This is a genomic window from Ferruginibacter albus (genome assembly GCF_020042285.1).
GTDB lineage: Bacteria > Bacteroidota > Bacteroidia > Chitinophagales > Chitinophagaceae > Ferruginibacter > Ferruginibacter albus.
The window spans coordinates 1981104-2442476 of the sequence record NZ_CP083388.1; the positions used below are offsets into that span (position 1 = coordinate 1981104).

389 protein-coding genes, 2 tRNA genes and 1 other RNA gene (1 of these 392 cut by a window edge) are annotated in these 461373 nt (G+C 36.7%); 151 read left to right on the plus strand and 241 right to left on the minus strand.

Features of this window, described 5'->3' with window-relative positions:
* The 51 genes from K9M53_RS08660 to K9M53_RS08910 all read right to left on the minus strand — a co-directional run.
* Positions 1 to 38, minus strand: partial view of a glycosyltransferase family 4 protein gene (locus K9M53_RS08660; RefSeq protein ID WP_224013874.1) — the 5' portion only. Its footprint begins 1111 nt before the window's first position; only the first 38 of its 1149 coding nucleotides appear in the window; the start codon lies at positions 36 to 38; its stop codon lies off the left edge, out of view.
* A complete protein-coding gene (locus tag K9M53_RS16220) occupies positions 31 to 606 on the minus strand; it encodes an exosortase/archaeosortase family protein (protein ID WP_224013876.1) in 576 nt (191 codons plus the stop codon). The genes K9M53_RS08660 and K9M53_RS16220 overlap by 8 nt, the downstream gene beginning before the upstream one ends.
* Before the next feature lie 7 nt (positions 607 to 613).
* The gene (locus K9M53_RS08670) at positions 614 to 1663 is read right to left on the minus strand and encodes an acyltransferase family protein (RefSeq protein WP_224013878.1); all 1050 of its coding nucleotides are present in this window, start codon (positions 1661 to 1663) and stop codon (positions 614 to 616) included.
* Between the two features lie 30 nt (positions 1664 to 1693).
* Positions 1694 to 3094, minus strand: a complete 1401-nt coding sequence (locus K9M53_RS08675; RefSeq protein WP_224013880.1) for a hypothetical protein — start codon at positions 3092 to 3094, stop codon at positions 1694 to 1696.
* 94 nt (positions 3095 to 3188) lie between these two features.
* A complete protein-coding gene (locus K9M53_RS08680; RefSeq protein ID WP_224013882.1) occupies positions 3189 to 4157 on the minus strand; it encodes a glycosyltransferase family 2 protein in 969 nt (322 codons plus the stop codon).
* 4 nt (positions 4158 to 4161) lie between these two features.
* Positions 4162 to 5328 (minus strand): glycosyltransferase family 4 protein, encoded by a 1167-nt coding sequence (locus tag K9M53_RS08685; RefSeq protein ID WP_224013884.1) that lies wholly within the window; start codon positions 5326 to 5328, stop codon positions 4162 to 4164.
* Positions 5325 to 6368: an acyltransferase family protein gene (locus tag K9M53_RS08690; RefSeq protein WP_224013886.1), complete on the minus strand. Its 1044-nt coding sequence runs from the start codon at positions 6366 to 6368 to the stop codon at positions 5325 to 5327. The genes K9M53_RS08685 and K9M53_RS08690 overlap by 4 nt, the downstream gene beginning before the upstream one ends.
* Before the next feature lie 15 nt (positions 6369 to 6383).
* The gene (locus K9M53_RS08695; protein ID WP_224013888.1) at positions 6384 to 7634 is read right to left on the minus strand and encodes a glycosyltransferase family 4 protein; all 1251 of its coding nucleotides are present in this window, start codon (positions 7632 to 7634) and stop codon (positions 6384 to 6386) included.
* A complete protein-coding gene (locus K9M53_RS08700; protein WP_224013890.1) occupies positions 7631 to 8908 on the minus strand; it encodes a glycosyltransferase family protein in 1278 nt (425 codons plus the stop codon). Before K9M53_RS08700 ends, K9M53_RS08695 begins: the two co-directional genes overlap by 4 nt.
* Positions 8905 to 10116 carry a glycosyltransferase family protein gene (locus K9M53_RS08705; protein ID WP_224013892.1) on the minus strand — a complete coding sequence of 404 codons (1212 nt, stop codon included), beginning with the start codon at positions 10114 to 10116 and terminating at the stop codon, positions 8905 to 8907. Before K9M53_RS08705 ends, K9M53_RS08700 begins: the two co-directional genes overlap by 4 nt.
* A 3-nt stretch (positions 10117 to 10119) precedes the next feature.
* A complete protein-coding gene (locus K9M53_RS08710) occupies positions 10120 to 10584 on the minus strand; it encodes an acyltransferase (protein ID WP_224013894.1) in 465 nt (154 codons plus the stop codon).
* The gene (locus K9M53_RS08715; protein ID WP_224013896.1) at positions 10585 to 11592 is read right to left on the minus strand and encodes a Gfo/Idh/MocA family protein; all 1008 of its coding nucleotides are present in this window, start codon (positions 11590 to 11592) and stop codon (positions 10585 to 10587) included.
* Positions 11593 to 12753 carry a glycosyltransferase family protein gene (locus K9M53_RS08720; protein ID WP_224013898.1) on the minus strand — a complete coding sequence of 387 codons (1161 nt, stop codon included), beginning with the start codon at positions 12751 to 12753 and terminating at the stop codon, positions 11593 to 11595. It abuts the gene before it with no gap.
* A gap of 16 nt (positions 12754 to 12769) precedes the next feature.
* The gene (locus tag K9M53_RS08725; RefSeq protein ID WP_224013900.1) at positions 12770 to 13762 is read right to left on the minus strand and encodes a Gfo/Idh/MocA family oxidoreductase; all 993 of its coding nucleotides are present in this window, start codon (positions 13760 to 13762) and stop codon (positions 12770 to 12772) included.
* Positions 13752 to 14483 carry a hypothetical protein gene (locus tag K9M53_RS08730; protein ID WP_224013902.1) on the minus strand — a complete coding sequence of 244 codons (732 nt, stop codon included), beginning with the start codon at positions 14481 to 14483 and terminating at the stop codon, positions 13752 to 13754. The genes K9M53_RS08725 and K9M53_RS08730 overlap by 11 nt, the downstream gene beginning before the upstream one ends.
* A gap of 4 nt (positions 14484 to 14487) precedes the next feature.
* On the minus strand, positions 14488 to 15450 hold the full coding sequence (locus K9M53_RS08735) for an NAD-dependent epimerase/dehydratase family protein (RefSeq protein ID WP_224013904.1): 963 nt from the start codon (positions 15448 to 15450) through the stop codon (positions 14488 to 14490).
* 25 nt (positions 15451 to 15475) lie between these two features.
* Positions 15476 to 16276 (minus strand): glycosyltransferase family 2 protein, encoded by an 801-nt coding sequence (locus K9M53_RS08740; protein WP_224013906.1) that lies wholly within the window; start codon positions 16274 to 16276, stop codon positions 15476 to 15478.
* Between the two features lie 15 nt (positions 16277 to 16291).
* The gene (locus K9M53_RS08745; RefSeq protein WP_224013908.1) at positions 16292 to 17044 is read right to left on the minus strand and encodes an acyltransferase; all 753 of its coding nucleotides are present in this window, start codon (positions 17042 to 17044) and stop codon (positions 16292 to 16294) included.
* 4 nt (positions 17045 to 17048) lie between these two features.
* The gene (locus K9M53_RS08750) at positions 17049 to 18227 is read right to left on the minus strand and encodes a glycosyltransferase family 4 protein (protein ID WP_224013910.1); all 1179 of its coding nucleotides are present in this window, start codon (positions 18225 to 18227) and stop codon (positions 17049 to 17051) included.
* The gene (locus K9M53_RS08755) at positions 18228 to 19076 is read right to left on the minus strand and encodes a glycosyltransferase (protein ID WP_224013912.1); all 849 of its coding nucleotides are present in this window, start codon (positions 19074 to 19076) and stop codon (positions 18228 to 18230) included. It abuts the gene before it with no gap.
* Positions 19073 to 20047 carry a glycosyltransferase gene (locus K9M53_RS08760; RefSeq protein ID WP_224013914.1) on the minus strand — a complete coding sequence of 325 codons (975 nt, stop codon included), beginning with the start codon at positions 20045 to 20047 and terminating at the stop codon, positions 19073 to 19075. Before K9M53_RS08760 ends, K9M53_RS08755 begins: the two co-directional genes overlap by 4 nt.
* Positions 20044 to 20853 carry a glycosyltransferase gene (locus K9M53_RS08765; RefSeq protein ID WP_224013916.1) on the minus strand — a complete coding sequence of 270 codons (810 nt, stop codon included), beginning with the start codon at positions 20851 to 20853 and terminating at the stop codon, positions 20044 to 20046. Before K9M53_RS08765 ends, K9M53_RS08760 begins: the two co-directional genes overlap by 4 nt.
* Positions 20854 to 20883: 30 nt before the next feature.
* The gene (locus tag K9M53_RS08770; protein ID WP_224013918.1) at positions 20884 to 21684 is read right to left on the minus strand and encodes a glycosyltransferase family 2 protein; all 801 of its coding nucleotides are present in this window, start codon (positions 21682 to 21684) and stop codon (positions 20884 to 20886) included.
* Positions 21685 to 21703: 19 nt separating this feature from the next.
* Positions 21704 to 22939, minus strand: a complete 1236-nt coding sequence (locus K9M53_RS08775; RefSeq protein ID WP_224013920.1) for a glycosyltransferase family protein — start codon at positions 22937 to 22939, stop codon at positions 21704 to 21706.
* A 5-nt stretch (positions 22940 to 22944) separates the two neighbouring features.
* Positions 22945 to 24054, minus strand: a complete 1110-nt coding sequence (locus K9M53_RS08780) for a DegT/DnrJ/EryC1/StrS family aminotransferase (RefSeq protein ID WP_224013921.1) — start codon at positions 24052 to 24054, stop codon at positions 22945 to 22947.
* A 1-nt stretch (position 24055) separates the two neighbouring features.
* The gene (locus tag K9M53_RS08785) at positions 24056 to 24811 is read right to left on the minus strand and encodes a class I SAM-dependent methyltransferase (protein ID WP_224013922.1); all 756 of its coding nucleotides are present in this window, start codon (positions 24809 to 24811) and stop codon (positions 24056 to 24058) included.
* A 9-nt stretch (positions 24812 to 24820) separates the two neighbouring features.
* A complete protein-coding gene (locus K9M53_RS08790; protein ID WP_224013924.1) occupies positions 24821 to 25249 on the minus strand; it encodes a cupin domain-containing protein in 429 nt (142 codons plus the stop codon).
* A complete protein-coding gene (locus K9M53_RS08795; protein WP_224013927.1) occupies positions 25240 to 26103 on the minus strand; it encodes a glycosyltransferase family 2 protein in 864 nt (287 codons plus the stop codon). The genes K9M53_RS08790 and K9M53_RS08795 overlap by 10 nt, the downstream gene beginning before the upstream one ends.
* Positions 26104 to 26126: 23 nt before the next feature.
* The gene (locus K9M53_RS08800) at positions 26127 to 27281 is read right to left on the minus strand and encodes a TDP-N-acetylfucosamine:lipid II N-acetylfucosaminyltransferase (protein WP_224013928.1); all 1155 of its coding nucleotides are present in this window, start codon (positions 27279 to 27281) and stop codon (positions 26127 to 26129) included.
* Positions 27282 to 27292: 11 nt separating this feature from the next.
* Positions 27293 to 28432 carry a dTDP-4-amino-4,6-dideoxygalactose transaminase gene (gene rffA / locus K9M53_RS08805; protein ID WP_224013930.1) on the minus strand — a complete coding sequence of 380 codons (1140 nt, stop codon included), beginning with the start codon at positions 28430 to 28432 and terminating at the stop codon, positions 27293 to 27295.
* Complete coding sequence (locus K9M53_RS08810) at positions 28432 to 29310, minus strand: methionyl-tRNA formyltransferase (protein WP_224013932.1); 879 nt, start codon at positions 29308 to 29310, stop codon at positions 28432 to 28434. The genes rffA and K9M53_RS08810 overlap by 1 nt, the downstream gene beginning before the upstream one ends.
* A 4-nt stretch (positions 29311 to 29314) precedes the next feature.
* Entirely contained in the window at positions 29315 to 30583 is a 1269-nt protein-coding gene (locus K9M53_RS08815) for an ABC transporter ATP-binding protein (protein ID WP_224013934.1), read from the minus strand.
* Positions 30584 to 30609: 26 nt separating this feature from the next.
* The gene (locus tag K9M53_RS08820; protein WP_224013936.1) at positions 30610 to 31467 is read right to left on the minus strand and encodes an ABC transporter permease; all 858 of its coding nucleotides are present in this window, start codon (positions 31465 to 31467) and stop codon (positions 30610 to 30612) included.
* 42 nt (positions 31468 to 31509) lie between these two features.
* On the minus strand, positions 31510 to 32622 hold the full coding sequence (locus K9M53_RS08825) for a glycosyltransferase family 4 protein (protein ID WP_224013938.1): 1113 nt from the start codon (positions 32620 to 32622) through the stop codon (positions 31510 to 31512).
* A gap of 29 nt (positions 32623 to 32651) precedes the next feature.
* Positions 32652 to 33611 (minus strand): GDP-L-fucose synthase family protein, encoded by a 960-nt coding sequence (locus K9M53_RS08830; RefSeq protein WP_224013940.1) that lies wholly within the window; start codon positions 33609 to 33611, stop codon positions 32652 to 32654.
* Positions 33612 to 33638: 27 nt separating this feature from the next.
* Entirely contained in the window at positions 33639 to 34151 is a 513-nt protein-coding gene (locus K9M53_RS08835) for a UpxY family transcription antiterminator (RefSeq protein ID WP_224013942.1), read from the minus strand.
* A 64-nt stretch (positions 34152 to 34215) separates the two neighbouring features.
* Positions 34216 to 36627, minus strand: a complete 2412-nt coding sequence (locus K9M53_RS08840) for a GumC family protein (RefSeq protein ID WP_224013944.1) — start codon at positions 36625 to 36627, stop codon at positions 34216 to 34218.
* Between the two features lie 19 nt (positions 36628 to 36646).
* Positions 36647 to 37456, minus strand: a complete 810-nt coding sequence (locus tag K9M53_RS08845; protein ID WP_224013945.1) for a polysaccharide biosynthesis/export family protein — start codon at positions 37454 to 37456, stop codon at positions 36647 to 36649.
* A gap of 266 nt (positions 37457 to 37722) precedes the next feature.
* The gene (locus K9M53_RS08850; protein ID WP_224013946.1) at positions 37723 to 37950 is read right to left on the minus strand and encodes a PID-CTERM protein-sorting domain-containing protein; all 228 of its coding nucleotides are present in this window, start codon (positions 37948 to 37950) and stop codon (positions 37723 to 37725) included.
* Between the two features lie 48 nt (positions 37951 to 37998).
* Positions 37999 to 45741: a hypothetical protein gene (locus K9M53_RS08855; protein WP_224013947.1), complete on the minus strand. Its 7743-nt coding sequence runs from the start codon at positions 45739 to 45741 to the stop codon at positions 37999 to 38001.
* 694 nt (positions 45742 to 46435) lie between these two features.
* Entirely contained in the window at positions 46436 to 52897 is a 6462-nt protein-coding gene (locus K9M53_RS08860) for a LamG-like jellyroll fold domain-containing protein (RefSeq protein ID WP_224013948.1), read from the minus strand.
* Positions 52898 to 53316: 419 nt separating this feature from the next.
* Complete coding sequence (locus K9M53_RS08865; protein WP_224013949.1) at positions 53317 to 55317, minus strand: T9SS type A sorting domain-containing protein; 2001 nt, start codon at positions 55315 to 55317, stop codon at positions 53317 to 53319.
* A gap of 94 nt (positions 55318 to 55411) precedes the next feature.
* Complete coding sequence (locus K9M53_RS08870) at positions 55412 to 63691, minus strand: hypothetical protein (protein ID WP_224013950.1); 8280 nt, start codon at positions 63689 to 63691, stop codon at positions 55412 to 55414.
* A gap of 413 nt (positions 63692 to 64104) precedes the next feature.
* A complete protein-coding gene (locus K9M53_RS08875; protein ID WP_224013951.1) occupies positions 64105 to 71889 on the minus strand; it encodes a beta strand repeat-containing protein in 7785 nt (2594 codons plus the stop codon).
* Between the two features lie 334 nt (positions 71890 to 72223).
* The gene (locus K9M53_RS08880) at positions 72224 to 73345 is read right to left on the minus strand and encodes a T9SS type A sorting domain-containing protein (protein ID WP_224013952.1); all 1122 of its coding nucleotides are present in this window, start codon (positions 73343 to 73345) and stop codon (positions 72224 to 72226) included.
* A 227-nt stretch (positions 73346 to 73572) separates the two neighbouring features.
* Positions 73573 to 74208 (minus strand): Crp/Fnr family transcriptional regulator, encoded by a 636-nt coding sequence (locus K9M53_RS08885; protein WP_224013953.1) that lies wholly within the window; start codon positions 74206 to 74208, stop codon positions 73573 to 73575.
* A gap of 442 nt (positions 74209 to 74650) precedes the next feature.
* Positions 74651 to 76597, minus strand: a complete 1947-nt coding sequence (locus K9M53_RS08890) for a M1 family metallopeptidase (RefSeq protein WP_224013954.1) — start codon at positions 76595 to 76597, stop codon at positions 74651 to 74653.
* A gap of 71 nt (positions 76598 to 76668) precedes the next feature.
* Entirely contained in the window at positions 76669 to 77019 is a 351-nt protein-coding gene (locus tag K9M53_RS08895) for a dihydroneopterin aldolase (protein ID WP_224013955.1), read from the minus strand.
* Between the two features lie 95 nt (positions 77020 to 77114).
* Positions 77115 to 78062, minus strand: coding sequence for a thioredoxin-disulfide reductase (gene trxB / locus K9M53_RS08900; protein ID WP_224013956.1), 948 nt, complete (start codon positions 78060 to 78062; stop codon positions 77115 to 77117).
* 134 nt (positions 78063 to 78196) lie between these two features.
* Positions 78197 to 79075 carry a DUF4249 family protein gene (locus tag K9M53_RS08905; protein ID WP_224013957.1) on the minus strand — a complete coding sequence of 293 codons (879 nt, stop codon included), beginning with the start codon at positions 79073 to 79075 and terminating at the stop codon, positions 78197 to 78199.
* A gap of 219 nt (positions 79076 to 79294) precedes the next feature.
* On the minus strand, positions 79295 to 80152 hold the full coding sequence (locus K9M53_RS08910) for a sigma-70 family RNA polymerase sigma factor (RefSeq protein WP_224013958.1): 858 nt from the start codon (positions 80150 to 80152) through the stop codon (positions 79295 to 79297).
* Positions 80153 to 80450: 298 nt separating this feature from the next.
* Between K9M53_RS08910 and K9M53_RS08915 the strand changes: the two genes are divergently transcribed.
* The 3 genes from K9M53_RS08915 (at position 80451) to K9M53_RS08925 (ending at position 83113) form a co-directional block, all read left to right on the plus strand.
* On the plus strand, positions 80451 to 81467 hold the full coding sequence (locus tag K9M53_RS08915) for a threonine aldolase family protein (protein WP_224013961.1): 1017 nt from the start codon (positions 80451 to 80453) through the stop codon (positions 81465 to 81467).
* A gap of 352 nt (positions 81468 to 81819) precedes the next feature.
* On the plus strand, positions 81820 to 82158 hold the full coding sequence (locus K9M53_RS08920) for a hypothetical protein (protein ID WP_224013963.1): 339 nt from the start codon (positions 81820 to 81822) through the stop codon (positions 82156 to 82158).
* Positions 82159 to 82333: 175 nt separating this feature from the next.
* A complete protein-coding gene (locus K9M53_RS08925; RefSeq protein ID WP_224013965.1) occupies positions 82334 to 83113 on the plus strand; it encodes a class I SAM-dependent methyltransferase in 780 nt (259 codons plus the stop codon).
* Between the two features lie 46 nt (positions 83114 to 83159).
* Here the strand turns inward: K9M53_RS08925 and K9M53_RS08930 are convergent, their stop codons facing one another.
* Positions 83160 to 83567, minus strand: coding sequence for a hypothetical protein (locus K9M53_RS08930; protein ID WP_224013967.1), 408 nt, complete (start codon positions 83565 to 83567; stop codon positions 83160 to 83162).
* 47 nt (positions 83568 to 83614) lie between these two features.
* A tRNA-Cys gene (locus K9M53_RS08935) sits at positions 83615 to 83685 on the minus strand.
* Positions 83686 to 83735: 50 nt separating this feature from the next.
* Here K9M53_RS08935 and K9M53_RS08940 point away from each other — a divergent pair.
* The 5 genes from K9M53_RS08940 (at position 83736) to pgi (ending at position 88154) form a co-directional block, all read left to right on the plus strand.
* Complete coding sequence (locus K9M53_RS08940) at positions 83736 to 84614, plus strand: nucleoside phosphorylase (RefSeq protein WP_224013969.1); 879 nt, start codon at positions 83736 to 83738, stop codon at positions 84612 to 84614.
* A gap of 1 nt (position 84615) precedes the next feature.
* On the plus strand, positions 84616 to 85398 hold the full coding sequence (gene dapF, locus K9M53_RS08945) for a diaminopimelate epimerase (RefSeq protein ID WP_224013971.1): 783 nt from the start codon (positions 84616 to 84618) through the stop codon (positions 85396 to 85398).
* A gap of 38 nt (positions 85399 to 85436) precedes the next feature.
* Complete coding sequence (locus tag K9M53_RS08950; RefSeq protein ID WP_224013973.1) at positions 85437 to 85904, plus strand: NUDIX domain-containing protein; 468 nt, start codon at positions 85437 to 85439, stop codon at positions 85902 to 85904.
* Complete coding sequence (locus K9M53_RS08955) at positions 85901 to 86494, plus strand: GNAT family N-acetyltransferase (RefSeq protein WP_224013975.1); 594 nt, start codon at positions 85901 to 85903, stop codon at positions 86492 to 86494. The genes K9M53_RS08950 and K9M53_RS08955 overlap by 4 nt, the downstream gene beginning before the upstream one ends.
* 61 nt (positions 86495 to 86555) lie before the next feature.
* On the plus strand, positions 86556 to 88154 hold the full coding sequence (gene pgi / locus K9M53_RS08960) for a glucose-6-phosphate isomerase (RefSeq protein ID WP_224013977.1): 1599 nt from the start codon (positions 86556 to 86558) through the stop codon (positions 88152 to 88154).
* 48 nt (positions 88155 to 88202) lie between these two features.
* Here pgi and K9M53_RS08965 read toward each other — a convergent pair whose 3' ends face one another.
* Positions 88203 to 88733, minus strand: a complete 531-nt coding sequence (locus K9M53_RS08965; protein WP_224013979.1) for a hypothetical protein — start codon at positions 88731 to 88733, stop codon at positions 88203 to 88205.
* A 374-nt stretch (positions 88734 to 89107) separates the two neighbouring features.
* On the opposite strand from K9M53_RS08965, the gene K9M53_RS08970 reads away from it, so the two are divergent.
* A complete protein-coding gene (locus K9M53_RS08970) occupies positions 89108 to 90724 on the plus strand; it encodes an endo-1,3-alpha-glucanase family glycosylhydrolase (protein WP_224013982.1) in 1617 nt (538 codons plus the stop codon).
* Positions 90725 to 90802: 78 nt separating this feature from the next.
* Here K9M53_RS08970 and K9M53_RS08975 read toward each other — a convergent pair whose 3' ends face one another.
* From K9M53_RS08975 to K9M53_RS08990, 4 genes are all read right to left on the minus strand, one after another.
* A complete protein-coding gene (locus tag K9M53_RS08975; protein ID WP_224013984.1) occupies positions 90803 to 91891 on the minus strand; it encodes a T9SS type A sorting domain-containing protein in 1089 nt (362 codons plus the stop codon).
* A 208-nt stretch (positions 91892 to 92099) separates the two neighbouring features.
* Positions 92100 to 92987 (minus strand): ACP S-malonyltransferase, encoded by an 888-nt coding sequence (fabD, locus tag K9M53_RS08980; protein ID WP_224013986.1) that lies wholly within the window; start codon positions 92985 to 92987, stop codon positions 92100 to 92102.
* A gap of 24 nt (positions 92988 to 93011) precedes the next feature.
* Complete coding sequence (gene folE / locus K9M53_RS08985) at positions 93012 to 93572, minus strand: GTP cyclohydrolase I FolE (protein WP_224013988.1); 561 nt, start codon at positions 93570 to 93572, stop codon at positions 93012 to 93014.
* 88 nt (positions 93573 to 93660) lie between these two features.
* The gene (locus K9M53_RS08990; protein ID WP_224013990.1) at positions 93661 to 94074 is read right to left on the minus strand and encodes a 6-pyruvoyl trahydropterin synthase family protein; all 414 of its coding nucleotides are present in this window, start codon (positions 94072 to 94074) and stop codon (positions 93661 to 93663) included.
* 83 nt (positions 94075 to 94157) lie between these two features.
* On the opposite strand from K9M53_RS08990, the gene mqnB reads away from it, so the two are divergent.
* Together mqnB and K9M53_RS09000 are read left to right on the plus strand one after the other, a co-directional pair.
* The gene (gene mqnB, locus K9M53_RS08995) at positions 94158 to 94778 is read left to right on the plus strand and encodes a futalosine hydrolase (protein ID WP_224013992.1); all 621 of its coding nucleotides are present in this window, start codon (positions 94158 to 94160) and stop codon (positions 94776 to 94778) included.
* 5 nt (positions 94779 to 94783) lie between these two features.
* Positions 94784 to 95623: a 1,4-dihydroxy-6-naphthoate synthase gene (locus K9M53_RS09000; RefSeq protein WP_224013994.1), complete on the plus strand. Its 840-nt coding sequence runs from the start codon at positions 94784 to 94786 to the stop codon at positions 95621 to 95623.
* Here the strand turns inward: K9M53_RS09000 and pabC are convergent.
* The 3 genes from pabC to K9M53_RS09015 form a co-directional block, all read right to left on the minus strand.
* On the minus strand, positions 95613 to 96461 hold the full coding sequence (gene pabC, locus K9M53_RS09005) for an aminodeoxychorismate lyase (protein ID WP_224013995.1): 849 nt from the start codon (positions 96459 to 96461) through the stop codon (positions 95613 to 95615). The two genes, K9M53_RS09000 and pabC, sit on opposite strands and share 11 nt — an antisense overlap.
* 54 nt (positions 96462 to 96515) lie before the next feature.
* Positions 96516 to 97193, minus strand: coding sequence for a response regulator transcription factor (locus K9M53_RS09010; RefSeq protein WP_224013996.1), 678 nt, complete (start codon positions 97191 to 97193; stop codon positions 96516 to 96518).
* 154 nt (positions 97194 to 97347) lie between these two features.
* Positions 97348 to 98022, minus strand: coding sequence for a response regulator transcription factor (locus K9M53_RS09015; RefSeq protein ID WP_224013997.1), 675 nt, complete (start codon positions 98020 to 98022; stop codon positions 97348 to 97350).
* Between the two features lie 1419 nt (positions 98023 to 99441).
* On the opposite strand from K9M53_RS09015, the gene K9M53_RS09020 reads away from it, so the two are divergent.
* The 3 genes from K9M53_RS09020 to K9M53_RS09030 all read left to right on the plus strand — a co-directional run bounded on the left by K9M53_RS09020 (position 99442) and on the right by K9M53_RS09030 (position 101334).
* Positions 99442 to 99711: a hypothetical protein gene (locus tag K9M53_RS09020; RefSeq protein WP_224013998.1), complete on the plus strand. Its 270-nt coding sequence runs from the start codon at positions 99442 to 99444 to the stop codon at positions 99709 to 99711.
* 36 nt (positions 99712 to 99747) lie between these two features.
* Positions 99748 to 100578 carry a sensor histidine kinase gene (locus tag K9M53_RS09025; RefSeq protein ID WP_224013999.1) on the plus strand — a complete coding sequence of 277 codons (831 nt, stop codon included), beginning with the start codon at positions 99748 to 99750 and terminating at the stop codon, positions 100576 to 100578.
* 84 nt (positions 100579 to 100662) lie between these two features.
* Positions 100663 to 101334 (plus strand): response regulator transcription factor, encoded by a 672-nt coding sequence (locus K9M53_RS09030; RefSeq protein WP_224014000.1) that lies wholly within the window; start codon positions 100663 to 100665, stop codon positions 101332 to 101334.
* Here K9M53_RS09030 and K9M53_RS09035 read toward each other — a convergent pair.
* Complete coding sequence (locus tag K9M53_RS09035) at positions 101331 to 101966, minus strand: deoxynucleoside kinase (RefSeq protein ID WP_224014001.1); 636 nt, start codon at positions 101964 to 101966, stop codon at positions 101331 to 101333. The genes K9M53_RS09030 and K9M53_RS09035 overlap by 4 nt on opposite strands.
* 103 nt (positions 101967 to 102069) lie before the next feature.
* Positions 102070 to 103068, minus strand: coding sequence for a tryptophan--tRNA ligase (gene trpS, locus K9M53_RS09040; RefSeq protein ID WP_224014003.1), 999 nt, complete (start codon positions 103066 to 103068; stop codon positions 102070 to 102072).
* Between the two features lie 107 nt (positions 103069 to 103175).
* On the opposite strand from trpS, the gene gatC reads away from it, so the two are divergent.
* From gatC to K9M53_RS09055, 3 genes are all read left to right on the plus strand, one after another.
* Complete coding sequence (gene gatC, locus K9M53_RS09045) at positions 103176 to 103466, plus strand: Asp-tRNA(Asn)/Glu-tRNA(Gln) amidotransferase subunit GatC (RefSeq protein WP_224014006.1); 291 nt, start codon at positions 103176 to 103178, stop codon at positions 103464 to 103466.
* A gap of 79 nt (positions 103467 to 103545) precedes the next feature.
* Positions 103546 to 104250: an ABC transporter ATP-binding protein gene (locus K9M53_RS09050; protein ID WP_315857659.1), complete on the plus strand. Its 705-nt coding sequence runs from the start codon at positions 103546 to 103548 to the stop codon at positions 104248 to 104250.
* A gap of 5 nt (positions 104251 to 104255) precedes the next feature.
* A complete protein-coding gene (locus K9M53_RS09055) occupies positions 104256 to 104822 on the plus strand; it encodes a cob(I)yrinic acid a,c-diamide adenosyltransferase (protein WP_224014008.1) in 567 nt (188 codons plus the stop codon).
* 15 nt (positions 104823 to 104837) lie between these two features.
* Here the strand turns inward: K9M53_RS09055 and K9M53_RS09060 are convergent, their stop codons facing one another.
* Positions 104838 to 105494: an ABC transporter ATP-binding protein gene (locus K9M53_RS09060; RefSeq protein WP_224014010.1), complete on the minus strand. Its 657-nt coding sequence runs from the start codon at positions 105492 to 105494 to the stop codon at positions 104838 to 104840.
* A gap of 138 nt (positions 105495 to 105632) precedes the next feature.
* Here K9M53_RS09060 and K9M53_RS09065 point away from each other — a divergent pair, with 138 nt between their 5' ends.
* Positions 105633 to 105857: a DUF2795 domain-containing protein gene (locus tag K9M53_RS09065; protein WP_224014012.1), complete on the plus strand. Its 225-nt coding sequence runs from the start codon at positions 105633 to 105635 to the stop codon at positions 105855 to 105857.
* 143 nt (positions 105858 to 106000) lie between these two features.
* On the opposite strand, the gene K9M53_RS09070 is transcribed toward K9M53_RS09065, so the two are convergent.
* The 6 genes from K9M53_RS09070 to K9M53_RS09095 all read right to left on the minus strand — a co-directional run bounded on the left by K9M53_RS09070 (position 106001) and on the right by K9M53_RS09095 (position 111873).
* A complete protein-coding gene (locus K9M53_RS09070; RefSeq protein WP_224014014.1) occupies positions 106001 to 106813 on the minus strand; it encodes an enoyl-ACP reductase FabI in 813 nt (270 codons plus the stop codon).
* A gap of 63 nt (positions 106814 to 106876) precedes the next feature.
* Complete coding sequence (locus K9M53_RS09075; RefSeq protein ID WP_224014017.1) at positions 106877 to 107677, minus strand: hypothetical protein; 801 nt, start codon at positions 107675 to 107677, stop codon at positions 106877 to 106879.
* 14 nt (positions 107678 to 107691) lie between these two features.
* Positions 107692 to 109347 (minus strand): DNA repair protein RecN, encoded by a 1656-nt coding sequence (gene recN / locus K9M53_RS09080; RefSeq protein WP_224014019.1) that lies wholly within the window; start codon positions 109345 to 109347, stop codon positions 107692 to 107694.
* A 42-nt stretch (positions 109348 to 109389) separates the two neighbouring features.
* Positions 109390 to 109749 (minus strand): GIY-YIG nuclease family protein, encoded by a 360-nt coding sequence (locus tag K9M53_RS09085; protein ID WP_224014021.1) that lies wholly within the window; start codon positions 109747 to 109749, stop codon positions 109390 to 109392.
* Between the two features lie 101 nt (positions 109750 to 109850).
* Positions 109851 to 111482, minus strand: a complete 1632-nt coding sequence (gene groL, locus K9M53_RS09090) for a chaperonin GroEL (RefSeq protein WP_224014024.1) — start codon at positions 111480 to 111482, stop codon at positions 109851 to 109853.
* Positions 111483 to 111591: 109 nt separating this feature from the next.
* Positions 111592 to 111873 carry a co-chaperone GroES gene (locus tag K9M53_RS09095; protein ID WP_224014027.1) on the minus strand — a complete coding sequence of 94 codons (282 nt, stop codon included), beginning with the start codon at positions 111871 to 111873 and terminating at the stop codon, positions 111592 to 111594.
* A gap of 243 nt (positions 111874 to 112116) precedes the next feature.
* Between K9M53_RS09095 and nusB the strand changes: the two genes are divergently transcribed.
* The 5 genes from nusB to K9M53_RS09120 all read left to right on the plus strand — a co-directional run bounded on the left by nusB (position 112117) and on the right by K9M53_RS09120 (position 115018).
* Positions 112117 to 113046 carry a transcription antitermination factor NusB gene (nusB, locus tag K9M53_RS09100; protein ID WP_224014029.1) on the plus strand — a complete coding sequence of 310 codons (930 nt, stop codon included), beginning with the start codon at positions 112117 to 112119 and terminating at the stop codon, positions 113044 to 113046.
* 31 nt (positions 113047 to 113077) lie between these two features.
* Positions 113078 to 113539: a DUF1573 domain-containing protein gene (locus K9M53_RS09105; protein WP_224014031.1), complete on the plus strand. Its 462-nt coding sequence runs from the start codon at positions 113078 to 113080 to the stop codon at positions 113537 to 113539.
* 24 nt (positions 113540 to 113563) lie between these two features.
* A complete protein-coding gene (yajC, locus tag K9M53_RS09110) occupies positions 113564 to 113917 on the plus strand; it encodes a preprotein translocase subunit YajC (protein ID WP_224014033.1) in 354 nt (117 codons plus the stop codon).
* A gap of 133 nt (positions 113918 to 114050) precedes the next feature.
* The gene (gene coaE, locus K9M53_RS09115) at positions 114051 to 114635 is read left to right on the plus strand and encodes a dephospho-CoA kinase (RefSeq protein ID WP_224014035.1); all 585 of its coding nucleotides are present in this window, start codon (positions 114051 to 114053) and stop codon (positions 114633 to 114635) included.
* A 14-nt stretch (positions 114636 to 114649) separates the two neighbouring features.
* Positions 114650 to 115018, plus strand: coding sequence for a hypothetical protein (locus K9M53_RS09120; RefSeq protein WP_224014037.1), 369 nt, complete (start codon positions 114650 to 114652; stop codon positions 115016 to 115018).
* On the opposite strand, the gene lipA is transcribed toward K9M53_RS09120, so the two are convergent.
* Together lipA and K9M53_RS09130 are read right to left on the minus strand one after the other, a co-directional pair.
* A complete protein-coding gene (gene lipA / locus K9M53_RS09125; RefSeq protein WP_224014039.1) occupies positions 115015 to 115941 on the minus strand; it encodes a lipoyl synthase in 927 nt (308 codons plus the stop codon). The two genes, K9M53_RS09120 and lipA, sit on opposite strands and share 4 nt — an antisense overlap.
* Before the next feature lie 57 nt (positions 115942 to 115998).
* Positions 115999 to 116814: a hypothetical protein gene (locus tag K9M53_RS09130; protein WP_224014041.1), complete on the minus strand. Its 816-nt coding sequence runs from the start codon at positions 116812 to 116814 to the stop codon at positions 115999 to 116001.
* 49 nt (positions 116815 to 116863) lie between these two features.
* Between K9M53_RS09130 and K9M53_RS09135 the strand changes: the two genes are divergently transcribed.
* Complete coding sequence (locus K9M53_RS09135; RefSeq protein WP_224014043.1) at positions 116864 to 117268, plus strand: OsmC family protein; 405 nt, start codon at positions 116864 to 116866, stop codon at positions 117266 to 117268.
* 16 nt (positions 117269 to 117284) lie between these two features.
* Here the strand turns inward: K9M53_RS09135 and K9M53_RS09140 are convergent, their stop codons facing one another.
* From K9M53_RS09140 to K9M53_RS09170, 7 genes are all read right to left on the minus strand, one after another.
* Entirely contained in the window at positions 117285 to 118544 is a 1260-nt protein-coding gene (locus K9M53_RS09140; protein WP_224014045.1) for a DUF2851 family protein, read from the minus strand.
* A 44-nt stretch (positions 118545 to 118588) separates the two neighbouring features.
* A complete protein-coding gene (locus K9M53_RS09145; protein WP_224014047.1) occupies positions 118589 to 119149 on the minus strand; it encodes a Maf family protein in 561 nt (186 codons plus the stop codon).
* A gap of 123 nt (positions 119150 to 119272) precedes the next feature.
* Positions 119273 to 120226 (minus strand): geranylgeranylglycerol-phosphate geranylgeranyltransferase, encoded by a 954-nt coding sequence (locus tag K9M53_RS09150; protein WP_224014049.1) that lies wholly within the window; start codon positions 120224 to 120226, stop codon positions 119273 to 119275.
* Positions 120227 to 120254: 28 nt separating this feature from the next.
* Positions 120255 to 120776 carry a KdsC family phosphatase gene (locus K9M53_RS09155; RefSeq protein WP_224014051.1) on the minus strand — a complete coding sequence of 174 codons (522 nt, stop codon included), beginning with the start codon at positions 120774 to 120776 and terminating at the stop codon, positions 120255 to 120257.
* Between the two features lie 32 nt (positions 120777 to 120808).
* A complete protein-coding gene (gene iscX / locus K9M53_RS09160) occupies positions 120809 to 121045 on the minus strand; it encodes a Fe-S cluster assembly protein IscX (RefSeq protein ID WP_224014052.1) in 237 nt (78 codons plus the stop codon).
* A 27-nt stretch (positions 121046 to 121072) separates the two neighbouring features.
* Positions 121073 to 121408 (minus strand): 2Fe-2S iron-sulfur cluster-binding protein, encoded by a 336-nt coding sequence (locus tag K9M53_RS09165; RefSeq protein WP_224014055.1) that lies wholly within the window; start codon positions 121406 to 121408, stop codon positions 121073 to 121075.
* A 66-nt stretch (positions 121409 to 121474) separates the two neighbouring features.
* Positions 121475 to 122227, minus strand: coding sequence for a Rossmann-like and DUF2520 domain-containing protein (locus K9M53_RS09170; protein ID WP_224014057.1), 753 nt, complete (start codon positions 122225 to 122227; stop codon positions 121475 to 121477).
* Positions 122228 to 122246: 19 nt separating this feature from the next.
* On the opposite strand from K9M53_RS09170, the gene K9M53_RS09175 reads away from it, so the two are divergent.
* Positions 122247 to 123095: an alpha/beta hydrolase gene (locus tag K9M53_RS09175; protein WP_224014060.1), complete on the plus strand. Its 849-nt coding sequence runs from the start codon at positions 122247 to 122249 to the stop codon at positions 123093 to 123095.
* Here the strand turns inward: K9M53_RS09175 and K9M53_RS09180 are convergent.
* Positions 123087 to 123962, minus strand: a complete 876-nt coding sequence (locus K9M53_RS09180; protein ID WP_224014062.1) for a sporulation-delaying protein SdpB family protein — start codon at positions 123960 to 123962, stop codon at positions 123087 to 123089. The genes K9M53_RS09175 and K9M53_RS09180 overlap by 9 nt on opposite strands.
* Positions 123962 to 124474 carry a hypothetical protein gene (locus tag K9M53_RS09185; RefSeq protein WP_224014064.1) on the minus strand — a complete coding sequence of 171 codons (513 nt, stop codon included), beginning with the start codon at positions 124472 to 124474 and terminating at the stop codon, positions 123962 to 123964. Before K9M53_RS09185 ends, K9M53_RS09180 begins: the two co-directional genes overlap by 1 nt.
* A 72-nt stretch (positions 124475 to 124546) precedes the next feature.
* Here K9M53_RS09185 and K9M53_RS09190 point away from each other — a divergent pair, with 72 nt between their 5' ends.
* Entirely contained in the window at positions 124547 to 125350 is an 804-nt protein-coding gene (locus K9M53_RS09190) for a hypothetical protein (RefSeq protein ID WP_224014066.1), read from the plus strand.
* On the opposite strand, the gene K9M53_RS09195 is transcribed toward K9M53_RS09190, so the two are convergent.
* The 3 genes from K9M53_RS09195 to K9M53_RS09205 form a co-directional block, all read right to left on the minus strand.
* Positions 125347 to 125835: an asparaginase domain-containing protein gene (locus K9M53_RS09195; RefSeq protein WP_224014068.1), complete on the minus strand. Its 489-nt coding sequence runs from the start codon at positions 125833 to 125835 to the stop codon at positions 125347 to 125349. The two genes, K9M53_RS09190 and K9M53_RS09195, sit on opposite strands and share 4 nt — an antisense overlap.
* Positions 125835 to 126278, minus strand: a complete 444-nt coding sequence (locus tag K9M53_RS09200) for an Hsp20/alpha crystallin family protein (RefSeq protein WP_224014070.1) — start codon at positions 126276 to 126278, stop codon at positions 125835 to 125837. Before K9M53_RS09200 ends, K9M53_RS09195 begins: the two co-directional genes overlap by 1 nt.
* A gap of 75 nt (positions 126279 to 126353) precedes the next feature.
* On the minus strand, positions 126354 to 126578 hold the full coding sequence (locus K9M53_RS09205; protein WP_224014072.1) for a DUF2905 domain-containing protein: 225 nt from the start codon (positions 126576 to 126578) through the stop codon (positions 126354 to 126356).
* Between the two features lie 130 nt (positions 126579 to 126708).
* Here K9M53_RS09205 and K9M53_RS09210 point away from each other — a divergent pair, with 130 nt between their 5' ends.
* Both K9M53_RS09210 and K9M53_RS09215 read left to right on the plus strand, forming a co-directional pair.
* Positions 126709 to 127425 carry a pyridoxine 5'-phosphate synthase gene (locus tag K9M53_RS09210; RefSeq protein WP_224014074.1) on the plus strand — a complete coding sequence of 239 codons (717 nt, stop codon included), beginning with the start codon at positions 126709 to 126711 and terminating at the stop codon, positions 127423 to 127425.
* A gap of 63 nt (positions 127426 to 127488) precedes the next feature.
* On the plus strand, positions 127489 to 129735 hold the full coding sequence (locus tag K9M53_RS09215; protein ID WP_224014076.1) for a DUF748 domain-containing protein: 2247 nt from the start codon (positions 127489 to 127491) through the stop codon (positions 129733 to 129735).
* Positions 129736 to 129745: 10 nt separating this feature from the next.
* Here K9M53_RS09215 and K9M53_RS09220 read toward each other — a convergent pair whose 3' ends face one another.
* The 18 genes from K9M53_RS09220 to K9M53_RS09305 form a co-directional block, all read right to left on the minus strand.
* Positions 129746 to 130351 (minus strand): hypothetical protein, encoded by a 606-nt coding sequence (locus K9M53_RS09220; protein WP_224014078.1) that lies wholly within the window; start codon positions 130349 to 130351, stop codon positions 129746 to 129748.
* 67 nt (positions 130352 to 130418) lie between these two features.
* A complete protein-coding gene (locus K9M53_RS09225; protein ID WP_224014080.1) occupies positions 130419 to 130823 on the minus strand; it encodes a hypothetical protein in 405 nt (134 codons plus the stop codon).
* Positions 130824 to 130857: 34 nt separating this feature from the next.
* Complete coding sequence (locus K9M53_RS09230) at positions 130858 to 131952, minus strand: TlpA disulfide reductase family protein (protein WP_224014082.1); 1095 nt, start codon at positions 131950 to 131952, stop codon at positions 130858 to 130860.
* Between the two features lie 72 nt (positions 131953 to 132024).
* On the minus strand, positions 132025 to 133428 hold the full coding sequence (locus tag K9M53_RS09235) for a DUF4302 domain-containing protein (protein WP_224014083.1): 1404 nt from the start codon (positions 133426 to 133428) through the stop codon (positions 132025 to 132027).
* Positions 133429 to 133464: 36 nt separating this feature from the next.
* Positions 133465 to 134391, minus strand: a complete 927-nt coding sequence (locus K9M53_RS09240) for a substrate import-associated zinc metallohydrolase lipoprotein (RefSeq protein WP_224014084.1) — start codon at positions 134389 to 134391, stop codon at positions 133465 to 133467.
* Positions 134392 to 134405: 14 nt separating this feature from the next.
* Positions 134406 to 135995 (minus strand): RagB/SusD family nutrient uptake outer membrane protein, encoded by a 1590-nt coding sequence (locus K9M53_RS09245; RefSeq protein ID WP_224014087.1) that lies wholly within the window; start codon positions 135993 to 135995, stop codon positions 134406 to 134408.
* Between the two features lie 11 nt (positions 135996 to 136006).
* Entirely contained in the window at positions 136007 to 139399 is a 3393-nt protein-coding gene (locus tag K9M53_RS09250) for a SusC/RagA family TonB-linked outer membrane protein (RefSeq protein WP_224014088.1), read from the minus strand.
* Positions 139400 to 139642: 243 nt separating this feature from the next.
* On the minus strand, positions 139643 to 140419 hold the full coding sequence (gene trpA, locus K9M53_RS09255) for a tryptophan synthase subunit alpha (protein ID WP_224014090.1): 777 nt from the start codon (positions 140417 to 140419) through the stop codon (positions 139643 to 139645).
* Between the two features lie 8 nt (positions 140420 to 140427).
* Positions 140428 to 140802, minus strand: coding sequence for a hypothetical protein (locus K9M53_RS09260; protein WP_224014093.1), 375 nt, complete (start codon positions 140800 to 140802; stop codon positions 140428 to 140430).
* A 3-nt stretch (positions 140803 to 140805) separates the two neighbouring features.
* A complete protein-coding gene (gene trpB / locus K9M53_RS09265) occupies positions 140806 to 141996 on the minus strand; it encodes a tryptophan synthase subunit beta (RefSeq protein WP_224014095.1) in 1191 nt (396 codons plus the stop codon).
* Positions 141997 to 142083: 87 nt separating this feature from the next.
* A complete protein-coding gene (locus tag K9M53_RS09270; protein ID WP_224014097.1) occupies positions 142084 to 143106 on the minus strand; it encodes a hypothetical protein in 1023 nt (340 codons plus the stop codon).
* 10 nt (positions 143107 to 143116) lie between these two features.
* Positions 143117 to 143617: a GNAT family N-acetyltransferase gene (locus K9M53_RS09275; protein ID WP_224014099.1), complete on the minus strand. Its 501-nt coding sequence runs from the start codon at positions 143615 to 143617 to the stop codon at positions 143117 to 143119.
* A 26-nt stretch (positions 143618 to 143643) separates the two neighbouring features.
* Positions 143644 to 144366 (minus strand): hypothetical protein, encoded by a 723-nt coding sequence (locus K9M53_RS09280; RefSeq protein ID WP_224014101.1) that lies wholly within the window; start codon positions 144364 to 144366, stop codon positions 143644 to 143646.
* A gap of 37 nt (positions 144367 to 144403) precedes the next feature.
* On the minus strand, positions 144404 to 145042 hold the full coding sequence (locus K9M53_RS09285) for a phosphoribosylanthranilate isomerase (RefSeq protein WP_224014103.1): 639 nt from the start codon (positions 145040 to 145042) through the stop codon (positions 144404 to 144406).
* Complete coding sequence (trpC, locus tag K9M53_RS09290; protein WP_224014105.1) at positions 145039 to 145830, minus strand: indole-3-glycerol phosphate synthase TrpC; 792 nt, start codon at positions 145828 to 145830, stop codon at positions 145039 to 145041. The genes K9M53_RS09285 and trpC overlap by 4 nt, the downstream gene beginning before the upstream one ends.
* Entirely contained in the window at positions 145830 to 146819 is a 990-nt protein-coding gene (gene trpD, locus K9M53_RS09295; RefSeq protein WP_224014107.1) for an anthranilate phosphoribosyltransferase, read from the minus strand. The genes trpC and trpD overlap by 1 nt, the downstream gene beginning before the upstream one ends.
* A 5-nt stretch (positions 146820 to 146824) precedes the next feature.
* Complete coding sequence (locus tag K9M53_RS09300; protein WP_224014109.1) at positions 146825 to 147391, minus strand: anthranilate synthase component II; 567 nt, start codon at positions 147389 to 147391, stop codon at positions 146825 to 146827.
* Between the two features lies 1 nt (position 147392).
* Entirely contained in the window at positions 147393 to 148805 is a 1413-nt protein-coding gene (locus K9M53_RS09305) for an anthranilate synthase component I family protein (RefSeq protein ID WP_224014111.1), read from the minus strand.
* A gap of 207 nt (positions 148806 to 149012) precedes the next feature.
* Between K9M53_RS09305 and K9M53_RS09310 the strand changes: the two genes are divergently transcribed.
* The gene (locus K9M53_RS09310) at positions 149013 to 149642 is read left to right on the plus strand and encodes an NAD(P)-dependent oxidoreductase (protein ID WP_224014114.1); all 630 of its coding nucleotides are present in this window, start codon (positions 149013 to 149015) and stop codon (positions 149640 to 149642) included.
* Between the two features lie 5 nt (positions 149643 to 149647).
* Complete coding sequence (locus K9M53_RS09315; protein WP_224014116.1) at positions 149648 to 150037, plus strand: hypothetical protein; 390 nt, start codon at positions 149648 to 149650, stop codon at positions 150035 to 150037.
* Positions 150038 to 150192: 155 nt separating this feature from the next.
* Here the strand turns inward: K9M53_RS09315 and fsa are convergent, their stop codons facing one another.
* The 3 genes from fsa to K9M53_RS09330 form a co-directional block, all read right to left on the minus strand.
* Positions 150193 to 150846 carry a fructose-6-phosphate aldolase gene (gene fsa / locus K9M53_RS09320; RefSeq protein ID WP_224014118.1) on the minus strand — a complete coding sequence of 218 codons (654 nt, stop codon included), beginning with the start codon at positions 150844 to 150846 and terminating at the stop codon, positions 150193 to 150195.
* Between the two features lie 47 nt (positions 150847 to 150893).
* Positions 150894 to 150992: signal recognition particle sRNA small type (ffs, locus tag K9M53_RS09325), an RNA gene on the minus strand.
* Between the two features lie 59 nt (positions 150993 to 151051).
* Positions 151052 to 152158 (minus strand): Gfo/Idh/MocA family protein, encoded by a 1107-nt coding sequence (locus K9M53_RS09330; protein ID WP_224014120.1) that lies wholly within the window; start codon positions 152156 to 152158, stop codon positions 151052 to 151054.
* A 209-nt stretch (positions 152159 to 152367) separates the two neighbouring features.
* Here K9M53_RS09330 and rocD point away from each other — a divergent pair, with 209 nt between their 5' ends.
* The 3 genes from rocD to K9M53_RS09345 all read left to right on the plus strand — a co-directional run bounded on the left by rocD (position 152368) and on the right by K9M53_RS09345 (position 155395).
* Complete coding sequence (gene rocD / locus K9M53_RS09335; RefSeq protein ID WP_224014122.1) at positions 152368 to 153606, plus strand: ornithine--oxo-acid transaminase; 1239 nt, start codon at positions 152368 to 152370, stop codon at positions 153604 to 153606.
* Position 153607: 1 nt separating this feature from the next.
* A complete protein-coding gene (locus K9M53_RS09340) occupies positions 153608 to 154309 on the plus strand; it encodes a VIT1/CCC1 transporter family protein (RefSeq protein WP_224014124.1) in 702 nt (233 codons plus the stop codon).
* A gap of 90 nt (positions 154310 to 154399) precedes the next feature.
* Positions 154400 to 155395: a tetratricopeptide repeat protein gene (locus K9M53_RS09345; RefSeq protein ID WP_224014126.1), complete on the plus strand. Its 996-nt coding sequence runs from the start codon at positions 154400 to 154402 to the stop codon at positions 155393 to 155395.
* A gap of 2 nt (positions 155396 to 155397) precedes the next feature.
* Here K9M53_RS09345 and K9M53_RS09350 read toward each other — a convergent pair whose 3' ends face one another.
* The gene (locus K9M53_RS09350) at positions 155398 to 156381 is read right to left on the minus strand and encodes a cation diffusion facilitator family transporter (protein ID WP_224014128.1); all 984 of its coding nucleotides are present in this window, start codon (positions 156379 to 156381) and stop codon (positions 155398 to 155400) included.
* Positions 156382 to 156516: 135 nt separating this feature from the next.
* On the opposite strand from K9M53_RS09350, the gene K9M53_RS09355 reads away from it, so the two are divergent.
* The 4 genes from K9M53_RS09355 (at position 156517) to K9M53_RS09370 (ending at position 160920) form a co-directional block, all read left to right on the plus strand.
* Positions 156517 to 157128 carry a hypothetical protein gene (locus K9M53_RS09355; protein ID WP_224014130.1) on the plus strand — a complete coding sequence of 204 codons (612 nt, stop codon included), beginning with the start codon at positions 156517 to 156519 and terminating at the stop codon, positions 157126 to 157128.
* 107 nt (positions 157129 to 157235) lie between these two features.
* Positions 157236 to 159878, plus strand: coding sequence for a valine--tRNA ligase (locus tag K9M53_RS09360; protein ID WP_224014132.1), 2643 nt, complete (start codon positions 157236 to 157238; stop codon positions 159876 to 159878).
* A gap of 120 nt (positions 159879 to 159998) precedes the next feature.
* Positions 159999 to 160409 (plus strand): hypothetical protein, encoded by a 411-nt coding sequence (locus K9M53_RS09365; RefSeq protein WP_224014134.1) that lies wholly within the window; start codon positions 159999 to 160001, stop codon positions 160407 to 160409.
* 19 nt (positions 160410 to 160428) lie between these two features.
* The gene (locus tag K9M53_RS09370) at positions 160429 to 160920 is read left to right on the plus strand and encodes a GNAT family N-acetyltransferase (protein ID WP_224014136.1); all 492 of its coding nucleotides are present in this window, start codon (positions 160429 to 160431) and stop codon (positions 160918 to 160920) included.
* A gap of 35 nt (positions 160921 to 160955) precedes the next feature.
* On the opposite strand, the gene dapA is transcribed toward K9M53_RS09370, so the two are convergent.
* Positions 160956 to 161846 (minus strand): 4-hydroxy-tetrahydrodipicolinate synthase, encoded by an 891-nt coding sequence (dapA, locus tag K9M53_RS09375; protein ID WP_224014138.1) that lies wholly within the window; start codon positions 161844 to 161846, stop codon positions 160956 to 160958.
* A gap of 97 nt (positions 161847 to 161943) precedes the next feature.
* Complete coding sequence (locus tag K9M53_RS09380) at positions 161944 to 162717, minus strand: murein L,D-transpeptidase catalytic domain family protein (protein ID WP_224014141.1); 774 nt, start codon at positions 162715 to 162717, stop codon at positions 161944 to 161946.
* Between the two features lie 314 nt (positions 162718 to 163031).
* On the opposite strand from K9M53_RS09380, the gene K9M53_RS09385 reads away from it, so the two are divergent.
* The gene (locus K9M53_RS09385; protein WP_224014142.1) at positions 163032 to 163250 is read left to right on the plus strand and encodes a helix-turn-helix domain-containing protein; all 219 of its coding nucleotides are present in this window, start codon (positions 163032 to 163034) and stop codon (positions 163248 to 163250) included.
* Positions 163251 to 163263: 13 nt separating this feature from the next.
* On the opposite strand, the gene K9M53_RS09390 is transcribed toward K9M53_RS09385, so the two are convergent.
* The 6 genes from K9M53_RS09390 to sufB all read right to left on the minus strand — a co-directional run bounded on the left by K9M53_RS09390 (position 163264) and on the right by sufB (position 168937).
* The gene (locus K9M53_RS09390; protein ID WP_224014144.1) at positions 163264 to 163578 is read right to left on the minus strand and encodes an SUF system Fe-S cluster assembly protein; all 315 of its coding nucleotides are present in this window, start codon (positions 163576 to 163578) and stop codon (positions 163264 to 163266) included.
* Positions 163578 to 163997 (minus strand): SufE family protein, encoded by a 420-nt coding sequence (locus tag K9M53_RS09395; protein ID WP_224014147.1) that lies wholly within the window; start codon positions 163995 to 163997, stop codon positions 163578 to 163580. Before K9M53_RS09395 ends, K9M53_RS09390 begins: the two co-directional genes overlap by 1 nt.
* A 129-nt stretch (positions 163998 to 164126) precedes the next feature.
* Entirely contained in the window at positions 164127 to 165374 is a 1248-nt protein-coding gene (locus K9M53_RS09400) for an aminotransferase class V-fold PLP-dependent enzyme (RefSeq protein ID WP_224014150.1), read from the minus strand.
* On the minus strand, positions 165374 to 166684 hold the full coding sequence (gene sufD, locus K9M53_RS09405; protein ID WP_224014152.1) for a Fe-S cluster assembly protein SufD: 1311 nt from the start codon (positions 166682 to 166684) through the stop codon (positions 165374 to 165376). Before sufD ends, K9M53_RS09400 begins: the two co-directional genes overlap by 1 nt.
* On the minus strand, positions 166677 to 167444 hold the full coding sequence (gene sufC, locus K9M53_RS09410) for a Fe-S cluster assembly ATPase SufC (protein WP_224014154.1): 768 nt from the start codon (positions 167442 to 167444) through the stop codon (positions 166677 to 166679). The genes sufD and sufC overlap by 8 nt, the downstream gene beginning before the upstream one ends.
* 47 nt (positions 167445 to 167491) lie before the next feature.
* Positions 167492 to 168937: a Fe-S cluster assembly protein SufB gene (gene sufB, locus K9M53_RS09415; protein WP_224014156.1), complete on the minus strand. Its 1446-nt coding sequence runs from the start codon at positions 168935 to 168937 to the stop codon at positions 167492 to 167494.
* Between the two features lie 602 nt (positions 168938 to 169539).
* Between sufB and K9M53_RS09420 the strand changes: the two genes are divergently transcribed.
* The 3 genes from K9M53_RS09420 (at position 169540) to K9M53_RS09430 (ending at position 193405) form a co-directional block, all read left to right on the plus strand.
* The gene (locus K9M53_RS09420) at positions 169540 to 191754 is read left to right on the plus strand and encodes a sugar-binding protein (RefSeq protein ID WP_224014159.1); all 22215 of its coding nucleotides are present in this window, start codon (positions 169540 to 169542) and stop codon (positions 191752 to 191754) included.
* 98 nt (positions 191755 to 191852) lie between these two features.
* Positions 191853 to 192863, plus strand: coding sequence for a PorP/SprF family type IX secretion system membrane protein (locus tag K9M53_RS09425; protein ID WP_224014161.1), 1011 nt, complete (start codon positions 191853 to 191855; stop codon positions 192861 to 192863).
* Between the two features lie 26 nt (positions 192864 to 192889).
* Positions 192890 to 193405, plus strand: coding sequence for a hypothetical protein (locus tag K9M53_RS09430; RefSeq protein ID WP_224014163.1), 516 nt, complete (start codon positions 192890 to 192892; stop codon positions 193403 to 193405).
* A gap of 10 nt (positions 193406 to 193415) precedes the next feature.
* Here the strand turns inward: K9M53_RS09430 and K9M53_RS09435 are convergent, their stop codons facing one another.
* The 6 genes from K9M53_RS09435 to kaiC all read right to left on the minus strand — a co-directional run bounded on the left by K9M53_RS09435 (position 193416) and on the right by kaiC (position 197774).
* Positions 193416 to 193745 carry a hypothetical protein gene (locus K9M53_RS09435; RefSeq protein ID WP_224014165.1) on the minus strand — a complete coding sequence of 110 codons (330 nt, stop codon included), beginning with the start codon at positions 193743 to 193745 and terminating at the stop codon, positions 193416 to 193418.
* 99 nt (positions 193746 to 193844) lie between these two features.
* A complete protein-coding gene (locus tag K9M53_RS09440; protein ID WP_224014167.1) occupies positions 193845 to 194210 on the minus strand; it encodes a response regulator in 366 nt (121 codons plus the stop codon).
* 10 nt (positions 194211 to 194220) lie between these two features.
* Complete coding sequence (locus tag K9M53_RS09445; protein ID WP_224014169.1) at positions 194221 to 195429, minus strand: sensor histidine kinase; 1209 nt, start codon at positions 195427 to 195429, stop codon at positions 194221 to 194223.
* Between the two features lie 7 nt (positions 195430 to 195436).
* A complete protein-coding gene (locus K9M53_RS09450; RefSeq protein ID WP_224014171.1) occupies positions 195437 to 195745 on the minus strand; it encodes a circadian clock KaiB family protein in 309 nt (102 codons plus the stop codon).
* Positions 195746 to 195761: 16 nt separating this feature from the next.
* Positions 195762 to 196046 (minus strand): circadian clock KaiB family protein, encoded by a 285-nt coding sequence (locus tag K9M53_RS09455; protein WP_224014173.1) that lies wholly within the window; start codon positions 196044 to 196046, stop codon positions 195762 to 195764.
* Between the two features lie 6 nt (positions 196047 to 196052).
* Positions 196053 to 197774 (minus strand): circadian clock protein KaiC, encoded by a 1722-nt coding sequence (kaiC, locus tag K9M53_RS09460; protein WP_224014175.1) that lies wholly within the window; start codon positions 197772 to 197774, stop codon positions 196053 to 196055.
* A 397-nt stretch (positions 197775 to 198171) separates the two neighbouring features.
* Here kaiC and K9M53_RS09465 point away from each other — a divergent pair, with 397 nt between their 5' ends.
* Complete coding sequence (locus K9M53_RS09465) at positions 198172 to 198765, plus strand: hypothetical protein (protein ID WP_224014177.1); 594 nt, start codon at positions 198172 to 198174, stop codon at positions 198763 to 198765.
* A 44-nt stretch (positions 198766 to 198809) separates the two neighbouring features.
* On the opposite strand, the gene K9M53_RS09470 is transcribed toward K9M53_RS09465, so the two are convergent.
* Positions 198810 to 198883, minus strand: a tRNA-Asp gene (locus K9M53_RS09470).
* Between the two features lie 157 nt (positions 198884 to 199040).
* Here K9M53_RS09470 and K9M53_RS09475 point away from each other — a divergent pair.
* The 7 genes from K9M53_RS09475 (at position 199041) to K9M53_RS09505 (ending at position 207945) form a co-directional block, all read left to right on the plus strand.
* On the plus strand, positions 199041 to 200024 hold the full coding sequence (locus K9M53_RS09475) for an acetyl-CoA carboxylase carboxyltransferase subunit alpha (RefSeq protein WP_224014179.1): 984 nt from the start codon (positions 199041 to 199043) through the stop codon (positions 200022 to 200024).
* Between the two features lie 129 nt (positions 200025 to 200153).
* Positions 200154 to 201137 (plus strand): Gfo/Idh/MocA family protein, encoded by a 984-nt coding sequence (locus K9M53_RS09480; protein WP_224014182.1) that lies wholly within the window; start codon positions 200154 to 200156, stop codon positions 201135 to 201137.
* Positions 201138 to 201160: 23 nt separating this feature from the next.
* Positions 201161 to 202555 (plus strand): sugar transferase, encoded by a 1395-nt coding sequence (locus K9M53_RS09485; protein WP_224014184.1) that lies wholly within the window; start codon positions 201161 to 201163, stop codon positions 202553 to 202555.
* A gap of 77 nt (positions 202556 to 202632) precedes the next feature.
* Positions 202633 to 205461, plus strand: a complete 2829-nt coding sequence (locus tag K9M53_RS09490; RefSeq protein WP_224014186.1) for a M1 family metallopeptidase — start codon at positions 202633 to 202635, stop codon at positions 205459 to 205461.
* Positions 205462 to 205464: 3 nt separating this feature from the next.
* On the plus strand, positions 205465 to 206376 hold the full coding sequence (locus K9M53_RS09495) for a GNAT family N-acetyltransferase (RefSeq protein WP_224014188.1): 912 nt from the start codon (positions 205465 to 205467) through the stop codon (positions 206374 to 206376).
* A gap of 82 nt (positions 206377 to 206458) precedes the next feature.
* On the plus strand, positions 206459 to 207493 hold the full coding sequence (locus K9M53_RS09500) for a T9SS type A sorting domain-containing protein (protein ID WP_224014190.1): 1035 nt from the start codon (positions 206459 to 206461) through the stop codon (positions 207491 to 207493).
* Between the two features lie 89 nt (positions 207494 to 207582).
* Positions 207583 to 207945: an iron chaperone gene (locus K9M53_RS09505; protein ID WP_224014193.1), complete on the plus strand. Its 363-nt coding sequence runs from the start codon at positions 207583 to 207585 to the stop codon at positions 207943 to 207945.
* Between the two features lie 43 nt (positions 207946 to 207988).
* On the opposite strand, the gene K9M53_RS09510 is transcribed toward K9M53_RS09505, so the two are convergent.
* The 5 genes from K9M53_RS09510 to K9M53_RS09530 form a co-directional block, all read right to left on the minus strand.
* Complete coding sequence (locus K9M53_RS09510) at positions 207989 to 208447, minus strand: CBS domain-containing protein (RefSeq protein WP_224014195.1); 459 nt, start codon at positions 208445 to 208447, stop codon at positions 207989 to 207991.
* 43 nt (positions 208448 to 208490) lie between these two features.
* The gene (locus tag K9M53_RS09515) at positions 208491 to 209162 is read right to left on the minus strand and encodes a 2-C-methyl-D-erythritol 4-phosphate cytidylyltransferase (protein ID WP_224014197.1); all 672 of its coding nucleotides are present in this window, start codon (positions 209160 to 209162) and stop codon (positions 208491 to 208493) included.
* Between the two features lie 20 nt (positions 209163 to 209182).
* Complete coding sequence (locus K9M53_RS09520) at positions 209183 to 210166, minus strand: bifunctional heptose 7-phosphate kinase/heptose 1-phosphate adenyltransferase (RefSeq protein ID WP_224014199.1); 984 nt, start codon at positions 210164 to 210166, stop codon at positions 209183 to 209185.
* Between the two features lie 6 nt (positions 210167 to 210172).
* A complete protein-coding gene (locus K9M53_RS09525; protein ID WP_224014201.1) occupies positions 210173 to 211594 on the minus strand; it encodes an APC family permease in 1422 nt (473 codons plus the stop codon).
* Positions 211595 to 211655: 61 nt separating this feature from the next.
* Positions 211656 to 212258: an OmpH family outer membrane protein gene (locus K9M53_RS09530; RefSeq protein ID WP_224014203.1), complete on the minus strand. Its 603-nt coding sequence runs from the start codon at positions 212256 to 212258 to the stop codon at positions 211656 to 211658.
* Between the two features lie 161 nt (positions 212259 to 212419).
* On the opposite strand from K9M53_RS09530, the gene K9M53_RS09535 reads away from it, so the two are divergent.
* From K9M53_RS09535 to K9M53_RS09545, 3 genes are all read left to right on the plus strand, one after another.
* Positions 212420 to 213385 (plus strand): ion channel, encoded by a 966-nt coding sequence (locus K9M53_RS09535; RefSeq protein ID WP_224014205.1) that lies wholly within the window; start codon positions 212420 to 212422, stop codon positions 213383 to 213385.
* A 382-nt stretch (positions 213386 to 213767) separates the two neighbouring features.
* Positions 213768 to 214340 (plus strand): hypothetical protein, encoded by a 573-nt coding sequence (locus K9M53_RS09540; protein ID WP_224014206.1) that lies wholly within the window; start codon positions 213768 to 213770, stop codon positions 214338 to 214340.
* A gap of 176 nt (positions 214341 to 214516) precedes the next feature.
* On the plus strand, positions 214517 to 215725 hold the full coding sequence (locus tag K9M53_RS09545) for a tetratricopeptide repeat protein (RefSeq protein ID WP_224014207.1): 1209 nt from the start codon (positions 214517 to 214519) through the stop codon (positions 215723 to 215725).
* A gap of 47 nt (positions 215726 to 215772) precedes the next feature.
* Here K9M53_RS09545 and K9M53_RS09550 read toward each other — a convergent pair whose 3' ends face one another.
* The 19 genes from K9M53_RS09550 to K9M53_RS09640 all read right to left on the minus strand — a co-directional run bounded on the left by K9M53_RS09550 (position 215773) and on the right by K9M53_RS09640 (position 249076).
* Positions 215773 to 218025, minus strand: a complete 2253-nt coding sequence (locus K9M53_RS09550) for a GH92 family glycosyl hydrolase (RefSeq protein ID WP_224014208.1) — start codon at positions 218023 to 218025, stop codon at positions 215773 to 215775.
* A 108-nt stretch (positions 218026 to 218133) separates the two neighbouring features.
* Positions 218134 to 219417 (minus strand): glycoside hydrolase family 71/99-like protein, encoded by a 1284-nt coding sequence (locus K9M53_RS09555; protein ID WP_224014209.1) that lies wholly within the window; start codon positions 219415 to 219417, stop codon positions 218134 to 218136.
* Between the two features lie 53 nt (positions 219418 to 219470).
* Positions 219471 to 220511, minus strand: coding sequence for a family 43 glycosylhydrolase (locus tag K9M53_RS09560; RefSeq protein ID WP_224014210.1), 1041 nt, complete (start codon positions 220509 to 220511; stop codon positions 219471 to 219473).
* Positions 220512 to 220519: 8 nt separating this feature from the next.
* Positions 220520 to 221524, minus strand: a complete 1005-nt coding sequence (locus K9M53_RS09565) for a family 43 glycosylhydrolase (RefSeq protein WP_224014211.1) — start codon at positions 221522 to 221524, stop codon at positions 220520 to 220522.
* 100 nt (positions 221525 to 221624) lie between these two features.
* Positions 221625 to 223307 (minus strand): hypothetical protein, encoded by a 1683-nt coding sequence (locus K9M53_RS09570; protein ID WP_224014213.1) that lies wholly within the window; start codon positions 223305 to 223307, stop codon positions 221625 to 221627.
* A 41-nt stretch (positions 223308 to 223348) separates the two neighbouring features.
* Positions 223349 to 224095, minus strand: a complete 747-nt coding sequence (locus tag K9M53_RS09575) for a DUF3823 domain-containing protein (protein ID WP_224014215.1) — start codon at positions 224093 to 224095, stop codon at positions 223349 to 223351.
* Positions 224096 to 224115: 20 nt separating this feature from the next.
* Positions 224116 to 225984, minus strand: a complete 1869-nt coding sequence (locus tag K9M53_RS09580) for a RagB/SusD family nutrient uptake outer membrane protein (RefSeq protein ID WP_224014217.1) — start codon at positions 225982 to 225984, stop codon at positions 224116 to 224118.
* An 18-nt stretch (positions 225985 to 226002) separates the two neighbouring features.
* Complete coding sequence (locus tag K9M53_RS09585) at positions 226003 to 229203, minus strand: SusC/RagA family TonB-linked outer membrane protein (protein WP_224014220.1); 3201 nt, start codon at positions 229201 to 229203, stop codon at positions 226003 to 226005.
* A gap of 454 nt (positions 229204 to 229657) precedes the next feature.
* A complete protein-coding gene (locus K9M53_RS09590; RefSeq protein ID WP_224014222.1) occupies positions 229658 to 231808 on the minus strand; it encodes a DUF5703 domain-containing protein in 2151 nt (716 codons plus the stop codon).
* Between the two features lie 2 nt (positions 231809 to 231810).
* Positions 231811 to 232491 carry a GDSL-type esterase/lipase family protein gene (locus K9M53_RS09595; RefSeq protein ID WP_224014223.1) on the minus strand — a complete coding sequence of 227 codons (681 nt, stop codon included), beginning with the start codon at positions 232489 to 232491 and terminating at the stop codon, positions 231811 to 231813.
* Positions 232492 to 232496: 5 nt separating this feature from the next.
* Positions 232497 to 233753 carry a glycoside hydrolase family 71/99-like protein gene (locus K9M53_RS09600; RefSeq protein WP_224014225.1) on the minus strand — a complete coding sequence of 419 codons (1257 nt, stop codon included), beginning with the start codon at positions 233751 to 233753 and terminating at the stop codon, positions 232497 to 232499.
* Positions 233754 to 233755: 2 nt separating this feature from the next.
* Positions 233756 to 235996, minus strand: a complete 2241-nt coding sequence (locus K9M53_RS09605) for a glycoside hydrolase family 3 C-terminal domain-containing protein (protein WP_224014227.1) — start codon at positions 235994 to 235996, stop codon at positions 233756 to 233758.
* Between the two features lie 148 nt (positions 235997 to 236144).
* Complete coding sequence (locus K9M53_RS09610; protein WP_224014229.1) at positions 236145 to 238388, minus strand: glycoside hydrolase family 3 N-terminal domain-containing protein; 2244 nt, start codon at positions 238386 to 238388, stop codon at positions 236145 to 236147.
* 163 nt (positions 238389 to 238551) lie between these two features.
* Complete coding sequence (locus tag K9M53_RS09615) at positions 238552 to 239055, minus strand: DUF805 domain-containing protein (RefSeq protein WP_224014230.1); 504 nt, start codon at positions 239053 to 239055, stop codon at positions 238552 to 238554.
* Positions 239056 to 239080: 25 nt separating this feature from the next.
* Positions 239081 to 241687: a kelch repeat-containing protein gene (locus tag K9M53_RS09620; protein ID WP_224014232.1), complete on the minus strand. Its 2607-nt coding sequence runs from the start codon at positions 241685 to 241687 to the stop codon at positions 239081 to 239083.
* 284 nt (positions 241688 to 241971) lie between these two features.
* The gene (locus tag K9M53_RS09625) at positions 241972 to 244299 is read right to left on the minus strand and encodes a glycoside hydrolase family 31 protein (RefSeq protein ID WP_224014234.1); all 2328 of its coding nucleotides are present in this window, start codon (positions 244297 to 244299) and stop codon (positions 241972 to 241974) included.
* Positions 244300 to 244436: 137 nt separating this feature from the next.
* On the minus strand, positions 244437 to 246089 hold the full coding sequence (gene xylE, locus K9M53_RS09630; RefSeq protein ID WP_224014236.1) for a D-xylose transporter XylE: 1653 nt from the start codon (positions 246087 to 246089) through the stop codon (positions 244437 to 244439).
* Between the two features lie 18 nt (positions 246090 to 246107).
* Complete coding sequence (gene xylA, locus K9M53_RS09635) at positions 246108 to 247436, minus strand: xylose isomerase (protein ID WP_224014238.1); 1329 nt, start codon at positions 247434 to 247436, stop codon at positions 246108 to 246110.
* A gap of 143 nt (positions 247437 to 247579) precedes the next feature.
* Positions 247580 to 249076, minus strand: coding sequence for a xylulokinase (locus tag K9M53_RS09640; protein ID WP_224014240.1), 1497 nt, complete (start codon positions 249074 to 249076; stop codon positions 247580 to 247582).
* 183 nt (positions 249077 to 249259) lie between these two features.
* Between K9M53_RS09640 and K9M53_RS09645 the strand changes: the two genes are divergently transcribed.
* Complete coding sequence (locus K9M53_RS09645) at positions 249260 to 250264, plus strand: LacI family DNA-binding transcriptional regulator (protein ID WP_224014241.1); 1005 nt, start codon at positions 249260 to 249262, stop codon at positions 250262 to 250264.
* Between the two features lie 3 nt (positions 250265 to 250267).
* Here the strand turns inward: K9M53_RS09645 and K9M53_RS09650 are convergent, their stop codons facing one another.
* From K9M53_RS09650 to K9M53_RS09660, 3 genes are all read right to left on the minus strand, one after another.
* Positions 250268 to 251227, minus strand: a complete 960-nt coding sequence (locus tag K9M53_RS09650; RefSeq protein ID WP_224014242.1) for an aldose epimerase family protein — start codon at positions 251225 to 251227, stop codon at positions 250268 to 250270.
* A gap of 5 nt (positions 251228 to 251232) precedes the next feature.
* Positions 251233 to 251964: a ThuA domain-containing protein gene (locus tag K9M53_RS09655; protein ID WP_224014243.1), complete on the minus strand. Its 732-nt coding sequence runs from the start codon at positions 251962 to 251964 to the stop codon at positions 251233 to 251235.
* Positions 251965 to 252065: 101 nt separating this feature from the next.
* A complete protein-coding gene (locus tag K9M53_RS09660; RefSeq protein ID WP_224014244.1) occupies positions 252066 to 252410 on the minus strand; it encodes a HesB/IscA family protein in 345 nt (114 codons plus the stop codon).
* 168 nt (positions 252411 to 252578) lie between these two features.
* Here K9M53_RS09660 and K9M53_RS09665 point away from each other — a divergent pair, with 168 nt between their 5' ends.
* From K9M53_RS09665 to K9M53_RS09680, 4 genes are all read left to right on the plus strand, one after another.
* Positions 252579 to 253082: a DUF7935 family protein gene (locus K9M53_RS09665; protein ID WP_224014245.1), complete on the plus strand. Its 504-nt coding sequence runs from the start codon at positions 252579 to 252581 to the stop codon at positions 253080 to 253082.
* Positions 253083 to 253092: 10 nt separating this feature from the next.
* Positions 253093 to 254652 carry an acyl-CoA mutase large subunit family protein gene (locus K9M53_RS09670; protein ID WP_224014246.1) on the plus strand — a complete coding sequence of 520 codons (1560 nt, stop codon included), beginning with the start codon at positions 253093 to 253095 and terminating at the stop codon, positions 254650 to 254652.
* A 14-nt stretch (positions 254653 to 254666) separates the two neighbouring features.
* On the plus strand, positions 254667 to 256565 hold the full coding sequence (locus tag K9M53_RS09675; protein WP_224014248.1) for a S9 family peptidase: 1899 nt from the start codon (positions 254667 to 254669) through the stop codon (positions 256563 to 256565).
* 64 nt (positions 256566 to 256629) lie between these two features.
* Positions 256630 to 257211, plus strand: a complete 582-nt coding sequence (locus K9M53_RS09680; protein WP_224014250.1) for a TMEM175 family protein — start codon at positions 256630 to 256632, stop codon at positions 257209 to 257211.
* 29 nt (positions 257212 to 257240) lie between these two features.
* Here the strand turns inward: K9M53_RS09680 and K9M53_RS09685 are convergent, their stop codons facing one another.
* Positions 257241 to 257738, minus strand: a complete 498-nt coding sequence (locus K9M53_RS09685) for an Lrp/AsnC family transcriptional regulator (protein ID WP_224014253.1) — start codon at positions 257736 to 257738, stop codon at positions 257241 to 257243.
* 116 nt (positions 257739 to 257854) lie between these two features.
* Between K9M53_RS09685 and ahcY the strand changes: the two genes are divergently transcribed.
* Positions 257855 to 259183, plus strand: coding sequence for an adenosylhomocysteinase (gene ahcY / locus K9M53_RS09690; protein WP_224014255.1), 1329 nt, complete (start codon positions 257855 to 257857; stop codon positions 259181 to 259183).
* A 553-nt stretch (positions 259184 to 259736) separates the two neighbouring features.
* Here ahcY and K9M53_RS09695 read toward each other — a convergent pair.
* A complete protein-coding gene (locus K9M53_RS09695; protein WP_224014258.1) occupies positions 259737 to 260507 on the minus strand; it encodes a cupin domain-containing protein in 771 nt (256 codons plus the stop codon).
* Positions 260508 to 260602: 95 nt separating this feature from the next.
* Here K9M53_RS09695 and K9M53_RS09700 point away from each other — a divergent pair, with 95 nt between their 5' ends.
* From K9M53_RS09700 to K9M53_RS09710, 3 genes are all read left to right on the plus strand, one after another.
* Entirely contained in the window at positions 260603 to 261370 is a 768-nt protein-coding gene (locus K9M53_RS09700; protein WP_224014260.1) for a DKNYY domain-containing protein, read from the plus strand.
* 437 nt (positions 261371 to 261807) lie between these two features.
* Complete coding sequence (locus K9M53_RS09705) at positions 261808 to 261966, plus strand: hypothetical protein (protein ID WP_224014262.1); 159 nt, start codon at positions 261808 to 261810, stop codon at positions 261964 to 261966.
* Positions 261967 to 262030: 64 nt separating this feature from the next.
* Positions 262031 to 262573 (plus strand): uracil-DNA glycosylase family protein, encoded by a 543-nt coding sequence (locus K9M53_RS09710; RefSeq protein WP_224014264.1) that lies wholly within the window; start codon positions 262031 to 262033, stop codon positions 262571 to 262573.
* Positions 262574 to 262643: 70 nt separating this feature from the next.
* On the opposite strand, the gene K9M53_RS09715 is transcribed toward K9M53_RS09710, so the two are convergent.
* The 3 genes from K9M53_RS09715 to K9M53_RS09725 all read right to left on the minus strand — a co-directional run bounded on the left by K9M53_RS09715 (position 262644) and on the right by K9M53_RS09725 (position 264804).
* A complete protein-coding gene (locus tag K9M53_RS09715) occupies positions 262644 to 263063 on the minus strand; it encodes a hypothetical protein (protein WP_224014266.1) in 420 nt (139 codons plus the stop codon).
* Between the two features lie 162 nt (positions 263064 to 263225).
* Positions 263226 to 263609: a DUF4242 domain-containing protein gene (locus K9M53_RS09720; RefSeq protein WP_224014268.1), complete on the minus strand. Its 384-nt coding sequence runs from the start codon at positions 263607 to 263609 to the stop codon at positions 263226 to 263228.
* A gap of 109 nt (positions 263610 to 263718) precedes the next feature.
* Entirely contained in the window at positions 263719 to 264804 is a 1086-nt protein-coding gene (locus K9M53_RS09725; RefSeq protein ID WP_224014270.1) for a nickel-binding protein, read from the minus strand.
* Positions 264805 to 264919: 115 nt separating this feature from the next.
* Between K9M53_RS09725 and K9M53_RS09730 the strand changes: the two genes are divergently transcribed.
* The 3 genes from K9M53_RS09730 to K9M53_RS09740 all read left to right on the plus strand — a co-directional run bounded on the left by K9M53_RS09730 (position 264920) and on the right by K9M53_RS09740 (position 267714).
* A complete protein-coding gene (locus K9M53_RS09730) occupies positions 264920 to 265378 on the plus strand; it encodes a lipocalin family protein (protein ID WP_224014272.1) in 459 nt (152 codons plus the stop codon).
* Positions 265379 to 265543: 165 nt separating this feature from the next.
* Positions 265544 to 266953, plus strand: a complete 1410-nt coding sequence (locus K9M53_RS09735) for a glycoside hydrolase family 88/105 protein (protein WP_224014274.1) — start codon at positions 265544 to 265546, stop codon at positions 266951 to 266953.
* Positions 266954 to 267015: 62 nt separating this feature from the next.
* Positions 267016 to 267714, plus strand: a complete 699-nt coding sequence (locus K9M53_RS09740) for a hypothetical protein (RefSeq protein ID WP_224014276.1) — start codon at positions 267016 to 267018, stop codon at positions 267712 to 267714.
* Here the strand turns inward: K9M53_RS09740 and K9M53_RS09745 are convergent, their stop codons facing one another.
* The 5 genes from K9M53_RS09745 to K9M53_RS09765 form a co-directional block, all read right to left on the minus strand.
* A complete protein-coding gene (locus K9M53_RS09745; RefSeq protein WP_224014278.1) occupies positions 267715 to 268587 on the minus strand; it encodes an HTTM domain-containing protein in 873 nt (290 codons plus the stop codon). It lies immediately after the preceding gene.
* A gap of 3 nt (positions 268588 to 268590) precedes the next feature.
* A complete protein-coding gene (locus K9M53_RS09750) occupies positions 268591 to 269217 on the minus strand; it encodes a hypothetical protein (RefSeq protein WP_224014280.1) in 627 nt (208 codons plus the stop codon).
* Between the two features lie 90 nt (positions 269218 to 269307).
* The gene (locus tag K9M53_RS09755) at positions 269308 to 270438 is read right to left on the minus strand and encodes a cysteine desulfurase family protein (RefSeq protein ID WP_224014282.1); all 1131 of its coding nucleotides are present in this window, start codon (positions 270436 to 270438) and stop codon (positions 269308 to 269310) included.
* A gap of 70 nt (positions 270439 to 270508) precedes the next feature.
* Positions 270509 to 271891, minus strand: coding sequence for a phosphoglucosamine mutase (gene glmM, locus K9M53_RS09760; RefSeq protein ID WP_224014285.1), 1383 nt, complete (start codon positions 271889 to 271891; stop codon positions 270509 to 270511).
* 150 nt (positions 271892 to 272041) lie between these two features.
* Positions 272042 to 273196, minus strand: coding sequence for an alpha/beta hydrolase (locus K9M53_RS09765; protein WP_224014287.1), 1155 nt, complete (start codon positions 273194 to 273196; stop codon positions 272042 to 272044).
* Between the two features lie 74 nt (positions 273197 to 273270).
* On the opposite strand from K9M53_RS09765, the gene K9M53_RS09770 reads away from it, so the two are divergent.
* Positions 273271 to 274056, plus strand: coding sequence for an SGNH/GDSL hydrolase family protein (locus K9M53_RS09770; RefSeq protein WP_224014289.1), 786 nt, complete (start codon positions 273271 to 273273; stop codon positions 274054 to 274056).
* 114 nt (positions 274057 to 274170) lie between these two features.
* Here the strand turns inward: K9M53_RS09770 and accC are convergent, their stop codons facing one another.
* From accC to K9M53_RS09790, 4 genes are all read right to left on the minus strand, one after another.
* A complete protein-coding gene (gene accC / locus K9M53_RS09775; RefSeq protein WP_224014291.1) occupies positions 274171 to 275508 on the minus strand; it encodes an acetyl-CoA carboxylase biotin carboxylase subunit in 1338 nt (445 codons plus the stop codon).
* A gap of 110 nt (positions 275509 to 275618) precedes the next feature.
* Entirely contained in the window at positions 275619 to 276095 is a 477-nt protein-coding gene (gene accB / locus K9M53_RS09780; RefSeq protein WP_224014292.1) for an acetyl-CoA carboxylase biotin carboxyl carrier protein, read from the minus strand.
* A gap of 220 nt (positions 276096 to 276315) precedes the next feature.
* On the minus strand, positions 276316 to 276882 hold the full coding sequence (efp, locus tag K9M53_RS09785; RefSeq protein ID WP_224014294.1) for an elongation factor P: 567 nt from the start codon (positions 276880 to 276882) through the stop codon (positions 276316 to 276318).
* Between the two features lie 201 nt (positions 276883 to 277083).
* Complete coding sequence (locus K9M53_RS09790; protein WP_224014296.1) at positions 277084 to 277236, minus strand: hypothetical protein; 153 nt, start codon at positions 277234 to 277236, stop codon at positions 277084 to 277086.
* Between the two features lie 456 nt (positions 277237 to 277692).
* Between K9M53_RS09790 and K9M53_RS09795 the strand changes: the two genes are divergently transcribed.
* The 14 genes from K9M53_RS09795 (at position 277693) to K9M53_RS09860 (ending at position 286850) form a co-directional block, all read left to right on the plus strand.
* Positions 277693 to 278538, plus strand: a complete 846-nt coding sequence (locus tag K9M53_RS09795; protein WP_224014298.1) for an alpha/beta hydrolase — start codon at positions 277693 to 277695, stop codon at positions 278536 to 278538.
* A gap of 161 nt (positions 278539 to 278699) precedes the next feature.
* A complete protein-coding gene (locus K9M53_RS09800; protein ID WP_224014300.1) occupies positions 278700 to 279491 on the plus strand; it encodes an alpha/beta fold hydrolase in 792 nt (263 codons plus the stop codon).
* Positions 279488 to 280282 (plus strand): hypothetical protein, encoded by a 795-nt coding sequence (locus K9M53_RS09805; protein ID WP_224014302.1) that lies wholly within the window; start codon positions 279488 to 279490, stop codon positions 280280 to 280282. The genes K9M53_RS09800 and K9M53_RS09805 overlap by 4 nt, the downstream gene beginning before the upstream one ends.
* Positions 280283 to 280340: 58 nt before the next feature.
* On the plus strand, positions 280341 to 280745 hold the full coding sequence (locus K9M53_RS09810; protein WP_224014304.1) for an SRPBCC family protein: 405 nt from the start codon (positions 280341 to 280343) through the stop codon (positions 280743 to 280745).
* Positions 280742 to 281077 (plus strand): ArsR/SmtB family transcription factor, encoded by a 336-nt coding sequence (locus tag K9M53_RS09815; RefSeq protein WP_224014306.1) that lies wholly within the window; start codon positions 280742 to 280744, stop codon positions 281075 to 281077. Before K9M53_RS09810 ends, K9M53_RS09815 begins: the two co-directional genes overlap by 4 nt.
* On the plus strand, positions 281067 to 281552 hold the full coding sequence (locus K9M53_RS09820; protein ID WP_224014308.1) for an SRPBCC family protein: 486 nt from the start codon (positions 281067 to 281069) through the stop codon (positions 281550 to 281552). The genes K9M53_RS09815 and K9M53_RS09820 overlap by 11 nt, the downstream gene beginning before the upstream one ends.
* Before the next feature lie 41 nt (positions 281553 to 281593).
* Positions 281594 to 282040, plus strand: coding sequence for an SRPBCC family protein (locus K9M53_RS09825; RefSeq protein WP_224014311.1), 447 nt, complete (start codon positions 281594 to 281596; stop codon positions 282038 to 282040).
* Positions 282041 to 282059: 19 nt separating this feature from the next.
* Positions 282060 to 282509, plus strand: a complete 450-nt coding sequence (locus K9M53_RS09830; RefSeq protein WP_224014313.1) for an SRPBCC family protein — start codon at positions 282060 to 282062, stop codon at positions 282507 to 282509.
* Positions 282510 to 282737: 228 nt separating this feature from the next.
* Entirely contained in the window at positions 282738 to 283244 is a 507-nt protein-coding gene (locus K9M53_RS09835; RefSeq protein WP_224014315.1) for a TlpA family protein disulfide reductase, read from the plus strand.
* A 114-nt stretch (positions 283245 to 283358) separates the two neighbouring features.
* A complete protein-coding gene (locus tag K9M53_RS09840) occupies positions 283359 to 284288 on the plus strand; it encodes a malate dehydrogenase (protein ID WP_224014318.1) in 930 nt (309 codons plus the stop codon).
* Positions 284289 to 284467: 179 nt separating this feature from the next.
* Positions 284468 to 284989 carry a hypothetical protein gene (locus tag K9M53_RS09845; protein WP_224014320.1) on the plus strand — a complete coding sequence of 174 codons (522 nt, stop codon included), beginning with the start codon at positions 284468 to 284470 and terminating at the stop codon, positions 284987 to 284989.
* A gap of 59 nt (positions 284990 to 285048) precedes the next feature.
* On the plus strand, positions 285049 to 285564 hold the full coding sequence (locus tag K9M53_RS09850) for a TPM domain-containing protein (RefSeq protein ID WP_224014322.1): 516 nt from the start codon (positions 285049 to 285051) through the stop codon (positions 285562 to 285564).
* A 9-nt stretch (positions 285565 to 285573) separates the two neighbouring features.
* Complete coding sequence (locus K9M53_RS09855) at positions 285574 to 286326, plus strand: hypothetical protein (protein ID WP_224014324.1); 753 nt, start codon at positions 285574 to 285576, stop codon at positions 286324 to 286326.
* A 23-nt stretch (positions 286327 to 286349) separates the two neighbouring features.
* Complete coding sequence (locus tag K9M53_RS09860; RefSeq protein ID WP_224014326.1) at positions 286350 to 286850, plus strand: hypothetical protein; 501 nt, start codon at positions 286350 to 286352, stop codon at positions 286848 to 286850.
* 4 nt (positions 286851 to 286854) lie between these two features.
* Here the strand turns inward: K9M53_RS09860 and K9M53_RS09865 are convergent, their stop codons facing one another.
* Together K9M53_RS09865 and K9M53_RS09870 are read right to left on the minus strand one after the other, a co-directional pair.
* Complete coding sequence (locus tag K9M53_RS09865; protein WP_224014329.1) at positions 286855 to 287544, minus strand: SIR2 family NAD-dependent protein deacylase; 690 nt, start codon at positions 287542 to 287544, stop codon at positions 286855 to 286857.
* Positions 287545 to 287632: 88 nt separating this feature from the next.
* Positions 287633 to 288040: an EVE domain-containing protein gene (locus K9M53_RS09870; protein ID WP_224014331.1), complete on the minus strand. Its 408-nt coding sequence runs from the start codon at positions 288038 to 288040 to the stop codon at positions 287633 to 287635.
* Between the two features lie 104 nt (positions 288041 to 288144).
* On the opposite strand from K9M53_RS09870, the gene K9M53_RS09875 reads away from it, so the two are divergent.
* From K9M53_RS09875 to K9M53_RS09885, 3 genes are all read left to right on the plus strand, one after another.
* Positions 288145 to 289128, plus strand: coding sequence for a glycosyltransferase (locus K9M53_RS09875; RefSeq protein WP_224014333.1), 984 nt, complete (start codon positions 288145 to 288147; stop codon positions 289126 to 289128).
* 49 nt (positions 289129 to 289177) lie between these two features.
* The gene (locus K9M53_RS09880; protein ID WP_224014335.1) at positions 289178 to 289846 is read left to right on the plus strand and encodes a HupE/UreJ family protein; all 669 of its coding nucleotides are present in this window, start codon (positions 289178 to 289180) and stop codon (positions 289844 to 289846) included.
* Between the two features lie 63 nt (positions 289847 to 289909).
* On the plus strand, positions 289910 to 291049 hold the full coding sequence (locus tag K9M53_RS09885; protein WP_224014337.1) for a hypothetical protein: 1140 nt from the start codon (positions 289910 to 289912) through the stop codon (positions 291047 to 291049).
* An 11-nt stretch (positions 291050 to 291060) separates the two neighbouring features.
* On the opposite strand, the gene K9M53_RS09890 is transcribed toward K9M53_RS09885, so the two are convergent.
* From K9M53_RS09890 to pdhA, 4 genes are all read right to left on the minus strand, one after another.
* The gene (locus K9M53_RS09890; protein ID WP_224014339.1) at positions 291061 to 291783 is read right to left on the minus strand and encodes a (Fe-S)-binding protein; all 723 of its coding nucleotides are present in this window, start codon (positions 291781 to 291783) and stop codon (positions 291061 to 291063) included.
* Positions 291784 to 291937: 154 nt separating this feature from the next.
* Positions 291938 to 292429, minus strand: a complete 492-nt coding sequence (gene ribH, locus K9M53_RS09895; RefSeq protein ID WP_224014341.1) for a 6,7-dimethyl-8-ribityllumazine synthase — start codon at positions 292427 to 292429, stop codon at positions 291938 to 291940.
* A 3-nt stretch (positions 292430 to 292432) separates the two neighbouring features.
* Entirely contained in the window at positions 292433 to 293149 is a 717-nt protein-coding gene (locus K9M53_RS09900) for a tetratricopeptide repeat protein (protein ID WP_224014343.1), read from the minus strand.
* A 20-nt stretch (positions 293150 to 293169) separates the two neighbouring features.
* Positions 293170 to 294162 carry a pyruvate dehydrogenase (acetyl-transferring) E1 component subunit alpha gene (gene pdhA, locus K9M53_RS09905; protein WP_224014345.1) on the minus strand — a complete coding sequence of 331 codons (993 nt, stop codon included), beginning with the start codon at positions 294160 to 294162 and terminating at the stop codon, positions 293170 to 293172.
* A 306-nt stretch (positions 294163 to 294468) separates the two neighbouring features.
* Here pdhA and K9M53_RS09910 point away from each other — a divergent pair, with 306 nt between their 5' ends.
* The 5 genes from K9M53_RS09910 to K9M53_RS09930 are packed head-to-tail and all read left to right on the plus strand — an operon-like array spanning position 294469 to position 299861.
* Positions 294469 to 295074 carry a hypothetical protein gene (locus K9M53_RS09910; RefSeq protein ID WP_224014347.1) on the plus strand — a complete coding sequence of 202 codons (606 nt, stop codon included), beginning with the start codon at positions 294469 to 294471 and terminating at the stop codon, positions 295072 to 295074.
* Complete coding sequence (locus tag K9M53_RS09915; RefSeq protein ID WP_224014350.1) at positions 295071 to 297041, plus strand: hypothetical protein; 1971 nt, start codon at positions 295071 to 295073, stop codon at positions 297039 to 297041. The genes K9M53_RS09910 and K9M53_RS09915 overlap by 4 nt, the downstream gene beginning before the upstream one ends.
* 18 nt (positions 297042 to 297059) lie before the next feature.
* Entirely contained in the window at positions 297060 to 298412 is a 1353-nt protein-coding gene (locus K9M53_RS09920; RefSeq protein WP_224014352.1) for a hypothetical protein, read from the plus strand.
* A 37-nt stretch (positions 298413 to 298449) separates the two neighbouring features.
* On the plus strand, positions 298450 to 299520 hold the full coding sequence (gene recF, locus K9M53_RS09925) for a DNA replication/repair protein RecF (RefSeq protein ID WP_224014355.1): 1071 nt from the start codon (positions 298450 to 298452) through the stop codon (positions 299518 to 299520).
* 59 nt (positions 299521 to 299579) lie between these two features.
* The gene (locus K9M53_RS09930; RefSeq protein WP_224014357.1) at positions 299580 to 299861 is read left to right on the plus strand and encodes a DUF721 domain-containing protein; all 282 of its coding nucleotides are present in this window, start codon (positions 299580 to 299582) and stop codon (positions 299859 to 299861) included.
* 70 nt (positions 299862 to 299931) lie between these two features.
* On the opposite strand, the gene K9M53_RS09935 is transcribed toward K9M53_RS09930, so the two are convergent.
* Genes K9M53_RS09935 through K9M53_RS09945 form a run of 3 tightly spaced genes read right to left on the minus strand, consistent with a single transcriptional unit; the run spans position 299932 to position 302687 of the window.
* Positions 299932 to 300975 carry an ABC transporter permease gene (locus K9M53_RS09935; RefSeq protein ID WP_224014359.1) on the minus strand — a complete coding sequence of 348 codons (1044 nt, stop codon included), beginning with the start codon at positions 300973 to 300975 and terminating at the stop codon, positions 299932 to 299934.
* A gap of 17 nt (positions 300976 to 300992) precedes the next feature.
* Entirely contained in the window at positions 300993 to 302114 is a 1122-nt protein-coding gene (locus tag K9M53_RS09940; RefSeq protein WP_224014361.1) for a BT_3928 family protein, read from the minus strand.
* 30 nt (positions 302115 to 302144) lie between these two features.
* On the minus strand, positions 302145 to 302687 hold the full coding sequence (locus tag K9M53_RS09945) for a DUF1599 domain-containing protein (protein ID WP_224014363.1): 543 nt from the start codon (positions 302685 to 302687) through the stop codon (positions 302145 to 302147).
* 54 nt (positions 302688 to 302741) lie between these two features.
* Between K9M53_RS09945 and folP the strand changes: the two genes are divergently transcribed.
* Both folP and K9M53_RS09955 read left to right on the plus strand, forming a co-directional pair.
* Positions 302742 to 303584 carry a dihydropteroate synthase gene (folP, locus tag K9M53_RS09950; protein ID WP_224014365.1) on the plus strand — a complete coding sequence of 281 codons (843 nt, stop codon included), beginning with the start codon at positions 302742 to 302744 and terminating at the stop codon, positions 303582 to 303584.
* Positions 303585 to 303596: 12 nt separating this feature from the next.
* Positions 303597 to 304187, plus strand: coding sequence for a DNA-3-methyladenine glycosylase I (locus K9M53_RS09955; RefSeq protein WP_224014367.1), 591 nt, complete (start codon positions 303597 to 303599; stop codon positions 304185 to 304187).
* A 73-nt stretch (positions 304188 to 304260) separates the two neighbouring features.
* On the opposite strand, the gene K9M53_RS09960 is transcribed toward K9M53_RS09955, so the two are convergent.
* Positions 304261 to 305286: an FKBP-type peptidyl-prolyl cis-trans isomerase gene (locus tag K9M53_RS09960; RefSeq protein ID WP_224014369.1), complete on the minus strand. Its 1026-nt coding sequence runs from the start codon at positions 305284 to 305286 to the stop codon at positions 304261 to 304263.
* 13 nt (positions 305287 to 305299) lie between these two features.
* Complete coding sequence (locus K9M53_RS09965; protein WP_224014371.1) at positions 305300 to 306358, minus strand: DHH family phosphoesterase; 1059 nt, start codon at positions 306356 to 306358, stop codon at positions 305300 to 305302.
* 180 nt (positions 306359 to 306538) lie between these two features.
* Between K9M53_RS09965 and K9M53_RS09970 the strand changes: the two genes are divergently transcribed.
* Positions 306539 to 306955 carry a nucleoside-diphosphate kinase gene (locus tag K9M53_RS09970; protein WP_224014373.1) on the plus strand — a complete coding sequence of 139 codons (417 nt, stop codon included), beginning with the start codon at positions 306539 to 306541 and terminating at the stop codon, positions 306953 to 306955.
* Positions 306956 to 307289: 334 nt separating this feature from the next.
* Positions 307290 to 308195 (plus strand): hypothetical protein, encoded by a 906-nt coding sequence (locus tag K9M53_RS09975; RefSeq protein WP_224014375.1) that lies wholly within the window; start codon positions 307290 to 307292, stop codon positions 308193 to 308195.
* 63 nt (positions 308196 to 308258) lie between these two features.
* Here K9M53_RS09975 and K9M53_RS09980 read toward each other — a convergent pair whose 3' ends face one another.
* The 7 genes from K9M53_RS09980 to K9M53_RS10010 form a co-directional block, all read right to left on the minus strand.
* Complete coding sequence (locus K9M53_RS09980) at positions 308259 to 310163, minus strand: right-handed parallel beta-helix repeat-containing protein (protein WP_224014377.1); 1905 nt, start codon at positions 310161 to 310163, stop codon at positions 308259 to 308261.
* Between the two features lie 147 nt (positions 310164 to 310310).
* Complete coding sequence (locus K9M53_RS09985; RefSeq protein ID WP_224014379.1) at positions 310311 to 311195, minus strand: TraB/GumN family protein; 885 nt, start codon at positions 311193 to 311195, stop codon at positions 310311 to 310313.
* 3 nt (positions 311196 to 311198) lie between these two features.
* Positions 311199 to 313019, minus strand: coding sequence for a UbiD family decarboxylase (locus K9M53_RS09990; RefSeq protein WP_224014382.1), 1821 nt, complete (start codon positions 313017 to 313019; stop codon positions 311199 to 311201).
* A gap of 154 nt (positions 313020 to 313173) precedes the next feature.
* Complete coding sequence (locus tag K9M53_RS09995) at positions 313174 to 314031, minus strand: DUF6089 family protein (RefSeq protein ID WP_224014384.1); 858 nt, start codon at positions 314029 to 314031, stop codon at positions 313174 to 313176.
* A gap of 59 nt (positions 314032 to 314090) precedes the next feature.
* The gene (locus tag K9M53_RS10000; RefSeq protein WP_224014386.1) at positions 314091 to 314990 is read right to left on the minus strand and encodes an alpha/beta hydrolase; all 900 of its coding nucleotides are present in this window, start codon (positions 314988 to 314990) and stop codon (positions 314091 to 314093) included.
* A 41-nt stretch (positions 314991 to 315031) separates the two neighbouring features.
* Positions 315032 to 316660: a glycoside hydrolase family 43 protein gene (locus K9M53_RS10005; RefSeq protein WP_224014388.1), complete on the minus strand. Its 1629-nt coding sequence runs from the start codon at positions 316658 to 316660 to the stop codon at positions 315032 to 315034.
* A gap of 69 nt (positions 316661 to 316729) precedes the next feature.
* Positions 316730 to 319534 (minus strand): pectinesterase family protein, encoded by a 2805-nt coding sequence (locus tag K9M53_RS10010; protein ID WP_224014391.1) that lies wholly within the window; start codon positions 319532 to 319534, stop codon positions 316730 to 316732.
* A 266-nt stretch (positions 319535 to 319800) separates the two neighbouring features.
* On the opposite strand from K9M53_RS10010, the gene K9M53_RS10015 reads away from it, so the two are divergent.
* Complete coding sequence (locus K9M53_RS10015; RefSeq protein ID WP_224014393.1) at positions 319801 to 321027, plus strand: ATP-binding cassette domain-containing protein; 1227 nt, start codon at positions 319801 to 319803, stop codon at positions 321025 to 321027.
* On the opposite strand, the gene K9M53_RS10020 is transcribed toward K9M53_RS10015, so the two are convergent.
* From K9M53_RS10020 to K9M53_RS10035, 4 genes are all read right to left on the minus strand, one after another.
* Positions 321017 to 322951 carry a T9SS type B sorting domain-containing protein gene (locus K9M53_RS10020; protein ID WP_224014395.1) on the minus strand — a complete coding sequence of 645 codons (1935 nt, stop codon included), beginning with the start codon at positions 322949 to 322951 and terminating at the stop codon, positions 321017 to 321019. The two genes, K9M53_RS10015 and K9M53_RS10020, sit on opposite strands and share 11 nt — an antisense overlap.
* A gap of 89 nt (positions 322952 to 323040) precedes the next feature.
* Positions 323041 to 323958, minus strand: coding sequence for a DUF6438 domain-containing protein (locus K9M53_RS10025; protein WP_224014397.1), 918 nt, complete (start codon positions 323956 to 323958; stop codon positions 323041 to 323043).
* 89 nt (positions 323959 to 324047) lie between these two features.
* On the minus strand, positions 324048 to 324677 hold the full coding sequence (locus K9M53_RS10030) for a PH domain-containing protein (RefSeq protein ID WP_224014399.1): 630 nt from the start codon (positions 324675 to 324677) through the stop codon (positions 324048 to 324050).
* A gap of 177 nt (positions 324678 to 324854) precedes the next feature.
* The gene (locus tag K9M53_RS10035; RefSeq protein WP_224014401.1) at positions 324855 to 325259 is read right to left on the minus strand and encodes a hypothetical protein; all 405 of its coding nucleotides are present in this window, start codon (positions 325257 to 325259) and stop codon (positions 324855 to 324857) included.
* A gap of 363 nt (positions 325260 to 325622) precedes the next feature.
* Here K9M53_RS10035 and K9M53_RS10040 point away from each other — a divergent pair, with 363 nt between their 5' ends.
* Positions 325623 to 326567, plus strand: coding sequence for a hypothetical protein (locus K9M53_RS10040; RefSeq protein WP_224014403.1), 945 nt, complete (start codon positions 325623 to 325625; stop codon positions 326565 to 326567).
* 99 nt (positions 326568 to 326666) lie between these two features.
* On the opposite strand, the gene K9M53_RS10045 is transcribed toward K9M53_RS10040, so the two are convergent.
* Positions 326667 to 327275 (minus strand): hypothetical protein, encoded by a 609-nt coding sequence (locus K9M53_RS10045; protein ID WP_224014405.1) that lies wholly within the window; start codon positions 327273 to 327275, stop codon positions 326667 to 326669.
* 164 nt (positions 327276 to 327439) lie between these two features.
* On the opposite strand from K9M53_RS10045, the gene K9M53_RS10050 reads away from it, so the two are divergent.
* A complete protein-coding gene (locus K9M53_RS10050) occupies positions 327440 to 327853 on the plus strand; it encodes a hypothetical protein (protein ID WP_224014407.1) in 414 nt (137 codons plus the stop codon).
* A 1-nt stretch (position 327854) separates the two neighbouring features.
* Here K9M53_RS10050 and K9M53_RS10055 read toward each other — a convergent pair whose 3' ends face one another.
* The 5 genes from K9M53_RS10055 to K9M53_RS10075 all read right to left on the minus strand — a co-directional run bounded on the left by K9M53_RS10055 (position 327855) and on the right by K9M53_RS10075 (position 330773).
* The gene (locus K9M53_RS10055; protein ID WP_224014409.1) at positions 327855 to 328421 is read right to left on the minus strand and encodes a dihydrofolate reductase family protein; all 567 of its coding nucleotides are present in this window, start codon (positions 328419 to 328421) and stop codon (positions 327855 to 327857) included.
* Between the two features lie 90 nt (positions 328422 to 328511).
* The gene (locus K9M53_RS10060) at positions 328512 to 328877 is read right to left on the minus strand and encodes a calycin-like domain-containing protein (RefSeq protein WP_224014411.1); all 366 of its coding nucleotides are present in this window, start codon (positions 328875 to 328877) and stop codon (positions 328512 to 328514) included.
* Positions 328878 to 328946: 69 nt separating this feature from the next.
* Positions 328947 to 329705 carry a S26 family signal peptidase gene (locus K9M53_RS10065; protein WP_224014413.1) on the minus strand — a complete coding sequence of 253 codons (759 nt, stop codon included), beginning with the start codon at positions 329703 to 329705 and terminating at the stop codon, positions 328947 to 328949.
* 67 nt (positions 329706 to 329772) lie between these two features.
* Positions 329773 to 330252, minus strand: a complete 480-nt coding sequence (locus K9M53_RS10070) for a hypothetical protein (protein WP_224014415.1) — start codon at positions 330250 to 330252, stop codon at positions 329773 to 329775.
* Positions 330253 to 330287: 35 nt separating this feature from the next.
* The gene (locus tag K9M53_RS10075) at positions 330288 to 330773 is read right to left on the minus strand and encodes a hypothetical protein (RefSeq protein ID WP_224014417.1); all 486 of its coding nucleotides are present in this window, start codon (positions 330771 to 330773) and stop codon (positions 330288 to 330290) included.
* 168 nt (positions 330774 to 330941) lie between these two features.
* Between K9M53_RS10075 and K9M53_RS10080 the strand changes: the two genes are divergently transcribed.
* The gene (locus K9M53_RS10080) at positions 330942 to 331382 is read left to right on the plus strand and encodes a hypothetical protein (protein ID WP_224014419.1); all 441 of its coding nucleotides are present in this window, start codon (positions 330942 to 330944) and stop codon (positions 331380 to 331382) included.
* 158 nt (positions 331383 to 331540) lie between these two features.
* Here K9M53_RS10080 and K9M53_RS10085 read toward each other — a convergent pair whose 3' ends face one another.
* Positions 331541 to 332485: a hydrogen peroxide-inducible genes activator gene (locus tag K9M53_RS10085; RefSeq protein ID WP_224014422.1), complete on the minus strand. Its 945-nt coding sequence runs from the start codon at positions 332483 to 332485 to the stop codon at positions 331541 to 331543.
* A 121-nt stretch (positions 332486 to 332606) separates the two neighbouring features.
* Between K9M53_RS10085 and katG the strand changes: the two genes are divergently transcribed.
* Positions 332607 to 334829 (plus strand): catalase/peroxidase HPI, encoded by a 2223-nt coding sequence (gene katG / locus K9M53_RS10090; RefSeq protein WP_224014424.1) that lies wholly within the window; start codon positions 332607 to 332609, stop codon positions 334827 to 334829.
* A 159-nt stretch (positions 334830 to 334988) separates the two neighbouring features.
* On the opposite strand, the gene K9M53_RS10095 is transcribed toward katG, so the two are convergent.
* The 11 genes from K9M53_RS10095 to K9M53_RS10145 form a co-directional block, all read right to left on the minus strand.
* Entirely contained in the window at positions 334989 to 335438 is a 450-nt protein-coding gene (locus K9M53_RS10095) for an SRPBCC family protein (protein WP_224014427.1), read from the minus strand.
* Between the two features lie 178 nt (positions 335439 to 335616).
* Entirely contained in the window at positions 335617 to 336126 is a 510-nt protein-coding gene (locus tag K9M53_RS10100; protein ID WP_224014429.1) for a DsbA family protein, read from the minus strand.
* 187 nt (positions 336127 to 336313) lie between these two features.
* Positions 336314 to 336835, minus strand: coding sequence for a DsbA family protein (locus K9M53_RS10105; protein ID WP_224014430.1), 522 nt, complete (start codon positions 336833 to 336835; stop codon positions 336314 to 336316).
* Between the two features lie 47 nt (positions 336836 to 336882).
* Complete coding sequence (locus K9M53_RS10110) at positions 336883 to 337347, minus strand: redoxin domain-containing protein (RefSeq protein WP_224014432.1); 465 nt, start codon at positions 337345 to 337347, stop codon at positions 336883 to 336885.
* 44 nt (positions 337348 to 337391) lie between these two features.
* Positions 337392 to 338159: an alpha/beta fold hydrolase gene (locus K9M53_RS10115; protein WP_224014434.1), complete on the minus strand. Its 768-nt coding sequence runs from the start codon at positions 338157 to 338159 to the stop codon at positions 337392 to 337394.
* Positions 338160 to 338216: 57 nt separating this feature from the next.
* Positions 338217 to 338687, minus strand: coding sequence for a Dps family protein (locus tag K9M53_RS10120; protein WP_224014436.1), 471 nt, complete (start codon positions 338685 to 338687; stop codon positions 338217 to 338219).
* Positions 338688 to 339038: 351 nt separating this feature from the next.
* Positions 339039 to 342371 carry a TonB-dependent receptor gene (locus K9M53_RS10125; RefSeq protein ID WP_224014438.1) on the minus strand — a complete coding sequence of 1111 codons (3333 nt, stop codon included), beginning with the start codon at positions 342369 to 342371 and terminating at the stop codon, positions 339039 to 339041.
* Positions 342372 to 342633: 262 nt separating this feature from the next.
* Positions 342634 to 343926, minus strand: a complete 1293-nt coding sequence (locus tag K9M53_RS10130; RefSeq protein WP_224014440.1) for a radical SAM protein — start codon at positions 343924 to 343926, stop codon at positions 342634 to 342636.
* Between the two features lie 49 nt (positions 343927 to 343975).
* Entirely contained in the window at positions 343976 to 344491 is a 516-nt protein-coding gene (locus K9M53_RS10135) for a LemA family protein (RefSeq protein WP_224014442.1), read from the minus strand.
* Between the two features lie 8 nt (positions 344492 to 344499).
* Positions 344500 to 345030 (minus strand): hypothetical protein, encoded by a 531-nt coding sequence (locus K9M53_RS10140; RefSeq protein ID WP_224014444.1) that lies wholly within the window; start codon positions 345028 to 345030, stop codon positions 344500 to 344502.
* A 1-nt stretch (position 345031) separates the two neighbouring features.
* Positions 345032 to 346078 carry an agmatinase family protein gene (locus K9M53_RS10145; protein ID WP_224014446.1) on the minus strand — a complete coding sequence of 349 codons (1047 nt, stop codon included), beginning with the start codon at positions 346076 to 346078 and terminating at the stop codon, positions 345032 to 345034.
* A gap of 179 nt (positions 346079 to 346257) precedes the next feature.
* Between K9M53_RS10145 and K9M53_RS10150 the strand changes: the two genes are divergently transcribed.
* From K9M53_RS10150 to K9M53_RS10160, 3 genes are all read left to right on the plus strand, one after another.
* Positions 346258 to 346656 carry a cytochrome c maturation protein CcmE domain-containing protein gene (locus tag K9M53_RS10150; protein ID WP_224014448.1) on the plus strand — a complete coding sequence of 133 codons (399 nt, stop codon included), beginning with the start codon at positions 346258 to 346260 and terminating at the stop codon, positions 346654 to 346656.
* Between the two features lie 75 nt (positions 346657 to 346731).
* Positions 346732 to 349245: a cytochrome c biogenesis protein CcsA gene (ccsA, locus tag K9M53_RS10155; RefSeq protein ID WP_224014451.1), complete on the plus strand. Its 2514-nt coding sequence runs from the start codon at positions 346732 to 346734 to the stop codon at positions 349243 to 349245.
* Between the two features lie 36 nt (positions 349246 to 349281).
* Positions 349282 to 350256 (plus strand): YpdA family putative bacillithiol disulfide reductase, encoded by a 975-nt coding sequence (locus tag K9M53_RS10160; protein ID WP_224014454.1) that lies wholly within the window; start codon positions 349282 to 349284, stop codon positions 350254 to 350256.
* 108 nt (positions 350257 to 350364) lie between these two features.
* Here the strand turns inward: K9M53_RS10160 and K9M53_RS10165 are convergent, their stop codons facing one another.
* The 11 genes from K9M53_RS10165 to K9M53_RS10215 all read right to left on the minus strand — a co-directional run bounded on the left by K9M53_RS10165 (position 350365) and on the right by K9M53_RS10215 (position 363998).
* Positions 350365 to 352272: a RagB/SusD family nutrient uptake outer membrane protein gene (locus K9M53_RS10165; protein WP_224014456.1), complete on the minus strand. Its 1908-nt coding sequence runs from the start codon at positions 352270 to 352272 to the stop codon at positions 350365 to 350367.
* Positions 352273 to 352374: 102 nt separating this feature from the next.
* Entirely contained in the window at positions 352375 to 354090 is a 1716-nt protein-coding gene (locus tag K9M53_RS10170) for a hypothetical protein (RefSeq protein ID WP_224014458.1), read from the minus strand.
* Positions 354087 to 354632 carry an RNA polymerase sigma factor gene (locus K9M53_RS10175; protein WP_224014460.1) on the minus strand — a complete coding sequence of 182 codons (546 nt, stop codon included), beginning with the start codon at positions 354630 to 354632 and terminating at the stop codon, positions 354087 to 354089. The genes K9M53_RS10170 and K9M53_RS10175 overlap by 4 nt, the downstream gene beginning before the upstream one ends.
* Before the next feature lie 180 nt (positions 354633 to 354812).
* Positions 354813 to 355754, minus strand: a complete 942-nt coding sequence (locus K9M53_RS10180; protein WP_224014461.1) for a DNRLRE domain-containing protein — start codon at positions 355752 to 355754, stop codon at positions 354813 to 354815.
* A 140-nt stretch (positions 355755 to 355894) separates the two neighbouring features.
* Positions 355895 to 358411, minus strand: coding sequence for a DNA gyrase/topoisomerase IV subunit A (locus K9M53_RS10185; RefSeq protein ID WP_224014463.1), 2517 nt, complete (start codon positions 358409 to 358411; stop codon positions 355895 to 355897).
* Between the two features lie 55 nt (positions 358412 to 358466).
* A complete protein-coding gene (locus tag K9M53_RS10190) occupies positions 358467 to 359288 on the minus strand; it encodes a DUF1835 domain-containing protein (protein ID WP_224014465.1) in 822 nt (273 codons plus the stop codon).
* 3 nt (positions 359289 to 359291) lie between these two features.
* Entirely contained in the window at positions 359292 to 360074 is a 783-nt protein-coding gene (locus K9M53_RS10195) for a class I SAM-dependent methyltransferase (protein ID WP_224014468.1), read from the minus strand.
* A 24-nt stretch (positions 360075 to 360098) separates the two neighbouring features.
* Positions 360099 to 360467: a four helix bundle protein gene (locus K9M53_RS10200; RefSeq protein ID WP_224014470.1), complete on the minus strand. Its 369-nt coding sequence runs from the start codon at positions 360465 to 360467 to the stop codon at positions 360099 to 360101.
* Positions 360468 to 360497: 30 nt separating this feature from the next.
* The gene (locus K9M53_RS10205; protein ID WP_224014472.1) at positions 360498 to 362387 is read right to left on the minus strand and encodes a DNA topoisomerase IV subunit B; all 1890 of its coding nucleotides are present in this window, start codon (positions 362385 to 362387) and stop codon (positions 360498 to 360500) included.
* A gap of 184 nt (positions 362388 to 362571) precedes the next feature.
* Entirely contained in the window at positions 362572 to 363048 is a 477-nt protein-coding gene (locus tag K9M53_RS10210; RefSeq protein WP_224014474.1) for a hypothetical protein, read from the minus strand.
* 392 nt (positions 363049 to 363440) lie between these two features.
* Positions 363441 to 363998 carry a dihydrofolate reductase family protein gene (locus tag K9M53_RS10215; RefSeq protein ID WP_224014477.1) on the minus strand — a complete coding sequence of 186 codons (558 nt, stop codon included), beginning with the start codon at positions 363996 to 363998 and terminating at the stop codon, positions 363441 to 363443.
* Positions 363999 to 364064: 66 nt separating this feature from the next.
* Between K9M53_RS10215 and K9M53_RS10220 the strand changes: the two genes are divergently transcribed.
* From K9M53_RS10220 to K9M53_RS10245, 6 genes are all read left to right on the plus strand, one after another.
* A complete protein-coding gene (locus K9M53_RS10220) occupies positions 364065 to 364355 on the plus strand; it encodes a hypothetical protein (RefSeq protein ID WP_224014479.1) in 291 nt (96 codons plus the stop codon).
* A gap of 105 nt (positions 364356 to 364460) precedes the next feature.
* Complete coding sequence (locus K9M53_RS10225; protein ID WP_224014482.1) at positions 364461 to 365354, plus strand: SDR family oxidoreductase; 894 nt, start codon at positions 364461 to 364463, stop codon at positions 365352 to 365354.
* Between the two features lie 163 nt (positions 365355 to 365517).
* A complete protein-coding gene (locus K9M53_RS10230) occupies positions 365518 to 366282 on the plus strand; it encodes an SDR family oxidoreductase (RefSeq protein ID WP_224014484.1) in 765 nt (254 codons plus the stop codon).
* A gap of 138 nt (positions 366283 to 366420) precedes the next feature.
* Positions 366421 to 367329, plus strand: a complete 909-nt coding sequence (locus K9M53_RS10235; protein WP_224014486.1) for a helix-turn-helix domain-containing protein — start codon at positions 366421 to 366423, stop codon at positions 367327 to 367329.
* A 97-nt stretch (positions 367330 to 367426) separates the two neighbouring features.
* Positions 367427 to 368155: a hypothetical protein gene (locus K9M53_RS10240; protein ID WP_224014487.1), complete on the plus strand. Its 729-nt coding sequence runs from the start codon at positions 367427 to 367429 to the stop codon at positions 368153 to 368155.
* Positions 368156 to 368345: 190 nt separating this feature from the next.
* Entirely contained in the window at positions 368346 to 368912 is a 567-nt protein-coding gene (locus K9M53_RS10245) for a DUF1579 domain-containing protein (protein WP_224014489.1), read from the plus strand.
* Positions 368913 to 369024: 112 nt separating this feature from the next.
* Here K9M53_RS10245 and K9M53_RS10250 read toward each other — a convergent pair whose 3' ends face one another.
* The 5 genes from K9M53_RS10250 to K9M53_RS10270 form a co-directional block, all read right to left on the minus strand.
* Positions 369025 to 370401, minus strand: a complete 1377-nt coding sequence (locus K9M53_RS10250; protein ID WP_224014492.1) for a UDP-N-acetylmuramate--L-alanine ligase — start codon at positions 370399 to 370401, stop codon at positions 369025 to 369027.
* On the minus strand, positions 370382 to 371623 hold the full coding sequence (locus tag K9M53_RS10255) for a TCR/Tet family MFS transporter (protein WP_224014494.1): 1242 nt from the start codon (positions 371621 to 371623) through the stop codon (positions 370382 to 370384). The genes K9M53_RS10250 and K9M53_RS10255 overlap by 20 nt, the downstream gene beginning before the upstream one ends.
* A 112-nt stretch (positions 371624 to 371735) precedes the next feature.
* Positions 371736 to 372536: a hypothetical protein gene (locus K9M53_RS10260; RefSeq protein WP_224014496.1), complete on the minus strand. Its 801-nt coding sequence runs from the start codon at positions 372534 to 372536 to the stop codon at positions 371736 to 371738.
* A 38-nt stretch (positions 372537 to 372574) separates the two neighbouring features.
* Positions 372575 to 373996: an amidohydrolase family protein gene (locus tag K9M53_RS10265; protein ID WP_224014498.1), complete on the minus strand. Its 1422-nt coding sequence runs from the start codon at positions 373994 to 373996 to the stop codon at positions 372575 to 372577.
* Positions 373997 to 374186: 190 nt separating this feature from the next.
* Complete coding sequence (locus tag K9M53_RS10270) at positions 374187 to 374609, minus strand: hypothetical protein (RefSeq protein WP_224014500.1); 423 nt, start codon at positions 374607 to 374609, stop codon at positions 374187 to 374189.
* 157 nt (positions 374610 to 374766) lie between these two features.
* Here K9M53_RS10270 and K9M53_RS10275 point away from each other — a divergent pair, with 157 nt between their 5' ends.
* From K9M53_RS10275 to K9M53_RS10325, 11 genes are all read left to right on the plus strand, one after another.
* Positions 374767 to 375213, plus strand: coding sequence for a DUF4251 domain-containing protein (locus K9M53_RS10275; RefSeq protein WP_224014502.1), 447 nt, complete (start codon positions 374767 to 374769; stop codon positions 375211 to 375213).
* A 64-nt stretch (positions 375214 to 375277) separates the two neighbouring features.
* Positions 375278 to 376036, plus strand: a complete 759-nt coding sequence (locus K9M53_RS10280; protein ID WP_224014504.1) for an oxygenase MpaB family protein — start codon at positions 375278 to 375280, stop codon at positions 376034 to 376036.
* 149 nt (positions 376037 to 376185) lie between these two features.
* Positions 376186 to 377220, plus strand: a complete 1035-nt coding sequence (locus K9M53_RS10285; protein ID WP_224014507.1) for a coiled-coil domain-containing protein — start codon at positions 376186 to 376188, stop codon at positions 377218 to 377220.
* Between the two features lie 160 nt (positions 377221 to 377380).
* Positions 377381 to 377929 (plus strand): ester cyclase, encoded by a 549-nt coding sequence (locus K9M53_RS10290; RefSeq protein WP_224014509.1) that lies wholly within the window; start codon positions 377381 to 377383, stop codon positions 377927 to 377929.
* A gap of 321 nt (positions 377930 to 378250) precedes the next feature.
* Positions 378251 to 381829, plus strand: a complete 3579-nt coding sequence (locus K9M53_RS10295) for a T9SS type A sorting domain-containing protein (RefSeq protein WP_224014511.1) — start codon at positions 378251 to 378253, stop codon at positions 381827 to 381829.
* A 272-nt stretch (positions 381830 to 382101) separates the two neighbouring features.
* Positions 382102 to 382641, plus strand: a complete 540-nt coding sequence (locus K9M53_RS10300) for an SRPBCC family protein (RefSeq protein ID WP_224014513.1) — start codon at positions 382102 to 382104, stop codon at positions 382639 to 382641.
* Between the two features lie 2 nt (positions 382642 to 382643).
* Entirely contained in the window at positions 382644 to 383072 is a 429-nt protein-coding gene (locus K9M53_RS10305; protein WP_224014515.1) for an SRPBCC family protein, read from the plus strand.
* Between the two features lie 103 nt (positions 383073 to 383175).
* Positions 383176 to 384426: a geranylgeranyl reductase family protein gene (locus K9M53_RS10310; protein WP_224014517.1), complete on the plus strand. Its 1251-nt coding sequence runs from the start codon at positions 383176 to 383178 to the stop codon at positions 384424 to 384426.
* Between the two features lie 52 nt (positions 384427 to 384478).
* The gene (locus K9M53_RS10315) at positions 384479 to 385120 is read left to right on the plus strand and encodes an MgtC/SapB family protein (protein ID WP_224014519.1); all 642 of its coding nucleotides are present in this window, start codon (positions 384479 to 384481) and stop codon (positions 385118 to 385120) included.
* A 4-nt stretch (positions 385121 to 385124) separates the two neighbouring features.
* Positions 385125 to 385487 (plus strand): hypothetical protein, encoded by a 363-nt coding sequence (locus tag K9M53_RS10320; protein ID WP_224014521.1) that lies wholly within the window; start codon positions 385125 to 385127, stop codon positions 385485 to 385487.
* An 11-nt stretch (positions 385488 to 385498) separates the two neighbouring features.
* Positions 385499 to 385924, plus strand: coding sequence for a hypothetical protein (locus K9M53_RS10325; protein ID WP_224014524.1), 426 nt, complete (start codon positions 385499 to 385501; stop codon positions 385922 to 385924).
* Here K9M53_RS10325 and K9M53_RS10330 read toward each other — a convergent pair whose 3' ends face one another.
* Complete coding sequence (locus tag K9M53_RS10330; protein ID WP_224014526.1) at positions 385925 to 386998, minus strand: hypothetical protein; 1074 nt, start codon at positions 386996 to 386998, stop codon at positions 385925 to 385927.
* A gap of 300 nt (positions 386999 to 387298) precedes the next feature.
* Between K9M53_RS10330 and K9M53_RS10335 the strand changes: the two genes are divergently transcribed.
* The 3 genes from K9M53_RS10335 to K9M53_RS10345 are packed head-to-tail and all read left to right on the plus strand — an operon-like array spanning position 387299 to position 389744.
* The gene (locus K9M53_RS10335; protein ID WP_224014528.1) at positions 387299 to 388324 is read left to right on the plus strand and encodes a fatty acid desaturase; all 1026 of its coding nucleotides are present in this window, start codon (positions 387299 to 387301) and stop codon (positions 388322 to 388324) included.
* A 3-nt stretch (positions 388325 to 388327) separates the two neighbouring features.
* On the plus strand, positions 388328 to 388765 hold the full coding sequence (locus K9M53_RS10340) for a thioredoxin family protein (protein ID WP_224014529.1): 438 nt from the start codon (positions 388328 to 388330) through the stop codon (positions 388763 to 388765).
* A 25-nt stretch (positions 388766 to 388790) separates the two neighbouring features.
* Complete coding sequence (locus K9M53_RS10345) at positions 388791 to 389744, plus strand: FAD:protein FMN transferase (RefSeq protein ID WP_224014531.1); 954 nt, start codon at positions 388791 to 388793, stop codon at positions 389742 to 389744.
* A 41-nt stretch (positions 389745 to 389785) separates the two neighbouring features.
* Here the strand turns inward: K9M53_RS10345 and K9M53_RS10350 are convergent, their stop codons facing one another.
* Entirely contained in the window at positions 389786 to 390598 is an 813-nt protein-coding gene (locus tag K9M53_RS10350) for a dienelactone hydrolase family protein (RefSeq protein ID WP_224014533.1), read from the minus strand.
* A gap of 73 nt (positions 390599 to 390671) precedes the next feature.
* Here K9M53_RS10350 and K9M53_RS10355 point away from each other — a divergent pair, with 73 nt between their 5' ends.
* Genes K9M53_RS10355 through K9M53_RS10365 form a run of 3 tightly spaced genes read left to right on the plus strand, consistent with a single transcriptional unit; the run spans position 390672 to position 393057 of the window.
* Complete coding sequence (locus K9M53_RS10355) at positions 390672 to 391484, plus strand: glycosyltransferase (RefSeq protein ID WP_224014536.1); 813 nt, start codon at positions 390672 to 390674, stop codon at positions 391482 to 391484.
* Between the two features lie 11 nt (positions 391485 to 391495).
* Positions 391496 to 392329 (plus strand): alpha-1,2-fucosyltransferase, encoded by an 834-nt coding sequence (locus K9M53_RS10360; protein WP_224014538.1) that lies wholly within the window; start codon positions 391496 to 391498, stop codon positions 392327 to 392329.
* On the plus strand, positions 392329 to 393057 hold the full coding sequence (locus K9M53_RS10365; RefSeq protein WP_224014540.1) for a hypothetical protein: 729 nt from the start codon (positions 392329 to 392331) through the stop codon (positions 393055 to 393057). The genes K9M53_RS10360 and K9M53_RS10365 overlap by 1 nt, the downstream gene beginning before the upstream one ends.
* Here K9M53_RS10365 and K9M53_RS10370 read toward each other — a convergent pair.
* Complete coding sequence (locus K9M53_RS10370; protein ID WP_224014542.1) at positions 393054 to 393848, minus strand: glycosyltransferase family 2 protein; 795 nt, start codon at positions 393846 to 393848, stop codon at positions 393054 to 393056. The two genes, K9M53_RS10365 and K9M53_RS10370, sit on opposite strands and share 4 nt — an antisense overlap.
* 10 nt (positions 393849 to 393858) lie before the next feature.
* A complete protein-coding gene (locus K9M53_RS10375; protein ID WP_224014545.1) occupies positions 393859 to 395439 on the minus strand; it encodes a hypothetical protein in 1581 nt (526 codons plus the stop codon).
* Positions 395440 to 396420: 981 nt separating this feature from the next.
* Here K9M53_RS10375 and K9M53_RS10380 point away from each other — a divergent pair.
* Positions 396421 to 396897, plus strand: a complete 477-nt coding sequence (locus K9M53_RS10380) for an LEA type 2 family protein (protein ID WP_224014547.1) — start codon at positions 396421 to 396423, stop codon at positions 396895 to 396897.
* Here K9M53_RS10380 and K9M53_RS10385 read toward each other — a convergent pair.
* Together K9M53_RS10385 and pyrE are read right to left on the minus strand one after the other, a co-directional pair.
* Entirely contained in the window at positions 396857 to 397261 is a 405-nt protein-coding gene (locus tag K9M53_RS10385; RefSeq protein WP_224014549.1) for a heavy-metal-associated domain-containing protein, read from the minus strand. The two genes, K9M53_RS10380 and K9M53_RS10385, sit on opposite strands and share 41 nt — an antisense overlap.
* Positions 397262 to 397263: 2 nt before the next feature.
* Positions 397264 to 397899 (minus strand): orotate phosphoribosyltransferase, encoded by a 636-nt coding sequence (pyrE, locus tag K9M53_RS10390; RefSeq protein ID WP_224014551.1) that lies wholly within the window; start codon positions 397897 to 397899, stop codon positions 397264 to 397266.
* Between the two features lie 43 nt (positions 397900 to 397942).
* Here pyrE and K9M53_RS10395 point away from each other — a divergent pair, with 43 nt between their 5' ends.
* From K9M53_RS10395 to K9M53_RS10405, 3 genes are all read left to right on the plus strand, one after another.
* A complete protein-coding gene (locus K9M53_RS10395) occupies positions 397943 to 398569 on the plus strand; it encodes an NUDIX hydrolase (protein ID WP_224014554.1) in 627 nt (208 codons plus the stop codon).
* 350 nt (positions 398570 to 398919) lie between these two features.
* Entirely contained in the window at positions 398920 to 399150 is a 231-nt protein-coding gene (locus tag K9M53_RS10400; protein WP_224014556.1) for a hypothetical protein, read from the plus strand.
* Between the two features lie 179 nt (positions 399151 to 399329).
* Positions 399330 to 401288 carry a gliding motility-associated C-terminal domain-containing protein gene (locus tag K9M53_RS10405; protein WP_224014558.1) on the plus strand — a complete coding sequence of 653 codons (1959 nt, stop codon included), beginning with the start codon at positions 399330 to 399332 and terminating at the stop codon, positions 401286 to 401288.
* 69 nt (positions 401289 to 401357) lie between these two features.
* Here K9M53_RS10405 and smc read toward each other — a convergent pair whose 3' ends face one another.
* Positions 401358 to 404873 (minus strand): chromosome segregation protein SMC, encoded by a 3516-nt coding sequence (smc, locus tag K9M53_RS10410; protein ID WP_224014561.1) that lies wholly within the window; start codon positions 404871 to 404873, stop codon positions 401358 to 401360.
* Between the two features lie 237 nt (positions 404874 to 405110).
* On the opposite strand from smc, the gene smpB reads away from it, so the two are divergent.
* Complete coding sequence (smpB, locus tag K9M53_RS10415; protein ID WP_224014563.1) at positions 405111 to 405548, plus strand: SsrA-binding protein SmpB; 438 nt, start codon at positions 405111 to 405113, stop codon at positions 405546 to 405548.
* A 1-nt stretch (position 405549) separates the two neighbouring features.
* On the opposite strand, the gene K9M53_RS10420 is transcribed toward smpB, so the two are convergent.
* On the minus strand, positions 405550 to 405873 hold the full coding sequence (locus tag K9M53_RS10420) for a hypothetical protein (RefSeq protein WP_224014565.1): 324 nt from the start codon (positions 405871 to 405873) through the stop codon (positions 405550 to 405552).
* 85 nt (positions 405874 to 405958) lie between these two features.
* Here K9M53_RS10420 and K9M53_RS10425 point away from each other — a divergent pair, with 85 nt between their 5' ends.
* Entirely contained in the window at positions 405959 to 406876 is a 918-nt protein-coding gene (locus tag K9M53_RS10425) for a cyclin family protein (protein WP_224014567.1), read from the plus strand.
* A gap of 76 nt (positions 406877 to 406952) precedes the next feature.
* Here K9M53_RS10425 and K9M53_RS10430 read toward each other — a convergent pair whose 3' ends face one another.
* Entirely contained in the window at positions 406953 to 407708 is a 756-nt protein-coding gene (locus K9M53_RS10430) for a zinc ribbon domain-containing protein (RefSeq protein ID WP_224014569.1), read from the minus strand.
* A gap of 146 nt (positions 407709 to 407854) precedes the next feature.
* Entirely contained in the window at positions 407855 to 408949 is a 1095-nt protein-coding gene (locus tag K9M53_RS10435; protein ID WP_224014571.1) for a Nif3-like dinuclear metal center hexameric protein, read from the minus strand.
* Positions 408950 to 409004: 55 nt separating this feature from the next.
* Between K9M53_RS10435 and K9M53_RS10440 the strand changes: the two genes are divergently transcribed.
* The 5 genes from K9M53_RS10440 to K9M53_RS10470 all read left to right on the plus strand — a co-directional run bounded on the left by K9M53_RS10440 (position 409005) and on the right by K9M53_RS10470 (position 425728).
* Positions 409005 to 410459: a carboxypeptidase M32 gene (locus K9M53_RS10440; RefSeq protein ID WP_224014573.1), complete on the plus strand. Its 1455-nt coding sequence runs from the start codon at positions 409005 to 409007 to the stop codon at positions 410457 to 410459.
* Positions 410460 to 410472: 13 nt separating this feature from the next.
* On the plus strand, positions 410473 to 410955 hold the full coding sequence (locus tag K9M53_RS10445) for a hypothetical protein (protein ID WP_224014575.1): 483 nt from the start codon (positions 410473 to 410475) through the stop codon (positions 410953 to 410955).
* A gap of 132 nt (positions 410956 to 411087) precedes the next feature.
* Complete coding sequence (locus K9M53_RS10450; protein WP_224014577.1) at positions 411088 to 415893, plus strand: PKD domain-containing protein; 4806 nt, start codon at positions 411088 to 411090, stop codon at positions 415891 to 415893.
* Positions 415894 to 416063: 170 nt separating this feature from the next.
* On the plus strand, positions 416064 to 424622 hold the full coding sequence (locus K9M53_RS10455) for a PKD domain-containing protein (RefSeq protein ID WP_315857660.1): 8559 nt from the start codon (positions 416064 to 416066) through the stop codon (positions 424620 to 424622).
* A 71-nt stretch (positions 424623 to 424693) separates the two neighbouring features.
* Entirely contained in the window at positions 424694 to 425728 is a 1035-nt protein-coding gene (locus tag K9M53_RS10470) for a PorP/SprF family type IX secretion system membrane protein (protein ID WP_224014579.1), read from the plus strand.
* Positions 425729 to 425893: 165 nt separating this feature from the next.
* Here K9M53_RS10470 and K9M53_RS10475 read toward each other — a convergent pair whose 3' ends face one another.
* Positions 425894 to 426625 carry a DUF4197 domain-containing protein gene (locus K9M53_RS10475; protein WP_224014582.1) on the minus strand — a complete coding sequence of 244 codons (732 nt, stop codon included), beginning with the start codon at positions 426623 to 426625 and terminating at the stop codon, positions 425894 to 425896.
* A 192-nt stretch (positions 426626 to 426817) separates the two neighbouring features.
* On the opposite strand from K9M53_RS10475, the gene K9M53_RS10480 reads away from it, so the two are divergent.
* The 9 genes from K9M53_RS10480 to K9M53_RS10520 all read left to right on the plus strand — a co-directional run bounded on the left by K9M53_RS10480 (position 426818) and on the right by K9M53_RS10520 (position 437151).
* Complete coding sequence (locus tag K9M53_RS10480) at positions 426818 to 428116, plus strand: CinA family nicotinamide mononucleotide deamidase-related protein (RefSeq protein WP_224014583.1); 1299 nt, start codon at positions 426818 to 426820, stop codon at positions 428114 to 428116.
* A gap of 96 nt (positions 428117 to 428212) precedes the next feature.
* Positions 428213 to 429562, plus strand: coding sequence for a dihydrolipoamide acetyltransferase family protein (locus K9M53_RS10485; protein WP_224014585.1), 1350 nt, complete (start codon positions 428213 to 428215; stop codon positions 429560 to 429562).
* Positions 429559 to 429954, plus strand: coding sequence for a ribosomal maturation YjgA family protein (locus K9M53_RS10490; protein WP_224014587.1), 396 nt, complete (start codon positions 429559 to 429561; stop codon positions 429952 to 429954). The genes K9M53_RS10485 and K9M53_RS10490 overlap by 4 nt, the downstream gene beginning before the upstream one ends.
* A 144-nt stretch (positions 429955 to 430098) precedes the next feature.
* Positions 430099 to 430428 (plus strand): DUF805 domain-containing protein, encoded by a 330-nt coding sequence (locus tag K9M53_RS10495; RefSeq protein ID WP_224014589.1) that lies wholly within the window; start codon positions 430099 to 430101, stop codon positions 430426 to 430428.
* Between the two features lie 141 nt (positions 430429 to 430569).
* Complete coding sequence (locus K9M53_RS10500; RefSeq protein ID WP_224014591.1) at positions 430570 to 432153, plus strand: T9SS type A sorting domain-containing protein; 1584 nt, start codon at positions 430570 to 430572, stop codon at positions 432151 to 432153.
* 292 nt (positions 432154 to 432445) lie between these two features.
* A complete protein-coding gene (locus K9M53_RS10505; RefSeq protein WP_224014593.1) occupies positions 432446 to 434542 on the plus strand; it encodes a T9SS type A sorting domain-containing protein in 2097 nt (698 codons plus the stop codon).
* A gap of 165 nt (positions 434543 to 434707) precedes the next feature.
* The gene (locus K9M53_RS10510) at positions 434708 to 435082 is read left to right on the plus strand and encodes a BlaI/MecI/CopY family transcriptional regulator (protein ID WP_224014595.1); all 375 of its coding nucleotides are present in this window, start codon (positions 434708 to 434710) and stop codon (positions 435080 to 435082) included.
* A 6-nt stretch (positions 435083 to 435088) separates the two neighbouring features.
* Entirely contained in the window at positions 435089 to 436537 is a 1449-nt protein-coding gene (locus K9M53_RS10515) for a M56 family metallopeptidase (RefSeq protein ID WP_224014597.1), read from the plus strand.
* A gap of 131 nt (positions 436538 to 436668) precedes the next feature.
* Complete coding sequence (locus tag K9M53_RS10520; protein ID WP_224014599.1) at positions 436669 to 437151, plus strand: DinB family protein; 483 nt, start codon at positions 436669 to 436671, stop codon at positions 437149 to 437151.
* A 91-nt stretch (positions 437152 to 437242) separates the two neighbouring features.
* Here K9M53_RS10520 and K9M53_RS10525 read toward each other — a convergent pair whose 3' ends face one another.
* Complete coding sequence (locus K9M53_RS10525) at positions 437243 to 440095, minus strand: TonB-dependent receptor (RefSeq protein WP_224014601.1); 2853 nt, start codon at positions 440093 to 440095, stop codon at positions 437243 to 437245.
* Positions 440096 to 440235: 140 nt separating this feature from the next.
* On the opposite strand from K9M53_RS10525, the gene K9M53_RS10530 reads away from it, so the two are divergent.
* Positions 440236 to 441159, plus strand: a complete 924-nt coding sequence (locus tag K9M53_RS10530; RefSeq protein ID WP_224014603.1) for a phosphoribosylaminoimidazolesuccinocarboxamide synthase — start codon at positions 440236 to 440238, stop codon at positions 441157 to 441159.
* A gap of 7 nt (positions 441160 to 441166) precedes the next feature.
* Here the strand turns inward: K9M53_RS10530 and K9M53_RS10535 are convergent, their stop codons facing one another.
* The 5 genes from K9M53_RS10535 to K9M53_RS10555 form a co-directional block, all read right to left on the minus strand.
* Positions 441167 to 441736 carry a DUF1572 family protein gene (locus K9M53_RS10535; protein WP_224014606.1) on the minus strand — a complete coding sequence of 190 codons (570 nt, stop codon included), beginning with the start codon at positions 441734 to 441736 and terminating at the stop codon, positions 441167 to 441169.
* 9 nt (positions 441737 to 441745) lie between these two features.
* A complete protein-coding gene (trhO, locus tag K9M53_RS10540) occupies positions 441746 to 442801 on the minus strand; it encodes an oxygen-dependent tRNA uridine(34) hydroxylase TrhO (RefSeq protein ID WP_224014608.1) in 1056 nt (351 codons plus the stop codon).
* Positions 442802 to 442904: 103 nt separating this feature from the next.
* Positions 442905 to 445454 (minus strand): DUF5686 and carboxypeptidase regulatory-like domain-containing protein, encoded by a 2550-nt coding sequence (locus tag K9M53_RS10545; RefSeq protein WP_224014610.1) that lies wholly within the window; start codon positions 445452 to 445454, stop codon positions 442905 to 442907.
* A gap of 4 nt (positions 445455 to 445458) precedes the next feature.
* Positions 445459 to 445815: a hypothetical protein gene (locus K9M53_RS10550; protein WP_224014612.1), complete on the minus strand. Its 357-nt coding sequence runs from the start codon at positions 445813 to 445815 to the stop codon at positions 445459 to 445461.
* Positions 445816 to 445914: 99 nt separating this feature from the next.
* Positions 445915 to 448359: a penicillin acylase family protein gene (locus tag K9M53_RS10555; protein WP_224014615.1), complete on the minus strand. Its 2445-nt coding sequence runs from the start codon at positions 448357 to 448359 to the stop codon at positions 445915 to 445917.
* Positions 448360 to 448431: 72 nt separating this feature from the next.
* Here K9M53_RS10555 and miaE point away from each other — a divergent pair, with 72 nt between their 5' ends.
* Positions 448432 to 449043 carry a tRNA-(ms[2]io[6]A)-hydroxylase gene (gene miaE / locus K9M53_RS10560; RefSeq protein WP_224014617.1) on the plus strand — a complete coding sequence of 204 codons (612 nt, stop codon included), beginning with the start codon at positions 448432 to 448434 and terminating at the stop codon, positions 449041 to 449043.
* A gap of 38 nt (positions 449044 to 449081) precedes the next feature.
* On the opposite strand, the gene K9M53_RS10565 is transcribed toward miaE, so the two are convergent.
* The 5 genes from K9M53_RS10565 to K9M53_RS10585 all read right to left on the minus strand — a co-directional run bounded on the left by K9M53_RS10565 (position 449082) and on the right by K9M53_RS10585 (position 453225).
* The gene (locus K9M53_RS10565) at positions 449082 to 449600 is read right to left on the minus strand and encodes a GNAT family N-acetyltransferase (RefSeq protein WP_224014619.1); all 519 of its coding nucleotides are present in this window, start codon (positions 449598 to 449600) and stop codon (positions 449082 to 449084) included.
* A 48-nt stretch (positions 449601 to 449648) separates the two neighbouring features.
* Positions 449649 to 450035: an SMU1112c/YaeR family gloxylase I-like metalloprotein gene (gene gloA2, locus K9M53_RS10570; protein ID WP_224014621.1), complete on the minus strand. Its 387-nt coding sequence runs from the start codon at positions 450033 to 450035 to the stop codon at positions 449649 to 449651.
* Positions 450036 to 450054: 19 nt separating this feature from the next.
* Entirely contained in the window at positions 450055 to 451029 is a 975-nt protein-coding gene (locus tag K9M53_RS10575) for a GSCFA domain-containing protein (RefSeq protein ID WP_224014623.1), read from the minus strand.
* Position 451030: 1 nt separating this feature from the next.
* Positions 451031 to 451891 (minus strand): hydroxymethylglutaryl-CoA lyase, encoded by an 861-nt coding sequence (locus tag K9M53_RS10580; RefSeq protein WP_224014625.1) that lies wholly within the window; start codon positions 451889 to 451891, stop codon positions 451031 to 451033.
* 68 nt (positions 451892 to 451959) lie between these two features.
* Positions 451960 to 453225 carry a hypothetical protein gene (locus K9M53_RS10585; protein ID WP_224014627.1) on the minus strand — a complete coding sequence of 422 codons (1266 nt, stop codon included), beginning with the start codon at positions 453223 to 453225 and terminating at the stop codon, positions 451960 to 451962.
* A gap of 127 nt (positions 453226 to 453352) precedes the next feature.
* Here K9M53_RS10585 and dnaG point away from each other — a divergent pair, with 127 nt between their 5' ends.
* Entirely contained in the window at positions 453353 to 455293 is a 1941-nt protein-coding gene (gene dnaG / locus K9M53_RS10590; RefSeq protein WP_224014629.1) for a DNA primase, read from the plus strand.
* Positions 455294 to 455356: 63 nt separating this feature from the next.
* Here dnaG and K9M53_RS10595 read toward each other — a convergent pair whose 3' ends face one another.
* Positions 455357 to 457246 (minus strand): M1 family metallopeptidase, encoded by a 1890-nt coding sequence (locus tag K9M53_RS10595; protein WP_224014631.1) that lies wholly within the window; start codon positions 457244 to 457246, stop codon positions 455357 to 455359.
* Positions 457247 to 457404: 158 nt separating this feature from the next.
* Here K9M53_RS10595 and K9M53_RS10600 point away from each other — a divergent pair, with 158 nt between their 5' ends.
* From K9M53_RS10600 to K9M53_RS10625, 6 genes are all read left to right on the plus strand, one after another.
* Positions 457405 to 458085 carry a DUF4328 domain-containing protein gene (locus tag K9M53_RS10600; protein WP_224014633.1) on the plus strand — a complete coding sequence of 227 codons (681 nt, stop codon included), beginning with the start codon at positions 457405 to 457407 and terminating at the stop codon, positions 458083 to 458085.
* A 60-nt stretch (positions 458086 to 458145) separates the two neighbouring features.
* Positions 458146 to 458718, plus strand: coding sequence for a DKNYY domain-containing protein (locus K9M53_RS10605; protein ID WP_224014636.1), 573 nt, complete (start codon positions 458146 to 458148; stop codon positions 458716 to 458718).
* Between the two features lie 8 nt (positions 458719 to 458726).
* Positions 458727 to 459212, plus strand: coding sequence for a hypothetical protein (locus tag K9M53_RS10610; RefSeq protein ID WP_224014638.1), 486 nt, complete (start codon positions 458727 to 458729; stop codon positions 459210 to 459212).
* Between the two features lie 344 nt (positions 459213 to 459556).
* Positions 459557 to 460180 carry a hypothetical protein gene (locus K9M53_RS10615; RefSeq protein WP_224014640.1) on the plus strand — a complete coding sequence of 208 codons (624 nt, stop codon included), beginning with the start codon at positions 459557 to 459559 and terminating at the stop codon, positions 460178 to 460180.
* A gap of 138 nt (positions 460181 to 460318) precedes the next feature.
* Positions 460319 to 460852, plus strand: a complete 534-nt coding sequence (locus tag K9M53_RS10620; RefSeq protein ID WP_224014642.1) for a hypothetical protein — start codon at positions 460319 to 460321, stop codon at positions 460850 to 460852.
* Positions 460853 to 460899: 47 nt separating this feature from the next.
* On the plus strand, positions 460900 to 461289 hold the full coding sequence (locus K9M53_RS10625) for a DUF5958 family protein (RefSeq protein ID WP_224014644.1): 390 nt from the start codon (positions 460900 to 460902) through the stop codon (positions 461287 to 461289).
* Positions 461290 to 461373 lie beyond the last annotated feature (84 nt).

Here is a 461373-nt window from a genome sequence, read left to right on the forward strand (position 1 = left end):
TCGACAAACAATAGTAATCTTTTTTTAGAATTATTCATTCGGTGATCGCAAGGTCGTTTTTTTTGAACGCTGAGACCTGTCGTATAAGAACATCAATAAAAAAATAACAAGATATACGGCTATATTAAAAAGCAGATGATGATTATACTTTAGAAAAAATTTGCTATTGTTTAAATACAGATCAAGCAGTAAAAAAGAAATTCTTAAGACATTAACGAACCAGATCATTAATAACCCCAATAACGTCCAAAATATTTTTCTTTTCCAGGAAGATCTGTTTGCTAAAACAAAAGCCGCCCAAAAACTCATTACTCCATATCCTATGCAGGAGTAAACAAGGCGAACACTACTACGACTTATTTCTACCTGTTTATCTGTAATAGAAACATCTTTATATCCTATTATGTAGAGCAACCCTCTTGCACCTTTCAATAACGATGTTCTGAGCCACAAAGGGTAGTTAAAATATCGATTTATGATTTCAGAATAATGCCCATTTGGCGCTGCAAGCCCTATTACGAGAATTGTACCGTAATAAAACAAACAAAAAAGCAGGAGGAATTTTAGTATAAAAAAGATATTATGTTTTGAAAACGATAGTTTCATTAATAGTCTATAAAATTTTGGCTGCTATTTTTTTAGCTAACAAATGAGAAGGTTTTTCCACAAGAAGATAAAACACATATGCAATAACAACAGCAAGCACAATAAAAACAAAATAAGAGAATTTTGTTAGTGTAAATATGTTGCAAAGCATTTTAAAAATAAGCGCATGCAATAAATAAAGTGAATAAGAAAATGTTCCCAATTTTTCTAAAAAAGTATATGGTTTTTTGTGCTGATAATACAGTATCTCATTCTTTAACCAAACAAATAAGAGTAAGGCAAAAAAATTCATCGTGATAACAAAACTTAAAAACAAATGGAATTTTGCAAAATTAAGTATCACTGACAGGACAAATACAATAGTTCTTAATGATACCAGTTTTTTAAATGAAATTGATTTCGTTGTTGAACCATTCTGTAGCTGTTCAGCGATCAAAACACCCAAAAGCCAGCAGGGTAACCCTACTGCCCATGTTAAAGAAGGCCCCAATTGCCAATAATCGCCATACCTGGCTGTTTTCTTTTGATGAATAAATGTAATAATATCAAACCTACATAACCAGCAAATTAAAATAAGTGCAATAAAAAAAGCAATCATGAATTTAAGCTTCCAGCTAAGTTTTATTTTGCACAATAAAGGATAAATTGTATAAAATATAAGCTCACAATACAAGCTCCAAATCGGGATCAAATTAAAACTATTATAGGGAACTGCAATAGCAATTACTATAATAAGTGGTAGTCCTATGCGTAACCATCTACGTAATAAAAAATTGCTTACATTATTAATGCCATCTTTATTAGGATAATGAATTACAAGCCCTGAAATAAGAAAAAAGGCAATAACGGCTCCTACACCTAAAAAGAAATTAGGTAACATCATCCCAAAAGATCGAATGATTGCAAAATGACTTTGTTTTAAATAAGGAACCCAGGGAGATTCATAGTGAGACATCAACACTATAAAGGCCAAAATAAATCGAATTGAATCCAATCCTTTTATCCACGTAAACTTAGCTTTTGTATCACTTGTATTTGTAGGAATAGTAGCAGACAAAATTTTTATTTTTATTTTTGATAAGATGATCTATTCATCTTTATAAATGATGGTTATATATTTTATAATCACAGGGAAAATGAATTTAATTAAAACGTAAAACGAGATTATTCCCGTAAAAAGCCTGCCTATGAAATAAGTACCGTCCATACCATAACTTGTAAACTCCATAAAAAAAGTAGTTATTACACAACAATTAAAAACGGAATTTTTAGATGACTTGGTACCCAAATACCAATAAAACACTGAAAGTAAAATTCCAATGGCAAGTAAAGCCAACATCATCCCTCGTTGCCCAAAGTCTATATAACACTCTGCAAAATATCCTAAGCTAAACGAAGTTCCTTTATCCAATCCTGATAAATGTAAGCCTGTGTATTGTCTAACTTTCGCTGATTGATCCAAAATAGGTTTATCAGGATTTAAAAATCTCGGTGTGGTTGTAAATTCGATGTTATCCATCCAGTTCCTGCCATTTTGAAATGGGATAATATCAGGCACCTGCTCCATAGCTTTAGAGAAAAAATACGTGTATTGTATCCTGCCTAAAAAGTCAGTTATACTTTCCTGCAATGATTTCTCATCTACATTTGTTGAGAGTTCGTAAATCTTTGAAAGAGCTGCATCACTTTCTACAGTAACTCTTTGTGTTTTCTCTCCTCCATTTAAGAATTTTCGATAATCTCCTTTAATAGTAGTCCATATTATTCCAAAAAAAATCAGAAGAACTACTGTTCCCATTACTTTCAAAAAAAGCCGAATATCTATTTCGTCAACCAAGCTTAATAATAGAATGAACACGAAAAATATTACCGTTTTAAATTCCGAAAAAAAGCTATAAAAGCCTGAGACAAACTCCAGCAGTGTAAATAAATAAAAAGTTCTTTTGTTTTTCTTTTGCAAAAAAGCCATATACCCCATCAAAGAAAATAATATCCATTTTACATCTGCAAACCAAAATAGAAATTGTGACAAGCCACTAAACTTAAATGCTATTCCACTTAAAAGCAGATTTGCAAAGAATGCAACTATATACGCTTGCGTAACCTTTTTAAATGAAAACTGTTCAACACTTTTCCTAAAAGTTTCAACTGTTTGATTGGGGATCTTACTCTGCACCACAATTATGGGAATAAATAAAAAGATCAAACCAATAGTACTAAGAATAGTGGTTGTGCTTCTATAAGCCGTATCATAATCTATATCTTTTTCTAAATAGTTACAAAGAATGGGTCCTGTAACTATTTGTAGTAAATGCCAGGCTAACATTAAAGATAAGATAGCTGATTTATAAGGTTGTTGAATAAAATAAAACAGAACAAGAGATACTACAACAGGTAGAAATATATAGATCCCGTTAGATAAGAAATAAAGACAAGCAACCCCTATAATTATTAAAAATTTGGTTATTTCATCTATTTTTAAACGCATAATTTGTCTGCTTGTTGAATTATTTGGTAATAGCTTTTAATAAATTGTTCCTCTTTTAAAACAGCTCTGATCACTTTTTTAGCTTTGCCAGCGTTTAAGACTCTTTTGCATGATCGTTAAAATTCAGCTTTACAATTTCTATATTTAAAAGCCTTAAAAATTTACTTATTACCCAATGATAAATAAGACTGAAAGCTGAAGCCAATTTGGTTGTTTCTTTAAAATATTCTTTGGCAAGCTTAAATGACCCATGGCGTAAGAAATGTATGGCAACACTATAGTAATAAACATTTCGTTTCCAATTGTAGCAAAGTGACCGATAACTTTTTAAATTCGAAGGAAGCCGCCTATCTAAATTTGAATATATAACAATATTTTCTTTCAGCTGCTTTATTGCCATATTACTTTGCCTGCTTAGTTGCCCGGTATGGTTTCTAAGCTGAATTAATTTTATTCTAACTCGCCCGATATAATTTTCTCTTGTCAGTCTTTCCCACATATCTAGATCTCCGGAATATCGCATATCCTCATTAAAATACCCTATTCCCTGCTCATCTATCAATTTTTTATTTAAACAAACATTAGAAATATTCCCCGCAATCGAACCAGTATAAAGCATAATCTTTGCATGCAACCAGGGAGAAATATATTCTGGAGTGTCATCTTTTATCAAACGTTCCTCAACTTTTCCTTCCCCATCTATCAGATCCCTATCAGAATAACTAAATGAGATACCAGGATACCGTCCGTGAAATTTTAATAATTCATATAAACAGTTGGAATACATAATATCATCCTGCGACCATAATTTAACCAGATCCGTTTCTGCTTTTTTTAATAAAAAATTCAGGTTATAAAACAAGCCCTTATTTACTTCATTTCGGTATAATTTAATTCTGCTATCTTTTAAAGAAGAAAGATATTCCCAGCTTCCATCTTTTGAACAATCATCTATAATATGAAAATCAAAATCGATGTAAGATTGAGTTAATACACTTTCTACAGATAATGCCAAATATTTTATTCCATTATAAACAGGAAGTATCACTGAAATTTTTTTCATCAAATTAAAAGCTGTTTATCAATTGCTCTATTGTTGTTACAATTTCATTAAAAGAAAAATTCCGGATAATTTCTTTAGAGGCATTTCCCATTGCGCTTAATGAAGCTTTATCTGCAATTATCTTATTTAAAAATGATGCGATCGTATCAGGAGCATTAACGTCAAATAGCAGCCCGTTATAGCCATTCTTAACCAGATCGCTTCCGCAACCAACTTTAGAAGATATTATTGCGGGCAACCCTGAAGCCATTGCTTCATTTACGGCTAATCCCCATGTTTCTCCCGGTCCAACGGAAGGTAAAATAAGAATATTGCCCAGCCTGTAGGTAACAGGCATTTTTTGCTGATTTTGAAAATCTATAAAAATTATTCTTTTATCATTTTCAGTTAAGGATTTTAATTCTTTTTCCAAAACTCCATTTCCTACTAAAACAAATTTTAACCTTTCGCTTGTTACTTGCTTTGCGAGTTGAAGTAGTAAATGTGGATTTTTTTTCGGTTCCAGCTTTCCTACAAACAACAATACTATATCATCTTCTTTAATTCCTAATTGTTCTCTCCATGCTTCCGCTTCTTTAGTATAAAATTCATCGGGTTGTGCAAAACGATCATTGTCGATTGCATGTGGTGCAAAAAACAGTTGGTCTTCTTTTAATCCATGAGCCAAAAAATATTGCTTATTATTATTTCCAACATATAGAGCATAATCAATATGCCGATATACCCATTTCAAAAAAACACGGCGAAGTATCTTTTTTATTCCTCCCAATTCATCTAATAATGTTGAATCTCCTCGAAATAATACAGGAATTTTTTTATGGAAATATTTAATACATTTTAAGTGACTTTGAAAGCTCCATCCTATAACCAAAATAACATGCGGCTCCCAATCTTTTATTTCTCTAATGAGCGAAGGATTAATTATTCCTTTAAAATGATGAGAACCGGGATCGGACGATGTGTTTGTTACAAAGGTATAATCGTAACCTTCTAACAAAGGAATATCCCAGCTGATCTTTTTCCCAAATCCTGGATCAAACTTTTCACTTTGTTGAGATTGATGCCAGGTATAAAATACTTTTGGCAAAACATTACCTTTTTCAGACAACAATCTAAACCAAGGCGCATAATATTGTATTGGATGTGTAGTTACTATTGCTAACTTCTTCATGCAGTCATTTTCTTGCGATAAACAGTTCGGATATAATTCATCATTGGCTTTTCAACAAACCTGTTAATTAATACAGCTAGTCCAAGCACAATGGGAAGTGCAATTAAAAAAACAGAAACGAAATCATTAACATGAAAGTATTTTGCAAGGATAGCGACAATAGTAGTTCCTATAAACTGGTGTATCAAGTAAAGACTATATGATACTTCTCCTAAAAACAAAAGCACTTTATTTATTATAAATTTCAATAGATCATTTACATACAAAACAAACAATATAAAGTACGACAACAACATAATTCCATATTGAAACTGACCAATATACATTCTGTTATCATACCCATTATATAATAAAAACTGCGTTACCAGGCAGCTTGTTATAATGATGTACCTGAATAAAGTTTGTTTTTGAAATTTTAGTTTATAAAAAACAATTCCCGCTGTAAACAAAGGAAAGTAATTAATGATAGGGAACATTACTAATAATATATGTAATTGCGAATGATTTACTCTTTCTATATTAAAGCTATAGGGAAGCACAATTAATACAACAACTAAAAAAAATATAGATTCTATGTTTTTAAGTTGTCGAATCAGAAAGAAAAATGTCATAATAAAATAAAATATCAACTCGATCACAAGTGTCCAATAAGGCCCATCAATATTATGGATCTTAAAATAATATTGAAACATGGTCATGTTGCCAATGTATCTTAAAAAGGTAATTTTTTTATCCCATAAATATAAATTTGTGAACTTAATTGTAAGAATGATCGCAATTGTTGTAATTGTTACACAAACCCAATAAGCAGGATACAATCTTGAAAATCTACTTATTAAGAAATCTTTCCAGCTATTTGTTTTATTTAACGTCATAAATATTACAAAGCCACTTATTATAAAAAACAAATCAACGCCTGTTAATCCATATTGCAAACCTATTTTTCCGAGAGAGGTTTCTTTTGTAAGATGATAAAGAACTACAATTAGCGCCGCCACACCTCTGAATACATCTAATTCTTTTAACCGGTTTTTTTGCATAGCTGCTGAAATATCTTATTTCTTTATAAGCTTTTTAAGAATTGCCAATGATACTCTGAATTTTCTTGAGTTGGTAATTACAAGTGCGATATAAACGAATGGGGCTGTTATGCCATAAAATTGTTTTAAACATTGTTTCACTACTCCAACAGCATTTATATCAGGTAATTTTTCATTGTTAAGTATTTTCCTGTAGATATCTATTTGTTGTGGTATTACTACTTCCAATGAAAATCTTTTTTGCACCCATCCTGCCTGGTTTTCTTTTATTTTCCGTATTAGCTCCGGCTGGTCATATAGTTTCAATATAGCATTAGTAAATTGATCTGTATTAATAGCACATATTCCGCCATAATTATGTCCAACTACTTCAAACTGTGCATTATCGCGAAAAGGCGTTAGCATAGTTATTACTGGTACCCCGCAAGCAATAGCTTCTGCCAATACATAACCAAAACTTTCACCGATTTTTGCGATATGCGCAAAACAATCTATAGCACTATAATATAAATTAAGATTATTATCCCCTTCTATTTTATCAATTAAACAAACCCTTGATCTGATGAGATCTGAACAGGATGATAATTCCTTTTTGATCACATCCGGCATACCTACGAATAAATAATAAATATTGTTAGATTGTTTAACTGTGCTTTTGATCACATCAATGATCTTGGGACTCCATTTTGAAGGATGCGCTTGTCCCAATCGACCTACTACAAAAGCATCATCAGGAATATTATATAAATTTCTATACGCCTTAATTTCACTTTGCGAGGCACCATTAAATTTATTATCAATGAATGTGTATGGAATTACTGCAACTGCGGGAACATAAGCTGCTCCTTTCATTGCGATAGTATATTTCCAATAACCCCATTGCGAAAGCTGCATAGAAAGATCTATATAGTTATATTTTGGGTCGTATACAGCTCTCGAAAAAACATTAGTTTCAACAACTTTAGTTGTAGTCTTTTTTACCTTATCTATAATAGGAAAAAAATAATGACTGAAATGGTGAAGATGAATGATATCAGGCCCCCATTCTTTCAGTTTATCAAATAAAATACCTTGTTCATTCAAAAAATCTTTAAGCAGAAAAGTTTCAACGCCGGCATCTAATAAATCCGGTACTCTATGGTGATCATCTCCTATCACTAGCACTTTACTATCGCAACCTAACTTGTTGTAGCCTATGGCATAATTAACAGCAGCTCTCTCGGTTCCTCCCATGCCAGCCGAAAATGTTATGGTCAATATCTTCATGACGGATCTATCTTTTGTAATAATTCTGCTAATTGTTTAGTGACACTTTCTGCAGAGTATTGTTCAAATTCTTTTTCGTTGATATTTTGAGGATCAAAAGTTTTTATCCATTCAAAAAAAATCTTTAAAACAGCAGGAAAATCGTTTTGTATTTTTTCAATATCAGTTTCGCCATTAAAATCTAATACTATCCCTGCTCCGGATTCCTGCAATACATGAACCGCTGTACTTTGCTTATGCAATATGGCCAGTATAGGTTTATGTGATAAAACTCCCTGGTACGTTTTTGAAGGTGTATAATGAGGTTCGGTGCTGCCCAAAATAAAAATACCGTCTGCTTCTTTTAAATGAATTAATACATCCAGGTATGGGATACGTTTAGGATATTCAAAAATAATGTCTTGCCACAAGCCATATTTTTCTGCATAAGGCTTTATATTAAATCCATTGGGATCTGTAGGGTTTTTACCTGTACCAATAAAATGAATTTGAAGTGAGGTAAAATCATTTTTATTATCATGAATTGCTTTGAATATAGCTTCTAAGGGAGCATATGCTTTAGGGAGCATTGCGCCGGCATATATCAATTGAATTTTACCTGGTTGTTTTTTAAAAAGATATGGTTCCGTATCTAATTCATTCACCTTATCATGATCTTTTTTTTCGCCACCGTAAGGCATGGCACCAAAAATGCAGGTTTTGGTAAGATAAGGATTCCGTTCAATGACGCCTTTATAATAACCTTCTGCAACACCCGTGATCAAAGATGCTTTTTTAATGGCAATAGGTTCTAAAAATTTAGCAATTTTTGTACTTATCCAATGACGGGAAAATTTTTTATCGCTACCGGGAAAATAATGCACCCAGGGATCAATATAGTCAATGCCATATTTAACTCCGGTAGAATGATGTAACCAACGTCCTAAGAGTGATATATAGAAAGAAGGTATGGGAATATAAAGAAAGTCGATCTTTTCTTTTTTTATGATCTCTTTTGCCCGCTTATACATCTGAAGAAAACCACGTAATCCTACATCACCAATCAGGCGGGGCTTAGTTACCTTAAAAGCATTTACTTTTTCAATGCGTAAGTGCTGCGGCAAAAGTTTTTCCAGGTTATGATCTAATTTTTCTTCATAAAATTTCTCATGCACCATCAGTATAATCGGCTCCCAACCAAAAGATGGCAAATGTTGCGCAAATAACCTTGAACGATGTACAGCTGCTAAATTAGAAGGGGGAAAATGAGGAGAAATGATCAATATTTTCTTCATTGTAAAATGGACTGCCAATTTGTTTTTAATAATGTAGATTCATTTTCCCAACTATAATTCTTTGCTTCTTTAAAGCGATCCTGCTTATTACTTTGTATTGATTGCTTATCAGCAATTATATTTTTAATATTTGAAGAAAGATCGTTTTTATTTAACCTAACAACCACTCCATGCATATTGTGCTCCTCCATGAATAATTGCTGCGCCTCTGTATCGGAAGCTATTATAAACAAGCCTGCTTGCAGATAAGCCCATATTTTATTGGTAAGGCAAATGTTCCTGTTAAGATCAGCAGCACTATCTTCAATTGCCAAACCAATATCGTGTCTGCATAATTCTTTATTTAGATCTGCCTGGGATAACGAGGCAATATGATTTATATACATACGACTGTTGACCTCTTTATTAAAAAACTCTTCTCTTTTACTGCCGATCAATGTAAGTTCAATGTCATTGGCAAAATCATCCAAAGTCGGTAATACCTTTTCTAACCCTCTCCCATAATCTATAAATTGAGAGAACCATACAAACTTGATCTTATCATCTGAGTTTCTTCTTTCACTTAAAAAAAAATCATTTATAGAAAATGTATTGTTGATCACAATGTCACTATTGCTTACTGTTTGCAACAGATCGTTAGTGTACTTTTTTATGAGCGGTGCAGCATAACTTGTGTAACTCGTTTTCGGAATAAGATGCTGCATTAACACAGCAATACTTCTTGTACTCGTTGCCGCATTTCCTTCCCCTGGATAATAATCTTCAATATCAACAGCAAAAGGAATTGCTTTCTTTTTTGCAAATATGGCAGAGGGATATAAAGCAGCAGGGTTATGAGCAATTATCAGATCAGGTTTTTGATCCCATTTTTTAAACCAACGTTGTAATAGCCAACTTCTTTTGCCAACTGCCAATGATTGTATAAAATCATTTTTACTAAAGAGCTTACTTAGATAACCACCCAACTTTTCCATTAATGATGCCCACAACCAAGGCATGAGATCAGCTTTTGTGGCATCGATGTAATGAAAATTTATTTTATTCAATTCTTTATTTAGTTCTTCTTCTTTTATAGAAGTCCAATTATGCAAATGAAATGCCACTACTGTTATTTTAACTTCTGTGTTGTACAGTAATTTAATTTCTTTTAAACAACGAGGATTACTGGCAAGGTTAGTACTCGTAACAAATAGTACGTGCTTTTGCATTTATTATTTTCTAAGAAGCGTTGCAGGATTACCGGCATAGATGCCAGGCTCTATTATATCTTTTGTTACTACCGCTCCTGCACCAATAACAACATCATTACAAATAGTTACAGGAAGTATGGTTGCATTAGATCCGATGCTGACATTGTTGCCAACAATTGTTTTCTTCCATTTTGTTTTATCACCACCGGCAGGCTTACCATCAGCAAACAGATCATTCGTAAACATTACCCCATGCCCAATAAAACAATCATTACCGATTGTAACCAACTCACAGATAAAACTATGTGATTGTATTTTACAAGTATTGCCGATCACTACATTTTGTTGTATTTCCACAAAAGGCCCGATGCTTACATTATTTCCAATTGTACATCCGTAAATATTTACAGGTTGTACGATCTTTACGTTCTCTCCGATAACAACATCCTCTTTTATCTGTGCAATAAAAAGTTGTGGCTTAAACATTTAATTATTTTTAGCGGCTTTGTAAATCTTCTGAATTATTTCTACCGTTTTTAAAGCTTCGTAGCTATTGGTTTTAGCATTACTGTTATTCGTCAAAATATCTGCTACATGAGCATATACTTTATCATGGTTGCTCATAGAACCAACATACTTACCATAATTATTGGGAGGATTGCCTTGGGGTAGATCGGTTATTTTATAATTATCGATGTTTTGATATTCCAGTTCATTCAGGTATTCTCCTCCTATTTTTACTGTTCCCTTTTCGCCAAAAATTGTAAGCGACCCTTCCATATTTTTTTGGAAGCTATTTATTGTGTAATTAATTGTTCCTATAGCGCCGTTCTCAAATTCTAATATAACAACCCCTGCATCTTCAAATTCAATTATATCATTATGATTATAATTTTTGGCAAATGCATTTACATTTTTAATATCTCCTATCATCCAATACAACAGATCGATGAAATGACTGAATTGAGTATATAAAGTTCCTCCGTCCATTTCTATTGAACCTTTCCAGGAGTCTTTATAATATTCATCGTTTCGATTCCAAAAACAATTCAGTTGTATACTAAAAAGCTTTCCTAATCTTCCTTCATCTAATATTTTTTTAACTGCCTCCACGGGTGGATTGAACCGGTTTTGCTTAACAATGAATAGTTTTTTATTCATGCTTTCTGCAACAGTTATCATTTCTTCGCAATCTTTCACTTTTATTGCCATTGGTTTTTCGCATATTACATGAAACCCTGCTTTTAAAGCTGCTATTGATTGTTTTGCATGTAATCCATTTGGCGTGCAAACAACTATTATATCTATTTCAGGATGTGTTTTCAATAACTCAATATCCGATGTATATATTTTTGCATTATAGCTATTCCCTATTGTCATTGCTTTCTCTTCAACAATATCGCAAACCGCAATCAATTTACCTACTTGACTTATTTGTAATGCGTGTCGTTGAGCAATTCGTCCACAACCTAATATGCCAAAATTCAATGCCACTTAATTAAGATGTTGATTGATATAAAAACTTATACGTTGTATTTGTTTTTGATAAGTATTATCTAATGCATACTGAATACGTTCTTTTATCTTATCAATATTTTCTCCCTTCGTAATATTAAATATTGCCGAGTTGAATAATTCCAAATACAGATTTTTATTGTTTTCCTCTGCACACATATACAGCAGGTTGGTGTTCAGGTATTTTTTCATAAAATGAGTTACTACAGGCTTACCTGTACTTAAGTATTCTATTATTTTATGAGGGTTTGTATCGCTGTTCCACATGCTGTTTTCATTTGTTTTCCAGCACATCCAAAATATATCCATCGGAGCAATAGAACGAGCAATAGTTTCTGTATCTGCACTTCCGTACAGTTTTACATTCTCTTTTGCTTGCAAATAGGAAATAAACTCGGGGTGAAAATAAGCCGCTTTCACAATGTCTTTTTCATACTCTCCCCAAAAATGAAAAGTCAGGTCAGGGTTATCCTCAATTACCATTTTCATTACATCTCTGTCCGGCGGTTCGCTAATAAGACTACCTACGTACCCTACATTGATTTTACGATCGCTATGTGCCGGAAGATCGTGATGAATATCTTTAAGCTTTTCTAAACTATATTTTACAAACTGCTCGCTTAATCCATGATTAATAAAAAATGTTTTATATCCATTCTCATTAAAAATATCTACCTGCTTTTGCATTGGAGAAAAAGCTATATCAAACGCTTTTTTAGAAGGAAATTGTTTTTCGTTCCAAAAATCTACCGGATGAAATATTTTAATTGCTTTTTTAAAAAAAGCGATCCTATCTATTCTTACCGGATCAAAACTCCATACTACATCTGGAACAGCGTTAAGATGTTGTGTGATTTTTTTTACTTCGTATTTAACTATTTGATTATAAAAAAATGCTGGTAATATATTTTTTCCTCTGGCTATTAATGGATAGTTAACTACCCACAAAGCATCTTTTATGATCTCATGTACCGAAATTTCTTTCGTTTTGACATTTGCCGGTTCAAGAAAAAAAACTTTATTCCCCATTTTAGCTAATTCTATAGCATAATTATGCTTTGACCGACGCATATTACTCCATCTTTCAGGGGAGAGAAGAAAAATTTTTTTATTAATAAAAGAAAAATCGTTCTGCGACATATACTATTGCCAATACTTATATTTTAATAAACTGTCCAATTTTCCGAGCCTTTTCAATACATTCCATTACTGTAATACCATCTTCTATTGTTGCTAATTTTACGTTTCGGTTAAATTCTTTGCCGTTAAAAAAGCAAGCGAGGTTATGCCAAAATGTAACAAATGTATCTTCTGCTTTATCTATTTGTAAATCAATTTTTTTAGATGTATTTGCAATATGGCTTTTAATACTTATTTCATTGGAACCACTTAAAGACAATAAAATTTCGCTTTCATCAGTAACAATTTTCATACTATTCTGCAATACTGCGTGTCTGCTGGTTTTAATGGTGAAAGGGATATTGGCAATACTTCCAAAACAAGTAGAAACAGAATCGATTACCGGATTTGTTTGTACGGCGGCTCCAAAAATGATATTATTTATTTCTATCGGCCCATTCCACAAAGAAAGCAAAGCATCTAAAACATGTACTCCTAAATCCAAAAACACACCACCTCCGGCTTTTTCAGGAAAATCGTAAAAATTTGTTTTTGATTGCCAGTTAAATTTATAGCCTAAGGCTACATCTATATTTTTAATATGAATATTAGGCAGGTAACTTGTTTTAAAAAAATCAAGGTTTTTTTGAAACCTTCTTGGATGAACAATAAAAAAATGCTTAGATGTTTTTATAACTGCATCTCTTACTCTTTCAGCATCGTTTAAAGATATTGTTACAGGCTTTTCACAAACAACATGATGGCCTTTTTCTAACAAGAAAATACTTTGTTCTGCATGTAAAAAATTGGGGGTGGCAACCAGGCAAACATCAATATCTGCCGGTATATCCTTGATTGAATTGGAATACTTACAATTTAATTGTCCGGCATATTTTTGAAGTAGTTGTATATCATTATCTACCAAGAAAGAAATTTCCCAATCACTAATACCTGTTACTGCAGATAAATGATTTTTTTCGAAAATGGCACCACAACCTACTACTGCAAGCCGTAAACTTCTATTTTCCATTTTTATTTAAAACCGGTTTAATTACCTTGTTGTTAATAAGTGTAAATAATATTCCTAGGCCATTGGTGAATGTCCCCAACTTCTCTTTACCCTTTTGATTAAAAGACGTTATGAGATATGAAGATGAAAACAGGCTAGTGTTTGCTTTAATAATACTTATATTATCGTTTAATCCTTGCAATTTTTTAGTAGGTAATAAAAGTGTTTTAAAAAAATCTTTATATAACCTATTCTTGTTAAGCCTTAATGAATTGATCAAGGCGGCATCTATTTCCCATGCATTACCTTCCAATAAATTGTTTTCAGCAAAAAGAAAAAAAGTATTTTGCCTGAAATACAAGTATAGCTCTAATAGTTCTTTTGAGAAATTGATGTCATTTATATTTTTAAGCTTAAGCAGAGAGCTTAAATTATAAATACATCCTATCAAATAATTATCAGAAGATATGGTTGCTGCTGCTGTAAAATAAACTGTATCGTTTTCGGAAAAAACCTCCGGCAAATTGAATAATAAGCCGGGTACAGGAGTTACAAAGCTTACCATAGAATTATTGGAAAACTGCTTATATTCTATTCCTTTTGTTCTTGCCCAATTATTCATTGCTTCATCAAAAGCAACCGAATAAAGTTCTACACTATTTTTTTCTGTCTTCGTTTTATTCAAAACAACTTCTAACCGGTCTTCAGATAGAGGTGATAAACAAATTATACAAGCCTTCATTTCCTTAAATAATATTTTCGTTTATATACCAGTTAATAGTTTCTTTCATGCTATCTTCAAATGAAAGCAATGGAATGTTTTGTAATGCAGATTGCAATTGTTTTAAGCTTACATCATAACTACGTGTCCAGGTTCGAAAAGCAAAATGTGTTGCAAAGGAGTCTGTAAATTTTATTTTATTAAGCACAAATATCAGAAACCCTTTATAAAACCCCAGGCTGCTTTTCCAATTGACATATTGATGTTTAAACCCAAGATTATCTGCAATTACTTTTGTTGTATAATATATGCTGATGTTTTCTCCGTCAGCTACATAATAAGTGTTATTTGAAATCTCAGATCTCGCAGCCAGCATTGCAACGTTATTCAAGTTTTGAATACTACAAGGAGCAATAATTCTTTTACCGTTATCCCACAGTGCCAATCTTTTAAACCGCACAGCCTTTACGAGTGTTGAGATATTATTAGTATCTCCCGGGCCATATACTAATGTTGGGCGCAATATCACAGACTCTGCCTTATTTTCTTTTTGCAACTTTTGTAAAAACAGTTCAACCGCATACTTATATTTTCCATAATGATCGTTGGGCAAAAATTGAGGAATGTCTGACTCGTGTAATGGCATCTTTGCAAGATCTAACCCTGCAGCGCAAACACTACTATAGAAAATTATTTTTTTTACTCCTTTGTTCACCACGTACGATAAAAAGTCTTCATCATCTTTTACATTTAGCCTGCTCCAATCAGCAGCAAGGTGAAAGATGATTTCAGGAAATGTCGTTATCGTTTCTAACTGCTCAAAAGAACGTATATCTCCAAAAATAAAATTGACATTCGATAATTGCTGTAATTTATAAATGTCGCTACCTGGGCGAACCAATGCTACAATTGAAAAGCCATTGTTGTTTAGCAACTCACACAAATGGTTGCCTATAAAACCTGTAGCACCTGTAACAAGAACTTTCATTAAATATTTTGAGTTAGTTTTTCCATTATTTAAAAAAGCGATTAAAAAAATTAACAGCTTCTCCTTTTATTTTTCTTCTAAAAAGTTTTTTCTTAACAATACGCACCTGTCCTTTTGTTAAAGGACATTGATCAGAAAATAAGTATTTTTTTATTGCACCGTATCCGGAATCCAAATGTTGAGAAAAAAACAAATTTGTTATTTGACCAGGATGAGCTCTGCACCAATAGAGATCACGCGGAACTTTTACCATTTTATATCTTAATGCCAATCGAGCCCAAAATTCAGAATCTCCGGCTACCAGGTTTGTAACAAACCCATTTTCCAATTCAAATATATCACGGCGAATAATAGACGAACCGGGTGCTCTGTATAAATGCGCAAAGCCATTAAAATGTTCCCAATAAATCTCTGCAGGAGTTATACATGCAGGAAAAGGCATTCTTCCGTCATAAGCAGAACATAAACCAAAAGCAGCTTCGGGAAATTTTTCCATACCATCTACAAATACCCCCAACCCATAGGGATAAATAGTATCATCTGAATCTAGATACTTAATGTATTTGCCTTTAGCATATGTTACTATTTTATTTCGTGTTTGAAACTGCCCGATATTTTTTTCATTTTGAAAAACTTTTATTCGTTCATCCTTAGCTTCATATTCTTTGCAAATTGCTACAGTATCATCTTTTGAGCCATCGTCCAAAATAATTAACTCAAAATTTTTAAATGTAGATGCTAATACGCTTTCAATTGCTTCTGCTATATATTTTTCCCTGTTATAAGCCGTCATCAACACGCTTACTAAAGGTTCGTTATTCTGCATAAATCGGGAAATTTTTTATTCGATTTTTTTAATCAATCTCGCAGGTACACCGCCGTATATGGCTTCACTTTCAAGATTTTTAGTAACTACTGAACCTGCGGCTACTACTACTCTTCTACCAATGTTAACACCGGGTAATATGGTAACTCCAGATGCGATCCAAGTTCCATCACCAATCGAAATGCTTCCTAAACGCACACCGCCTTTCCATGCCCCTACATTTTTATCAGTATAAATATGATCATGCGTATATAATATACAATTGGGGCCTATTGACACCTCATTCCCAATATTTATATTATCGCATACATCAATAATGGAGTTATCGCTTATTACAGTATCATGACCAACAGTTAGCTTACCGTAGAAACTTTTTTCCCTCGACGATATTACACAACCCGCTCCTACTGTGACATTATTTCCCCATTCCCAAATATTGTTTACAACAAGTTTACTGTTACTATCTATTTTAAAATTATTCCCTATTTTAAAAATGCAGCCTTTGCTAACCTTTATGTCCGACTTTGAAGATAAGTTCAATTTGTTGCCGGTTTGAAAAATAGCATCCTGTCCAAGACGTAACGACGCTGCTTTACCTATATAAAAATTGCTCCCTGTAATTAATTTGCCTTTGCCTTCCATAATAAAAGGTAAAAGAACAGTACCATTTCTCCCGGTTTTGGCATTCTTGATCCAGCAAAATTGCCAATAAAAAAAACGTACAATATTTTTAAAAATTCCGAGATAAGATTTTATTAACGTCATCATTCAATTATAATTTGGGATGGTTGATCATTCTCCTTATTGATTTCACCAACCAATTAGGTAACCATGACTTATTTAAGACTCCTCCCATTATATATTTTTCGGGGAATATTCTTTGGATTGGCTTTACATTTATTATTACATTTTCATAAGCAGCAGCCTGGCGATATGGATCAAATTTATCAATACCTGTTAAACAATTTTTGCGCAATTGTAATAACGTACTCCTATTATTATACAGTGCTGTAATTTTATCGGCAAATTCATTTGCATCAACCGGGTTATCAACTAAAATGCCATTTATGTTATTTGTAATAATATCCTGAACACCACTTTCAAGATTACTTGCTATTGGAATAGCTTCGTTACCAAGCGCTTCAATCAACACATTAGGAAGTCCTTCTAATTTAGAAGGGAATAAAAACACGTCTGCTTCTTTCATCTTACCCAATACAAATTCATTTGATTGGCGGCCATAAAAAGATACTCGTTTTATATCCTTAAAATGCTGACTCAATTCCTCGTATAACACTCCATCCCCTACAATATCTATACAAAAGTCATCCATTCCTTTTTCAATCATCTTTTTATAAATCTCAGGGATTAGCTCCGCTCCTTTTCTTTCTTCCAAATGACCGGCAAATAATATTCTAAATCCATCTGTTGATTTTTTTTGCCTATTGGTTTGTATGGCCGCTGCAACAGGGAAATATATCTTTATAATAGCAGCATTACTTTTTTTATCTAATAATTTATGAACCTCCCACTCAATTTTATTACTAATGGCAATAAAACAATTTACAATTGTTTTATTCAGGTTAACTACGTTATAATAATAGCCGAAATCGCCATGTAGTATATATACTACCGGGTTTTGTAATCGCAAAGCTACAGTCATTCGTATCTCCCACCCATCGTTACAAACAAAGATATCTTCACCAGATTTAACACACAATTCATACAATCTTTTATAAACACAATACAGGTTTTCTTCAGGAGAAAATTCAAACCGAAATGTTTTAACGCCATCAAAATCTTCTGTAACTCTTTTGTGTGTATCTTTTTTATTATGCGATAATACTACAGCATATTCCACCTTCTTATCGGAAGGCCTATGTATGATCAAATTCTTTACCACACGAGATACTCCTGCATCTATATCAGGCAAAAAATATATTATCCGCATTTAATTTGGAAAGAAAAGCTGTTTCAAAAAAGACAAATTATCTTTTCGAAAAGGATATTTTAATAAAGCTTTGGTCACCCAGAGACTTCTTTTAATGAAAGGTTGTTTAAAAGATGATAATCGATAAATATAAGATCGTAATGCAAAATAGTCTAACCTCTTAACTTCGGAAGGTGCAACCAACGTTTTAATCGGGAGATATGATTTAAAAAAAGTATGGAACTTTTCGGATTCTTTTAACCACACTTCATCAAGCACACCTTCAGAAAAATGCTTAATCTTGACTTTGTTTAGAACAACAATTGAATATTTCAAACCAACACGTAATGAAATATCCATATCGTACAAATGAAATCCTTTTAATAAAGTCTCGTTCCATTGTGTTTCTATAAATATTTCTTTTCTGCCAGCAATAAAACAACCGTCAATTACGCATACTTTCGAATATTCTCCGTCGTCGAGTATAGGCGTGTAATAACTTGTTCCGTCTTTTTTTACCTGGATTAAATTAGTACGGTAATAACCAGATGGAATGGATATCCAAGGAGACGGGTATTGCGATTTAAAGATACTTCCTGCAATACCTGCAAGACCAATTTCCTTATTTTTTAAAACATTTAATACCTGTTTACCCCACTCGCCTGTTTCAAAAGAAATATCTTCATGGCAAAAGCAAATAATATCAAACTTTGCTTTTTGTACACCCTCATTATATACTTCACAAATTGCTCTTGAATTATTATTATTAATAGCAATAATTTCAAAAGCACAACCAATAGTATTATTTATATTTCCTTCTAATTGTCTAAGAAAAACAGCATTTACAGAACAAACAACTATAGAAATCATAACAAACAAACATCTTTAAAAGATATTTCAAATCTTTTTGTAACAAACCAATAAAACAATCTTAGCTTTCTTTCAAAAAAGGAAAAGCCTTTTATAATATTTCTTTTTTCTTTTTTAAATTCAGTTTCCAGATTTTGCAGTACGGCTCTTTTTTGTGGAAACAGATCAATTATTTCCCTTGCGTATTTTAAACGACTATAGAGGTGCAGGATATATGCGATTTTTTCTTCAGGTTCTATTTTTTTCAAATAAAATCTTTCTTTTTTTTCGCAGCGCTTTTTAATGTTCTCTATATTATATACTCCAATCTGTTGTTTTGAGTGAATTCGATAATAAAAAAGATTCTTGTTGCAAGGCATCAGCGAATCCATTGATGAAAGCTTATATGCGATCCATTCATCGTGCCAAAGCTTGGGAACATGTTGAAAAGGGAGAATATCCTGCTTTGCTACATTCCTAATAGCCATTGCTGCGCCGGTAACAATATGTCCGTTTGTAATCATTAATTCAAAAAGCGAATCGTTGCTAAGTAGTTTCTGAAAAAAAGTATTGTATCCAAACGATTGCCATAAATCTACTCCGACAGCATGATCGTCTTCATCTATTAATTGCCCATTTGTAAATACACCTTTTATACCGGGGTTTGTTTTAAACATGCTAACTACTTCCTTTACTTTTTCAGAAGGCCAAACATCGTCCTGATCTGCTAAAAAAATAATATCCCCATTTGCAAATGATATTGCTTTTTCAAAATTTTTGCGAACGCCTAATGTATGTTCATTTATATATAGTTCAACAATTCCGCTGTGTAGTCCCTGATATTTCTTTATGATATTTATAGTATCATCTGTAGATCCATCATCACAAATAACAATTTGATCTACCGGAAACAGTTGGTTGAATACACTATCTAATTGCCTGGCTAAATAGCTTTCTCCGTTATATGTGCAAAGCGCAACAGAAATTTTCATCGTTTTCCCCGAAAGAAAAATGAGAGTGCAGGTTTAATAGCTGAAATATTTACACCCATTGTGAAAAAAAAAGCCAGCCTGTTTTTAAATGAAATTGTTTCTGATGATAAACGGTAATACCAAAACCGACGAATTCTATTTTTCTCTTCACCAGAAATAGTTTGAAAGAAATAACCCTTGTTTGTATTGTGCTTTTTATGAAACTTAAGTGATGCAGTTATCCATTCATCATTAAAATTACCTTTGGAAAAGTGCTCTAAGTGGATATCATAAATAACAGCTACATTATTTATCTTGCTCATACGCAGAGAGAAATCAATATCATAAAAATGAAACCCTTCCTGGGTTTCATCGAATTTAATTTTTTGCCATAATTCTTTTGTTGTAGCCATTAAAACGCCATCAATTACAGATACAAGTGAAGGCGCTCTATCTTCAAGAGCATAATTTTCATTCTTTTGATGAACATTAAATCTATCCCATTTCAACATTCCACTCGTCCAACCCGTAGGCAAGTATGTTTTTACTTCTGAGCCTGCTAAACCAATTAAGCCTGCAGTAGAAGCTAAATGTTTAATAATTGTATTACCCCAATTGTGAGAATGAAAAAAAACATCTTCATGTAAAAAACATAAATGTGGAAATCTTGCGTTGGCGGCACCAATATTATAGGCCTGACCTATATTATATTTTCTATCATTAATTACAGGCACAATTTCATATTCACAGCCTACCGTTTCTTTTATATTATCAGCCAGTTCATTAAAAAGCTGAGGGCGATATGTGGAAATTATAACAGAAAGCATATTGACCAACGAATAAAAAAATCTTGATGATCATCTATTTATTAATCGATAGAACCAAAATACTGTGCTTTGAAACTTTTTAATGAAAATATTTTTTGAACCAAATTCTTCGGGCATGAATATCTTGAATTTTAACTTTTCAATGTACGTATAAGTAGAAAAGTATGAACTATATAATGCTTTTATTTCGTTACGAAAGCCATCAATAAAATCCTTGCTGGAACCAAGTATATTAAACCTGGCGACAATTACGGGTAAATATTTCACTTTAATTCTTTTATCTAAAAAGCATTGTATATTAAGTTTCCAGTCTGCTAAAGCCGGGTTATTAACATCGTAAGAATAATCAAACTCGGTATGTATTGTTTTTTTATAAAAAATTGCCTGGTGGCAAATATTTCTACGAGACAACATATATTTATTAAATTCACCCATGTAAACTACAGGCGTACTTCCCCAAAAAACATTCCCATACAAAAAATGAAAATCTCTGTTTTGTTCATAAGTATCCTCAAAAATATATTTCAATAAATTTTCGTCAATCAAATAATCATCACTTCCTAAGAAGTATAGCCACTCCCCTTCCGCTAAACGGGTACCTTTATTCATTGCATCGTAAATGCCGTTATCTTTTTCTGAGATAACCCGTATTGAATTAAAGCTTTCCTGATATTGTTTTACTATAGATATTGTATTATCAGATGAAGCTCCATCAATTATAAGAATCTCATAATTAGTATAGGTTTGGTTAAGTACACTGTCAAGAGCTTGTTTTAGGGTAGATGCAGAATTGTATGTTGGAATAATAATAGAAACTAAAATCTTGCTCATTTAATTTACAGAATTATAATCAAGATAGATCAAAAAGGTTTTTCCAGCTAGTATAAATAACTTCAAATTGTGAATCAAAATTGTAACAATCCCGATAACAGGTATATGCGCCTTTGCTGAAATTATTATAATTTGCTTTTATAGCAGTAATTGCAGCGTCTAATTCTTCAACATTCTTTATAACAATACCGCAATTATATTGCTCAATAATTTCTCTAAAGCCTGGCAAATCGTAGCATATTACAGGAATTCCAAATTGCAGATAATGAGATAGTTTTCCTGATGCGCCAACTATTGATGAAAAATTATCTCCCCATTCAGGATTATAAATAGCCAATCCTATATCAGCAGAAGAAAAAATTTGATATACCATTTCATACGGAACAGGCTCTAACGATAATACAAGATTTTTTCCTCCCAGGTTTTTAATATTTTGTATATAATCACTCTTTTCATTTATCTTATCTCTTTCATGATAAATCAAATAAATAGTCTTATCAGAAATGAAATTAAATACTCTTGCAATGTCTGTTGAAAGCACTCCTTCGGAAATCATTCCGGCAGAAAGGATTTTAAACGAGTTTTGAGGAAGATCAAATTTTTCTTCAAAAAAATTTTTTGATGATGGGATCGGCTGCTTATGATCCCGAGGCGAATTGGTTAAAATGGCAAATTTTGCTTTGTCAGTTAAATTGTTCAACTTTTTCAAAATCTCCATTCGGTATTTATCCTGTATTAATGTGAGAGCAACTTTATGAGAGTGAATTTGTATTTCTTTTCTTCGCAAATAATCAATCAAATTTTTACTATGCAACTGTGCAGGTATTTCAATTTCTAATGAAAGATATATTAAAGAATCATTGCGTCGTTTTAGCAAGTTCGCCCATTGTAATCCTAAATAATCAACTCCAATTAACAAGCAACTTTTATTATTTCCGGATTCTTTTCTGCTTTTTTTTACAGCCCATTTATAAGAATTTAATAGCAGTTGCAAATTAATTATATCCTGTTGATACTTATATAAAAAAGGAACCTTGGTCAACCAATTTTTAAGTCGCAACAAATATTTTTGTCTATCAAACCTTAATATTTTTACGGCAGCATTTAATTCTGTTTCTGGAGCATATTCTTGAATTACCCTGGTATAAATAAAAACGGGGTGTCCTTTTTCTGCTAATGAATTTGCTAAATTAATGATGGTAGGCGCAACAGAAATATATCCTTCCCAAAAATAAATCTCAACTCTACGCTTCATTAAAATTAAACTATTGAAGTAAAAATAGTAATCACACTTTGTTGTTCTTGCTCAGTAAGTCCTAATCCACTTGGTAAATAGAACCCATTTCTTGCAAGCTTTTCGGCCACCGGGTATTTTTCATTTTTAAACAATCCCATATTAAGAAATACAGGTTGTTCGTGCATACACCAAAAAAAAGGGCGTGTGCCAATTTTTTCTTCGTTTAATTTTCTTACTGTTTCTTCTGCAATTTGTTGTGTATCGGCAACTAATCCATACACCCAATAGATATTCTCCGCATAGGATGTTCGGGTTAATGGCAATTGAAAATTGCTGATATTTTTCAACCCTGTATTGTAGGTTTCGCCGATCTGTCTTTTTTTAGTAACATGAAAATCTATTTTTTCTAACTGCGCTAATCCCAATGCTGCTTGAAGATTTGTCATTCTATAGTTCCATCCCAATTCATTATGCACAAATCTCCTGCCTGGTTCAAATGCAAGATTGCGCAATTTCTTACATCGTTCTGCCCACTCCTTATTATTGGTTAATATCATTCCTCCCTCTCCTGTTGTAATATGTTTATTAGGATAAAAACTAAAAATACTGATATCACCCAAAGCGCCGCATTTTATTCCATTATATGTTTGTCCGTGCATTTCAGCTGCATCTTCAATAACAATAATATTGTGCTTTTTAGCTATTTCCAATACAGGTTGCATATCAACAGGCAACCCATAAATATGTACTACTAAAATAGCTTTTGTTCTGGGTGTTATCTTGCTTTCAATTTCATGTACATTCATATTCCATGTAACCGGATCGCTATCAATCAAAATAGGTATTCCACCTGCCCTTACAACGGAAAGTGCCGGTGATATGATAGTAAAGGAAGGCATTATCACCTCATCGCCTTTTTGCAATTGCAGGGCTGCAACCGCTACGTCCAATGCTGCAGATCCATTGCTTACTGCTATGCCATGCTGCATTCCGATGTATTGAGAAAACTTTTCTTCAAATTTTGTAATGAACGGTCCTTCACTGGATATCCATCCTGTTTCAATGCATTCAGTTACATATTTTAATTCGTTACCCGAAAGCAATGGTGTATTAACCGGAATAGGTTGTTGCATATTATTTCTTTTGTAAGACAAAGCAAACACCCCAGGTATTTTCTCCGGGGTTTGCTGCTGTTAAAAATTCTTCTGTTTTAATAACCTCAAATCCTGTAAGCAATGCCAGCAAATTTATTTCTGGTATTGAAAAATGGCGCATAGGATGCTTTTCTGGATACTGTTCTGCAAGCCTGGTTTTTTTATCTTGAATAATGATCTCATAATTAACGTCTATGACATTAAGATTATAATGCGCTTCCGGCTGAGCAAGTCTTGTAATTTCGATGTCATCATCTTCCATTTTTTTTATTCTTGTTTCAGATCCCTGAACATAGACGGCAGGTGTGTACCATACATCAAAAATAAAAACACCTCCTTTATTCAAATGGGAATTTGTTGTGTTGAAACAGTCGATCAAAGCAGTGTTGGATGTTAAGTAACTGATTACATGAAATAGCGAGATGACTGCATCAAATTTTTGATCAATGGAATAGTCCTGAATATCTCCTACTACAGGAGTGAATCCTTCAATTTTCTTTTCTTTTGCTTTTGCCACCATTTCTGCACTTCGCTCTAAACCTGTTACAGTAAATCCATCATTACAAAGTATTGCAGCATGATTTCCTGTTCCTGCGCCTAATTCAAGTATGTTTTTAGTTTGAGGATGAACAGAGCGAATAAGCTTTGCTATATATTCAGCTTCGCTTTTATAATCTTTGTTCTTATACAATAAGTCGTAATAACGACTATAATTGCTATTAAAATTTTCAGGCATAATTATTACTTATTTAATAACAGGGTTTTCAGGTAAATGACTAAATCTTGTTTTATCCTGGTCGCCACAATAAGGTCCTTGTTTTACCTCTACCATTTCTGATTGCTCTAACATCTCAAATCCATGTCCGCCTGCAGCTAACAAGATAATATCACCTTGCTCCAATATTCTGCTTTCCAGGTAATTTTTATCATCGTCAAAAAAATCCACACGCACTTTACCTGATTTAATAAAAAGTACTTCTTGTGTTAAGGTTACTTTTCGTTCAACATGATTATGAACATGTGGATCTATTATATACCCTTTAGGTCTGTTCATGTATCCCAACTGTTGAGAAAAATCGTCGGGTGTAAAAAAGGCAATGCCTTCTTTTTTAAATGAGCTTCTAATAACAATAGCTAATAACTGATTGCTATAAACTACTTTTTCTATTTCCACAATTTTTTTATTTTTTGTTTTACTTTCAACAATAGTAACGAGTCTTTCAGTTCAGGCATTATTTCAACAATTTCATTTTGCAACAAAGCATCTTCACCAGAGGCCTTCCTATATATAGACGATAATTTTTTAAAGTAGAAGTCTTTTCCTAACGTATCTATAAACAATTGCGCATGTTTTTTATAAATATAAAACTGCCCCCTCAATTCTTTTTTACTGTCATTGGATATTCTTCCAACACTTCTTTGATAATAATCGACTAATAATTCATGATCTGTTTCAAATTTTGCAGAATGGGATAGCCGAATAAACGTATCCCATTCTTGATAAGATGGACAATCTTCATCCAGTAAACCGATTTTATTAAGCGCATTTTTTTTTATTACTGTAGAATTATAATCTACATAAGTATGTCCTTCCAGCAACTTTTTTAAGATATCTCCTTTTGTTATCCATATAAAGGCACCTACAATATCATTACTATCATTTAATAAATGTGAATAACATGTACATGCATCTATTGTAACATCTCTTTCAAAAAATTTAAGTTGCTTTTCGTATCGCTCACGGCTCATTAAATTATCAGAATCAAAAAAAGAGATGTACTCCCCTTTTGCTTCTATTAACCCGGTATTTCTTGCTCCTTGTGCCCCTTTTTTTCTTTGATTGGTTATCAATTTAAATCTTGCATCTCGATTTACATATTCTTGTGCAACAAGTTGCGTATTATCCTGAGAATGGTCATCAACAATTATACACTCCCAATTGCTATATGATTGAAACTCGATAGATTTTAATGTCTTATCTAAAAGTTCAGATCGATTATAAGTAGGAATGATAACTGATAACATCATAAATTCAAATTACAGAAAAACCATTATAGGATGTTCTTCAAATATGCTTGTCGCTGATTGGCTGAAAAAAACCTTTTAAGAATCTCAATGTTTGTATCCACTTCATTTTGAGAAAGAGGTTCTACAAAGTCTTTATAAGACAAGGTGTTAATTATTGAAGCATCAAAAACATTAACTCCTATTTTTTTAAATAAAGAATATAAAGGGTTGTTTTTTTTCAGGTATAATTTTTTTCCTAGAGTTAACAGTGCTACACAATTGCCTAATGCCTGCTGCCTATTATGAAACATAATAGCAACATCCACATTATTAAGCTGCTGAATATATTCTTCCCGGGATATGAAATTCTCCAACGGGTAAAATTTATTTTTAAAATGTTGAAATCCTTTATTTTTTACTTCTGTAGCATAATCTGTTTCTCCATAAGATAAAGGTACTTCTACCTTTATCTCTTCATTTTTAAATTTTTCAAGAGCAGCGAATATGTCCAGATGATTGTTTGTTTCCGTTGCAGAATTTCCAATACGGATAATAGTTGTTTGATTTTTAAGAGTATTCTGTGGGCGGATCTGACTTGCTAAATCAAAGTTTTGATTATACGAAAAGGGCAATGCTACAATATTATTGGCTTGATAACTTTTCCGTATAAAATCAGCTTCATTTGTATTAGGATATAAAAGCAGATAATTAATTCGTTGAATAGTTTTTCGTTTTAATTCAAATTCTTTTCCTGCTTTTTTCTTCTTATTGTATATAGTAATTAATTGTCTTAACAACAGATCAGGTCGTCGGGCCCAAGTGCGGGGATATAAATATCTTTTGTTTACATATTTTAATGTCAATTTATCAAATAACCACTGTTTATTTACCAGCAGTGGTTCTTCATAAAACTCTCCTCCCCATAATGGCACATACAAAGGGATATCTAAATCAATTGAAAGTAAGGTTTTTGCAATAGGAAGATCATACCAATGTATAAAAACTTTGTCTTTATTTGTTATAACGCTTAGCAGCTTTTTAAATTCAGCACCTTCTATATCCCCTATCCACTCTGCCTTTGGATGAGTAACATATTTTAAGTCCTTGGAATATCCTCTTATTATATACCTGTTTGTGCTTTCTAAAGAGATATTTTCTGCATCAACAATAAAGTCATTAATGAATTTATCATCTATCATTAAATGATAATTCATGCTTCTTTAATTAAATCAATTATTGTTTTAATTTCTTCAGTTTGTAACTCATAGTACATTGGCAATCGTAATAAACACTCACTATAATTATCTGAATTAATAAGTATGCTGTCTGCTGTATTGGCAATAAAAGGGCTGGTATGTAGACTTAAATAATGAAACACAGATAGAATTCCATTTGCCTTTAATTTTTCTATTATCCTGGTTCTTTGTTCCAGATTTTTACAAACAATATAAAACATGTGTGCATTGTTTGTTGCAAATTCATTTATAAACGGCAATTTAACCTGGTTGTCTATACTCCATGAAAGCAGTCCATCATAATACTGTTTCCAATGTTTTTTTCTTACTTCCTGGATATTACTGATATTTTCAAGTTGAGCAAATAAGAATGCAGCAATTATATCTGAAGGTAAAAAGGAGGAGCCGATATCAACCCAACTATATTTATCTACTTCCCCACGAAAAAACTGGCTGCGGTTTGTACCTTTTTCCCTTATTATTTCAGCACGTTGTGCAAATTTCAAATCGTTAATAACAAGCATTCCTCCTTCACCACTAATAATATTCTTTGTTTCATGAAATGAGAATGCGGCAAGATGTCCTATGCTTCCCAGCGGCCTTTTTATTCCATCTTTACCTGTATAAAAACTATCTATTGCTTGTGCTGCATCTTCAATTACAAACAAACTGTGCTTGTCTGCTATATCCATTATCGCGTCCATGTTGCATGCGATCCCCGCATAGTGAACGGGAACAATAGCCTTTGTCTTTGGAGTAATGAGTTTTTCAATTGAGTCAATATCAATATTCGGATTGTCGGTATTCGAATCTGCAAAAACAATCTTTGCTCCTCTCAATACAAATGCATTAGCAGTACTTACAAAAGTATAAGATGGCATTATCACTTCATCACCTGGCTGTATATCAATTAAGATAGCAGCCATCTCTAATGCATCTGTACAGGATGTTGTTAAAAGGCATTTTTTAAACCCATATTCCTTTTCAAAAAACTCATGGCATTTTTTGGTATATAATCCGTCGCCGGAAATTTTACCTGATGAAACGGCATTTTTAATATACTCTACTTCCTTCCCCGTTAAATATGGTTTGTTAAATGGTATTGTGTATTTCATTACTGAAATCTGATTCTGAATTTATCTTTAAAACTATAAACAGCCCCTTCTATGGTATGTATTTCGTTTATTGTAAGCAATCCTTTACCACATACAATAGTTATACCTTCACTTGATTTAAAAAGAACTTTTCCTGTATCCCTATTTGCAATAATTACATCCTCAGGCTCTGCCTTTACATTTTTAATGAGTACTACTTCATTATTGATGCGAGTACGAGCACCCAAATAAGGAAAGCCGACAGCATTTACAAACCGCTCAATTTTGTTTGCATCCCAATTCCAATCAATAAAATAATCCTGTTCATCCCGCCATAAACTATAGGATGCATGCGCTTCATTTTGCGGATAATATTGAAGGCTCTTGTTTTTAATACTATTAATAAAATCTATCAAAAGATTCAAATAGATATCAGCCATAATTGTAATGGCATCTTCTATTTTTACCGGGTATGTAATCTCTTTGGATTGCTGGCTTATTATATTTCCTTTATCATATTCTGCATTTGCCAATAAACAAGTTGCACCAATAATGGTATCGCCATTTATTAGACTAGTTACTAAAGGATTAAAACCCCTGTATTTAGGCAAGAGAGAGTCATGAAATACAATTACTTTCGATTTGCTATCAACATTGCTTAGCCATCGCCAACCTACAAATATTGAATAAGATGCTTCTGTAGAAGGCTCAGATTTTCTTTGAAAAAAATTAATTTTTCTCATGATGCACTCTTTGCAAATATCATCGAAATAATCATTTTCAATACTTGGATCCTTAGCTATTATTACAGAATCTATCGTATCTAATAAATTAGCCGGAAGATTCTTTAATAAATAAAACCCCTTAAATCCAAGGACAAATAATCGTATCATTGACATTGCCTTATTGTATTTTTTCCCATTTTAGAATGGGGCGTATAAATCCATTAACCTTGCCAAGATATCCTGATTCCCTTACTGTATCCTTGATCTCAAAAGTAAGAATATCCATTTGTGAAAATAATGGATCCATTTGTTTAGTATGAAAATAGAGGAATATTTGATACACCTCACTGTTTAAGAAATCACCAGGGATATGACATACAACCTCTGATTCTTTATTTATTTCATAAGTTCCTTTATTAAGTGATCCAAATACAGTATCTCCTTTTAAGGTTCTTAGATCAAAGCCTACCGAAATTTCAGCCTCCTTTGTTTTATTAATAAAAATAAATCTTAAATCAAGAGCCGATTTGATATCTATTACATCCTCTTTATCTTTTGAGCTTCCATTTTCGGCTGTAGCAAGTAATACCTCAATATTCTCGTTACCTATCTTTGTTTGTGAATTACTTAAATCTAGATGGCGCTTAAAGTTTGATGAATTGCTGATGTATTTTTTAATTATAGCGCTGGGAGCTCCTCCATCTACCAGGCTGCCATTTTCCAGCAAAATAGCCTTACTGCAAAGTGTTTCCAATGCAGCCATATTGTGACTTACAAACAAAACAGTTCTACCGTCATTATTACTTACACTTTTCATTTTTCCAAGTGCTTTCTTTTGAAATTCTGCATCTCCTACAGCCAACACTTCATCTACAATTAATATCTCTGGCTCCAGGTGAGCAGCTACACCAAATGCAAGACGAACATACATGCCACTACTGTAACGTTTTACAGGAGTATCTATATATCTCTCCACACCGGCAAAATCTACTATTTCATCAAACTTTCTTTTAATCTCGGTTTTTGTCATACCTAAGATAGCCCCATTCAAAAAGATATTATCCCTGCCGCTTAATTCGGGATGAAACCCTGTGCCTACTTCCAATAAACTTGCAATTCTACCTTTTATTTTTATGGAACCAATGCTGGGAGTAGTTGTCCTGCTCAGTATTTTTAGCAATGTAGATTTTCCTGCTCCATTACGACCAATAACACCAAGTACTTCTCCCTTTTCAACTTCAAAATTAATATCATTCAAAGCCCAAACATACTCGCTGGTTCCTTTAGAAGTTCTGTCATTGGCTTCTCCTATTTTTAAATACGGATCTTCTTTGCCGCGGACTTTATACCACCAACGATTTATATCATGACTAAACGTGCCGGTTCCTATTTGTCCTAATCTATATTGTTTAGAAAGATTTTCAACTTTAATAATACTACTACTCATATCTTAGATTCTATTTCATTTGATGATTATACAGTATCCATAAATGTTTTTTCCACTTTATTAAAAGTTATAACGCCGATAAACAGTACAACAATCATAAATACTACGCTATACCCCAGACTGCCAAAGTTAAAATTCCCTTTACCAAAAAGAGAGAACCGAAACGCTTCTACTACAGACGTTATAGGATTAATATCTATTGCCCATTTATAACTTCTGTTTTTAAGATAAGAAAGTGGATACGCTATTGGAGTTGCATACATTGCTAATTGTATGGCAAATGATATAAGTACAGTAAAATCGCGATATTTAGTTGTGAGCGAAGAAATAATTATTCCTAATCCCAACCCTATACCAGCCATGATTATTATTAAAAAAGGTATAAGCAACAAATATATACTGAGGTGAATAGGAAATCCATGAAAGTGATACCAAACCATTAAAACAACCAACAACAAAAGCTGTATAACCAAGCGAACTACATTTGAGATAACAATTGACAACGGGATGATCAATCTTGGAAAATAAACCTTACCAAAAATTGAGGCATTCCCAATAAAAGTATTGGAAGTATTCATTAAACATCCCGAAAAATAGTTCCATATGGTAATACCAGACATGTAAAATAATGGTGCCTTTATGCCATCTGTAGGAATATTCGCTATTCGGTTAAAAACCAATAAAAACATAACAGTTGTAAATATTGGCTGAATAAAATGCCACAATGGCCCTAATATTGTTTGTTTGTACTGTGCAACAAAATCTCTTCGTACAAACAACCACATTAAATCCTTATATCGCCAAACTTCTTTTAAATTAATTTGAAGAAGTCCGGAAGTAGGTTTAACAACCATGTCCCAGTGAGGCTCTTGATCTTTTTGCATCAAATCTGTTTGCATTTAATAAATGTAGTAAGAAGTAAAAAATTACAATTGTTCTATAGCCTTTTGAAGATTATTTTTATACGTAGGATAACTAAAATGTTGCATAAGCATATCTGTACTTGGTTTATATTTTTTTATATCCGATAGTACAGTAAGTACAGCTGATTTTATATCTTCCAAATTATCGGGATTTACCAACAGCCCTAATTGACCGTTGCAAAGTGCATCCGTAGATCCATCCTGATTCCCGGCAATTACAGGTTTTCCATAAAACATGGCTTCAATAAAAGCAATACCAAAGCCTTCTTTTTGACTTGGCATAATGAAAACATCACAAAGATTATAATGTGCTGCCAATTCTTCATCGGGTATATAGCCGGCAAAAACAACAGAATCCTGAACTTTTTTTTCTTTAATAAATTTTTCAAGACGCTGCTTTTCTTCTTCGCTGTATTTTCCTACAAGAAAATATTTTAAGTTAGGATGCTGCACTTTAATATCACTTACAACATTAATAACATTATCATAATTTTTATAACGGTCATCTTTCGTAAGGCGGGAAAGTGTCATCAATATGATATCATTTTCTGAAAAATTATATTTTTTCATTAAAGATGTATCCTTATCTTTTTGTTGAAGAGCAGGTAAAAAAGGATCAAGGCAATTATTTAAAATAGTAAAGCGTGTTTTATCAGGCTGATTGTATTCCGTCATTTTATCTTGCGTAAACCTGCTTACTGCTAATATTTTATCTACGCTGTTAAGCATCTTTATCCTCTTTTTGGGGAATGTATCCCAAACTTCAATACCATGAGCCAGGAGTACTAACTTTGTTTTTGGAGAAAAAAGCTTAATCAAAAAACCGGGTAACAACAAATTAATATGACTTAAAATGACAATGTCGCTTTTAACGCCCTGTCTAACAGCATTTATAACAAAATTAGTTTTCTTTCTGTCAAATGCTTTGTAAGTATCTTTTGAAAAATACTTTGAATCAAAGTTTGATGATTTATCATACATAGAATATATAGCTACATTCTGCTGAGGGTTTTCATTTAATTCAGAAATAGCCTTACCCAATATTCTACATACTCTTTCTATTCCACCGGCTGCAGAAAAAATCTTCAAGGTTAAAAAGAGAACTTTTTTATTCATGCAAACTTTGCGTGCGATATTAGATACAATTATATAAGTGAACTTTCTTTATGTACATAATAATCGTACTTATTTACAAAATCGTTGTATGCTAAACGTATCCCTTCTTTTAAAGAGACAGAAGAATGCCACCCTAATCCTTTTATTTTATCTACACTTAATAATTTACGGGGAGTACCATCCGGTTTAGAGGTATCAAACACCAGCTCTCCTGTAAAACCAACTATCTCCTTTATAATAAGAGATAATTCAGCGATCGTATTATCAACACCTACGCCAATATTAAAAAAATCGGCTCCTTCATAATCCTCCATTAAAAAAATACAAGCATCAGCGGCATCGTCACTATATAAAAACTCTCTACGCGGAGTACCACTTCCCCAAATGGTAACAGACGGGTGGTTATTAACTTTTGCTTCGTGAAATTTTCTTATTAACGCCGGCAGCACATGCGAGTTTTGTAAATTATAATTATCGCCTGGCCCATATAAATTAGTAGGCATTGCGCTAATGAATCTACAACCGTATTGTTTTTGATAATATTGACAAAGCTTGATGCCGGCAATTTTGGCAATGGCATAAGCTTCGTTGGTAGTTTCTAATAATCCCGTTAGCAAATACTCTTCTTTAATTGGTTGTGGAGAAAGTTTAGGATATATGCAACTACTACCTAAAAAAAGAAGCTTGTCGACATTATTACGATATGCTTCATGGATAACGTTATTTTGAATAGCCATGTTATCATAAATAAAATCGGCAGGATAAGTATTATTTGCATAAATCCCTCCTACTTTGGCCGCCGCCAGGAAAATAAATTGAGGTTTTTCTGCAATAAAAAAATCTCTCACCTGTTGTTGCTCTCTCAAATCAAGTTCAGAAGACGTTTTGGTTATAATATTTGTATATCCTTTTTTTTGCAAAGAACGTACGATGGCACTTCCCATCAATCCTCTATGCCCTGCAACAAATATTTTATCTCCTTTATTCATTTTTTAGAACTGATTAATAAAACTTTATTATCGCTGATGCGCTAATAATTCAATGTTGTTTTTATCAAATTGAGCACTCAATTGAATTCCCATGCTTTCTATTTTAACCTTTGCACGATTTCCTACTACTTCTAATATAATTCCATGATAATTCATCAATACTCCTTGTTTAATTCTTACTTTGCTATTTACCTTTATATCAGTATAATCAACTTCAATATTTGAAAATTCATTCAGGAATTTTTTTATTGTATTTATTTCCTCATCACGAATACGGGCAGGCTTGCCCAACCAATACACAAAATTTAAAATCCCGTTGATCTTTTTAAGCTCCCATTTTTTTTCATCCTGCACTTTTACAAATACATACGATTTAAAAACAGGTTCCAATATTGTTTTTTTTCTATCGCTCCACTGCTTAATTATTTTATTTACAGGGCAATAATTTTCAATTTCCTTCTCACTTAAAAGCTTAGCTACTTTTTTTTCCCATCTCGGTTTTGTATAAACCGCAAACCAATATGATTCGTTTAGTTGCATAGCTTCGCTATTCCTCAGTTACATATTTTTTGTAACTAAAGACATTTTTACTTAAGCATAAAAGTTATTTACGAAACAGCTGCTTAATCTTATCCGTAATTTCTGTCAACCAATCAGGCATTTTAGACATAGCAAATTTTTCGTTGCCGTATCCGTAGCCATAACCATATCCATAACCGTATCCGTAGCCATAACCATATCCATATGCTTTTCCAAGCCCAGCAATAACAATACCACGCTTTTTCACGCCGTTAAACACAATTGTCATGTTATTGAATTTATTGTTTGCGTGATAATTGTTTATCATTTTAACAAACGACTTCGGTGTGTAATCATGTCTAATTACAAATAAAGTAACATCAGCAAGATCTTTTATTAACAACGCATCCGTTACAGGAGCAACGGGAGCCGTATCGATAATTACATAATTGAATTTTGTTTTCAATTCATTGATCAATACTTTAATTTCCGGTTTTGCTACTAACTCAGTTGGGTTAGGTGGCAAAGCTCCTGATGGCAATAGAAACAGGTCATTTATTGCTGTAGGCTTTATAATTTGATCCAAAGTGGCATTACCTGCTAAATAATTAGAGATACCAATATCTCTGTTTATAGACAAAATGCGGCTTAATTTGGGTTTACGCAAATCTAATTCCAGTAATGCTACTTTTTTGCCGGTAAGTGTGAACCCGATTGCCAGATTAATAGCAGTAAAACTTTTTCCTTCACCTGAAATACTTGATGTTACGAGCAATACTTTTTTCTCTTCATTTAAACCGATAAAGTTCAAATTCGTTCGTATGGTTCTAAATTGTTCTGCGATAACACTTCTTTTACCATCCTGAACAACAATAGTATTTTTTGTATTTGCCTGAATGATTTCTCCTACCAGCGGGATGGCTGTTTTCTTCTCAATATCGTCCCTAAATAACACATTACTCTTAAATTGCTCTTTTAATAAAACAATAAAGACAGCAGATAAAAGTCCTATTACGAGACCGCCGATGTAATAATTATTGGCAACTGGTCTTACTGGTCCTGAAATGCTGGCTGTTTCCAGTATCCGTAAATCTGCAATGGTAGCTGCAGAAGAAAGAGCCGTTTCTTCTCTTTTTTGAAGCAAATAAGAATAGATACTGTTTTTTATAGCTTGCTGCCGGCTGATTTCAAGTAAGCCTCTTTCTTTGGTTGGTACACCTTGTAACAAGGTATTATTAAGATCAATATTGGATTCAACATCATTTTTTATCGTAAGCAAACTGCTTCTGATATTCGAAATATTTTCGAGAAGATCTTTTTTAATTCTGTCTACTTTTTCTTTGGCTAATAATACCTGCTCACTCTTTTCTCCGGAACTACTTTGAGTTCTGTCATAATCAAATTCTGCATTGTACAACGATGACAAAAGGTTTTGTAAAACAGGATCATTGATAAGCATTTGAGAAGGCACAGTGCCCGGTTTTTTACCTTTATTCAGAACATAATTATTGATCTCGTTCAATACATCTAATTGTAATTCTACCTGGCTCTTTTGAGCATCCAACGACCTTACCTTATCCATGTAAAGTGTACTCTGGGCACCCAAATCATATATTTGCTGCTTTGCTTTATATGCTTCTATATTCCCCTCTACACTGTCTAATTGAGATATAACTATGCGTAATCTTCCTTCAATAAAATTCAGTGTTTTTGCGGCTGTTTGGTTTTTATCATCAATACCTGTACGTACATACACATTAAATAGCTTTGTCAAAATATCTATTCCTTTATCAGGAATAGGAGTTTCTAATTTAACATCTATTACTGAGGAATTTTGAGAGATGGCAACAGCTTTTAAAGACGCAATAATGGATCTTGCAACGTTAGCAGAAGGAGTAATTTGAACGAAATATTTTTTCCCGGTTAAATTATGATTGTATTCACGATTTACCAATAACCTAAAAACATTTCTACCTAATAATGCTGTTGAGTCAAACGGAACGGTTTGATTGGCGATCGTAATTGTACTGTTCTTCCAGTTTACGTTAAAATAATATTTATTAAATTCAGTAATACTGTCTTTTTCTAACGCAATGAATTTTACAGGAGAGTTATCTCCATAAAGTTCTTCTGCCCTTACTTTTCCCTCGTTAAATACCGGTGCGTATAAATCAAGCTCTTCCACTACCTGTTGCATTAAACCTGATGATCTAAGCACAATTATTTCATTATCTACGACCTTTTTTTCCCCGGAAATATTTAACGCATCTAATATTTTTGAGTCACTTCCTTTTGATGGATCTTTTAATAAAACCTTGGAGTTAGCTACATATATGGGCGTTTGTGAGCGATAGAGTACGTATGAAAAAACTAAAGCTATTGGTATGGTAAGTGCAAATAATGGCCAAAAAGGCAGATACTTCTGAATCAGAAGTATAAATATATTTGCTTCTTCTTTTGGTTGATCATGCAGGCTTTGTTGTTGTAGTTCGGACATATTTTTATTATATGGAATGCTATTTAATTACTCTGTCTAATACAAATAAAATAATAGATAAGGTACCCGCCGTCATTGTAATGACCTGTTGTGTTCGTTGTAACTTGGCGTCACGCTCGGTCTTTTCTATGTTTGGCCTTACATAAACAAGATCGTTAGGCTGAAGATAATAATACTGAGAATTGAAGACTGATGTATTTTCAAGGTTAATGTGAGTGAACTGCTTTTTATTTGCAGAGTCTCTGATTATCAAAACATCTCTTCTAACAGCATCAGCGGTCAGGTCTCCGGCCTGAACCAATGCATCAAATAAAGATATAGGTTGATCTACTATATTGACTGCCGTAGCATGAGCAACACTTCCAAAAACAGTTATCTTATGATTTGCAAAAGCTATTTTAATAATAGGATCTTTTAAATATGGTTGTAATTCGGACTCCAATTCAGTTTTAACTTCAGAAAGAGACTTGCCTTCCACCTTCACTAATCCTAATCTATGAAATTGTATATTCCCATTACTGTCAACCGAGTAGGTAAGCGGTACTCCCGGGGGTAAAACTTCTCCGTTATAAAAAATATCATCTTCTTTATTAAAGCTTGTCACCCCTATTGCTAAAAGATCTTTTTTCTGAATTTTAAGATCAATTGATGGAGTTACAAGTGAAGAAATAGTAGTATCTCTTTTTACTTCTTTGAAATAATAAGAATTTTTGATAATACCACAAGATGAAAATAACGTAACTACTAATAAACTAATGGAAAAACAGCGAACGAGAAACGAAGTTTTTTTTAACTTGTAAGAACAATCGGCATAAATAAATTTAGTCATAACATATATAGTTCAGGGAAAAGATTAAAGAAAAAGTGCTGCAAACACTAAAACAGAGGTATAATTATAAGATTATTGAAAAAAAACAACAGCCCGACTTTCCAGTAATATTGGTACGCAAAACTCGTTAAAATTAATAATAAAAACAACTTTTAGAGCTATGCCCTGAAGAATTCGCGAATTAAGCAAAATCAATAACATACAAAAGCATGGAGAGTGTGTCTTCCATGCTTACTGCTTAGTTAATCTTTAAATCTAAATATTAATTAGAGAGCTGAATTTTCGTTTTCTGTTTTATCAGCTTTTCTTTTTGCAAGTCCATAGCTTATTCCAGCAGCTAGTAATATACTTATACCTCCGTCAATCGGGGCATCAACATCACCTTGAGGATCTAAATCCCCTACAGCATCCTGGGCATGCCCTTTTGCAGGCATCATATTAAAAAAAACGAACATCGCGATAGCTAATAAGATAAATTTGCTATTTCTTTTCATGTCTTGTTTGAATTTGTATAAGGTTAATTCTAAATGCTAAGATAAGAACTAATAAACAAAGTTAATATTTGTTTTGATATTATTAGCTTTAATTATTTCTAACCTGTACAAACCCTTGGTTATATTTTTATTAACTGGTACCGTTTGCGTTGCATTGCCCCCGGCATGTGTTATATTATCAGTTAATACAATTTGACCTAACTGGTTTATCACATTTACCTGGTACTTACCCGATGGCATATTAGTGAATTTCAGCCCTATACTATTACCGCTTACAGGATTAGGATAAATAGCTATATCCGGTGCCTGAATACCTATACTTATATTCATTACCTGGCTATATTCCACTTTACCGTCATTGCCTATGCTCTTGATCCTGTAATAATTGTCCCCTTTAATCGCCATATTATCTGTCCAGTTATATTGTGCTGTAGCTCCACCCAGCTGAGCTGTTATATCGGCAGCGTTACTGAAGGTTTTTCCATCCGCTGATCTTTCCACTTCATACTTATTGATATTTAATTGATTGGCTACATTCCATTGAACAGATACGTTGCTGTTACCCATCCATTGTGCTTTTACATTGGTAAACGTTACAGGTACCGGAGCTTGGGGGCGGAACAGAATGCTGAAACGAATGGAATCAATATTATGTCCGCTACCATCAACTCCTCCACTGGTGAAGCTGTATATGGATGAAGAATCAGTCAATGATATCAACATTGAATCATTTGTATAATTGTCTTTCAACCACGCTTCTAAATTAGTGCCGGGAATGCTGTCAAAGAAACGCAACTGGTATTTCTGTTGTGCTTTTGTACGAAGCAGTTTGAAGAACACCGTATCCATTTCACGTAAATTCGGTCTTCTGTCAGAGAATAAAGAAGAACCGCCACGTATTACAGAGAAGGTCTCACCAATGTTTGCCAGCTTAGGAGCATCTTCTCCTAATACAGCATCCATGCTGTAAGCATTATTAAAGTATGTTTGATTGTAATCGATACTGTTTACCGAATTGTCATTATTTACATTATACAATCTTGCGATCATCCATGGATTTGCCGGCGCTCCCGTTGGACGGAACACTAAGTTGTTATTTTGTGCTGCCACTTTACTGCTTTCATTAATGGTTACTGAAGGAGAGTTAGTGCTTCCCAATACAAAGAATGCTTGCGAAGATTGGATGTAACTGGTCTGGTTGCTTTGAGCATTTGTTTGGAAGCCGGAATAACCGGACCCGTTAAATTCATTTTCCAATAATACATAAGCACCCACATCGCCAATAGAAGGATCCCATGTATACACATCGATATTACCTGAATAACCACTGAATGACACTGAATTCAGATCGATTGGCGAAGCATAAGGATTACCAACCAACGTATATTTCTGAGAAGAAATTCCTGACGATGCTACTAATGGAAATACCTGGGGTCCGGTTTGTAATATACCTTTTGCACTTAATGTAGTGTTGTCAACAGGAACAATTCCTGAATTAGGATTGTTTATAGTCGCCGGATTTCTATCTCCACGAATAAATATAAAGTATCCGGTATTTTCTGCGGAGCCTCCATTACTGCCTTGCGAAATGGCTACATTGGTATTATCAACATTTTCCAGTTTCTGCGTGGAATAATTAAATGCTTTCATTGAATAATTCGCATTAATACCTGATTCCAATCCATTGTTAGCATTAGGTCCTGTAATAAGTGTTCCTTTTTCATGAGTAGATGCATCTCCATCTTCATACACCAATCCATTTTCCTGCCATGCCTGGTAAATAGTTTGTACTCCGCTGTTTTTGAATGGAGCAGTTAACAAACGCCATGCACGTTTTGCACTTCCGGAATAAATATTTCCATTAGGATCTAAATAAGGCGTATTATCGTTACTACGTAAATAACGTTGTACGGTTACATTACCTGTAATGCTACCATTGGTTCCAATAGGACCAACAGCAGCTGTATTATAATTATCAGATATCAATGTAAGACCATCAGCCGTATTCAATATAGAACTATTACCTACAGTTAATTTAGCAGAAGTTCCATTTGTACGTGCTGCCAGCTTAAGCGTGCTTCCTAAAGTAGCGGTAGCATTATCATTCAATGTTAAATTGAAAAGCGTGTCAGCTCCGGAAGTAAAGTTTAAAGTTGGGTTTAAATTACTATTACCTAATACCAGGTTAGAAACAGACGAACCTGTAAATGTTCCTGCTCCCGATATTGTTCCGTTAATAGTTAAAGTATTGGCTCCAATGGTAAGTGTTGCCGCTGTACCAAAGGTCAGATTTCCTACAGTAATATTTGTTGTTAATGCCGGATACGGAGTATTTCCTGCAGGTATGCTGGCATCTACCGAAGTAGAGGGAACGCCGTTCGTCCAGTTACCTGATGTTGACCAGTCTGAAGTAGAATTTCCGCTTTTCCATGTTGTAGTTCCGGGAACAATAGTATAAACCAATGTTGTACTTCCTGAGCAAGAATTTGCATTAGAGGCTGTAATGGTTATATTGTATGTCCCAACAGCAGCCGTGTTAGCAATGCTGATCAATCCTGTAGATGAATTAAGAGAAAAACCACTCGGTAAAGTTGATGTGCTGTAACCTGTAGGAGTATTCGAAGCCGTTATCTGGTAAGTGGCAGCGTTGCCATATGAATTACTTCCTGTTGTAGCACTGGTTATTGCAGGATTTGCATTCACTGTTACTGCTGCACTGCCCGCCATTGTTGTTGTACCACAAGTGCTTGTTCCTTTCACGGTATAAGTTGTTGTGCCGGAAGAAGAAGTTACATTATTAAATGTTATAGCACTACCCGTTCCTGATACAGAACTACCCACTGCAGTCGCGCCATTATATAGTTGATATGAAGTTCCTGTTTCAGATCCGCTGAGTGTTACACTAACTCCGCTACCGCTTGCACAATAACTACCGCCCCCACCAGCTACAAATGCTGCCGGAGTAGTACAACTGGAAACTCCACTAACAACCGCTTTTAAATTGTCCCATATACAACCATATCCAGAAGAGTTAGAGTGGGACATAGCATAACCAAAAGAGGTCATTGTTGTGTTTAAATAGCTTGTGCCAACCGGCTCTGCTGTATTTGCTATACTTGTAGTCGTAGCTGCCAATGTAGGGTTTGCAAACGCAGAAGAACCATTGTCTGCATAATTTACGGTCCAGGTCCCGCTTCCACTTCCATCCGGAGTAAACACTACTTTGAATGAAAAAAAGTTTGTCATTGAATTAGTAGTTGTAAATGAACCGATGGAAGTCAGAGTACCTCCCAGCCCGTTAGTAAATCGTACCAGTTGAACTGTTTTATTAGTTGCTCCTCCAAGTATTAATGCATATCCATTACCGGCGCTTACACTAAAAGTTGCGTCTGAACAAAGTACAGTCGCTTGGTTGTTATTACCAGCCCAGGTAGCACTTACGTTTGAACTTTTTAAAGCAGACATGTTGAATGTCCATGTTATTGTTCCGGTATTTAAAGCAAGCTTAGTATTAAAAGGAGATTGATATTGATTTATGTTACTTGTAAGAGAAGCCGTGGTTGTACTGGGCGATGAACCTGTTATTATTTGAAATGCATTGGATCCTCCGGCGCTCAAAATAGACGGAGTTTCTTTTCCGCTAACAGCGCTGGCGGTATAAGTTATGTTGGTGCTTGCAGGTACAAGGTTAGCGGCATTACTTGTTAATGTAGGAGAGCTAAAAGAAGAACTTTCATAATCATCAAAGAAAACCGCAGTAGTACCTCCGGCACCAGTAATAGCAGTAGCACTATTGCCCGATGCTGCAGTGTAATAATTAGAAGCTGTTCCGGTACCATTATACTCATACACTGTAAATGCGTAAGTTGATGAGGCTGATAATCCCGTTACAGTAACAGGTCCGCTACCGGTTCCATTATATATGATAACATCGCCACCGGCTCCTGCTGCTGTAGCAGTTGTGAAGTTTTGTGTAGTGCTTGTTTGAGCCGCATAGCTTGTACCACTGCTTGGTGTAAAGCCTGTTGATGCTGCTTTTTTACCAATTATTATTCTGCTTGAACCTCCGTTACTTGGCGGCAATGTCAATGTTAAAACCGTCTGAGAACTACTAGTTGAGCCTGTAACAATTGTACTACCTGCAGTAGGCGCCTGAACAACGGTGACAGTAACACTGCCACTCAAAGTACCGGTACTGCATGCTGTTGCATCTGTTAAGCTTGAAAGCGTATAAGTTGTAGTAGTAATGGGACTAACTGTTTTACTCCATGTTCCGCTCGATTGTGTAGTTACTGTACTTGCATCACTCAAGGTAAGTGTGAAAGGATTTGTTGCCGATATTGTTCCACTTATCGTAGTATTGGCACCACTGATTATAGATGTACTGCTGCTGGTTATTGCAGCTGTAGGATTTGAATTAACAGAAACTGATACGGAACTGGGTGAACCTGCCATGGCAACTGCACAATAACCTCCGCTTGTTGTTGATTTTACGGTATATGTACCTGCTGAATACGCTAAAGTACCAAAGCTTATAGCAGTGCCTGTACCGGATACCGGGCTACCTACAGAAGATGCTCCGTTGAACAATTGATAAGACACTCCGCTCTGAGAGCCGCTTAATCCAATTGCAACAGTTCCACCAGTACAATATGCCCCGCCTCCAGTTACAGAATAAATGGTAGTTGGTGCTGTACAGGAAGAAGACCCAACAGACCAATAATTTGAAGAAGAGCTTGTACTAACCGGAGAATATGTTGTGGTATAATTAGTAGGTCCTCCAGAAGTGCTCCCTCCTTGTTGTGCCCACGATGAAGTACCACTACTATAATATGCTACGCCACTTGTAGGTGCTGAACCTGCAACATCCGAACCACTATTCCAAGGAAAAGCTAACTGAGATGAAGATGTTGTTATACCCCCAATGCTCCATGCAGCTTTTAGCCCATCGGTTAATGAAGTTGTTACCACTGATGCCGATGCTGCTCTTGCTGTATATGTTTGTGAAGAAGCGCTGTTATTAGTAATAATTACCGGATTGTAATCTCCTGCATCAAACCCTACAGGGAAAGTATAAGAACCGGTTGAATATACACTTTGTACAAATCCTGTACTATTGGTAACAATGTGATTAGATGAAGCAGGAGTTCCTGCAACAGCATTTGCACTTGCTAAAATCAAATTGTTACTTCCCAAAGTTACATTTCCACCGGTAAGAGTAAGTGTACCAGCAACGCTTACAGAAGTAGAAGAACCGCTTAGCGTAATACCGGCAGCATTATTTATGATAACATTATTAAATGTTTCACCCGTTACTATATTTTGGTTTGATGAACCATTAAAAGTAATGGTTTCGGTTCCTTTTGTATATGTTCCGTTATCTGTCCAGTTTCCTGCAATATTAAAATTCTTATTAAGTGCATTGCTAAGAGTAGATGATGATGCAATTGCTATATTGTTGAAATTGAATGTTCCATTACTTCCGTTACCGATAGCTGCACTTGCTCCGGAAAAAGTAACGGTGCCTGTTCCACCATTAAATACGCCGGAAGCATTGGTAAAATCAATTGTACCTAAAACAGTAAAATTGTGTGATCCTGCATTTACTGTAATAGCTCCCGCAATGCTCACATTTCCAAAAGTAGAAGTTCCTGTACCTGAAAGAGAAAAAGGAGATGCCGTTTTAAAAGTAATGGTCCTTGTTGCATCTTGTGTAAATGAACCATTCCCATTATTGGTATATGAATTACTTACAGTAACACTGGTTCCTGCAGTTTGAGTTAGAGATGCTCCATTATTGATCTGCAGGTTATAGAAATTTTTTGCAGTACTACCTTGCAGAGATTTAGACGCACCGGTGAAAATAATGGTAGATGTTCCTCCGTCCATAGTACCACCGCCTACGCTAAAGTTACCTGCTATAGTTGTAGTAGAAGTTCCAAAAGCTGTTGTAACGCCTGTATTACCAGTAGTAAGATTATTAAAGGTTGTACTTCCGCTAATTGTTTGAGTACTCGGATTGGTAGTACTGTTAAGTACAACTGTTCCGCTATTATGTGTAAATGTACCGCTGTTACTCCAGTTACCCGCTACGTTAATGGTAGCTGTCGAAGGACCGGTTAATGTAGATGATGAAGCAATGCTTAAATTGTTAAATGAATTGGTTGCAGAACCGCTGATAGTAGTTGTTCCATTAAAGTTTACTGTACAGCCGTTATGCGTAAACGCTCCATTATTTGTCCAGTTACCAGCCACGTTAATAGTTCCAGCCGAAGGACCGGTTAAAGTAGAACCTGTATTAATTGTAATTCCCGAAAATGAGGTAGTGGATGACCCGCTGATCGCCTGTGTAGTACCATTAAAGGTTACAGTTCCACTTCCGGGAGTAAAGGTTCCGCTATTACTCCAGTTACCGGCAACTGATAATCCATAATTACTTCCCGTCACATCTAATGTGCCTGATGTAATAGTTAAATTAGCTGCTACGGTAGTAGCTGCCGATAAAGATACTGTACCAGTACCATTGGCTATAGTAAGATTACCGTATGCCGTAGCTGATGCTGTTTGTGCTGAACTTCCATTTGTGTAAGCAACTGTACTTGACGTACCAAGTGTTCCTAAGGTAGGGTTCGTTGTGTTTGCTATATTTAATGTTGCAGCATTGGTAACATCTATGGTACCTGTTAATGCTGAACCGGATGGAATAGAAAAAGAATTGGTTGTGCTGCCGTCTCCTAAAATAATTTTTGAACTGGTTCCTGAAACAGTCCAGGCTGTTGACATGGTAGAACCTGTATGAGTAATATTAAAAAGTTGATTGTTTGCCGTAAAGTTTGAAGGATGAGTGCCCGAAGTTCCATTTGTGTTTGACCACCAATTATTCACATCGGTTACATCTGAATTTGCTGCATTATAATAATTTGTACTTGTAACAACTGTTACTGTTATTAAACCGGTTGTATTAGATGAAGGAGCTGCAGACCAGTTGTAAGCAAGATCTCTATGATATATAGCATAATATGTTGTCGAAGAAATAGCGCCTGCATCAACATTTGTGCCTGCCGCAGCAGCACTTACATTAATAACTTTCCAATTCGTACTAATCACATCATTAACAGCATAACTTGCCTGGTTGTTTAATGTAGGTCCAGCAGAAGGAGTTCCTGTGCCTGTGTATTGCAATATCATTGTTGCCTGCACTCCTGTAGTACCTGTCCCTGTATTATCTCCACCAGATGTCCATGTTAAAAGTCCATGTCCACCGCTATTTGAACCGGATGAACCTGTTGTAACAGGAGTATTCGGAGAAAGAATATCTGTTGTAGTACTGCTACCCGTGTAATAAACAACGTCATCTACATAAATATTATCCGCAACACTACTGTTAACCATAGCGACACGAATGTCTTTTTGAGAAGTATTTGTAGCTGTATATCTGGTAAAGGTCGTTGGAGTACCTGTAGCAGGTGTAGGAGTTGAACCATCAATAGACATAGCTAATTTTGTGGCTGCATCTCCTGCTCTTATCCAACAAATACAGTGATAATTGGTTCCTGTTACAGTAGTAAAAGTGTTTTTAAAATATCTGACTGAAGAGCTCGCAGAACTGGATTTAGCTGTAACTGAATATGTACCTGTTCTGGCAAATGTGGTACTAGCCGCAATACCGGTCATACTACTTCCATTATTAAACCCGTTAACGGTGCCATCTTCAAAACTAATTGTTTGCTGACTAAAGGTTTGTGCGCTACACAAAAAAATCATAGGCAATAAAACAATAAAGGATTTCATTTTAAACAAATTTGAAAAAAAGTGTAATCGTTGTTGGGCAGTAGAAGTAATATTCATGTACTTGAAAGTTTAAGCTTTTAAATATTTTTAGCAATACATAACCGTTATGTATATGCGCTTTTTACAATAAATAAATTGATAACTGCGGATGGGTACAACATTAAACCAGGCTTTAAAAGGATGGATATAGGGTATTTTTTGGTTTCATGAAGTTTATGGGGAAGAGATAAACTCCGCAATACAATCGTAAACGGGCTTGAAGGTAATTAGATAATTTAATTTAACAGTCGTGTTTAAAATCATTATTTGTGCAATCGTTTGCGGGAACGATTGCAAGAGGATGCAAATTAACATTCTAAAAAGATGGAAAAATATTTCTGTTAACAGATATTATCCTTAAAACATATTCTCAATAAAAATATATAATTGAAATATAGGTGAAGTATAAGAGTATATAAAAGAAAAGAGGTGACAACCTTCCCCAAAGTGTCACCTCTTCTTGCCACAAAATCTATTCACACTATAAACAAACCAAACGAGACAAGCAACCGAAGTCGCTTATTAACAGGACGTAAAATTACTGTTTTTCGTTGCCTTACCAAATAAAAATATAATCAATGTGATAATTTGACCATTATCTGATAAAAAAATGCAGGCTTTCGCCTGCATCAAATTAAAACTATAAGGTAGATTCTCAGTTTGCCACGTTGATTATCATCTTGCTATTATCCGGTTTGTAAATTTCCAGACGATAAATTCCTTTTGCAAAATTATTTTTAACCGGGATGTTATGTACGGCTGATCCACCCGAATGTGCAATATTTGTTCTTAGAATTGCCTGTCCTATATTATTATATAATACGGTTTTGTAATTACCCGCTGACATATTGGTCAATTCCATATTTATAGTATTACCGGCAACCATTGCAGCTGTAATGTTACCCACCCCATCCGTAGTTGTAATAACTTTTACTATCACGCTATGTGATGTGCTTCCATCTATACCAACACTGGTAATACGATAATAATTAGTTCCGCTGGTAACAGAAGCATCTAACCAACCATAAGCATCACTTATGTTTGTGCCGGAAGCTTTAACGGCAACAGGTGCAAAATTTATTCCATCAGTTGATTTCTCTACAACGTATTGTTTAATATTTACCTGGTTAGAAACGATCCATTGAACTGTTACGCCCTCTCCTGCTTTTTGTGCTTTAATACTGGTGAACGTTACGGGCAATGGTGCATCTGATGAAGCAAACACCACACTAAAACGTTTATTAAATTGAGAACCGGTGTTGGCGTCTATCGAAAAATCTACACTGGTTGTACCATTTAATGCTATTGGAGTTGATTTACCCGTATAGCTATCCATTAAATATCCGGTTAGATTTGGATGATCCAAGCTACTCGCAATAAATTCGAAGCGATAATTTCTTTGTGTTGTATTGCTCAATTTAAAAGGTATTGTATCTGCTAAACCAATAACAGGTCTTCTTTCTATTGCTAATGATGATGTATTTCTTGCTATTGAGATCGATTCATTGGTATTCGACATTTTCAATGCATCCATAACATCCACACCTGCACTAAACCTGTTATCAAACTGCACCAAATTACCATCCGCTAAAATTGCTGTATCCTGGTCAACCAAATACAAATTAGTTCTGAAAGACTCCGCATTATCTGTAGGTCTGAATACAAGAGTATTTGTATTTGAAGACTTAGCAGTTTCATTAAAGGTTAAACTACATGCTGTGTTAGCGCTTATATTTTCCACAATAAATGCCTGACCTGATTGTACGTATTGATTCTGATGGGTAGTACCCGTTGCAGAAGTTGATACCAGGTAAGTTCCGAAATCTGCCGCATCATCCACAACTACATAAGCACCTACAGTATTTAATGTAGGATCCCAGGTATAAAAACGATTAACAATATTCGTTCTTCCAACGCTGGCAAAATTAACCGGCGATGCATATGGATTACCTATCAGCATATATCTACGACTACTGGTAAAAGACCCCATATTAAATGTTTGCGTTCCTGTTTGTAATTTGCCTCTGCTGCTTAAAGTTGTGCTGTTAACAGGCACTACTACATTATTAGGATTCGCAACAGTTAATGGGTTTCTATCTCCGCGAACAAATATAAAATATCCCGTATTGTCTGCACTGCCATTAGTGCCTCCTGAAATTGGCGTATGCGTATTCTTAACTTCTACCAACGCCTGGGTGGTAATGTTAAAGCTTTTTAATGATGCAGTATTGCTTGTCATATCTAAGCCTGTACCATTAAGAGAACCTGTACCGGTGATGATCGTTCCTTGCCCTTGCGTTGAAGCATTGTATGCAGCCCCACCATTTTGCCATGAATCATAAATATCATTTGAAGCAGTAAGCGGCGCTGTTAATAATCTCCAGGCACGACGTGCAGGAATATAACGTTGCACAATAAAGCGTCCTGTATTACTGTAATTAACTGTTCCGTCTACTTTACTTACTCTTGATGTAAAGGAAGATCCTGACTTCAATGTAAGGTCATAAGATGACAGGTCAAGCGTTGTGCTGCTTGAAACTTTCAATGAGTCTGTGATCGAAGTTACAGCACTTAACGTTTTTGTATTCCCGTTGGATATTTTTAAGCTGTTATAATCAAAGCCTGTAATATTTTGCGTACCTCCATTGTATTCAATTGTATTATTTGTTTTGCTGTACGTAACATTGGTAGCAGACGCACTAAATGTACCTGCAATACCAATTGTTCCCGCCGCTAATGTAACCGTTGCGTTGCCACGATTTCCTGAAATAACAAGATTGTTATAATTCAATGCATTTACAGTTTGCGCAGCAGTAGCAGCATAATCCACTGTAATACCGGTCAATGTTTTATTGCTGATGGTATATTGATTAATAAAATCAGCTGTTGCTGTAGTACGAGTAACTTTCACAGTTCCGCTACCCGTTAATGTACCTGTACCGCCTATTGTATTAGAAGCACCCGGAGAAAGAATTGCATTTGCATTGATAGTTAAATTTCCTGCAGCAGTAATATTTGCAGTTGTAGTTAATGAAACAGGTGATGTAGTATTGGCTACTGTTAACTTATTAAATGCAGTTGTTGCACCGCTGATAGTTTGCAATGAGCTTCCACTGAAAGTAACGGTACCGCTATTATGCGTAAATGTTCCGCTGTTGCTCCATCCACCGGTTACATTAAATGCTCCTGATGATGGTGCTGTTAATGTACCGCTGCTGATAGTTACATCTGCCGCAGATACATTCCCTGTTGAACCTGTAAATACACCTCCCGAAATAGTTAACCCGCCGTTGAATGCTTGTGTACCGGAACCCGCTGTATATGTACCCCCGCTTATAGTAGTTAGATCAGATACAGTGTTTGCAAATCCATTCGCATTAAATGTTCCGGCTGAATTTGTAAATGTGTTGCTAACAGTTAAAGCATTGGATGTTAGCTGTAATGTTCCTGCTGCATTATGTGATATCTTATTAAATAAAGACCCACCCGAATTTAATGTTTGAGTTCCTGATGCTGCATTAAAAATAACAGTTCCTGTATTTGAATTAAAGGTTCCGCTGTTAGCCCAGTTACCGGCAACACTGATAGTATTAGCATTACAAGAAACAATATTGTTGGCACTGATAGTAAAACTTCCGACAGTTGGAGAAGTCTCTAATGAAAGATTGTTAGAACCTGATTTGGTAATGGTAACATTATCCCCTGCATTTGGAATATAACCATCTGCCCAGTTAGCAGCATTATTCCAATCCGAACTGGAAGCGCCTTTCCATACTACGTTTGATGCCCCAAAGCTCCAGTTGGTATTATTCCCATTATTGTGCGAATTAGATGCACTGATAGCTGTAGCATTTGTATTCTTATTATCAGCAACATCTACATAACTAACGCTAAATGCCGATGGATTTATGTTTGCCTGTGTACCGGATGTACTTGATACTAATTTAAGCAAATTACCACCTGATGCACCAGTTAGTGTAAGCGTTCCCGTTATAGTTTGCGTTGTACCTGCAGTGAAAGTAAGTGTTGCAGGAACTGAGGTTGTTTTTGTTAAATTTTTAAAAGAGGATGAACCGGTTATTGTTTGATTAACACCATTTAAATTAATGGTGCTTGTACCGGCCGTAAATGTACCGGCACTATTATTCCAGTTACCTCCTATAGAATGTGTAAATGAACCTGCACTAAAAGTAGCCGTACCGCTGAGGTTAAAGTCTTTTGCAATATTGATCGCAGCCAATGCTGTGGCAGAAACGCTTCCACTTAATAAAAAACTTCCTGCAACTGTTAATGTTGAAGCAGGCATTGTTTTAATTCCTGATCCACTTAAAGTAAGGTTACCATATGTCACTGCGGTTACAGTTTGCGCTGCACCTCCATAGTTAACAGTACTGTTAGAAGTAAATGTTCTTGTTCCTGTACCGGAAACCGTTGCCATTGCAGATGTGCCTGTTAATGTAAATGTTGCATTATCTGCCACACTTAAGCTTTTGTTAGTAGCCAATGTAATGGACAAACCGCCATTGTTTAATGTTCCTGATTGCACACTAATATTGCCGGTTACTCTTGCCGCTGTTATTGCGTTACTACCTAACGTAGATGTTCCGTTATTAATTAATACGTTATTGTACACGATACTGCTTAAACCAATTGGAATAGTTTGAGGATCGTTTCCGTTAAAGTTAAAATTACTTGTTGAGCCGGCTGTTAAAGTACCTGTGTTACTTGTTAACGTTAATGCCCCTGCTAAATTTAATGTACCGGCCCCGCCGCTCATATCTACTACTGCTTGTGCCGCTGTGCTTGATGGAGAATTAAATACTAAATTACCACCAACAGTAAGTGAACCTGTTGTGATCACCACTTTTCCTACTCTACCGGAATTAGTATTACTTCCGCTTATATTTACATTACCTGTTACAGTAGCTGAACCTGCATTAATATTCCATGCTGCAGTAGCAGTAGCACTTGGCTGGCTTATTGTAACATCGCCGTTTACGGCTAAATCGCCGGTTGAACCAAGGCTTAATGAACTGGATGAGCTCGCAGATGCAAAACTCAATGCACTACATGTATTGGTGTTGTTCATTGTATAGCTTGCGCCTGAGTTAACGGACAATGTTGGAAATGTCGTGCTGCCTGAACCACTAAAGGTTTTAGAAGTTCCTTTTAAATTTATAGTTCCTGTTCCTGTTAATGTTCCTCCATTGTTAATCCAGTTACCTGAAAGATTAACGGCATGAGTAGATGCGGCAAAAGTCGCTCCTGACTCAATAGTAATATCGTTGCTTACAGTTAGATCCGCTCCTGAAGTTTTTGTACTGGTACCGGAAAAACTAAGATTATTATAAGTTGTATTGTATATGGATTGATTACTGTTAGATGAATAATTAACTGTACAAGAAGAACCCGTGAAATCAATTACCGGGCTTCCCGATATTGTAATTGGAGTTGCTCCACCCAAATAAAGTGTACCTGATTTAGCACCTGAATTTAAAGACAAAGTTGTTACAGCTCCATTTGGCTCTGTTAAACTAGCAGTACCGCCTACACTAATCGAACCTGATTGTAAATTTAATGTAGCATTATTATCATCACTGGCATCATCTATACTCGTCAGCGTTAAATTACCTGAAACATTCAATGCAGCAATAGTTGATGTTAATGTAGTTGATGCATCACTTGAAAGATTAGTAATTCCTCCACCAACACTCAATGACCCACACTCTAATGTTCCGGCACCACTCACAACCGCAGACAATGAAGTACTCGCAGTATTATTTAATTTAACCGCACCACTAACAGATAATGTTGCCGGTGAATTTACTGCCAACGATGTTCCTGAAGAAGAGAAGGTGAAGTTTGCTGCATTGGTATTACTATTTACAGTAATTGCACCACTTGTATTTGCATCCGTAATATTATTAAAAGAGGTTGCTGCTGTTCCATCAATTGTTTGAGCCGTTGTACCATTGAAATTAACAGTGCTTGTACCCGTAAAGGTTCCGCCATTATTTGTCCAGTTGCCTGAAACATTAATAGTAGACGCATTAGCACTTAATGCACCGCTTTTTACCACATCGCCTACTGTTATTCCATAATTACTGGAAGTTGTATTCAATGTTCCTGTTGCATCAATAGTAAGGCTTTCCAACGTTTTTGTAGCATCCAGTGTAACACTGTTTTTTATTTCTACATTAATATTTGAACCTGAAGGAGGAACACCTTGATCAGGTGACCATGTTGAGGTACTTGACCAGCTACCGTTCGCTACAGTAAAGAATGGAATAGGAACTGTTGATGTAACAATGGAAGCACTTCCAACTGCGGAAGCATTATTATGATTTGAAGTAAGATCATTGTATTGATTAGAAGTACCGTTAAACTGGTAGTATGCCATCAATCCGGATGTAGAAGGATCTATTTCATGATACATATCTGTCTGTATCTGTGTAGCACTTCTAGCAGAATTCCATATTCTTACTTCATCAATTTTTGCTCCTGTAGCAAAATCATAAGTCGTAGTCCCTGATTGACGAGCACCAATAGAAATTACATGTGTATTCGTAGTAGGGAGACTTCCTGTTTTAGTGTAAGATGTTCCTGCAACACCATCAACGTATACTTTAAAATTGGAACCATCGTATGTACCTGCAATATGATGCCATACATTTTTACTTGGAATATTTGCACTGGCTATACAGGGAATACCACTTATCCATGAATAAAATCTTATTTTATTGCTCGGAGAATCTACATCCAACGACCATGCTTCTCCACCACCACCTGTTCCTTTTGTAATAATACAACCGCCACCATTTGGACCTAACGTTGAAAGATTCACCCACGCTTCTACTGTAATTTTAGTAAGCGCCTGGATGCCTGAACTATTTGGAATTGACACATAATTGCTTGCAGTTCCCGGAATGTTTACCGCATTTTGCTGACCATTAGCGTTACCAACAAAACCCACCATCAACAATAGTATAAAATGCTTAAGATGTTTTTTGTTGTTCGCAATGATCTTTGCCGGCGCAAGATCTTTATGCGTTGTGTTTCTTCCCCAATTGCTTATTACTTCTATGCAATAATTCAACAAGAGTGTAAAAAGTTTCATAGCTCAAAGTTTTGTGGAGTTAGCAGCAGAGTTTTACTAACGCCGTTAGATAAAATGATTAATTGACCAGGTTAAGCCAGGAATCAGAATAGTAAATCTTTAAACTTTGTGGGGTTATAGCTTACGCTATCGGAATTTTGAAGGATGACGGATTATATAATATCAAACGAAAATGAAAATCATTTTAGCAAGGGGTGAAAAGCTTATCAAGGAAAAGGTATAATTAACAGGATACGGGAGGGATTGTAAGGTTAAATTGTATTAGGGTACAATTTTTTGATTCAATTGTGTGTTGGCAAAAATAACAACTTTTTTCGTATATGCAAACTTTATAATAGTTTTTTATAAAAAACAGTATCGCCTAAAACTTAAAAACCGCCTGAAAATCAGGCGGTTTTTAAGTTTATAGCTTCTTGAAATTATTGATTAATTAATTTTAGCGCAGTTCTAACTCCGGAAGAGCTAATTACTTCTAAAGTATAAACTCCTGTCGGCAACGCATTGTTCAAATGCAATGTTTGTGTGGCGCTTCCTCCCGAATGACTAATAGAACCAAGTGATAATTTTTGCCCGGTTAATGTGTTCAAATTCACATTATAAATTCCTTTATCCATTGCCGTTAGTTGCAGGCTTATTACTCCTCCTTTAACCGGGTTCGGATAAATAGCAATGCCTGCGTCTTTTGTTGTTAGATTTACTTTGGCAATGGTACTGTATTTAATATTACCATTTTCTTCTACAGCTTTAATTCTATAGAAATTATATCCATCATTTGGAGTAATATCCTGTTGACTGTAACTATTAAATCCTCCATTGTTTGTTTTAGCATTGAGAGTTACTACAGAAGTATAGTTAATTCCATCAACAGATTTTTCTACAACGTAATTTCGAACGTTCTGTTCTGTTGCATTGCTCCAATCAATTTGAACAGCATTATTATTTTGATAGGCTTTGATATTTACAAATGTTACCGGCACTACTCCTGTTTGATTATCTACCCCAAATGGCGAAAATGAAGTAAACCCGGATGTGCTGGAAATATAAGGATCAGCGCCAGTTCCTGTTCCTGTTATTGTTGCGGGCGTTTCTGTCCATGAACCTAAGTAGTGTATGGTATAAACAGGATTTGCAGGATTAAACCCACCCGGCATATCCCCCGTCAACCAGGATAATTTGACAGTTGCATCAGAGCCACCGCTTGTTGCTTCGCTGATATTCCATTGCCTTGGTATTACTTTATTAGGATCGTTTAACGGATGATCAAAAGAATTTTTAACGCCAACTGTAAACACATCCTGCGTTCCTGTGTTTGCTATATAAGCATTATTAGGAGTTATGGCAGTATTTAAACCAATGGGAAATTTAACTTCAGTTGCGCCCACTGTTTGTGATAAATTGCTCGTTGCATCTAACCCAAAAAACAGGTCTCTCACTCCCGATAACCCATCGGTTGTTTTGCCTATTGTTAGCTTGGTTGTTTGTGATGCGTCAATCAAACCACCGTTAATTGCCTGTAAAGTAAGTATACCTGTGCTTTGTCCTCCTGATGCTAATGTAGTATCAGCTTTAAATTCATTCCCCAATTTCAAAACGCCACCATCAACAGTAAGTAAAATGTTGGAAGCAGCCGGCGAAGGCACTTGAATATAACCCGAGATGCCGCCGGAAGACTGGGTATTCGCTGAAAGGTCCAATGTTCCTTTAATGGCATACGTATAATTGCCATATGTATTTTTCACTTCGCTATTATGAAAGTATCCTGTAGGATCTTTTATTGTAACCGTTTTTCCGGAATTAATAGTTAGTGTATAGTTGTCCGTTAGTGCTGCATTATATACAACCGAAAGTGCATAATTGCTTTGCTGATACAAATTAAGATTGGCATCGATGATAAAATTCAACACACCGCCTGCGGTAGCTCCGCTTCCACCAGGTGTACGCAATCTAAGTATATCATAAGCCCCTGTACCGGTAAGTGTAATGTTGGCAGAGTTTGCAGCAGTTTCTATATATAAGCCATCGCCGGGTCCGCCTAATACGCCATTATTTATTAAGCTATCATTTACAGGATATGTAAAACCTGTACCGCCGGCTCCAATTTGTAACCGCCGAGGAGTAGATTTTCCTGCCCAAAGCTTACCTCCGCTTTGTATTACCATACCATGGCAGGCCCTGTTTGTATCTCCCAAAAGAATCGTATTTCCTGTATTAATTATTACTTTATTAGTACCTACAGGAGCATTTAATGCAGGATACGTGCTGGAGCCCACTCCCACTGTACCCGATGACCAGGAACGCCACACGTTTGCATCGCTCCAATAACCGGATGATACAGTTTCAAAAACTGTTTGTGCCGATGCCCTAATTGTTGAACCGGCTAAAATTGTAAGAACCAAAATTTTTGTAAATAATCTATTCATGTTTGTAAGTTTTAGACAGCATTATTACTGCCATAAAATAAAAAATACGGGAACCTTTATTGTAGATTCCCGTAATGAGTTGTAGTATTTATTTTTATTCTGATAATACTTTTAAACTTGATTTTATTCCATTTGGATAAATAATCTGCAACCAATATGCGCCTTTAGCAGCGTTGCTAAATGGAATTATTTGCAAAGCGCTTCCTCCCGGATGACTGATGCTTGTTTTTAATATTTCCTGTCCTAAAGTATTGGTCAAACGAAGAGTATAAACACCTTTTGATAAACTTGTCAGCTTCAGTCCTATTTGTCCATTCTTTATAGGGTTAGCATAGATAGAGATGTCCGATGCAGCACCGGTTGCTACCCTCACAATTTGCGTATATGCTATTGTACCGTCATTACTAACACTATGCACTCTGTAATAATTTACATCCGCTGAAACTTTTGTGTCTAAAATATCATAGATAGAAGCTCCATCTGCTTTAACAGTTCCGATAGGTTCAAATGTTTTTCCGTCTGCAGACTTTTCTACCACATATTCTTTTATATTCAATTCATTCTCTACATTCCACTGAACTGCTATGTTCTTATCTTGCTTGGATGCATTAATAGAGGTAAATGTTACCGGCAATGGCCCGCCATCAGGGAATCCAAAAACAATACGGAAACGATTAGTTACCTGCGACGCTGTATTGGAAGTAATGGCAATATTTACTTTTGTGGTATCACCATCACTTAACACGATAAACGTTTGCTGACCTGTAAATGCATCCTGCAATATTCCTACTAAGCCTGTTTTTGCAAGGTTTTTAGAGAAGAATGCAAACTGATATGTTTTCTGCGAAGTCCCCTTCAAACTTAAAAATATAGTATCCGTTGCCGTTAGTTCCGTTGTTTTATCAATAGCAATAGATTTAGTACTTCTTACAATGGCGAGGTTTTCTCCAGGGTTAGGAATCTTTTGCGCATCTTCCAACCAATTTACTCCATCGGAATAACTACTGCTGAACAGCGATAATGCTCCGTCATTGATATCTGTTGTTCCATCTGCATTTACAGTGCTTAATTGCATTGCAAATTCAGCAACATCTGAACCTACAGGACGAAATACCATGGCACTATTGGATGACTTATCTGTTTCATCGATATTAAAAGTACTTGAACTTCCATTCAAGAAAAATGCCTGACCTGATTCGATCTTGCCTTGTACGAAAGCAGATTGCGGCGCAACATTCCAGGAAGAATATACCCCGGGGCTGATATATGCCGTATACGTGTAATAGCCTACATTATTGTGTCCTCCTTTTGGATCCCACACTGTATAATTTGTTCCCGCCACTGCTGAATGAGCAGAAAGAATATTATCTAAATTCAATTGAGAGGCATATGGATTACCAATTAAATTATAACCCGTGATCAAATTTACCGGAACACTACCCTGATTTAAACCGCCCGTGGTACGCAATACTGTTGTTGTACTAGGATTAAAAGGAGGTGTTGTGACCACCACACTTCTGTCTCCTCTAATAAATATCATGTATGCAGAGTGGCTGGCAATATTGGTACTGTTAGTATTATTAGGTGCCACCCATTGCAAAGTAGATAGATCGTAATACAATATTGATTTGTTATTGGTTACGGCTTTATCGTACCCTGTAGCACTAGGACTTGTAGCAATAGTACACGTAATCTCAGTACCAAATCCTGATTTTGGATTTACAGTTGGATTTGTAACAAGATTGGTTGCCCCTTCCTGCCATGCCTGGTTTATCGATTGCGAAGAAGTTTTAACCGGTACACTTAATAAACGCCAAGCCCTGTAATTATCAATGAAGCGTTCAACAATCACATCTCCTGATATATAATTGGTAGCCCCGGTAGTATTGGGCGCTATGCGTGCAGTTCCGTTAATATTTGATTTAAGCGTAAGGAAGCCTCCTGTTGTAAGTCCTACAGACGAATTACCAATAGTTACAGTACCGGGCGAAGCACTTGTTCCTGCATTAATATTTAATGCATTGCCTAACGTAGCAGTTGCACTGCTGTATAAAGTTAAATTCTGCAAATAATTATTATAAGGAGATCCAACCGTGTTAGTAGCAAACTTCATAATTCCTGCTGCATTGGCTGTAGCATTGGTAGAGCCAATAACAAGATTGGAACTTTGCGAACCACCAAATGTGCCTGTACCGGTAGAATTAGCATATGAAATACTATTATTAACAGTAAGCGTATGGCCGCCTATTGCAAATACACCTCTTGATAAATAAAAGCTATCTGCAGCAATATCGTTTTGCAATTTAACGGTGTCATTACCTCCCGCAAATTGAGCTTTATCTATTTCAAAATTTACTCTTCCGCTTACGATGCCAAATGTTGCCGTTTGATTGGATGAAGCGCCATTAAATACCAGTTCTGCTCTTTGACTGCTTCCTGAACCTGAATATGGAGTTCCTACTAAAGTTGATGTGGCGGCCATATTAAAAGTACCTCCCACAGCTAGTTTCCCATACCATTTAGTAGAACCTGTTGTTTTCATTATTTCAAACTTGGAAGGATATATAGTCGGCAGACTGTCTTTTACAATAAAATCACCCGCAACAAAGAATGATCTGCTTCCACCACCACTAATGTTATTGGCGAGTGCAACATAACCAGATTCCTGTAAATAAGAATTTACATTAACAGATTCCTGAACGCTTTCACGAGAAATTTGAACATAACCTGTTTTAGAAGAAGGATTGCTACCGGTATTTTGAACGATCAATGTGTTCGCTGAGAACCCGCCATAAGTAGCATTGGTAAGCAGCAGTTTACCTACCAGGTTTTGGCAATCAACTTTTACATTACCGAATGTCTGGTAGTTTCCATCAAGTCCTTTATAGTCATTCCCCGATGTGCCGATAATACCTGTAATTAAACAAGTTGAATTAGAGAGCCAGTTTGCAATAGGTATTTGTGTAATACCATTATCTGTATTATCAGGCGTTCTTAATTCAAATACGCCTCCGTTATTTACCTGTATCGTATTGCTCGCAGAAAGGAATATCTGTCCTATTGCATTATTCACCAATGCACCATTTACTTCCAATAAACCTGTAGAGGATGTAGCATTTACAGAAGTTACCGTTGACTTAAGTATAATGCTATCGTTTTGAGGAATTAATAAATTCTTTGTAACTGTTAACGTATTGTCTATTACCACGCTTTCTGCAGCCGGGTTATTTTCACCTACCTGGGTTTTACTTCCACTGGAATTACTTACAACTAAATTATGATAAGTAATTCCTTTTCCAATGCCGGGAATGTATTGCTGCTGGCTGGTACCATTAAAGTTAATAGTGCTTGTGGATGCATCAATTACTCCTGTACCCAATAAGGAAAGATTATTTTTTATACCTGTTGTTCCAGGCATAAATGTACGGTTGCCGGTTCCGCTTAACATCAATGTTCCGTAATTAACTGCCGGCATTACCTGCGTAGATGTCGAAGCAAAATCAACAACACTGCCATCTACCAAAACTCCTAAGCTTAAAGAATCTGTTGCAGGTTCGGGAGAATTTGCTACTAAATTAATCTTAGTATTATACAACCGCAGCGTATCTTTTAAATTTACATCAATAGTATCTGATACAGCGTTCCCTGCAGGAATTGTAAACAAGATAGCATCACTGGCAGATGCATCTCCTACTACAGCTTTTGAAAAATCACCGCTCAAATTCCACGTAGCAGTTGGCGATGAAAAAGTCGCTCCCTGGCGAATAATATTAAATACCTGGTAATCTGCAGTAAAGCTACTCGGTGTTCCACCCATACCAGGTCCTGTATTTGTTTTAGAAGCTCTCCAGGCTCTTAATTCATCAACATTAGTAGATGATGATGACGGCACACTTGAGAAGTTAGGATTGCTGACATCCAGCATAGCAGTATTATAATAGAACGTACAAACAGTTTGTCTACCTGCTGTATCAATCACTGCGGGTGCAATTTTAGTAACCGGTGTTACACCGGCATCAGGAACAAAGCTAAAGTTTGCAGCATAACTGCTGTCAACATTTATATTAGAGCCGTTTTGTGCCGTTGTGCTTACATCGCAAGTAACATATACATAATATTGATCTCCATCCGATAATGTTTGAGTAGAAGAGAAATTAAAAGTGATTGTCGCATGCTTAGTTGCGTCAAAAGAGATAGCGGGTGTATAACTGGCAATTTGCCCTATTGTGGTACCCGTAGATGCATCGTACAAATTCAATTTAAAATTAGAATAATCAGTATTTGTAGTAGATGTTCCTACCGTATGTACTTTAAGTGTTAATCCAGTAAATATGGGCTGTGCATTACTTCCTGCTGTTGCTGCATGAGAAACCAGCGAATATTGACCAATCAATTGATCGGTATTTCCTTTAGCTATGTTTGCTGCTACCGGCTGACTTGGAGCACTGATGGCAACAATAGCAGAAGAGGTTATTGATACTTCATCTGCCCCGATAATTGGAACTGTTCTGGCTTCGCCGTCTATATCTGTTGATGGTGAAATGGCAGACACATCCGAAAGCAATCCGTAATAGCTATTGGAAGGATAATCTGCTAAATGCAGATCTGCAGTTGAAACAAATGTGGTAAAAAACTGACGAGAGTTTACATCCTTACCTGTTGAGTTTTTCCAGGCAGTAAGAATGGCTGCATCTTTAGTAGAAGCTGAATTATTATAACCTACAAAATATGGACTCGTTGTTGAGATCATATCATAAATGTTATAATCTTCTGTATTCAATACGCTTGAACCATCGTTCAAATATATACAGTAAGTTTTATTAGTAGTGACTACCTGAGAACCACTGTATTTAAAAATATTTTCGTTAATGTTAAGTGCTGTTTTAGTGCCTTGGGTGTAAAAACAGGTTACTTTATGAGAATAGCCCCCGCTTAACCAAACAGAATTAAAATAAACATTTCCCGTAGCATTTGTACCACTTGTTGGTCCATCAAAATACATTGCAATCGTTTTTAAGCTGCTTGTACTTGCGTTGTTGTAAATGCCACTTATACAATTAGTAAAGATATTAGTAATTGTGCCCGCTGCAGGTTTTACGTAAAGTCCATATACGCCTGCACTGGAACTTGTGCTTTGATTAGTTAGATCATGTATTTTATTATTATAAATAGAAGTTGTTCCTGTACCTGCACCAACAACATAAATACCATACATCGTTGCTGCATAATTTAATAAAATATTCTGAACTGTGTTGCCGGATATAGTTATACCATTTTGATTGAAGCTATATATAGGATAGGTACTACCGTTAGTTCCTCCAATATTGTCATTTGAATTATTGATCGCAGGTCCAATAGTACAGTTTTGAACCGCATTTCCATTATCTAACGGACTAGCAACACCAGTAAGATAAATGCCATGATAACTGTTATAAACCGTATCTGCATAATAAGTATTTCCTGAGTTGACTACACCTCCATTACCTAATTGATAGATTCCATAAGTCTTATTGCTATTGGTCTTATTCAAAGTTATTTTGCAGTTTCTTATAATATTATTTTGCGCACCTTTTGTTGCACTGCTGTTATTTGAATTGGTAATAAGATAATATCCAAAATCAATCGTTGTATTGGTTGATTTAAGATCAATTCCATCGAATATTATATAATTAGTTCCTTGTATTGTGATAATAGGATCTGAAGAACCCGAAGTACCTGCTGCAGCAAGAATTGTCGGATGGACAGAAGAAGAGCCATCTGTTACAAACGTTACTGTATTAGCTGCGCTTGTAGCTTGTGCAATTGTTATAGCAGGAGGTGTTTCATTAAATACAGCGCCTGCTTTTACTTTGAATGTAACAGGATGTGTACGTGCAGATGCGCAGGCATTTAGTGAATTTATAGCATCTGTAAATGAAACAAAGTTTAATCCTGTGTTAGTCATACCAACGCTATTATCTATGGTAAAGATCCATGGAGAAACTGCAGTACAAAACCTATCTCCCGCAGCAATAATTGTAAATAAGGTTGCATTGGAATTATTAACTGCACCGGTTGTTTTTACGACAATACTTGGTGTTGTTCCTCCTGTACCAGAAACTATCAAGGACGCAGGAACAGTGGCAGATATTTGAGTAGAGTCTGTCCAAGAAACAGTAGTAAGCGCTGTGCTATTCCAGTAAACAGTTGAAACCCCATTTACAAAGTTAGATCCGCTAACTAATAATGTAAAAGAACCACTGCCTTCAGTAATGCTGGAAGGACTAATGCTGGTAATGATCGGATCGGGATATACAACTTGTAAATTGGCTACATTACTCGTTAATGTACAGCTACCATTATCTACTAAACAACGATAGTAATAAGTAGTGGAAGCGCTGGCAACAGCACTTATATTGGTTGTTACAATTAAAGTGTTGACATTACCGCTGGTGCTAACTGAATAGGAAAAATTCGCATTAGGAAATGAACCGGGCAGATCATTCCATCCCGATGTTCCATTAGCACTATATTGCCATTTGTAATTTGATACAGTACCACTTGTTGTAACCGAAAAAGATTTCGTCCATCCGGGGGACATGGTAATATTTACAGGTTGACCCGTAATAGCCAAAGCTGCAGCTACATTTAAAATAGCTGTGCTACTAGAAGTTGCATTCCCTGTACAATTAGAAACGGTTACCTGGTATTGATATCCATTCATTGTAGCAGGTGGATTCGTAATAGTAAGCGTAGCTGTTCCTGTACCTGAATATACTCCTGTATTGGTTAAAGCACTACCCCATGTAACTCCTCCATCTGTACTTTCTTTCCAGGTGTAAGTTAATGTACCACCTCCGCTTGCTGCTACAGTAAAGGTTGATGTTCCTGAACCTGCACAGATTACAGATGCACTTGACGGCGGTGTTGTAATAGCAGGTGCAGTTGTAAATGTTAGCGTGGCACTACCGTTTGATTGAGCGATGGGAGAACAGGTTCCGGTTACTGTGACCCTGTATCTATAACCACTTTTTGCTGTAGTGGCATTTGTTAACGCTAATGTTGAAGTACTTGTTCCTGAATAAATGCCAACGTCTGTTAAATTACTGCTCCAGGTAACTCCGTTATCTGCCGACTCCTGCCATGCATAAGACAATGTTCCCGTACCGGATGCAACTACAATAAAGTTGGCTGTTCCTGAACCACTACAAACAGTAGAACCGGCGGGTTGGGTTGTTATTGCAGGAAGGGTATTTACATTCAGTATTGCCTCATTTGAGATAACACAGCCACTATTTAATTTTACCCGGTATTTATATCCATTTAAAGAACTGCTGTTAACGTTTACTACTAAATTACCTATGGAACTTGCCGTTACAAGTGAACCCGTGTCCACCCATGAAGCTCCTTTATTAACCTGCCATTGATAATCTGTTACACCTGTAGCTGAAGCTGAAAAGGTTGTTGTTACGCCGGCACCTGGGCAAATAGCTGAAGTATTTGCAGGCTGTGTTGTAATGGATGCAGCACAAGAAGAAGCAACAGTACAGGTAAAATTATCAAAATAGTATGTTTTACCTGATTCCCCGGCAGCTGCCATTAAATATCCAAAACTTGTCATTAGCGTACCTGTATAAGTGGCATCGTTACTTGTAAGACTCTGTGTATAAGCAAAAGCAGCAGGATCGTTAGTCGGAGTTGCAGAAGTATTTACTTCATCATTAAAGTAAAATGTCCAAATACCCGTAGCAGGGTTATATGTTATTTTTATATCTACCCAACTTGTAGCAACTGAGGATGTGTTAAAAGTGGCAAGGGTTGTAACTGTACTACCTGAATTATTTTTAAGGCCACCGGTGAATTTTACGAATTCCCATGATTGTCCGCTACCATTCCCCTGGTTCACAATAGCATATCCGTTAACCCCTGTACTAAGAATAAAGGCATTAGTACCTGTAGTAGCCAAAATCAACCCCTGGAAATATTTTCCTCCGTTGTTATATGCTCCTGTTGTTTTTTTGCTAAAGGGAGCCATATTTATTGACCATGTTACAAGGCCGGGATTAGAGCTTAATGTTGCATTAAAAGGACTGCTAAAAGATGATAAAGGAGCTGTGACATTGCTTGCTGTAGACCCACTTGAAGTAGAAGTACCTATTAAAATACTTCCATTATCTGACCAGGCTAATGTTTTTCCTGTTTCCTGGGAAATAGTATATGTTGCCGGAGCGCCTGTTGTTACAGATGCTCTATTGAAATTATCGCTAAAAACAGTTGTCTGCCCAAACGAACTACTAGAAAAAAAAATTAGTAAAAAAGTTATAAAAGAATATATCCCACCTCCCCTTAGTGGATAAGAATTAGATATACCAAAGCCACGTAATTTTCTTTTCATAAAGTATTACTTTTAGATAATCGGCACAAAAATGTTTAGTTGATTTTTTACACGAGGATACTAACCGGTATTTTACAGGGAAAGTGGATTAGAGGTTGAATAAAGGATTTTAACTGATGATGTTGGGGAATAAGGTTAAGCAAACGTCAATCAACGTGAAAGTACAAAAAAGCATACGATTGTCATATAATCCATTCAATGAATATTTGTGCAAACGTTACCGGCAACGTTATCATTAATGGCAATATTTTGATTATACAAACAATCAGCCAAATAATTAATAATTACATAATAATCAATGAATTACTAAAAAACAGCCCGGAAAACTATTATATTTTATCAAAATTCATAGACATATTAATAAAAAAGCGCCCATTTGTAAATGAGCGCTTTTTTTATTACCTGAATGAACATTATTGCAGCAGTAAATTTATATAATTGTGATCACCATTAGGCTTAATAATCTGCAATTGGTATCCGCCTTTAGCTAATCTTTTATCTAAATTTATTTCTTTAATTTCGGTACCGCCGTTGTAAGTCAGTTCTTCTCTCATAATTTCCTGTCCAAGCGGGTTGAATAAACGAAGTCCATATTTTCCCGATGGAAGATTTTCAAATTTCAATTTTGCAACGTTAGTTGTTACCGGGTTTGGATAAATAGTTACAGAAGCCGGTTTCACATTTCCAATGCTAACCTCTACAATTTCACTATAACTAACAACCCCACTATTATCAACACTACGTATTCTATAATAATTTGCATCAGGTGAAGGCTGAACATCTAACCAACCGTATTGAATAGCTCCGTTTGCTTTAACAGTGGCTACCGCAGTAAAGGTATTGCCATCAACAGATTTCTCTACTATGTATTGTTTAATATTCAGTTCATTTTGTACATTCCATTGCACCTTAATATCATCATTTGTTTTGCGTGCATTCACTGTAGTAAAAGTTACAGGTAATGGCCCTCCATCGGGAAATGCAAAAACAATTTTAAAACGATTAACCGCCTGTGAGGCTGCATTGGCTGTAACAGTAAAATTAACCTTGGTAGTATCTCCTGTCAGTGGTATAAAGGATCTTTGTCCCGTGAAACTATCGATCAAAATACCAACCAGCCCCGTTGATGCCAATCCAATAGAAGCAAATGCAAACTGATATGTTTTTTGCTGTGTGCCTTTTAAACTTAAATAGATGGTGTCCGTTACTGTTAGTTCCGTTGTCTTGTCTATTGCTATGCTTTTACCATCTCTTATAATGGAAATATTTTCTCCTGGATTTGGTATCTTCTGCGCATCTTCCAACCAATTTACGCCATCGCTGTATTGAGGTCCGTAAAGTGCCAATGCTCCATCTACAATAGCGATCTCATCAGGATTTACAGCGCTTAACTGAATACCGAATTCCTGAACATCGGTGACATTTACCGGACGGAAAACCATGGCACTTGTGGTGGCTTTGTCAGTCTCTAAAAAATGAGCCGTTCCGGATTTTCCATTCATTATAAATGCCTGACCTGATTCTATTCTACCTTTTACAAAGGCAGATTGTGGTGTTACTGACCATGATGAATATACGCCGGGACTAATAAATGCCAGGTAAGTATAATAACCAACATTATTATGCCCTCCTTTAGGATCCCAAACGGTGTAGTTCTGTCCTACTCTTGGTGAATCTCTTGTTATAAGACTATCTATTATAAATTCTGATGGATAAGGATTACCTATTACATTAAAGCCATTTCCTATTGTTAAAGGAAGAGCGCCTTGTTTTATCGTACCCTTAGAACGCAAAATAGTAGAGGTATATGTATTAGCCGGAGGCGTTTGTACCAGCACACTCCTATCCCCTCTTATAAAGATCATATAACCCGGGAAAGTTGTCATGTCGGTCGTATCTGTTCTGCCGGGCACTTTCCATTTTTGTGCTACTACATCCATATACATCAAGGAAGGATTATTAGTAGCTGACTTATCATATCCTGTAGCAGAAGGTACTGTCGACAACACATTGGTGATCTCAGTTCCATATCCATGTACAGGATTAAATAGGTCGGTAGTTACATTGTTAGTACTATTTTCCTGCCATGCTTGCTTAATGGTTTGTCCGCGGGTGCTTAATGGAGTAGTTAATAAGCGCCATGCACGATAACTATCAATATAACGCTCTACAGTTATTTTGCCTGAGATATAAGTACTTACTGATTTATTAATTGCTACTCTTGCTGTTCCGTTGTTATTTGATTGCAAAGTAAGACTATCATTGGTTGCAAATACAGCACTGGTACCGTCAACAACATTTACAGTACCGGGAGATGTTGTAGTTCCTCCTACAATATAAAGACTTGAACTGGTTGTGCCCGTAGCAAGTGATGCACTTGCATTTAATTTTATAGAATTTAAACAGTTTTTAATCTTGGCAACATCATAGGTAAAAGTTAAAGCAGGAGATGAAGCGCTACTGCCAATAACCAGGTTTGATGTTGCAGAACCGGTTAATGAACCTGCATTGCTTGCACCGCTTGAATAAGTTCCATTTAAAGTAAGTGTATTACCATTAATGCCAAATGTACCCGATGTTAACGCACATCCTCCATTGATCTGCAGATCAGTTCCTAAAGAAACAAAAGCAGCACTGTTACGATTTATAGTAAAACTATTCAATAGTTGGCTTCCTGACGTAAAATATAAAGTACCCACAGAGCCTGTATTACTACCACCAATGAAAATTTTTGAACTACCTGAACCTGTATATGTTCCGGTACCAATATCCTGAATTCCGTTAATAGTTAAAGTATGCGCTCCTATATTAAATATGCCTCCGTTATTCAACGTAATGCTTGCACCGCTGTTAACTGTAAGGCTACTGGAAGTTAAATTAACTGTTGAACCATTGTTCACGTAATAATAGATAGAATCTGTTGCGCCGGTAAAGCCGGTAGGGTCAAATATTTGTGAACCTGATTTTGTAAATATTATCGCATTTATATTAGCAGGACTAACGCTGGAGCTATTTTCACTTGTTTCTGTTACCAACGTTCCTGAAGCTGTTGTAAAATCACCGCTTGTTTTTAGAACGCCTGTACCTGTAGTTGGAGTAAGTACAAAACCAGCCTGTGAAAGGTAAAGCTTACTTGCATTCGTAAGCGTAACATTTTTTGATACGGTAAGTGTATCATTTCCTGTTCCTCCTGCAGAGATTGCCATATTGCCACCATTCATAACCAAATTTCCTAGTACAGATATATTCGTTGAAACATTTGAAGCCAATCTAAGTGCACTGCTTCCGGTATTTACAACTGTCATGTCTCCAGCTATTACCAAAGCAGTTGGTCCTGCTAATGAAACATTTTGCGTTTGTGTAGAATTCCAGGTAAAATTTCCGAATGTTTGATTTAAGCTAACAGTAGATGGTCCGCTTATAACATTACCTGTAAAAAGTACAGTTGAAGTAGTTGGCCAACCGGAAGTTGGTGTTGGTATTGTACCTCCGTTTACATTATTTTGATAGGTTGCATTGGCTCCTATCGTAAGTGTTCCGCTATTTGCAATAGGATTAGATGGGGTTGAACCTCCTGTTGTATTTTTATACGTTCCATTTATTACCAATGCTGTTCCTGTTCCTATATTCGTTACCGCTGTTGATCCTGTTGCAGTAGTAAATTCAAGTGTCTTTCCTGTATTAATAGTAAAACTTCCTCCTGTGGTTGTTAACCTGCCCGCTGTGGAAAAATCAGATGTTAAATTAACTCCTCCTGCACCGGTAACATTGAATGAAGTTGCAAGTGTTGTTGCAGTTAATCCTGCAATATCAGAACAAAAATATCCTGAGCCTACAGACATAGATTGTGCTGCAGATGTACTGGTAAAGTTTACTGTGGCTGAGCTTGCAGAATGTTCAATACTTGCTATTTGCAAACTACCAGTACCAAGATTTGTTCCGGATGTTGTGGTTAAATTTCCAGCAAGATTTAAAGTGCCCGTGTTACCTGTACCTGTACCATTCATGGCAAGAGCAAAAACAGGCGCACTGTATCCACTTAAAGTACCGGAAGTATTACCAAAATTATAAGTCGCATCTTCTATAAAATTACCTGATACGTTTATTACTTCATTTGTTCCATAACTGTTAAGTCCATATCGTCCGGCATAATGATTTACATTTCCCAATACATTAATTGTTTGTGTTCCTGTAGTCATTTGGATATAACTGGATGTCCCTATTCTGCCCAGCGTAAGATTTCCTTGTATTATGAAAGAAGATGCAAAACCTCCAAATAATTTATACGCATTCGTATTCAGACTTGGATTATCAAACGTAATATTTCCGTACCCAGCGGCACCGGGCGTACCTGCTGTAAGGCCGCCTGTAGCAGGGTTACTTAAATTGGTTACATTTATATTTGAATTTGCATGCCATAAAGCTGCAGGAATTTGCCCTGCAGTAGTTCCTGTAAAATTATAATTACCTCCATTAGCAAAACCCAGTGTACTTGATGTAACTGATGCAGCAAATAAAGAAGTGCTTGTCGAACTATTATTCAAATTTCCTTGTACAATAAGATTGCCTTTTGTAACTGTCATAGAATTTGAAACAGCAACACTAGAACTTGCAGCTATTTTACAAGTACCCGTACCGGCACCGGCAACTGACAATGTAGTACCAGTACTGTTATTAATATCCAGATTATAATAAGTAAATGGAGTTATAGTTTGAATAGCTGTTCCATCATAAGAAATTGTTCCTGTTGAAGCAGAAGTAAAAGAGGAACTTGTAGTGAATGTATGCTGAATGCTATCTGTTTTACCTGAAATAAAACTTCTTGTTCCACCACCACTTGGGTTACTAAATACAAGATCATAATAGTTTGCAGGAAGAATGGTTTGTGTAGTAGCTGTTCCGCTATCACTATAATTAACAGTACTTCCCGTTTCCAGAGGATATAAAGTAAGTCCCGAAGTTGGTATAGAACTCGTAACAAAAAGTAATGTTCCTTTATTAGCTACATCAACTATTCCTGTAAAGCTTTTAGTAACTCTAAAAGTAACCAGGTTAGCCCCATCTCCCACAATTATTTTAGAATTGATTCCGCTAACCGACCAGGTAGAAGTTGACATTGTAGAATTATTCGAAATAAATCTAAATATCTGGTTAGGACTTGTAAAATCCGGTGCAGGATTGTGTGCTAAGGAATCGTACCAACCGGAAGGGATACATATATCTGGATAATTATTTCCATCATTAATATTAGGCCTGTCTCCCCAATTATAATAGAAATGACAAATAGTTTGCCTACCACTATTGATTAAAGGTCCTGACCCAATTAAATTAACGGAAGAACTAAAATTGAAATTACTGTAAGGCGTTGAACTTATACGAATACTATCCGGCACCACTCCAGATGCGCCGATATCATCCGTAATGAACACATAGGTAGTGGTTGCTGAGTTTATTGGAATAGCATTTATTCCGCTGAATGTAAAATTAAGAGCACCTGAAGTAGTTGATGGGGCATTTGCAATAGTTGCACCTGCAGCCGTAACTTGAGTAGCTCCTGTTAATGAGTTAGTAGAATTATACCAAAGTCTAAAATTTCCAAAATCTGAAGCACTACTTGTAGAAAAGTTCCCTGATGTATTTACTGTAAGTGATGTTAGTGTTGTATTGGTATTATAAGCAGTAATATTCATTCCAAACAAAACTTGCTTTACAGAACCTCCCGAAACACTACTGTCTCCGGGCTGATTGGAACCACTGATCAAAATAAAAGGAGCAGCAAAATCAATTTCATCTGCACCTATCAATGGATTATCAGTTGTATTTGTTCTTGTTTGATTATCTATATCAATTGAAATATTAAGGCTGAATCCCGCAGCGGTAGTTATTGGTGTAGCTTTATACAAAGAGTTTGCTGTAAACAAACTTAAATGCAGATTTACTGTTCCTATTGTTGTATTGATAAAGCTTGCTGTAAAATTGTTGGAGTTTTGTTCTCTTATTGCAACAGGTATTCCTGCAAGGTAAGTTGTCCACGCACTTAAAGCCTGATAGTTATTCGATGGTGTTCCTCCAATAAATTGCCGGCTTGATGTGGTAATGTCAAATATATTATAATCTGTACTCAAAATAGTTCCACTGTTTATAAAAATACAGTAGGCGTAACCGTTAGAGCTATTACTAACTGTATTTTTGAAAATATTATTACGTATATCTACATTATTTCCATTTACATAAAGGCAAGCTGCGGTTATATTCGTAAGATTAGAATTTGCGAGAATAGAATTATAATAAACATTCACTCTACCGGCACCATTAGTAAATAATAGTCTTTCGTTAAAGTTAGAAGTAGAACTATTTGTAAGGATGTCATAAATGAAGTTGTTGTACACATTAACAGTACTGCCGCTAGGCACATCTACATAAATGCCTGAAACGGAAGGGTTAGAACTATTTTTTGAAACAGCAATTTCATGTACGGAACAATTATATACATTAGAAGTTCCGGTGGCATTTTTTAAATAGATACCATATGCCTGTATACCCGTTGTTCCACTTGAACTGGTAACATTCTTTACCTCAAGATCATGTATAGATACAGAAGATTGATTAAGTGCTTTTATACCATAAGCTGAATCACTTCCGCCACCAATATCATTAGCACTTGAAGAACCAACGTTACAATTTTTTATTTCGCAATTTAGATCGGGGTTTGTTGTATTGCCAGACAAGAGAATGCCGTTATATGCATTAGTAACTGTTATATTCTGATAAAGATTATTTGAATTGGCATTTGAAGAAGAAGAAGGTGTAAACGCGGATGTTTGACAAACGCCGATCGGATCATTTGAATTGCTTCTATACAAAGTAACTGCACAATTTTTAATTGTATTATTTTGTGCCGGACTGGTAGTTGAACTATTGGTTATGTAATAACCGTATTCAATTTCTGCGGTATTATTAGCAGTATTAAGATCAGCTATGTCTATTCCGTCGAATGTTACGTAACTGCATCCATTTAAATTTATTACAGCATCTGTTGTTCCGGTTCCGGCAATAGGATTGATTACAGGGTTATTTCCTGAACCTGATCTTTGAAATACAATCGGCTTACTTACAGAAGACCCGACATTAGGCAATGGAGTAACATACTCATTAAATACATCTCCTGCTTTTACGTTAAAAGTATAAGGTCCTGTAATAGGAGAACAACTTATAATATCATTGATTGCTGCATTAAAAGAAGTATAGTTAGTTCCTGTATTGGTCATACCTACACTATTGTCAATAGTAAAAGTTCCTCCTCCACATGATCTCGATACATAGCAATTAAAATTATCAAAATAAGCTACTTTAGTAGAGCCTCCTGTATTGTGCTGCCACGCAAAGCCAAACAAACTCATAGCGCTACTTGTGTAAGTATTGTCTGTAGCTGTTCCAACTAAAGTATATGCACTTCCTGCGTTAGGGTCAGCAAATGCTGAAGTTCCATCATCTCTTACATAAAAAGACCATTGATTTGTTGTCGGATTATAAACTACTTTAAAACTACCATAGTGTGTTGTTGTCACAGCTCCAAAAGCAGAACCCAATAAATTCACAGGAGTTCCGCCAACACCTCCTGAAAACCTGTACAAACCATAGCTATTAGAACCGGTAATATTCATTACAGCATAACCATTTCCGCTGCTTAAAAAAGAAGAAGCATTGGAGTTGGTAGTACATAATATTGTAGCTATTGAATATTTAGCATTTGTACCTGCTGTATTAAAAGTACCACTTGCAGTATTGTTAGGACGCATATTAAACGTCCAGATAAGTGATTTTGTATTTGACCCTAATGTTGTATTAAACGGAGAAGAATAACTACTTAATGGAGCCGTTGCATAATCAGCTACTGCTGTTGCACTACCTGTCCCAGGATAGGTGTATCCTAATTCTAATACATTGGTACCGGAACTTGTAATTTGTAAATGTTCAGCTGCTGACCCTAAAGTTGCTGTATAAGTAATGGCAGGCGTAGAGCTTGTGGTGAAAGTAGAGCCCGTGGTAGACGTGGGTAAGCCTGAAGTTACACCCTCAAAATTATCTGAAAAAACTGTTTGTGAGTATACACCAATTGATGTAACACATAACAAGCTAAAAAGTACACAAAACACTAATTTGTTTGTATAAAAAGAACAGGGTAAACTTTTCTTCATAACTAAAAATTATCCTTATTGAATTAAATGAATTAGTAGAGGTAGCAAGCATTCAAAGGATAATTGACAAATAAAAAAAAGCGGGCTTAGGAAAGGATACCGGAAAACCTATAGTAATAAGTTATATCCTTGATATTTTAAGGGGAAGAACCATCTTATAATTGGTCATAATATCAGTGGTTATAAGCATCAAAGGTTAACACAAAGATAAAAATTAATTAACAGCATTTTTATTAATCTACGATAACGATTGCGTAAATGATAATGAATAAGTTATGAAATTAAAAAGAGACCCTAATAAGGTCTCTTTTTTAAAAAATATTGAACAAGTGTTTTAAAACGCAATATTTATACTTGTTATTTTATATGCAGGGTCCATAACTTCCAAACGATAAATACCTTTTCCAATGTTTTTATCGATACTTACAGTTTGAGTTGAACTACCCCCCTTATGATTAATAGTCTGTGTTGTAATTACCTGCCCAAAGTTATTAACCAGGCGAACTTTATATGTTCCGCTTATTTGATTATTTAATTGTAACCCTATTGTTTTTCCTACAACAGGATTAGGATATACATTAATGCTGCTGTTCGATTTATTATTGCTGATCTTTAAAATTTTACTGTACTGCGTTTTACCATCTTTACCAATTTCTTTAATACGATAGTAACTATTACCATCTACTATATTTACATCACTCCAATTGTAAGCATTGGAAGATTTACCGGAATTATTATAGCTTACATCTGCAACTTTTACAAAATCGATACCATTTGTTGACCTTTCTACTTCATAACCTGCAACATTGATTTCATTTTCCGCTTTCCATTCAACCGATACCGTGTTATTTACCTGCGAAGCCATAACACTGCTAAATGTTACAGGAACTACTCCACCTAATAATTGAGGAACGGAAGAAAAGATCACCATGAAACGTGTAGCGTTATTAGAAGCAGGGTCATCTGTAATAGAAAACATATAAGAGGTAGTTCCTCCGGTCAGATCTATTAGTGTAGATGTACCAGTATAGCTATCTTGCAAATATGCCAATAAACCCGGATGATTAAAATTAATAGTAGTAAAATCTAAACGATAAGGGATCTTCCTCATCTGGTTAAACGTATAAAATGTTGTATCTGTTGAACCGATCGGTTGTCTTTTTTCAATGGCCATAGATTTGCCGTTTCGTAGTATTGCCAGATTTTCAGTGAAATTTTTCATCTTCATGGCATCCTCCATAGGATTAACAGCATTAGAATAATTGCTGGCATATAAGCTCAATGTTCCATCGTTTAACGAAACGGAACCATCAGGATTATAAGCATATAAACTTGTGAGGAATTGTTCTACAGCCAAAGGTGAATTAGTTGTTGCTTTGGACTTGCCGGCATACGTAGTTGTTGTTAACAATAACAACAGGCATAAGCTGATTGGGTTGAAATGTTGCATTTTCATAGAATTTGGATTGAGATATGTCAATAAAACGGATATTTTTTCTTTTTATTGTTTTTGAATTAAGTATATTTTCTATACATAGAGTGCAAACTCTTAGAAGAGCCTGGTCTTTTCTTAAGAAAATAGTTCTTTCATTCAAAAAATATCTAATAAACATTTAATAAGATATTTTAAAAATAAAAAAGCCGGCAAAAAGCCGGCCCTCAAAAAACAAAACAAAACTTTAATTAAACTGCCTGCTTCAACCTGCCATTTTTAATCCTGCTTAATGTTTCCATGGCAAGGCTAAGAAAAGATGCTACATATTTTAATTGTACACGATCTGAAATATGACCATACATAGTTAAAAATCTTTCATATCGTAAAGACGCGGATGGCAACCGTCCTAACAATGCTCTTTCTTCTGCAGATGCATAATATTGTTCCAATATTTTGCGAACTACACTATTCATTTCATCAAAGTGCTTATATGTATAGTGTATACAATCAAAATGTAATCCTACTAATTCACAATCTTCAGTTGCTTGTATATTCTTTATTGCTGTAGCGCTATTTATAAATCCTTGCATAGAGCCAACCAAACAATTTTCATAAGCGATCCAATTGGTAACTTCTTTAGAGCTGTCTTTTACATACCCGCGCATAATTCCATGCAAAAGCAGATAGGCATGTTCGCAGGTTTCGCCTGACCTCACAAGATGTTTGCCTTTTTTTATTTTACGGGTAAATGTATTTGCATCTAAATATTTCTTTAGCTCTTTACTAAGTGGATGAAATTGTTGCAAAAATAAAGTCATTGGTGAATGACCATTTATACTCTGCCATCTTTGGGCGATATGAAGCGTTGGGCTTGATTGATTCATATTTTGAAAGGGATTTGATTATAAAACATTTTAAAAGGTAGATCTATATCAAACGAAAATATTCTAACATTTCACTGCTAACCATGACCTATATCAATACAACAAAATATGCATTGACATAGATCAAGACTTTTAGTTGGTTACAAAAGTTGCATTAGCAAATGAAACAGCTGCAATCCTTGAGAACATTGATGAATAAAGCATCTTTATTGAAAAATGATTCTGATTATAAAAGGAATCTAAGGTAGAATGTAATTGATAATTATGATATAGAATTACTTCGAAACGATTATAGTATTTGATCGCTTTTCTGTAATTAGTATCTTAATTAAACGCAAACCGGTATGCTTTAAATTAAGTAGAAGAAAATAATATAGAGTAGAGAAAGAATTTATTGTATTTAAAAACAAGCCGTAAGGTTTTGATCTTACGGCTTCAAAAATCATTGTGCATTCCAAATATTATTGGATGGATTGATATCCGGGAATATCTTATCGGGATCTATTACTACAGTTTTCAATTTATCCTTTGTTGGTATATTCACTCTCCATGCTTTTGTATTGTTCCAAACTTCTACGGGAAGTTTAATGGTTCCTTTATCTCCATTTTGAGATTCGTAGTATAAGATAACAGGCATTGCCATCTGATCTAAATTAGCAATAGTTACTACTGTTTCATTGCCTTCTTGGACATCCACAATAGCCTGATCTAATTTATAACTTTCTATAAACCATTCTTTCCAGAACCAGCCTAAATTTTCGCCGGCGACGTTATCCATTGTTCTGAAGAAATCCCATGGAGTTGGATGTTTATATGCCCATCTTTCAATGTAGGTCTTAAAAGCATAGTCAAAACGTTCGGGTCCCAATATTTCATTTCGCAATAATTCCAAACCTGCGCCGGGTTTAGAATATAACATAACACCAATATTGGACTCTTTCATAGCATCGGGAGTAGTCATTATAGATTCTCTCTTATCACTGAAATACCAGGGAGCCATTACACCCATGCTGCGAGGCTTTTCATAAAATTCTCCTTTATTAAAATCCTGGTCAGATAAGGTATTGATGAAAGTATTAAAACCTTCATCCATCCAACCATATTTGCGTTCATTACTTCCAACAATCATAGGGAACCATGTATGTCCAAACTCATGATCCGTTACTCCCCATAAGGTACTTGAAGTTGCTTCATATGGACAAAAAACGATGCCCGGATATTCCATGCCATGAATATTAGTTGCTACGTTAACAGCGCATGGATAAGGAAATTCAAACCAACGTTTGCTGTAATTTTCTATACTGCCTTTGGTATATTCAGTAGCCCTGCTCCACCTTGCTTGACCAACAGACTCTACCGGGTAAACACTCATTGCCATAGCTGTTTTACCGCTTGGTAAATTTATTTTAGCCGCATCCCAAACAAATGATTTGGAAGAAGCCCACGAAACATCTCTTGCATTGGATAATTTAAAATGCCAGGTAAGTGTTTTTTTATCAGGACGAGATGCTGGATCTGTTACTTCTTCTTTCTCCCTTATCATTATAATGGCATCACTTTTTTTAGCATCTTCCCAACGTTGTAATTGTTTTGCGGTAAGCACTTCTGATGGGTTTTGCAAAGCGCCGCTCCCAACTACAATGTGTGATGAAGGGGCTGTAATCGAATAATCAAAATCGCCATACTCTAAATAAAACTCACTTGGACCTAAATACGGCAATGTATTCCATCCATCTACATCATCAAATACACACATGCGTGGGTACCATTGCGCTACTGCAAAAATATCTCCGTTTTTTGTTGACTGGATACCGCATCTGTCTGAACCATATTGTGGCAATACAAATGAATAATCGATTTTAATTTTCACCACATCTCCTTTAGCTTCCATAGGCTTAGGAAGTTTTATTTGCATGCGTGTGTCATTAATTAAATAATTAGCATCTGTACCATCTGCGTATTTTACAGAAGCTATTTTATAGCCTCCGTCAAAATTACTTTTTGCATCACCATAACGGCTACGGTTATCCAAAGGCATACGAGCCTGTCCCCTGCTGTCTTTTTTAAATAGATTTTGATCTAACATTAACCACAGAAAAGGTAGTTTATAAGGACTGTTATTTTTATAAGTAATAGTAACACTTCCGCTTATCTCATGTGTGTCATCGTTTAACGAAACATTGATCTGGTAGTCTGCTTTGTTTTGCCAGTAAGCTGTTCCGGGCTCGCCGGTAGCTGCCCGTGTTTCAGTGCTGCCTGTTGGATAAAATTCCGGAGAAAACAAAATATGCGGATCGTACTTTGATTTAATAGTATCAATATTTACCTGTGCATTCGTATAGGCAGCCGATATAACAATAAAGGAAAGCACAATAAGTTTTCTGAACATACCGTATAAATTTTAAGTAATCGAAGTTAATTAAAACCGATGGATGAAGGACAGAGGAAAATTACCGCTTATCAAATTTTTACAGCAAGCGTTACGCCTACATTGCCTCTGAAAGCTTCAATGGGAGAATTCATTTTTCTTATATTGAAGACGATAGAAGTAATCCTTGGATCTACTTTTTTTATTTCGTCCACAATATTTTGTGCTAAGGTTTCGAGCAAAGCAGTAGGCTTTTGCATCTGTTCTTTAATTAAAGAATAGATCGAAACGTAGTTAATGGTTTCGTGTATAGAAGTGATCTTTTTATCTTCTTTAAATTCGATATCTATATTCACTATATATTCATTCCCCAAAATACTTTCTTCATCATGCAAACCATGATAAGAATAGAATTTTAAATTATCAAGATGAATAGTAAACAATGAAGAAAATTAATAATTAAGAATTAGTACTTAACAATTGAAGACTGGAGACACCAAAGAGAATGAATTATTAATTTTAAATTATTCATTATTAATTAATGCAACCCTTTTTCTCCCAAATATCTCTCTGCATCCAACGCTGCCATACAGCCGCTGCCTGCTGATGTTACTGCCTGGCGATATATCTTGTCCTGTACATCTCCTGCAGCAAAAACACCTTCTATATTGGTTTTAGAAGAGCCGGGAATTGTTTTTATATACCCTGCTTCATCTGTATCAATAAAGCCTTTAAAAATATCGCTGTTAGGTTGATGACCTATTGCCACAAAGAAAGCACTCACCGGAACTTCTGTAATAGCACCTGTTTGATTGTTTTTTATTTTCACAGCTTCCACCTTCTTCTCTCCTACAATTTCTTCCGTTTCACTGTTCCAATATACTTTTATATTCTCTGCTTTTAATACTCTTTCCTGCATTACTTTACTCGCTCTCATTTCCCCTCTTCTAACGATCATGTGTACCTGCGAACAGATCTTTGAAAGATACAATGCTTCTTCTGCTGCTGTATCTCCTGCACCAACAATCGCCGCTTCTTTGCCTTTAAAAAAGAATCCGTCACAAACAGCACAAGCGCTGACGCCGTAACCATTTAAACGTTGCTCACTATCCAATCCTAACCATTTGGCAGACGCACCGGTTGCAATAATGACGCTATTGGCTTCTACCCATTTCTCTTCATCGATCTGCACTTTTAATGGCTGTGATGAAAAATCAACTTTTGTAGCTAATCCGTAGCGGATATCTGTACCCATGCGTTGAGCTTGTTTTTCAAAATCAACCATCATTTCCGGTCCTTGAACACCTTCGGGATAACCGGGATAGTTTTCTACTTCTGTTGTAATCGTTAGCTGCCCGCCGGGTTGAATACCCTGGTATAATACCGGTTTTAAATTAGCTCTTGATGCATAAATAGCTGCTGTATAACCTGCAGGACCTGAACCTATAATTAAGCAATTAATTTTTTCTGATATTTCTGTACTCATAATCGTTTTAGCAAAAAGTAAAGATATTTATTACACTCTATTATATGAATTTGTTTGATTTTTTTATTACACGAATTATTGACACTAATTACACGAATTCTTCTCAGTGTTCGCTGCGCCTCTGTGAGACAAAATTATTTAGGCACTATTAATGTTTTATAGTCTGCCGCATAACCATAGAAAGCTCCTAATGCACCATTGCTGATATTCCCTATTACTTTATTAGGTTGCGCAAAAGGATTGCCGATACTTCTATAAGCAAATTCCCAGGTGTTCCAGAAAGTATATGTCGATTTATCAATGTCTGCTAATTTAACCGTGATCGTATCTCCCCTCTTAAAATAATTACTGTCTAAAGGAATAGGATTGTTTCTATCTACGCCGGGATCTATTTGAAATGAATACGTAGTGCCATCGATCACCTGGTCATTGAATACAGAATTATAACCGGGTAAAAAACCGCCGTTGTTTGTTTTGGTAAAGTATCTGCAATAATCTCCTAAACCTTTAGGATCTGTAAATTTCCCTGACAATAGAATAGCTGTAGTATCATCGTTATACGGCATTTTTTTCCACCACATTGAATCTAATATCTCTCCGAATGCCGGAATGGTTGTTGAGGATGTATACGTTTGTCCTTCTGTAGTAACAGTTAAAGAATAGGCTGTATTAAGTTGCCCTTTAAATGCATTGACATTATTAGAATCTATAGTGTAATAAAAATAATTGTAATTGTTTACGATAGGTACGCTGTATTCTTTTAACTGTTGTGTATCTACTCCATTTGAGATAGTGACAACTGCATTATGTACAAAAGCGCTGTCTAATAATTGAGGAGTAATGCTGCTGAAAAAACTGAAGCTTTTGGTAAGCACAACAACGGGTGGCTTATCATTTTCAATGGATGCATCTACCACCAAAACACCGTTTACATTGTTTAGGTTTAGATTAATATCTTTTTCGCAGGATGATAAGATAAAAGCTGCAATAGCAACAAAAAACAATTTATTCATTGCTGCAAAATTAATGATTGGTTTCACACAACGAGAACAACGAATGCAAAGTATACAACATTTTTAATTTTATAACAACCGTTTTCGTCAAGTTCATATTCACTGTTTTGGGGAAATAGCTTTCGTTGTTCCTTTGCTTTTTTGGCACACCTGCTTGAAACAAAAAAATCCCCGATGGCTTTACCATCGGGGAGAACTTCTAACAACTCTAAAAAGGAATTAACCTAAATATGCTTTTAATGCTCCGCTGTAACGGGCTTTTTGTAAACGTTTGATCGCTCTTTCTTTGATCTGGCGGATACGCTCTTTTGTCAGATCGTATTTCTGCCCGATCTGTTCGATGGTAACACCATTTTCACCATCCAAACCAAAATAAGCATTTACTATTTCTGCTTCACGTGGACTTAATGATTTTAATACACGACGAATTTCATTTCTCAAGGAATCATGCATTACATCTTCATCGGTATCATCACCACCTTGCAATAGATCGCCCATAGCTACATCTTCAGCCTCGTGTACCGGAGCATCTAATGAAGTATGACGAGTATTGCTTTGGAAGATATTATTGATCTCAGTTTCACTCATTTCCAACAACTCAGCCAATTCTTCTGTTGAGGGTTCTCTTTCATGCTCTTGTTCAAAAGCCATGTAAGCTTTGTTCGCTTTATTGTAAGTACCGATCTTATTTTGAGGTAAACGTACCAAACGACCCTGCTCAGCTAAAGCCTGTAAAATAGACTGACGTATCCACCATACAGCGTAAGAAATGAATTTAAACCCTTTGGTTTCATCGAAACGTTGGGCTGCTTTGATCAGACCAAGGTTTCCTTCGTTGATCAAATCACTTAATGATAACCCCTGATGTTGGTATTGCTTAGCAACAGAAACCACGAAACGAAGGTTTGCCTGCACTAATTTATCTAATGCACGTTGGTCGCCCATTTTGATCTTTTGAGCTAAAATTGTCTCCTCTTCAGGAGTGATCATCGAAATTTTTGAAATTTCCTGTAGGTATTTCTCAACTGCTTGTGAATCACGGTTGGTAATCTGGGTAGCTATTTTTAATTGTCTCATCTTAGTGGTTTATGTTTATGCTTTTATTCTAAATTATTGATATTATAACACTTGTTAGATACCAAAAGTTGAAAAAACGTTGCAATGGGGATGTTAATGTCCAATTCTATAAAGATTTGCAAATTTACGATGCGATTTTTGCATTTCATAGCTTTCGTGCAAAAAAGCGTGGAAACGTGGATAAATTTGACTTTTATTACGTTTGGGAACGTTTTCAGCCAAATTATCTATGGTTATATAAAGATTTAGTTAGATCTTTTTAACCTAGTTTACCTAAAGCATTTATTACATTTGATATATGAAAATAGATTTGCGTTCTGATACATTTACTACTCCAACGCCGGGTATGCTGGAAGCCATGTTCAAAGCACCTGTTGGTGATGATGTATTTGGAGAAGACCCTTCTGTAAACAAACTGGAACAGATGACTGCTGACATTTTTGGAATGGAAGCCGGGTTATTTTGCGTAAGCGGTACCATGGCAAACCAGGTTGCCATAAAAACACATACCCAACCAGGCAATGAAGTTATTTGTGACAAATTGAGCCATGTTTACATTTATGAAGCAGGTGGCATTGCTTTTAACAGCGGCTGCCAGGTAAAACCTATTGATGGAAATTTAGGCAGAATTACTGCAGAACAGGTAGAAGAAGCCATTAATCCGATTGACATTCATAAAGCAAAAAGCACGTTAGTTAGCTTAGAAAATACCGCAAACAGAGGAGGTGGAAGTTGCTATAATTTCATTGATATTCAAAACATTAAAGCAGTTTGTTCGAAATATAATTTGAGTTTACATTTAGACGGGGCAAGGCTTTATAATGCATTGGTTCACAAAAATGAAACGCCTAAACAATACGGAGAAATATTCAACAGCATTTCTGTTTGCTTAAGCAAAGGCTTAGGAGCTCCTGTAGGCAGTATTTTATTGGGGACTAAAGAGTATATTAAACAGGCAAGACAAATACGAAAGATCTTTGGAGGCGGATTGCGACAAGCAGGCTATTTAGCAGCGGCAGGAATATATGCTATTGAAAATCATGTAGATAAATTAAAAGAAGATCATGAGCATGCCAAACAAATAACAGCCGCTCTGCGTAAAAAAGACTTTATTGGCACTATTATTCCTGTTGAAACAAACATTATCATTTTTGAAGTAAAAGGAAGATTTACTCCTAAAGCATTGGTGGAGCATCTACAGAAAAAAGATATCCATTGCTTACCTATATCTCCTACACAAGTAAGAATGGTAACCCACTTAAATATAAAGCCGGAAATGGTCAATAAAATTATTCAAATTATAGATTTAATATAAATTATAACAAAAAATATTAAATGCTTATAAATCATACAATTATATAAATTATTTATATTTTTGTAAAGACATTTTTCTAGCAAGATATCTCATTTAACCTGCCAGTCTGAAAATAAAGAGATTCAATAACTTTAGTGCATTTTATAATCCTGTGGCTGGAAAAGCAAAAAATAAAGTTTTGCTAATAGTTTTTAGAGAGCACACTATTTCGTTACAGGCAACGTTACTTTGATGAAGATTATCTTTCATTAAAACGAATGCTTTGCTTTCCTCCTCTCAAATAATAATATTTCGGCAAAAGCAATTATTAATGCGGGTGCTTCGTCTTTGGATAGTAATTGACGATAGAAATATGTTTTACTTGGACGAAGAAAAGCCTATCACAATCAATGCTGACCATCTTCCGATAAAGATCATTGCCAATAATGGCTATCATTCTTCCAAACCATTGCTCATAGAAACGCCAGTCAATGCCCCTCTTTATATTGAAGTGGGATGTACCGCAGACAATCTTCGCCTTTGGGTTGCTTTAATAGCAAGTATCCTGTTTTTTACCCTTTTCTTTATAACTGGTATGGAAGTATTGCTTATTCTCGCCAACATCCCTTTTATTTATCTAATGTATCGGTTTTTCGGAAATCATAAAGAGTTTATTACTATTTCTGTATTAAAGATTGGAAATAAGAAATAGTTTTTGTTACAGTAAGTTTTATTGTAAATGTTTAGCCTGTTAGCAAATTATCAATCACATAGCTAAATTGTCAACTTACCTATATAACTTCAATAATATTTTAACTTTGCTGTAGTTATTTCCGATTTGATTAATTCCTTGTGCTATACAAATTTTTAAAAACAGGATAGAAAACATGATTGCAAGAATTAAAACTTTTATTCCGGCAGGTTTAAAAAAACAAATCAAACTATTGCTGCATAAGGGTAATAAATATACTTGCCCTTTTTGCAATTATTCTTCAAAAGATTTATCAATTATTGGAGTTAACTTACCTGTTTTAATTGAAAAACAAGTGGTTGGCGGAGGCGAGAGACGAGGTGGATGCTATAATTGTGACTCTACGGATAGAGAACGGTTACTACTTGTGTATTTAAAAGAAAAGCTAAACATAGCAAGCATTGCTAAGGAAATGAACGTTTTACACATTGCCCCGGAGAAAAATCTGGCAAATATTTTACTCAAATTAGACTTCAAAAGCTACATATTAGGTGATCTATATACAGATGGCTATTCATATCCTGAATATGTTCAAAATATGAATGTCTTAAACATACCGTATGATAACAATACATTCGACTTAATAATTTGTAATCATGTGTTGGAGCACATTCCAACAGATACTGATGCGATGAAAGAACTACAAAGAGTTCTTAAACCCGGAGGCAAAGCAATTTTGCAGGTACCTATCTCTAAAAACACACTAAAAACATTCGAAGACTTTTCTATTACAGACCCAAAGCAAAGAGAAATGTTATTCGGACAATATGACCATTTAAGATTATACGGACAAGACTATGTTCAAAGACTTGAGCAAAGTGGTTTTAAAGTAAATAGAATAAATATCTCTTCAGAATTTATAAAATATGGTGTTAATGAAGATGAAGAATTATTTATTTGCGAAAAAATGCCGTAACGCCTAATTAATTATTGATAGGAATGGCAACATCTCACTAAAATCCTTACTCAGTATTTTCCTTATTATCGATCTTCATATCAGGAAAAATAGCCGCCAGCATCATAACGATAACGGATAAGCCCATTACATAAATACCAATTCGTTTTTCAGGACAATATGCGTCATAGCAAGAGGTGAATAATACATAGGTTTTAATTGCGTAACCAAACACTAAAGCGCAAATAAAAAGATTAGCACGCTTAGCCCAAATTTTGGGTAATAACATAAATACAAACACCACAACCGTAAAAGGCACTAAAAATTTAGCTGGTCTTCCGTATTGATTTTGTTCAGAAAAAAAACCGGAAAATGTTTTATTTACATCTGGGTAGTATGCCCAAGGCATAAAGCAGGATGCTATCAATGCAATGCAGGCGATCAGCCCGGCGTAATGTAAAATCTTGGTGTTCATTATTATTAAAATTCCCTCCCGGACAACCGAGAGGGATTAAATTTTAGAGGTCTCGACCAGATTCGAACTGGTGTAGAAGCTTTTGCAGAGCTCTGCCTAGCCACTCGGCCACAAGACCCTTTTTAAGTGTTGCAAAAATAGGGTATTTTTAAGCATAATTAAAACTATATGAACAGAATTGCAGAATCGGAATTAATTATTACCAAGAGAGATGCGATCTATCACCTGGATTGTAAACCGGAAGAAATAGCGAACACTATTATCACTGTCGGCGACCCTGACAGAGTAAGTGCAGTGAGCAAGCATTTTGATAAAATAGAATATAAAAATCAACATCGGGAATTTGTAACACACACCGGTTATATTGGCAAAAAAAGAATTAGTTGTATCAGTACCGGCATTGGCACTGATAATATTGATATCGTCTTAAATGAACTGGATGCCTTGGTTAATATTGATTTTAAAACAAGAACAATAAAGAATAAGCTTACTTCTTTAAACATCATCCGTGTTGGCACTTCAGGGTCTTTACAAAAAGATATACCTGTGGATAGTTTTGTAACAAGTACACATGGCTTAGGTATCGACAATCTCCTTAACTTTTATCTACAGTCTAATAATGAAGAAGAAAAACAATTGGTTCAAAGTTTTGTTACACAAACACAGTTACACCAGCAATTTGCACATCCATATATTAGTGGCGCAAGCGGGGCTTTATTAAAGCATTTTGTAAAAGATTTTCACCAGGGCATAACGGTTACCTGCCCGGGCTTTTATGGTCCGCAGGGAAGAGTGTTACGCCTGGGATTGGCGAATCCATCTTTAATTGATAATCTTACCAGGTTTACTTTTGGGCAACACCGCATCAGCAATTTTGAAATGGAAACAGCAGGTATTTATGGAATGGGCAAATTATTAGGACATCATTGTTTATCATTAAGTGCTATCGTTGCCAACCGCATAGACAAACAATTCAGCAAAGATGGAAATGCTGTGGTAGAAAAATTAATTCAGATAACTTTGCAAACAATTTCAGATAAATTATAAGATGAAAATAAGTTTTTCAAAATACCAGGGAACTGGAAACGATTTTATTATTTTAGATAACCGCGATGGTATTTATTCCGGATTAGCCCCTGCACAAGTAAAAAGTTTGTGCAACAGAAAATTTGGTATCGGTGCCGACGGGTTAATGTTATTAAATGCAAATGCAGGTTATGATTTTGAAATGAAATATTACAATGCCGATGGCAATGAGAGCAGCATGTGCGGTAATGGCGGACGTTGTCTAGTACGTTTTGCGCATGATGTAGGCATTCATAAAACGGCTTATAAATTTTTAGCCATAGATGGTGAACATTTGGCAGAGATAGATACCGATGACTCTATCCGTTTAAAAATGATCAACGTAGATAATGTTGAAGAAAAAAACTCACATTTTGTTTTAAATACAGGCTCACCGCATTTCGTAAAATTCGCCTCCAATGTTCCGGAGATTGACGTGGTGGAAACCGGGAGAGAGATCCGCTATAGCAGCACATACGAAAAAGAAGGCATTAATGTAAATTTTGTAGAGATATTAAGCCCTTATAAAATTTTGGTACGTACTTACGAAAGAGGCGTAGAAGATGAGACCTTAAGTTGCGGTACCGGTGTTACAGCATCAGCATTGGTAGCCGCACATAACGACAATGGATTTAATCGTGTAGAAGTAAAAACCCCGGGGGGGCATTTAAGTGTTGAATACGAAAAAATAGATTCGCAGCACTTTAATAATATATGGCTTTGCGGACCGGCTAAATTTGTATTTAAAGGAGAAGTGGAAATTTAATTTCTTACAACGAAATAGAGAACAGTAACAATCAATTCATGCAGCAAATTACTTTACGTGTTTACGGGATTTTAATCAACGATAAAAAACAGGTTTTGGTAAGCGATGAATATATACGTGGTAATTATTACACCAAGTTTCCCGGTGGTGGTTTGGAATTAGGTGAAGGAACAAGAGATTGTTTAAAAAGAGAATTTAAAGAAGAGCTTGATTTGGAAGTTGAAGTGGGCGATCATATTTATACAACTGATTTTTTCCAGGTAAGCGGTTTTAATAATGCACATCAGATCATTGCTATTTATTATTATGCAACAGCATTGGAGCCAATTAAAGCCCCCTTACGCACAAAGCCTTTTGATTTTGACGAACAGCAATTAAAAGTATACGATGAAATCCAACAAACGGAAACTGTACGTTTTATTGAGTGGGATGAGTTTTCGGCAGACAGCGTAACATTACCGATCGATAAAATAGTTTCCACTATGGTGAAACAACAATTTTCATGAGTACCGATAATTTCTTTGAAGAGAACATCGTTCTCGAGAACGATATTGCACGCTTAGAGCCATTGGAAGAAAAACATTTTGAACATTTGTTGCCGTTGGCTTTAGATCGATCACTTTGGCTATACACTATTAACAAGATCAATACAGAGGCTGATTTCAGAACATATTTTGATACGGCAGTAAATGAGCGGACACAGCAGCTCTCCTATCCTTTTGCCATTTTTGATAAAGCTTTCAACAAATATGCCGGCAGCACCCGCTATCATACTATTTCCTTTCCTAATAAAAGAGTAGAGATCGGGCAAACATGGATCCATTCTTATTTTCATGGCAGCGGATTAAATAAAGCCTGCAAGTTTTTATTATTAAGTTTTGGCTTTGATGAATTGCATTTAAACCGAATAGAATTAAAAACAAACAACCTCAATAAACGCTCTCAAAAAGCGATGCTAAAAATAGGCGCTGTGCAGGAAGGAATTTTACGCCGTCATATTATTAATGATGATGGCACAATTAGAGATACTGTTTATTTTAGTTTTATTGCAGAAGAATGGAATACAATAAGAAATACTGTTTTCAAGGAATTTTAATTACTTGAAGTATCTTCGCAATCAGCTAACTATCAATCATTCATTTTTAAATAACCAGAGAATGTTCCCCAAAACAAACCCTACTACAACAGCAGCCTGGCAGCAGTTACAACAGCATTATGCAACAGTTAAAGATGTGCATATGAAAGACCTGTTTGAAGAAGATGCCGATCGTTTCGATAAATTTTCTTTGTACGAAAAAAATATTCTTTTTGATTTCTCCAAGAACCGGATAACTGATACCACGATTGAATTGCTATTGCAATTGGCAAAAGATTGCCAGGTAAAAGAAGCTATCGAAGCGATGTTTAACGGAGAAAAAATAAACGAAACTGAAAATCGTGCGGTGCTGCATACAGCTTTACGTAATTTTTCAGGAAAACCGGTAATTACAGATGGTAAAGATGTAATGCCGGATGTACATGCTGTATTACAGCAAATGAAAAATTTCACTGCAAAGATCCACAGCGGCGAATGGAAAGGTTATTCCGGCAAACCCATTAAATATATTGTCAACATTGGCATAGGCGGCAGCGATTTAGGTCCTGTTATGGTTACGGAAGCATTAAAACCTTATTGGAAAGAAGGCATTCAGCCATACTTTGTAAGCAATGTTGATGGTACCCATATTGCTGAAACATTAAAAAAGATCACTCCCGAAGAAACATTGTTTTTAATTGCCAGTAAAACATTTACTACGCAGGAAACAATGACAAATGCGCATACCGCCAGGGAATGGTTTTTACTACACGCCAAAGAAGAAGCGCATATTGCTAAACACTTTGCAGCTTTAAGCACTAATGAAAAAGAAGTGGTGAAGTTTGGTATTGCAGCTGAAAATATGTTTGTTTTTTGGGATTGGGTTGGCGGCAGGTATAGCTTGTGGAGCGCTATTGGGCTATCAATTGCCTTAACCATTGGATACGATAATTTTGAGAGCTTGTTAAAGGGCGCTCACGAAATTGATACACATTTTGCTACCGCATCGTTTGAAAAGAATATACCGATAATAATGGCATTAATTGGTATTTGGTACACTAACTTTTTTAATACTTCTACAGAAGCAATACTTCCATACGATCAATACTTACATCGCTTTGCTGCCTACTTTCAACAAGGTAATATGGAAAGTAACGGAAAGTATATTGATAGAAATACCAACAAGGTTTCCTACTCTACCGGTCCTGTTATATGGGGCGAGCCGGGCACAAATGGTCAGCATGCATTTTACCAATTGATACACCAGGGCACACAAATAATTCCTTGTGATTTTATTGCTCCTGCTGTTAGTCATAACCCGATCGGAGATCATCATCAAAAACTGTTGAGTAATTTCTTTGCACAAACGGAAGCATTGATGAATGGTACAGATCATGAAAATCCTTACCGTGTTTTTCAAGGTAATCGTCCAACCAATTCATTTTTAGTTACCGAAATCACTCCTTTTATTTTAGGTGAGCTGATCGCTTTATATGAACACAAGATCTTTGTACAAGGTGTTATCTGGAATATTTTCAGCTTTGATCAATGGGGAGTTGAATTAGGAAAGGTATTGGCGAATAAAATCTTACCTGAATTAAAAGATGATTCACCGATTACATCGCATGACTCTTCTACAAATGGGTTAATCACTGCGTATAAGAAAATGAGATTGAGTTAATTTCTATAAACAATATATTATAATGCCGGACATTTTGTACCGGCATTTTTAATTGTCAAGATCAAGAACTTTTGCTTTAAAATTTATCCTGCGTTTATAAGTTGGTAATTTTTCTATTGGCAATTCATTGCCACGTATTTCAGTCCAGGTAATAGCTTCTGTAAGTTTACAGCAGAACGAAATGGAGTTTATAGAATAGCCCCGATGGTAATTATCATAAATTGGTATACTGATAATAACTCTAAGCATTGTGTTCCCATTGCCTTCCAATTTAGTTGTATCATGAGCAGAAGGCAAAAGCCCCCAGTTTACATCGTATCCTGTAACGGAGATTGTTAAGTTAGATCTAGTTAATAGTGTTGGATAAATGTATGCTTCTGAGTTTTTTTGATTGTTATAATCAATAAAGAAATCCTGTATTTCTTTATTGATCTTATCCTGAGGATCATTAGCTTTTGCTAAAAAACGCTGTATTAATAATGCTTGATACCGATTTATTTCCTGCTTATCTTCACTTGCCAGAACCGGTGCTTTATTAATTTTTTTAAGATTGGCAATGTTTTGACTACTTGAAGTCAAATTAAGGCTCAACAATAAAATAAGTGAAAGAAAGCGTATGGTACAGTGCATATTTCAAAATAACTGGAAAGCTAAAAATAAAATTCTTAAACTTTTTGTAATTCGGCTCCACAGCCCTTTATTTTACTGCTAAGCGTGAGGGATTGAAGCGGAAATACTTTTTGCGAGGAACGATCAAAAAGATTGCAGCGTAAAGCCCGACCCTTGCGCAGCTTGGGGCACGCCATAAGTAGCCGTTTTGGATGGTTTTTTTGTAAAGATTTTACATAATTAAATGTTTTCTTTTACATTAAACTATCGGGTAAAAACTTTCTCTATATTTGTGTTATACTTACACAAAGTGTAGCTAACTTTATTCACTTATAAACAAACAAATGCAATTGAAACGACTTGCCTTCCCCACGGCTTTAGTTTTGCTATTGTTGAGCAACGTTTACACGTTTGCCCAGGACACATTAGCAAATCTCCCTGAATTAAGCATGCCGCTCACCTCTAAAAAATTGGTAATAGCGCACTGCATGACACACATCATTCGCTTTGAAGGACATGAATTTGAAGACGGATGCAATCCCAAATATTATCCAATTACGTCGCCGATCGGAGGTTATACGCAGGTAAACGTAATGGCAGACAGTATGCTGCAACACGCAAGCATTGCGGAAGCTGTTGAATATGAAATGCGTGCAGCCAAACGCTGCGGTATTGACGGTTTTCAATTTTACTACCCTTTGGGTAATGAAGCACTGGTAGATACAGTGATCAAAACTTATTTTAGAGTTGCCGACGAAAAAAATATCGACTTTAAGTTTACCTTCTGTTTTTCGCATCCTAATACACCGGGCCTGGACGAAAATGCCAAGCTGATACAATTTGCTATCAGGGTTAATGATATCATGAGTGCTGTTGGCCATGATAATAAACATTGGTTAAGAACTCCGGACGGCAGATTGATCGTTTATTTATGGTATGGCGAACAAATAGCAGATATTCCTACTGATAATTTGGGAAAGCCTGCAGCTTATTACCAGGCACGTGCTTACCGGAAATTAGCCGGCGCTTGTAATGAAAGATTTGCCTGCATGTATTCCATAAATACACAGGTTGACAAAGCCTTTTTGGATGATGTATTAGATTATTTCCCGGGGGTTTGGCTATGGACGGAATCTTATGAACGCAAAGGACAGGATGTGATGGTAGCTAACTATTGCAAAAAAAGAAAGCGTGCCTATACGGGTACTGTTTTCCCTGATTTTTATACTTCAAAAGTTTTAAAACCTAATGATCCTGAATGGCATATTTTAAATAATGCAGATGCTGAATCAGCCGGCTTAGGGGGAATGCAACGTAAATACATGGCAACCGGTTTATCGCAAACATTCAGAAACCTGATGGACTTTGCTATTAAAAATGATGCCCCTATTGTAAATGTGGTTACCTGGAACGATTATCCGGAAGGGCACCATTTAGCACCGGAAAGCAATCATAATTTTGGCTTCTCTGTTTTGTTGAATTATTATAAAAGCGTTCTGCAAGGTGCTGCCAATCCTTACGAAGGAAAGGACGTAGCCATTGCCTTTTTTAAAAAATATAAGAATGGCGTTTCGCCAAAGCCTTATAAAGTTTCGTTGGAAACAATTGGTCGTACGCTACCGGAATTATCGCCATCTACCATCAGCAGCATTGAAGATTCGATAGAAGTAGTTACTATTTTACCGCAGCCTGCACAATTAGTGGTAAACGGAGAAAAAGTGAATGTGCCTGCAGGATTATGCTCTACACGCTTTAAATCTCAACCGGGCAATGTAAGTGTTGCAATTGAAAGAAATGGTGTAGTTTCAAAAAGCTTCATTACTCCTGAAGGAATTACTGATAAGCCTCAGAGAACAGATAGGCTTACTTATTCATACAGTACAGAGGAAAAGGATTTTTATGGAGACATCTTTGGCAATATGCCTTTAAAAGATATTTCTCAATACAGCACTAAACATTAATCTTCATTAATTTAATAAAAACAGATGCCGGAAATACTTCCGGCATTGTTGTTTTTATGGACCGCTCCTATAACAAATCTATTCGAATTGCAATTGAAATGTTTTAATACTTTTATTGCTACCAACGACCTTTAGCTGATACATTCCTTTTGCTATATTTTTATTGATCGATATGGCTTGTGATGAACTTCCAGCATTATGCTCAATTATTTTACTGGCAATTAATTGCCCGTTGCTATTCGTTAAATACAAATAATAATTTCCTTTAGGCATATTGCTTAATTCCAAGAAAAAAATACCATCATGAACCGGATTGGGATATACATCAACAGCTGACCTTACAATATCATTAATAACTACAATTTTGCTGTATTGGATTTTACCTTGTACATCAGTGCTACGTACCCGATAAAAGCTTTGCGAAGAAGAAGTGTTGCCATCTGTCCATTTGTATTGTACATTATTATTGTTAGCTGGAATAATAGCAACAGTACTAAAATTATTTCCATCGCCTGATCTTTCAATTGAATAGTTTACAATATTCAATTGATTCTCTACCTGCCATTGCAGCACTGCATTGTTGTTTTGTTGCAAAATTTCAATACTGCTATACGTAACCGGCACAGGAGCACCGCTTGGTAAGGGAATAATTATTACTGTAAAGCGACTGGCATCTTGCGAAGCTATAGTATTATCAATAGTAAAATTAAAACTCGTGGCTGTATCAAGACTAAATAAAACTGTTTTACCTGTATAAGCATCTTTTAAATATCCCTGTAAAGTGCCCGGACTAAAGTTTGTAGGTGTAAATGTAAATTGATAAGAGCGTTGAGTGGTTTTGGTAAGATTTAAAAACAAGGTATCGTTGGATTGAATGGTAGGTCTTCTTTCAATGGAAAGTAATTTACCATTTCTTAATAAGCCCAAATTTTCATTGAGATTGGTCAGTTTGGTTGCATCTAAATAATCTACCCCAGCACTAAAATCACTCCTGAATTGAGCAACAGTTCCATCAGCAGGATATGCAGTACCATCAGGATACAATAAATTTAAATCGATATGAAGAGTTGCTGTGGGTATTGGTGTGCTGTTTGCAGCATTTGCTGCAACTAAAAGACAGGAAGTTTGAAAGGTGAACAATAAAAAAGCAAGCGTACATTTTCTCATGACCTAAAGTTTTAATTACTAAATGCAGGTCGATGATATTGTATCATTAGAACCGATACAACAAACATCAATGTTGATTAATTAGAAACAATAAACTTTGGAGGAGGGGTACGCTTTAATAAGATTGGATAGAGACAAACAAAGCTAAGCTATGTCTTTTAAAAATCAAAGCATTTAAACATATAAAAATTCAGCTTATAAATAAGCACTAGCTCAATCCATTAGTAATCATCTCTTTATTGATTTTCTGCACCAGCCCTTGTAAAACTTTACCCGGGCCAACTTCTGTGAATTGTGTAGCGCCGTCTGCTATCATTGCCTGCACGCTTTGTGTCCATTTAACAGCCCCGGTTAATTGATCGATCAAATTTTTCTTTATTTCAGCACCATCTATAACTGCCTTTGCTACCACATTTTGATAAACAGGACAGGAAGGAATACCAAATGTTGTTGTTTCAATAGCTGCAGCCAATTCTTCTTTTGCCGGTAACATTAATGGAGAGTGAAATGCACCTCCAACAGGTAATACCAATGCTCTTTTAGCACCCGCAGCTTTCATTCTTTCACAGGCTATTTCAATTCCTTTTAATGAACCGCTGATAACCAATTGTCCGGGGCAATTATAATTTGCGGCAACAACCACCTCTCCTGTTTCACTTTGAACAGAGTTACATATTTCTTCCACTTTTGCATCGTCCAAAGCCAAAACCGCAGCCATGGTGGACGGGTTTATTTCACATGCCTTTTGCATAGCGCCGGCACGTATGGCAACCAAACGCAACGCATCCTCAAAGCTTAATACATGATTGGCTACCAATGCAGAAAACTCTCCCAATGAATGTCCTGCTACCATATCCGGCTTTGCAGGCTGCAACGTTTTAAATGCAATTACAGAATGTAGAAAAACGGCGGGTTGTGTTACTTTCGTTTGCTTTAGATCCTCATCACTGCCTTCGAACATTATTTTAGCAATATCAAAACCCAGGATATCATTTGCTTTGTCGAATAATTTTGCTGCTGTTGGATTGGTCTCATATAAATTTTTACCCATTCCACTAAACTGAGAACCTTGTCCCGGAAATACAAATGCTTTCATACTTTATTTATCTGTTATTCTTTCTTAATGAAGATTAGCTGTAATCAATTTCAAGAATTCACTACGAGTAGGATTTTTCATAAACTCGCCATCAAATGCAGATGTTGTAGTTACAGAGTTTTGTTTTTGAACACCTCTCATCATCATACATAAATGCGACGCTTCTATAACAACCGCTACTCCCAATGGATTTAGGGCGCCTTTAATACAAGTTAATATCTGATGGGTTAACCTTTCCTGAACCTGTAGTCTTCTGCTATACACATCTACTACACGAGCAAGCTTACTTAAGCCGGTTATATAACCATTAGGGATATACGCAATATGCGCTTTACCATAAAATGGCAGCATATGATGCTCACACATGCTATATAATTCAATATCTTTTACAATCACCATATCTTTTACCTCTTCAGTAAATTTTGCAGAATTCAATATGGCATGTGCATCCATATGATAACCCTGTGTCATAAACTGCATTGCCTTGGCCATACGCTCAGGAGTCTTTAACAGTCCTTCACGTTCAACATCTTCTCCTAACAAGGATATAGATTCCCGATAGCTTTGTATAAGCCCAGAGGTCACTTTGTCTTCGTAGTGCTCTGCTTTTTGATATGCCATAAATAAAATTGAAGATTATTATAATGAAAGAGCCTAACAATTAATAAGAGAATTAGTTGCCAAAATATTCAATATAAATACGGGGCGTTTCATACAGCTTAATACTATGTAAAGCAACGCCTTCCTCTCTCAGTACAGGTTCTAATTGACCCCAAATAGCAACTGTAAGACTTTCAGCCGTTGTGAATTTTCCTGCCATAAAATCAACGTCCATATTCAGGTTCTTGTGATCTATTTTATCACACACATATTCTTTAATAATTACACTAAGACGCTTCGCATTAAAAATAAAGCCTGTTTCTGGTTGAGGTTCGCCTTTGATCGTTACATGAATTTCATAATTGTGCCCATGCCAATTCTCATTAGCACATTTACCAAACACTTCTTTATTCTTTTCTGCAGACCATTCTGTATTCCAAAGCTTATGTGCTGCATTAAAGTGTTCTACCCTAGTTAAATAAACCATTTATCATTTTTTTGCAAAGTTAATATTATAGCCTTATAATCGCAATTATAACAAGCTTCGCCAAAAATGCTGAAATTTGTCCTATGATATTATTAGTAGCTGCTACTGAATTCGAAATTCCTTCATTTATGAATAAAGAGGATGCCCATTTAGATGTATTGATCGGTGGTATTGGCATTGCTTCAACGATCTATCATTTACAAAAGAGATTGCATCAATTTGATTATGACCTGATCATACAGGCTGGTATTGCAGGTGCCTTTGATAACAGCTTATCTTTAGGTGAAACCGTATTAATAAAACAAGATGCTTTTGGTGATATGGGCATGGAAGAAAAGAATAATTTTACGCCCGTTTTTCGCTCAGGATTTATGAATGCAAATGAATTCCCGTTCAATGAAGGATGGTTAACGAATGAAAATAAAATTTTAAACCAGTCTCAACTAAAAACAGTAGGTGCTGTTACTGTAAATAAAGTAACCGATAGTATTATTCAAAAGGAACAATTATTAAAAAACTTTTCGCCGGTAGTTGAAAGTATGGAAGGTGCAGCTTTTCATTATGTGTGTTTGCAGGAAAACATTCCCTTTATACAATTGCGAAGCATTAGTAATTATGTGGGGGAAAGAGACAAAAGCAAGTGGAAGATGAAAGATGCTGTCATCAACCTCAACAATGAATTGCATAAACTGATAAACAATTAACCAATTTGAAACACAAACTTACTTTAGGCTTTTCTCCCTGCCCAAACGATACATTTATATTTGATGCACTTGTAAATAAAAAAATCGATACAGAAGATCTGGAATTTGATGTTGTTCTGGAGGATGTTCAAACATTGAACAACTGGGCAATAGAAGGCAAATTAGATATCACCAAGCTTAGCTATGGTGTATTGCCGTTGGTATTGAACGAGTATATTGTATTAAATAGTGGCAGCGCTTTGGGAAAAGGTGTTGGACCATTGCTGATAGCAAATTCCAAATTTCAAATTACTGATTCTAAAATAGAAGATCAACTAATTGCTATCCCGGGAGAGAATACAACGGCGCATTTGCTTTTTTCCCTAGCTTATCCCAATGCAAAAAACAAGCTCTTTTTACGTTATGATGAAATTGAGGACTTTGTTTTAAAGAATAAAGGCTTGGGAGTTATCATCCATGAAAATCGATTTACTTACGAGCAAAAAGGATTGGCAAAAATAATTGACCTGGGAGATTATTGGGAAAAGCAAACCAACAACTCTATTCCTTTAGGCGGTATTGTTATTAAAAGAAGTTTTGACACTAAACTGCAGAAAAAAGCTGATACATTGATCAGAAAAAGCATTGAGTTTGCATACAGCAATTATCCTGAATTAAATGATTACATACGCAAACACTCCCAGGAAATGAGTGAAGATGTAATGCGTAAACATATCGATTTGTACGTAAATAATTTTTCTATTGATTTGGGTGCAGAAGGAAGATCAGCCATAGAGAAGTTGATTGAAGTTTTTAAGCAGACCAATAATAGAACAATTGCGTCTTCCGATATTTTCAGAGAATAAGAGAAGAATAAATTTCCTGTGTCATCTTATTATCAAACTTTCTATTTTCTATAGCTTGCACCCAACGAATGGCATTGATGGAATTTGTTACAAATACTTCATCCGCATTCAGTAATTCGTCTTTATTGATGGCTGCTTCTTTTACATTATAGTTTGCAGAAAGAAGTTTATTGAGTAATACTTTTCGCATTACACCTGCCACGCAGCCTTCGCTTAAAGCCGGTGTACAAATTACTTGATCCTTAATTATAAAAATATTAGCGATGGTAGTTTCACAAACCCTGTTAAAACTGTTTAATAATACCGCATCATTCCAGTTTTGCTGCTTTACCTGTAACGCTGCAAATACATTCGGCAAATAGTTACTATGCTTTAAGTTGCTTAACACATCACAACTTTTTTTTACTTCATTGCAAATGCCCATTATCAATCCTTCCTGGTTCCATTTACCTGCCTGTTCTGCCAAAGACCAGGCTTGAATTATATAATTCGGGAAATTATCTTTTATCGTAAACAGATCTCCTTCTCCTCTAAAAACAGATAACCGAACTCTTGCATTCAACAAATTGCTTTCTTTAATCAATGCGATTATCTCTTCCTGTAAAAAATGTGGTGTAAAGTTGGGTGGAATGGAAAATTGCAGAATGGAAAGCCCTTTCCATAAGCGAGCAAAATGCTCATCAGCAAAAATGATCTCGCCGTTTTTTACTTTAATTGTCTCAAACAAGCCATCGCCATAACGCAATGCCCTGCTATCAGGACTTAGTATTGAATTTCCGTCTTTGTATATCTTTCCGTTATAGTTAAAAAAATTGCCCATCGTAAAAACAACGGGCAAATGTACTCTATTTTGTTTCCCTTTAGAGGAGTCAGAAGGTGCTTTTAAAAGTACTTACTGTTCCAATATTTTATGTTTTACTGCATACATGATCAAACCTGCAGTAGTTTTAGCGCCGGTTTTAACCTTTAATTTATCACGAATAGCTTCTACAGTACGAGGGCTTAGATCAACGATATCAGCAATTTCTTTCGTACTTTTTTCTTCGCACATCAACTTAAGAATGGTCATTTCTTTATCGTTCAAATGCGTTTCCTGCTGCGTCATTTTTTGTGGAGAAGCCGTATTGCGTTGCTTTAAATTGGTAAGCAATGCTTTATTCGTAAGCGAATTGAAATAATACTCCTGTTCAAAACAGGTTTTGATAGCTTCGTAAATAATTTCACTATCGCTGGTTTTAGCCAGGTAACTATTAGCTCCCAGCTCCATTAATTTTGTGATCATGCTATGATCGTCCATAAACGTAAGCATGATAACTTTAATATGAGGCCAGTTCTTTTTAATTTCAGGAAGTGCACCAATACCATCCATGATAGGCATTTGAATATCCAGCAAGATCACATCCGGCTGGATCATTTTAAGCATATTAAGTAAATGCACGCCATTATCGGCTTCTGCAATTACCTTAATATCCTTTTTGGCGCTTAATGCAGTCTTTACTCCCGCACGATACAACACATGATCATCTGCTATTATCACCTTTATCGGTTCTATATGTTCTGAATTTTGCATATCAATGTTTTTTGGTTATTTATAGGATATGTTCGAATTTAAATGCAAGTTGTCACTTTTTTAAACACTATAGTATAGGAAAACTACCTGTTATTTTACATGGGAAATATACCATGCTCATCTGAAGTAGATTTCCGCAACATTGTTTTCTTAATTATTCTATCAGTTTGTTTCTCATTCCGTACATAATTAAACCGCCTATCGTTTTAGCATTTACCTTGGCTTTCATGTTCTGACGAATGGTTTCTATCGTACGCGGACTTAAGAAAATTATCTTTGATATTTCTTCAGTGGTCTTATCCTCTGCCAATAATTGCAATATTTTCAACTCTTTCTCATTAAAATGTACCGGTGTGGAAGTTCCATAATGCTGACGGACATTCTTTTTCTGCATCAACTTCCCCATTACCGCCTTATTCACCAACTCATTAAAGTAAAAATCATCGTTCATACATGTAAGTATGGCTTCGTATATTTCCTCAGGATCGGTAGTTTTGGTCAAATAGGCGTTTGCTCCCATTTCCATCATCTTGCTGATCATTTGCTGATCGTCGTACATAGTCAGCACTATGATCTTAATATCTTCATATTCCTTTCTAATAAGTTCAATTCCGTTGATACCGTCAATTTCCGGCATTCTAATATCCATTAACAGCACTTCCGGCTTTTTAATAGATATTTTATGCATCATATCTTTTCCATCTTCCGCTTCCCAAAGCATTTTAAGGTTTTGTTTGCTTGAAAGCGCCATTTTAATTCCATCTCTGAATATCTTATGGTCATCAGCAATAGCAATCTTAATAAGATAATCGTTAGGGGTAGTAGCCATAATTGTAAGTAAATTTCTTTTGTTCTATAATGATTTATTTCTTTTTGCCGGCTTTATGTAAATCTTCTATAGTAAAACCAACACTATAGAAACGAAAAAATACCTGTTTGATTGTATAAAGCCCTATTTTTTTATGTATTCCAATTGTTATTATAAGACATAATATCATCATTATAAATTCAATCCCTTGTCTTAGTAGTATCACTTAGTATAAATACGAATTAAAAAATGCGTGATTCTACTAGTTTTCTTTTACCGGAAAGTAAATACATCAATTCTTAAAAAGGGTGTTTCCGCTCTTCCATAGGCAATCTGCGGAAATTATCTTTGTTCTCAGTTGATTGACATTGGTGACGTAGTTTATTATCCTGTTTATCCAACTATCCTTTAAACGAAAAACACACTAACCAATCATCCAATATCGCTAGTTAAATCCTGTTTGTGCTTGAGTTTCCAGTGTCAATCAACTCTTTTATCATTGTTCCGCTTAAAAGTCCAACAGAAATTGAGAAATTAATAGTTTTATTTTTAAACAGGTGTTGATAACCGACATTATTCACATTACATTAAAAGATATCAACATTTGTTCCCTGCCTGTATTTTGAGCCTAAAATGACTCTATCTTCATGGAAATCCAATTGACGTAAATCAAATAAAACTTTTCCCCATAGTAGGATTACTATGGGATATTACGTTTTTTTTCCTTAGTAAATTTACTATATAACTTCGTATATTTGCTCGACTTTTGATTCGTTACTTTACGAATTTTTGTTGTAAAACCCCCATTCCTACTGATTTTCGAGCGTTTCTACGCCTTTTATATATGCTTTTATCGGTTGTTGGTAAAAGTTTTTTGGGGGATGTTTACATCTCAAAATTTAAACTAAACCTCAAAAACTTACGACAATGTTTCACAAAGACGAAGTTTCTTTATTCGCTAACGACTAAGTAAATTTTGATTTTGGATGGTAGTTAGTTATTTTTGAAAAAACTAATTGCGATTTGGACATTCTACGAAATTTAACTTACTTAACTGAAGCCTTACCTTGTATCTTTTGTATTGTTTTTCGAAAGAAGATTAATACCAAAGATTTCAAGGTTTTTTTTATTTATACCAGTTTGTTCCTCACGTTTCTTCTTTTAAGGCTTTATGTTAGGTATTATATTTACTCTCCGCCTCTTAAAATACTGATTATCAGAGTAATTATAGTTATTGAATTTGTTTCGCTGTGTTTATTTTATTATTATAATATTAAAAACAAATATAAGAAGTGGATTTTTCTCACTTTCGGCGTTTTATTTTGCCTCTATTCCATCTACGATTATACCATTACTCCCAAGGATGATTTCAATTATATTCCTTTAGTTATAGAATCTTTATTTTTTTTATTGGTCATTCCATATTTTTTTTATGAAAATATGCGTTATAGCATTGAAAAGCCTGTTTATCAATTACCAAGCTTTTGGATATCGATAGCTTTTCTAATATATTTTTCAGGTAATTTCTTTCAGTTTATGTATTCAAAATATTATACAGATCCTGAATTTATTGCCTTATCAAATATGGTATATGATATTGTAACCATTATAAAAGACCTTTTGCTATGTATTGCTGTAATAGTTAACAACCAACAACAAAAACAAATTAGTGCATCTAATATCCCTATCAGTATAGACCTTAAATTTTAACCATAAAGTAAAAACACCAACCCTTTTAACGATAAAATGATTTTTTTACAAGTTACAACCAGCGCTTCTTCGGGCTTTAGCTATATTATGCTATTTGGCACGTTGGCTATGATAAGCCTTACGCTGGGTATTGTATTCTTTGTAATATTTCACCAACGAAAAGTTATTCGTTTCAATAATGAATTAAAGCGTTTGGAAGATGAAAAACAACAGATACTTCTAAATGCATCTATTAAATTCCAGGAAGAAGAAAGAAACCGTATTGCGGCAGATCTGCATGATGATGTTGGTCCACTATTAGCCACAGCCCGTTTATATTTAAACGAAAACCTGATAAACCAGGAACCGGCAGCTCAACTACAATCTATTTTCAGCGCCAAACAAATTATTGACGATTCTATACAATTGATCAGGAATATCAGCCATAGTATGATGCCTCCTACCCTTAGAAACTTTGGATTGGAGAGTGCAATGAGTGATCTGTTCCAGAAAATAAACGGAAGCGGCACCTTAAATGCAAGCGTTCGTTTTCACGATTACCGGACAAGATTGAAATTAGAGCAGGAATTGCTCATTTTCAGGATCATACAAGAGTTGATCAATAACATTATTAAGCATAGTAACGCCGGCTTCATACATCTTACTCAAAATGCCAATGCTACACATATGTACCTGCGCCTGCATCACGATGGACAAGGTATTGTTCAGGCTGAATTCGATCGCTTAAACCATGTAGCATCTGGATTAGGCTTAAAAAATATCGCCAGTCGTGTAAAAGTTTTAAACGGTCGTATATATTTCGAAATTGATCCTAGCCACACTTATTATAAGGTTACATTAGAAGTTCCCAAAGAATTAGCAGCATAAATAATAGATTATTAAACAATACTTTAAAAGAATACTTTAAACAAAATTCTTTTTTTGTATTTTTACGAACCTATCCTAATATTTATGAACGAAGAAGAAATAATCGGCGAAGAGATTAAAGTTGCTATTGCTGACGATCACAAGATTTTCAGAAGGGGTGTTATCCTGTCTTTAAAGCCTTACAATAACATAAAATTTGTAATGGAAGCCGATAACGGCGATGATTTGCTTGCAAAAATCCCTGAGTCTCAACCGGATGTAATTTTATGCGACCTAAAAATGCCTGTTCGCGACGGCATTGATACTACAAAACAGGTTACCAAGCTTTTTCCTAATATTCGTGTTATCATTTTAACCATGTACGAAGATGAACGCTTTGTAGGTCATTTAATGGATTGTGGTGCTGCAGGATACCTTCTTAAAAGTACAGAACCCACAGAGATCAGAAAAGCCATTACCGATGTAATGCGTACAGGCTTTTACCTTAACCCTTTCGTAAATAAAGTTTTAATCAAGAAAAATTACAGTAAGCAAAAATTCAACCCCACCCTTACTTCGGAAGTTGTGATTAGTGAAAGAGAAAAAGAAGTGCTTACTTTAGTTTGTATGGAATACACTGCTTCTGAAATTGCTCAAAAAATGGACATCAGTGCCAGAACTGTAGAAGCGATCAAGGATCGTTTGATGGAACGTTTTGGTGTTAAGAACAGCGTTGGTTTGGTATTCTATGCAATGAAAAACCAGTTGATAGATTAAAACAATCCAAACAACATCGAGTCTATCTTGGTAATGATTTGTCCAAAATGCTCTTCGTTTTCTGCAAATTTATTTTTATCTGAATCAATAACTAATAACGGACCTTCTTTGTAATTATCGATCCAGTTATTGTAATAATCATTTAATTTTTTCAGATAATCCAGGCGAATATTTTCTTCGTATTCTCTCCCCCGCTTTTGAATTTGTGCAACCAATGTTGGTACAGATGCTTTTAAGTAAATTAAAAGATCCGGGGGCTGCACCATTGTTTTCAATGTTTCAAAAAACTTGAAGTAATTGTCAAAATCTCGTTTGCCCATTAAACCCATATCGTGCAGGTTTGGAGCAAATATGTGTGCATCTTCATAAATCGTTCTGTCTTGTATCACTGTTTCTGTGCCACGACGAATTTCCAGCAATTGATTCAATCTGCTATTTAAGAAAAATATTTGCAGGTTGAAACTCCATCTTGGCATGTCTTCATAAAAATCATTCAGATAAGGATTGTGATCAACATCTTCAAATTGAGGAATCCATTTATAATGTTTGCTTAATAGTTCCGTTAAAGTAGTTTTTCCTGCGCCAATGTTCCCGGCTATTGCTATGTGTTTTGGTTTGTTTGCTTTTGCCATAAATTAATTACAAATTGAAGATTGCAGGTAACAAATTAATACTTCAGAATTCAAAATAACGGACTTCAATATAGATATTCTTTTTGAAATGTAGTTTACTATTTTAGTAATTAAAGCCCATTGCTTCTCTTACCAATTGCATAGTGGCTTTTGCGCTCGCCCTGGCTTTCTCTGCACCTAAGTCCATTACTTTTTTTAAATATACTTCATCCTGTAAAATACTATTTGTCTTTTCACGAACAGGGGTAATGAACATCACCATATCTTCAGCCAATTGCTTCTTCATATCACCATAACGGATAACACAATTATTATAATCGTCTTCAAATTTTTTTATAGTGTCTGGCGATGAAACCAATTTCATCAACGCAAAAATATTTTCTATGTAATCAGGCTTGGTTGAGTTGGGTTCTATTGGTCCGCTATCTGTTTTAGCTTTCATCACTTTCTTACGAATCAATTCATCATCATCGGCCAAATACAATGTTGCCAATTGATTTTCACTTTTACTCATCTTACCCGAACCATCTAAACTTGGCACTTTTACCAATTCATCGTTATAATTAAATGCTATCGGCTCCGGAAAAACATCTCCATAACGATGATTAAACCGGTTCACAAAATTTCTTGCCATCTCTAAATGCTGTTCCTGGTCTTTACCAACAGGAACATACCTGGCTCTATGCAAAACGATATCAGCCGTTTGTAAAACGGGATATGTCAATAATCCTGCATTCACATTTTCAGGTTGTAACCGAACTTTATCTTTAAATGTAGTTGTTTTTTCCAATTCACCCTTATAGGCTAACATGTTTAAATACAAATACAATTCTGATGTTTCATATACATGGCTTTGACAATATAATGCCGCTTTTTCAGGATCTAATCCGCAAGCTATATTTTCTGCCAACACACGATGCACATTTGCTTTTAATTCTTTTGTATCTGGATGGGTTGTAAGAGAATGCAGATCTGCCACCATAAAATAACATTCAAAATCATCCTGCATTCTTACATAATTGCGGATAGCACCAAAGTAGTTACCCAAATGCAAAAAGCCTGTTGGACGAATACCACTCATTACTATTTCTTTCTTACTCATAAGGAGAACGAAGATAACTACCATTTACGATTTACGAATGACGAATTACGGTTTTAAATACTCAAATTCCTAAATCGGTATCCGCTATATTCCATTATTTTTGTTATATGGAAATTACCAACGAATTAGTAGATAAAATTGCCCATCTGTCGAGATTACATTTTGATGAAACAGAAAAAGGAGCTATTAAGCAAGATCTGCAGAGAATGATACAGTTTGTGGAAAAGCTGAATGAACTAGACACATCTGGTGTAGAACCTCTTTTACACATGACAGATAACGTAAATATTTTAAGAGAAGATAATGTAAAAGGAAGTATTTCCCGTGAAGAAGGCTTGAGAAATGCACCTTTGCCAGATGATCAATTTTTTAAAGTTCCTAAAGTGATAAAAAAGTGAGACAAGAATCGTCAAACATCAATTGAATATTTTTGATTCTCACGATCAACGCTTCAGGTTTCACCTCCTAATAACAAACATGAACTCCATTATTCATCTAAATAATATTCAAAAAAGCTATTATCTCGGCAAACAAGAGTTGCCCGTTTTAAAAGGTATTACTATGGATATTCTTAAGAATGAATATGTAGCGCTAATGGGACCAAGCGGCAGCGGCAAAAGTACCTTAATGAATATTTTAGGCTGTCTCGACTCTCCTACCGGCGGACAATATATTTTAAACGGTAAAGATGTAAGCAGGATGCCAGATAACGATCTGGCTGAGGTTCGCAATAAAGAAATAGGATTTGTATTTCAACAATTCAATTTATTGCCTCGCTTATCTGCTGTTGAAAATGTAGCATTACCGCTTATCTATAGTGGTATCAACAAAAAGGAACGCATGGATCGTGCCATGCAGGCATTGGAAAAAGTGAGCCTTACGGATAGAAGTCATCACAAACCCAATGAATTGAGCGGCGGACAATGCCAGCGTGTGGCAATTGCCAGAGCGCTGATCAATACCCCTTCAATTATTTTAGCAGATGAACCCACGGGAAACCTGGATACAAAAACATCTATAGAAATTATGGATATTTTTGGCGAGATACATGCCCAGGGAAACACGGTTATTTTAGTGACGCATGAAGAAGATATTTCCGCATATGCACATCGCATTATTCGTTTACGCGATGGTGTTATTGAAAGCGATAAAAAGAAAGAATTCACAACAAGCCTTTCCTGATAATAATGTCTATTAAAATTTATACTAAAACAGGCGATGGTGGTAAAACCTCGTTGATCGGTGGCACTAAGGTCGCTAAAAGCGATCTGCGTATTGAAACATATGGAACAATCGATGAGCTGAATTCGTATATAGGGCTGGTAAATGACCATCTTGCAGAAGAGCATAGTAAAACAATTTTAAAAGAAGTTCAAGACCGTTTATTTACCATTGGTTCATCTCTTGCTTGCGATACAGACAAAGAACCTAAAATGAAGATTCCTGATCTTAAAGAAGAAGATATATTACTACTGGAGAAAGAAATTGACAAGATGAATGAAGTATTACCTGAAATGAAATCTTTTATTCTTCCCGGTGGTCATGTTGCTGTTTCTACCACACATATTGCACGCTGTGTTTGCAGAAGAAGTGAGCGGCTTTGTGTAAACATGACTGAAAGCAATTTATTCGTAGAGCCTTTGATAATAAAATATCTTAATCGTTTGAGCGATTATCTTTTTGTTTTGGCTAGATATATTGGGCATTTACTTAACGTAAAAGAAATTGCCTGGAAACCCCGATTGAATGGGTAATTTTTATGGAATAGATTATTGATCTACCATCTTTCCATCCTTCATATGTAATATCCTATCGCTTAGTTGCGCCAATTCCTCGTTATGTGTTACAATTAAAAAAGTCTGGGCGAATTGATTACGCAGATCCATAAACAACTGATGTAGTTCTTTTGCATGAATACTATCTAAATTTCCTGTAGGTTCATCCGCCATTACGATTGCAGGATTATTTATTAAAGCTCTTGCTACAGCAACCCGCTGCTGTTCACCCCCTGAAAGCTGTTGAGGCTTATTTTCCAACCTTGCTCCTAACCCTAATATTTGCAACAATTCTTTTGCTCTTGATTGTACATCTTTCTTTTTTTTGCCGGCGATCCATCCCGGAATACAAACATTTTCCAGTGCAGTAAATTCCGGCAGCAAATGATGAAACTGGAAAACAAAACCGATGGATTGGTTACGAAATGCAGCCAGCTTTTTCCCTGAAAGTTCATCAATACGCTTATCGTTTAATGAAATAGAGCCTTTATCTGCCTTATCCAAAGTACCTAAAATATGCAGCAGCGTACTTTTTCCGGCTCCGGAAGAGCCAACAATACTCACTACTTCTCCTTTGTTAATGGTAATATCAACCCCCTGTAAAACCGGCAACGAACCATAATTTTTAAAAATATTTGAAGCCTTCAGCATGCCTCTAAAATAACTAATAAATAAGAATACACAATAATTTTAGCGAAACGCCGGTTATTAAAAAAATCTACGTTGAAAAACACTTTTGGTTAATTCAGCCAAACTTCTACATTTGCAAAAAATAAAACCTGTTAAAAGATGTTTTGGACATTAGAACTTGCCTCACATTTGGAAGATGCGCCTTGGCCGGCCACAAAAGATGAACTGATCGATTATGCAATCCGCAGTGGCGCTCCTATTGAAGTAATTGAAAATCTCCAGGAATTGGAAGATGACGGTGGAGAAGTGTATGAAGGACTGGAAGACATTTGGCCGGACTATCCTAGCCAGGAAGACTTCTTTTTTAATGAAGATGAATATTAGGATAAATTCCAAATAATAAATTTCAAATTCCAACTTGAATTTAAAAAGTAAAAGCCGCATAACTGCGGCTTTATTATTTTATGTAGTCAACTTTTGTACTACTATTGAACATTCTTGTGTCACTCACTGCAACGGCTGTACTACTATTTTTCCATTTGCTCAATTACGGCTTGTGTTACACCTGTAAATGAGAACCCTCCATCATGAAAAAGATTTTGCATCGTAACCATCTTGGTTAAATCGCTGAATAAGGTAACACAGTAATTCGCACAATCATCTGCGCTTGCATTTCCTAAAGGGCTCATCTTTTCAGCATAATTAATAAAGCCATCAAATCCTTTAACACCGCTACCAGCCGTAGTTTTAGTAGGCGATTGAGAAACCGTGTTTACTCTTACATGTTTCTTCACTCCATACTGATAACCGAAATTGCGGGCAATGCTTTCCAATATAGCTTTATTGTCTGCCATGTCGTTATAATCAGGAAATACACGTTGTGCAGCTATATAGCTTAATGCCACTACAGATCCCCATTCATTGATGGCATCCTCTTTCATACAAGCAGCTAATACCCTATGCAAGCTTAACGCTGAAATATCCAGCCCTTTGTGACTGAACTCGTAATTATTTTCTGTATAATGAATTCCTTTGCGAACATTAATGCTCATCCCGATTGAATGCAAAATAAAATCTACTCCACCACCAAAATGTTCTTTTGCCTGCTTTATTAAATTGGCAACATCTTCATTGCTGCTAACATCACAAGGTATAACCGGTGCATTTACTGCAGCAGCCAATTTGTTTATCTCTCCCATGCGCATCGCAACCGGTGCGTTTGTCAATAATAATTGGGCTCCTTCTTCATGGCAACGCAACGCTGTTTTCCATGCAATAGATTTTTCGTCCAATGCGCCGAATATGATGCCCTTTTTTCCTTTAAGTAAATTGTATGACATAGCTGATTATTTGTGACGGCAAAAATATGATATTGCTTTCGGAATTGGATATTAGAATCTGAATTATTCAATTACATCAACCATATAACTTTTCCCCTTCTTTTCTATTCTAAATTTAACTTTACAAAACACATCAACGTTTCCTCCATCTTGTAATCCGGGCTTTGTTTTATTATAAATGCAAAAGCTGTTTTTGATGGTATTTTTTAATGCCTCACTGCCATTACCGGCAATACTTTGTGCTACAATATTTTTGTCTTTTGTAATTATATAATAAAGACATATATCCACTATATTCTTAGGCTTGTCCTTTTTATTTAGCTGATCGATTTTCTTTGTAAGCGAATCAATAAATGCAGTAGCTGTATTAATAAAGTAAGGTTGTATTTCCACTTTTACCATTTCCTGATTTCCGTTGTATGGTTTTTTTTGATCGATTTTTTTATCAGTCTTTATATAATCAATTTTCAACTCGCCCTGAAAAAGGTTTTTAAAACTAAACCTTTTTATAGAATCCTTTGAAGTTGCATATGTGTATATAACAGTGGTTAAGGTATCTAAAGGAAGTGTGATTAATAAATATTTATTTGAGCTATCAGCTATAAAATAACAAGCTTTGTAACCAACCGAAGTCAGCTTAACAACATCACCCAGTTCAGCATTTTCAAGTCTAAAATGTCCTTCAGTATTAGACCAGGTACCTATTCTATGCCAATTCTTTTTAGTAGCTGTGAGAGTAACATATCTTGCAGGCTCACCTATGCTTGACCTGATCTCTCCTTCAATAGCAAAAAAATTTAGCTGATTTGTTTGGGCAATAATTTTAAAAGGCAGAAGAATAAGAAAGAATAAAAAATATTTCATTTTATAAACCAATTTTAATTGGATACCATTTCTCGTGCATTCTCCAATGCAGCAGCAGTAGGTTTTTCGCCGCTTAGCATTTGTGCGATGGTAGTAATTCGTTCATCATTACTTAATAATTTAATGGCTGTAACGATCTTGTCATCCTTAATTCCTTTATAAACAAAATAATGCGATTGCGCTTTAGCAGCGATCTGCGGCTGATGAGTAATAGACAACACCTGGTGCGATTGCGATAATTCTTTCATGATGATACCCACTTGCTTAGCCGCTTCGCCACTAATGCCGGTATCTATTTCATCAAAGATCAAAACAGGCAATTGCAGTTTTTTGGCTACCAGCGATTTTATACAAAGCATTAACCGACTCAATTCCCCCCCACTCGCTACTTTACGCAATGGCTCAAAACGATTGCTCTTGTTGGCGTCAAATAAAAACTCAATGTCATTATTGCCAAACTCGTTTAATGCAACAATGGTTAGCTGTACTTGTATCCTTGCATTGGGCATACCAACCTGGGCTAACAAAGCATTGACTTTTTCCGTAAAAGGCTTGATCACTTTATTTCGATTAGCAGAAATTTTATTTGCCAATCCTTCACTCTGTTGCGACAACTTATCTTGCTCCTGCTCTTTTTTCTTTATTTGCTCTGAAAGATTTAGGATACTATTTAGCTTTTGCTGAAGTTCGTCTCTTATGGCTAATAATTCATTGGTAGTTGTAACTGAATGCTTCTTTAATAACTTATAACCGATCGTTACTTTATCATTCACCTGTTGAATCCGTTCAGGACTGTATTGCACTGAATCGTTTATCCGTTCCAATTCATCAGCAATATCACTTAATTCAATTTGGGTACTTTGCAACCGTTGTGTTAGTGCTGGAATATCTCCATGATATTGCTCCAGCGCATGCAACTTACTATTCAGCGATTTTAATTGCTGTACAACAGGCAATTCACTTTCTTTCAATTCAAAATAAACAGCGCCTAATTGTTGCTTAATATTTTCCGCATTGCTTAAGAGCTTTAATTCCACATCTAAAGCTTCCAATTCATTTTCTTTTAAATTGACATCATTCAATTCATCAAATAAAAATTGGTTGTAGTCAAGTTCTTTATTGGCAGCGGATTGTTGCGACTGCAATGTTTCTAATTCTCTTCTGCAGCTTATGTATTGCTGATAAACATCGCTGTATTCTTTTAATAACGCTGCATTATCAGCCAATGCATCCAATACTTCCCGCTGAAAATCGCTATCACCCAATTCCATTGTATCAAATTGCTGATGCAGATCGGCCAGTAAAGAACTTAATTCTTTTAATTGATTTAAATTGACCGGCGTATCATTGATAAATGCTCTTGACTTTCCGTTGGGTGCTATTTCTCTGCGAATCACCAGCTCATCCTCCATATCCAGGTCATTCGCCGATAAAAATTGTTTTACTGACTTATTGGATGCGGTTTTGTAAAAAGATTCTACTACACATTTCTTTTCTTTATTTAATAAGGAGGCACTGTCTGCCCTTTCTCCAAGGGTCAGGTTCAACGCTCCCATTAAAATGCTTTTACCAGCTCCTGTTTCGCCGGTTATAATATTTAAACCTGTTGAAAACTCAACCGATAATTCTTCAATAATGGCATAATTCTGTATATGTATTTTTTGAAGCATGAAGCAAAGGTATTGGTTTAGCTGTTTATTCGTTTATTGCGTTCAACTTTTAGGTTCCATATTATATCCTTTGTCATCAAAAGGCTTCAGTTCATCTATATACATTTTCTCCAGTTGCTTTACATCTTTGCTATAGTCCACAACTTTTGTTTCATCCTGCTTGATCTCATCCAATATTTCAAATTGAAAATTTTCTTCTCCATATTGATTCCAGTCTTTTTGCAGCTCTTCATTCCGATGTGCACCAAATCTCAATTGAGCAAAATTGCTGTTCCGGATCGCATCTAAATTAACAGCACTTGAAATAAATATTTTACCGTTTACAGTGTTCCGGATTTGAAACACTCCTATTTTGAAGCGTATCTGTTTATAATCTTCTTTTAATTCTTTTTTTGTTTTCATTATTGCATTTATAATGATGAATGTATATAAATAAAAATCCCTCTTACTAACGCAAGAGGGATTGTATAAAGTTCACGCCTGACGCTTAACGTCTCACGCTATTAATAGTCCATGCCGCCCATACCAGGAGCACCAGGCATTGCAGGAGCATCTTCCTTAGGTTTGTCTGCAACTACACATTCCGTAGTTAACAACATACCAGCAATAGAAGCAGCATTTTCCAATGCAATACGAGATACCTTAGTTGGATCGATAACACCGGCTTTCAACATGTTTTCATATACTTCTGTACGAGCGTTGAAACCGAAGTCAGCTTTACCTTCTTTAATTTTTTGCACTACAATAGAACCCTCAATTCCACTGTTAGCAACAATTTGACGTAAAGGCTCTTCAATAGCACGTTTAACGATCAAGATGCCGGTTGCTTCATCATCGTTAGCGCCTTTCAGTTTTTCCAAACTTTCAATAGCACGAATGTAAGCAACGCCACCACCCGGAACAATTCCTTCTTCAACAGCCGCACGTGTTGCATGTAAAGCATCATCTACACGGTCTTTCTTTTCTTTCATTTCAACTTCGGTAGCAGCACCAATATACAATACTGCAACACCGCCGCTTAACTTAGCTAAACGTTCCTGCAATTTTTCTTTATCGTAATCAGAAGTAGTAATTTCTACTTGCGCTTTAATTTGATTTACTCTTGCAGTGATATCCGCTTTCTTTCCTTTACCGCCAACAACAGTTGTATTGTCTTTATCGATGGTGATAGAAGAAGCCTGGCCTAAATAAGTAAGATCAGCATTTTCCAATTTGTACCCTTGTTCTTCGCTGATAACAGTACCTGCAGTTAAGATAGCGATGTCTTGCAACATTTCTTTTCTTCTGTCGCCAAAGCCGGGAGCTTTAACAGCAGCCACTTTAATAGTACCGCGTAATTTATTTACCACTAATGTTGCCAATGCTTCTCCATCAAGATCTTCAGCAATAATTACCAAAGGACGTCCGCTTTGAGCAACTTTTTCCAAGATGTGAAGAATATCTTTCATTGCAGATATCTTCTTATCATAAATCAAGATATAAGGATTTTGTAACTCAGCTTCCATTTTTTCGCTGTTGGTTACAAAGTATGGAGAAATGTATCCACGATCGAATTGCATACCTTCTACTACTTCAACAGTAGTATCAGTGCCTTTTGCTTCTTCAACAGTGATAACACCTTCTTTACCTACTTTAGCCATTGCTTCAGCGATCAGCTTACCGATCTCAGCATCATTATTAGCAGAGATAGAAGCAACCTGTTGAATTTTTTTATTGTCGTTACCAACCGTTTGAGATTGACTTCTTAAGTTTTCAACAACAGCTTTAACAGCTTTGTCAATACCACGTTTCAAGTCCATTGCATGAGCGCCGGCAGCAACGTTTTTCAAGCCTTCGCTAATGATCGCTTGCGCCAACACAGTTGCCGTTGTAGTACCGTCTCCTGCTACATCAGCAGTTTTAGACGCTACTTCTTTCACCATTTGCGCACCCATGTTTTCAATCGGATCGTCCAGTTCAATTTCTTTTGCAACAGTAACACCGTCTTTTGTTACAGCAGGTGCCCCGAATTTCTTTTCAATTACCACGTTACGACCTTTTGGTCCTAAGGTTACTTTAACCGCATTCGCCAAAGTATCTACACCCTTTTTCATTTTGTTGCGGGCTTCGATATCAAAATATATAAGCTTTGCCATTTTTATAAAGTTTATTTGTTTGTTGGTTTATTTTTATGAGATGAACAATTGTACTGCTATTAAGCATCGTTGTGTCACTCCTTTTTACTTTTAATTTTCTATTCAGCAATTAAACAATTGCCAAAATATCGCTCTCTCTCATGATCAAATACTCAGTACCATCAACATTGATTTCGGTACCTGCATATTTACCATAAAGAACAGTGTCGCCTGCTTTAACTGTTACAGGTTCGTCTTTTTTGCCGGGGCCGGCAGCCAACACAACACCACGTTGTGGTTTTTCTTTCGCTGTATCAGGAATAATAATACCGCCTGCAGTTTTTGTTTCAGCAGCGGCCGGTTGCACAATTACTCTGTCGTGTAAAGGAGTAATGTTTAACTTCTTAGCCATGTTTGTATTTTTTTTTAATTAATTGAAAAAAATTGAGGACAGCAAAGGTACTCGAATTTTATACCAAGAGTCCAATAAAATCAAAATTGTCAGTTTTAGGACAATTTTTCGTGAATAGTGAATGGTCAATCGCCAAATCTTTACAATAGCCTGTTCTTCACCGCCATTTTTTCACCATTACCTATTCACTACTCACCTTTGCGCCGTAAACCTTACCTTTGCCCCCTTAAAAGTTCTTTTTACATGATCAGCAGAAGAAATATACGGGTGAAAGTGATGCAGAGTTTATACGCAGTGGACAGCATGAACGAGGTAAAACCCGGTGAAGCACAAAGTATTCTCACCAAGAAAATGGAACAAAGCCGCAGGCTTTTTATCTACCTTATTTATTTTATTACCGAAACTGCCCGTTATGTAGAAACGGATGCCCGGCAAAGAGCTTCCAAGCATCTACCTACAGCAGGAGATCTAAACCTAAATACCAAAATTGCAGGCAATGAACTGCTTTGGAAGATCATTGAAAACAGCAATTACATAGCTGCCATTAATGAGATAAAGCCGGAACATATTATCGATAAAGAATTGTTGAAAAAGATCTATCAATCTTTAACTGAATCAGAAGAATATAAGGAATATGTTGGTATTGCTGCAAGGGATAAAAAATCAGAAAAAGATATTCTTGAATTTATTTTCAACACACTGCTTCTCCCGAATGAATCATTCATTAATCACGTAGAAGAGCATTTTATTAACTGGGATGATGACGCTGAAATGATGCAGCAATTAGTTTTAAATTATTTGCAGAAATCCTCTATTTACGATTACAAGGAAATAGCCGGTAAAGACAAGCTGGATTTTGCCAAAAGTCTTTTGCAAACAGTATTAGACAAGAAGGATATAACTATGGAAATGCTGAAACCCAAGCTCAAAAACTGGGATGCAGACCGTATAGCATCGCTTGATCTGATAATAATACAAATGGGCATTTGTGAATTTTTATATTTTGAAACAATCCCCACCAAGGTTACCATTAATGAGTATATCGACCTGGCAAAAGAATACAGTACACCGCAAAGCGGGCAATTCATTAATGGGATCTTAGATAATATTCATAAGGAATTATCGGCTGAGAATAAAATTCATAAAGTAACTTTTAAGAATAGCACGCTGTAAAAATATACCTTTGCGAAAATTTTTCAACCGGATGCAAAAAGCAAAATATCTTCCTTTCATTATCGTCTTCTTTTTTGTTTCATGTGCCATGAAAGACAAAAAAAGAAACAACAATATTGTAGATGACAATGAACAGGCGATGAAAGATATTGCTGAAAAAGATACGACTTCTGTTCAGGTACTTGATACCATTTTTAATTTCGGAACAATTAAACAAGGAGACAAGGTGGAACACGATTTTGTTTTTACCAATACAGGAAAAAAATCGTTGGTATTTCCGCAGGAGCCACAGGCTAGTTGCGGGTGCACCGTTCCTAGACGCCCGGAAAAACCGGTATTTCCAGGGCAAAACGATGTTATCAAAGTGGTATTCAACAGTGCAGGAAAACGTGGTCATGTTGTAAAAACGGTAAGAGTTTTTTCCAATGCACATCCCGGATTTCCACAGCTGGTTTTAACCGGAGACATCCTGGTAGATTCAACTAAAAATTAAACTCAACAATAAAACACAATAACAATGCAATTACCTAGTATTTTTTTAATGACAGCACAAGGCGGTCAGCAAGGCGGCAGCGGATTCTCTTTTATCTTTTTAGGATTAATGATCCTGATCTTCTGGTTATTCATGATCCGTCCGCAGGCTAAAAAAGCAAAAGAACAAAAAAAGTATATTGAGAATCTTCAGAAAGGAGATAAAATAGTTACCATTGCAGGCATACATGGCACTATCAACAAAGTAAATGAAGATGGTACCATCAGTTTAGAAGTTAGTCCTGGCAGTTATTTAAAGATAGAAAAAAGTACTATCAGCATGGAAATGACGGCTGCAGTAAATAAAAAAGCGGCTGGCACTACCGAAACAAAAGCGTAATAAATTATAAATAACAGATACTAAATTCCAAATTCCAATGTGCAGATTTTGCTTGGAATTTGGAATTTTTATTTTTAATTAATCCCCCGCTTCTCTTTTTGGAATTTGTTATTTGTAATTTGATATTTGTATCATGTTAAGAGTTGGCATAACAGGCGGCATCGGCAGTGGAAAAAGCACTGTAGCCAAAGTGTTTGAAACATTGGGTGTACCTGTGTATTATGCCGATGACGCCGCCAAGCGTTTGATGAATGAGAACAATGAACTAAAAGAAGAATTACAGAAGCAGTTCGGCAAAGAGACCTATCTTAACGGCACATTAAATCGTCCCTATCTTTCTTCCCTTGTTTTTAATGCTCCTGAAAAATTAACACTATTAAATTCTATTGTTCACCCGGCTACTATTATAGATGCTGAAAACTGGATGAGCCGTCAATCTGCAGCTTATGTAATCAAAGAGGCTGCTTTAATTTTTGAAAGCGGATCACAAGAACAATTGGATAAAGTGATCGGCGTATATGCCCCTGTTCCACTTCGTATTTTAAGAGCAATGAAAAGAGATAGTATTTCAAGAGAGGATGTATTGGCAAGAATGGATAAACAGATCAGCGAAATAATAAAAATGCGTTTATGCGATCACGTTATTACTAATGATGAACAGAAAATGTTGATACCGCAGGTTCTGGAGTTACATGAAAAGCTGTCTAAAGAGGGTTAATAATCATTTGCAATATGAAAAAGATGTTCTTACTTATCCTGTTGTTCTACGGGAAAATGGCGTTTTCACAAACAACTATTGAGGACAAATTATTGGGATATTGGGTATCTCCGCACGCTCCCCACACTACTGAGCTTACTTTTGTTAGCGGCAGTACTGCAATACGTGACAGCAGCCATTTATACTATACCATTACTAATTCAGAATTTCCTGTTATGCATTTAACAGGCTCCGATCCTTCCGGGAAAAAGATTGATGAGTATTGGCTTATTAAAGTATTAAAAGATAAAAAGCTGGTATTACAAAAAAGATCGACTAAAAAGAAAATGACATTTAAAAGAATTCGATTTATACCCCCAAAAATTGTAAGAGAAACAAATTAGCCTTGTACTTGTTTTTCTTCCAACCATTTATTTCTTCCCCAACCGGCAATAACATGTTTTTCAGAATGATAAGAGGAACGTACTAATGGTCCGCTTTCAACATAATCAAACCCCATATTATAACCGATCTCACGCAATTCTTTAAATTCATCGGGATGTACAAAGCGATCTACAGATAAATGTTTGCGGGTAGGCTGTAAATATTGTCCTATCGTAACAACATCTACATTACTATCTCTAAGATCCTGCATGGTTTGGATCACTTCATCTTTCGTTTCACCTAAACCTAACATGATGCCGCTTTTGGTTCTCATACCGCCTTGTTTTAAAGCACGCAGTGTTTCCATACTACGCCAGTATTTTGCCTGTATGCGGACTTGTTTTGTTAAGCGTTCAACCGTTTCGATATTATGAGAAACCACTTCCGGTGCTGCATCAATAATACGTTGAATGCAATTTATATCAGCCCTGAAATCGGGCACCAATGTCTCTAATGTCGTATCCGGATTTAATGCTTTCACTGCTTTTACGGTATTGTACCAGATCGTACTTCCCTGGTCCTGCAGTTCATCCCTATCTACAGAAGTAATAACCGCATGTTTTACTTTCATCAAATGAATAGCTTCAGCCACACGCTGAGGCTCATCCCAATCAACAGGGTCCGGCTTACCGGTAGCTACAGCACAAAAGCCGCAGCTGCGTGTACAAATATTACCTAATATCATGAACGTTGCCGTTCCTTCACCCCAACATTCGCCCATATTCGGGCAATTACCGCTTTCGCAAATAGTATGCAGCTTATGTGTATCTACAAGATTACGTACGTGTTTATATTCTTCGCCTATGGGCAGCTTCACCCGCAACCAATTAGGCTTTTTGGGCTTTTGTTCTACCACTCCGTCTATTACCGGCAATTCATTCATTCTTATTTAGATTGAGTATTTTTTACTTTTATTATTACAGCGAATTAAGCAGATTGTTTATTTGCGTGAGCCAAACATCAATGTTATATATCCTGTTAAAAAAAACTGTTTTTGCGGCTGATACACCATTAGCGGGATCTTCTTTGTATAGAATTCTCCAATTAGTCCAACTTCCAATGCGCTTATTACTTCATTATATTTTCCATAATCAAATCGAACCGCTGTTTTTAAATATAGTCCCGGTGTCATTTTTAATTCATTCCAGCCTTTACCTAAGTCAGGTCCACCGAGTATGGGTCCATTTACAAAGCGGGAACTATCCGGGGAATTATACTTTATGTCTTTATCGTAGTAGATCTGTTGCTGTGAAGTATCTATTCGTCCCACCTGTACATAGTAAGGACGTAATAGCCCTAAAGATAATCCTCCGCCAACATTGGCTGTAACACTTACGCCATTTTTATTAGCTTTATTTCCCAATAGATATTGTTGCTGTACTCCTAAACGGACCGGGTAAAAGAAGTTGATCTTACCGTATATATAAGGTAGAAAAGAAAAGTCTGAAATGCCCGATACTTTTTCTTCCCGTGGATCTTTTAACTCTGATATCTGCAATTGAAACAACAAGGATTTACGAATCGATTGCGCCCTGCCCATCTCCATAAAAGCTCCATAACCGTTGGTATGTAACATTAATCCAAAAAGGGTATGCTTCTTATAGGCAATCACACCCTCTTCCTCTTGTTTTATCAAAGCATTGATACGCTCTTTTCTAAGCTCCCGCTTACTTTTAGCAGGTTGTTGCGCTACAACAGACAATGATACAATCAATAAGGAAAAAAGAAAGAAAATTTTATGGTTACTATACCTCACGCTTTTATGATTAATATTTGCTTTAGTAAATTTATGCAAAAATAGCACAATGACAGCAACGATCGCATATGAAGGAAATTTAAGATGTAACGCTATGCACCTGCAAAGCGGCACTAGTATTGAAACAGATGCTCCTACCGATAATCGGGGGAAAGGAGAACGTTTTTCACCGACCGACCTGGTTTGCACAGCCCTTGGCACTTGCATGATAACAACCATGGCAATGAAAGCGATGGATATGAATATTGAATTAAAGGGCACCACCATCGAGGTTAAAAAACATATGCTTGCCGATCCAAGAAGAATTGGAAAGATCGATGTAGCAGTATCCTTTTTACCGGACTTAAACCTGTCTGATAAGGATAGAACTATTTTAGAAAGAGTGGGTGATAATTGCCCGGTTATAAAAAGTCTTCACCCTGATATTGAATTGAATATTGCATATAAGTGGTAATTCCATTTACTATGGTCTATTGACTTTTTAGCAATTTATTTCCAACTGCACACTCAAGGCAACGCTTATTATTACAATATTCATTTTTTAATTGTAATAACGCCTGCGTATCAAATGCCTGCTTGCTTGTAATGCCAATAGCATCAAACCCTTTTGTAATAACATTTGATTCTGCGGCTGTTTGTGTTAACCACAATAAGGCTTTTTCTTTGTATGAATTTTCATTGTTTTTATAGCCATAGGCAAACAATACCGGCACAATGGTATTAATGATAATACTATTGATCATTTGTGTGCCTGTTTTTTTTATTTTATAAGATGCGGGATGATTGAATGTATAATGATAATGCCAGTAATCGTTCGCAGTCACATCTAATAAATCTTTTACCTCCTTTAAAGAAACGGCTTCCTTAATTTTTGAAAAAAGATGTTCGCTCTGCTGTATCAACGCTGCTAACTGCGCTAACCGAACAGTTGGAAAATTGGATGGGCGCATACGCAAAAGATACAACGCATTTTTTACCGGCGCTAATTGATATTTATTGGACAGAAAATGATATTCCTTTTGTAAAAGTATTGGATAATCTTCCTCATGTACAGTCTCTAACAATCCTGCCTGCCCAAAGAGTAATGCTTCCAGTTGATGAATTTGATGTTTATGTTTGGCAAGTATGTTTGTAGAAACAGAGCGGGCAATTTTTTCAAAAGCATCACTGTTTACTTTGGCGCCAAATGTACGAGCAATGAGCCACCAAAACGTTTCTTCCCAATGGTTATTGCTATCATCTAAGTATTGAAAAATGAGCTGTGATTTTTTCTGCAGTCGTTCGATCAACAAACGTTCTTTCCATGAAAGCCATATAATATCATCCATATTACCTACCAGGTTTTCACAGGCAATAAATGACCGATCATTCATTAAGTCGTTATACCTGTTTAAAAGTATTTTAGGAACAATGGCTTGCAGCTCTACTGTTGGGAAAGAAATATTGACCTCTTTATCATGCAACCAAACTACATGCAGAATTACATTCTGATAATTTTTATCTGCTGCATGATCATGATCTTCCCAATCAGAAGATCGTAAATGCAACTCAACCGACCCATACCAGGTAGTATTATTTATTTTGATCTTTGCATTAGTAAAATCGGGTCCCTGATTGGTATTATGAAGCCCGGGAAAAATTATAGAGATCGGCTCTCCTTCTGTTGTTTGCAGTTCCTGCTTATTAAAGTATTGAAATTGCCAGATGTATTGCAGTAGTGCTTCGTTCATAGAGCAAGTAGTTTATCGTTAAACTTCTATGACGAGGAAACACCTTACAACGTTGCCAATGCCTGTACTACCCTGCTTACCGGCAGCCCCATTACGTTATAAAAGTCACCATTAATGGATCTTATGCCAACAACCCCGATCCATTCCTGTATGGCATATGCTCCGGCTTTATCGTACGGTTGATATTTATCTACATAAAACTCTATTTGTTCTTCTGTCAAAGAATGGAATTCTACTGTTGTTTTATCTGCAAAAGCTATTTCCTTTTCATTATAAAGAATAACCACACCGGTTATAACAAAATGTTTTTTTCCTGATAGAACCATTAAAATATTCACTGCATCTTCTCTGTTCTTTGGTTTTCCGATGATTGTATTATCAATAACCACCACAGTATCTGCTGCCAATATCGGTAATGAAACATTTGAGGTTTGCTTTATGACCAATGCCTTGTTCCTTGCAATATGAACAGGAACTTCGTCAATAGCCATTCCGGGAGGATAGGACTCATCTGTTTCTTTTACTAAAATATTAAAAGTAACTTCTGCCCATTCCAATAGTTGTTTGCGACGCGGTGATTGCGAGGCTAAAATTATTTTTTGCATGTATACCCTATATTGTAATTAAAGATGCCATTATGTATGTTGATGAAAGAAATATGATCCTTCGTACCTCAGGATAAACTTTATGATGCTGCCATGAAGACAAATGGAGGTATCAAAATTAATTCAAGAATACATCCACAAAAAGATCATGGACAAAATACCTGATAACATTACCAGTTTAATAGCGCTGCTTAATTGATGATATTGTTTTGACTCCTGCGCCTCGTACAGCTTTTTTAATACCCATACTAATGGAACAATGATCAATACAAAACAATACAGAGCGCTTAACCACCATCCTAATTGCAATACATAAAATTGTACTATTGCCAAAGCGCTTATCAACACAATTATCCAAACAGCTGCAAATACCTTTGATGCCGGAATTCCCCAAACAATGGGCATGGTGGTGCAATTGTATCTTTCATCGCCCTGTACATCTTCTATGTCCTTTATCACTTCACGCACCAACGAAATAATAAATGCAAAGCCTGCATATAAAATAGCATACTTAAACAAGCGACGCACCGCAGCTTCTATTTCAGAAGCATAACTTATAGTAATGAGATTGGTAATGTTAACAGCAAAATAGAGTACCAGTATGGTCCATGCTGTTAATAACGAAATAATGATATTGCCGGATAATAATTTTTTCTTGAATGTAGTTGAATACAGCCACAATAGCAATGTGCAAACAACATTTAATAAAAAGATAAGCTTGTTTGAATGTGCCGCCACATAAAAACTTATGATCACTCCCGCTGTTGTCAATATTAAGTGTAAAAAAATTGCCCACCGGCGATTGATTATTTTTTCAACTACTACCTTTTCCGGTTTGTTCACCTGGTCTATATTCACATCAAAATAGTCATTGATTATGTACCCACCTGCTGCGATCAATACAGATGCCGCCATTGTTAAGTAAAATATTTTTATTGTGATGTGATGTGGCAGCGAATAATAAGACGGAGGTAAAACAGGAACTATGATGCAATAATAAAAAAGCATCTGCGTAAGCGCAATAAAAACCAAATTAGGCCAACGAACTAAACGAAAAAAAGCGGCGATCAATTTCACGGATAATGTTTAAAGCCGAAGTTACTACTTATTTATTTTGAACAGAAGTATCAATGCCCCAATGTCCGTTTAATTTTAAAACTTTTTCTATAACATCTCTTGCACAACCTTCTCCACCATTAAAGGGTGAAATATATTTAGCAATTTCTTTGATCTCAATAGCCGCATTGGCGGGACAACAAGGCAATCCTGCTGATTGCAAACAATAATAATCCGGAATATCGTCGCCCATATAAAGCACCTGTTCCCACTTTAAATTTTTAGAGGACACATATTCTTCCAGCTTTTGTTTTTTATTTTTTACCTGCAGGAAAATATCGGTTATGCCTAAACGCTCCAAGCGAATTTTAACCGCATCAGAGTCGCCTCCCGAAACGATCGCCACATGATAGCCTTTTTTTACAGCTAACTGCAGCGCATATCCGTCTTTGCTATTCATGTTACGGGTGATCTGCCCTCCTTCTAAAATCAATAGAGTATCACTGGCTAAAACACCATCAACATCAAACACCAATGCCTTAATTGCTTTAAAATTTTCGAGAACATTCATTGTTGAATACTTTATAACACGAGAATAAGAAATTATTTTTGATTGTCTCTCCACTCATATACCCAACTGCTTTGTATCATTTCCAAATGACCTTCATTGCTTTCTTCTGCTTTGCCTTCAAAACCGGGAATCTCCAATACCCATTTATGCAGATCAGTGAAACGAATACGATAGATCTTTGCTTCGTTGAATTCATCACCGAAATGCTCATATAACTTCAATGCTATATCTTCATAATCGTTCCAGTTTATAGGAGGTTCGTATGTCATTTTTATTGTTGGTTTAGTACTTATTTATTACTCACCTAAAAATTGAGTTTGATCAGGAAGCGTAACAACTATATTTCCATTACCCGGTTGTAAAACACATTGACAACCCAACCTGGAATTTAATCTTGGGTTAACCGCTCTGTCTATAAAATCTTCTTCTCTATCTGTTAATTCTTCTACCAGGTCCTCTCCTTGTTCAACATATAAATGGCAAGTGCTGCAGGCGCAAACGCCACCACAATTATGATGTAATTCGATACGATTTTTCAAAGCCACTTCCAGTAATGACTGATTAGAACTGACGTTAGATAAGGTAAGGGGCTCCAACCCTTTCTGTTCAAACTTGAACGTTATATTATACATGCGTGCTAAAATTCAGGCTGCAAACCTACTGTAGAATTGTGAATTAAGAAAAAGTTACAGCAATTCTTATCTTCCGATAATGCTTTCTGTAATTTTCAGGTACATGTATTTAAGCTTTGGATAATCTGCCAATAGCTTTAGATGCTTGTCCAAGGTAAGCGTATCGTTCCGCATAGCAGGTCCGGTCTGCATTTGCGAAGGTGAATAGGTATGAACACGATTAACGGTTTCATCCATTAAAGGAAACAAGAGGCTGAAATCGAGGTATTCTTCTTTGCAATAATCTGCAGCCAATGAAAACAAATGATTGGTAAAATTATTTACTACTACCGCAGCTACGTGTAATTTTAAACGCTGCTCATCGGTTGTTTCATGAACATTGTCTGAAATTGTTTTTGCAAAAGCAGATAAAAACTCAAGCGCTTCATCACTATTGGCATCTATCAGCAAAGGCATGGGAGGAATAACCGTCAATTCTTTCCGTAAACTTTGCAATGGATACAACACCCCGTAATTTTTTGAAACTGCCTTCAACATTTCTTTTGAAACAGCGCCGCCTGTATGTACTACCAACTTATCTGCAAATTGAAATTGCTTCAGATCGTACAACGCCACATCGGATATGGCAAACAAATAAACATCTGCGTGTTTGTAAATACTTTCAACAGTATTTGTAGCATCGCAACCCAATTCAGTTGCCAATGGTTGCGCATGTTCTATCTTTCTGCTATACACCTGCATCACCTCATGTTGCGCCTGTTTTATTTTTCGTCCTAATACTGTTGCTACATTTCCTGCGCCTATCAATACAACTTTCATATATGCTATCTTTGAATAAATGAAGATAAAACAAAAAACTGCAATTGCTTATCTGCGTTTAAAGTTGAAGCTGATCGCTTTTTTCTCAAAGAAAAAGGCTGCCGCCACAGCCTTTCAGGTATTTTGTACTCCGTCCAAAAATGCTTTAAAAGAGGTTCCTGCAATTTTTACCAAAGGAGAAAAAACAAGCTTTACATTAAACGGAACAACCATCAGAGGTTACAAATGGAACGCTCCGCATCAAAAAAAAATATTGATATTACATGGATATTCTTCCTCTTCTTTCCGCTTTCATCATTTTGTACAACCTTTTATAGATAAGGGTTTTGAAGTACTGGCATTTGATGCGCCCGGGCATGGTGAAAGTGATGGAACTACTATCAATGCTGTGATCTACAGAGAGATGGTGAAAGAAATAATGAATCAATACGGGACTATTCACTATTTTTTAGCACATTCTTTTGGCGGTTTGGCATTGTCTCTTGCTTTAGAACAAATGCCGCATGATGAAAACACCAAAGCGGTATTTATTGCACCTGCTACAGAAATAACCACTGCTATTGATGACTATTTAAAATTATTAGGCGTAACCAATAAAAGAGTTAAAGACGAGTTCAACAATATAATATTTGGTATAGAAGGTAATAAAACCGAATGGTATTCCATGCGAAGAGTTATGCATACTATTAAAGCTACCATTTTATGGATACATGATGAGGACGATGAAAACACGCCGCTTAGCGATGCGTTACCAATACAACAGGATAACTTGCCAAATATAAAATTCGTAATCACAAAAGGTCTCGGACACAGAATGATCTATCGTGATGAAGCAATAAAAAATATGGTGGTGGATTTTTTAAGTTAGCTTATTCTTTTGCCCGGGATATAGGTACAAAACGAGGCTGCCTGTCATTGCGAAAAAAAAGCTACCCAATCCTAAAAAGATGAATATCAGGAAATGAAAAAATATGCCGGCGATCATCAACCAAAACCGGGCTTTGGGCTTAAATAAAATGCCGGCGCATAACAGCAGTTCAAACACTATAGTTCCCCATGTAAGTATTGCAACTCCTGCCCTGTTCATTACAACAGGCTTTATAAGATTCAAGAGAAAACCGGATGTACCAAACTCACTGTTCAACACCCAATAATACATAGCCGTGCCATCCAGCCATTCTTTACTTGCCAGTTTTCCCAACGCTGCATCCAGATAAATATAAAATACCTGCAGTTTAATAATGAATAGTATGATATTGCCAATACCAATAGAAGACTCTGATTGAGGAAGGGATGCATACCAGTGATTTTTGCGCTTGTCCAATACTGCTATGAAAAACAAAAAGAAGGTAAGTATGCAAGCCAATTGATCTCCGCCGTTCTTAACAACAAACACATTGAATAAGCTGAAAGAAACCCACCAATGTAAGAAGCCTGTCAGCTGTGGATATATTCCTGTTATTACTGACAGTAATACAATTATACAAAGCGCTTTTGAAAACCAAAGATGCTTATATCCTATTAAAATAAATAGATTAATATGATTGAGATTATGAGCGTATACCGATGAAAACCTTTCCGGATCAAATAAAACAGCAGAGCTGTTGCAGAGTAATATTAACAAAGAGCCGATTGCCAGGAATGTTCTTGCAACTCCATATGTTTTGGTAAATGGAGAGTTTAACCTGAACGCAGCTGCCTGTTGTTTAAAATATGTACTAATGTGAAATTGCATTAATTGATTATTACCTGCGCATATTTATATTGAATTACACTGTTATTTCTATCGTTAAAAGAAACGGGATCATGTAATACGATCAAACAAGTATCTCCTTTTGTGATGGGCAAATACGCTTTATTATTGATGGAATAAAGATTATTTGCTAAAAGAAGCGCATTGGGATTGTAAGTGATTTTCCATGTACTGTCAGGAATTTTTCCAAGAATAGCTGTTATTTCTGTTCTTATTTCCTTGCCTTTCCTGGAAAATCCAAAATCATTTGCTGCATCTGCTTCTTTAAAAGTGATCTTATCAAAATGACCATTTTTCCATACGTATACATCTTTTATCGTTGTATTTGCCTTTCTTGTAAAAAAAGCCCAGCCTTGGGGCAATAAGAGACGTATATTCTTTCTTAAGAAAAAATTTAAAGGAACAACTTCTATTCCTACAGACGAAACAAACAAAAAAAGAAGAATACCCCCTATTAAAACATGCACCGCCTTTTTATGGAATATTTTTTTCATTAAATACATTCAAACTGATGACGGAAGGTAATTATTTTCGGTATATTTCTTATTTTTGGAAAAACACTGTTTATGAAGAGAATCTTTTTTTTACTGCTGCCTGTAGTTATTTTTTATTCTTGTTCTAAAAACGATGGCGGTGGCAACACACCTCCTCCACCTACAGATACCACCACTACTAATAGTTATGTAAAAAAAGCAGTCATACATCCTCTTGGCATTTCAAGCGGGGATACTTTACAATTTAGCTATGATGCACAAAAAAGATTAACGCAATATGCATTAAGCGGAGTAGATAGCGCCAGCAATCCATATTTGATTCAATACAGCTTTATTTATACAGGCAACAATACATATCCTGATAAATACATTGGTGCAGATAACTCGGGTAATACCATTATTGATATTTTAACCTGCGATCAATCCGGTCGTGTTATTAAGGATTCTGCTATTGGCGATATAACTACTAATATAAATTATAGCAGCAACGTTATTACCGCCACCTATACCTATCAAGGACAAGCGTTGCAGGTAGATAGTCTTATATTTAATCAGAGCAGCAATATAAACCAGTGGGCAATTGATACTGCGCAGGATAATGGAAATTATTCAAGAGTAGAATTGATAAGCTATGACTCGTACAGCACTTTCGACAATCCTTTTGCAAATTTAAAAACACTTGCTCCTGTATTGTATAAGATCACTTCGTTGTCAGATCCTTCGCTGTGGTATTCACAAAAACTTCCCGGAACAACTTCAGATAGCCAAGGCGGCCAATCACATTTTACCTATGTATCAGATGGATCAAAGATCATTCAGATCAAACTAACAGATGATGTGGGGGGAAGTACGATAGCAGTCGATCTTTCTTATTAGTTTATTTCTTCAAACTCACCGGTGATCTTGTTCTTACGAACATTATCCCAGTTAAAATATCTGCCATTCATGGCAACGTACACGCCTTTGTGCAACGTTTGTACAAAAGCCAGGGCGCTGCCGAGATTAAATAAACCATCGCTGCTGCCAAATTTATAAGGGATCATAGCGCCGGTTAAAACAATGGTTTTATCCGATACCAGTTCTGCTAATTTTTTCGCAGTATCTGTCATTGTATCGGTTCCATGGGTTATAATGATCTTATCTTCTTCAGAACGAATGCAATAGTCAGCTATCAATTTGCGATGCTCCTCTTTCATTTCCAGGCTATCGATCATCATCAATGTTTCTACATGTACATTTACACGACTTCTGCCCAAGCGCAGCATTTCAGGCAAATGCGTATCCTTAAAAAAGAGAGTTCCTTTTAATTCGTTGTATTCTTTATCGAAAGTACCGCCTGTAACAAAAATTCTTATAGCCATTAGTAAATGACAATTCTATGCGATGTATTAACGACAGGCGCATCAACTTTAGGAAAGCAAATAGATAAAATACCTGCCTCATATTCAGCGCTGATAAAATCCGTTTCTATATTTCCGGGAAGATCTATTAAATGAGAGAAGCATTCAAAATTAAATCCGTGCACATGATAATTGATCGCATTGGTTTCTTTTGGCTTCATTACTACGATCGATAACTGGTTATCCTGCACGTTTACTACAAAATCATCTTTTGTAAGGCCCGGCACTGCTAACTCTACTTTATAATAATCGATATGCTCTATAATATTTACCGAAGGATTTATTTTTCCTTCACGAGGCTTACCTAATTCTTTCATTAACTCTTCCCAATCAAATTTTGGAGGATTGAATGTTCCCGGATATGTATATGTATTTTCCGGTTGAAGTGAAGTAATTGTTGTCATAACAATCGTTTTTTGGAGGTGTTATACAAGTTAACCATTAATCCATTGAATTCAAAGAATAATTGATCCGTTAACTTAAAAAAAACGTTTGACGATCTGCGCAATGATCATGAATAAAATACTGAATACAATGCAGGTAGTAACAGGAAAATAAAATTTAAAATTTTCTCTTTCAATCCTGATATCACCGGGTAAATGCCCGATCCAATGCAGCTTATCATGAAACGCATAGATAATCAATCCAATGCAGACAATTAATACGCCTGCAGCAATTATATATTTTCCCGTTTCGCTGTTCATTGAAAATTTAGTTGTGAATGGTAAATAGTGAAATGGTCGTTAGATAATAATCTTTATATTTTTACCATTGACAATTCACCATTCATTAAAGTTACTCCAACCCTTAGTAACTTTGAAAAAAAATGCAATAATGACCAAGCTTTCTGTCAACGTAAATAAGATCGCTACGCTTCGTAACAGCCGTGGTGGAAACAATCCTGACGTTTTAAAAACAGCTTTGGATATTGAACGTTTTGGTGCCGATGGTATTACAGTTCATCCACGTCCTGATGAACGACATATACGTTATGCAGATGTATTCGACATTAAGAAAAACATTCATACAGAATTTAATATTGAAGGCAATTGCACCGAGCAAAAATTTGTTGAACTTGTTTTAGCTAATAAACCTACACAGGTAACATTGGTACCCGATGCGATCGGGCAAATTACTTCTAACCATGGCTGGAATACCATTGAACATAAAGATTATCTGACCAACATGATCAGCGTTTTTAAAAATGCCGGAATCCGTGTTTCTATTTTTGTAGACCCGGTTGTAGAGATGGTGGAAGGTGCTGCGGCTACCGGCACAGACAGAATTGAATTATATACAGAAGGCTTTGCCAAAGAATATGCCATCAATAAAGAAAAGTCTATTGCTCCTTATATAGCAGCCGCTAAAAAAGCGAATGCATTAGGCTTAGGTATTAATGCCGGTCACGATCTTGATCTGCATAACTTAAACTATTTTGCACAAAACGTTCCGGGCTTGCTGGAAGTGTCTATTGGACACGCTTTGGTTTGTGATGCTCTTTACTTAGGATTGGAAAATACCGTTCAATTATACAAACGGCAGCTTTTATAAGGTTTACAATTGAATAACAAGTAAGCCAACGGAAATTGTTATTTTCGCAGAAATGTCCTAAAAATGAAGTGGTTACGAAGAATCCTGTTCATTCTACTTATTACAATTATCTCTCTTTTAGTTTTATTGGTAATCTTCATCTCTCCTATTGCTAAATGGGCTATTGAAAGATATAGTGTTGAATATACCGGAAGACAAATAAAGATGGATAAGCTTCGTATCAATCTATTTACCGGGAGTGTAAGCAGTAAAGGATTAAAGATCTATGAAGCCAAAAGCAGCAAGCTTTTTTTTCAATGCGCTGAATTATATGCTGATATTGAAGAACACAAACTATTTTCATCTACTTATGAATTAACTGAGATACGATTAGATAACCCAACCTTAAATGTTATTGAAAAAGGCAAGCGTTTTAATTTCAGTGATCTTATAGATCGTTTCAGTTCAAAGAAACCATCTACGTTAAAAGATAATAAACCTGTAAAATGGGAAATAAAGAAAGCAGATGTAAATAACGCTGCTATTGTTTATGAAAATTCTTCTCCTCATAACATCATAACAATTAAACGTTGCAACATTCATATTCCCGGCATATCGTGGAATAATAAAGTGTATAGTATTAATACTGATTTTTCTTTTGCTTCCGGCGGAGATGTAAAAGGTAAAATATCGTTTGATAAGAATAGTTGGATGTATGGAATAAATGCTGATATCAAACGCTTCGATGTAAAACCTTTCTTTATTTATTTAAAAGATTACCTGAAAGTAAATCAATTGAACGGCTTGCTTTCCACGCATCTGAATATAAGCGGCAACATGCACAATGCTACGGCTGTAGCAGCTTCAGGAAATATAACTGTAGAAGATTTTTCTATCATTGATAACGTGGATGATAAATTAACTGCAGTTGACAAGATGTCGATCGATATTGACACATTGAATACAGAAAAGAACATGTATCATTTTGCGACGATACAAATGATACGACCTTATTTAAAACTGGAGATGTATAAAGAAGGTTACAACTTCGACAGGTTAAGCTCCTCTCCTGTTGCTATGGATACTTCCACTACTACATACTCCAATATCTTTACCATGATCGCTGATTATGTACAAAACATTGTGAGCAATTACGTAATAAGCAGCTACAACGCAGATAAATTTGTTATAGAAGGCGGGCAATTCCGCTTTGTGGATTATACGCTATATGATAAGTTCCGTTATTCATTTGATTCATTAGATCTGTTAAGCGACCGCTTAAGCAGCAATAGCACAAAAATTCATTTTGATGCATCTGCCATACTAAACAGAAGCGGCAAGCTAAAAGGTTTTATGGATATCAATCCCCAAAACTTTAAAGATTTTGCTATTGATTGTTCTGTTAAAGATCTGTCCATATCCGATTTCAATCCTTATTCTAAATATTATGTAGCTACTCCTTTTTTAAAAGGAACTATTGATTATACGAATAAGACCACTGTTGTAAAACGACAGTTAACCAGTGATAATATATTGGATGTACAACAAATAATTGCGGGCAAAAAAGACAAGACCAATAAACCGCAATACAATATGCCGGTGAGATTAGCCGTAGCATTGCTAAAAGATGTGCATGGCAATATTCATTTAAAGATACCTGTTACCGGCAGCTTAGATGATCCTAAATTTAAATGGGGCAAAATAGTTTGGCAGGTATTGGGCAACTTGGTTACTAAAGCTGCCGCTGCACCGTTTAAATTGCTGGCTCATGTTTTTGGTGGCAAGGAAGAAGATTACAAAGAAGTAGATTTTGATTATCTGCAAACTACTGTTAGCGATAACCAGCAAAAACAATTGGACCAGCTGGCAAAAACATTAAAAGACAAACCGGGAATAAAATTAGAGTTGGTACAAGTATCCCGCAAGCACGATGAAATGGAAGCATTGGCTATTCATCTGGCAAAGAAGAATTATTTAAATATTGCCGATAGTACCGCCGAACAACAGCGGCAAATAAATTCCTTCAATATTAATGACTCTGCATTCATTGCTTATGTAAATAAGCAGTTACAAACAAATTCTAACCTGGAGTCGATCCAGGAAAAATGTATACGACTTGTAGGGAAAGATGCTTTAAAGGAGAAAGTTGAAGCCATCATGCAGCAACGTATAGATGCGATCACAAACTATTTATTACAGAAAGAAATACCCAAAGAAAAAGTACTGGTTCATAATTCTACTGTACCTAATGACCCGAATGTTGGTAATGCGCCAAAATTTGTCATCAATGTTGCTGAGGGCGAAGATGCAACCATACCAAAACAAGAATAAGCTTTGGCAACTATTTATTGCTGCAGTCCGTTAAGTGTTTGGTGTATTCCTGCAAGAATTGGTCTCGTTGCTTTTTGTAGTCATCTACACTTTCAAAATTTCTAAATTCCGGCTTAAGATTATTAAAGTAAAAATACACTGTAACACCGTTTCCGGGAAACATAATAAAAGTTCCCAACGTACTTCCTACTTCAATTGTACCGCGGCTTAACCCGAAAATTTTATAGCCATTAAAATCAAGCGTAATAACATCTTTAGTCTCCATGCCCGTAGAGTGAGCATTTAAATATTTGAGGTTATCCAACAGCTTTTTTTTGTCGCTCTCATACGAGTTTGAATCAGAAAGCTCAACCTTTAAGTTTACAAATGGAACTTGCTTAGCATTGTTATACAAAATTCGATAACCGTCAATTCGTGTAACTTCCACCTCCCCGTCTTCGGTCTTTACTGTCCGGAATTTTTCAGACGTTTCAGGAAGCCTGTCAGGAGTTGCTGCTGTCAGATTAGTCGCTGTAGTAAATGAAATAAAGCAATTGCCGATCTCATTTTTATTCTTGAAACTCAGCAACGCAATTGTCAATAAAAATATTGAAAGCATTAAGATTTTTGATCTCATAAATTATATTTACCTGTTATGATCTGTAAGCTTGTATATTCTTACAAATGTTCAATACTGAAGAGTATTATTTCTTTGCTTTAGCAGGATCAAACCCGGTACTGGCAATAGTTTTTACTTCCTCTATCAATAATTTATTTTTGAGTTCTTTTGCTAATATTGAATATAATTCATCAGCCAGCAACTTAGAAATATCTTTTTCAGGTGATGCATAAGAGAAGGAAGAATAATCCCGGTTATTTACAGTTATCAAAACTTTATATAGTTTTTGTTCTTCCTGCTCCTCCTCTAAATATTTAATGACGATATTATTCTTTTCACACGCATTCATAAAAACGTCAAACACATCAGCGTCTTCATAACCATCAATTACGGTACTTATAAATCTCCTGGAAGAATTACCTTCTCTATCTTGAGTAGAAACTATAATTTCTCCAAAAAGCAGTTGATCGATAACAGGAGAAAATTCCATGGTGGTTGTTTAATTATAAATGTTCTGGCGTCAGCTATTGCAATATCCTAGAAAGCTTTCTTTCTAACTTATCGCCACGAAGATTTTTGGCTATGACCTTTCCCGTAGGGTCGATCAAAATATTTTGAGGTATCTCATTAATGCCGAATTGCACAGCTACTGCATTTTGCCAGCCCTGCAGATCGCTTACATGTGTCCAGGTCAGGTTATCCATTTTAATAGCGTCAAGCCATACGTCTTTTTTATTATCCAATGATACGCCTAAAACGGTAAAATTTTTGTCTTTAAATTTATTATACGCAGCTACTACATTTGGATTTTCTCTGCGGCAAGGTCCGCACCAGCTTGCCCAAAAATCAATCAATACATATTTGCCTCTTAGCGAGCTTGTATTAAATGCATTTCCAGCGGTATCAGGTTCAGAAAAGTCCGTCAATTGTGTACCGATTCCATTTTGCGAAGCTTTTGACACCACTTGCCCTAAATACAATCCTAAAGGAGATGATTTAATGCCCGTGGACAATGTATTATATAACTCTGTTGTACGTTTATCGTTTTCTGCCACCTGGCTATACCGAATAATTGCTAATGGTGTGATGTATGAGTCGGGATGTTGCAGTGCAAAGTTTTCAGTAATCTGCGTAGCATTGGCAACTGCTGCTGAATCATAAGGAATATCCTGCCCTGAAAATAGATTTTGATAAGGCGCCAAAGAACGGTTTAATTCTAAAAACTCGCTGTTGGAAGCAGAACCTGTTATACTCACTGCATTCAATGCATCTTTTGTTCCTGATATTTTTACATTGCTGTTATCTAAAAACAATACAATGTATGGCTGCTGTTGTTTATTAAAAGTGATCAGGCGGAAGTCGGGAAAATCCATCTTTCCTTTTAATACAAATTTGTTTTGTTGGATAGCAGTAGATGCTATTTGTGCTCCTGTTTGATTATTGATAAGATCAACCGAAGTTCCATCGGGATAGCCGGTTATTATGGCGTTGATAACAAATCCTCCTGCAGGTGTTGCGACAGTTGTTGTTGCTGCTTTTGGTTTGGGTTTTACTTTGGGCTTGGTTTGAGCAATTGAAAAGAAAGGCAAGAAAGCTATTAAAAGAAAATAATTCTTCATGATGGTATTTTGATACGCAAATTTAGTCGCTTATCGCATTACTTTAATGAAGAAACTTTTAACCAGGATACGTTAAAAAAACCAGCTTAGCCAGGCTTTACCGTCTTTAGCACTTACCATATCATAATGCCCGTCATCTAATCTCACCAGGTAATACCCCTCAGGAATTATGAACTGGCTTAAAGTAAGCCCGGGATCGCCAGTTGTGGGATACCCGAAATTAGTTTGAAGACTGAACTTAAGATAACCCAAGCTATCTGTAAAAGGCATTTCCTGGATATAATCAAGAGTTAACGTTGTATAGGTAGAATTTAAAAATATCGGCGCTAATGCATTGTACTGGGAGCCTAAAACATCCGCAGGGAAATAAGACAAATAAAAATATCTTGTATTGATACCGTCTTTATTATTGTTATAGGCATCTCTTGTTCCATTCACATAGAAGCCGTCCCAGCTTGCCCAATATCCTCCATTATCCAAGGCAAAATTTATCCATTTAGAAGGCAGCGTGGTATCTATCTTTAATGGCAAAGTTGTTTCTGTCAAAGTGCCTGCTGTATTGTTGGCTGTAATGTTCAATGTACGGGTAGTAGCGTCCCAGGATGTAATGTTTAGCGTATTGATATTGATCGTTCCGTTATTAACGGGTTGTAATAACCTTATACCATGCGTAAACCCATCAGGTGATACTGTTTGCGTAAAGCCTACCTCTTTATAGATGATACTATCGTTACCATCCAGCCAGCTAAACATAAGAGTACTATCACTATAAGAATGTACATCAAATAAATTACCGTTAACTGCAAGACGGGAATAATACGTCAGGAATTCTTTGTTCAGGTATCCTCCTACTAAACTCGAATTCCATTTACCTGCATTAAAAATATCCGCTTCAGCTTTGGTAGCTCTTACAAAAGTCAATAAAGAACCATTGGTTTTACCGATCATTCGTATGGTATCCTGTTGTATCAGACTCTCATCTACAATAAATTCAAAATCGGTTTGTAATCCTTTACTGATATCGGGTATTGGCAGATCATTTTGCTTGTAATACCAGGTATTCAAAACCGTTGGACGGCTTATATTAACGTCTGCAAATATCCCGGTATTGGCTTCATTAGGATCCGCTAATACATGTATATAAGAATACGTATCGAAGATGAACGTTGGTTGTTGTTGCTCCCTGAATCGATATCCTGCATCCTGTAAAGTAATGGCGGATTGAGCAGTGAAATCGGATAACATTTTCACCCGGTTGTCATTAGTAAAAACAAAATAGAACGCATATGTTTGTCCTTTACTGTTTCGGATAAATCCTTTCCATCCGTTCTCTGCACCGGTCAATTGCGCCTGGTATTTTGCCAACGCCTCATTTATGCGATCATCAGGTGATTGATTGAAAACAGCATCTTCTTCTTTTTTACAAGCCGATAAAAAAACAGCTATTCCTATAAAAAAATAAAATAGTCTTTTCATAATTCTTTTTTATTAAGCTCAAATACCGCTTCGTAATCAATAAAATTCTTTTTCAATGGTAGCTCTCACCTTTGCCTGCAGATCATAAAAATCTATTTGCCAGCTGGTTTTAAAATAATCAACAATAGCCGCTTCTTTAGCATGCAATTTTTGTTGCGCATCCTGGTTCGGAACTATTATTATATTACCCAAGCCATCATCCTGGTAAGTAACAATACTTGCTACAAATGCGTCCCAGCCGGGCTTTCCATATACCAACATATGCGATATCATTTCTGCAAAATCTTCTGTAGCCACGCTGGATGCATATGCAGTAACAAAGCCTTTTTGATTGGCGTCCGGGTCCTGCAGGTTTATCCAATCGGAAGAATAATCATTTTGCGTAACGAGGTCAAAAGCATTCGGACGTCTTTTCAATTGATCAAAAATGTGAGAGAACTCATGATGCACGGTAAGAAAAACATTGCGTTGCACCATGGTATCCGCCAATGTATAATCCGGGGAAGTTTTATTTTTAAAATAATTCAGCTGTAATAAATTTATTTGTCGCCCTCCACCGGCTACACCAACAGTAGCTCCATCGGCATCCGCAGCAGAACTACCGGACAATACAAAAAACTTAGGTGCTATCTTGTTAAAAAATATAAGATTTGTTTCTTCTATATACGGCGTTGCCCATATTCTTAAGAGCGATGACATAACAGGTATAACTACTTCTTCTTTTGGCGGCACAACATTATCACTGATAAGGTCGGTTGTGAATTGATTCCATCGATATTTTACATCAATATTATAAGGAACTACCAGGCTATCGTATATCCATTTATCAATAGGAGTTTGTGCAGTAGAATCTCCTCCTAAACCGGGTATGTCTGCAGCATTCCCCAATGGTTCCTCTTTTTTACAAGAAACCATTAGCATTGTTACTGCCAAACTGAATACTGTTATCTTACTTAGTTTCATTATAAAAAATTTAATTATCGTGGATTTAATTGTAACCCTGCCTGCGATGCTGCTGTTGCAGGAATTTGAAATACTCTATGTGGGTTATTGGGTGTTAATGCGATCTCATTTATTTGATCATAAGGATGTGTGATCTGGAATCCGTATCGTAATATATCAAACCAACGCATTCCTTCATGCACAAATTCAGCCCTGCGGTATTCAAGCAACGTATTGATGACTGCTTTCTGTACATCATCCAATGAATAATAAGCAGCAATGGAAGTTGGTTTTCCTTCCAGGTCAAATATGCTGATAATGCCATTGCGTAATTGTGTAAGTGAATCTGTTGGCAACGTATAATAGTTTATCAATTTGTCTTCGTCAATATTATCGTTTGTTGCATCGTAATCTGTTATTCGGGTGCTTAGATAGGTATTCAACAATGATATTGCACTTGCAGTCTGTCCTTTATACGTGTATGCTTCAGCCAAATTGAACAACACTTCCTCCGCAGTGAACAATGGCACCATTTGCCAGCCATCTCCTATTCCGCTTCCAATAGAGGTTTCCACAAAAAATTCATTGATCTTGGGAATCAAAGAATGTTTATGCGATCCTGTACCAAGTGAATATAGCGGGAAAGACCATGCACCACCCGATACGGGAGCAGATCCTGTAAAATAACCTCCCAGATCCTGAGTTAACCCATATTTGCCACCTCCAATAAGCCGGCTCCACCAGCATTTTGTTTGCACCAATAGCAAGTTTGCTTTTTCTGTAGCTTTTGAATAAACAGCACTGATGCTGTTACTACCATTGGCCGGTAACGTATTATAATATGAGTTCCATTGTCTTAAATTAAGTCCATATGCATTTTCCGGTAACGCAGCTTGTGCATATTTAATTACACTATCATAGTTCAATTTATATAGGTAAAATCTTGCCGCAAATGCACTGGCTGCCGATTTGGTAAAATGATATTTTATTGCGTCCGTTTGTGGATAGGCGCTGTTATCTATTAAGGGCAATCCCTGCTGCAGATCTTTTTCTATCATATCATATACAAACTGCACAGTTTTACGATCATATTGTTTTATGGAGATTGTTTCAGGCTGTGTTACATAAGGAATTCCCAGGTCAGATGATGCTGTTGACGCATTATAGAATTTAGAAAAAAAGTTAACCAGCATAAAATGACTATACGCTCTTGTTAACAAGGCTTCTCCTTTTTGTGCCCGGTAATTTTGAGGATCAGGTGCTTCATCAATTGCCTGTAGAGCCAGGTTAGATGCGGCTATTGCCTTATAACAACCAAACCAATAGTATTCCGGACCATCTTCATCTGTACCGTTATTGTCCTGGTATAAATAATAATCATTTACCAGCTTGCTCCAACTTGCCTGGTCAAGATCGTTGTTAATATTATCGCCGACATTGTCTGATGAAAGCTCTGCCATTGCCTCATAATTAGCTTGCGGATAAGCTGATGCCAATAATTCAGAAACACTTTGCGGAGAAGTGAGCTTTGCCCTGTTATCCGGTTCTTTATCTAAGAACTTTTGACAACCGGCAGAAAGAATCACTACCGACACTATTAATAATATGCTTGTATTTTTTTTCATTGTTACGCTGTTTAAAATCCTGCTTTAACAGAGAATATTATTTGTTTTTGCAAAGGCTGTGCAACACCGCCGGCATTAAAAAATTCAGGATCCTGTCCTCTTAAAGCTTTATCGGAATAGATAAGCCATGGGTTGTTCACTGCAAGAGTAAAAGAAAGATTCTTAACACCTTTCATATGCTCCAATGTTTTTTGATTTAATTGATACGATAATGAAACTGATTTTAAACGTACAAAATCACCTTTGGCAACTCTTACCTGCGAATAGTTATAATTATTATAAGGATACTCTGCGTTGTTATTAGAGATGATGGAATAATATCGATCGCTTACCTGTGGGATATTGGTCAGCTTCTCATCTCCCGGCTTAAGCCATCTATCTGCCAGTTCAGTAGGAAATGCATCAAAATCTGAATAAGGAGCATTTGTAGGGAACAATGGATTTAAGCGTATCACATTTCCACCCTGATAGCTAAAGAAAAGATTTAGTGTAAAAGATCTGTAAGTGAATGCACTATTGAAACCACCGGTAAATGTGGGATCAACCTGCCCCGAATAAATTAAATGCCCGATGCTATCCGATTGAAGATCGACACCTTGCGCATTGGGGTTGCCATGTTCATCTACAAAATATGGAATACCTGTTAAATGATCTAACCCTTGAAAGTTAATAGAGAAAAGACTGTTTACCGGATAACCTTCAGTATTACCACCTTCCTGTTTTACCAGGTCATAAATAGTAGGCTGATTTTTAGCATTGGTGATTTTATTTTTATTATATCCATAAGTGAAATTCACTTTCCAGCTAAAATCTTTCTTTTTAATAAGAGTTCCGCCGATCATCAGATCAATCCCATGTGCATCCATATCGGCATAGTTAATCGCTTTATATGCTTCACCTCCAATACCTGCTGTTTTAATTATACTGATAAGGTCATAACTGTTTCTTTTATACCAATCAAAACTGAAATCCATTCTTCCATTAAAAAACCCTGCATCAACACCTATATTTAACTGATGATTCTTTTCCCAGGTAAGATCATCGTTTTCCAGATTCACCAGGTTCAATACAGCTTCTCTTTCTGTGGCATATGTACGGTTAGGAATAGCACTTTGTAATACTACATTTGAATTGGTAGCAGGACCTAAACTTGCAGTTAATCCATAGCTTGCTCTTAATTTTAAGTAATCCACTTTACGGACATTATCAAACCATTTTTCTTCATCAATATTCCAGGATCCGCCAAAGCTCCAGGTAGGTAACCAGCGGGCAGTTTTGGATGAGCCTAATTTATTAGAGCCATCATAACGAATAGTGCCATAAACATTATATCGTCTATCGTAAGTGTATTGCGCATTAAAATAATACGCCAGGAAACGGTCATAGGTTCTCGTCATGCCATAGTAAGGAAAGTTAGCTTCAATGGTTTGTTTAAGAATATGATAGTCAACAAAGGGTACGCCACCATTATCATACTGGTAGCCATACCCGGTGTTGTTTGAGCTTTGCCTATCGGTATATTTTGCCTGTTGCCCTAATAACAATGATAAAGCGTGCTTTTCATTAAACGTATTAGTGTAAGAAAGGCTGTTTCGTACATCATAGTTTACCAACATATCCTCCTGCCTGTTATAAAAGCCTCCATATGGAAGCACCACAATTTTTTTGGTTGGATCCAATCCATCAGGATCGGAATACAAGAACTTGTTACCGTCAATGATAACCTGTGTAGCATTGGAACGATAGGCATTTGCCATGTTGGAATTTTCGGTAATCTGGTCTTCGATAGTAGAATTGGCATAACGTAGTGCACCTACAAAATCGTAACGAAGATGCTTATTAAATTTATAGCCCAATTCCGCCTGCAGTTTCACATCGATCACGCCAACATTCAGATAGTTATTATTTAATTCATTGATGATATTAAAAGGTGCCCAGTTTCTTCTGAAATACTCAAGGTTGCCATCTTCATCATAAGGTGTGAGTGCACGACTGGTATTCAATGCATAACTAAACGGGTTGATATCAAAATCTCTCGTATACGCTCCTTTTACTACATCATCCGTACGTTTAATTGTACCCGGTGCCCTTTGCTGACGATAAGATCCTGTTACTAAAAAACCTGCAGTCAGTTTATCGCTAAATGTGTAGTTGTTTCTGAAGTTGAGTGTATACCGTTTTACATTATCCGCAATGGTCCAGCCATTATCATCATAATAACTGGTAGAAAAATAAGATTGAGATTTATCATTACCGCCTGTGATGCTTAAAGAATGTTCCTGTATCAACGAGTTTTTAAACAGTACATCAAACCAATCGGTGTTGGCATTGGCATATCGTAACAAAAAATCTCTTCTTCCATCTGTTGTATTGATAATTGGGAAGTTTCCAAAATCATCACCATACAATTCATCGTACATTTTACCATATACTCCATAATCGGCTGAAGAAGCCAATGCTGCCGGTTCAAAGTAACCATCTCTTTCCAATGACGCCAATGCAGACATCTGCTGTACTGAATTCATGATATTATAATCAGAGTAGCTTGGCTTTAACTGTGTACTGAAATTGCCTGTATATTGAATGGTAGGCTTTCCCTGCTTGCCTTTTTTGGTAGTGATCACCACTACTCCATTCATTGCTCTTGCTCCATACAAAGCAGTAGCTGCAGCGTCTTTTAAAATATCAAAGCTTTCTATATCATTCACATTGATCCCTGCAACAGATGATCCCAAAAGTGTTGTGGGATCTCCGCTCGATAATTGATCATTGGAAATATTCACAAGATCTTCCAACACTACTCCATCTACCACCCACAATGGCTTGTTATCCCCATTAATAGAAGTAGCGCCTCGGATACGTAATTTAGGCGCAGAACCAAATGTGCTCGAAACATTTTGTACCGCAACACCGGCAACACGTCCTTCCAGCATTCTGCCTGCATCTACAATACCATCTGTTTTTATATCATCCGTCTTAATCTTAACACTTGCACCCGTAAATTTCTTCTTATTGATCTGCTGAAAACCGGTTACCACAACATCTTTTAAACTTACCACATCTTCTTTAAGAGTTATATTTAAAGAAGCGCTGCCAGCTTTTATCTCTTTTGTTTCAAATCCAACATTAGACACAACAAGAGTAGCATTGGGCTTTACCTTTATTTCAAACTCACCCGCGGCATTGGTGGTCGCACCTCCTTTTTCACCTTTTTCTACAATGGAAACACCAGATAAAGGTTTAGCAAGATTGTCCACCACCTTACCTTTAACACTGATCGTTTGTGCTTCTGTTTTAGTAAAGCAAAAAAGAAAGAAGCAAAAAGCGAACCCTGCTTTATATGCAAGTGTAAATTTTTGAACAATAGATATATACCCCCGAAAAGTAAATGGCTGCTTACTCATAATTTTTGTTAGTTTGATATTGGTACCTATCAGCAGATAAATGGTTTCTGAAGTATGTATCAGCCGATAGTACCTAAAGCCGCAAGTTGTAAAATACTAATAGAATGTCAACTACTTGCAAGTAAATAAAGATTTCTCACTAAAGTTACTTTTTTACAAAAAAAATGAAACTAAAAGCGCATCATTGTTTTCCACAATAACAATGATGCGCTTTTCTACCTAAAAAATAATCTATGCGTGGCTCTAAAGAGTAATTGTTTTTAAAAAAGCCTGGGTAGAAGAATTAATATCAATAGAATTTTCCAATGCCTTAATATATGCTGTACCGATAATGGCACCATTACTAAATTCGCATGCATCGGTGAAAGACGCTTTATCTTTTATACCAAAACCAACCAATACGGGATTTTGTAGCTTATACGATTGTAATTTTTCCAGGTAATGTTGTACGCTTGTAAAATTTTTATCTTTCCCTGTTGTAGAAGAAGAGGAAACAGCGTATAAAAAACCTGAGCTTAATGCATCAAGTTTTTTAACCCGTTGCTCTGATGTCTCGGGAGTTACTAAAAAAATGAAATCTAATCCGTATTTTTTAATGATAGGGCCATATTCTGTTTCAAATTCATATTCAGGCAGGTCAGGCAGTATCAATCCATCCACACCAACGGCTGCCGCATCTTTACAAAATTTCTCAAATCCATATTGCAGCACAGGATTCATGTAACCCATTAACACTATAGGAACTTTTTTTTGCCCCGCATCATGCAATGTTTTTAACTGTTCAAAAAGCTTATGAATGGTCATTCCATTTGCCAACGCAATAGTGCTGCTGGCTTGTATTACAGGGCCGTCTGCCAATGGGTCGCTATAAGGCATTCCTATTTCTACCAGGTCTGCCCCGTTTTGTTGCAACGCTTTTATTACTTCCAGCGTGCTTTCCAATTTTGGATAGCCCGCTGTACAATAAACATTTAATACATTATTCTTTTTATGCTGAAATAATTCTTTTATGCTGCTCATAATCATTATTAATAAGATGCTGTAGTCACTTCCATCAGATTGTTTTTATCGCCTAGTTTAATAAAATGATATTTTGGCTTTGCATCTATATCGAGTGTTATTTTGTATAAAGCTGTTTTCTCTCCTTCTTTTGCTTCAGGAAAAGACAAGGTTACTGTATCACCAATACGGCTTACGGTATATTTTGATTCATCAAAATTATCCGGGAGGCAATAATGAAATTCATATCGTTCTCCGCTTGTATTACTGTTCATGCTCATTGGCGTTTCCGGTTGTGAGCACTCTCCCAATTTTTCTGCTTTTAATGTATGATTGATAAAGTCGCCTGTATCGACGCAAGAAGAAAGGATTGTTGCGAGAATAGCTGCAAATAGTAATTTCATTATTTAGATTTTATTTGTGTCCATTGCCTTCATATATGTTGCCATGTCCTTATCTCCTCTACCGCTTAAACAAACCACCACTACATCTCCTTTTTTAAATTGCAACTTATTTAATCCATACAACGCATGAGATGATTCCAACGCAGGAATGATCCCTTCTAATTTTGCCAATTCAAATGCTGCTTCCAGGGCTTCTTTATCAGTTGCGCTTAAAAAAGTCCCTCTGCCGGTTTTATATAAATGTGCATGCAATGGTCCGATACCGGGATAATCCAACCCCGCTGAAATGCTGTGTGGCTCCACTACCTGACCATCTTCCGTTTGCATTACATAGCTTTTGCTGCCATGTAAAATTCCTGGCTTACCTAATTGCGTTGTAGCTGCACTCATACCACTGTTAATTCCGCAACCCGCTGCTTCCACAGCCACTAATTGCACTTGCTCATCATCCAGGAAATGATAAAAAGCACCCGCAGCATTACTACCCCCACCAACACATGCAATTACATGCGATGGCAATTCTGTTCCTATTTTTTCTTTTAATTGTTCCTTGATTTCTTTACTGATCACACTTTGAAAACGTGCTACCATATCGGGATAAGGATGTGGACCAACGACGCTACCAATTATATAATGCGTATCAACAGGATTATTGATCCAATCACGGATAGCTTCATTAGTTGCATCTTTTAATGTTTTGCTGCCGCTGGTTGCAGGCACTACTGTGGCACCTAACATTTTCATACGGGCAACATTCGGCGCCTGGCGTTCAATATCTTTTTCTCCCATGTACACAATACACTCCAATCCTTTTAAGGCACAAACTGTTGCTGTTGCCACGCCATGCTGACCGGCACCTGTTTCAGCAATGATGCGCTTTTTACCCAATCGTTGTGCCAGTAATATTTGCCCGATAGTATTGTTTACTTTATGTGCTCCTGTATGACACAGATCTTCCCGCTTTAAATAAACGGGTACGCCATACTTTTCGCTTAAGCGCTTTGCATGATATAAAGGCGTTTCTCTTCCTGCATAATCTTGTAATAGATTTTGAAACTCTTTTTGAAAGCTTTCATCGTAAATAATATCCAAATATTTTTCCTGCAGCTCTTCCACATTCGGATGCAACATTTCCGGAATGTATGCTCCGCCAAACTCTCCGTAATAACCGTGTTCATTTACACTAAACTTCATTTTATATTTTTTATGTTCCTGACATTTATTCTTTATTCAACATCGTTGCAAATTTGAAATGAGACAATCTCACTTTTATTTCATTTCTTATTCTACCTGATTTTGAGCTTTTTTTGACATCATCAACTTTTCTTCAATTTTGTCTACGTGCTGTAAACTTTCTCTTGGATAAAACTTTAAGGTCTTTAAATAATATAACGGCTTATCGATACCAATTTCATAAACAGCTTGCCCCAATACACTTATTGATTCACTACCTGAAAATTTTACTATAAATGCCCCATCGCGTTCAAAGTCTTTATCGGTAACATAATTTTGCACCGGATAACCTAACTTATTTTTATTTTCCTTGTAAATCTTCTGCAATATTTCAATTTCTTTTTTATACTGAGTATATGCGGGGAAAAACTTTAACAAAGAATCTTTTTCTGTATACAAGCTATACCGGATAATGCGTTCTAAAATAGAATATTTATAATCCAACAGCTCTTTATCATATCCATCTGCCAACCAATATTGAGCTGGCTTAAAATATAAATCAAATAAAGAAGGACAGTTTATATCAAGATAATATTGCTGTGCCCGTAAAAAAGGGGTTCGCTTGTCTAGTGGTACGCTCTTAAATATTGTCATATATTTCCTGATGAAAGACGTATCGCTATAATACTCCTTAAAACATACCTGCATTACGCTATCCTGATTATATCCCTTCTTTTCGTGCGCTTTAGTTATACATCCACAGATTCTATCATTTATCTGATCAAACAATGAATCATATTTTTTATTTGCAGTATCATTTTTATACAAATAATGGGTAAGAAATATTTTATTCACTTTGGGCAAAAGCCAATTGAACAAGGAATTACTATTTGGAAATTTTTTACTCATTTGAAGCTTTCGAATAATAGCAGTTGTCTGGTCATCCTTTGGAGCTAAAGCAAATATATTTGCTTTAGACACAGAACCCGGTGTAGCTTCACTATCGCCATTTTGAATAAACTTAGTTTGAATATCTTGAGCAATACTATTCAATTCTGATGCTGTTAACTGGCATTGCGCATGAAGCACACTAAAAAAAACAAAAAACAAACCTGCTATAAACGTTTTCATTCAATATGTGCTATTGTTTTACAATAATCAATTCCAAAAATTTCAGATCCATCCATTTATTAAACTTAAATCCTACTTCTTTAAAATGTGCCACTTCTACAAAGCCAAACTGCTGATGCAGTTTTATGCTTACTTCATTTTCACCATCAATACCTGCAACAATTGCGTGTATGCCTAACTGTTGGGCGGCTTCAATTAAAGGTGGCATTAATAGTTTGCCAATGCCTTTGCCCCGTTGATCGGAAGCCACATAAACAGAATTTTCTACGGTATGCTTATATCCCTGCCATGCACGAAATGTTCCGAACGTACTAAAACCAACTATTTTACCATTTTCTTCTGCCACAAAAATGGGGAAACCTTGTTCTTGCTTGGTTTTAAACCACTCCTCTCTCATTTCCAACGTATGTGTATCGTATTGCCATACAGCAGTGGTGTTTATAATAATATCATTATAAATTTCCAGCATTGCAGGCAAATCGTTGATAACAGCATTACGAATTACGATCATTCTATTTTTTATTACACCAATAAAAGCTATTCAATATTTACACCCTTCAGTATCTGAGGCTCTCTTTTTCTAATACTAAGCAAAACTTTTTTAGGAGACTCTAATTCATCCAGGCTGGCATATTTATATTTTGTTCTGCCCAGCTTTGACTCTACAAAAGCATTGTTCACATACATATACTTGGTAACAAGATATCTGTGGTTTGCAAAATGCGATTCATCTTCTTTAAAATTCCAAATGCCTTCCAATTTAATTATCTCATCATCACTAATAAAATAAAATAAAGACAATTCATCTACACTATACAAAAGATGCATTGCGATGTTATTTTGCGCTGCAGTAACTTCGTAGCATTTACCCGCAAAACCCGAACCTCCGCCATTAAATTCTACTTCCAGGAACAACCTGCCTTTTTCACTAATACTATCGCTTGAAATTTTAAAAATATGGTAATCATTTTCTTTAAATCTCTCAGAATAAATGAGTTTGCCCGTTTTATTGTTTTTAACAATAAAGATCAACCCTGTACTATCATTTTGTAAAGAACTATTATCATTGCTGTCATCATCATCATTATTGGGGTTACGAAATATCTCTATCGAATAAACATGATCATTGATATTCGCATTATTTATAAGAGTATCAAGTATAAAACCGTCGGTATCCTTTAATGCATTCACTTGTCCATTACAAATATTAAAACATCCCAATAAAACGCAGCTATAAAAAACCAATAATTCAAGTTTCATATCATTTTATAATCTTCAATTATAAATAAATAGTACTTTATTGCTTTGCATTGATAGCCGTTGTGAACTGCTTAATACTTTCCAGGTTCTTAACGCCGGGCATTACTTCAAACTTGCTATTGATATCTATAGCGAACAATGCCTTTGCTTCCGGCTTTGATGAAAATTCTTTTAATCGGTCTATGTCGTTCGGTTCAATACCGCCGCTTAAAAAATACGGTTTGCCAATCTCAATATCATTCAATTTATCCCAATTAAATTTTTTACCGGTACCACCATAACCAGCGCCTTCGGTATCAAACATAAACATATCACATACTTCCATATAATCTTTAATGCGCCAGCTAATGTTATCAGTTTCGGATATACGAAAAGCTTTTACAACGGAAATATAATCAGCGATCTTTTCACAATACTTAGGCGACTCATCCCCATGCAACTGCACCATATGCAAGCGGCATTCATCTACCATTTGCAATACCTCTTCCACCGCTGCATTTACAAATACACCAACTTTATTTATGTTATTTTCTTTTTTGATCTGCGAAGTAGTCATGTGACGTAAAACGTAGCGTGGAGATTTAGGATAAAAAATAAATCCGCCAAAGGTAGCGCCCACGGACGGCAACTGCGCCAATTGTTCTTCTTGTGTAATGCCACAGACTTTTACTCTCATGCTGTTTTAGGTTTAAGTTGTTCAACAAACTGAGCAAAAGCAATCGCAGGATTGGGTTCCTTCATAAAGTTCTCCCCTATTAAAAAACCTCTGAATCCTTCATCTTTGAAGATACGAATCGTTTCGATATTACTGATACCACTCTCTGCAATTTTAATTTTATCTGCCGGAATTTGTTTACTCAACGCAATCGAACGATTTATATCTACTTTGAATGTTTTTAGGTCCCGATTGTTCACACCTACTATTTCCGTTTCGTCACAAATATGACCCAACTCCTCTTCGGTATGAATTTCCAGTAACACTTCTAATTTTAATTGTTTTGCAAAGCTTGCCAGTTCCTTTACTCTTTCAGTAGATAAACAAGCTGCAATTAATAATATAACATCTGCCCCAATTGATTTTGCTTCCGTTATCTGGTATTCATCTATAATAAAATCTTTGCGAAGAATGGGAATGTTGTTTACTCTTGCTTTTACCAGATCATTATCACAACCACCGAAAAATTTTTCATCTGTTAGCACCGATAAACAGCTTGCGCCATTTTGTGTGTATGCAGAAGTTACTTCAACTACATCTGCTTTATCATTTATAATTCCCTTAGATGGAGATTGACGTTTAAACTCAGCAATGATGCCGGTTTTTGTTTCATCCAATAAAAATTGCTTTAGAGAGAACGTTGGTCGTGCAAATAAACTACTGCTTTCTAATTGAGCTGTACTTATCAATTTTTTTTTCTCTTCTATAGCTAAAGCTTTATTTTCTATTATAGCGTCAAGTATAGTCATTAAGCGTTAATTAATTTTTGTAATGATTGATAAGCTTTGCCGCTTTCTAAACTTTCAACGGCAAGCTGATAGCATTCATCGTAGTCTTTATATTTCCCTGTGCATTGCAATGCCATTGCTGAATTAGCCAGCACCACTGCATTCTGCGACCAGGTTCCTTTTCCCTTTACTATATCTAAAAATATTTTTGCTGATTCTTCCGGAGTAGTACCACCTACTATATCTTCGGCATGTACTAATTTTTTACCGATGATCTCCGGTGCAATTATTTGTTCGCCTTTATTGGTGAACACTTTTGTATCTCCTGTTAAAGAAATTTCATCATAACCATCCAATGCATGAATAATGGTAAACGCATTGCCTGTTTGTTGCAACAGGTAATTATATATTCTTGCCATCTCTAAATTATAAACCCCGATCAGTTGGTATTTGGGAGATGCAGGATTTACCAATGGTCCAAGCATGTTAAAGAATGTGCGAACACCTAAATTTTTTCTTATTGGTCCGACAGCTTTTAATGCAGGATGAAATAATGGCGCATGTAAAAAACAAATGTTAGCCCGCTCTATTTCTTCTCTCAATACATTCGCATCATTTTTAAATTTATACCCCAATTGCTCCATTACATTAGATGCGCCGCTAACAGATGTTGCACCATAATTACCATGCTTGGCTACTTTACTACCGGTGCCTGCAACAATAAAACAACTTAAGGTTGATATATTGAATGTATTTTTCCCATCCCCCCCGGTGCCGACAATATCCATTACTTCAAAGCCTTCCATATCTACTTTAACACACAATTCCAATAATGCATCTCTGAAACCTTGCAATTCCTCAATGGCAATACTTCGCATAAGGAATACCGTTATGAAGGACGTAACTTCATTTTCATTATACACTCCTTTAGAGATGTCCAGTAAAATTTCTTTTGCTTTTTCTCTGGAAAGTGTTTTATGTTCGAACAAATATTGAAGTATCTTTTTCATTATTATTATTTCAGCCAGTTTCTCAAAATTGTTTCTCCATCAGGAGTTAACACACTCTCCGGATGAAATTGCACTCCCTGCACATCATACTTTTTATGTTGCAATGCCATGATAAAACCATTTTCATCTTCTGCTGTAATTTCCAGTTCAGCAGGAAAATCTTTTTTATCAACTACCCAACTATGATAACGACCGATCTCTATTTCAGAAGGCATCCCTTTGAATAAAGGTGCATTCTTATCCAATAATTTACAACTGGTGGCTACTCCATGATATACGGTGCTTAAGTTAGTTAATTTACCTCCAAAAGCTTCGCCAATTGCCTGGTGCCCCAAACATACGCCCAATATAGATTTTGAAGGCGCATATTCTTTTATCAAAGGCAATAATAAGCCGGCTTCTTGCGGAACGCCCGGTCCCGGTGATAAAATTATCTTATCGTAATCTTTTACTTTTTCTAAAGCAATTTCATCATTACGATATACATCCACTTTCTGATGCAATATTTTCTCCACCAAATGCACCAAATTGTAAGTAAATGAATCGTAATTATCGAACACTAAAATTTTCATCTTATATAGTTTGCGCCAATTCAATAGCTTTTTTCAATGCGTTTAACTTATTATTTACTTCCTGCAATTCGCTTTCGGGTTTAGAAGCTGCCACTACACCTGCTCCTGCCTGGCATATCAATGTATTATTCTTACTTAAAAAAGTGCGGATCATGATCGCATGATTACAACTTCCATCAAACCCTATAAACCCGATAGCGCCGCCATAATAGTTACGAGCCACATTCTCATATTCATCGATCAACTGCATGGCTTTATATTTTGGCGCACCGCTCAATGTACCTGCAGGAAAACTTACCGCCAGCATTCTAAACGGATTTGTACCGGGGTTAACCGTTCCCGTTACTTCACTTACCAAATGAATAACGTGTGAATAATAGGTAGTCTTTTTATACTGTGTAACTGTTACATCGCTGCACATGCGGCTTAAATCATTACGAGCCAGGTCAACCAACATCACATGCTCTGCATTTTCTTTTTCATCTTTCTGTAATGCTTCTGCTGCAACCTTATCTTGCTGATCATCTCCGGTTCTTTTAAAGGTTCCTGCAATAGGATGAACAATAGCTTTCCCTTTTTCAACGATCAACTGACTTTCCGGAGAAGAGCCCATCAGTTTATAATCCCCATAATCAAAATAAAATAAATAAGGACTTGGATTGATGCTGCGTAAAGCCCTGTAAACATTAAATTCGTCACCTGTGAATGACCGTTGAAACCTGCGGCTCAAAACAATCTGGAACACATCTCCGCGATAACAACTGGCGATTCCTTTCTTTACCATTTCAACATATTCTTCATTGGTAAGATTAGAAGTTTCATCATCATTACTCTTGAACGGGAAGGTTGGTACATCCTTACTTTTAATAAGACTTTCCAACAGATCCAATTCGCTATTAATCCCTGCAATCTTATTTTCGCAAATAAACAATTCATCTTTAAAATGATTGATTGCAATAACGTATTGATACAAGCGATAACGTAATCCTCCTACTCCATCCAATACATCTTCATTGTGCAATTTGATGGTATCAAAAAACTGCACGGCATCATAATTGGTATAACCGTATAAGCCCTGTGCAAATTTTGCTTCTTTGCTTTCGGAAGGTTTTATGTCAAACCGTTTCATAAAACTCCATAAAGTATCAGGCACCTCCATAGGATTATTAATGTTTGTCTTTTCAGGCTGTTGTCCCGGCAACTTATATTCTATTAATTGCGGGGTTTTAACTTCAATACCGGCGATCGCATTTACCCCAATAAAGGAATAGCTGTTTTCACTTGCATGAAAATCGGTGCTTTCCAATAAAATAGTATCACGAAAGCGATCACGCAAGCGCAGGTAAATACCTACTGGTGTAAACACATCTGCCAGCATTTTCTTTACCGAAGTTTCTATCTCTATTTTTTTCATTTCTTCTATCAATTAAAAAAGCCTCGACACGTTGTGCCAAGGCTTTACTTATTTAAAATACATTTATAGCAAAAGGCACAATCAAATTATTTTGATTGCCACCACCAGCTGATATTTGTATAATTTTTTGTCATTTATTAATGCAAATATGCGGATGAATTTTTAATTCCACAAATTTTTGTTGCTAATTTGCTTCAAATTAAAAAAATGACAGTTACAATATTCGGCGCAACAGGAACAGTAGGCAGGCAACTAGTAAAACAAGCTTTATTTAAAGGTTACAAAGTAATTGCGTTTGGAAGAAATGTTTTTACGACTGATTTTCCTAAGGATGATAACCTTGAATTATTACAAGGCGCTTTGTTTGACGAAGAACAAGTATATGATGCTGTGAAAGGTAGCAACGCTGTGCTTTCTGCAATTGGCGGCGCTTTTGACGGAACAGACAAAGCACGCTCCCTGGGAATGAAAAATATTATTAACCAAATGGATAAAGCAGGTGTTGAGCGTATTGTTGCTTTGGGAGGAATGGGAATTCTGAATGCGGATGACGGCACTTTACTAATTGATGGAGAAAACTATCCGCAACAATATGTGCCTGTTGGATTGGAACATAAAAAAGCCTACGAACATCTAAAAGCAAGTAATTTAGATTGGACATTCGTTTGCTCTCCTGATATCATCAATGCTGATGCAACAGGAGAATTTGTTGTAAATGCAGACTATCCCCCCACTCCTAATAAGTACAAAATAAATGCAGGCGATCTTGCCCTGTTTATGGTAAACGAATTAGAAAAAAATGAGTTCATTAAACTTCGGGTAGGAATATCGAACTAAAGAACATGCGAAAGAAATTATTGATAGCGTTTTTGATCATTTCATCCATAGGCAGAGCACAAAAAATAGACAGCATTTTTGTTGATCTTTATACGGATAGCTTAAAAAAGGGAACGTATAATTATATCAATATCGTCGGTCGTTTATCAAACGGAAGATATTTGCCTTTGGATAGCACCGACATTCAATTTACATCTTCTGCAGGAAGATTTTTCGGTAATAGCTTATGGGTTGAACCTGATTTCAACGAAGATAAAATTCATATAACAGCAACACTCAAACGTGATCCTGCTTTCCGCAACGAGTTTGATATGTACATTAAGAAGAAACCTGATGATGAACATTTGAAAACAACGGAAGAAATAATGAATGAACTGAAGAAAAAGAAAAATTAATTTTCTTGTAATCGACTTTGTACTGCTATCAGCATTTTTGTATCATCTGTTAGCTATCTGATTTCCTGCACAATATATTTTCAATACAACAAAAAACCTGCGAGGTATCAATATCTCGCAGGTTATATTTTATAACGCTTTATATTCTATCTCTATTATACAAACTTTTTAGCGTCTTCTAAAAATTTAGCTAAGCCTATATCTGTTAATGGATGTTTTAATAAGCCAAGAATTGACTCCAGAGGACAAGTACACACATCAGCACCAGCTTCTGCACACTGGATAATATGATTCGGATTACGAATAGATGCGGCTAATATCTCTGTTCTAAATCCTTGAATAGTATATATATTACTGATCTGTTGAATTAATTGAACACCATCCCAACCACTATCGTCAATGCGGCCAATAAATGGCGAAACATAATTAGCTCCTGCTTTCGCAGCCAAGATCGCTTGCCCGGCAGAGAATACCAACGTACAATTGGTTCTGATGCCATTGTCAGAAAACCATTTGATTGCCTTAACACCTTCTTTTATCATAGGTACTTTTACCACGATATTCTTATGAAGCGCTGCTAATTTTTTTCCTTCTGCAATAATGCTGTCAAAGTCTGTAGAAACAACCTCCGCACTAATATCACCATTTACCATTTCACAAATGGTAACATAATGCTTGTTGATCGCTTCGTGTCCTTTAATGCCAACTTTTGCCATTAATGATGGATTGGTGGTAACACCATCCAATATTCCTAAATCATTTGCTTCTTTAATTTGAGCAAGATCTGCTGTATCAATAAAAAATTTCATTGTATATATTTTTAAGTTGAGTAAAATTACTCTGTAAAATTAAATAAAAAAGGCAAGTTACTTACATCGCACCGCTCAACCACCTACCCTTGCTACCTTCCGGTCCTGGGGGAGTTCAGCAGGAGCTGGTCGTATAAGACTTGCCGGCGCAAATATAGCGCAATTCAATTTATTAAAGATCGAATTTGCAATAAAATAAGAAGAGTTATTGCAGCTTAACAGTAGTGCCGGTTTTAGCAGATAGCTTTGCTGCTTCCAAAATTTTTACAACCATTAAATTATTTTCCAAAGAATAAAATCCGTATTCAGGTACTTTGATCTTTCCTCTTACTACGTTAATGAAATAGGCAAAAGGGTCTTCATACACATCAACATCAGTAGCACTGATATATTTTTGCTGTTCGGGTTCAGACTCTTTATTTTTTATCCGCATATTATTTTTATCCGTTGTAATAATATAGCCTTTATCGCCATATATCTCCATATCCTTACGACTGAACGGCCAATTCCACGAAGCTTGTATAATGCATTGCGATGTTGGATAATCTACAATAATGGTCGCATCATCTTCTACCTTTGGATACACAAGTGGTTTGTAATGACGTGTTACAGCAGTTACCGATAAGGGTTTTTGTCCATGCATAAGGCTGGTCATTATATTGGCTCCATAACATCCAAAGTCTACCAAAGCACCTCCGCCATTTAACTCCGGATCTGTAAGCCAATTTAAAAACTCCTTGGTACAACCAATTTCCTTAGGTCCTCTGTGACCATCGTGAATTACAACCTTTTTAATATTTCCAACAAAACTGCTGTCATTGATCAGCGTATATGCCTTGGCGGTAGTAGGATACCAGGATGTTTCAAAGTCAGTTAATAAAATAATATTATTCTGTTTTGCCAGGTCTGCCATTTCTTTTGCATGAGCTTCATTAACTGCCAATGGCTTCTCTACCATTACATGAATATGCCGAGGAGCACAGGCTTTTACTACTTGCAAATGGTCAAACACAGAACCGAAAGCTACCACTGCTTCAGGCTTTGCTGCGTCCAGCATTTTGTTTAGATCCGTGTAAATAAGACTTGTATCAAATTTCCATTTTTTAGCATAGCTATATGCGAGTTCTGTATTAGGCTCATAAATTCCCACGATCCTAATATCGCCGGTGTTATTCCTGTTCATTAAAAAGGCAATATGATCATGAGTTAGGCCTGCAACACCTAAACGCAGAGGTTGCATGGCTTGGGCATTACTTGTAAGAGTCATAAAAGCAAATAATAGTGTACAAACAATCAGTTTAAAAAATTTCATGATGGGGAAGTTTATCTTTTCACTTCAATATACAATCAATTTATTATCTTGCAGCAAATTTTAAAGCTATCTCAGCTGTTTTGACCATACAAAAATTCCTCGGTTCTAATCTCGATCTTCTTAATCATCGAGGTTAAGATTCTTTTATCTCCCAAAGGGAGAATATTTCGCATTTTCATTATTCAGTTTACTTTTCATAACCAATTTATATGCAATCAACTATTTCTGTTTCTGCCAACTCACAACAATATATCGACCTGGAAGATAAATATGGCGCACACAATTATCATCCACTACCTGTTGTACTAAGCAAAGGTGAAGGCGTTTTTGTTTGGGATGTAGATAACAAGCGCTATTACGATTTTTTAAGCGGGTACTCCGCTGTTAACCAGGGGCATCGTCATCCAAAGATCATGGAAGCTTTGTTACAACAGGCTTCTCAACTAACATTGACGAGCAGGGCTTTTTATACCAATGTATTGGGCGAGTTTGAAAAATTCATTACCCAATATTTTGGATATGATAAAGTATTGCCGATGAATACCGGCGTAGAAGCAGTAGAAACAGCTTTAAAACTGGCTCGCCGCTGGGGATACGATGTAAAAAAGATAGAAGAGAATAAAGCGAAGATCGTAGTTGTGGAAGATAATTTTCATGGACGAACCTCTACAGTTATTTCTTTTTCAAACGATCCGGCATCTTACAAAGGTTTTGGTCCATATACTCCGGGCTTTATTAAAATTCCTTACAACGACCTGGCTGCTTTAGAAAAATCCTTCCAGGACAAAGATGTAGCAGGTTTTTTGTTTGAACCTATTCAGGGTGAAGCCGGCGTTGTTGTTCCTGATGAAGGTTATTTATCTGGCGTAAGAAATCTATGTAATGAATACAATGTATTAATGATAGCCGATGAAATACAGACAGGATTGGCGCGTACGGGGAAAATGCTTGCTTGTGATCATGAGGATGTTCGTCCTGATATTTTAATTTTAGGAAAAGCATTAAGCGGCGGCACTTTACCTGTAAGTGCTGTACTAGCAGATGATGAAATTATGTTGACAATAAAACCGGGAGAACACGGCAGTACTTACGGTGGCAATCCCCTGGCTTGTGCTGTTGGTGTTGCTTCTTTAAAAGTTTTAAAAGAAGAACAGCTTGCAGAAAAAGCCGCAGCCTTGGGAGAATTGTTACGCAGCGAATTAAAAAAATTAAATTCTCCATTTATTGAAGCCATACGCGGCAAAGGATTATTAAATGCCATCGTTATAAAGCATAAAAACCCCGAAGCGGCATGGGATTTATGTGTTCAGTTAAAAGAAAATGGCTTATTGGCAAAACCAACACACGGCGATAAAATTCGTTTTGCGCCGCCTTTAATAATAACCAGAGAACAAATACTGGAGTGTGTCGGGATAATTGAAAAAAGCTTAAATACACTTAAAGATTAATATGGAACCTGCTATACACAAAGAGGAACATTTAAGAAGCTCACAATTACTGAGCGATATTGTTATCGGCATGAGCGATGGACTGACTGTTCCTTTTGCATTAGCAGCAGGCTTATCCGGCGCCGTTAGTAACAGCAATATCATTGTAATTGCAGGCATAGCCGAAATAGCTGCAGGAAGCATTGCAATGGGATTAGGCGGTTATCTTGCCGGCAAAACAGAACAAGATCATTATACCAGCGAAGTAAAAAGAGAATACTACGAAGTAGATCATTTGCGTAGCCGTGAGATTGAAGAAACCAAAGAGTTTTTTGCCAACATCGGATTAAGTGAAAAGCTACAGGAACAAGCTACAGAAGAAATTGCCAATGACAAAGACCGTTGGGTTGATTTCATGATGAAGTACGAACTAGGTTTAGAAAAACCAGATCCAAAACGTGCGACCAAAAGTGCTTTAAATATCGGACTTTCCTATATTGCCGGAGGTATTATTCCATTAAGCCCCTATTTCTTTATCAATAACTCTACTGATGCACTAAAAATATCTGTAGTTGCTACCTTGATCTGTCTTTTTGTTTTTGGATATTTCAAAAGCAAAGTAACGGGGGTGGCTGCATTTAGCGGCGCTGTAAGAGTTACCTTAATTGGTGCCATGGCGGCGGCGGCGGCGTTTGGAGTAGCTAAGTTTTTTGAGAATCACTAATTTTTTTCAAGAATTATGAAATCTCATAATTTCCGTCATCTATTTAGTGTATTTTCATTTAATTACTTAACAACCTTTAATATTTCCCTTATGAAGAAGCATCTTCTCTCCTTCTCACTATCTTTTATTTTTATTTGTTTTACTTATGCCCAATCTGATAGAGACTCAAGAGTTGCTACACCCGAAGAACAAAAGGCTATTATGGAGCAATTCGATTCCTCTATATTTTTACGATCTTCCGGTAAAGCAGCTTGTAAATGCATTGATTCCATTTCTCTTGCAGATAAAGACAGTAAACAGGTAGCGGCAGATATTAGCGAGTGTATCAAAAAAGAGGTTACCATGTACGCCATGCAGGTACAACTGTTTGGTGGTTTAAAAAGTGGTAATAAAAATATTAATATCAATGTTGATGAAAATCCTAATTCCGCAGCTAACAAAAAATACTATTATCAATTGGAAAAATGGTTAAGAGACAGCTGCAGTTCATTAAAGCTTGCGCTGGCTTCGCAAAATAAGATTAAGGAAGGTTCCGTCTCGAAAAACCCTGAGGCAATAGACCAATACGATCTCGGAATAAAACTCTTTGATAAAGAAAATTATAAAGACGCACTTCCCTATTTTAAAAAAGCAGTTGAAATAGACCCTCAATTTGCATTTGCCTGGGATAACCTAGGTGTTTGCTACAGGCAAACTGATGATTATGACAAAGCATTGGAAGCATACCAGAGATCTTTAGCGATAGACCCAACAGGGGCTTTGCCTTTACAAAACATTCCTATTGTGTACGATTTTAAGAAGGAGTATGACAAAGAATTAGACGCCTATCAAAGTTTTATTGCAGCTTATCCCAATGATCCGGAAACTTATTTTGGTATTGGCAGGGTTTATACTTACCGTAAAAACGACCTGGAAAAAGGATTAAGAAACATGTGCATTGCCTACAATTTATATATAAAAATGAATTCTCCTTACCGGGTGGATGCAGAAAAAAACATTCAATACATCTATAAGAAAATGAAAGAACAAAATAAGGAAGATGTATTTAATAAAATATTGGAAGAAAATAATATTTCTGCAAAATAATTCTATAGATGATGCTTATTATCTCTTGAAATATTCTCGATTGTCCAGATAATTTTTCTTTCAAATGGATGCTGACGAACTTTGCAATCATCTTTAGTGCATATTCTGCAGCCAAACTCAACACAAGGATCTGAATGCACAAAAAGTTCTAGAGAACTATCAAATTCTTTTTTAACCAACGCTGACAAAGCATCTATCTCCGCATGCGCTTCCCAAACATTCAGGTACCAGGGAACTGTTAAGTGACAGTCCAGATGTAGCTTGCCGCCATATTTAATTATGCGAAGATTATGCAGATCTATCCAATTCTCCCGGCGATTGGCATTTAGAACAGCTACCATTTTATTCAACAACTTGGTATCGGCTTCATCCATTATACCGGCAATGGAACTGCGGATAATTTTATACCCCGTCACCAAAATTATTATTGCAAATACTATTGCAACAGCACTATCGATCCAACGATATTTAAAAAAGTACAACAGTACTAATCCGGCAATAATTCCTATTGTTGTATACGTATCTGTTTTTAAATGCTTGCCGCTTGCTACTAAAGCAACGGAATGATTTTTTTTGCCGGTTTGTACACATAAATAACCCAGCAAGTAATTAACAGCACCAGTAGCCGCAATTAAGATCATTCCAAAATCTAATTGCTCTATTGGTTCGGGGAAAATAATACTTCTACCCGCTTTGTATATTGCTAATATCCCGGCAACAATAATCAACGTACCTTCTATTGCTGCTGATAAAAACTCTATTTTACCATGTCCGTAAGGATGATCTGTGTCTTTTGGCTTAGCACTTATATACAGGCTATAAACGCCAACTAATCCAGCTACAACATTCACAATACTTTCTAATGCATCAGTTAATATTGCAACCGATTTGGTTGCATACCATGCCCACATCTTTACTAAAAACAACAGAACACCTATTGCTGTAATTATTTTTTGTAACCTGAGACTTTGTTGTTCGCTATACAAGATCAATTATTTTTATACAACAAATGTAATTATTAAAACGCCTTTATAATTATGCTTTACTACGAGTTTTGTTAAACAAGACTTATTGCCGGGTTTATTTAAAATTCAATATCTTAACTCCATAGTTTTATTAATATGAAAAAGCTTTTTATTTCTATTTTATATTTTTTTATTGTGTCTTTTGTTTTCGGTCAAAAAAGCAAGAAGACCAAGCTTCCATCACCTGTTACAACGCAAACTGTGGCAGACAATAGCAGCTGCATTAAAAAAAAGTATAAAAGCTTTAGCGATCGATTAAAAAATTATCCGTTTAATATATCAACACAGATACAATTCGTTTCTTTTCCTCAAGGTATTTTTATAGTAGACAATGAAATTATTAAAAAAGATACAGCAATTTCGATCAATGACTCTCTTCTATATTCCAGGCTTACGGAAGTTAAGACACTTACTTATCAACAAGTAGATAAACTAACTGATATACTTTATGATCATGGCTACAAAGGAACACTTGCCTTCACATCAGAAAGAGGCTGCTACAATCCCCGAAATGCAATATTATTTTTAAACAATAATAAAGTAGTTGGTATTATCGAGATATGTTTTGAATGCCAGGAAGTAAGTAAAAGTGATGAAAATATTTCTTTGGGTGAAATATGTGACGAAAAATTAAGCATGATCTATGATCTGTTTAAAAAAGTTGGGATTGAATATGGCGTCACAAAAGGAGTTCGTCCCGGAGACTAAACCAAACACCATTTATTAGCTGTTTTATGTACGTTTAAGGTGTTTATTTTTCTATTTGTAAATTTGCCGACAATTTTATTAACTAATCAATATTCAATAGATATAGCTTGGAACTGAGTAAAAATTATATCCCCAACGAAATTGAAGCCAAATGGTATGAACACTGGCTGGATAAAAAATATTTCAACAGCACTCCTGATAACAGGGAACCATATACGATCGTGATGCCGCCACCTAATGTAACCGGTGTGCTGCACATGGGGCATTGCTTGAATAACACGATCCAGGATATTCTTATACGCCGTGCAAGAATGCAAGGCAAAAACGCCTGTTGGGTACCGGGTACCGATCATGCTTCTATTGCTACTGAAGCTAAAGTGGTACAGATGCTGCGTGAACGCGGCATCAATAAATCCACCTTAAGTCGGGATGAATTTTTAGCTTATGCGTGGGAATGGAAAGAAAAATACGGCGGCATCATTCTGCAACAATTAAAAAAGTTGGGATGCAGCCTTGACTGGAATCGTGTAAACTTTACAATGGATGATGATTATTACCAATCGGTAATAAAAGTATTTATCGATCTGCATAATAAAGGACTTATATATCGTGGTAAACGAATGATCAATTGGGATGTAAAAGCCAAAACTGCATTGAGTGATGAAGAAGTGATTCATAAAGAAGTACAGAGTAAACTTTACTATATAAAATACTACATCGATGAAGGCAACACAAGAGATGCACAATTTGATGCAACGCATATAACCATTGCTACTGTTCGTCCGGAAACGATTTTGGGTGATACTGCTATTTGCGTGCATCCTAACGATGAACGTTACCTGCATTTACACGGCAAGTACGCATTGATTCCCCTAATTAATCGCCGCATACCAATTATCGCGGATGAATACATTACAATGGATTTTGGTACCGGCGCTTTAAAAGTTACGCCGGCGCATGATATCAACGATTATAATTTAGCTAAGAAACATAATCTTGAAGTCATCGACATTATGAACGATGACGGAACATTGAACAATGATGCGCAACTATATATTGGCGAGGACAGAATGGATGTTCGCAAAAAAATTGCAAAACAATTGGAAGAAGAAGGTTATTTAGAAAAAGCAGAAGACTATACCAACCAGGTTGGCTTTAGTGAACGTACCGATGCTGTTGTTGAGCCTCGATTGAGCCTGCAATGGTGGGTAAGCATGAAAAAGATGAGTGAGCCTGCATTAAAGTCTGTTGTAGAAGATGCTATAAAATTTTATCCTCCAAAATTCAAAAATCTTTACCGTTACTGGATGGAAAATATTAAAGACTGGTGCATCAGTCGCCAGTTGTGGTGGGGTCACAGAATACCGGCGTGGTATGATGCAGAAGGAAGATTTGTTGTTGCTGCTAATGAATCTGAAGCAAAAGAAATATTCAATAAACAATATTCAATATCCAATGCTCAATTAAAACAGGATGAAGATGTGTTGGACACCTGGTTCTCTTCCTGGTTGTGGCCGTTTGAAGTATTTAAAGGATTAAGTAAGCCTGGCAATGCAGAAATAAAATATTATTACCCTACCAACACATTGGTTACAGCTCCTGAAATTATTTTCTTTTGGGTGGCTCGTATGATAATGGCAGGTTTTGAATGGATGGATGAAAAACCTTTCAGTGAAGTTTATTTTACCGGAATTGTACGGGATAAGCTCGGAAGAAAAATGAGCAAGAGCTTAGGAAATTCTCCGGACTTGCTGGGATTAATCGATAAATACGGCGCTGATGCAGTTCGCTTTGGAATTATGATCTCCTCACCTGCCGGCAACGATCTATTATTTGACGAAGGAACGTTGGAACAAGGAAGAAATTTCAATAATAAATTATGGAATGCGCTGAAGTTGGTAAAAATGTGGGAAGGGCGGAAAGCTGTAGATAATAAACGTGAGGCAACAGACAATTTTGCTATTGAATGGTTTGAGAATCGTTTGAATGAAGTAAGAAAAGAAGTAGATGAATTAATGAAACAATTCCGCTTAAGTGAAGCATTAAAAACAATCTACTCTTTAATTTGGGATGATTTCTGTAGCTGGTATTTAGAATGGATAAAACCCGGATTCGAACAACCGATAGAAGCATCTGTTTACAACAAAACAATTGACTTCTTCGATGAATTGATGCAGCTACTACATCCATTCATGCCTTTTATCACGGAAGAGATCTACCATATAGCAAAAGAGAGAACCAGCGATCTGACCATTAAGCAACAATTACAAATTACAGATAATAAGTTGCAAATTTTAGAACAGGGTGAGCTGCTGAAAAAAGTGATCACTGCTATTCGGGATGCAAGAAATAAAAACCAGATAAAACCAAAAGACCTGATTCAATTACATATTCAAACGGCTTCAACTAATGACTATAAAGCCATTGAACAAATATTGAGCAAACAGGTAAATGCACAATCGGTTGCATTTGTGGAAGACACCATTGCAAATACTATTGTGGTGGCTGTTGAAAAAGATAAATTTTACATCGGATCTGAGAAAGAACTAGATAGCGCTTCTTTAAAAGATGACTTGTTGAAAGACCTGGCACATCAAAAAGGGTTCCTTGAATCAGTATTAAAAAAACTCAGCAACGAACGCTTTGTTCAAAATGCCAAGCCCGAAGTAGTGGCTTTAGAGAAAAAGAAACAAGCGGATGCAGAAGCCCGGATCAGGACGATTGAAGAGAGTTTGGCAGCGTTAAATTAACATATTTTCAAGGGTTTATACAATAAATTGCTTTATCTTGAGTTAACGATTATGATGCCGAAATTTTACACTCAACGCTATATTGTATATTTTCTGAGCCTGTTCATATCGACAGCGTCTTTGGCGCAGCCACCGTCAAAATCAACGGCTAAATATAAGCCCCCTGTAGTAAGCACTACTTTGGGTAATATCACTGGTGACGGTGTCAGCGTTTCTGTGGAGAGCTGTAAACAGCTAATTGCATCTTCCCTTTCTATAACAGACAGCAAAAAAACAAGTTACGAATTGGTATCGTACCAGTTTTCCTATAAACGGATTGGTATAAAAGAAGATGAAGCAAATGGCCAGCCATCTGTTGCAAAGGATATGGTTGCCGATCGTTTTAAAACTACGCCACTTCCCCCCATTTGGATAAAAACTATTCAGGATGAATTACATAGCGGAGAAGAATTATACTTCTTCGATATAGTCGTCAAAGACAAAGAAAACCATCTTTTCTTTGCACCTGAACTACGCATCGTCGCTCAATAACCTATAACCAATAGCTGCTATGATTACCATTAAAAAAGTAGATGTATCTGCCATTCCTATTATTATTCAATTAGCCAATCTTATTTGGCCCCTTACTTACAAGGATATATTGACAGAAGAGCAAATTGCCTATATGATGAATTTGTTTTACAGTGAACAATCATTAAAAAATCAGATGGAACGTGGGCATCAATTTATTTTGGCATTGAAAGATGGTATTCCGGTTGCATATTCATCCTATTTCTCTAAAAACAAAAAAACTATTCATCTTCAAAAAATATATGTAATGCCTGATCTGCAAGGACACGGTATCGGGCAATTGTTATTGGGTCATATCATTAACGATATTGAACCCTTTGGATACCAGGCAATGACATTAAATGTAAATCGATATAATAAAGCTGTAGATTTTTATAAACGCATCGGCTTTGAAATACTAAAAGAAGAAGATATTGATATTGGCAACGGATATTTCATGAATGATTATGTAATGCAAAAAAACATTGTGTAATAAAAAAGGTCAGGAAAAAAACCTGACCTTTTTTATTATTTTTTAAATTCTTCTTTCAGGTATTTCTTTACTCTGTCATGCACCGGTTGGCTCAACGGCACTAATGGTAAACGCAACACATTTTTAATAATCCCTAATTCAGCTAAAAAAGCTTTTACACCTGAAGGGTTGTTCTCTTCGAACAAAAGATCATTCCCTTCCAAGCATTTATAATGCAAAGGTCTCGCCGCAGCATAATCGCCGGCAAGGCAATAACGTGTCATATCAGAAAACTCTTTAGGAAAACAATTAGCAGTAACACTAATTACTCCATGCATACCCGCTGCAATTAATGGAAGCGTTACATGATCATCCCCACTTACAATTAAAAAATCTTCAGGACTGTCGCGAATGATGTGCATGCACTGCTCCATCAAACCACTGGCTTCTTTAATCCCTCCAATGTTTTTCACTTCATGTGCCAGGCGGTTAACAGTAGAAGCTTCAAGATTTCTTCCGGTTCTCCCCGGTACATTGTATAACAATACAGGTTTAGGACTGGCAGCAGCAATTGCTTTGTAATGCTGATACAACCCTTCCTGCGAAGGTTTATTATAATAAGGACTGGCACTTAAAATAGCAGTAGCTTTATCTAAAGGAAATGTTTCCAACTCGTGAATGATCTCACGGGTGTTGTTACCACCAATTCCTACTACAACCGGCTTGCCGTTTGCCTTGTCATAAACAAAATTTACGATATCTATTTTTTCCTGCTTGCTTAAAGTAGGAGCTTCTGCTGTAGTACCTAAAGCAGTCAAATATTCTACCCCATTGCTTAAACAAAAATCAATGAGCTTTCCCAATGCATCAAAATCAACCTCAAAATTTTCTTTAAATGGCGTTACCAGTGCAACGCCCGTACCTTTTAATTGCTCTTTTAAGTTCATCGTTAAAATTTGTGCGAAGTTATATTTATGAATTGAATTGATAAAACAAAAATCTCCGGTAATACCGGAGATTCAAATTATTTTAGATGTGCTGGCATTACCGGTTAGATGCCATATCCTGCATACCGCTTTGCTTCAATATCCTGGAAGAAGATAAATAGCTATTATCGTTTCCGTATATGAACAGGCAAGTGCCATTTTTAATTTTATTGATGATCGGTCTCACCATTTTAGGAGACACTGCCGGGCAACCTAAGCTTCTGCCGATATATCCACGGGAGCGGATCAATTGTTCGTTTACATAATCAGCACCATGCATTACTATATCTCTTGCGTAAGCATTATCGTTAAATCCTTTTTCTAATCCTTCCAGGTGCATGGAACAACCATGTTTGCCTAAGTAAGTATCAGCAGTTTCATAAAAACCTAAACTGCTTTTGTTACTTTCATCCAAATTTGAAAATTTAGTTGCGAAAGCTTCTCCGGAATTCTGTCCATGCGCCACATATGTATTAAATAATACTTTCATTTTAGTAAGATCGATCGTAAACAATCTTTTTTGCGCAGATGATTTTGTAAAGTCGATAATAGTAAGAATATGATCATTACTTATTTTCCCGATCTCAGTTAAGTAAGAAAATCCTCTATATGCATAATTAAACACCTCTTTTCCTAATCCTATTGAACTCAGCTTAAGCGAATCATACAGATTCTGCATATGAGCTACGGCATCATTATTAGCAGTTGCCGGAACGGAAATATCACTGTCCTTTATAGACAGCTTAGGAAATGGCTTAGCTTTTGCAAATACGAATGGTATGTGTAATACTAATGCAAAGAGAAAAATAGTTACTATATGTGTCTTTTTCAAAGCAAGCATTTATTCTTGTTTATAACGAGGTAAAAAACAAATTGATTTCTTTCGACCACACATTAGCAATTCATATGCCAAAGGGATAGGTAGATTTATTAAAAAAATACTAAAACCGCGGGAACGATTGCAGCACTTGTTGCGTTTAAACGCAACAAGTAGAAACCTTACTACAAGCCATTAGAAATCATATAGATATCTGTTATTTGTCCTTGATTTATATCATGCTAAAAGATTAGCAAATATGATATACATCAACCTTGCCCATTTTGCTTTAAAGTAATTTTGACTTATAACTTTAACGTGAAAATACAATGACTACCGAACCAGAAGTACTCCAAAAATTAGGGGGCAACATCAAAAAGATTCGTCAGAAAAAAAACATGACTCAGATTGAATTAGCAACAGAATGTAATTTTGAAAAAGCAAGTATGTCGCGTATTGAATCGGGGCAAACAAATGCTACTATTCTTACTCTTCAGAAAATAAGCAAGGCGCTTGAAGTACCATTAGGGGAGTTTTTTAAAGATTAGGCTTTTAATCCGGCTAAAGAAAACCAAGTTGCAATTTTGCTTCTTCACTCATCATTTCTTTACTCCAAGGTGGATCAAATGTTAACATTATATTGGCATCGCTTACCCCCTGAACGCTTCGAACTTTATTATCAACTTCGGCAATAATATCCCCTGCCACAGGACAGGCAGGGGCTGTTAATGTCATTTCAACATTTACATAGCCGTTGTCTTTAACATCAATAAAATATACGAGTCCCAACTCGTAAATATTTACCGGTATTTCAGGATCGAAAACGGTTTTAAGCGCTTCAATTATGTCTTCTTCTATTTTCTTTTTATCAACCATTAGGTTTTAGATTGTAGTGCCAATGCATATAGTTTCATTTGTTTGATCATCGAAACCAATCCATTGGAACGTGTTACAGAAAGATGTTCTTTTAATCCGATTTCATCTACAAAATATAGGTCTGATTGTACAATTTCTGCAGGAGCATGACCGGACAGCACTCTAATGACCATGCTTACCAGGCCTTTGGTTATAATGGCATCGCTATCTGCCGTAAAAAAAACGTTACCGTCTTTAAACTCTGCATGCAGCCATACTTTCGACTGGCATCCTTTTATCAAATTTTCTTCTGTTTTATATTGCTCATTGATCAATGGCAATTCTTTTCCTAATTGAATAATGTATTCATATTTCTCCATCCAATCTCCCAAAAAAGAAAAATCATTTATCAGTTCGTCTTGTGTTTCGTTGATGGTCATTTATTTTATCGAGATTTTTTTAGTACAAACAGTTGTTCCATGATTAAACATCGTTGTGTCACATTTCGTTCATCATTTGTACTGCTATTAAGCTTCTATTGAAGCGAAGCCGAAGAGTAAGTTTACTTTTTATGATAGCATTTCTATTGCTTTTTTAACACCAACCACCAGCGCATCTATTTCCTCTGTAGTATTATAAAATGCAAAAGATGCACGTGCTGTGCCAGGAATACAATAAAAATCCATTAAAGGTTGTGTGCAATGATGTCCTGTACGAACAGCTATGCCTTGTTTATCCAATATAACACCCACATCATAAGGATGCAGCTTATCTATAGTAAAAGAAACCAGGCTGGCTTTATTGTTAGCCATACCTACAATTTTTAATCCCTCAATATTCAGCAGTTGTTCAGTTGCGTATTGCAATAATTGTTGCTCATATTCATGAATATTTTGCAAACCGATCTCATTTATATAATCAACTGCAGCACCTAAACAGATAGAGGCCTCAATATTAGGCGTACCAGCTTCAAATTTAAACGGCAGATCATTGTAAATAGTTTTTTCAAACGTTACTGTCTTTATCATTTCTCCCCCACCCTGGTATGGCGGCATTTTGTCCAACCATTTTTCTTTACCGTATAAAACCCCAATACCGGTTGGCCCGTACATTTTATGTCCGGAAAAAGCCATAAAATCAACATCCAATTCCTGAACATCAATTGGCAAATGTTGTATTGCTTGCGCTGCATCCAATAAAACAGGAATGTTACGGTTATGCGCACACGAAATAATTTCTTTTGCAGGATTAACAGTTCCTAATGAATTAGAACAATAGGTTATTGCAACCAATTTCACTTTGTCGTTTAGCAATGCTTTAAATTCAGCCATCAATAACTCTCCTTTTTCGTTGATGGGAGCCACTTTCAACGAAGCGCCTTTTTCTTCACAAAGCATTTGCCAGGGAACAATGTTTGAATGATGCTCCATAGCAGAAATAATAATTTCATCGCCTTGCTGAATAAATGCCTTACCAAATGAGGATGCAACAAGATTGATACTTTCTGTTGTTCCTCTTGTAAAGATCACTTCATGATCATGCGCAGCATTAATAAATGCAGCTATTTTTTTTCTTGATTCTTCGAAAGCGTCAGTAGCTTTCTGACTTAGGTAATGTACACCACGATGTACATTGCTATTAAGAGAAGTGTAATAATCTTCAATTGCTTTGATTACTTTCCAGGGCTTTTGAGAAGAAGCCGCATTATCAAAATAGATCAATGGCTTGCCGAATACTTTTGTGCTTAGTATCGGAAAATCCTGCCTGATCTTTGCAACATCAAAGGTTGATTTTAGTATAGTATCCTGCGCTAACATTATGCTTCATTTAAAGCTGTTTCAATCAAATTATCAACATGAGCACGAATGGCGGGAATCGCAAATTTTTCTGTTACGTCATATGCAAAAGCCTGTACCAGCAAGGCTCTTGCCTTATTATCCGCAATACCTCTCGAACGCAAATAAAACAGTGCATCTTCATCAAATTGCCCGATTGTTGAACCGTGACTACATTTAACGTCATCCGCAAAGATCTCTAACTGCGGCTTTGAATCTACTACTGCTTTTTTACTCAGCATCAAATTATTGTTCTGCTGAAAGGCATTTGTTTTTTGTGCATCTTTTCGTACAAATACTTTACCGTTAAACACACTTTTTGCTTCATCCTTCATCACTCCTTTATACAATTCATTACTGAAACAATTTGGTTCACGATGATCAACAACTGTATGATTATCTACCAATTGCTGTCCGCCTGAAAGATATAAACCAAACAGGTGGCTTTCTACATTTTTACCATCCAAAGCAACGTTCGTGTTATTTCTCAACAGATCAATACCGGGAAACGATGCCTTGTAATTATTATATAAGCTAGAAGATTTTTGATTCACTTCTACCTGCTGCACCAACCTAACTTTATTATTACCCGTCTGAATATTATAATGATTCACTTTTGCATTCGCATCCACTACTATTTCAGAAACTGCATTATAAAAAACAATCCCATCGCCTTCTGTAACATAACTTTCAACAATACTTACTTCTGCGTTGGCATCCACTACTATTAAATTACGCGGATGAATCAAAATATTTTTATCTGAAGAGGATACATGTACAAAATGTAATGGTTTATCAACAATTACATTTTTTCTTATTTCAATAAAAAGCCCATCCTTATATAAACTGGTATTTAACGCTGCAAAGTGATTGTCTGTAATATTAATATGCTTACCAAAATGATCACTAAACCCTGCAAAGTTCTTAGCCTCGTGAATTGGGTGCAATGCAACAACAGAAGGCATTTCATCCGATAGCTTTGAAATATATTTTCCGTTATGCAGAACAATTGTATAACAATCCAGTCCTGAAATATTTTTAATTATTTTTTTATTGATAGCCGTTGCATCATAATTTTCTACAACAAATTCATCTTTCAAAAAATTATGTACGTTGGTAAATTTCCAATCCTCTACTTTAGTGGTGGGAAACCCTAATTTTTTAAATTGAGTGAACGCGTTTTCACGAAGTGATGAGACCAATTTTCCTTCTAAAGCCCATTGTTGCGACCTTTCTTCAATATGCTCAACCAACTGACCGTATAATGATGTTTGTATTGCTGTATTATCCATTTGCCAATTCTTTTTCAGGAGATTCTTTTAACCAATCGTAACCTTTTTCTTCCAGTTCCAGTGCCAGTTCTTTAGAACCGGATTTTACAATTTGTCCATTATATAATACATGAACAAAATCAGGAACGATATAATCCAACAGTCGTTGATAATGCGTGATAATGATAAAAGCATTTTTATCGGAACGCAGCTTATTTATTCCTTTTGCTACGATCCGCAAAGCATCAATATCCAAACCAGAGTCTGTTTCATCTAATATTGACAATTGAGGATCCAACATTGCGAGTTGTAATACTTCGTTGCGTTTCTTTTCACCACCTGAAAAACCTTCGTTTAAAGAACGGTTAGTAAGCTTTGCATCAAACTCTACCAGCTTTTGCTTTTCTTTCACCAGCTTTAAAAAATCTTTTGCTTCTAATGGCGGTAAGTTTCTATATGCCCGTATTTCTTCCAATGCAGTTTTTAAGAAGTTTATATTAGATACACCGGGGATCTCAACGGGATATTGAAACGCCAGGAACACGCCTTCTCTTGCACGTATTTCAGGAGCCATTTCCAACAGGTCTTTTCCATTAAAAAGCACCTCGCCTCCGGTTATCTCATATTCATTTTTACCTGCCAATACGGATGCCAGCGTGCTTTTACCGGAACCATTCGGTCCCATAATAGCATGTATCTCCCCTGCGTTTACATTCAGGTTTAATCCTTTCAAAATTTCTTTTCCTTCTACCGAAGCTTTCAGATCTTTAATACACAACATTGCTAGTTTCTATTTTTGTTTTTTATTTTTCTTTTAGAGGAGTCAATCTATCCTACACTTCCTTCTAATGAAATTGCCAATAATTTTTGTGCTTCAATGGCAAACTCCATTGGTAATTGATTTAATACTTCTTTGGCATAACCATTTACAATTAAGGCAACGGCTTTTTCTGTATCAATACCACGTTGATTCAAATAAAATATTTGGTCTTCACCAATTTTAGAAGTAGTCGCCTCATGCTCCACTACTGCTGAAGTATTTTTTGATTCAATGTAAGGAAATGTATGAGCGCCGCATTCATCACCGATCAGCAAAGAGTCACACTGGGTAAAGTTCCTGGCGTTATCAGCTCCATTAGATACCTGCACCAATCCACGATAACTGTTTTGTCCTTTCCCTGCAGAAATACCTTTTGAAATAATGCGGCTACGGGTATTTTTCCCAATATGAAACATCTTGGTACCGGTGTCGGCTATCTGCAAATTTTTGGTCAACGCTACAGAATAGAATTCACCGATCGAATTATCGCCACGTAAGATCACACTTGGATATTTCCACGTGATGGCAGAACCTGTCTCTACTTGTGTCCATGAAATTTTTGAATTTGCACCCTTGCAAATTCCACGCTTGGTAACAAAGTTGTAAATACCTCCTTTACCATCCTTATCGCCGGGATACCAATTTTGAACAGTTGAATATTTTATCTCTGCATTTTCTAAAGCAATTAACTCTACCACAGCAGCGTGCAACTGGTTCTCATCACGCATGGGTGCCGTGCAACCTTCGAGGTAGCTTACATAACTTCCTTCATCAGCAATAATTAAAGTACGTTCAAACTGGCCGGTGTTTTCAGCGTTGATCCGGAAATAAGTAGATAATTCCATCGGGCAACGAACGCCTTTTGGAATATATACAAATGAACCATCGGAGACGACCGCTGCGTTTAATGCTGCAAAAATGTTATCTGTATGCGGAACAACAGAGCCCAGATATTTCTGTACCAGGTCCGGATGTTTTTGTACAGCTTCACTGAAAGAACAAAATATAATTCCAAGCTCATTCAGTTTTTCTTTATACGTTGTTGCTACCGAAACACTGTCAAACACAACATCTACAGCAACTCCGGCTAATTTCTTTCGTTCGTTTATCGGTATACCCAATTTTTCGAAAGTTGCCAATAATTCAGGGTCTACTTCATCCAGACTCTCATATTTAGCTTTCTTTTTTGGAGCCGCATAATATGATATTGCCTGAAAATCAATATAAGGCATTTCAAAATTTTGCCAGCTTGGCATTTCCATTTTTTGAAATTGCTGTAACCCCTTTAAACGTAATTCCAGCAACCATTCAGGCTCATTCTTTTTAGCAGAAATGAACCGCACTGTCTCATCAGACAGGCCTTTGGGAGCATATTCTGTTTCTATATCGGTTGTAAATCCGTATTCATATTCCCTGGTAGAAACATCCTTTAATATATCTATATCAGTACTCATTATTAAAAAACTTAGCCTTAGTGGAAATTCAAAATCACACGTAGGAAAGCGTAAAGATAACACCCAAAACGCAAGATTAGTTCTAATGACAAAGAACGATATATGATCCAGTGCCTTAAATGGGAAAAATGAGGAAAAAAATGTAAAAAATTATTTGGTTTAGAAAACATCTCTTAAAACCGAAAAAAATTAAAAAAATCATAAAAAAGTAAGGAAAAAGCAGTGCTAACAGATGTTATTCTTTAAAACAAATTTGTCTCAATAAAAAATATTCAAATTTAAATTTATCAATATATATAATTAACTGAGTTAATTTTTTGCTAATTAGATTCTTAGCTGTAAATTGTACGCATAAAACGATTAAACGATTTGCTTGTAATAAGACTTTTCTCCTCATTTTGCTTGCGGAATTGCTAACTTAAAAATCTTATTGTACAGGTTGATTAATTTTTCAATTATTAAGATGGATTTTATACCCTTTGATGATTTGAAAGGCATTAAAGAATAGTAGATAGTAGTGAAGATTGTGAAAGGCTTTCCTTAATGATAACATATCCCAAAATCGCCCTCAGTTTTAATATGTTAATGGAGAATCTTGTTAAATGAAAAACCCAATTCTACTTTTTACATTATTGGGTTCTTTTTGGAGAATGCTGCTAACCGCCATAGAAAAAACTATGGGCAAAGGCTTTTTTTTTATATCCTTCCGCAAACTTATTTTTCCGTTTTTATTAATTGCATCGCTTTTTTGCACTACTAATACAATTGCACAAACTTTTTGCCAAACCTGGTCGTTAGCATCATCAACAGCGCAAACAGCTAATTCGGGCAATTCAACAACAGGCAATACAGAATTGATCGGCGCAGGAATGGCTACTCCAACCTATACAAACTCAGGTGGCTTTAGCTGGCAACGCTTTAATAAACCCGGTGGTGTAAACTGGCCGGCTACCGTTAATACAGCCGATAATATTTATCTTGAATTTCCTATAACACCTGCAACTGGGAATAACCTAACAATAACGAGTATTACTTTTAATACATTCCTAAGCAATAGTTCAGGTTCTCTTATTTTTAATGTATACGATGGAACTACTCCAACCGGAGCAACAGGCACAGCCTCTTCTACCAGTTCCGGTTCACCAGATAATGTTTCTATTCCGGTATCTATTTCGGTCCCCAACGGTTCTTCCAAATCATTACGCTTATATATAACAGGTAATAATGGAAGAACACTTGCTATAAAAAATGTTGTTATATGCGGAACATCAACTGCTGCATTCTGTGCCAATGCAACGTTAGGTGCTAATACTGCAGTGGCCGCCGGTACAATGGGTGCAGGAACCACCAGTAACATTCTTACTAATTTTTCTGTTGGTGCGCAAACAGCTTTAACCTTAACGAATTTTACGTTTCCATTTACAAATAGCGGGTTAACTGCAAGCGATATATCTAATTATAAACTTTACTACACTCCTACCAATATATTTACAGGAGCTACTTTATTAAGTACTGTTACTACTAATTTAACAACAAGTCCAATTAATTTTGGTCCGTTTTCTCAATCTATTACTGCAAATACTGCAGGATATTTCTGGGTGACTACCGATGTTGCAGGCGGTGCTACATCAGGGCATAGTATTACACCTTCCGCAATAGCCACAAGCAATTTAACTTTTTCGGGCACACCTACTACCTGTGGCTCCATAGCAGCTCAAGGCGCACAACAGATCATCGTATTATCTCCTCCAACTATTACAACCACTGCAGCCACAGGCGTTACCAGCACAACTGCTACAACAGGTGGTAATGTTACCAGCGATGGAGGCTCTAATATTTTAGAACGGGGTATCATTTATAGTACCAGCCCAATTACAGATACCAATAGCACATCAGGTGGCGGCAAAATCCTGAACGGAGTGAACAGTACCGGATCTTTTTCTACTTCACTTACAGGTTTACAACCCAATACCACTTATTATGTAAAAGCTTTTGCCGTTAACTCCGCAGGAGTAACCTATGGTACAGTACAAACATTTACCACACCGCCAACACCTCCAAGAAATTGCCTTAGTGGAGGAACCTACAATGGATGGCCCGGGAAATACGGTTCTTTTTATTTATACGCATATGCTAAAGCAGGAGAAAAAATTGATTGGGATGTTATTAGAACAAATGATGGAGGTAATCCCGGTACATGGACAATTAATATATATACACCTACCGGTTTTTTGACCAGTTGTACTATTAATGGTACGGTAGGAAGTGATTGTACAACAGCATTACAGAATGTAACAGCAGGTACAGAAGGTATCTGGACATTAGAAGCGATCCCCACCAGCACTTCAGATGACAACATTGTTTGCCCACGAATAAATGTGTACAATTCCGGCGGTACAGAAATTACCGGAAGAACATGGACAGAAAGCTTACATGGACATGATAATTCATCCGGCGTTGAGCCTGATTTTACTTTGTATTTTTTAACTCCGGGCGGATATCAATATTCTGCTACTTATTCCGGCATGAATGGTTTGTATTATACCATTGTATCCGATTCATTGGGTGTTCGTACAGCACCGGGGTCTTGTACTTCTGCTTATTCAAGCGTTTCTTATTCGGGAGTTAGTTCAGGTTTAGGCCCTGATGATGCCAATTGCGGCCCTTCTAACAAAATATTCTTTTCTTCTTTTGATGCCGGGCTTCCTGCATCGGCTCCACGTTTTAATGTAGCTGCAGGGAGCGGACAAGTAACAGAATCATTACTAACGCCACCGGTTATCCCAACTCTTTCAAATCCTGTTTTCAGCAGAACGAGCGCTTGTTTGGCAGCAGGTAAGATCAATTTTAATGTAACCAATTTTACGGGATCTGGAGTAATAGAGATTGATGTAAATAATAATGGCAGCTATGACGATCCTGTAGATATAAAAGATACGCTAAACTTTTCCAATGGCGCCAACTCTATTCCATTTAATGGATTAGACGGACTAGGAAATCAAATACCTATTTGGCAGCCAATGAATGTGAAAGTACTGATCGATAAAATTGGTGAAACGCATTTTGTACAAACTGATATAGAAATTTTTGGAGGGTTAAGAGTGACCAGGTTAAATGGTCCTCAAGCGCCGGACAACACTATTTATTGGAATGACACTAATCTTCCAAGTGGTTCTAACTGTTCTACTACACCATTAATAAACGGATCAGGTGGAGTGAATAGTTCCGGTGGCGGCGTGCATGACTGGACAGGTTGCGGAAGCAGTGCTACTGATAACGGAACAAACAGCGGTTCTATTAATCAAGGCTCCTGGGGTAATCAACGTTTAATTGACAACTGGGCTTATGTACAAGATAGCTCACTAACACATACTCTATTTGTTGCGCCTGTTATTGATACTACTTTTGCTTCTGTTTGTACAACTGCTTTACCTTATGTATGGAGCGGTCATACGTATAACACATCAGGAACTTTTAATGACACATTAACAAGCTCATCGGGTTGTGATTCTATTTCAACATTAGTATTGTCAGTAACCAATTGCGGTACATCCTGCGATGCATCTATGATCGTAGATGCAACATCAGCCATTACTATAAACGGAAGTGTAGAAGCTGCGTGGAGCAAAGCATTACCAAAGCCCATTCAAAAAGCAACTATCGGTACCATACCTGCAGATTTTGTAGGCACACAATGGAGAGGAATGTATGATGCCAACAATCTGTATTTATTAGTGCAGGTTAATGATCCTAATAATCAAAACGATGGCCCCAACTGGTGGGATGATGATGCTGTAGAAATTTTTATTGATGGCAATAACAGTAAAGGGACATCATACGATGCGGATGATTTTCAATTTGGGGTAAAAAGAGATGGAACAAAACAAGGTGGAACAAATATTGGCAGCAGGCTTGCCAATATAACCACTGCTGTTAATTCTAACGCTGCCGGGTACACGGTAGAAATTGCCATTCCCTGGACACAAATTGGAGGAGTACCTACAGATGGAAGAACGATCGGCATTGATGTGCAGGTAGATGATGATGATGATGGAGGTGCGAGAGATAGACAGGTTTCGTGGAGCACCAATAACAACCAGGCATTTACCAATCCAAGCTTATTTGGACAAGCCCCTTTGAAAACATGTACGCCTGCCCCACTTTCATTAATTTATGACAATACGAATCCGAGTTGTTCAGGATTTAGCAATGGTTCTATTAAAGCAACAGGTAATGGAGGAACACCCCCTTATACTTACACACTTACTGGTCCGGGAGGTCCATATACTTCCACAACAGGAACATTTTCAGGTTTAGCACCCGGGAATTATATAGTAACGGTAATGGATGCTGTGCCTAATACCGTTTCAAGCTCAACTATTACGATCACCAGTTTTGATAATCCATTGATCGTTTCCAACGATACAACTATCTGCCCCGGATCTGCTGTTCAATTATCTGCAACCGGCGGAAGCGGCGTATATACATGGTCTCCTGCGGGAAGTTTGAACAATCCGAATATTGCAAATCCTACTGCAACGCCAACAAGCACCACCACTTATACGGTTACTACTCAAACCAATACCAATCTTATTACCAATCCTGATTTTGAAGCAGGCAATGTAGGTTTTACATCTGATTATATAAACTATACATCACAAACAATAGCACGACAATCGTATGCTGTCGGTACAAACCCTCAAAACCTTGATCAGTATTTTACAACATGTCCCGATCATACCACAGGTTCAGGTAAAATGTTGATCGTTGATGGATCGGATGCGACTAATGGCGCTAATTATACGTTTTGGCAACAATCTATTCCTGTTAATATTGGCTCTACCTATACATTTTCTTATTGGATACAAAAAGTGTCAACCGATCCTGCACGCGGAAATGTACAAACGCAGATCAATGGAACACAAGTAGGTAGCACTATACAAGCGCCCGCTACTACTACATGCGGCAACTGGCAACAGGTTACGCAAACATGGGTAGCAAACTCAAGCACTGCAACCATATCATTATATGATCTGGATATAACAGGTTTAGGTAATGATTTTACTATTGATGACATGAATTTCTCTACACCTTGTACCGTAACAGATACGGTGAAGGTCATTGTGGATACCGTAAGAAAGAGTATTTCTGACACAAGTGTTTGTAGTAATTCATTCCCTGTAGTTTGGAATAGTAATACATACAATGCAGCTGGTTCATATAATGATACATTAACAAGTCTCGTTACTCATTGCGACTCGATTGCAACATTGCATATCACAATAAAACCAATAAGCACCAGTACAAAAGACTCAAGCGTTTGCAGCAATGCCTTACCTATAACATGGAATGGAAAAACCTATTCAACTCCAGGCTCTTACCAGGATACATTGGTAAATAGTGTAGGATGTGATTCCATTGCAACATTGAATTTGACAATAAAAGCAGTTACTACAAAAATTATTGACACAAGTGTTTGCAACAGTACGTTGCCCTTTAATTGGAACGGGCATAATTATTCATCTGGAGGTTCATATAAAGATACTTTGGTTAATAGTGTTGGCTGTGATTCGATACTGACTTTAAATCTAACCATTAAAGACACTACAACAAGTGATACTGTGGTAACCAAATGCTCTAATCAATTACCATTTGTTTGGAATGGCAATAACTATAATACTTCGACTGTCGCTTCGCTTCACTTTACTAACAGTGCAGGTTGTGATTCGATCGCTACACTTCATTTTACAGTTAAGGACACAACAACAAGCGATACAGTTGTAACTCGTTGCTCCAATCAATTGCCGTTTGTTTGGAATGGCAATAACTATAATGCTTCGACGGTCGCTTCATTACATTTCACTAATAGTGCAGGTTGCGACTCAATCGCTACGCTTCATTTTACTGTAAAGGATACAACGGTGAGTGATACAGTGGTAATTCGTTGTTCCAACCAATTGCCGTTTGTTTGGAATGGCAATAATTATTCTTCGTCGACAGTTGCTTCATTACATTTCACCAATAGTGCAGGTTGCGACTCCATCGCTATGCTTCACTTTACTGTAAAGGATACAACGGTGAGCGATACTGTGGTAACCAAATGCTCTAACCAATTGCCTTTTGTTTGGAATGGCAATAATTATACAAGCTCTACTGTTGCTTCATTACATTTCACCAACAGTGCAGGTTGCGACTCCATCGCTACGCTTCATTTTACTGTAAAGGATACAACGGTGAGTGATACAGTGGTAATTCGTTGTTCCAACCAATTGCCGTTTGTTTGGAATGGCAATAACTATACAAGCTCTACAGTTGCTTCATTACATTTCACCAATAGTGCAGGTTGTGATTCGATTGCTACACTTCACTTTACAGTTAAGGATACAACGGTGAGCGATACTGTCGTAACTCGTTGTTCTAATCAATTGCCGTTTGTTTGGAATGGTAATAATTATTCTTCGTCGACAGTTGCTTCATTACATTTTACCAATAGTGCAGGTTGTGACTCCATCGCTACACTTCACTTTACAGTTAAGGATACAACGGTGAGCGATACTGTCGTAACTCGTTGTTCTAACCAGTTGCCGTTTGTTTGGAATGGCAATAATTATTCTTCGTCAACAGTTGCTTCATTACATTTTACCAATAGTGCAGGTTGTGACTCCATCGCTACACTTCACTTTACAGTTAAGGATACAACGGTGAGCGATACTGTCGTAACTCGTTGTTCTAACCAGTTGCCGTTTGTTTGGAATGGCAATAACTATTCTTCGTCAACAGTTGCTTCATTACATTTTACCAATAGTGCAGGTTGCGACTCCATCGCTACGCTTCACTTTACTGTAAAGGATACAACGGTGAGCGATACTGTCGTAACTCGTTGTTCTAATCAATTGCCTTTTATTTGGAATGGTAATAATTATTCTTCGTCGACGGTCGCTTCATTGCATTTTACCAATAGTGCAGGTTGCGACTCCATCGCTACACTTCACTTTACAGTTAAGGATACTACAACAAGCGATACAGTTGTAACTCGTTGTTCCAACCAATTACCGTTCATTTGGAATGGTAATAATTATACAAACTCTACCACCGCTTCACTTCACTTTACTAATAGCGCAGGTTGTGACTCCATCGCTACTCTTCACTTTACAGTTAAGGATACAACGGTGAGTGATACTGTGGTAACCAAATGCTCTAATCAATTACCATTTGTTTGGAATGGCAATAATTATATAAGCACTACAACGGCTTCGCTTCACTTTACTAATAGTGCAGGTTGTGATTCTATCGCTACGCTTCACTTTACAGTTAAGGATACAACGGTGAGCGACACTGTCGTAACTCGTTGTTCCAACCAATTGCCGTTTGTTTGGAATGGCAATAACTATAATGCGTCGACGGTTGCTTCATTACATTTTACCAATAGTGCAGGTTGCGACTCCATCGCTACGCTTCACTTTACTGTAAAGGATACAACGGTGAGTGATACTGTCGTAACTCGTTGTTCTAACCAGTTGCCGTTTGTTTGGAATGGCAATAACTATAATGCGTCGACGGTTGCTTCATTACATTTTACCAATAGTGCAGGTTGCGACTCCATCGCTACGCTTCACTTTGCTGTAAAGGATACAGCGGTGAGTGATACTGTGGTAACTCGTTGTTCTAACCAGTTGCCGTTTGTTTGGAATGGCAATAACTATAATGCGTCGACAGTTGCTTCATTACATTTTACCAATAGTGCAGGTTGTGACTCCATCGCTACACTTCACTTTGCTGTAAAGGATACAGCGGTGAGCGATACTGTCGTAACTCGTTGTTCTAACCAGTTGCCATTTGTTTGGAATGGCAATAACTATAATGCGTCGACGGTTGCTTCATTACATTTTACCAATAGTGCAGGTTGCGACTCCATCGCTACGCTTCACTTTACTGTAAAGGATACAACGGTGAGTGATACTGTGGTAACCAAATGCTCTAATCAATTACCATTTGTTTGGAATGGCAATAATTATTCTTCGTCGACAGTTGCTTCATTACATTTTACCAATAGTGCAGGTTGTGACTCCATCGCTACGCTTCACTTTACAGTTAAGGATACAACGGTGAGCGATACTGTCGTAACTCGTTGTTCTAACCAGTTGCCGTTTGTTTGGAATGGCAATAATTATTCTTCGTCGACAGTTGCTTCATTACATTTCACCAATAGTGCAGGTTGCGACTCCATCGCTACACTTCACTTTGCTGTAAAGGATACAGCGGTGAGTGATACTGTGGTAACTCGTTGTTCTAACCAGTTGCCGTTTGTTTGGAATGGCAATAACTATAATGCGTCGACAGTTGCTTCATTACATTTTACCAATAGTGCAGGTTGTGACTCCATCGCTACACTTCACTTTGCTGTAAAGGATACAGCGGTGAGTGATACTGTGGTAACTCGTTGTTCTAACCAGTTGCCGTTTGTTTGGAATGGCAATAACTATAATGCGTCGACAGTTGCTTCATTACATTTTACCAATAGTGCAGGTTGTGACTCCATCGCTACACTTCACTTTGCTGTGAAGGACACAGCGGTGAGCGATACTGTCGTAACTCGTTGTTCTAACCAGTTGCCATTTGTTTGGAATGGCAATAACTATAATGCGTCGACGGTTGCTTCATTACATTTTACCAATAGTGCAGGTTGCGACTCCATCGCTACGCTTCACTTTACTGTAAAGGATACAACGGTGAGTGATACAGTGGTAATTCGTTGTTCCAACCAATTGCCGTTTGTTTGGAATGGCAATAACTATACAAGCTCTACTGTTGCTTCATTGCATTTTACTAACAGTGCAGGTTGCGACTCCATCGCTACGCTTCACTTTACAGTTAAGGATACAACGGTGAGCGATACTGTCGTAACTCGTTGTTCTAACCAGTTGCCGTTTGTTTGGAATGGCAATAACTATAATGCGTCGACGGTCGCTTCATTGCATTTTACCAATAGTGCAGGTTGCGACTCGATTGCTACGCTTCACTTTACTGTAAAGGATACAACGGTGAGCGATACTGTCGTAACTCGTTGTTCTAACCAATTGCCTTTTGTTTGGAATGGCAATAATTATTCTTCGTCGACAGTTGCTTCATTACATTTTGCCAATAGTGCAGGTTGTGATTCTATCGCTACGCTTCACTTTACTGTAAAGGATACAACGGTGAGCGATACTGTCGTAACTCGTTGTTCTAACCAATTGCCTTTTGTTTGGAATGGCAATAATTATTCTTCGTCGACAGTTGCTTCATTACATTTTGCCAATAGTGCAGGTTGTGACTCCATCGCTACACTTCACTTTACAGTTAAGGATACAACGGTGAGCGATACTGTCGTAACTCGTTGTTCTAACCAGTTGCCATTTGTTTGGAATGGCAATAACTATAATGCGTCGACGGTTGCTTCATTACATTTTACCAATAGTGCAGGTTGTGACTCCATCGCTACGCTTCACTTTACAGTTAAGGATACAACGGTGAGCGATACTGTCGTAACTCGTTGTTCTAACCAGTTGCCGTTTGTTTGGAATGGCAATAACTATACAAGCTCTACTGTTGCTTCATTGCATTTCACCAATAGTGCAGGTTGTGATTCGATCGCTACACTTCATTTTACAGTTAAGGACACAACAACAAGCGATACAGTTGTAACTCGTTGCTCCAATCAATTGCCGTTTGTTTGGAATGGCAATAACTATAATGCTTCGACGGTCGCTTCATTACATTTCACTAATAGTGCAGGTTGCGACTCAATCGCTACACTTCACTTTACTGTAAAGGATACAACGGTGAGTGATACAGTCGTAACTCGTTGTTCCAATCAATTGCCGTTTGTTTGGAATGGCAATAACTATAATACTTCGACGGTCGCTTCGCTTCACTTTACTAATAGCGCAGGTTGTGACTCCATCGCTACTCTTCACTTTACAGTTAAGGATACAACGGTGAGTGATACTGTCGTAACTCGTTGTTCCAATCAATTGCCGTTTGTTTGGAATGGCAATAATTATACAAGCTCTACAGTTGCTTCATTACATTTCACCAATAGTGCAGGTTGTGATTCGATTGCTACACTTCACTTTACTGTAAAGGATACAACGGTGAGCGATACTGTCGTAACTCGTTGTTCTAATCAATTGCCGTTTGTTTGGAATGGTAATAATTATTCTTCGTCGACAGTTGCTTCATTACATTTTACCAATAGTGCAGGTTGTGACTCCATCGCTACACTTCACTTTACAGTTAAGGATACAACGGTGAGCGATACTGTCGTAACTCGTTGTTCTAACCAGTTGCCGTTTGTTTGGAATGGCAATAATTATTCTTCGTCAACAGTTGCTTCATTACATTTTACCAATAGTGCAGGTTGTGACTCCATCGCTACACTTCACTTTACAGTTAAGGATACAACGGTGAGCGATACTGTCGTAACTCGTTGTTCTAACCAGTTGCCGTTTGTTTGGAATGGCAATAACTATTCTTCGTCAACAGTTGCTTCATTACATTTTACCAATAGTGCAGGTTGCGACTCCATCGCTACGCTTCACTTTACTGTAAAGGATACAACGGTGAGCGATACTGTCGTAACTCGTTGTTCTAATCAATTGCCTTTTATTTGGAATGGTAATAATTATTCTTCGTCGACGGTCGCTTCATTGCATTTTACCAATAGTGCAGGTTGCGACTCCATCGCTACACTTCACTTTACAGTTAAGGATACTACAACAAGCGATACAGTTGTAACTCGTTGTTCCAACCAATTACCGTTCATTTGGAATGGTAATAATTATACAAACTCTACCACCGCTTCACTTCACTTTACTAATAGCGCAGGTTGTGACTCCATCGCTACTCTTCACTTTACAGTTAAGGATACAACGGTGAGTGATACTGTGGTAACCAAATGCTCTAATCAATTACCATTTGTTTGGAATGGCAATAATTATATAAGCACTACAACGGCTTCGCTTCACTTTACTAATAGTGCAGGTTGTGATTCTATCGCTACGCTTCACTTTACAGTTAAGGATACAACGGTGAGCGACACTGTCGTAACTCGTTGTTCCAACCAATTGCCGTTTGTTTGGAATGGCAATAACTATAATGCGTCGACGGTTGCTTCATTACATTTTACCAATAGTGCAGGTTGCGACTCCATCGCTACGCTTCACTTTACTGTAAAGGATACAACGGTGAGTGATACTGTCGTAACTCGTTGTTCTAACCAGTTGCCGTTTGTTTGGAATGGCAATAACTATAATGCGTCGACGGTTGCTTCATTACATTTTACCAATAGTGCAGGTTGCGACTCCATCGCTACGCTTCACTTTGCTGTAAAGGATACAGCGGTGAGTGATACTGTGGTAACTCGTTGTTCTAACCAGTTGCCGTTTGTTTGGAATGGCAATAACTATAATGCGTCGACAGTTGCTTCATTACATTTTACCAATAGTGCAGGTTGTGACTCCATCGCTACACTTCACTTTGCTGTAAAGGATACAGCGGTGAGCGATACTGTCGTAACTCGTTGTTCTAACCAGTTGCCATTTGTTTGGAATGGCAATAACTATAATGCGTCGACGGTTGCTTCATTACATTTTACCAATAGTGCAGGTTGCGACTCCATCGCTACGCTTCACTTTACTGTAAAGGATACAACGGTGAGTGATACTGTGGTAACCAAATGCTCTAATCAATTACCATTTGTTTGGAATGGCAATAATTATTCTTCGTCGACAGTTGCTTCATTACATTTTACCAATAGTGCAGGTTGTGACTCCATCGCTACGCTTCACTTTACAGTTAAGGATACAACGGTGAGCGATACTGTCGTAACTCGTTGTTCTAACCAGTTGCCGTTTGTTTGGAATGGCAATAATTATTCTTCGTCGACAGTTGCTTCATTACATTTCACCAATAGTGCAGGTTGCGACTCCATCGCTACACTTCACTTTGCTGTAAAGGATACAGCGGTGAGTGATACTGTGGTAACTCGTTGTTCTAACCAGTTGCCGTTTGTTTGGAATGGCAATAACTATAATGCGTCGACAGTTGCTTCATTACATTTTACCAATAGTGCAGGTTGTGACTCCATCGCTACACTTCACTTTGCTGTAAAGGATACAGCGGTGAGCGATACTGTCGTAACTCGTTGTTCTAACCAGTTGCCATTTGTTTGGAATGGCAATAACTATAATGCGTCGACGGTTGCTTCATTACATTTTACCAATAGTGCAGGTTGCGACTCCATCGCTACGCTTCACTTTACTGTAAAGGATACAACGGTGAGCGATACTGTCGTAACTCGTTGTTCTAACCAGTTGCCGTTTGTTTGGAATGGCAATAATTATACAAGCTCTACTGTTGCTTCATTACATTTTACCAATAGCGCTGGTTGTGATTCTATTGCTACATTACATTTAATTGTAAGTCCTCCGTCAGTTATTGTGACCGATTCTATCAAGGATTGCAGCAGCGTCACCTTTAACGGTATCACTTATACCTCATCTGCATCTGTAACGGACACGACAAGAAGCGGAGGTGGTTGTGATAGCTTATATCATACTACTAACATCATTATTACACCAATAACTCCGGTAACGGTTACTGACTCGATAAAAGATTGCAGCAGCGTCACCTTTAACGGTATTACTTATACTTCATCTGCTTCGGTAAAAGATACCACAAGAAGCGCAGGCGGTTGCGATAGTTTGTATCATACGACTAATATCATTATTGCGCCAATAACTCCGGTAACGGTTACTGACTCTATCAAAGATTGCAGCAGCGTCACCTTTAACGGTATTACGTATACCTCTTCAGCGTCCGTAACAGATACCACAAGAAGCGCAGGCGGTTGTGATAGTTTGTATCATACTACAAACATTATCATTGCTCCTATTGTTCCGGCTATTACTGTTGATTCTATCAAGGATTGCAGCAGCGTCACCTTTAACGGTATCACTTATACCTCGTCTGCATCCGTAACGGACACGACAAGAAGTGCAGGTGGTTGCGATAGCTTATATCATACTACTAACATCATTATTGCGCCAATAACTCCGGTAACGGTTACTGACTCTATCAAGGATTGCAGCAGCGTCACCTTTAACGGTATCACTTATACCTCGTCTGCATCCGTAACAGACACGACAAGAAGTGCAGGTGGTTGCGATAGTTTGTATCATACAACCAATATCATCATTGCACCGATCGTTCCGGTTATTACTGTTGATTCTATCAAGGATTGCAGCAGCGTCACCTTTAACGGTATCACTTATACTTCATCTGCTTCAGTAACAGATACCACAAGAAGCGCAGGCGGTTGCGATAGTTTGTATCATACTACAAACATTATCATTGCGCCGATCGTTCCGGTAACTGTGACTGACTCTATCAAGGATTGCAGCAGTGTCACCTTTAACGGTATCACTTATACCTCTTCAGCGTCCGTAACAGATACCACAAGAAGCGCAGGCGGTTGTGATAGCTTGTATCATACGACTAATATCATTATTGCGCCAATAACTCCGGTAACGGTTATTGACTCGATAAAAGATTGCAGCAGCGTCACCTTTAACGGTATTACGTATACTTCATCTGCTTCGGTAACAGATACCACAAGAAGCGCAGGCGGTTGCGATAGTTTGTATCATACGACCAATATCATCATTGCGCCGATCGTTCCGGTTATTACTGTTGATTCTATCAAGGATTGCAGCAGCGTCACCTTTAACGGTATTACGTATACCTCTTCAGCATCCGTAACAGATACCACAAGAAGTGCAGGTGGTTGTGACAGCTTGTATCATACTACAAACATTATTATTACGCCGATAACTCCGGTAACGGTTATTGACTCGATAAAAGATTGCAGCAGCGTCACCTTTAACGGTATTACGTATACAACGTCAGCATCTGTAACAGATACCACAAGAAGTGCAGGTGGTTGTGACAGCTTGTATCATACTACAAACATTATTATTACGCCGATAACTCCGGTAACGGTTACTGACTCTATTAAAGATTGCAGCAGCGTCACCTTTAACGGTATTACTTATACTTCATCTGCTTCGGTAACAGATACCACAAGAAGCGCAGGCGGTTGCGATAGTTTGTATCATACGACTAATATCATTATTGCGCCGATCGTTCCGGTTATTACTGTTGATTCTATCAAGGATTGCAGCAGCGTCACCTTTAACGGTATCACTTATACCTCTTCAGCGTCCGTAACAGATACCACAAGAAGCGCAGGCGGTTGTGATAGCTTGTATCATACGACTAATATCATTATTGCGCCAATAACTCCGGTAACGGTTATTGACTCTATTAAAGATTGCAGCAGCGTCACCTTTAACGGTATTACGTATACTTCATCTGCTTCGGTAACAGATACCACAAGAAGCGCAGGCGGTTGCGATAGTTTGTATCATACGACCAATATCATCATTGCGCCGATCGTTCCGGTTATTACTGTTGATTCTATCAAGGATTGCAGCAGCGTCACCTTTAACGGTATCACGTATACTTCATCTGCTTCAGTAACAGATACCACAAGAAGCGCAGGCGGTTGCGATAGTTTGTATCATACGACCAATATCATCATTGCGCCGATCGTTCCGGTTATTACTGTTGATTCTATCAAGGATTGTAGCAGTATTACCTTTAACGGTATCACTTATACTTCATCTGCTTCGGTAACAGATACCACAAGAAGCGCAGGCGGTTGTGATAGCTTGTATCATACGACTAATATCATTATTGCGCCAATAACTCCGGTAACGGTTATTGACTCGATAAAAGATTGCAGCAGCGTCACCTTTAACGGTATCACTTATACTTCATCTGCTTCGGTAACAGATACCACAAGAAGCGCAGGCGGTTGCGATAGTTTGTATCATACGACTAATATCATTATTGCTCCTATTGTTCCGGTAACGGTTACTGACTCTATCAAGGATTGCAGCAGCGTTATTTTTAACGGTATAACTTATACCTCGTCTGCTTCAGTAACGGATACTACCAAAACTGCTGGTGGTTGTGATAGTTTGTATCATACAACCAATATCATCATTGCACCGATCGTTCCGTTAACGGTTACTGACTCTATCAAGGATTGCAGCAGTGTCACCTTTAACGGTATCACTTATACCTCTTCTGCTTCCGTAACAGACACGACAAGAAGTGCAGGTGGTTGTGATAGCTTGTATCATACAACCAATATCATCATTGCACCGATCGTTCCGGTTGTTACTGTTGATTCTATCAAGGATTGCAGTAGCGTCACCTTTAACGGTATAACCTATACCTCATCTGCTTCGGTAACAGATACCACAAGAAGCGCAGGCGGTTGTGATAGTTTGTATCATACTACTAATATCATTATTGCTCCTATTGTTCCGGTTATTACTGTCGATTCTATCAAAGATTGCAGCAGTGTCACCTTTAACGGTATTACTTATACTTCATCTGCTTCGGTAACAGATACCACAAGAAGCGCAGGCGGTTGTGATAGCTTGTATCATACGACTAATATCATTATTGCGCCAATAACTCCGGTAACGGTTATTGACTCGATAAAAGATTGCAGCAGTGTCACCTTTAACGGTATCACTTATACCTCTTCAGCATCCGTAACAGATACCACAAGAAGTGCAGGTGGTTGTGATAGCTTATATCATACAACCAATATCATTATTGCGCCGATCGTTCCGGCTATTACTGTTGATTCTATCAAGGATTGCAGCAGCGTTATTTTTAACGGTATCACTTATACCTCTTCTGCTTCAGTAACGGATACTACCAAAACTGCAGGTGGTTGTGACAGCTTATATCATACTACAAACATTATCATTGCGCCGATCGTTCCGGTAACTGTGACTGACTCTATCAAAGATTGCAGCAGCGTCACCTTTAACGGCATAACCTATACCTCATCAGCATCCGTAACAGATACGACAAGAAGTGCAGGCGGTTGTGATAGTTTGTATCATACTACTAATATCATCATTGCTCCTATTGTTCCGGTTATTACTGTCGATTCTATCAAGGATTGCAGCAGCGTCACCTTTAACGGTATTACGTATACCTCATCAGCATCCGTAACAGACACGACAAGAAGTGCAGGTGGTTGTGATAGCTTGTATCATACAACCAATATCATCATTGCACCGATCGTTCCGGTTGTTACTGTTGATTCTATCAAGGATTGCAGCAGCGTCACCTTTAACGGTATCACTTATACTTCATCTGCTTCGGTAACAGATACCACAAGAAGCGCAGGCGGTTGCGATAGTTTGTATCATACGACTAATATCATTATTGCGCCGATCGTTCCGGTAACGGTTACTGACTCTATCAAGGATTGCAGCAGCGTTATTTTTAACGGTATAACTTATACCTCGTCTGCTTCAGTAACGGATACTACCAAAACTGCTGGTGGTTGTGATAGTTTGTATCATACAACTAATATCATCATTGCTCCTATTGTTCCGGTAACGGTTACTGACTCTATTAAAGATTGCAGCAGTATTACCTTTAACGGCATTACTTATACCTCGTCTGCTTCAGTAACAGATACTACCAAAACTGCAGGTGGTTGTGATAGTTTGTATCATACTACGAACATCATCATCGCTCCAATAGTTCCGGTAACTGTGACTGATTCTATCAAAGATTGCAGCAGTGTCACCTTTAACGGTATTACGTATACCTCTTCAGCGTCCGTAACAGATACCACAAGAAGTGCAGGCGGTTGTGATAGCTTATATCATACGACTAATATCATTATTGCGCCAATAACTCCGGTAACGGTTATTGACTCGATAAAAGATTGCAGCAGCGTCACCTTTAACGGTATTACGTATACAACGTCAGCATCTGTAACAGATACCACAAGAAGTGCAGGCGGTTGTGATAGTTTGTATCATACGACTAATATCATCATTGCTTCTATTGTTCCGGTTATTACTGTCGATTCTATCAAGGATTGCAGCAGCGTCACCTTTAACGGTATCACTTATACCTCTTCTGCGTCCGTAACAGACACGACAAGAAGTGCAGGTGGTTGCGATAGTTTGTATCATACAACCAATATCATCATTGCACCGATCGTTCCGGTTGTTACTGTTGATTCTATCAAGGATTGCAGCAGCGTCACCTTTAACGGTATCACTTATACCTCTTCTGCGTCCGTAACAGACACGACAAGAAGTGCAGGTGGTTGCGATAGTTTGTATCATACAACCAATATCATCATTGCACCGATCGTTCCGGTTGTTACTGTTGATTCTATCAAGGATTGCAGTAGCGTCACCTTTAACGGTATAACCTATACCTCATCTGCTTCGGTAACAGATACCACAAGAAGCGCAGGCGGTTGTGATAGTTTGTATCATACTACTAATATCATTATTGCTCCTATTGTTCCGGTAACGGTTACTGACTCTATCAAAGATTGCAGCAGTGTCACCTTTAACGGTATTACGTATACCTCTTCAGCATCCGTAACAGATACCACAAGAAGTGCAGGTGGTTGTGACAGCTTGTATCATACTACAAACATTATTATTACGCCGATAACTCCGGTAACGGTTATTGACTCGATAAAAGATTGCAGCAGTATTACCTTTAACGGTATTACGTATACAACGTCAGCATCTGTAACAGATACCACAAGAAGCGCAGGCGGTTGCGATAGTTTGTATCATACGACCAATATCATCATTGCGCCGATCGTTCCGGTTATTACTGTTGATTCTATCAAGGATTGCAGCAGCGTCACCTTTAACGGTATCACGTATACTTCATCTGCTTCAGTAACAGATACCACAAGAAGCGCAGGCGGTTGCGATAGTTTGTATCATACGACCAATATCATCATTGCGCCGATCGTTCCGGTTATTACTGTTGATTCTATCAAGGATTGTAGCAGTATTACCTTTAACGGTATCACTTATACTTCATCTGCTTCGGTAACAGATACCACAAGAAGCGCAGGCGGTTGTGATAGCTTGTATCATACGACTAATATCATTATTGCGCCAATAACTCCGGTAACGGTTATTGACTCGATAAAAGATTGCAGCAGCGTCACCTTTAACGGTATCACTTATACTTCATCTGCTTCGGTAACAGATACCACAAGAAGCGCAGGCGGTTGCGATAGTTTGTATCATACGACTAATATCATTATTGCTCCTATTGTTCCGGTAACGGTTACTGACTCTATCAAGGATTGCAGCAGCGTTATTTTTAACGGTATAACTTATACCTCGTCTGCTTCAGTAACGGATACTACCAAAACTGCTGGTGGTTGTGATAGTTTGTATCATACAACCAATATCATCATTGCACCGATCGTTCCGTTAACGGTTACTGACTCTATCAAGGATTGCAGCAGTGTCACCTTTAACGGTATCACTTATACCTCTTCTGCTTCCGTAACAGACACGACAAGAAGTGCAGGTGGTTGTGATAGCTTGTATCATACAACCAATATCATCATTGCACCGATCGTTCCGGTTGTTACTGTTGATTCTATCAAGGATTGCAGTAGCGTCACCTTTAACGGTATAACCTATACCTCATCTGCTTCGGTAACAGATACCACAAGAAGCGCAGGCGGTTGTGATAGTTTGTATCATACTACTAATATCATTATTGCTCCTATTGTTCCGGTTATTACTGTCGATTCTATCAAAGATTGCAGCAGTGTCACCTTTAACGGTATTACTTATACTTCATCTGCTTCGGTAACAGATACCACAAGAAGCGCAGGCGGTTGTGATAGCTTGTATCATACGACTAATATCATTATTGCGCCAATAACTCCGGTAACGGTTACTGACTCTATCAAGGATTGCAGCAGTGTCACCTTTAACGGTATCACTTATACCTCTTCAGCATCCGTAACAGATACCACAAGAAGTGCAGGTGGTTGTGATAGCTTATATCATACAACCAATATCATTATTGCGCCGATCGTTCCGGCTATTACTGTTGATTCTATCAAGGATTGCAGCAGCGTTATTTTTAACGGTATCACTTATACCTCTTCTGCTTCAGTAACGGATACTACCAAAACTGCAGGTGGTTGTGACAGCTTATATCATACTACAAACATTATCATTGCGCCGATCGTTCCGGTAACTGTGACTGACTCTATCAAAGATTGCAGCAGCGTCACCTTTAACGGCATAACCTATACCTCATCAGCATCCGTAACAGATACGACAAGAAGTGCAGGCGGTTGTGATAGTTTGTATCATACTACTAATATCATCATTGCTCCTATTGTTCCGGTTATTACTGTCGATTCTATCAAGGATTGCAGCAGCGTCACCTTTAACGGTATTACGTATACCTCATCAGCATCCGTAACAGATACTACCAAAACTGCAGGTGGTTGTGACAGCTTATATCATACTACAAACATTATCATTGCGCCGATCGTTCCGGTAACTGTGACTGATTCTATCAAAGATTGCAGCAGTATTACCTTTAACGGTATTACTTATACCTCATCTGCTTCGGTAACGGATACTACCAAAACTGCTGGTGGTTGCGATAGTTTGTATCATACGACTAATATCATTATTGCGCCAATAACTCCGGTAACGGTTACTGACTCTATCAAAGATTGCAGCAGGGTCACCTTTAACGGTATAACCTATACCTCATCTGCTTCGGTAACGGATACTACCAAAACTGCTGGTGGTTGTGATAGTTTGTATCATACAACCAATATCATTATTACACCAATTACACCTGTCACAATAATTGATACACTGAAGAATTGCAACAGTGTAATCTTTAATGGCATCACATACACCTCATCCACTTCAATAGCAGATACAATAAGAAGCATTGGTGGTTGCGATAGCTTATATCATACAACAAATATTATTATCCTAACTCCTACTAATAGCTCAGACACAATTACTATTTGCACCGGTGCATTACCTTATTCATGGAATGGAAATTCTTATACTTCGGCTGGCATATATAATGTACCATTAATCAATGTTGCAGGCTGTGATTCCACTGCAACTCTTGATCTTATGGTTAGCGACTCAACAACAAGCTTTGATTCTGTAACAGTTTGCACTACAGCTTTGCCTTATCACTGGAATGGTGTTGATTATTCTACCGCAGGAACATATAATTATCACAGTACCGGTATAGGCGGTTGCGATTCTATTGCAACATTGAAATTGAATATTGTTATTTGTTGCGATACGACAAGAAGTACCAATACACAAACTATCTGTTCTAATCAATTACCGTATCATTGGAATGGTGTTGACTATACAGCTACCGGTTCTTATACTTATCAAACTGCAAATGCAGGCGGATGCGATTCAATCGCAACATTAGTATTAACTGTAACAGATACTACATTAGGAACAGACAGCAAAACCATTTGTTCCAATCAATTGCCATATACATGGAATGGAACTGTTTATACAAGCGGTGGTACTTACCAATATCATACTACCAATGTAGCCAATTGTGATTCGCTCGTTACTTTAACATTGACTGTAACAGATACTACCAGAGAAACAATTAATAAAATTATTTGCTCCAATCAATTACCATTTAACTGGAATGGCGTTGATTATACAATTCCGGGAGCTTATACTTATCACACCGCAAGTACTGCCGGATGCGATTCCATTGCAACATTGATCTTAACGGTTTCTGACACTACCGTTGGAACAGACAGCAAGATCATCTGTTCCAATCAATTGCCATTTAACTGGAATGGTGTTGATTATACTGCTGCGGGCACTTATCAATATCATACTGCCAATGCAGCCGGTTGCGATTCTATCGTTACTTTAACATTGACCATCCACGATACTACTACCAGCTTAACAACTACTGCTGTATGCGCAAGTCAATTGCCTTATTCATGGAATGGTAACTCATATGCTGATTCGGGAAATTACCATGTACAGCTAACAAATGCAACAGGATGCGATTCAATTGCTACCTTACACTTAACATTAAAAGCCACAAGTTCGAGCATTACGAATATCAATGTATGCCCGGGACAATTACCTTATTCATGGAATGGCAACTCCTATAATGGCACAGGAAATTATTCTGCCACATTTGTAAATGCAGCAGGTTGCGATTCTGTCGCTATTCTTAATCTGACAGTTTCGTCTACTATCAATACTTCTGTGGATGCAAGCACCTGCCCATCAGCTTTACCATATAGCTGGAATGGCAATAGCTATGCCGCTGCCGGCGACTATAGTATTACACTGAAAAATATTGCAGGATGCGATTCTGTGGTGACCTTACATTTAACATTGAAGAATACAACTATTAGCAATACTAATATCGCAGTTTGTGCGGGCAGCTTGCCTTACACCTGGAATGGCAATCCGTATACATCTGCTGGTGTTTACAATGTAACCTTGACCAATGCGGCTGGTTGTGATTCTATTGCCACATTAAATCTTACATTAAAAGCAGCTACCAACAGCACTACTAATATTGCTGTTTGTGCAAGTCAATTGCCTTATTCATGGAACGGAAACGCATACTCTGCTCCTGGCAGCTACAATGTAACATTAACAAATGCAGCAGGCTGCGATTCCATAGCCACATTGAATCTTAGCACTAAACAAACATCGGCAAGCAGTACCACCATTTCTGTTTGTCCAAATCAATTACCTGTTAGCTGGAATGGGAACGCATACTCTTCTGCAGGCAGCTACCCTGTAACTTTAACGAATGCCGCAGGTTGTGATTCTATTGCCACACTTATTCTTCAGGTAAAAGCAGTTACTACCAGCAACATTACAACAAGCATCTGCCCATCGCAATTACCATATACATGGAATGGAAATTCTTACTCAACCGCAGGTACTTATGCCGTAACGTTAACAAATGCAGCAGGCTGCGATTCTATCATAACACTGAATCTTATTGTAAATTCGGCTACGGCAAGTGTTACCAGCCAAACAATTTGTCCTAATCAATTGCCATATACCTGGAATGGTAAAACTTACTCGTCTGGCGGAACTTATTCGGTTACTCTAACCAATGCGAACGGTTGCGATTCTGTTGCCACTTTAGTATTGAAAACATTGGCGGCTCCTGTTGTACAGGCTACGTCAGTTTATGGATGTAACAGCTTAACGTATGAAGGAGTAACTTATACTCAATCGACCAAGCTGCAGAAAAATATAACGAACGTGAACGGTTGCGATAGTATCCAGATAGTTACTTATGTAAATATCACTACACAACAGTTTGATCTGCAACTAACGGCTACGCCTAACCCGGTTGATAAAGGCAAGCCGGTAACTATCAAAACAGGTTCTACCACTCCTTATAGTATAACGGCATGGGAACCTGCAGTTTTGTTCGGTTCGCAAACAGCGCTGAGCCAGGTATTAATGCCTGACACGGCAACAGTAGTAAAAGTAACGGCTAAATCAGATGCAGGTTGTGTTACCACTGCCGAAATTGCAATAGCGGTGCTGCGTCCATACGATTTCTGGGTGCCCAATTCATTTACTCCAAATGATGATGGCATGAATGATTATTTCAGTGTATATGGAACAACGGTTAAAAAAGGTTTATTGCGCATCTACAACCAATGGGGGCAATTAATATATGAAACCACAGATATAAAACGTGGGTGGGATGGTAAGTTCAAAGGAGTACCGCAACCTGTAGGTGTTTATGCATATGTAGTATTTGCCGAAATGTATGATGGCAATTCTGTTACTGATAAAGGATTTTTGAATTTAATAAGATAGACTCGAAGCTATTGTTGAAAAAAGAATAAGCAGTACAAGGGAGTGACACAACGATGATGCTATGAAAACCCAATGTCCGTGCCATGAAAAATATAACAATGCGAAAACTAGTGTACATATTAACGTTAGTAATTGGAGTAATGCTCTCCATTACTTCCAAAGCGCAGGTTGATCCGCACTTTTCGCAATACTATGCCTATCCGCTATATCTGAATCCTGCTTTTACAGGTGTAATTGACGGAGATTACAGGGCTACTGCTATTTATAAGAATCAATGGTTAAGTGTTGGTACGCCCTATTCAACAACAGGCTTATCCGCCGACATGACAACGCTTACAGACCTCAACATTGGTATGAATATTTTGCGGCAAACAGCCGGCGAAGGCGGTTACCAGTATATACAGGGATATGTTACGCTGGCATACCAGGGTATGCGGTTTGATGCCAATGGATATAACCGCTTGATATTTGGCTTGCAGGCAGGATTTTTAACCCGGAAATTCGATCCTGCAAAATTAACTTTCGGTGATCAATGGACGCCGGGATTGCGTGTTGATCCATCAACACCTTCGGCAGAAATATTTGCACAAACATCTGCTTCTACTTTTGATGCAGGCGCTGGCGTTGCATTTTTTAATAGCGACCCCAATAAAAAAGTAAATGTATATGGCGGCTTTTCCTTGAATCATCTTACACAACCTTATGATCCCTTTATAGTAAGCGGCAATAAAAGAAGGCTGCCTTATCGTTATACATATTATGGTGGTGCAAAAATTGCTTTAGACAACCGCATGTCGATAACGCCGCATTTTATTTACATGCGCCAGGGCAATGCAGAAGAACGCACATTCGGCGCTTATATGCAAAAAGGCACAAACCGTGAAGATGTAGATGTGATGTGGGGTGTAAGCTATCGTTATAAAGATGCGATCATACCTTATGCAGGATTAAAATTCACCAATGTGTGGATGGGATTAAGCTACGATGCCAACGTTTCTACATTGGGTGCTTCTGTTCCATTTACAAACAGCATTGAGTTATCCATAACCGTTATTGGCAAACGTTCGGAAGAGAATCGTCATTATTTTTCTTGTCCGCCGCGTTTTTAGTTTTTGTTACGACAAAAATAAAACAGATGAAATTTCTACCTTTTGAAAATTACACCATAACAACAACATTATCGCAGCAGGAAATATTAAAACGTATTGCTGATAATATTGAACCCAAAAGATCTTACCGGTTTACATTTTTTCGTCCTAAAGCAAATGTTGCTTATGAAGGGAAGATCGTACAAAATACATTTTCTATAAACAGGATCATTTATTATAGAAATTCTTTTATTCCTTTAATAAAAGGCAATGTAACTGCTTTTTCAGATCATACAGAAGTTCACATTAAAATGCAATTACGGTATTTCACTTTATTATTTGTAGCCATCTGGCTGGGCTTTACAGGAATGATCTGCAGCTCTATTATATCTTTTATTTCAATGGATACCTATGCTATTTTTAAAGGCAAAATTCCTTCTATTTTAATATTGCCATTTGGGATGTTCATTTTAGGCTACCTTATTACTATACTAAATTTTACTATTGAAAGCAAGAGATCAAAAAAATTCCTGGCAAGATTATTAGAAGCAGGAGAAGAGTAAGATCATCCAATCAACCCTTATTGCTTCTCTCCCATTCGTCCTCAGGATTTTCTTCTTCGTTATCAGGGATATCTTCCGTCCAATCTTCATCCGGCAATATGTCATCATCCTGTTGAAGATCTGTTTCTACAGTATTTAAAGCATACGCCTGGTTATCGGTATCGTCCGTTCCTAAAACATCTAATTCTTCTGCAGAAATGTCTTCTTCATCTTCAGCTTTATATATATCAGCACTGGTGATATTCTTATTACCTTCTGCCTCTTCATTTGTATCGGCAAATTCAAGGGTATCGTGTTTCAGATCTATTTTAGGATCCTGTTGTTTTTCTGTCTTTTTCATACTAATTGATTTTATTCGTTTATATATTTACAAAGAACAAGCCAAATAAAGCAGAGGTTTTACAACAGAACATCTTATTCATTTACAGCTTTCTCCGCTTTATTGTAAGCTATCATGCACTTTATTTAATAAATAAGACATTTCAAAAGGCTTTGCAATGAACCCATCTGCACTATATGCTTTTGCTATTTCCTGTATATTGGAATTTGCAGAAATAAATAATACAGGAATATTCTTTGTCAATTCATGTCTCTTCAATTGATGACAAATTTCTCTGCCATCTAACCCCGACATCCAGATATCCAGCATAATAAGATCAGGCAAGTCGGCTTTTTCATAAGCAAAGATGTCATTGGCATTATTGCTGGTTATTACTGAATAATTTTCTGTCTGTAACATTATTTGTATAATGCTCAGAATATCGTGATCATCATCTGCTACAAATATCTTTTTAGGCGTTGTCATATTGTAAAATTTAACTTGCAATCGGTAGTTCAAAATAAAAAGTAGATCCTTGTCCTTCTTCACTTAACACGCCTATATTTCCTTCGTGGCGTCGTATTAACTCAGAGGATATGTATAATCCAAGTCCAAGTCCTGCATACGTGTTTTCTTTTTCATAATTAACCCGAAAAAACCGTTCAAAAATTTTGCTTTGCTGGTCTTTTGGTATCCCTATACCAAAATCTTTTACTGATAATTTAATCTTTCCATTCTGCAAAGAGGTGCTAACCAGAATATCTGAATTAACGGGGGAATACTTACCGGCATTATCGATAAAATTTGTAATTACCTGCCCTATTTTATTTCTATCTCCGTAAATGGTTTTTGTATTACTCAATATCTCTTTAATAGAATGTTTATCCAAAACACGTCCCGTTTCTTCAATAATTTCTTTAACTAAAATATTAAAATCAAAATGCTCTTTATGTAATTGCAACTGTCCTGTCTCTATTTTTTTCACATCCAGCAAATCACCTATAAGCGTAGTAAGCTTATTAACCTGTGTATCCACTTTGCTTAGTACTTCTGCAGCTGCATTGTTTCCTTCCTTCTGAAAATTGAAACGCAATATTTGTATATACCCTTTAATACTGGTAACGGGTGTTTTTAACTCATGGCTCGCAATGCTTATAAACTCGTCTTTCTTTTCCATTGCCTTTTTTTGTGTTTGTGTTTCTTTTTGCAAAGAAAGATCGGTAGCTATGATACTTAACACTACATTGTCATCAATTTCAATTCGGTTTAGCGATAACAATACAGGCAATGGCTTGTCTTTTTTAGCAAGTATTATTTCTGCTTTACTTTCTCCTTTTAACCATGCCTCATTGATAATTTCGTTTACAACAGAAATATAAGCATCAGGAATAATTTCTGCTAATGCAATGCCTATTAAGTTTTCCAATGGAATTCCCAATATATGGGCGAAGCTGGAGTTACAATAAAATATAATACCGTCTTTACCAACCGTCATCGCTCCTTCGCTCATTTTCTCGATAAATATCCGGTAGGTTTTGTCAGCGCTCTTTAGCGTATACAGTTCATGCCTATCCTCACTTTTTACAATAAAAGCATCTACTTCTCCTTTTCTTATAGATTCCAGTATGTCTCGTGCTTCATTTACTTCTTGGCGGAGATTCTCATTTTCTATTAATAGCTGGTCATATGTTTTGCCTCTATCCATATTTATTTCATATTGTTGAACTATTTAACTCAAGTCCATCCAATACTTTTTTTGTATCAGACATATTGCCAATTAATTTTTTTAGCGGTAATGGAGATAACTTAACTAATAAAGGCAATGCAATTAACTGTTCGGCTTTTGCTATAAGCGGTTGTTGATAAACATCTATAATTTCAAGTTCGTATTTATCTTTTATGTATAGCTCACAAATAGACTTTAAATTACTGATCGCTTTTACGGAATTGGGAGAAGCGCCGGTTATGTATAACCGAAATAGGTATGGTTTCGGGTTCGAGCTCGCACTAATCTTTCCCATTTTCACGTTTTGTTTATTAATCTTTAATAGGCACAATATTCAAGCCAACTAAAACTTTTTCTTCATTTGATAGATCACCGATTATTTTACGAATAGGTTCAGGTACTTTTCTTACTAATGTAGGAATCGCAAATATCTGATCTCCTTCTGCTAATTGTGGTTTTACCAACAGGTCTATTACTTCAATTTTATATTGTCCTTTTAGATGCATCTCACAATACTTTTTTAAGTTTTTTAATGCCGTAACAGATTTAGGAGTTTCTCCTGCTATGTATAATCGTAATTGCCATGCCTTTTCCATACTATCTTATTTTTTTTGATGGGTTTTAATATTCCTTCCTCTTAATTTTTCAATTTGCATCTTATTCTTTTCTATTACATCGCTTTTTAATTTTTGCTCGATGTGTTCATTTTGTAATTCGTCTTTTATGGATTCAAACTCAGAAGTTAGTCCTGCGATCTTTGCTTGTAATTCTTTTGCCCTTCTTTCAATTTCTTTATTTTTTCTACCTAAAGCATGTTTATTTAAAATCTCTTCTGTTTGTTTTTGCAGTTTATGAGCTTCTCTTGCAGAGCCCGTTAATACTCCATCAGCGCTTAAATAAACATCTTCCAAATGCAATCCATCACCGGTTATAATAAATTCACGAACCTGGTTAGAATGTTTCATTCCGCGACTCTTCATTATATATAAGCCACGGTTACGTTCTCCATTTAATTCTATGTCACGTATCGATATCCATGTATCTACCAACGATGAAACACCTTCGTCTGTCTGTTCATTAACTATATTATTTAATGATAAAGCTGTAAACATTACAGTTATCTGCTCTGTTTGCAAAAAATCGATCAGGCGGGTTAATATGGATTTTACTTCCCCTACATTACCTACAGTAATAAGATTACTTATAGGATCAAGTATGATCGTTTTAGGCTTAAACTGTTTTATCATTTTATAAATGACTACCAAATGCATTTCCAGCCCATGCAGCGTAGGACGTGAAGCATGAAACTTCAAGAATCCCTTATCAATATGTTGCTGAAGATCTACGCCGATCGAGCGCATGTTTCTTATGATCTGTTCGGGCGATTCTTCAAAAGCAAAATAAATACAACGTTCACTTTTTTTACAGATCTGATTGGCAAAACAAGACGCAATACTGGTTTTACCTGTACCTGCTGTCCCTGAAACAAGGATACTGCTGCCTCTAAAAAATCCTTTCCCGTCTAACATTTCATCTAAAGAAGAAATACCTGAACTGATCCTTTGAGAGGAAACCTTTGCCTCAAGTTTTAACGAAGTAACCGGCAGTACCGATATACCATCTTCATCTATCAAAAAAGGATATTCATTGGTACCATGAACCGAGCCTCTGTATTTAATTACTCTTAAACGGCGGGTAGATATTTGATTGTTTACACGATGATCCAATAAGATCACACAGTCAGATACATACTCTTCCAATCCTTCCCTGGTAAGCATTCCGGATCCCTTTTCTCCGGTGATCACAGCAGTAACCTTTTTATCTTTTAACCATTGAAAAAGCCTCCGCAATTCTGCCCTGATGATCGCCTGGTTATTGAGTCCTGAAAAAAGATTTTCGATAGTATCTAATACGACTCTTTTGGCACCTATACTTTTTATGGCATGGTCAAGCCTGATAAAAAGTCCATCGAGATCATATTCCCCAGTCTCTTCGATTTCGCTCCGTTCAATATGAACATAATCGATTCTTATTTTATTTTGAGTAACCAGTTTTTTTAAATCAAACCCTAATGACGTTACGTTTGCTGTTAGCTCTTCTGCCTTTTCTTCAAAAGCAACGAATACTCCCGGCTGATTATATTGCGTGGCTCCTCGTATAAGAAACTCCATGGAAAATAATGTTTTTCCGCAACCGGCTTCACCACAAATTAAGGTTGTTCTACCTGCAGGTAAACCACCATTTGTAATTTCATCGAAACCGTTTATACCTGTTAATACTTTAGGAAGAGAAAATAACTTTGAAGGGATAGTCTTTTTAATCATTTAATGAAAACTTTATTAATTAATCTAAGATAATTTGAAAAAAAGGTATAACTACTAAAAATTTATGCTAATTAAAAAATTGTAGATTTTCTTCCCCAACATGGCTTATTTTATGAACAGCAAATAATATGCAAAACTTTATAATACAGGTTTGCCATTATTTGTAAGAACTATTGCTATCATTCTTTGATTACATTATAATAAGATGATGCAACGTGAAAAATCTACAAATAAGAACAAGAGTATGATAAACTGCTATTCTTTCTACCTGCTTTACCCCTTGTCGTGGTGGAGTGATGCAAATAAAGGCGTTAGCACAGGCTAAATATTCGCTACATATAAAATCTGCCTGAAGGGAAGAATCTATTTTTATCTTTAAGCCAATAAAAAATACACAATGGAGACAACAAATATTATTAGCAGTAGCATACTACTACCTCAAACTTTAATTACGGTATTCTTTACATGGCGTATAAATAAAACGCTGGGATTGAAAGCATCACATAGAAATGATGAAAGAAATGCTGTAATTGAATTTTATTCTAAATACCAACAATGGTTTTTTACTATTATTCAAACAAATATTGGTATGGGAGGAATTGATTATTTAAAAGAAATTATAAAAAATAGAATTACAATGGATAGCTTTTATGCAGAATCGGGAATTAGCCAGGCAAAAGTAAAACTGCTTGTAAAGGATAAGTCAATTGTTGAATTAACAGAAAAAATAAATCTGGAACTTTATAATTTTCATATAAGATGGGAAGGTGATTATTCAAGTTTAAGATTCAATCTTGAAGACTACCATAAAATGTTTATAGAAAAGTATAAGAAAGAACAAAATGAATCTGAACTTGAGATTAAAGAAAATACCGAAGAACGAAAAGAAATAATTAACAGAATGATAAATAAAAGAGAAGAATTCAAAAAAAGAATACTAGCCTTAGATAACGAATTTACCAATAAGGTAAAAATATATCTTACTCACTAAAAAAATAAAAACCCGCTACCAGAGCGGGCTTTTTGTCATTTTTGCGGACCGGACGGGACTCGAACCCGCGACCTCTGCCGTGACAGGGCAGCATTCTAACCAACTGAACTACCGATCCTTACCTTAAACAAATATTTTTTGTTTTCGGGAGTGCAAAGATATAGGTTTTTTGTTCTCAGAAAAAAATTCTGTGAATAAAAAAATCAGCATTGTTATTTTAGGTTTATCATTCTTATTTTCACTACTTTATCTTTGCACAAAGAAAATTATTTACAATGCCTAAATCAGAAAGCCGGCAATACCTGGATTTTGAAAAACCCATCAGGGAATTATACGAACATATAGAGCAATTAAAGGAAGGTGCCGTAAAGACCAAAACCGATATGTCGGATTCTATTGCCGCACTCGAAAATAAAGTAATTGAAACCAAGCGAACACTTACTCAAAACTTAACGCCTTGGCAAAGGGTTCAATTAAGTCGCCACCCGGAACGCCCTTATACCTTAAAGTATATTGAGAAAATGACGGATAAATTCATTGAATTACATGGCGATAGAAATGTAAAAGATGATAAGGCAATGGTGGGCGGTTTTGCTGAACTTGATGGTGAAACCGTAATGATCATTGGCCAGCAAAAGGGAATCAATACCAAACTACGTCAATTAAGAAATTTCGGTATGGCAAACCCCGAGGGCTACCGGAAAGCATTGCGCTTAATGAAGCTCGCCGAAAAGTTCAATAAGCCTGTCATTACATTGATTGATACCCCCGGCGCATATCCCGGTTTGGAGGCAGAAGAACGTGGACAGGGAGAAGCCATTGCACGTAATATCTATGAGATGATCCGCCTGAAGGTGCCGGTTATCTGCGTTGTTATTGGTGAGGGTGCAAGCGGCGGTGCCTTAGGCATTGGTGTTGGCGACAGGGTATATATGATGGAGAACACGTGGTACACTGTTATTTCGCCTGAAAGCTGCAGCAGCATTTTATGGCGCAGCTGGGATAAAAAAGAGAAAGCAGCGGAGCAACTTCGTTTAACCGCTAACGATATGTTGCAATTTGGTTTGGTAGATGGTGTAATTCCTGAACCATTAGGCGGCGCTCATTGGGATTATACTGAAGCTGCTTCTATTTTAAAGAATTTCCTTATGCCGATTATAAAGGAATTAAAAACAATAGACCCGGAACAAAGATGTAACCAACGCATAGAAAAGTTTGGCAAGATGGGCTTTTGGCAAGAGACAGCTCTTACACAATAAAAGCCCATAACAAAACAGATGAAGGCTTAATAGTAGCAATGGCGACGAACGTATTGTGACACAACGATGCTGAATTAAGAACTACTCCTTGTATCAAAATAAAAATTATTTTTTAATCGCTACTAATTAATGGAACGCATTATGCTAAAAATAGGTGTATTGGGTGTTGGGCATTTAGGTAAGTTTCATTTGAACAACTGGAAAGAAATTGAAGGTGTGGAACTGGTTGGTTTTTTTGACCCTGATGATAATGTATCTGACCAGGTGGTTGAAAAATACAATTTAAAACGTTTTGCTACAGCAGCCGAACTAATTGAGGCGGCAGATGCCGTAGATATTGTAGCCCCTACGTCTCACCATTTTGAGTTATGCAAGGCTGCTATATTAAAAGGAAAGCATGTATTTGTTGAAAAGCCTTTGGCAAACACAATGGAAGAAGCCAGAGAGTTGGTAAAACTGGTAAAGGAAGCTAATATAAAATTTCAGATCGGGCATGTAGAACGGTTCAATCCCGCTTTTTTAGCATTGAAAAAATATTCATTGCAACCTATGTTCATTGAAGTGCACCGCCTGGCACAATTTAATCCGAGAGGTACAGATGTAAGTGTAATACTGGACCTGATGATCCATGACATTGACATTATTTTAAGTTTGGTAAAAAGCAATGTAAAATCCATCTCAGCAAATGGCGTAGCTGTAGTAAGTGATACACCGGATATTGCCAACGTTCGTATTGAGTTTGATAATGGATGTGTAGCAAACCTTACCAGCAGTCGCATTTCAATGAAAAAAATGCGCAAGATGCGTTTGTTTCAAAAAGATGCCTATATAGGCATTGATTTTTTAGAGAAAAAAACCGAGATCATAAAATTGAATGTGCCGGACGATACCAATGTTTTTACTTTTGATATAGAAACAACTACCGGAAAAAAAACGATTGCCATAGCGAACCCTGTGGTGAAAGATGGCAATGCCATTAAGATGGAACTGGAAGATTTCCGTAATGCTATTGTGCAAAATATCAACACTTCAGTTACCGTTTTAGATGGCTTCAGAGCAATGGATGTAGCGCACCAGATATTAGAAAAAACCGGAACCAACAGCTTGCCTTAATTTTCATACCTACTTATAAAAAATTGAATCAATCAAGGATAAATATTAAGTGGTATATCATTGTTGATATTTTAACAGCAGTACTTACCTGGGTTTGTTTTTATTATTTACGTACACTTATTTACGGTTGCGCTTTCACCATACCCCCTGGCTTTTATTTAGGATTATTTTTATACACCGCTGGCTGGCTCTCATTGCATTTTTTAACAGGGGCTTATGAATCCATTTACCGAAAAACCATACTGGACGAGGTTTTTAAAACAATACTTACATGCACCATCGGTTGCTTGCTATTGCTTTTCTTTTTTATTTTAAAAAACCCGCTTGTTAATAATGATGATTATTACCTGGAGTTTTTTAGCTTACTCGTTCCCGTTACTCTTTTAACAATTCTATTGCGTTTGCCTTTTTTAATAAAAGCCAAAAATCAATTATGGAATAAAAAAGTTTACTATAACACCTTATTGATCGGGACTGAGAAAAGTGTATCGCAATTCTATCAATCGCTTATCAACTCAAAAACAAGAGGCTACCGGATCACCAGCTTTTTAAGCATCAACGGCAATAAAGAAGCTATACTCCCCTCCAACATCAATCAATATAATAATCTTGACGATATTACTTCCATTATCGATCTTAATAAGATTGAAGAAGTGATCATTACGGTTGATAAAACAGACAGAACCTTACTCACACGCATTTTACAAAGGCTTAGCGATAAAAATGTAAACATCAAAATAACTCCCGATACGGTTGACATTATCAGCGGCGCTATTAAAACAAAAAACCTTTCAGGCATTCCGTTGATCGATGTTCATAGCGGACAATTACCTGTTTGGCAAAAAAATATCAAGCGTTTTATCGATATCATTGCAGCTGTTTTAGGAATCATTTTTCTATCTCCTTTATTGATCTTTACTGCCATTCGTACAAGATTATCATCCAAAGGGGCCATCCTTTTTTTGCAGGAAAGAATTGGTTATAAGGGCAAGCCTTTTACCATCTTTAAATTCAGAAGCATGGTGCAGGATGCGGAAAAGGATGGACCTGCTTTAAGCAGCACTGATGATCCCCGTATTACCAACTGGGGCAAAGTGATGCGTAAGTGGCGATTGGATGAATTGCCGCAACTTTGGAATATTTTAAAAGGAGAAATGAGCCTTGTTGGACCAAGACCTGAACGGAAGTTTTATGTTGACCAGATCGTGCAACAACATCCTGAATACAAATATTTATTTAAAGTTAAACCCGGCTTATCAAGCTGGGGCATGGTCAAATTCGGGTATGCCTCATCGGTAGATGAAATGATACAACGCATGCAATATGATCTGTTGTACATAGAGAACGTTTCAATTATTCTTGACCTGGAAATAATGTTACTGACCTTACGCATCATTTTTGCGGGAAAAGGAAAGTAATCCGCATATTGACCTTGTATATCTTGATTTTGATTTAGGAGTTTGGAATTTGTTATTTTTGATTAAACATCATCGTCTTGAAAAAGCATCTCACCTTATTTATACTCTTTCTTTTATTCTTCTGCACATCTTTCAGTCAAACTTATTGGCAGCAGCAGGTTGATTATAAAATCGATGTAAGTCTAAACGATTCTGCCAATACATTGGATGGTAATGTAAAAATGGACTATTTCAATAACTCACCGGATACTTTACATTTTATCTGGATAGAGCTTTGGCCAAATGCTTTTAAAAATGACAGAACCGCTTTTAGTGATCAGTTGTTGGAAAATGGGAGAACAGATTTTTATTTTAGTGACGACGACAAGAGAGGATACATCAACCGCCTGAATTTTAAAGTAGATGGCATCACTGTAAAAGCAGAAGATCATCCTCAACACCAGGATATTATTAAAATATTGCTACCGCAATCGCTTGCGCCAAATAGCAGTATAAAAATTGAAACGCCTTTTCATGTAAAGTTACCCTATAATTTTTCCGGCGATGGTTATACAGGCAGATCTTATCAAATAACTCAGTGGTTTCCTAAACCTGCCGTGTATGATAAAAAAGGCTGGCACGAAATGCCTTACCTGGTGCAGGGAGGGAATTATAACGAATTTGGTAATTACGAGGTGCAAATAACCGCCCCGGAAAAATATACTGTTGCCGCAAGCGGAGATCTCCAAAACAGCGAATCAAAAAATGCTCTTAAAACATGGCATTTTCAATTAAACAACGGTAGTGATTTTGTTTGGTTTGCTGATAAAAAGTTTCTTACCAAGCAAGAAAATATTCAGCTAGCAAGCGGTAAAAATATCAGCATAAATATTTATTATAAAAAAGATTCAGCTAATATTTGGACCAATAGCATTGACGCAGTAAAAAAAGCATTGATCGAAAAAAGCACCTTGATCGACGATTATCCTTATAATTCCATTTCTATTGTTGAAAATACTTGTAAATACAATTATACGACGAGTTATCCCAGTATCGGCTTATTAAAACCTCTCGGGAATGAAAAAGAAAGAAGTTACCTATTGAATCATTTAACAGGTGCGAATTGGTTTGGCAGTGCCATAGCCAATAATGAGCAACGTGAATTATGGCTTAGCAAAGGATTAAATGCCTATTATGATGATAAGTATTTAAAAGATAGAAATTTAACTTCATTAGAATTGGCTGATATCAAAAATAAGTTCCTTAAAAAAAGGCTACCGGATAATTCTGCCCAAAATTTATTAAGAACTGTTACCGGAATAGACCAGGATCAACCTACTCTTACCCGAACCGATTCTTTAACGAATTTTAATTATTTACTCTTGCCTCAGAAAGGATCCAATTTCGTAAAATCTTTAGGAACATTCGATATGGATACTGCAAAACTTTCTGTCGTACTTAAAGAATTTTATCAACGTTGGAAATTCAAACATCCGACAACTGAAGACTTTAAAGCCGTAGCAGAAGAAATAAGCAAGAAAGACCTGAGCGCATCTTTTTCTTATTTAAATAAACCAGGATATACTTTTGAATCAAAAAGAATTGATACTTTCCCCGATTTTCATCCTAAATACAACTTTAATAAAAAACTAAAACTAGCATCATTCTTTAGTTTTAAAGAGACTAACAAATACAATTATATCTTCCTCTCCCCTGCTATCGGTTATAATTATTACGACAAATTCATGATCGGTGCAGCTATTCACAACTATACATTACCATTATCTAAGTTTGATTTTTTTGCTACGCCCATGTATGGCACCGGCTCTAAAAAACTTACAGGTATAGGAAGACTGGATTACCATTTGTATCCTCATAACCTCTTTCAGCATATTGATATAAGCTTAAGCGGCGCTACTTTTACAACAGATCAAAACATCGATACTGCCGGCAATACCATATACAGATCGTTCTATAAAATTGTACCGGGTATTCGTTTTACATTCAGAAAGAACGATCCCCGCAGTACTATTACCAAATACATTCAGTTTAAATCATTCTTTATACAAGAGCAGGCGTATGATTATCCTGTAGATACAACTATTAACGGCACAGATACTTCTTTCAAACAAAAAGCTATTACTATCAATCAGCATCGTTTATTGAACCAATTGATGTTTGTTGTTGAAAATAACCGTGCCCTGTATCCTTATAGAGCAGAGCTGAAAGCTGAGCAGGATAAAGGTTTCATCCGCCTGGCATTTACCGGTAATTACTTCTTTAATTATGCCCATAGCAAAGGCGGTGTTGCTGTTCGCTTATTTGCCGGCAAATTCTTTTATACAGACCGGGCTACTGCTAATGCCGGCTTATATGGCTTTAGTTTGTCTGCCCCAAGAGGAGGAGACTCTTATAATAGTAAGGGTGGCGATTATACCTACAGCAATTATTTTATAGGAAGAAATTATTATCCTTTTAACGTGTCGGGCACGGATTGGCAGTTCTTTTACCAACAAGTAATGATAAAAGACGGCGGCTTTAAAGTAAATACCGATGCAATGGGAAACATTGAATCGGATGACTGGCTGGCAGCTACTAATATTGTTTTTGATGTTCCGAAAAATATAAACCCGCTTTCTGTATTGCCTTTTAAAATTCCTTTAAAAGTATTTTTGGATGTAGGCACTTATGCTGAGCCATGGGCAAACAACAGCGGCGAAAGCAAATTCTTGTATGATGCAGGCTTACAATTATCCCTGGCAAAAGGAGTTGTAAATATTTATGTTCCGATACTTTACAGCCAGGTTTTCAGCGATTATTATTCGTCTGTTATACCGGATAATGGCAGATTTTTTAAAACGATCTCTTTCAGCATTGACCTGCAAAATATAAATCTTAGAAAAATCATTCCGCAATTATCTTATTAGGATATGCCTATCCGCTATATTCAATATAATGAAATTGATAAAAGCAAATGGGACCATTGTATTACCAATGCTTCTAACGGGCTGATCTATGGTTATTCCTATTATTTGGATGCAATGGCGGGCAATTGGGGTGCGTTAATATTGGATGACTACAAAGCAGTGATGCCGCTTACGTGGAAAAAAAAATATGGATTTCATTATTTGTATCAACCTTTTTTCGCAGCAAGTCTCGGCGTTTTTGGAAATAACATAACGGCAGACTTACTAAATGATTTTTTACATGCCGTTCCCGGTAAATTCAAATTTTGGGATATTTATCTAAACCACGGCAATCATTTTTCACTGCCCGATTTTAAGTTATATGAACGCATGAATTATGTGCTTCCTTTGAACAAACCATATGAAGAATTATACTCAAGCTTTAGAGATAATATAAAACGAAACATAAAAAAAGCTATACAGCTTAATTGTACTTTCAGATCAGACATTAGCATTAAAGAAATTATAGCATTAGCCCAACAGCAATCAGAACACTTTTCTCCCATCAGCGATAAACATTATGATCATTTTGAGAAGCTGTACGACTATCTACATTCACAAAAAAAAGCCATTAGTTATGGAGTATATGCTTCAAACAATGAATTGATAGCCTCTTCTGCTTTCTTTTTTTCTCATAAAAGAGCTTATTATATTTTGGTTGGCAATCATCCTAATGGAAGAACTATTGGTGCATCTCATGCACTGATCAATAATTTTATAAAAGATAATGCCGGCCGCGATCTTTTATTGGATTTTGAAGGAAGTGATATCCGGAATATTGCCTTTTTTTACAGCAGCTTTGGCGCTACAGAAGAAAAATTTACAGGCATAAAGCTGAATCGCCTGCCTTTCTGGGCAAAATGGTTCAAGAAATAACACCACATCATTTCTGTTTTAATCTTTTTTTGATATCTTGTGTTTGCCTGAAAAAAATTTAACAATTGCTAAATCCCATCTAATGAAACAAAATTTACTTGCTACTCTTTTGCTTACCAACAAAAAATCGTTCACAAAAATTTTACCGGTACTGCTTTTAGTAACGACTGTTACCAAAGCTCAATTATCGAGCTATCCTACAACAATCGATTTTACGGCAGCAAAGCCTGCGTATATTACTACGCCTACGGGTACTAATTACAGCACTTCAGTGCCCGATTGTAATTCAAATATTACCGGCGGTATTTCCTATTCATCCAGCAGTAAAAGCTGGACGCTTACGGCAACAAGGTGCGGTTCACTCATTTATACCATTAAGCAACCAAGCACTGCCAGGGCTGTTACAGTGAGTAATAATCAAAACGGTGTTACCAAAACTACTACCAACACAAAAAACACTTGCGAAACAGACACGCTTGTTGTTAACTACGATGGTTCGGCAGGAAACATTATTATCACTTTTGCAGGCGGAAGTGGCGGGTCCGGCCAGTCTATTATTGCATTAACCGTTAATGACGTAACGGTTCTGCCTGTTACATTTACCAGCTTTAATGCACACCCGGTAAATAATACTATTAATTTTAACTGGAGTGTTGGAGTACAAACAAACATTACACGATACGATATTGAAAGTTCTGCCGACGGAAAATCTTTTTCCAAAATTGGTACTGTAGCAGCTGCGAATGCACAATCCTATTCGTGGAGTGCGGCTTTTAATGCTGATAACTTTTATCGCATAAAGGCTATTGATAATGCAGGAAATGTTTCGTACACAAATGTTTTATCGCTTAACGCCAATAATACACAAGCATCCATCACTGCAACAAATCCTGTCGTTAATCACAGTTTGACGTTACAATTAAATGCATTGAAAAAAGATAATTATGCTGTTACGCTTTATACAGTCAGCGGCGTAAAGGTATTTTCTACCGCAATAGATCATGCAGGGGGATCCTCTATAAAAACATTACAATTACCAACCTTGCTCCAGGGAATGTATTTTGTAAAACTTTCAGGCAAAAGCATGCAATTAAACAAAACGATATTTATTCAATAGTATCATTAATAATTCACCGGCTAAAACGCTTATCTTGTAACGAGATAAGCGTTTTAATTTTTATAAATAATAATTTAGTTTTAAGAGTTATGAACGAAGTTGATCAATACATTGCTGCATTCCCTAAAGAAACCGCAGCTTTATTACAGGAGTTGAGAAAGATCATTACAAAAGCTGCTCCAAAAGCGGAAGAAACGATCAGTTATAAAATGCCCGCTTACAAATACCACGGAGCAGTGGTCTATTTTGCCGGATATAAGAATCATATCGGCTTTTATCCTACCGGGTCCGGTATTAAAGCATTTACCAAAGAAATTGACGGTTATAAAAATTCCAAAGGAGCTGTTCAGTTTCCGTTAGATCAGCCATTACCTGTAAAACTAATTACACGTATGGTGCAATTTAAAGTAAAGGAGAATTTACAGAAAGTAAAAATGAAGAAAAGAAAATAGCTCCAGGATCTTTAAAAGACAATAGAGCTATTTTAAAAAAAATTTAAAGCACTCCGCTATATTCGTCTGTATCCAATAATGCATTGGTTAGACTTGAATCAAATACCTGTTCACGATTGGCTATTACCTGGCGCAGAATATCATGAATTGTTACAATTCCTATAAAACGCATTTTTTCGTCGTAAACCAGCAAATAACGTGCTTTGTGTGCATTCATCAGGTGCATGCAATGTTCAGCTGTATCTGTTAAAGTAACTACCGGCAGGTCGGTTGTCATTACTTCTTTTACCATCGTTGAATTACTGGCACGTCCTTTCAATATAACGTTGCGGGTGTAATCACGTTCACCAAAAATGCCTTTGTACTCTTCTCCATCCATTACAACCAAATAACTAAGATTTACAGAATTTAATTGCACCAGTGCATCGTACACCAATGTATCGGATGGAACAATATTAAAAACCTTTTGCTTTGAATCAAGAATATTTTTTACTGTCGTCATACTGTTTTTTTACTGCGGTAAGTTAGGTAATTTTTGTATTGATTTATTTTTCTTCCAGCATCTTTTCTGCAATTAAAAGATCGATGGGGTGGGTGATCTTTATATTTTGCTCCTCTCCTTCCACTAAAGTAACTTTTACGCCGAAATCCTCTACCACAGTAGCCTCATCGGTAAATTGTTCTTTATATTTCACATGAAAAGCCGGCAGTAAAATACTGCTTTTAAAGGTTTGCGGAGTTTGAATGAGCTTTACACTATTTCTGTCAATTGCTTTGTTCTGATCTTCTTCTACAATGCGCACACTATCTTTTGAATTAACTACGGGAATGGCAGTACCTGCGGCTAACGCAGTTTCATAACATCGATGTATCAATGTAGCACTTAACAGGCATCTTACGCCATCATGTACAAATACAATGCTTTCTTCTTTTATCAGTCCTAATCCATGCTGTACAGATGTAAAACGATTTTCGCCGCCTGTAATGATGTGAAGCATTTTTTTATCGGGAAAATACGAACGAATGATCTCTACTCCTTTTACAAAGTAATGCGTAGGTAACACCAAAATAATTTCAATATCAGCATAAGCATTTAAAAATGCAGAAATAGTATAATAAAGAATTGGCTTCCCTTTCAATAATAAAAACTGTTTAGGTATAGCCGCATTCATTCTACTTCCGTTTCCCCCCGCAACAATTACCGCATATTTTTTCATCTATGTAAATAATAAAAGATCTACAATAGTTGCTTGCACTCCTGCAACAGTTTTACTTTATCAATTGCCACCGTTCCTACTTCTTCACAAACGATACCTCCTGCTATATTGGCTATTTCGGACATTAAATGCATATCTTTTGTAGCTGCATATACCAGCGATGCCACAGCAATCACTGTATCCCCTGCTCCACTAACGTCCGCAATGTTACGAAGATGAGCCGGTATCAATTCTGCAGTTTTGCCTGATTGAGAAAAAACCCCTTTTTCGGATAATGTAATAAATGATATTTTATGTTGAAGCTTAGCTTCCAGTTGCGAATGGATATTTTCCAATGACGACAGATCAGCATTATCAGCTATAATGTTTAACGCTTCTTTTACTTCTTTCAGATTTGGCTTGAAAATATCCACCCCTTTATAAGCAAAGAAATTTTTTCGTTTAGGGTCTACCGTTACTATAATATTATTTTGCCTGTTTAATGCAATTATTTTAGCGATGCAGCTTTCTGTCAGCACGCCTTTATTATAATCTTCCAATATTATTACATCAGGTTTTTCCGAAGCGATGAATGCTTCAACGCTTTGCACTAATTTGTTCTCATCATCAATGCTAATATCATTTGTCATTTCCGCATCAAGGCGCATCATTTGCTGGTTGCGGCTGATGATACGGATCTTATTTGTTGTGGTTCTTTCTTCACTTTGTACCAGGTAATCGGTATTGATGCCGTTGGCTTTAGCCAATTCTATAAATTGTTTCCCATCATCATCTTTACCTAAAACACTTATTAAAAAAACATTGGCTGATAATGACTGAAGATTCAATGCCACATTTCCCGCACCACCTATCCTGAATTCTTTTTTTGAAACAGCCACCACCGGCACCGGCGCTTCCGGAGAGATGCGGTCAACTTTACCCCACCAATAAGTATCCAGCATTACATCCCCCACTACAGCCACTTTCAGTTTAGCAAAATGCTGAAATAGATCATCAAAATTCATGCAGTATTAATCTTTTTGTTTGTTTGCAATTGCAAGATAATAAATTGGGATACCTATAAGTACAATAAGCAAGCCCGGCCAGGTATATTCTTTTTTATATATAGCAAGTAATACACAAAATGCAATTGCCATCAATATATATATAACAGGAAGCACAGGATAACCAAATGCTTTATAAGGTCGTTCTGCATCAGGGCGTTTTTTGCGAAGAATGAATACACCAAAAATGGTAAGTGCATAAAACATCACTACCACAAAAGAGATCATATCCAGCAGATCACTGTATTTACCGCTTAAGCATAATGCGCAAGCCATTACACATTGTATCCATAAAGCCCATTCAGGCACTATGTTTTTATTTAGTTTAGATGCCTGCCTGAAAAACAATTTATCATTTGCCATTGTATAATATACTCTTGCTCCTGCTAATATCAAACCGTTATTGCAGCCAAATGTGGAGATCATGATCATGATCGCAATAATTTTTGTGCCGATATCACCAAATATGGCATGAGAAGCTTCAAGCGCCACCCGGTTGTCTTGTGCAAAAGCCAAATTATTTAACGGAACTGTTGCCAGGTATACAACATTCATTAAAATATAAATAATGGTAACGATCAATGTTCCCAAAAACAAACTCAGTCCTATATTACGCTTGGGGTTTTTAATTTCGCCTGCAATAAATGTTACATTGTTCCATGCATCGCTACTGAAGATACTGCCCACCATGGCGCTTGCAATAGCACCCAAGCCTACTGCTGTCAGAAGCGGCGTGTAGCTAATAACACCATTTTCTTTAGAGATATTCTGCAGTGTCCATGCATTATGCCAATTGCTAAGCCAGATATCTTTTTTAAATACAATGAAGCCGGCTAATATTAAACCGAATAAAGATAATAGCTTGGTGGAAGTAAAAATAGTTTGAATGATCTTGCCTGTTTGAATGCCTTTAGTATTTACAAATGTTAAGAACACGATCAACAAAATTGCCACCAGTTGCGCATAATGAACTTTTAATCCCAACAGGCTAAATGTATTGGCATCGTCCCACACCAATGCAGGAATAAAATAACCCGCAAATTTTGCAAAGCCTACTCCTACTGCGGCAATGGTTCCCGTTTGTATCACGGCAAAAAAACTCCATCCGTATAAGAAGCCGATCAAAGGGTTGTACGACTCTTTTAAATAAACGTATTGTCCGCCTGCTTTCGGAAACATAGCGCTCAGCTCGCCATAGCTTAACGCTGCAGTTAAGGTCATAAAACCGGTGATAAGCCATGCAAATAGCAACCAGCCGGAACTGCCTACATATTTCAGCATATCTGCACTTACAATAAAAATACCTGACCCTATCATAGACCCGGCAACGATCATGGTAGCATCAAATAAGCCAAGTGTGGGTTTAAAAGCAGTTTGGTTTTCCGACATAAAAAAATCCGTTTTGGTAAACGGAGTTGAAGATAAATGTTAACCTTGGTGAAACAAAATTTTACTTTTTCTCTTTTTTATATGCTTGATTCAAGCCGTCAATCACATCATTGGTAATATCCAATGTTGAATCTCTGTAAACAATCAATGCCGGCTCATATGAAAACACATAATTGAAATGTTTCTCCTTATTATAATCAGCTAAAAAATCCTGTACTTTTTTATAAATAGAATCTTTCATCCTGGAAGAAGATTGATAAAGCTGGTTATCCAGGTTTTGTTTTTTTATACCTAGATCTCTTTGTATCTCTGCATATCTTTTTGAAGCGGCTTCCTGTTGCTGCGGCGTCATGGTTGGCGCTTTTTGCTGAAGTTCTGCAAGCTCCTGTTCATACTTGTGCTGGTACATTTCCAGGTCGGCATTTCCTGCCTGTTGTTCTTTTTCAAAAGAGCTTTTCTTCTCTTTAAAATATTCATAGTTATTTTGTAAAGAATCCATGTTTATCCAAGCCATCCGGGATGCATTTACAGGTTGTGAGCTATTGGATGCAACAACTGTTTTATTTTTATTATCTGTTCCGCCATTGCCAGAATACTGTTTATAAAACAAAAACCCTACCGCGGACAGCAAAACAATATTTAACGCAAGTAATAAATTTTTCATTCGTTCTATTTTAGCGTGCAATATAAAAACAAACAGCACAACAGCCATATTTTATACGTTTTTTTGAGAAAGTATTAACCTGGTTTTACAGCTTGTTAACTTTTAGTGTTTTCCTTCTTCTGCTTTTATTAATTTACACAGTAATCCAAAAAACTGCATATATGTCTCGATTTAAAAGAAGCAATCCTTTTTCTAAAGTTAATAATGATACAGGCTTTGGGGCGAATGTTACCAATAACGGAGGTCGTTATATTAACCGCGACGGAAGTTTCAACATCCGCAAAGAAGGTATGCCTGCATGGGAACGATTCAGCATTTATCATTCCATGCTAAATATGTCCCGCTGGAAATTTTTTATTACGATCATATTGACATATTTCTCCATTAATCTTATATATACTTTTATTTACCTGCTGATCGGTCCGCAGCAATTACAAGGGCTTACTGCCACCACATCGTGGCAACTGTTTAAAGAGGTCTTTTATTTTAGCACGGAAACATTTACTACTGTGGGTTATGGGCGTGTAAACCCAATAGGCGATGCGGCAAATTTGGTAGCTGCTATTGAAGCAATGAGCGGCTTTTTATCTTTCGCTGTTGCAACGGGTTTAATTTACGGACGATTCTCTAAACCCAAATCATACCTGGTCTTTAGTAAACAGGCATTGATCTCTCCCTTTAGAGATAAAACTGCACTGATGTTTCGTTTTGCTTCTTATAAAGACAAACATGTATTGACCGATGTAGAGATACAGGTGAACATTGGGTTAAAGCTGCAGGATAATCCTGATAAAGATGCGACTTACAAATATTTTAATTTACCGCTGGAGCGCTCAAGAGTGGAGAATATGCCGATGAACTGGACCGTGGTTCATCCAATTGATGAACAAAGTCCGCTATGGGGTTTTAGTGTAGATGATATGATATTTGCCGATGTGGAAGTATATGTATTGGTACGTGGTTTTGACGACACTTATTCCAGCCTGGTATTGCAACGCACTTCTTATACTTTCCAGGAGATCATTTTTCATAAAAAATTTGTACCGATGTACAGGGAAAGTGATGAAGAACAAACTACTATTTTAGAATTGCATAAGCTGAACGAGTTGTTTGATGTAAAACTGTAACTATTATTATACTCACCGCTTATTTTTTAAAACTAAAAAGCTCTTCCCGCAGGAAGAGCCTGATCAATAAACATACTGCTGTCCTTAGTGATGCTTACGATGAAATCTTTACTTTAAAAGTACTGTTGGTTACATTTATAGAAGTACTTGACTGCGGGTCATAACCCGTAAATTCAAATGTTCCTTCTATATAATTTTTTTAAGGCTAATGATGATGTAAAAATCAATAAAAGGAGTACATGAGAACATACCCTGTAGAGGGTATTTATAGAAGTAAATGATTGTTAGATCTCTTAAAATTTTTCGCAAATTGGAAAGAAGACAATTAAAATTACTTTTGCGATCTTGTCAAAGCATTGATGCTAATTTTAAATAATATAGTATGACTTGGTTTTTTCTACACGGAAATGAACTTTTTATTCTCTTTTTGACTCCCATTGCTGGACTTATTTTTGACTTTTTCATAAACAAGAAGGCAACTTTCTACATTTTGGGAATAAGTCTATTCCTATTACTTCCACTATTAACAGGATACGGCTATACAATACCTTATACTCCTCAAATTTTGGGCTTAACAGCGCTAAGTTGTTTGTATGGGTTTTATTCAAAACAAATTGGAAAGAAGTCCATTAAAATTATTTCTGCGATCTTGTTTTCGGGACTTTTGTTTATTATTTTCGGTTATTTCGCTTTCATGAATTCAATGTCAGGATACCAAAGAGTAGAAAATAGCTGGACAATTAAAAACTATAAAATAGAATATATCGCTGACCAAGGTTTTGCAGGCGGTCCATTGATGAAGTATGAGATCAGCAAGTATGGGCTAATTCCAATTTTTATAAAAAAGATTGACTACTCAGTTGACAATGACACAACGAACAATTGTTTAATCCATTTTACAGACATTAAAATGGATTTTGATAAATGTAAAATAACACTAACTGAAAGACAATGAAATTGATGTCAACATTGTCCTACTGCTACATCACTAAAGCTTAAACCCGACAGCCAATCATTATGAAATTCCTCATACCACTAATATTAGTACTGTTCTCTTTTTGCTGCTATTCACAAACACTTGTATCAAACCAGAGCAAAATTGAAACGGCAAAAATAAAATTGAAAATAGCAATGACAGACTTTGATAGTTGCATGGTAACCTCTGACCTGGACAATTGTATTGTTACGTTATTAAAAAACACAGACAATGAATACAAGAAATATATTATCGGTGGTTTGCTTTATGATATAGATAAAGACAAGTCTTTTCAACTTCACAAGGAAACTTATTTATCAAAACCAGAGGATCTTAATTTTAATTTAGAATATGCAATTGAACTTCATAGAAATGGAGAATTTGAAGAAGCCGCAAAACTTTATGAAAAGTATGAAAAAGAAAAACCGGAAGATTTTAGAGTTAATGTTTGGTTGGCGGACTGTTATATAAATATAGGTGACGTTGAGAAATCAATTGAAAATTGGAACAAATCAGACCATCCCAATCATCATACGAGTATTGATTTTGCCATACATACCATTTATGGCAGAACTGACCAAATAAAACTTAGAAATGACTATCGCAAAGAAATTGAACAGGGGAATATAGAGGCATTTTATCCCTTGATCCTTCTTGACATGAATTGGGAGTTAGATTGGTGGAATTCAGTTATTCAGGAATATTTTTTGGCAGAAGATCTTCTTCTTGCAAAAAACAAGCTCAATCAAAACGACAATGATTACAAAATCATTCAGGCATACGTAAAGATCAAGAATCTTTCAAAATCGGGAAACAATAGCGATTCTATAAAGTCAATATTGATCCAGAATAAATTAATTATGGATTCTAATCCTTTGCCTACCAATGGTCAATTAACATCCGATCTTCTACGGATATGCTTTATTAATAAGATACTATCTGAAAATGATTTTTATAAACAGCGTGGGAACGATTTACTTAACCTTGCTAAAAAAACAAAAGACAAAGAGACATTAAATATTTATGCTTACCTACAAGCAACCGTGAATGATAAAGTTGACTCATTCATTGACAAGCTAGGCTGGACTGATTTTAAAGATGAGCGATTTGCAATTAGTTACTTTATGGGCAAGGCTGACAAAAACAGGTATGATGATAAAGAACTTTCGCAGGCATTAGCAGACTTTCCTAATTCATCAAAACTTTATTGGGTCAAGGCAAATTGTGCTAAAATTGAAAATAAACCATTAAGGCCTATTTTAATTGAGCTAATAAAAAGAGAATTTAAGACCTTAGGATCAGATGAAAATCATTCTTCTTATCCTTTAAAATCATATTTCTATTACCTGGAAAACGAAAAATAACTTACCTGTCATATAATTTTCATCCACCTACTAAGAGTATCAATAACCTATTTTACTCCCCAGCTTTTATTCGGCTTATCTCCCATCATTAATTCCAATGTTCCCCCATTTACAATATCATTGTGCGTAAAGAAAGGTGTATCCAATACTTTACCATTTAGCTTGGCTGATTGTACGTATTTATTTACATCCGAAGCATTGGTTGCAATTACTTTAAATGTTTTACCATTCGGCAAGCTGATGGAAACATTGGTAAATACAGGACTTCCGATCGTATACTCAGGTTTACCCGGAGTAACAGGATAAAAACCCATAGAAGAAAATACTACAAAGGCAGACATGCCACCACCATCTTCATCGCCTGGAATACCGAATATATTATCATCGAACCAGGTCTTTAATAATAAGCGAACACGTTGCTGTGTTTTCCACGGCGCATCGGTGTAATTATATAGATATGGAATAAAGAAGCTTGGTTCATTACCCATGGAGTATTGTCCTACCAACCCGCTTGCATCAGGGAACTTTGCCCAGAATTCATATTTGCTTCTGTCCAATCCTTCGCGGAATAACTGATCCAGGCGTTGTTCAAATCCTTTTTGTCCGCCCATTAAATTTATTAAACCGGGAATATCTTCCTGCACCTGCCATAAATAGGTCCAGCCATTGTTTTCATCATAGTAATCACGGCCGCCCATGCCGCCATCAAACTTAGGATCAATATCTATCCAATTGCCTTTATCATCTTTAGGCAAAAAGAATTTTTTATCTGCATTCCATAAGTTTTTATAATTGTCACTCTTTTTGATAAACAAAGAGTAGTCATCCTGCTTATTAAGATCCTTAGCCATTTGCGCTACTGCCCAATCATCGTAACAAGTGCCTAATGTAACGGCTACAGCCTGGCGTTTTTCAAAAGGATGCACTCTTGCTACGCTTTCAGTATCGCCTTTACGCAACGCCGGAAAGTAACCATTGGTATAATAAAATGAATCCAGTGAACAAGCCGGGCCGTTGCGCCACGGAAGCATGGTTGCTTGTGTAGAATTTTTGCGCATGCCTTCATATGCTTTGTTGAAATCGAAATTGCGCAAGCCTTTACGATAAGCATCTAACAACATTACAGAAGAATGAAAGCCATTCATACATGCATGATCACCAAACAACACCGGAAAGGTAGGCATCCAGCCGCTTTGATCGTACATGCGAACATAGGATTGTAACATGTCTTCTTCTCTCGCCGGATTTAAAATAGTGCGTAGAGGATGTAATGCCAGGTATGTATCCCATGTCCAGTCATCTACATAAAAAGGACGGGCATCTGTATGCACTTTATTATCGAAACCGCTGTAATACTTTCCGTCTTCAGTAATATTGATCATACGTTCATAGCAACGATATAAGGCTGTATAAAAACTTCTTTTCTCTGCATCTGTGCCGCCTTGCACTTGTATTTGCCCTAAAGTACTTGCCCATGCTGCTTTTGCTTTGGCAGATAATTGTTCAAAAGAAACATTGATCAGCTCTTCCGTAAAATTTTTCTTTGCCTGTTCTTCATCGATATAAGATATGGCATAGCGCAGTTCTATAGTGTTGCCTGCATTTTTAAAACTACTGTATGCTTTTACAGACTCACCTTCAATATCTTTTTGAGAAACAATTGAACCATTAGTGATCGTTCCATTTTGTGCAGGATGATTGAACCTGCCATACACGTACACTTTAATTGGCTCATGTCCTTTTTCAGGAGCATACCATTGCATACCAGTAAATGTACTATCGTTTATAAAATGCCAATTGTTTATACCACCGCTATAGGTATTCCATAATAAATTTTTAACCCCGTTAACAGGAAAAGTAAAACGAAACATTCCGGCTTTTTTTCCTTGCGTGTATTCTACCGTAACATCATCATTTAGTAAATAAGTTTTGTAATGCCAGGGCATACGTTGTTCATAGCTTTGATCGTATGCTATTTTTTTATTCCAACTGTTTTCGGTTATTACATTATCTGTATTCGGTAATAACGAAAAAGCCTGCCCTATTCGATGCGAAACCACGATCAATGGGAAGCTGCTTATCTCATCATCCAGGTAATCTTTACGGATAGGCGTCATGCGCATCATCTCATTTGGAAGCTGCATGGCAGGCCTTGTCGGCTCCAGCATCCATCCTACCCCGCCAATTTCAGGGCTTAAATAATTCAATACAGATGGATTGGTTTGAGATCGAACAGCAACTGTTGATAAGCAAAATATTCCACTTATCAATATTGCAATCGTTTTTGAAAAAGTATGCATACTATATTTTATTAAAAATAGGGCATCTTTACAGATGCCCATCTAAAAACAATGAAACGATCAATGGCTATAACTCTTCTATTATATTTTTCTCTACTAAAATTTTGCTTAAGGCATCGGCTTTGTCGGACGTGTAGCAGTTAACCCAATAGTTCCCAGGAACATTTTTCTACCATCCTGTGTAAGACGCATATAATAGTCTGATGAACAAGCAGTGCCATCTTCATCCAAACCAAGAATACCGGAACCGGCAGGGATCATAGATGCATTCTCTGCTGTTTTCGCAATTTGGTTTCCTTCGTTATATTCATCAAACATTGAAATATAAATACCTTGTGAGCCTGCTCTTGTCATATTATAAAATTGACGCCACATGAAATCTCCGTGAGCACGCTGTTTGTCTTGTAATGTACCGGGTAATACGCAAGGTTGATAATCTATCCCATTGGCTTTACAGAAGGCTACATCCGGAACATTTGTTTGAGTATAGAAATTATCGGAATCAATTGGCTTGCTCATACGACCCACCATCCATGGAGACAACATGTTAAATGCTTTGTATACATTGATAAAGCCGGCCTTTGAATCGCTATTCTGATCACGCCAGTGTGTGGGAACACCCCCTATTACATAACAACCCTGGTCTTTAAACCATTGAATAACATCCAAACAAACATCCGGGGTCCAGGGGTGATTATCATCATTGAATCCGAAGCCCCAGATACAAACAACCGGTTTGCCGTTTTGCATAGCATAGGCTGATGATGACGTATATTGTTTCATTTTGTTTGTCCAATCGGCTTTAATTTCTGTTTGCATGTTTGTCCACTGCGTTACATCATACATAATATAAAACTTGCGGCCATATTTTTCTGCAGAGGTTTTCACCTTAGCTGTAACAGCATCTCTTACCGGACCTTCTATACCATTAGGATTAAAACGTTGCAACGCGGCCACATCAAGGTCATATTGTTGCATCCAGGAGAATTGCACATCCACAGTTTGCGCATCATAATCAGAAAATAATTTTGCAGGATCCCCGCTTCCTAAGTTAGGATAGGCGGTAGCGTAAGTATTGGTATAATCACGAACATCCGGCCAGGATATGATTGCTGTATTGGTTAAAGAAGGCGCCTGCCCCCAATTGCCGGCCCAATGCCACCACTTTGTATCTGATGGACCACCATCGCCATCACATGCAAACCATCCCTGGTACCCCACGGTGATCTTTCCTACTACATCACCGGCAGGAGAAGGCCAAGGAGTAGTAACCGTGGTATCATCACCGCCTCCAGATGGCTTATACCTTCCCAGGTCAATATCTTTTGCACAACTTGAGGCAAGTATTGCCGCTGTTAATACATACAAAAAATTTAGCGCAAGCTTTTTCATATTACTGTTATTTACGTTTGTTTATTTTCAATTATCGTTTTGTTACAGTTAAATTAATTCCCTGTAGTTTGAATTACTTTTTTAATAAGACCATTATCATAATACCCCAATGTATCTACACACACAGAGCGAAGCCAATCGTAATTTGATATTGCAGAATTATGATAGAATGCATACCATTTACCTTTGAACTGTACGATGGAACCGTGGTCTGTGGAACTTGTTGTTGATTCTATGTAAACACCTCTATATTGCCATGGACCTAATGGGCTGCTGCTTACAGCGTACGCCATTTGATTTCCTTTATGTGCATTGCTATTACTATAATTGTTGGCATACGATAAGTAGTACATTCCATTTCGCTTATGCACCCAGGTTGCTTCATGAAAATCCTGTAAGCCATCCATACTTTTCATCTGCCCGTCAATCTCCATCATATTAGATTTCAGCTTTCCTCCTTTACACGTGCCGCCGCCACCGTAATACAAATAAGCTTGTCCGTCATCGTCAACAAATATGCAAGGATCGATCAATGATTCTAATCCGTCAATATATTTTTGAAAAGTAAAATTGGCTGCAGGTTCAGAACTTGTTGCTACTCCAATTTTCCAATTTGTATTCCATGGTGAATCTACCGCATGAGGAAAGTATAAATAATAAGTTCCATTCTTATAAGCGCAATCAGGTGCCCACATAAAAGAGCCTTCGGACGTACCCGGGTATTGCAATGTATTTACCTGGCTTGCTTCCAGCACCTGCCCATGATCAGTCCAATGCACCATATCATCGGTAGAAAACACATGATATTTATCCATCCAGTTACAACCGTAAGCCGGTGGTATATCATGCGAAGCATATACATATAATCTTCCATCTGCCCATACATGCGCCGATGGATCAGCAGTGTACATGTCCGTTATGAAAGGATTTTTATGGTTCGCATCAAAATACCTCCATGCCGCATAATTACTTGTATCGACAGTAGTAGTTGTATCTGTAGGAGGCGGAGGTGGAGTACCTGTGGTGCTGCTTTTGGAACAGCTAACCAATACTATTAATATAAACGCAACAAAAATCGATCTGCTCTTATTCATAAGTTTATTTATTTTTTACTCGCCACAGAATCTTTTAATCCTGATGTTTGAACTACCATTTTAATGGTACCATCTTCATTGTAATATAATTTATCTACGCAAACAGAACGCAACCAATCCTGGTGCGATAAGGCACTGTTATGATAGAAAGAATACCATTGTCCTTTGTATTTTACAATAGAACCATGATTGGTATAGCTATCCGTTGGCTCCATATAAATGCCTTTATACTCCCACGGACCTAACGGGCTTTTGCTTACCGCATAATTCATCCTGTTATGCTTACCGTCTTTGTCATGATTATCTGAGTAAGATAAGTAATACAATCCATCTTTTTTATGTACCCATGTAGCTTCATGAAAATCCTGTAAGCCTTCCATGGTTTTCATTTCGCCATCAACTTCCGTCATATTATCTTTTAACTTACCCCCTTTGCAGGTTCCACCGCCACCATAATAAAAATATGCCTGTCCGTCATCATCAATAAACACACAAGGATCTATCATTGATTCTAACCCTTGTATATAACCCTGTACCTTAAAATCGCTGGCAGGCTTATCACTAACGGCTACGCCTATCTTCCAGGTTTTGTTCCAATCTGTTCCGCTTGGGTGAGGAAAATAGAAATAATATTTCCCATTTTTATATGCACAATCCGGCGCCCACATAAAACCACCTTCGGTTCTGCCCCAGGGAACCTGGCTGGCACGTAATATTTCTCCATGATCTTTCCAATGGATCATATCATTAGTAGAAAATACATGATATTGATCCATCAGGTCGCAACCTCTTGCAGGATAAATATCATGCGAAGCATATACATACAATCTTCCATCTGCCCATACATGCGCTGATGGATCAGCGGTGTACATATCCCGTATGATCGGGTTGCTTATAGAAGCCTTTACCTTTTTATTTTGTTTTATCCAGGAGATCGTTCCTGTTACAACAACACCTACAACAATCAATATTGCTATTGCTTTTACTTTTGCTGTTACGTTTCCTGCTCTCATATAAACCGCTTTATCATTTGTTTAAAGAAGGCAGAAAACAGATCACTCTTGTTTCCTGCCATTCGCTGCTAATTGAGAAAACTACTGCTACCTATTTTAATTATTTACGTTGAATAATAATATTATCAATTCCAAACGTATAATCAACTGCAACCTTATCTGTTGACCAGAAGAATATTTTGAAATAATTCATGGCTGTCAGATCTGGACCACCATCGCCTGATACATACCCGTCTGAAAGATTAAGCTTGACAAGATTCCAGCCATTGTTCAATGTTGGGATTATGTTTGCTAAGCCCCAACCTACACGATTTTTATCCGGGTCTTTTGCACTACTGAATTGTATCTGTCCATCTAATTTTAAAATAGAAACATCAGGAACAAAGAACCAGAATTGCAATTGACCGTTATCTATGGTTACTTTAGTATCAACATTGGTTGGCAAGGTTTTAATGAATTGTAAAAAGTCGTTACCTGTTTTCAATGTTCCTTGTAAGTAACCTGCTCCTTCTTTTTGTCCTGCAGTAGCAATAACAGGAGTACCCACTGTTTCCCAACCATCTGCCGCATCGCAATTGTCTATTACAACCGGAGGTGGTGGTGGTACCGCAACTACTTTAATATCATCGATACCAAAGGTTTGATCTGCTGCCGGTTTATTGTTAAGCCAGAAGAACATTTTAAAATAATTCATGGCTGTCAGATCAGGACCACCATCGCCTGATACATACGCATCGGCAAAATTTAATTTTATCAGGTTCCAACCATTGTTCAATGTTGGGATTATATTTGCTAATCCCCAGCCAATACGATTTTTATCGGGATCTTTTGCACTACCAAATTGTATCTGTCCATCTAATTTCATTAAAGAAACATCCGGAACATAGAACCAGAATTGCAATTGACCGGTTGTCATTGTTACTTTGGTATCAACATTAGTTGCTAAGGTTTTAATGAACTGTAAGAAGTCATTATCAGGATGAATAGTTCCTTGTAAATAACCGGTACCTTGCTTTTGTCCTGTTGTTGCGATAACAGGTGTACCTACTGTTTCCCAGCCATCGATCGCATCTGCAGGATCGATCTCTACACTATTGTCCGGTGGTGGTGTGGTGGTTTGTTTTCTTTTAAATTGAATGCCATCTATTGCGCAAACAAAATCTGCAGTTGTTTTATCAGCTGTCCAGAAGAACATTTTGAAGAAGTTAACTGCAGTTAAATCTGCAGGTCCGTCGCCGGCAACATTTGCAGCACTTAGATCTAAGGTGATATGATTCCATCCATTTTGTAAAGTAGGAATGATAGACGCAAAGTCCCATCCATATCTTTTAGAATCAGGATTAGTGCCTGAACTACTGATCTGTATCTGTCCATCTAATTTCAATTTGCTTACATCCGGGATGTTTAACCAAAAAGTTAACTGCCCGTTGTCTACTGTTGTTTTTGTATCTAATGCAGGCGTTCTTTGTTGTTTAATGAACTGAAGAAAATCGTTACCCGTTGTAATTGTTCCCTGGATATAACCTGTACCTTCTTTTTGTCCTGTTGTTTGAACGATAGGCGTACCAACGGTTTGCCAATCGCTACCCCAATCACCCACTGCATCGCAGGCATCAAACATTACCAGTGTTGTATCAACCGGTGGTGGCGGTGTTGTTGTATCAATTACCGGAGGGAGTATTCCGCTGGTATCTCTGGAGGGATAATTTTCTTTTGTACACCCCGCAATAACAAATGCCATTAGGATAATGACGCCTGCTATTATTGATTTTAATGATTTCATTGTTTTTATATTTAAGAATATGATAGAAAAATCAAATCGTTTTATTGATAAGTAACCTGCATGATGTTAGATAGATTAGAGCTTCGATAACTATCATTGAACTTTATACCTGCCCGTATAAAAAATGATCTTTCTTTAAGAGGTGTTGGAAATGGAATTTTGATCTCACAATTTTTATCTCCGTCTGTAAAATCTGCCCATTCTTTAGAAAGAGGCACGATGTATTTTCTTGGATCATCCTTAGTACCGCTTGATAACACATCAATAGAAGCACCCGGACCAACGAATTGTGTGGCGCTTGTATACACCTGCATTTCCAAAGGCTTAGGAATACCATCTATAGGCGCTTCCAAATGAAAATCCACTACTAATGTTGTATCATCAAAATGCGCAGAAGCATTGTTAAGGAACAGATAAGGTATCAATTGAAAATCCAATTTCGAACCTTTTGTAACATCTATTTCTTTTGATTCCACCGGCCAAAATGCACCACCTAAAATGGATACCCGATAATGCCCGCTGAACAGTTCGGTATTTTGATATGTACCGTCTGCTTTAATCGGAATATCTTGAGGTGTAGGAGTACTGCTCCAACTCAATTGTTCCAATCGGATACTAAAGTTGGATGTACATGTTTGAATAGTGTCTGCATTATTGCTACCATCAACAAACATTGTTCCTGACAAGGATGCATCCGGACCCAGATAATTATCTTCCTTAACACAAGAAGACAACCCTATTATGCTTATTGCTACTACTGCTAAAATTGAACTGAATTTAAGTTTCATGTCTTAATGATTTATGATTCTTAGTAACCGGGATTATTTGGATAGAGGTTAGGATTTTTTGCCAATTCACCGCCTGGTATCGGCTCGTAATAATATTTCTTTTCGAAATTGTAATTACGATCGAACAACTCTGTTTCTTTTAAGAAAATGTATTTGTTTTCATTGGCAACATAATAAGGCATTATACCTTTAAAGTGTGCATTGTTTAAAAGAACGTCAGCAATTCTCCATCTTCTGATATCCCACCAGTAATGATGTTCGAACGCCAATTCTTTACATCTTTCATTTTGCACTGTTTGTGCCGTCATATCTGATAAAGAGAATGCGGATGCACCTGCTCTATCTCTAATATCATTTAAACAAGTAAGCGCATCATTCACCTGCCCTGTTTCAATGTCTGCTTCTGCCCTGTTCAATAACACTTCTGCATATCTCAATTCTATCCAGGGTGTAGTACTTGAGAATAATTTCACATCAGCAATGTTTTTATTGTAATCGATATATTTACGAACATAGAAACCGGTTCGTGTATTATCATCGCTACCAAAAGCCGGCGGATACATACCTGCATACCCATTCACCAATCTTCCGTTGTTTAACGTATTGTGATTACCTGAACGTAAATAAGTTCTTGACGCTACCGGTTTAGCAACTTCGTCAGCTGCAGTACCGCTAAAAGATGGATAAGTACCTTCCTGCTGATCGAAGAGCTTACCTCTTAACATATCACCCGGAAAATATACCGTACCTCTTAAACGTGGTTCTAAATTCTGGAATGGATCGCCGATATTATCAAAACGTTTTGGTGTTCCATCAGGATTGGTAATCCCATTTAGTGAATCTGTACGTTCTACGAATTCCAATGTTGGATAAGATCTTGACAATCCTTCACTGGTCATATAATTCAAGCCACTGTTGGGCGAGTAAGTAGCATCCCAGCTATGGCATCTTTCAGGATCGCCTGCATAAAAACCTCTTACCAAAATATTTTCAGGACTTGTAGCATCTAAGAAAACATCGGTGTAGTTTTTTACTTTATCTGCTGATTTGCGATATAAAGAATAATGTCCTTCCAAGGTTTTTGCTGCATCAATTGCTTTTTGATAATAAGCATTTGCTTTCCCGGCATCAATCCCAACAAAACCATTTGCACGAGCATCACCATCAACATAATTTACTGAACCGTATTTGGCAATACTTCCGGCATATACCATTGCTCTTGATTTCAATGCCATGGCTGCATATTTGTTTGCTCTTTCAGGCGCATTGGCTTCAGGTAATAATGCATAAGCACTATCCAGATCATTACCAATAAAATCCCATGTTTCTGCCTCTGTATTACGAGGGACTTGTAACTCTTCAATAGTTTGCTGAGGATATGTAAGTACTCTTGTAACAATTGGCACACCTCCATATCTTTTTGCTAAAGCGAAATAAGTATATGCTCTACAGAAATAAGCCTCTCCTAAAAATTGATTCACCTGGTCTTGTGTATAACCGGATGCATATTTAGGCATTGTTTGAATAAAGTAATTTATATTACGGATATCAGTATAAGGCCAATAGCCAAAGCCACCACCAATATCCATACCGCCATAAGGTCCTACCATTTCTCCACAAGCGGCGCCGGAATGGTAAAAATGTTCCCATTCATGGTGCAAATTGAATGCTACATCGCCCACACCATCATTACGACCATCGGGACGATACTGAAAATCTTCGATAGGAAGCTTTCTGTACATGGTGGCGAAATAAGTAGTTATACCTGCTTCAGATTTGAATATCTGATCATCGAGTATGATATTAACAGGTTTTATATCATCCAGGTGTTGGCAGGAAGTAATGGATAAGAATATTCCCAACGTAACTGCTATCAATAGTTTGTTCATATATTTTAAATTCAAAGTTTAGAATGTTATGTTACCGCCAATATTGAATGTTCTGTTCAAAGGATATTTATAACCACCCAATGCATCATTAAAAGAAGCATTAGGGAAAGTACCCGGATGTTCAGGATCAACACCATCTTCCAAACCGGTAAACGTTAGCAGGTTATAACCGTTGACATACACACGGCAATTTTTAATACCTACTTTATTCAATAAACGTTTAGGTAACGTGTATCCAAATTCCAATGTTTTTAATCTTACATACGATGCATTCAATATGCCTTTAGTTGAATTATTTATTTGCGAGTAGTCATAACCCATTGATGGATACTTACCGCCTATCCATTGTGTATTGGGATCATAAATATTATCCGTAGGATTTACAGTATGCCAGCTATCTAAAAATTTAGACAAAGCACTTCCATTATACATTAACGGCATTGCCTGTTGTTCGCCATATTCTGTCCAAACTGCAGCTGCACCAGCAAACAAGGCTGTTACATCAAAGCTTTTAAAAGTAATGCCGATATTGAAACCAAAATTTATTAAAGGAAGATCCTGCGTGGCTATCGGGTGATAATCATCTCCATTAATAACTCCATCACCATTCCAATCCTGCATATAATAATCGCCCGGAACAATTGTGTTATTACCGCTACCATTATTTACAGGAGAGTTATATATCTGCGAGTAGCTGCTGTATTGCCCACCATAATCGGTTCCCCATAAAATATTGGTATACCTGTCTGCTTGTCCACTTTTCCACGCCAAATATTCATTTCCAAACACACCATCTTCTGTATGTACTAAGTTGTGTGAGCGAGAATAAGAAAAATTGCCGGCTAGTAAAAGACCCAGATCCTTACCTATCCTATTCTTATATGCAAGACTTACTTCAATGCCTCGTGTTTCCCTGGAATCAGCATTTACCAAAGGTTGCGTTTGACCTGTAGTACCTGGTATTGTTACTAATGAAGGAGCTAATACTCCATAGATGTCGCGATTATAATATTCAACCGTTCCATCTACTTTTCCATTAAAAAGGCTAAAATCTACCCCGATATTTCTAATGATAGTTGGCGACCATGATAGATCAGGATTAGCGGTAGGACGAGGTGTTAATCCAGTAACAAATTGCCCGTTGAACATGTATCCTAATACTTTGTTATCGGCAGGATCTACAGATGGATAATCATATCCCTGTAAGTATTGATAATTGATCCTGCCATCCGTAGCATCCGCTATTTCAGCATAAGACGCCCTGAGCTTTAAATTGCTAATGAATTTTGGAGAGATATTATTTTTAAAGAAAGGTTCATCACTAATTCTCCAGCCTACAGAAACCCCCGGAGTAAATATCCATTGCTTATTCCCATAAAACTGGTTAAAAGCATCTCTTCTAAAGCTAAATTCCGCCAGGTATCTTCCTTTGTAATCATAATTAACTCTGCCAACAATTGATTTTTTTGCAGATTCGCCTACTCCATTTTGATTAGCCGATCCTATTTCTCCTGTTCCTGCTATACCCTGGAAAAGATTATAAAGCAATGGTAAAGGAAGATAGCGTTGTGCAAAAATATTATCGGATGTACCATGTAATTCTTCATAAAGCAATAAAGCTGTAACATTATGCACTTTCTTAAAGGAGGCAGCATAGTTAAGTGACAACTGCATTACTGTAGAATTGCTGGTACCATAAGCCCTGTTTAAGATAGGATCGTTTAAAGCACCCGATCCATTAACCAGCGAAGGAACATACGTGCTATCGCTTGCGTGAAACGAATACAGATCGTATACATTCCTGTAACTGGTATTATCAGATACATAATATGCGTACGTGTAAGCACCTTTTGCCCTTAACCCTTTTATACCAGGGATATCATATTCCAGGCTTCCCTGAGCCTGTATTTGCCTGGATGTTGATTTTACATATCCAACCTGTGAAGGATCGATCGCTGCAACAGGATTCACATTATCCGGCATTACATTTAAGTAATAGGGATTGTTGTTGGCATATATCTGGTTGATCGGAAGTGCATTCCATGCATATTTGAATATATTCCACAAAGGCTGAAAAGGTTGATTTTTTGTATCAGAATAACCTGAAATCAACAATTGAGCACGTAGCCTGTTATTGATCTTTACATTTATATTAGAACGCAAATTCCAACGGGTGTAATCCAATGCATTTGATTTTAATAAGCCATCCTGTTTTGTATACCCCAAACTTGTAAACGTGCTTATCTTATCGTTACCGCCGGTGATATTTATATTATGTTGTACCTGTGGAGACGTGGTATTAAAAGCAGCATCTATCCAATCAGCACCTTTTGCCGTTCCGTTTATCCATGGCTGCAGATCATAATAACCATAGTATAGAGGTGCAGTGGCATCTGCATACAAGCTCATATCACGTTTTGCTTTTTCGTTGGTCAACATCATATAGTCAACCGGACCAACGCCCTGGGGCATTCCTAAAAATTGCTGGATGGCACGATTAAAAGAATAGGTTATATCCAGTTTGCCATCTTTATTCGCTCCTTTTTTAGTAGTTACTAATATAACACCAGAAGCTGCATTAGCTCCATATACTGCTGCAGCAGCATCTTTCAATACCGAAATGCTTTCAATTTCATTAGGATCCATTCTTTCCAATGCCCCCCCGGGAATTCCATCAATTACTACCAATGGAGCACCACCATAACCACGTATATCATATGAATTTTCATAAGAGCCCGGCTCTGCAGTTTTTTGCACCATACGCAAGCCCGGTATTTTACCGGTAAGCATATTATAAGTGTTTTCATTTTTTGTGGTCACCAACTCACTTCCTTTCAATGTAGCGACTGAGCCGGTCAAATTAACTTTCTTTTGCGTGCCATAACCTACTACAACTACCTCACCAAGGTCTGCCGACGCAGCACTTAAGCGTGTACTTATTGTTGAACGCCCATTGATCTTTTCTGTAATGTCTCCAAAGCCAACATAAGAGAATGTGATCTCTTTTGCTTTATCCGGAACTGTAATAGAATACTCTCCCGCATCGTTGGTGGTGGTTGCTACTTTAGCAGCCCCCGAACCTGCGGTTACGGTTACACCGGATAATGGAGCTCCATCTTTTGAATTGGTAATTTTTCCTGTGACGGTTCGCTGTTGTGCCAGGGCACCGAGCGGTAAAAAGAATGCGACAACTAATAGTACCCGAAATACTTTTTTCATACTGCAATTGTTTTAAGTAACGTTTTATTTAAACCGGATCAATAAAACATTTAATACGATCTTATTAATCCATTTAATAACAAGAAAATTATGGCTCTAGAAAGATTGACAAGCAATTAGTGTTCGTTATACACCTGTGATCTAAATCATTGAATCACATATACAAAGTCAAGCAATCACTTAGCAAAAAAACTAACAAAACCTTAACACAGTGATTAAAATCCCATTAAAACGCAATTAATTTTGGCTTTTTTTGAACTTTTCTTTTATAACTGAGTAAGAATCAAGTAAAATTACTGTCTCACTTAGAAAAGAATGTCTATAATCACTGCGCCTTTATTTCAAAACTCTCCAAAACAGGTTAAGAATCCTAAAAATATAAGAACTGTATAGAGCTATTTATCTTAATAATGCTATTAATAAGCTTATTAATAACCATTTAAGGTTCTCCCGATTATTCATTTATTATAACATCCTGTCTCCTGTATTCAGGTATAACTTTTATTTCTTCCAGTTTCCCATTTCGCACTTTTCCTTCTATTGTAGTTTTATAAGGAGCGTTTAATTTAAAATTCGCATTCCATTCTTTTGGCCAAGCCGGTAAGATCATGATCTTTTTACCGTCTGTTTGTAATAACATTTGTTGTAACCCGTTTTCGCCATTTCCACCGTTATCTTCATCAGGAAGATAATCGGCACCCACATCCCAAAAAGCAGGAAATTTTAAGCCAGGCGCTTTTCGGGTAAGGTTAAACGTTATGTAATCTTTTGCTGTTTCAGCCAAACCCAACATTGCAGCCTGAACGGGATCTTGAAACCAGCAACCTTTTTCCTTAAATTTTCTGATAGCGAATGTATTTTTTGCCAGTTCCAGATCAGGCTTTCCCAAACCATACAACCGGAAAGGATAGATCGCATACAATTCCGGATTTTCTGCATTATGAGATTTTATTATCTGAGGACCTGTATAAGGCAACAAAACCTGTGCTCCTTCTTTTGTACCTACGGGTAATGGTGGCAATTCATTTTGAAAGCGAATCCATTCTTTGCGCTGTTGTTCGTTTATTAAACTACCCGGCAAAGCAATCAATCTTGACAATACTGCATGTAACCCTGCAATATCGGGAGCAGGGTTGTGCACTTTCCAGAACATTTCAATCGAATTATCAGGATCTAACAATAATTTGCCCGAAGAATCTCTACCAAAATGCTTATCAAAGAATAAAATTCCATTGGAGGCTATCGGCAATAAAATATTTTTAGCAAAGGCTGTGTCCTGGGTATACTCAAAATAATCAAACGCCATCATGCTCAATTCCAAAACCGGCGTAAAGTAATGTCCTGTCCAGTTTTCTTTTACTTCAGGTCCCATATATAAAAGTCCGCCCCAAAACGGAGATGTTTCCGCAAAGTAAGAACCGGCATGATCATAATATTTCCTGACCAACGGCTCATTTGCCTTGATCATATTCGCATACATTTTGAACAAAGGCAGCATTATATCAAAATCTCCTGCCTGCAATCTTGGCCAATACATAGGTCTTGTATTTTGAAACCAATATTGGCCTCCCCATTCTCTAAAGTCCGCATTCATTGGAGTTAAAGGCTGATTTTTATCTCTGCCATTATAATCCGGGTTATCAACATTAAAAATAGAACCGTTGAATTTTACCGGGTAAGCACCCCTGCCTGAGCAAGCAGTAACATACCGTTGCAATAAATATCCTTCTGTGGTTTTAGTTGCTATGCTATCACCCTCTATAAATATCCAACTACGGTTCCAAAAATCATCCCACCATTTATAATGTGCTTTTCTCGCAGTTTCAGTATTTGTCTTATTTAGGTTGATGACCTGTTGATCGTTTGTACTAATCCAATTGTCAGGTGTATTCACATTTTGGGTCAGAGGATAAATAGAAATAACCTGATTAACTGATGCATGGGATGATTGTAATGTGGACTTGTCAGTTTTTACTAATCCTCTTCCATCAATTGTAGCACCAAACACAATATTTCTTAAAGCAGAATCAGCCTTTTCCGAATTATGATGATACCATTGAATGCAATTCGATTTATTTAAAACAGTGTCTCCTTCGCCGTTAGTTCTCCAATTATCCAAAGTAACTTTTAGTGAAACAGGATAACCACTTGCCTGTTCAATACGAATGACAGGATTGTTAGCATCTACCCAAATTTTAAAATCAATAGCATTATTACCCGTTCCTTCAGTTATCAATAGCTCACTTTCATGCAACTTTAATATTTGCCTGAAATAATCTCCTTTTTTAAAATGATTATTGACAACACTTATACGCACCAATCCTAACTTCATCAATACTCCACCTTGTTTCATCCAATCTCCCCTATCTTTTACTTCTTCTCCCCATGCATCTGTTTTAGAAATATAAAAAGAGATATCGCCGTTTGCTTCTGTCCATACATTCAGCCCAATATCACCATTACCAATAGGCATAGATTGATAAGATGTTGGTCCGGGTTCATCCCAACTAACATTGTATTTGTTTAATAATGCTACATCAATACGTTGTCCAAACGTTGTACTTATTAAACCAATAAAAAAGAAAAGTAAGCAATATTTTTTCATATTTATTTTACTGTCTTACCTGTTAATGCTTTAAAAATAGTTTTTGCCATGATGGTTGCGCCTGCGGCATTTGGATGAATACCATCCGGGAATAGATCACTATGTTGTTTCAATGGTTTGTATAGATCGATCATTGGTATTTTAAGTTGGTGCGCCAGTTTCTTTTTCATGGGATCTAATTCCTTATTTACTACAGAAGCCCTTATTCCCCATTTATCCTGGAACACAGGGATCTCTCTGCATAAATATATTTTAGGGTGAGAAGATAAATTTTGAAAGATGGTTATCATTTCAATATAGTCACTTAAGAATTCATCTTTATATTGCCAGTTCTGTGGCTGCACATCATTCACTCCAATATTAAAGATCACGATGTTAGGAAGAAAAGCTTGTGCATCTTTAAATGCCTGTGTATTCCAATAGGGCAAGCTTCCTTTCTTTATTATTCCTGATGCATCCACTCCGAAATTTTTTACATCCCATTTACTACCAAGCATTTTCCCAAGCTGCGCAGGAAAAGAATTTACCTCCCTGTTTTCTATATTGCCACCATAGGTTGTACTTGCACCGATGCAGGCAATACGAATCGTATGATTATATACCAAAGTATCAACAACTTTGCTTTGGGCAATTGATGTTATTCCAAAAAGAAAACTTATCAATATGATGAAGGCATATTTCATCTTTATTAGTTACGAACAGGTTTTATTGCAGAATACTTTTTATCTCCATGAAACCAGTTAGCGGCTTGTCCTGCCAACCATAAATAATAATCACTTTTTAAACTGTCATCAATTTCTACAAGAACCCCTTTTGGATTTAACGGCAGGTTACTTTTTGTAGCGCATTTAAAGATCGATGTGCCTTCATTCATTTCATCAAACATAGCAATGTAAAGCATGGAAGCATTAGCTTGTTTTGCTCCTGCAACCTGTTGCCAAAAGAAGTTTCCATTTTCCCTGTCGATCGTTCTTGCATTTGGTCCATTCATATTCCTCCATGAAAAACCGGGGAACGCTAAAGGCACATAGTCCACATTATTGTCTTTACACCATTTCATATCATCTACTATATGTTGATGAAACTTTGGATAATCTTTCATTTCGTACCTACCAACAAACCATGGTGCCGCGATAGCACATTTTTTAATCAATGTATGCAGGCTATCACTTTTTATTGCATCAAAACCAAAGTCACGCCAGTAAGTAGGCACACCCAACATTACACTATAACCTCTTTGATTTAGTCCATCTATAATTTTATCGGCTTCCGTAAACCCATACCTGCGATTATCATTAAAACCCACGCCCCAAACTGTTACCAATGGCCTACCATTATGATGCAGATATGTTGGAGAGATGATCGAATCTTTATTCAGCAACCCATATTTTTTATTCAATTCATCAATATCATTTAATACCAGAGAAACATCTTGTGGGTTCATACCACTTAAATCATACATAATACATATAGCCCTGTTGTTGAGCTTTGCTGCCTGCATAGCATTTTCCAATACAGTATTGAAATGATGTTTGCCACTGGCGCTTCTTATCTCTGCAACAAAACGCTGCATAAACACACCATCAATTCCGTAATCTTTCATCCATTTAAAATGCAGGTCAACCGTGCTTTTATCATAAGCGCTGAAAACTGTAGCTGTTTTACCATCGCTGAATTTAAAATCAGTAGGATATTGTTTTTGATATTCCGTCATGTCCGGCCATAGATCAATCTCGCATGAACCCGGAGCAAACACGTTTCTTCTTTGAAAATGATGCCAGCTACGACCGGCTCCATCTGTGGGTGTATTGAACCATCCCTGGTAACCGGCCATTACCAATCCTTTATAGGTAGGATAATGATACCCGTTAGTTGTATCCTGTGCATATAGTATTCCTGTAATTAATATGCATGTTATAAGTGTTATCAATCTATTGCTATTCATAGTTATTCGATTTTTAAATTTGTTGCCAGGTGAATATCATTGCTGGAGCTTCCTGCCTGGATAGAATACATTCCTTGGTATACTTCGTAATTATTCTTCTGAGTATTGAACTGACGTAATGATTGTGTTGAAACAGGTATAATCACCGTTTTTGTTTCTCCCGCCTTTACTGAAACTCTTGAAAAGCCGATCAATGTTTTAATTGGCCGGAACTGCTGCATGGTAAATGAAGAAGCGTATAACTGCACCACTTCTTCTCCATCAACAGCTGAAGTATTTTTTAGTGCAATACTTACCTGGACAGAATCTTTTTGCGATGCGCTTTCTTTTGAAAGCGTTATTGTTTGATAGTCAAAAGTTGAATAGCTTAATCCATAGCCAAAAGTATATAAAGGAGTTCCTGCAAAATATTTATAGGTTCTACCCTGCATATTATAATCTTCAAATGCAGGCAGATCATTTACTGACTTATAAAATGTAACGGGCAAACGACCTGCAGGATTATAAGCACCAAATAAAATATCTGCGACAGCACTACCGCCATTCTGTCCCGGATACCATGCTTCAAGGATCGCATCCAGGTTTTCATTTTCCCAATTCAACGACAAAGCGCCACCGTTAGTTAATACCAAAATAATTTTCTTTCCGCTTGCTTTCAACGCTTTTAATGCAGCTAATTGCACATCCGGCAGATCCAATGATGTTCTGTCGCCGTGAAAAAATCCTTTTTTCTCAACAGGCCCTTCTTCACCTTCTACACCCGGCGATAAACCTCCGCAGAAAACAACTACATCTGCATTCGCACAATCTTTCACTAATAATTCAATACTGTCTTTTGCATTTTTTTCATTGGCATAATCTGCATCCGGCACACGGATGTAATTATTGGTTGTAACAGTAACTTTTTCTCCGACAAAATTTCCTATCCCTTTCAAAAAAGAAATCGGGTTTGTTGCGTCGCCATTATAATTACCACGCAACACTGTCAACTCATCTGCAAAAGGTCCAACAACTGCAATGCTTTTAATGGATTTTGACAAAGGCAATATTCCTTTATTTTGTAACAGCACCATACTTTCTAAAGATGCTTTCTTCGAGAGTTCATCATGTGCCGGACTATTATTTTCATTGAACGGAATATTTGCATATGCGACATTCTTATCAAACATTCCCAGCTTAAACAAAGCCAATAATAATCTTGAAACAGAAACATTGATTTGTTGCTCGGTTATTTCTCCTTTTGCAACAGCTTCTTCTAAAGAAATATATTCGCTGCCACAAGTAAGATCGCAGCCGGCATTTACGGCAAATGCAGCAGCCTGAGATTCTGTTGCTGCATATTTATGTCCACGATAAATATCTGTTATAGCTCCACAATCAGAAACTACATATCCCTTAAATCCCCAACGTTTACGTAACACTGTATCCAGTAAAAAAGCATTAGCACAAGCAGGCACTCCGTCCACACGGTTATATGCCCCCATTATAGAGTATACCTTGCCGTTAGTTACTAAATTTTCAAATGCCGGAAGATACGTATCGAATAAATCCTGTTTACTAACTTCCGCATTAAACCAATGACGATTGTATTCGCTGCCGCTATGTACTGCAAAATGTTTGGCGGTTGCAATTACTTTAAAGTATTTGGGATCATTGCCCTGCAAGCCTTTTACAAAAGCAACTCCGGTAGCACCTGTTAAAAATGGATCTTCTCCATAGGTTTCTTGCCCTCTGCCCCAGCGTGGATCTCTGAAAATATTTATGTTAGGCGTCCAAAAAGTTAAGCCTTGGTAAATACCTCGCTCACCTTTGCGCACATGTTCTTCATGTTTAGCTCTTGCTTCTGTTGATACCGTTTCACCGATCTTGTTCATCAATGGCAGATCCCACATAGCAGCCATGCCAATGGCTTGCGGAAACACGGTGGCTGCTCCATCTCTTGCTACACCATGTAAACACTCATTCCACCAATTGTATGCAGGAATTCCTAATCGTGGTATTGCTTCGGAATTATTCTGCATCAATGCGATCTTTTCTTTTAGTGTTAACCGGCTTACGAGATCTGCTGCACGTTGTTCAAAAGAAAGTGTTGCATTCTGAAAAGGATATTGTGCACTATTTTTCTGCGCCTGCAATTGTACGGGCGACAAAAAAAATAGTATTAAAAATAGTTTTGTACCTAACAACACAGTTTTAACCAGCATTGTTGTGTCACTCCCTTGTACAGTTTGTTTTCTATTCATCTTTTTTTGAGCTTCTTTTCAAACAAGTTCAGCTTGTTATAATTCACAGCATACGATCAAACTGAACTTGTTGAAAATTTTTATGTTTGGATTCAAAGCGGACTATTAAATGTTGATGACACAGATTTAATGATATTTGAACAGCGTTCTATTTAACTTCTACACTACCGGTTAATCGAATATCATCTGATGAACTTCCTATCATTATTTTAAACTCTCCCGGCTCTACAACATTTTGCATATCTCTATTCCATAAAGACAATGCCTCTTTCTTATTTAATTTAAAAACAACTTCTTTTGTTTCGTTTGGTTGTAAATAAACCCTGCTAAATGATCTTAAGGATTTTTCTGGAGTGGTAACACTTGATATCATATCTCTCACGTACAACTGTACTACTTCTGTTCCGGCAACTTTTCCTGAGTTAGTAAGATTCAACTTGATCTCAATGATCGAATCGGAGTTCAAAGATATTGAGGGCAATTTCAAATCGGAATACACAAATGTAGTATAACTCAACCCGTAGCCAAAAGCGTAAAGTGGCGTATCTTTTTCATCAACATATTTATGATAAGATGTTGGCTTATGATTATAATAAATTGGTATTTGCCCTACCGAACGTGGAAATGTTACAGGTAATTTACCACTTGGATTTACATTACCTAACAAAACATCCGCAATTGCCAATCCGCTTTTTTCACCGCCAAACCAACTTTCAACAATCGCCGGAATATTTTCGGCCACCCAGTTAATACACAATGCCCGCCCATTCATTAACACAACCACAACAGGTTTGCCTGTTTGCTGCACTGCTTTTATCAGTTTCATTTGTGCATCACTTAAATCCAGGTCAGCTCTATCTTTGCCTTCTCCTATTTCTTCCAATTCTTCACCCAGGGCAACTACCGCTACATCAGACCGCTTTACTAACTCAATTGCTTTTTGCAATGCTGAATCATTATTGATCTTTGAAATTCCAGCAGTGTAATCAATAGTAATATTCTTTGCTCTTTGTTGTAAAGCTGTTAATAATGAAATGGCAGTGTCTTGGGTATTAGAGTATCCGCCGAGGTAATTGCTTACCGCCATTTTACCTATCAATGCTACCCTGCTTACTTTTTTAAGCGGCAGCACCTCTCCTTTATTTTTTAATAAACAAATACTTTGCTGCGCTGCCTGTAGTGCTAACTGCTGATGGAATTCACTATGTTTTTCTTTACTCCATAAAGTGGTGTCTATATAAGGGTTGTCAAACAAGCCTAATTCAAACTTCACACGCAGCACATCACCAACAGCACTGTCTAAACGCTGTTGAGTTATCATTTTATTTTGTAAAGCTGAATCCATAGCACGATCAAAATCATTGTGCACAAAATCATAGAACTGCATATTCAATCCGGCATTTAATGTTTGTGCCAAAGCATCTGTACGACTGCTTGCTACAAAATGATTTTCCAATGTTAATTTTATTGCTCCCAGATCTGACAATACAAATCCTTTGAAGCCCCACTCCTTGCGCAATACATCTGTCAACAACCATTTATTGTCAACCATCGGCAGTCCATCAATTTCATGATAAGCAGCCATTATTCCCCAAGCCTTTCCTTGCCGAACTGCTTTTTCAAATGTGGGAAAATATACGCTACGCATTTCCCGTACCCCAACATTTACCGGGCTTGTATTACTACCGCCCTCGGGTATGCCATGTACAATAAAATGTTTCGGTTCACTGATTACGGCGTCATTATTATTAATGCCATTGCCTTGCAAGCCTTTTACCATTGCCAAGCCAATTTCGGAAACGAGATATGTATCTTCTCCATAGGTTTCTTCCATTCTTCCCCAACGAGGGTCTCTCGCAATATCGAGCAATGGACCTAATATCATATTCGTACCATTGGCTCTTGTTTCGGTAGCTATAGATCGGGCTACTTTATATATCAATGCTGTGTCCCATGTGGCTGAAAGGGCCAAGGGTATGGGGAAACTTGTACTACCCTTGCCCAAATATCCATGTAAACCTTCTTCAATGAACATTACAGGAATACCCAACCTTGAATGTGTGATTATATATTGCTGCACCTTGTTGGAAACAGCTGCATAAGCAGGATAAAAATCGTGAACAGAACCAATTGAGAAATTACCCAAAGCCCGGGCAATGAACTTTTCGTCATATACAGTTGCTTCATGGTTTGTCATAGGGGTTACTTCTTTACCCCAATACATGTCCAATTGTTTTATCTTTTCCTCGTTCGTCATCCGGGAAACGAGGTCTTTCACTCTTTCTTCTACCGATAAAGAATTATTTTGATATGGAAATTTTTGGCAATAGCCTTTATCTACCACAAATCCTATTACTAAAAAAAGGTAAAAAGCCTGTAATGAAAATTTCATATTGCAATGCAAGATTTATAGATCTCCTTGGTGAGAGGTTTTAGCAATTAATCTTGTGCAAGAAACGGTCGGGAGCCTAATAAATACTATAAATTATAATTAATGAGAGATTAATTTTTGATTGGATCGTTAAACAAATGGAAATCAATCAACAAAAACGGTATCATATCCTAAAAACCAAATTGCCATCTTTATCCACCACTACATATTTACCATTGTTTATATGTTGTATTAAGTCGCCGGGCTTGGCATTAACCGATAAAACAATACGATGCAGGTCCTTTAATTGCCCGTCACTCATTTCCACCTGAACAATGTTGTCCCCTATGGATACAATTTTACAAATTCCTTTTACAATGGAATTTTCTTTATTAAAATAACGGTTGTTTATATGATTGCTTTTTGTAAACAGTAAAACAAAAGTAAAGAGTGGGATCAATTGATGCCATCCGCTTAGCCCGATATCATGACATCTCTTAGTTCCCTGGGCTACCCTAAACCACACCATCACAAACAGTAAAAATGCTATAAAGAAATACCCCAGCTTCCAACCTATAGCTAACATTATAAAAAAAAGCCCAACTATCCCGACATTACATATTAATATCGACAGCCCAAACTCTCTTCTTGAGATCATACCATTGAAAGAAAAAGGCGATTTGAACATTAAGGAAAAAATTAAATTACACCAATCACTTCAGCACATCTGTGAATGAAACAGGAAAATCTTCTCCATACACTTTGCGATACTCTTTCGCAAAACGTTCGTATGTAGTTTTAGCAATAGAATGCCGACCTAGGCGATCAAGAGTTTGGCATTTAAAATGAAGCGCATCTTCATTCAACGAATCGAAGTTGAAAATGCAATTAGCTACTTCAATAATATATTCTGCATCCGTATCAGGATTGAGGTTTTTATTTTCTTCCAGTAACTCATCAATGATCTTGTTGCTTACATCCGCTTTAATATCATCCAGCCATGCATATTCTGCCTGCTTTAAAAAAGCACCACGAGAAACAAAGTACAACATCTTTGATAAAAACTCTTTTCCATGTTGGCTTGGATAACGGGAGCGCAACTGTAAAAGATCAGCCAGGTCAATACTCACTTTATTACTGTCGAATTCACATTCCCAGCGTTCACCATTTTTTACAATATGTATATCACTTATCTTACTTAAAATACTTTTTAAACGGACAATGTTTACAGAAAGATTATTCTTCGCATTTTTACCCGTCTTGTTCTCCCAAAAAATATCATTCAGCTTTTCTGATGTAATTCCCTTCCCTCCTTTTAACGTATTCAATAAAATAACAAGGAACATTTCTTTCAATAAAGGAGAAAATTGTTTGCTGATCTCATTGCCTTCAGTATCCACAATTTCAAAATCGCCAAACAGGTAAATATTCACGCTACTTTCTCTTGCCGTAACAAAATCAGGCACTTCAAACATGCGTTTATCGCCCAGTTCTATAAATACCCGGTTAGGTGAAGGTTCTGCTACATTCATTACTTTTTCTTCTACAATAATATTCTTTTCAGTAGATACTTTTTCTTCCTCCGTCAATGTTCCGTCATTCGTCACTACCATTTTTTTCCTCCGAAGAAAGATCATTAGCAAAACAAAGATCAATATAGCAGCAGTTATAAACGCTATTAATTTTTTACTTACAAAAGAGGGATTAGCCGGCGCTTCAGAAATAAGCGGCAATGGTGGAAATGCAATATTGTAGATCTTTACTGTAGTTTGTTTTCCCAGCTCAACCAATTGTGTAACAGCAATCAATTGTTTGGTATTGGCACTATAAAACAAGTCAGCATCAGAAACTACATCATGAAATGCATAAGGAATAGTAGTTGCCAAAAACTCATACTCAGGTTTAGACAAAGAGCCCTTCATCAATTTAAGCTTTGTATCGTATTTGCTTTTATCAAAACACAAAGCATAAAAACAATTATTTACAGAATCAATTACCATTGAGCCAGCAAATACAAATGATGTATCAGGCTCTTTTAATGAATATATTTTCCTGAACGAATGTGTTTGCAAATTATAATCAACCAGGTCGTATAAGTGACCGGGATTTAAAACCTGGTCTCCGCTTTTACTTCCATAACCGCCAATGATATAAATGTGACTACCTCCTTTACCTGCAGCGGCTAAATACCTGGGAACAAAGTAATCACCGCTGGTTGCAATATCCTGCCATGTTTTTGCAGCAAAGTCGTAACGCTGTACCTGGTTTTTATATTTCATTTGTCCATACCCGCCAAATATGTACAACGCATTTTCTTCTTTTACATAAATACGATCGGTATGACCATATTCAGTATTGGCAACCGAATCCATTTTTTTATCCCAGTTGAAATCAGTTGGTGAATAGCCTGCGATCGATTTAATATCTATGTAAAAATTATAGAGCTTGTTTTCTGCAGTATTATAAATAGACTGATTGCCTTGAAACAATTTGTACGAGTTGGATAATGAAACAGATGCGCTGGACATAACATCGCTTATGCCCAACCGATAGACTGAATCTGTTCCTACTACATACAAATTATCGCCATCAGGATCATAAGCTACGCTTCCATCTCCATGAACGACCAACGTTTTTAAAGGTTGCCAGTTCTTATGCAGATCTTCTGACCAAACCGGGTTGGTAACAATAGCCGGTGTATTGCTTACAGAATCATAAATAACATTTCCCTGGGCTCCATTTCGTAATGTCCACAAATATTTCAATTGATTGCTTTCATTTATTGAAATATTGCGCATTACCATTGGCGGCTCATCGGTAGTAGAAAATTCCGGAGAACGGTTAGCGCCAAACAGTAACTTAAAGCATTTGTCTTTGAAAGAAACCTTTGCTGTTTTGCATAATGTTCCATTAATATAACAAGCCAGGGAATCGTGCGAAAAATGATAACGAACCTTTGTCCATTGTTTAAACAGCAGATTATCATTTAATGTAAAATCAACACCGGTAAATACTCCTCCTGAGATCGTATTGAACACCTTATCCTTCTCATTATAGAGCAGGTCTATATTTTGTCCGTTATTATTGATCATACGGAATACATACCCAAAATTGGTAGTACGGTTAGGAATAAAATAAAATTCAAAGCTCAGATCCATATTGTCGGAAAAACAAATAGCATTGTCGCCACCGATTTCCAAACCCGTTCTATTTTCCTGGGAAACATTAAAAGAATTAAACGTGAGCCCATAGTTCTCCTGGGCATATGAATAACCTGTATAGAAAAAAAGAATATAAAGGCAAACACTAAGTTTACGCATAAGCAATCTTCAATTTAGCAGCAATAAATCCTTTATTGGTTTTTTGATATAATTATGACACCGGCATTCGTTCTTTGTAGCATTATCGTTGTGAACTTGTTCTGTTATCCATCCCTTTCAGTGAAAAAGATGAGATAATCATTTCTTTCATCGGCATACATAATGGCATCTTTAATCATGTTTTTCTCAATAAAAATATAAAAATAACAATCGGTAACAGCATCCCAAAGCTATTGAAAAATAACGACTTATAACGCATCTTCTTTATTGCAAAACCTCTCCCTTCAAAATGCAATAGCCACCTGTGTTCCCGTATAGTTAACCGTTCTTGTGTACGCATCGTTATGCACGCCTGTGCCCATGTTTTTATCAACCAATACAATGTTGAATTTTCTTGAGAGCAGCATTCCTTTAAAGCTTCCACTTCGTTTGCCAATGGTTAATGTTTTCTCCTTATTGTTCCATACAATATCAATTGTACTGAACATTCCTTTCTTATAATTGAATCCATCGCCTTCATCTTCATATAAAGAAAATTTTCCATCGGCTCCGGGATAAATTCTTAGCTCAATAGTATCAGTTGCTTTTTCATCTACATATTGCATTGCCGGACCTAAAGGCACGATGCTTCCGGCATGTACATAAACAGGAATGCGTTCAACAGGTGCTGCCGCATGAATGGTTTGTCCACCTCCTAATTTTTCACCTGACCAGAAATCTATCCACTCAGTTCCTTTCGGCAAGTAAACATCACGGCTACGCATACCTGAATCTGTAACAGGCGCTGCTAAAAAAGCAGGTCCATACATAAACTCATCTTTTATATCATATACATTTTTATCATTCTCAAAATCGAACGACAACAAACGCATTGGAGTATATTGTTTATTAGCAATATTGGCTGCTAATGAATAAACATATGGCATTAAGCGATACCGGAGTTCATCGTATTGGGTGCAGATCTTTTGCACATTCTCTCCATAAGCCCACAACTCATTCGGCAGCTCTCCCACATCTCCTCTTTTGCGGTACCCATGCGAGCGAAAGATGGGACAAAACGTTCCATATTGCCACCAGCGAACATACAATTCACGATAGGCTTCACTTTCAGGATCGCCGCCTTCATAACCGCCAACATCTGTTGTCCAATAAGGAATACCGCTCGCTGTAAAATTTAAGCCTGCTGTGATCTGGTTCTTTAGTTCTTTAAAAGTAGTTTGTATATCGCCCGACCACACCACTGTACCATAATGCTGTTGCGATGCCCAGCCTGAACGGGTAATAATATAAGGTCGTTTGTCAGGGTGCGCTTTCAATAATCCTTTATAAAAATTAGAAGAGTGATACAAAGAATACAAATTGCGTACCTGGGTAGCCGGACCGAGATAAGTTTTTGTTTTCAAAAATGTTTCAGTAATATCTGGTTCCGGCCCGTCAAGGAACCAGCCGTCGATCCCTTTATCTCCTAAACTATCATTTGCCAGCTTCCAATATAATGCTGCCGCTTTAGGATCAAATGGATCGTAAATGGTAGCGCCGTTGAAAATGGCTGTTCCTCCTCCCAGTAAACAGCCGGCATCTTTCATTATTTTATAATTGTTTGTCTTTGATTCAAAGCCCGGCCATATTGTTACAATTGCTTTTGAGTTATACTGATGAAAGCTATCCATCATTTGCTTTGGTTGCGGAAATGAGGCTTCATCAAAGTGATGGGACCCCATTCCATATTTACCCCAAAAAAAATAATCAATAAAGATGGAGTTCATCGGTATTTTTTCATCACGCATTCTTTTTACTACGCTAATAGCCTCTTGCTGTGATGTATACCTGTTACGGCTTTGATGATAGCCCAACGCCCATTTAGGCATTAATGGCGCATCACCGGTGAGCTTACGGTATTGCTGTAAAATAGTATCTAATTTATCTCCAAAAAATAAAAAGAAATTTGTTCCGTTGCCTTCATCTGATTGAAAAGACATTCCGCTTGTATCATCTTTAAAAATTGTTCTGGAAGCATTATCCCAAAACATTCCCCAGCCATTTGTAGAGAGTATAACGGGAACGCTTACCTGCGTATTGAACTGCACCAGTTCCCTGGTTTTTCCTCTAAGATTTAAATAACCATCTCTATACTGGCCTAACCCGTACAATGCTTCGTCAGCAGTAAGCTGAAAATTATCTTTTATAACTAGTTGTTTGTTTGTAATTGCAGAACGATTTGCTCCGGGAAATTCTTCTACAACTTTTTTCCCTTTTTGATCGTAAAAAGAAATGCTGCTGTTTGATTTATCAATCGAAAGAGAATAAAAAGCAGTTTTTAATTCAATAGCGTTTTTTGTGTCGGTAACTTTAAACTCTATTCGTTGCGGAGAATTAACAACGCCATAATTTTTAAGCTCCGGTATATTTACAGGGCTTCCAAATTTTATTTGAATTGTTTTGTTTAAATATGGAATGAAAACCAGTTGCCCGTTTTTAGTAGTAACAGTTAAGCTATTGTTTCCCTTTTCCCATTTAACAACTTTCAATAAGCTATTAGTTTGTGCGTTGCTATGAAAATGAAATAAGATTAAAAAGAATAAACTATAGAATATTATTTTAAAGTTGTTCATATCAATATAGTTTCCTTTATCAAAACATACTTTATGCTTTAGCAAAAGCTTAATAGCAGTATGATCGTTGAAGCGAATAGCACAACAATGCTGATCTAAAAAACAAGTGTTTGTTTCAAAATAAAACTAACAGCCTATTATTTTTTCCAAATGCTTTCAATTTCTTCCAATGTTTTGCCTTTTGTTTCCGGCACTAACTTCCAAATGAATATGGCAGAAAGAACCGACATTATTCCATATATCCAATACGCAAATCCATGATTGAATTTTTCGGTGAGCGCTACGTTATCGTTCATCATTGGAAATGTAAACGACACAACCCAATTGGCTACCCACTGCGCTGCCACAGCAATTGATAAAGCGCCACGTATACTATTGGGAAATATTTCTGCAAGCAATACCCAACAAACCGGTCCCCAGCTTAATGCAAATGAAGCTGTGTAAATAAGCATGAAGATCAACGCACTTATTCCAAGACTTTGTGAATAAAATGAAAAGCCTAATGCAATCATACTTACCGCCATTCCTACAGAGCCGATTATCATTAATGGTTTGCGCCCGAATTTATCTACAGTAAATATAGCGACTACAGTAAACGCAAGATTTACTACGCCTACAATAATTGTTTGCAATAAAGATGAATCAGTGGAGGCACCCATGTTCCTGAAAATATTACCTGCATAATACAACACTACATTAATGCCAACAAATTGCTGAAACACTGAAAGCATTACCCCCGCTATTATTAATAACGATCCGTAAGAAAGCCACGGACGGCTTGTTTCGTGCAATGTGCCTTTAATTGCATTGAGAACTGATTGTGCGCTTTGTTTGCCGCCAATTTTTTCTAATACTCTCAATGCTCTATCATCGTGTCCTTTCATGGCGAGATAACGCGGTGTTTCAGGAACGAAGAATAATAAAAGAAAAAATATAGCAGCAGGAATTACTCCGGAAAAAAACATCCATCGCCAGCCATCTGTAACCAGCCACTGCTCATCTCCTTTTCCGGCAATCATATAGTTGACGAAGTAAATTACGAGCATGCCAAAGATGATCGCAAATTGATTAAATGAAACCAGTTTACCACGGATTTTTGCAGGTGCTATTTCAGCAATGTACATTGGCGAAATCATAGAAGCGAGCCCTACACCGATGCCGCCAATGATACGATATATTACAAATGAATAAACATCCAAAACTCCGAAAGCATTGAATGCTTCAGGTTTCCAGGCGCCTATGGCAGAAATTAAAAATGTAATAGCAGCAATGAACAAACCATTTTTTCTCCCCAAACTTTTTGAAACCATCCCTGCTGCTGCGCCGCCGATGATACAACCAATCAATGCACTTGCTATTACAAAACCTTTGATTGAGTCTGCCGCATCTTTAATTGCCTCGGCTGTTGATGGCAATTGCTGATGTAAAAAATAATATGCCCAAACTGTTAACAATACCAATATGACAACATTAACTATACTCCCTCTTTTACGGCCGAATAATTTTGCTAAAAGAATAAAAACTATTATAGTAATTATCAATAAAACAACTACCATTAAGAGCTTATACTGCGTTATTAATGGCATTGTTATAGAAGTGTAATTATCCGGTTGCAACATTGGCGTAATAAAAAACTCAACCAATGATTTTTCGGCACCATTTACTACGGCTGTATCATACCCAAATAAAAGTCCACCGAGTGTAGCCACCAACGTTAGCAGCACAATATAAAAACTATTGCTTTGCTGAACAGAAGCCGAACTGCTTTTTCCAGTATCAATAAATGCCATATTATTTGTTTTAAAAGATTAGATGTATTGATTGATAATATTTTCAAAATATTCTTGCCTGCCGCTGATCATTTTTGGTTCACCGTTTTGTACGGCATAGTTTCTTAGATCTTCCAGGGAAAGTTTTCCGTCTTCAAAATCTTTACCGGTTGAACTTTCATAAGAGGCATACCTGTCTTTACGTAATTTCTTATACTCAGATCTTTGTAAAATGTTATCTGCAATAATCAATGCCCTTGCAAAACTGTCCATGCCTCCAATGTGTGCATAGAATAAGTCTGCCATATCAGTAGAGTTTCTCCTGATCTTCGCATCGAAGTTGATGCCACCACCTTTAAAACCACCTGTTTCTAAAATAATTAATAGCGTTTCCACCAATTCATTGATGTTATTGGGAAACTGATCTGTATCCCAGCCATTTTGATAATCCCCCCTGTTTGCATCCATTGAACCTAATAAGCCGGCATCTGCTGCTACTTGCACCTCATGCTGAAACGTGTGCCCCGCAAGGGTTGCGTGGTTTACTTCTAAATTCAATTTAAAATCATTCATCAAATCATACTGGCGTAAGAAACTAATAACCGTTGCCGCATCATAATCGTATTGATGCTTGGATGGTTCACATGGCTTGGGTTCAATAAAGAAAGTTCCTTTGAAACCGTTCTTACGTGCATAATCTTTTGCCATGTGTAAGAACTTTGCCAAATGCTCCTGTTCTTTTTTCATATTGGTATTGAGCAACGACATATAGCCTTCTCTTCCACCCCAAAAAACATAATTCTCTCCGGATAATTTTATCGTTGCATCTAATGCCGCTTTCACCTGTGCGCCTGCATGTGCCAATACATGAAAATCAGGATTGGTAGCTGCTCCATTCATGTAACGAACATGTGAAAACAGGTTGGCTGTTCCCCATAATAATTTCACACCGCTTGCCTTTTGTTTTTCCAACGCATAATCAGTGATGATATTTAAACGTTTTTCATTATCTGAAATATCATTGGTATAATCGATCAGGTCAACATCATGAAAACAATAATAAGGCAATGATAATTTTGTAATAAACTCAAAAGCCGCATCCATCTTATCTTTTGCACGTTGAATTGGATCGGTGTTTGCATCCCATGGAAAAAAATGTGTAGGACCGCCAAATGGATCTGCGCCACTTCCGTTAAATGAATGCCAGTACGCACATGCAAAGCGAAACCATTCTTTCATTGGTTTGCCCGCTACTGTTTTAGATTCTTCGTACCAGCGAAACGCTAATGGATTATCCGTTTCACGTCCTTCATATTTTATCTGATCAATACCTTTGAAATATTCTTTGTCTCCTTTTGTAATTGCCATTGTGTTTTTATTTTAATTATGTTATTTTTTTGTTCCCGGCATTCTGCGTTTATTCATCATCGTTGTGAACTTGTTCGTCATCCATTTTTTTCACTGAAAGAAATGAGATAATCTCACTTGTAAAGCATATCGTCATTCAACAATTATTTCATTTGCTTCTCTAATGCTGCCTTCCACTTTTCATATACTTTATTATATGCCGATACTTTTTCTTTATCAGGATGAATTGTTTCTAAGAGCTCCAGTTTCGCAAATGCTTCCTGTGGTGTTTTATAAATCCCTAAACCTACACCTGCGCCTAACGCAGCACCCACACTGCCATCTGTGTTATATAATTCCAAACTCAAACCTGTAGCATTTACAAATGCTTCCGCAAATACCTTACTTAAAAACATATTTGCCTTACCTGTTTTAACCACCTTTGTTTGCATGCCATTCTCACGCATAATATCCAAACCATAACGGAATGCATACGCTATTCCTTCCTGCACCGCCCTGAACAGATGTGCTTTGCTGTGCTTATTCAAGTTGATATTGTTGAATTCAGCACTTAATTGTTTATTACATAACATTCGTTCTGCTCCATTCCCGAAAGGAAGAAACAGCAGATCATCGGCTCCAATAGAAACAGAAGAAGCCATTTCATTCATTTGTTGGTAAGACAAATTTTCATCCACCAGGTTTTTTATCCAGCGATTACTGATACCTGCGCCATTGATACAAAGCAGCACTCCCAAGCGGTTATTTTCATTAGTGTGATTAACATGCGCAAATGTGTTAACTCTTGAAAGTTTATCGTAAGCCAATGAATCGTTTACAGCATAGATAACACCGCTTGTTCCTGCTGTAGTTGCAATTTCACCAGGCTCAAATACATTCAATGATAAGGCATTGTTTGGTTGATCGCCGGCTTTATAAGTTACCGGAATTCCTTCCGGCAAGTTCAATTCTTTTGCTGCTGTTGCTGTAATATTTCCATGCGAAGAAAACACCGAGTGTAAAGAAGGGATTAGCTTTTTATCAAATCCGAAAGCTTGTAAAATATCTTCAGATAATTGTTGTTGTTTAAAATCCCAAAACACTCCTTCTGATAACGCTGATATTGTTGTGGTAACCCTATCCGTTAGTTGCATGGCAATATAATCGCCCGGCAATAATATTTTATCGATCTTATTATATATACCGGGTTCATTATCTTTTACCCATGACAGTTTGGAGGCAGTAAAATTGCCGGGAAAGTTCAATAAATGTGATAATGATCTTTCTGCGCCAATTACTGACAACCCTTTCTCTGCTTGCTTTTCCGTGCGACTATCGCACCAAATAATGGCGTCACGTAATACATTATTTTTTTCATCTACAATCACCAATCCATGCATTTGATAAGAAATACCGATTGCCTTTATGTCTGCAGGTGAGTATAAATTTGTTTGATTTGCTCTTATAATAGCCGCTTTTACATCGCTCCACCATTGCAAAGGAGATTGCTCAGCCCAATGTTGGAACGGTAATCTAATTTCACGTTCTGTATTATCCGGATAAGTAACCGACACAATATTTCTTTGTGAAAGTGCATCCACTATTGATACTTTAATGGAAGAAGTACCTACGTCTATTCCCAGGAGAAGCGTTTTATTCATTTGGCAAACTGCTGTTTTTAGCAATATTCGATTTGCTAAAGTAGCTTTTTTTTCTAAAATTGCAATCGATTGCAATTTTTTATTTTTACGATGCTTTTCATACTATGAAAACAAAGCTACAAAGTAGGAAAATCTTTGTTTACTTTGTAATCGAAGTTTCGTTGAGAGAAACAAAAGTAAATTATGGATAAAGAAGTCACCATATACGATATTGCCGAAAAACTGAACATCTCGGCCACTACCGTTAGTAGAGGACTCAATAATAATCCTGTTATTAACAGTAAAACGAGGGAAAAGATCCATGCCATTGCAAAAGATTTAGGATATCGCCACAATACTATTGCGAGTAATTTAAGAAAACAACAATCTAAAACCATTGGTGTATTGTTGCATGAGGTAAATAGTAACTTCTCTACTTCTGTATTGGCGGGCATTGAAAAGACCGCTTCAGCAGCAGGATACGATCTATTGATCGCACACTCAGCTGAAGATAGCACAAAAGAAAAAGCCAATACAAAAAACCTGCTAAATAAACGTGTGGACGGATTGATCGTATCACTTGCGCTTAATACACAAGAGACGGATCATTTTGACTTTTTTTTTGAAAGAAAGATTCCCGTAGTTTTTTTCGATCGCGTAATTACCAATAGCAAATGCACCAAGGTTGTTATCGACAATTTTAAATGCGGCTATGACGCAACGTTTCATCTTTTAAAAAAAGGATACAAAAAAATTGCCCATATAACGGCTAACCTTACCCGAAATGTTTATTATGACAGGCTCGAAGGATACAAGCAAGCTTTAAAAGAAAAAAAAATCTCTTTTAACGAAGACCTCGTAAAAATTTGCAGCTTAGATAAAGAAGCCACAATAGAAGCGGTAGAAGAATTATTAAAGTCAAAGCCTGACGCTTTCTTTATTACCAATGATTTTGCCGCTGCTGTATGTATTAACCTGCTTCATGAAAGGGGATTGAACATCCCGAAAGATATAGCAGTATTTGGGTTTAATAATGATGTATTGTGTGATCTGATCACGCCTAAGCTTTCTACGATCGAATACCCGGGCATGCAAATGGGAGAAGTGGCTGCAAAAGAACTGATCCGTCAAATCAAATCGAATAATATCCCTAAGAAAACAAAGACCATTACAATTCCTTCCAAATTAATTATACGGGAGTCTGCTTAATTATTAAGCCGTAAACTTAAAGACAGTTGTTGTCTGGAATTGATCGCCGGGCTCTAATACTGTTGAAGGAAAATTCGTATGGTTGGGAGAATCCGGAAAATGCTGCGTTTCCAAACACAAAGAGTCTCCGGCTGTATAAAATTGTAATCCGGGCTCTGTCGTAAATATTTCCATTTTTATTTTACTTATATCCCCTATTAATGTAGCCGCCAATGAGAGATTACCATTGGATCTGTTTAAAACAAAATTATGGTCGTAACCATCGATTAACTTTAACTGCATATCGGTTTTGTGTATATCCTCCCCCACTCTTTTAGAAGCTCTGAAATCAAAAAATGTTTTTTCTACTGTTTTTATTTCTCCTGTAGGAATTAATTCTTTGTTAACCGGTGTAAAATGATCTGCATTAATTGACAGTATATGATCAGTGATTAAACCAGCGCCAGCTCCATTCAAATTAAAATAAGGATGAGCTGTTAAATTGATTATTGTAGGAGTATCTGTCACCGCACTGCAATCTATCTGCATCGTATTATCATTCTTTATTGTATAGCATACCGTTAGTTTCAGGTTTCCGGGATAACCTTCTTCTTCATCAGCGGACAAATACTCAAATGTGATACTATTATTTTCTTTCTTAGTTATCTTCCAGGCAACAGTATGAAACCCTTTTGTACCTCCATGCAAATGATGTTGACCATGATTTACCGGAAGCTGGTATTCCTTTCCATTCAACTTAAATTTTCCATGTGCAATTCTATTTGCATAACGTCCTACCAAAGCACCGTGAAATACGGCTGAATTATTAATGTATTCATCTGCCGTTTCATAACCAACTACAACATTTATTTTTTTTCCCTCAATCGGTATCCACATGCTTACCCATCTTGCACCATAGTTACTGATGGCTGCTTCATAACCGTTATCATTTTTAATTGTATAAAATCCAATTTCGTTTTGCATAAGTTTTATTTGCAGTTTTTACCAATTGCATACTGTATGCCTCCTAATAAATGTTTTAAAAAAAGAGGATCAGTATATGACTCGATCGTATGCCCTAATGCCGTGTAAAAAGAACGACCACCTTCATAGTCATGATACCACGCCATGGGATGAAAATCCCCATTCACTCCACCCGTATATGTTTTTTCATCAATAGTGATCAAGACATTTATGGCACTATCAATATTTTTAAAGTTGTACCATTCATCTTTTCGTATCCATGCCAAAGGGAGATATTTTGTAGCAGGATGTGTTTTATTTTTTACTATTAATGTTGCTGCCTGTTGTTGAGGGTGGCTTAAAAAAGAGGCGCCCACTAATTTACTGTACCAGGTCCAGTTATATTCTGCATCGGCTGCTGCGTGTATACCTACAAATCCGCCGCCTGATCGTATATATTGCTTAAATGCGGTTCGTTGTGTATCGTTAAACAATTCACCTGTTGTACTTAAGAAGATCACTGCGGCGTATTTAGATAAACTTTCTTTATTAAAGAAAGATGCATTCGTAGTAGTATCAACAATAAAAGCATTTTGTTTTCCCAGTTCTTGTATAGCTGTGATGCCTGCTGCAATTGACTCGTGATGAAAGCCCGCAGTTTTACTAAATACCAAAACTCTACATAAATGTTTATTAACGGAGAATGATGTAAACAGGCAAACACAAACTATCACAATAATTGACAACAACTTATTCATGCAACAATCATTTTTAAAACAGCGATTCAATTTAAAGAAATATTATCAATAAAAAAGCAGCGTTGTTGTAACGCTGCTTTAAAATATCTTTCACAAAATATTTATACTGCAAAGGAGCTTCCGCAACCGCATGTCTTACTTGCATTCGGGTTACTAAAAGTAAATCCTCTTGCATTCAATCCATTTTGCCAATCTATTTCCATTCCTGCCAAATAGATTCCATGTGCTTTATTAATTATTACAGGAATACCTTCTATTGCAAACAGCTCATCTTTATCAGTTCTGGCGTCAAAGCCCAATACATAACTCATACCGCTGCAACCACCGCCTTTTACACCCACACGCAAAAAACTTGTTTTATCAAAATCATCTCTGTGCATCAGGTTTTCTATTTCTCTAATTGCTCCGGCTGTAAATTTTATCGGAGCTTCGGTAATTGTTTCCATCTTAAAAATTTAAACAAATTTACGTATTTTGGCAGTCCTAAAAAACTATCTCAATCATCTGCTTCTTCATAAAGATATTTATAATTTCATTTACATAGTTGCATTAAAAAATATCCCGCCATTGTATTTACTTACCTTAATTTTGTTACCAAACAGTCAGTTTTTTATATGGATATACAATATTTTACGATAGCGCTTTTTGTGGCAGTGATGGTTGTTTTATTTTGGGTTCTTTTTGAGTTTATAAAAATGAAAGCAGAGATAAAGGACCGGATGGATATCAACAATGAGCCATTACGTTTAAAATTACAGGCGTACGAAAGATTAGCGGTTTTTATAGAAAGAAGCTCTCTAAAAAATATTGTCAATAGAATACCTACCTCAGGTTTGAATGTGATCGATTATCAGCTTACATTATTGGAAACCATACGTACAGAATATGAGTACAATGTGAGTCAACAGATTTATATAAGTCCCGAAATGTGGAAAGCGATCGGTAATTTTAAAGACCAAAATATTTTTATCATTAACCAAATCGCAGCCAATTTACCAACGCATTCTCCCGGCATAGAATTAGGCAAACTATTAATGGAATATGCTTCTGCAAAAAATGCAGATCTAAGCGCAGTAATAGCAGAGGCCTTACAATTTGAAGCAAAGAAAGTACTTTAACCAATTTTATATGCCTGATGAAAAGAAAATACATACCGATTCAGGAATTGAAATAAAAAAGGTTTACAGCAGCACTCCCGAAAACTTTCAACTGGAAGTTCCCGGCAATTTTCCGTATACAAGAGGCATACAGGCAGACATGTATCGTGGTAAATTATGGACCATGCGCCAATATGCAGGTTTCAGCACTGCCGAAGAAAGCAATAAACGTTACCATTATTTATTATCGCAAGGTGTAAATGGATTGAGCGTTGCTTTTGATCTCCCCACACAAATAGGCTACGACAGCGACCATGCTTTGGCTAATGGTGAAGTTGGCAAAACGGGGGTAGCTATTGACTCTTTGCAAGATATGGAAGCATTGTTCGCAGGCATACAACTGGAAGATGTTTCTACCTCGATGACCATTAACGCCACAGGATTTATTCTATTAGCATTGTATGTTGCATTGGCAAAAAAGCAAGGCGCCGATCTTACGAAACTAAACGGTACTATTCAGAATGATATTTTAAAAGAATACGCAGCAAGAGGCACTTATATTTATCCGCCCAAACCTTCCATGCGCATCATTACCGATATTTTTGAATGGTGCAGCAAAGAGTTACCCAAGTGGAATACCATTTCCATCTCCGGTTACCATATACGTGAGGCAGGCAGCACCGCTGTACAGGAAATAGCTTTTACATTAGCTAACGGCAAAGCATATGTTAAAGCAGCTTTGGACAAAGGGTTGGACATTGATATTTTTGGCAAACGCCTCTCCTTCTTTTTTAACGCACATAATAATTTGTTTGAAGAAGTTGCAAAATTCAGAGCGGCAAGAAAGATATGGGCAAGCATTATGAAAGAATTGGGCGCTACGGATGAAAAAGCGATGATGCTTCGTTTTCATGCACAAACAGGCGGTGCTACGTTAACGGCGCAACAACCGTTAAATAATATTTCAAGAGTTACCATACAGACTTTAGCTGCAGTATTAGGCGGCACACAAAGTCTGCATACTAACGGTTACGATGAAGCGCTGAGTTTACCCACTGAACAAGCTGCTTCTGTGGCGCTTCGCACGCAACAAATTGCAGCATTTGAAAGTGGTATTGCGGATACTGCAGACCCTTTGGCAGGAAGCTATTTTATAGAAACGCTTACTACAGAAATAGAGCAGGCTGCTTTGGAATTAATTGAGAAGATCGATGTTTTAGGTGGCGGCGTTGCTGCTATTGAACAAGGCTTTATACAAAATGAAATTGCCAAAAGCGCTTTCGACTATCAACAAAAAATTGAGACCGGCGAAAAGATCATTGTTGGCGTAAATAAGTTTCAGCAATCAGAACAAAATACAGTTCCTGTATTTAAAGTAGACGAAAGTATTGAGCAATTACAAACAGATAAATTAAGAAAGCTGAAAGCAACCCGTAATAATGAAAAGGTAAATTCATCTTTACAAAAAATAAAAAAAGCGGCCGTTGATGGTCGAAATCTTATGCCCCTTGTAATTGAAGCTGTTGAGAATTATTGTACCTTAGGAGAGATCGCCAATGAATTAAGGAATGTATTTGGAGAATATCAATAATTAAATTTTTTCTTATGAACTACAAGATGCTGTTTACTATAGCAATTATATTCATAACATCAACGGCTGTTGCACAAAACCTAACACCGGAATTGCTTTGGCAACTTGGAAGAGTGGGCGGCGTGGGCATTTCGAAAGACGGAAAAAGTGTACTATATAATGTTACAACTCCTGATATTGCCAACAATAGCTTTGACACAAAAACTTATTCGATTCCGTTAAACGGAGGAACACCCGTTATTGTTACAAATGTTGACAGCATCATAGGTAACGATAAAATATCTCCTGACGGAAAATATACCATCAGCGATAAAGCTGTAAAACTAAAAAAAGTGTATGGCAGCGATTATTATCCTGATCTATCAAAATCAAATGTGCAGATCTATGATAATTTAATGTACCGCCATTGGGATACTTGGGAAGATGGGAAATTCAATCATGTATTTCTTTCTTTAAAAGACAGCAGCAAAGACCTGATGTTCGATGAACCATATGATTGTCCGACAAAACCTCACGGCACTCCAAATGATTATGTATGGAGTACAGACGGGAAACAAGTAGTGTATGTTTGTAAAAAGAAATTCGGTACCGATTATACGCTAAGCACTAATACAGATCTGTATGCTTACAATATTGAAACCGGTAAAACAACTGATCTTACTGAAGACAATAAAGGGTATGACATCTCTCCTTCTTTCAATAAAAATGGAGACCTGGCATGGCTTAGTATGAAAAGAGATGGATATGAATCTGACAAGCAGGACCTGGTCGTTTCCAACGGCATCACCAAACAAAACCTTACCAAGCAAAACGATTTGATCAGCATTGGTTCTTATAGATGGAGCAACGATAATAAGAACCTTTTCTTCCTATCTGCCGTTAACGGCACAGAACAATTATACAGCGTAAGCTATCCCGGGCTTACTAAAATGATGCCTGTTATTAAGCAAATAACCAGCGGAGATTTTGATATCGCCGGCATCGTTGGACAAGCAGATAATGCCTTGATCGTATCCAGAACAGATATGAATCATGCACCTGAATTATATACGGTTGACATTAGTAATGGCAGCATGAAACAGCTAACGCATGTGAATGATTCTGCTTATGCAACGATCGGCATGAGTAAGATAGAAAGACGTTTTGTAAAAACAACCGATAATAAAGACATGCTGGTATGGGTTATCTATCCCCCGGGTTTTGATAAGACAAAAAAATATCCCACCTTATTATATTGCCAGGGCGGTCCGCAATCTCCACTTACGCAATTCTATTCTTTCCGTTGGAATTTTCAATTAATGGCTGCCAATGGGTATATAATTGTAGCACCGGACAGACGCGGCATGGCTGGCTTTGGCACTAAATGGAACGAACAAATAAGTAAAGACTGGGGCGGTCAGGTAATGAACGATTATTTAAGCGCTATTGATGCCATGAAGAAAGAAGCCTTTGTTGACACAACTCGCTTAGGATGTGTTGGCGCCAGCTATGGCGGTTATTCTGTTTATTACTTAGCCGGCATACACAATCATCGCTTTAAAACATTTATTGCACATGATGGTGTGTTTGATACTAAAAGCATGTACGGCACCACTGATGAAATGTTCTTTGAGAATTGGGAACACGGCGGACCTTACTGGGACAAAACAAATGCTGATGCACAAAAATCTATCACTGTATTCAACCCCAGCAATTTTGTAAGCAAATGGGATGCCCCGATATTGATCATTGAAGGCGGACATGATTACAGAGTTCCGTTAGAACAAGCGCAGCAAGCCTTCCAGGCTGCACAACTAAGAGGCATTAAAAGTAAGCTCTTATACTTCCCGGAAGAGAACCATTGGGTAACCAGTCCGCAAAATGCATTGGTTTGGCAACATGAGTTCTTTAACTGGTTGAAAGAAACTTTATAATTACAATTATCAAAATATAATAAGGTTGGTAGCTTTTAAAAGTTAGCAACCTTAATTTTATAAAATGAATAAAACCCGTCTCGAAGCTTTTAGCGATGGAGTATTAGCCATCATTATAACCATTATGGTACTCGAATTAAAAGTACCGCACAATGCTAGCTGGGAAGCATTGAAAGAACTGGCACCCGTATTTTTAAGTTATATCATGAGCTTTATTTTCATTGGAATATACTGGGGTAATCATCATCATTTATTACATACCGTTAAAAAAGTAAACGGAGGCATTATATGGAGTAACCTGAATTTATTATTCTGGCTTTCGTTAATTCCCTTTGCCACTGCCTGGATGGGAGAAAATCATTTTGCAGCTTTTACCGTAGCAACATATGCCATACTGCTACTATTGTGTGGTGCCGCATTTACCATTTTGCAAAAAAGAATTGAGCATACATTGGATAATGATTCTCATGTAAGACATGCATTACAGCGGGTGGCAGTAAAAGGATATTTTTCAGTTATTGGCTATGCAGCCGCCATCCCGTTTGCCTATGTAAACCCTGTTATTTCAGGAAGCTTATTCATGCTCGTTGCAGTTATGTGGATCATTCCAGACAAACGAATAGAAAAAGCGCTGCAACATGAATAATAATTAAAGCTTTCAACAATACTGATCTATTAATTCACCAGCACATGTGTTTGCTTTATCACCCCCATTACAAACACACTTTGCACATGCCCAATATTTTCATGTTGACTTAGCCTGTTTACATGAAAATCGTAATACGCATTCATATCTTCACTCACCACCTTCAACATAAAATCAAACTCGCCGGAAATATTGTAGCACTCTATTACTTCATTCAACTCATTTATGTATTTAATAAATTTTGTACCGGCGTTTTTATCGTGTTGCTTTAATGATACATAACAGATCACCATCAATCCTTTTTTTACTTTGGTATGATCTACCAATGTTGCATATTGTTTGATGATGCCGGCATTTTCCATGCGCTTGATACGCTCATGCACCGGCGATGTACTCAGGTGTACATTGTCTGAAATTTCCTTTACGGTGATCTTTGCATTTTGCTGTAACAGCTTCAATATTTCAATATCTGTTTCGTCAATAGAAACCGGCGCAGTAGTTTGTGCTTTTTTAACAGCTTTTGCCATAGTAAACTTTATTTTTATCCTGTATAATGTATTAAATATACTATTTTATCCTGATTTTTTAAATCATTATAGTATTTTATCCTATCTGATTACTTTTGTGTTCTAAAATTTTAAACATGTCAACAGTAACAAAATCGTCTATTGATTTTAAACTGCCTTATAAAGTGGCTGATATGAGCCTGGCAGAATGGGGTCGCAAAGAAATTAAATTGGCTGAAGCAGAAATGCCCGGCTTAATGGCTATCCGTGCTGAGTTTGGTCCTAAGCAACCATTAAAAGGTGCACGCATTGCCGGTTGTTTACACATGACCATTCAAACTGCTGTTTTAATTGAAACATTGATCGCATTAGGAGCTGAAGTTAAATGGAGCTCTTGCAATATCTTCTCTACGCAAGACCAGGCTGCTGCTGCTATCGCTGCTGCAGGTATTGGTGTGTATGCATGGAAAGGTCAAAGTTTGGAAGAAGCTGACTGGTGTATTGAACAAACATTGTTCTTCGGCAGCGCTGACAAACCTTTGAACATGATATTAGATGATGGTGGAGATCTTACCAATATCGTTTTTGATAAATATCCTGAGCTGATCGCTAACATCAGAGGCTTATCAGAAGAAACTACAACAGGCGTACACCGTTTATACGAAAGAATGGAAAAAGGTACTTTGCCTATTCCTGCGTTCAATGTAAACGACTCTGTAACGAAGTCTAAATTCGATAACAAATACGGTTGTAAAGAATCATTGGTAGATGCGATCCGTCGTGCTACTGATGTGATGATGGCTGGTAAAGTTGCTGTAGTGGGTAGCTATGGTGATGTGGGTAAAGGATCTGCTGCTTCATTAGCAGGTGCCGGTTGCCGTGTTATCGTTACTGAAATCGATCCTATCTGTGCTTTACAAGCTGCAATGGATGGTTTTGAAGTTAAGAAAATGATCGATGCGGTGAAAGAAGCAGACATCATTGTTACTGCGAGTGGCTGTCGTGATCTGATCACTGAAAAACATTTCCGTGCAATGAAAGACAAAGCGATCGTTTGTAACATTGGTCACTTTGATATTGAAATTGACATGGCATGGTTAAATGCAAACTACGGTTCTACTAAAAATACCATCAAACCACAAGTTGATCTATATACAATTGACGGTAAAGATGTAATTGTATTGGCTGAAGGTAGATTGGTTAACTTAGGTTGTGCAACCGGTCACCCAAGCTTTGTTATGAGTAACTCTTTCAGCAACCAAACGTTGGCGCAAATTGAGTTGTGGACAAACCACGGTAAATACGAAAACAAAGTATACGTTTTACCTAAAGTATTGGATGAAAAAGTTGCCCGTTTGCACCTTGCTAAAATTGGCGTTGTGTTAGACGAATTAACAACTGAACAGGCGGACTACTTAGGTATTCCTAAAGAAGGTCCGTTCAAGCCTGAGCATTATCGTTATTAATAGCTTTATAAGCTTAGTTATAAATCCACTTCGTAACAGGAGTGGATTTTTTTATGAGATTAGCTGAAGTGATACTATTGAGTATAGTTATGTTAACCACTTTTCAACATACCTTTAGCATATTAAAACTTAAGAAACTCTTTCCTAGCAACGTCTCCGATAGGGACGTTGCGTCAACATTAACAGCCTAACCCAAATAAGTGCAGTATTTAATTAGTCGCAACGTCCTCTGCGAGAGACGTTGCTCGAAAGCTACAATAGACGGTTCACTTCTGCAGTAAACTAATTCTCTAAATAAGACAACTAGTTGTGCTAAGAGGTGAAATAGTTCTCTAACGAAGACAACTCCTTCCCCTCTGCAGGTGAATTAATTCTCTAATTAAGACAACTAGTTGTGCTAAGAGGTGAAATAGTTCTCTAACGAAGACAACTCCTTCCCCTCTGCAGGTGAATTAATTCTCTAATTAAGACAACTAGTTATGCTAAGAGGTGAAATAGTTATGTTACGAAGACAACTCGTTCACTTCTGCAGTGAACTAATTCTCTAAACAACTTATCTCCATTTAAATGCAAAATAGCTGCACGGCTTATCAGATATATTACTCACGCCATGAAGCTTCCCACTCTCTATTAAAAAAAGATCGCCATTGGTACCAGCATAATCTTTACCATCAACTGTCACTCCTACATCCCCATCGATCACTAAAATAATTTCGGTGTCAACATGTTGGTGCGCTGCATGACTTGGACCCTTATGCTCTAGTTGTGTGATGTGCATTTCATAATTTTCACAGGTAGCTGTAGCCCGGTTGAAATATTTTTTGGTACTACCCTTTTCTGTTTTTATAAATGGTAATGAATCGGCATTCAATAACAAAGCACCACCGGCCATTTTATTCCTTTCCAGATCCAAGCCTTTTTTTGCACGGAATTGTAAAACGTAATAGGTCAATGGGCCATCGCCAATATTTTCTAATGCCTGCATTACTTTAGGGGGAATCAATAAGACACTGCCCGCTCCCAGCACAACAGTGGTATCGCCAACACTGGCTTTCATCATACCTTCTTTGACGATGATCAGCTCTTCAATATCTGTTTGCGCATGCGATGGTTTAGGGGTAGCTCCTTTTTGTTGCGTAGTAGCATGGAGTTCAAAATAACTGAACTCATTTGTAATGCCTTTTGCAATGAAACGTGTTTCTCTATCTTTCTCTTTTTTGACACGTAGTTCATTCCAATGAAATACCCCTGAAGGTATCGTGTCTGGTTGAGCAGATACGATCAAAGCAATCGATTGTAGTAAAAGCAGAAAAAAATATTTCATATAGCTGTATTTACTATTTCGAAGATATATCTTTTGAATGAAGGCATTGTCAGAGACGTTCCTAAAAAGAAAATGTTATTTTTAGAAAAAAGCACATGGCAAAAGGCATAATGGTAAAAAAATTGTTGATTGGCTCGCTTACAATTTTTTCTTTGTCATTTGGTGTAACAAGCTGTCAAACCGGCTATGAAAGCAAAGATGGAAAAGTTTATCACAAGTGGATAAATGGTGGTAGCTGGACCATGGAAAAAATTTTAATGAAAAATGCAGATGCAGCTTCATTCCAAACCATTGACCATAACCTTAATATTGACCTGGGAAAAGATAAAAACTATGTATTTATAGGGTCGGCTGTTTTAGAACATGCAGATCCCAATACTTTTGCACAGGTAAAAGAATATTATTGGAAAGATAAAGATCATGTTTACTTATTACAATTCGGCGGGCCGGATTACATTGTAAAATATGCAGACCCAAAAACGTTTACAGTAATAAAAGATTATCTCTGGGCTAAGGACGGAAACAATGTATATTATCAATTCGATAAGCTGCCCGGTGTAGATCCAAACTACTTTAATGCAATTGATGAAAATTGGGGTAAAGACGATCGTTATTATTATTGGAACAATTTGCGGGTTGACTCGCTTATTTATAATTCAGCTGAAATTATAAGCTCTTATTACATAAAAGACAAGAGCAATGTTTTCTTTGAAAATAAAGTAATCAAAGATGCTGATCCTTCTACGTTTAAGGCTGATGGAGTGGGTTGGTTTGGGCATGATAACAAGTACATGTTCGACCACGAAGAAAATAAAGGTGCGATAACAGAAAAATACAGAAAGACATATATTGAAGGTAAATAAGCAACAATAATTTATAATTTGTTACATAAAAAAAGATACAAACCGCTTTATTAACTCTTCAGTTATTTAAATGATCGCTCCTGAAAAATTAAATAAAATTGGAATAATCTCTATATCAGCATTGCCTTTTGAGTCTTTGCTTGAAACTCTATTCCTACATAAAGGACCTTTTTTTATAATCCCGGCAAGTGTTCTTATTCTAAACACGTTCATCCTTTATTATACATACAATAAAAGCAACCCAAAGGACTACAAAATGAATGAACGTACTTTAGCTGTAGGTATGATCATCTATTTTATTTTTTATATTTTGGTTAGTGTAGGACGCGGCATATCTGAATGGCACGCATCTTAATGCATCCTTCGGTATGGTTGTTAAAAAACTATTTTTCTCTTTTCAAAAAGAATATCTTTAATACAATAAAAATTGAATTGCCATGAAGCAAAATCTTATCACATTAATAGTAACAGCAGTTTTATTTACTGCATGTAATACTCAAATAAATACATCCGATCAGCAAAAAACAATTGACACTTTAAAAGCTGGGAAATGCATAACAGACATCTGGAATGCCGATCCTCAGGCCGACAAATAAGATCTAACCTTTTATTTTTATAACCCATATGAACAATATCCTAAAAGATATTAAAAATTGCCACGTGTGCGAAAAACATATCGAGGTAAACCCTATAATATCGGCAAGCAAGAAAAGCAAGATCATTATCATTGGACAAGCTCCCGGACGCCTGGTTCATAAAACCGGTATTCCGTGGAATGACAAAAGCGGCGACAATTTAAGAAAGTGGTTAGGCGTTGATAAAGACAGCTTCTATAACGCCGATCTTTTTGCATTGATACCAATGGGCTTTTGCTATCCGGGTAAAGGAAGATCCGGCGATCTTCCACCCCGTCCTGAATGTGCTCCGCTATGGCACAATAAATTATTTTCTTTTATAAAAGATGCTCAGCTTGTATTGCTTGTAGGACAATATGCCCAGAATTATTATTTAAAAGATAGAGCGAAACCCACACTGACAGAAACGGTTAGAAATTTTAAAACTTATTTACCCTATTACCTGCCACTTCCTCACCCCTCTCCCAGGAACAATATCTGGCAGGCAAAAAACAAATGGTTTGAAAAAGAATTATTGCCAACACTTCAAAAAGAAGTAAAAGCTATTGTATCAAAGACAGCTATTTAATTTTTACAAAAAAGTAAAGCGCAGAATAAATTCCTGCGCTTTACTTTTTGTCTGTCACTATGATAAAGGATTAATACAACACTAATGTAAGTCCGTCGATCGTACGAACTTCTTTATCCGGGCCAACTACTCTAACATCATCAAATGTTACTACAGACCCGGGAATACAGCGATCCATGAGCTTTTTAATAGGTGCCAGGCGGGTGCTGCTGATCGTTCCTTTTTCGATACCCTTAAAATTAGCACCGGAAAAATATACTGTTGCGCTAACTAAAGAATAATGTACATCGTAAAAGAAATCAGGCAACTCTACGCGGCAAAATTCCTGTGCTTTAAACTCAATAGCCCGCATGCGGGTGCTGCCATCGGAGCCAACCTGCGAACTAATGTTTAAAGAATTACCGGTTAACGGCATGTTAGAATAGGCGGCTCCGTTATTTGCGTTTACAACGCCAACGCCTAATAAAGCAGAGAGAAGTAGGTGTTTCATTTTTCATACAATTTAGCGGTGAAGAATAACACTAAACTAATACCTGATACGTGAAAAAAATGTTAGAGATGGCTTGCGCTGCCCTTTCCGAACTATTTTTAACAAAACATCCGCAGCGGTATAAACCAACTACGGATGATGTTAGATAAGAATGCTTTTAAATTATTGCTGCGCTGTAGCAGGACTAATAACGGATGATATTTCTGTGATCTTTGTTACGGGGAAACCGCCTTTAGCACCATGTTCCCTGATAAGATCTTCATTCTTTGCTTTATAAACGCAGAATATTTTATCGTCTGTAACATAGCTTTGTACCCACTGAATATTATCGGAACCCATATCCTTTAATACGCTACAGGATTTTTGTGAAATAGCTTTTAGATCAGCTGCGGTAAAATTACCGGCACTTGGAATGTCTCTTTCAATTAAATACGTTTTCATTGTTTCTTCTTTTTTAGTAGTTGATGTTGTTTGTGCAAGCGATGTATATCCTGTTATTAATAAAGCCGCCAGCAACAAATTGCGAAAATTAAATAGTGTTTTCATGATCTTAAGTTTTAAGTTGATTATTAATAAACCAAAGATAGTAGTGACACCGGGCGAAAGGCTGTAACAAATCATTCAATAAATGGTAAAATTCATTCAGGCTGTACGCTTATAAAATCTCTTCCAGGTAAGCCAATGGAGTAATACCAAACTTCTTTTTAAAACATTTGGTAAAATAAGAAGGGCTTGTAAACCCTGTATTGAAGGTTATTTCAGAGATATTATTGCGTTGTTTTTTCAACAACTCTTTTGCTTTTTGAAGGCGAAATTCCTTTAAGAACAAATTGGGAGATAATCCCGATAAGGCAAGTGTTTTACGATATAATTGCGATTTACTCATCGCTATTGAAGCGCAATAATCTTCAATGGAAAAATCATTTTCCTGCCAGTTCTCTTCCAGCGTATTGAACAATGCATTCAATAACTCTTCATCAGCCGGTGATAATACATGAATGGCAGCATTATCAATATATTCTTTAGCAAGCAAGTCTTTTACATTGGATGAAATAAGTATGGGCGCATCTTTTATTATGCTCAACATTCGTTCTGCCAGTTGTATGGTGTCTCCAAATAATTGCTCGTTGTTGGCAACAGGATCTCCTGCACTTACTGCGATCTTCCATCCAAGGTCATTTATAACAGACAATGCGTCGTTGATCTCCAATGCACAAGCGATAGCTTTATTAGTGGCAGTAAAAGAAATAACAAAATCATTTTTATCATTTTCTATTTCACGTCCACCATGCTCTGTTAGTATTTTTCTCAGGGCAGTATTATATTGTACTATCAATTCATTGGTTTTAGATCTGCCTAATTGTTGTTGCAGCAATGCTACATCACTGATCCTTACAACCATTAAAATTCTAAATGAGGTATTGTTGAATACTTTTAGTCCATCTTGCATTACAACATCTTCCGGATCAGTGATGCGACCTAAAAAAGATTCAACGATAGAACTATTTACTTCAATTACTTTGTTAGGTACCAATCCATGCGATTGCCCATGTAAAGCTTGTACTGCTTCTTTTGACGGTGCTTCTATCAAACAAAAAACATTGCCCCTTTTTTCATCTATCCAATAGGTTATGCAATTACAGGAATGATCATGCTGAATAAGCATATCCATCTGGTGCGCCTCCGCAACATCTTTGGCTTTTACGCCCGGCAGAATATGCTGATCCATGTACAATGGCATGAAAAAAAGTTTACATTAAAGTTAACAAAAAGAAATAGCAGTTTATATATCAGCTATTTCAAACATTAGTTCTTTTTATCAATTATTGTACTATATTGCGGCAAAACTTACATTTATGAAAAAGATTTTATTCGTCTCCTCGCTGGTATTAATTTCCGGTGTTTTTCTCGTATCCTGTTCAAAAGATAATGCAACCAGCGATCCCGGTGCTCTGGTGGGAACCTGGCGGCCGGTGTCGGCACATGCAGTAGAAGTAGATTCTACAATCAGTAATAATCAGAATATTACCGATTCAACTTATTCGGCTAATGCAGGTACCATTACATTTAAATCAGATGGCACTTATAGCCTTTCTGATCCTAATGGAGATCCTCCATCAACAGAAGTAGGCACATATACTACTGCCAACGGCAAAATATCTACAGTTCCTACCAGCTATACAGGAGACCCCGGCATACCGGTTGAAGATGCTTCTTTCTCTGTATCGGGCAATGCCTTAACACTTGTACAAACACTTAGTGTCCCCGGTTTCTTTTCGGCAACCGCTACTATGCATTTGGTCAAAGTAAACTAAAAAGGAACGCAGTTCTAAAATATTACTAAAACACTTAAGCCGCTGAATATTATTCAGCGGCTTTTTTATGAATGTAAATACAATTCATTTGTACGTCATCGTTCCCGATGATATTTTAATACCGTTTATTACAAAGCTATAATTTTGGCAAAACCTTGCTGACAGTTGAAAAAATTATTTCCCTTCCTGGTATTGATCGTATTGATTTCACAAGCCCCTGCACAAACAACCTGGTCTGTACGCTTTTCCAATGCTATTCTTAACCGGTACAAACCAACCATTAATGCGCTAACCAATAAAGGTTGGGAATATTCCAATTCCATTGTATTGCGTGGAATAGAAAAGACCTACCAAGCTACCGGTGATACTAATTATCTGAATTACATCAAAGCATACATAGATACTTATGTAGATAATACAGGAAAGATAAGTGCTATCAATCTTTCTCCTACTTTAGATAAGATACATCCGGCATTGCTGTGCTTGTTTTTGTATGAAAAAACAGGGCTGACGAAATACAAAACTGCCGCCACGCAAATACGAAATTATCTTTTAACCAGCGGCAATTTTAAAACAACACCTGATGGCGGCTATTGGCATAAAAACGACAATACACATGCATATGATAATGTAATGATGCTGGATGGCATTTACATGGCGCACACCTTTTTGGCTAAGTACGGAGCTATGTTTACTGATAATGTAGCTATCGACACTGCTGTTGACCAGGCTTTATTAATAGCATCTCACGTTTACGATAACACGAAAAAACTACCTTATCATGCATGGGATTACAGCAAAAGTAAATCATGGGCAAATCCTGCTACAGGTATATCAAGTGAAGTATGGTCAAGGGGATTGGGATGGTATGTTGCTGCATTAGTAGATATCTTAGAATATTTGCCGGCATCACATCCAAAATATGATCAGTTAAAAAATTTGCTAAATGATCTTGCTGCAGGAATAAAAGATAACCAGGATAGCGCCACAGGATTATGGTACCAGGTGATAAACAAACAGGATTCTGCCGGTAATTATTTGGAAACATCCGGCAGCGGATTAATAATATATGCTCTAAAAACTGCAGTGAGCAATGGCTTTATTGATACAAGCTATCTGTCGGTTGCGGAAAAAGGCTGGGCAGGATTGCAAAATGAAGTAGGAACTTATACGGATGGTCTACCGCAAATAAGATCATTTGCACCTGCTATGAGTGTGCAGGATAATTACCTGGAATATACAAGTGCGCCTTATTTACCGGTTAATTGTCCGACCGCAACAGGCACACAACATCCACATGGTTATTGTGGTTTTTTATTAGCTGCATCTTCGATGGAATATCCTGTAAATGTTTACACGTTTGTCGGCAATGGCTATTGGTCAGACAGTACTAACTGGAATAATAAGATCAAGCCACCGGCTATTCTTCCTCCAGGCAATGAAGTTATTATCAATCCTGCTAACGGCGGCGTGTGTACGTTAAATACATCGCAGGTTGTTTACAGAAGCTCATCTGTGATCGTCAATAATGGAAAGACCTTTTCTGTAAATAGCAATCTTGTCTTATTGAAATAACAAACCATCACTTGCATCGCTACTTAAGTTTTTGTATTTTGTAAAAGCCTAAACTATTTACGATGCCAGCTTCCATTCCGCTTTTTATAACGATTGTGTTTATTATTACTACACTTATCACATGGTATTATCTATGCAAAGCCATTCGTTATTCATTCAAACAGCAGTTCAAAAGAAATACATTTGTCGTTTTTTTTATGTTGTTGATATGGCTGGGCGCACAAGGCTTTTTGGCAAACAAGGGATTCTATCTTAACACCAAAAGTTTTCCTCCAAGATTTATTTTGGCTATTGTGCCTGCATTACTAATAATACTATTTTTATTCATAACAAAAGCAGGCAAAAGGTTTATTGATAATTTACCGTTAACAACATTAACCTATATTCATACAGTGCGCATATTGGTAGAGACTGTTCTGTATTGGTTGTTTCTTAGCAAGGCAGTACCCCAGGTAATGACATTTGCGGGCCGCAACCTTGATATTATTGCCGGCATAACAGCACCGCTTGTTGGTTATTTATATTTTAAGCAGAAGATAATTACCAAAGGGTTTCTTATCGGCTGGAATATTATAAGCATTCTTTTATTAGGGAATATTGTAATCATTGCAGTTCTATCAGCACCTTTTGCTTTTCAAAAGCTAGGATTTGAACAACCCAATATTGCTGTGCTGTATTTTCCTTTTATTTGGCTGCCTTGCTTTATTGTACCAACAATTCTGTTCAGTCATTTGGCATCCATCCGGCAATTAATGAAGTAATTATAGTTTATAAAATCTATTTACAAAACGCAGTACATCTTCATTGGAAAAAAATAGCCCGAGCAGTAAAATAAAAACCACTTCAAACCCGTAGAGCATTAAAAAAATATAAATAGCCAGGTGCAAGATCACTCCTGCTATGATAAGCGGCATTCTGCATTTTTTTACCCAGATTAAAAAAGGAAAAGTAAGTTCAAAAAGCAAGGTGAAATAAGTGCCCGTTTTTACAAAGAAGGTGTTTTGAACTAAATATGCATTCCAGGCAGTTCCTGCAAATCTATTTAAAGACATAGCGTAATATAAAGCTGTCCCGTTTCGCCAAACTTCATTATATAGCTTCCCCAATCCTGTGCAGAAATAAGTTATACATAACTGCAGCATCAGCGAGTAGGCGGCAGCGTTACTAACTATATTAATAAATCTTTTCTTACCCGGGTCTTTAACCGGCTTGCTTTTATACAATACAAAATAATCGTAGGAATTGGCAAAGACCATATACAATATTACCAGCCTTGCCATTTTATCGCCACCATTTACCATTACAGGATTCAACTGCTGAAAAATATCCGATAAAATAAGAAGCGTTAATGCAGTCATCCATCTTCCTATGCCTAAGATGTTTAAAACAATAAATACAATAAAAACGTACACCAATATCATATAATGCGCTCTGAAAAAAGGTATTCCGTTAATAATATTATCATTACGTACTAAAAAACTTTTAGAGCCATAAAGAATAGTAAGATCCGGCCAATCAATTAACAGTTCTTTCAATAACCATACGCTTATAGCAACACGCAAAAAAGCTAAGTAGAAAGATTTTCTATTTTCTCTTCCTGCCCAATCTTCTATTTGCAATAAGCTTTTATACATAATTTAAAAAGAAGTGTAATCCGATTGATAGTAAGTATAGGTTTTCGGAACGTATTTTAAATCATTCCGTTCTTCAAATGGTTTCAAATAAGTGGTGGTGATCATTATCTTATATTCTTTTCCTGCAGTATCTGTCTTTTTTTGAAGCAATACATACCGACAATAATTATCCAGTGTTTTAAGCGCTGTTTGATACGCTTTATCTTTTTGCGCTAGCAAAGGCAAGCTTTGCTTGCCTAATGTATCTTCATTTATCAGTTTTTGAAAGCTTTGTCCTTTAACTTTTGCAACAGTAACGTAATGGGTGAGCAGCTTGTCCAGTATAAAATAATGCTGATTGAATGGTGCAGTTTTAGCTTTAAGCGAAAAATTTTCGCTCATCAAATTCATTGTATCTGTTAGCCCTGTTTTTTTATTGCGGAGTAATAGGGTCAGCTCATCATTTGCATCAAAATTTTTATAGAACAATGCCCAGGTGTGACTAAATCTTCTGCTCAACCCTGGAAAATGCTTTGCTAATGTATCATTCGGCGTACTAGTGGAAATAGAGAACGCAGCACTTGCAATCCAGAATAAAACAAATGCAATAACAACAATACTCGATAGCGTTTTATAGAAACCGGGTTTCATGCATTAAATATAAGAGAATAATAAAAGCAAAATGCAATTAGAGCCTATGATGAGGTAGAGATGGTCCTCTTTTATTCATATTGATACGGATCAATTCAACAACTGTTTCACTTTTTCGATCACTGTATCCACTTCTTCTTTTGTATTGTGCTTACTAAAGCTGAAACGCACCGTAACCAGGTTTGGATCATTGCTGATAGCCGCCATTACATGTGAACCGATATTAGTGCCAGAGCTGCAGGCGCTGCCTCCACTTACACAGACATTGTTAATATCAAGATTATATAACAGCATTTCCGATTTTGCAGTAGAAGGAAAATTTACGCTCAAAACAGTGTATAAGGTTTTCTCCAACACATCTCCGTTAAAGCTTACGCCCGGTATTTTATCTTGCAATTCATCATGCATATATTTTTTTAATGCAGAAATGTATGCACTATCTTTTTCATGATTTTCTATGCTTAACTCTAACGCTTTTGCCAGTCCAACTATTCCATAAATATTTTCTGTACCCGCACGCATATTTCTTTCCTGCCCGCCACCATGTATATACGGATCGATCTTTACGTCGCCATTAATGTACAACAATCCTGCTCCTTTCGGGCCATGAAATTTGTGTGCAGAAGCGCTCACAAAATGAACATGAATATTTTTCAGGTTCACCAATAGATGCCCGATGGTTTGCACCATATCGCTATGAAAATATGCGTTGTATTTTTCGCATAACTCTCCTACTCTTTTAATGCTTAGCAAATTTCCAATTTCGTTATTGGCATGCATTAACGTTACCAATGTTTTTTCCTGGGAGGATGAAAGCAATTCTTCCAAATGAGTAAAATCTACCTGTCCGTTTGATAACAGCTTTACATAACTCACTTTTACATCTTCTTTTTTATTGAGATGCTGAACAGTATGCAATGTTGCATGATGTTCAATAGCAGAAGTAATAATATGAGTGCATTCCAGGTCTTTTACAGCAGCATTCAATACGGTGTTAGTGCTTTCTGTACCGCAACTTGTAAAGAATATCTCAGAGGGATGTGTATTTAAGATTTTTGCAACCGATTTACGGGCATTTTCTACCGCCATTCTCGTTTCTCGTCCGTAAGAATAAATAGAAGAAGGGTTTCCAAACTTTTCGGTCAGATAAGGCATCATTGCTTCCAGTACCTGCGGGTCGAGCGAAGTGGTAGCTGCATTATCAAAATAGATTCTCTGCATAAGGGCGCAAATTTATGCAAAATCCTTTATGCTATAAATTGATTACAATCATTATCAAAATTAACCAGGATCACATGGCTTCTCTGATATCCTGCATAATGCGCTTGGCAATATTATCGGCGGTAGTTTCAAAGCTGCTTTCTGCATAAATGCGAATGATGGGCTCTGTATTACTGGTGCGGAGATGCACCCAGTCATTTTCAAAATCTATCTTTAATCCATCTACTGTACTAAATGGATTGTTCTTGTATTTGGTTTGTATCTGCCCGAATATTTTATTTACATCAAATCCTTTATTAAGCTCGATCTTATTCTTACTCATAAAATAATCAGGATACGTATTACGCAGCTGTTTGATCGTTTTTTTGCTTTGTGCCAAATGACTTAAGAACAATGCAATACCAATTAAAGCATCACGTCCATAATGCAGATCCGGAACAATGATTCCACCGTTACCCTCACCACCTATCACGGCATTTACTTCTTTCATTTTGTTCACTACATTCACTTCACCAACTGCGCTTGCAAAATATTCTCCACCATGTTTTACGGTAACATCTTTCAATGCTCTTGTAGAGGACATATTGGAAACGGTATTGCCTTTTCTTTTGCTTAATACATAATCAGCAACAGCAACCAAGGTATATTCTTCGCCGAACATGCTGCCATCCTCACAAACAAAGCAAAGTCTGTCCACATCAGGATCTACAGCAATACCTAAGTCCGCTTTTTGCTTCACTACTTCTGCACTTAATTGGGTAAGATGTTCGGGTAATGGTTCAGGATTGTGTGCAAACTTGCCGGTTACCTCTTCATTCAATACAATAATATCTTTTATACCTAATGCTTTTAATATAGCAGGAACAGCAATAGCACCGGTACTATTCACTGCATCTACTACTACTTTAAAATTTGCTTTTTTGATCGCTGCAACATCTGTCAGATCATAAGCCAGGATAGCATCTATATGTTTTTGCAAAGAAGTATTATCTGTCTGTACAGCCCCTAATTTATCTACTGAAACAAAATTGAATTCTTCTTTTTCTGCTATCTCTAATACTTTTTTCCCTTCTTCTCCATTAATAAATTCTCCTTTGCTATTTAATAGCTTTAGTGCATTCCATTCTTTTGGGTTATGGCTGGCTGTTAATATGATGCCGCCTGCTGCTTTTTCAAATACTACTGCCATTTCAACGGTTGGTGTAGTACTGTAATCTAAATCGAGTACATCTAACCCCAAAGCAGTTAGGGTATTTATCACTAATTGCTTTACCATCGCACCGCTTATGCGTCCATCGCGACCGATGACTATTTTTTTATTATTGGGATCTTGCTGAAGCAATAAAGAACCAAATGCTGCTGTAAATTTTACAACATCTATAGGAGTAAGATTATCGCCGGACTTTCCACCAATAGTGCCACGTATACCGGAGATGCTTTTTATGAGTGCCATTCGCTGCCGTTGTTTTAGGGCGCAAAGATAGAGAGATTCTTATTTACGATTTTAGATTACGATGCACGATTTTATTATGAGTTACAGACCTCGATATTTTATATTGAAGTAATCAATCTCATAGAATCATTAATTTTTAATTATCAATTATTAATTACTCATAATCCACTTGTAGAACTCCGGAAACCATTGTCTCCAGGCTTTTTCATTATGCTGCGCATTGGGATCGATCCTCTCGGTAGTTTTTACTTTTGTTCCCGAAAGCTTGGTTTCAATTGATCGCATATCATTGATCATCTCCATTGGTTCGCTACCTTCCTTACCTCCGGCATAAAAGAATATTTTTCCTGTAAGATTATTTTTTAATGACTCAGTAGCTGTTTGTATCTCAGGTGCGATCCAGAATGAAGGGGAAAATACGCCGGCTTTACCAAATACATCGGGATGTTTCAATATAGCATAGTAAGAAATTAAACCGCCCATTGAACTACCTGCAATGATGGTATTTTGTTTGGAGGAAAGTGTATGATAATGCTGATCGATATAAGGTTTTAAAGTTGCTATTAAAAAATCAATGTATTGATCGCCTTCCCCTTTGCCAAAGCGTTCATTGCTGTAAGGATTGTATTCATTCAATCGTTGAGGTCCGCAATCAATACCTACAACAATACAAGGTGCAATACCCTTGTTAATTAATGAATCCAACGTTTCATCAATACCCCATTCTCCATAACCGGATGTATACGCATCAAACAGGTTTTGTCCGTCATGCATATATAAGACCGGATAATGCTTATTACTCGTTCCATAATCTGCCGGCAAATAGATCCATATTCTTCTTGTTCTGTTCAATTGCGGAATAAAAAAAGCAGTATCAAAGATGTGAACATTCAATGATGCAGTGTGTTGTTTTCCTTTTACAGGAAATTGATCTTTCCATGCGCCAATATAATACACTGTAAACTTTGCTTTATCTGCTCTTAAAGAATGATTGGATACATCTTCGCCTTTTGCATTACACTCAACGGTATTCCAACCACCTTTGGTGAATTTAAATTCAAGATGAGTGTCCTTGTCAAAACTTGCTATTAAATAATTGGATCCAGCTTCATCTTTTTTAAATCGAAAGGATGTATCCGCAGGATTCCAACCGTTTATGTTAGAAGCTAAATAATAAGTATTTGCTTTCGCAGATACAGAAGTATCTACTAAAATAAACTCGCAGGTATCTTTTTGTGCAATTGATCTTACTCCCCAAAAAAAGAGAATAACCAACAGTTTATATCGTAAATTTAAGAAGCGCATCTTTTCTTATTTAAAGTTGTAACAAAGATTCTGGTTTTTAAAACCAAATGAATTTTGAAATACGTATGTAAATTATGAAAACAATTATATTGTTTGAATTTTTACTGGTTCTATTGCAGGGTACAAGTTCCTGCTCAAAACCTTCTATTTATCAAATGCCGGTTATTCCTATAGACACTACTATTACAACTCCTCCTATTGACACTACCGTTACTATTCCTGTTGATACTATCCCCAATAATCCTCCTGATACTTCTACAAAAACTTATTTAGCCTTAGGCGATTCCTATACCATTGGTCAGTCTATTCCTGCTGCTCAAAACTATCCTAATCAAACCGTAACGATCTTAAATAACAACGTTTACCATTTTGCTCCTCCTGAAATCATTGCTGTTACCGGTTGGACAACAGCGAATCTCTTAAATGCGATCAGCAACAAACCTGCAACAACTCCTTATGATATTGTAACATTATTGATCGGTGTTAACAATCAATACCAGGGAAGAACAAAAGCAGAATACGAAACAGAGTTTACGACATTATTACAAAGATCTATTGCATATGCAGGTGATAAACCCTCGCATGTTGTTGTATTATCAATTCCTGATTATGCAGTTTCTCCATTTGGGCAAGGCTCCGGAATTACTACTTATATATCTGCACAAATTGATTCTTTCAATTTGATCAATAAGCATGTGTCTGATGCGTATCACGTGAACTATCTTGATATAACAGGCATTAGTCGCCAGGCACTTAACAACCCAAGCTTATTTGCAAGTGATGGATTGCATTTTTCGGGAAAAGAATATGCAATATGGTCTATAAGTTTAGCCGGGATTATTGAAAAGGTATTGAAGTAAGAAACTCGTTCAATAATGATATGCCGTACAAGAGAGTGACACAACGATGTTGAACAAAAAACAAATGCCTGTTACATAAAAGTAACAGGCATTTATCTTATCATTAAAAGATGTTTATTGCATCTTAAACGTTTCCAAAAATTTAGTAGTAAAGTTTCCTTTGCGGAAATCTTCGTTGCGCATTAATTGCTGATGAAATGGAATGGTAGTTTTAATTCCTTCAATTACATACTCACTTAACGCACGACTCATAGTATCAATCGCCTCTTCTCGAGTACGGGCAACAGCAATGATCTTAGCGATCATACTATCATAATAAGGAGGAATTACATAACCTGCATACACATGACTGTCTATACGAACACCATGTCCACCGGGTTGGTGCAACACCGTTATTTTACCAGGACTCGGACGAAAATCATTGTAAGGATCCTCAGCGTTGATACGACACTCGATCGCATGCATTTCAGGATAATAATTGTTACCGCTTATTTTATGACCTGCTGCAATCTTTATTTGTTCTTTAATTAAATCGTAATTGATAACTTCTTCCGTTACGCAATGTTCTACTTGTATACGTGTATTCATTTCCATGAAATAGAAATTGCGGTGCTTATCTACCAGGAACTCAATGGTACCTACACTTTCATAGTTGATAGCAGCAGCAGCCTTAATAGCCGCTTGTCCCATTTTTTCCCGCAACTCAGGAGTCATGAATGGCGAAGGTGATTCTTCTACCAATTTCTGGTGACGACGCTGAATAGAACAATCACGCTCACTTAAATGACAAACATTACCAAACTGGTCGCCGGCAACCTGTATCTCTATATGGCGTGGCTCTTCCACAAACTTTTCCATGTAAATGCCATCATTCTTAAACGATGCTGCAGCTTCTGCCTTGGCATTATCGTAAGACTTTTCAATTTCTGCCTCACTCCAAACCACCCGCATACCTTTACCACCACCGCCGGCAGTAGCTTTCAATATTACCGGATAACCAATTTCGTTTGCAGATGCTTTTGCATGTTCTACACTTTGCAATAAGCCTTCCACACCCGGCACAACAGGAACGCCTGCTTTTATCATGGTTTCTTTAGCAGTCACCTTGTCTCCCATGGAGTTGATCATTTCAGGAGTTGGTCCAATGAACTTGATTCCATGATCCAAACATATTTGTGCAAACTTTGAATTCTCTGCTAAAAACCCATAACCAGGGTGAATAGCATCGGCATTGGTAATTTCTGCCGCCGCCATAATGTGAGGAATATTCAAATAAGATTCTGAACTGGCTGGCTTGCCGATACAAACTGCTTCATCCGCAAAACGCACATGCAGGCTGTCTTTATCAGCAGTTGAATAAATAGCCACCGTTTTAATGCCCATTTCTCTGCAGGTTCTTATTACACGCAAGGCAATCTCTCCACGGTTGGCAATCAATATTTTTTTAAACACGAGATTTCAATTAATAATTAAAAATTAATAATTAAAAATTATAGAACTGTAATTAAAAAGTGAGCGGCAACAATGCAACCCATTATTAATTACTAATTATTAATTTTTAATTAAGATGGATCTACAAGGAACAAAGGCTGGTCGTACTCAACCGGGCTGGCATCTTCTACCAACACCTTTACTATTTTACCTTTTACTTCACTTTCAATTTCGTTGAAAAGCTTCATTGCTTCGATGATGCAAACTACCGAGCCTTCTTCCACTTCATCGCCGATATTGATAAAAACAGGTTTACCCGGACCCGCCTGGCGATAGAAGGTTCCTATCATCGGGCTTTTAATAGTGATCAGGTTATCTGCTTTTGGAGTTTCTGCTTTTGGAGCCGGAGCGGCTGCTTGAGTTGGTGCTGGTGGCGGAGGAGGTGCTATTGGTTGTTGTCCCGAAGGAATGTTATAAACCTGGTGGCTTGGAACGTAGTCCTTCTTCTGCTTCAGGGTTATTTTGGTTCCTTCTTCCTCAATCGTTATCTCGCCAATATTACTTTTATTAATGAGCTTAATAAGCTCCTGAATCTTTTTTAAATCCATGTTTAGTTCGTTAAATGGTCTTTTTTAGAAAAACGGAACGGCTAAGATAGGGAATGATTTACCAATAAACCAAATAATGAGAAATAAAAAAATTCACAATTTTTGTGAAAAACGGTTCAAAATCGTTCAAAAATGGCTGAAAAACCATCAAAAAAGCCCAAAAACAAAAAAGCTGATTTTTGAAAAATTAGCTTTCAGTATCGCTATAAAATCTTGTTGATTATTCTTTTACTCTTTCTACGTAATCACCTGTTTTTGTGTTTACGCGGATCAATTCTCCTTCGTTTACAAACAAAGGAACGTTTACGGTAGCACCTGTTTCAACAGTAGCAGGTTTTAATGTACGGGTTGCCGTATCACCTTTTACGCCCGGTTCGCTATACGTAACCAGTAAAACGATCTTATCAGGCAGCTCCACTCCCATTGGCTGTTCGGTTTCACCATTGATTAATACTGATACTTCCTGTCCGTCTTTTAAAAACTGCGGCGCATCTATCAAATTTTCCTGAACAGCAATTTGCTCAAAAGTTTCATTGTCCATGAAATTATACCCTGTATCATCTTTATATAAATATTGAAAAGGCTTTTTTTCAACCCTCACCGGAAAGATGACTTCACCACTATTCCAGGTAACTTCAATAGTACGGCTGTTATCTACACCTTTTAACTTAGCCCAAACCTTTGCCGCCGCACGGGCTGTTTTATTCTGCCCAAACTCCACTACAGAATATAGATTGCCATCTACTTTGATGATTAATCCGGAACGCATATCTGCCGTTGTTGCCATATTTTTTATTTTAGTATTAAGGAGTGCAAAAGTAACAAGAGAAATGATACTATGGAAATTATAATTGAAGAACGCATTGGCGTATCCCCAAGCTAAGCAAGGGGTCGGGCTTTACGCTGCAAGTCCGCCACGAGCCAACGCACAAATCTTCAGCGGGCTTTTCGCTTCAATCCCTCACGCAGTGATTTGTTATAGTAAAAGTTAGCCTTCGGTTATTTTCTTACACAAATATCCTATTATGTATTCGGGAGAAGTATTAATACTTATATCGTTATTATTTTTTAATTCATTCAGCGCACTATTTATTGTAGCCCATAGTAATGAATTTTCATATTCTTTGTAAGGATGTTCCATTTAAAAATATTTAAGTAAATGTAAAATAAAAAGACACAAAGTCTATATCACAGCCAAAATGTTGACAGTCTAAGTAAAGCAAAGACGATTGTTTAATAGATTCTCCTTCGAGATTAAGAATAGCACTACTGAAGTACAGTTTACAGTAGTACAAACGCTTAATCAGGAACTAACCGACAAACGGGCTGTCATTGTTTGTCAGCGGCTTTTTTGGTTGCTTTTTTTTCCGCAAAAAAAAGCAACAGACAAGATTTACAAATTATAAGTCTGAGCTATCAAACCAATCCATTTAAAATTCATCTACATAAAATATCAAATACATAATACAAAAAAGCTTGCTTGATAATAACAAATTGCATAGCTTTAGAAACTCCCAATAAATTCTCTCGATTGTCTGCAACTGGATAAAAAGAAAACAATTTTTTACATCATTTTCAAACATCAAATACAAATTTTATGGAAGCAACAACTCTTCAACTTCAAACAGGCACTTTCGTTGCCGCAAACGGAATGAATATTTTTTATAGAAACTGGAAACCTGCCGACACACCCAAAGCGCTTGTTATTATCGCACATGGGTTCAACTCTCACAGCGGGTATTACCAATGGACAGCCGAACAATTAACCGACCAGGATTTTGAAGTTTATGCAATTGATTTTCCCGGCAGAGGAAACTCGGACGGAGAACGTTATTACATAGCCGACTACAACGAATTTGTAGAAGACCTCGATAAGCTAATAAATATTGCGCAAGCTGCACATCCCGGTTTAAAGATATTTTTATTAGGGCATAGTGCCGGTGGCGTACTATCCTCTGTTTACTCATTAAAGTATCAGCAAAAATTAAGTGGTTTTATTTGTGAAAGCTTCGCCTTCCAGGTGCCGGCACCCGATTTTGCTATTGCAGCATTGAAAGGTCTTAGCCATGTATTTCCACATGCACATGTAGTGAAATTGAAAAACGAAGATTTCTCCCGTAACAAAGAAGTTGTTGACTTTATGAATAATGATCCGCTCATTGCTCACGAAGTACAACCTACTAAAACAATGCAACAATTAGCCATTGCAGATGAAAAATTAAAAGAGGAAATGCCGACTATTAAATTGCCGTTACTCATCTTACATGGCACTTTAGATAAAGCTACCAAGCCAAGCGGAAGCCAGTATTTTTATGACAATGCTTCTTCAACAGATAAAACATTGAAATTTTATGAAGGACATTACCACGATTTATTAAGTGATTTAGATAAAGAAGTGGTTATGGGTGATATTTTAAGTTGGCTGAATAGCAGAACGAATTAATAAATTAAAATTAGCGTCTTTAATTTTAGCATTGGAGTTCGGAATAATAAAATTAATTTTCCGAACTCCAATTTTATTATTTAGTCTAGATGAAACAGATAATTTTTATAATTGCAGCAGTCTTTACAATTACGAGTTGCAACAACCTACATAACAAAACAATGCCTACAACTATAACGGACTCTATCTCCGGCTACGCCAACGTAAACGGGCTAAAACTATATTACGAAATCCACGGCACAGGCTCACCGCTTGTTTTAATTCACGGTGGCGGTTCCACCATTCAAACAACCTTTGGAAGAATATTACCGATCCTTGCCAAAACCAATAAAGTAATTGCTGTTGAAATGCAGGCACATGGTCATACTGCCGACATAGGCAGACCTTTAAGCTTTGAACAGGACGCAGATGATATTGCAGCGCTGTTAAAGCAATTGAATATTCCCAAAGCAAGCATTTTGGGTTTCAGTAATGGTGCAAGCACTACGTTGCAATTTGCTATCCGACATCCGGAAATGACAGATAAAATAGTAGTTGCTTCTACCTTTTATAAAAGGTCCGGCGCACCTGCCTGGTTTTGGGATATGATGAGCAAGCCCAGCTTTGAAGGCATGCCACAAATATATAAAGATGAATTTCTGAAAATCAACCCGGATACCAATGCATTGCATCGCATGTATGAAAGAGATGTAGCAAGAATGCAATCATTCCCTGATATAACTGATGAACAAATAAAATCCATTAAAGCGCCTGCTTTTATTATTATTGGCGATAAAGATGTAGTTACCCCTGAACATGCTGCTGAAATGCATCGCTTGCTTACTACTTCACGACTGGCTATTCTTCCTGCAGCACATGGTGAATATATCGGTGAAATAATGTTTCCACCGGATTCTGTTATGTACTCGGCAACGGCATCAATGATAAGCAAGTTTATAAATGAAGAACAATGAGGCGAGGATTATTTTTAATGCTTTCGTTTTTTATTGTACAATTCACATTTGCACAAAGCACTGATAGCATTGAAAAAAAACTTAGTAAAGTTTTCTCTAAAATTCATTATTACGGTATAGATTTTTATGATTCATTAGAAAAAATAAACAATGAATTTGAGAAGTTACTCTTAACTGAAACAGCTACGTACCCTCAGACATTATATTACCAATTTAAATCCTTAAAAGATAGCGGGCTAAACATTTCAACATCAGCAGATGGAAATTTCAGGATCTACTCCTGGGATACATGGACAGGCGGCACCATGCATCTTTTTAGAAATGTATTTCAATACAAGGCAAACGGAAAAGTATTTTCAAAACCCTTTGTCAATTATGACACTGATATTACAGATTGCAGCTATTATGAAATGCACCAGGTGACTTCCAACAATAAACACTTTTATGTAACCTTTGGCATATTTATACTCAGTTCTGCTTTATCCGACCATATCATACAAATATTTTCTATTGATGGCAGCAAATTAAATGATAATGCAAAATTGATCAAAACAAAAACAGGACTACAAAGCCAATTACGATATGAAGTTGATGGTTCCTCTCCTGTTAATCAAAACAAGGAAATTCCTGATTTTTATATTAAATACGATAATGCAAATAAGATCATCAGTATCCCTTTGATACTTGGCAATAATGAAGTGACGAAAAAAAGAATAAAGTATAAGTTTACCGGCGTTTATTTTGAAAAATTCCAGGCACTAGATTTTACTCTTCTCAAAAAAAATCTCTAAAAAATTTGCGTAACTCAAAAGTTACGTTTACTTTCGTGTAACTTAAAAGTTACATATTATGCAAAAAGAAATTAAGCACACCTGGTATTTTAATCAATCACCGGAAGAAGTTTGGCAATACTTAACCAATCGTGATCTGTTGGAGCAATGGATGATGAAAAACGATTTTGAACCTGTGGTAGGACACAAATTTACTTTCCATTGCCACCACGAAGTTTATTGTGAAGTGCTGGAAGTTAAACCATACAGCAAACTCTCCTATTCCTGGCGCTTTGCCTCGGTAGAAGACGATAAGCGTATGGATTCAAAAGTAGTATGGACACTTACTCCTATTGCTGACGGAACAGAATTATTAATAGTTCATGATGGCTTTACATTATTAGGCGACTTTATCAGCCATAATAAAGGATGGACTGCATTGGGCAACAATTTCATTCAACTATTAACGGCTGTTACACCATGAACGCACAAACCCTCGACGCTTTCCAGGTTATTGCCGACCCCAGCCGAAGACAAATGATGATGATGCTTTCAAAAGACAGCATGACAATAAATGCATTGGCAGAAAACTTTGACATGAGTCGTCCAGCTGTTTCAAAACATATTAAGATCATGTACAACGCCGGCTTTATTTCTATTAAAGATATTGGCAGGGAACGTTATTGCACGTTACGGCAGGATGGCTTTAACGAGCTCCAGAACTTCATCAGCTACTTCGATAAATTCTGGATAGGCAAATTAAAAAAGCTGGAAGATTTATTAAATAACAAAGCAAAAGATAAAGATGGAAAGTAAAAGTCTTACAATATCAATAGCAATTGAAAAGTCTGAAACAGAAGTTTTCAATGCCATTAAAGAAGTTCAACAATGGTGGAACAGTGAAGATTTTAAAGGGAGTAGTAAAGAATTGGATGATGAATTTATTATTTATCATCCTGACCAACATTATTCGGAACAACGATTGATTGAAGTTATTCCTGATAGAAAAATTGTATGGTTGGTTACTGAAAGTAAATTGTATTGGCTGGAAAATAATAAAGAAGAATGGACGAATACAAAAATGATCTTTGACATTACTACAGAAAACAAAAAGACCATACTTCATTTTACACATGAAGGACTAGTTCCTGAAAAAGAATGTTATGCCATGTGTGAAAAAGGTTGGACGATGATCATTAAAGAATGGCTGTTTCATTTCATCACGTTTGGAACATCATCAAAAGAAATGTCGAAAGCAGAAGAAATCAGGAACAGGCTTTTAGAAGAATAGGTTAAAGAAAATCACATTAATTAAATTAAAAAGATACTAAAATGGATAATCAAAACTTCTCAACAACAATTGTAGTGGATCAATCACCGGCAGAAGTTTATAAAGCCGTTAATAATCCCCGTGCATGGTGGAGTGAAGGAATTGAAGGCATAACTGATCAACTCAACGCCGAATGGAAATATCAGTTCGGAGATAATCATCGCAGCAAAATGAAAGTCATTGAAATGATCCCCGACAAAAAAGTAGTTTGGCTGATAGAGGAAAACTATTTTAAAAATGCGAAAGACCAAAATGAATGGGTTGGTAATAAAATAACATTTGACATTTCAAAACAAGGTGATAAAGCACAGTTGGTGTTCACTCAAATTGGATTAACGCCGGCTGATGATTGTTATAAAGCTTGTGATTGGGCATGGACAGGATTTGTTCAACAAAGTTTACAAAGCTTAATCACTACAGGCAAAGGACAACTCGAATGGTTTAAATAATCTGCGAAAACAAATGATCATGAAAAACATAATAGAACAAAAAGACTTCACATGCAACATCACCGTAAATAAATCTGCAGAAAAAGCATTCAATAGTATCTGCCGTGTTAGCGATTGGTGGGTTAAAGATATGGATGGCAACACTCAACAATTAAACGAGGAATTTACTGTACACTTCGGTACCACATGGAAAACCTTTAAGATCACAGAATTTATTCCCTACAAAAAAATAGTATGGTTCGTTGTTGATTGCAATCTTCCCTGGAATACAGATTTGAAAGAATGGAATGGTACAGAAATAGTTTGGGAAATCTCTACTGAAAACGATCAAACTAAAGTAAGCTTTACGCATGTTGGTTTAGCTGCCTTGGATTGTGCAAAGCAGTGTACCAATGCCTGGGATGGTTATATTAACAAAAGTTTATTCAGTTTAATTACGGAAGGCAAAGGGTTGATGAATAAGTTTTAAAATTCGTTTGTTTATAAAAGTAATCATCCCCGCTTTAGATATGGATGTAACGTTTCGACAACACTTCGACAAGCTCAGTCTGACATTCAACATGCCATCCACATCTAAAAGCTGTCAGTCTGAGCTTGTCGAAGACGGTCCATTAAAAATGAAATTTGATATTTGCATTGAAAATCTCCTTAACATCTTATTTTCCCATTTTTATAATAGCTTTATCAAAATTTTTTAATGAAAAAGATTCTTTCAATAGTCAGCGTTTTATTTATCAGCGTTTCATCATTTGCACAAACAGCTGTGAATACAGATTCCTTACCAACTTATAAACGCTTTCCAGAAATACCGGTATTTAAACTTACCAAGGTTCCTGACAGTACTGAATTTTCAAAAGCAGACATAAAGAAGAATAAAGATGTAATCATGATCATGTTTAGCCCGGATTGTGAACATTGCCAGAGAGAGACTGACAGCATCTTAGCTCATTTTGATGCGTTTAAAAATGTTCAGATCGTTATGGCATCACCTTTGGATTATGTACATATTAAAAATTTCTACCAAAAATTTCATTTAGCCGATTACCCCAATATAACCATTGGTAAAGACAATGTTTGGGCGTTGGGAACTTTTTATAACGTACGCAATTTCCCTACCATTGCCGTGTACGATAAACACGGGCAGTTTGTGCAGATCTTCGAAGGCTCTATCCCCGTACAAAAGGTGATCGCAGCCCTGCCATAAGCCCCTCGGAATCGTTGCCGGTCATAAATTACCAAATTGGTAATCATCATTCGGCGTACATCATTACCTTTGCGGCGCAAATAAATTACTCCACTCATAAAAAGTTAATTCATTATGAAAGTTACTGTTGTAGGTGCCGGAGCAGTGGGCGCTACTTGTGCCGATAATATTGCTCGTGCAGCACTCTGCGAAGAATTGGTTTTATTAGACATCCGCGAAGGATTTGCTGAAGGTAAATCTATCGACATGATGCAGTCTGCTACCTTATTAGGCTTCGATACAAAGATCATTGGCAGCACCAACGATTATACTAAAACCGCGGGAAGCGATGTAGTAGTGATTACCTCTGGTATGCCACGCAAACCGGGCATGACAAGAGAAGAATTGATCGGCATCAACGCAGGTATTGTAAAAGGCGTGGCTGAAAATATTTTGAAATATTCTCCTAATGCCATTTTCATTATCATCAGTAACCCGATGGATACAATGACTTATTTAGCATTGAAATCTACCGGTATCTCTAAGAACAGGATCATCGGAATGGGCGGCACATTAGACAGCAGCCGTTTTAAATATTATTTAAGCCAGGCTATTGGCTGCTCTCCTAACGATCTGCAAGGTTTTGTGATCGGTGGTCATGGAGATACAACAATGATCCCTTTAACAAGATTGGCTACTTACCAGGGTTCTCCTGTTAGCAACTACTTAAGCGAAGAGGTATTGAAAAAAGTTGCTGCTGATACAATGGTAGGCGGTGCTACTTTAACAGGCTTGATCGGAACTTCTGCATGGTATGCTCCGGGTGCTGCAGGTGCTGCACTGGTTGAAACCATTGTAAGAGATCAGAAAAAACTATACACTTGTTGCGTTAGCCTGGATGGCGAATACGGACAAAAAGATATTTGCTTAGGGGTTCCTGTTATCATTGGCAAAAATGGTTGGGAAAAGATCATCGACTATAAATTAACTGCCGATGAACAAGCTGCTTTCAACAAAAGCGCTGATGCTGTAAGAAACATGAATAATGTGTTGAGCACTTTATAAGTTTTTTTTTAAGTTTTTTAAAAAGCCGGATATTTTATCCGGCTTTTTGCATTTATACTTGCCGGGCTATCTGCTGCTATAATAATTTCTTTAAGGCTATTAGGCAAATTTTAATATTGGGAAAAACAGCGTTCGGCTTATGCATTTCGCCTGACAGTTGCATCTTAACCAAAACTTTAATGAAAAAACTAATTGCAACAGCGGTCTTTATTCATTGCCTTACATTTTCATTTGGACAAAATGCAGTCATCAAAGCCATGGTTGACAGTTTACAATATTTAAAAGCCGGCACATTAGATTGCAAAGCAGATCTATATTGGAGAATTATTGCTAAAGGCTCAAAAGCCATTCCTTTCTTAATAGACAAACTGAATGACACAACTTCGACCAATATTTCACACAAATGCAAGGCAACAAAATTAAATGTTGGTGAAGTATCTTATTTTGCATTACAGGAAATTGGCGATTTCCCGGCATTCGTCATTACACATATTCAATTTGATGTTTCTCTTGAAAATGGTTGCTGGGTCTTCTTTGATTATTTTTTTGACAATGCCAATAAAACACGATACAAACAATTAGTCAATACATGGTATAAAAAAAATAAGCCAAAATTTAAAGTGCAAAAAATTTTAAAGAAAGATCAAACTGATTGTCAAAAGCGATATAAAATTAACACGTATTTAAATTGGGAAGATTGATAACATATCGGACATCAATTAACGTTATACGCTATCTTCGTAAGGACATCCATACTAAAATGAACCGTTTCCTGATCATATCATTTTTATTTTTTGGAATAGCAACTATTTCTTATGGGCAAAAACAAGAACCCGAAAAGAAAGGAATTATTCTTAACAGGATTCCGGAAAAACCTATTGGCTGGACAAATGATTATGAGCACATATTCACTGCTGCCCAAATAGACACCCTCGATTATCTACTTTCAATTTTTAATAGCGAAACAAGTAATGAAGTTGCCATCGTAACTATTGACAGCAACTGGAGCACAAAGGAAAAATTCGACAGCTTAATCATAGCTATCCATAATTACTGGAGAGTAGGCGAAAAAACTAAAAACAACGGAATTCTTATCGGAATTAGTGTAAAATTAAGAAGCATTCGTATAAGTAACGGCTATGGCATTGAGAAAAAGCTTTCAAACAGTGAAACAAAAAAGATCATTGACAATGTTATTATTCCGTATTTTAAAGAAAGTAATTATTTTGAAGGTGTGCGGCAAGGTTTATTAACGATCTTTCAAAAGATACAATAAAAAATCAAAATGCACCTGAGACATTTTTTAGGCATTGTATTTCTTTTTTTATTCTTTGCTTGTAAAACAAAGACTGCATCAACGTCTAAACAGAGCAACAAAGACACTATTCTCAAACAATATATTGAATATACTTCCAGGATATTTAAAAGTGAAGGTGAGTTTTATGGACTAGACTCCAATGAGCATAATTATAAAATGCTGAAAGCTTATTGTTTGGATGACACTACTTATTTGAAATATGCAGTTAAAAATATGAAGAACCTGGAAATGTCTAACACCGTATTGGACTCTTTCTGGAAAGCCCATATTCCTGTACTTAAAAACATGAATATAGAAGAAGGATATCAATTTAGATATTCGGAAACATTCTGTAACAATTATTACATCTTTACAATAAGCCGCTTTAAAGATTCTATTAAACTGAATACATTTGTTTATAGTCCTGAAGAAGTTGATAATAATAAAGCTACTAAACTTAAGATCATTCAAAACTCCAACAAACTGCTACCTGTAAAGGATTGGAATGACTTATCGGATGCAATTGACCTGGCTGATTACTGGAATTTGAAATATCATAATGACAATGTAGTCTTAGATCCCAGCAACCTTACAGTTGTTGGAATTAAAAAAAACATTTCAGATAATACTGTTACCAGATCAAATTATGTAACAAGAACGGCATTTGAAAGAACTGCCCTTTATAAAGCTTTTTTATTAGTTTTAAAATATGCTGAAGTCAAAAAACTATGCAGAGATTAAACGTGTATTATTGAATAAATAGTATGATATCATATCAAGATCTTGTAAAACATTTCGGCTCTTCACTTTCTGACAAAGATTTACAATCTTTTCTCGCGAATCTATGTTCTGATCTTACAGATTATAATATCCTGGAACACGATTATATAATCTCTCAACAAATCGGAATTGAATTTGGGTTTACAAACAATAGTGCTGTATATGAAGTTGACGAAGGGGTTGTTTTTGAAAATGGTAACCCTGTATTTACCCACTTCGTACTTCACCCTAAATCATCGACATTAATCATTGACTTACCATTTGATGTAAACTTTACAGATAATAGAATTGCTATTATAAAAAAAGCAGGAAATCCTAGTCTAACCAAAGAAGGTTATATCAAGTTCTTAGAAAAAGATTTCCTTGTTGACAACTACAAGGTTGGCGATATCATTATAACTTTTGATTATGATACAGAAAAGAAGACGATCAACCATATTCAGGTTCGTGACAATAACTTGGCAGCAGACCATTTAAAATTATAAAAAGCTACAGCTTACTTAATAACTCCTGCAACTTCTTCACTCCTTCCGTAGCAGGCTTTTCTATAAAATGTAAATTAGGTGAACTTTCAACAGAAGGTATTTTTTTGTCGATGATATACTTAGGTAAGTACGAAGGTGCATAATGCAATAAAGAAGCAGCAGGATACACCTGTAACGAAGTTCCTATCACTACAAACACATCACAATTACGCATTAGCTTTACTGCCTTTTCGATCATCGGTACCGGCTCTTCAAACCAAACAATATGTGAGCGCAATTGATGCCCATCTTTAGCCATATCTCCTATATTGATATCACCTCTAATTTCATAAATAGTTTCTTCATCAACAATGCTCCGCATTTTAAATATTTCTCCATGCAGGTGCAATACATTGGTGGAACCGGCGCGCTCATGCAGGTCATCTATGTTTTGTGTTACGATGGTAATATCAAAATCTTTTTCCAATGCTGCTAAGCCTAAGTGAGCCGCATTCGGCTTTGCAGCCGCTACATCCTTACGTCGCATGTTGTAAAAATCCAATACCAGCTGTGGGTCTTTTTTCCATCCCCGGGGAGATGCTACTTCATACACATCATAACCCATCCATAAACCATCCGCATCACGGAAAGTTTGTAACCCGCTTTCTGCGCTAATGCCGGCACCTGTTAATATTACAATCTGTTTTTTGGGCATATCACTTACGAAGTGCGATCTTGAAGTCATTGAGTAATTGAAGTCGTATGAAATCGTAAATTGTATTTCTTGTATCCAAAATCAAAATCTATTCTCCTGCCAATTCCATTATTATTTTACATTCTTCCTCAGTAACCGGCTGTACCGATAAACGTCCGAGACGCACCAACGCCATATTTGCCAACCGCTTATCTTTTTTGATAACCTCTAAGGGTACGCTCTTTTTTAATTTTTTAAACGGTTTTAATTCTACTACCACCCAGGCATCATCATCTGAGGTAGGGTCTTTATAAAATTCTTTGGAAACCTTTGCTATACCAACGATCTCCATCCCTTCATTACTATGATAAAAGAACACTTCATCGCCTTTCTTCATTGCTTTTAAATTATTACGGGCTGCATAATTTCGTACGCCGTCCCAAACAGTATTCTTATCTTTTACCAAATTATCCCAGCTATAAACAGAAGGTTCTGATTTTGCTAACCAATATGCCATTTACAATAAATTTATTTAACCAAAAGTATAGAATTTAACTATACTGATTTTTGCAACTACATGAATTAATATTCTTCTATCCTCTTAATTATCTTTGTCACAATATGAACATCCTGCTTGTACATTTAGGCGTTATTCCCGTAAAAACTTATGGTGGTACCGAAAGAGTGGTATGGTATCTTGGACAGGAGTTGGTAAAGATGGGACATCGTGTGACCTACCTTGTGAAAGAAGGATCGCAATGCGATTTTGCGAACATTCGATTCATTGATCCATCACTACCGATCGAAGAACAAATACCGGATGATATTGATGTTGTTCACTTGTCTTACATTCCAAAAGAACCGTTGAAAAAACCTTATATCTGTAACCTTCATGGCAACTTGAATGATCAGCGACTATTGGATAAGAACACCGTCTTTGTTTCAAGAAACCATGCCAACAGGTTTGGTTCCGACTCCTTTGTTTATAACGGGATGAATTGGGATGATTACGGTTCCCCTGCATTGGAGCATAAAAGAACTTATTTTCATTTTTTAGGAGAAGCCGCCTGGCGTTTAAAGAATGTAAAAGGCGCTATCTCAGTTATCACCCATACACAAAAAGAAAAATTAAGCGTATTAGGTGGCACACGATTGAATTTCAGAATGGGGTTTCGCTTTACCATCAGCCCACGAATTAAGTTTTACGGAAAAGTTGGCGGCGAAGTAAAAAATAATTTACTACTAGGCTCAAAAGGCCTTATCTTTCCCGTAAGATGGAATGAACCATTTGGAATTGCGATCACTGAAAGCTTGTATTTTGGCTGCCCAGTGTTCGGTACTCCCTATGGCTCTTTACCTGAGCTAATCACCAAGGACGTTGGGTTTTTATCCAATAATTCGGAAGAGCTTAGACAAGCCGTTGAAAACGTTGACCAATTTTCCCCAAAAAATTGCCATTTGTATGCGTTGGAACATTTTAACTCCCGAAAAATGGCAGAAGCTTATTTATCGAAATATACGGAAGTGCTGAATGGAAGAACATTGAACGAAAAAAATCCTTGTTTGATAAATATTCAGCAAGAAAAATTTTTAGACTGGAAATAAAAGCAACCATTGAACTCTTATTTCCGTTTATAAAGCAGCTAAATGCTTGATGAAAACGACTGTACGCTTAAAATACACTTTTTTACTACTCATCCCACTGTTATTAGCCCTGCCTGTAACGGCACATTTTGTATTGCCCCAAACTTTACCGCAGAATCCAAAAGCTTCTTTTTATTTTTCAGAAGGATTCAGGCATGTTATTTTCGGTAATTATAGTCACCTCGTTTTATTTCTGAGTTTATTTTTGGTAAGCACTGAACCCCGACAATTTTTATTACAATGGTTCATCTTTTTTGCAGCAGACCTGGTAGCGCTGAGTTTTCTGCTGTTCAACATGGATATCTTTTCGATGACCATCTTACTATCGCCCATATTAGCTTTTGCTTCTGCTTTTATAGCGGTACAGAATATTGAATCAAAGAAAATAAAGCCTGCACGTTATCCCATATTAATTATTGTGGCTCTATTGCACAGCTTTGCTTTTGGTAGCCAGATACATGAGCAGCAACTTGCCTGGCAAAAAAAGGCAATGGCTATCTTTTCATTAAATGCAGGAGTATCCGTTGCTGAGCTGGCTTTTTTAATAGTTCTGTATTTTACCATAGGCAGATTTTTAAGCAACAAACCCTTTTATTACACTAAAATTGTAAAACCTTTATCTGTTGCAATTATTCTGGCAGCTGTGTGGTTCATGTATGCAGCCGCTTATCTTCAATAATAATTCATATCGATTATCTCTTAAATAGTATAAGGCTGGTTATATTTGAATGATTAATTTTTTATGCCGATAACCATCTCAACCAAAAACAGTTTAGTAATTAGATCTACCTGCTTGTTTTGGCTGATAGCAAAAATTATTTGTTGGCGTTTATGGCTGTCAGATCGATTATTCCCTGTGGTGCCTCCGTTTCATTTTTTATCATTGCCGTCTCCTTTTCATTGGGCGCTTTTTGTTTCTTCTTTTGCATTATTAACACTGGTTTTCTTTTTTCCCGCCAATAAAAAATTAATAGTTGCTTTAGTTATTACAGAAACAGCTTCGTGCCTGTTAGACCAAAATCGATGGCAACCCTGGGAATATCAATACATTTTTATGTTGCTGGTTTTTATTATAAATTTTAAAGATGATCTAAAGATTACAACCGGCATTACCTTTATTTTTATTTCTACTTATTTCTTCAGCGGCTTGGGAAAGATCAACCCGGTTTTTTTACAGGTTGTGTGGCAGCAAATGGTTCTATTCCAGCTTCTTCATCAGCCTCATGCCATTTTATATAACTGGCCGGTAGCTCATGCAGGATATGCCATGGGCATTTTGGAAATAACGTTTGGTATCTGTTTATTTTTTAATCGCACGCGAAAAATAGCTGCATCGCTTTTAATTGCCATGCACATTGTTATTATTTATTTGTTTGGGCCGATAGGATTGAATTATGATAAAGTTGTATGGCCGTGGAATGTTGCTATGATCTGCTATTTATATATCCTGTTTATAAAAAAAGATATATACCCTATCTCCTTTAAAAGCCTCACGTATCGCTGGAACAAGCTGTTGTTGCTTTGCTGGGGAATATTGCCCATACTAAGCTTTTGGGGATATTGGGATTATTTTTTATCGTCCAGCTTATTTAGCTCAAGGATACCCAATATGCTGATATGCGTACACAAAACTGGGAGCGCTACTGCACTGGAACATTATTTTGAAAAAAGTAAAACGAATAAAGCGCTTTGTGATTCCAATTCTCATTTGATCTTAGTAAAGTTTTGGGCATTCGAGGAAATGGAAATACCCTCTTATTCGCAACCAAGAGTGTTTAAAGGAATTAAATATGAATTGGTAAAACGCTACCCGGATATGGAAGCCGATTTTTATATCTCCACTTATGAAAACGGGAAAAGAAAAATAGAGCTGATAAAATAATTGAACGATGCTTATTCCCAGCCACTTGCCAATACATCTGCAATATGCATTGTTTTTAACGGCAGGTGTTTGCCTTTAATATACCCGTCGATATGCATTAAGCAACTTAAGTCTGTAGAGATAATATATTCTGCTTTTGTCTCCAGCGCATTGCTTGTTTTTTGATCTGCCATGCCGATAGAGATCGATTCAAACTTAACGGCAAATGTTCCACCGAAACCGCAGCAGGTTTCTACATCGTTCATCTCGGTTAACTGCAATCCTTTTACATGATTTAATAATTTCCGGGGAGCTTCTTTTATTTTACATTCACGTAATGCAGCACAGCTGTCGTGGTAAGTAGCTTTTGCATTAAACACAGCGCCGAAATTTTCGATCTTTAATACGTCTGTTAAAAATTCCGTGAACTCGTATATGCGTTTGCTTAGGTCTTTAACCTGGTTATGCAAAGAAGAGTTTTCGAATAGCTTAGAATAGTAATTACGTACAAAGCCTACACAACTGGCACTTGGCGCAATAATATAATCAACGCCTTCAAAATCTTTAATAAATTTAGTAGCCACATCTCTTGCTTCGTCCCAAAAGCCGGCATTGAACGCCGGTTGCCCGCAACAGGTCTGATTGGTATTGTAAGAAACCTCGCAAGTAGCTTTCTCCAATACCTTCACCATATTAAACGCTGTTTGCGGATAAAGCTGATCGACAAAACATGGTATGAATAGTTGAACCTTCATTTATGATTACACTTAGAACTAATTACACTAATTTTTACTTCATCGTTGGATACATGTCTCACAAATTACGCTTCAATAAAGCTTAATAAAGATATGCCCTGCAAGTGAGTGACACAACTATGTTGAATAAAGAACAAGTGCCTGTATCAAAAAATCAAATAGCATTTGTCAAGGCGATCATCTTAATAGCGGTTATTGCAGCTTCTTCTCCTTTATGCCCATGCTTGCCTCCTGTTCTTTCATCTGCCTGTTGCTGGTTATCTACTGTTAATATTCCAAAAATAGTTGGAACCGGCAATAATAAATTTAATTGAGACACACCACTTGTTACAGACTGACAAACATAATCGAAATGCGGTGTATCGCCACGCAATACACAACCCAAGGTAATAAAAGCAGCAGGCTCGTCTTGCTTGCCTTTATGTATATCCCAATAGGTTTTTACCGCAAAGGGAATTTCAAAGGCACCCGGCACCGTTAGTACGGTAAAAGAAATCTTATGTTGGTCCAAAACTTTTCTGCAACCTTCATCCAATTTATCGATGATAGCTGCATTCCATTCGGTACGCACAATTACTACACAGGCATCCTTTGGTAGTTGGATGCCTGTGATATTATATAAGTTAGATGATTCTATTGTTGCCATAGCTTAATTCAATACACCTAAGCGTGCTAAGTATTTATCCATTTCAGCAGCATGAGCGCTTTTAGGATAATTGTCTCTTAATTTTTTATACGTTTCGATGGCATCATCTTTTTTACCGATGCTTTCCGCATAACGACCGGCTTTGTACAGCGCTTCTCCGCTAATAAAGTCATCTTTTTCGTTTACCGAAGCTGCCTTTTTATAAAAGCTCAATGCATCATCTGATTTGTTTTGTTCAGAATAAGCATCGCCCAACAAAGAATATACAGTGGCTTGCACCTGGTCTGCATCGGTAGTAGAAAAATCATTTAAGTACTTAATAGCTTTATCGTACTCTTTTAAATGAAGATAACAAGCACCTGCAATGAGTTTTGCACGATTGCCAGCAGGAGTGCTTCCGTAATTATTTATAATTTTCACAACGCCTGATGTTACACCTGTACCACCATTTAAAACAATATTGATGGAGTCTTTATTAAATCCTTGCTGGGTCATTTTATCAAACAGGCTTTCTGCCTGGAATAAAGCGTCGTTAGCGCTATCCTGCTTAGGAAGCACTACATAATTTTTGTAAACCCACCATCCGCCTACTACTAAAATGATGGCACAGCTTACATAAATGATGATCTTGCTGAAACGATCCCAAAAATCTTTGGCTTTACCCAACGCTGCATCTACTTCTTCATTACCTGTATTGATCACAGTTTTTTGCTCTGACATTTATTTTTCGTTTAGTTTAGTTAGTCAACAATAAAAGGATAATCAGCCTGCACGTACACATCTTTCAATAATTCATCATCACTTGGCCAAGGGCTTTCTTCTGCAAATTGAACCGATTCTTCCACCTGTGCTTTCACTCTTTCTTCGATTGCATCAATATCTGCATCAGCAATTTTAAAATCATCTTTTAAAATTTTCAGAACATGATCAATAGGATCTCTCTGCTTGTATTCTTCCAATTCTTCTTTAGTACGATATTTAGAAGGATCACTCATACTATGTCCTTTATAGCGATACGTCTTTATCTCTAATAAAGTAGGTCCGTTCTTTTCTCTTGCTCTGTTTACTGCACGTAATACAGCGTTGTGAACTTCTTCAGGACTCATACCATCTACACTATCGCTAGGCATTTCGTATGCATCTCCAAACTTGTAAATATCCAGCACATTGCTGGTACGGGCAACCGAAGTTCCCATAGCGTAATTATTATTTTCGCAAATAAACACCACCGGTAGTTTCCACAACATTGCCATATTAAAGGCTTCATGCAACATACCCTGACGGGCAGCGCCATCGCCAAAGAAGCAAAGCACTACATTATTCGTTCCTTTGTATCTTTCGGCAAAAGCCAACCCTGCACCGGGTCCTATTTGTCCACCCACAATACCATGTCCGCCAAAAAAGCCTTGTTCTACACCAAAAAAGTGCATGCTTCCTCCCTTTCCTTTGCTGCAACCGGTAGCTTTACCGTACAGTTCAGCCATACAACTTTTAGGAGTAACGCCTTTTGCAATTGCCAAAGCGTGATCACGATATGCGGTAATGAATTTATCTTCCGGATTTGTTGCTGTCATACAACCTGCAGCAACCGCTTCCTGCCCAATGTATAAATGGCAAAAGCCGCGTATTTTCTGCATTCCATACAATTGCCCGGTTTTTTCCTCAAAACGGCGCAATAAAAGCATCAGTTCGTACCAATACAGGTAGGTTTCTTTTGAGAATTTAGTAGCCAAAGGATTAATAATTTTAGGCGGCAAAGATAAGGGAGAAATGATAATTTACGATGGCTGATTTATGAATTAAGATTTATGGGATTTTTTGGGTTACGGGCGGTAGTTCCTTGTTTGAACTTTAGTAGCAGAGTTTATCCTGAAGCTAAGAAGGACTCCGTTCAACTTTATCTTTCAATTTCACTTTTATTAATACACATGTAAATTCTACTTACTATATTTGACACTTAATTTTTTACTGTGCCGAAAAAGTATCTTTCCCTTATTATTATCTCCCTTTCATTGATATTTCAAAGCTGCTTCGAAATAGTGGAACAGGTACAAATGAAGAATGACGGGTCGGGCAGTTTTCAGCTGACATTGAATTTAAGCAAGAGCAAAACAAAACTGAATTCGATCTTAAAATTGAAAACAGTGAACGGTCACCCGGTACCTACCAAAGAGGAGATCACCAATAAAATAAACGATGCTAAAAATACACTGGCAAAAACGGATGGCATCAGCAATGTAAAAACTACTATTGATTTTGAGAATTACATCTTTTCAATATCGTACGATTTTAATAGCGTTGCCAATCTCAATAAAGCCATCAAAACTATAAAGCTTAAAGAAAAGGTTACCGGCAATTTACTGGATGACAATTATGCATACGATGCGACCACCAAAACATTTCAACGAAAAAACAATGCCGATCCTAAAACCCTGTATGCTAAAATGAGCAATGCCGATAAAGAAGTTTTGTCAGATGCCAATTACACTTGTATCTATAAATTCGAATCGGACATTACAACCTTCACTAATAAAGATGCCAAGCTTTCTGCCAACAAAAAAGCAGTAATGCTGAAACAAAGCATGCAAAACATCTTAACCGGGAAAAAATCTATTGAAAATAAAATAAACATCACCAAACAATGAGAAAGTTCTTTTACAGCTTATGTGTTATTACGTTGATCAGCAGCCATGCTTTTTCGCAGGACTTACTGGATAAAATTCCTGTAACAGCATCCGTAGTTATAAAATATTCCGGCACTTCCCTATCTGCCAAGCTTCCGGCAAAAAAGTTTGATTCTTATACTATCCTAAAGAAGAATATTTTTTCTGAGCTGAAGATCAATAAAAAACTTTCATTAGATGACCTGGGAATAAATATGCAGCAGGATGCTTACCAATATTTTATTTCTACAGATACAACAAAAAGTTTTGTAACAATATTACCGATCAAAGACCTGAACAAGTTTGAAAAATTTATTGCTACAAGAAAAAAATCGGTAAGCATAGAAACAAAAGATGGCTTCAAGTTTTTGCCATTGTCCCATGACAACTACTTAGGTTGGAATAAAAGTTTTGTAACACTTGTAATACAAAGTTATTCCAGCTATAACAATCCTTATTCATGGAACACAAGTTACCCAAGAAGATATAATGATTATCCTGCTGCCGATTCTACAATGGTAGACAGCGTAAAGGTTGTTGCAGATACTGCAGCAGTGGCTGTAGACACAGTTATGTCCGGTAAAATCGCTGCCCCTCCTGTTATAGATGCCGGAAACGTTATTGAGCAAAAGATGGCTGACGAAAAACCACCTATGGCAGATTCTACTGCTGCTGCAATAATTCCCCAAACAGACTCTACTACAATCAGCAACAACAGCTATAACGATAGTGCCTACGAAGCCCAGGCAGCATTGGAGAATCTTACTAAAAAAACATTGGCATTAGCGCTTTTAGAAAATACATTTACCGGCAGCATTACTTCTTTTAAAACAAACAGTTTGTTGGAAAAAGTAGTTAACAAGAATGCAGATATTTATGCATGGCTGCAACCCGGCATGTTGTTAAACAATCTCTACTCGCCATACCGTTATTCGCCCTACAATTACTCGTATTATAACAGGTTGTTTAATTTCAACTTTCTTCAAACGGGTATACACGGAGTAAGTTTATTTTTTGAAAATAACCGTCTTCGTGTAGAATCCAAGTTTACTTCTTCTAATGATAGTATTGCCAAAGCATTCAACTCAATTTACGATAATAAGCAAAATGCAGATATCGTTAATTATGTAAGTCCGGGCGATCTAGGTTACATTTCTCTTTCTTTTAATACCGAATCGCTCATGAATTTTTATTACGATTTTTACGCTAATCTATTCGGTAGTTTTTATGGCAAAAACAAACAACCACTTGTAGATGCCATAAAAGATATAGTAGCAACTATTGTTGATGAGAAAGCAATTGCAAATACCGTTACGGGTAATCATTTATTTGTATTACATGGCTTAACAAATAAAGAAGTTACTTATACAGACTATACATATGATGAAAACTATAACAGCTTCCCGGTATTAAAAACCAAAACAGAATTATCTCCGGATTTCACATACGTTTTTGAAACAAAAAATGAAAAGCTGTTCAATAAGCTGATTGATCTTCCTGTAAAACTAAATACTGACAGCAGTTATAAATATAAAAAAACAGGCAATTTCTACACGCTGGATCTAGGTCCTAATGAGGCAATTGACAAATTATATTTCATGGTCGGCAATGGTAAATGTATCATCACTACATCCTTAAAAGATGTTACGAATCCAATACCAACTTCATCGTTAAACAATTCAGACAAACTGGCTATTTTGAATAATAACTATTTAATAAAGCTGGACGGAGAAAAATTACTGAAAGGCTTTAGCAGCGAAATAAGCAATAAAAGAAATGCTAAAAGCCTGGAATACCTGGAAAATAATGTTGGCAATGTAACTATAGAAAGCGCTGTGAAAGACGGAATGATTCAAAGCTCCGGCATTTTTGACATTAAAGGAAATCACAAGAACAGTCTGGAATACATTTTCAATGTGATTGAAACATTGCTTGAAATGAATAAATAACGTTAAAGACACCTGGTAATGCGCAAATGGAAATGGGTGGTATTAGTACTTTTTATAACTGCTTCTATTGCGTATTATTTTTTATTTTATAAAACTTATAGCAGGAACAGTATTCCGAGATCAGCGGATATTGTTCTTGCTATTGATTTTAAGAAGAACCGCAACACACTACTTTCTTACTTTTTAACAACCCCTTCTGAATGGCATTTAGGTTCCATTTTAAAAACAAAAGACACCAGTATCTTTGATTGGAAGAGTGCACTGGAAATCCCTGATTATATTTTCATCTTTCACTCAAAAAAACAACCGGGAAATATTTTTAATTGCGTACTTACTATAAAAGATGAAGAAGAGTTTGCAAAAGGTTTGAATGCTTATCGATTCTCAAAGATGGGAAATACCAATGGCTTCAACACTTATCTTTCCGATTCCCTACATATTGTTATTATCAAAAAAGATGATCACCTTCTACTAAGCACTGCACCATTTTTAAACGATGTTACAGACATTGCAGATGAACTGTTTACTCAGCAGCAATTTATTGAAGAGAAAACGATTAAAGATATACTTGCTCCTTCTAATCATTTTTCCCTTTATGTTCAGAAGAATTCATTCCTGCAGAACGATGCCATTCTCAATGGAAATTTTTCCAATGGTAAATTACAAATAGATGCTTCTCTCTCTCCCAACTTTTCATTTACTGAAAATAATTTCAATATTACTGACTCTTCTTTATTAAATATTGCTTTTACACAACCACCACTAAAAGCATACGATCTAATATCCCCGGAAACTAAAACCAAAGCATCCGGCGCTTTAAACTTTACTATAGATTCTCTTTTTACTTCACAACATAATTATTACACTTTAGACATCACCGGCATTAAAGAAAAAATTGACTCTGCTATTACTTATACTTATGATGATGATTTTAATAAAATAGAAAAAGTAGTAGTGAATAAAATACAAGAGCCATCTTTCAACTTCACCATATCTCAAAAGCAGCCTGACCTGTTTCAATACTGGATACAAAATAAAAACATAGAAGAAACCACTAACGGAAACATTTTTACTTCCATTCCTTTTGTTAAGACATATACGTTACAAAATGACAGCTCTTTATCACTTTACTCCTATAATTATTCCCACAACAACCCTACCCGGAATTTGAATTGCATTGCATTCGCAAAGATCAATTTCAGCAGATTACCTGCGAATCTCTTAAAGTATTTCCCCTCTGATATTTCTGCCCTTTTTTCAAAACTGCAGACATTTGAATTTATTATGTCAAACAAACAAGCAGCTATTGAATTACGTATTTCAATTGACAGTAAGGTAAAGGACAAACCATTCTTATTGTCATTTCGATAGCAGGCAAATTGAAGGCTTAGAGTTATCTTGCATCTTAATGCCGACGCTTTCCAAAATACTAATTACACAGTTCAGAAATTACAGTTTTTCTTCTTTCGATTTTAAAGAAAGGATTATCGGCATTTGCGGACTGAACGGAAAGGGCAAAACCAATTTATTGGATGTCATTTATTACCTCTGCTTTACAAAAAGTTTTTTTTCAAAAACCAACACTTTAAACATTCAATTTGGTACAGATGGTTTTAGACTGGAAGGATATTTTGATCCTGATAAAGTTGTCTGCATACAAAGAGCAACAGGCAAAAAGGATCTATCGCTGAACGATGTTCCTTATGAGAAATATTCGCAGCATATCGGCAAATTTCCCTGTGTTATGATCGCTCCGGACGATATTGAATTAATAACGGGAGGCAGCGAAGAACGCAGACGCTTTGTGGACACCATTCTTTCTCAATTGGATGCAAATTATCTGCAGCAATTGATCCAATACAATAAAATATTACAACAACGCAATAGCTTGTTAAAACTATCTGCAGAGCAAGGAAAAACAGATTGGGAACTGTTGGATGTACTGGACAAACAACTGCTTGCTCCGGGAAAATATATTCACAGTAAGCGTAAAGAGCACACAGAGAGATTAATTCCATTAGTGCAGCAATTTTACAAGTCCATTGCTGCCAATGATGAAACAGTTTTGTTACAATATGAAAGTAAGCTTAACAACAATAACTTAGAATTATTGCTGGCGCAATATCGCGATAGAGATCTTTTATCGCAACGCAGCAATGTTGGTATTCACAAAGACGATATCAATATTTTTTTAAATGATCAGTCTTTTAAAAATATTGCTTCACAAGGGCAAAGAAAAAGCCTCTTGTTTGCTTTAAAATTAGCCGAGTTTGAAATATTAAAAACTGCCAAAGGTTTTGCTCCGCTCCTTTTGTTAGATGATGTGTTTGAGAAATTAGACGATGTGCGTATGCAAAATCTTTTACATTGGGTTTGTAAAGAAAATACAGGACAGGTTTTTATTACGGACACACACCGTGAACGGCTGGAATTGGCATTTGTGAGTTTACATACTCCTTACCAGATCATTCAGCTATGATAGGAATATACTAATAAAGATTTCATTATTGACCATTCACAATTCATTACTTTTGTTCTATGAGCGAGTTTTCCATGCAAGATGCAATTAAGCAGTTTTTAAGGCAGAGCCGTTTAAAAAGCGGTATCCAGGCTTTGCAGATCGAAGATGTATGGGAACAGATCATGGGAAAAACAATTGCCAAATACACGAATAAAATCCAGATCATCAACCAAACTTTATTCATCAATACTACAGTTGCTCCGTTAAAGAATGAATTGCTTTACCAGAAAGATAAAATAATGGAAAGGGTAAATGAAGCGTTAGGAGAAAAAGTAATTAAGGATGTAGTGATACAATAGATAAACGTGAGACGTTAAAAGTCAAGCAGAAATTTACAATTTTCATCTTCCACTTCTCACGCTTTACGTTCTACAGCTTCACTCTTGGATCAACAATACCATACAGCACATCTGCCATCATATTTATTATAATAAAAATACAGGCACTCAACAATACAGCACCCATTACTACAGGATAATCCAATTTACCCAATGCATCAACTGTTATTTTACCAATACCTTTCCAGCCAAAAATATATTCCACAAAAAAAGCGCCGGCCAGCAGTTCAGCAAACCAGCCGGTAATAGCCGTAATAACAGGGTTCAATGCATTACGCAACGCATGTTTAAATACAACAGTTTGCTTATTTAAGCCTTTTGCATATGCCGTACGAATATAATCCTGGCTCAATACATCCAACATTGAGCTGCGTGTTAATTGTGTAATAATTGCAAGGGGGCGAATGCCCAGCGTAAATGCAGGCAACAATAAATTTTTAATGGTCAGATATTTTTCACCCGTTACTTCATCCATGTCAAACCAGCTTCCTGTTAAATTCAAACCGGTATAAGCATGCAATACTACTCCAAACAGAAACGCAATAATTATCGCCATAAAAAAAGAAGGAGCTGATATGCCTGCAATGCTGGCGAACACAGCTGAAGTATCCATCCAGGTTCCTTTTTTTACCGCTGCCAATACACCCAATAAAATACCAATGATGGTTGCAAACAACATAGCTGTTACAGCTAACAATATTGTTCCCGGCAAGGCCTCCAGCAAAACATCTGTTACATTTTTTTTGGTTTGATAACTTTTACGGAGATAAGGAATTTTTATACCCACTTTCGTTGTTCCGCCGATAAACAATCCTTTCAGTTGCTTTTTCTCTATTTCACTTTTATTGTGAATACAGAGCGGAGAAACGTCATTCAGGTAAAGAAGAAACTGTTTCCATTTTGGCTGATCGAGATAAAGATCTTTGCGAATATTATCCAGTGTTTTTTTATCTCCTGTTTGCCCGATCAATAATTTTGCAGGATCACCCAACCCTTGAAACATAATAAACACTAATGCTACCACTCCTAATAGCACCAATATCGAGTAAAATATTTTGCGGATGAAGAGGATCAATTATCTGGTATTAATTACTAATTCTTAATGGCTTTATTTATATCCGCCCAGCTCCATTTCCCTTGAACAATAGGCCCGTTCATTAAAAAAACGGTAGGATTGCAGCGAGCAGCTGTTTTTATAGCTATACCATCACATATCAATACCGGCAGGTTGTATTGATGTTTTACATTCATAAACGCATTCACATTTTGCTTATCTGCAGTTACAATATAAAGCGGTCTCTTTTGTTCCTTTGCTTTTTTATATAATTGCTCAAAACCTTTTTGCCAATCTCCTTTTGCTTCATCTAAAATTTTAATAAAGAAAAGATAGTACTGATCATGCTGGCCAAGAACAGCATCTGTTACATCGCTACCATTATCATCTGTTAAAGAAAAATCATTGATGAGAGGAAGTTTGCCATTGCCCTTTTCTGTTAATGTTTTCTTTTGATCAACAAACTGCCAGGTTGAATCGGGCAGGTTGTCCATTCCAAATTCTTTTTGTTCGTTTCCTTTTTTATAAATGAAAGAATATGCAAACTTATCAAATGTAGCATCTGCAGGCATTTTACGAAGCTCCAGGATATCATTTCCTTTTTTATAGGGAAGACAATCTACTATCGGCAAATGCTCCAAGGCATTGGATTGCAAATAGACAGTTGCCATTAATGCTATTACCAATAGCGTAATCAAATGCATTGTTCTAAATAAAGGGAGAATATATTTTTGTCCTAACAGCAATATTATTATCAGTATCATCAATACAACATCCTTGGTAAATGTTTGAACAGGTGTTAAAGGAATACATTCCCCAAAACAACCGCAGGTACGTATTTTACCACTGAATAAAACATAGCTTGTAAGAAAAAGAAAGAATATCATTAATAATGCCAATGCCCAGGTAACAAACTTTCTTTTCCATCCAAGTAATAATGCTACACCCAATCCTACTTCTAAGGTATTCATCAGCATGGATAACATCAGGGAATGATCACTCAGCCAACTCCAAATGCCTGTAACGCTGCCACCTGACCATGCTTCAAAAAACTCCTGCATCTTGTAGGCCAACCCCAAAGGATCGATCGCTTTTACCAATCCTGAAAAAATAAATAGAGCGCCAACTAATATTCGTGCAATGTTAACCGTTAGTTTCATATTTTGGAATTTGTGTTCTGCAATTTGATTTTACTGTTTTCCTTCTCCGATTAATATCAACGCAAAAACCGCATAATTTATAATATCAAAATAATTCGCATCAATTCCCTCGCTTATCAATGTTTTACCTTCATTCATCACCATTTGCCGTATGCGTAACAACTTTGCAAGGATGAGATCCGTGAAGCTTTCCTGGCTCATATCACGCCACGCCTCTCCGTAATCATGATTTTTATCTTCCATTAGTTTTTTAGCAATGGAAACTTTTTCTGTGTATCGTTTTTCTACTTCTGCAACAGGCAATTCTTCTATTTCATCGTTATCAATATCCAATTGAATTAAGCCTATGATCGCATAATTCAGTATCCCTTTAAATTCACTCGTAATATCATCCCCTATCTTTTGTGTTTTCTTTTCCTGTATCGTACGAATACGCTTGGCTTTTATATATATCTGGTCGGCAATGGAAATAGTTCTGTAAACTCTCCATGATGTCCCGTAATCAGCAGTCTTTTTCAAAAATATTTCTTTGCAGGAGTTGATAGCGGCATCATACTGTTGGTTCGTGTTCATCTTTGCTAAATGTCTTATACTTTTGTTATACTCAAAATTAACTGTTTATAGCTGATGTACACACTCAACTGCAAAGGAAAATTATTGGTAATTGAAAGTCCGCTGGTAATGGGAATATTGAATATAACTCCTGATTCATTTTATGAGGGATATTTGGACAAGGAATTGCCTGCAATCGTTTCCCTTGCAGAAGAAATGATCAGCGCTGGTGCCGACATTTTAGACATCGGCGGACAAAGCACCCGTCCCGGAAGTGTGCGCATTTCTGCAGAAGAAGAACTGGATAGGATATTGCCTGTAATACAAGCTATTCTTAAAAAAATGCCTTCTGCCATCATTTCCGTAGATACTTATTATAGCCGCGTGGCCGAAGCTGCCATTGAAAATGGCGCTTCTATTATCAATGATATCAGCGCAGGAAATATGGATAGCAAAATGATCGCAACGGTTGCGTCCTTGCAAATACCCTACATCTGTATGCATATGAAAGGTAGCCCTGACACTATGCAAAATGGTCCCCGTTATGAAAATGTTGTAACGGAAGTATTGGATTTTTTCATAGATAAGATCGCCGAATGTAAAAATGCCGGCATTAATGATGTGATCATAGATCCCGGCTTTGGTTTCGGAAAAACGATAGCGCATAACTTTATCCTGCTGAAATACCTGCATACATTTTCTATGCTTGAGAAGCCAATATTGGCAGGTATTTCAAGAAAGAGTACTGTTTATAAAACATTGGGCACAACCGCTAATGAAGCACTAAACGGAACAACCGTATTAAATACGATTGCTTTGTTAAACGGCGCTTCGATAGTAAGAGTGCATGATGTGAAAGAAGCAAAAGAGGCAATTAAATTAATCAGAACATATAATGAGTCTTCAAACTCCAAATAACAAATTCCAATTATGTCATACTGCATTGCAATAGAAAATATGTCGGGAGAGAGACAATCTTTACACAAAGCTTATCACGATAAATTATATGGATTCCCCATTCACGATGATAATGAATTATTCTGTCGCCTGATACTTGAAATTAACCAGGCAGGATTAAGCTGGGAAACAATATTGAAGAAAGAAACCGGCTTTAGAAAAGCGTATCATAATTTCAATATTAAAAAAGTAGCTGCTTATACAGAAAAAGACAGAGAACGCTTGTTAGCTGATGCCAACATCATTCGCAACCGTTTAAAAATAAATGCTGCTATTGAAAATGCTAAAAGCATTTTACAATTACAAAAAGAATTTGGTTCATTTGAAAAATGGCTGGAACATCATCATCCTAAAACAAAAGAAGAATGGGTAAAGCTATTTAAGAAAACGTTTAAGTTTACCGGTGGTGAAATTGTAAATGAATTTTTAATGAGCATTGGCTATCTGCCGGGGGCACATACTGCTGATTGTAAGATTGGAAAAGCTATTTTAAAAGCAAAGCCGATGTGGTTGATTTCAAGCAGCAAAGAAGCAAAAACTACAAAGACGCAAAAGTCTATTTAAATTTTTTATAAGAATCATACATAAACAATAAAGCCTGTCCAAAAGACAGGCTTTATCTTATTTAAATCGTTCCTTATTTCCTTATTCCTCTTTTAATAGAATCAATCTTTTGTACGGCTTTAATGGAATCCATATAATGTTTTCTCATTGCCATTTGTTTATCCATTTCTGCTTTTTCTTCTGCTCTTGCCTGTGCAGTAGTAATCACATCTACAATTTCAATATCAAAAATTAAGTTTTCATTCGGCTTAATGTCCTGTCTTGAGCCTCTTGGTCCATAACCTAATCCCGAAGGAATAAATATTTTTGCCTTAGCGCCTTTTTTCAATAAAGGCAATGCATCTAACCAACCATCTATTACTCCACGATCTTCAGGTTTCAGATCAATAGGAATAAGATCGGTATGATGGAAATTTGAATCAATGTTAGAATCAAACGCTCTTCCTGTTGACATAGCCCATCCTGTATATTTAACTTTAGGAACCATGCTTGTATCTAAGTTAGGACCTTCCCCCGGAGTAATAATGTGCACGTATGTTCCTTTAGGTGTTTTATCGGCGGTCAAATTATTTTTTGCCAGGTAATCTTTAATTATTTTATCGTCTTTATCTTTTTGCACCAATGTTCTTACAGAATCTCTTTGCATTGCTACCAGCTTCAATTTTTCCTGTGCAGCTTTCGCTTCGATTTCTGTTGTATAAATATTTATGATCTTGTAGGTGTTAACTAAAAATTCTCCTTTTTTAAACATAGGGGGAAGGTTAGCACTCATCTTCATGATAGAATCGATCGACGTTTTAATAACAACACTATCGCCTTGTCTTAAAGTAGAAAAAATGGCAAAATAATCCGGGGGAATCATTGAATCGAATCTACCTATCTGGTTGCCTGTTTCTCTGGAATTTAGCAATATAGTATCTGTGTGAGAATCTTTATAAAATCGATCAACCTGTATTTCAAAAAAATTGCCATAAGCCAATTTTTTCCCTTGACCGTTTGAGATCACTTTATACAACATGCCCGATTTTGTTTTCCTGAACGAATTACACGATACAAGCACTATTGCTAATAAAGCTGATAAATAAAATAAACGTTTCATTATTGGTTTGTATTTAAAATTGATAGTCGCTTAATTGATCTTTATTTTCTTTCATGGCAGCTTTGAACTTTGCCACCACTTCTTCTAACGGTTCTTTATTTTGTCCACCGGCTGCGTTAAAATGTCCACCGCCATTGAAGTATTTTCTTGCAAAAGTATTTACATCAAAATTTCCTTTACTTCTAAAAGAGCTTTTTCGCTCTTCCCCTCTATCTATAATAATAGCAGCCAGTTTAATTCCCTGGATGCTCAAAGGGTAGTTCACCAATCCTTCTGTATCGCCTGTTCTGATATCGTATTTTATCAGGTCGTTTTGTGGAATGGCTATTAAAGCGGTATTGTATTCATAAAATATCTCCATTCTATGCAACAATACATTGCCGATAAATCGGAATCTGTTCTCTAAAAAATTATCGTATAATTCTTCGTGTACCCGTGAATGTTTGAATCCTGTTTTTTTAAGCGCAGCTACCATTTCATGTACGCTTGACGAAGTCGAAGGAAAACGAAAGGAACCTGTATCTGTCATCACTCCTGCATATAAACACTCTGCTACTGCTTCATTTATCTTATCTCCATTGCCTGAACCAACAATAAAATCATACACCATTTCTGCAGTAGAACTTTTATCTGCATTGCTGATGCCGTAAGTAAATTTCTCCACCTGCGGTTCAATATGATGATCAATTAAAATTCTTGTAGCAGTTGCGTTACCTAATTTTTCTTCCATCTTTTTTGTACGACTCAATGTATTAAAGTCTAAACAAAAGATCCATTCTGCTTCATCAATAGCATTATTGGCTGCATTGAACTGACTTTCATAATCCAGCACTTGTTTGCATCCGGGCATCCAGTTTAAAAAAGCCGCCCAGTTGGTGGGCGATATAACTGTAATGCTGTGTCCAAACTGTTTTAGAAAATGATACAAACCCAATGAAGAACCCATCGCATCGCCATCCGGCTTTTGATGAGTTGTAATTACCACTTTACGTGGTTGCGATAATAAAGAATATAGTTCACTTATTTCCTGCATCGGCGGCGCAAAAGTAATTTTAATTAAGTAAACTGCCAATTTAACGCCAAAGGCATGTTTACATTAACAGATAGCTAACGATTTTCTTACCTGATAGTAATTCATGACAACCGGTTTGATTTATCCTAAACCAGAAGGATCATTCTTATATTGAACAATTATTGTCTTTCCTTTATCTTTGCGCCGCCGTAAGCACTTATACGGTTTTAATACATAATTATGAGCAACAGAACATTCACAATGATCAAGCCGGACGCTACCAGGAAAGGAAGCACCGGCGCTATTTTAGAAAAAATAAATGCAGCAGGCTTTAAAATTGTTGCAATGAAAATGACGCATCTTTCTGCCGCAAAAGCCGGAGAGTTTTATGCTGTGCATAAAGAACGTCCTTTTTATGGCGAATTGGTAGAGTTTATGAGTAGTGGTCCTATTACAGCTGCGGTTTTAGAAAAAGAAAATGCAGTGGAAGATTTTCGCACATTGATCGGAGCCACCAATCCTGCTCAAGCAGCAGAAGGCACTATCCGCAAATTGTATGCAGCATCTGTTGGTGAAAATGCCATTCACGGTAGTGACAGCAATGAGAACGCCCAAATTGAAAGTGATTTCTTTTTTAGCAAGCTGGAACAATTCTAAATATTTTAAAAGCCGGGGCTTTCGGAAAACGTATATCTATCACCGCTAGCCCCTGCTTTCACTACAAGTACGCCACAATGCCTGGCCGCCAATCTTCAGCGTGCTTTTCGTTCAATCAGGCAGCCCTTCAACATAATTAATTCTATTTAGCCACAGCCATTCTACACCACATCAACAAGCACATCCGGCAGAAATCCTATAAAAAAGCTAAATATTTTAAGTTTGGCTTATACGTTAAGCAATAGTGTATCTTCACAAAAACCGGAATTTTGCAAAAAGAATATCCGCATATACCAAAACAACGACCCATTCACTCTAAACCACCCTTTAAGCAATGAAGAAATATTGCTTTGTTATTGCCCTTATTTATATCCAAATTATTTCATTCAGCGGGTTTGCTCAAGGAAAAATTGAACAATCAAAAAAAGAATTGAATCAAACAACCAGCAATACAAACACTTCCAGCAATTCCAACAATTCTAATAATTCCAACAATTCTGATAATTCCAACAATTCTGATAACTCTGGAAGTTCAAGACGCAGAAGGTATGACTCTTACAATTCGGACAATTGTGAAGCACCCTCTTTGGGTGATATTATAGGAGAAATTTTTGTATTTGCTATTTATTATTCCATAGTGGGGGATTATGAACATGAAGAACATCTGAATAATAATCTGACCAAATACCCATATATAACTGCCAATTCCGGAAATTACATCAGCCGCGACTCATCACTATCGCTACAAAAAAAAATACGGCTTGACCTTGAAGATAAAGTATTGATAGGATCACCCGCTATTTATGGCAATCATCTAAAAATCAAAATAAGACCTTCGCCAAAAATATACGTTCAATTCGATCATTTTGAATTGATGGAACGCAATAAGCAAACACAACGCAATGACTATCTCTCCTTATTTAATTTCAATGTATGCTACGATAGATTAAGGTTTGAAAGTTTTAATTTGGGCTGGGTGCTCGGTGCAAATTATATTGCAAACAATGTAAACAAATGGGGGTTCTCTTATGGACTTAATGCTGAATTATTCATTGCAAAACCAATAAGTATTTTAGGTAGCGCAAAATGGTCTCATGTTAATACTAAGCCCGTTGATGAATTTGAAGCACAGGTAAAATATCATATAAAAGATCATTTTTTTACCATTGGCTATGAACATTTAAAAATCGCAACGCCTCAGTACAATTTCTTCTCATGCGGAGCAGGCATATTCTTCTAACCGGAAAAAGAAAGACGCCATCATTTTTTTGATGGCGTCTTTCTTTTTATTTCTGATAAAAATTTATTCTTTTATCAGTGTATTTGAAATTGTTTTTCCATCTACATTTAATTGCAAATAATATTGACCGCTTGCTAAACGTTGTCCGTTGATCAGCTTTTGATACGTACCCGCTTGTTGTGTTTCTTCAACCAGCTTATTAATTAATTGCCCCTGTTGATTAAAGATAGACAATACTACTTTTGCTTTTACAGGTAAGCTATAACGAATAGTGGCAGAAGAATTGAACGGATTAGGAAATCCTGCTACTGCTATCACATTTGCTGCATTTATGTTTACTGCTAATATGCTGCTATAAATAACATTTCCATCCAGATCAGTTTGTTTTAATCGGTAATAATAAGTACCTGCTAAATTATCATTATCTTCAAAAGAATAACTATTAGCTATAGAGCTATTCCCTTTGCCATCAACAAAACCAATAGTAGTCCAGGATGCTGCAGCAGAAGTGGCAGAACGTTCAATGGTCCATCCTTTATTGTTTACTTCTGTAGAAACGTTCCAATTAAGTTTTACATATTTACCATTTGTGTAAGCGGTAAATGAAGTCATTTTTACAGGAACAGGAGTAGTATAATTGGATTCAAATGCTCCTAGATCTGGTGCGGCTCCTATATATGGAATGCCTGCAGAGCCATGGTAGGTAACGGTTGATAATACAGTGCCCTGATCGATATATTTAAAAGGAGTGGAAGCAGAAGTATTCAAATGCATAAACGTTAATGTAGGTAAACTTCCATCTACGTTACGCATAGCCGTTACTCCTGTTGTATCAAATGAAAGTATTTCGGCGCTGGTGGTAGAAGTGCTGAAGGAATTATTACTGTTTACCAATGTTCTGCTGCCGGTGCTGGCAGAAGGAAGATTTACCCCTTTTTTACCTAATGAAAGATTATTCTTTAATACCAACTGAGCTCCTGATACGTAAGTAACACCGCTGTTATTAAATCCAAAATCATTATCTCCATTACTGTATGCAGTGCAATTATATACGTAGATAGAACCTGCATTATTATTTTGATCAAACCCCCTTGCTTTATTGTTAAAGCTGATACATTTTGCCAAAACAGTATTGTGTGCCAAATTCTTACCATCGCTTCCTCCTGTTTTAAAGCCCATGCCATTTTGATCGCCATTAGTAGAGCCATCCAGCCAATAATATCCATTATGAAAAGCCCAGCAATCTTCAAAACTCCAAAAAACATTATTGGAAGGCCTTAAATAGCCGTCATACCCGTCATCAGAATTATACCAGGAGCGACAACCTTTAAAAACAATGGAATCGCCTATATCCAGTTTAGCAGCAAAACCATCTGCATTACCGCCATCATTGCCGGTAGCTGTATTAAAATCAGCGTTCTCATATGAGTCACAATTAATAATACTATCTCTTGAAGATCCGCCTCCTAACTGTAAGCCTGCATCACGGTTACGCGTAAACGTACAAAACTCTATTTTACAATAGCTGCCATTATCTACATTCATTCCGTTATCACCTGCTCCTTTGATGATTATGCCATATATATTCCAGTAATTGGCTCCTAATACGATTCCCCTGTTACTGCTGCCAAATGCCATACCGGAAAAATCAAATACAGGGCGAGAATTAGCATTCGCCATATCTGGCGGATAAACAGAAAGTAAAATACGATTGGCGGCAGTTCCCGGTTTACTGATCTTAATAGGAGTTGAAACCGTATAAGTTCCGCTGCGTACATAGATTATATCTCCTGCAACAGTAGCTTTTGACACAGCCTTGCTAAGTGTGGCAAACGGCTCAAAAAGTGATGTGCCTATATTATTATCATTTCCTGTAGTAGCAACATAATAAATGGTTGCAAAAGATTGAGAAGAAGTCAATATGACAAAAAAAGAAAGCAAACACGCAAAAAGTAGCTGTTTTTTCATTTGGCTAAGTAAGAGTTTAAAAAATGATTTTTGGTAAAGGTAAAGATGATATTTTCACAGGAATGGCTGCCTGCAATTGTCAAAAATAATGCCCGAATTATGCAAACGATTGCGTGGAGAGCGATATATAAAAAAGTGTAAACTGAGCTATTTATTTAACAAAGGAATAACGGAATAGCCTTCCTTTTGCAGAAGTTTTATTAATCCTTTTTCGCCTAATAAATGCGCCGCACCAACTGCTACGAAAATGCTTTTACCTTGCATCTTGCTTTTTAATTGACCAACCCAATTCCTGTTCCGGTCGTATAACAATATATCGTCATGCTCATTAGCCGTAAAATCAGACCCGGTAATAAGCGTTTCTAATTGTTTTAATTGTTGTGCTTTGTAAGTCAATAGCATTTGATTGAATTCATCCGAATACTTATTAATACTATCGATCGTTTGCAATAGATCTTTTGCCTGTTCTTCATAAGGAATGCTATCAAATATTGCCGATTGAAATTCTATCGTTTCTAAACCACGGATCGGCTTTTTATTTTCCTTTGCGATATGCATTAACCCCTCTTCCACTCCATCGGCTTTTTTACACTTTAATAATTGAGGATAAAGCAATGCAATGATCAGTTCCGGTTTCATGTTTTGAACAGCCCCTAAAGCAATACTCAAACTATCGTGGAAATATGTTTTGATCTTATTATAATCGGAATCGTTGTAAAGATCTTTTAAGGTTTTACCATCTTTCATGTAAACCATTTTCAATCCTCCGAAATAAACCACAGGATCGCTAAGGTTAAGTTCCAGGTACAAGGTATCTGAATTGACAAGTGCTTGTTTTAGTTGTTCGCTAAACACGATATCATCTTTACACATTAAATGAAATGTACCAAAAAGATAGGATGGCTGTTGCAAGCCATTGCCACTCACCTGCCATAAAAGACTGTTATCATCTTTATTCTTTTTCAGTTCTTTTATTTGCGCAAAACTGTTAATTGCTAAAAACAATGTAATGATCAAAATTAGTACCCGCATAGTTTAAATTATTTTATATAAGCTTCCTCCTTTATCAAATAATCTGTCAATCCTTTTCTCAATGGCAGTATCTTTCTCTAAAGATGGCGCATGATGTGGTTTTATTCGAGCATCAATGATCAATGATGAACAACCCCAATGTTTGTTTTCAATAAAACTATTTATACCATACATATCATGCGATGGATTGCACCGGGTGAACGTTGCCCAAAGGAAATTATTCAATGCATTACTTACAAAATTGGCGTCATCACTTATAATGATAAATGGCAGGCTATTCAAATTTTCAGGAGATAACTGTTCATTTAAAATCTCCAACTCTTTCTTTGCAGCAGCATAGTCCGTAAAGGGTTTTATTTGCAGCGCAACAATACCAGGTAAAACCATTTTCGGGTTTTCAAACTGTTGCAACTCTTTTAAACAGGCAGGGACAATGGTTGCCAATTCTCTTCTTACATCCCCGTATGCCGCAAACACCACTTTACTTCCGCTATTTAATCCTGTACCTGAATAATCTAATGTATCAATAGTGGTATTGGTATAGAAATGAATATCCCTTGTTAAATCAATTCTTTCTAAAACGTATTTGAAATAAGCAACAATATCATGCGTATTTAATTTACTTTCATCATCGGCAATTATAAATAAAAATTTCGCCAAACTTAACTGCCCTGTTCCTAAAATATGATTAGCAATGGTCAATATTTCGGCAGGTTGCTTTTGCTTTAAATAAGGTGTGTACCGTTCGCTGCCTATAGCTAGCAGTAACGGATGTACGCCGGCTGCATCTACCGCATGCACTTCTTTTAAGCCCGGTATTTCCTGCTGCAACGCATCTCCGGCTATCTCGTGAATGAGTTTACCAAAGCTTGTATCTTCCTGCGGTGGACGGCCAACAACAGTGAACGGCCATATTGCATTTTTCTTCGCATATACTTTATGCACTTTCATTACAGGAAATAAATGCGTTAAGCTATAGTATCCTAAATGATCGCCAAACGGACCTTCGGGCTTATTATCATTTGGATATACTTCTCCGGTAATAATAAAATCTGCATCAGCACTTATGCAATAACCATCTTTATATCCATACCGAAATCTCCTGTTACCTAAAACACCTGCAAACGTAGCTTCGCTTATACCTTCAGGTAAAGGCATTACTGCTGCCACTGTGTTTGCCGGCGGACCTCCTACAAATACACTTATTTTTAAAGGCTGATTTTTTCTGTTTGCTTTTGTTTGATGTACACCAATTCCGCGATGTATCTGGTAATGCAATCCAATTTCTTTATTCAGGGCATATTCGTTACCGCTTAACTGAATACGATACATACCAATATTCGCATTCATTATTCCGGGTTTGTCGACATCTTCTGAATATACCTGTGGCAATGTAACAAAAGCACCGCCGTCTTTTGGCCAATGATGGATCAATGGCAATTCTTCAATAGCTATTTCATCAAAAGAAAAACGGCTGGTTTTTAACGGCAATGATTTTAATGCGGTTAACCCAGTACCAATATTTTTAAAAGGATGTTTGAAGGCTTTAACAGGATCATTCTTTAATTCGATTAACTGCTGTACTTTTTGTAATGAATCCCTGAAGATGAATTTGCTTCGTTCTATAGTTCCGAAAATATTAGAAGCTGCTTGATATTTTGTTCCTTTAATGTTTTCAAATAATAATGCTGGGCCACCTGCCTCGTGTATGCGAAGATGAATGGCTGCCATTTCTAAATTGGCATCTACCTTTTCTTTTACACGAACCAATTGTTTATTTTTTTCAAGGTCGAGTAAACAGTCCTCTAACGTTGCGTATGACATTGCAAAATGTTTCGATTGCAAAAGTAACTATAAGAAGCTAGGATTTTACTACGCTACTATAAAAGCTTACTAGCAGCAATACCGATGAAAGAATTGTGACACAAGAGTGTCTAATCAAGGAACAAATGCCTGTATCAAAAAATAGTAAATGAAATCAATAAGGTCTGCCCGGGCAACCATATTGTGTATTCTTACCGCCACCGCCGGACCCACCATCTCCGGAAAGATTAGGCAAACGAAAACTTAACGTAACGCCGGAAAAATAGTACCAATCTTTAGTTTTTGGGTTTCCACGAATAGAACCACCCGTAGGATATGTTTGACCATTGTGCAGCTCATCTCCACGAAAAGCCAGTTCATACGCTTTAGGTCCGTTAATTGCCAATAATTGAGCAGGATCCGCATAGCTCATACTTAGATCATCAATATAGTCTGTAAATAATTTTCTATAACCCACTTCTATGGCTAGACGCACATTATCGCTTATTGCAAATTTTAACCCTACTCCAACCGGAATTGCCAACTGATTTAAACTATATTTTGTTCTTCCCTGATAAAATCCCTGTCCTTCTGTACCTAATGGCTGCAGGTAAGTTTTTACATTTAGCGAATCGTATGTATATGGATTAAACGAAAAATAGGCAACGCCTGCAAAAACATACGGCGTCAACTGATGCTCATACAAGCTCAGTATATCATACTCTAATCCTAATTGCGCTTCAGTAACAGGAGACGTAAAGTTCAGATTCCGATCACGTACTAAACTAGAAGAGGACGATCTATCATTACCGCTGACCGTACCAATAGTTACATTGGCTCTTGCGGATAACTGATCTGTTATTTCATACAATAAGCCTCCGCCGTATGCCGCATGTGCTTCATCAAACGTAAAAGGTTTTGATTGCATGTCGCCCATGTAATTGCTCATGCCTCCAAATAAGGTTAAATGAAATTTTTGTGCCGATACATTAAATGAAGAAACCAACAGCGCAATAACAAGTATCCTCTGCATAACAAATTCTCTTTTTTTGCAAATATAGCGCTGTGTGTGCAATAATATTATGATGCACATCAAAGAGAATGAAGCCAATTAATTAAACGCTCCTGCCAAATATCGGTAGTGGTTGTGTTATGCAAACCAAAGCCATGCCCGCCTTTGGGATACAAGTGCATTTCTGCAGGAACATTATTTTTGATACATGCTTCGTAAAAACGAATACTGTTTTCTACAGGAACAGTTTTATCATTTTGTGCATGCACAATAAATACCGGCGGACAATCTTTTGTTACCTGTAATTCGTTTGAAAAAAAATTATTCTTTTCCTGTGAAGGATGTTCACCTAATAATTTATCTCTTGAACCCTTGTGCATAATGCTATCATTAAAACTAATAACAGGATATATCAGAGCAGCAAAATCAGGGCGAACAGAAGTGGTGTCTTTTATAGAAGCATCAGCCATAAAATTAAAATGAGTAATTGCAGAAGAAGCTACATGCCCACCGGCTGAAAAACCAATTACACCTATTTTATTTTTATTCAGATTCCATTGTGAAGCATTTTCACGTACCAAACGTATTGCTTGTTGAATATCCTGTAAAGGTCCAAGCGTTTTGTCGATCATTAATGTATCGTTAGGCAAACGATATTTTAGCACAAAGGCTGTAATACCAAATTCATTTAAAAATTTAGCTACGTGCGTTCCTTCGTTATCAATTGACAACCGCTGATAACCTCCCCCCGGGCAAATTATGATTGCCATCCCATTGGGATTGTTAGGTGTATATTTTGTAATAGCAGGATTGGTTACATCGTAAATGCGGCGAGTGCTGTCCACATAAATTGTTCTTTCTTTTATCCCTGTTTTAATAGAGTTAGGCACTTCTTTATATAAAGCAATTTCTTCAACGCTTTGCGAAGATGCAATGGTTGTCATTAGTAATAGTATTATTGTGTGAAACAGTATTTTCATTTTGTTAGTTTGATTATATAGTTCTCTTTGGTTGCTAATCTTTATCGCATTTCATACATCTTTTTTTTGATGTTATCCTTATTTATCCTAAACCAATCAAAATATGCGCATCCGTAACTAGCCTTTTGATTTTCTTTTGAAATACAGAACAGCCCTATTTTTGCTCCTATCCATCTTCCAGGTTTAATAAAAAATGTTTGAGGAATGGATTTAAAATTTTTATCATCTTCACTATAACTAAAAGAGCAAACGGCAGGCTTGTTTATAGTCGCTTTCAAATATATAATTGATGAATCTAATCTCTTAATCACAAGTTCGTTATTATTTAGTCCCCTTAACCCTAAATAAATGCCCGCTTCTTTTTTAATAAGAAAAAGAGAAACAGATTCAGAACTCAATATCATTAACCCTGTCTTATCACCTTCCATCGATGGATGAAACTCTACTTTGGTAATTGCAGTAAATTCTTCTGCAGGAAATTTTTGTGATAAGACATTTCGTATATCCCAATAATTTTTTATTGAATCATTAACAGGAATCGCATTTAGCACTAATTCTTTACCTGTCAGCCTTGACCAATTATCTGATGAGTTTGCCTGCCATTGCCATTGTAAGCCCAACGTCGTATCATTAAATTCATCGGTTTCTTGAGGCGTGCAGATTGGATATACTTTTCCAACGTTTGGCTTCTTATAAGTTAATACCGGCTCACCTTTGCCATCTCCATCTTTATCAATGCCAATAACCGGCCAATCATCTTTCCATTGCATGGGTTGCAAGTGTACCACTCTTCCATATGCATATTTATCCTGGAAATGCAAGAACCAATCTTCGCCTGTTTGTGTTTGTATCCATGCACCCTGGTGTGGTCCGTTAATAGTTGTACTTCCCTGGTCCATCACTACTTTTCTTTCATATGGACCGTAAATATTTTTACTACGCAATACCAATTGCCAGCCTGTTTTTACACCCCCTGCCGGTGCAAATATGTAATAGTAACCATTATGTTTATAAAACTTGGGACCTTCAATCGTTGGATCATCTTTATGTCCATCATAAACAAATACGCCTGTATCAATCACTTTATCAGAAGCAGCATTTAACTTCTTTATCATTATCATGCTTTTAATACCTGCACGACTACCCGCAAAGGCATGCACCAAATAGGCATTACCATTGTCGTCCCATAAAGGACAAGGATCTATCAACCCTTTGCCTGCTTGTACTAATGTTGGTGTACTCCACGGTCCGTTTATATTTTTTGCTTTGGTAAGATAAATGCCAAAATCGGGGTCTGGGTAATAGATATAGAATTCGTTATTATGATAACGGATAGCCGACGCCCAAATACCATTGCCATGTTGCACTTTGGAAAAATGATCAACAGGGATTTGTCTTTGCAAAGCATGCCCAATGATCGTCCAGTTAACCAGATCTTTAGAATGTAAAATTGGCAAACAAGGAACAGCATCAAAGCTGGATGCGATCATATAATAATCATCGCCCACCCGTATTGCATCGGGATCAGAATAATCAGCATTAATAACAGGATTTTTATAAGTGCCGTCGCCATTATCTGCCACCCAAACTTTAGAAACATAATTTGTTTGCGCTATAGTGAATAGAGAATAGCTGACAGTCAAAAAAAGTAACAGTGTGATCTTCTTCATAATTCTATCCTATAAAAAGTGAAGCACCTAATCTTTTCAAATTAGATGCTTCCTGCAGAATAATTAAAATTATTGTTTTACAAAACGTAGTGTTCTTATAGTAATGCCATCATTCAATGAAATAAAATAAGTGCCTGTTGCTAACGTATTGATGTTAATAGCTTTCTGAGTAGCTCCTTGAGCAATCGTTATTGTTCTCACTGTTTCTCCGGTTACAGTAGTCAATTTTGCTGTGGTAGCCTTTGTCAGTGCAGCAAATTTTAAATTAACAATAGCATTCGCAGGATTAGGATAAATACTGATAGAGCTGATCGCATTATCTAATTGAACTCTTATTATTTTACTGTACATGTATTGTCCGTCTTTATCAGTTATACGTAAACGATAGTAAACAACTCCTTGCAAAGAACTTGCATCTGTAAATTCATAATTATTGACACTATTGCTGTTGTTCGCTTTAACAGAGCCAACCTCAACATAATTAATTCCATCTGCACTTCTTTCTATTTTAAAATCCTCGCTGTTCATTTCATTAGCGCTTACCCAATTTAATTGAACAGCATTGTTTTTCGCAGTGCCGATCAGCGATATTAATTTAAGTGGTACTGTTGTACTGGCTGTATCGCCGGTAACAATCACGTTTTTGATCATGCCGTAACGCCCTGTGCTACTGCTGCCCAAAGCGTGATATATTCTAAATGTAATAGCACTTCCAACAGGAACATTTATACCCAATGCTCCATTCAACGCAAAACGATAATTGTCTACTGTTCCGCTGGTTGTTTTATTCGTAACGATCGGTGATACAAAAGTAGCGCCGGTTATTTCTGTTGAATCGGTAGTAAAGCCACTCAACGAATACACAACAGCCGTTTTACTGTTACTGTTACTATTATAGAAATCAGTATTAAAAATTATAGAATCAATTCTTAATGCATGCCCAGTGGTTGGCGTTACGGTGTATTGTTGATAGAATGTTCTGCCTAAAGTACCTCCCGGTCCTGGAGAAGCCCACGAGCCTGTTGCAGTAGGAGCAAATGCCATTCCGAATGCAGCAGAATAAGGTGTTACGCCGCTTACTGTTACACCATCAGACAAAACCAATTTATTAAATGTTGGTGCACTTGCCTGCACACCTGTATATCGAACAGCTGCACTGTCATTGCTATCTACATCCAATGGCCATTGTTGCAAAATATGCGATGCATTTAATTCGTTAGAAACAGTTCCCGAAACATTTAAGGTTACAAATTTTGCACCGGTACCATTGGTTGATAATAGTACCGTTCCTGTATGATCGCCCAATGTTAAAGCATTCATTCTTACCAAAACATTGGTTGCAGATAATGTTTGTCCTGTATGAGCCAGCACTAAAGGGGTTATGGTATTGTACCAGGTAGTTCCATCTGTAGATACTTCAAAATCCGCTGAAGGCGTAATAATTACATCATCCACCAGGTTAACTGCCGATACTGAAATGGTTTGTGCAGCAGAAGGTGTACCAAGTGCCTGTGCATAGCTTCCCAATGTACCCGTTACCGTTATGGTAGGTGCACTTGAGATAGCAACGATATCTGTTGTATCCGAATTAGTGCCTGCCTTAGATGCTACCACATAATAATAGTAAATGCTTCCTGCAGGAGGTAGCGCATCGGTCAATTGAAAATTCACAGAAGTATCGTTTGCTGCAGTAACGTTTGTTACAGGAGAATAACTAATACTATCTGTTGAACGATACAATGTGTAGGTTATTCCTGTCATTGCCCAGCTTATGTTCCAGCTGAACGTAGAATTAGAAGCCCCTCTTACACCGGCAAAATTTGATACAGCAATATCACGTGCTGAATCGTTACAGAAAGTTGCATTGATAGCACATGGATTCCACGTAGTAAACATGTTCGCCATTGTATATAAAGAAGCATCCCCCGAATTTAATTGATGCGACCATGATGTACGACCGCTTACATCAGCCAATGAACCATTCATATTCTTAGCCTGGTATTCTCCGTCATAGATCAACGTAACATCGGTACCTGCATCCCAGGTGCTCCATCCGGCAGGTATTATCAAATTAGCCCCGTACGTTGGATTTAAGTAAACAACCTGGTTATTGGCTAATGGCGATGATCCTGTTGAGTTTTGCCACGGTCTTCCTAAATAATATTGTGTACCTCCCGTATTTGCCGGCAGCGTACAATTATTAAATACATATCCATATGCTTGCCCCGGTGGCGTACTTGCCGCAGTTATATAAGAGCTTCCATTGGTAGTTCTTGTTTTTGCATAAATAACACAAGAATCAAATAATGCTATGGAGTTACCGAAAATGAAATCGATGTTTCCATCTATGTAACAATTTTTAAAGTATGCTCTTGGTGCACCGCTTCCTTTGGTATATAATGTATCCTGGTTAGCCATAAAGCGACAGTTCTTAAACGCTGCTCTATCAGCATTAATTACCACTGCTACTGCCTGCGATCCATCACCAAATGTATTTTGAAACGTAATGTTTTGCGCCGTAAAATCATTGGCATTAATAGTAAAGCTTCCGGAACCCTGCGTACCTAGTGTGCCTCCGGTGCCGTTGGAAGTACTTGCCCCATCTGTATAATATAAAATGGTGTTGGCAACGCTCTCGCCTACCAAATACAAAAAAGGCTTGTTAGAGGGAATGCTTATCTTCTCTTTATACTTTCCGTTCTTGATAAAAATATAATATGGCGCTGTTAAATTGGTAGGCGCTGCATTAATGGCGGCCTGTACTGTTGTGTAGTTACCGCTGCCGTCCTGCGCAACTATCAAATCGTATGCTTTTGCAAATTGAGCCACTAACAAAAAAGAAATGGCTAATACCAAGGAGTAGATTTTTTTCATATAGAATCATTAAGATACTAAAGTTAAAAAGCAGTTGTCATATAAAAAACCAAATCAACGAGAACGTTGCCATAATGAATATTATTTTTTTGATTCCGGCATTTGTATTTCAATTAAACATCGTTGTGTCACTCTCTTGTACGGCATCGCATCGTTCAACATATTATAATTTTTACCATTAAAAAATAAATGGTTAAAACAATGATGAATATCAAAAGCAAGGGTCATTGCTCTATTAAAATGATACATTTGTGTTCGTAATTTTTATGGAAAGAAATCATATCGCTATCTACGTTTCTGCGAACCACAATAAAGAAGCTGTTATTCAACAGATCACAAAAGGACAATTGTTGACAGGAAACGATCATTCAAACGCTGAGCTGTATTCTAGTGTTGCTATTAACGAGTTTGTTAATGAAGAAACCCGGCATGAACATGTGGAAGTAAGGTGGCAAAACCGTGGCTTAAATACCATGTCTGATGGCGAAAAGAAAAAAGCATTACTGTCTTATATCATTGCAAAAAAACCATCCTGCATTATTGTTGATAATATTTTTGACAGCCTGGATATACAGGCACAAGCGGATATTGCTGCCAATCTTACACAGCTAAGCAACAACATAACATTGGTGCAGGTTACCAATCGCATCAGCGATATCTTACCCTTTATAAAGAATATTTTTACGATCAATAATACTGTTTTAGAGAAGATCGAAAATATCAATGCGTACCGCTCGTCCAATAAACATCATTTTATTCACGCTATTCCTCCGCCTTTGCATGAAGCTGCGGAAGAAGATGATCCGTTAATTCAATTCAATAATGTTTCTGTTAGCTATGACGAGCGTCCAATTATAACAAATATCAATTGGACAATCAATAAAGGAGAATTCTGGCAACTGGTTGGCCCGAATGGCGCAGGCAAAAGCACCATATTATCGATGATAAACGGCGACAATCCAAAAGCCTACGGACAAGACATTATCCTATTCGGAAAAAAGAAAGGGAGCGGTGAAACTGTTTGGCAGATAAAAGAAAAGATCGGCTACTTCTCTTCTGCCGTGGGTAAACAATTTGAGCGGTTGGATTCCATTGAGAACATGCTGATCGGCGGCTTTAATGATTCTGTAGGTTTATATGTAAAGCCAACTGAATTACAAATTAACTTGGCTGATGAATGGCTTTTCTTGTTGGGCTTATATGAAGTAAAAAATAAACCTTTCTTAAACTTATCCATTGCACATCAACGATTATTATTGGTAGCAAGAGCGATGGTTAAACATCCTCCTTTATTGATCTTAGATGAACCTATTTCAGGATTGAATGATACGGAGATCGAGTTGGTAACTTCCCTGATCAATAAGTTTACAAAAGAAAGCAAGACGACCGTTATTTATGTATCACACAGAAATGAAGAGAGCTTATCACCCGGTTATATTTTTGAATTAACGCCATCGGAAAATGGTTCTACGGGAAAAGTCATTACCTTATAACCAGTACCGTTCCTTTTAAAGAATTTACTTTATTGGCTGTTGTCATTTTATAACGGCAATACCAAACATACGCTCCGTTGGGCATCGCACTTCCTTTATATTTTCCATCCCATCCTTTCAGCGGATCTTTTGTTTGAAATAGTAATTCGCCATACCGGTTATATATAGCCAGGTTATATTCAGTTATTCCATAAGTATTAGATACTTTAAACAATTCATTCAATCCATCTTTATTAGGCGTAAATGCCGATGGAAAATATACATTACAATCTTGCTCTGTTATTTGTATCTCAGCCCTGCTCTGTGTACATTCATTACTCACTTCAACCCAATACGTATCCGCTTGCTTAACGGAGAAATATTTATTGGTGGATCCATCCTGCCATTTGTAACTGTTATAATCACCCGGCGATAAAACAATAGAATCTCCTTTACATAGAACAGTTGTAGTGCCTAATGAAGGTTGCCCGGAAGGTTTAACAGTAAGCTTTATACGTACAATACTGTCGCAACCCGAATTGATAGCAATCTTTTTAGTGTAAGTACCTGAACTTGTATGCCCCTCAAAAGACCCTCCTTCGCAGATGGATGTATCAATAGAAGAAGAAGCGCCGGAAACAACAGTCAGCTTGATCGTTATTATGCTGTCACATCCATTCCAACTTGTAAAGGTTTTCGTAAACGTTCCTGTCGTTGAATGTCCTTCAAAGGTTTCGCCGGCACATATCGTGGTATCAAGAGAAGTTGATGAAGAAGGTAGCACCGTTAGCTTAACTGTTCTTATACTATCACAGCCCAAGGCATTGGCAAATGTTTTGGTATAAGTACCGGTAGCAGTATATCCTTCAAAAGAATATCCCTGGCAAATAGTGGTGTCTTTATAAGAATTAGCTGCATTACCGATGTCGACCTGTTTTGAATTGGAGATTGTTTTAAAACAACCGCTACCTGTTATATTCAATTGTATATTCTTTGTTCCCGACGTATTCCATCTTACTGTATATGGGCCTCTGTCGTTGCCCGATACAACCTGTCCTCCATCCCAATTCCATGTAAATGTATATCCCGTTACTGAAGCAGGAATATCTCCTGCATAATTAAAGCTCACATTATCACCGGTACAGGCAACAGTTTTATTAATACTGAAGTCGGCAGTATTGGCAATGGTATTGATATTATTATAAACCGCCGCCACATCAGATTGCGTAGAATAAAAATTTGCAAAAGATAGATACGCAAAATTCGCTTCCCCATCTTCGCAGGCAAAGCCCAGCGGATCATCTCTAAAAATATATATCGGTTTGCCGGCAGCACTTACATAAAAGTTGGACACATCATTATACGTGGTAAACAACTGATCATTTACATAGATATCGATCTTTTTGGTTAGATCATTTCTTGTAATGGTAAGGAGGTAATAAGTGTGATCATTGAAATAAGGGCATGCACCATAATTACCATTTGGATAAAAATTAAGGCATCGTTCAGCAGTTGGCGCCGGTGTTTGATAATTGGTAAAATAGATACCGTTATCTGAAGCTGCATCGGAGAAATCTACGATGCGGGTGTAGTACTGGTTAAAGTTGGTAACCTTTATGTAGAGCTGTACCGTATATGTTTTGGCTATGATACCATCCGCATTTGCATAACGCAAACCCCAGTTAAGATTATTATGATATACAACTCTATCCGGACCGCTGGAAGATAGTTTGTCTTTTATGAACTGCCCTGAAGTGGGTGCTGTATTGGGAATGCAGTGCTGGTTTAATCCTTTTGCCGGAACCAGGTCTGCCGCACAATCAGGTTCTGTGGTAGATAAAGAGCCATAAAACTTATACGTATTCCGCTTAGTAGTTTGAGCTGTTGCATAAGCTGAAATACCAATTACAAACAACAGTAAAAATAATTTACGGAAATAACGCATGGCAGTTGTGTAAGTTGTCTTATGTTTCAAAGATATAGAAAGCAGGAGTATGTAAGTTGTCTGTTTCGTATTCTACAAAGCGATTATATTTATTTCCAATCTTGATTAAACCTCAAATCAAATAATATTTGATAAAGTCTATTTAAGTTATAAGTTCCAATCAAACCATAATCCCTAATCGTTTTTACTTGCCCGTTATTATATATTATAGTTAAGGTACAAGTTTGATCATCTGTCCAGCTTACCGCATAATTGTCTTTTAAGTTGGGAAAGTCCATATAATTAAGCAAACTAATTATTTCATCAAATGAACTGTTTTTCAAAATAGTTTTGAAAGTCCCCTTAATTTCCTCGGGGCTTTCTTTTTTCTGATTGTATGATTCCGCCTTAAAAACAGATGATTTATTCTTCTCAATAGAAATATAAAATTCAGGGCAACTGCCAAAACACATCGTTGTCTGGTACTCTATCTTTTCAATTTCATAATTTTTAGGATGAGCATTATATTCAATAAAATCCCCGTATTTAAAAATAAGATCGCTGAATTGAAGTGATGGCATTGTATCCTTCGCACTCCAATTAAATTCAGGCATATAGTAATACCTAATTATTGAATCATTAATGATCTTTGGGAAAGTGCACTCCTGAAAACTTCTTCTTGTAAGCCTGTTTAGCCTTAACGAATCATTACCATAATTCATTACTACAAAAATTTTGAAGCCATAGTAATCCCCGATTGCAAGTAAGTCGGTATAGCCGTTATTATCAAAATCTGCCTTATAAAATGATTGGGTAATATTTAATGAGTCTGCTATTTTCTTACAGAAGTCATTTTCGTTATTGTTGTCTTTAATTTCAGTGATAGGTTTAAGGGAAAAGCTTTGATAATTTTTGTTAAATGACTGTATCAGTTTTTCTACCTCAGCTTTTGAATGTAAGCTGTCAATTTTCGAAGGGATCTTTTGTCCAAAAACAGTTTGAAATATTAGAAAGAATATCAAAAACAAAAACGATCTGATCATTGAGAGGACTTTTATACCGTTTACATCGGCATGTTCTTATTGAAGATAAAAATAAAAACCAGCATAACAAACTCTTACTTCTCAGCAACATCTCCTTTCTCATAGCTTGGATTTGTCTCTAATTGTAAATCACTGGCATTATTGTAACCGATCTTAATATCGATCATAACTTTCTTTACTTCTTTAAATACTTCATAAGGATTTGGTATAGCTTCCCAATTATCGTATAGCTTAGTCGCATCCCCCTCGTCAACTTGCGTTCTGTTAGAAAAGAATTTAATAGTGCCTACATTATAAACCCTCTCAATAAAATTTACAGTTACCTCAATGCCAGAAATCTTATCATAATCTATAATTTTAAAGTCTGTACCAATAAAACCGGTTCTCATCATTACCCTTCTGTCAGAATAAGCGTAATAGGTGTTGTTAAATGAAAATAGTCTTTTAAAAAAAAGCCAAAGAAAAAAGATCACAGGAAGAAGTCCCAACCAAAATTCCCAACCTGCAATATTCCCATTTTCAGGTTTTATTTGTGTTCCGATTGCAATCCAGGTTGCAACAAAAGCGATTATAGAAATGCCAGCCCATATGCCCGAAAATATAAATGGAATAAATTTGGAACGCCCTATCCAAATAATTTTTTCATCGTTATCTTTAATACTGTCAAATCCGGGAAGTAATTTTTTGTTGAATATAGAAGCCATAGATATCTAAGGTTGTTAATAAATATGCTGCCAACACATAAAAATATATGATTGCTTATTATACCCAAAATATGCATGCATTTAAGGTCAACTATTTGAAATTTTGAGCTTAATATTTATCAAAGACACACTATAACACTCTACTTTGCAGCAATATTGCAGGCAATTTCTATTTTGCTATTGTAATATCTTATAGGTAAAATCTTCGATGACATTTACCTCCAAAGGATAATTTCCGGAAGGTGCATAAATATAATCGGCAGTAATAGCAACTCTTTTACCAATTAAACTTTTATACTTCACATTCGGATTAACATTTTTCTGTACGTCACCATAAATACGAATTTCTTTTGTTGTAGCATCACTGCTAAATTCGTCAGTAGTATCGGCAATAAATGTTACTGATTGTGGCAAGACAAATAGCATTGCGTTTTTTATTGTTTTACCTGTAATTGGGTGTCTCAAATTTTTCAGGATCACTTTACCTGATAAGGTATGTTGTCCATATTGATAAGTTGGTAAATTTTGCCCCTGACATACAAGTGATAATAATAACGAAAAGACAAATAAAACATTTTTCATAAATCAGTTTTTTTTGTTTTCTGCTTTTTTCCTTAGGATTATCATAATAGAGATTGATTAAAACGAATGGTTCGTGAAGACACGAACCAAGGCGAAGATATCAAAGATGATCAATTTTTATTTCAATCTGTTAATAGACATACTTTTCTGTGTGATTCTATATTTATATGTTAACTTGTACGACAAATCAGAATTTATTCCTTTCTCTTTGAAAGTATTGCTTTAGAAATGAAGAGCGTTCGGTTAAATAATTTTGCTCTTAAAACCTGATCGGCTTCCACAAGATTTATTGTTAGTTCAATATCATAAAACCTGGCTCATTCGAGCCGGCAAACTGCTTTCATCTAATTTTAAAATAAATCTATGCGCTCACTTTTACTCATTATCATCAGTTGTTTTACAGTTACCATTGCCAAAGCTCAGGGCCCTACAATTACATCTGCTTCAGAAGCAGTACCCGGCGATGTGCTATTTTACCAGCAAACACAGGTCGCTAATATTGCAACACCTGCAACAGGAGCTAATTTAACATGGGACTACAGTGCGCTGGTAGATTCAGGAGGAATCGAAGTTGATAGCTTTAAAGCAGCTGCCTCCACTCCTTATACCTCCATCTATCCGGGTTCCAATCTTGCATTAAATTCCGGAGGTGCTTACCTGTATTTCAAAACCACGACTAACGACTGGGTATCATTAGGGTCTATCCTGCCGGGCAGCGATACGGTTTTTTATCCCAGTACATTAGAAGAGTTCCATTTCCCTTTTGCTTATGGAAGTACTTTTTCAGATAGCACCAAAGAAATAGCTCACGTGTCAGGCGGTTACAGAGATACCTTTGAAACTGTGATTAACCAACAGGGAACAGGATATGGAACATTAAAAATACCGGGACATACTTATTCTAATGTGCTTCAACAAAAAACAATAACAACTCAACGTATCTCTCCTTTATTTTCCAACATAACCACCTCATATCTTTTTGTAACACCAACTGCTCATTCTTTTCTTATGCGCATTGACCTTAGTTCCCAAAATAACATTTCAAAAATTACATACGTTACTTCAAATTCCATCATTCCTACCAGCTATACGTTTAATGGCAGTGGCGATTGGAGTAATGCTGCCAACTGGAGTAATGGCGCAATTCCCACTTCACCGGTGCCTTCGGGAACACAAGTCACCATCACTCCACAATCAGGAGGTTTTTGTGCTTTGAATGTGCCGATGATTTTTTCTTCGGGCGCTACCTTAACGGTTACAACAGGTGCTGTTTTTAAAGTTTCAGGAAATCTTATAATCAATAAATGAGTGAATTTGAAAGACTATCTGCCTGTTGAGCAACAACAGTAAGAACAGATAAGATCAGGAAAATTGATATAAGCATTCTGATCGTAAGAGTTCTCTCCATCAGTTATTTTTTAACTTCTTAATATAGCTTACCCAAAGAAGCTTAAATTTTTCCGATTGTTGTTCCGTTAAATTACCGTGCACAACTGCAAATTCTTCTCCGGTTAACTGATCCAATATCCAGGATGCTCTGCCTGCAACAGTAAATACATCTTCAGTTATTACACCGCCATGTCCATAAAACTCCAGGTCGCCGGAAGCAATCCTATCCCAAATTATCAGGTCGGCAGTATTATTTAAACCAATTTTTCTTTTGTCTGAAAGACGTGCTATTAAATACGGAAATGCAATTGTATAGTTCTTAATGCACCAGCTTTTTGCAGCCCCAAACGACAGATCTTTTGCTGTATCTATTAAAGCTAAAGCATTTTGCAAATTAAAACCGTCCGGATAGGTATCACCATACCAATCACCCATTTCTCCTTTTCTCTCTTTATCGGCCTGCAACCATTTTTCAGGCTTTACAAAATAAGTTGGTAAAGCGTATTTTGAATAATTAGTGTCGATAATTGAAAAATAAATGAAAGTGTCTTTCTTCTGTTGTTTCTCCTGTCCATTACTGCAAACTGAAGAGATCAAAAGAATTGATAAGATCAAAAGCTTTGTCATGAATGAGACTTGTTTAGTACTTGATATGGTTTCACGAAGATCGAAAAAATGTAACTATCGAAAGATAATAGTAAGAATGTTAAGAATATTGAAATTCTTACAAAAAACAAGATCACATAAAAGATGAACAGCTATTTTAAAAGTGCCATTCGTACATTTGAAAAATGAAATCTAAACTGTTTATCAGCATTTTTTACTGCTTATTTTCATTTAATTCTTTCAGCCAAAAAGTAACATACAACGATCTAAAAGGAAAATGGCAACTACAAAACACGCCAAACATGACCATGTTTTTTAATTTCATCGATGCAAAAAACATCCAGGTTATTACTGCTGCTAATGGAGCAAGTGATGACCATTCTTTTGACACTGCATATGGCACATACCAATTAGATACTTCATCAAATAGTACTAAATTAATACTATTTAAGGCAAGCAATAATGTTGATAAAAATTCAGATACGCTACTTATAAAAATAGACAAGCTGAATATATTAAAATGCCAAAAGAATACGCTCTCCGGTAACTGGGATGATTTAGCTGATACACTTTCTTTTGCGAAAGTAAAAGAACAATAGATCAATCAATTTTTGGCTTGAAGCTCAAAACAGTTTTACCACCCGGATAAAGCCTGGATTGCATAGGTGTGAATTTCTGTATGCTGTCGAGTGAATTAAAAATAGTCATTCCCTCTCCCATGGCTGTTGGATTTATAATAAGATGGTATTCATCAATAAGTCCATTTTTTATTAATGATGAAACAAAGCCTGCACCGCCAAACACAAGAATATCTTTTCCGCTTTGTTTTTTTAAATTGGCAACTTCTTCTGTAAGATCTCCTTTTGCTAAAGCAGTGTTGTTCCAGACTGATTGCTCAAGTGTTTTAGTAAAAACAACTTTTGAAATATCCGCTATCTTTTTTGCAAATGGATGAGAAGGGTTTTGTGACGCTTCACCTTCCCAATATTTAATAATGCTTTCAGCGGTTTTTCTACCAAGTAAAAGAGTATCTGAAGTATCCAATAGCGAATTGAGAAATTCTATAAATTCTGTATCAGGGTTCCATGTCATCCAATCACTTTTTCCATTTGTTCCGCCAACAAACCCGTTTATGGTCATTTGCATTTGCAATTTTACTTTTCTCATTGTTATTGATATTTAGTGAATACAAATCTCGCTAACAAATCCAATATTATTGCAGTGTAAATACGACAATTGTAGAGGTGAAATGCGTATCTAGCAATACCAAATTTCCTTTTTCTTTAAGTCAATTACCATTGGTCCGCCACTACAGGCTCCTACCTCTTTTGCATTCATATCTTTCATGGAATGTGCAATGATCCATTGCTTTGTTTTCCGGTGTTTAATTAAAATGCCTTCATCAAATACATCTCCATATTTTATAAGCGTTAAAGTGCTGTCAGTGTAGATTACTTTTATACTATCTCCTTTAATTACTACTTTACATTTTGCAACAATTGGAGCATTCTCATACTCAAAGTCTCTAATAGAGAATGTATATGTGCCGTCTTTCAACTTTTGTCCAAAAGATGAAAAGCAAGTAAAAGCAAAAAATATGATTGCAAGAAATTTAAATTTCATTTTTATATATCAAGTTTTGTTCCATGTCCGACACCCTTCCTTGACTATAATGCGTGTCACGAAGCATTTCTAAGGTTCTACATAAACTCGATTTACATTCGAGATACTTTCGACTATTCCTACTATTGAGCTCTTAGGTATCAATCCTATCGTCCTTGAATCTGTTGCATCTATAAAGTTATCACCAACACAAAAGTAATAGTCATCATTGAGCTTGTTTCCTAAATCTATATGAGATAAATACGTAGGTGCCAGAGATAAAATAGCGTTATCAATGATTTGATCTTTCTTTGGAACTATTAATGGTCCAAAATCAAATTTGTTAGAATGGTTCAAACCTTTAAGTAGCCTATTATCAACAAATGAAGAGTCAAACTTCAAAAGATAAATTGAGTCAACTATATTGACAATATTGGAATAATCTTCTTTTGTTATATAGAATATGTAATAATCATTATTCCAATGTCTATTTTTATATTTTTCTAAAATATCGCCCTTTATTTGTGTCATGTAAACCATATAAGGCAAAACTTTTTCATTAGGGGGCATGCAGTATTTGTTGTTTAGATAAATATCTCCATTTCTTATTTCCACGGTATCTCCTGGAAGACCTTCAACTCTGGAAAAATTGATTTCATTTGATGAAGACAAAGAGAACCCAATTATGCAATTATATTTAACAGGTAAATTTTTATTAATAGTTACCTGTGCGTCTTGAGTTATCGTGTTTTCCATGTCAGCGCCACTAACTTTAACCTTAATTTTCTGATTAATGTTACAAGAAGAAATAACACAACTACATATCCCTAATAATAAGCTGGGTTTCATATACGTCTATTTACTATAATTTATTGGTTTTAATTTGACATATTCCCAATGCCTTGGTTACTGTGCTTTATTGAAAATTCGGAATTGACGGATTCATTACCCACATCACTATCATTGCTATAATTCCTCCTAATAACATCAAAGGGAAAAAGAGCTTTATCTGTTTGGCTGTTTGAAATTTTAATAATCCGGGATGGCGTTCCAGAAATTCAGCTCCATTTTGAAAATAAATCCATTTGATACTTAATGTCCATAATAACACTATCGAGAAATGAAATATTAAAACGATAGGATTCATCTGCCGGGGAGCAAAAAAATCGAAAACACTCTTTGTTAATCCGCTTAAATTACCAATACCTATTATTACCCATGGAATATTGCCATAGAAAATAATGCCTTTGAAAAGTTTTTCATAACCTTCTTCTAATTCCGGGTTGGCAGCAATATAGCTTTTTGATTTTGATTTAAGGGTAAGAGCATTGGCAATTGTAACCATTATAAAAATTATCCAGGTTTGCTTAAATATTAGTTCTAAAAAGATTCGCATTTTTGTAAAGTTAAGAACCAAGGCGAAGCCATTACTTATATTTTTGTCTTTGTAAAAGAGCGAACTTCCACTTCAACGCTCTTAAGCCTTTCTACTTCTTCTGCAAATTGTTTTTCATCAAGTATGATTAAATCAATATTAGTCAGCCCCATTGGTCCAAAATTATTTTCCGTCAAGTAATAGCCATTTGATAATTTAATAAACGCCGAATGATCAAAATCAATCTCATTGTTATAGTAGCTAAAATAAAAATCTACAATTTTTTGTTCTACAAAAAACTTCTTTGCTTTTTCATTAACAGGTTCTCCTGTGTCGAACATCGTTTTAAAGAAATTTAGATTGTCTTGTGTCAACTCCAGATAATCTTCCCTATCAAAATGTGGAATATCAATAATTTTATCGTTTGAAAGCTTAATATAGGAGTGAAAAGCTTGCATCCCATATTCGTTTTCCGGAACATAATGATATCTTAGTTCCAAAATCTCTTGCCCAATTAGCTCTGATAATTTTAAGGTATCCATATAGGTGCTCAAGTATTTAATGTAGTTTCGCAAAGATCGAAATAATATAAATATCGAAATACAAATAGCACGAAAGATGAGAACATCTATGTATACATTTGTTTCTACAATGCCTCGATCCCTGTCTTCACATCCTAGGCGAAGAAATCTGCCAAAAAACAATAAAAAATGAGTAGAAATTTATTTGCCTTAGTATCTATATTTTTTATAGCCTTTCTCTTTTCTTGTGTAAAACATCAAAAAAAATCTAATTCTGTAATTGGTAAATGGAAAATATTATCGGCACATATTGTAAAAGATTATGTTTCTTTTGCCGATTCTGTGCCTAAGTATACTCGATTTATTAAGGATTCAATAGTAAGCGATTCAGTTATAGTAGAATTTAAAAAGGATAGCACTTTAAGTTATTTTGACGCCACTTTAAATAAAAAATCTCCTATTCAAAAATTTGTGTTTGTAGGCGAAAATGCAATATTACAATTCCATGTACGCGATACAGATCACTTTTTAATCGATGGAGATACGTTATTACTTTGGAAAGTAAGAAAATATCCAAGCAGGTTTACTAGCGATTCAATAATGGCAAAAATGCTACGTATAAAAAACTAACTCCACCATGGTCTCCAATGCCTTGGTTCATGTCTTAACGAACCATTTCTAATAGCCAATCATATATACATTTGAGAACACCATCCAAATTGAAGAGATTGATTGATGCGAATGATCCATGGGACACGACCAAAGCAAAGAAAAAATATTTCATCGCTTTATGCCAAATTCAACGCTGTAACCTTTACATTTTGCATCGCTAATGCTTCTGCCGGCAGCTTGCCGACTATTTCTTCTTTTAAATTTTCCACCAACTTCTTCCTTGGAAAGTTTACAGAAGTTACAATACTTATTTCCCTAACCGGTTTAGGATTGGCAAACTCACGAATGTTTTTCTTTTGCGCAGGTTTTAAGTTTTGCACCGCCAGCTTGGGCACAATCGTAATACCATGATGCTTATCTACCAAATTCACCAATGTTTCAATGCTGCCTGCTTCGTAATGCAAGTTTTCAGTAGCAACATTCTTTTTCTTTAGTTCGCACAAATTAAAAATCTGATTACGCAAACAATGTCCTTCTTCTAATAGCCATAAATGATTCAGGTTGATCTCTTTTGGCAACAGGTATTTTTTCTGCGGCAGCTTTTCGCTTTTGGTGGCATACACAAAAAACTCTTCAAAAAATAAATGCGTCTCTAATAACAGTGCATCATTCAAAGGAGTTGCCAGTAAGCCAATGTCCAGTTCATTTGTTTTTAGCTTAATGATTATTTCATCCGTTATCATCTCTTTTACAAATATTTTCAAATGCGGGTAACGTGCCGTAAACGATCTTATAAATAAGGGTAATAGTGATGATGCTAGTGTTGGAATAATTCCGATGTGCAACTCTCCTGTTATCTCTCCTTTCAACTCTGCCGCAAATGCTTTTAAATGATTGGCTTCTGCCAATATCTGTCGTGCCCGCAAAATAATAGCCTCCCCGTTTTTGGTAGGTGTAATGGGTTGTTTGGTGCGGTCAAATATTTTAACGCCGAGTTCTTCTTCCAGCTTTTGTATCATCATGCTCAAGGTTGGTTGAGTTACAAAACATTTCTCTGCAGCCTTGGCAAAATGCCGGTAAGTGTCTAAAGCAACAGTATATTCCAGCTGTGTTATCGTCATAGATAAAAACTATTAGAATATAAAAATAATCAATTTGATTTATTATCGGCAGATCGGTAGTTTTGGCTCGCAAAAAACGATTCGCCCAGATCAATTCATTTACATTAATCTAAAAAAAATTATGAGCAGCAACAACCCTCACGGTACATCCACTAATGGTGGCGATATATCAAAATGCCCGTTTCCTCATGGCATTCTAAACAAAATAGGCGGCACCCGAAATCATGATTGGTGGCCGAACCAATTAAAACTAGACATCCTGCGTCAACATTCTTCTCTTTCTAACCCAATGGGCGAAAAATTTAATTATGCAGAAGAATTTAAAAGCCTTGACCTGGATGCCGTAAAAAAAGACCTCTTTGCTTTAATGACGGATTCAAAAGAGTGGTGGCCGGCAGACTACGGACATTATGGTCCTTTTATGATCCGCATGGCATGGCACAGTGCAGGCACTTATCGTATCAGCGATGGTCGTGGTGGTGCAGGAAGCGGCACACAACGTTTTGCACCGTTAAACAGCTGGCCGGACAATGCCAATTTAGATAAGGCACGTTTATTATTATGGCCGATCAAACAGAAATATGGCAAGAAAATTTCCTGGGCTGACCTGATGATATTGTCGGGTAACTGTGCATTGGAATCTATGGGCTTTAAAACGTTTGGCTTTGCCGGCGGACGGGAAGATGTATGGGAGACGCCGGAAGATATTTATTGGGGAACCGAAAAAGAGTGGTTGGGTGACAAACGGTATAGTGGCAATCGTGAACTGGAAGATCCATTGGCTGCTGTGCAAATGGGATTGATCTATGTAAACCCGGAAGGGCCAAATGGACATCCAGACCCTATTGCTGCAGCAAGGGATATCAGGGAAACATTTCGCAGGATGGCAATGAACGATGAAGAAACCGTTGCATTGATCGCCGGCGGACATACATTTGGTAAAACTCACGGTGCCGCAGACCCTAAAGTACATGTTGGCAAAGAACCTGCCGGTGCTTTTATTGAAGAAATGGGAACAGGCTGGAAAAATGCATTCGGTAAAGGACACTCCGATGATACTATTACCAGCGGACTGGAAGGCGCCTGGACCACCACTCCTACTAAATGGAGCAATAATTTCTTCGAAAACCTTTTTGGCTATGAATGGGAATTAACTAAAAGTCCTGCCGGTGCACAACAATGGAAACCTAAAAACAACGCAGGTGCAGGATTGGTACCCGATGCACATGATGCTTCCAAACGCCATGCACCGTTTATGTTAACTACTGATCTTGCATTAAGAGTTGATCCTGCATACGAAAAAATATCAAGAAGATTTTATGAACATCCCGATGAGTTTGCGGATGCATTTGCACGTGCATGGTTTAAATTAACACATCGTGATATGGGACCACGTGCACGCTATTTAGGAAAAGAAGTTCCTGCAGAAGTATTGATCTGGCAAGATCCTATTCCTGCTGTTACTTATAAAGCAATTGATGATGCAGATATTGCTTCATTAAAATCTAAAATATTGGGAACCGGATTAACTGTATCAGAATTGGTAGCAACAGCATGGGCTTCTGCAGCTACTTTTCGTGGCTCTGATAAACGTGGCGGTGCTAACGGAGCACGTATTCGTTTGGCTCCGCAAAAATATTGGGAAGTAAATAATCCAACGCAGTTATCAAAAGTATTAGATGTATTGGAAGGTGTGCAAACAGAGTTTAATAAAGCTCAAAGCGGCAAGCAGGTTTCATTGGCAGACCTGATCGTTCTGGCAGGAGGTGCGGGTGTTGAACAGGCAGCGAAAAATGCAGGTAAAACTATTACGGTTCCGTTTAAACCCGGTCGTGCGGACGCATCGCAGGAGCAAACGGACGTAGAATCATTTATTGTATTGGAACCTATTGCAGATGGTTTCCGCAATTATTTAAAAAGCGGTCATCATGCTTCAAAGGCAGAAGATTTTTTGGTTGACAAGGCCCAACTACTAACATTAACCGCTCCGGAATTGACTGTATTGTTTGGCGGCTTGCGTGCTATCAATATTAATTTTGATGGATCACAACATGGCGTGTTCACTAAAACACCCGGAGCTCTTACGAATGATTTCTTTGTTAGTGTTCTGGATTATAATACAGGATGGAAAGCCACTTCAGAATCGCAACATTTGTTTGAAGGCCGCGACCGTAAAACAAATGAGGTTAAATGGACAGGAACACGTGTTGACCTGGTATTTGGCTCTAACTCTGAATTGCGTGCATTGGCAGAAGTATATGCATGTGATGATGCTAAAGACAGATTTGTACAGGACTTTGTAGCGGTATGGAATAAGGTAATGAACTTAGACCGCTTTGAATAAGACAGCCAATGGAGAACCATTAAACATAAAGGAGAGCAGTTGCTCTCCTTTTATTTTTATGTAATAAACTATAGTTCTTTATTCAGCTTTGTTGTGTCACTCACTTGTACGGCTTATTAATAATGAGCTTTATTGAAGTGTAACCATAATGATCAATTATTACGCATCCGGAATTTGAGGTTCTACTAATTTTTTCAATTTCTCTAAAGACTCCTGCCAGCCTAAATAGCACGCTTCAACAGGAATTGCTTCAGGAATTCCTTCCTGTATAATTTTTAATTCTGTGCCAACAGAAACTTTTTTAAACCAAACAGAAGTATTCATTTCTCCGGGTAAGTTGGGATCATCAAACTTATCAATGTATTTAATAAATTCATTAGGCTTTATCTCCAGGTATTCTCCTCCAAAAGATTGCTTGCTGCCGGTAGAGAAATTAGTAAAAGACATTTTATACCTACCTCCTACACGAAAATCCATTTGCTGTACTTCTGCAAAAAAACCGTAAGGAGGTAACCATGCCAGAAACGCACCCGGCGTTGTAAATGCACGATATACTTTTTCTGGGCTAGCACTAAGCACACGATGTAATGTTACAGTATGATTTGACATATAATTAAAGTTTTATTCCTACTCTTATGGCTTTTCGGTTACGCCCGTTTAATGGTAGCTGCTCCTGAATGGTGTGTCGGAAAAACCATGCCATATTAAAATTGATATAGCAGGCGCTTTTCGAATAAACCGGGAAAAACGCAACAAAAAGCAAATGGATAATTTTATGATGTATTTATTAAATTGTTTGAATAAAGATTTCTAAATCAGTTGCTTCTCCTTCAAAACGTTTGCCGTCTATAAAAAAAGTAGGTGTTTTATTTACACCACTTCGGAGACCGGTATAAAAATCATCATCTATCTTTTTAATAAGCATTTCATCTTCCATATCGGCGGCAAACTTTTCTACATTTAATAGCAAGTCTTCTGCTCTTTGTAAAATATGTTTATGCAATTGATGTCTTTGGTCGGTAAATAAAGAATGATGCATTTCCCAAAACTTATTTTGCCTGCCTGCTGCTTCTGCAGCCTGCGAAGCAATTCTTGCTGAAGGATGGATCTTAGATAACGGAAAATTGCGGAATACAAACTTTATTTGGCTACCATGATCTTCCAATAACTTTTCCAATACAGGATATGCTGCACCACAAAAAGGACATTGATAGTCGCCATACTCCACCAATTCAATGCGTCCATCGAGATTGCCTTTTATGTGGTCACCTTCGTGTACCGGCTTTCTTAATTCCATATAATTTTATTAACTGATTCTCCGATGTAGCAAAGTAATCTAATTTAACCGCCGCTTTAGATATGCTTGCAACGTTTCGGCAAACTCAACATGACAAGCATATCTAAAAGCTGTCAGTCTGAGCTTGTCGAAGACGGGCTTTTAAAATACTCTATCGACTTCCCACATCCAAGAAAGTCAGATTTTATTAATTAGTTTCAGTACTTTCTCTAAGCAATTGTAGCAAGTTGTCTGCGCCTCCATCAAACTTTTTCCCATTTATAAAAAAAGAAGGCGTGCCATTTACACCGCTGCGAATCCCGCTTTCAAAATCGGCATCTATCCTATTGGCCAAGTCTTCTTCTTCCAAATCGTTGGCAAACTTATCCATATCCAAACCTAAAGACGTAGCACGTTGCAATAGATCTTTTGTATGTAAATGTGACTGATCATTATAGATAGCATCATGCATTTCCCAAAACTTTCCTTGCAAAGCAGCCGCTTCTGCTGCTAATGCAGCAATACGTGCAGATGGATGAATTTCTGATAAAGGAAAATTGCGAAACACAAATTTCACTTGGCTTCCAAACTCTTTCATCATTTCATTTAATACAGGATATGCAGCGCCGCAATACGGGCATTGATAATCGCCATACTCTACAATTTCTAATGTTGCTTTTAAATTTCCTTTGGCATGATCTTTTTCATTTATGGCGGGATGTAAACTCATTGCTTTTATTTTACAAGATTATTATTCAAATCGTTTATTAGAACGACTTATCCAATTGTCACCAGTGATTCCAATGCATCCAAAATACCATCTGCACCCGGATTAATAGCTGTTGGCGATACATAAGACCAGGCAATTACACCGGCCTTATTGATAACAAATAATGCTCTTTTACATTCGCCCTCGTCCTCATCGTACACACCGTATTTTTTTGCTACTGCTCCTTTAGGTTCAAAATCTGCCAGTAATGGAAAATGCAAATTCCTGCTTTGCTCAAAAGCAAAATGACACCATTTGCTATCTACCGAAATGCCAAATATTTCCGCATCATACTTTTTAAAGAAGGGCAATGTTTCATTGTACAAGGCCATTTGGTCGCTGCACACGGGACTCCAATCGGCAGGATAAAAAGCAAGAATAACATTTCGTCCTTTAAATTCAGACAAGGTAATTTTTTGATCGGGCGTTGCGTAGAGTGTAAAATCGGGAGCAACTTCGCTTGGTTGAAGCATGAGTTATTTTGTTTGACGTTATGTATTATTAATGTATTCGCTTGCTAATTTTCTACTCCTTTTACAGCACTTAATATCACCTCTAAAACTTCTTTGGAATGAGACAGCATTGCCACATGCGAAGATTCCAACACAGTTGTTTTTGCATTCGCTCTTTTTGCCATCAACTTTTCTAATTCAGGATTAATGCATTTATCTTCTGCTGATACAACATACCAGGAAGGTTTGATTTTCCATGCCACATTTGTACAAACATCTGCAAACAAACTATAAAAAGCAGGTGGCTGAACAGCATATATTTCGTTTTGTTCCTTTGCTGTTAAATCGCCTGCAAATGCTTTACTAACGCCTTCTTTAGATAAGGTTAAGAATCCATTTGCATTTTCAAGAAATTTTGAAAGTTCGGTTTCGGGCGCTTTTTTGCCAAGAGAACCTACCGTTTCTCCGTTATCAGGTGCAAAAGCTGAAATATAAACCAGCGCTTTAACACGTGGGTCTACTCCCGCTTCAGTAATTACGAAGCCACCCCAGGAATGCCCCACCAATACAACATCACCTTTTGCTCTGTCGATAGCTCTTTTGGTAGCAGCAACATCGTCTGCTAATGACGTTGTTGGATTTTGCACACAAATTACATTGTAACCCTTTTCAATAAGTGGTGTAATTACTTTTAACCAGCAAGAGCCATCTGCCCACAAGCCATGCACAAATACAATAGTTGGTTTGGCTTTGGATGAATCAGTTTTTTGGGCAAAACTGTTTGATAGAACGATTGTCATCAAATAAAATAGAAGAATAGATAATTTTTTCATTTTTTGATATTTAGTAATGATTCAATTTTTGTATTGCAGCATAGCTGAAAACAATTTTTATTTAAGATGTGAACGCAGAAACCAAGCCATCTTTTCATGTTCCTGCATTAATCCTGTAATAAAATCGCTGGTACCTACATCTCCTAGTTCATTGGCAAAGCGATTTATGTTTTCTCTTAAATGAATAATAATGCTTTCATGATCATTCAACAATTCCGTAATAAAACCTTTGCTGTCATTAGCACTTCTGTTTTGCTCTGTTAAATGCGTAAGGCTTAAAAAAGATTGCAAGGTTGCAGGTGAATAATGACCTAAGGTTCTGATACGTTCTGCAACGCTATCCACCAATTCATCCAATTGGCCAAACTGTTGTTCAAAAAAAACATGCTTGGTATGAAAATCGATTCCTTCAATATTCCAATGAGCATTTCTCGTTTTAGTATAAAGCACATATTCATCTGCTAAAATTTTTGATAGTTCTACAGCAACGGTTTGGCGGTTGGTGTCGGTAATTCCAATGGTTGTCATTTTTACTGTTTTAAGTGTTATATATTGTTAAAGTAATTGTTATAAAAGATAGTTAGAATGGCTGATATTATTACTATACTATTGTAAGTTTAATCCAGCCGTAACATTGTCAATTCTTTTCGGTTAGTAACCAACAATGTACACGAAAGTTTTAAGTGGAAAATGACTTTTTGATATTTGTCATTCGATATTAACTCTTTAAAGCAATATTCTGAGAGCGCTTTATTTTCTTATATCAATAAAAAGGAACTGTATCTATATAGGTTTAATTGATTGAGCTAAGAAAGATGAGTAAAATAAAAAACCGCACCAGGTAAGATGCGGCTTTTATTTTTGAATAGCTATGCTATCCTAGAAAATATATTTCAATCCCAATTGCAATCCCCAGGTTGTATTGGTAGATAAAGTATTGGTAAATGTTTTATTGATCAGCGCACCTTGATAAGTCGCTAATTGATAATAAGGAACACCTGCTGTTACTTTATTCAATATTAAAGGATTGGTATTGATGACAGTTTGCTGAATTCCCCAATGACTGTTTAATAAATTCAACAAATTGTTGATGCTGGCGTTAAACTGCAATGTATTTTTTCTTCCTCCGATATTGGTAAAAATATCCTGCAGGAAACTAAAATCAACTCGGTGATAAAAAGGCATTGTGGCTCCATATCTTTTAACCACTTCTCCTTTATGCTGGCTCAAATAAGGATCCTGTGCCACATATTGCATAAATGCATCCGATTGTTGTTGTGCTGTATAGGTAACCGTATTACCATTCTTTATATCAACAAAATTTATTTCAGAAGCGTTTTTAGGAACATATATCAGATCAGAAGTGGTGGCTCCATCATTATTCAGATCACCGTTATAAGTGTAGGAATATCTTGGAGAAAGCGTGGTTCCTACAAAACCATAAGCCGAGCCTTCGTAATAGAACGTAAATGTAGATGCTAAATGTTTTAAATATTCTTTTCTATAAGAAAAGGTTGCCACTATACGATGCGGTACTGCAAAAGAAGAATAAGAAAGATTTTGATCGTTCAGGTTACCCGGCATTGCATTAGCACTCCATATAGAAGCAGCCTGGCTTCCGGGATTTGCAGACAGATCTTTTGCAATGGTATAGGTATAAGATAAAGATGCGTAAAATCCTTTTGTAAAGGTTTTAGCTAACAGTGCCGTATATACGCAGGAATAGCCCAGACTGGCATTTTCCAATATGATCGCCTGCGTAACCTTCCCGGGATACAATGTTCTGGCATTGGCAGAAGAGAATCTTCCTCGTACATCATTAGGTGCAACATTCACAACAGTATCAAAAGGCTGTTGCGTTGCATTGCGTAAGAATGGGTCGTTAATATTTTTAGTGATCAATGCTTCGCCGGAAACAGTCCATCCTTTTCCTAATTGTTTTTCAACAGCCAGGTCTAAACGCCATACTTGCGGAAATTTAAAATTAGGATCGATCAATGCAAAGCTTGACGGTGCTACTGTTCCTGCTTTTGTAGGGAATAAGCTTGGGTCAAGCGAATTGTTATAAAACGGATTGTATGCATGAGGATCGGGGTTAAATTTAAATTGCGACATATCTGCATTGGCAGCAACAATAGAAGTACCAAAAGTGTACATCCCGCTTGAGCTAGGCACATTGGTAAGAAATACAAAAGGAATTCTTCCTGTAAAAATACCCACACCTCCGCGTACGATCAGGCTTTTATCTCCTTTAACATCCCAACGAAATCCCACCCGTGGAGAAAGCAAAGGAGTAGCATTGGGCCATTTGCCTCCATTATAGCTGACCTTGCTTCCATCAGCTGCATAAAATTGTAAAGCAGTAATAGCAGGATTTTCCAATGGTGCCTCCGGATAAATAGGCTCATCTACACGCAAGCCCATCGTCAATTTTAACTTGTTCTGAATATTCACTTCATCCTGTACATAAAATCCTAATTGTGCTGTTTTTAAATTAGCAGAGAATACTGCGTCCTGACTGGGAACCAAAGAATAATTTATAGAGAAAGCTCTTGGTGCTGCATTGGTAATAAAATCATTCAAAGAATTATAAACATAGTACCCTTGTGACCCAGCCATGAACATATTACCCACTTTCTGGTATTCAAAGTTTATACCGGCTGTAAAAGTATGCTTGCCTTTAAAGTAACTGAAATTATCAGTAACGGTATATACATCATTGACCACCTGGTTATTGTTACCATTAAAAGGCTCGTTACCAAAATGCAGGTAGTTGGTAGTGCTACTAATGCCGCTAACGTTTGAACCAATAATATCAACATAAGGAAATGTTTCTCCATCATGACCTTTGATAGAACTTATTTTTGTGAGTGTAGCAATAAAATCATTGGCAAATTTTCCATGAAAATTACTGTTCAATTCTATTGTTGCAGTACGAACGATATCTTCCTGGCTATAATTATCGTTTGCAAATCCCATAGATGTTGTTCCAAAGCGGGGAACGTATGTAACACCATCTTTACTGTTAACGCCATTGATGCCGCCGCTTTGACTGATCACAGAATAACTGGTGCTGCTGTAATCACTATACTTCACCGTTAGCTTATGTACATTGCTGATATTCCAATCTACCTTAGCCATTATTTTATGGTTCTTGTTGGTGAATGCAGGGAAATTGTCGTATGCTCCCGGATCAAAATTGTATTGGCTTTTTAAAAAGTCTGATAATTTTTTAAGAGAATCGATGGGTACCAATGAACCTGTTCCACTACCTGTACCACCTGCTGGTGCAAAGGTTACACCCGGCTTTGTGCTTTCTTCTATCTCGCCATTTATAAAAAAGAACAATTTATTTTTAATGATCGGACCACCCAATGTAACTCCATAGATCTTGTTGGTAGAGGCTGCCGGTTTATTTAATGTTGTGTCGTCTATTTTTAATCCATTAAAACTTTGATTGCGGTAAGCCGTATATGCACTGCCATGAAAAGTATTGGTACCGCTTTTAGTAATGGCATTTACGCCGGCACCGGTAAAGCCCGATTGCTTAACATCGAAAGGAGAAAGATTTACAGATATCTCTTCAAAAGCATCTAATGAAATTGGATTGCCTCCACCGGGTAATAGATCGCTTGTCAATCCAAAATTATTATTAAGATTAGCTCCATCAACCGTTACATTATTCATACGATTGTCTCTGCCCGCAAAACCGGTACCGCTTGACTGTGGCGTTGTACGGGTAAAATCGGTGATGCTTCGGTTAATAGTAGGTAAGGTTGCTAACTGTGCAGCGCCTATATTGGTAGAAGCTCCTGTTTTTTCCTGGTTAGCTTTTCTTTTAATTCCTTTTACTGCAACGGTAGATAGATTTACCACATCCGTGCCCATCTGCGCATCAATATTATACGCCTGGTCTAATAACAGATTAATGTTTTCAAAAGTCTGCGGATTATATCCAACATGTTCAATTGTTATTTTATAAGGGCCGCCGGTACGCAACCCCGGTAAGTTAAATACACCGCTTTCTCTTGAAATGGTTGAATATTGCGTTCCGGAAGGCGTGTGTACCGCAGTAATAGTAGCGCCTTCCAAAGGCTTACCGTCTGTGCCTTTTACAATGCCTGTAATGCTTGATGTTGTTACTTGTGAAAATGAAGTTATTCCGATGAAAGAAAAAAGAATAACAAGAAGTCTTTGGAAAATTCTTTTCATAGCTTAAAATTTTGGTGATATAAAATTTAGGATAAAACAATAACTAATTGTTTTCAAAGAGTTAAGTTTAGATTAATAGGTATTATCCAAAAGGCGAGCTATGTTCAAGACAATGCAAATTATAATTTAGCTGCAAAAAATGAAAGTGGATTTGTCAACAGGAAGTAAGCTAAGATGTCAATAAAAAATCTTAGTGATAAAAATCAATTTTGAGAATTTATATAAGAGAAAAAAGAATTACGAACAATTTTGTTCAGGATGTTCAATGTGCAAAATCAACTTCAAAATTCCCTTTAATTCGTTCCATCGAAGGATTGAAATATCCAAAACGCAATGCAGGAAATTCTTCTTTTAATAATTCCATCATTTGTTTAATGCCCATACATTCTCCGGTATCGCTCACTCCTATTTTTCCTAAATACCAATCCGGATCAATATTAAAGTTACGCCATTGGATCATTTTTAAGCCGGTCTCTTTTATCAGCTTTCGTAATGCTTCATACTCTTCTACACTGTCTGTCATCCCGGGAAAAACAAAATAATTGATGCTTGTCCACCCTCCATAACCTGTTACTACTTTCAAGCTTTCAACAATATCATCAAATACATAATTATTAGGGCGATAATACGGCGTATATATTTTTTCACGAGCAGAATTAGTGCTGACACGAATACTGTTCAACCCTGCTTCGCATAAGGCTTTAACCCCTTTAGGGTTACTGCCGTTTGTATTAATATTGATGCTGCCCTTTTGTGTGTGCCGGCGCATTTCAATGATAGATTCCCGAATGGTTTCCCACATTAATAAAGGCTCGCCTTCACAACCCTGACCAAAGCTTACGATCGGGTATGGCGCCGTTTCCAAATGCGGCACAGTAAATTCCACGATCTCTTCGGCTGTAGGTTTAAAGGTTAACCGGTCTTGTGTACTTACAATGCTTTCATCGGTTGGCTGAAAAGAAATACAGCCAATGCAATTGGCATTACAAGCCGGTGATGAAGGAACAGGGCATTCCCATCTGCCCATAAAAAAATTTCTTGCAGCAGGACAATGATATGTCAGGCAGCAATTTTCCGCTAAATGCTTTACCAAACGGTTATGGCTATACGAAGTAAGCAATTGCTTTACTCCTAATTGTATCTTTTCATCATCAAAGCCCGCACACTCTTGCCGAATATCCTGTTCTATTCTTACGGCAGGAACAAAAAATTTATCATCGTACCAGCCTGCAGCAGTATAACAAAACAAAGGTAATGTAGGTGCATCCGGTCCTGTTTCATAAGCCGCTAAATACAACCCTGTGTGTGCCGGTGGAATAAAAGCCGCTACCGCCCAACCTTTCTCGCACAACCGCATCTCTCCTGTTTCCACATCAATACCAATACCTCGTCTGCCGGGTAATTCATACAAAGAGCCACCCTCCGGTAATTCAATCCATTCCTCTGTTGGAACAGGCAATGCATCCCAACCGCTTCTGCCTGTTACATACAGCGAAGTGTCTTCAAAAATATTTCCGTTACCATCGGAGTATAATATGTATGGACTGTGTTTCAATTAAAATTTTTGAGTTTTATTTGAGTATAGTTGCCAAGCAAAGCTTTCGTCAAAATTTAATTATCGGCATTTCCTTCTTATCGACATAATAATAATCAAAAAGCAGGTCCGTTCTTTTAAACTTTATGCAAATGTCGTTATAAACTTGTTTAGCTACTACAATTCTGTTTTCGCTTCCTTCTAATTCCGGTAAAAGTTTATTCACTTCCTCATTGTTATAAAATTCACTTTCATTTATTAAAGAAGCTATTGTATTGGTTAGCTCCTGCGTTAAAATATTATTTTTTTCGCCGGCAACATATAACGATACACTATCCGGGCTATTCAAACTATCAACATATTGATAAAGGCTTATAGCGGAAGTATTTGCTTTTTTTAATTGTTCTTTATCAATCACAGCCGATCTAGAAAGCTCCTGTGTTAAAGCACGTACGAGTCCGGTGTGTTTTTGCAACTCTTTTTTTAAACTAATCCAGCTTTCATTTATTAGATGTAAAGTATCCTGCGCAAAGTTATTTTGAGACGCAAGTAATAAAAAAAAGAAAGCTGAATAAAAAAACTTCATAATAGATTTTATCTTTTTAATTGTTCTCTGCAAAAAGCATTGAACAATTCTTCATCAGCTACTCCTTCTATTTCTGCCTGCAGCAGTTTATTATTCTTAAAATCAATTGTCAACAATCCATCTTTCAACACTACATTATCCAGTTCATTCCAGCTGATTATTTTTTTAGGTACAGAGGGATATTCTACCCCGCTTCCGCTGAAGCTTACTTTTAATACTCGTCTTGCTGCAGCATCGCCTATTAATAAGATACAATGTACTAAACAGATCCATATTGAAATGGTTGACCATACTATCGATAAGAATAAATACGTTGTGCTAAAAGCTTGTTTGTTCTTCTTTTTACCCAACATCCATTCAGTGTAAAAGAAAAGCAAGGGTAACAAAGCAAATAATATCCACAATAATCTTTGTGACCCCTGCTTTTCGTGTAGCGCAAAAAAGATAAAATATAAACTGTTGATCGCTGAAATCAATAAGCGCATTTGCATGCCTGAACGCACCCTTTCATTCCGCAATATCAGCTCAAAACTATCCATATTAAAGCGTGTTACCGAGCAACATCAAATTGCATAATTTAAATAAAACTCTCGCCCCTACATTTTCATCCCAGCCGTTCCTGCTTATGCCGATCTCACTAATATCAAAGCCTAATAATTTTCTGCCACTGAACACTATTTTCTTACATAAGTAAAAAGCCTGCGATATTTCCAGACCACCTTGTACCGGAGACCCCGTGTTGGGACAAAGCTTTGGATCCAATCCATCAATATCAAAGCTGATGTATACGTTTTGAGGTAGCTGCTCGATCACTTCATCCACAATGGTTTTCCATATTTCCCCTTCCAGCAAACGCCTGTTTACGCGGTTATCGGTAAACACTTTTATCCTGTCGGGATGTGCCTGTAAATATTGTTCCTCTTCTTCGCAAAAATCTCTTATCCCTACCTGTACCAATTTTGTTATCTGCGGAATTTCTTCTAGTGCATTGTACATAACAGATGCATGAGAATATTTAAAATTGGTATACGTATTTCTTAGATCGCAATGCGCATCAATTTGCAGGATACCAAAATCTCCGTGTCTTTCTGCAATTGCTCTTAAAAAACCAAGCATAGTACTATGATCGCCGCCCAGCACACAAACCAGTTTTCCTTTATTTAAAAGATCTTTTGTTTGTTCATACACCCACTCATTCAAATAAACGCCACCTGCGTTCACTTCCTTAAGTGTTTTTGTCATGAACTTATTTTCCTCGGTGTGCTCCCCTTCAGCTATGTAGTTGATGTACAATTCTGCTTCTTTTCGCAGGTAATCGCTTTTCATCAACACTTTTTTGTCGGGAATACGCATAAAAAAACCTTGCCGCCAGCCGTCTTTCATATCCTCATCCAGCAATTCTACCTTCAGGCTTTCTCTTAAAATATGGTTCGGGGCACGGGCAGAACCGGTTTCATAGCTTACGGTAACTTCCCACGGTACGGGAAGAATTATCAATCTTGCATCCTCTTCCGTAAAAGGCAATCCGAAAATGTTGTTGTTGGGATTGCTGATCGCATTCGGGTTGAACATGGTTAAATCAGCCATTTTTTGTTTTGGGTTTTAGGTATAAAATATAGTATAGGTTGAGTACAAAGATATATCAGAATATGCATGTTGATATATGTACGATTTACGAAATACGATTTACGATTTCTTTCACTATAAACTTTAAACTGCCAAGTTAGAACTATCGACTTTTGCCTACCTTTGCGGCGATGAAAAAAATGAGTATTATAATCCTTGTGGCGATAGCAATTGGTATTGGCATTTTGATATCAATGTTTACAGATATTTCAACATATGATTCCATTAATTCAGCCAGGCAAAAGCAAGGAACTTTTGTTCATGTAATTGCAAGGATCGACAAATCGGTTCCGCTCGATTACAACCCGGCGAACAACCCGAATTACCTCTCGTTTATAGCAGTTGATAGTTTGGGTGCCAGAGCTAAAGTGATCTATCATAATACCAAGCCGGCAGAGCTGGAACAAAGCGACCGTGTAGTATTAAAAGGCAAAATGGAAGGCGATGTATTTGAGTGCAGCGAAATTTTATTAAAATGCCCCAGCAAATACAAAGACGACAAAAAACAATTGGAAAAATCAGTTAGCGCAAAATCATAGTAATTACAAATTATAAATTACATATCTCAGATCGAGTGAACGGTGATTTATAATTTTCAATCTGGAATTAGAATCATGCAAGAACACTTGTTTATCGGTAAGTTCGGACACTTTTTTGTATTGCTTGCATTTACAGCTTCTCTCCTTTCTACCATTTCTTATTTTATTGCTTCACGCAAAAAAGATGTTCAAGAACAGAACGCATGGATAAAGTTTGCCAGAACTTATTTCTTTATTGAAACGATAGCAGTGATCACTATTTTCATTTCTATCTTTATTATTTGCTACAATCATTATTTCGAATACCTATATGCCTGGAAGCATACTTCCAAAGAATTAGAAACAAGATATTTATTGGCCTGCATCTGGGAAGACCAATCCGGTAGTTTTTTATTATGGACGATATGGCATTGTATATTGGGCATAGTGATAATGATCCGGCGAAAAGAATGGGAAGCGCCTGTAATGACAGTAATTGGTTTGGCGCAAACATTTTTAGCGTTGATGATAATGGGTGTTTATTTTTTTGGAGTCAAGATAGGGAACAGCCCTTTTGCATTGACCAAAGAAGAGATACAGGCACCGATATTTTCATCGCCGGAATATTTATTGGCGATCACCAAAATGCACGAAGAGAATGGCATGGGCCTGAACGTGCTGTTGCGTAATTATTGGATGGTGATACATCCACCGGTATTATTCTTAGGATTCGCATCTACCATCATTCCATTTGCTTTTGCTTATGCAGGGATGCAAACAAAACGTTTTGCCGACTGGATAAAACCTGCATTGCCATTTGCCCTATTCAGCGCTTGTGTGCTAGGCGTTGGTATCATGATGGGCGGTAAATGGGCATATGAATCTTTATCATTTGGCGGCTATTGGGCATGGGACCCGGTAGAAAATGCCTCTTTGGTTCCCTGGTTAATTTTAATAGCGGGATTACATACCATGGTTGTGCACAAAGCAACCGGGCATTCTTTAAGAGCAAGCTATTTGTTTGTCATTCTTACTTTTATTTTTATTCTTTATTCTACAACACTTACCCGCACAGGAGTTTTAGGCGATACCTCAGTTCATGCTTTTACAGAAAAAGGAATTGCCATGAATGTTTTAATTAGTTCCTTTTTTATAGCATTTGCTGTCGGCTCACTCATTTTATTTGGTATCAACTATAAAAAAATACCAGCCATACATAAAGAAGAAAGCACTTCCTCCAGGGAATTCTGGATGTTTATCGGCTCACTGGTTTTATTCTTATCGTCTTTATTCATCAGTGCTAAAACATCATTGCCCGTTTTTAACTGGATGTTTGGCACCCATTGGGCACCACCCGAAGACGTGGAGTTCTCTTATAACAAAGTAATAATACTGGTAGCTGTTATTATTGGAATATTAAGCGCCATTACACAATATTTTAAATACAAAAGCACGCCCTCCTCTTTCATAAGAAAAAAAATATTGATACCAACCATTGCTGCGTTGGTAATAACCATACTGCTTTATTTTATTTATCCGATCGATTACCATAAGCAAGGGTATGGTTTTTTAGGCGCTATTTATTTTGCATTGTTTGCAACGATCTATTCTGTTATAGCAAACGCCAGCTACATATGGAGTGCATTAAACGGGAAATTAAAAAATGCCGGTGCCTCTATTGCACATGCAGGCTTTGCATTGATGCTGACAGGAATATTGATTTCATCCGGCAATAAAAAAGTGATCAGTGAAGATAAATTCAAGAACTTTTTTATACCGATGGGCATTGATCCGTTAACGAAGAAACAGGATAATGCGGCAGAAAATATAAACCTGATACGCCAGGTGCCTACCACAATGGGACAATATACAGTGACGTATCGGGGAGATAGCGCAGGCAATGAAAAAGGGAAACGTTTTTATGATCTGCTATTTGAGCGTAAAGATTCTGTTACAGGAAACCTTGCGGAATCATTTACCTTAAAACCTACTGTTTATTTAATGAAGGATAAAAACATGAGCAGTAATCCTGACATCAAATCCTATTTAACACACGATATTTTTACTTATATATCTTATACGCTTAATCCTGAAACAAACCAGGACACTGCACATTACACATTACATGATGTAAAAGAAGGAGATACTATTTTCTATTCTAAGGGGATCATGATCTTTAACGGCGTGACAAAAAATGCGGTTGATAATAAGTTCAAGCTTTCTCCTGCTAACGGAATTGTTGTACAGGCAAATTTAACCGTGATAGGTAAAGACAGCATGAAATATATTGCAGAACCGGTAATACAGATCGATAATGAATCTGCTACCAGTTTTGAAGACACCCTGTATGCACAAAACCTGTATGTAAAATTTGCAGGGGTTACTTCTGATAATAAAGTAAAAATTGCGGTTAAAGAATCTGAAAAAATAATCGACTTTGTAACCATTAAAGCATTTTACTTTCCTTATATAAAATTAGTCTGGTTAGGATTATTATTAATGGTAGCCGGCTTTATTGTAAGTATCCGCCAGCGGGCTAATCTTTCTACTCCTGTCGTAACAATTGTTTTGATCGTTGTGTTGGCTACGCTCTTCTATATGTTTATGTAAGCCTGCTAAGTTGATCCTGATTAATTAAATTTGCTTATGGCAAACAAACAGGCATTGGATATTTTAATTATCGGCGGTGGACCAATAGGTATGGCTTGTGCGCTGGAAGCAAAGAAAAAAGAGCTCTCTTATGTTATTATTGAAAAAGGCTGCCTGGTCAATTCTTTATACAATTACCCTGTTAACATGACCTTCTTTTCTACTTCCGAAAGATTAGAGATAGGAGGTGTGCCTTTTGTGAGCAATAACTCCAAACCAACACGCAACGAGGCTTTGGAATATTATCGCAGGGTTGCTATTGCAGCAGATCTTACTATTCATCTTTTTGAAAAAGTAGAAAAGATAAGTAAAGAACATGATGTTTTTGAGGTAACCACTTCCTTAAAAAAATATTTAGCAAAGAATATTATTATAGCCACCGGTTTTTATGATATACCTTTTTTATTAAACGTGCCGGGAGAAAATTTACCAAAAGTTACTCACTATTATAAAGACCCTCACTTTTATGCGTTTCAAAAAGTGTTGGTAATCGGCGCCAACAACTCTGCTGTGGATGCAGCATTGGAAACATGGCGTAAAGGCGCTGAAGTAACGATGGTTATTCGTAATGAAGAAATTGGTAAACGGGTAAAATACTGGGTGCGCCCTGATATTATAAACCGTATCCAGGAAGGATCCATTAAAGCACATTTCAATTCTACGGTAACGGCTATACGAGAAAAAGAAGTGGATATACAAACACCCGATGGAATTATTACTATTGAAAACGATTGGGTGATTGCAACTACAGGTTACCAGCCTAATCTTAGTTTTTTGGAACGCATCGGCATTGAGTTATCAAACGATCAGGTTCGCAAACCTGTTTACAGCAACGATACTCACGAAACCAATGTTAAAGGAATTTATTTAGCAGGTGTTATTTGCGGGGGTATGGATACACACTCTTTGTTCATCGAGAATTCGAGGGAACATGCAACGAAGATCTTAGAACATATCAGTAAACAGGAATAACTAAAATTCCTGAACAACAAAAGTTATTGGCTGCCCGCGGAATAACTTTACTAAAAAGAAAGATAACAGCAAGCTGGTAAATAAGATTTTTATTCTCACACATTAAAATTAATAACCGGGATTTTGTTTCAAAGAAGGATTAGCGATTAATGTAGCGATATAATAGGGCAGTAATTCATTTTTATTTGAAGTAAAGCCAGCAGCAAAACTATTTAGTAAGGTTGAAAAATCTCCAGTATTGATCCAGTTTACTCTGGATGTATTTGCTGGAGCTGTTGCAGGTGATGGCTGATAAAATGAAGTTGACCATAAGGTAGAATCATCAGCAGTGCTTGATTTATTATAGTACAAAGAAGCAGGTAAATTATCATAAGGTATTTGAAAGCTTTGCATAGCAGTTATTGCAGATCGAGTAGCTTCAATTTTCTGCCCTAACAAATTCCAACGTATCAAATCATATTTACGAATTCCCTCAGCTCCTAATTCCCACGATCGTTCATTTACAATTGCATTAAAAAAACCGTCCTTGTCTGTAGGAGTAATTCCTATCGCCGCAGAATCTGCGCCAAAGCCTCTTTTGCGCACTTCTTCAAAAGCTTTAATTGCTTTGGTTGACGGAGCCCCATTGATTTCATTATCTGCTTCAGCGTACATTAGTAGTACATCCGAAAAACGGATGAGCGGCCAATTCAATCCAAAATATTGAGCTACGTCTGTTGGAGCTATCACAGGATTGCTTATCCAATCTCTTCTGAATTTTCCATCACGCATATTTACAAGCTTTGTCCCTGTTTTATATCCATTAATGTCCACATCATATGGAGCGCAGGTAATATCTCTCCGCTTATCAAACGCATTAAATGAATAAAAATAAGTAGGCATTATTAAAACAAAAGCATCACCATACGTATTTACTTTGGGTCCATTAGTATACCCAAACTTACTGCTATACATTCCGTAAAATAGAGAATCACTCATTCCTACCTGAAAAATAATTTCGCCAAAACCATCATCTACCTTATGCCCACAAATAGTATTCTTCCATACATCTATATAAGATGGATTCAAAGTATGTTCTGTTCTTTTATTCATTAGGTCTTCGCACTCTTGCTTTGCAATTTGATAAAACGGTAAATAATTCACAGGGCGTCGCATTACAGAATCACTTCGCAAAGAATAACCACCCGCAAACAATGCAATTTTTGCACGCAATGCTTTTGCTGCTCCCAATGTAATTCGCTCGTCAACCGGATCACCTAAAGCTGTTACCTGAGACCGCCATGGCAATAAAGTTTCTGCCAATGCCAAATCATTTAATAAGTGACTATATATTGTATCTCTATTTGTATTTTGATTGTACACGTCCAAATTATTATGATAATATTGAACAGACGTTTCCGGCACATCTCCCCAATTACGGATCAATTCAAATAATAGCTGCGCTTTTAAGGTCAATGCTTCTCCATACATTCTTTTTAATTCTGCCTTTTCTGCATTAGCTCCATTTTGATAAATTAACATACGAGGAATAATAGTTATACACAGATTTGCATTTACGATTCCTTTATATAATTGCGAAAATGGTCTTTGCAATTCGTAATTAGAATCACTAACAGTATAACGCGAAATACTACGCCTATCGTTATCATCAACATTTGATAAAGCCATTATAGTTTCATCTGTACTTTGTGTATAGTAAATGCTTAATCGTATTCCATATCCCTCATCTCCTTTTAATGCCGTGTAGGCATTGTCTAAATATGGTCGAACATCGGCAATAGCATTTAATGTGTTAATACCAATATTATAACATACTGCATTTTGTGTAATTTTCACTTTGTTCAATGAATCTCCTAAAATAAAAACATCAGAAGCTGAATCAGGTACTTTACCACAACTCCAATTTGCCGGATTTGCCCACGAGGCAGTATCTGTTACTCCTATCCATATGCAGGTTTGAGAAAAAGAAACGACAGGTATTACAAAAATGTAAAACAACAAAAGCTTTTTAATCATGGAAAGGGTTTTGTTTTAGAACAACGAATATATTACTAAAAACAAAGCTGATGTTTATTCCCATCAGCTTTATAAAAAAATAATAGTAAGCATCCTACACGTCTATTTTTTCTTTCGTCTCCACAATTCATATTTCACAAAAGCGATCAACGTATTGCTTTTCTTTTCAGCCGGGGCTATTGCAAACGGATCGATAAATTTCACATAAGGAGGCAATGCCTGTGCAAACCTGGCTCCGATATAAAACCGCTTCCATTTATACTCTGCCTCTACATGCCATTGAATAAAATCGGTAAAGTAGACAGCGTTCTGTTGATTTTTATCTCGTATGATAGTAAAGCTGATCAAGGAATCGGGCATTCCATATGGTTTTTTAAGAACGGTCTGCTGCGTAATGGCGGAAGAGAAGGCATTATACGTAACACCTGCTCCTACCAATAAATTTTTAACGGGCATATAATCAGCCGATAAATGAAATTGATTGTAGTAGGCTTCCCGAAGTACATAAGTAGTTGCCACCACATTATAAGGCTGATTTATAAGCTGAGAACGATACATGAATTCATTTATCAATTGCGGCGCTGCATACTTAAATTCAAATTGAACGAACCAATTCTTAACAGGGTAATAACGCACAAAGCCTGATGGAATATAATCTACTGCCGACACAGTGCTTTTATTATCCGGGTAAGTGCAATTACAATACAAACCTATACCTTGTTGTAACCCAAGCCCCGCTGTCCACAAAGGATATTTAAGTTGATTGCTGTCTTTCTTTTTTGTTTTATCTGCAAAATTCAGATTGATCATTTTATTTGCAGCCGTATTTATTACAACAATACTATCTTCTGGCAACAAGGTTCTTGACAGGATCAAAGAAGGTGTATCATTTATATTAAATAGATCGGTATTATCAGCTAACCCTTCCTCATCAATACCTATATTAGTTTTTGCTGTTGTTTTACTTTTTATTTTTTTCCTGTAAGAAAGTGGATCTCTTTTTTGGAAGCCAGTCAATTGCTCATCATCGGATGTGCTTACGTTAGCCCCGCTAATAATTTCATCGGTCTCTCCATTACTTACGCTGGAATTTATTTTACCTTTTTTATTGCCTTTACGTATGCTGCTTTTTTGCACGTCCGCTGTTACATCATTATCCCGGATATTATCTATTCCATCAACACTTCCAGGATCCATTTTAGAACCTGCACGTCCCTTTTGCGCTTTCCCTGTCACGATCTTACTTTGTGTTGTACCTGACAAATTCTTTCTTTCCTCATCAGTGATAACACCTGAAACGTTTATGCTATTAATCTTTGAACTGTTTCTTCCCTTTACCGGGCTGATGCTGCTGTTTTGTTTATCCGCAGTTGAAATTTCATTTTTAATGATAGCAGCCTTATCCCCATGCTGAGACAGTACGGCTGAGCTGCTATCATTGTTTTCAGGATTGCTGTTCCCGTTAGTTTTAGTTTTGGCAGCATAATCAAGAACAGGGTTTGGTACGTTATTTTTTTCTGCTGAGCTATTATTTTTTTTGTTAGATGATCCAATAGTTTTTGTAGTATTAAAATCGATAGAATTATTATTTTTTTTAGATAAGAAAAGAAAAGTAGTTCCTCCCAATGTTAATAAACAGAATAAGGTACCTAACAGCCAGCCGTTAAGCCCTCTGAACAATTTAAAAAAGCCGGCGCCTTTGTCGTCTTCCTCGTCCAACAATTTTTTCATTCTTTGCCACGCAAGATTTTTATCAGGTAAAGAAATATTCTTTGCCTGCTCTGCAACCTGCTGCTCATGCTTGTTTAGTTCCTTCATTGCTTTGAATTTTGAAGTAACAAATTTTTTAACCGCCTACGCCCTTCGTTCAGGTGCCATTTGCTGGTGCCTTCGCTTATACCTAATAATTGAGCTATTTCTTTATGTCCATATCCGTCAATAATAAATAAATTGAAAACTGCTTGTGTTGCTTCCGGCAAGTCCCTTATCAAGCCCAATATCTCCTGTTCATTTAGCTTGTTATCTATTTCAGGACTTATATATACTTCTTCTGCTTCCTCTACCTCGTTGTTTACCGGAGTTTTTTGTTTTGTTTTTATATGAGAGAGACAACAGTTCATCACTATTTTATATATCCAGGTGTATAATGAACCCTTTGAAGAATCGAACTGGTGAATATTTTTAAATACCCTTAAAAACCCATCATGCAATACATGCTCAGCATCTGTTTCAGATTTTGTGTAGCGCATGCATAGGTTCATCATGGAATCATAGAAGTACAGGTACAATTGTTCCTGTGCTTTACGGTCATGCTCTTTACAACCGCTGATCATGTAATCGATATGTATGTCTGTAACCAATTATTGCTATTGTATTATCTCCAATTTATTTCTTCTTTTTAGCTACCACACTCTTTTATCTGCTTTCTCACTAGTTAATCAAAAGCCTCCGCTGTTTGAATTGGCGGAGGTTTTGAAGTTAAGTACGATTTAAAATTGTTCTCTCTTCTATAGGGACTCTGTTCTATAGGGCAAAATATTTTATTGATATCTTATAGTTAGTTTTGGACGTCTAGATGCATCACTAAATGTATTTCCTGCAAATGCCCGCTGATTATAATAATGATCGTACACCAATCCTAAGCAAAATCCATAATTATTAGTGGCATTCATATCCTTTACAAGCGTTGTTACATCTACATCTATAGTGGTAGTACCTGTAGTGTATTGAGGTATGATCGCCTGGTCTGTTGCAGTACTGGCAGGTGCATTATTATAAGTTATTGTATATACTGACCAGTCTGATGTTATACGTTGTACAAATAATGAATTATCGGTTCCCGCTTGCGGATCGGTTGTTGCGCCATTTGTTAAAGCTGTAAATTCTGATTGTGTAAGAGAAGAAAGCTCAAGCTGAGCGCTTAATATGGTAGCATTAGCCGGAATTTGACTCCAGTCAAACTTTAAGTATGTTTTACCATGAGTAGGCACACTATTTACCGTCCATGCTGACATATAAAGATAAGATCCTTTGCCAGCCGAATCAGCTGATATAGTTTGATCCGGCAAAAAGCTATAAGTACCTCCAAATCCTAACGGAGCAATCGGCAGCGATAGCGTTTGAATGCCCGCCGATACTACAGCAACAGAAATCGTATCTACTGCTATATCTCCATTACCATTGGTTGCCTGGAATTGAAAAACATACGAACCTTGAATTAATCCGCTGATCAATGATGAGGCAGCTGTATTGCTGGCAATCGTAGCATTGCTTGGACCGGAGATCAGGCTCCATAGATAATGCATATTGGCTGTTTGACCGCTGATCACGGTTCCGGTAAGAGTGATCGTGTCTTTTGGTAATTGAACAATGGCAGTTGAACCTGCATCTACTACAAAAGGAGCCGGGTTGTCTTTCTTACAGCTTGTAAGAACCCCGGTAGTTATAAGCAAAATAATAGCTGATAAACGAATAAGTTTCATAATTATAATTTTAATTGTTTCACGGGTTGTATTATAAGATATCTCTTTTTTTGACGAAAGGTTGGGTCGTAAGAAAAATATTTATAAAAAAACCTCGTAAAAAGTATTACGAGGTTATAAAATTTATTGTTGCGATAGAGTTATTCAAATAACTCCGGCTGTGCATTATCGTTAGCCTTCTTTTCCCACTGCATTTCTACGCTTTTCGAATAATCGGTCAACTTAGCGCCTAGCGCACGCCAGCCCATTATTTCTACTACTTTAGCTACCTTGATCTTAGCGCTGCGTATTTGTTGTCCTCTTCCGCTTTGTACTAACAATACCGGCTCTTCTTCCGTTGTAACCGCTTCCAGGTAGTTCTCCTCTCCTTCTTTAATAAAGAAGAATTTATTGTGGAGTGTAGTTGTTTCTATTTTAAAACGCTTAACGCTGAACTGCACTTTTTCTTTGTCGTAATAAACTGCCGTAACTATTTTTTCCGGTTCAAATTTTTCTATCAGCAACACTTTATCTGCATCGAAGCGCTGTGTTAACTCCTGGTCGGTTATTTCATAATTGCCATCGCTGTAAACAACCAATATTCTTTCTTCTGCTTCAAACTTGCCTAAGAAGATCCCTTTTTCATCTGTATTCAATCTGCCGAACTGGTCATCAAACCAAAGCTTTCTGCCACTTAAAGTAGATTTACCCGCTTCTTTCAGCTTAACTGATTTAATAGGATATTTTGTAACTGTATTGCCAATGCTGCTTCTGCCTTTAATTTCCAATTCACTGAAATTGTATTCCAGTTCTTTTATTCTTGCACTGCAATTCGGACTTAAAACAATCTTTACGATCTCTGCTTCTCCGTTTGGATTTACGGAAAAATAATGCACTTTGCTTTTTGCATCTTCCTTCGTAAGCGGGTATTCCTTATCTCTTGTAATGCCTGTTACATTGAAACGCTTCGCATAGCTGGTTCCTGACTTACCATCTACATAGATCATATTATAGGTAGTACGTTCATCATTTTTCTGAAACACTGCTACGTGGATAATATCTTTACCAATAAAGGTTTTATCGGAAACCTTCACTACTTTCATGATACCGCCTTTTGTAAAGGCGATAATATCATCCAGGTCAGACACATCACCAATAAACTCATCTTTCTTCAAACCTGTTCCAATAAAACCATCTGCCCTGTTCACATAAATTTTTATGTTAGCAATGGCTACTGCTTTGGCTTGTATCGTATCAAATAATTTTATTTCTGTTTTACGCTCACGACCTTTACCGTATTTCTTCAACAGGTTCTCATAATAAGCTACCGCATAATCAACCAGGTTTGCCAGGTCATGTTTTACCTGCTTGATGTCATCTTCCAACGCTTTTATCTGGTCATTCAGTTCATCAATGTCTAACTTATAAATTCTGCGGACAGGCTTTTCTGTTAGCTTAATAATATCTTCCCTGGTTATGTCTCTGCGTAATTGTTTTTTAAAAGGAACAAAAGCTTTGTCAATTGCTTCCAGCACTTTATCCCATGTCTCGTGCTTCTTCTCTAACTCTTTGTATATTTTTTCTTCAAAGAATATTTTTTCCAAAGAAGTATAATGCCATTTTTCCTGCAATTCTGCCAGCTTAATTTCCAATTCTCTTCTCAGCAATTCTTTTGTGTTGTCGGCAGATATTTTCAGCAACTCCTGTACTCCTAAGAACTTTGGCTTATCTTCTACAATCACACAGGCATTAGGGGAAATGCTCACTTCGCAATCTGTAAATGCATACAACGCATCAATGGTAATATCAGGAGAAATGCCTGCAGCCAATTCAATGATTATTTCAACATCGGCGGCAGTATGATCGGTTACTTTTTTGATCTTTATTTTTCCCTGGTCGTTCGCCTTTACAATACTTTCCATCAACTGCGTAGTAGTAACGCCAAAGGGTACACTCTTTATAATAAGCGTTTTTTTATCTACCTCTTCTATAATAGCACGCACACGTATCTTTCCGCCACGCTTACCTTCTGTGTAATTGCTGGCATCCATCGTACCGCCTGTTTGAAAATCAGGCAATATTTCGAAACGCTTGCCACGCAAGTATTTTATAGACGCATCAATTAACTCGCAAAAGTTGTGAGGGAGAATTTTTGTTGCCAAACCAACTGCAATACCTTCTGCACCTTGCGCTAACAACAACGGAAATTTCATTGGCAATGTTACCGGCTCATTCTTTCTTCCATCATAGCTTAACTGCCATTCGGTTGTTTTTGCATTGAAAGCTACTTCCAATGCAAACTTGCTTAATCTTGCTTCTATATAACGGGCAGCGGCTGCATCATCACCTGTTCTTACATCGCCCCAGTTTCCTTGCGTTTCAATCAGCAGATCTTTTTGTCCCATGTTCACCAACGCATCTCCAATGCTTGCATCACCATGTGGATGATACTGCATGGATTGCCCGATGATATTGGCAACTTTATTAAAACGTCCATCATCCATTTCTTTCATGGAATGCAGAATGCGGCGCTGCACCGGCTTTAAGCCATCTTCAATAGCCGGAACCGCACGCTCCAATATTACATAGCTGGCATAATCTAAAAACCAGGTTTTGTATTGCCCGCCAATGCCGGAATCGGTGTGGATGTAATCTTCTTTATCTTTCTTTTGAGCCATAATAATTCACTAATAAATTTTCAATACTCAATATTCAATGTGAGCATTTAATTAATTATACTGCAACAGCCTGCTTACTCTTCACTTCAAACTCTTTCATATTCCCAAGTTTTCCCTGCACATCATAATCACCACTTTCAATTAACGATTTCAATCTCCATAATAAATACATATCGCCGGTTGTATGTTTTGTTTTGCTGATATGCTGATTAATTATTTTGGATGCTTTTTGCCAATCGCCGGTAATTAATCTTTTTAATTCGGCGTCATAAAAATCATAGTCTTCATTTATTAATTTCTTTCCACCTTCTAACAATCGAACTCCTTTGTCTGCATTGCAGATCTTTGTCCATTCATCAGGATCCACTTCAAATTCACTCAACGTAATTTCTCTTGCTAATTTCTTAGCTTTTAAATATTCCTTAGCAGGAATTTCTGACAACCAGTTTGGATAAAAGATATTTCCTTTTTCATTAAAGAAAGGAAGGTTATTCAAATACAAAATAAAAACTCTGCCTTGAAATTCTTTTACATAATACAACAGCCAATAATAACCGCTTACATCATGTTTGTTTTGAGCAGCCCAAATCCAAACTACTTCGTTTTCATCTCTACGTAATCTGCCAACAACTTCTGCTACAGTTTTATAATCATCCACATCGCCATTATCAACACTTGTTTCACCGTCTGTTCCTGCCAACACTGTTTTCCACCAATCCCTGCGGGCTTGTATGCCTTCGCCAATGTATAAATTCTGCAAAGGTCCAACTGCATAATCATCTCTTATTAAAAGAATATCACCGGCAAGTGTTTCATCCAACTCTATCGCTTTCTGCAACACATCCACATCCGGCTCGTTAAATACAATATGAATCATTTTCTATTTTTTCTGAATTAAATAATAAACACAGGTTGTAAAATAATTTCTTATGTAAGGAATAGCACTAATTATTCCCAATTGTTTTCTTGCTTTAACACCAAACTTATACTTATAAATAGGGTTGATAAGATAATGTTGTTTCTCTGCCACATTATAGCCTGTCTCCTTCACGATCCTTTCAAATCGTTCAATGGAAATACCGGTTTCTTTTATTTCCATAAAAGCCGGTTCATCTTGCTTGTATGCTTTTAACAGTTTACTATAAAGCACACCGGGCAATAAGTGTGTGTACGGCACCTTACTTAAAAATTTACTTCCGAATAATTGTTGATGACCTCCAAACGGCATCTGCCAGGGAGGAAACCCAAAAAATATAACGCCTTTTGGATTTAAAAACTCTCCCATCCATGCAATCAACTTTTTTTGGTCGTGTATATGTTCAATAACATCTTTTAATACAATGATATCAAAGCCGCCTCCAAATTCCTGTTGCGCATTTACTTTATAAATATCCTTCGAAAGAAAACTCACTCTACCTGCATTCATTTCATCTGCCATCCATTGCCGTGCATATACCAATCTTGATTCTTCCAACTCTACTCCTACTCCGGTACAGCCTTTATCAATAAAAGCCTTCAGCACACCCGCTTCACCACAGCCAATTTCAAGTACCCGTTGGTTTTCTACTTTTATAAATTGTTCAATAAACGGAATAACATATTCACGGGTGTTCGTCACCTGCATTTCAAAATATCTTCTTTTATCTCCGTGAAATTCGTACACGCTGTAGTAATTAATAATTAAGAATTAGCAATTAATAATTTTTTTCGCTTTTGAAGATTTCAATATTGCGGTAAGTATCTTCAAAATTTCTTCGCCATCTTTAATAAATGAATCAGCTAATTTAGTTTCTAACAAATCACTATCTCTTAATAGTCGTAACCAGTATTTAGTTTCTCTAGCTTCTCTATAAGCAATTTCTAATTTATGTATAAAGTCTCTTTTAGATGAACCTCCAATTGACTCTTCAATATTTGCTCCAATAGATGTTCCACTTCTCAATAACTGCAAGATCAATTCCCTTTCTATTTTATTTTTCTTCAAATGCATATAAAGCTTAACAATGCGTAATGAAAATTGATATGATTTATCTACTACAACATTTTCAGTCTTCATAATTATTAATTTTTAATTATTCTTTATTAATTAATCTGCTTCTACCAAATCAACTTCCACTTTCAAATTATCAATAATAAAATCCTGTCGTGATGGAGTATTCTTACCCATGTAATATTCTAATAACTGTTGAATATGCGTTTCAGGTAAAAGTAGTACCGGTTGTAATCGCATATCATTGCTGATAAAACGTGCAAACTCTTCAGGGCTGATCTCTCCTAAGCCTTTAAAGCGTGTTATCTCCGGTTTGCCGGTGAGTTTTCTAACAGCTGCTTGCTTTTCTGTTTCATCGTAACAATAAATCGTTTCCTGTTTATTACGAACACGGAATAAAGGGGTTTCCAAAATATACACATGTCCGTTCTTTACTAAATCAGGAAAGAACTGTAAAAAGAAGGTCATCAATAACAAACGAATGTGCATTCCATCCACATCCGCATCGGTAGCAAATACAATATTATTATAGCGCAATCCTTCATAACCTTCTTCAATGTTCAACGCATGTTGCAACAGGTTGAACTCTTCGTTCTCGTACACGATCTTTTTAGTAAGTCCGAAAGAGTTCAACGGCTTACCACGTAAGCTAAACACCGCCTGCGTATCCACGCTTCTTGCTTTGGTGATGCTTCCGCTGGCACTATCCCCTTCGGTAATAAAGATGGTGCTTTCTTTTGCTTTTTCTAAAATGATGTTTTTGTCTTTCCCCGTAGGTTCATCATTCAAATGATACTTGCAATCACGCAGTTTTTTATTATGAAGATTTGCTTTCTTCGCTCTTTCGTTCGCCAGCTTTTTAATGCCTGCTAACTCTTTACGCTCCCGTTCGTTTTGTTCAATACGTTTCTTTAATGCATCGGCAGTAGTAGGATTGCGATGTAAAAAATTATCTAATTCTTTTAATAAAAATTCACCGACAAAATTCTTCATGCTTGGTCCGCCTTCATATACATTCAACGAACCCAATTTTGTTTTTGTCTGGCTTTCAAACACCGGCTCCTGCACACGCACACTAACGGCAGCGCATATGCTGCCTCTTATATCTGCTGCATCATAATCTTTCTTAAAAAAATCACGGATGGTTTTTACATACCCTTCTCTAAAAGCTGCTAAATGCGTACCTCCTTGTGTCGTAAACTGACCGTTTACAAAGCTGTAATATTCTTCGCCATACGCATTCTCATGCGTTAATGCCACTTCAATATCCTCGCCTTTTAAATGAATTATGGGGTAACGGATCTCATCTTCGTTGGTTTTGCGTTGCAACAGATCGAGCAACCCGTTCTTGCTTACATAACGCTTACCGTTGAAGTTTATAACCAGTCCTGCATTTAGATAACAGTAATTCCAAAACTGGTTGTCTAAATATTCATGTACAAAATGAAAGTTCTTAAAGATCGTTTCGTCAGGGATGAACGTAACAAAAGTTCCGTTATCTTCTTTAGTAGCCGTTTCTTTATGTTCTTTTGTTAAGTTACCTCTTTCAAACTCAGCAGTTTTTTCTTTACCCTCGCGGTAAGCCGTAACCTTAAAAGAATGACTTAATGCATTTACCGCTTTTGTACCCACACCATTCAAACCAACGCTTTTCTGAAATGCTTTGCTATCGTACTTGGCACCGGTATTAATTTTACTTACAACATCTACTACTTTGCCTAAAGGAATACCGCGACCATAATCACGAACAGTTATTACTTTGCCTTCGATGGTTACATCCACATGCTTGCCATACCCCATGGTATGTTCATCGATACAGTTATCGATCACTTCTTTCAATAACACGTAAATGCCATCATCGGGACTGCTGCCATCGCCGAGCTTACCGATATACATACCGGGGCGTAAACGGATATGCTCTTTCCAATCCAAACTCTTTATTGAGTCTTCCGTATAATCAAAAAGGTCTTTTTCTTTCTCTGCCATAGCCCCTAGCCCCTAAAGGGGGAATATTGTTTTTGTTATTAATATATGTATCGTCAATCTGCGAATTTAGCAGAAACACTGCATTTGAAGCAAAAAGGAATTATCCACAAAAAACAAGAGAATGTTAGAAAATAACAGCATGCAGACTGCTATTGAATCTTGCAGCCTTTGTAAGCCATATACATTAGCGATTAATTTCAACTAATAATACCCAGGCATCCAACACCGCTTTTATAAAAGAAAGTATAATGGCAGCAACGATCCAGTAGATGCCGTTTCGGGTGCATATCATAAAAATACCTCCGATAAAATAAGGAACTACAGCAAGCTGGTTAAAAACGCTATTGAAAATATACTGCCGAAGATGTGTACGGTCTTTTTTTCGAAAGATCTTTCTATCAATTTTTATAACAAATAGCAAGGCGATCGTTGCCATCAATAAAATTTCTATTCCCAATAATGTTATGGGTTGAGGAACTAACGATAATAATGATAAAATCAATATCGTCATTAATAAGGTAAGTGAAAGCATGGCTCTTTCAGGAAGTGCTTCCAGTTCTAATATCTTGGAAAGATTAATGGATACACCTACAAATATTAACCCGGTAAGTGCTGCGGCAGCACCAGCGGTGGCTACGTAAAAATCGCTCCATTCGTGCATATTATTTTATTGAGACGATTAAAGATACAAAGAGAAGGATATGTTATAGTTCACGTTATGTTACTTTTTTTGCTGAAAAAAAGTAACCAAAAAAGCCGCCGACAAACGATGACAGCCCGTTTGTCGGTGGGTTCCCTGATCAAGCTTTAGTACTACTATAAACTGTCCAGTGGTAATTCTATTCTTAGATTTTAAGAGTAGAATTTAAAGACCGTCTTCGACAAGCTCGGACTGACACTCTGATATTTTAAACGATAAAGAATCAAGTCACTATGAAATCGGGATTGAAAAAATGCGAAGCATATTTTTTCAAAGAAGCAAAAGCAGCGCCATTGCAGTTACGCAGCCCCGCCGGCTGTGGAGGCGAAAGTTTTAAGTCATATAATCAGAGACTATATTATCCTCTTATATACTAACAATACCACGCCACTTTTAAAAGCTCTTGTCTCCGCTAATTCCAATTCAATTACTTTATTTACCCCGCTGAACAAAGGTGTGCCCTGCCCGATAATAACAGGATCAACCATAATTCCGTACTCATCGATCAGATCTGCATTGGACAATTGAGTAATGATGCTACCGCTTCCTAAAATGGTTAAGTCTTTGGTAGCAGTTTGTTTTAAGTTTTTTATTTGGGGGATGATGTCACCGCTTATGACAGAAGTATTATTCCAGCTTGCTTCTTTCAATGTATTGGAGAAAACGATCTTTTCTGCTTTGTTGATGGCTGCGGCTACTTCAGGAAATAATTCCGCCGCAATGGGTTGCGACCAAAAGCCTACCATCATTTCATATGTTTTTCTGCCAAATAAAAGAATATGATCTTTTTTTAAGGATTGCTGAGAAAATTGATTTTCTTCTTCACCGTGTACATGCCAGCTGGTATCTTCATTCAATCCTTTAAAGAACCCGTTAAGCGTAGTGAAGGTGAAGGAGCTTAGTTTGCGCATAAGAATATTATTATGAAGCAAAGTTAGGGTTATACAAAGAGTGTAAATGATGGTCAGCAATCAATTATGCGTGCTACAAAATCATTTTGCACTGCTACAGCCAATTACTGTTCTGGTGCAACCATACCTTGCGGTAGTGCAAGCAGAACTTGTACTACCACATGCAAATCTTGCAGCAGTGCAACCGGTAGTTGCGGCACATACGTTACTATTGGCGGCAATACAAACCAGTCTTGCACTACTGCAACAAGAGCTTGCAACAATACAAGCAGAAGTTGCGGCAATGCAAGCAAATGTTGCACTACTACAAGTATAGCTTGCGGCAGTACCACAGGCACTTGCGACAATACTTTTTGACTTTGCAAGCATACCTATCTCCCATTTTTGGCTACAACAAAAGCAGATTCGGCTACATTTATTTTGTATGGCTGATAGAATTTTGTAGTATCAAAAAATAACAACATGAAAATAGCAGTAACAGGCTCTTTAGGACATATCAGCAAACCGCTTACCATCGAACTCATACACAAAGGACATACAGTAACCGTCATCAGCAGCAATCCTCAAAAACAAAAAGACATAGAAGCATTGGGAGCCATAGCCGCCATCGGCAGTATTGAAGACACGGCTTTTCTTACGGCTGCTTTTACCGGCGCAGATGCCGTTTATTGCATGGAACCACCTGTAAATTTCTTTGATCAAAACATTGATATTTTCAATCTTCATAATGCCATAGCCAACAACTATGTAAAAGCAATTGAACAATCCGGTGTAAAACACGTTGTTCATCTTAGCAGCATTGGCGCACATACCGATAAAGGAAATGGCATGCTGGCTTATCATTATTATGTAGAAAAGATCTTTGAACAATTACCAACGGATATTGCAATCACTACCATGCGCCCTGTAGGCTTTTATTATAATTTACTGGCGTTTATCCGGGGCATAAAAACAGAGAATGCCATCATTACCAATTATGGCGATCTAAAAGAGCCCTGGGTTTCACCGATCGACATTGCCGCGGCTATCGCAGAAGAAATTACACAATCATACAACGGTAGAAAAGTACGCTATGTAGCAAGCGATGAGCTTACCTGCAATGCCGTTGCGCAAATTTTAGGTACTGCTATCAGTAAACCTAATTTGCAATGGACTGTTATCCCGGATGAGCAATTGCTAAACAACTGGTTGGCAACAGGAGTAAATGCGACAATTGCCAAAGGTTATGTAGAGATGAACGCGGGCAGAAGAACAGGAGTTTTGTATGAAGATTATTATCGTAACAGACCGGTATTGGGAAAAACTAAGCTGGTTGATTTTGCAAAAGAGTTTGCTGCGGTTTATAATCAACAGTAAGCCATAACAAGATTTATTCAGTTTTAAAATACCTGATTTCTTTTATAGGAAGTCTTTAAAATAGGTCCGTCTTCGACAAGCTCAGACTGACAGTTTTTTTGGTAAAAAACAACTCAAGAGAATTACAAAACAAATGGACTATAACTAATTTAAATAAAACAAAATGAGCACAACAACTAAAACAGCCTTGATCACCGGCGGTAGTCGTGGTTTAGGAAAGAACATGGCAATAGCCATTGCAAAAAAAGGAATCAATGTAGTTATCACTTATAACAGTAACAAAGAAGCTGCCGATGCAGTAGTAGCAGAAATAATATCGTTGGGACAAAAAGCCGTAGCGTTCCAATTAGACACCAGCAATACAAGCTTGTTTGACAACTTTATAAAAGAAGCAACTGCTTACCTGCAAACAGAAACGGGCAGCAATCATTTCGATTTCTTAATTAATAATGCAGGCACCGCGTTGTATTCACCTGTTACCGATATCACAGAAGAACAGATGGATGCTATTTACAATATTCATTACAAAGGCGTTTTCTTTCTTACACAAAAAGCATTGCCTTTTATAAATGATGGTGGTGGCATAATTAATATTTCATCCGGGTTAACACGCCTTACGTATCCCGGTTCTTCCGTATATGCTTCCATGAAAACTGCAGTTGAATCGCTTACGCGATATTTTGCAAAAGAATTAGGAACAAGAAAGATCCGTGTAAATGTAATAGCACCCGGTGCTATTGAAACAGACTTTGGTGGCGGCAGAACAAGAGACAATAAAGATATCAATGCACATATTGCGGGCATTACAAGCTTAGGTCGTGTTGGATTGCCGGATGATATTGGCGGCGTGGTTGCCTTTTTATGTACCGATGATGCGTATTGGATAAACGGGCAACGTATTGAAGTTTCGGGCGGACAAGGAATATAAATATGCTTCACCACGTTTCGACAGACTTCGACAAGCTCAGTCTGACATTCAACATGCAAAGCATATCTAAAAGCTGTCAGTCTGAGCTTGTCGAAGACGGTCGTTTTTAAAAGAATTTTATAAAGTTATTTTTACATTATGGCGAATACAACTCCTACAAAAATCAAAACCATCAGCGAGTTTCATCGCTTGTCGGGCTTACCGCAACCGGAACATCCGTTGATAAGCATTGTAGATTATTCACTGATCAAGCCTGAATCAAAATCGGTGCTATTCGATTTTTATTCTATCTCCATAAAAAGAGGTGTACATGGCAAAATGTTTTATGGTCAACAGCAATATGATTTTGATAACGGTATCCTGTTCTTCTTAGCGCCTAACCAGGTATTAAGAGTAGAAGTAGATGAACATGCGCCCAGTAACCGGTCGGGATGGATATTATTGATTCATCCTGACTTTTTTTGGAATACGCCTTTAGCTAAAACCATCAGGCAATACGAATATTTTGACTACTCTATACATGAGGCATTGTTTCTTTCCGAAAAGGAAGAAGCTACGATCAACAACATTATTCAAAACATACAGCAGGAATATCATAGCAATATTGATAAGTTCAGTCAAAACATTATTATCTCGCAAATAGAAACGCTGTTGAATTATTCAGAGCGCTTTTATCAAAGGCAGTTCATCACCCGGAAAATAAGCAACCACCAGGTGCTTGACCGTTTGGAAGAATTACTTGCTGATTATTTTACTAATGATGAGCTGCTAAGCAAGGGGTTGCCTACCGTTCAATACATTGCCGATACCTTGAACATATCTTCCGGTTATTTAAGCAGCTTATTAAAAGTATTAACCGGGCAAAGCACACAACAGCATATTCACAATAAGCTGATAGAAAAAGCCAAGGAAAAATTATCTACCACTACTTTATCTGTAAGCGAGATCGCTTACGAGCTGGGCTTTGAGCATTCCCAATCTTTTAGCAAATTATTTAAATCAAAAACCAATCTTTCTCCGTTGGAGTTCAGGCAATCGTTCAATTAATATAATCGAAACGGATATACTGATTCTTTTGAGTTACAGCAATTCAAAAAAATCTTTTATCTTGATTCCCTATTTAATTATAACGAAAACACTTTTTATGATCCGCATCTATTTTAATATAGCTGCTTTTTTTCAAGCGCTTCTTATCGTACTTATTTGTATTTGCTACACTTTTATAGATGATCGCCTGTTGCATTTAACCAATGAAATTTCTATTGAAAAGTTCTATGCATTCTTTTTACAAATAGCTGCATTTATATGTGTAATTATGGATGTAAAAGGCCTTCACGGGCGTGTATTGTTTTTACCAACCTGGCTATTATGTATAGTTACCTCTATTTTTTTAGGAGAAATTGGCTGGCAAGATAAATCGCCAATGCTATGGATATTGCTTGCTCTTTCTATACTGATTATTTTCATATACATCTATAAAATGCCCGCGCATTTAAGAAAAGAGTGGAGTGAAAAGAAAGCTGCAGCCAATCAATTAAAGTTAGCAATATCAAAAAATCCTATTTCTGATAAAGACTTTTGGAGCATAGCTTCAAATATGTTCTACAGCCCTTCTTTACTATTCACGTTTTGTTATTCTGCATGGAAGTTCATCTTTCGCCATGCTATTGATGAACAGGAGGTTTTAGAACATTATCGTTTTATGATAAATACCATGCCTATCGATACTATTAAAGGAAACAGGTATAAGAACTGGATGATCAGCTTAAAAAAAGAATTAAATAATACTAAGGATACGTCCGGCTATATTGATCCTTTTATGATCACACGATTGGGCAACTTAATTAACGACATGAATAGTTCATTTAAATAAGTACATCTTTGCCCGTTGCCGTTACATTATTGTTCGCCTGACCAACAACTTATACTATAAAAGATCAGCAAGATATACTGTACAAGTGAGTGACACAACGGTGATGCCATGAAATATCGATACCCGTAACAAAAAAATCACTTTTAAATGCTTTAAGAAAGCAGTAAATTCAATGTCTAAACTTTATAACATGAAAAAGACAATGACATTGGTTGCCCTGTTTATCGCATTTTGCAACATAAGCAGCTTTGCACAAACAGATGCACAAATGAAAGCCTGGCAGGATTATATGACTCCGAGTGATGTTCATAAAATGATCGCCAAATGCGATGGTACCTGGAATGAAGACGTAACCATGTGGATGAAACCCGGTGATGCTCCCATTAAAAACAAAGCTACTGCCGTTAACCAAATGATATTGGGTGGACGCTATCAACAGACAAAAACCACTGGCGATATGATGGGTATGCCCTTTGAAGGCTTTAGCTTGTTAGGCTATGATAATTTGACCAAAGAATTCACCAGCACCTGGCTGGATAATTTTGGTACGGGCACTATGACCTTAAAAGGCAAATGGGATGATAAAACAAAAAGCATCACTTTTAAAGGCAAGATGGTTGACCCTATGAGCGGTAAAGAAGTGGATGTTAAAGAAGTATTGACCATTGTTGATGACAACCACCAAAAGTTTGAAATGTATATTGTAATGCCTACAGGTGAGTTTAAGTCGATGGAGATAAGTTCGACGAGAGCATAGTTATTCTTGTTTCACACAATGAATTACCACAGATACAAAGTGTACAACGTAAATATTAAACTGATCTTTGTTTACGCTGTATTCTTTGTATCCGTTGTGTGAAATACATTCGCTACAATTTGTCCCAAACTTCTTTTGCAAAATGTTCCAAGCCCGGGTCTCTTGCGCCCATTAATAACAATACACAATCATTGGTAAGATGTGAACGAACTGTTTCTAAAAGGTCTTTTCTATCTTCTACAAAGAAAGCATTTTTACCAAGCGCTCTAATATCATTGATCAGATCATTGGAAGAGATATCTTTTACAGCAGTACCACCGGCATAAAAGATCTCACTCATCCATATTTCATCCTGAGGACGCAATGCAGCAGCTATTTCTTTTACAAAATCAGCACGTAAAAAACGTGTTGGTCCATAACCGTGCGGTTGAAACCAAGCAATAACTTTTGGTGCTACCTGTTGGCAAGCCTCAATTGATGCGGCGCATTTTGCAGGATTATGTGCATAGTCATCGATCAGCCAAACGCCGTGCTTGTTTCCTAAAACCTGGTGACGACGATAAATGCCTTCATAATTTTTTAATGCTTCTGCCGCAATTTTCAGATCAACACCTAATTGATCAGCAACCGCAGTTGCTGCCAACGCATTTTCCATATTATGGCGCCCAACCGTATTAATTGAAAATAGAGTATTGTTGATCGAATATTGAATGTTGAATCCCTGTTGATGAAACGCTTTAGCAATATAACCTGCGTTTATATTTTCATTGGTAGAAAAATCCTGTTCACTGTTTTGAGAAAGATCTTTTGTTAATGCATGAGATCGATTAACGATAAATTTTTTACTGTTATTTTTAAATGTAGTGAAGAGTGATATCAGCTCATCAATTTCCTGGTGATCTTTATCTATATTCAACAACAAACCAATTTCAGGTTTGTATTGCACAATAGAACCATCGCTTTCATCTGCTTCAATTACCAGCCACTCTCCTGTTCCCACTTTTGCATTGCCTATTTTTCCCTGCTTGATAATACTCACCAATCCTGCTCCGCTGATGATGCTCGGTTGCATTCCTGCATGCTCTAATATATCAAACAACATAGCACTGGTAGTGCTTTTGCCGGAGGTACCTGCTACTGCAATTGTTTTCTTACTTGCAGCGATCAAAGCCAATACTTCAGACCGCTTTAAGATCGGGATATTTAATTGCTTTGCTTTTTGTACTTCCGGTACTGTATCTTCAATAGCAGTAGATACTACGATCAAGTCAGTATCACCAGTTATTCCTTCGCCGTTTTGTAAAAAACATTTAATGCCTTCTGCTTCTAACTTTTCTTTTGTTTCATTATAGGTGTCCGGAGTAAAATACCTGTCGGAGCCGCTCACATTTTTCCCAATACCCGATAGGTATTGAGCTATGGCGCTCATGCCAGTTCCGGCAACACCGATAAAAAAAACATTTTTAAAATCATTTACTGATTGGATCATGCACAAGATGTTTATCGTGTTTTAATGTATTGTAAGCAATGAATGCACTGCAAACAAAAAATATAGTGCCTAAAAAGAAAGGAGCGCCGGGCAAAATAATATGGAACCTGTTTTCATTGGTAAAGTAAAAGAACAAGTTGTTCATTATCAATGGTCCAATTATCGACATGGCACTCATAATGCTTGTTAAAGCTCCCTGCAATTCACCTTGCGCATTTGGCGGCACATGTGTTGCCATGATGGATTGCAAAGCAGGCTGTGCTATTCCACCTAAACAATAAGGAACTAAAAAAGCAAACATTAACCAGGTTACCGGCGCTATGCCAAATAAAAACATCCCTATTGCATAGAAAAACAAACCGGTATAAATGCTTTTCTCATTCCCCAATTTTGGATTTACTACTCTTGTCAAACCTGCCTGTACCAACCCTATCAATAAACCTACAATACTAATAGAGATACCAATGGTTGGTTTGTCCCAATGAAAACGATACACACCATAATAGCTCCAGTTACCTTGTACTGCCCATGATGCTAAATTCAAAAACGCTATAGCCACCATCAATCCTTTTAGTGCAGGATATTTTATTAAATGTTGTAAAGCACCGACCGGGTTAGCTCTCTTCCAACTGAACTCACGTCGATTTTCTTTTTTTAATGATTCCGGCAAAACGAAATAACCATACACCCAGTTTAACAATGCCAATGCTGCCGAAACATAGAATGGCGCACGATCCCCTAACTTACCAATGAGTCCGCCAATTGCCGGTCCCACAAAAAAACCCAAGCCAAAAGCCGCACCGATCATTCCAAAATTCTTTGTTCTTGTTTCAGCTGTACTGATATCTGCTATATAAGCGCCTGCTGTACTAAAGCTGGCTCCTGTTATCCCTGCAATAATTCTACCTACAAATAACCATCCATAACTGGGAGAAAAAGCCATAAACAAATAATCAATTCCAAAACCGAATAATGAAAAAAGTAAAACGGGACGACGACCATACTTATCACTGAGACTTCCTAAAATAGGCGCACAAAAAAATTGTACCACCGCATAAGCAGATAATAGATAGCTCCCGTACCTGGAGGCCGCACTTGCATTTACATGTTTTAGAGAAGATATCAGTGTAGGCATTACCGGGATGATAATACTAAAACCGATAACATCTATTAATAAAGTAATAAAGATGAAACCAACCGCTGCATTTTTTTTTGTAGACATTCAATACTTCTTTTTGGGATTGCAAAGATGGTTGATTTAAAAATAACCGGAAAACTATCGGGATAAAATAATATAAACTATATCAAAGGAATACCTCCGTTGGCGGGAAGAGTTATTTATTAATAAAATACTCCACATCGAAATAACCGGAATTATTGGATGGGTCATTGTCGTTAACGATCAATTGTAAAGCGCCACTATACTCACAGGTAATTGTTTGACCATACCCTACCAGGAACCAATCGCCATCACCAATCCTTCCTAACAAGCTGCCTTGTTTAAACCCCGGAACATAATTGTACATAGTGTATCCATCAATTCCTTCCGGTCCGGTTGTTCCGGCAAAGGGACCTAATGTAACTTCTCCCGAAGCTTTGAGGGTAACTACATCTCCTTTTTTTAATTGAATGGTAGTGTAATTTGAATAAGAAGATACCTTTATAATATTGGGCTTTTCTATCCGGGTAAAGTTGATATCTGATTTGGAGCGTTGGGATACAGAAAATGTCCAATAATTAGCTTCCTTAACCGAGATGATCTGAAACCTGCTGTTGAAAGATGAATAGTATTTTGTTTTCGGATCTTTTCCGTTTAGCGTAAAATAGCTTTCATCGTATAACGCGTTTTCAAACTTAGCAGCTACTCCCGGACTTAGTTTTACTTTATAAAACATATTCAACATGTCATCAATGGTTCCGAATGACAGCTCGTTTCCAAAATTGTCTTTATAAGGACCTTCCAATACATCAGAATAGTATCCATAACTATTAGCGGCATCTCTTATGTCTTCTTCAGTAGTCAAGAGACACATGTTATATAAATTATTAAAAGTGAAATAAGACTGGCTAATACATTTATTCGACCAGCTAAATAGCAACAGGAATATAATGCTGACAGCAAATGGAGATTTCATAAAACTAATTTTTGGTGATCTTATTATCGGGCAACCGTTTAATACAACCCTACTTTTCCTTTTACAGAATCAAATATTTTTTTAGAGTTAAAGCCCACTCCTTTTTTAAACACTATTTCTGTATTGCGAATGGCTTTGATATCTTTCTCTATATCGCCGTCAATTAAAACAAGATCAGCATACTTGCCTGCTTCTACTGTTCCTATTTGTTTATCTCTACCTAAATAAACAGCGCCGTTCAACGAACATATTTTTATTGCTTGTGGCACTGTAAAGCCTGCTTCTACCAACAATTCAACCTGTCTCCTGGTGCCATAACCGGCTAATGTTCTGCCGGAGCCTGTAGGATCCGTACCTGCCAACAACAAACCGCCTGCATCATAGAATTGTTTTTCCCAAACCATTTCTTTTTTAAACAGGTCGATGTCTGATGAATCTTTGTTTTGCCTTCTTGTCCAGCGTTTGGTAACTGTTTGCAACATTTCAGGAACTAACGCACTATCGCCGCCGCCTAAAATAACTTCTCTTCCTGTAGAAGGTTCAAACACCGGCAAGGTAGATGTTATGGCGACATGTTTACTAATTAAAAAGTCCATAAGGCTTTTCATTTCAGGACTGTTTACCGGCAATGCCTTTAATGCATTCTCCCCACCTTCATCATCACATTCGTCCGGTTTTTTATTTTTATCAAAATCAGTACTCACTAAAAAGCCATGTTCCAAATTATCAATGCCGATCTCTGCTGCTTCACGATACGTTACAGCGCATATATGCCCGGTTACTTTTATGTTTCGTTTATGCGCTTCTGTTATTGCCGCCTGCATAACGCTCTTCTTTAAGGTCATGTACATTTTAAAAGAAGTGACGCCTCTGTCTGCCCAAAAGTCCACTGTTTGAATAGCATCTTTTTCGTCTTTGATAATATTGAGGGAAGGAATTTCCCACCCTTCCTGTTCAAAATAAGGTCCCGTCACGTCAATATCAGGACCGATGTATTCACCTTTCCCGATCATTCGTTTAATATTGAGATCGGTGGAAGGTTCTATGCTGCCGGTTGTACGAATAGTTGTTGCGCCGCTTGCGAGATACATGCGGGGAAAAGAATAAGGCATTTCTGCTACATTAAAAAAACCGGGAACTGCAACGGTATAGAAGAAATGCTCGTGCATCATTACCATACCGGGAATGATCGTTTTGCCGGTGCAATCAATAGCATAACAATTTTTAGGGATGCCGACAGCTGCTGCATCTCCTACTTTTTCAATTATGCCTTTATTGATGATAATAGTTTGATCCAATTTTGCCGAGCTGCCGGTACCGTCAATGATCTTTACATGCAGCAATGCTATAACAGGCGTATCAATGCTGATATATTCTTTTACATCTTTTGTGAATTGTTGCGCAGCAGTATGTAGTGTTATTATCAATAAGCAACTAAAAATTGGAATTAATTTCTTCATAGCAGAAAGTTGTATTGAAAGTTACAACTATGTTTCAACATTAATAACAGGTGAAGAATGAAAACAATGCTGACAGGCTGCCGGATAGCAGCGAAAAGCACGGTGAAGGTTTGTGAGCTGGCTTGTGCCGGACTTGCAGCGTATAGCCGGAACTGCTATTGAAAAAAGAATTTAGTTGACAGCCTGCAAATCAAGATAATTCAGGAGCTCCGGAACCGGAAGCTATAGCAGCTATGGCGCCTGCAATGGCTGATATAACAGTAAATGTAATTACATCCACAAGCACTGCCGGACGGGTGGTTAGTGTAGTAGTTGCATATTGCAGGGAATCGTACGAACTGGATGCAAGGAAACCGATAACGGCGCCTCTGCGAAACCCATCGCCGAACGTATTTACCTGCGTACGTACAAATATATAAGACAATAAAAAGCCAAATAATAAATTCCCGGCAATTATATAAATGTACAAAGGCGTATCACGTTTGAAGCCTGTTGTTAATCCCGGATGATCGTAAAAGAAAGGAACCAGCAAATTTCCGTAAGCAAGCCATCCTAATAAAAAATAAATGATGCCTGCCACCACTCCACCAATAAGGAATTTTTTTGCGTTCATGACATGTAAGTTTTTCTATTAATAATTGGTAGTTGAAATTAACGAATAGTTTTGATATAATCCAACACCTTGAATAATTTAAAAATAGTATTCGGCATTAATATTGTGCATAAATTGTATGATGATTTTTAGAAAGAACATTTATCTTATTGCTTTAATGTTTTTACACATTATTGCTGTTGGACAAGATAGCCTGTCTGCGAAAAAGCCTGCTGTTGCTGATCTGATCAAAAACAAATCATTTGTATTTATTGCACAATCGCTGACACCTATGAGAATAGCCTACAGGCAATTGACAGATTATTACTACGTTAAATTAACAAAAGACAGTTTACTTTCTTCTTTACCTTTTTTTGGACAATCCCGTATAGCGCCTTTAGATCCTACGAAGATCGGGATCGACATTACTTCTACCGACTTTGATTATGTAGTAACAACTAAAAAGAAAGGCGGTTGGCTGATAACCATTACTCCTAAAGATCAACATACCATCAACTATTTTTTATTTACTATTTATGATGACGGCAAAACGTACCTAGATGTAAACAGTTTTGACAAAGACCCGATCTCGTACAACGGCTACCTGGGAGGATTTGAACATTAATATTTTTAACCATTTTTTTCAGCAATTTTGGCGGCTTGATTTTTTCACTCTGTACATTTATACTATGGAATATTTTGTAAAAGAACAATCGATCGTACGAAAAATATGGGGCAAGAGTGATACGATACTATTTATTTTTGGCGGCGCTGCTGCTGAGTTTGCCGTAAACAAAGCTGTGGACTGGCTTTATTTCACAGGTAAGCTACCCGCTGATCCATTAGGACGTTTATTCTCTACCGTTAGTTATGCCAGGCGTATTGTGTTTTCGAAAGAAGATGATGCGCTGAAAGCTATTGACACCATCACTTCTATTCATAAACATGTTGAGAACAGCAGGGGAAGTTCCATACCCGATTGGGCATACAGAGATGTTTTGTATATGCTGATCCATTACTCTATAGCCTCATTTGAATTGCTGGAAAGAAAGCTAACAGATGATGAAAAAGAAGAACTATTTGATGTGTTTAATCGTATGGGTTCAAGAATGCAATTGAAAGAATTACCCAAAAATTACAATGAATGGTTAATAGCCCGCAAGCAACATTTAAAAGAAAACATTATTAAAAGTAATTACTCTGCAGACCTGTTCAAACAATACAAAAAACATTTAGGGGCTTTTAGATTCGCTGTTTTAATTGAAGGTGAAATATTGGTAGTTCCTGAAGAAGTACGGGAATTGCTGGGATTCAGAAAATTTTCTTTTCTCTCTCCTATCCTTCCGCTTTATAAATTTTCCAAGTTCATCAAATTGGACGGCTTTATTAAATGGCTTATTTTGCCTCCCTTATACCGAAAACAAATCAATGAATTAGATATTTATTAAAGTAGATTGTAATCGACTGATAAACAGCAATTAATTTAAACGATCCCTAGTATTCTTAAAGGTTATCAAATTTTATTCACATTCTCAAAAGCTGTCAATATGGTAGCCGTGTAAGTTGTATTTTTAATCACCTGAAAAAATACCTGATTATGGCGTATGAGAATTTCCCCAGTGCTGCGAATCAACCAATAGCAACCCCTCCAAGATATAATTGGATGCCACTGGTGGCAGGCGTTCTGTTTTTTTCTTTGGCATTTGCTATCGGGTATATTTTGTGGTACAAGAACCAGACGCTTGACGATATTCAACAACAATTATTACAGCAGCAAAAAAGAGCGTTTGGCTTAAAAGCGGCTGCAGTTACCGATTCCAACTCATCTACACAAATAAGCGAATTACAACAGGAATTAAAAGAAGCGAATGAACGTTATGAAGCTTTAAAAGCACTGGATGCTAAAAAAGACAGTCTCAACAGCTTATTTGTACAACAGATCACGATGAAAAAAGACAGCATTGTGTATTTGTTATTCAAACAAAATAGTTCCAAGACCGATTTGAGCAATGCTAAAAAAATGATCGGTTCATTGAAAGAGAACATAGAAGGATATAAAACAAACATTGAAAAGGTAAGCGGCGAAAAAATAACCTTGATACAGGAAAAGCAAACAGTAGAAAAACAACGGGATGATTATAAAACAAATCTTGACTCCGCTTATAACGTCATTAAACAAAAAGAAGACAGCATAGACATAGGTACAACATTAAGCGCAGTTAATTTTTCCATTTTAAGTATTGATGAAAAAAATAACGGCAAGGAAAAAGAAACTTCTGTTGCCAAAAAAGTAGATAAGCTGCGAATTGCTTTTGAAATTGGAGAAAACCGGTTGGCGGCAAGTGGTATAAAAGAACTGTACATCTGCGTTACAGATCCTTCGGGAAATCCTATTGCAGTAGAAGCATTAGGGTCGGGTAAGTTTAATACAAGAGACGGCGATCAGAAATTCTATACAGAGAAAATGAATATTAATTATATACAGGGGGCTCCACACCAGATCATAAGTTTTGACTGGAAACAAAACACCACTTTTGATCCGGGTAATTATAGAATTGAAGTATATAATAATGGATTTAAAATTGGCGAAGGGGTAAGAGCTCTTAAAAAGAGCGGAGGATTATCTCTTTAAAATAAAAACAACCAATTGATACTAAAAGCCTGCAGTAATGCAGGCTTTTTATTTATACTATTGGGCTATGAGATGAGAAAAAAAGTTTCTATCTTACCTGTTGCGATTTATCCCTTCTTGCAACTCCTTATTTTAAATTATTAACTAAAAACTACTTAACATGAAAAAGTATGTAACAGTGCTTGTTATAGCACTAAGCTGTTATTGTATTTCGTGTACGCCTAAGAGCCAGGGTGGAATGTCTGCCGCTGCACAAAAAAATTTAGATGCCATGCATGGTGTTAATCAATGTTTCGATTCAAAAGATTTCAGCAAAGTGGGTGATTACATAGCAGACGATGCTGTTGATCATGCAGGAGACAGCGGTGACATAAAAGGACTTGCCAACATTAAAACTCAGTTTGAAAAATGGACAACAGGTGTTGCTTCGCAAAAAACAGAAGTAATAAAAGAATTGGCAGATGATGAATATGTAATGGCATGGCAAAAATATACAGGTGCTTACAGCAGCGACATGATGGGCCATAAGGCGGGCGATACATACACCATGGAAGCTACAGAAATTGTAAAGTTCAAAGATGGCAAGGCTATTGAACATTGGTCTATGATGAACCCGAAGGACCTGATGAAGATGATGCCTCCACCTCCACCTCCACCTTCATCTTTACCGGATTCAGTTAAAAAAGACACGTCAAAAAAGATGATGTAAGCATATATTTTTTGATAAAGCAGGTATTCTCAAAACGTGATTGTAAAAACGCAAACGTTGCCGGAATACCTGCTTTTTATTTATGCATAAAAAGAAAGTCATTCAATTAACATTTATTTCTTCATTACATCTGTTTGAGAATTAATACGTATCATAAACAGCCGCTGACACTCTCATGGCATTATCAACACGTGTTGATAAATAAAGCAACAATTTCAACAGCCTGTAGTATATTTTTAATTCTATAATCTGTCTCTTTAAAAGCTTCTAACGGATAAGCCTACCCTATAGAATACATTACTAAAACTAAACCCATTAACTATGTTCCAATCTTACTTGCACCGATGTTTTCTGACCCTCTGTATTTTAATAACGACCGTTCAGCTAAATGCCCAGTCGTATCATTTTATTCCGGCTCCTACAGGCTATAATCCTACTTATTCAGATGGATTTCCTGTTTCCTTTAACAACAAGCTTTATTACAGTTTTCAAAATTATGATGACGGGATATGCAAATTAGGAGAGTACGATGGCAATTCAGTTACATTATATACCGTACCAAGTAATGGGAGTCTGCAGGTTAACCAGGGGTATGGGTCAGTTGTTTTCAACAATAAGCTATATTTCATTTGCTCAAATCAAGAGGGCGGATCTCAATTAGCAGTTTTTGATGGATCTGCTATTACATATATAAGCATGCCAGACAATTCGAGCACTGTATATGGAACACCTACAGTTTACAACGGTAATTTATATGTTCAATATAACGATAATGAAACCAACAATTCATCTATTGCAAAAGTAAACGGCTCTTCATTAACACTTATCAATAACCCTGATGATGGCGATCCCGGCTTAACCAACGATTATTCTAACCTGACTTTATATAATGGTCAGCTTTACCTTAATTACCGTACATCATCAGGAAACACACGATTGGCAAAATTTAATGGCGGTACAATAACATTGGTAGGTACTAATCCTGATAATGGCGATGGGTTTACAGGTGGTTTATTTACATACAATGGTGAGTTGTATGATGTTTATACAAATGAATCCAATCAATCTCAAATAGTCAAGGTAAGCACAGCTTCTTTTCCATTAATTAATAATCCAGATGCAGGTACCGGTTGTAACATTGGTACAGGAGGATGGACTCCTGTTGTATATAACGGTAACGTATATTTTGGTTATACCAATGCTTCTACTAAAAGGCAATTGGCTAAATTCGATGGAACTACCGTAACGCTTATTGATAACCCTCTTATAGAAACAGTAAACTACAATGGTTTTTCAGGCAACATGATCGTTTATAATAATAATCTCTTTTACATAAATTCTCATTTTAGCGGCGGTCCTCCGTATTATTACCTGATCCGTTTTGACGGAACGTCAAGTACCGTTGTGAGCAGTCCGGAAAATGGTACAGGAGTTACATCCAAGCCTGTTATTTATGATAATAAACTTTATTTCCCTTATAATTATTCTTCATCCGTTGTTAAATTAGGAGTTTACACTTCGGGAAGCTCTTTTACAGCAATAGATAATGTAAGCGGTTCCGATTTAGGGGTAGGACTTTTATATCCTTTTAATAACAAACTTTATTTTTCTTATAGATACCCTGATTTCACCACACAATTAGCCTCGCTGTCTCCAGCAATTACCTGGACAGGAACTAACAGCAGTGACTGGAATGATGGAGATAACTGGAGTACAGGTGTGGTACCAACCGGTTCAGATGATGTAGTTATTTCCAATTCAACACATAACCCCGTAATAAGCAGTGCCGCATTTGCAAATAATATCACTATTAATGCACCATTAACCATAAACAATACACTCAGTGTTGCAGGAAATATTGGGTACAACGGTGGCTTCACAGGAAATGGTACAATTAGTTTAGATGGGTCTTCCCTGCAAACGTTAACAGGTACTTCCATGGCTGCCATTGTTAACACAGGCATTGGTTCCTTAATAATTAATAATCCTGCAGGTGTATCTTTAGATGGAGGACTAAAGATTACTAACAGTGTCTCTTTTGGCAATGTAAGCAATAGCACTTTTGAAACGAATGATGGTTTAACGCTCCGTTCTTCTGCAACCGGTACCGCAAACGTTGGACAATTGATCAATGGCAATGCAATTAATGGCGATGTTACAGTAGAAAGATATATATCTAACAATGCGGGAACAAGGGCATGGAGATTATTATCTGTTCCTACACAAACAACCCAGTCCATCAACGCAACATGGCAAGAAGGACAAGCCGGCGGAAGCAATAGTGTTCATGGGTATGGTACTATTATTACTGCAGGAAATGGTAACAATAATTGGGCTGCTAACGGTTTCGACTACCAGCAAACAACAGGTTCATTGTATAAATACAATGCAGGTGGCAACGGCTGGGATGAAGTCACTTCAACATACGACCAAATAAAGGATCAACAAGGTTATTTGATTTATATACGTGGTGATAGAAGCGTTACACCTTCGTCCAGTACTTCTTCTGCTACCGCAACGATCTTAAGAACTCAGGGACCTTTATACCAGGGTGATCAAACCACGACAGTTACCGGCGGACAATATGCTTTGATTGGTAATAAGTATGCTTCTGCCATTGATTTTACGTTACTCACCAAAGATGCAGGCATCAACAATTCGTTTGTAGTATGGGATCCTAAACTTTTATTGGGCGGCTCTTTGGGACATTATCAAACATTCAGCTCTACTACCACACCCGCCTGGCAACCGGTTCCGGGAGGTGGCAGCTATACAGGATCAACCAATACAAGGATCGAATCCGGTCAGGCATTCTTTGTACATGCTGAAAGCACCGGCGATGTTACGTTAACTGAAAGCAGTAAAGTTACCGGCAGCAATAATGTTTTTAGACCTACAGGTGTTTTAGGTAGCGGTGTTAACGGGCAATTGATAACCAACCTTTACAGCACCAGTGTTTCTCCTACTACTAAAAATGATCAGAATGTGGTTTCATTCAATAGTGCATTTTCAGATGATATTGATGTAAATGATGTAAGTAAGTTTCCTAATACTACAGAAAACTTTGATGACATTAGAAACGGGCAAAAACTTTGGATTGAAGGCAGACAGTCCATCTCTGCTACTGATACTATTTTCTATTGCATGAATAACATGCAACAACAACTGTATGTTCTTCAGTTCATACCTACTAATTTAAATGTAGAAGGTTTAACAGCCGTTTTACAGGATCGTTATCTATCCAAGAATGATACGCTTGATCTTACCCAGGTATCTACCAAGTCATTCCAGATAGATGGCAATGCAGGATCACAGGATAGCCTACGTTTCCGACTGGTATTCACTTACAATCCATCGCCTACTCCCGTAACATTTACAAGTATTAAAGCACAGCCAACCACTGCCGGTATACAGGTGCAATGGAATGTTACCAACGAAACAGGCATTGTACAATATGTTGTACAACATTCTGCTGACGGTAAAAACTTTACTGATATAAATACGGAGAGTGTAAAAGGCAATGGAGCTTATGCAAGCATTGATACTGATCCATTTGCCGGCAAAAGTTATTATCGCATCAAAGCTGTTGAATTATCAGGTCAAATAAAATATACGGATATCGTAAATGTAGTAACAAGTCAAACGCCTTCTATTACGGTATATCCTAATCCTGTTAAGGGTTCTACTATCAATTTGCAATTGTTTAACCAGCCTGCAGGAAAATATATTGTACGGTTAATAAATGCAGCAGGACAACGTATTACAACCACAAGCTTTAATCATAACGGCGGTTCTGCCCTGCAACAGCTACACATCAACGTTAGTAGTGCAGGTTCTTATAAATTACAGATGATAAGCAATACAGGAAAAACATTTGTACAAACTATATCTATTGAATAATCAATAACATTCACCTCTGCCCTTTAAAAGCAATCTACAACAGGTAGATTGCTTTTTTTGTTTGCGGTTCTCAGCGGTCCAATTCCGATCAGCATCTGCTCCTGCTTTCGCTTCAAGTCCGCCTAAAGGGGGAACCGCACACACAAAACCCTCAGCGGGCTTTCTGCTCAATCTGGCAGCCCATCAGCAAACAATAAATTTCAACAGTGCTTGCTACATTGAGTACAAAAAATTAACTTGTAATCATTCTTCATCAACTAAAACTAAACGACATGAAAATTTTAAAGAAAATTTTACTTACAATTCTTGTGCTGATAGTACTTGTGCTGATCGCCGGCTTGTTTATCAAAAAAGATCATTTGATTGAGCGGGAAATTGTGATCAATAAACCAAAACAGGAAGTATTTGACTATATAAAAATGATCAAGAACCAGGACAATTACAGCTACTGGAATATGCAAGATCCCAATATGAAAAAAGAATATACAGGCACTGACGGCACTGTAGGCTTTGTATCAAAATGGCAGAGTGACAATAAAAATGTTGGAGACGGTGAGCAAACCATTACCGCCGTTAAAGAAGGCGAACGTATTGATATGGGCTTGCATTTTATAAAACCTTTTGACAGCAAAGCATCTGCCTACATGATCACCGATGCTGTTGATGCAGGCAGCACAAAGGTAAAATGGGCTTTTGCATGTAAAACGCCTTATCCTATGAACATACTATGCCTGTTCATGAATATGGATAAAATGCTGGGCGATCAATTAAATACCGGATTAACGAACCTTAAAAACGTTCTTGAAAAATAATTATGAGCGACGGAACTTTTGTAATTGAAAGAATTGTCAAGGCACCTGTATCAAAAGTATGGAAAGCCATTACTGATAAGGATGAGATGAAGCAATGGTATTTTGATATAGCTGCATTTAAACCGCAGGTAGGTTTTGAATTTCATTTTGAAGGCAAAACACCCGATGGCAGCGTATTCGTTCATAAATGCAGCATAACGGAAGCTATACCCAACAAAAAACTGGCTCATACCTGGCAATACGAAGGTTATCAAGGTCTTTCTACTGTAACTTATGAACTGTTTGAGGAAGGACAAAGCACAAAAGTGAAACTTACACATGAAGGCCTGGATACATTTCCAAAAGAAAGCAATTTTGCAAAAGAAAATTTTGTTGCAGGATGGACATACATCATTGGTACGAGCCTGGCAAACTTTGTCACAAAAGAGTAAGCTAGCAATTTCAAATTAATCGAATAAGCCTTCATGTTAATTTCATGAAGGTTTATTTTTTTGTGTCAGCCTGTTAAATGCTTATACTTGCATTTCAGAACGAATGAAAAAAGAAAAATTTGATGTGATCATTGTAGGTGGCGGTCCTTCAGGCGCTGCTTGTGCAATAACACTTGCCGAAACAACGAAATTAAAAATAGCTTTAATTGATAAAGCGAGTTTTCCTCGTGATAAAACCTGTGGAGATGCATTAAGCATTGATGTTATCAACCAGGTTTCGTGGATGTCTCCATCTTTGGCTGAAAAATTCAGCGCACACACCAACAAAATAGCTTCTTATGGTGTAAAGATCTTTTCTGCAGATCACTCTTCTATCGCCATTCCTCTTATCTATAAAGGAAAAAAAGGTTGCGGGTATGTTTTCCCAAGAATGGATTTTGACAATGTATTATTTCAACATGCAAAAGAATATAGTAACATCAGTTGTTTTGAGAATAGCGAAGTAAGGTCTATTGATAAAAATAACGACGGCGTACTCGTTACTACAAAAAATGAGCAGCTGGAAGCACCCGTAATTGTGGGAGCAGATGGTGCACACTCTATAGTAGTAAAACAATTAAGTGATATAGAAGTAGAGAAGGAACATTACTGTGCCGGCTTACGTATTTATTATGAAGGCGTAACAGGCTTTAATGACGATAACATGATCGAGCTGCATTTCTTTAAAGATGTTGTTCCGGGTTATTTATGGTTATTTCCTCTGGCGGACAATAAAGCCAATGTTGGTATTGGCATGTTATCATCGGAAGTATCAAAACGTAAAGTAAACCTGAAAGAAACATTATTTGACCTTATCAATAATCATCCAGACATAAAAGAGCGTTTTAAAAATGCGAAAGCATTGGAAACGGTAAAAGGTTATGGATTGCCCTTAGGTTCCAAAAAAAGAAATATTTCCGGAGAACGTTTTATTTTAACCGGCGATGCTGCAGGTTTAATAGACCCCCTTACGGGAGAAGGCATTGCCAATGCTATTCGCTCCGGACGTGTGGCCGCTGCGCATGTAAAAAATTGTTTTGCAGCAAACAACTTTTCTGCGTCCTTCAATAAGGCCTATGATAAAGAGATCTACGCTAAAATGTGGAAAGAGTTTAAAATAAGCAAACTGCTGCAACAGTTAAGCACCTACCCTCGCCTGTGCAATCAAATTGTTCGCAAAGCAAATACGGTTAAATATATACAAGGCTTATTAATAGAGGCTTTAGCAAGTGTAGATAAACGTAAAAGCATTTTATTAAACCCGAAGTTTTACTTCAAATTGTTTTTTAGTAAGAACAAACGAACTGCGGCGTAAGTTGATTCTTTTTCATCTATACATTTGTAGCTTTATATAAACTTTGATGCCAATGGAATTTTACACAGTTTCCTACAAAGACCTTATAATGGTCGGCATTGCCATTTTAGTGGGATTGATCGTAGGTTCAGAACGGGAATACCACAATAAAACTGCAGGCTTGCGAACATTAATGCTGGTATCTGTCGGCTCCTGCATTTTCACCATGCTTTCTATAAAAATAGGCATTGCCAATCCAGACAGGCTTGCTGCTAATATCGTTACCGGCATTGGCTTTTTGGGAGCAGGCGCTATTTTTAAAGATGAGAACAAAATAGCCGGGCTTACAACAGCTTGTACCATATGGATAACCGCTGCGTTGGGAATGTGTGTTGGTTCGGAACATATTTATCTTGGGATATTGGGATCTTTTATTGTTCTGTTTGTTTTGATAGGCGTTTCTTACATTGAACGTTCTATCGACAGCTTTAACCGATGCGTTATCTATATTATTACCACCACTTATACACCCGATGTAGCAAGCACTTTCCGCAAGCGTTTTAAAGAAAATGGCATGGAACCACATGCAGAAATTCAAAGAAAAACGGGTAATAACATTACTGTTCATTGGCGCGTGTTGGGTAAGAAAAAAGCGCACAAAGCCTTTCAGCAGCTTTTGCTGAACGATAGCTCTATTATTGATCTTCAATTTTAAATCTATGAGTAAAGCAAAAACCATTTGGCTAAAAGACCCTGAAAAACATGATTTTCCTTCTGCACAGGATTACCTGGAATTATTGTTTGAACCAAAAGAAGCTAAGGTGATCGTAAACAAATTAAAAAAAGCGGTTACTATTAGTAAGAAAGCTAAAGACATATTACGGGCAAGCGAATTGCCCTTATTGGCAAAAGATAATGTACATGTACAGGCCAACCTTAAAAAATTCAGAAAGGATCAAAAGCTGTCTCCTATTTTATTAGTACGCTCAACGGGCAAGTTGATAATAGCAGATGGCTATCATCGTATGTGTGCAAGCTATTATCTTACAGAAGACCTGGAAGTTCCATGCAGGTTGGTATAAAAAAATTATAGATGACAAGGATGATCAATAAGCTACTGTTGTTAGCCGCTGTATTCATACTATTGACTGCCTGTTCGGCAAGTAAGTATAATAAAGAAGCAATGTCATCAATGCCATTTTATTTAAAAGTAACTAAAGAAGCTTTAAACAACTTTGAAAGCCAGGGCAATTATCATTCTGCACATTTATTATTAACTGCACACAATTCTTTTGTTTATTATAAAATATATGAAGTAGGATACGATCTAAGCACAGGAAATTATACGCTGAAAAACGGAATTCTTACATTACGCTGGAACAAAAAGAACACATTAAATGCTGTTGCTGATTCTGATTTTTACAAACATTATTTTGCTTATGATACTCCTACTCCCTTTAAGATCGAAGGCGTTAAATATTATTATACAGATACATTGCTTACACGAATTAAGAAGTAGTTATTTATAGAAAAAATATTGGTATCGAATGCCGCCGGTAAAAACATCATTGGCATAATATAACTCTTTTTCCAATAAACCTTTCTTGTTATATACTCTTCTTGTTTCTGATGTATTTGTTATTAACTGATTTGAAAGATCATAAAAATTTATGCAGGTAGAATAACTTTCGATCCTACCTAAACTATCGTAATGGCTTATTAAAATGGGATGCATAATATCTTTTTCATTAAGATCTCCATCATACCTAATTTCTGTACGGATGCCTAAAGGATCATAATAACTCACATATCTTGTGTCTGACTGTATATATTTATTACCCCGGTATAAATATTTTATGTAAGCAGTTAATCTTCTTTTCTCATCATAATTATAAGTTTCCAGGCTCCATAAACTTGAGTCGGAAGTAAATACCTCTGTTCTCATAAGCAGATTATTATTATAATAATCTCGGTTTATGCTATTTGAGTTTCTTTTAACCGCTATCATTGTATCCTTTACAAAGATCGTATCATAATTATTTTTAACCGTATCGCAACAGGCAATCTGCCACAAGGAACTGTCTTCTATTTTTTTGTTTACTGATGTTATGATCACATAGTTTGAATCTTGTTGAAGCCGATAATCGATATTAAGGATCAGTTTTTTATTTCTTCGGGAAGAATCCAGTATCTCTCCAAAAACGGGCCAATGATATATGCTGAAGACCGGATCATCCTTAGATGTAGCCTGATAAGCATTTTCATTTAAAATTACATTTACATTAATTTCCTTTTCATTAGACCGAATTATGTTATAAATAAGACTGTCATTCAGTTTTCCTTTAGTATATTCTGTCATTTTTTCTATCCAGCCTTTTTTATCTATTTTTTTAATTTGCACCAGTTCTCTTTTATATTTATCGTTTACCCAATAGCTATGAATTTCTCTTACTCTATTTTTATAAATATCTGAATCTATTTTATAAAGCCCTAAATCTCTATAACAACTGATGTACACATTGGTGTAAAAAGAATTTTGTGCAAGCAGGATTTTACTAAAGAATAAGCAAATAATAAGGAAGTAATATTTCATGTCATAAGGTTTTGTTTTAAGGCGTTTGTCAAAAATAAAATTCCTGGTGAAAAAACAATCTTAAAAGATCGGATCAAGAAAAGTATTTTCATTATCATACTGCTAAGCGTGAGGGATTGAAGCGGAAAGCCCGCTGAGGGTTTTTGTGCGTGTGCGGTTCCCCCTTAGGGGGTTAAGGGGCGTGGCGGACTTGCAGCGAAAAGCCCGACCCCTTGCGGAGCTTGGGGACACGTCATAAATCTGTCATTTATGAAATGTTTATGCCTGTTTTGAGTTAATTTTGCAGACTAAACTGAACATATGGCAAGAAGAACTGATTTTGTTTACTCTACCAACCCGGAACCGCACCGTATTAGAACCAAGCAAATTTTAAAGCAGCACCCTCAAATAAGAACGTTGATAGGGAAAAATCCGTTGACCATTTTTGCTATTTTAGGATTAGTTGCTTTCCAGGTGGTATTGGCGTGGCTGGTTAAAGACCAATCGTGGTGGATCGTTATTGGTGCCGCTTATTTATTAGGCGCTTTTGCCGATCATTCTTTGTTTGTAATGATCCATGAATGTGCGCACAAACTGCTTTTTAAAAAACCCGCTGCTAATAAAATTGCAGGGATTGTTGCCAATATGCCGCAGATATTTCCTTCGTCAATTTCATTTGAACGCTATCATATCAAACATCATTCTTTCCAGGGTATACATGAGTTGGATGCCGACCTGCCTAACCGTTGGGAAGCAAGATTGATCAATAATTATTTTATTGGCAAGATCATCTGGTTATTGTTTTATCCTTTTTGGCAAGTGTTCAGGATATCCCGATTAAAAGAGATCAATCCATTTGATGGTTGGCTGGCATTGAACTGGGTGGTGCAAATTGTTTTTTCTGCTGCTATCATTTTATTATTTGGAGGAAAGGCATTTGCATTTTTATTATTGAGCTTTTTCTTTTCAGTAGGCTTGCATCCATTGGGAGCAAGATGGATACAGGAACATTATTTAACGCATGGCGAACAGGAAACCTACAGCTATTACGGCGTATTGAATAATGTTTCATTCAACGTGGGTTACCATAATGAACACCACGATTTCCCTTCTATTCCATGGAACAGGTTGCCGGAGATCAGAAAAACAGCGCCTTCTTATTACAATACACTTTCCTATCATACTTCGTGGACAAAACTATTCTTCCGCTTTTTGTTTGACCAGGAAATATCCTTGTTCTCCCGTGTGGTTCGTAAAGACAGAGGCAAAGTTCCTTTAACTGATGAATCAAAACCGGACGCAGAATTAACCGGCAAAGAAACATTGAGCGAGCCTTTAGCCAATTAAGTTATGAAGATGTTTTTGCTTTCTATTCTATCAGGCATATTGCTTTTACCGCAAGCATGGCTGACCAATATAGAAGATGCAAAACAAATAGCGCATCAACATCATAAATACATTCTATTGAATTTTTCGGGCTCAGATTGGTGTGCGCCCTGCATACGCATGCATAAAGATATTTTTGATAGCAAAGCATTTATATTTTATGCTGATTCTAACCTGGTATTGTTGAATGCCGATTTTCCAAGATTGAAAAAAAACCGGTTATCTGCGGTTCAGCAAAAAGCAAATGATGCGCTGGCGGATGTTTATAATCCAACGGGAATCTTCCCCTACACGTTACTGCTGGATGCCGATGGAAAGGTTTTAAAAAGCTGGGAAAAGTATTATGCAAATGGCACGGAAAGCTTTATTAAGGAAATAAAAGGCGCATCTTTATCACACTGATCTTTACACTTATTCATTAATATCAATGCAGGCATTTAGAAAGCAGGAGTTACTGATGGGCAATCGCTTTGAATTATCGGTAGTTGCTGATGATGAATATTGGGCTAATGAACAGGTTACTCTTGCCATAAACGAGATCAAACGTATTGAGGCTAAACTCTCTACTTATAAAGAAGATAGCGAAACCAACCTTATTAATCGATTGGCAGGTATTGAGCCTGTACAGGTAAGCGATGAAACTTTTCAATTGATTGAACGAAGCATCCGCATTTCGTCTATTACACAAGGCGCTTTTGATATTACTTATGGCTCACTGGATAAAAGTCTTTGGAATTTTGACAGGAACATGAAAGCATTACCTTCTGCTGAAACTGCAAAGCAGATGATACGCCTTATCAATTACAAAAACATCTTACTGGATAAAGCAAACAAAACAGTTTTTTTAAAAGAGAAAGGAATGCGTATCGGATTTGGAGGCATTGGCAAAGGGTATGCGGCACAGATGGCGAAATCATTATTGATAAAAAATGGCGTTACCAGCGGCGTTGTAAATGCTTCAGGAGACCTTGCTACATGGGGATTTCAGCCTGACGGCAAAAAATGGACAATTGGCATTGCGCATCCGGATGTTGCCAAGCTTCCTTTTTCATATTTAGAGATAAGTGATATGGCTGTGGCTACTTCAGGTAATTATGAAAAATTTGTACTCATTGACGGCAAAAAATATTCTCATACCATTGATCCTAAAACGGGATTGCCTATTACGGGAATAAAAAGCGTTACTGTCATTTCACCCAATGCTGAAATATCCGATGCCCTGGCAACACCTGTTACCATTATGGGAATTGAAAAAGGCCTTTATTTAATTGATCAATTGACGGGTGTAGAATGTATTGTTATTGATGATGACAATAAACTATACACTTCTAAAAATATTAAGTTGAAAGAAAATGTCTCACAAAGACACAGAGAACGTTGAGTTTTTCTTTGTGCTCTTGGTGTACTCTGTGAGGCAAAAAATTATTTAAAGATCTTTGCAAAGAAATCCTGCATATCCTTCCAGGATGCTTTATCCGCCGCTTCGTTATATTCTATTGGCATAGAGAATTTTTTTCCTATTGCAGTTGCATCAGGATTAGTGAATGCATGTGTTGCATTCGCATATGATTTGAAAGCGTAATCAGCATTGATAGAATCCATTTGCTTTTTAAATGCGGCTACATCTTCCGGTGAAACGAATTTATCTGCTTCCCCATGACAAACCAATACTTTTGCTTTCAACAAACCTTTCGTTGCAGGCACACCGGCCAAACTTCCATGAAAGCTTACCACGCCATTTAAATCTTCTCCCAGCTTTGCCAGGTTCAACAAAATACCTCCACCAAAGCAATAGCCTATGGCTGCTACTTTTGAATTATCTGCCTGCGGATATTTTTTTATGGCTGTTAACGCAGCATCAAAACGTTTTTTTGCCATTTGTGGGTCACTATAAAAAGGCATCGCCATTGCTTTAGCATCTGTAGGATTTTCAGCTACTTTTCCATCGCCATACATATCCACAGCAATTGCTAAATAACCTAATGCAGCCAGCTCTCTTGCACGGCGTTTTACATATTCCGTTTCTCCCCACCATTCATGTACAACCAGTACCACAGGGCGTTTACCTGAGATAGCAGAATCATACGCCACATACCCCTTCATGCTTGTTTGTCCATCAGTATAAGTAATGGCTTCTGTTTTAATGGAATTATTCATCGATTGTGGTGATTTATTTTGATCAACCGAACAGGCAACTCCTAAAAAACCTACCAAAAGAATAGAAAGTAATTTCATAAAATAATTTTTAGTACAACAAAATTAAGTATCTGTAAACTAAAATCAACCTGTTAAATTCGGCAACAAACAAATGCTTTTTGTTATTTTGCAGTTGATGAAAGCATCCTTGATAATACCTTTTTACAAAGACTTAAAGGGATTGGAATTAATTTTTCTTGCATTGAATAAACAGTCAGCAAAAGGTGCGTTTGAAGTGATCATTGCGGAAGATGCTGAGGCAAAAGAGACGATCGATTTTCTGCTTACCATCAAACCTTCCTTACAGTTTCCTGTTCTGCACACTTCGCAGGAAGATAAAGGCTTTAGAAAATGCCGGGCATTGAACAATGCTGTAAAACTGGCAAACAGCGATTACCTTGTATTTATTGATGGTGACTGTATTCCTCATAACCATTTAATAAAAGAATATCTTGCTTTAAAAGAAAAGAATAAAGTTATTTACGGCAGAAGAGTAAACTTAAGCCAATCGATTACCGAAAAATTATTGTACACAAAAAATATTGGCATTCTTACTTTACTAAACCTGTTAACCTCAAAAAGCTCAAGAGTTAAAGAAGGGTTGTATTTACCTTTTGTACCACGATCGATGAAAAGCAAGCGGCAATTTTGGGGATGCAACTGGGCTGTTTTAAAAGAGCATTTATTTGCCATAAATGGTTTTGATGAAGATTATACTGAATATGGATATGAAGATATTGATACGTATAATAGATTATATGCAATTGGTTGCCGCCCTGAATCATCCAAATTTCGGGCAATTGTTTATCATCTTTACCATAGGCATCTTGGGAATGATGATGTAATGGCACGAATGAAATCACTATTTGAGAAAAAACAAGCTGAAGGTTTATTTAGGTGTAAAAACGGAATTGAAAAATTATAACTTATCAACGAATGATAATAATAAAGCTTTGGGGTGGTTTGGGCAATCAGATGTTTCAGTATGCACTCTATCTTTCATTTAACAACAGGCAGATTCCTGTTTGTTTAGATAAGTCAATTTTTGACACGGGTAATAATGGTTATCAACTGGAAAATATATTTCATCTTTCACCACACTATTCCAATTCATTTCAAAAAAACATTACAAAAGCAATCTATAAACCTTTAAGTAAAATATTGAATTACTCTTACGATGAAAAGAAGCGAGGATATGGTCATTATGATGACAGTGTTTTTGAACATCGATTTGGCTACCTGAAAGGCTTTTGGCAATCAGAAAAATATTTTTCTCCAATAAAAGAAGAAGTAAGAAAAGCATTTACTTTTTCAATTCCTGATGATGTACAAAACAGCGAAGTATTAAACAAAATTCGATCAACCAATTCTGTTAGCGTTCATATAAGAAGAGGTGATTACTTAGCTGAGAACAGGAACTGGGAGCTCGGTATTGAATATTACAAAAATGCCCTCTCTATCATAAACGGCAGGCAAAATGATTGTAATTTTTTTATTTTTTCTGATGATATCAATTGGGCAAAAGAAAACCTTGCACAACCAAACAGCACATTTATAGATTGGAATAAAGGCAAAGACAGTTACAGGGATATGCAATTGATGAGTAATTGCAAGCATCATATCATTGCCAATAGTTCCTTTAGCTGGTGGGGCGCCTGGTTAAACACTAATGACGACAAAATTGTAATTGCTCCTGAACATTGGGCGGGAATGGAAGGCACAAGAGATATAGTACCTGGTGAATGGATAAAAATTTCAACAAAACAATAATGGATAATTCTGTTTTTATCATAAAGGTTTTATTTGGCGGATTGGGAGACATGCTTTTTTATAGCCATTTACCCAGGATTGCACATGAGCTCGGTTATACAACCGTTTTGATCTCTAACAGATCAGAATGCAGGCATCCGGATTATAAGAAATTAGTTTGGGATATGAACCCTTATGTAAATGGATATACTGATGAAGATGCCGATTACCCTTTATTCTCCACCATTGATGAAGGGATGAACTTATTAGATACGCACATGCTTAAACGTGGGTTGGATGATGGCAAACGATTTCACGAACCGGAAATTTATTATCAACCTAAATTAATAGAAGCATATAAAGACAAAATAATTTACGACGGCAATTTTGTTTCATACGTAGGGAAAATAAATGGAACGCTTATTGCAAAACACCTCCGCAAGAAGCCTAATCTTTTGCAGATGCAATATCGCAAAGGCATTATGTTGAAAGGGGTAAAAGAAATTTCTACACCTACCATATTCGATTATTGCGATCTTATTTATTCCTGCAAAGAATTCTATTGTCTTACTTCAGGGGGAGCAACGCTTGCGGCTGCTATGCGAAAACCGGCAACTGTATTTTATGGAACTAGGCATAATCCTATGTTCCGCCATTCTCCTTTGCATACGTACATAAGAATGAGTGATCCTGAACCAATACGAGTAATCAAGAAATTATTTACCAATAAAGACAAAAAATATTTTTAGAGATATTTATTAATTCCGTCTTCACACCATGTTCTTTTTTCCGAGATCGACCTTTCCAGAAGCAGGTCATTGTCTGGTAATTTTTGCCGGGAAAGTGTTTTATGCCAAAGATGATAAGTTATAGCCGCAAACTTAATGTTATATCGTTCAATGCCACTATTGATAATTCGAACAAACAACTCTGAATCTTCTCTCCCCCATCCTGTAAATGATTCGTCAAAACCATTTATTCTAATGTAATCTTTTTTAAAGATGCCCATTAGTCCGCCTCTCGCCGCATAATGCGTTTTGCTGCCTTTTATAAAATGATGTAACCAGGGAATTCTATAAGCCGAAAACCGGTTCTTTTCTATGTTAGCGGCTTTTTTGTTGACTATTGTATTCTTAGTTGCCAATAAATGTTTGGTATATGTCTCCGATAAAAAAACACGACTGGCAACCAAAATAGAATTGGGTTTTATATTGACCTTATAATCGTAGATAAAACAAGGATGCAACATCAGGTCCCCATCAATAAAAATAAGATAGTTGCTTGTTGCTGTTGCAGCCGCTTTATTTTTTATAGCAGATTGGCGAAAGCCTTCATCTTCGTGCCATACATGAACGAGCGGAACAGGGAATGTTTTTTTATAACTGTCAACCAATGTTTTGGTCTCAGGAGTAGAGCCATCATCCGCCACAACAACTTCATCCGGCAAAACCTTTTGTTGCAAAATGCTTAGTAAGATCAACTCTAAAAAAGCAGGGTTATTATAAGTGGAAATGATAAGAGAAATAGAATCGCTGAACATGTATGCAAAATTAAGAAGCTAATTTATTTGATTCATCCTCTTCTAATTTTCTTTTGCTTTCAAGATATTTTTCACGAATGATCTCTTCCATTGTTTTTTCATATACTTTACTTTCCACCCATGATATAACATCTAAGTATGCGAATGTTCTTGTTTCAAACCGGCTTTTCTCAAACAACTTGATGCGTTGTAAAAGTTTCTCAAATTCGGGGCGCAATTTACGGGCAGAGACATTAAAAGAGTGGCGCAAAAATTTAAACATCTCCTGTTCTACAATGGTAAGATTTTCCATCTTAGCCATAAAACGAAAGACAGATTTTATCAATGATTCAATGATCTCGTAATTGCCCAACTCATAATGCGCCATCAAATGCAGCAACCGTGCATAGCATTGCAGATCATAACGCAGGTCAACGTTATTGTTTATGATACGTTGTAAATAATCAATACAAACATCATATTTACCGCTGCCAAAATGCAGCATGGCTATTTTATAATTAAACACCAATATCCTGTGCGAATCAATAAACATTTCATTTTCGGCCATCTCTGCTTCTATTTCCGGAACCATTGATAACCCTTCCGTAAATGTGCCCCACATAAAATGCTTATTCAATTTTGCAGCAGTAATGTACACAAATGTCTGTACCCGGTGATTGTCGTGTTTGCCGGCAATTGGCGATTCTGCAAATGCTTCAAATTGGTGAAGTGTTTCATCAAATTTTCTATAATTACGAAGATCGAAATGTGCATTCAAGAGGTTATGCATGCCTTTGATATAGTAACCGGTTTCTACATTGATCATGAAAGGCTGTTCGTTAAAAAGATCGATCCATTTCTGAGAATAACGATAATACTTTACGAAATCCTGGCAGATAAATGCAAACCAGTTATAGCTTTGATACAAGTATAGCTTTTCATAAAACCCTTCCTGCAAGTGTGCATTTGCAGGCAAATTATCGTGCAGGAATTGCTTAACACTTTCCTCTTCTTTAGCATTACGGGCATGCCCGTTTTTAATATACAGGCAATATAATTGCAATGCAAGGTTGCTCAATCTTGCCACCATATCTACTCTTGCATTTACTTCATTTGCCTCAGCAGAAAGCACTTCCCCTTTTTCCAGCATACTGCGGGTGATGTGAAGCGTTTCAATTTTCTTCTCCCAGGCAATTACCTGTGTTAAAAAATTGTACTTATAATTGGATTTGGCTGTTTCTTTTAATTTTTCCAGAATTTTTAATGATTGCTGGTATAAGCCTTTATTATACAGAATACGGGCATAATCCAACTGTTCGTTCAATTGCATATCTATACTTTCCGTACTTTTCAACAAGCGCAGGCTTGCCAGCAATTGCTTGTATAAATGCACTTTAATATTGGATAACTGAGGCTTTTTAATAGAAGGAAGCTTGCGCAATAATAATGCCTCATCGTATTCCTGCAGTTTGTCCAATGCATCAAAAAGCTCAATTATTTTAAGGTCTTCATTCCCTGAGCTCCGTTTAATATATAGCTTGAAGTTTCGTTTCTCTGACTTTTCCAGAGATTTTACCAATTGAAATAATATATCTGTAAACCGGTTGGCCATCAATTTTTTTTTAAATAAAACACAATGCCGGCAAGGCTTTTAAAACAACAAGCCGGTTTTAGCATAATAAAAGCGCTCAAAAGTTCGTTAGTAGAGCATCAAAATACGATGTACTTTTGATCTCGAAGGTTGTTAATCATATAGCAAGCTAGTGATGAGGAGCAAATCTACCAAGATTGCAAGATAGTAAAGAGAAACAATCTGCTTACGGCAAGAAATAACTTATTTAAGATTTTCATATGGCAAGCAATCGTTAAGGGTCAGTCCGTTTCTACGGAAGGACCTTTTTTCTTTTGTGCAAAATAGCATTTTTTCCCGCTCCTCCAAATTTTTCACCGTTTTATTTTAACTATCAATGGGTTATGTAATTATAGCGAGCTTTGCCAGCCTAAGCCTGGTATTTCCTCAGCATGCCGTTGTATTTTTTAAGAATAGACCTATTGAAGATTGCTTAAAAACACAATAATATGTATGATCTACACATTATTTAAGACTTTTTTCGTACAAATAAATGTTTAAACATTCTTTGGGTATCAATGTACAAAAACAACAAAACCCTTTATTGATAAGGGTTTACAAATTATAAAAAGCGTTACGCGTAATTAAAATTATTAAAACTTGGAAATTAACAGAATAAGAGCCGCTGTACCTTTGTGTTACAGGAGTTGAAATTCATACAGCAAGCAATCGTAGTTAAGCAAAAAGTTAAGGGTCATTTAGAGTAAGCTGACGTTACAACTCACTTATCATTGGCAAGAAAGAATTTATTTCAAGATTTTCATATGGCAAGCAATCGTTAAGGGTCAGTCCGTTTCTACGGAAGGACCTTTTTTAGTTGGCGCAAGTTAGCACTTTATACCACTTCTCCAAATTTTTTTTAACGATTATTTAAAAAACATCCGGACTTTTTATCCATTTATTTTGTATCGATAAGTTAGAACTTTACTGTCGAAAACTCATCTTATTACGAACAACTAAAAAATGCAGAAAAATACCCCTCACTTTTCATTCATATCTGCTTTGGCAGCATTATTTACCATTATCATGCTAACATCCTGCAGTACTCCTAAAGCATTGGAATACCGCGACTTTAAAAATCTCACTATTGAAAAAATAGGGTTTGCTACATCAACACTAAAAATGGATATTACTTATTATAACCCTAATAATATGGGTTTGCAATTGAAACGGGCAGACCTGGACATTTACATGGAAAATAATTTTGTAGGGCACGCCACGCAGCTATACCAGATCAATATACCCAAATTACAGGAATTCACCATCCCGGTTCAGGTAGATGTAGACATGAAAAATGTTTATAAGAATATTATCACCAGCCTGATGAATAAACAAGTGCTGGTAAAAGTATCCGGAAGTATCCAGGCAGGCAAGGCAAATATATTTATGACACTGCCGGTTAATTACCAGGGTTATCAGAGTTATAAGATCTTCGACTAGGCTTTTGCAGCGCAGCACTGTCGGCTGCTGAAAGTTTCTTTTGACAACATTGTGCTAAATAACGCATAGCGGTTGGTTCAGCAGGTACATCATCTGCATCAAATCCTAAATTTGATAAAGCCGTTTTAAGATTTTCATCGTTGGTTCTATCTGTAATGTACACTACCGTAGTGGTTTGCTTTTTAATATCTACGTTTACTGAAACAACCCCATACTCCCCTCCTATATAAGCTTCTATTTTGCTTTTGCAATATTCGCAAACAGCCATTGGCGTTTTAATCACAATTTTAGCAGTAGTATTTTGCTGTGCTTTACCAATTTGCACAAAAGCCAGCAGGAGTATAAAAAATGTAATTTTTTTCATGATCATTGATTTGGGTTCCAATTAGCAGGATTTTTTCGCCAGTCTAATAACATATTTTGTTGTTCGGCAGTTACCAAACCTTTTTCAATTGCCAGTTCTATTAATGTAGGATAATTTGTTAGCGAGCGATAGGTAACTCCCATCTTCGCAAATGCTTCTGCTGCTATATCAAACCCATAAGTAAAAATAGAGACCATCCCTACTACTTCAACGCCTTCTCTTCTTAAAACTTCTACTACTTCCAAACTACTTTTACCTGTTGAAATAAGATCTTCTATTACTATTGCACGCTGCCCCTTTTCATAAAAACCTTCTATCTGGTTACCCAGTCCATGTTCTTTTGGTTTAGGACGCACGTATATATAAGGCAACTTTAATTGATCCGCAGCCATAGCACCCCAGGCAATCCCTGCAGTAGCCACACCGGCTAATACCTCAGCTTCAGGAAATCCTTCAAATACTACGTTGCACATTTCACTTTTAATAAAGTCGCGGATAAATGGAAATGATAATACTTTGCGGTTGTCGCAATAAATAGGACTTTTCCAACCACTTGCCCAGGTAAAGGGTTGTTGTGGACTCAGTTTTATTGCATTAATTTGTAATAGTTTTTCAGCTACAGCTTTTTCGTTGGTCATGCTGCAAATTTGGAATCGGAAATCGGAAATCTGAAATTTATTTATGTACATTAAAATATATTTTGGCGATAAGCCTGTTTTTCTTTGTGATGCGGTTAATGAAGAGTTGAATGCTATTCTCCATCATCCGGATGCTGTTTTTATTGATGAAATGAGCAGCCATGCTATCAATGCTTTATTACATGAGATAAAAAAAGAAGAATTTCATGCAGGCGTATTATTAAATAGCGACCTGGAAACGTTGAAAAAAATGTTCTTTAAACATTTTACCATCATTGAAGCTGCAGGAGGCATTGTTCAAAATGAAAAGAATGAACTACTGTTTATTTATCGCCTGGGAAAATGGGACCTTCCAAAAGGCAAGCTGGAAGAAGACGAGAATTGTGAAGATTGTGCCATACGTGAAGTAGAAGAAGAAACTAATGTAAGAACCATTCAATTGATAAATAAGGTTGGCGAAACGTATCATACATACGATGCTTTTGGAAAACATAATTTAAAGATCAGCCATTGGTATAAAATGGAATGTAATAGTCAGCAAGAGCTGGTCCCACAAACCACAGAAGATATTACTCAAATCAAATGGGTAACTTTTGATGATCTTACTGAAGTACTATCTAATACATATCCTTCTATTAAAGATATTCTTGGCCGCTATACGCAACAATAATCAAACTATCACCTCTTCTATATTATAAACACACGTAACCGTTATAGCTATTTTCACTGCGTCATATTCAAGCGCAGCCATATACACAAATACTTATATTTTTATTTACAGTTATCCATCTCGGCTATATTTAAAATTGTTTAATTATTTTATTTCTGCTATATTTTAAAATGCCCGTCAATACTACCATATACCTAAATAAATATATTATTTTTTACAGTTATCCCTAACCGTTATATTTAGGATTATTTATTTATTTTATTTCCGTTATGTTTATAAGTTATCTATCTTACTAAGTCGATAATCAGCTAACTTTAATCTACTTTTTAATCACTTTAAACCCCTATGTTATGCCCAAGTACCGCCTTGACCAAATCCGTATTGGCGATGAAATTTATTACGAAGACAAGTACGTTAGTAAACGTCATCCCTCCTGGAAAGTGGTGAACAAATTAGACAAGAGTATTCTGATTATTGAAACAACTGATTCAAAAAACAATCAAACTATAAAAAGAATGATTGATTTTATGGATGTAAAAGTGTTTGAATTATTACCTCAGAACGGACGGTATTTACGCTAGCCTTTTCAGCTAACCTATACACCTATTTTTTATGGCTATTTTAAGCAAAGATTTTCTTTGTTTGAAATAGCTTTTTTTTCAGCAAAAGTTTGAGAATGTTCAAGAACTGTTAACACACTGCCACTGTTGATATAATCTGCAACCGCTTTAGTATCTTCGGCTTTAATTATCCCAAGTCAATGCAGCATTTACCTTTTTTGAAAGCCTTAACCGGCTTTTTGCTTTTTCAGCTAGTTATAACAGGCAATAGTTTTGCGCAGCAATTTTGTTGTAGCAGTCTTGGCCCTGAATTGGTAACAAATGGCGATTTTTCCGCCGGCAACACAGGCTTTACCACAGGCTATACTTTTTCTACAGCTGCAGGTCCGGGTGCCTATGGAATTGGACCAACATCCTCTGTTGCAAATGGTGGAGGATGGTCTGATTGCCACGATCATACAACAGGTACAGGTAATTTAATGTGGGTGGACCTGTCACAAACGTCCAATGCAAATGTTTGGACCGAACAAATAGGGACCATTCAGCCAAATACCAATTATGCATTTTCCTGTTGGATAACCACTGTTAGTCCTTATCAACCGGCAACCTTACAATTCTCAATAAACGGGCAGTTGGTAGGCGCCTCTTTTAATGCCCCCACCACACAATGCCAATGGCTTCAATTTTACTATGTCTGGAATTCTAGCAGCAGCACATCTGCTTCCATTACCATTACTAACCAAAGTGTATTTTTTTTAGGAAATGACATGGCTATGGATGACATCTCTTTCAGGCAATGCTCACCGCTCTCATCAACAGTTTTTAATATAGACACTTCCATCTGCCAGGGAAGCTTTCAATTACCTAACGGAAAAACAGTTACTACTTCAGGAACCTATAAAGACACTTTATTAACTGCTGTAGATAAATGCGACAGTATCGTTTCCATAAATCTTTCAATCGGCTCCGCAAAGAATACTACTATCTCACAAACCATTTGCCAAGGACAATCTTATTTAGGGCATTCCACTTCTGGAACTTATAAAGACACATTTTCCATCAGCAGCGGATGCGACAGCATTAGAACACTAGTGCTTACCGTTAAAAGTCCCACCACCATTAATACTTCTTACGCTATGTGCCAGGGAGCCACTTATCAAGGACATAGTACAGCAGGACTTTACCGGGATACTTTAAAAAGCTTCATGGGATGCGACAGCATTATTACAGTATTAAATCTTACGATAAAACAGCCTACCACTTCTACCATTACCAGGCAAATCTGCCCGGGACAATCGTTTGCAGGTTATTCCGCAACAGGTGTCTATACAGATGTATTGACCGGCAGTAACGGTTGCGACAGCATAAGAACAATTAATCTTACTGTAGCAGCAAGCATTGTTAATAATATTAATTATGATATCTGCCAGGGCGATTCTTATTTAGGGCATACAACTTCAGGTATATATACAGATACGCTATCGGGAATCAATTCCTGCGACAGCATTGTAATTGTAACCTTAACTGTAAAACAACCTTCTTCATCTACCTTAACAAAAACAATTTGCAAGCCGGATACCTATTTAGGCTACAGCAATACAGGGGTTTACAGAGATACATTGATCGCCACAAACGGTTGCGACAGCATACGTGTTTTAAATTTAACTGCATTAACCAAACCTGCTCCCAACTTAGGCGAAGATGCAATTGTTTGCATAGGAGACTCCTTATTATTAGATCCAAGAACCAATGGAGTTTTTGTTTGGCAAGATTCTTCTACTACTCCTATTTATTATGCTAAAGAAACAGGAATATATTCTGTAACGGCAACCAATATGTGCGGTTCTCAATCAGACGAGATCTCCATTACTGCAGAATCATGTAATATTGTTTTTCCAAATGCTTTCTCTCCTAATAAAGATGGTTTAAATGATGAGTTTAAAGCACTGCATGCTTACGGATTAACTTATTTTGAATTAAAGATCTTTAATCGTTGGGGTGAATGCGTTTTTGTTACCAATGATATTAAGCATGGCTGGGATGGTAAATACCAGGGACAAGATCAGAACGTTGGCGGTTATGTTTGGGTGTGTACTTATATAGATGAACGCTCCATTAAATTGCAACATTTAAAAGGCAACCTGGTTTTAATACGATAGAAGAAAAGTTTATACAAAACAAAAGCGGCAGTTTTAAAACTGCCGCTTTTTTATTTATAGCTGGAGAGATTAGTTTAAACTTCTAAAATCAACCGGAACCAATTTGCTCACACCCGGCTCCTGCATAGTAACACCATAGATAACATCTACAGCACTCATCGTCATTTTATTGTGCGTAACAATAATAAACTGTGAGTTTTCACTGAATTGTTTTATCATATTGGTAAACTTACCAACGTTTGCATCATCCAGCGGCGCATCCACCTCATCTAAAATACAGAATGGTGCAGGTTTTATCAGGTAAATAGCGAATAGCAATGCGGTTGCTGTTAATGTTTTTTCTCCCCCACTTAATTGCCCGATGCTGCTTGGGCGTTTACCTTTTGGTTTCGCTACAATATCAATAGCAGTTTCAGCCAGGTTTTCGGGATCAACCAAAACCATATCCGCTGTGTCATCTTCTGTAAACAATGCTTTGAATACTTTCTGGAAATTATCACGTACCATATTGAAAGTATCCAAGAACTGCTGATTGGCAGTTGCTTCTACTTCCTGTATAGTTTGCAGCAGGCTATCCTTTGCTGTTACCAGGTCATTTTTTTGTTCTAAAATAAACTCGTAACGTTTTTTCATTTCCGTAAACGCTTCAATCGCTGTCGGATTTACCTCCCCGATATTTTCCAGCCGCTTACGCATACGTTCACTTTTTTCCTGCAATTCCTCTAAAGGGGTATCACCTGTTCTTGGCTCATCAATGATCGCATCCAGGTCTACTTTAAATTCAACGCTCAAACGTTCTTTCATTCCTGCCAATTGCAGTTTCAGATCCGTTAACTTATCTTTTATCTCACTCAGCAAATGCTCTACTCCTTCTTTCGACTTTTGCTTGTGGCGCAGCTCACTTTCTTTTTCCTGTAATTGAGTACGCAGGTTATAGTACTCACGATCTGCTTCATTCAATTTCTTTTCTTCTACTTCTTTATTCTGTAAAAGAGATGCCACCAATGTTTCCAGTTCGGTTAATGCAGTATGCGTTTCCGCTATACTACCGCTGGTTTCACCTAATTGCGTATTGCTCTTTTCTATTTCAACTTCCAGCTCTTTTAATTGCTTGCTCTTAAACTCAAACTCCTGCTTTAAAGAAACTATTTTACTTTGTTGGCGGGTAAACTGCAGGTTACTTTCATTGAATGTTGCTGTAGCAGCGTTATATTCCAATTCAGCATTAGCATAGCTTTGCTCAACAACTTGCAATTGTTCAGCCAGTTGCTGTAACTGCAAATTCAATTGCTCCAATTCTGTTCTTGTACTTAAAATAGCATCCTGGTTAACGGTTAATTGCTGTGTCAGCTCATTTAACCTGCGGGTAGATGTTTCTTCTGTATGACGCAGGTTTTCTGCTTTATTTTGCAAAGCAAAAACCTGGTTGGTTAATTCATTAATTTCCTTTTGTGTTTGTTGAATAGCCTGATCCTTCAATTGTTGATTGAAGCTTATCACTTCGTTGTGATGCGCCTGTATCTTTTCCTTTAATTCATTTACCACTTGTTCCTGTGCATGAATTTCTTCAGCCAGCTTTTCCAAATTCTTTGCACGACCGATTTTCTTTCCTTCAAACAGTCCCACACTACCTCCGGTCAATGAATATTTTCCTTTAACGTATTTACCTGTTTTCTCCAATACCACAGCGCCATTACTGTTTTGCAGAGCATCTTCATTTTCAGCAATAAATACATTACCTAATAAATGATTGGCTAACTGTGCATATTTTTCATCGATCTCTATAACATTCAATGCAGGTATTGTTCCATCTGGCTGATGCGTAGATTCAAATCCGCTGAATTTATCCAATAAAAAGAAATTAGCTTTCCCTTTTTTCTTATTATCTAAAAGATGTACAGCCTGCAAGCCTTCCTGCAAATTGTTTACTACATAATAATTCAGGTACGGTTCCAGTATATTTTCCACCGCTGCACGATATTCTTCTTTTACATATATAATATCAGACAATAAAGGGGCCGAATAATTCCATTCTGAATTATTATGTAAGAACTTCACACTCTCAGGATAGCCTTCCATCGAATCGATCAGGCTTTTTAGTAAAGCATGTTCATTTTTTTTGCTATCCAGCTTGCGATTCTCTTCTGCAAGCTCCAGTCGCAACGATTCCAGCAAAGATTGCGTTTGCAATATTTGTTCTTTGGTGTTTTGATGCTGCTCCTGTAATTGCTGCAGGTCTGTTTTTTTATTATTAAGCGTTTCTTCTTTTTGTTGTTTGTCGTTTTCCAGTTGCTCAATTTGTGTTTGTCGTTGTGCCTTTTCTTCCTGTATCTGTGAAACTGAACGCTGTAAATTCTGAATAGAAGTATCCGCAACTGCCACTTTCTTTTCTGCCTCAAATTGACTACGCTGTAATGATTGGTTTTCTCTGCGGGCAGAATCAATAGCACCTCGGTTCTCATCGAACACTTTGCGTTTTTCTTCTACTACATTTTTCAATTCTGACAAATGAACTTCCAACTGCTGCACTTTTCCTTCTTCATCAACAATTTGAGCCGAGGTAAACTGTATGCTTTCGCTTAATCCTTGTAATTGCCCTGATGAACGTTGCAGAAAATCATTCAGATCTTTTTCTTTTTCCTGCAAATGCTTCAAGCGCTGAGCCGTAAGATTTTTTTCGCTCTCTTTGCTACGTACAGCATCCAACATTTCATTGAACTCATGCTGCATTTGCTGTAAGACTTTTTCTTTTTCTGCAAAGCCTAGTTTTTCCTGTTCCAATGCAGCTTCTTCTTTGGCAATAGCTGTTTCCAATTCTATACGCTTATCTACTTCTGCCTGCTGCTGTTCATTTAAATCACGATAAGTGATATTAAAACCTTCCAAAGCTGCTTTTGCCAGTTCAATACTTACTTCTTTATATTCTTTCTTTATTTCGTAATACTTCTCTGCTTTTTTAGCCTGGTTTTCTAATGCTTTTAGCTGATTGTTTATTTCAAATAACAGATCCTCAATACGTGCCAGATCCTGTTCAGTAGCATCCAACTTAAGCTTCGCTTCTTTTTTTCTTGTTTTGTAGATGGATATTCCCGCTGCCTGTTCCAGCATTTTACGGCGACTGTTCTCCTTATCCTTGATGATATCATCCACCATTCCTAATTCAATGATGGCATAGCTGTCGGTACTTACACCGGTATCTAAAAAAAGATTATGGATATCTTTTAAACGACATTGAACATCGTTTAAGCGATATTCACTTTCTCCACTTTTATAAAATTTTCGTGTAATCGTTACCGTACTGAACTCGGTTGGTAATAGATTCTTTGTATTTTCAAATGTGAGACTAACTTCTGCCAAGCCGCTTGCACTACGGGTCTTACTTCCATTAAAAACCAGGCTTTCCAGGTTTTCACTACGAAGATTGCTTATTTTATGTTCACCGATTACCCAACGGATACTATCTACAATATTGCTTTTTCCGCAACCATTTGGTCCAATAACACCGGTAATGCCTTCATCAAAATTCAACACAGTTTTATCGGCAAAACTTTTAAACCCTTTAATTTCTAAACTCTTTAAACGCACAATTTTTCAATTTAAGTAACGGCAAATATAACTGAATGAACATGAAAATATTTTTAAACAGCACATATATAAGGCATACTTATGCACCAGTTTTTCACAAAAAATGCTATCGCCTTACAACAAAAAACACCTCCCACAAACCATATCATAAATAATAAAATACCAGTTACAATTATCCTTTATTGAACTGTTGCTATCTTTACAGTTAACTGCAAACGCTATTATAAAAATCGAACATTGGAGATATCTAACCGGAAAGCATATCATGATTATTTTTTTGAAGCAAAATACATTGCAGGACTGGTGCTGACCGGCACCGAAGTTAAAAGCCTACGCAATGGAAAAGCGAGCTTTAATGACAGCTACTGCTATTTTGCCGATGGAGAATTGTTTGTAAAGAGTTTGCATATTGCTGAGTATACATTAGGCACTTATTATAATCACGATACAGTAAGAGAGCGCAAATTACTGCTCAATAAAAATGAATTAAAAAAGCTGGCTGCCAAAACCACCGAAAAAGGTTATTCGATCATTCCTTTAAAAATATTTCTTAGTGAAAAAGGTATTTTCAAAATGGAAATAGGCTTAGGCAAAGGAAAGAAGATCTATGACAAAAGAGAAACTATTAAAGAACGTGATACAGATAGAGATATCAAAAGAAAATATGGCGTATAATTTAAGCTTTGCGTTCTTTTGCTTTTAACTCCAGGTATAATTGTTCATTCATTTCCCATTTATAGTGCATTCGGAAATAAGCGTAAAATAATACCAGTCCGATCACTGCTATAATAGCCGTTATCATCATTCCCGGAGTTGTTTGCGAAATTTTCGTGTACCATTCCGGAAAAAATATTCTGACCACTATAACAGACAAAATGATCGGTAATCCAAACATAATAGCCATTGGAAGCCCTTTTGCCAGTTTGGTAATAAACCTGCTTTCAAATTCCCTGTTTTGTTCCCAATATTGCAGAAACTGTTTTTCTCTTTCATTTAGCATGTAGCAAAGGTACTTCAATACTCATTCCTGTTTTTGTGAATTGCATAATATTAATTAGGTTTGTTATCACTTAATTCCAATAATTGTGAAATTAGAACAGCTTATTGTTCAGCATTTATACCTCAGTAAAGCGGTAACGCTACAAGGCATCGGAACGTTCCGTTTAGATCCTCATATTGTCATACCTGCAGTTCCTGATAAAGATTTTGTAATGCCTGCCAATGCCATTACATTCGAGTATGATACCCGTGCAACGGAAGATGACGCTTTAATAAATTTCATTGTTCAGCATACAAGAAAAATGAAACCGTTGGCAACATCCGATCTTGAATCGTACATTGCTTTATCTACGCAGTTTTTAAATATCGGCAAACCATTGGTTATAGAAGGAATTGGAAGCTTACAAAAAAACCAATTAGGAGAATTTGAATTTACACCCGGCAATTTTGTAGCAGCTAAGGTAGAAGACACGCCCAAGCCATTAAAAGAAAAAAAGGAAGAAGCAATCTCGTTTGAAAATGAAAAACAAAGTACCAATTCTTTCAAGGGATTAAAGATTGCCGTTATTCTTTTATTACTTGTCATTGCAGGATTTTCTTTAGCCTATTTCTTTGCACATAAAAAACATGCAGCTACAGAAGAACCTGCCGCTATCAATACTACCGACACTACCACACAGGCTACTTCTACTCCGGTAGATACTATAAAAAGAGATACAACAGCCAGGTCTGTTGCGGTTGACAGCTCAATCATAAAAAGCACTCAGGCTAAAGATAGTTCTGTATTTAAAGTGATCATTAAAGAATATAAAGATACCGCAGCTGCTAATGCAGCTTTTAGAAGAATAAGCTTTACTAAATACGGCAGCAAGCTTGTATTATTTCAGGCTGATTCTGTATATAAATTAGCAATAGCCTACTACAACACTTCTCTTGCAGATACTACCAGTGCAAAAAACGAGATCGGCATCTTCTTCAACTCAAAACCTAAAATTCAATTTTAATAGTTATAAGATAGTGTAATAAAAAAGAGCTTACAAAAATGTAAGCTCTTTTAGTTATTTCTAAAAAGTTATACTCTTATTTAACTTCAATGCTATCGTTCAGATCTGTGTCTACTAAAATACGACCACAGTTTTCGCAAACGATCACTTTCTTACGCAATTTGATCTCACTTTGCTTTTGTGGAGGAATAGCGTGAAAACAACCGCCACAGCTATCTCTTTCAACCGGAACAACCGCTAAACCATTGCGATAGTTTTTACGGATACGATCATAGCTTGTCAATAATCTTTCATCAACATGTGCACGTGCAGCAGCCGCTTCTTTGTTATAATGTTTTTCTTCTTTTTCTGTTTCGCCAATGATCTTTTCCAATTCAGCTTTTTTGGCGTTCAGGTTATTCTCTTTACTGCCAACAGCTTTTTTCGCAATTTCCAATTGTTTTGCTTTATCAGCAATTTCTTCGGTAGCGTCTTTAATATGTTTTTCGCAAAGCTTTACTTCCAGCGTTTGCATTTCAATTTCTTTATTAATCGCTTCAAACTCACGATTATTTTTTACGTTATCGCTTTGTTTTTCATATTTTTTGATCAACGCTTCTGCTTCTTTGATCGCTTCTTTTTTCTGATTAATAAATTCCTGCATCCCGTTTATTTCTTCTTCAATACGGGTTTGACGTGCATGCAAGCCTTCAATCTCATCTTCCAGGTCTTTTACTTCAATAGGCAACTCTCCTTTTAAAATTTGAATTTCATCCAATTTGCTGTCAATTTTTTGCAACTGAACCAGCGATGATAATTTTTCTTCAACAGAGAAATCTTTTACTGCAGACATATTGTTTATTTAATTTTTTATTTTTTATTTTTTGATACCAGCTTCCTACTACTATATAACATCGTTGTGTCACATTTCGTTCATCTGCATTGCTACTATTTAACTTTTACAGAAGCGTAGTATCAACTTTTACTTAAATAATTACCTTAAAAATACTGTACCGGATTGGTTTTAACCCCCGTTTTAAGGACGGCAAAGTTAGGGAATTTTTCCGTCAAAATGTCAAACAATAAGTCAATAGTGAATTGCTCACTTTCAAAGTGCCCGATATCTGCAATCACCAATCTTCCGTTGGCATCAAAAAATTCATGGTATTTCACATCTCCCGTTACGTAAAAGTCAGCACCGGCGGCAATTGCAGCACCTGTTAAAAAACTGCCGGCACCACCACAAAGAGCTATTTTCTTTACTTTTTTATTCCTTAAAGGCGTGTGCCTGATGACGGATAAATTAAATATTTTTTTAAGCTGAGTAAGAAGATCTGTTTCTGAAACCGCTTCCGGCAGATCCCCCACCATGCCACTGCCGGTTTGCAGGAATGAATTATCCAAAGGAATGATATCATATGCTACCTCCTCGTACGGATGCGCCGAGATCATTGCTTTAACTAAGCTGCTTTCAATCCATGCAGGAAATATAACTTCGATCTTTGTTTCTATTTCTGTATGCCGCTCTCCTGCCCTTCCTACATGTGGATTTGTTCCTGCTTCACCTTTAAACGTTCCTTCGCCTTGCGTAGTAAAGCTGCATTCGCTGTAATTGGCAATATGGCCGCCACCTGCGGTAAAAATTGCGCTTCTAACCTTTTCTGCATCTGCCGTAGGTGCAAATGCTACCAGTTTCTTTAAAAGATTTTTTTTGGGTAATAATATTTGCCGGTCTATCAAACCCAACATATCCGCAATTCTTCCATTCACACCATTCATTACATTATCTAAATTGGTATGAATTGCATAAATGGCAATATCATTTTTAATAGCAGTGATCACTGTTTTCTCTACATAATTTTTTCCCGTTATCTTTTTCAATCCTCCAAAAATTATTGGGTGATGCGCTACAATCAAATTGCATTTCTTTTGTATTGCTTCATTTATTACATCTTCCGTTGCATCTAAAGAAATAATAACTCCTGTACAATCCCAGCCGGCATTGCCTGTAAGCAATCCTGCATTGTCATAATTTTCCTGTAAATAAGGCGGAGCAATTTTTTCTAAGAAAGATGTAATATCTTGGATTTTCATTTCACAAATTTAGATGATGAATACTGCTGACTTATACGAAGCCTACAAAACAAAGATGCAAAAAATAGCCGATGTAAAATATGCCTCGGCAGTTTTGCAGTGGGACCAGGAAACCTACCTGCCATCAAAAGGCAATGAAATACGTGGAAGGCAAATAGCTACACTCAGCGAAATAGCACATGAACAATTCACCGATGAAAAATTAGGCGGCTTGTTGAATGAATTAAATAACGCCGGTTTGGAAGACAAACAAAAGAAAAATATCTCCCTTACTTTAGAAGACTATAACCGAAATAAAAAATTCAGCAGCGATTTTGTACGCAAGCTTAGCGAGAAGACCAATAAAAGCTTTCATGCATGGATAGAAGCCCGCAAAGCTAATTCGTTTGAAATTTTTCAACAGCCATTGCATGAATTAATTGAACTGAAAAAACAGGAGGCTGATATCTTAGGCTACGAACAACACCCGTACAATGCGTTAATGAACGATTATGACAAAGGATTGACCGTGGCTATCGTTGATAACGTTTTTGCGGGCATCAAGCCTAAATTAAAAGAACTTTTAGATACCATACAAAGCAAGCCGCAAGTTGACTCCTCTTTTTTACATAAATATTATAATAAAGATGATCAATGGAAGTTTGGCGTAGAAATATTAAAACGCATGAATTTTGACTGGAATGCCGGCAGGCAGGACATCAGTGAACATCCATTCACCACGAGTTTTAATAATAATGACGTGCGTGTAACTACCCGGATTGATGAAAACAATTTCAGCAATATGGTTTGGAGCTGCATACATGAAGGTGGTCATGCATTGTACGAACAAGGGTTACCGACCGATGAGTATGGTTTACCATTAGGCGAAGCTTGCAGCTTAAGCATTCATGAAAGCCAGAGCCGTTTGTGGGAGAATTGCATTGGCAGAAGCTTAAATTTCTGGCAGTACAATTTTTCATTGTTACAGTCGTTCTTTCCCGAGCAGCTAAATAATATCAGCGTAGATCAATTTTATAAAGCAATTAATAAAGTTCAACCTTCGTTAATACGTACAGAGGCGGATGAATTGACGTATCATTTTCATGTAATGATCCGTTATGAAATTGAAAAGAAATTGATTGAAGGTAGCTTAGCAACCAAAGACATACCTGCTTATTGGAACGAGGCCTATAAGGATAATTTAGGCGTAACCGTTCCTGATGATAAGCAAGGATGCCTGCAGGATGTACATTGGAGCCACGGCAGTTTTGGCTATTTTGCCACTTACAGCCTGGGAAGTATGTATGCCGCACAACTCTATGCAACAATTTGCAGAGAAAATGTATCTATAGAAAAAGAAATCGCCTCCGGGAATAATAATTCGGTTCTAAACTGGTTAAAAACGAATATCTTTTCATCAGGCAGATATTACACCTCCGAAGAGCTTTGTAAAAGAGCGACCGGAGAAACTTTAAATCCAGGTTATTTTATTGAATATGCCACAAAAAAATATTCAGGGATCTACTCATAACAAAATAGAAAATATGCTTGCTTATATATATAGGGCCAAATTTGTTATTGCACTGCTTGTAGCGGGAGCATTGTTATTAACCAGCTGCTATAAAGCTCCTGTTAACCCTGATCCCCAATTGCAAAACTATTTTAAGCAAGAAGTTTTGGACAAGAACTTTGTTGTTACGCTGGCAACAGATAGCGGTGTTGATATAACATCCGCCTATGCCAAAGACACTTTTGTAATGAAAGGCACAACAGATACCTCTTATAATAATGGTCCGATGATAGCCCATACAGATGCAGGAATATTTACCGGCACCTGGTCTTCCAATACTAATGGCTATTTTGATTACAGCATTCTCACCATTGATTTTGATGCTCCCTACCCGGATAATTTCAAATTTTTCATTCGTCCCTGGAAATTTACCAGTAAAGCAGATTTTCCTACGTTACACTTAGCCCCTTACGGAGTAAGCACAGATCCTAAAGTGCTTACCATGCAACGACTTTAATTCCTTTAATATTGGTTTTGTGAATAAAAAAACTGCATATAAGGCAATTTTTTGACAATTATGGAGTTTATATAATAGACGTGCAATGTTTTTGCCCGTCATCCAATATTCATAAAACCAAAAGCACATCCTATGTTAGCCAGAATTGCGCTCAAAGCAACCTGTCTGCTATTATTAATCTTTTCAGGATTTTCCTCAAAAGCCCAATTACACGCAGATTTTGCCGCGACACCCTTAAGCTCCTGCGCTCCGGCAATTATTCAATTTTACGATTCTTCTACAGGTAACCCGACTTCGTGGACCTGGGATCTTGGGAACGGAACAACTTCTTTCCAGCAAAATCCATCAGCTACTTATTTTAACCCGGGAGTTTACTCGGTTAAATTAGTTATTAAAGATGCCTGGGGAAGCGATTCCATTACCAAAACAAAGTATATAACTGTAAATGCATTACCTACTGTAGCTTTTACGAGCAATACAACAACGGGCTGTTACCCGTTGGATGTTCAGTTTGCGGACCAAAGCCTGGCAGGTTCCGGAACCGTTGCTAAATGGGAATGGGATTTTGGAGACGGCTTTACCTCCAGTGATAAAAATCCCGTGCATACTTATACAGGCTCGGGCAACTTTAATGTAACCCTACGCATTACTAACAGCAATGGATGTACTAAAACACTTGCAAAAACACAATATATTACTATAACAAATGGAGTGCTTGCCAACTATACAACAGGTTCTTTAAGCAGTTGTAAACCTCCACTTACAATTAATTTTCAAAATACATCAACAGGAACAGGAACTTTAAATTACGCCTGGTCTTTTGGAGATGGTACTTATTCAACATTACCTAACCCTTCTCATATTTACACAACTTCAGGTAGTTACACGGTACAACTTATTACTTCTAATAATATTGGTTGCGCAGATACGTTGGTACAGAGCAATGCAATTTCAGTAGGTAGTGTAAATGCTGCTGTAGCGTTCGCAGATTCTGCCTGCCAGAACAGCATAGTAACATTTAAGAATACTTCTTCACCGGCAGCTTCGAGCGTGTTATGGAGCTTTGGAGACAATACAACCTCTACCGTTTCAACGCCCTCAAAAACATATACAATACCCGGAACTTATACAGTAAAGCTGATGGCTAATTTTGGTGCATGTAAAGATTCTGCCAGCAAGTCAATTGTTATTTCCCCACAACCGGTTGTTTTATTTTCTACAAATGATACAGCCTCTTGTAAATTTCCATTCACTGTTAATTTTAATAATCAATCTGCCAACGGCGTTTCTTATAAATGGAGTTTTGGCGATAATACTACCTCTACTTTACAATTGCCTTCGCACACATACAATGCAGCGGGCAATTTTACTGTTACATTGGTGGTTACTAACGCCAACGGATGTATGGACACTTTAGTAAAAACGGCTTATATAAAAATACAACCGCCGGCTATCTCTACTATTAATGCTCCTGATAGCAGCTGTGCTCCGTTTACAAAAACATTTGTAGCAAAAGTTTCATCAAGCGATTCTATTACAAATTATTTATGGGATTTTGGTGATGGCAATACTTCTAACCAGGTTTCTCCATCACATACCTATACTGCTTTAGGTAGCTTTACCGTAAGCCTTACCATTACAACCATTGGTGGCTGTACAGCTACTAAAACAATTAAGAATGGCATTGTTACTACTACAGCGCCTGATGTTGCCTTTTCTGTTAGCCCTAGAAATACCTGCGCTAAAGGATTGGTAAACTATTATGATTCGTCAATAGGAACTTCAACAAAGTGGCTCTGGGCTTTTGGCGATGGTTCTACTTCTACGATCCATTTCCCAAGTCATATTTATAATGATACGGGCATTTTCAATATACAATTGATCGCATGGAACAGAGGTTGCCCGGATACATTGAAGATCGACAGCATGGTACATATCAGTCCTCCTATTGCTAAATTCAAAGTGGATTTTACTTGTACTCTACCTTTTGATAGAACGTTTACTGACCAATCTATCGGTGCAGACCAATGGAACTGGGATTTTGGAGATGGATCTACGTCTACCCAACAAAGTCCTAAGCATACTTATGCCGATACAGGAACTTATACCATTGCATTAACTGTTTACAATAACCTAACCGGTTGCGATTTTACTACCAGCAAAACATTGAAGGTGGTAGATCCTAAAGCAATTTTCTTTGCATCGGATACTATTATCTGTAAAGGAACTGCTATTAAATTAACTGATCCCCAAGGATGGCCGGGTAATGTAACTTCTTATACATGGAATTTTGGCGACGCTACAGGCACTCCTGTATCTACCGTAAATAACATTTCGCATACGTACACTTCATCAGGCCTTTATACCAATACTTTAATTATAACAGATGTACTGGGCTGTAAAGACACCTTGAAAAAAGTAAACTATATTCGTGTGAACGGTCCTACTGCAAAATTTGCAGTACCGGCTACAGCTTCTTGTTCGTTTACTACTGTAAATTTCCTGGACAGTTCTTCAAGTGACGGTACACATCCTATACAAACATGGGTATGGAATTATGGTGACGGTACTAAAGACACTTTAACCAGCGGACCTTTTTCGCATACTTATAAGGTTGCAGGAAATTATACTGTATGGTTAAAAACTTTTGACTCTCAAGGTTGCGTAGATAGCGTCAAGCTGCCTACTACTTTGATCATTTCAAAACCTACAGTGGCGTTTATTTCATCAGATACACTTTCTTGTCCTAATAAGCCGGTAAGCATCGTTAATAGATCATCAGGTGTTAACCTTACTTATGTTTGGAACTTTGGTGACAACGCTACATCTACCAGCATCAACCCAACACATACTTATATTAACGATGGTATTTATGATATTAAATTAGTAGCTACTGATAAGTATGGCTGTAAGGACTCTCTTACTAAACCATCTTATGTTAGCATTAAAATACCGGTTGCTAATTTCAGCATGAGTGATTCTATCGGCACCTGCCCTCCTTTATTGGTTAGGTTTACCAACTTATCTGCCAATGCAGATACAATAAAATGGGATTTTGGTGATGGATCTACGTCTACAATAGATACTCCTACTCACTTTTATACCTATCCGGGCATTTATACTGTCAAGCTCGATATTAAAGGTTTTGGAGGATGTACATCGCATGTAGAAAAGAAGATAACCATTTTAGGTCCTACCGGTACATTCGCTTATACACCATTAACAGGCTGTATCCCGGTTAAAATTGATTTTAATGCAACAACACAAAATACGTCTTCTATTATTTGGGATTTTAATGATGGGGTAACATTAACTACCACCAAAGATTCCACTACCCATATATATGACCACTCCGGCAGCTATTTGCCAAGGATCATATTAAGCGACTCTAAAGGTTGCCATGTACCAATTATTGGTAAAGACAGCTTAAAAATATATGCTGCTACCGCAAAATTCGGTTTCAATGCTAAAACATTCTGTGATTCGGGCATGATATCATTTACCGATTCATCTTTCAGTAATGATAACATTACCGCATACACCTGGAATTTTGGTGATGGTTCTTCTTCTAACCTGAAAAACCCAACACACCAATATGCAACACCGGGTATGCATTATCCATCATTAACCGTAGCAACACAAACCGGCTGTATCAATTCAATGACAGCGCCTTTAGGTGTTAAAGTAATTCCTTCGCCAAAAGCAGGAATACTAACTTCCGGAAATGGTTGCGCTCCTTTGAATGCTAATTTTAACGGGCAACTGTTATTACCGGATACTTCTGCCATTGCTTGGAATTGGGATTTTGGAAACGGCAGCACATCAACACTGCAAAATCCATCACAGCAAAGCTATACCAATGCAGGAGTTTATAAGATCAAATTACGCATATTAAATAGTACAGGTTGTAGTGATACTACCAGCAAGATAATTGAAGCATATGCAGTTCCTGTAGTGGATGCCGGTAAAGATTTCACTATTTGCGAAAAGCAAGGGCAATCATTAAATCCTACCGGAGCGGATACTTATTCGTGGAGCCCGGTTAATGGATTGAGCTGTTCTAACTGTACCAGTCCTGTTGCTACACCGGCAAGTGAAACAAAATATTATGTTACCGGTGCAACAACACACGGATGTACTGCTAAAGACTCAATTGATATCAAGGTAAAATATCCTTTTACAATGACCTATGGCAATTCCGATTCATTATGCAGAGGCGGCTCAAGAACTTTTCATGCAAACGGCGCAGCTACTTACGCATGGTCACCATCAAGAGGATTAAGCAGCACAACTTCTGCTAATCCGGTTGCACAGCCAGATTCTACTACTACCTACCAGGTAATTGGTACGGATGACCTGGGTTGTTTTAAAGATACGGGTTATATTAAACTGAAAATATTCCAGATACCAACTGTTGATGCAGGACCGGACAAGACCATTAATGTTGGTCAGTCATTGGATCTTGTGCCAACCATTTCAGATGATGTTATCGATGTTAAATGGTACCCTACCGGTAGTGTTTCAAGAAATTTTTATCCAGGTATTACCGTTAAACCAAATCAAACTACAGAATACACTGTTGAAGTGAAGAACCAGGGAGGATGTACAATGAGCGACAGAGTAAGTGTATTTGTAGTATGTAATGGAGCAAATGTGTTCATTCCAAATACATTCTCTCCTAATGATGATGGGGTAAACGATATCTTTTATCCGAGAGGTACCGGTTTGTTCAGCATTAAATCTTTCAGAGTGTTCAACCGCTGGGGAGAAGTAATGTATGAAAAGCACGACTTTATGCCAAATAACGCAGCATATGGCTGGGATGGAACTTTTAAAGGCGTTAAGTTAAGTTCTGATGTATATGTTTATACGGTGGATATTGTTTGCGATAATAACAGTGTACTCACCTTTAATGGTAACATTGCATTAGTACGCTAAAAATGGAGCTTTGATTTATGAATATAGATGAAGGTCGGCTCAGGAGGCCGGCCTTTGTTTTTGAAGAAGATCGAATAAACGTTTTTGTTATTTAGAGCATCTTGAAATAAATTAATAGTCATAAATATCATTTTTTGGTACTTTTATTAAGTTTTTGCATCATATAATTAATGACGCTAACTGGAAACCATAAGAAAACCTTGTTGAAATTCACTTTTTCAATACTGCTTGCTTTTTGCTATACGTTTAGCTTTGCACAGCTCGCCGCTAATTTTTCTGCGTCGCCTGTTAGTGGTTGTGCACCCTTAACTGTTACTTTTCAAGATCTATCTTCAGGTAGTCCTACTGGTTGGCAATGGGATCTAGGCAATGGAACTATCTCTACACAACAGTCTCCCACTACCACTTATTTTAATGCAGGTAACTATACCATAACTTTGACTATCAGTGATATAAACGGAAATGATTCCATTAAAAAAAATCAATACATTACTGTTTATGATAAACCGACAGCAAACTTTTCCATCTCATCTACTACCGGGTGCTTTCCTTTGAGAGCTGGTTTTACAGACCTGTCATCCAGTGGCTCGGGAACAATTACTAATTGGGATTGGGATTTTGGAGATGGCAATAGCGATACATTACAAAATGCTTATCATAAATATGCCAGTACAGGGAATTATGCAGTTGCATTAAAAGTCACAAACAGCAATGGCTGTTCAAATATTTTGATAAAACCGGCTTTAGTAAAAGTAACCAATGGAGTTAAACCGGGTTTTATTAATTCTACACCTGTACATTGTAAAGCACCCGAAACGATAAGCTTTACAAACACCAGTACCGGTCCCGGTACATTAACCTATCAATGGAATTTTGGTGATGGCAATACTTCAACAGTTCAAAATCCTTCTAATAGCTATTTAACTTCGGATACTTTTTCTGTTCAACTGATCGTGAAAAGCAGCTCCGGCTGTACAGACACTTTACTAAAGACAGACAGCCTGATCATCAGAAATTATCAAACCAAGCTTTCAGGACCCGATAGTGTATGTATTAATACTGCTGCTAATTTTAATAATATTTCGCAGCCTTTACCTACAACCTCTTTTTGGAATTTTGGCGACGGCGATACTTCCAGCAGTTTTAACCCATCTAAAACATGGATCACAGCAGGCGTATTCACTATAAAACTAAAGAATGATTATGGTGTTTGTACTGATTCTATTTCCAAACCTATAAAAGTAACGTCCTCCCCTGTAGTAAAATTTTCAGTTGCGGATACTATTGGCTGCGTTGCTCCTTTTTCGACGCAATTTGTGGATTCTTCTTCTGGAGCTGTTTCATGGTTCTGGGATTTTGGTGATGGAAAAACATCCACTCAAAAAAATCCTTTACATACTTTCGACTCTTTAAAGTCGTATACTGTTTCGCTTACCGTTACAAATGCAGCTGGCTGTACTACTACCTTAAAGAAAACAAACTATATTAAACTGAGTAGATTATCTCCTGCTATCTTTTTTTCTAATCCCCAGGGATGCTTATCAACTTATGCAGTAGCTTTATCAGCAGGCTTAAGTTATCCTAAACCGGTTAATTATTTATGGGATTTTGGTGACGGTACGACATCAACTCTTACTCCTGTTTCTAAAAAATATTTAGCAACCGGAACTTATACTGTAAAATTATATGTTACTACTGCTGATGGTTGCAGTGATTCTGCAGTAAAGTCGAACCTAATAAAAATAGGTACACCAGTTGCTGTTAATTTTTCCGCAGCTCCATTAGTTCAATGCGTTGGAAAAAATGTCCAATTCACCGATTCAACTATTGGTGCCGATTCATGGATCTGGGATTTTGGAGATGGCACCACTTCTACCCTTAAAAACCCCATACATGCATATCAGCTCAATGGAACTTTTACAGTGAAGCTTACAGCAGGAAATAACGGTTGCCAAACACTTGTAACAAAAACTAATTATATACAGGTATTACCACCCGTTGCAAAATTTACTCCTGTTGTTGATTGTTCTAATAAAACATCTGTATCATTTACGGATAATTCTATACAACCTCAAACTTGGAATTGGAAATTTGGTGATAGCGATTCAATTACTACACAAAATGCGATTCATAATTATGCGGCATTAGGAAGTTACAATGTTGTACTTACAGTAACCAATGGAGGATGTGTAAACAGTAAAACAATAGCGATTAAATTAGTTAATGAGCATGCTGATTTTTCAAAAGCAAAAGATTCAGTATGTAAAAATACAGCAGCTACCTTTTCAGTAATTAATAGTACTGCAGCTAATATCACCAATTATACTTTTGATTTTGGTGACGGCACTATTGTAAGTACCGCAGCTCGTACCCTATCGCATACATATGTTACTCCGGGCACCTATTCAGTAAAACTAACTATTACTGATATTAACAGTTGTAAAGACAGTATCACTAAGGTCAATTATATTACTATTGTAGGACCAACAGCAAAATTTACCGCGATGCCAATGGCAGGATGCAAAGGAGTAAAAATTAATTTCACAGATAACTCCCTAACGGATGGCAATCACCTCATAAATAAATGGCAATGGAATTATGGTGATGGAATTATTGACAGCATTTCAACTCCCCCTTTCAATCATATTTATAATACCACGGGAAGCTTCCCCGTGAATTTAAAAATAAAAGATTCTAATGGATGTACTGACTCTATTTCATCCGCTACCCCGATAATTGTAACAATGCCTAAGGCAGCCTTTACTTCAAAAGATACTTTATCCTGCATCGGCAATATTATTACGCTTACTAATACTTCTACAGGCGTTACGCCAACTTATGCATGGACCTTTGGAGACGGCAATAGCGCTACACAGCCCGCTCCCACTTTATCCTATGCTGCCGATGGAAATTACAGCGTTAAATTAATTGTTACGGATGTAAATGGCTGTAAGGATTCTCTTAGCAGAAGCAATTTTATAAAAATAAAGACATCAAAAGCTGCTTTTACGGTAAGTGATTCTGTAAGCTCCTGCTCTCCTTTCCAGGTAAATTTTACCAACACTTCTTTAAACAGTACTTTACAAAATTGGGATTTTGGAGACGGAACCACTTCCACTTCTTCAAGCCCCGTACATTATTATTCAACGCCCGGCGTATACACTGTTACATTGTATGCCAAAGGACAAGGAACTTGTATTGACAGCATTAAGCGAACCATTCGTTTGTACCCTTCAACGGCTGTTTTAAAATATTCTCCTTTGCAATCCTGCTCTCAGATAAGTGTAAACTTGCATGCCACTACAGCAGGACCCGTAAGCTATTTTTGGGATTTTGGAGATGGCAATACTTTACAAAGCAATGATTCCATCATTAATAAACCTTATTCATTTGCAGGAAGCTACGTACCTAAAGTAATTTTAACCGATCCAACCGGCTGCCAGATTCCATTGATAGGCACCGATACCATCAAAATAACCAAAAGCAACGTCAATTTTGGTGTAAGCGATTCTTTGGTGTGCTTCGGGCAACCTATAACATTTACAGATTCCACCATCGGCAATGTTCCTATAAAATCTTACAAATGGACTTTTGGAGACGGTGCAACTTCTTCGCAACAAAAGCCTGTTCATTCTTATTCATCAGCAGGCAATTATAGCATAAGCTTAGTAGTAACTACTACAGATAACTGTAATGACACTTTGCTTAAAAGCAATTTTATCCATGTATATGGACCAACGGCCAAATTCACTGTCTCATCTTTAAAAGGTTGTCAGCAAAACAGCATAATCAACTTTACAGATAATTCAACAACCGACAGCATACACGCAATTGTAAACTGGCATTGGGATTATGGAGATGGCATTATAAAAGATTTATCGTCGCTCCCATTCACGCACATTTATGACACATCCGGCTCTTTTGTACCCAAATTAAAAATAACGGATAGTTATGGTTGCAGCGATAGCTTTATGTTGAATGTGCCAATAATTGTAACCAACCCCAAAGCTGCTTTTGTAGCATCAGACACTTTAGTTTGCTCTTCTTCTACTGTTATTTTCAATAATAATTCAACCGGCAGCAGTTTAACATATGCGTGGTCGTTAGGCGATGGCAATATATCTATTCAAAAAAATCCATCAATATCATATGCAGATGGTGTTTATACTGTAAAGCTGGTAGTTACTGATAATAATGGCTGTACTGATTCTTTGCAAAAAAACAATTATATAACCGTTCAAACTGCAAAAGCATTATTTATATTAGATGACTCTGTAACATCCTGCCCTCCGTTAAATGTTCATTTCACCAACAACTCCATAAACGATACTGCCGTAATATGGTCTTTTGGAGATGGAGCTACAAGTACGACCAACAATCCTGTTCACACGTTTTCAACCCCTGGCAAATACATTATTACATTAATTGCTAAAGGACCGGGGGGATGTGCAGACAGTGCTAAAAGTACTGTTGAGATATTCTCGCCGCTTGTTTCTGTAACATATAGTCCGTTGATAAGTTGTTCCGGCTTAACTGCAACATTCCATGCAAGTTCTTCGGGTCCCATGGATTCTTATTCCTGGAATTTTGGGGATGGAGACACAGCGATCTCTATTTCTCCGGATACTACGCACGATTACATTACTCCCGGGAATTATTTGCCTAAGTTGATCGCAAACGATCCATCGGGATGTAAGATCGCTGCAAATAATACCGACTCTATTCACATTATTAAAAGCTTTGTAGCTTTTAAAGCAATAGATTCTTCTGTTTGCTTTGGCAATGCCATTACGTTCGCAGATAATACTAGCTCAACAGGCATTATTGCTTCTTATCATTGGGATTTTGGTGACGGAGATACTTCATCTCTTCCAAATCCTGTGCATGCTTATGCTGCTACAGGAGCTTATACAATCAACTTAAAGGTTACCACAACTAACGGCTGCATAGATTCTCTTGTAAAGAATAATTATATACATGTTTATGGACCTAAAGCAAAATTCGGAGTATCTGCAAATGCAGGCTGCCAACCTTTATCTGTAAATTTTTTAGATAGTTCCGGTACGGATGGAATAAACACTATTACCAACTGGCAATGGAACTATGGTGATAGCATTATTGAAAATCTTATAATTCCTCCTTTTACTCATATATATAATTTTGGATCTTTTATCCCTTCTTTAAAAGTAACGGATGCATTCGGATGTAGTGACAGCATTACATTAGCCAATCAAATTTTTGTGACCAATCCTAAAGCGGTTTTTTATGCCTCTGACTCACTGATTTGCTCTTCCACTTCAATTACATTCAATAACATTTCAACAGGCAATAACTTAACATATGCATGGTCGCTAGGCTCAGGAGCTTCTTCTGCACAAAGTCCAACTACAACGTACCCAACTGACGGGATCTATTCCGTAAAATTGGTAGTTACCGATATTAATGGCTGTAAAGATTCTCTGCAAAAAGATAATTATATAACTGTTCGAACAGTAAAAGCAGCATTCACGTTAAATGATTCTCTTACTTCCTGCGCTCCTTTGAATGTTCAATTCACTAATAGCTCGGTTAACGACACCGGCTTTGTATGGCATTTTGGAGATGGTTCTACCAGCACTGTTCAAAATCCTTCTCATAGCTTTACAGATTCAGGAACTTTTGTGGTAACATTAGTAGCTCAAGGTCCGGGCGGTTGTGTTGATAGCGCTAAACATACGGTTAAAGTATTTTCTCCGAAAGTATCTTTAGCTTATAGTCCGTTAAACAGCTGCTCGGGATTAAATGCAACTTTCCATATTACATCAACAGGTCCAATTGTCTCTTATACCTGGGATTTTGGAGATGGAGACACCGCCACAACAACTACTATAGATACAACTCATAATTATAGTACGCCGGGAAATTATTTACCGAAAGTATTTGCCAACGATATCTCTGGATGCAAGATTCCGGCAATTGGAACAGATAGCATACATATTACCAAAAGCAATGTAAGTTTCTTTACAAGTGACTCTGCGGCTTGTTTAGCAAGCGCTGTTCACTTTAGCGACGCAACTACTTCTACAGGTAATATCATTTCATATCATTGGGATTTTGGCGATGGAACTGCTTCAGTGCAACAAAACCCAATACACACGTATGCTTCAACCGGAACATACAGTATTAAGCTTACTGTAACAACGATCGAGGGTTGTATCGATTCGCTTTCAAAAACTAATTATGTTCATGTATATGGACCCAAAGCTAAATTCGGAGTTTCGGCAACTAAAGGCTGTCAGCCTTTATCTATCAATTTTTTAGATAGCTCCACTACAGACGGAATAAATTCCATTACCAACTGGCAATGGAATTATGGAGACGGAACTATTGAAAATCTTACAACATTACCTTTTGCCCATGTATACAATTTCGGTTCTTTTACTCCTTCATTAAAAGTAACAGATACCTTTGGATGCAGCGATAGCATTACATTGAACAACCAGATTTTCATAACCAATCCTAAAGCAGGTTTTTATGCATCTGATTCTTTAGCCTGTTCTTCTACGCAGGTAACATTCAATAATGTTTCATCAGGCAATAACTTAACGTATGCATGGTCGTTAGGCTCAGGAACTTCTTCTGCACAAAACCCAACCACTACTTACCCTGCAGATGGAACTTATTCTGTAAAACTGGTAATTACCGATATTAATGGCTGTAAAGATTCTTTACAAAAGGATAATTACATAAACGTACAAACAGCAAAAGCATCTTTTACTTTAGATGATTCAGCTACTTCTTGTCCTCCTTTAAATGTACAGTTTACCAATACCAGCATTAATGCAAATTCTATACAATGGAATTTTGGTGATGGTGCAACAAGTACAAATGCAAATCCAACACATAGTTATTCTACTTCCGGCACATATATCGTTACATTGATCACCAATGGAGCGGGAGGATGTATAGACAGTTCCAAACATACTGTCCAGATTTTCTCTCCAAATATTTCTTTAAGTTACAGTCCGTTAAATAGTTGCTCAACATTAAATGCAACATTTCATGCTACCTCTACGGGTCCAATAACATCTTACACCTGGAATTTTGGAGATGGAGATACTGCAGCAAGCGTTAATCCGGATATAACACATTTGTACAGCACTCCGGGTGTATACCTGCCTAAAATAACAGCGCATGATATTTCAGGTTGTAGCATACCCGTAACCGGTAGTGATAGCATTCATATAACTAAAAGCAATGTCAACTTTACGGCCAATGATACTGTAGTTTGCAGTGGCGAAGCAATTGGGTTTACCAACGCAGTAACCTCTACTTCTTCCATCGCATCTTATCAATGGAATTTTGGAGATGGAACGATATCATCTCAACCAAACCCAACACATAAGTATATTTCCGCAGGAATTTATTCTGTTAAATTAGTTGTTACTACAATAAACGGTTGTGCTGATTCTATTACGAAGAATAATTACATCAAGGTAAACACCGTTCCTGATATAAGCATTACCAAGCCTGTATCAGGCTGTGTACAAGTCCCTGTGACCTTCAACGGTGTTTGGAATAATGCAGATACATCTACCATACATTGGTCGTGGACATTTGGCAATGGCAATACATCAGCCTTGCAAAATCCGGTTACGCAATTATATAATACCGCAGGTAATTTCCCTGTACTTTTAATTGCTCAATCTTTAAGCGGCTGTGCAGATACAAGTTCTACAAGTATTTCTATAAATGGTTCGCCGGTAGTAGATGCAGGAAGCAACGTAAATATCTGTTCCGGTGCACAGGCACAATTAAATGCAATCGGAGCCATTTCATATACCTGGTCACCGGCTACTAATTTAAGCTGTACCAATTGTGCCAACCCTGTTGCAACACCTGCTAATGATATAACGTATTATGTAAAAGGAGTTGCAGCAAACGGATGTGAGAATACGGATTCTGTTTCTATCAAAATTAATGGCAGGTTTACATTAACCGTAACACCCAAAACTGATTCCTTATGCTTTGGACAATCGACACAATTAACCGCATCCGGTGGAGGCAAATACATATGGAGTCCTGCTTATAAACTAAGCAATCCGGGAATAAATAATCCTGTAGCAACACCTGATTCAAGCATTACCTATAAAGTAGTAGCAACCGATAACAATAATTGCTATAAAGATTCTGCCACAGTAAAAATTTCTGTATTTGCTTATCCAGTAGTAAATGCCGGTCCAGACAAAAGAGTGTTCCTCGGAGAGCCGGTAACACTATCTCCTTTTTATTCAACTGATATAAATTCCTGGACCTGGACACCTTCAACCGATTTAAGTTGTTCAAGCTGTCCTAACCCTACTGCATCTGTACAAAAAAGTACTACTTATACTGTCAAAGTAATGAATGCGGCAGGTTGTACGGCACAGGATGAAATAAAGATAATATTACCTTGCGAAGGCAGCATTTTCATTCCCAATACCTTCTCTCCTAATGGAGATAAAGTGAATGATGTTTTTTATCCAAGAGGAACTGACGTGTATATGATCCAGTCTCTCCGCGTATTCGACCGTTGGGGAGAGCTGGTATTTCAACGCACCAATTTTGCTCCCAATGTTGAATCCCTGGGATGGGACGGACGCATCAATGGAACAACAGCCAGCTCTGATGTATATACTTATATAATTGAAATAATATGTAACAACAACAATATTTCAACTTTTAAAGGAAATGTTAGCTTAATTCGATAATAAAAATGAAAGTATGTCGTTTATATATTGTGCCGAGTGACAATCGAGAAGTCCAAAAATCCAACAATACCATGAAACAATTTTTTCGTAACCCTCTGTATTACCTGCTATTGCTGACTTTGTTCAGTACAGCAGCTTCAGCACAGGACATTCACTTTTCTCAATTTTTCGAAACGCCATTATTACGTAATCCCGCTTTGGCTGGTATATTCTCAGGCGATATGCGCCTGCAGGCTGTATATCGTACACAGTGGCAAAGCGTAACTGTTCCTTATCAAACAACTTCGGTAAATGGTGAATTTAAATTACCTATCGGTAAAGGATACGATTTCATTACCATTGGTGGACAAGTATTATACGATAAAGCCGGAACAATAGCCTTAACTACTACTCAGGTATTACCAACTATCAATTATCATAAGTCGTTAAGCGATTATAAGAATATGTACCTATCGATGGGTTTTATGGGAGGTATTGTGCAACGCAGTCTTGATCGCAGCAAAGTAACTACCAACAGCCAGTTTGATGGTAATAATTATAACCCCGGCTTATCAGACGGAGAAAATTTTGCTCAAACTTCGTACAGCTATTTTGATGGAACAGCCGGTGTTAGCTTTAACTCACAGGTAGGTGACGATGAAAAAAGCAACATGTACTTAGGCATCGCTTATCATCACTTTACTAAACCAAGAGGCATCTCTTTTTATGAAGATCCAAATATTCAATTAACTCCTAAATGGGTGTATTCAGCAGGCTTACGCTTAGGTACTTCTGATGATTCGTATGTTACTTTCCAGGGAGATTATTCACAGCAAGGACCTTATACTGAAACAATAGCAGGCGCTATGCTGACTAAAAATTTAGATGAAGAAGAAACACCTAAATACGCTATCAGCGGTGGTTTGTATATGAGGTGGAAAGACGCTATCATTCCTGTAGGAAAATTAGATATGAATCCACTGTCTGTATCTGTTAGTTATGATATCAATACCTCACAATTAACATCAGCCAGTAGCGGAAGAGGTGGTTTAGAATTAGCATTGACTTATCAAAAATATTTTGAAAACAATTCCAGCAAGGACGCCGTAAGATGTCCGCGGTTTTAAGTAGCAATCGTATATCTACAAAGGTCGTGTACTAACAAACAAGAGCTTTTGTTTTTATGGATTGTTTGGATAACAAGCCCCCGATTTCGGGGGTTTTTTGTTTGCAGTTAAACAAAAAAAGCAGCCGGTAAAAGCTGCTTTGATAATTTTATTATTACTTAAATATTATTTTCCGAAGACCTTCTTTAATATATCTGTAACCTGTGCTGCAGGGTCTTTACGTATCTTTTGCTCCTGCAATCCAATATTATAAAATAAACCGTTCAATGATTTATCGGTAACATATCCTACGAGGTCAGGATTTACCTTTTGCACAAATGGGATTTTATTATACGTAGTGAAAACCTCGTTCCAGTATTTGGTAGCATCAAACTTTTTTAAAGAGCTGTCAATAACAGGTCTGAATTTTTGTGTAAGCTGAGACGTAGTGCTCTTTCTTAAGTAGCTAGTGGCGGCTGTATCGTTTCCCTGTAATATTTGCAAACCATCCGTAATGGTCATGTGTGTAATAGAATTCAGGAAAATATCTCCTACGCCACCTGCTGCATCCTCTGCCGCCCTGTTCATAGAAAGAATAGCTTTATCAACCATGCTGCCCATGCCCATACTGCGTAAAGTACTTTCTACTTTTTGCGCTTCAGGAGGTAATAGTATTTTAATAGCTGCATCTTTAAAAAAACCGTCCACCTTGCTTACTTTGGCAACGCTACTGTCTGCCCCTACTTTCAACGCTTCTTTTAAGCCGCTTATAATATCATCATTGCTCAATCCCGGCTTTGCCTTATTAGTACTTGGAATTGCTTTTTGCACCTGGTTCAATAATCCTCCAATACCTTGCGCATGAACATTACTGTTAGCAATTACAGATACCAGCACGATCGAAATAATTTTTTTCATAGATCTTTTTTTGTGTTACAAATGTAAATATGTTTCTTATTTAAAAACTTGTTTGACGTTCTTGCTGCTATTAAACAGACGGACCCTATGACCAAAATGGAAAAGAAAAAGTTTAATTATTAAAGCTTATTTTATATAATCTATACATAGTTACTCAATAATTAATGAATTATATTGCAACAAAAAGTGCGGATGATCAAAGCCAGCATTATTACTATAGGCGATGAATTATTAATTGGGCAGGTTGTTGACACCAATAGTGCGTGGATGGCACAGGAGCTTAACAAAGCAGGCATCCCTGTTTTAAGACGGGTATCTGTAGGTGATGACTGGAATGAAATATGGCGGACATTGAATGAAGAAAGTAAGAATGCTCATATTATTTTAATTACCGGTGGATTGGGACCTACCAGCGATGATATCACCAAGCAATTACTCTGCACTTATTTTAGTGGCAAAATGGTGGTGAACGAAGAAGCGCTTGCCAACATAAAATATCTTTTTGAAAATGTGTTCAAGCGACCGTTGATCGAGCGCAACCTGAAACAAGCAGAAGTACCCGATACCTGTAAAGTAATTATTAATAAGAGAGGCACAGCCCCTGGTATGTGGTTTGAGCGACCGCTTTCAGGATCTGTAATCGGTGAAGCGTTGCAAAAAGAATCGTTGAATTTAACGCAGGTATTTGTGGCAATGCCCGGAGTTCCTCACGAGATGAAAGGTATTATGCAGGATGATGTTATTCCACTTTTGAAAAATACATTTTCCTTAGCTCATATTTTTCATCGTACCTTATTGACTGCAGGAGTAGGCGAATCTTTTTTAGCCGAACAGCTGAACGACTTTGAAGCATCCCTTCCATCGCATATTAAGCTTGCGTATTTGCCTAATTATGGAATGGTACGTTTACGTCTGTCAACACAAGGCTTTAATGAGAGTTTAATTCAAAACGAAATTGACCTGCATTTTGAAGCATTGAAAATATTAGTAAAAGATCATTTGGTTACTACCGAAGATGAAACAATGGAGAATGTGATAGCAAATCTATTACTTTCAAAAAACAAAATAGTAGCCACTGCCGAAAGTTGCACGGGTGGTTATATTGCACACTTGCTTACTTCTATTCCAGGTTCATCTAAATTTTATAACGGAAGTGTCATTAGTTATTCCAATGATGTAAAAGAGGAATTGTTATTTGTTGATGAGGAGTTAATAAAGGTGCATGGCGCCGTTAGTGAACAAGTGGCAGTTGAAATGGCAACCGGCATATTGAACAGGATCGAATCGGATTATGCGATCGCTGTGTCAGGAATAATGGGACCTGATGGCGGCTCTGCTGAAAAGCCCGTAGGCACTGTTTGGATCGCCGTAGGCAATAAGGATAAAATAACTACACAATTATTTCATTTTCGTGTTGACAGGTTGCGAAATATTCAACTGACAGCTTTAAATGCATTGAATTTGCTGAGAAAATTTATTTTAGAAGAATAACCTTACTACATAGTCATAAACTTCCTTTTGCAGCTTGGAGCTTCTAGCTTATTTTCACTACCTTTAACTATTCAATTTTACACTTCAAATTGTCGTATGAGCTTAGTTGATCTTGTAATGCCGAAATTAGGCGAAAGTATAATGGAAGCTACTATTTTAAGATGGCATAAACATCCCGGAGATGCTATTAAGGAAGAAGAAACTGTGTTGGATATTGCTACCGATAAAGTAGATAGTGAAGTTCCATCAACTGCTGCAGGAGTGATCGAGGAATTATTATATAAAGAAAACGATGTAGTACCTATCGGTGCTGTTATCGCTAAAATAAGAATCAATAGCAACGCATCGGTGAGTACACCTACTCCACCACCTGCGCCTCAGGCGGAAGAATATGAAGAAGCAAAGCTGGTAGAAGAAGTTCCTTATCAACCTTTAAATGTTCCACCTCCAACGAATGGCACATCTTCTTCCGGCATTCGTTTTTATTCGCCGTTGGTATTAAATATTGCTGCGAGTGAAGGCATTGGAATGGCGGAACTGGAAATGATTCCTGGAACAGGACAAGATGGACGTGTGAGCAAAAAAGATATTTTGAATTATGTAGAAAACAAACGGCAGACAACACCCGGTAATCGTGAAACGATATATACTCCCGCTTCTCATGTCACACCTCTTACTACTCACAATTCGCAACTGGCAACTCATGAATACGCTCCTCCATCACTAACGACTACGGGTAACGTAGAAATTATTGAAATGGATAGAATGCGTAAGCTGATTGCAAAACACATGATCGATAGCACGCATACCAGCGCTCATGTAACCAGCTTTGCAGAATGTGATGTTACCAATTTGGTTTTGTGGAGAGATAAAGTAAAAAAGGAGTTTGAAAAAAGAGAAGGGACAAAGATCACCTTCACTCCTTTATTTGTAGAAGCAATTGTAAAGAGCATAAAAAAATATCCGCTTTTAAGCAGCTCTGTTGATGGTGATAGAATTATCATTAAAAAAGATCTTAACATTGGCATGGCTGCTGCTTTAGCCAACGGGAACCTCATAGTACCTGTAATTAAAAATGCCGATCAGTTGAATTTGGTTGGTCTTACCAAACAGGTAAATCATTTAGCAAGCGCGGCACGGACAAATTCTTTAAAACCGGATGATACCGTTGGAGGCACTTTTACGTTATCCAACATTGGTACATTTGGAAGCATCATGGGCACCCCTATCATCAACCAGCCACAGGTAGCTATAATGGCGGTGGGTGCTATCAAAAAACGTCCGGTTGTAATAGAAACTTCTCAAGGTGATAGTATTGCCATCCGGCATATCATGTTCATTTCATTGAGCTATGATCATCGTATTATTGATGGAGCCCTGGGTTCTACATTTTTGAATGCTGTGGCAAAAGAACTGGAAGCGTTTGATGTGAACAGAAGCATATGATCCGCTTTAGTAAAAGTTATTTTGCTGTAACTATTGCGTTATTATTGATCGAAGTATTTATTGCATTATTTATACATGATGCTGTTATAAGACCATACATCGGCGACTTCCTCGTTGTTATTTTGCTCTATTGCTTTGTACGTTCTTTTTTGAATACATCTATCCTTGTCACGGCCATTTGTGTTTTATTATTTTCTTATGTGGTTGAAACAGCACAATATTTTAAGTTCGTTGAAGTACTCGGCTTAAGCAATTCAAGGTTAGCAAAAATAATTATTGGGACTTCATTTGAATGGACGGATCTGCTGGCTTACACTGCAGGTATCCTATGTGTTTTATTATTCGAAAAATTAATAGCCAAAAAACAATTGCTTAGGAATACAGTAAAATAATTTTCTTGATAATTTACAAGTCTCCTAGCATCTTTTAAAATTTTCTAATACATTTGATGCCTTATGGAGACCAGCAACCATATTAAAAACGGGGCGTTAATCTGAAAAGCCATACGAGTAAGACCAAATCAAAACCCAAAAAAAATGAACTACTATTTAAAAGTTTTACAGAATTATGCAGTGTTTAATGGACGTGCAAGAAGAAGTGAATATTGGTACTTCTTTTTGTTCAATGTGCTAGCGTCTATTTTATTTACTGTTATTGGCAAAGTGATCGGCTTTGAAGCTATATCTACAGTTTATACATTAGCAGTTTTAGTTCCTTCTATCGGAGTAGCGGTAAGAAGAATGCATGATGTTGGTAAAAGCGGGTGGTTTGCGCTTATTCCCATCTATAACCTGGTATTAGCATTAACAGAAGGAGAACAAGGAGAAAATCAATATGGCCCCGATCCAAAAGCAGAAACTATATAGTTCAACAAATCATTAAATAAGAAAGGGAGTGAATTCACTCCCTTTCTTATTTATACATCGTTTATTTTAGTAACAATTCCTTAATGATTTCTTTACAATAAACTTAGCTACTGAAACTTCTTTTGCAGAAATATTATGCAAATGAAGAAAATTTACTTATCAGCGATCACTCTATTCGCTTTTTCTCTTTTATCACACGCTCAATCATTTACCGCAGGTAATATTGTGGTATATAAAGTTGGAGATGGAACTACAACACTTTCCAATGCCTCCTTTCCTATAACATTAGACGAATATTCGCCTGCAGGAGTATTGGCGCTATCACATCCAATGCCAACCGCTGCTTCAGGCTCTAACAAAAGAATAGTAGCTTCAGGTAGCGCTACTTCTGAAGGACAAATGACAAGATCATACGATAAAAGATATTTGATAGTGCCGGGTTACGATGCTGCTACCGGTGTAACCGGAATTGCCAGCACTACGGCTTCTGCTAATAATCGCATGGTTGGAATTGTGGGCTTTGATGGATCCATCGATGCAACTACAGCATTAACGGATGCTTATTCAGGCAATAATCTAAGAGGTGCAACAAGCACCAACGGTACAGACATTTGGGTGTCTGGAACTCCGGGAAGCATTAAATACACCACTAAAGGAGCAACTACGTCTGTATCTGTTACCGACAGTCCTTCCAATACACGTACCGTAAATGTTTTTAACGGGCAACTTTATGGAAGTTCTGCAAGCGGAACTTATTTAGGAGTTTTCTCTGTAGGAAGTGGTGCTCCATCTACCTATGCAGCAGGTGCTTCAAGTATTTTGAATGGTTTTCCCCGAGCTAAAATCGGTTCAGTAACTCCAAGTGAATATGGTTTTGCTGTAAACCCATCTACTACTATTGTTTATGTAGCAGATGATAACTCTACTGCCAATAATGGTGGCATTCAAAAATGGACATTAAGCGGTGGTGTATGGTCGATGGCATATGTATTAAATTCAGGTTTAAGTGCAGGAGCAAGATCTGTTATCGTTGACTGGAGCGGCGCTAATCCTGTTATTTATGCAATCACTGCAGATGCTACCAACAAATTGGTAAAAGTTACCGATGCAGGTTCATCATCAGCTTTTTCTACTTTAGTTACAGCAAGCGCCAATTATGTTTTTCGTGGATTGGCTTTTGCTCCGGAAGATGCGCCAGTGCCTGTTAAGTTAACGAGTTTCACTGCGGTTAGCAATACCAATGCAGTTCAATTACATTGGATCACAGCACAGGAAATAAACACTAAAGAATTCACTGTTGAAAAAAGCATTGATGGCATGAGTTTTACAGCCATTTCAAAAACCAATGCAGCAGGAAATACCGGCACAACTCATAATTATCAATCAGTTGATAATAACCCTTCTGCAGGCACCAGCTATTACAGGTTAGTAACAACAGACATAGATGGCAATCTTTCTTACAGCGATATTGTGAAAGTTAGATACAGTGAAAATATTTCTATATTCCCTAACCCTGTTAAAGATCAATTTACTATTTCTCATCCTGCAAGTACGAATGCAATTTTAAGCATTTCTGATATTCAAGGTAAAAGATTGAGATTGGTAACCATAACAAACGGCAGCACTTCTACAAAAGTTTCTGTAAACGGTCTTTCAAAAGGCCAGTATATAATTAAATACAGTGACAAAAATAGTGTTACAATAAAAACATTGATAAAAGAATAATACGCATAAGCAATTGATTTAGAAGCCGGCTGAACAGCCGGCTTTCTTTTTATAGTAAAAAGTCAAAAATTTGGGTTAAACATCAAATTTTAGTTTATAAAACATATCTTTGGCGTTCCAAATAGTTTGATCTTAGTATCCGGTTTTTTTACGATAAAAATCGTTGTAAGAGCATAAAAGGCTCTTATTTATCCTCTTCCATTTCCTCTTAATAACCAGTTATTTCTCCAATTCTCCTGCGTTACCGCTTGATGCCTACTTAACCGATCATTTAATCATTTAAAAACAAGAAATGAAAAAATTATTTACACTTGCCTGCCTTACACTCTATGCCGGATTACATGTAATAGCACAATGCCCTAACAATATAAGGGTTCAGAATATTACATTACCTACTTGCGGCAGTTCAAACGGAAAGTTTGATGTACTTATAGAAAATCACGGCTCATCTACTATACAGGTTAGTATTAACGGTGGTGCCAATTTTACAAGTACTACCGGAAGTTCTATTACTTTTAATAACCTTACTTCCAACCTGTATAATATCATTGTTAGACAATCAGGTAGCTCCACTAATTGTCAAACATTAAAATTTATACTCCGCTCCGATTATGGCAGTGGTTATACAGCAACAGCTACTAATGCAACAGGATGTAATGCTACCGGCTCTATTAAAATTGGAGGCGGTGTATTGTCTACCGATTCTGTAGCATGGCTATCCAACGTAAAGCCAAACTTTGTAACAGCGGGTTCTTTAACGAACAATACTATTTCCAATCTTATTCCCGGGCAATATTATGTGGTATTTAAAAGTGCTTCCGGCGGACAGTACTGCTATTCTACTCACTCAGTAACTATTGGCAATAGCGGAACAGCTTGCCCTGCACCAACTTTCTGCGGTAATGCAACAGATCCATCCAATCTTTATCCGAACGGAACTTTTGGTTCAGGCGGAAATGCAGATGGAACAAATGCACAAATTAACGGCCCGGCATTAGCGGATGGCATTACACAATATACCTATCAGCCTTTAGGTATAAATGCTCCGCAAGATGGATGTTATGCTATAGCTAATAATACTTTTGCAGGATCAGATATAGGGACGACTCCTTTTAATGGAGGATGGTATGATGGATACGATCATGATTATGTGGTAACCGGTCAAAAGAATGGTTATCAAATGGTAGTGAATGCCAGCTTTGACCCGGATATTGTATTACAGCAAACAGTCACCGATCTTTGCCCTGATAAAAAATATCAATTCAGTGCATATATAAGAAACCTTAAAACAGATCCTACCAGCATACCTGCAAATCTTTCTTTCCTGATCAACGGAGTAGGATTATATTCAACCGGAGACATTGCCGGAGGAAATCGTGACTGGAGACAGATCGGCTTTACTTTTCAACCAACCGGAACAACAGCTACTCTTAGCATTAGAAATAATGCGCCGGGTGGATCCGGTAACGACTGGGCTTTGGATGATATTTATATGGGTACCTGCATACCATCTATTAAGCTTAATCCAATTATTGTTCCCTGCGATAACCCTCCTACACAGGCAACTGCAACATTAACAGACGGCAGTCATTTATATGACACCTATCAATGGCAGGTAAATAAGGCAGATGGCAATGGATTTGTGAATATTGGAAATGTAGAGACAGGTACATATGCAGCAGATACGTTATTGGCAATAGTTGCTCTCCCTTCAGATCTGGGCACTAATCCTAATACTTACTTTGGATGGCAATACAGAATAGTAGTTGGTACCAGTGCTACTGACCTAACTTCTGCAAGCTGCTCTTACACTACTTCACAACGCTTGATCTTACAAAACTGCGGATTAGTATTACCGGTTAAGATCACGAATATCACTGCTGCTTCAGTGGATGGAAAAGGTAAAGTGAATTGGCAGGTTGGAGAACAATCCAATGTATTTATGTATGAGGTACAAAAAAGTACTGACGGAAAAAATTATACCCGTTTGGCTTTAGTAGATCCTAAACAAGGCTCTGTTGCTAATTACGAAGCAATCGATAACGATCTAAGCGTTGGTGTTACTTATTATCGTGTTAAGGAAGTAGATCAAAATGGAACAATGCTGTTCAGCAAAATTGTAACGATCAATAATTCAAACAATGCCGCTGCAAACATCTTCATCTATCCTAATCCAAGCAGCAACGATCTGTTTATTCAATTGCCGTCAAACAAAAAGATAAAAAATGCTATTATCTTGAATGCCATTGGGCAACAAGTATTGGCTACCGGTAATTTGAATGATGTAGTGAACCATATCGGTATCAGCAAATTTGCTCCGGGACTTTATACACTTAAAGTTATTACTACAGCAAATGAGATCATAAATACCAAGTTTATAAAAAAATAGGCCACTAAACTTTTATGCTATAAAGCCACTCGATCGAGTGGCTTTATTATTTGCATATAAACGTAAGTAATTTGAATCCTGTATTAACATTTATAAAAAATAATCTCTTTTTTGCTTTTTATTTAGAATTTGTTTTTTATCTTTATTTACGAAACACATCGTATTATGAACAATTCAAAAATTAAACCTACAGAGAGTGAGGTAGAAATTTTGCAGGTATTATGGGATAAGCAGGTGGCTACTGTTAGAGAAGTGCATGAAGAGCTTACAAAAACCAAGGATGCCGGCTATACCACTACCCTTAAGCTAATGCAGATCATGTTTGAAAAAGGTTTAGTAACCCGCGACAGCAGCAATAAAACACATACGTATCAACCCGCTGTAAGCAAAGAAAACACTCAAAATCTTTTTTTAAATAAGATGATAGACTCTTTATTTTCAGGCTCCCCGGCACAATTGATCATGCAGGCATTGGGCAATCACAAAGCATCGCCACAGGAGCTGAATGAGATAAGAAATTATTTAAACAGCATGAAATAACAGGTTATGCAACCAATAACTGCCGATTCATTTTTATTACAAGCTGTCGGATGGGCTATAATCAATAGCCTGTGGCAGGTTGGCATTTTATGGCTTCTTTATAGATCAATAATAGCTATTAATAAAAATTTATCTGCTGTTTTTAAATACCTCTTAGGTTCAACTTTAATTATTACTTCTTTTATTTGGTTTACAATAACGATAATTAAAACCTATTCTTCGCTAAATAATTCAATTGCCGTTTCCGAAATATTTTTTAATAAAGAGCAACTACTAAGTTTTCAACAATGGACAAACCTGCTTCCATACATATCTGATGCTTATTTGTTGCTGCTTCTTTTTTTTCTATGTCGTTTTTTTATTGGATACCGCAGTACTATTTTATTGCAAAAGAATGAAATGTCAAAAGTTTCTTTTGACACAAGGATGTTTGTAAGAAATACTGCTTCAGCTATTGGAATTAAAAAAAATGTACAGGTCTGGTTATCGAAAAATATTGATGTGCCTTCTGTTATTGGCTTTGTAAAACCTATCATATTACTGCCTGTGGCAGCTGTTAATCAACTTAGCACAAAACAATTGGAGGCTGTTTTGTTGCATGAACTGGCACATATAAAACGCCACGATTTTTTATTGAATCTTATTCAAACATTCATTGGCACATTGTTATTCTTTAATCCTTTTGTTTTATTACTAAGCAAACAGGTTAAGAAAGAAAGAGAAAACTGTTGTGATGACTGGGTAATGAATTATCAATATAGCAGGCACGACTATGCGAATGCGTTGTTACTCCTGGAAACACAGCGTTATCAGCAAGTTCAATTAGCAATGGCGGCTACCGGTAAAAACGGACTTTTAAAAAGGATACAACGCCTTTTTATTATTGAGCCCAAAACAACGATCAGTATTTCGCAAAGAATACAAGTAGCGGTTATATCGCTAATGCTTTTATTAGGGATCAGCTGCTTATTCTTCTCTCCTGTCTCTAAAAATAATACAGCCTCTCAAACTGGTATTTCAATATCAAAAGACCAGTTTCTTTCAAGCAAACCTTTTTTTATAAAATATCAGCCTATAGAAGAAAAAGTTGTCCAGCTTACACCTGCGCCTTCTGTTACGCCACTAAAAGCCAAAGTTATTCGTCAAAATAAAACTACTGTTGTAAACAAACAGGATGAAGGTTATACCATTGCTATTATCAATACAAATCTGCTAAAAAGGAAAAAACAGGAAACAGCAATTATTCCTGTAGTAAACAAAGAACCCGAAAAAGAATATTATATTAAGGTAGAAGAACAGCAATCCGGTAACAAAGACATGAAAGTGTATTATTATGAACTAAAGAAGGATAATAATAAAACCTCTGTTGAGCCTATTATGATATTGCAAACACCCGTTAAGAAAGAAGCGATTAAAGCAGATACTACTACCATTAACAAAAAAATTACTTCGTAAAGAATTTTCTCTTTCAATACTTCTTAGTTTAGTTAAATTGGATACAGTCTCAACAACTATCTTAAATTGTTTGCTTTCTTTAAACAATCTTTTCTCTATTCTGTTCTTACAACCATAAAAATTAAAACGTAATGAACAATCAACAACTTTCTGTAAAAATGATATTGGATGCATGGAATGCACAGCTTAAAAACGCCAATAAATTATTTGACACCTTAACGGATGACCAATTTACGGAAGAAGTAGCTCCCGATAGAAACACCGGAACTTATCTATTAGGTCATTTAGTGGCAGTACATGATGGCTTATTATCATTACTTGGCTTTGGTCAAAAACTATTTCCTGAGTTAGAAGAGCCTTTTATAAAAACACCCAACAAATCAGGACAAACATTTCCTCCTGTAAAAGAATTAAAAGAAAAATGGCAAACGGTAAATGCAGCATTGGACCAACATTTCAACAAATTGACTCCTGAAGAATGGTTTCAAAAACATACCGCTGTTTCAGAGGAAGATTTTGCAAAAGAGCCACATCGCAACCGTTTAAACGTTGTTATCAGCAGAACCAATCATTTGGCTAATCATTTAGGGCAATTGATCTTCTTAAAAAAATAGAACAGCAACTAAGAATAACGAAATATCTATCAAACAAAAAGGCTTCTGTAATTACAGAAGCCTTTCTTATAAAACAATAATTCAGTACATTCTAAAAAACATTGTAGGCCAAGCTCACATAGTACAATCCCCCGATAGATGGGTTGCCATAAGCCGTAGTATAATAATGATTCAACAAGTTTGTAGCGCCGATCTTTATCATCGATTTTGTTTTCATCAACTTATAACTAACCTGTGCATCTAAAGTGCTGAAAGCAGTATTGATACCTTGTTTAAAATCACTTTGTGTATAGTACGCATCCTGCCAACGCCATAATACATTAAAGCCAAAAACCTTTTTTCTTCCTAAGCCCGAATTACCTAAGGAAATATTGGCTCTGTTTTGAGGGGTACTGAAATAAGTAACAAAAGTAGGATCTGCATTATCGATATTATCGTTAGACCAGTTAATGCTAACATTATAATTATTGCCTATCAGATAATCTACACTTATTCCGCAACCATACGTATTTACTTTGTTAGGACTATTAACTGAAACCGAGAAACCGGTATAGGTATTCGGATTCGTAGGATCTATATCCTGCGGGTTGCCCGTTTTTGATTGCGCCACATTTATACGCCCGATAAAATCCTGGTACTTTGAAAAATAACCATACACATCTACCAGTAAATTTTTATTTACCAAAGCCTTGTACCCTGCTTCATAACTGTTAACCGATTCCGGCTTGTATGTTCCAAATTGTTGAATTTGTCCTGTAAGTGGATTAACAGGAGGATTGGTATCAAAATGATAAAACTCTCTTAAAGAAGGAAGCCCACCGATCAATCTTCCATCACCCACATTTAGGTTGATCCATTGATTTTGATTAGATGGGAAACGATAAGCATTTTGATAAGAAAGTCTTAAATACTGCCCTTCCGCTGCTTTAATAACAGCAGAAACACGGGGAGTAAATTTGCCATCAAAGTTTTCATTCTTATCATATCTACCTGAAACAGTCAATTTCAAAACATCATCAAAGAATTTTTTAGACAATTGCAGGTATGCACCGTATTCTGTTGTATTGATCGGACCGGTTGTATCTGCGAATAAAGTTCCCTGGGAGTTCAGGCGATATAAGCGATAGCTACCGCCTACTGTTACTTCAGCAAATTTTATAGCATCACCAAAATTATATTGACCATCTAACTGGTATAAACTTGTTCTATCTAAAAACTTACCGCCGTTAGGAATAGGAATAGCAGCTACCGAATCAAACACTTTGCTGAATTGTGCAGTTCCGGGAACCGGTCTTCCAATATCTGCAGCCGCACGTGCATTCGCAAAAGAAGCCGCTGCATTTCCGGTTAATGCAAATGATTGCACATAATTGCCTACATACTCAGGGAACCAGGTTGTACTTGGCTTCCATGCCTCATTAAATAATTGTGTATTCACTGTTGCATTGTATGCATCTCCTGAATTTTCCTGTGTAGTATATGCTCTTACAAACCATTTATCATTTCTTATTTCTAATTTATATTGCCCGATCTCTAAGTTCTTTAAAGCATATCTATCGCTACCTGTATATACTGAATTACCGGTACTGTAATTTGCGACAGCAGACAACTCTGTTCGTGGAGTTATTTTATAAAATAAACCTCCATTCAATCGCATCACTTTTGTAGTAGAGTTGATGATATCTTTTTCTGCATATCCTGTTCTTGAAACATTCTGATCGGGGATGATGCCGGCACGCAATCCTAAATTAAAAGGCACTAGCTGCGAAGCATATGGCTGTAATTGTGCAGGCAAATTACCTATATACTGCTGAATTTGTTGTGGTGTAGCGTTTACAGGCAAAAAGGTATTCATATTAGAAACAAGGTCGAATGTACCGCCTGTTGCTGCCAATACACCTTGTTGTATCTGGTTTTGAACAGAATTGGCAACATCCTGCATATTAGCACTTGTTTCATCGCCATACACATTCACACCATTATAATTTGGATCAGATGCTCTTGTACCCGGAATAGTAAATCCCTGGTTTCCTACACCTGTATAGTTTGTAGTGTCTGATGCTACCCAATCTTTAGCGGTCATATAGCTCAGATCCATTTTAAATGCAAACTTATCATTCACTTTTTGTCCCCAACGAACTGCTGCGTTGTAATAAGGTGATGCAGCGGCTGCCGGATCGTTCACATGCATTATACCTGCTTTAACTTCTGCGCTTACACCCTGGTATTTAAATGGATTTTTTGATGTAACCAGTAATGTACCATTCATACCTCCGGAACCATACAATGCTGAAGATGCTCCTTGTAGTAATTCTGCATTATCAACATCCAACTCGCTTGGGCCAACGATAGAACCTACTGAGAAATTTAAACCCGGCGCCTGGTTATCCATACCATCGGTAAATTGGTTGAACCGTGGATTACCGCTACCATTAAATCCTCTTGTTGTGAGCGATGAAAAGGTTAAGCTCGAATTCACCACATCAACACCTTTTAATGTTTTTACGATATCGTAGTAATCAGGAGCAGCGGCATTTCTAATACTCGCTGTTCCTAGTCTTTCAATGCTTACCGGCGAGACCAATATCTTTTCAGAAACACGGCTGGCAGCAACTACTATTTCCTGCCCCAGTGAACTGGCAGGCTTAAAGTCTACTGCCACTTTATCTGAAGCACTATTTACAGTTACTTCCTGCAATTCATATCCAATAGATGAAAAAATTAATGTAGCAGGAAATTTTGCTACTGTTAATTTAAAATTCCCTTTATCATCTGTAAATGTTCCGGTGGTACCTTCTTTTACTGTTACAGATACGGCACCAACTTTTTCTTTGGTAGCACTGTTAACAACAGTTCCCGAAACCGTATTTACTTGTGCAAATGAATAAACAGAGATCAGGGTAAAGGAAAGTAATAAAGAAAATAGGGATAGTATTTTTTTCATACGCATCGTTTTTAGTTATCTAAATATAAAGCAAAATAATAATTCTTTTGTATGACTTAGCTCATTTATTTATAACCAGATGTTGAAATTTTTTATTCAACTAATTTACTGTTTACAATTGTTGCAAGTACCTTCGCCGCATGGCAACATTCAATTTTCCCGATCAAACAAAATTTTATAGTGGTAAGGTAAGAGATGTGTATACCATAAATGACAAATGGCTGGTGATGGTTGCCAGCAACCGTATCTCTGCATTTGATGTGATATTACCCAAACCAATACCTTATAAAGGACAAGTATTAAATCAAATCGCTGCATACATGCTGAAAGCAACGGAAGATATTTGTCCTAACTGGTTGCTTTCTTCGCCTACACCCAATAGCTCGATCGGTAAAAAATGTGTGCCATTTAGGGTAGAGATGGTCGTTAGAGGGACTTTAACGGGACATGCATGGCGCACTTATAATAGTGGTAAACGTGAGCTATGTGGTGCTGTAATGCCTGATGGCTTAAAAGAAAACGACCTGTTCCCTTCTCCTATTATTACTCCTTCTACAAAAGCTGAGGAAGGACATGATGAAGATATTTCGAAAACAGAAATCATACAACGGGGAATAGTAAACGCAGAAGATTATGCTGTATTGGAAAAATACACATTGGAATTGTTTGAAAGAGGAAAACAAATTGCTGCTAAAAGAGGATTGATACTGGCTGATACCAAATATGAATTTGGCAAGATCGGCGATACCATTTATTTAATGGATGAAATTCATACACCGGATAGCAGCCGTTATTTTTATGCTGAGGGTTATGAAGAAAGACAAGCGAAAGGGGAAAAGCAAAAACAATTAAGTAAGGAATTCGTACGTGAGTGGTTAATTGCTAATAACTTCATGGGCAAAGAGGGACAAACAGTTCCTGAAATGAGCAATGAATGGATATCGACTATCAGCAATCGTTATATTGAACTTTATGAAAAAGTTATTGGTGAAAAATTTAAGCCCGAAGAATTAAGTGATAAAGAAACGGAAGAAAGAATTGTAGCAGCATTGCAGCAATTGTAAATTATTATTATTCCTTCTTTTCTCTAAATTCATCGGTAAAATGTTCTCTATGCTTTTCTTTAGAAAACTTTTCGGCATTATACATCTTCGAATTTCCCTTTGGTATTGAAAGCGAATGCCATTGATCTTTTTTGATCATCTTTCCTATAAAAACGATTTGCCCTGCATGAGAAGCAACGTGGGCTACACTTCTTATCAACGCTTCCATAACCGTATGCCCCATGTTTCTTATGTAGATGATCTTATCCAGGTCATCTTCCGTTAGAGAATCAATGGTATCGAAAACGCATTGCCAGGCTTCATTCCACTTATTTAATAATTCCTGTTTGGACATTACCCTATCTTCAAATTCTTCATCACGATCACGCCATGTTTTTTCTCCATCACTGGTAAGAAAGTCGGTAAACCGTGAAAGAAGATTTCCATATAAATGTTTTACAATAACAGCAATACTGTTACTTTCCTCATTATATTTCCAAAGTAACTCTTCTTCAGATAATTGATCAATGGTCTTATCCACAAGTGACTCGTAATACTCAAATTGCTTTTTTATACCTGTCAAATGTTCTGTCTGCATAGCAAAAGATTATTTATCGTTATTATTTTTCATCTCATTCAATCTTGGTCTTAATCGTTGCCTACTCTTATTAAACACCATTCTTCCTTTATCCACGCCTTTACGCAATTCCTTTTGTTGCTCTTTCGGAAGATTAATTACATCCTGGCATTCTTTACTGCAACAACCTTGATATTTTTCTGAACACTCATCACATTGAATGAACAATAGATGGCAACCTTCATTCTTACAATTAGTATGCGTATCAGCCGGCTTGCCGCATTGATGACATTGCGAAATAATTTCTTCTGTGATCCGCTCCCCCAGCCTGTTATCAAATACAAAGTTTTTCCCTTTGAATTTATTAGGAAGATCTTTCTCTTTTACACTATTGGCATAATTAATAATGCCACCTTCCAAATGAAAAACGTTTTTAAATCCTTGATGCAGCATATAAGCACTGGCTTTCTCACAACGAATGCCACCGGTACAATACATAATGATGTTCTTATCTTTATTGTCCTTCATCATATCTGCCGCCATGGGCAACTGCTCCCTGAATGTATCACTCGGGATCTCAATAGCATTATCAAAATGCCCCACTTCATATTCGTAATGATTGCGCATATCAATTACAATGGTATTTGCATCATTGGTCAATTCATTGAACTGTTGGGCAGTTACATACTTGCCTTTATTTTCCATATTAAAGGTTACGTCTTCAATTCCATCTGCTACAATTTTGTCACGTACTTTTATTTTCAATACCCAAAAAGATTTCCCATCGTCATCTACTGCAATATTCAATCGTATGCCATTCAATGGCGGAATAGAATACAGGTAATTCCTGAAAGCATCTACATTACTATCGGGCACACTTATTTGCGCATTGATACCTTCATGCGCTATATAAATGCGACCAAATACTTTAAGTACATCTAAAGCCTTATACATTTCATCCCGAAATGATTGTGGTTCTGCAATAAAAAAATAATGGTAAAAAGAAATGGTAGTGCGATGCTCCGTTTCTGCTAATAACTGCTTTTTAAGTTCCTCCTGGGAAACTCTGTTGTGTAATACTGCCATGTTTGAAATTTTAAGGACACTTGCCTGGTGAACAAAATTTCTTATTAATTAAGAGCTGCAAAGATAAGCCAATTGAGAAATTTTGGAATTGACAATTTCAGATTTAAAACTTGATAGTATTTGCAGGATCAACAGCGTTCACATTAATATGATCTCCAAGAATACCGCCGGTACCAATACAGAAGCTATGTATCAATGTTTTGTTTTGCCATCCCACCACATAATCTACCCGGAAGATCTTTAAGATATTTTCAAGACCGATAAAAACTTCCTCGTAATGGTTGTCTTTATTTACGTACAATGCATTGGCACCTGCTGTTAAATTCCAATCCCATTTTTTTATCAGTGGTATCTTATTCGTAAGCAATCCATTAAAATGATGATCGATATTTACAAAGCTGAAAAACTTATCCGTTGTACTGTTCACAAAATAATTCGCTAATTGAAAACTGCTTACATAAGCGCCTGCCAAAACAGAATTATTCGCATTAAAATGTTGGTAATCCTGTATGTCAACCGATCTGTTATTAATAAAACCGCCAATAGCTACGCGATATTTTAATAAGCCTGCTAATTTAAAATTCACATCATCATTAACCTCCAGTTTCCATTTATCAAAATCAGCATCACTGCCAAAAATATCCGGAACGCCCTTAGTATAATTAAATGTAAATGTAGGATAGTTCGAACCCAACGATACTTTCCTATCGGGAAACTGAATATATTTTTGCCCTGGCTTGAAACTGACCGTAGCGCTTAAAAGCAAAGCCTGGCTCCTGGTTATTTGTGATGGAATACGTTGAAAGGGATAGTTAGGGGTGATCTTTATTGATGACTTTGTAAAGATGGTAAAGTCGGTAGTGTTATCCATTGGTAGGCGATCTTCGTATAAAGCGTTTACACTTAACCGTAAGCCATTTTCCAACCTGCGGGCATACGTAATACTACCAAAATAATTCTCATAAAACTTAATATAATTATCTCCCCATAATAACGTTGATAAACTACTGTTCAACGTAGAAAGATTGTAATCTCTATTAAACTGGCTTACCCGTTTGCCTCCCGAGAATGACCATAACTGTCGTTTAATTTTTTGATCTTCGTCTAACCCACGTTGACGAAAATTAATGTCTAACCAACCGTTCAAATGTGTGTTGCTAAATCCATAACGCACATGAGGCTCTATAGACAATCTTGTTTTTTGTTTGCCTATTGTCTTCCTGTAAAAGCCATTTATATTCAAAGCAAAACCTTCCGCAGGATTATATTCCAATACAGGTAGCAATGCTTCAACACCCCAATCATATCGATTGGTTACACTATAATGTGTTCTATCTATACCCTGCCATATAACAGTATATGGCTTTAACGGACCTTGTTTTCTTTTTAGCGAATCAACTTTCGCCTGCGTCCATGCTGTATCACTATTCTTATCAAATAAACTGTCTTTCACTTCGTAATCCAATGCTTCTTCTCTTTCTAACGGCACCGGGCGTGAAGTATCCCAAAATGTTTTTGGTTTCTTATTTACACCCGTATCATACTTTATAATTACATTATCAAAATACTTTTTTGGAAAAGAGGGATCTATACTATAGTTAGAATACACGCTTAAAAAATTTCCACCCAAACCAATTCCCAACTGGTTAAGATCAAAATTTATTAATTGATTTTTTACTCTCCATACATCATCAGTAACGGCAACATGAAACTGGGTAAGCTTCAACGTGTCCAGTATTTGTAATTGAGTCGTTCTTGTAAGTACCAGGTCTACACTATGGATACGCCAGTCACCTTCCGTAATATTTATAATGCCTGAAAACAAAGGCTCATATGCTCTTTTAGGAATAACTTTTATAGCGTTTATCTCTTTGCCGTTTTCCCAAAAACTGCCTAAAAACTTATACTTGTAAAAATTCAATGCGCCATTTGCAATAGGAGAAATAAATCCTCTTGGATTAAACTTGTCTGTAAATAAGGTTACATTATTTTGATATAGATTGATAAAGGTGAGAAAGGTAAACCCAAAGTCGTTACTGCCACTTACTCTTGTACTGGTTACTTCTACTTTTAATTTATCCTGCTGCTGAAAAGATATCTTTGAATTGGATTCCGATAAATAAATAATTCCTTTCCCTGTAGAATCAACACCCATCTCCGTTTTATCATCTTCACTTATTTTTTTGCCGAATATTTTTCCGGGAAGATTTTTAAGCTTGATAAGATTTTTAGAATACAATTCACATTGAAATGAATTTACCTGTTTATTATACTCTTCTCGTTTCTTTATTGCCTGTCGGATGACCTCATAAGCAGGATCTTCGCCATTGGTTTTTACGATCACCTCCTTCATCGTGTATTTCTGTTCGCTCAATACGAAAGAAGTATTGACCTCTTCTCCTTTACCAACAGTAATCGATTTTTCCTGCGCAGCAAAACCTATATGCTGGCAAACAACTGTATATGTACCCGGGGAAACGCTTATAGAGAATTTGGCATTTACGTTAGCGCCTGCTCCTATTGTTGTTCCTTTAATAGATATGGATGAATATGGTAACAGATCGCCTGTATTATTTAGAACGATACCATAAATTTTTTGTGCAGAAGATCTTAAACAGATGAATAGTGCAAAAAATAAAATGATTTTTTTCATGCTGCTATTCCATCGCAGATTTTGATTTGCGTATAAAGCTACCGGTTAATGCTGCCATTCCGCCTACCAGGGCACCAATGAAAGCTGTAGCAATTATCAGCATTAAAGAATTGTCTGTTTTTAAAATGATCACTGTCATTTTATTTGCCAATGCATGTGCATTATTACTGCTGATGATATACGTCATTATACCCCATAACAGGAACAATGCGATAAAGCCGGTAAAAAAGGAGTGCACGGGGCTTTGAGGAATAAATACAGCTACTACAAATGCGGCAATGGCAATGCTCCACCAGGGCAGAAACAAGCAGGCTACATAACTTAATAAAGCGGTTAATATGAGAGAGATTATAAATTTCATTCTGATTACACTAATTTTTTCGAATTACACTAATTGAAGTTTCAAGACGCAAGCATTAATAGACAATCTTATTTTCAAAAGTTAGTAGCTTGTTGCTGATCACTTACTAAAGTTCATCACCCATTTAATACGTTTATCTTTTGTTTCATCCTTTGTCATTAACCAAAGCGGGTAATATTTTCCCGACACCCATTCATTTACGAAGTTATCATAAAACCTGCTTCCGGGATTACCGCTTTGTCCGCCGGGATACACTCCATACGCCTCGGTTTTAGCAGTTAAGCTTAACACCATTCTCCAGCTTGGTCCATGATCGGCTTTGGTAGCATTAATACAGTACGTTCCGCCGCCAACAGGCAAATGCATATCGCTAAAGGGTTCTAATTTAGTAAGATGACTAATATGCGTATCCTTATATTTTGCCCATTCCAATTGATCGGCAATTTCCAAATTAACTAATTCAGCGCTTGCTAATTTAAAAGCAGCCGTGATATCATCTGCTAATGTTTCCTTTTTAGGAGTGGTGATGTTATCGTAAAACTTGTAGGAAGTATCTTTTAATATCTCTTCCAGCAAGGTGCTTTCAAAAGGTCTCATTACAACTTTAGGAGCTTTTGCATATTCATCATCAAATACCACTTTCGTAAATTGTTTCCAAAGCACATCAAATACGGTAGCACCTTTTTCTGCAACATCATCATTTAAATTCCATTCATTTAACAGCTTATAATACTTTAATTCATCTTCATTAAAACCGGTTGTATTTATATTTTTTAAAAATACCGGAATTGCCATTTCTGCAAAAACATTATAATTATTATTCTGCAAGCTCATCATATCCTGCGGCGTAATGTTGTGCATTTTGCTTAACAAGCGATTGATCAAATAACCACGATACAATGGATAATCTCTTCCTAAATAATAATGATAAGCGCTGTCTGTCGGCTTTTGATTGGCGCTGCTGACAAAACCTCTTGAAATACTATCGCTTGCCGGTATGTATTGAAAAGGCACTTCATCCTGCGGTATCATTCCCTGCCACATGTAACTGCTGTCGGTACCGGGCATTATAAAATCTCCTTGCCCTTTCCATTTTGCCGGAAACTCGCCTTGCGTACGCATCGCTATGTCTCCATCTTTACAGGCAAACACTACATTTTGCCCCGGTGTATGCAGGTTGGTTACAGCATTTGTATAATCAGTATAATTTTTTGCACGATTTAAAAGATTGAATATTTTTAATTCATCACTTGGATCATGCGCTTTCCAACGCACTGCATACTGCTTTTTACCGGAACTTCTGCCACCGGTAAAACTTTTATCGTACATAACCGGACCAAATACCGTGTAGGCAACCGTGTCTAAATAATCACGTTTATCTTTTATTTTGATATGCTCAATTCTAAATTCTGTTTGCTTCCATTCACCATTGAACAGATATTCTTTACGGGTATCGTCTTTAAACGTTATCTCGTAATAATCTCTTACATCTCTGCCGCCGTTAGTAAACCCAAAAGCACAATTATCATTAAAGCCGATGATTACTCCGGGCGCTCCGGGAAAGGTTGCCCCGTATGCATTAAACTCAGGCGTTGATATCTGCATTTCAAACCAAACTGAAGGAAGATTTAATCCAAGGTGAGGATCATTACACAAAATAGGTGCACCGTTTTTTGTTTTACGGCCACTTACCGCCCAATTGTTACTGCCATTGTCTTTATCAGGTTTTTCTTCGTCAACAGCTACAAGGTCTTTATTATTAAAATAAGCGGAATCAACTGTTGATGGAGCAATAGGAATAATTTTAGGTCGGGGATAAACAGTTCCTTTGGGAATAATTGGATCTAATGAATCTTGTGTTAGTGGAAATAATTTTACAAAATCACTATCACTAAAAAAGCTTTTTGTATTAGTCATTTCAAAATCATCATCATGACCTGCCAAATCATAAGACATATATTTTAAGAACAAAGCTGTTTTCAGGTTATTCCATTTTTCAGGATAATAGCCCAATAATTTATATTCCAATGGCAATTGACTTTCTGATAAGTTATCTATATACGCATTTACACCAGCTGTGTAGGCATCACATTCAGCTTTTATAACGGTGTCAGCCTCCATTTCTTTTAAGGAATTTTCTGCAGCATACACCATTCCCAATCTTCTAAACTCCCGGTCAATATTAATTGCTTTTTCGCCAAAAAATTCACACAATCTTCCTGCAGCCTTATATGTTTGCAGTTCCATTTGCCATAAGCGAAATTTAGCATGTAAATATCCCTGAACAAAGTATACATCGTTTTCCTGCTCAGCAAAAACATGCGGCACCAACCGATCGTCTAAATAAACCTGGACTTTACCTTTTAATTGAGGAAATTTTAAATTGGCAGAGAAATCTGCATCTACATCTTCTGCATTTTGCCAAATACCGTGTTGCGGACTTAACAACGCTCCTAACGGTGCAGGTAAAACGAATTTTGTATCAAGCGTTACAATTAAACCAACCGTAACAAGTAAAGATAAAATAAAAGGTAAGACTCGCATAGCGGAATTTGTGCTCTAAATTAATAATAAAGCAAATGGAAGCAAGCTATTTGGTTTATTTATTTTTGCACTATGAGTACTGAAAATATAGATGTTAAAAATATATTAGGCCTACAATTACCTACAGACCCACGCTGGGTGAACCTTGCCGAAATGCAATTGGAAGAAATATTAACAGATCATGCGTATTGTGAGCAAAAAGCTGCAACTACCTGCATTTCGTTAATTCAAAAAAATCCTGATAAAGAAAAATTATTGATTGCTTTAAGCCCGATCGTTACAGAAGAATGGGGACATTTTAGATTGGTATTGGCGGAACTGCACAAAAGAAAATTACAATTAGGCAGACAACGCAAAGATGAATATGTGAATAAGCTGCTTGCTTTTCAAAAGAAAGGCGGCAGCCCGGATGAACGTTTTTTAGACCAGATGTTAACAATGGCTTTGATTGAAGCCAGAAGTTGTGAACGTTTTAAACGATTAAGTGAAGGACTGGATAATAAATACATGCGCAACTTCTATCGTCGCTTTATGGAAAGTGAAGCGGGGCATTATACCTTATTTATTGAATTGGCAGAAACCTATATTGATAAAAAGATCGTTCGTAAACGTTGGAATGAGTGGTTGCTATATGAAAGAGAAATTATGAATAGTCTGGAAGTGAGGGGCGACAGGATACATTAATGTGTGTTCTTAATAAGATCAATTATAACGAAGACTATTTAATACGTCAATGTGAATATATTAAAGTCGGGATTTTCTTTATATGTTTCCGGTGATCTTATAAAGTTGAATTTTGCCAGCAGCTTAAGTGAACTTTGATTCTTGTAATGAACAATTGCATTCAGGTTTTTAAGCTTTACTTTTTGAAAAACATAATCAATAACTTTCTCCACCGCTTCTTTCATTATTCCTTGTCCTTGAAATTTTGTTATAAGCTCATACCCGATCTCGCAACTGCTTTTCTCTTCGGAAATATTCAATAGGCAAACGGCTCCTACAAATGTCTTTGTACTTGTTAATGTAACTGCCCAATAAAGTGTATTGCCCTTTTTACTATTATCATTTATCAGGTTGATAAAGTTTATTGCATCTTCAATTGTTTTGCTGGGATTTCTCTCAATGTACTTATTTATCTCCGGATCAGAGCGCAAAGCAAAAACACCTTCCTGATCTTCAATGGACAATTGCCTGAGCGTTAGTCTTTCGGTTGTTAAAGTTGGGAAAGTGGAAGTATCCATGTTTACTCTTCAGTTAAAATTTATATCTGCCAATATTGGGCAAATCTATTACAATTCATAAAGCTCAATTGGTAAATTATCAGGATCATTAAAAAATGTAAATTTCCTCTTTGTGAATTCATCAATACGAATTTGTTCTGTTATGATATTTTTCGATCGTAGAAATTCTATTGCGCCTTCAACATCTTTTACTCCAAAAGCAATATGTCTTAATCCGGTTGCTTCGGGTCTTGTTGATCTTTGAGGCGGATCCGGAAAAGAAAACAGTTCAATTAAATATTGTCCGTCCAATGAAAGATCGAGTTTGTACGAGTTTCTTTCTGCCCGGTAAATTTCACTGTCAATTTTAAACCCTAAAACCTCGGTATAAAACTGTTTTGATCTTTCATAGTCAGAACAGATAATCGCAATATGATGTAGTCTTTCTATTTGCACTTTACTTGTTTTATTTTTTCTATTCTTGAAAAAACAATTCTTCTTCTTTAAAATTGATATATGGATATTCTTTCTTCAGCTTCTTCACCTTTTCCAAATTCGTTTTTAAAAATTTCTTGTGTTGTTCTGATAAAGGATTAAATGCCTTATGATTTTTTGCTGCATTGATGATATTTATCTCTTTCATTAATTGCTGCGACGGTTCATCAATGCAAGCGTTTACAAATTTTTCCCAAACATAATTGGTAGCGGCATAGTTAGGATGCACCATATCTTCTGCATAAAAACGATAATCACGCAAGTCATCAATTACCAATTCATACGCAGGGAAATAAAACAGCTTTGCAAACTTATTTACCAGGTGATGTACGGCTTGTATCAACACCGCTTTACTGCGATTGTTCTCTATAAACCCATCTCTTAAATGCCGCACCGGACTTATAGTAAATATGATCTTCATCTTTGGATTAAAGATAAACAAACGGTGCATCACGTTATCCAAAGCAGACAATACATCTTCCACCGTTAGCAATTTTTTATTGAACTTATCCAAAGGAATTTTGTGACAATTAGCCGCTACTTCTTTTTGCTCAATGATCTCATATACAAAGGCAGAGCCTAAGGTTATCAAACACCAATCGGCTTCTTTTAAAAAGTCATGCGCCTCTTTTTGTGAGTTATTGATAAGCTGTAATGCTTCTTCTTTTTGCGTATGCGAAAAGCGACTGTGATGTTGCCAACTGTTCCATACTTCGTTTTGATAAAACAAATCGGCTTCACTAAAGCGTTTGTCTTCTACATAAGAAGTCAATGCTTTTGCAATACTGACAGGATTAAATAAGATACCATTAGGATTCTCCAGCACAGAAAATTTATGCTGGCGCAGCTTTGTGCCGATGTTTTCTGTAAAGCAACTGCCTATCAGTAATAATTTATGCTGATGAATGATTTTTGTTTCAAATGCTTTGGGAGAAAACTCTAAGTGAAAATCCATATTAAATAAATATTTCAGAGGCTAACCTGCTACATGCAGCCAAAGCTTCTTCATTAATATTGTTTAACAAATTCAATTGTTTAAAATAAGGTATCATTAATTCAGTATTCATATTGCCTACCAATTCGTCATTTGCCATGGGACAACCGCCAATACCTTTTAGTGCGCCATCAAACCGTTTACAACCTGCCCGTAATGCAGCATCAATTTTCTGTTGCCAGTTTTGCGCTGTTGAATGCAAATGAACGCCTATTTCAATATCGGTATAAACCGGTATCAGCTTACTTACTATTGCATATACTTGCTCTGCTGTTGCAATACCAACGGTATCTGCTATCGAAATTGTCTTTATCCCCAGCCCTATCATCTTATTAACCCAATGCATTACAATGTCTTCATTGTATTCATCACCATAAGGATTTCCAAATCCCATAGAAATGTAAATAACAAGTTCTTTTTTATGCTGTACACATAAGTCTTGTATCGCCTCTACCCTATGCAAAGACTCTTCTATACTACTATTGGTATTGCGTTGCTGAAAAGTTTCTGAAATGGAAAAAGGAAAACCAAGATAACTGATCTTATCGTATTGCACTGCATCTTCAGCTCCTCTTTCATTTGCTACAATTGCCAGCAATTTGGAATTGGTAACCTGTAATTTTTCAATCACTTCGTTAGTGTCTGCCATTTGCGGAATAGCTTTTGGCGAAACAAAGCTTCCGAAATCGATCGTATCAAAACCTACTTTTAATAAAGCATTAATGTATTGGATCTTTTTATCAGTAGGAATAAAATGCTTCCATCCCTGCATCGCATCGCGGGGACATTCGATTAATTTTATTGCAGAAGCATTTTCCATCATCTTACAAATTTCATAAAAAAAGCAGCATGTCCAACATACTGCTTTTCCATCTTGTTAGAATATTTTTATTACTGTATTCCGTCCATTTTCTTTTGGTATTCAGCTACTTTAGCAGCATCTTTCTTTGCTTCATATACGCTGATCAACATAGTATAAGCTGATTTATAGTTGCCCTTATCGATAGGTTTTAACTTAGGTAAACCTGCATAATAATCCGCAGCAGCATTTGCATAAGGAATCAATTCGTTCATTTGCGAAGTAGCCAGGTCATTCAATGCTTTTTTCTTTTTTACATCATCAGGCTTTGTGCCTTTTATTTTTTGGGCATTATCGCTATTGTCAAATGAACTGTTGTAAAGGTATCTTGCCATCAACAAGTTTGCATCACCGGTAGATTTTATTGCAATGGTCGTCTTCAATACGTCTCCCAAAACAGGCTTATAATTATCAGCTTTAATGGTTTTATCATCGTTGGCAAAAATATAATTGTATAATTCTACGCTATAGTTATAACCGATTGTATAATTGGTTGGGTTTGCCTTTTGTAGTGCTGCATATTTCGCAAACAGATCGTCCTTACTTGTAGCGCTATTGGAAATGAATTCCATTTCTGCTACTGTCCAATAATCTTCTGTTGGATATACTTTTTTACCCTTTGCTGTCGCTTCAGTAAAATTTGCACTGTCTTTACGGTACAAATAATACTCTACAGGAAATGTATAAGCAGCATAATTTTGCGTTCCTCCTAATCCTGCATCTGATATCTTTTTATAATATACCAATGCATTGGCTGTATCTTTTGACTGCCTTGCCGCTAATGCAGTATTTTGTATCAGCGAAGTATCAAACTCAGGGAATTTAAATCCATTGTATTCAAAATCTTTGCCGGTAATATAATCTTCTACATCCAATGCTTTTTTAAAGTTGGAAAAAGCATCCGGATAATTACTGGCATTGTATGCATTGGCGCCAAGCGTAAAATAATTATTGTAAATATCGAACAATGGGGCATTGCTGTTCAGTACCATCAGCACATTGTTCTTATCCATTTGCTGGTATTTTTTAAACGCTTCAAAAGCGTCCCATTTATAATCAGTACCGGCAACTTTTAAAGAATCCGCTTTACTTAAGGCATTGTATATATAGCCTTTGTAATAATAGCCTTCTGCTTTAGAGGCATTTTTAGCATTTGCCTGGTATTTGTCTATCATGGCTTTTGCCTTTAATAGATCGTAACCCGGATTTTGAATAAGATCTTTTATATCATCAATACTTTGTGCGTATGTTACTAAAGAACCTGCCGCCAGTAACAAAATAAACGCTAACTTTTTCATATCCATTAAAATTTTAGGGGTTAAAGATAAAGGTTGTTACCGATTTGGATGAAAAATGAAACAAAATTTCATAACCGGTTCAAACTAAATTTATCAATCATATCTTTACAGTTACGTTTTTTCAATATTGATCTCACAGAATACCATACAGCAAATACTTAGCCGAATTGACATTATAGAGATTGTTGGCTCTTTTGTTAAATTAAAAAAAAGAGGCACCAACTACCTGGGGCTTTGTCCGTTCCATAACGAAAAATCTCCTTCCTTTACTGTTTCCCCTGCTAAAGAAATATATAAATGTTTTGGTTGCGGCAAAAGCGGCAATAGTATCAGCTTTTTAATGGAACTGGAAAAATACAGTTATGTAGAGGCGTTGCGCTGGCTGGCACAAAAATATAATGTAGAGATAGAAGAAACGGAAAGCTCACCTGAACAAAAGCTGCATCAGCAGGCAGCAGAGAGCTTATATGCCATCAACAATTTTGCACAGAAGTTCTTTAGCGATGTATTGTTGAATACAGAAGAAGGCCAGGATATTGGCTTGAGCTATTTAAAGCACAGAGGATTTAAAGAGGACATCATTAAAAGATTCCAACTTGGATTTAACTATGACTCAAGGGATGGGTTTGCCAAAGCTGCATTATCAGCACAATATAACTTAGAGTTGTTGCAAAAAAGTGGATTAGTGGCAGTAAGAGACGAAAAACCAGTAGATAATTATCGTGGCAGAATAATTTTTCCGGTACATAATCAAAGCGGTAAAGTAGTTGGCTTTGGCGCCAGGATCATTAAGAGCAATGATAAAGCTCCAAAATATATAAACACTCCCGAAAATGAGATTTATATAAAGAGTAAGATTTTATACGGAAGTTATTTTGCCCGACAGGCGATCGATAAGGCAGATGAATGTTTATTGGTAGAAGGCTATACAGATGTTGTTTCGCTACACCAGGCAGGCGTTGAAAATGTTGTGGCAAGCGGTGGAACCTCTTTAACACCCGATCAGTTGCGTTTGGTAAAAAAATACACCAATAATCTTACGATTATTTACGACGGTGATAATGCCGGCATTAAAGCCGCGTTGCGTGGACTGGACCTTGCATTGGAAGAAAGCCTGAATGTAAAGCTGGTATTAATTCCTGATAAAGAAGACCCGGACAGCTATGTAAATAAAGTGGGCGCTGATGCTTTCAAACAATTTATTGCAGACAATAAAAAAGACTTTGTTCTTTTTCAATTAGAGATAGCGTTGAAAGATGCGGTGAATGATTCAACCAAAAAAGCTGCTATTGTTAACCAGGTTGCAGAAACCATTTCCAAGATCAATAAAGCTGAAGATTTTACCAGGCAGCAGGATTATATTAAGCAATGCGCCGAAATATTAAAGATAGAAGAAAGCGGGTTGAATGCATTGGTAAATAAATTCATCCGTGAAAAAATAACCAAGGAAGAGAACAGGAACAACCGGGCAGCAAATGTTGTTGAAATTCCGGAAACAGCTGTAACGGCAATTGAAGAAGATACTCTTTCCTTATTAAATAAAGATGAACAGCAGGAACGTGCCATGGTTCGCAGCTTATTGGAGTTTGGATTAAAACAATGGGACGATGACCAAAAAGTAGCCGACTATGTTTTTGACGAAGTTAAAAACAATGACCTGGAAGAACTCATTGACAACAAAGAATTGATACGTGTTTTACAAACATACAAAGCCTGGTACGATGCAGGCATTGAACCAACTTCCAAGAATTTTCTCTATCATGAAGATTCAGCCATGAGCTCTTTAGTAGTTTCAATAATGGACTTTGCTTACGAGATAAGCCCTAACTGGAGTACCTTTTATGAAGGAAAGATATTTACAAGAGAAGATCTATATAAACAGGAAGTTTTTTCTACCCTGAACTATCTTAAATTAAGAAAGATAAAACGCCTGATGGATGAGAACCAGCGTGACCTTGAAAAGACTCATACCGCCGAGGAGCAATTAGTATTACTGCAAACTCATCAGCATTTAAAACAGGTAGAGATGGATCTGACAAGGCAGATCGGCGCCGTGATATTTAGATAAGATAGTGAACATTCAATTTATCTTTTATCAAATTTGACAATTCTACTATTAAATTATCTTCAGCTATTTCTCTTTCCAATCATTATCCTTCATAAATTTATCCGGTACATGATCAAAGCCAAGATGGATAGATCTTATCTTAAATGGAAATTTTTGCTGTAATATAATTTGCTTTTTACCATCTTGCCACACATCCGCTCTATACAAAACATTCCATCTGCGTTTATCATCAAACTTTATCATTAAATAAACAGGAACAGGTAAGCCGCCTTTATTGGTGATCACGATTTTTGTATTAGCTGTTGTTTGTGTTACTTCTGTAATTTCCAGGTCAGGATAGGTTAGATCATAGAACCATTTTTGCCAGAACCAGTTCAGGTTTTTTCCTGTTGATGCATTAAAGGAATAAAAGAAATCGTAGGGTGTGGGATGTTTACCATTCCAATCATCCATATATTGTTTCAACGCTTTTAAAAATAAAGTTTTGCCCAACATATTCTGAAGCACCCAATAACACACAGCAGCTTTTCCATAAGAATTGGCGGCATAAGCCGGCATATCGCCATATAATTCTGTATTGGTAATTAAAGGCACATCATTCACCGTACCGCTAATGCGTTCAAAACGCGTTTTGCTATAAATGCCCTCATCTTCCGGTTCTTGTAATGAGCTGGATGTAACTGCTTCGCCAATAGTAGCCCAACCTTCATCCATCCAGGCGTATTTGGTTTCATTAATGCCCATGTAAAAAGGAAAATAGCTATGAAATATTTCATGGGTAGTTAATTGCACTGCATCTTTATGATCTTCCAATGGATTATCATTTACCATCATCGGGTATTCCATCTGATCCGTACCATCAAACACCGTTATATAAGGAAAAGGAAATGCTACTTTGGGATAATTATAGCTCATGTAAAAAACAGAATAGTAAGCCTGGTTGGCAACATCATAATAATCTTTATGAATAGGATTGTAAACAGCGCTTGCCAACGTGGTTCGATTGTTTTTATAATCAGTGACCACAGTGCTGGCATCCCAATAATAATGATCGCTTAAAGCAAAAGCAACATCGGTAACATTGGTTGCTTTAAATCTCCAGATGCCTGTTGCAGCAGGTGAAAACACTGTATTGTTAGCATAATCCAACGAGTCAATTACATGCACAATGGTATCAGACCTTTCTGCCAGCGATAATTTTTTTAAAACAGTAGTACTAAAATTATCTGTAACATTTTGCCGCTCGCCGGTTGCCCACACGGCATAGGTTTTTGGAACTGTAATGGTAATATCAAAGTTGCCAAAGTCATTGTAAAACTCCAGCGTACCGTTATAGCTCCAGTCATCCCAGCCATCTATATCATCGTACACAGCAATGCGTGGAAAGAAATAAGCAATAAAATAAGAGCCGCTGTCAACCCTGCCTGTACGTACCTGCGAACCGATGTTTACTGTGTAATGCCATTTTACTTTTATCGTTAATTGACTGTGCGGCAAAACAGCGTTAGCGGGCAATACTATTAAATTGGTATTGCTATGATAAGCTTTCGTTTTACTGGCGAAAGAGTCAATACGTTCCTCTCCTATTTGTAATTCATCGATGGTAACGCCATCATTCAGATCTTTCTCAGTAACGGGAAAAGAAGTTCCCCGCTGCACACCATGCTTATAAAGATCAGGATACAACCGGATGATGAGTTTTTTTAAGCTATCCGGGCTATTATTAAAATAGCTGATCGTTTCTTCACCTTTTAAACTATTGGTAGAAGGATCAAACTCTACATTGATCTTATAATCGCCGCGATTTTGCCAATAGCTTTTACCCGGTAAACCGGTTGCTGTTCTGGTGCCTTTTTTAATGGCATCTGTAAAATTAACTGTTTGAAATAATTGTTGCGCCTGTAAAGACAGGCTATATATTAATACACCGAATAACAACCATAGTTTCTTCATTGCATAGAATTAGAATAATGAATTTAAGAAAAATATTTCGGGTTATAGAGGTATTGATTATGTTGATTGCATAAATCACATTATATTGGTGGCATTGAAGTAATTGAGTAGTGATATTTATGATCTATTCGTCATTGTAAAACAAACAATAAAATCAAATGGAAGATTTAAGACCAAACGTACAAAGAGCAAAAAATGCAGTTACTCTTTTATGGATCGTGTTGGCATTGGAAATCATATCATTGATTTCAGGATATTTTCAATATAAGCTACTTAAGGTCGTTGCAAATGGTGGTGAAATTTCAATGAACACAGCAAATGCAAATGATATAAGAGAGCGAATCATCGCAATTCTATATTTGATAGTATTTATTATTTCAACCGTAACATTTATTCAATGGTTTAGAAGAGCGTATTATAATTTACATCTAAAAGTATATCACTTATCCTTCACAGAAGGCTGGGCTGCCGGAAGCTGGTTTGCTCCTGTTATTTGCTTGTACAGACCATACCAGATAATGAAAGAATTATATCAACAAACAATAGACCTGTTAACCAGAAAAGGATTGCTTCTTCATCAAAGTCTAACAACAAATGCCCTTGGCTGGTGGTGGGCGCTTTGGATCATAAACAATTTACTCGGGCAATTTGTTTTTCGCTATTCACTAAAAGCTGAAACAGTTGACGAATTAATTGTTTCTACTGTTGCCGGCATAGTCAGTAACATTATTGGAATTCCTCTTGCATTACTTGCCATAAAAGTGGTTAAGGACTATTCAAGTGTAGAACCTTTACTTAATGAAATAAAAGAGGAAGAAGTCATTGCGGAGATAAACTAAGAACTAACGCATAGAACTCGCATGCAACGTTAAACAGACATTACCTTCATTAAACATATTTTGACAAAGACAAAGTTCATATCTTTTTTTCTTCTCTTACTCTGGATAACGAGTTGCAAGGAGCAAAAGAAGAAAAACATTTCAAAAACAGAAGAAATAAATAGAACCGACTTAGCGCAACTTGAACTCAAAGACAGCTCTTCTTTAACAAAGGTTAAAGCACAGTTTTATAAAAGCAAATCAGGGCAACTATTTGAAAGGACATTTGCTGATCGAGAAATTCAAGGTGTTGACACTTTAGTTTCAGTAGAATATTTCAATGGAAATTTGCCACAAGATATCGACCCTTTAACTTTTGAGCAGTTAGATGGTTGGTTCGCCAAGGACAAAAGCTTTGCATACTATTACAGGCCAACAAGTGGCGGAATGCTTTGTGTAAAATTGGACAGCGCTGACAGCAAAACATTCCACCTTATTCCCGGGCAATATTTGTACGCGGTTGACAATAAGCACGTTTTTAAAGAAGCAGAAATCTTAGAAAATATTGACCCACAAAAGATGATAATCACAAAGGACAAAGAAGGCAAAATATTAAAGATCCAAAGTGGATTTATAACTTATACCGCAGACTAAACTTTTTTATGACATTCTCTAAAAACACATATTTACTTTTTGTAGCGTTTTTATTTTTGAGTTACAGCGGAAAGGCACAGGTTGAGATCAAAGTAGAAGATGTCAAATTGACCAAAAAAAGCGAAACGTTTGAATACCCTCCTCCACCAACAGGATTAAAAGTATCCGCCTATTTAATATACGAAGACAGCACACGCTCAACTTTTGACGTATTGAATGATACAACTGTCGTTCTTTGGAATACGATCATCGGCGGAGGCGATGCAGAAAAACCATCCAGGCGCACCCAGGTAACTTTGTTTGGAAACCTTGATAGTCTTAAAGTAACGATCTATAACGGAAAAAAAAGAGTAGTAAATCAAAAGCTTTCCAACTTCGGTGGTTTCTATGATTTTATTATTGACAATACAGGCTGTGGGGAAGTTAAAGTGCTTGTTACAAAATTTAATAAAATAGTTTACCAGGGGCGCATCCCTTTTCATTGTGGGGAGTAAAATACTTACATTAATCCATTCTCCTATTTATGGAAACCTCAGCCTTTCGGCATCTCATCACTTAAAAAAAATTACATGAGATCATTTCTACTACTTCTTTTTATATCGTTTTAACAGCAGTAGTAATTGCACAACCTAATATTTACCCCGACAGTTTTCCAAACGTCGCAGGTTATAGCTCTGTTATTGTTAAGAGTGATTACCTCTGCTCTGCCCCTGCAACAAAAAATAAAATAACTGCAAAGTATCTTTTTGATAATTCGGGCAATACAACCACTTTCCTTTCTTTTTGTGATGATAAGGTTTGTGGCAAAAATATTTACACCTATGTAAACGGGCAATTGATGTCTCATAAAAATTTCGGTTCATGGACATCGAATGAAAACAATATTTCAGCATCCAAATGGGACAGCACTTCACTTTCGGATGAAATCACTTTTCAATACATTGGCAATAAACTTAGTTCTTACAAATATTATCAAGAAGAAGGGGTATGCTTTATTGAAAAAAGCTTTACATATAATGCCGCAGGTAAGATATTATCCGAAAACATAAAGACCTATTATGATTCATTTACAGTAAAATTAGAACCCGTACATTATGCAATAAATGATAAAAAAGAATACGCTTATACTGACACCGTCACCCATATAAAATATTACCGTAACAACGTTTTACAGGCAACGGAAGAATTGATATCGCTAAAAAATGGCAAGCTTGCCAGGCAAATACTGAAAGCGGCGAATGGCAAAATTCTTCAGAAGTACACTTATACTTACAACAATCAGCAACAATTAATTCAAATAACATCTTTTGAGACGGGCTATGATGGATTTGGGAATATCTACGACCTTATGGATTATAATAAAACAATTTTAAATTATGATGCGACAGGAAAATTAATAAGCAAAGAGTTATTTTCTCAAGGAAAGCTATGCGATAGAGAAAAATATGAATACTTAAAATAGATCACTGTCGCATGTGTCTCGTTTATATCATTGAACTACCTGTTCTTCACAATTTCAATCTCAGAACATGTAAGCGAGAGCTAATACACCTCATTGTGTAAGTTTAATATATTTGTTTCTCAATTATAATCGTCAGTTATGAAACATCTCCCTTTATTGGTAATCCTCTTTTTTCTAAACGTTACTATTTCTTACAGCCAGCCAACTACTTTTTCATTTAAACGACCTATTATCAGCAAGCTGGATTCTATTGAATACGCTAATCATGGCAAGACGTTTTATTACAATGGCATCACGTTTAGTGTATCAAAAAATTATTTTCCTCATGCCGATAGCTTTAAACTGGGACAACCAATTAACTCAAGCAGGCAAAAAGGACCAACCAACATAAATATATGTTATTACTATTCCCTTCCTGACAGCGTGATAAGACTGAGCGAATATTCCTGGGACCAATCAAAAGGAGCTACACCTTCTCTTAATGAAATATTTACCACCAATGCAACTCTTATTTCAAAATATTTTGGCAACAATGGAAAAACAAAATTAGAAGATCACGAAGACTGGACTCAAAAAACTACCATTTGGGAAAACAAGGAAGTTCATGTTGAGCAGTTCATGGTTAGTAGTGAATATACAAATCGTGTCAGGGTTCTTATTAGCTGGAAGTAATCCTGCTTATACGAATGTTTAACTTACATAATAACAATTTGACCACCATGCTATCAGAAGAAGAAATAATAATTAATAAAATTGCACAAGGCAAATTAAGTCTTGATGACGGCTTAAAATGGTTTAAGAATATTGACTCTACTGAACAGAGAAATATTCTTGCTTGCCTGCGATTATATTTAGAACAATCTCACCCTGAGCAACAATTGATTGATGATAGTTTAGAAATGGTGTCGCTTAAATTTTCCGTAAAACCTATTTTGTTATTCAAGACACATCCATACAAGATTGCAGCCATTTATGTTTGCGACCTTTCTGATAATGAATTAGAGGAATCATTTATAACATTGCTGACTCTGTTTAAATATGCCGACACCAGGCGACGAGAGTTGTTTTGCAAAAGTAGTTGTACCCACGAATGGCATAATTTAAGCTAGAAACATTTCTTCCCGACAACATCTCCCTTAGGGGCGTTGCGTTAATAACTTTATTCCCAGCAACGTCTCCTGCGAGAGACGTTG

Coding starts and splice junctions, on each gene's coding strand:
- sufC (WP_224014154.1), bottom strand. CDS start 167,444: ATGTTGTGTATTAAAGATCTGAAAGCTTCGGTAGAAGGAAAAGAAATT.
- K9M53_RS09830 (WP_224014313.1), top strand. CDS start 282,060: ATGAAAAACATAATAGAACAAAAAGACTTCACATGCAACATCACCGTA.
- K9M53_RS09065 (WP_224014012.1), top strand. CDS start 105,633: ATGTTTTGGACATTAGAACTTGCCTCACATTTGGAAGATGCGCCTTGG.
- efp (WP_224014294.1), bottom strand. CDS start 276,882: ATGGCAACAACGGCAGATATGCGTTCCGGATTAATCATCAAAGTAGAT.
- K9M53_RS10620 (WP_224014642.1), top strand. CDS start 460,319: ATGAAACATCTCCCTTTATTGGTAATCCTCTTTTTTCTAAACGTTACT.
- K9M53_RS10515 (WP_224014597.1), top strand. CDS start 435,089: ATGCAACCAATAACTGCCGATTCATTTTTATTACAAGCTGTCGGATGG.
- K9M53_RS09555 (WP_224014209.1), bottom strand. CDS start 219,417: ATGAAAAAGCTTGCGCTAAATTTTTTGTATGTATTAACAGCGGCAATA.
- K9M53_RS10145 (WP_224014446.1), bottom strand. CDS start 346,078: ATGGCTGATTTAACCATGTTCAACCCGAATGCGATCAGCAATCCCAAC.
- K9M53_RS10060 (WP_224014411.1), bottom strand. CDS start 328,877: ATGAAATTTAAATTTCTTGCAATCATATTTTTTGCTTTTACTTGCTTT.
- K9M53_RS09940 (WP_224014361.1), bottom strand. CDS start 302,114: ATGAAACTAACGGTTAACATTGCACGAATATTAGTTGGCGCTCTATTT.
- K9M53_RS09625 (WP_224014234.1), bottom strand. CDS start 244,299: ATGAACAACTTTAAAATAATATTCTATAGTTTATTCTTTTTAATCTTA.
- K9M53_RS09245 (WP_224014087.1), bottom strand. CDS start 135,995: ATGAAAAAAAATACAAGCATATTATTAATAGTGTCGGTAGTGATTCTT.
- K9M53_RS10070 (WP_224014415.1), bottom strand. CDS start 330,252: ATGCGAATCTTTTTAGAACTAATATTTAAGCAAACCTGGATAATTTTT.
- K9M53_RS10115 (WP_224014434.1), bottom strand. CDS start 338,159: ATGAAAAAATTATCTATTCTTCTATTTTATTTGATGACAATCGTTCTA.
- K9M53_RS08690 (WP_224013886.1), bottom strand. CDS start 6,368: ATGCAAAAAAACCGGTTAAAAGAATTAGATGTATTCAGAGGTGTGGCG.
- K9M53_RS09430 (WP_224014163.1), top strand. CDS start 192,890: ATGAAATTTCTACCTTTTGAAAATTACACCATAACAACAACATTATCG.
- K9M53_RS08750 (WP_224013910.1), bottom strand. CDS start 18,227: ATGCGGATAATATATTTTTTGCCTGATATAGATGCAGGAGTATCTCGT.
- K9M53_RS09660 (WP_224014244.1), bottom strand. CDS start 252,410: ATGGAAACAATTACCGAAGCTCCGATAAAATTTACAGCCGGAGCAATT.
- recN (WP_224014019.1), bottom strand. CDS start 109,347: ATGCTTCAAAAAATACATATACAGAATTATGCCATTATTGAAGAATTA.
- K9M53_RS08775 (WP_224013920.1), bottom strand. CDS start 22,939: ATGAAGCGTAGAGTTGAGATTTATTTTTGGGAAGGATATATTTCTGTT.
- K9M53_RS08860 (WP_224013948.1), bottom strand. CDS start 52,897: ATGAAACTTTTTACACTCTTGTTGAATTATTGCATAGAAGTAATAAGC.
- K9M53_RS09855 (WP_224014324.1), top strand. CDS start 285,574: ATGCACCTGAGACATTTTTTAGGCATTGTATTTCTTTTTTTATTCTTT.
- xylE (WP_224014236.1), bottom strand. CDS start 246,089: ATGGCATTTATTGATACTGGAAAAAGCAGTTCGGCTTCTGTTCAGCAA.
- K9M53_RS09285 (WP_224014103.1), bottom strand. CDS start 145,042: ATGAGAGTAAAAGTCTGTGGCATTACACAAGAAGAACAATTGGCGCAG.
- K9M53_RS08870 (WP_224013950.1), bottom strand. CDS start 63,691: ATGAAAAGAAAATTACGTGGCTTTGGTATATCTAATTCTTATCCACTA.
- K9M53_RS09330 (WP_224014120.1), bottom strand. CDS start 152,158: ATGAAATTTTTTAAACTGATTGTTTGTACACTATTATTTGCTTTTATG.
- K9M53_RS09595 (WP_224014223.1), bottom strand. CDS start 232,491: ATGAAATATGCCTTCATCATATTGATAAGTTTTCTTTTTGGAATAACA.
- K9M53_RS09025 (WP_224013999.1), top strand. CDS start 99,748: ATGATTTTTTTACAAGTTACAACCAGCGCTTCTTCGGGCTTTAGCTAT.
- K9M53_RS09730 (WP_224014272.1), top strand. CDS start 264,920: ATGAAAAAGATTTTATTCGTCTCCTCGCTGGTATTAATTTCCGGTGTT.
- K9M53_RS10045 (WP_224014405.1), bottom strand. CDS start 327,275: ATGACAAAGCTTTTGATCTTATCAATTCTTTTGATCTCTTCAGTTTGC.
- K9M53_RS09480 (WP_224014182.1), top strand. CDS start 200,154: ATGGAACGCATTATGCTAAAAATAGGTGTATTGGGTGTTGGGCATTTA.
- K9M53_RS08925 (WP_224013965.1), top strand. CDS start 82,334: ATGATTGCAAGAATTAAAACTTTTATTCCGGCAGGTTTAAAAAAACAA.
- ccsA (WP_224014451.1), top strand. CDS start 346,732: ATGCAAGAACACTTGTTTATCGGTAAGTTCGGACACTTTTTTGTATTG.
- K9M53_RS10085 (WP_224014422.1), bottom strand. CDS start 332,485: ATGACGATAACACAGCTGGAATATACTGTTGCTTTAGACACTTACCGG.
- K9M53_RS09615 (WP_224014230.1), bottom strand. CDS start 239,055: ATGTTCAAATCGCCTTTTTCTTTCAATGGTATGATCTCAAGAAGAGAG.
- K9M53_RS08830 (WP_224013940.1), bottom strand. CDS start 33,611: ATGAATAAAGGAGATAAAATATTTGTTGCAGGGCATAGAGGATTGATG.
- K9M53_RS10305 (WP_224014515.1), top strand. CDS start 382,644: ATGAGCGACGGAACTTTTGTAATTGAAAGAATTGTCAAGGCACCTGTA.
- K9M53_RS10435 (WP_224014571.1), bottom strand. CDS start 408,949: ATGAAAATCCAAGATATTACATCTTTCTTAGAAAAAATTGCTCCGCCT.
- K9M53_RS08890 (WP_224013954.1), bottom strand. CDS start 76,597: ATGTTCAGAAAACTTATTGTGCTTTCCTTTATTGTTATATCGGCTGCC.
- K9M53_RS09165 (WP_224014055.1), bottom strand. CDS start 121,408: ATGTATAATATAACGTTCAAGTTTGAACAGAAAGGGTTGGAGCCCCTT.
- K9M53_RS08795 (WP_224013927.1), bottom strand. CDS start 26,103: ATGATGTTATCAGTTATCATTCCTACTTATAATCGATCTGAACTTTTA.
- K9M53_RS09805 (WP_224014302.1), top strand. CDS start 279,488: ATGAGGCGAGGATTATTTTTAATGCTTTCGTTTTTTATTGTACAATTC.
- K9M53_RS10535 (WP_224014606.1), bottom strand. CDS start 441,736: ATGCAGACAGAACATTTGACAGGTATAAAAAAGCAATTTGAGTATTAC.
- K9M53_RS10370 (WP_224014542.1), bottom strand. CDS start 393,848: ATGTTCAGCGATTCTATTTCTCTTATCATTTCCACTTATAATAACCCT.
- ribH (WP_224014341.1), bottom strand. CDS start 292,429: ATGGCAACAATAGAATCATCTAACTTATATAATATCACAGGCATCCAA.
- K9M53_RS09060 (WP_224014010.1), bottom strand. CDS start 105,494: ATGCTGAAGGCTTCAAATATTTTTAAAAATTATGGTTCGTTGCCGGTT.
- K9M53_RS09145 (WP_224014047.1), bottom strand. CDS start 119,149: ATGCAAAAAATAATTTTAGCCTCGCAATCACCGCGTCGCAAACAACTA.
- K9M53_RS09540 (WP_224014206.1), top strand. CDS start 213,768: ATGACTTGGTTTTTTCTACACGGAAATGAACTTTTTATTCTCTTTTTG.
- K9M53_RS09970 (WP_224014373.1), top strand. CDS start 306,539: ATGAGCAACAGAACATTCACAATGATCAAGCCGGACGCTACCAGGAAA.
- K9M53_RS08840 (WP_224013944.1), bottom strand. CDS start 36,627: ATGTCCGAACTACAACAACAAAGCCTGCATGATCAACCAAAAGAAGAA.
- K9M53_RS10360 (WP_224014538.1), top strand. CDS start 391,496: ATGATAATAATAAAGCTTTGGGGTGGTTTGGGCAATCAGATGTTTCAG.
- K9M53_RS09930 (WP_224014357.1), top strand. CDS start 299,580: ATGAGCGAGTTTTCCATGCAAGATGCAATTAAGCAGTTTTTAAGGCAG.
- K9M53_RS10505 (WP_224014593.1), top strand. CDS start 432,446: ATGAAAAAATTATTTACACTTGCCTGCCTTACACTCTATGCCGGATTA.
- K9M53_RS09705 (WP_224014262.1), top strand. CDS start 261,808: ATGAAGCAAAATCTTATCACATTAATAGTAACAGCAGTTTTATTTACT.
- K9M53_RS09550 (WP_224014208.1), bottom strand. CDS start 218,025: ATGCATACTTTTTCAAAAACGATTGCAATATTGATAAGTGGAATATTT.
- K9M53_RS10300 (WP_224014513.1), top strand. CDS start 382,102: ATGAAAATTTTAAAGAAAATTTTACTTACAATTCTTGTGCTGATAGTA.
- K9M53_RS09815 (WP_224014306.1), top strand. CDS start 280,742: ATGAACGCACAAACCCTCGACGCTTTCCAGGTTATTGCCGACCCCAGC.
- K9M53_RS09790 (WP_224014296.1), bottom strand. CDS start 277,236: ATGGAACATCCTTACAAAGAATATGAAAATTCATTACTATGGGCTACA.
- K9M53_RS08950 (WP_224013973.1), top strand. CDS start 85,437: ATGCAGCAAATTACTTTACGTGTTTACGGGATTTTAATCAACGATAAA.
- K9M53_RS09530 (WP_224014203.1), bottom strand. CDS start 212,258: ATGAAAAATTTATTACTTGCGTTAAATATTGTTTTGCTGTCCGCGGTA.
- K9M53_RS09210 (WP_224014074.1), top strand. CDS start 126,709: ATGACCAAGCTTTCTGTCAACGTAAATAAGATCGCTACGCTTCGTAAC.
- K9M53_RS08975 (WP_224013984.1), bottom strand. CDS start 91,891: ATGAGAAAATGTACGCTTGCTTTTTTATTGTTCACCTTTCAAACTTCC.
- K9M53_RS08730 (WP_224013902.1), bottom strand. CDS start 14,483: ATGAAGGCTTGTATAATTTGTTTATCACCTCTATCTGAAGACCGGTTA.
- K9M53_RS09975 (WP_224014375.1), top strand. CDS start 307,290: ATGAAGAAATATTGCTTTGTTATTGCCCTTATTTATATCCAAATTATT.
- groL (WP_224014024.1), bottom strand. CDS start 111,482: ATGGCAAAGCTTATATATTTTGATATCGAAGCCCGCAACAAAATGAAA.
- K9M53_RS09800 (WP_224014300.1), top strand. CDS start 278,700: ATGCCTACAACTATAACGGACTCTATCTCCGGCTACGCCAACGTAAAC.
- K9M53_RS09190 (WP_224014066.1), top strand. CDS start 124,547: ATGAAGAGAATCTTTTTTTTACTGCTGCCTGTAGTTATTTTTTATTCT.
- K9M53_RS09230 (WP_224014082.1), bottom strand. CDS start 131,952: ATGAAGAATTATTTTCTTTTAATAGCTTTCTTGCCTTTCTTTTCAATT.
- K9M53_RS10340 (WP_224014529.1), top strand. CDS start 388,328: ATGAAGATGTTTTTGCTTTCTATTCTATCAGGCATATTGCTTTTACCG.
- K9M53_RS09665 (WP_224014245.1), top strand. CDS start 252,579: ATGGATATACAATATTTTACGATAGCGCTTTTTGTGGCAGTGATGGTT.
- K9M53_RS08915 (WP_224013961.1), top strand. CDS start 80,451: ATGAAAATAGATTTGCGTTCTGATACATTTACTACTCCAACGCCGGGT.
- K9M53_RS09650 (WP_224014242.1), bottom strand. CDS start 251,227: ATGCAAAACGAAATTGGATTTTATACAATTAAAAATGATAACGGTTAT.
- K9M53_RS10480 (WP_224014583.1), top strand. CDS start 426,818: ATGATCAAAGCCAGCATTATTACTATAGGCGATGAATTATTAATTGGG.
- K9M53_RS08770 (WP_224013918.1), bottom strand. CDS start 21,684: ATGAGCAAGATTTTAGTTTCTATTATTATTCCAACATACAATTCTGCA.
- K9M53_RS08710 (WP_224013894.1), bottom strand. CDS start 10,584: ATGTTTAAGCCACAACTTTTTATTGCACAGATAAAAGAGGATGTTGTT.
- K9M53_RS10615 (WP_224014640.1), top strand. CDS start 459,557: ATGTCTCATAAAAATTTCGGTTCATGGACATCGAATGAAAACAATATT.
- K9M53_RS10350 (WP_224014533.1), bottom strand. CDS start 390,598: ATGAAATTACTTTCTATTCTTTTGGTAGGTTTTTTAGGAGTTGCCTGT.
- K9M53_RS09310 (WP_224014114.1), top strand. CDS start 149,013: ATGACAGTTACAATATTCGGCGCAACAGGAACAGTAGGCAGGCAACTA.
- K9M53_RS10240 (WP_224014487.1), top strand. CDS start 367,427: ATGATCCGCATCTATTTTAATATAGCTGCTTTTTTTCAAGCGCTTCTT.
- K9M53_RS10055 (WP_224014409.1), bottom strand. CDS start 328,421: ATGAGAAAAGTAAAATTGCAAATGCAAATGACCATAAACGGGTTTGTT.
- K9M53_RS10470 (WP_224014579.1), top strand. CDS start 424,694: ATGAAACAATTTTTTCGTAACCCTCTGTATTACCTGCTATTGCTGACT.
- K9M53_RS08990 (WP_224013990.1), bottom strand. CDS start 94,074: ATGGTTTATTTAACTAGGGTAGAACACTTTAATGCAGCACATAAGCTT.
- K9M53_RS08720 (WP_224013898.1), bottom strand. CDS start 12,753: ATGTCGCAGAACGATTTTTCTTTTATTAATAAAAAAATTTTTCTTCTC.
- K9M53_RS08740 (WP_224013906.1), bottom strand. CDS start 16,276: ATGCAGAATAACGAACCTTTAGTAAGCGTGTTGATGACGGCTTATAAC.
- K9M53_RS10185 (WP_224014463.1), bottom strand. CDS start 358,411: ATGGCTCAAAAGAAAGATAAAGAAGATTACATCCACACCGATTCCGGC.
- dapF (WP_224013971.1), top strand. CDS start 84,616: ATGAAAATAAGTTTTTCAAAATACCAGGGAACTGGAAACGATTTTATT.
- ahcY (WP_224014255.1), top strand. CDS start 257,855: ATGTCAACAGTAACAAAATCGTCTATTGATTTTAAACTGCCTTATAAA.
- K9M53_RS10180 (WP_224014461.1), bottom strand. CDS start 355,754: ATGAAACTTATTCGTTTATCAGCTATTATTTTGCTTATAACTACCGGG.
- K9M53_RS09355 (WP_224014130.1), top strand. CDS start 156,517: ATGAAAAAGCTTTTTATTTCTATTTTATATTTTTTTATTGTGTCTTTT.
- K9M53_RS10225 (WP_224014482.1), top strand. CDS start 364,461: ATGAAAATAGCAGTAACAGGCTCTTTAGGACATATCAGCAAACCGCTT.
- K9M53_RS09300 (WP_224014109.1), bottom strand. CDS start 147,391: ATGAAAATTTTAGTGTTCGATAATTACGATTCATTTACTTACAATTTG.
- K9M53_RS10210 (WP_224014474.1), bottom strand. CDS start 363,048: ATGCACGAATGGAGCGATTTTTACGTAGCCACCGCTGGTGCTGCCGCA.
- K9M53_RS09715 (WP_224014266.1), bottom strand. CDS start 263,063: ATGAAACACCTACTTCTCTCTGCTTTATTAGGCGTTGGCGTTGTAAAC.
- K9M53_RS10600 (WP_224014633.1), top strand. CDS start 457,405: ATGGAAGATTTAAGACCAAACGTACAAAGAGCAAAAAATGCAGTTACT.
- K9M53_RS09600 (WP_224014225.1), bottom strand. CDS start 233,753: ATGAATAGCAATAGATTGATAACACTTATAACATGCATATTAATTACA.
- K9M53_RS09050 (WP_315857659.1), top strand. CDS start 103,546: ATGAACTCCATTATTCATCTAAATAATATTCAAAAAAGCTATTATCTC.
- K9M53_RS10080 (WP_224014419.1), top strand. CDS start 330,942: ATGAGTAGAAATTTATTTGCCTTAGTATCTATATTTTTTATAGCCTTT.
- K9M53_RS09680 (WP_224014250.1), top strand. CDS start 256,630: ATGAATAAAACCCGTCTCGAAGCTTTTAGCGATGGAGTATTAGCCATC.
- trpA (WP_224014090.1), bottom strand. CDS start 140,419: ATGAGCAGCATAAAAGAATTATTTCAGCATAAAAAGAATAATGTATTA.
- K9M53_RS09565 (WP_224014211.1), bottom strand. CDS start 221,524: ATGAGAGCAGGAAACGTAACAGCAAAAGTAAAAGCAATAGCAATATTG.
- K9M53_RS09105 (WP_224014031.1), top strand. CDS start 113,078: ATGCAAAAAGCAAAATATCTTCCTTTCATTATCGTCTTCTTTTTTGTT.
- K9M53_RS10230 (WP_224014484.1), top strand. CDS start 365,518: ATGAGCACAACAACTAAAACAGCCTTGATCACCGGCGGTAGTCGTGGT.
- K9M53_RS09260 (WP_224014093.1), bottom strand. CDS start 140,802: ATGAAATTACTATTTGCAGCTATTCTCGCAACAATCCTTTCTTCTTGC.
- K9M53_RS10490 (WP_224014587.1), top strand. CDS start 429,559: ATGATCCGCTTTAGTAAAAGTTATTTTGCTGTAACTATTGCGTTATTA.
- K9M53_RS09640 (WP_224014240.1), bottom strand. CDS start 249,076: ATGAATAAAACGCTTCTCCTGGGAATAGACGTAGGTACTTCTTCCATT.
- K9M53_RS10440 (WP_224014573.1), top strand. CDS start 409,005: ATGCAAAAAATAGCCGATGTAAAATATGCCTCGGCAGTTTTGCAGTGG.
- gatC (WP_224014006.1), top strand. CDS start 103,176: ATGGAAATTACCAACGAATTAGTAGATAAAATTGCCCATCTGTCGAGA.
- K9M53_RS09200 (WP_224014070.1), bottom strand. CDS start 126,278: ATGACAACAATTACTTCACTTCAACCGGAAAATACATATACATATCCG.
- K9M53_RS10430 (WP_224014569.1), bottom strand. CDS start 407,708: ATGTCTGCAGTAAAAGATTTCTCTGTTGAAGAAAAATTATCATCGCTG.
- K9M53_RS08955 (WP_224013975.1), top strand. CDS start 85,901: ATGAGTACCGATAATTTCTTTGAAGAGAACATCGTTCTCGAGAACGAT.
- K9M53_RS09095 (WP_224014027.1), bottom strand. CDS start 111,873: ATGGCTAAGAAGTTAAACATTACTCCTTTACACGACAGAGTAATTGTG.
- K9M53_RS08855 (WP_224013947.1), bottom strand. CDS start 45,741: ATGAAATCCTTTATTGTTTTATTGCCTATGATTTTTTTGTGTAGCGCA.
- K9M53_RS09880 (WP_224014335.1), top strand. CDS start 289,178: ATGAAAACGACTGTACGCTTAAAATACACTTTTTTACTACTCATCCCA.
- mqnB (WP_224013992.1), top strand. CDS start 94,158: ATGATATTATTAGTAGCTGCTACTGAATTCGAAATTCCTTCATTTATG.
- K9M53_RS10105 (WP_224014430.1), bottom strand. CDS start 336,835: ATGAGTTTACATCCCGCCATAAATGAAAAAGATCATGCCAAAGGAAAT.
- K9M53_RS10075 (WP_224014417.1), bottom strand. CDS start 330,773: ATGGATACCTTAAAATTATCAGAGCTAATTGGGCAAGAGATTTTGGAA.
- K9M53_RS10050 (WP_224014407.1), top strand. CDS start 327,440: ATGAAATCTAAACTGTTTATCAGCATTTTTTACTGCTTATTTTCATTT.
- K9M53_RS10285 (WP_224014507.1), top strand. CDS start 376,186: ATGGCGTATGAGAATTTCCCCAGTGCTGCGAATCAACCAATAGCAACC.
- K9M53_RS09745 (WP_224014278.1), bottom strand. CDS start 268,587: ATGTATAAAAGCTTATTGCAAATAGAAGATTGGGCAGGAAGAGAAAAT.
- K9M53_RS09420 (WP_224014159.1), top strand. CDS start 169,540: ATGAAAAACCCAATTCTACTTTTTACATTATTGGGTTCTTTTTGGAGA.
- K9M53_RS10010 (WP_224014391.1), bottom strand. CDS start 319,534: ATGAAAAAAATCTACTCCTTGGTATTAGCCATTTCTTTTTTGTTAGTG.
- K9M53_RS09675 (WP_224014248.1), top strand. CDS start 254,667: ATGAACTACAAGATGCTGTTTACTATAGCAATTATATTCATAACATCA.
- K9M53_RS09250 (WP_224014088.1), bottom strand. CDS start 139,399: ATGAGTAAGCAGCCATTTACTTTTCGGGGGTATATATCTATTGTTCAA.
- K9M53_RS08695 (WP_224013888.1), bottom strand. CDS start 7,634: ATGAAGATATTGACCATAACATTTTCGGCTGGCATGGGAGGAACCGAG.
- K9M53_RS08940 (WP_224013969.1), top strand. CDS start 83,736: ATGAACAGAATTGCAGAATCGGAATTAATTATTACCAAGAGAGATGCG.
- K9M53_RS09795 (WP_224014298.1), top strand. CDS start 277,693: ATGGAAGCAACAACTCTTCAACTTCAAACAGGCACTTTCGTTGCCGCA.
- K9M53_RS08685 (WP_224013884.1), bottom strand. CDS start 5,328: ATGAAGAAGTTAGCAATAGTAACTACACATCCAATACAATATTATGCG.
- K9M53_RS10455 (WP_315857660.1), top strand. CDS start 416,064: ATGACGCTAACTGGAAACCATAAGAAAACCTTGTTGAAATTCACTTTT.
- K9M53_RS09860 (WP_224014326.1), top strand. CDS start 286,350: ATGATATCATATCAAGATCTTGTAAAACATTTCGGCTCTTCACTTTCT.
- K9M53_RS10595 (WP_224014631.1), bottom strand. CDS start 457,246: ATGAAGAAACTATGGTTGTTATTCGGTGTATTAATATATAGCCTGTCT.
- K9M53_RS10365 (WP_224014540.1), top strand. CDS start 392,329: ATGGATAATTCTGTTTTTATCATAAAGGTTTTATTTGGCGGATTGGGA.
- K9M53_RS10610 (WP_224014638.1), top strand. CDS start 458,727: ATGACATTCTCTAAAAACACATATTTACTTTTTGTAGCGTTTTTATTT.
- K9M53_RS09605 (WP_224014227.1), bottom strand. CDS start 235,996: ATGAATAGAAAACAAACTGTACAAGGGAGTGACACAACAATGCTGGTT.
- K9M53_RS09525 (WP_224014201.1), bottom strand. CDS start 211,594: ATGTCGGAAAACCAAACTGCTTTTAAACCCACACTTGGCTTATTTGAT.
- K9M53_RS10295 (WP_224014511.1), top strand. CDS start 378,251: ATGTTCCAATCTTACTTGCACCGATGTTTTCTGACCCTCTGTATTTTA.
- K9M53_RS09010 (WP_224013996.1), bottom strand. CDS start 97,193: ATGCAAAATTCAGAACATATAGAACCGATAAAGGTGATAATAGCAGAT.
- K9M53_RS09695 (WP_224014258.1), bottom strand. CDS start 260,507: ATGAAATATTTTTTTCTGCTTTTACTACAATCGATTGCTTTGATCGTA.
- nusB (WP_224014029.1), top strand. CDS start 112,117: ATGATCAGCAGAAGAAATATACGGGTGAAAGTGATGCAGAGTTTATAC.
- K9M53_RS08865 (WP_224013949.1), bottom strand. CDS start 55,317: ATGAATAGATTATTTACAAAAATTTTGGTTCTTACAATTTTAGCCGGT.
- K9M53_RS10215 (WP_224014477.1), bottom strand. CDS start 363,998: ATGCGCAAACTAAGCTCCTTCACCTTCACTACGCTTAACGGGTTCTTT.
- K9M53_RS09585 (WP_224014220.1), bottom strand. CDS start 229,203: ATGAAAAAAGTATTTCGGGTACTATTAGTTGTCGCATTCTTTTTACCG.
- K9M53_RS09840 (WP_224014318.1), top strand. CDS start 283,359: ATGAAAGTTACTGTTGTAGGTGCCGGAGCAGTGGGCGCTACTTGTGCC.
- K9M53_RS10345 (WP_224014531.1), top strand. CDS start 388,791: ATGCAGGCATTTAGAAAGCAGGAGTTACTGATGGGCAATCGCTTTGAA.
- dapA (WP_224014138.1), bottom strand. CDS start 161,846: ATGAACTTAAAAGAGCAATTAAAAGGTACGGGCGTTGCACTGGTAACG.
- K9M53_RS08815 (WP_224013934.1), bottom strand. CDS start 30,583: ATGAGTAGTAGTATTATTAAAGTTGAAAATCTTTCTAAACAATATAGA.
- K9M53_RS10065 (WP_224014413.1), bottom strand. CDS start 329,705: ATGAAACCCAGCTTATTATTAGGGATATGTAGTTGTGTTATTTCTTCT.
- K9M53_RS09450 (WP_224014171.1), bottom strand. CDS start 195,745: ATGGGAAAGATTAGTGCGAGCTCGAACCCGAAACCATACCTATTTCGG.
- K9M53_RS10095 (WP_224014427.1), bottom strand. CDS start 335,438: ATGTCAAATCATACTGTAACATTACATCGTGTGCTTAGTGCTAGCCCA.
- K9M53_RS08845 (WP_224013945.1), bottom strand. CDS start 37,456: ATGACTAAATTTATTTATGCCGATTGTTCTTACAAGTTAAAAAAAACT.
- K9M53_RS09825 (WP_224014311.1), top strand. CDS start 281,594: ATGGATAATCAAAACTTCTCAACAACAATTGTAGTGGATCAATCACCG.
- K9M53_RS10250 (WP_224014492.1), bottom strand. CDS start 370,401: ATGATCCAATCAGTAAATGATTTTAAAAATGTTTTTTTTATCGGTGTT.
- K9M53_RS09740 (WP_224014276.1), top strand. CDS start 267,016: ATGCCAGCTTCCATTCCGCTTTTTATAACGATTGTGTTTATTATTACT.
- K9M53_RS09755 (WP_224014282.1), bottom strand. CDS start 270,438: ATGCAGAGAATCTATTTTGATAATGCAGCTACCACTTCGCTCGACCCG.
- miaE (WP_224014617.1), top strand. CDS start 448,432: ATGAGTACTGAAAATATAGATGTTAAAAATATATTAGGCCTACAATTA.
- K9M53_RS09890 (WP_224014339.1), bottom strand. CDS start 291,783: ATGAAGGTTCAACTATTCATACCATGTTTTGTCGATCAGCTTTATCCG.
- K9M53_RS09400 (WP_224014150.1), bottom strand. CDS start 165,374: ATGTTAGCGCAGGATACTATACTAAAATCAACCTTTGATGTTGCAAAG.
- K9M53_RS08820 (WP_224013936.1), bottom strand. CDS start 31,467: ATGCAAAAAGATCAAGAGCCTCACTGGGACATGGTTGTTAAACCTACT.
- K9M53_RS09945 (WP_224014363.1), bottom strand. CDS start 302,687: ATGAACACGAACCAACAGTATGATGCCGCTATCAACTCCTGCAAAGAA.
- K9M53_RS09850 (WP_224014322.1), top strand. CDS start 285,049: ATGAACCGTTTCCTGATCATATCATTTTTATTTTTTGGAATAGCAACT.
- K9M53_RS09270 (WP_224014097.1), bottom strand. CDS start 143,106: ATGAAAACGTTTATAGCAGGTTTGTTTTTTGTTTTTTTTAGTGTGCTT.
- K9M53_RS10400 (WP_224014556.1), top strand. CDS start 398,920: ATGCCCAAGTACCGCCTTGACCAAATCCGTATTGGCGATGAAATTTAT.
- K9M53_RS10585 (WP_224014627.1), bottom strand. CDS start 453,225: ATGAAAAAGTTAGCGTTTATTTTGTTACTGGCGGCAGGTTCTTTAGTA.
- K9M53_RS08880 (WP_224013952.1), bottom strand. CDS start 73,345: ATGAAAATGCAACATTTCAACCCAATCAGCTTATGCCTGTTGTTATTG.
- K9M53_RS09590 (WP_224014222.1), bottom strand. CDS start 231,808: ATGAAAAAATATTGCTTACTTTTCTTTTTTATTGGTTTAATAAGTACA.
- K9M53_RS10005 (WP_224014388.1), bottom strand. CDS start 316,660: ATGAAGAAGATCACACTGTTACTTTTTTTGACTGTCAGCTATTCTCTA.
- lipA (WP_224014039.1), bottom strand. CDS start 115,941: ATGAATGAATTGCCGGTAATAGACGGAGTGGTAGAACAAAAGCCCAAA.
- K9M53_RS10020 (WP_224014395.1), bottom strand. CDS start 322,951: ATGCGTTATTTCCGTAAATTATTTTTACTGTTGTTTGTAATTGGTATT.
- K9M53_RS10135 (WP_224014442.1), bottom strand. CDS start 344,491: ATGAAGTTTTTTTATTCAGCTTTCTTTTTTTTATTACTTGCGTCTCAA.
- K9M53_RS10530 (WP_224014603.1), top strand. CDS start 440,236: ATGGCAACATTCAATTTTCCCGATCAAACAAAATTTTATAGTGGTAAG.
- K9M53_RS09495 (WP_224014188.1), top strand. CDS start 205,465: ATGCCTATCCGCTATATTCAATATAATGAAATTGATAAAAGCAAATGG.
- K9M53_RS09960 (WP_224014369.1), bottom strand. CDS start 305,286: ATGAAACGTTTATTTTATTTATCAGCTTTATTAGCAATAGTGCTTGTA.
- K9M53_RS10500 (WP_224014591.1), top strand. CDS start 430,570: ATGAAGAAAATTTACTTATCAGCGATCACTCTATTCGCTTTTTCTCTT.
- K9M53_RS10000 (WP_224014386.1), bottom strand. CDS start 314,990: ATGAAAATACTGTTTCACACAATAATACTATTACTAATGACAACCATT.
- K9M53_RS09765 (WP_224014287.1), bottom strand. CDS start 273,196: ATGCGCTTCTTAAATTTACGATATAAACTGTTGGTTATTCTCTTTTTT.
- K9M53_RS09015 (WP_224013997.1), bottom strand. CDS start 98,022: ATGGCTACTACCCCTAACGATTATCTTATTAAGATTGCTATTGCTGAT.
- K9M53_RS10625 (WP_224014644.1), top strand. CDS start 460,900: ATGCTATCAGAAGAAGAAATAATAATTAATAAAATTGCACAAGGCAAA.
- K9M53_RS08755 (WP_224013912.1), bottom strand. CDS start 19,076: ATGATTTCTATAGTTGTTTGTTCTGTAAATGCTGTTTTTCTTAGACAA.
- K9M53_RS10040 (WP_224014403.1), top strand. CDS start 325,623: ATGCGCTCACTTTTACTCATTATCATCAGTTGTTTTACAGTTACCATT.
- K9M53_RS09180 (WP_224014062.1), bottom strand. CDS start 123,962: ATGCAATTTCACATTAGTACATATTTTAAACAACAGGCAGCTGCGTTC.
- folP (WP_224014365.1), top strand. CDS start 302,742: ATGTACACACTCAACTGCAAAGGAAAATTATTGGTAATTGAAAGTCCG.
- K9M53_RS10200 (WP_224014470.1), bottom strand. CDS start 360,467: ATGAAGACTGAAAATGTTGTAGTAGATAAATCATATCAATTTTCATTA.
- trhO (WP_224014608.1), bottom strand. CDS start 442,801: ATGGCAGTATTACACAACAGAGTTTCCCAGGAGGAACTTAAAAAGCAG.
- recF (WP_224014355.1), top strand. CDS start 298,450: ATGCCGACGCTTTCCAAAATACTAATTACACAGTTCAGAAATTACAGT.
- K9M53_RS09685 (WP_224014253.1), bottom strand. CDS start 257,738: ATGGCAAAAGCTGTTAAAAAAGCACAAACTACTGCGCCGGTTTCTATT.
- K9M53_RS10520 (WP_224014599.1), top strand. CDS start 436,669: ATGAACAATCAACAACTTTCTGTAAAAATGATATTGGATGCATGGAAT.
- trpS (WP_224014003.1), bottom strand. CDS start 103,068: ATGAGTAAGAAAGAAATAGTAATGAGTGGTATTCGTCCAACAGGCTTT.
- K9M53_RS08725 (WP_224013900.1), bottom strand. CDS start 13,762: ATGGAAAATAGAAGTTTACGGCTTGCAGTAGTAGGTTGTGGTGCCATT.
- katG (WP_224014424.1), top strand. CDS start 332,607: ATGAGCAGCAACAACCCTCACGGTACATCCACTAATGGTGGCGATATA.
- sufD (WP_224014152.1), bottom strand. CDS start 166,684: ATGGATAATACAGCAATACAAACATCATTATACGGTCAGTTGGTTGAG.
- K9M53_RS08970 (WP_224013982.1), top strand. CDS start 89,108: ATGCAATTGAAACGACTTGCCTTCCCCACGGCTTTAGTTTTGCTATTG.
- K9M53_RS09170 (WP_224014057.1), bottom strand. CDS start 122,227: ATGAAAGTTGTATTGATAGGCGCAGGAAATGTAGCAACAGTATTAGGA.
- K9M53_RS10270 (WP_224014500.1), bottom strand. CDS start 374,609: ATGAACGCAAAAAAATTCCTTATTGGTGGAGTGGTGGCAGGCATCATT.
- K9M53_RS10140 (WP_224014444.1), bottom strand. CDS start 345,030: ATGGATAGTTTTGAGCTGATATTGCGGAATGAAAGGGTGCGTTCAGGC.
- K9M53_RS10125 (WP_224014438.1), bottom strand. CDS start 342,371: ATGAAAAGAATTTTCCAAAGACTTCTTGTTATTCTTTTTTCTTTCATC.
- K9M53_RS09020 (WP_224013998.1), top strand. CDS start 99,442: ATGCGTTATAGCATTGAAAAGCCTGTTTATCAATTACCAAGCTTTTGG.
- K9M53_RS09220 (WP_224014078.1), bottom strand. CDS start 130,351: ATGAGATCAAAAATCTTAATGCTTTCAATATTTTTATTGACAATTGCG.
- K9M53_RS09510 (WP_224014195.1), bottom strand. CDS start 208,447: ATGACGACAGTAAAAAATATTCTTGATTCAAAGCAAAAGGTTTTTAAT.
- K9M53_RS08850 (WP_224013946.1), bottom strand. CDS start 37,950: ATGAAAAGAAATAGCAAATTTATCTTATTAGCTATCGCGATGTTCGTT.
- K9M53_RS09395 (WP_224014147.1), bottom strand. CDS start 163,997: ATGACCATCAACGAAACACAAGACGAACTGATAAATGATTTTTCTTTT.
- pyrE (WP_224014551.1), bottom strand. CDS start 397,899: ATGACCAACGAAAAAGCTGTAGCTGAAAAACTATTACAAATTAATGCA.
- K9M53_RS10170 (WP_224014458.1), bottom strand. CDS start 354,090: ATGAAGGAACTAAACAAGCATGAGCAGCAGGTTGCAGAGCAGGCAAAG.
- K9M53_RS10375 (WP_224014545.1), bottom strand. CDS start 395,439: ATGGCCAACCGGTTTACAGATATATTATTTCAATTGGTAAAATCTCTG.
- K9M53_RS08910 (WP_224013958.1), bottom strand. CDS start 80,152: ATGAGACAATTAAAAATAGCTACCCAGATTACCAACCGTGATTCACAA.
- K9M53_RS09620 (WP_224014232.1), bottom strand. CDS start 241,687: ATGCGTAAACTTAGTGTTTGCCTTTATATTCTTTTTTTCTATACAGGT.
- K9M53_RS10290 (WP_224014509.1), top strand. CDS start 377,381: ATGAAAAAGTATGTAACAGTGCTTGTTATAGCACTAAGCTGTTATTGT.
- K9M53_RS09995 (WP_224014384.1), bottom strand. CDS start 314,031: ATGCAGAGGATACTTGTTATTGCGCTGTTGGTTTCTTCATTTAATGTA.
- K9M53_RS09305 (WP_224014111.1), bottom strand. CDS start 148,805: ATGAAAAAAATAGAGATAGAAACTTCGGTAAAGAAAATGCTGGCAGAT.
- K9M53_RS09280 (WP_224014101.1), bottom strand. CDS start 144,366: ATGAAACTTGAATTATTGGTTTTTTATAGCTGCGTTTTATTGGGATGT.
- K9M53_RS10035 (WP_224014401.1), bottom strand. CDS start 325,259: ATGAAAAATGTTTTATTTGTCTTTTCGTTATTATTATCACTTGTATGT.
- K9M53_RS08875 (WP_224013951.1), bottom strand. CDS start 71,889: ATGAAGAAAAGTTTACCCTGTTCTTTTTATACAAACAAATTAGTGTTT.
- K9M53_RS09275 (WP_224014099.1), bottom strand. CDS start 143,617: ATGATCGTAATTCGTAATGCTGTTATCAACGATTTGCCTGCAATGCTG.
- K9M53_RS09500 (WP_224014190.1), top strand. CDS start 206,459: ATGAAACAAAATTTACTTGCTACTCTTTTGCTTACCAACAAAAAATCG.
- K9M53_RS09505 (WP_224014193.1), top strand. CDS start 207,583: ATGAACGAAGTTGATCAATACATTGCTGCATTCCCTAAAGAAACCGCA.
- K9M53_RS09340 (WP_224014124.1), top strand. CDS start 153,608: ATGGAACCTGCTATACACAAAGAGGAACATTTAAGAAGCTCACAATTA.
- K9M53_RS10380 (WP_224014547.1), top strand. CDS start 396,421: ATGCAGAAAAATACCCCTCACTTTTCATTCATATCTGCTTTGGCAGCA.
- K9M53_RS10565 (WP_224014619.1), bottom strand. CDS start 449,600: ATGGATACTTCCACTTTCCCAACTTTAACAACCGAAAGACTAACGCTC.
- K9M53_RS10475 (WP_224014582.1), bottom strand. CDS start 426,625: ATGAAAAAAATTATTTCGATCGTGCTGGTATCTGTAATTGCTAACAGT.
- K9M53_RS10030 (WP_224014399.1), bottom strand. CDS start 324,677: ATGGCTTCTATATTCAACAAAAAATTACTTCCCGGATTTGACAGTATT.
- sufB (WP_224014156.1), bottom strand. CDS start 168,937: ATGAGTACTGATATAGATATATTAAAGGATGTTTCTACCAGGGAATAT.
- K9M53_RS10205 (WP_224014472.1), bottom strand. CDS start 362,387: ATGGCAGAGAAAGAAAAAGACCTTTTTGATTATACGGAAGACTCAATA.
- K9M53_RS09465 (WP_224014177.1), top strand. CDS start 198,172: ATGGAGACAACAAATATTATTAGCAGTAGCATACTACTACCTCAAACT.
- rocD (WP_224014122.1), top strand. CDS start 152,368: ATGCAATCAACTATTTCTGTTTCTGCCAACTCACAACAATATATCGAC.
- K9M53_RS09770 (WP_224014289.1), top strand. CDS start 273,271: ATGAAAACAATTATATTGTTTGAATTTTTACTGGTTCTATTGCAGGGT.
- K9M53_RS08765 (WP_224013916.1), bottom strand. CDS start 20,853: ATGCTTTCTGTTATAATTTCCACATATCGCCCTCAGCTTTTTAATGAA.
- K9M53_RS10545 (WP_224014610.1), bottom strand. CDS start 445,454: ATGAAAAAAATCATTTTATTTTTTGCACTATTCATCTGTTTAAGATCT.
- yajC (WP_224014033.1), top strand. CDS start 113,564: ATGCAATTACCTAGTATTTTTTTAATGACAGCACAAGGCGGTCAGCAA.
- K9M53_RS10495 (WP_224014589.1), top strand. CDS start 430,099: ATGAACTACTATTTAAAAGTTTTACAGAATTATGCAGTGTTTAATGGA.
- K9M53_RS08760 (WP_224013914.1), bottom strand. CDS start 20,047: ATGAAAATTTCTGTTGCGCTTTGCACATATAACGGAGAAAGCTATTTA.
- K9M53_RS10120 (WP_224014436.1), bottom strand. CDS start 338,687: ATGACAACCATTGGAATTACCGACACCAACCGCCAAACCGTTGCTGTA.
- K9M53_RS09875 (WP_224014333.1), top strand. CDS start 288,145: ATGAACATCCTGCTTGTACATTTAGGCGTTATTCCCGTAAAAACTTAT.
- K9M53_RS09885 (WP_224014337.1), top strand. CDS start 289,910: ATGCCGATAACCATCTCAACCAAAAACAGTTTAGTAATTAGATCTACC.
- K9M53_RS10330 (WP_224014526.1), bottom strand. CDS start 386,998: ATGAAATATTACTTCCTTATTATTTGCTTATTCTTTAGTAAAATCCTG.
- K9M53_RS09700 (WP_224014260.1), top strand. CDS start 260,603: ATGGCAAAAGGCATAATGGTAAAAAAATTGTTGATTGGCTCGCTTACA.
- K9M53_RS10315 (WP_224014519.1), top strand. CDS start 384,479: ATGGAATTTTACACAGTTTCCTACAAAGACCTTATAATGGTCGGCATT.
- K9M53_RS09155 (WP_224014051.1), bottom strand. CDS start 120,776: ATGAATGTTCTCGAAAATTTTAAAGCAATTAAGGCATTGGTGTTTGAT.
- K9M53_RS08680 (WP_224013882.1), bottom strand. CDS start 4,157: ATGAAAAAAATTTCAGTGATACTTCCTGTTTATAATGGAATAAAATAT.
- K9M53_RS16220 (WP_224013876.1), bottom strand. CDS start 606: ATGAAACTATCGTTTTCAAAACATAATATCTTTTTTATACTAAAATTC.
- K9M53_RS09720 (WP_224014268.1), bottom strand. CDS start 263,609: ATGAAAACACTATTTAATTTTCGCAATTTGTTGCTGGCGGCTTTATTA.
- glmM (WP_224014285.1), bottom strand. CDS start 271,891: ATGGCACTCATAAAAAGCATCTCCGGTATACGTGGCACTATTGGTGGA.
- K9M53_RS09035 (WP_224014001.1), bottom strand. CDS start 101,966: ATGGCAAAAGCAAACAAACCAAAACACATAGCAATAGCCGGGAACATT.
- accB (WP_224014292.1), bottom strand. CDS start 276,095: ATGGATTTAAAAAAGATTCAGGAGCTTATTAAGCTCATTAATAAAAGT.
- K9M53_RS09425 (WP_224014161.1), top strand. CDS start 191,853: ATGCGAAAACTAGTGTACATATTAACGTTAGTAATTGGAGTAATGCTC.
- K9M53_RS09810 (WP_224014304.1), top strand. CDS start 280,341: ATGCAAAAAGAAATTAAGCACACCTGGTATTTTAATCAATCACCGGAA.
- K9M53_RS09610 (WP_224014229.1), bottom strand. CDS start 238,388: ATGAAATTTTCATTACAGGCTTTTTACCTTTTTTTAGTAATAGGATTT.
- K9M53_RS10420 (WP_224014565.1), bottom strand. CDS start 405,873: ATGCTAAATGAAAGAGAAAAACAGTTTCTGCAATATTGGGAACAAAAC.
- K9M53_RS09725 (WP_224014270.1), bottom strand. CDS start 264,804: ATGCCATTGTACATGGATCAGCATATTCTGCCGGGCGTAAAAGCCAAA.
- K9M53_RS08745 (WP_224013908.1), bottom strand. CDS start 17,044: ATGATGACGTTAATAAAATCTTATCTCGGAATTTTTAAAAATATTGTA.
- K9M53_RS10100 (WP_224014429.1), bottom strand. CDS start 336,126: ATGGAATTAAGAAAGCCGGTACACGAAGGTGACCACATAAAAGGCAAT.
- K9M53_RS10165 (WP_224014456.1), bottom strand. CDS start 352,272: ATGATTAAAAAGCTTTTGTTGTTTTACATTTTTGTAATACCTGTCGTT.
- K9M53_RS09520 (WP_224014199.1), bottom strand. CDS start 210,166: ATGAATTTTGATGATCTATTTCAGCATTTTGCTAAACTGAAAGTGGCT.
- K9M53_RS08800 (WP_224013928.1), bottom strand. CDS start 27,281: ATGATAGATGATAAATTCATTAATGACTTTATTGTTGATGCAGAAAAT.
- K9M53_RS09575 (WP_224014215.1), bottom strand. CDS start 224,095: ATGAAACTTAAATTCAGTTCAATTTTAGCAGTAGTAGCAATAAGCATA.
- K9M53_RS09920 (WP_224014352.1), top strand. CDS start 297,060: ATGCGCAAATGGAAATGGGTGGTATTAGTACTTTTTATAACTGCTTCT.
- K9M53_RS09820 (WP_224014308.1), top strand. CDS start 281,067: ATGGAAAGTAAAAGTCTTACAATATCAATAGCAATTGAAAAGTCTGAA.
- K9M53_RS08920 (WP_224013963.1), top strand. CDS start 81,820: ATGTTTTACTTGGACGAAGAAAAGCCTATCACAATCAATGCTGACCAT.
- K9M53_RS09135 (WP_224014043.1), top strand. CDS start 116,864: ATGACAGCAACGATCGCATATGAAGGAAATTTAAGATGTAACGCTATG.
- K9M53_RS10160 (WP_224014454.1), top strand. CDS start 349,282: ATGGCAAACAAACAGGCATTGGATATTTTAATTATCGGCGGTGGACCA.
- K9M53_RS09215 (WP_224014076.1), top strand. CDS start 127,489: ATGAAGTGGTTACGAAGAATCCTGTTCATTCTACTTATTACAATTATC.
- K9M53_RS09990 (WP_224014382.1), bottom strand. CDS start 313,019: ATGTCATACGCAACGTTAGAGGACTGTTTACTCGACCTTGAAAAAAAT.
- fsa (WP_224014118.1), bottom strand. CDS start 150,846: ATGAAATTTTTTATTGATACAGCAGATCTTGCTCAAATTAAAGAAGCA.
- K9M53_RS10255 (WP_224014494.1), bottom strand. CDS start 371,623: ATGTCTACAAAAAAAAATGCAGCGGTTGGTTTCATCTTTATTACTTTA.
- K9M53_RS10015 (WP_224014393.1), top strand. CDS start 319,801: ATGGAAAGAAATCATATCGCTATCTACGTTTCTGCGAACCACAATAAA.
- K9M53_RS08885 (WP_224013953.1), bottom strand. CDS start 74,208: ATGAATCAATCAAGCCCAACGCTTCATATCGCCCAAAGATGGCAGAGT.
- K9M53_RS08835 (WP_224013942.1), bottom strand. CDS start 34,151: ATGCAACTAAACGAATCATATTGGTTTGCGGTTTATACAAAACCGAGA.
- K9M53_RS09385 (WP_224014142.1), top strand. CDS start 163,032: ATGACTACCGAACCAGAAGTACTCCAAAAATTAGGGGGCAACATCAAA.
- K9M53_RS09670 (WP_224014246.1), top strand. CDS start 253,093: ATGCCTGATGAAAAGAAAATACATACCGATTCAGGAATTGAAATAAAA.
- K9M53_RS09980 (WP_224014377.1), bottom strand. CDS start 310,163: ATGAAAAAACAGCTACTTTTTGCGTGTTTGCTTTCTTTTTTTGTCATA.
- K9M53_RS09655 (WP_224014243.1), bottom strand. CDS start 251,964: ATGAATAAGTTGTTGTCAATTATTGTGATAGTTTGTGTTTGCCTGTTT.
- K9M53_RS10245 (WP_224014489.1), top strand. CDS start 368,346: ATGAAAAAGACAATGACATTGGTTGCCCTGTTTATCGCATTTTGCAAC.
- K9M53_RS10190 (WP_224014465.1), bottom strand. CDS start 359,288: ATGATTCATATTGTATTTAACGAGCCGGATGTGGATGTGTTGCAGAAA.
- K9M53_RS10280 (WP_224014504.1), top strand. CDS start 375,278: ATGGAATATTTTGTAAAAGAACAATCGATCGTACGAAAAATATGGGGC.
- K9M53_RS10525 (WP_224014601.1), bottom strand. CDS start 440,095: ATGAAAAAAATACTATCCCTATTTTCTTTATTACTTTCCTTTACCCTG.
- K9M53_RS09315 (WP_224014116.1), top strand. CDS start 149,648: ATGCGAAAGAAATTATTGATAGCGTTTTTGATCATTTCATCCATAGGC.
- K9M53_RS08785 (WP_224013922.1), bottom strand. CDS start 24,811: ATGCCTGAAAATTTTAATAGCAATTATAGTCGTTATTACGACTTATTG.
- K9M53_RS09120 (WP_224014037.1), top strand. CDS start 114,650: ATGAAAAAGATGTTCTTACTTATCCTGTTGTTCTACGGGAAAATGGCG.
- K9M53_RS09900 (WP_224014343.1), bottom strand. CDS start 293,149: ATGTCAGAGCAAAAAACTGTGATCAATACAGGTAATGAAGAAGTAGAT.
- K9M53_RS08675 (WP_224013880.1), bottom strand. CDS start 3,094: ATGCGTTTAAAAATAGATGAAATAACCAAATTTTTAATAATTATAGGG.
- K9M53_RS10450 (WP_224014577.1), top strand. CDS start 411,088: ATGTTAGCCAGAATTGCGCTCAAAGCAACCTGTCTGCTATTATTAATC.
- K9M53_RS08705 (WP_224013892.1), bottom strand. CDS start 10,116: ATGCAAAAGCACGTACTATTTGTTACGAGTACTAACCTTGCCAGTAAT.
- K9M53_RS09390 (WP_224014144.1), bottom strand. CDS start 163,578: ATGGTTGATAAAAAGAAAATAGAAGAAGACATAATTGAAGCGCTTAAA.
- K9M53_RS09750 (WP_224014280.1), bottom strand. CDS start 269,217: ATGAAACCCGGTTTCTATAAAACGCTATCGAGTATTGTTGTTATTGCA.
- K9M53_RS09985 (WP_224014379.1), bottom strand. CDS start 311,195: ATGCGGGTACTAATTTTGATCATTACATTGTTTTTAGCAATTAACAGT.
- coaE (WP_224014035.1), top strand. CDS start 114,051: ATGTTAAGAGTTGGCATAACAGGCGGCATCGGCAGTGGAAAAAGCACT.
- fabD (WP_224013986.1), bottom strand. CDS start 92,987: ATGAAAGCATTTGTATTTCCGGGACAAGGTTCTCAGTTTAGTGGAATG.
- K9M53_RS08700 (WP_224013890.1), bottom strand. CDS start 8,908: ATGAAGAAAATATTGATCATTTCTCCTCATTTTCCCCCTTCTAATTTA.
- K9M53_RS09195 (WP_224014068.1), bottom strand. CDS start 125,835: ATGGCTATAAGAATTTTTGTTACAGGCGGTACTTTCGATAAAGAATAC.
- K9M53_RS09070 (WP_224014014.1), bottom strand. CDS start 106,813: ATGTCATACAATTTACTTAAAGGAAAAAAGGGCATCATATTCGGCGCA.
- K9M53_RS09645 (WP_224014241.1), top strand. CDS start 249,260: ATGGATAAAGAAGTCACCATATACGATATTGCCGAAAAACTGAACATC.
- K9M53_RS10385 (WP_224014549.1), bottom strand. CDS start 397,261: ATGAAAAAAATTACATTTTTTATACTCCTGCTGGCTTTTGTGCAAATT.
- K9M53_RS09515 (WP_224014197.1), bottom strand. CDS start 209,162: ATGAAAAAATATGCGGTAATTGTTGCGGGGGGAAACGGAAGTAGAATG.
- K9M53_RS09440 (WP_224014167.1), bottom strand. CDS start 194,210: ATGACAACGCCTAAAAAGATATTTGTAGCAGATGATGATCACGATATT.
- K9M53_RS09225 (WP_224014080.1), bottom strand. CDS start 130,823: ATGGAATTTTCTCCTGTTATCGATCAACTGCTTTTTGGAGAAATTATA.
- K9M53_RS09435 (WP_224014165.1), bottom strand. CDS start 193,745: ATGAAAAAGACAGAAAAACAACAGGATCCTAAAATAGATCTGAAACAC.
- K9M53_RS10335 (WP_224014528.1), top strand. CDS start 387,299: ATGGCAAGAAGAACTGATTTTGTTTACTCTACCAACCCGGAACCGCAC.
- K9M53_RS08780 (WP_224013921.1), bottom strand. CDS start 24,054: ATGCAACAACCTATTCCGGTTAATACACCATTGCTTTCGGGTAACGAA.
- K9M53_RS10485 (WP_224014585.1), top strand. CDS start 428,213: ATGAGCTTAGTTGATCTTGTAATGCCGAAATTAGGCGAAAGTATAATG.
- kaiC (WP_224014175.1), bottom strand. CDS start 197,774: ATGATTAAAAAGACTATCCCTTCAAAGTTATTTTCTCTTCCTAAAGTA.
- K9M53_RS09475 (WP_224014179.1), top strand. CDS start 199,041: ATGCCTAAATCAGAAAGCCGGCAATACCTGGATTTTGAAAAACCCATC.
- K9M53_RS10550 (WP_224014612.1), bottom strand. CDS start 445,815: ATGAAATTTATAATCTCTCTCATATTAACCGCTTTATTAAGTTATGTA.
- K9M53_RS09535 (WP_224014205.1), top strand. CDS start 212,420: ATGTCTCGATTTAAAAGAAGCAATCCTTTTTCTAAAGTTAATAATGAT.
- K9M53_RS09055 (WP_224014008.1), top strand. CDS start 104,256: ATGTCTATTAAAATTTATACTAAAACAGGCGATGGTGGTAAAACCTCG.
- xylA (WP_224014238.1), bottom strand. CDS start 247,436: ATGGCAATTACAAAAGGAGACAAAGAATATTTCAAAGGTATTGATCAG.
- K9M53_RS10310 (WP_224014517.1), top strand. CDS start 383,176: ATGAAAAAAGAAAAATTTGATGTGATCATTGTAGGTGGCGGTCCTTCA.
- K9M53_RS10110 (WP_224014432.1), bottom strand. CDS start 337,347: ATGCTTCAACCAAGCGAAGTTGCTCCCGATTTTACACTCTACGCAACG.
- K9M53_RS09560 (WP_224014210.1), bottom strand. CDS start 220,511: ATGAATAAGAGCAGATCGATTTTTGTTGCGTTTATATTAATAGTATTG.
- K9M53_RS09085 (WP_224014021.1), bottom strand. CDS start 109,749: ATGAAAACAAAAAAAGAATTAAAAGAAGATTATAAACAGATACGCTTC.
- K9M53_RS08930 (WP_224013967.1), bottom strand. CDS start 83,567: ATGAACACCAAGATTTTACATTACGCCGGGCTGATCGCCTGCATTGCA.
- K9M53_RS10510 (WP_224014595.1), top strand. CDS start 434,708: ATGAACAATTCAAAAATTAAACCTACAGAGAGTGAGGTAGAAATTTTG.
- K9M53_RS09580 (WP_224014217.1), bottom strand. CDS start 225,984: ATGAACAAACTATTGATAGCAGTTACGTTGGGAATATTCTTATCCATT.
- K9M53_RS09915 (WP_224014350.1), top strand. CDS start 295,071: ATGAGAAAGTTCTTTTACAGCTTATGTGTTATTACGTTGATCAGCAGC.
- K9M53_RS10320 (WP_224014521.1), top strand. CDS start 385,125: ATGAGTAAAGCAAAAACCATTTGGCTAAAAGACCCTGAAAAACATGAT.
- K9M53_RS10405 (WP_224014558.1), top strand. CDS start 399,330: ATGCAGCATTTACCTTTTTTGAAAGCCTTAACCGGCTTTTTGCTTTTT.
- K9M53_RS09865 (WP_224014329.1), bottom strand. CDS start 287,544: ATGCCCAAAAAACAGATTGTAATATTAACAGGTGCCGGCATTAGCGCA.
- K9M53_RS08810 (WP_224013932.1), bottom strand. CDS start 29,310: ATGTCAATGATACGATTATTTGTCCTTGGATTTAAGGGGTTTTATTTA.
- K9M53_RS10235 (WP_224014486.1), top strand. CDS start 366,421: ATGGCGAATACAACTCCTACAAAAATCAAAACCATCAGCGAGTTTCAT.
- K9M53_RS10575 (WP_224014623.1), bottom strand. CDS start 451,029: ATGGATTTTCACTTAGAGTTTTCTCCCAAAGCATTTGAAACAAAAATC.
- trpC (WP_224014105.1), bottom strand. CDS start 145,830: ATGACTATACTTGACGCTATAATAGAAAATAAAGCTTTAGCTATAGAA.
- K9M53_RS10355 (WP_224014536.1), top strand. CDS start 390,672: ATGCTTTTTGTTATTTTGCAGTTGATGAAAGCATCCTTGATAATACCT.
- K9M53_RS08825 (WP_224013938.1), bottom strand. CDS start 32,622: ATGAATAAAAAAGTTCTCTTTTTAACCTTGAAGATTTTTTCTGCAGCC.
- K9M53_RS09140 (WP_224014045.1), bottom strand. CDS start 118,544: ATGAACGAAGCACTACTGCAATACATCTGGCAATTTCAATACTTTAAT.
- K9M53_RS10395 (WP_224014554.1), top strand. CDS start 397,943: ATGTACATTAAAATATATTTTGGCGATAAGCCTGTTTTTCTTTGTGAT.
- K9M53_RS08905 (WP_224013957.1), bottom strand. CDS start 79,075: ATGAATAAATTGTTTTTTGTTGCTATTGCAGCTTTTATCTTATCATCC.
- iscX (WP_224014052.1), bottom strand. CDS start 121,045: ATGACATACGAACCTCCTATAAACTGGAACGATTATGAAGATATAGCA.
- K9M53_RS09075 (WP_224014017.1), bottom strand. CDS start 107,677: ATGAAATATTTTTTATTCTTTCTTATTCTTCTGCCTTTTAAAATTATT.
- trxB (WP_224013956.1), bottom strand. CDS start 78,062: ATGAGTACAGAAATATCAGAAAAAATTAATTGCTTAATTATAGGTTCA.
- K9M53_RS09205 (WP_224014072.1), bottom strand. CDS start 126,578: ATGAACAGCGAAACGGGAAAATATATAATTGCTGCAGGCGTATTAATT.
- K9M53_RS09240 (WP_224014084.1), bottom strand. CDS start 134,391: ATGAAACTAAGTAAGATAACAGTATTCAGTTTGGCAGTAACAATGCTA.
- K9M53_RS10150 (WP_224014448.1), top strand. CDS start 346,258: ATGAGTATTATAATCCTTGTGGCGATAGCAATTGGTATTGGCATTTTG.
- K9M53_RS09835 (WP_224014315.1), top strand. CDS start 282,738: ATGAAAAAGATTCTTTCAATAGTCAGCGTTTTATTTATCAGCGTTTCA.
- K9M53_RS09955 (WP_224014367.1), top strand. CDS start 303,597: ATGTCATACTGCATTGCAATAGAAAATATGTCGGGAGAGAGACAATCT.
- K9M53_RS09845 (WP_224014320.1), top strand. CDS start 284,468: ATGAAAAAACTAATTGCAACAGCGGTCTTTATTCATTGCCTTACATTT.
- K9M53_RS09345 (WP_224014126.1), top strand. CDS start 154,400: ATGAAGAAGCATCTTCTCTCCTTCTCACTATCTTTTATTTTTATTTGT.
- K9M53_RS09445 (WP_224014169.1), bottom strand. CDS start 195,429: ATGGATAGAGGCAAAACATATGACCAGCTATTAATAGAAAATGAGAAT.
- trpD (WP_224014107.1), bottom strand. CDS start 146,819: ATGAAAAAGATACTTCAATATTTGTTCGAACATAAAACACTTTCCAGA.
- K9M53_RS09870 (WP_224014331.1), bottom strand. CDS start 288,040: ATGGCATATTGGTTAGCAAAATCAGAACCTTCTGTTTATAGCTGGGAT.
- K9M53_RS10555 (WP_224014615.1), bottom strand. CDS start 448,359: ATGCGAGTCTTACCTTTTATTTTATCTTTACTTGTTACGGTTGGTTTA.
- K9M53_RS09455 (WP_224014173.1), bottom strand. CDS start 196,046: ATGGAAAAGGCATGGCAATTACGATTATACATAGCAGGAGAAACTCCT.
- K9M53_RS10265 (WP_224014498.1), bottom strand. CDS start 373,996: ATGAAGAAATTAATTCCAATTTTTAGTTGCTTATTGATAATAACACTA.
- rffA (WP_224013930.1), bottom strand. CDS start 28,432: ATGAAATACACAATACCATTTAACAAACCATATTTAACGGGGAAGGAA.
- K9M53_RS09235 (WP_224014083.1), bottom strand. CDS start 133,428: ATGAAAAGACTATTTTATTTTTTTATAGGAATAGCTGTTTTTTTATCG.
- K9M53_RS10275 (WP_224014502.1), top strand. CDS start 374,767: ATGTTTTTACACATTATTGCTGTTGGACAAGATAGCCTGTCTGCGAAA.
- K9M53_RS10260 (WP_224014496.1), bottom strand. CDS start 372,536: ATGAAATCTCCATTTGCTGTCAGCATTATATTCCTGTTGCTATTTAGC.
- K9M53_RS10445 (WP_224014575.1), top strand. CDS start 410,473: ATGCTTGCTTATATATATAGGGCCAAATTTGTTATTGCACTGCTTGTA.
- K9M53_RS08735 (WP_224013904.1), bottom strand. CDS start 15,450: ATGAAAGTTCTTGTTACAGGTGCTACAGGTTTTATAGGCAACCATTTG.
- K9M53_RS09030 (WP_224014000.1), top strand. CDS start 100,663: ATGAACGAAGAAGAAATAATCGGCGAAGAGATTAAAGTTGCTATTGCT.
- K9M53_RS10580 (WP_224014625.1), bottom strand. CDS start 451,891: ATGATGGAAAATGCTTCTGCAATAAAATTAATCGAATGTCCCCGCGAT.
- K9M53_RS09370 (WP_224014136.1), top strand. CDS start 160,429: ATGATTACCATTAAAAAAGTAGATGTATCTGCCATTCCTATTATTATT.
- K9M53_RS10220 (WP_224014479.1), top strand. CDS start 364,065: ATGCGTGCTACAAAATCATTTTGCACTGCTACAGCCAATTACTGTTCT.
- K9M53_RS09545 (WP_224014207.1), top strand. CDS start 214,517: ATGACAGACTTTGATAGTTGCATGGTAACCTCTGACCTGGACAATTGT.
- K9M53_RS09185 (WP_224014064.1), bottom strand. CDS start 124,474: ATGAAAAAAATATTCCATAAAAAGGCGGTGCATGTTTTAATAGGGGGT.
- K9M53_RS09175 (WP_224014060.1), top strand. CDS start 122,247: ATGAAGATAAAACAAAAAACTGCAATTGCTTATCTGCGTTTAAAGTTG.
- pgi (WP_224013977.1), top strand. CDS start 86,556: ATGTTCCCCAAAACAAACCCTACTACAACAGCAGCCTGGCAGCAGTTA.
- trpB (WP_224014095.1), bottom strand. CDS start 141,996: ATGAAGTTTAGTGTAAATGAACACGGTTATTACGGAGAGTTTGGCGGA.
- K9M53_RS10325 (WP_224014524.1), top strand. CDS start 385,499: ATGACAAGGATGATCAATAAGCTACTGTTGTTAGCCGCTGTATTCATA.
- K9M53_RS09570 (WP_224014213.1), bottom strand. CDS start 223,307: ATGAAATCATTAAAATCAATAATAGCAGGCGTCATTATCCTAATGGCA.